Below are 448891 nucleotides of genomic sequence, written 5' to 3'. Positions count from 1 at the left end.
CGAGGTGAGGATCTCGGGCGGGATCTTCTTGTTGAGCTTGACGTACTGGTCGAACTGCTGCATCACGGCACGGCGCAGCGCCTCGACCTCGGTGCCCTTCTGGGTCGCGACCTCGGCCGCCTCGACCGGCGTCACGTTGGCCGAGAAATGGGTCTCGCCGTCATCGATGCGGTTCACGCGGGCGCGCTGCTGGCCTTCGACCAGCACCTTCACGGTGCCATCGGGCAGCTTCAGCATCTGCAGGATGGTCGAGATGCAGCCGACCTCGAACATGTCCTCGACCGAGGGCTCGTCCTTGGCGGCGGCCTTCTGCGCCACCAGCATGATGCGGCGCTCGGCCTCCATCGCCAGCTCGAGCGCCTTGATGCTCTTGGGCCGGCCGACGAACAGCGGGATGACCATGTGGGGGAACACGACCACGTCGCGCAGCGGCAGCAGCGGCAGGTCGAGCTCGGTGGCAGGCAGGGGAATATGACCGGACATGGGAATCCTTTACTTGATCATGGAAAGATGGTCGGCCGCGCGCACTTTTCAAGTGCGCGGGCACGGTCTTCGTCGAAGACGCCGGACGCCTGGCAGGAAGCAGTCGTCCGAATGGGCATCAGGCCTTCTTGGCGGCCTCGCGATAGACCAGCAGCGGTGGCTTGTTCTCGTCAATCGTGGATTCTTCGACCACCACCTTGTCGACATTGGTCGCGTTCGGCAGCTCGAACATGGTGTCGATCAGCGACTGCTCGAGGATCGAGCGCAGACCGCGGGCACCGGTCTTGCGGGCCAGCGCCTTGCGGGCGATCGCCTTCAGCGCCGCCGGGCGGATCTCGAGGTCGACGCCCTCCATCTGCAGCAGCTTGGTGAACTGCTTGACGACCGCGTTCTTCGGCTCGGTCAGGATCTGCACCAGCGCGTCTTCGCTGAGTTCGGCCAGCGACGCCACCACGGGCATCCGGCCGACCAGCTCGGGAATCAGGCCGAACTTGATCAGGTCCTCGGGCTCCACCTCGCGGAACACCTCGGTGATGCTGCGCTGCTGCTTGCTCTTGACCGAGGCGCCGAAACCGATGCCCGAGGCCTCGGTGCGGTTCTCGATCACCTTCTCGAGCCCGGCGAAGGCGCCGCCGCAGATGAACAGGATGTTGGTCGTGTCGATCTGCAGGAAATCCTGGTTCGGGTGCTTGCGCCCGCCTTGCGGCGGCACGCTGGCCATGGTGCCTTCGATCAGCTTCAGCAGCGCCTGCTGCACGCCTTCGCCCGAGACGTCGCGGGTGATCGAGGGGTTGTCCGACTTGCGCGAGATCTTGTCGATCTCGTCGATGTAGACGATGCCCCGCTGGGCCCGCTCGACCTCGTAGTTGCAGCTCTGCAGCAGCTTCTGAATGATGTTCTCGACGTCTTCGCCGACATAGCCGGCCTCGGTCAGCGTGGTGGCATCGGCCATCACGAAAGGCACGTCGAGCATCCGCGCCAGGGTCTGGGCCAGCAGCGTCTTGCCCGAGCCAGTCGGCCCGATCAGCAGGATGTTGCTCTTGCTGAGCTCGACGTCGTCGCCCTTGGATTTCTCCTTGTGGCGCAGGCGCTTGTAGTGGTTGTAGACCGCCACCGAGAGCATCCGCTTGGCCGGTTCCTGGCCGATCACGTAGTTGTCGAGGTTGGACTTGATCTCCAGCGGCGTCGGCAGGTCGCTGCGCGCCTCGCGCGACTCCTCGCCCGCGGGCAGTTCGTCGCGGATGATCTCGTTGCACAGGTCGATGCACTCGTCACAGATGAACACCGACGGACCGGCGATCAGCTTCTTGACCTCGTGCTGACTCTTCCCGCAGAACGAGCAGTAAAGCGTTTTTTCGCTGGAGGAGCCTTTTTTCTCGGCCATGGGCAAATGCCTCGTAACAGGGGTTTAACAATGATAGCGAAGATGAAAGCCCACAAGCCCGTCGCTGGCCTGAAGAAAAACGGCGCTTTCCCCAATGGAAAACGCCGTTGTTGCTTGCGCGCCTCAGCGCCAGGCCTTTTTTCAGCTGCGCTTGGAGATGACCTGGTCGATCAGGCCGTACTCCTTGGACTCGTCGGCGGTCAGGAAGTAGTCGCGTTCGGTGTCGCGGGCGATCTTCTCGAACGACTGGCCGGTGCGCTCGGCCAGGATGCGGTTCATCTGCTCGCGCGTCTTGAGGATGTCGCGGGCATGGATCTCGATGTCCGTGGCCTGGCCGCGGGCGCCGCCGAGCACCTGGTGGATCATGATCTTGGAGTTGGGCAGCGAGAAGCGCTTGCCCTTCTCGCCGGCCGCCAGCAGGAAGGCGCCCATGCTGGCCGCGAAGCCGATGCAAAGGGTCGACACGGCCGGCTTGATGAACTGCATGGTGTCGTAGATCGCCATGCCGGCGCTGACGCTGCCGCCCGGGGAGTTGATGTAGAACGAGATGTCCTTGTCGGGGTTCTCGCTCTCGAGGAACAGCAGCTGCGCCACCACCAGGTTGGCGGTCTGGTCGTTGACTTCGCCGACCAGGAAGATCACGCGCTCCTTGAGCAGGCGCGAATAGATGTCATAGGAACGCTCGCCGCGGCCCGATTGCTCGATGACCATCGGAACCATGCCGAGGCCTTGAATTTCCTGTGCGCTCATGTGTGCTCTCCAGAGGGGTTTTGTACGGTACCCAGACGAAATGGGGCTCGTGCCACAAAGCACAAGCCCCATCGCGCGGCAGCCTGCAGGATCAACCTTGCTGGGCCATCAGCTCGTCAAAGGACACCGCCTTGGCATTGACCTTGGCCTTGCCGAGCACGAAATCCGTGACGTTGTTCTCGATCACCACCGCTTCGACTTCGGCCAGGCGGCGGTTATCGCTGAAATACCAGCGCACGACGTCGGCCGGCTTCTCGTAGCTGGCGGCCAGTTCGTCGATGTGGGCCTTGATCTGCTCCGGCTTGGCTTGCAGGTTGTTGGCGCGCACGAGTTCGGCCACCACCAGGCCCAGGCGCACGCGGCGCTCGGCCTGCGGGCGGAAGACGTCGTCGGGGATCGGCGCCTTGTCGGCGTCCTTGATGCCGCGCTGCTTGAGTTCGGCGCGGGCGCCTTCGATCATGCGGTCGACTTCGGCCTGCACGCTGGATTTCGGCAGATCGAGTTCGGCGTTGGCGATCAGGGCGTCCATGACGGCGTTCTTGTTGCGCGCCAGCAGGCGGAACTTGACCTCGCGCTCGAGGTTGCGCTTGATGTCGGCGCGCAGGCCCTCGACCGTGGCGTCGGCGATGCCGAGCGACTTGGCGAGCTGCTCGTTGACTTCGGGCAGGTGCGAAGCCTCGATCTTCTTCACCGTGACCATGAAGTCGGCTTGCTTGCCGGCCACGTCCTTGCCGTGGTAGTCGGCCGGGAACGACAGCGGGAAGGTGCGGCTGTCGCCGGACTTCAGGCCGCGCACCGCGTCTTCGAATTCCTTCAGCATCTGGCCTTCGCCGACGATGAACTGGAAGTCTTCGGCCTTGCCGCCCTGGAACGGCTCGCCGTCGATCTTGCCTTCGAAGTCGACCGTCACGCGGTCGTTGTCGGCCACGGCGGCGTCCTGGGCGCGCTGGGCGAAGGTGCGGCGCTGCTTGCGCAGGATGTCGAGCGTCTTGTCGATCGCTTCCTCGCCCACTTCGGCGTCGATTTTCTCGACTTCGGCGCCCGACAGGTCGTTGATCTTGACATCGGGGAAGACTTCGAAGACGGCGTCGAAGGCCAGCTGGCCTTCGGGCGATTCTTCCTTCTCGGTGATGCGCGGCTGGCCGGCGACGCGCAGCTTGGCTTCGTTGGCGGCCTGCGAGAAGGCCTCGCCGACCTTGTCGTTCATGACTTCGTAGTGGACCGAATAGCCGTAACGCTGGGCGACGACGTTCATCGGCACCTTGCCGGGACGGAAACCGTCCATCTTGACGGTGCGGGCCAGCTTCTTGAGGCGCGAATCGACCTCGGACTGGATGGTGCCGACCGGCAAGGTCAGCGTGATCTTGCGTTCGAGCTTCTCGAGGGTTTCAACGTTCACGGTCATTTCAGTCTTCCTATTGAAGGGTCTTATGTGCTGGTGCGCGGGGCCGGACTCGAACCGGCACGTTCTTGCGAACGTCAGGACCTAAACCTGGTGCGTCTACCAATTTCGCCACCCGCGCAGTTCCAGTTGTCAGTTTTTCAGGTGAGTACCGAGGAAAGCCTGGCGCCCGGGGCGCCCTGCCTTCGGCAAGTTCGGTAATTTGCGGCGGCGGAGCCTTCGCCCCGCCAGCCTGAAATCGGTCAACCGCGTATTTTAAACGCTAACCGGGACCGTTCCCGGCGACTCGACAGTCTCGCGCTTGACGCGGAAGCAGGCCGCGTACATCGCCGGCAGCGCCAGCAGCGTCAGCACCGTGGCAACGATCAGGCCGCCCATGATCGCCACCGCCATCGGGCCCCAGAAGACGCTGCGCGACAGCGGAATCATCGCCAGCACGGCGGCGGCCGCGGTCAGCACGATCGGCCGCAGCCGCCGCACCGCCGATTCGACGATCGCGTCCCAGGCCGGCACGCCCGCGGCACGGTCGGTCTCGATCTGGTCGATCAGGATCACCGCGTTGCGCTGGATCATCCCCATCAGCGCGATCACGCCGAGCAGGGCGACGAAGCCGAAGGGCCGGTTCAGCAGCAGCAGCGCGGCGGCCACCCCGACGATGCCCAGCGGGCCCGTGATGAAGACCAGCAGCGAGCGGCTGAAGCTGTGCAGCTGCAGCATCAGCAGCGTGAAGACCAGGAACAGCATGATCGGCACGCCGGCCACGATCGAGGCCGAGCCCTTGCTGCTCTCCTCGACCGCGCCGGCCGCCTCGATGCGGTAGGCGCCCGCGCCCTCGGCCAGCCAGCGGGCCTCGAGTTCGCGCAGCTTGGGCATCAGCTGGCCCGAGACGGTCGCACCCTGCATGCCCTCGATGACGTCGCCCTGCACGGTGATCGCGTAGTCGCGGTTCTCGCGCCACATCACGCCCGGCTCCCAGGTGAAGGTCGGCTTGGCGATCTGCGTCAGCGGGATCGAGCGGCCCGAACTGGTGGGCAGGTAGGCGTTGCCGATGTCCGAGATCGCCTCCCGCTCGTCCTGCGACTGCCGCAGCACGATGTCGATCAGGCGGTCGTTCTCGCGGTACTGCCCGACCGTCGTGCCGCTGAACATGGTGCGCGAGGCCTGGGCGATCGCCTGGCTGGTGACGCCGAGCGCGCGCGCCTTGTCCTGGTCGACCTCGAGCCGGATCACCTTGACCGATTCGTTCCAGTTGTCGTTGACGCCGCGCATGCTCGGGTTCTCGCGCATCACCGCCTTGACCTGGTCGGCGCGCGCGCGCAGCTCGGCCGGGTCGGTGCCGATGACCCGGAACTGCACCGGGTACGGCACCGGCGGGCCGTTGGGCAGCAGCTTGACCCGGCCGCGCGCCTCGGGGAATTCCCGGGCCAGCAGCGCCGGCAGCTTGATCCGCAGCGCCTCGCGAACCTTGAGGTCCTGGGGCAGCACGATCATCTGCGACACGTTGGATTGCGGGAACACCTGGTCGAGCGGCAGGTAGAAGCGCGGCACGCCCGAACCGATCCAGGTGGTGACGCTGGCCACGCCCGGCTCCTGCCGCAGCATCGCCTCGGCGCGGCGGGCCACCTCCTCGTTGGCGGCGAAGGAGGTGCCCTCGGGGAACCACAGTTCGACCAAGATCTCGGGCCGGCTCGAATCCGGGAAGAACTGCTGCTGCACGCGGCCCATGCCGACGATGCCGAGCGCGAACACCAGCAGCGTGGCCCCGATGGTGAGCCAGCGGTGCTCGACGCACCAGTTCACCGCGCGCCGGAAGCCGTTGTAGAACGGCGTGTCGAAAAGCTCGTGCGGCGGGGCGTCGGGGTCGTGCGGCTTGACCTTGAGCAGCAGCGTGCCGAGGTAGGGCACGAAGTACACCGACACCAGCCAGCTCAGCAGCAGCGCGATCACGGTGACCGCGAAGATCGCGAAGGTGTATTCGCCGGTGACCGATTTCGCCAGGCCGATCGGCAGGAAGCCGGCGGCCGTGATCAGCGTGCCGGTCAGCATCGGCTTGGCCGTGACGTCGTAGGCGAAGGTGGCGGCGCGCACCTTGTCGTAGCCCTCCTCCATCTTCCGCACCATCATCTCGACCGCGATGATCGCGTCGTCCACCAGCAGGCCGAGCGCGATGATCAGCGACCCCAGCGATATCTTGTGCAGCCCGATGCCGAAGTAGTTCATCGCCAGGAAGGTCATCGCCAGCACCAGCGGAATGGTGATCGCCACCACCAGGCCGGGGCGGATGTCGATGTACCAGCCCAGGCGGCCGCCCTTGTGCAGGCCGAGCGAGATGAAGCTCACCGCCAGCACGATCGCCACCGCCTCGATCAGCACGCTCACGAACTCGTTGACCGACTTGGCCACCGCGACCGGCTGGTCCTGCACCTGGACCAGCTTGACGCCCAGCGGCAGCTGCTTGTCGATCGAGGCGGTGGCGGCACGCAGCGCCTTGCCGAGCTCGATGATGTCGCCGCCCTTGGCCATCGAGACGCCGAGGCCGATCACCTCGCGGCCCTGGTGGCGCACCTTGACAGCCGGCGGATCGACGTAGGCGCGGCGGATGTCCGCGATGTCGCCCAGGCGCAGCTGGTTGCCCGAGGTGCCGCGGATGGGCATCGCGCGCAACTGCTCCACGCTGGTGAACTGGCCGCCCACCCGCACCTGGACCACGTCGTTGGGCGACTGGATCGTGCCCGCGCTCTCGACCGCGTTCTGCGAGCCGATCTGGGCCAGCACGGCGTTGAAATCAAGTCCCAGCTGGGCGATGCGCTTTTGCGACACCTCGATGAAGATCTTCTCGTCCTGCACGCCGAACTGCTCGACCTTCGCGACATCCTTCACGCGCAGCAGGCGCTGGCGCACGTCGTCCGCGAAGTTGCGCAGCTCGGCATAGCTGAAGCCGTCGCTCTCGAGCGCGTAGATCACGCCGTAGACATCGCCGAAGTCGTCGTTGAAGAACGGCCCCTGCACGCCGGCGGGCAAGGTGCCGCGCATGTCGCCGATCTTCTTGCGCACCGTGTACCAGACGTTGGCGACATCGCCGGCCTTCGAGGAGTCCTTGATCTGGAAGATGATCTGCGACTCGCCGGGCTTGGAATAGCTGCGGATCTTGTCGGCGTAGGGCGCCTCCTGCAGCGCGCGCTCGAGCTTGTCGGTCACTTGCTCGGCCACCTGCTGGGCGGTGGCGCCGGGCCAGAAGGTGCGCACCACCATCGCCCGGAAGGTGAAAGGCGGGTCCTCGTCCTGGCCCAGCTGGAAGTAGGACGCGAAGCCCAGCAGCATCAGCACCAGCATCAGGTAGCGGGTCAGGGCCGGGTGGTCGAGCGCCCATTTCGAGAGGTTGAAGCCGGCCTTGCCGGGTTCGGCATTCTGCGTCGGGGTCATCGGCGGCGTCCTCAGCGCGAGGCCACCGGCGCCACGACGGCGGACGGCAGCGCCGCGGTCGCTGCGGCGGCGGCCGCTGCCGACGACTTGTCGCGGTAGATCGACACCTTCTGCCCCGGCGACAGCACATGCACGCCGGCCGCCACCACCAGCATGCCGGGCGTCACGCCCGAGGCGATGACCGCGTCGTTGCCGTCGGCCGTGGCGACCTGGACCGGCTGCGAACGCACCGTCATGCTGGCCGGATCGAGCACCCAGACCGCGGTGCCCGTGCCTTCCTGGCGCAGGGCGCTGGTCGGCAGCTTGAGCACCGGCGCGCCGTTGTGCGACAGCGCCTTGGGCCGCGCGTAGACCGTGGCGCCGAGCGCCGGCGAGGTCGCGGCATCGATCGCCACCTTGACCGAATAGGTGCGGGTCACCGCGTCGGCACTGGCGGCGACCTCGCGCACCTTGCCCTCGAACTCGCCGCCGCCGGCCCAGCCGCGCACCGTGACCGCCGAACCCGGCTTGATCAGCGCCGCCCGGTCCTCGGGCACGGCGAAGACGACGTCGCGGGCCCCGTCCTGGGCGATGCGCACCACCGGCGCGCCGGCCGCCACCACCTGCCCCGGCTCGGCCTCGATCGCGGTCACGATGCCCGGAACGTCGGCCACCAGCGAGGTGTAGCTGGTCTGGTTGCCCTGCGCGGACAGCTGCGCCTGCGCCTGCTCGAGCTGCGCCTGGGCCGCCTTGTAAGTGCTTTCACGGCGCTCGAGGTCGGCGCCGCTGATGAAGTTCTGCTGCCGCAGTTCGCGGTAGCGCTTGAGGTCCGCCAGTGCCAGGTCGCGGTTGGTCAGGGCCGCCGCATGCTGCGCCCTGGCGCCTTCGGCGGCGAGCCGGAAGTCCTGGGGGTCGAGCTGGGCCAGCACCTGGCCGGCCTGCACGTGCTGGCCCAGTTCGGCCTGCCGGCGCGCGATCTTGCCGGCGACGCGGAAGCCGAGCCGCGACTCGACCCGGGCCTTCACCTCGGCCGAGAATTCGGGCTCGGTGTCGTAGGCGCTCACGCCCACCTGGACCACCTTGACCGAACGCAGGGGCTCCTCGGTCGCCGGCGGGCGCGAGCAGCCGGCCAGCAGCGCCGCGGCCAGCAACAACAGGCAGGCGCGACCAGGGGATGGAATGAGGGACGACATGGTCATGGAGCACCCTTGAAGGAGATCGGGGGTCATTAATGACCAGCCGGTTAGTAATTTAGGGTAAACGCGAATCGGTGTCAAACGAAAACATCGTGGCGGTAATTGCTTTGTGTTCATCCGGATGCCGGGAAAGCCAGCCCGTGGCTTGCAGCACAATCCGCCGCGTGTCTTCAACGCCCTCCCCCGTGCGCGCCGCCGCGCCCACGCACTATGAAAACTTCCCGGTCGCTTCCTGGCTCTGCCCGCCACGGCTGCGGCCGCCCATCGCCGCCATCTACGCCTTCGCGCGCACCGCGGACGACATCGCCGACGAGGGCGATGCCACCGCGGCCGAGCGGCTGGAGAGCCTGCGGGCCTACCGCGCCGATCTGGCCGCCACGGCGCGCGGCGCCGCCGCCTCGACCCGCTGGCCCGAGGTGTTCGGGCCGCTGGCCGCGGCGATGCGCGAATTCGCACTGCCCGAAAGCCTGCTGGCCGATCTTCTGTCGGCCTTCGTGCAGGACATCGAGAAGACTCGCGACCGCGCCGGCTATGCCGACCGCGCCGAACTGCTGGACTACTGCCGCCGCTCCGCCAACCCGGTCGGCCGCCTGCTGCTGCATCTCTACGGCGTCACCGATGCCCGATCGCTGGCGCAGAGCGACGCAATCTGCAGCGCGCTGCAACTGATCAATTTCTGGCAGGACCTGGGCGTCGACCTGCCGCGCGGCCGCCGCTATCTGCCGCGCGCGGACTGCGACGCCCACGGGCTTGCGGCCGGCGACTTCGAGCGCTTCGCGCCGCTGGCCTCCACCGCGCCGCCGTCGGCTGCGATCGCTCTGGTGGCGAGCGAAGTCGCCTGGGCGCGCGCCCTGATGCAGGAGGGAGCTCCGCTGGTGCATCGGCTGCCCGGCCGGGCCGGCTGGGAACTGCGCTTCGTGGTCCAGGGCGGCAGCCGCATCCTCGACAAGATCGAAGCCCAGGGCTGCGACAGTTTTTCGCGCCGGCCGGCCATCGGCCCCGGCGACGCGCCGCTGCTTGCCTGGCGGGCCCTGCGGATGCGGAGACAATCAGCCGCATGAAGAGGCCCGCACGATGACCCCCGAGCAGTACGTCCAGGACAAGGCCGCTGCATCGGGCAGCAGTTTTTATTACGCCTTTCTGTTTCTCCCGAAGCCGCGCCGCGCCGCGATCACGGCCTTCTATGCCTTCTGCCGCGAGATCGACGACGTGGTCGACGAAATCAGCGATCCCGGCGTGGCGGCGACCAAGCTGGCCTGGTGGCGCACCGAGGTGGCCCAGTCCTTCGCCGGCCAGCCTCACCATCCGGTGATGAAGGCGCTGATGCCGCAGACGACCGCCTACGGCATCGAGGAGCAGCACCTGCAGCAGGTGATCGAGGGCTGCCAGATGGATCTGGACCAGACCCGCTACCTCGACTTCCCGGCCCTGCGCCGCTATTGCCACCTGGTGGCCGGCGTGGTGGGCGAAGGCGCGGCGCGCATCTTCGGCCAGACCGATGCGCAGACCACCGCGTACGCGCACAAGCTCGGCCTCGCCCTGCAGTTGACCAACATCATCCGCGACGTCGGCGAGGACGCGCGGCGCGGCCGCATCTACCTGCCGGTCAACGAGCTGCAGCAGTTCGATGTCAAGGCGCACGAAATACTGAACCGCGTGCACTCGCCGCGCTTCGTGGCCCTGATGAAGTTCCAGGCCGAACGCGCGCAGGCCGCCTACGACGAGGCGCTGGCCCTGCTGCCCGCGGCCGACCGCCGGACCCAGAAGCCGGGACTGATGATGGCCAGCATCTACCGCACCCTGCTCGACGAGATCACGCGCGACGACTTCCAGGTGCTCGATCAGCGCGTGAGCCTGACGCCGGTCCGCAAGCTTTGGCTGGCCTGGCGCGTCCAGGCCCTCGGCCGGTTGTGACTCGCCCCCAGGTTGCCCGGCACTGCGTGTCCGGGCGCCCACCCCCTGCCGGGGGCGCAGCCAGCGGCCCGGCAAAGCCGGTTCCGCGACTGCCCACGAACAGGCGGGCGCTGCGCGCCGCCGCAGTACACGCACTGCGCCTCCTCGGTCGGCCGGCACAGCCAGGCCCGTTGGTGAAACACCGCGGAACTGGCTCTGCCAGGCCGCTGGTGTTGCCCCCGGCAGGGGGTGGGCGCCCCACACGCAGTGAGGGGCAACCTGGGGGCGAGCCATGAACCTTTCAGTGATCGGCGGCGGCTGGGCCGGGATGGCCTGCGCCGTCGAGGCGACGCGGGCCGGGCATTCGGTCACGGTGTTCGAGGCAGCGCGCCAATGGGGCGGCCGCGCACGCGCCGTGCCGGCGACGCTGCCCGACGGCTCGCCCGTGCTGCTCGACAACGGCCAGCACATCCTGATCGGCGCCTACACCGAAACGCTGGCGTTGATGGCACGCGTCGGCATCGATGCCGAGACCGCCCTGCAGCGCATCCCGCTGGTCCTGCGCTTTCCCGACGGCGGCGGGCTGGCCCTGCCGCATTTGCCGCGCCGGCTCGACGAGGCGGCGCGACGGCTGGCGCTGCCGCTCGACGTGCTGGCGGGCGTGCTGGGCGCGCGCGGCTGGTCGTGGCGGGACAAGCTGTCGCTGCTCAGGACGTCCACGCGCTGGCAGCGGCAGGGCTTCGACTGTCCGCGCAACCAATCGGTCGCCGACCTCTGCGCCACCCTGACGCCGCGCGTGCAGGCCGAACTCACCGAGCCGCTGTGCCTGTCGGCTCTGAACACGCCGGTCGCCGAAGCCAGCGGCCAGGTGTTCCTCAGGGTGCTCGACGACGCGCTGTTCAAGACCCCGGGCGGATCGCAGTTGCTGCTGCCGCGCGTCGACCTCGGCGCGCTGTTCCCCGACGCCGCCGATCGGTGGCTGCGCCAGCACGGCGCCCGGACCGAAGCCGGCCACCGGGTGCGCAGCCTGGCGCGCGACGGCGCCGGCTGGCGGGTCGACGGCCAGCCCTTCGATCGGGTGGTGCTGGCCTGCCCGCCCTGGGAGGCGGCGCGGCTGGCCGCAGACGTAGCGCCCGGCTGGGCCGCCGCCGCCGACGGGCTGGCGCATGAGGCCATCGCGACCGTCTATCTCCACGCCGACGCCGCGCTGCCGGCCGCCCTGCTCGCGCTGCGCAGCCGGCCGGACGCGCCGGCGCAATTCGTGTTCGATCGCGGCCGGCTCGGCGGCCCGCACGGCCTGCTGGCTTTCGTCGTCAGCGCCAGCAGCGCGGATCGCGAGACCCTGCAGCGGCAGGTGCTGGCTCAGGCCCGCGAGCAACTCGGCCTGGAGCGGCTGCGAGCGGTGCTGACGGTGGTCGAGCGGCGCGCCACCTTCGCCTGCACGCCGGGGCTGGTGCGCCCGCCGCAGCAGGTGGCCGAAGGCCTGCTGGCTTGCGGCGACCACGTGGCCGGCCCCTACCCGGCCACGCTCGAAGGCGCCGTGCGCAGCGCCATTGCCGCGGTGCGGGCGCTCGACGCCGGCAGCTAGGGCGCGTTCACCCTAGGCACGCCCCGCCGGCTTGCCGGCGCCGGACCAATCGGAGCGGTAGCCGGCAGCCGGCGACTTCATCATCGCGTCCATCGAGTCGCCGACCCGCGCCACGGGGGTCGGCCGGATCACCGGTGCCGCGGGGCTCCATGCCGAGGCCGGCTGCAGCCTCGACTCCGATTCCAGCGCGATGCCGTGCTTCTCCATGAGCCGGTACAAGGTCATGCGCGAGACGCCGAGTTCGCGGGCGGCGTGCGTGATGTTGCGGCCGACGCGCGTCAGCGTGAGGCTGATCACATCCCGCTCGGCGGTCGTGCGCGCGATGTCGAGCCCCATGCCGGCCACGTTCTCGACCGCCTCCAGCCCCATGTCGGTCGGCCCGATCAAGCGCCGGTCGGTCATCACGACCGCGCGCTGCACGCGATTGAACAGCTCGCGGACGTTGCCCGGCCATTCGTGCGCGAGCATCGCCGCCAGCGCCTGGCGGCTGAAGCCCTTGACCCGGGTCCTGGTCTTGGCGATGCAGCGCTGGAAGAAGTACTCGGCCAGGATCGGCACGTCCTCCATGCGCCGGCGCAGCGGCTCGACCTCGATCGACAGCACGTTGAGCCGGTAGAACAGGTCTTCGCGGAACTGCCCCACGGCGACCGCTTCGGCAAGGTCCACGTGCGAGGCCGCCACGACCCGCACGTCGACGTGCAGGTTGCGCACCCCGCCCACGCGGCTGATGGTCTTCTCCTGCAGGAAGCGCAGCAGGTTGGTCTGCAGTTCGATCGGCAGGTCGCCGATCTCGTCGAGGAAGATCGTGCCGTCGCTGGCCGCCTCGATGAAGCCGCGCCGTTCCGACGAGGCGCCGGTGAATGCGCCGCGCTCATGGCCGAACAGCTCGGACTGGATCAGCGACGGCGAGATGGCGCCGCAATTGACCGCGACGAACGGGCCGCCGGCACGGGGCGAGCACTGGTGGATGGCGCGCGCAGCCAGCTCCTTGCCGCTGCCGCTCTCGCCACCGATCAGCACCGGCGCATCGGTGGCCGCGACCTTGCGGATCTGCTCGCGCAGCCGGCTGATCGCGGGCCCCTGCCCGACCATCCCGAGCGCGTCCACGGCGCACCGCCGCGCCGCTTCGTTGCGATGCCTCAGGCCCGCCCGCTTGGCCGCGTGTCCCAGGGTCATCTCCAGTTCACGCAGGTCGCAGGGCTGCAGCAGGTGATCGAAGAAGCTGCCGAGGACGAGTTCGCGAAAAGCCGGGGACTCCAGCGCCTGGGCCTCGCACAGCGCCACCCATTCGGCCCCTGGTGAAGCCGCGATGCAGGCCTCCATCGACTCCTCGGCCACGTCCGGCTCCGCGCCGACGACCAGCAGCCCGAGCGAGAACTTGCGGTGCGCCTGCAGCCGTCCCGCCGCCGCGAGATCCGTCACGGGGCTGAGGTTCCAACCCCGCCCCAGCAACTGCTCGGCCACCCGGCCGGAGTGGCCGCCGAGCGTCACGCAAAGGATGTTTCCTGGTAGCTGCATGGGCATCCGCCATCGGTGGCTAGAACGACATGGGCAGTCTGACGGTCAACTGGAGGTCGGGCGTGTCCCGGGTCAGGCCGGCGCCCACGGTCACGTTCAGGGTCGTCTTCGGGCTGTAGCGGTAGGAGTAGCCGAGCAGGAGCGACGACAGCTGCGTGCGCACCGAGCCCAGCACGCGCTGGCCATTCTGCTCCGTGGGACCGATCGAATAAAGCTCCATCCCGAGGCTGAACGACGAGCGGTCGTTGATCGACAGGCCCATGCCGAAGTTGATGCCCCAGACGTTGCCCGGCTTGACGTCGCCGATGAACTCGCGTTCGCCGTTCAGCACCAGCCGACTGATGCCGCTGCGGGAAAAGTTGTACGTGTAGGTGACGCCGCCGAAGAACACGGCCGGGTCCGAAGGCAGCAGCCAGGTGAAGCCGGGCTGCAGCGAATAGAAGCCCGAACCGGTGGGCAGGTCCAGCGGCAGGCCGGTGCCGGTGGCGTTGCCGATGCAGCGCGTGACGCAGTCGGTCACGACGTCGAACGGGTCCTTGCCGGTCTTGGACTTGAAGCGCAAGCCGCCGATCACGTAGGGCTTGCCGTCCTTGCCGTCGGACAGCTGGTAGCGCGCCGCGAGTTCCGCGTCGCCCACGCCCTGACCCTTGGTGTTGAAGACGTTGTCGAAGGCCGAGCCGGTGAAGATCTCGCGACTGATGGTCGAGTCGGAGCGGGAGACATAAGGCAACTTGGCTTCGAACTCGAGCCGGTTGGTGGCGCCCCAGCGGCCGGTCAGCGTGCCGATGAAGGTATTGCGCTTGAACTCGCGCACATCGACCAGGCCGATCAGCAGGGCCGGAATCACGGTGTAGCCGACCAGCGCGACCCGGTTGCTCGAAGAATAGCCATAGAACAGCGAGGGCTCGAAGACGAACTTTCCCTTCGGCGTGAGGATCCCGGGCTCGTCGAACAGCTGGGCCACCTGGGGCGGCTGCGGGGCCTCGTCGCTGGGAGCGACACCGACCTGCACCGGCCTGGCGCCGGCATCCGGGGCTTCGCGGTCCGGCGTGGGCTTGGCATCGGCCGTCTGCGCCGCCGCATCCGGACGCGGCGCGGCGCGCGCGTCCTGCGTGTCGAGGCGCTCCTGGAGTTCGCGGTAGCGAGCCTCCTGCTGCTGCGCCTGTTCCCGAAGTGCATCGATCTGTCGCCCCTGCTCCCTTAGCTGCTTCTGCAGCGCCTCCAGGCGCTGGTTCGCATTTCGGCTCGCCGACGATCCCTGTGTCTGCGCCGTCGCATTCGACCATGCAAGAGAAGTGCAGGCCAGCAGCGCCAGCGCCCGGTACGGGCTCGATGTCCCCATCGCGTCCCCTCCTTACCGCTTCTTCGTGTAAGCGTTTCGCGATGCAGCCTAAACGTAATGAACAGGCACACCAAGCTACAAGTTGCAAACAAAGGTAAGTGCGCCTGTTGCAACTTGGGAGGTGTCGCAGTTTTGTGGCACTTCGGATCGCCGATGCAAGAGCGGCTCAAAGTCGCGTCGCGCCACGCCAGGCCTCGTCGCGCCGACAGCGCGTCGCGTGCAGGCCCTCGCTTCAGCCTGATCGACTGTCACGCAGATGTGACGCTGCGCGCATCCGATCGCACGTGGAAGCCCATGCGATGCCTGTCGAGTCCCCGATGGACGAGCCCGTCGCTACCTCTAACGGCCGTCAAGCGCGTGTGACAGAGCAGGCCTGAAACTGGCTTTTTCGACAGCTTCGACGCCCCCGCCCGGTCTCGGCAAAGCGGCGCGGCGAATCGCTTTCTCCCTCGGAAAACGCAACCGATGCGCAACAAGCGGTAAGTGCTTGGCACCGAAGTTGCACATGGCCCCCTCGATTTGCGGCGCCGCATATCAAGTCTTGTCCGTTCAACTTACTGGAGGGTTCATGAAAAAGTCACTTCTGGCTTCAGCCATCGCCATGGCGTTCTGCGGTGCGGCATTCGCGCAGCAGACGGCCAATCCGACGGGAGACGGTTCCGCCAGGAACGTCAACTACAGCGACAGCAGCACCTACTCGAGAACAGACAGCAGCACGCGCACGCGCACCGACAGCAGCACGCATACGCGTACCGACAGCAGCACCAACAAGGACTCGGGTGATGCAGTGGCCAGCGCCTCGCGTACCGCAGCGCTGAACAACGGTTCCACCGGAGCCTTCGACAACGCCTTCAACTTCAACAAGACCACCGCCACCGCGAGCAGCGAGCTCAACGGCACCGTGTCGAACAACGGTGTCTGGGGCATCGGCAACCAGGCCATCAACAACGGCTCGGCCGCTGGCGGCAAGGCCTATGGCGGCACTGGCGGCAAGGCCTATGGCGGCTCGGCCTCGGGCACCGGCAACGGTGGCAAGGGCCTGGGCGGCGAAGCCGCGGTCGGCGGAGAAGGCGGAAGCGCGCAGAACGGCAGCGCGACCAACGGCAGCGCCCGCAATGGCGGTGCCACCGCAGGTGACGGCGGCAAGGGCAGCGGCGGCGGTGCGAACGGCGCCAACTACGGCGGCCTCGCGCTGGCCGGCGGATCCCGCGGCGGTTCCGTGGGCCGCAGCGGCAGTGGCGGCGATGGCGGTGCGGGCAGCACCGGCGACGGCGGCAACAGCGGCCGCGCCCGCAGCGGCGGGACCTCGGGTGCCGGTGGCGACGGTGGCGCAGGCGGTGCCGGCGGCGCAGGTGCTTCCGGTGGTGCAGGCGGTACCGGCGGCGCAGCCGGAGCCGGCGGCACGGCGAGCACCAACGGCGCCGGATCACGCACGGCCGGCAGCGGCACGGGCGGCGCAGGCGGCACGAGCACCAACGGCAGCTCGACCAACGGCAGCGCGACCAACGGCAGCAGCACCGCAGGTGCGGGCGGCGCCGGCGGCGGCGGCACCGGTGGCACGGGCGGCGCCGGCAATGGCGGCACCAATACCGCGGCAGGCGGCACGGGTGGCGCAGGCGCCGGTGGAACGGGTGGCGCAGGCGGAACCAACACGGTCAATGCCGGCACGTTCGACATGTCCAACACCATGAGCAGCGTCGGCCAGACCGCCGCCGGCATCATGGTCGCGAACCAGAACAGCGGCATGTCCTCGCTGGTGCAGCAAAGCGTGAACGTACAGGCCAACCTGTCCGTGGGTCGCTGATCGAAAGGCGGGGCGATCTCCGCCGTGCCGCCCGGGTCACCGGGGGCACGGCGCTGATCGGCTCGCACTCACCGCAGGCCGTAGGGAGACGCCATGACATCGACTACCCACTTCGGGCCCCTCTGCGTGGCCCTTGGAATCCTGTTGCCGACGATTGCAGCGGCGCAGGCCTCGCGAGCCGCACCGGACGCCGGGGGGAGGAGCGTGGCCTTCGTTGCCCAGCCGGTCGACGCGGACACGCTCGCCAGCACCCGTGGCGGCGCCGAGGTCGTCTACAACGACATGAACCTGCACGGCGTCACCGCCGGCAATTCGGCGCGCAACGTGACGACGGGCGACAACACGATCAGCGCCGGCTCCTTCGCCAACATGAACGGCCTGCCGACCGTGATCCAGAACAGCGGCGCCAACGTGCTGATCCAGAACGCGACGATCCTCAACCTGCAGATGAACTGAGGATCGGCACCATGCGCCGCCTGCTTCTTTGCGCCGCTCTGCTCGCGACGGTCGACCTGGCCGCCGCCGATGGCGCGTACATGCCGTCGATCGCGATGGGCGACGTGTCGATCCCGTTGACGAGCATGAAGCAGGCGCGCACCGGCCGCACGCTGATCCAGAAGTACGACTTCAGCTGCGGCTCGGCCGCGCTCGCCACGCTGCTGACCCATCACTACGGCTATCCGGTCACCGAGCAGACCGTGTTCGAGCAGATGTACGAGCACGGCGACCAGGCGAAGATCCGCAAGGACGGCTTTTCGCTGCTCGACATGAAGCGCTACCTGGAGGCGCAGGGCTTCGAGGCCGATGGTTTCAAGCAGCCGCTGGACAAGCTCAACGAGGCCCGCGTCCCGGCGATCGTGCTGATCAATTCGGACGGCTATCACCACTTCGTGGTCGTCAAGGGCGTGCAGGACGAGCGGGTGCTGCTCGGCGATCCTGCCCTCGGGACTCGCGCGATGCCGCGCCAGGCCTTCGAGAAGATCTGGACCAACGGCTTGCTGTTCGTGATCCACAACCGCATGGAATCGGCGCGCTTCAACCTGGCTGCAGACTGGCGCGCGGCGCCGAGGGCGCCCGTGAGCAGCGGTGTCGCCCGCGCCGGATTGACCGACATCACCATGCCCAAGTTCGGGCCGGGGGATTTCTGATGCGCCGCGGCCGAGCCCTCCTCCCGATGCGGTCGGCCATCGCCCTGTCGATGTTCGCCGGCCTGCTCGGCACGCCCGCGTGGGCCGACGGCGACGCCGGGCGCCGCAGCGAGACCTGGATGGCGGTGGGCGACGCCACGCTGGACCGCCTGCGCGGCGGCTTCGATGCCGGCGGCGGCCTGATGGTGACCTTCGGCATCTCGCGCGCGGTCTACATCAACGGCGGCCTGGTGACGCAGACCACGCTCAATTTCGGCCAGCTGAACAACCTGAACGCCGCGCAGGCGGAACAGCTCAGCAAGCAGATGGCGGCCCTGAACCTGGTGCAGAACGGCCCCGGCAACACCTTCGCGCCGCAGCAGGCCGGCACCTCGGGCACCGTGATCCAGAACACGCTGGACAACCAGCACATCGTGAACCGGACCGTGATCGACGCCAGCAGCAATTCGCTCGGCATGATCAAGAACCAGAACATGCAGTCGACGATCAACGACGCCGTGGCCCGCGCGATCGGCGGCCCTCGCTGAGCGCGCGGATCAGTCGGGCGTGAAGTCCAGAGCCATGCACAGCGCGTGCAGGTTCGGCACGATCAGCTGCGGCCGCGCACCGTGCTCCCACGGCCGCTCCTCGCGCACCAGCCAGGCGGCCTGCATGCCGGCATCGAGGGCGCCCACCACATCGAGCGCCGCATCGTCGCCCACATGCAGCATGTCCTTGGGCAACAGGCCCACCGAGGCCGCGGCGGCGCGGAAGATCGGCGCGTGCGGCTTGCCGCTGCCGAAGTCGCGTGCATTGAAGGCGGTGCGGAACCAGCGGCCGACGCCGGTGCGGTGGATGTCGGCGTTGCCGTTGGAGACCGCCACCAGCGGATAGCGCTCGCTGAGCCACTTGAGCGCCGGCAGTGCGTCGTCGTAGAGAGTGACGCGCTGGCGCTCTTCGAAGAAGACCTCGAAAGCCGGCTCGGCCAGCGCCGGGTCTTCGCCGGCGCGCCGCAGCGCGCCGCGGATCGACTCGCGGCGCAGCGCGCTCAGGTCATGCGCAAGGTCGGAGCGCTCCTTGGCCGCCGCCTCGCGCAGTTCGCGCAGGATGCCGGGCGTCACCAGCAGGTCGGCGGTCTTGGGCGCCTCGCGCAGCAGCCAGTCGTGCAGCACGCGCTCGGCGCGCTCGATGGTCGGCCAGATCGGCCACAGCGTGTCGTCGAGGTCGAGCGAGATCGCGGCGATGCGCTTGACGTCGAGCGCGAGGGAATCGGGGGTCGCAAAAGCCATGACCGAGAATAGCGCATGCCTTTTCGAGACGAACCGACCGCCGCCAGCAAGACCCCGGAGCGCACCGCGGTGCTCTGGTGCAATCTCGGCTCGCCGGACGAGCCCACCGCCCGGGCCGTGCGCCCCTACCTGCGCGAATTCCTCGGCGACCCGCGCGTGGTCGAGATCCCGCGCCTGCTGTGGGCGCTGATCCTGCACGGCATCATCCTGCGCGTCCGGCCGGCCAGGTCGGCCGCCAAGTACGCCAGCATCTGGACGCCCGAAGGCTCGCCGCTCAAGGTCTGGACCCGCAAGCAGGCGCTGCTGCTGGCCGGCTGGCTCGGCGAGCGCGGCCATCGGCTGACCGTGCTCGACGCCATGCGCTACGGCAAGCCGTCGATCGCTGCGCGGCTGGACGAGCTCAAGGCCGCCGGCGTGACGCGGGTGCTGGTGCTGCAGGCCTATCCGCAGTATTCGGCCACCACCACGGCCAGCGTCATCGATGCGGTCAACGCCTGGAGCGCGCAAGTGCGCCGGCTGCCGGAACTGCGCTTCGTCAACGACTACCACGACGACCCGCTCTACATCGAAGCGCTGGCCCAGGACGTGCAGCGCCACTGGCAGCGCAACGGCCGCGGCGATGTGCTCGTGATGAGCTTCCACGGCATTCCGGAGCGCAATGTCCGGCTCGGCGATCCCTACCAGCTGCAATGCCTGGCGACGGCGCGGCTGCTGGCCGCGCGGCTCGCGCTCGCGCCGGAGCAGTATCGCGTGACTTTCCAGTCGCGCTTCGGCCGCGCGAAGTGGCTCGAGCCCTACACCGAACCGACGCTGCGCGAACTCGGCACGGCCGGCGTTTCACGCGTGGACGTGATGTGCCCGGGCTTTCCCGCCGACTGCCTGGAGACCTTGGAAGAAATCGCGATGGAAGGCCGCGAAGCCTTCGTCGGGTCGGGCGGCAAGGAGTTCCACTACATCCCCTGCCTCAACGACAGCCCGGCGTGGATCAGCGCGCTCAGCGGCATCGCCGAGCGCAATCTCGCGGGCTGGCCGACGCGGGCCTAGAAGCGCCCCAGATAGTCGAGCTTGCTCAGCGGCACGCCGCTGTGCCGCAACACGTCGTAGGCCGTCGTCAGGTGGAAGTAGAAGTTCGGCAGCGCGAACTGCAGCAGGTAGCGCTCGGCCGTGAACTTGAGTTCGTTGCCGCGCACCTTCATCACGACCTCGCGCGCCTCGGCGCCGTCGATGCCCGCACGGTCGACGCCGTTGAGGAATTCGATCGTCTTCGCGACCCGTGCCTGCAGCTCGGCGTAGGTGGTCTCGGTGTCGGGAAAGCTCGGCGCCGTGATGCCGGCGATGCGGGCGGTGCCGAGCTTGGATGCATCGCTGGCGCTCTGCACCTGGCCGGCCAGCGTGAACATGTCGGGCGCCAGGCGCGCGATGACAAGATCGGCCGGATCGATGCCCGCGGCCTGCGCATGGGCCAGTCCCTTGTCGAGCACATGCGAGAGTTGACCAAGTCCGCGGACGAATACCGGGACCGAGATGTCGTAGAACGAAAGCGCCATGGATGAAGTCTCCGAGTGAATCAGCGGGCCCATTGTCTGCCCGCCGCGTTTCACGTGCCGGCAGCGCGCACGAAGGCCTCAACGGGCTCCAGATGGCCGGGCACGTTGAGCGCCGGCGCGTGGCCGCAGCCCGGCACCTCGATGATCTGCAGGCGGCCGGCGGCACCGGGGCCGCGGCTGCGCATCTCGGCCAGGGTCTCGGGCAGCACCAGGTCGGAGTCGACGCCGCGCAGGCACAAGACCGGCGCCTCGATCGCGTCGTAGTGCTGCCACACCAGATAGTCGTCCGGATGGGCTTCGAACTGCCGCACCATCGCCGGGTCGTAGTGCGGCGTCACGCGGCCGTCGGGCAGGCGCCGGGTCGAGCTCTCGGTCAGGCGGCGCCACTGCGCGTCGCTGAGCCAGCCGTAGGGCTTGTAGACCGTGCGGAAGAACTGCTCCAGCTCGACCACCGTGTCGAAGGCCGGCGGCTGGCCGGCATAGGAACGGATGCGCTCGACCGCTGCCGCCGCGATCTGCGGCGCGTTGTCGTTGAGCACCAGGCTCGCGATGCGCGGCTTCATCGTCGGCTCGAGCAGGCCCGACGCGCAGACCATGCCGATCGCGCCGCCCATCGAGGTGCCGATCCAGTGGACGCGCCTGAGCTTCAGCGCGTCGAACAGTCCGAGCGCCAGCCGGCCGTAGAAGGACAGCTGGTACTCCTCGTCCGGCGCCGGGCTCCACTGGCTCAGTCCACGGCCGATAGTGTCGGGGCAGATCACGCGGAAGCCGCGCTCGGCGAAGTGCCGGGCCAGCTCGTCCATGTCGCGGCAGGTGCGCGCGAGGCCGTGCCAGGCCACCACCACCGGGCCATCGTGCGGGCCCCAGTCGAGCCAGTGGACCTCGCGGCCGGCGATCTGAAGGTAGTTCGAGCTTGGAGCGTTCATTTCATGGCCCTCGCGCGCAGGCGGCCGACGATGCCTGTGGGAAAGTAGTAGACGGACAGAACGAACAGCACGCCCAACCACAGCAGCCAGCGGTCGGGCGACAGCAGCGCCGCGAGCCAGCCAATGCCGCTCGCCGCCTCGCTGCCGATGCGCAGCAGATCCTGCAGGTAGCTCTGCGCGATCACGAACAGCACCGCGCCGACCACCGCGCCATAGATCGTGCCCATGCCGCCGATCACCACGATCAGCAGCACGTCGACCATGATCTCGAAGCTGAGCGAGGTGTCGGGTCCGTTGTAGCGCAGCCAGATGGCGAGCATCGCGCCGGCCAGCGTCGCGAACAGCGCCGACAGCACCGAGGCCGTGGTCCGATAGACCACCACGCGGTAGCCGATCGCCTCGGCGCGGAACTCGTTCTCGCGGATCGCCTGCAGCACGCGGCCGAAGGGCGAATTCACGATCCGAAGCAGCGCCAGCACCAGCAGCACCGTGGCGACGAAGAGCAGGTAGTAGCACAGCAGCCGGCCATCGAGCGAGACGCCGAGGAAGGGTTCTTCCGCGAACTCGAAGCTTGGCGAGATCAGCTCCGGCAGCTTGAAGGTCAGGCCATCCTCGCCGCCCGTGAAGTCCGACAGCTGCGAGGCCAGGGTCTGGAAGGCCGAGGCCACGGCCAGCGTGATCATGGCGAAGAAGATCGCCCGCACGCGCAGCGAGAACAGGCCGATCGCGAGCGACAGCACCAGCGAGATCGCCAGCGCGGCGCCGAGGCCGACCGCCACCGCGCCCCAGTTGGCGCCCAGGCGGCTGGCCGAGATCGCGATGCCGTAGGCGCCGATGCCGAAGAACATCGTGTGCGCGAAGCTCACGATGCCGGTGTAGCCCAGCAGCAGGTCGAAGCTCGCGACCAGCACGATGAAGACCAGGATCTTGGCCGCCACGCTGAGCGCCTTGACGCCCGGGAACAGGAAGGGTGCGAAGGCCAGCGCCAGCACCAGGGCTGCGAGCAGCAAGGCCAGCAGGCGGCTGCGCGGCAGGTCGTTGGAAAGAAGTCGGGACAGCATGGGTTTCTCTTCAACGATTGGCCACGGGGTAGACGCCCTGCGGACGCCACAGCAGCACCGCCACCATCAGGAAGATGCTCGCGAACTGCGTCAGCGTCGGCACGATGAAGCCGATGTAGTTGGTCATGAGGCCGACCAGCAAGGCGCCGATCAGCGCGCCGGCGGTCGAGCCGAGCCCGCCGATGATGATCACGATGAAGATCAGCACGTTGACCTGCGCGCCCATCTGCGGGATCAGGTTCTGCTGGAACAGCCCCCACATCACGCCGCCCAGGCCGGCCAGCGCGCTGCCGACCACGAAGACGCCGACGAACAGCCGGCCGATGCGGTAGCCCAGCGACTCGACCATCTCGCGGTCCTGCACGCCGGCGCGGATCAGGAGGCCGATCTTGGTGCGGCCCAGGGTCCAGGCCAGCAGGCCGAAGACGAAGGCGCCGATCACGACCGCGAGGATGCGGTACTTGCTGATCGCCGCGTCGCCCACCAGCAGCGAGCCGCGCAGGGCTTCGGGCAGCGGCAGCGGGATCTGCGCCGGCCCCCAGATCACCTTGATCAGCTCCTCGCCGATGATCATGCCGCCCATCGTGATCAGGATCTGCTTCAGGTGCTGGCCGTACACGGGCCGCACGATGAAGCGCTCGAAGGCCAGGCCGACCGCGCCAGCCACCAGCATGGCGACCAGCATCGCGGGGAACACGGCCACGAGATTGCGCCACAGCTCACCCGAGCCGGTCCAGTCGCCCATCAGGCCGAGCACGCTGCTGGCGACGAAGGCGCCGAGCGCGATGAACACGCCGTGGCCGAAGTTGAGCACGTCCATCAGGCCGAAAATCAGCGTCAGCCCCGAGGCGATGATGAAGATGATCATGCCCATCGCGAGGCCGGCCACCGTCAGCGTGAGCCAGGTCGAGACCGAGCCCGTGAGCGGCAGCGCGATGAGTGCCAGCACCGGCACCAGCGCGAGCGGCTTCCAGTCGAAGTCGAGGTTCTTCATAGCGCCAGTCCGAGCAGCGATTGCTGCAGTTGTTCGTCGGCCGAGAACGCGGCCATGCTGCCGCTGTGCACGACGCGGCCGTTGTCCATCACGGCCACCTGGTCGCCCAGGCGCTGGGCGAAGCTGATGTTCTGCTCGACCAGCAGGATCGTCACGCCGCTGCGCTTGAGTTCGCCGAAGGCATCGATCATGTTGTTGATGATGGCCGGCGCCAGGCCCTTGCTGGGCTCGTCGACGACCAGCAGTTCGCGCGGCTCGACGATCGCGCGCGACACCGCAAGCATCTGCTTCTGTCCGCCCGAGAGCTTGCCCGCCGGGTGGTTCCAGAACTTCTCGACCGCCGGGAACAGCTGGAAGATCCACTTCAGGCGTGCGTCGTCCATCTGCTCGGCGTTCTTCGCCTTGCGGGCCGCCAGCAGCATGTTCTCCTTGACCGTGAGGTCCGAGAAGATGCCCATGTTCTCGGGCACGTAGGCGATGCCGAGCTCGGCGATCTGCGGCGTGCGCATCGCCGTGATGTCGGTGTCGCCGAAGCGCACGCTGCCCTGCGAGGCATGCCAAAGGCCCATCAGCGTGCGCAGCGTGGTGGTCTTGCCGGCGCCGTTGCGGCCCAGCAGCATCGTGAGCTGGCCCCGCGGCACGGCGAGGTCGACGCCGTGCAGGATGTGGTAGGCGCCGATGTGCGTATGCACGCCCTTCATCTCGAGAAGATTTGTGGTCATGCGGCTCATGCGGCAGCCTCCTTCGCAACACCCAGATAGGCTTCCTGGACGATCGGCGAGGCGATCACCTCGGCCGGCTCGCCGTCGGCCACCAGTTGCCCGTTGTGCAGCACGATGATGCGGTCGGCGAGTTCGCGCACCACGTCCATCTTGTGCTCGACCAGCAGGATGGTCTTGCTCCTGTCCTGCTTGAGCTTGCGGATCAGGTCGAGGATCACCGGTGCCTCGGCCGCGTTCATGCCCGCCGTCGGTTCGTCGAACATGAAGACCTTGGGTTCGAGCGCCATCAGCAGCGCCACCTCGAGCTTGCGTTGGTCGCCGTGCGGCAGGCTAGCCACGGTCGCGTGCTCCTTCGACTTCAGCGCCACGTCGGCCAGGATCTGGTCGGCGCGCTCGGTCAAGGCGCGGTGGTCGCTCCAGATGCTCCACAGGTTGAGGCCGCGCCGATGCGCGCCCTCGCGCGTCGCCTGCACCGCGAGCCGCACGTTCTCGAGCACCGAGAGGTTCGGGAACAGGTTGGTCAGCTGGAACGCCCGGCCGAGCCCGGCCCGCGTGCGCGCCGAGGCCGGCAGTCCCGACAGCAGTTGGCCGTCGAGCGACACCGTGCCCGCGGAGGCCTTGAGCTGCCCCGAGATCAGGTTGAAGTACGTGGTCTTGCCGGCCCCGTTGGGACCGACGATCGCAGTGAGCGTGCCCGGCGCGAACGCGCAGGAGACAGCATTCACCGCCACGTGTCCGCCGAAGCGGATGGTGAGATCAGTAGTTTCAAGCATGGGAGGTATGAACTCGGCCGGCGCAGCCAGGCCGTGTTGGTGGAACACCGCGGAACCGGCTTTTGCCGGGCCGCTGGTGTTGCCCCCTGAAAGGGGGTGGGCGCCCGGACACGAAGTGCCGGGCAACCTGGGGGTCAGCGTTTATTCTTGATGGGGATGTCCATCTCTTCAGGCTTGATCTCGTGCACCAGCTCCGGCACGCCCCACGCGAACGCGGGATCGACCTTGATCTTGAAGTGGTACATCGACTGCATCGCCTGGTGGTCTTCCTTGCGGAAGGTCATCTTGCCCTTGGGCGTGTCGAAGCTCATGCCTTCCATGGCCGTGATCAGCTTGTTGGTGCTGGTGTCGCCGCCGGTCTTCTTGAGCGCGGTCACGATCGCCATCGCGGCCGAGAAGCCGCCGGCCGTGAAGAAGTCCGGCGGCGTCTTGAATTCCTTGTAGTGCATCGAGACCATGGCCTCGTTGACCGGGTTCTTCGGAATGCCGAAGTAGTAGTAGGCCGCGCCTTCCATGCCCGGCAGCGCCTTGTAGGCCGCCATGGCGGGCAGGATGTTGCCGCCGGTCGCGATCTCGATGCCATAGCGCTTCAGGTCGAGGTCGACGATCTTGAAGGGGTTGCCGGCGCCGGCCCACACGATCCAGATGATCTTGCGGCCCGGCTGGTCCTTGAGCTTGTCGATCAACCGCTGCGCACCTGCGGTGAAGTCGGTGGTGGCCGGCGGCAGGTATTCCTCATGGACCAGCTTGGCCTTCTTCAGCGCGCTGCCGAAAGCCTTCACGCCGTCGCGGCCGAAGGCGTTGTCCTGCGCCAGCGTGGCGACCGTGACGCCGGCCTTGTCGACCGCGACCGCGTTCGAGATCGCGTCCTGCGAGCTGTTGCGGCCGGTGCGGAAGATGTACTTGTTCCACTTGTCGCCGGTGATCGAGTCGGCCACGGCGGGCTCGACCAGCAGGATCTTCTTGTATTCCTCGGCCACCGGCAGCATCGCCAGCGCCACGCCCGAAGAGGTCGGGCCGACCGCCAGCGCCGCCTTGTCGTCGGCGTAGGCTGCGGCGAGCAGCGACTTGCCGAGGTCGGGCTTGCCCTGGTCGTCCTTCTCGATGACGACGATCTTCTTGCCGTTGACGGTCATGGTGCCGCCGGTCGCGTAGTCCAGGCCCATCATGAAGCCGGTCTGGGTCTGCTTGCCGTAGGCTTCCAGCGGACCGGTCTTGCTGTAGATGTGGGCGATCTTGATCTCGTTGGACTGGGCCCAGGCCGGGAGGGCCAGGGCACCTGCGGTGGCCAGGGTGGCCAGCGCGACGAGGTAGCGACGTTGCATTCTTTGTCTCCTGAAGGTGATGGCTGAATATTGCACAGTTCGTGCCAGCCTCCATCGCCTTGAAAACAAAGGACTTTCCCTTGGTTTCGCTCTGGAAAGACTGAAATCAGGACAGACGAACTGTCCAAGTTTCAGTCAGTTGCATATTTTTTATTCAGGGTTTTCCAGACGTTCGTAGAGCGTGGCGCGCGAGATGCCCAGCAGCCGCGAACTCGCCAGCTTGTTGCCGCCGGTCGCGGCCATCGCGGCGGCGATCGCCCGCCGCTCGAGCTCGGCCACCTGCTGCGCCAGCGGCCGCAGCAGCGCCGCACCCTCGGCCGAATCGGCGGCCTCGCTCGGCAGCGGCTCGGGCGCGGCGATCTTCTCCTGCCCGGCCTCGCGCAGGATGCGCTCGAGCTGGGCGGCGTCGATGCGCTGGGAGTCGCTGCGCATGGTCACCTGCTCGAGCACGTTGCGCAGCTCCCGGATGTTGCCGCGCCAGTGCTGCGCCGCCAGCAGCGCCAGCGCGTCGGGCGCGAGTTCGGGCGGGGCCTCGCCGCTGCGCAGCGCCATGTCCTCGCCCAGCACCTCGACCAGCGCCGGGATATCGGCGCGGCGCTCGCGCAGCGGCGGCACGCGCACCGGCAGCACGTTGAGGCGGTAGTAGAGGTCTTCGCGAAAGCGCCCTTCCCTGACCAGCGCCGCGAGGTCGCGCGAAGTGGCGGCGATCACGCGGGCATCGAAGGGCACCAGCTTGTTGGAGCCCAGCGGCTCGATCTCGCCCTCCTGCAGCGCACGCAGCAGCTTGGCCTGCAGGCCCAGCGGCATGTCGCCGATCTCGTCCAGGAACAGCGTGCCGCCGTCGGCCAGCTTGAACTTGCCCTCGCGCGCCTTGCGGTCGGCGCCGGTGAAGGCGCCGGGCGCGACGCCGAAGAACTCGGCCTCGAGCAAGGTGTCGGGCACGGCCGCGATGTTGACGCTGACGAACATGCCGCCGGCCCGCGCCGAGGCGGCATGGATCGCGTGGGCCAGCAGTTCCTTGCCGGTGCCGGTCTCGCCGAGCAGCAGCACCGGGCTCGACGACTGCGCCGCGCGCCGTGCGTGGCGCTTGACCTCCACCGCGGCCGGGCTGCTGCCGATGAAGCTCGCGAAGGTGTACTTGGAGCGCCGCTGGCCGTCGGCCGACTGCTGGTAGAGCGGATTGGCGCGCTGGCTCGCGAGCTCGCGCCGGGCGTCGTCGAGGTCGCGCTGCAGCAGCGCGAACTTGCTGATCAGCGGCTGCAGCGTGGTCTCGGGATGGTCGAAGAGCACGATGCCGATGGCGCCGATCACCTCGCCCGGCGTGGCGCCGGCATCGCCCTCGCGCTCCTCGCGCAGCGGGATCCGGCTGACCACGAAGGTGCCGGCCTTGTTGGTCAGCAGGTCGATCAGGATCGGCTCGCCGGTGTCGAGCACGCGGCGCATCTGGGTGTTGGGAATGACGTCCTCGACCCGATGGCCGAGGAACTGGTCGATCGACGAGAAGCCCAGCGCCGGCAGGAAACGCCGGTAGCCCTCGTTGACCCACACGATGCGCCCGCCCCGGTCGACCAGGAACATGCCCTGGCTGATGCTGGAGAACAGATGGAACATCGAGCGCGCAGCGAGCGCGAGGATGCCTTCGGCATCGAGCGGCAAGGCGGGGGGTGCGGCGGTGGCGGAGGGCATGGCGGGATCGTAGCGCCGATCAATTCGACTGCCGAATCGGAAGATTCCAGTGCGCAGCAAACATCGGACAGGTCCTGGATCGCACGATTCGGCCCGGCCGATTCACTACCATCGGTGGCTTTCGAAGTTGCGGTGCGCGACTACAGGGCGACCCACCGGGGCTTGCTATGCTGCGCCCCTTGCGCGGCCCACCGGCCGCCTGCCGACGCCCTGGCGAAACGACCCGTCGCCACGCGACGTCACACCTTTCTTGCGGAATCTCATGAGGAACTCCCGGCTCCCCGCGCTTTGTCTCGCCGCTCCCCTGCTGCTCGCCGCCTGCGCCGTTCCGCGGCCGCCCGAACAGGTCGCGGCGCCGACGCCGGCGCAATGGCAGACGCCGCTGCCGGCCGGCACCGCCGCCCTGCCCCACGGCGGCTCCATGCCCTCGCTGGCCGAATGGTGGCGGCAACTCAACGACCCGCTGCTGGTCGAGCTGATCGTCGCCGCCGAGGCCGCCAGCCCGACCGTGGCCAGCGCCCAGGCGCGCATCGGCGAAGCCCGCGCCTCGCGGGTCGCGGCCGGCGCTGCGCTGGTGCCGAACCTCAACGGCTCGCTGTCGGCCAGCCGCGGCAATTCGCCCACCTCGGGCTTCTCGACCGGCAGCACCGGCACCGACATCCCCCCGCTCACCACGCAGCAGGCCGGCCTGCAGTCGAGCTGGGAGATCGACCTCTTCGGCGGCCTTCGCGCCAGCCGCGACGCCACCCAGTCGCGCTATGCGGGCGCCGACGCCCGCTGGCACGACGCCCGGGTCTCGGTCGCCGCCGAGACTGCCAACGCCTACCTCGCCGAGCGGGCCTGCCGGCGCCAGCTGGTGGTGTCGACCTCCGACGCGCAGTCGCGCGCCGAGTCCGCGCGCCTGACCGAGCTGTCGGCGCAGGCCGGCTTCACCGCGCCCGCCGATGCCGCGCTGGCCCGCGCCAGCGCCGCCGAGGCGGCCGGCAGGCTGACCCAGCAGCGCGCGCTGTGCAGCGTGCAGCAGCAGGCGCTGGTGGCGCTGACCGGCATCGAGGGAACGGTACTGGCGCGCCGGCTCGCCGCCGCCCCGATCGACGTCACGCTGCCCGCCGTGCAGGCGGTCTACAGCGTGCCGGCCGAGGCGCTGGCGCAGCGGCCGGACGTCTACGCGGCCGAACTCGACGTCTCAGCGGCGAGCGCCGAGGCCGGCGCGGCGCTGGCTCAGCGCTTCCCGCGCCTGTCGCTCCAGGGATCGATCGCCGTGCTGAAGGTGCGCGGCGGCGGCTTCAGCGAAACCCTGGACACCTGGACCCTCGGACCGCTGGCGCTCAACGTCCCGATCTTCGACGGCGGCACCCTGGCAGCCAACTATGACGCCGCCAAGGGCCGCTACGAAGAGTCGGTGTCGCTCTATCGCGCCAGCGTGCGGCGCGCGGTGAGCGAAGTCGAACAGGCGCTGATCAACCTGCAGAGCACCAGCGAGCGCGCGGCCGATGCCGACACCGCGGTGCGGAACTACCAGACCTCCTTCGACGCCACCCAGGCCCGCTTCAACACCGGTCTGGCAAGCCTCTTCGACCTCGAGGATGCAAGGCGCACCCTGTTCGTCTCGCAGACCGCCCGCGTCGCGCTGCAGCGCGAGCGCGCCGAAGCCTGGGTCTCGCTCTACCGCGCCATGGGCGGCGGCTGGACGCGGCCCGAATCCCTGGCCTCTACGGCCCCTGCCTCCGCACCGTCGCCATGAAAAGAATGAAGCGTTCCACCCTCCTCGTCGTGCTGGCCGCCCTGCTGGTCCTGGTCGCCGCCGCCTTCTGGCTGATGCGCGGCAAGTCCGCCGCCGCGCCCGAGAAAAAGCCCGAAGCCGCCGCCCGGCCCTCGCTGACCGTCACGGTCGCCAAGCCCGAGACCAGCGAACTCAGCGTCACGCTGGCGGCCAACGGCAATGTCGCCGCCTGGCAGGAGGCCAGCATCGGCTCCGAATCGAACGGCCTCAAGCTGGCCGAGGTGCGGGTCAACGTCGGCGACCTGGTCAGGAAGGGCCAGGTGCTCGCGACCTTCTCGCCCGAATCCGTGCAGGCCGACGTGGCCCAGGCCAAGGCCTCGCTGGCCGAGGCCCGCGCCACCGCCGCCGACGCCACCGGCACCGCGGCGCGCGCACGCACGCTGCAGGCCACCGGCGCGATGAGCCAGCAGCAGATCAACCAGTACCAGACGGCCGAGCAGACTGCCAAGGCAAGGGTCGAGGCGGCCGAGGCGGTGCTGGCCGCGCAGCAGGTGCGCGGCCGCAACACGCAGGTGCTGGCGCCCGACGACGGCGTGATCTCGGCCCGCACCGCCACCGTCGGCAGCGTGGTCGCCGCCGGCACCGAGCTGTTCCGCATGGTGCGCCAGGGCCGGCTCGAATGGCGCGCCGAGGTCACTTCCTCCGAACTCGGCCGCATCGCGGTCGGCACGCCGGCCGTGATCACCAGCGCCAGCGGCGCCCAGGTCAGCGGCAAGGTCCGCAGCATCGCGCCGACGGTCGATCCGCAGACCCGCGCCGCGCTGGTCTACGTCGACATCCCGAACGTGCTGCAGAACACCGGCCTCAAGGCCGGCATGTTCGCGCGCGGCGATTTCCAGCTCGGCCGCACCAGCGCCTTGACCGTGCCCCAGGCCTCGGTGGTGCCGCGCGACGGCTTCAACTACCTGCTGCTGCTGCAGCCCGACAACCGGGTCGCGCAGCTCAAGGTCGAGACCGGCCGCCGCGTCGGCGACCGGGTCGAGATCACGACCCCGCTGCCGGCCGATGCCCGGGTGGTGGTCCAGGGCGCCGGCTTCCTGAACGACGGCGACCTGGTGCGCGTGGTCGAGCCGCCGCCGGCCGGTGCCAAGCCCGCGGTCGAGGCCGCGAAGTAAGGAGCCGCCATGAACGTCTCGGCCTGGTCCATCCGCAACCCGATCCCGGCGGTGATGCTGTTCGTGCTGCTGACCTTCGCGGGTCTGTTGTCCTTCAACGCGATGAAGGTGCAGAACTTCCCCGACATCGACCTGCCGACCGTGACGGTCTCGGCGGCGCTGCCGGGCGCCTCGCCCTCGCAGCTCGAGAACGATGTCGCGCGCAAGCTCGAGAACTCGATCGCCACCATCCAGGGCCTGAAGCACATCACGACCAAGGTGCAGGACGGCGCCGCCACGCTGATCGTCGAGTTCCGGCTCGAGAAGCCGGTGCAGGAGGCGGTCGACGACGTGCGCTCGGCGGTGCAGCGGGTGCGCGCCGACCTGCCGGCCGACGTCCGCGATCCGGTGGTCACCAAGCTCGACTTCGCGGCCCAGCCGGTGCTGGCCTTCACGATCGCGTCCGCCAAGATGGACGCCGAGGCGCTGTCCTGGTTCGTCGACAACGACATCACCAAGAAGCTGCTGGCGCTGCCCGGCGTCGGCGCGGTGAACCGCGTGGGCGGCGTCACGCGCCAGGTGCATGTGGACCTCGATCCGGCCAAGCTGCAGGCGCTCGGCGCCACTGCGGCCGACATCTCGCGCCAGCTGCGGCTGGTGCAGACCGAGAGCGCGGGCGGCCGCGCCGACGTCGGCGGCAGCGAGCAGCCGGTGCGCACGCTGGCCACGGTGCAGTCGGCCGACCAGCTCGCCGCCATGCAGATCGCGCTGACCGACGGCCGCCGCATCCGCCTCGACGAAGTCGCCCGCATCAGCGACACCATCGCCGAACCGCGCGCCGCCGCCCTGCTGGACGGCCGGCCGGTGGTCGGCTTCGAGGTGGCGCGCAGCCGCGGCGCCAGCGAGGTCGAGGTCGGCGCCGCGATCCAGAAGGCGCTGGCCGAGATGCGCGCCCAGCACCCCGATCTCCAGCTCACCGAGGCCTTCAACTTCGTCGCCCCGGTCGAGGAGGAATACCAGGGCTCGCTGCACCTGCTCTACGAGGGCGCGATCCTGGCCGTGATCGTGGTCTGGCTGTTCCTGCGCGACTGGCGCGCCACCTTCATCTCGGCGGTGGCGCTGCCGATGTCGGTGATCCCGGCCTTCGCCGGCATGTACCTGCTGGGCTTCTCGGTCAACGTGATCTCGCTGCTGGCGCTGTCGCTGGTGGTCGGCATCCTGGTCGATGACGCGATCGTCGAGGTCGAGAACATCGTGCGCCACCTGCGCATGGGCAAGACGCCCTATCAGGCGGCCATGGAGGCGGCCGACGAGATCGGCCTGGCGGTGATCGCCACCACCTTCACCCTGATCGCGGTGTTCCTGCCGACCGCCTTCATGAGCGGCGTGGCCGGCAAGTTCTTCAAGCAGTTCGGCTGGACCGCCTCGCTGGCGGTCTTCGCCTCGCTGGTCGTTGCCCGGGTGCTGACGCCGATGATGGCGGCCTATCTGCTGAAGCCGATCGTCGGCGAGGAAAAGGAGCCGCGCTGGCTGGCGATCTACATGCGGATGGCCGAGTGGTGCCTGAAGCACCGCTTCACGACCATGGTGCTGGCCACCCTCTTCTTCTTCGGCTCGGTGGCGATGATCCCGCTGCTCAAGACCGGCTTCATCCCGCCCGACGACAACTCGCAGACGCAGGTCTACCTGTCGCTCGCGCCCGGCGCCACCTTGGCCCAGACCACCGCCACCGCCGAGGAAACGCGCCGGCGCCTGATGGCGATCGACCATGTGCGCAGCGTCTACACCACGGTCGGCGGCGGCAGCGCGGGCGGCGACCCGTTCGCGAACTTCGGCACGCCCGAGACGCGCAAGGCCACGCTCACGATCCAGCTCGACCCGCGCGGCGACCGGCCGCGCAAGCAGGTGATCGAGAACCAGATCCGCGCCGCGCTCGAATCGCTGCCCGGCGTGCGCAGCACCGTGGGCCTGGGCGGCTCGGGCGAGAAGTACATCCTGGCGCTGAGCGGCGACGACCCGGCCGCACTGACCACCGCGGCGCGCGCGGTCGAGCGCGACCTGCGCACCATCCCCGGCCTCGGCAACATCACCTCGACCGCCAGCCTGATCCGGCCCGAGATCGCGGTCAGGCCCGACTTCGCGCGCGCCGCCGACCTCGGCGTGACGAGCTCGGCGATCGCCGAGACGCTGCGCGTCGCCACGCTCGGCGACTACGACCAGAACCTGCCCAAGCTCAACCTGGCGCAGCGACAGGTGCCGATCGTGGTCAAGCTCGAGGATTCGGCGCGGCAGAATCTCGCGCTGCTCGAACGCCTCGCCGTGCCCGGCGCGCGGGGCCCGGTGATGCTGGGACAGGTGGCGGCGCTCACGGTCGAGGGCGGCCCGGCCGTGATCGACCGCTACGACCGCACGCGCAACGTCAACTTCGAGATCGAGCTGTCGGGCGTCGGCCTCGGCGACGCCAAGGACGCGGCCATGAACCTGCCCTCGATCCGCGGCCTGCCCCCGGGCGTGCGCGTTGCCGAGGTCGGCGACGCCGAGGTCATGACCGAGCTGTTCGCGAGCTTCGGCCTCGCGATGCTGACCGGCGTGCTGTGCATCTACATCGTGCTGGTGCTGCTGTTCAAGGACTTCCTGCATCCGATCACGATCCTGTGCGCGCTGCCGCTGGCGCTGGGCGGCGCCTTCGTCGGCCTGCTGATCGGACAGAAGGCGCTGTCGATGCCCTCGCTGATCGGGCTCATCATGCTGATGGGCATTGCGACCAAGAACTCGATCCTGCTGGTCGAATACGCGATCGTCGCGCGCCGCGAGCACGGCCTGTCGCGCTGGGACGCGCTGCGCGATGCCTGCCACAAGCGGGCCCGGCCGATCATCATGACCACGCTGGCGATGGGCGCCGGCATGCTGCCGATCGCGGTCGGGCTCGGCGCCGCCGACTCCAGCTTCCGCTCGCCGATGGCGATGGCGGTGATCGGCGGGCTGATCACCTCGACCGTGCTGAGCCTGCTGGTGGTGCCGGCGGTGTTCACCTATGTCGACGACGTCGAGGGCTGGATCCGGCGCACGGTACGGCGGCTGCGCGGCAAGCCCGCAGCAGCCGAACCGAAGCCGGACGCGGACCAGGGCGCGGGATAGACTAGCCCCGTCCATCGACGGAGCCACACCATGACTCGACTCGTTTTCCGCGCCGCGGCCTCCGGCGCCCTGCTGTCTGCCGCACTCGGCGCCTCGGCCCAGACCCCGACCGACCTGCAGCAGGCCCAGGAACGCCATGAGCGGCAACTGGCCGTGTGCAACAGCGGCAAGCTGCCGACGCCCGAACGCGAGGCCTGCGTGCGCGACGCCGGCATCGCGCTGGACCGCGCGCGCGGCGGGCCGCCGGCCAACGTCACGACCCGCACCCCCGACCGCCGAGCCACCGTGGTGGCACCCGAAGGCGCGCCGGTGCCGGGCGCGACCGACACGGTGCGCTCGCGCCGTTCGACCACGGTGGTGCCGGCCGACCCGCCCTCGCGCTGAGCCTCGGGCGCCCGCACCAGGCTCCCAAGCCGGTCGCCCGAGCCGCATAATCCTGTCCATGTCCGCCCTGCGCCGCGCCCGCTTCCTCGCCAGCTTCGTGCTGGCGTGGTTCGTGCTGTCGCTGGGCGTCGCAGTGGCATCGCCGCTGGTGCAGCCGAAGCCGATGGAAGTCGTCTGCTCGGCCGCCGGCGCCACCATGCTGGTGGTCCTGACCGACGACGGCGCCCAGGCGCCGGCCGCCGGCCACCTCGACTGCCCGCTGTGCCTGACGGCCGGCGCACCGCCACCCGCGCTGCCGGCCGTGCGGCTGCCGGCTCTGCTTCCGCTGGGCCACGCGCTCCAGCCGATTCCCGCCGCGCGCATCGCCGCGGCGACCGCGGCGCCGCTGCCGGCGCGCGGACCTCCTCTCTCCTGAGCTTGCTCCAGACCTGACGCGCGGGCGCCCTGGAGGGCGCATCGCTGCGCGTTTCCAGCAATGCGGTGGCACCGGAAGGGGTGCCGAGGAGGTTCCCCATGAACAAGAACAAGACCATGCTGTCGCTCGCGCTGGGCGCGGCATTTCCGTGGTGGGCGCTGCCCGCCCTGGCGCAGGATGCGCAGGGCGCTGCAGCGGCCGACGAGGCCGCCGAGCGATCCCGCTCGCTCGGCGTCGTCACCGTGACCGGCGGCCCGCCGAGCTCGCTGCCGACCCAGATCCCGACCACCATCGAGAGCATGACCCGCGAGGAGATCGAGACCCGCATCAACGCCACCGACAGCGAGGATGCGCTCAAGTACCTGCCCAGCCTGCTGGTGCGCAAGCGCTACATCGGCGACTACAACCACGCGATCCTCTCCACCCGCGCCTCGGGCACCGGCAACAGCGCCCGCTCGGCGGTCTACGCCGACGGCATCCTGCTGTCGAACTACCTCGGCAACGGCATCTCCAACGGCACCAACTACGCGCCGCGCTGGGGCCTGGTGACGCCCGAGGAGATCGAACGCGTCGACGTCATGTACGGCCCCTTCTCGGCCGCCTACCCGGGCAACTCGGCCGGCGCCGTGGTCGACTACGTGACGCGCAAGCCGACCCAGTTCGAGGCCCACGTCAAGGCCGGCTACTCGTCGCAGCCGAACGACCTCTACAACACGAACGAGACCTTCAACAGCTGGCAGACCAGCGCCTCGCTCGGCAGCCGCAGCGGCGACTGGAGCTGGTGGATCAACCTCAATCGCACCGACAGCCAGGGCCAGCCGCAGACCTTCACGACCGCAACCGTCGCGTCGGGCACGCCCGGCCGCGGCGGCACGCCGGTGGTCGGCTTCGTGCCGGGCCTGAACACCACCAACACGCCCTGGTACATCCTGGGCACCGGCACCCAGTACCACACGCTGCAGGACCACGCCAAGATCAAGCTGGCCTACGACATCTCGCCCACGGTGACCGCCAGCTACACCCTGGGCTATTGGCAGAACGACGCCGAAGGCCGGCCCGCGACCTTCCTCAGCAACAGCGCCGGCCGGCCGGTGTACACCGGGGCGATCAATATCCTCGGGCGCAGCTTCACGCTCGGGCCGACTGCATTCCCGCTCACCAACGACGAGCAGACCCACTACATGCACGGACTCTCGGTCAAGAGCAACACCAAGGGCGAATGGGACTGGGAGGTGGCCGCGAGCCTTTACGACTACGCGACCGACATCCAGCGCGCGCCCACGGTGGCACCGCCACTGGCCGAGTTCGGCGGCGCCGGAACCGTGCAGGACCAGGGCGGGACCACCGGCTGGAACACGCTCGCGGCCAAGGGCACCTGGCGGCCGCAAGGCATATCGGGGGCCCACATCGTGGACTTCGGCGCCGCGCGCGCCGCCTACAAGCTCGGCATCCTCAAGACCAACGCGATCGGCAACTGGATCAACGGCCCTTCCGGCACGCTGGTCAGCAACGTCGGCGGCAACACCGAGACCATCGCCGCATGGGCCCAGGACAGCTGGTCCTTCGCACCGAACTGGAAGGCCGTGCTGGGCCTGCGCGCGGAAGACTGGCAGGCCAGCAACGGCTTCACCGCGACCGCGGCGAACTACCTCGCCTACGCGTCGCGCAGCGAGTCGGACCTCTCGCCCAAGGGCGCACTGGCCTACCAGTTGACGCCTGACACGGTGCTCAAGGGCTCGATCGGCCGCGCCGTGCGCTATCCGACCGTGGGCGAGCTCTACGGCGCCACCACCGGGGGGGCGCTGTCCTTCATCAACGACCCGTTCCTCAAGCCGGAGAAGTCCTGGACCGCCGAGCTCAGCGCCGAAAAAGACCTCGGCAACGGCATCGCGCGCGCCACGCTGTTCCACGAGACCACCGAGGATGCGCTCTTCAACCAGCTGATCCCCAACACCAGCATCACGCGCGTCACGAACATCGAACGCGTGCGCACCAACGGCTTCGAGCTGGCCTACACCGGCCAGGACGTGTGGATGCGCGGGCTCGATCTGGGAGGCAGCCTGACCTTCGCCGATTCGAAGACCGTGGCCAATGCGCTCAACCCGGCCTCGGTGGGCAAATGGCAGCCGCGCGTGCCGCGCTGGCGCTCGACCGTGTTCGCCACCTACAAGCCGGATGCCCGCTGGGCGTTCACCGCGGCGGCGCGCTACAGCGGCAAGCAGTACTCGACGCTCGACAACAGCGACGTCAACGGCTTCGCCTACTTCGGCGCCAGCAGGTACTTCACGGTCGACCTGCGCGTGCGCTATCAGATCGACAAGCAGTGGTCCGCCGCCTTCGGGATCGACAATGCCAACAACTACCAATACTGGAACTTCCACCCCTACCCGCAGCGCACTTACACCGCCGAATTGCGCTGGGATCTCTGAGACCTTGCGGGACAGACCAACAACTGCGCAGCAGTTTTGCTCTGTCCTCAACTGACTAGAACCTTGCGGGACAGACCAAGAAACTGCGCAGCAGTTTTTGCTCTGTCCTCAACTGATTAAAGGAGCCACCAATGACCCACCCCCACACCCTCCAATCCCTGGCCGCCTGCGCCGCCCTCTGCAGCACCGCCGCCCTGGCCCACGTCACGCTTCCCGCCGGCGGCGCCGCGGCCGGGAGCGACTACGAGGCCGCCTTCAGAGTCGGGCATGCCTGCACCGACGCCAAGGCCACGACCGGCATCCGGGTCCAGCTGCCCGAGGGCTTCACGCTGGCCCAGGCCCAGCCGCGCAAGGGCTGGACCTTGACCGCCCAGCCGCGCGAGGTGTCCTGGAAAGCCGACTCCCCCCAAAGCGCCCTGCCCGCCGCCGAACGCACCGAGTTCATCGTGCGCGGCAAGCTGACCGACAAGCCCGGCACCCTCTACTTCAAGGTGCTGCAGAGCTGCGACGTCGGCAGTGCCGACTGGGCCCAGTTGCCGGTCGCCGGCTCGACCGCCAAGCTGGCGTCGCCGGCCGCCCGCCTCGACGTGCTGCCGGCCGGCGTCGCGGCGGTCGATGTGCGCGATGCCTGGGTGCGCCAGACCGTGCCGGGCCAGAGCGGCACCGGCGCCTTCATGAAGCTCACGGCCCCTTCGGGCGCCCGGCTGGTGGGCGCCTCCACCCCGGCGGCCGGCGTGGCCGAAGTGCACGAGATGAAGATGGAAGGCGACACCATGAAGATGCGCGAGCTCACCAGCGGCCTCGAGCTGCCGCCGCGCCAGACCGTCGAGCTCAAGCCCAGCGGCATGCACGTGATGCTGATGGACCTGAAGCAGCCGATCGCCAAGGGCGGCAGCATCCCGATGACCTTGCGCTTCGAGGACGCCAGGGGCGCCAAGAGTTCGCTCGAGGTCCAGGTTCCGGTCGGGGCACCGCCCGGCGCCGCGACGGAATCGCAGGGTCACGTGCACAACTGAGTCGCCATGCAAAGCCTGCCGCTCTCCAACGTCCTGTCGCTCTCCAATGCGCAGATCGCGATCGAGGCGGCGGCGACCCTGGCCTTCGCCATCTCCGGCCTGATCGAGGCGGCACGCAAGCGCCTCGACGCGGTGGGCGTGGTCATGGTGGCCGGGCTCGCGGCCTTTGGCGGCGGCACCCTGCGCGACGTGCTGCTCGACCGCCGGCCCTTCTTCTGGGTCGAGCACGCCGGCTGGCTGTGGCTTTTGCTGGCCCTGTGCGTGGCGGCCATGCTGTTCTTGCGCGACCGCCATTTCGCGCTCACCGAACGCGCGATGCAATGGCCCGACGCACTGGGCCTGGGCCTCTTCACCGCCACCGGCACGCAGATCGCACTCGACGCCTCGATGCCGCCGATCGTCGCAGTGCTGATGGGCATGATGACCGCGGTGTTCGGCGGCGTGCTGCGCGACATCGTCTGCAACGAGATCCCGCGCGCCTTCAGCGACCACCAGCCGTACGCGATCTGCTCCTTCGCGGGCGCCTGGGTGATCGTCGGCGTCGACGCATTGCAGGCGCCCGACTGGGCCGGATTGACCGCCGGTGCGGCGGTCGCGATCTTGCTGCGCCTCGGCGCGCTGCACACCGGCTGGAAGCTGCCGGCCTGGAGATCGGGCGACTGAGCCCCGGCCGCGAGGCTCAGTCGAAGCCCCGCACCTCCGCCACCAGCGCCGCCAGCCGGGCCACGTCGGGCACCAGCAGCGCCTTGCCCTCCTTGGCCAGCAAACCATCGCGGCGCAATGCATTGAGCTCCCGCGTCACCTGCTCGCGATTGGTGCCGATGCGGCTGGCGAGTTCGGCGTGGGTCGGCACCGGCTCCAGCCGCGCCCGGTTGAAGTCGACGCCGGCCAGCCGCGCCAGCCGCAGCAGTTCGGCATGCACGCGGTTCTGCACGCCGAGCGTGCTGAGGTCGATGACCCGGTCCGACAACTGCCGCACCAGCGCCGCCAGCCCCCGCATGACGCGCTCGGCGACCACCGGCTCGTCGCGCAGCAGCGCGAGGAAGTCCTCGCGGTCCAGGCTGGCGACCACGCTGGGCTTGAGCGTGACGACGTCGGCCGATCGCGGCTGGCCGTCGATGGCCGAGATGTCGCCGAAATGCTCGCCCTCCTGCGGGTCGCGGAAAGTGACTTGCCGGCCGTTGGCCGCGTAAGAGGTCACCCGCAAGGCGCCCGAGACCAGGAAATAGACGTCGCTCTTGCGCTCCGAGCGCAACAGCACGGGCATGCCGGCCGGCAGGCTCCGCCATTGGCAGCACTGCGCGAGCCGGTCGAGCCGTTCGGCCGGGAGGCCCTGCAGCAGCGCGATCTGCTGCAGGCCGAGGCTGGAACGTTGGAGCGTCATGGCAGACCTCTGCGTACGTGTCGAACGGTTTGCAAAAAGCCGTGCGAAAACGCACAGCCCGCGAGGCCCCGGACCGGCACAGTCACGCCTGTGATGGCCGCGATGTCCGCGACCGCACATCCAAGCCCCTAGGGAGATTTCATCATGAATGCCAAGCAACTTCTCGGTGTCTCCGCCCTCGCCCTGGCTAGCGCCACCGCATTTGCCCAGACGGTGCCCGCCGAGCTGTGGGTCGGGGCGCCGATCGCCACGACGGCCAGTGCCGCCAGCCGCTCGGCCGTCGCAGCCGACTTTTCGGCGAGCCGGACGATGGCCAGCGCACCGCAGGAGTTGCGCGTGGGGCCGGCCGACACGGCACCGGGCGCGATGAGCCGGGCCGAGGTTGCTGCCGACACAAATCTCTGGATCAAGTCGGGTATGAGCCAGCTCGCCAACCGGGACAGCTTCGATCCGACGAGCCCGGCCTACCGCGCCCAGTTCGCAGCCTACGAACGCATGCGCAACGGCCCGGCGTTCGTGGCCGAGGTCCAGCGCCTGAAGGGATCGACCATCAAGCAGACCACGACCGCGCAGGTGGACACGGGCACGCCCGCGGAATGAGCCGCTGCCGCGCCGCAGGAGGCCTTCAGACGATGGAGGCCGCGGCGCGCCGCTCGCCGAGCCGCTTGGCGACGCGCGGCAGGATCATCACGGCCAGCACCACGATCACCAGCACGATCGACATCGGCCGCTGGAAGAACACCGCCGCACTGCCTTCGCCGATCGACATCGCATTGCGCAGTTGAGCCTCGGCCAGCGGCCCGAGGATCATGCCGACCACCACCGGCGCGGTCGGAAAGTCGAATCGCCGCATCACGACGCCGAGCACGCCGATGGCGTAGAGCAGCACCAGGTCGAACGCGCTCTGGCGCATGCCGTAGGCACCGACCGTGGCGAAGATCAGGATGCCCGCATAGAGCTGCGGCTTCGGGATCTTGAGCAGCTTCACCCACAGGCCCACCATCGGCAGGTTCAGCACCAGCAGCATCACGTTGCCGATGTAGAGCGAGGCGATCAGCGCCCACACCAGCGCGGCCGAGGTCGTGAACAGCTGCGGCCCGGGCTGGATGCCGTAGTTCTGGAAGGCACCGAGCAGGATGGCGGTGGTGTTCGAGGTCGGGATGCCCAGCGTCAGCAGCGGGATCAGTGCCGCGGTCACGGTGGCGTTGTTGGCGGCCTCGGGGCCGGCCACGCCTTCGATCGCGCCCTTGGTGCCGAACTCGGCCTTGGCATCCGAATCCTTGGCCAGCTTCTTTTCGGTGGCGTAGCTCAGGAAGGTCGGGATCTCGGTGCCGCCGGCCGGGATGCAGCCGAAGGGAGTGCCGATCGCGGTGCCGCGCAGCCAGGCCGGGATCGAGCGCTTCCAGTCGCGCGCCGTCATGTGGACCCGGCTCAGCTTGTTCTGGCCCTCGACCACACGGCCTTCGTAGAGCACGGCATAGAGCACCTCGGCCACCGCGAACAGGCCCACCGCCACCAGCACGATCTCGATGCCGTCGAGCAGTTCGGGAATGCCGCCGGTGTAGCGGCCCTGGCCCGAGATCTGGTCGAGACCGATGCAGCCGGCCGCGAGGCCGATGAACAGCGCCGTCATGCCGCGCAGCGTGCTCTTGCCGAGCACCGCGCTCACGGTGGTGAAGGCCAGCAGCATGAGCAGGAAATACTCGGGCGGGCCGAGCTTGACCGCGAACTCGGCGACGAAGGGCGCGAACAAGGTCACGACCACCGTGGCGATGGTGCCGGCGACGAAGGAGCCGATCGCCGCGGTCGCGAGCGCGGCACCCGCGCGCCCGCTCTTGGCCATCTTGTTGCCCTCCATCGCGGTCACCATGCTGGCGGTCTCGCCGGGCGTGTTGAGCAGGATCGAGGTGGTCGAGCCGCCGTACATGGCGCCGTAGTAGATGCCCGAGAAGAAGATCATCGAGGCCGTGACGTCGACCTTGCCGGTGATCGGCAGCAGCATCGCCACCGCCACCGCCGGGCCGATGCCGGGCAACACGCCGACCGCCGTGCCCAGGGCACAGCCGACCAGGCACCAGAGAAGGTTCGCGGGCGTGATCGCCAGCGCGAAACCGTGCATCAATGCGTTGAAGATTTCCATGTCAGATCCATCCGGTGCTGGTCAGGCCCGGCAGGTTGATCGCCAGGAACTTCGTGAACATCCAGAACACCGGCGCCGAGATCAAGAGGCCGGTCAGGATGTCGATGAACCAGGTGCGCGGCGAGTTGACGGCCGCCTGCCCGTTGGCGCGGCGCAGCCCCTGCACCGCGAGCAGATAGCACAGCGTGCAGCTCAGGATGAAGCCGATGCTGGTGATCAGCGCCGCGTTCAGCAGCAGCCCGGCCGATACCCAGACGAAGCCGGCCCAGTAGGGCTGGACCGCGCCCGAGGGCTCGTCCATCTCGCGGAAGCCGCCGGTGCGCGCTTCCCAGATGATCCAGGCGCCGCAGACGGTCAGCGCGATCGACACCAGCCAGGGCAGGAAGTTGGGCCCGACGCCGCCGTAGCCGGCCTCGGACGAGATGCTCAGTGCACCGAAGGCCAGCGCCAGCCCGGTGACGAGAACCCCGGCGCCGACCAGCGTCTGCGGCCACGACGCCGGGGGTGAATGAGGGAGTGAGTCGATGTTGGACATTATTCTGGGCCTCGCTGGGGGAGGAAAAAGGGCGCAGGCCGATCGACGGCCTGCGCCCGTTGCCGTGCGAATCAGGCGCTCACACCATGCCCGACTTGACCATGGTCGCGCGCAGGCTCGCGAACTCGTCGTCGACGAACTTGGCGAAGGCCTCGCCCGACAGCACGGCGGGGGTCCAGTCGTTCTTTTTCATGGCCTCGCCCCAGGTCGGCGTCTTGAGCGCCGCCAGCACCATGTCGGTCAGCGCCTTGCGCTGCTCGGGCGTGATGCCGGGCGCGCCGTAGACGCCGCGCCAGTTGCCGATCTCGACGTCGATGCCCTGCTCCTTCAGCGTCGGCACGTTGATGCCCGGCAGCCGCTGGGCCGAAGTCACGGCGATGGCGCGCATCTTGCCGGCATTGATGTATTCGGCGAATTCGCTGAAGCCGCTGCCGCCGACCGTGACGTTGCCGCCCAGGATCGCCGCCGTCGCCTCGCCGCCGCCCCGGAAGGCGACGTAGTTGATCTTCGACGGATCGACGCCGACCTTCTGCGCGATCATGGCCGCCGCGATGTGCTCGGTGGATCCGCGCGAGCCGCCGCCCCACTTGACGCTGCCCGGGTCCTTCTTGAGTTGCTCGACCACGTCCTTCATGGTCTTCAGGGGCGAACTCGCGGGCAGCACGAAGACGTTGTATTCGCTCGTGATGCGGGCGATCGGCGTCGCCTGCGACAGGCTCACGGGCGGCTTGCCGGTGATGATGCCGCCGAGCATCACGGCGCCCATGATCATCATCGCGTTCGGGTCGCCCTTGGAACCGTTGACGAACTGGGCCAGGCCCAGCGCGCCGGCAGCGCCGCCCTTGTTGTCATAGGTGACGGTGTCGGCCAGCTTGCCGTCGGTCAGCGCCTTGCCCAGCGCCCGCCCGGTCGTGTCCCAGCCGCCGCCGGGATTGGCGGGGATCATCATCTTGACGTTGGGTGCGGCCCAGGCCGACAACGGCAGGGCTCCGGTGGCGGCCAATGCGGCCAGGGACTTCAGAAAGGTATCGCGACGCATGCATGTCTCCTTGGATGTGGGCAGCCGGGTGGCAGCTGACGCCGCTATGATGCGCCGCCCCGCTGTCAGTTGGCTGTCCACTGCCTTGGGGTAAACACCGAAAATCGCGCCATGAAGCTGCTGCTAGTCGAAGACGACCCGTCGATGCAAACCACCCTGCAGCGCACGCTCGGGCGGCGCCAGATCGACGTCCGTATCTGCGGCGACGGCGCCCAGGCGCTGGCCCAGTGGCAAGCGCTCGAACCCGACGTGGTCGCGCTCGACCTGAGCCTGCCCGGCCTCGACGGCCTTCAGGTGCTGGCCCAGGCCCGGGCCGCGGGGCTGCGCACGCCGGTGCTCCTGCTGACCGCTCGCGGCACCGTCGGCGACCGCATCGTGGGACTGAATGCCGGTGCCGACGACTACCTGCCCAAGCCCTTCGACCTCGACGAACTCGAGGCCCGCATCCGGGCCCTGAAGCGGCGCCACCAGGGCGCGGGCGCCGATGCGGCGCCACGCCTGCCGGAGGTCGGCGGCCTGCGCTACGAGCCCGACAGCGGCGCCATCTACCATCGCGCCGAGGTGCTCGAGCTGACCCCGCGCGAGCTGGCCCTGCTGAAGGCCCTGATGGTCAAGCCCGGTCACGCGGTCAGCAAGGAGCGGCTGTTCGAACTGGTCTTCCCCGGCGAAGCCGACGTGCAGTACGAGGCCGTCGAGGTCGTGGTGTACCGGCTGCGCAAGAAGCTCGCGGCCACCGGCGCCACGCTGATGACGCTGCGCGGCCTGGGCTACCTGCTGCGCGAAGAGGCGTGATGCGGGCCGCCTCGCTGCGCGCCCGCCTGCTGCTCGGCATCCTGGCGCCGATCGCGCTGTTCATCGTCATCAACAGCGTGAGCCTCTACCGCCAGAGTCTCGCGGCCGCCACCACCGCCTACGACCGCACCCTGCTGGCCTCGGCCAAGACCATCGGCGAGCAGCTCGACGTCGAGGGCTACGACGAGGCGGCGCTGCTGCGCGCCATGGTCCCCTACTCGGCGCTGGAGGCCTTCGAGGCCGACAACCAGAGCCGCATGTACTACCGGGTCTCGGGGCTGGACGGCGAGATGGTGTCGGGCTTCGCCGAGCTGCCCTTCTGGCGCGGCAAGCTGCCGGACCGGCCGCCCTACGCGGCGCTGGTCGACTTCTACGATGCCGAGTTCCGCGACATGCCGGTGCGCGTGGCGGTGCTGCTGCAGCCGGTCGCCAGCGCCCGCGGCCGCGGCATGGCGGTGGTCCAGGTGGCCGAGACCCTGGAGCTGCGCGAGACCCTGGCGCGCAAGCTGCTGGTCGACACGCTCTGGCGCCAGCTCGTGCTGCTGGGCGTGATCGCCGCCGTCACCGTGATCGTGGTGCAGCGCGCGACGCGTCCGGTGCGCGCGCTCGGCGAAGCGATCCAGGCCCGCGCCGCCGACGACCTGTCGCCGATCGACGCCCCCGATGCGCCGCGCGAGCTGCGCCCGCTGATCGACGCCACGACCCAGGTCATGGGCCGCCTGCAGCGCCTGCTCGACCACCAGAAGCGCTTCGTGCGGGACAGCGCGCACCAGCTGCGCACGCCGCTCGCGGTGCTCAAGGCGCAGGTGCAGTCGGCCCGCCGCGGCGACGTGCCGCCCGGCCAGGCGCTGGGCGAGATCAGCGAGACCGTCGAGCGCGCGACCGCGCTCGCCAACCAGATGCTCTCGCTGGCCAAGGTCGAGCAGCTGCGCCAGCAGCCGGAGTCGGTCACGCTGGACCTCGCCGAGGCGGTGCGCGCCGTGGCGCTCGACCTGTCGCCGCTGGTGGCCGACAAGGAACTCGACTTCGAACTCTCCACGAGCCCGGCGCCCGTCTGGGTGCGCGCCCACCTCTGGATGCTCCAGGAGCTCACGCGCAACCTGCTGCACAACGCGATCAAGCACAGCCCGGTCGGCGCACCGTTGACGGTCAGCGTGCAGGCGGCCGGCGATGCGGCGCTGCTGCGGGTCAGCGACGCGGGCCCCGGCATCTCCGACGAACTGCGCCAGCGCCTGTTCGCGCCCTTCGCCGCCGGCGACGTGGGCAGCGGCTCCGGCCTGGGCCTGGCGATCTGCCGGGAGATCGTGCTGGCGCTGGGCGGAAGCATTGCGCTTCAGAACCGGGAATCCGGCGTACAGGCAGCCGGCCTCGACGCCGTCGTGCGAATCCCGCTGGCGCGCGACAATGGCTGACATGGACCGCATCCGCATCGACAAATGGCTCTGGGCCGCGCGCTTCTTCAAGACGCGCTCGCTGGCCGCCGACGAGATCGGCAAGAACCGCGTGCAGGTCAATGGCGACATCGCCAAGGCCTCGCGCGAGGTCAAGGTGGGCGACACCGTGACGATGCGGCTCGGCAGCCTGTCGCGCGTGGTGTCGGTGCGCGGCATCAGCGGCCAGCGCGGCCCGGCCCCGGTCGCCCAGCAGCTCTACGAGGAGACCGCCGAAAGCCTCGCGGCCCAGGCGGCGGCCCGCGAACAGCGCCGGCTCGGCAGCGAACCGGCGCTGTCCATCGAGCAGGGCCGGCCGACCAAGCGCGACCGGCGCGAACTCGACGGCGCCCGGCGCGGCGCCGATTGGGACAACCGCTGGAGCGCATCCCTTTCACCCGACGACGACGAATGAAGGAACCCCCGACCATGGCCAGCTTTTCGAAGTACCGCGTCGGCAGCAAGTTCAGGCTGGACCGCATCGATCCCGCCGCCACGCCTTTTCTCGAAGGCGGCGAGGACTCGCAGCGCGAAGAACTCGACACGCTGGCCATCGAACTCGACAAGCTGCAGAACCTGCTGCATGCCGAGGGCCGGCGCAAGCTGCTGCTGGTGCTGCAGGGCCTGGACACCAGCGGCAAGGACGGCACCATCCGCTGGGTGTTCTCGCGCACTTCGCCCTTGGGCGTGAAGGTCACGGCCTTCAAGGCCCCGACCGAGGAAGAGCGGGCCCGCGACTTCCTGTGGCGCTGCCATGCCGTGGTGCCGCGCGCCGGCGAGATCACCGTCTGGAACCGCAGCCACTACGAAGACGTGCTGGTGCCGGTGGTCGAAGGCTTCATAGACAAGGAGCAGACCCGGCGGCGCTATGCGCGCATCAACGACTTCGAACGGCTTCTCACCGAAACCGGCACCGTGATCGTGAAGTGCATGCTCCACATCAGCAAGAACGAGCAGCGGGTGCGCCTGCAGGCCCGGATCGACGAGGCCGACAAGCACTGGAAGTTCTCGCTCGCCGATCTCGAGGTCCGCAAGAAGTGGGACGCCTACCAGGCCGCCTACGAGAAGGCGCTGGTCGCGACCTCGACCGAGGACGCGCCCTGGCACGTGATCCCGGCTGACAGCAAGCGGCATCGCAACCTGATGGTCGCCCGCTTGCTGGTGAAGACGCTCAAGGGCATGAAGCTGCGGGTGCCCGACGCCGACCCGGCACTGAGCGGCCTGATCGTCGAATAGCGGGCTGCGGCTCCCGGCTGCGGCGTCAGAACCGCGGCACCACCCCGTACGCGATGATCGCCAGGAAGCCCACGATGCCGACCATCATGAGCGCCGGGCCCCACTTGCGTTCACGCCATGCGAAGCCGACGGTCATGATGGCGGCAAAGATCACGGCGACGGCGGAGGCGAGTTCGAGGGTGAGTTCGGGCATGGCGGGATGTTACCCGGCAGGTGGTTCGAGCACTCAGCGCGCACCGCGCGCAGCCGCGTCGCGGCGCACGATCTCCGCCACCATGGCGCTGAACTGCCGCGTGATGACCATCCTCACGAACACGGCGCCGAGCACCGGCGGCACCGGGAACTCGGGCGTCAGGCTGCCCGTATAGGACAGCCGCACCAGGCCCGAGGGCAAGGGCTCGACCGCGTAGCGCCCTTCCATGCTGCGGAGGTTGCCGCTGACGGCACGCGCAACGATGCGCCGCGGCGGCGTCTCGACCACCTCCAGCCGCGCATCGACCGGTTGCCGGAAGATCAGGAAGACCACCTCCCCGGCCATGTCGACCTGCAGCCGGTCGCCTTCGCGCTTCACCACCTTCGAACGGCTCATGAAGGGGATGAATTCGGCCAGATGGTCGTAGTCGGAAATCACATCCCACACCGTGTGCGAATCGACCTGCAACTCCGCCGATGCCGTGACGGTGATCAGCTCGCCGCGATGCGCAGCAGTGATGTCGACCTGCTGGGCCATCGCCTCGCGGCCCGCGCCCGGCCAGCCGGCCAGCAGCAGCGCCATGGCCACCAGGGTCGCGAAGGTCCGGCCTGCCATGGGCGTCAATCCGCAAGCTCGCCCGGCCGCGCGACGCGCAAGGCGCGGATCGCGAAGCGCAGGCTCAACCGGTCCTGCACCTGCACCGCGCCGCCGAGGATCGAAAAGGGCACGATGCCGAAACTCGACTGGTCGAACTCGAAGCTGCCGCCGACCTCCAGCGTGTCGCCGCCAGCCTTCACCAACGCCGGCACCGCGAAGCTCCGGGTCAGGCCGCGCAGCGTGAGCTCCACATCCAGGCGCACGCCGGGCGCCGCGGCGGTTGCGCTGGCGACGCGGATCAGCGCGTAGGGAAAGCGCTGCACATCGAGCACCTTGTCGAGCAGGTTGGCGCGCGTCGCGGCGATGTCGGATGCGCTCGGCCGGGTGTCCAGGCCGGCCTCGTCGCGCAGCGCCGGTTCGTCGACCGCGAGTTCCGCCAGCGGCGCGCGAAGATCGGCGCGGCCCGCATCCGGCGCGATCCATCCCTGCACCGCATGGCTGGCCACCACGTGGTCGTGGCCCAGGCGCGCGAGCGAACCGCCGCGCCGCACCGTGATCACGACCAGCGACTGCGCGCCGGCCACGCGATAGACCGGACGCCCCTGCGCCGCAAGCGTCTCGTAGAACTGTCGCATCGAAGCCTCGGTCGCCGGGGCCGTGGCGGCGATCGGCGCCGGCGCCGGCTCGCGGCCGGGCTGCGCGCAGCCGGCCAGCAGCAGTGCGAGCAGCACCGCCACTTGCCGCTGGCGCAGCCTGGCAGTCATCGCTCGGCCTTGCGCAGACGGACGCGGAACTTGATCACCACATCGGGGCCGATCACGTCGGTCGCCGCCCATTCGCCGGTGCCGATACGAAACGGCGCCCGCTTGACCACGAACTCGCCGACCATCGTCGCGCCCTCGCCGGCCGGGGTCCATTCGAAAGGCACCTCGACCGGCTGCTGCACGCCCTTCAGCGTCAAGGTGCCGCGCGCCACGAAGCGTTGAGCGGCCCGCGCGATCTCGGTGGCGCGGAACTCCGCCTGCGGGTACCTGGCGACGTCGAACCACTCGGCCCCGGCGATCGCCTTGTTGATGTCGGCACTGGCCATGTCCGCACCGGCCACCCGGATGAACACATCGAGCCGGCCGTCGGCGGGCGACTGCGGGTCGAAGCGGGCACGGACGTCGAAGTCCTTGAACACACCCGGCGCCGGCACGGTCTCGAACCTGGCGATGAACTCCAGGCGGCTGGCCGAGGGATCCATGCGCCAGTCGGTCGCGTGGACGACCCCGAAAGCGGCCGAGGCAAGCAGCACGAGGACACGGGCCGGCCATTTCATTTCGGCAGCCTCCTTGCCGGCAGCATGCGGATCAGCACCTCGTCCCTCTGGATGAAGTGGTGGCGCAGTGCCGCCCCGATGTGCACCAGCAGGAGCGCCGCCAGCAGCAGGCCCAGCCAGAGATGCACGAGCGACGCGACATCGGCGATGTGCTTGTCGACCGGCGCGATCGAAGGCAGCGCGATGCGCCGGAAGACCCGGAACGGCACGCCCGAGGCGGAGCTGACGACCCAGCCGGTGATCGGCATGCCGAGCATGGCGACGTAGAGCAGCACGTGGCTGGTGCGAGCCGCGGCCCGCTCCCAGCCCGGCATGCCGGCCGGAAGCGGCGGCGCGCGGGTGGCCAGCCGCCATGCGAGCCGCAGGACGACGAGCCCCAGCACCACCATGCCGACCGACTTGTGCCAGACGAAGAGCTCGAGCTTGGTCGGCGACAACCGCCAGGTCGCGGCCAGCCAGCCGAGCGCGAACTGCGTGAAGATCAGCAGCGCAACCAGCCAGTGCAGGAACTTCGAGACGCCGTTCCATGCCGGTTCAATGTTCGATGCACGCATCCGGATCGCGCTGTGGCGCCCTCCTGGCTCCCCACCCGACACCCTGGGCGGTGCCTGGCCGGACCGGCATCGGCCCGGGGTTCGCAAGGCGATTATGGAGGCGCTCCCAAAGAAAAAGCCCCGGCGCTGAGTCAGCGTCGGGGCTTTTCGGGATCGTCTTGGACGATGTCTGGCGGAACCGGAGGGATTCGAACCCTCGATGAGGCTCTACACCCCATACTCCCTTAGCAGGGGAGCACCTTCGGCCACTCGGTCACAGTTCCTGAGCCGTCGATTATGCCACGTTCAGCTCTCGGGTTGGTCCAGATCGAAGGCTTTGTGCAACGCCCGGACCGCGAGCTCCATGTATTTCTCGTCGATCACGACCGAGGTCTTGATCTCGCTGGTCGAGATCATCTGGATGTTGATGCCCTCTTCGCTCAGCACGCGGAACATCTTGCTCGCCACGCCGACGTGGCTGCGCATGCCGATGCCGACGATGCTGACCTTGCAGATCTTGGTGTCGCCGACGATGTCGGCCGCGCCCAGCGTCGGCAGCACCTTGGCCTTGAGCAGATCGACCGCGCGGGCGTAGTCGTTGCGGTGCACCGTGAAGCTGAAGTCGGTGCGGCCGTCCTTGCTCAGGTTCTGGATGATGACGTCGACCTCGATGTTGGCGTCGGCCACCGCACCGAGGATGTGGTACGCGATACCCGGCTTGTCGGGCACGCCGAGCACCGAGATCTTGGCCTCGTCGCGGTTGAAGGCAATGCCGGATACGACGGCTTTTTCCATGTTTTCGTCTTCCTCGAAAGTGATGAGGGTGCCGGACTTGGCTTCTTCCTCGATGTCGATGTCCCAGGGCGTGAAGCTGGACAGCACGCGCAGCGGCACCTTGTACTTGCCGGCGAATTCGACCGAGCGGATCTGCAGCACCTTGGAGCCCAGGCTCGCCATCTCGAGCATCTCCTCGAAGCTCACGGTCTTCAGCCGGCGGGCGTCGGGCTCGACGCGCGGGTCGGTGGTGTAGACGCCGTCGACGTCGGTGAAGGTCAGGCACTCATGGGCCTTCAGCGCCGCCGCGATCGCCACCGCCGAGGTGTCGCTGCCGCCGCGACCGAGGGTGGTGATGTTGCCGCCCTCGTCCACGCCCTGGAAGCCGGTGATGACCACCACGCGGCCGGCGTCGAGGTCGGCACGCACGCGCGCGTCGTCGATGCTCTCGATGCGCGCCTTGGTGTAGGCACTGTCGGTCTTGACCTGGACCTGCCAGCCCGCGTAGCTCACCGCCTGCAGGCCCTCGGCCTGCAGCGCGATCGCCAGCAGGGCGGACGAAGCCTGTTCGCCGGTGGAGGCCAGCATGTCGAGTTCGCGGTTGTGGTCGGCGCCGGGGCTGGCGGGCGCCAGTTCCTTGGCCAGGCCAAGCAGGCGATTGGTCTCGCCGCTCATGGCGCTCGGGACCACGACCATCTGATGGCCGGCGCGCGCCCACTTGGCAACGCGTTTGGCGACATTCCGGATGCGCTCGGTAGAGCCCATCGACGTGCCGCCGTATTTATGAACGATCAATGCCATCGGTGAAAAGTCAAAGAGAAAGAGTCGGATGCCCGAAGGGCCGGCCGAATTCAGCGCTTGGGCTGCGGGCTACGACAAGGGCGAAGCATTGTACCAACGCAGCACCGGGCCCTCGCGCTCGACCCTTCCGGCCGCGATCTTGAGGCGGATATGGTGGCCGCGCGTGCCGCAGGCCGCGATCTGGTTCAGCAGTTCCTGCAACTGGGCCTCGCTCGGCACCGCTGCGTGGTCGCGCTTGAGCCAGTGGCGCAAGGCGTTCGCGAGCCGCTCCGGCGACAGCGCGCGCAGGACCGCCAGCGCCGGCGGCGAGCCGGCTGCCGCAAGATCCGCCGCGGCGACCTCGGCCAAGAGGGCCGAGGCCCGGGCCGCATTGCGCGCCGAGCGGGCGAAGGTCTCACGGAACTGCGGCAGCGCCAGCCCGAGCGCCGGCAGCACCTGCCCGCGGATGCGGTTGCGGGTGTAGCGCAGTTCGGCATTGGTCGGATCGTCGACATGGGCCACGCCAGCCGCGGCCAGCCAGGCGCGCAGCGCCTCGGCATGCACTTCCAGCAGCGGGCGATGGAAGCTCACGCCGTGGCGCGCGATCTGGCGCGGCATCCCGGCCAGGCCGTCGAGTCCGGCACCGCGGCTGAGCGCGATCAGCATGGTCTCGACCTGATCGTCGGCGTGCTGCGCCAGCGCCACGTGCCGCAGGCCCTGGGCCAACGCCAGCGTCGCCAGGGTGGCGTAACGGGCCCGGCGGGCGGCATCCTCGGGACTCTCGCCGGCCGCATGACGGGCATCGACACGGCCCGAATGCAAGGGGACGCCGAGCGCTGCGCAGGCAGCGACGCAGTGGGCTTCGAAGCCATCGGCCGCCTGCTGCAGCCCGTGGTGCACGTGCAGCGCGTGCACCCGCCCCGGCCAGCGGGCAGCGGCCGCATGCAGCAGCGCGGTCGAGTCGGCGCCGCCGCTGTAGGCGATGGCCAGCGGCAACGGAGCCTCCGCCCAGGACGCAAGGGCCTGGGCCGCCGGATTTTCCATGCTTCCGGCGCTCCGCGCCCTACTTGCTGCTGTCGGCCTTGGTATCGGCGAAGCGGCCGTAGCTCTGCAGCCGCTCGTAGCGGCGGTTCAGCAGGTCCTTGACCGACATGTCGCCCACCTGGCGGAAGGAATCGTTGAGCGCCCGCTTGAGGAAGGCGGCCATCTGGCGATGGTCGCGGTGGGCGCCGCCGACCGGTTCGTTGACGATCTTGTCGACCAGGCCCAGCGCCTTGAGGCGGTGCGCCGTGATGCCCAGCGCGTCGGCCGCTTCCTGCGCCCGATCGCTGGTCTTCCAGAGGATCGAGGCGCAGCCTTCGGGGCTGATCACCGAGTAGATCGAGTACTGCAGCATCACCAGCTGGTCACCGACCGAGATCGCCAGCGCGCCGCCGGAGCCGCCCTCGCCGATGATCGTGACGATGATCGGCACCTCGAGCTGCGCCATCTCGAAGATGTTGCGGCCGATGGCCTCGGACTGGCCGCGCTCCTCGGCGTCGATGCCCGGGTAGGCACCGGGCGTGTCGACGAAGGTGAAGACCGGCAGCTTGAACTTCTCGGCTGTCTTCATGAGCCGCAGCGCCTTGCGGTAGCCCTCGGGCTTGCTCATGCCGAAGTTGCGCGCGGTGCGCTCCTTGGTGTCGCGGCCCTTCTGGTGGCCCAGCACCATGCAGGGCGTGCCGTTGAAGCGGGCCAGGCCGCCGACGATCGAGAGGTCGTCCGAGAAATGCCGGTCGCCGTGGAGTTCGACGAAATCGGTGAAGATCTCGTTCACGTAGTCGAGCGTGTACGGGCGCTCCGGATGCCGGGCGATCTTGGTGATCTGCCAGGGCGTCAGGTCGCTGTAGATATCCTTGGTGAGCTGCAGGCTCTTCTTGCCCAGCTGATCGATTTCTTCAGAGATGTCGACCGCCGATTCGGTCTGGACATAACGCAGTTCTTCGATCTTGCTTTCGAGCTCGGCCACGGGCTGCTCGAAGTCGAGAAAGGTTCGTTTCGCCAACGTCTTCTCCTGTTATTCAATATGCGACCGGTAGCGGGTCGAGCGATCGCCAAATATACCAAGTCGCGACACTGCAATACGGCGCCCAGGCGGCTGCGACCTCGCGGGCGTCGCTGCGGCTGACCGGATCGCCGGAAAAATAGTTCTGGCTGATGCCGGTGATCAGCCCCGGGTCGTCGAGCGGCAGCACGTTGGGCCGCATCAGGTGAAAAATCAGGAACATCTCGGCGGTCCAGCGTGAGATTCCGCGGATCGCGACCAGTTCCGCGATGATCATCTCGTCGGACATGCCGTCCCAGGCGTTGACGTGCACCGCGCCCGAGTCGAAGTGGATCGCCAGGTCGACCAGGTACTCGACCTTGCGCACCGACAGGCCGGCGGCACGCATGTCGTCGACCTTGAGCTTCAGCACGCTGGCCGGCGTCAGCTTGCGCGGCAGTTCGAGGAAGCGGCTCCAGACGGTCTGGGCCGCCTTGACCGACACCTGCTGGCCGACGATGCTGCGCGCCAGAGTCGTGAAGGCGTCGCCGCGCGACTCCAGGCGAACGTCGCCGAAGCGCGGAATGAGCCGCTTCATGACGCGGTCTTTGCGCGCCAGGTGCCTGCAGGCCTCCTCCCAGTAGTCGGGCGTGAAGACCTGGACGATCGGCTCCCTGGCAGCGGCCATGGTTCGGGCGGCGGCGCTCACTGCGCCGAGGTCCAGGTGGTGCCGCTCGCCGAGTCCTTCAGCACGATGCCCTGGGCCAGCAGTTCGTTGCGGATGCGGTCGGCCTCGGCGAAATTCTTCGCCGCCTTGGCGTCGGCACGCTGCTTGATCAGGGCCTGGATGGTCGCCTCGTCGAGCGTGCTGCCGGCCTGCAGGAAAGCCTGCGGGTCGGATTGCAGCAGGTTCAGGCAGGCCGCCAGGGCTTTCAGCAGGCCCGCGGTCTCGCGCGATTGGGTGCGGTTGACTTCACCGGCCAGGTCGAACAGCACGGCCACCGCCTCGGGGGTGCCGAAGTCCTCGTCCATCGCCGCCTTGAAGCGCGCGGCATGGGCGTTGTTCCAGTCGATCGCCACCGGCAAGGCCGGCACCAGGGCCAGCGCGTTGTAGAGCCGTCGCAGCGAATTGCGTGCATCGTTGAGGTGCACGTCGCTGTAGTTGAGCGGGCTGCGATAGTGGGCCCGGACGACAAAGAAGCGGATGGTCTCGGCATCGAACTCCTTCAGCACGTCGCGGATCAGGAAGAAGTTGCCCAGGCTCTTGGACATCTTCTCGTCGTCGATGTTGATGAAGCCGTTGTGCATCCAGGTGCGGGCCAGCGGCTTGCCGGTGGCACCTTCACTCTGGGCGATCTCGTTCTCGTGGTGCGGAAACTGCAAGTCGGCGCCGCCGCCATGGATGTCCAGCGTCTCGCCGAGCAGCTGGCAGGCCATGGCCGAGCACTCGATGTGCCAGCCGGGCCGCCCGGGGCCGAATTCGCTCGCCCACTTCACCTCTTCGGGCTCGGTGGCCTTGGCGCTCTTCCAGAGCACCGGGTCGAGCGGGTCGTCCTTGCCGTCGAGCACGGCGACGCGCTCGCCGGCATGCAGTTCGTCGAGCGACTTGCCGCTCAGCTTGCCGTAGCCGGGGAACTTGCGCACCGCAAAATTGACGTCGCCGTTGGGCGAACGATAGGCCAGCCCCTTGTGCTCGAGCGTGGAGATCATCGAGAGCATCTGCGGAATGAACTCCGTCGCGCGCGGCTCGTGTGTAGGCCGTTCGATGCCCAGCGCGTCGGCATCCTCGTGCAGGGCGTCGATCATGCGATCGGTCAGGGCCCGGATGCTCTCGCCGTTCTCGACCGCGCGGCGGATGATCTTGTCGTCGATGTCGGTGATGTTGCGCACGTAATCGACCGCCAGGCCCGAAGCCTTGAGCCAGCGCTGCACCACGTCGAAGGCGATCATCGAGCGGGCATGGCCCAGGTGGCAGTAGTCGTAGACCGTCATGCCGCACACGTACATGCGCACCTTGCCCGGCTGCAATGGGGAAAATTCCTCCAGTTCACGCGACAGCGTGTTGTAGATGCGAAGACTCATGAGGCTCGGAAACGTCGATTCGCGCGCGTACCGGAACGGGCGATCGATGGGGGTTTTTCAGGGGTGACGGGGGTGTGGCGACGAGCGGCTGGAAATGCCCCCTCGGCTACAATGGCGCCCAGTATAAACGGCCACCGCCGGATGTTTTCCGCGTGTTTACGAGGCCCGTCTCCTCTTACTCTCGAGGCTCCATGCAGCACGCCGCTTCCTCCCCCCTCTTCCATTTCCGCTCCTGCCGCGTCGTCGCAGCGCTCCTGTTCGCCCTGGTGGCCGGCGCCGCCCAGGCCGACGACTACGCCGACGTCAACACCCTGCTGCGGCAGAACAAGGCGGCGGAGGCGCTGGCGAAGGCCGATGCCTACATCGCCAGCAAGCCGCGCGACCCGCAGATGCGCTTCCTGCGCGGCGTGATCCTGACCGAGCAGGGCAAGCAGGCGGACGCGGTGGTGGTCTTCACCGCACTGACCCAGGACTTCCCCGAACTGCCCGAGCCCTACAACAACCTGGCCGCGCTCTACGCGTCCCAGAGCCAGTTCGACAAGGCGCGCGCCGCGCTCGAGATGGCGATCAAGCTCAACCCCGACTACGCGACCGCGCACGAGAACCTCGGCGACGTGTACGCGCGCCTGGCCGCCCAGTCCTACGGCCGCGCGCTGAAGCTGGAGGCTGGCAATGCCACGGTGCCGCCCAAGCTCGCGCTGGTGCGCCAGATGTTCGGCGCCCCGGCCCCGGACGCCCTGCCGCCAGCCACCCCGCCGGTGCGCAAGCCGGTGCGCAACTGACCCCTTTCCAGAACGCGCTGCGGCGCACTCACCCGAAAGCGATCCACCCGTGAATCTACAAGTCCTGTCGCGCCGCCGGGCCCTCGCCCTGGCTGCCACGCTGGCCCTCGGCGCCACTGCCGCGCCCGGATGGGCCCAGAACGCGCCGCGCGTCAAGCTCGCCACCTCGGCCGGCGACATCGTGATCGAGCTGGCCCCCGACAAGGCGCCCAAGACGGTCGACAACTTCCTGCAGTACGTCAAGGACAAGCAGTACGACGGCACGGTGTTCCACCGCGTCATCGACGGCTTCATGATCCAGGGCGGCGGCTTCACCTCCGACCTGAAGCAGAAGCCGACCCGCGCGCCGATCCCGCTCGAGGCCAAGAACGGCCTCAAGAACGACAAGTACACGATCGCCATGGCGCGCACCTCCGACCCGAATTCGGCCACCGCGCAGTTCTTCATCAACGTGAAGGACAACGCGATGCTCGACGCACCCAACCCCGACGGCCACGGCTACACGGTGTTCGGCAAGGTGGTCTCCGGCACCGAGGTGGTCGACAAGATCCGCGCCGCGCGCACCGGCAACAAGGGCGGCATGCAGGACGTGCCGCTCGAAACCATCACCATCCAGTCCGCCACCCTGGCGAAATAAGCAAAGGAACACAGCCATGAGCAACCCCCAAGTCGAACTGCACATCAAGGACAAGGGCATCATCACGCTCGAACTCGACGAGGCCAAGGCGCCCAAGACCGTCGCCAACTTCCTCGAGTACGTGACCAAGGGCCACTACGACAACACCGTGTTCCACCGCGTCATTCCCGGCTTCATGGTGCAGGGCGGCGGCTTCGAGCCCGGCATGAGCCAGAAGCCGACCGGCGCCGAGATCCAGAACGAAGCCAACAACGGCCTCAAGAACGACAACTACACGGTCGCCATGGCGCGCACCAACGCGCCCCACTCGGCCACCGCGCAGTTCTTCATCAACGTCGCCGACAACGGCTTCCTGAACCACACGGCACCGTCGGCCCAGGGCTGGGGCTACGCGGTGTTCGGCAAGGTGGTCGGCGGCAAGGAAGTCGTCGATGGCATCAAGGCCGTCAAGACCGGCCGCAAGGGCTTCCACGACGACGTGCCGCTCGAGGACGTCGTGATCGAGAAGGCCGTCGTCAAGGCCTGAGCCGGCATGGCATTCGCCGAGATCGTCGCGCCGCCCGCGTGGCGCACGGTCGACCTGATCTCCGACCTGCACCTGCAGGCGTCGGAGCCGGCCACCGTCGACGCCTGGCGCGGCTATCTCGACACCACACCGGCGGATGCCGTCTTCATCCTCGGCGACCTGTTCGAGGTCTGGGTCGGTGACGACGCTGCCACCCTGCCCGGCTTCGAGGCGCAATGCGCCGAGGTGCTGCGGGCGGCGTCGGCTCGCCGGCCGCTCTACTTCATGCACGGCAATCGCGATTTCCTGCTCGGTGCCGATTTCGCGGCGCGCTGCGGCATGACGCTGGTGGCCGACCCGACCGTGCTGGTGCTGCACGGCGAGCGCTGGCTGCTGAGCCATGGCGACGCGCTGTGCCTCGAAGACACCGAGTACCTGCGCTTTCGCGCCCAGGTGCGCGCACCCGAATGGCAGCAGGCGCTGCTGGCCCGTCCGCTCGAAGAGCGCCGCACGCTGGCGCGTTCGGTGCGGGCCCAGAGCGAAGACCGCAAGCGCAGCCCCGACGTGGTCTGGGCCGATGTCGATGCCGATGCCGCGCGCGACTGGCTGCAGCAGGCCGGCGCCCGCACGCTGGTGCACGGCCACACGCACCGTCCGGCGAACCACGACCTCGGGCAGGGACTGCGCCGCGTCGTGCTGAGCGACTGGGATGCCGCGGCGCACCCACCGCGCGCCCAGCTGCTGTGCCTGTCGAGCGCGGGCGCCCAGCGCGTCGACCTGCGCTGATGTTCGGCTGGCTGCGCAGGCTGCGCGCGCCCCCTCGCCTGCCCGACGCCGCCTGGCAGGCCACGCTGACCCGCTACCCCTTCCTGGCCGAACGCACGGCCGCGGAGCAGGAGCGCCTGCGCACGCTGGCGGCCGAATTCCTGCGCGACAAGGAATTCCACGGCGCCCAAGGCTTCGCGATCACCGACGAGGTCGCGCTGGCGATCGCCGCGCAGGCGGTGCTGCCGGTGCTGCACCTGAAGGGCGGCCTGCGCTGGTACGGCGATTTCGTCGGCATCGTGGTGCACCCGTCGGAAGTGGTGGCCCATCGCACCACCACCGACGCCAGCGGCGTGGTCCACCACTACGACGAGGTCGTCGCCGGCGAAGCCATGGACCGCGGGCCGGTGATGCTGAGCTGGCAGGACGTGCTGGCCAGCAGCATCACGCGCACCGAGGGCTACAACGTCGTGATCCACGAGTTCGCCCACAAGATCGACATGGCGCAAGGCGAGGCCGACGGCTGTCCGCCGCTGCCGCCGGGCTTTCTCGGCACGCGCAGTGCCAGAGAGGCCCGCGCCGCCTGGTTCGCGGTGCTGCAGCCGGCCTACGAGGCCCTGCGCGAGAAGGCCATCGTCGCCGAGCGCTTCGGGGGCGAAGAGCCCTGGCTCGATTCCTATGGGGCGCAGTCGCCTGCGGAGTTCTTCGCCGTCGCCTGCGAGGCCTACTTCGTGAACCGCGCGGCGCTGCAGGCCGACTTCCCGGCCTTGGTGGACCTGTTCGACGCCTTCTTCAACGCGCCGCAGCCCCGGCGCTGACGCTGAAACCGGCCGCCCCGCCCGGGACGACCGGCCTGCCTCTTACCCTCTTACTTGCGCAGCAGCGCCTTGAGTGCGTTCTGCAGGCGCCGGGCGGACGCCGGGTCGTGGCTGGCGGCCAGCACCTTGCCTGCATCCTGGCCCCAGGTCTGCTCGGGCGTCGGGTCGCCGCGCCGCGTCAGCAGCTTGAGCTGCAGGGCGCGACGGGCTTCGATCTGGTCGGCCGGCGTCGGGACTTCGGCTGCCATCTCGAGCCGCAGCAAGGCTTCGGCGGCGTCCGTGGACTGCGCGGCAGGCGCCGAGCCAATGGCTTGCGACCAGCTGCTGCGCACCGCCGGCGTCACTGCGCGGCCCAGTTCCTGGACGCTGGGCAGTTGCGCGGCATCGCGCTTCTCCCAGGCACCGAGCACCTGGGTGAGCGCCTCGCCATGGGCCTGCGACGCCAGCTTGCGCAGCGCGAAGTCGGCCCGTTCCAGCGCCTCGCGCTGGGCCCTGAAGGCGGCATCGCCCAACCGGGGACCGCGGTCTTCGAAGCGTGGCGGGCGATCACCGAAGCGTCCGCCTCCGGCCGGGGCACCCCGGTCGCCGCCAGGCCGCCCCGGGCGGTCGTTGGGGCGTCCGCCAGGGCCGCCAGGGCCGCGGCTGTCGCGACGGTCGCCGAACTTGCCGCGCCCGGCGGGCACTGCTTCGGCCTTCTTGTTGCCGGGGCGATCGTCGCCGCGCACCGCGATCACCGGCTTCGGTGCGGGCTTGGGCGGTGCCGCGGGTGCTTCAGCCCCGGCATCGGAGCGGGCCGAGGGATCGGCGCCATCGGCCGGCGCCACCAGGCTGTCGGAAGCGGGTGCGTCGGTGCGTTCGGCGACCGGCAGCGCCTCGGCGTCCTCCGGCCCGGGCGCCTGTTCGGCGCTCTCGCCGAATTCGGCGGCGGCCTGGCCCGGTGCCACGACCTCGGTCGCACCCACGGCGGGACCGTCGGCGCCCGCCACCGGCGCTGCCGGCTGAGGTGCGGGCTGAGGTGCCGGCGGCGGCGCTTCGCCGCGCAAGGCAGCTTCGAGCTGCGCCACCGCGGCGCGGATCTTCTGGGCATCGCCGGTGCTGTTGGCGGCGTCGAGCGCCTTGGACGCGTTCAGAACATGGCGATCGTGCTCGCTCATGGCCGAAGCGGCCTTCTCGCGCTCGACGGTCTTGCGGTTGAAAGCTTCGTCGATCGGCGCCCGGAAGGCATCCCAGAGCTTCTGCTCGTGGCGACGGTCGAGCGGCACCGACTGGGCCTCGTGCTGCCAGCGTTGCTGCAGCGCCTTGACGGCGTCGATGCGCAGCATCGGGGCGGCGCCGAGCTCGGCGGCCTCGGCGATCATGGCCTGGCGGCGCTCGACGCTGGCCTTCTGGGCCGCCTCGAAGGGCGCGCGGGCGGCACCGAAGGCCTCGTTCCATTGACCCTGCAGCTCGGCGAACACCTTCTCGCCGACATGGCCGGCGTCGCGCCAGCGATCGGCGAACTGGTGCAGCGCGCGGTTGTGCGCCTTGAGGTCGGACGCCTGGGCATGCTCGGCCGCCCAGGCCTTGACCTCTTCGATCAGCGCGGTGCGCAGTGCGCGGTGCTCGGCCGCATCGGCGCGGACCTTCTCGAGCCACGCCTCGACCACCTTGTGGGCCTCGTTGCAGGCTTCGTCGAAACGCTTCCAGAGCGCGTGATTGGGCACGCCGCCCTGGTCGGCCTGCTTCCATTGCTCGCGCAGGGCGCGCAGGGTTTCCTGCATCTTGCGGCCGCCCAGCGCCTGGCCTTCGGGCCGCTTGAGCAGCCCTTCGGCCTTGGCGACCAGGTCTTCGCGCACCTTGTCGGCGCTCCAGCGCTGCCAGCCTTCGAGCTCGCCCGCAGCCACCAGGGCCGCATGGACCCGGGCCTCGAGCGGTGCCTCGACCAGCTTGCCGTGTTCCTTCAGCACCGCGCGCAGCGCAGCCGCCGCGCCGGCACTGGCCTTGCCATGGCCTTCCGCGGTTTCCTGCTCCAGCTTGGCGAGCGCGGCCTGTACCGCATCCTGCGCCGCGGCGCGCTTCTCGGGATCGACCTTGGGCGCGGCCGGCTTGGCCGGCGCAGCCGGAGCGGCCTCGGGCGTGCCGCCGCGCGCCACCCGCAGTTCGTCGGCCCAGACCGGCACCGGCGGCAGCGGCGCGGCGGCGTCTGCGGCGGCGGCCACGGCCAGCGCCAGCGCACCGTTGAAAGCGTCGGACACCACCAGCAGCTGCGCCTTGGAGGATTCGAGCTGCGGCGCGAAGCGGGCGTCGAGGCTGCTCCAATTCGGGTCGGCGGCGATCTCGGCCGCCTGCTGCTGCCAGTGCGCCACGTCGGCGCGCAGCGCCTCTTCGACGCCCTGCGCATCGCGCCAGCTCTTGGTCGACAGCACTTCGAAGCGCTGGGCCAGCAGCACCGCCGCCTCGCGGTGGACCTGGGCCCGGTGCTGCAGGTCCTCGATGCCCTTGACGCGCTCGGCCAGCCGGGCCTTCAGCCCCGCCAGCGGTTCGCGCGACAGCGGCGCGCCGGCCTTGGCGGCGTCGCGCTGCCAGGCCAGCGCATCGGCGATGTTGAGCTTCGGCTGGGCCAAAAGGGCCTCGGCCTTGTGGGTCCATTCGACCGCGATCGCCTCCTGGCCCTTGGCGCGCTTGAGCTCGTCGAGCTTCTCGCGCAGCAGCCGGGCGGCGCCCTTGTCGCGTCCGCTCAGCTCCTTGAAGACGTCCTGCATCTGCTCGGGCGACGGATTGGCCGCGAGCCAATCCCGGATGCGCTGGGCGCGCTCGCCCGAGGTCGGCGCGGTGAAGGCTCCTCCGGTCAAGGTGTCGAGGGACTGGAGGTCGTGAGGCTTGGAGGAAGTTGAGGTCACTGAGCGAATGTCGTTATCTGTAGGGAAAAGCGAGGCGCCGGCAATGGCCGGCGCATGGCTCCATTTTCACCGACTTGCGGCGGGGTGGGTCAACGGGTCGCCAGTTTCAGTTCGGCGCCGGGTTTCCAGTCGTTTCCTTCGGCCTGGGTCCGCACCGCGCCGAGGAACAGGCGTTCGCTCGAAAGCTTCTGCGCCAGCAGGTAATCGCGCGCCGCGACGCCGCGTTCCACCGCCAGCTGCCGCATCGACTCCTCGTCGACCGCGATGCTGGCCAGCAGCAGGTTTTCCATTTCGGGCACCGGCAGGTCCTTGGCCAGCCCGACCATGTTGCGCGGCTTCGTGACTTCCGAGCGCTTGTAGACCGCGGTCAGCAGCTCCGGGTACTCGGCATCGCTGACCGGGCCGACCTCGGCGGCATCCTTGCCGGCCCGCACCGCGGCGCGGCGCTTCTCGGCCTGCGTCATCGCGCGCAGGCGCTGGCGCTGATAGGCGTCGCGCTCCTTGTCGAGGCTGGAGGTCCCGACCACGGTCATCCGCAGGCCCGGCCTGTCGTTCAAGGCCTTGGCCACCTTGTCGAGGTTGTCCTTGGCTTCCTGGGAAAGCTCCGAACTGCCCGGCGCGAAGGCGATCGTGCTGGACTCGCCGCCGCCGCCGCCGAAGCCGCCGGTCAGCAGCGCGAACGGCGCGGTGACCGCCTTCGCGAGCAGGTTGACGATCGCCTTCAGGATCAGGGGGCCGACGCTGAACTCCGGGTCGTTGATCGACCCGCGCAGCGGCAGGTCGATGTCGATGACGCCGTTGCGGTCGGCCAGCAGCGCCACCGCCAGCCGCACCGGCAGGCTGGCGGGCGCACCTTCCACCGGCTCGCCGAACTGCAACTGGTTCAGCACCACCTTGTTCGCGGCGGTCAGGGTGCCGTCCGGGGCGATCTTGTAGTTGACGTCCATGCTGAGCTTGCCGCGCTCGATGCCATGGCCCGCAAAGCGGATCGTGTAGGGCGACAGCGGCGGCAGGTCGAGCTCCTTCATGCGGGCCGTGATGTCGAGTTCGAGCGGCTTGGCCAGCGGATTGAGCTTGCCGGTGATCTCCAGCGATGCCGTCTGCTGGGCCTTGCCGCGCAGTTCGAGGTCGGCCAGGGCCGGCTTGTCGCCCTGGGGCCTGGACGAGAAGGCGCTCAGCTTGCCGGTCAGCTCAGTCAGGTCGGCCGAGTAATTGGGCTTGATGAACAAGTCGGAGAAGTCGATCTTGCCGTTGACCAGGCTGATCGGGCCGAAGTTGATCAGCGGCGCCGGTCCGCTGTCCGCCGCGGCGGGTGCCGCGGCAGCCACCGGCGCCGGCGCATCGGGCGCGCCGCCGACCATCAGTTCCTGCGGCGGCGCGGGCGGCGCCGGGCCGCGTGCGCGCGCGCTGCGCGGACGGCTGGTGGTCGTCGTGGTGCCGCCCAGGCTGCGCTTGGTTTCGACCTCGGTGGCAGCCGCCTCCGCTTCCACGGCCTGCCCGGGCTTCTTGACCAGGTACAGCAGATTCAGCTTGCCGGTGGGATCGATGATCACGCGGGCGAAGAAGTCGGTCAGCGAGGTCTCGCCCACATCGACCTTGAGCGGCTCGCCGGGCACCATGTTCACCTGCAGGCCGCGCAGGCCCAGTGTTTTCCAGCTCAGCAGCTGGCGGTTGGTCGACAGGCCCGGGGCCTGGGTCAGCACCCCGCTGTTGGCACGGAAGTCGTCCACCGCCGTGTCGCCGACCAGGCGCAGGTTCAGGCCGGCGGGCAGGGTCGCGACCTTGACCGTGCCCCGGTAGCTGGCGAAAGCACGGCGTATGTCTATATTGAGTGCGTCGGCGTAGTAGGCCTTGAAGGCGTGTGCCGGCAGCGACGCCACCAGCAGCCGGCCTTCGGCCGCGATCGGCTTGAGGACCAGGTTGCCGTCGTACTCGAAGCGCCCCGCCTCGGCCCGCCCGGCGGCGATGCGCCCGGACAGCTTGAGCGGCGACACGGTGTCCGTGTTCGGCGCCAGCTTTTGCGCCTTCAACTGGAGCGCGCTGATCTCGAAGGCCACCGGGGTCGCACTGGCGTTGTCGGCATAGGACAGGGTGGCGTTGTCGACCGCCAAGGTGGCAATGTTCAACTGCCATGGCCGCGTGTTGGCGCCCGCCGGTGCCGCCTTCGGATCCTTGGGCGCAGCGACCTTGGCGTCCTCGGTCGCGCCCGGGCTGCCGCCCGCCGGCGCCTTGAGCCAGCGCTCGAACATCCAGCGCTTCTCGTTGTCGCGCTCGATCCGCACTTTCGGGTTCGAGGCCGTGAACGAAGCGATCGTCAGGGTGTGCTTCGTCATGTCGGCTTCGGCGTCGACCAGTTCGAAACGGCCGACGCTGGCCAGCGCGGTCTTTTCCTGGGTCAGGGCGAGCCCCTCGGCGATCACGCTGCGAGCCTTGAACTTGAGATCGGGGTTCGTCCACTCGACGTCGACCTTGCCGCTGAGCTTGCCGTCGAGCGAGGGCTCGAGGCTCTGGGCCAGGTAGGGCGCGGCCAGCGACAGCGGCAGCGCCTCGATCTCGGTGACCACCAGGGCCCGCTTGTCGGTGGCTTCGCCGCTGAACTTGAGCGGGGCGCCGCCGACCGAGGTCGAGCCGCTGAAGGTGGCCGGCTTCTCCATCGGCCAGGCGACGCCCTGGACCTCGATCGCCAGCTGCTTGACGTCGATGGCGGCGTTGGGCTGGGTGGTGTGGTCGCGCCAGCCGATCTGGCCGTCGGACAGCGCCACCTTGTCGACCTGGACCCGCCAGGCCGGTGGCGCAGCCGGCTTGGCGGCGTCGTCGGGCGCCGGGGCCGGGACCGATGCCACCTTCTGGGTGGCGCCGGTGGCGCGGTCGGTCGCCAGCAGGTTGAGGCGGCCGGCCGCATCGCGCGCGACGACCAGATCGGGCCCGGCCAGCGCCACTTCGCTCAGGTGCACCACGCGCTCCAGCGGCCGGACATCGGCCAGCGCGATCTTGAGCGAGTCGAAGCCCAGCAGGTCGCGGCCCTGCGAATCCGCCATCTTGATGCCGTTGGCAGCGATGCTGCCGGTGATCTTGAGCCCGGCCGCCGCCGCCTGCTCGAAATTGATCTTCAGGTCGGCATCGAGCTTGCCTGCCTGCAGCGCCACCGGCAGGCCGCCCGGGATGTAACCCAGGTAGGGCACCAGGTCGAGGGCCTGGAAGCTGATGTGGGCGTCGGTCTTGCGGTGTTCGGCAAAGGGGGTCGATTCGGCGGCGGAGTCGAACTTGCTGCCGTTCAGGACGAAAGCCAGCTTGGGCTCGGTCTTGATCTCGCGCTGCGAGGCCAGGTTGCTGAGAAAAGGCACGCTGAGCGCGAATTCGCGCAGCTCGTGCCTGCGCTCGACGGTCTGGTCGGTGAAATCGACCGCGCCGTCGGTGATCGCGATGTTGTAGATGGCGAAACGCGGCGCCTCCTTCTTGGGCGCATCGGGCGGCTCCGGCGCCGGCGTCAGCTTGGCGATGATGTCGTCGATGTCGTAGCGGCCATCGGCCAGATGCGTCAGCTGGATGGCTGGCGCCTCGATGCGGACCGCGTCGATCACGGGCGCCAGCCGCAGGATCGACTGCAGCTCGGCGTCGAGGTAGAGCCGCTTCACGGCCACCTGGGGCTGGCTGCCGTCGGCGGTGGCGATGCGCAGGTCGTTGACCGCGAGTTCGAGCGTCCAGGGCTTGAACTCGATCTTGCCCACCGTGACCTGCCGGCCGAGCTTCTCGCTGGCGATCTTCTGGACCTGCCCCTTCACGATCGGCGGCACGGCCAGCCAGGCGACCAGCCAGACCCCCAGCAGAATCAGCAGCGCCAGAGCTCCGCGCCGCACCCATTTGTTCTGTTTCAGCAAAGCAGCATTCATCGAGGAGGGAGTGTGCCCCAAACGCCGTGCGCTTCCCATAAACAGAAAGCCCGGCGGCTCGACGCGAAGTCAGGCCTCCGGGCTCGATGGCGGGCGCAACGCCCATGCCATCTTTTCGCTCGACCGGAAGTTCAATCGTTCCGGTCATGCTGGCAGCAAGGGATTGCCACCGTTGGGCCTCAGCCGCTGAACCCTCGGATTTCTCCTCGGGCCACTGGACCTTGGTAGACGCCTGATAGCTCAGGCGGTTTCAGCGTACGCGCTGGCGGCGGGGATTGCAAATCGGGTTTTCAATGGACTTTCCGCCTTCGATTCGTGCACTAATTCATACATTTTTTACATCTAAATTGGAATATAGAATGTAGTTCTTATTCTTGACTGTGTATTTAGCCACTCCTAGAATGCCCACCTTTCCCGCGCCGCCAAGCGGCCGGAACCTCCGAATCCGCTGCCGGCATCCGCCGGCTTGATCAGGCGGCCGCGCCCTCTCCCATTCTTCGCGCGGACCTGATTCGTACCAATCCAAGCGCCGCTTCCTTGCTGCTTCGCCCTTCGTGGCGTTGCGAGCAGGTGCCGCACAGAAAGGAAGAGCGATGAAACAGGCGTTAGATGCCACTGCCCGCGGGCTACGGACCTTCGTGTCCGATGTGGTCGACGGCTTCTTCGAGATCACCCACAACAGCTTCGCGCTGCTCGGCCTGGCGATCGTGTTCGCCGTGCTGGCACTGGCCGCCCGGCCGGATCTGCGGCAGACCGGCGAAGAACAGCTGATGGGCTGGCTGCAATCGCGCAAGCCCGCGCCCGAGGCCACCGACCTCGAGCCCACCGCGATCGACCGGACCACCGCCGCCAGTCCGCACGTGCTGCCGAAGCCGCAGGCCGCGGTCGCCTACTGGCTCAGCAAGAAGTACCGCGTCGCTGCCGAGCCGCTGAGCGTGCTGGTCGCCGAGGCTTTCGAGCTCGGCAAGAAGACCAAGCTCGACCCGACGCTGATCCTGGCCATCATGGCGGTCGAATCGAGCTTCAATCCCTTCGCCCAGAGCCAGGTCGGCGCCCAGGGCCTGATGCAGGTCATGACGCGCGTCCACGGCGAGAAGTACGAAAGCGCGGGCGGCACCCTCACCGCCTTCGATCCGGTGACCAACATGCGCGTCGGCGTCAAGGTGCTGCAGGAATGCATCGCCCGCGCCGGCTCGCTCGAGGGCGGCCTGCGCTACTACGTCGGCGCCGCCAACCTGGCCGATGACGGCGGCTATGCCGGCAAGGTGCTGGCCGAGCACGAGCGGCTGCGGCAGGTGGCGGCCGGCCGCACGCCGCCCACCACCACGCCGGCACCGGCAACCCGGGCCAACCCGGTCCAGGTGGTGGCGCCGCCGGCGGCGCCCAAGCGCGCCGAACCCGACCCGCAGGTCGCTCTGCTGGGCGATTCCTAGCCCCCACGCGCCGCACTGCGTGTCGTCGCTGCCCCCCGAGGGGGTGCAGTCCGCCTTGGGGCGGCCCGGCGGCGGCCCAGGTCTTTGGGCGACGGCTCGCGGCGTCGGCTACACTCGGCCAGCACGCGACTGGCGATAGGCGCAACCCTTTTCAGGTGCATTGCGCTGACGTGGACTACCACTGGGAAGCGTGCCGCCCGCGGTTCGTTTGCGGGTGATCAGCCGTTCGCCTGGGCAGCCCTTGTTTGGTTGAAGAACAAGGACCATCGTCTTGAAGGACTGCCATGTACCACCGCAACATCCTGGTCGAACAGACCGATCCTGAAATCTGGGCTGCCATCCAGGCCGAAAACGCCCGCCAGGAACATCACATCGAGCTGATCGCGAGCGAGAACTACGCCTCGCCGGCCGTCATGGCCGCCCAGGGCTCGCAGCTCACCAACAAGTACGCCGAGGGTTATCCGGGCAAGCGCTATTACGGCGGCTGCGAGCACGTCGACGTGGCCGAGCAGCTGGCCATCGACCGCATCAAGCAGATCTTCGGCGCCGACGCCGCCAACGTGCAGCCGCATTGCGGCGCCTCGGCCAACGAAGCCGTCATGCTGGCCTTCCTGAAGCCCGGCGACACGATCATGGGCATGAGCCTGGCCGAAGGCGGCCACCTGACCCACGGCATGCCGCTCAACATGAGCGGCAAGTGGTTCAACGTCGTGAGCTACGGCCTGGACGCCAACGAAGCCATCGACTACGACGCGATGGAGCGCAAGGCCCACGAGCACATGCCCAAGCTGATCATCGCGGGCGCCTCGGCCTACTCGCTGCGGATCGACTTCGAGCGCTTCGCCAAGGTGGCGAAGGACATCGGCGCGATCTTCATGGTCGACATCGCCCACTACGCCGGCCTGGTGGCCGCAGGCGTCTACCCGAATCCGGTGCCGCACGCCGACGTCGTCACCTCGACCACCCACAAGAGCCTGCGCGGACCGCGCGGCGGCATCATCCTGATGAAGGCCCAGCACGAGAAGGCGATCAACAGCGCCATCTTCCCGGGCCTGCAGGGCGGCCCGCTGATGCACGTGATCGCGGCCAAGGCCGTGGCCTTCAAGGAAGCGCTCTCGCCCGAGTTCAAGACCTACCAGCAGCAGGTCGTGACCAATGCCCGGATCGTCGCCGAGACGCTGACCGAGCGCGGCCTGCGCATCGTCAGCGGCCGCACCGAAAGCCACGTGATGCTGGTCGACCTGCGCGCCAAGGGCATCACCGGCAAGGAAGCCGAAGCCGTGCTGGGCGCCGCCCACATGACGATCAACAAGAACGCGATCCCGAACGACCCCGAGAAGCCGATGGTGACCAGCGGCGTGCGCATCGGCACGCCGGCGATGACCACCCGCGGCTTCAAGGACGAGGAAGCGCGCGCCACCGCCAACCTGATCGCCGACGTGCTCGAGAACCCGCGCGACACGGCGAACATCGACGCCGTGCGGGCCAAGGTGCATGCGCTCACGAGCCGCTTCCCGGTCTACAAGTAACCGGCACGACAGCGCATGAAGTGCCCCTTCTGCGGTCATCTGGAAACCCAGGTCATGGAGACCCGGGTCTCGGAAGACGGCGACTTCGTGCGCCGCCGGCGCCAGTGCGGTGGCTGCGACAAGCGCTTCACCACCTACGAGCGGCCGGACGTCAACTTTCCGGTGGTCGTCAAGAAGGACGGCAGCCGGGCCGATTTCGACACCGGCAAGGTGCGCGCCTCGATGATGCTGGCGCTGCGCAAGCGCCCCGTGAGCATCGAGCAGATCGACAACGCGCTGCTGCGCATCGAGCAGAAGCTGCTGTCCAGCGGCTGGCGCGAGATCGAATCGACCAAGGTCGGGGAACTGGTCATGCGGGAGCTCAAGAAACTCGACAAGGTGGCCTACGTGCGCTTCGCGTCGGTGTACCGCAGCTTCGAGGACGTCGACGAATTCAGGCAGTTGCTCAGGGACATCTGAGCTCACGGCGGGTCAGCTTGCCGCCAACTTCGTCCTGAATCGTCACAGCGGAGCAGCCAGCCACCGCTCGCCCGCGCGTGCGGCCCGGCAGGCGCCTGGCCGCCACGGACGGCGCGACGCCTTCTAGCATCCGGGCCGTCATGCCCGAGTCCGCCCCCCTTTCCCGTTTCGCGCCCGTCGCGCCGATGTCCGGCTTCACGCTGGTCGAGGTGCTGGCGGTGCTCGCGATCGTTGCGGTCCTGGCCGGGCTCGCGATGCCGGGCTTCGGCCGGACCCTCGAGCGCTACCGCCTGCGCGCTGCCGAGGAAGGCCTGCGTTCCGCCCTCTACACGGCGCGATCGGAGGCCATCCGGCGCGGCGGCGGCGTCACGCTGCGCCGGGCTTCGGGCGGCGGATGCACGCCGGCGAGCGAGCAGGACTGGAGCTGCGGCTGGACGCTGTTCGCCGACACCGACGGCAACGGGCGGCACGACCCCGGCGAGGCCTTGATCCAGGCCTGGCCGGCGCCCCGCGGCGTACAGGCGACGGTCAGCGTCGCCGCCCCTTCGACCTACCTGAACCTCAACCGCTCGGGCCGCTTTCACAACCTGGGCGCCTTCCGCTTCACGCTGAGGCCCGAGCGCAGCAGCGACGACAAGGCCGCGAGGGTCATGTGCATGTCGTCCGCTGGCCGGCTCCAGACCCTTCACGGCACCGACAGATGCTGAACCGCGCCGGCCGCCCGCACCTGCAGCAGGGCATCACGCTGCTCGAATCACTGGTCTCGCTGACCCTGCTGGCCTTGGTCGCCTTCGGCCTGCTCGGCGTGCAGCTTCGTGCGCTGGCCGATGCCCGGACCACCGTTCATCGCGCCCAAGCGATCCGCCTGATCGAGGACCTGGGCGAACGCATCCGCGCCCATCCCCTCGGGATGCGCCCCTTGCCGGCCGAGGCCGGCCAGTGGGAGCTGCCGGCACCGTCGCCAGCCTGCCGCGACGCCGCATGCGACGCCGCCACGCTCGCGCGGCTGGACATCGTCGGCTGGAAACAGGCCATTGCGGCCACCCTGCCCCAGGGCCGCGGCATGGTGTTCGAGACGAGCCCCGATCCGCCGCCCATGGATGCGCGGACGCTGGGCGTGATGGTCGCCTGGCGCGGCAGCGCGCGTGCGGGGTCCGACGCAGCGTTCGACGCCCCGTTCAATGCCGGTCCCCTTGTGGCCGGCGTGCGCTGCCCCGCCGGGCTCCTTTGTCATCTCGGCCATGTCAGTCCTTGACCCCCATGCAGGCCCGCGCCGCCGGCAATGCGGCCTGAGCCTGGTCGAACTGCTGGCCGGCATGGCGGTCGGCCTGCTCGTGATCGCCACCGCCTTCTCCACGCTGCTGCTGACCCGCAGCGCGGCCGCCAGCATCAGCGACCTGAGCCAGTTGCAGCAGCAGGGCTCGCATGCGCTGCAGGTCATCGGCCAGCAGTTGCGCCAGGCGAGCACGCTGGAGCCCTGGCGCGACGAAGCCACCGGGCTCCACGCCTTCGGCGTCGAGCCCGCGGGGCCTGGCGAAACCGCGCCTTCGGTCGCCGGCACCGAAGGCGCGGGTGGCCGGTCCGACAGCGTATCGATCGGCTACGCGCGAGGCCGCTGGCCCGCAGGCAGCGGCTCGCCGAGGAACTGGGCCCAATACGACTGCACCGGGACCAATGTCGACAACCAGGAGCAGGAGCAGGTCCGCGCCGCCTTTTCGCTCGACGCCAAGGGACAACTGCTGTGCCGCGGCATCAAGACCTCGCAGCCCGTGATCGGCAACGTCGCCGATTTCCAGGTCGACTACCGGGTCGACAGCGGCGCCGGCATCCGGCACATGGACGCCAGCGAGGTCCAAGCCGCGAATCTCTGGTCCTCCGTGACCGCGATCGAGATCTGCCTCGACCTGCGCGGCGACGAGCAGGGCCCGAAGGCCACCGGGTCCTACCGCGGCTGCGCCGGCGACGACAGACCGCACGGCGGCCGAACGCACCTGGTCTTTCGCAACCTCTTTCACCTGCGGACCCGGTAGGGCGGACGCATGCTCGCCACGCCCATCGCACGATCGCAAGCCGGCTTCTCGCTGCCGGTCGTGATGGTCACGGCGCTGCTGGCCACGCTGCTGGTGCTCACGGCCTCGCGCACGGCGCTGCTGGACGAGGCGGCGACCGGCAACGAGAGCGACTACCAGCGCGCGCTCGAGGGGGCGCAGGCGCTCCTTCGCGAGGCCGAATCCGAGATCCGGCGCGAGGATTCGAGCCTGCCCGCGGCGGCTTCGAACGACCGGCACACCTACCCCCGAAGCCGTGCCGAACTGATCGCCCTGCAGGCCCGGCTCGGCACGTCCACCCCTTCGTGCGCCGCAGGCCTTTGCATCCCCGACCGGATTCCGCCGCGCTTCTGGGGCGATCGCGCGGCACTCGAGGCCATGAAGAAGGTCGCGGTTTCGCGGACGCAGGGCTGGTACTGGGTCGAACTGCTGCACTACGACACTTCGGCGGCGACGGCAGGCGGCGAGGCCGAGCGGCTGGCCCCCGATGCCGACCAGCCGTACATCTACCGGGTCACGGCCGTGGGCAAGGGACGCAAGCCAGCGACGCAAGCCGTGATCCAGAGCACGCTGGTGCGCAAGAAGACGAGGTCCTGAGCCATGAGACGGGCACTTGTGAAGCAGGCCTCGGCATTCGCCACGGCCATCGGGGCCGCCGCCGCCACCGCAGAGGTGCTCGACGCGCCACCGGGCTCGCCGCCAACGCAGCGGACCACGGCGCACCTGAGTTCGCTGGCCGCCAGTGCGCGCTCGGACCGCCATGCGGCTGCGCTGTTCGCGGCCGGCTATGACACCGCCGGCTGGACCGGATCGGTCACCGGCTACGCGCTCCGGCCCGGCAGCCCGACAGCGGATGCGCGCGGACTGTGGGGCGAACTGCCGGCGACCGCCGCCACCGACGCCGAGCCCGCCCGCCCCGCGCGGCCCCGTTCCACCGCCTCCGTCATGGACGCCCACGGCGACGACTGGCCGGCGGCCCGCGTCGTGCTTTCGGCCCGCAGCACCGGCAGCGGTGTGCCCGCCGTCGGCATTCCCTGGGAATGGGCTTCGCTGTCGCCGGCCCAGCAGTCGGCGCTCATGGACCCAGAAGACGGCGCATCGGACCCTGCCGCTGCGGAGGCCAACGCCAAGGACCGCCTGGCCTACCTGCGCGGCGACCGCGGCAAGGAGCAAGGGGGAAATCCGGGCGGGCCGCTGCGGCGCCGCAGCTCCCGACATGGCGAGATCGTGAATTCCAGGCTCTGGCACCAACCGGCGCCGGCCGCGGCCTACTCGACCGAAGACCACGCCGGCTTCCGCCGCGCCCTGGCCGCGCGCCCGCCAATGCTTTACGTGGGCGCCGGCGACGGCATGCTGCACGGCTTCGACGCCAGCACCGGCGAGGAAAGAATCGCCTACGTCCCTGAAGGCCTGCACGCCCGGTTGGCCCGACTCACCCGTCCGGACTGGCGGCCAGCGCCGCTGGTCGACGGCTCGCCCCTGGTCGGCGACCTGTACCTGGGCGCGCCGGGCACACGCGATCCCGGCGGCTGGCGTAGCTACCTCGCCGGCTTCCTCGGCGCCGGCGGCAGGGGCTACTTCGTGCTCGACGTCACCGACCCGGCGGCGTTCGCTCGAACCCGCGCCGAACGCGTGGTCGTGCTGGATCGCAGCGCGGCCACGAGCCTGGACGACGACATCGGCGAGATCATGGGCGAGCCCGCGACCGAAGCCGGCGATCCTTCGATCAGCCGCCAGATCACCCCCATGAACGACGGCCGCTGGGCGCTGGTGATCGGCAACGGCGAGCGCAGCGCCAGCGGGGCCGCGGTGCTGCTGGTCCAGTACCTCGACCGCAACCGCGAGTTGCTCGGCATCAGCGCCGCCCCCGGCCCGGGCAACGGGCTCGGCGTGCCGCGGCTGATCGATCTCGACGGCAACGGCACGGCCGATGTCGCCTACGCGGGCGACCTGCTCGGCAACCTGTGGAAGTTCGACCTCCGCGCGGCAACCGCAGGAAGCTGGAAGACCGCGTTCGACGGCGCTCCGCTGTTCGTGGCGCGCGACGCGTCCGCGGCCATTCGCCAGCCGATCACCGCGGCGCCGGTCTGGAAGGCCCATCCGCAAGGCGGTCTGATCGTGGCCTTCGGCACCGGCCGTCGAAACGCGCCCGCCGACGGTCCGGGTCTCCAGGGACAGACGATCTACGGGATCCACGACGACACGCCGATCCTGCGCCATGCCACGGCCGGCCAGGCCGGCGAACCGGCACCGCGCTTCGGCACCGGCCGGGGGCCCGTCGCCAACGGGCGCACGGGCCTGGTCGCCCAGAGCGTGCAGCTGGACGACGCCCACGGCGCCGGCACCGTGTCATCGCGGCCGGTGCCGTACGCCGGCAGCGAAGCGCGGCGTGGCTGGTTCCTCGACCTGCCACTGCCGGGCGAGCGCGTGCTGCAGAACCCGGGCTGGTTCGAGGGCGACCTGATCGATGTCTGGAGCCAGGTGCCTGCGCCCGGCAGCAGCCTCGACCTGCCGCCGACGCCCGCCAGGCGCTTTCGCACCACACTCGACATCCACAACGGCTCGGCGCCCCGGTCGACGCTCTACGCCCACCTGCCGGCCGCCATCGGCGGCCAGCCTTCGCGGCTGGAAACCGGCCTCGGCATCGGCATCCGGAGCGACCGGCTCGAGAGATCGATCTCCGCGCCCGGCCAGGCGGTGGCGCCGCCGATGCAACGCCTGGGGAGCATCCTGCTGCGCCCGGGTTGGCGGCAACTGCAATGACGCGCCGCTGGCAGCCCGGCTTCACGCTGATCGAACTGCTGGTGGTGCTGGCGCTGGTCGCCATCCTGGCGGCGCTGGCACTGCCCAGCTACCAGGCCCATGTGCAGCGCGCTCTGCGCGCGGAGGCCCGCGCCGGGCTGCTGCAGGCGGCACACTGGCTCGAGCGCGCAGCGACCGCCACCGGCCGCTATCCAGACGACCCCGCGGACTTTCCCGAAAGCCTGCGGTCCGTCCCTTCGGGCAGCTACCGGATCGTCTTCGAGCCCGCCGACGCCCAGGGCAGCGGCTACACTTTGACCGCACTTCCTCTGGGCACCCAAGCCGGCGACCGGTGCGGCGGCTACACACTCGACCACGCCGGTGTGCGCGGGCTCGCCGCCGCCGGCGCTGCGGACGAACTCCAGGCGGAATGCTGGAACCGCTGAAAACACCCCTCCTTCGCATGACCCCGACGCCTGCCCCGAGTTCGCCATTGACCGCCGACGAAGCGATGCGCCTGGCCCTGTCGCTGGCCCGCGCGGCCAGCACCACGGCGCCCCCGAATCCGGCCGTCGGCTGCGTCATCCTGGCCGCCGACGGCCGGATCGTCGGCAGCGGACATACCCAACGCACCGGTGGCCCGCACGCCGAGGTGATGGCGCTGCGCGATGCCGCGGCGCGCGGCGCATCGACGGCCGGCGCGACCGCTTTCGTGACGCTCGAGCCCTGCGCCCACCACGGCCGCACCGGCCCCTGCTGCGATGCGTTGGTCGAGGCCGGCATCCGCAGGGTCGTGGCTTCGATCGCCGACCCGAATCCGCTGGTCGCGGGCCAGGGCTTCGAACGCCTGCGCGCCGCCGGCGTCGACGTCCAGATCGGGCAGCTGGCCGCCGAGGCGCGCGAGCTCAACCTCGGATTCTTCAGCCGGATGGCCCGCAAGTCGCCCTGGGTCCGTCTCAAGGCCGCAGCTTCGCTCGATGGCAAGACCGCGCTCGAAAACGGCACCAGCCAATGGATCACCTCCGAAAAGGCGCGCACCGACGGCCACGCCTGGCGCGCCCGCGCCGGCGCCATCCTGACCGGGGTGGGCACGGTGATCGAGGACGACCCGCGGCTCGACGTCCGGCTGGTCGAAACGACGCGCCAGCCGCCGCTGGTGATCGTCGACAGCCGCCTGCAGACGCCGCCCGACGCGCGGCTGTTCGAGATCGAGCGCCCGGTCTGGATCTATGCCGCCGAGCGCGACGACGTCAAGGCGCGGGCGCTCGAAGCCCGCGGCGCCAGCGTGCACTGCCTGGCCAACGCCGACGGCAAGGTCGACCTGGCCGCCCTGCTCGGCGACCTGGCCCGGCGCGAAGTCAACGAGCTGCATGTCGAGGCCGGCCACAAGCTCAATGGCTCGCTGATGCGAGAAGGGCTGGTCGACGAGATCCTGCTGTACCTGGCGCCCAAGTTCATCGGCGATGGCCTCGGCATCGCCAGCCGGCCTTACGCAGGCGGCGCGCTGAGCGCGCTGACCGACGTCATGGCGCTCGAATTCACCTCCTTCGACGCAGTCGGGCCCGATCTCCGGATCGTCGCCCGCGTCGCCGGCCGGGACAAGTTTTAGGCCTCCGGCCGGGAGCCTGCCGCATCTCTGCGAAAATGCGGCGATGTTCACCGGAATCATCACCGGCGTGGGGCGCATCGCCGCCGTCCACGACCTCGGCAGTTCTTCCTCCCACGGCAAGCGTCTCAGCATTGCGGTGCCCGACGGCTATCTCGACGACGTCGGGCTCGGCGACAGCATCGCGCTCAACGGCGCCTGCATGACCGTCACCACGCTCGACCCGGCGCAAAAGCTGTTCACCATCGACATCTCGGCCGAATCGCTAGACAAGACCGCCGGCCTGTCGGAGGCGCAGACACGGGTCAACCTCGAGAAGGCGCTGCGTGCCAGCGACCGGCTCGGCGGCCACATCGTGTCCGGCCACGTCGACGGCATCGGCACGGTGCGCCGCTTCGAGCCGGTCGGCGAAAGCTGGGAGCTGCGCGTGCTCGCACCGCACGCGCTGGCGCGCTTCCTGGCCTACAAGGGCTCGATCACGATCAACGGCGTCAGCCTCACGGTCAACAGCGTCAGCGACGTCGCCGACGGCAGCGAGGTCAGCATCAACCTGATCCCGCACACGGTCGAGAACACCGCGCTGGGCGGCCTCTCGGCAGGCAGCCGGGTCAACCTCGAGATCGACACCGTCGCCCGCTACGTGGAGCGCATGCTCCAGGCCGGCGCCATCCAAACTCCAACCCAAGACAAGCTCCCATGAATGCATCCGTCACGCCGATCGGCGCCCCGCGCAGCGGCCGTGCGCCCGCACCGATATCCCCGGTCGAAGACATCGTGGCCGAGCTGCGCGCCGGCCGCATGGTGATCCTGGTCGACGAGGAAGACCGCGAGAACGAAGGCGACATCGTGCTGGCCGCCGACCATGTCACGCCCGAGGCGATCAACTTCATGGCCCGCCATGCGCGCGGCTTGATCTGCCTCACGCTCTCGCGCGAAATGTGCGAGCGGCTGCAACTGCCGCCGATGGTGGCGCGCAACGGCGCCAAGCACTCGACCGCCTTCACGGTCTCGATCGAAGCCGCCGAGGGCGTGACCACCGGCATCTCGGCCGCCGATCGTTCGCGCACGGTCCAGGCCGCGGTGGCGCCCGACGCGGTCGCGGCCGACCTGGTCCAGCCGGGCCACATCTTCCCGCTGCAGGCGGTCGACGGCGGCGTGCTGATGCGGGCCGGCCATACCGAGGCCGGCTGCGACCTGGCGGCCATGGCCGGCTGCTCGCCGGCATCGGTGATCTGCGAGGTGATGAACGAGGACGGCACGATGGCGCGCCTGCCCGACCTGCAGCTGTTCGCGGCCGAGCACGACATCAAGATCGGCACCATCGCCGCCCTGATCGAACACCGCAGCCGCACCGAGACCCTGGTCGAGAAGGTCGGCTGCCGGGAGATCCAGACCGCCTGGGGCCCGTTCACGGCCCACGCCTTCAAGGACAAGCCCAGCAACGGCGTCCACCTGGCACTGGTGCGCGGCAAGTGGAGCGTCGACGACACGGTCGACGTGCGCGTGCACGAACCGCTGTCGGTGCTCGACGCGCTCGAACTCAACCGCGCGCTGCACTCGTGGAGCCTCGACGCCAGCCTGGCGCATCTCGCGGCCCAGGGCAAGGGCGTGGCGGTGCTGCTGAACTGCGGCGAGACCGGCGCCGAGCTGCTGTCGCAGTTCGACGGCACGGCGCGGCCGGCGCAGGCGCCCGAACGCGGCCGCATGGACCTGCGCAGCTACGGCATCGGCGCCCAGATCCTGCGCGAGTGCGGCGTCCACAAGATGAATCTGCTCGGCACGCCGCGCCGCATGCCGAGCATGGCCGCAGGCTACGGGCTCGAGATCGCCGGCTACATCACGAAAGAACAACTCTGATGCAACACGCGAACAAGGGCGCCGACGTCGCGCTCGACGGCAAGGGCCTGCGCATCGGGATCGTGCAGGCGCGTTTCAACGAAGAGATCACGGACGCGCTGGCCAAGGCCTGCCGGGACGAACTCGCGGCACTCGGCGTCGCCGATGCCGACATCGAACACCTGAGCGTGCCCGGCGCGCTCGAAGTCCCGGTCGCGCTGCAGGCGCTGGCCGAGCGCGAAAGCTACGACGCCCTGATCGCGCTGGGCTGCATCATCCGCGGCGAGACCTACCACTTCGAACTGGTGGCCAACGAGTCCGGCGCCAGCGTGAGCCGGCTGGCGCTCGACTACCGCATCCCGATCGCCAACGCGATCCTGACCACCGAGAACCTCGAGCAGGCCGTGGCACGACAGACCGACAAGGGCCGCGACGCCGCGCGCGTGGCCGTCGAGATGGCGCAGCTGCTCGCCACCCTTTCATGACCGACGACACCCAAGCACCCAGCGGCAAGCCGCGCCAGACCCGCACCGGGCTCACCAGCACCGGGGCGCGCAAGGCCGCCGCCAAGTCGAACCGCAGCCGGGCCCGCGAGTTCGCCTTGCAGGCCCTCTACCAGCACCTGGTGGGGCGCAACGACGCCGCCTCGATCGACCAGTTCACGCGTGACCTGGCCGGCTTCCACAAGGCCGACGCGGCGCACTACGACGCGCTGCTGCACGGATCCATCGAAAGCGCCGACGAGCTCGACGCCCTGATCGTGCCGCTGCTCGACCGCAAGCTCGAGGAGATCTCGCCGATCGAGCACGGCGTGATGTGGATCGGCGTCTACGAGTTCAAGCATTGCCTGGACGTGCCCTGGCGCGTGGTGCTCAACGAGTGCATCGAGCTGGCGAAAGAATTCGGCGGCACCGACGGCCACAAGTACGTGAATGCGGTGCTCAATGGCCTGGCGCCCCAACTGCGTCCCGACGAGGTGGAGGCGGACCGCTTGTCGGGCAAGGCGAAGCCATGAGGATTTCGCAGCGAGCCGAACGGATCGAGCCCTTCTATGTCATGGAAGTGGCGAAGGCGGCGTCGAAGCTGGCGCGGGAAGTCGCCCACACCGACCGGCCGATGATCTTCCTGAACATCGGCGAGCCCGACTTCACGGCGCCGCCGCTGGTGCAGGAAGCGGCCGCGCGCGCGGTGCGTGCCGGCGCCACGCAGTACACCCAGGCCACCGGCCTCGACCACCTGCGCGAACGCATCAGCGGCTGGTACGCCGAGCGCTTCAAGGTCGACGTGCCGGCCCGCCGCATCGTCATCACGGCCGGCGCCTCGGCCGCGCTCCAGCTGGCCTGCCTGGCCCTGATCGAGGCCGGCGACGAGATGCTGCTGCCCGACCCGAGCTACCCCTGCAACCGCCACTTCGTGACCGCGGCCGACGGCCGCGCGGTGCTGGTGCCGACCACCGCGGCCGAGCGCTTCCAGCTCAGCGCCGCCAAGGTCGAAGCGGCCTGGACCGAGCGCACCCGCGGCGTGCTGCTGGCCTCGCCGTCGAACCCGACCGGCACCTCGATCGCGCCCGACGAACTGCGCCGCATCCACGAGGTCGTGAGCGCCCGCGGCGGCATCACGCTGATCGACGAGATCTACCTGGGGCTTTCCTACGACGACCAGTTCGGCCAGACCGCGCTGGCGATCGACGACCAGGTCATCAGCATCAACAGCTTCAGCAAGTACTTCAACATGACCGGCTGGCGGCTCGGCTGGCTGGTGGTGCCCGATGCGCTGGTGCCGGCGATCGAACGTCTGGCGCAGAACCTGTTCATCTGCGCCAGCACCGTGTCCCAATACGCGGCGCTGGCCTGCTTCGAGGCCGACAGCATCGCCGAGTACGAGCGTCGGCGGGCGCAGTTCAAGGCGCGCCGCGACTGGTTCATCCCGCAGCTGAACGCGCTGGGGCTCCAGGTGCCGGTGATGCCCGACGGTGCCTTCTACGCCTGGGCCGACTGCTCCACGTTGGCCGAGAAGCTCGGCATCGACGGCAGCTGGGATTTCGCCTTCGAGGCCATGAAGCAGGCCCATGTCGCGGTCACGCCCGGACGCGACTTCGGCAGCGACCAGACCGGACGCTTCATCCGCTTCTCGACCGCCAGTTCGATGGCGCACCTCGAGGAGTCGGTGGCCCGCCTGCGCGCCTGGGCCGGCGCCGCCGTTGCCGCCTGACCGAATGAGCTTCGCGCTGCCCATCCGCGTCTACTGGGAGGACACCGATGCCGGTGGCATCGTGTTCTATGCCAACTACCTGAAGTTCATGGAGCGCGCCCGCACCGAGTGGCTGCGCTCCCTGGGCATCGCCCAGCGCCAGCTGCGCGAGGACACGGGCGGCATCTTCGTGGTCAGCGAGACGCAGCTCAAGTACCACCGTCCGGCCCGGCTCGACGACGAACTGCTGGTTACAGCCGAGCTGCGTCAAATCGGCTCGGCGTCACTGATAATCGCCCAGCGCGTGCTATCAAATTCGGAGCAAGACGCAGCATCGGGCCCTGCCCTGCTGTGCGAAGGCACGATCCGCATCGGCTGGGTCGATGCGGCCAGCCTGCGGCCCGCACGCATCCCGCGCCAGGTTTCGGGAACCCTCGAGCGCTTCGCGGGCTCCATGTCTCAACCTCTCAAGCCATGAATCAACAAGACCTGTCGATACTCTCCCTCCTGCTCCACGCCAGCCTGCCGGTGCAGCTCGTGGTGCTGCTGCTGATCGTGGTGTCCGTCGCCAGCTGGGCGGCCATCTTCCGCAAGTACTTCGCGCTCAAGCGCACCCGCTCGCTCAACGAGGAGTTCGAGCGCGACTTCTGGTCCGGCACCAGCCTCAACGAGCTGTTTTCCTCGGCGGCCCAGAACGCCAAGTTCGCCGGCCCGATGGAGCGCATCTTCGCCTCCGGCATGCGCGAATACCAGAAGCTGCGCGAGCGCCACGTGTCCGACACCGGCACCCTGCTCGACGGCTCGCGCCGCGCCATGCGCGCCAGCTACCAGCGCGAGCTCGATGCGGTCGAGCAGAACCTGTCCTTCCTCGCCACGGTCGGCTCGGTCTCGCCCTATGTGGGCCTGTTCGGCACGGTCTGGGGGATCATGCATGCCTTCACCGGCCTCGCGGCACTGGCGCAGGTGACGCTCTCCACCGTGGCGCCCGGCATCGCCGAGGCGCTGGTCGCCACCGCGATCGGCCTGTTCGCGGCGATCCCGGCGGTCGTCGCCTACAACCGCTTCGCCCGCGAGATCGACAAGATCGCGATCGCCCTCGAGACCTTCATCGAAGAGTTCTCGAACATCCTGCAGCGCAACCTGACGGCCCACGTGAGCCCGGCGACGGTGACCCCGGCCGGCCGCTGAACCGGAGCACCGCACCATGCCCGCCATGTCCTCCCGCGGCCGCGGCCGCCGCACGATCAACGAGATCAACATGGTCCCGTTCATCGACGTGATGCTGGTGCTGCTGATCATCTTCATGGTCACGGCGCCGCTGATCACGCCGAGCGTCATCAACCTGCCGAGCGTCGACAAGGCCAACAAGCAGCCCGATCGCCCGATCGAGATCGTGATCAAGAGCGATGACGAGGTACAGGTCAAGAAGGACCCGTCCACCGGCAGCGGCGGCACCTCGATCCCGATGACCCAGATCGGCGCCGCCGCCAAGCAGGCCCAGGGCGGCGACGCCGACCGGCCGGTGGTCATCAGCGCCGACAAGTCCGTCAAGTACGAGACCGTGGTGAAGGCCATGAACCAGCTCAAGCGCAGCGGCATCGAGCGCGTCGGCCTGTCGGTCCAGACCACCGGCGCGAAGTGATGTCGCTGGCCGCCGACCGTCCCGAATTCGCTCCGCCGCCGCAGCGCGGCACGCCGCGCGCCGTGGTGCTGGCGCTGATCGCCCACGCCTTGCTGATCGCGGCCCTGACCTGGGGCGTGAGCTGGCGGCGCGAGGCCGAGAACGATGCGGTCGAGGCCGAGCTGTGGTCGACCACCGTGCAGCAGGCCGCGCCGCGCGCCGTGGCGCCGGTCCCCGTGCCGCCGCCGCCGACCCCGACGCCGGCCCCACCACCCCCTCCGCCGCCCCCGCCACCGCCCCAGGCGGTCAGGCCGCCGGACCCGACGCCGGTGCCGAAACAGCCCGACATCGCCCTCGAGCGCGAAAAGAAGCTCAAGGAGCAGAAAGAGCGCGAGCGCGAACTCGAGCAGCAGGCCCAGCAGCAGAAGAAGCTCGAGGCGGCCAAGAAGGCGGCCCAGGAAAAGCGCGAGGCCGAGGCCCGCGAGCGCGCCGAGGACGAGGCCGAGCGCAAGAAGGAAGAGCAGAAGAAGCTCGCCGACCAGAAGCGCAAGCAGGAGGCCGAGGCCGCCAAGCAGGCCGAAGCCGCGAAGAAGAAGGAAGCCGAGGCCAAGCAGGCGGCGCAGGCCGCGGCCGACCGCGCGGCCACTCTGAAGCGCATGCAGGCAATGGCCGGCTCGGGCGGCGAAGGCACGGCGGCCAGGTCGTCGGGCCCTTCGGGCAGCTATGGCGGCAAGGTCGCCGCGGCGGTGCGGCCCAATGTCGTGTTTCCCGATGCCGACCTGGTGAGCGGCAATCCGGGCGCCGAGTTCGATGTCCGGCTGGCACCCGACGGCACCATCGTCGGCACCCCGCAGCTGGTCAAGTCGAGCGGGCTCGCGAACTGGGACGACGCCGCCCTGCGCGCCTTGCAGAAGACCGAAAAGCTGCCGCGCGACATCGACGGCACGGTGCCGCCACGGCTGATCGTGACGCTGCGGCCGAAGCGCTGAGCCCGCCTGCAAAGGCGTACCAGGAGTTCAAGCACGCGAGCAAGCCCGGCCGTGTGACTGTCGCGGGCAAACCCAGCGCCGATCTCGCACCTGGGACCCTGAACAGCATCCGGAAGCAAGCCGATCTGAAATCGTGAGGTCCCTATGCGCTACGCCGTCGTTATCGAGAAAGCCCAGAGCAACTACTCTGCCTACGTTCCGGATCTTCCGGGCTGCGTGGCCACCGGGGAAACGGTCGCCGAGGTCGAAGCGGAAATCAAGGAAGCGATCGCATTCCACATCGACGGGCTGCGCGAAGATGGCCTGCCGGTCCCCGAACCCGCCAGCCAGGTCGAGTACGTGGAGGTTGAGGCGTAGAGCTCCTACAGGAGTTCGTGATCCGACCTGGAATTGGCAATGCCGGGCAGTTGTGCGATCAGGAAGTGCGCAGCGATCGCTGCCAAGCACCCGATCGCCACGCCGACCGCGATGTCCAGCGGATAGTGCACCCCGACCACCACGCGCGCGATGCTCACGAGGCCCGCCAGCGCGAGCAGCACGGCGCCGACCGCGCGGTATCTGGCAACCAGCAGGAACGAGCAGGCCAGCGCCACGTAGGCGGTCGCATGGCTGCTGGGAAAGGACGGGCTGCCGACATGCATCATGTGCGGAATGCCGAGGCCGTTCTCGAACGGACGTGGCCGGTCCCACACCATCGCGATGAGTTCGCAGGCCAGGCTGCCGATGGCGATCGCCAGCAAACCGACCAGGACCGGCCGCACGACCGGCCGCCAGCGGTGCAGCGCGAGGCCGAGCAGGAGCGCCAGCAAGAACCAGTGGGCGTGGACCGCCAGCAGGTGTCCCGACTCGACGACCCACTCATGCGCGTCCGCGTCGGCGTTCAGCAGCAGGAACAGTTGGCGGTCGAGAGACCACATGGCCATCGCTACTCGTAGACCACGGCCGCCCTGCCCGCGTCGGCCTGCGCCATCCAGCTGGCCAGCGCCGCGTCGGTGGGGAAGAACTTCGCGCGCTCGCCCAGCTGCAGCTCGACCTGGGCACCGCCGCGGGCCATCGACAGGCGCACGCCCAGCCCCTGCTGCAGGTCGCCATGCTCGCTCTGCTCGGTGCGCGGCGGGAAGTCCTTCACGAGCCGCGCGATGTCCGGCGCCTTGCCGTTGACCGCGACGCGCAGGAACTTGCCGAAGCGGCAACGCGCGCTGGCAAGGTCCCACACCTGCTGCACCTGGAAGCGGGCCTCGAAGCCGCCGCGTCCGGGCTGCAGGCGGCCGCTCACGATCACCAGTTCGTCGTCCTTGAGCACGTTGCGGTTGGCGTTGAACAGCGCCTCGTCGGCGGTGGCGTCGATCGCGCCCGACTTGTCGTCGAGCTTGAAGATCGCGAGCCGGCCGCGCTGGCCGTTGATGACGCGGAAGTCGCTCACGATGCCCGCGATCACTTGCGGATCGCGGCTGTCGAGCAGGTCGTCGATCTGGCGCTTGCAGAAGCGCCGCACCTCGTGCGACACCTCGTCGAACAGGTGGCCCGAGAGATAGAAGCCGACCGCCGTCTTCTCGTAGGTGAGCCGTTCCTTGACGCCCCAGGGCGTGGCGTCGACGAGCTCGGGCTCCTGGGTGGCCGAGCCGTGTTCGCAGTCGCCGAAGATGTCGGCCTGCGCCACGTTGGCCTGGGTCGCGTTGGCGAACTCGAAGGCGCGGTCGACCGAAGCGACCAGCGAGGCGCGGTTCTGCTGCAGCGAATCGAAGGCGCCGGCCTTGATCAGCGCCTCGACCGTGCGCTTGTTGATGCGCTGGCGATCCACGCGCACGCAGAAGTCGAACAGGCTCGTGAACGGGCCGCCCTCCTCGCGCGCCTTGACGATCGCCTCGACCGCGAGCTGGCCGGTGCCCTTGACGGCGCCGAGCCCGTAGCGGATCGAGCGGTCATCGACCGGCTCGAAGCGGTAGTTGCCGCGGTTCACGTCCGGCGGCTCGAAGCTCATGCCGAAGTTCTTCTGCGCGTCCTCGAACAACACCTTGAGCTTGTCGGTGTCATCCATTTCCACCGTCATGTTGGCGCAGAAGAACTCGGCCGTGTAGTGGACCTTGAGCCAACCCGTGTGATACGCCAGCAGCGAGTAGGCGGCCGCGTGCGACTTGTTGAAGCCGTAGCCCGCGAACTTCTCCATCAGGTCGAAGATCTCGTCGGCCTTCTTCTGGTCGATGTCGTTCTTGGCCGCGCCCTTGCGGAAGATCTCGCGGTGCTCGGCCATCTCCTCGGCCTTCTTCTTGCCCATCGCGCGGCGCAAGAGGTCGGCGCCGCCGAGCGAGTAGCCGCCGAGGATCTGCGCGGTCTGCATCACCTGCTCTTGGTAGACCATGATGCCGTAGGTCTCGGAGAGCATCTCGGCCACCAGCGGGTGCGGATACTCGACCGGCTCGCGCCCGTGCTTGCGCGCCACGAAGCTGGGGATCAGGTCCATCGGGCCCGGACGGTAGAGCGCGTTCAGCGCGATCAGGTCTTCGAGCCGGGTCGGCCGCGCGTCCTTCAGCATGCCCTGCATGCCGCGCGATTCGAACTGGAACACGGCCTCGGTCTTGCCCTCGGAGAACAGCTTGTACGTGGGCACGTCGTTGAGCGGAATGTTCTCGAAGGCGAAGTTCTCCTGGCCCTTGTGGCGGGCGACGATGAAGTCCTTGGCGATCTCCAGGATGGTCAGCGTGGCCAGGCCCAGAAAGTCGAACTTGACCAGGCCCACGGCCTCGACGTCGTCCTTGTCGTACTGGCTCACGGCCGAGTCGCTGCCCGGCTGCTGGTAGAGCGGGCAGAAGTCGGTGAGCTTGCCCGGCGCGATCAGCACGCCGCCCGCGTGCATGCCGATGTTGCGTGTCATGCCTTCGAGCTTCTGTGCCAGCTCGACCAGCATGCGGACTTCTTCTTCCTTCTCGATCCGGGCCGCGAGCTGCGGCTCCGCCGCGATGGCGTACTTTTCCCGGTCGGCCTCCGACAGGTCAGCGGGCGGGTACTGGATCGTCACCGGCTTGCCCGGCTTGTTCGGGATCAGCTTGCTGATGCCGTCGCAGAACATGTAGCTCATGTCGAGCACGCGGCCGACGTCGCGGATCGCGGCCCGTGCGGCCATGGTGCCGAAGGTGGCGATCTGGCTCACCGCATCGCGGCCGTACTTGTCCTTGACGTAATCGATGACGCGGTCGCGGTTGCCCTGGCAGAAGTCGATGTCGAAGTCGGGCATCGAGACCCGCTCCGGGTTCAGGAAACGCTCGAACAGCAGCTTGTATTCGAGCGGGTCGAGGTCGGTGATCTTGAGCGCATAGGCGACCAGCGAGCCGGCGCCCGAGCCCCGGCCCGGACCGACCGGGCAGCCGTTCTTCTTGGCCCAGTTGATGAAGTCGCCGACGATCAGGAAGTAGCCCGGGAAGCCCATCTTGAGGATGGTGTTGATCTCGAACTCGAGCCGCTCGACGTAGCGCGGGCGCTCGGCATCGCGCTTGCCCGCGTCCGGATACAGGTGCGCCAGGCGCTCTTCGAGCCCCTCGAAGGAGGCGACCCGGAAGTACTCCTCGATCGGCATGCCGTTGGGCGTCGGGAAATTCGGCAGCTGCGGCTTGCCGAGCACCAGCGTGAGGTTGCAGCGCTTGGCGATCTCGACCGTGTTGGCCAGCGCGCTCGGCACATCGGCGAACAACTGCGCCATTTCGGCCGAGGACTTGAAGTACTGCTCGCGCGTGAACTTGCGCACCCGCCGCGGGTTGCCGAGGATCTCGCCTTCGGAAATGCAGACCCGCGCCTCGTGCGCCTCGTAGTCGTCGGCGGTGGCGAACTGCACCGGATGGGTCGCGACCACCGGCAGCTTGAGGCGCGCGGCGAGCTTGACGGCCGCGATCACGTGCGGCTCGTCCTCGGGCCGGCCGGCCCGCTGCAGCTCGATGTAGAAGCGGTGCGGGAACAGGCCGGCGAGCTGCAGCGCGACCTCGGCCGCGCGCTCTTCCTGGCCCTGCAGCAGCGGCGCACCCAGCGGCCCGGCCTGCGCGCCCGACAGCGCGATCAGCCCGCCCTGCAGCTCTTCGAGCCAGGCCAGCTTGCAGGCCGCCTGGGCCTGGCCGCGGCCGACGTTCTGGGTCCAGGCACGCGCCAGCAGTTCGGACAGGTGCAGATAGCCTTCCTTGTTCTGCACCAGCAGCACGATGCGCGTGAGAGCGCCGGGCTCGGCGCCCAGCCCTTCGAGGTAGACCTCGGCGCCCAGCACCGGCTTGACGCCCTTGCCGCGCGCCTCCTTGTAGAACTTGACGGCGCCGAAGAGGTTGTTGAGGTCGGTGATCGCCAGCGAGGGCTGGCCGTCGGCGGCCGCGGCCTTGACGACTTCATCGATGCGGTTGGTGCCGTCGACGACGGAAAACTCGGTGTGCAGGCGCAGGTGAACGAACATCCGGCCATTGTAGAAAAGGCTGCCTCCACGATGTGATGCGGGCATCCCTACAATCGCGCCCCGTGCAAGAAATACTGAACATCGCGGCTTACAAGTTCGTCGGCATCGCCGACGGCGCCGACCTTCGCGAGCAGCTGCGGGCCCGCACCCATGCGCTCGCGCTCAAGGGCACCATCCTGCTCGCGCCCGAGGGCATCAACCTCTTTCTCGCCGGAGAAAAGGACCAGGTCCGCACTTTTCTCGGCGAACTGCGCGCCGATCCCCGCTTTGCCGACCTCGAAGCCAAGGAAAGCTGGTCGCAGGCGCAGCCGTTCCGGCGCATGCTGGTCAAGCTGAAGCGCGAGATCATCCGGATGGACCATCCGGCGATCCAGCCGGCCGCGGGCCGGGCGCCGGGGGTCGACGCCGCTACGCTCAAGCGCTGGCTCGACCAGGGGCACGACGATGCCGGCAAGCCGATCGCGCTGCTCGACACCCGAAACGCCTTCGAGGTCGATCACGGCACCTTCGACGGCGCGATCGACTGGCGCATCGGCAAGTTCACCGATTTCCCGAAGGCCCTGAAGCAGCACGCCGACGAACTGGCCGGCAAGACCGTGGTCAGCTTCTGCACCGGCGGCATCCGTTGCGAGAAGGCGGCGATCCTGATGCGCGAAGCCGGCGTCGCCGACGTGCTGCAGCTCGAAGGCGGGATCCTCAAGTACTTCGAGCAGGTCGGCGGCGCGCACTACCACGGCGAATGCTTCGTGTTCGACGGCCGCGAGTCGCTGGCGCCCGACCTGAGCGCACGCGCGAACCGCGCCAGCGCGCGCGCGCCCGAAGACCCGGACCTGGCCCGAAAGGGCTGAAAACGGTCCCGGGCTCAGGCCGGCGTGGTGCCGCTGTCGGCCGCCTGCTGCACCTGGAACGGATGCCCCGGCAGCGGAATGAACTCGGTCTCGCCGGGCACCTGACCCATGCGCTGGGCGGCCCAGTCGGCGCCGGCCTCGAGGATGCGCTCGCGCCGGCTCGAGACGAAGTTCCAGGTGATGAAGCGCGGCCCGTCGAGCGGCTCGCCGCCGATGACCACCAGCCGCACCGGGCCCTGCGCCGCCAGCACGCCGCCACGGCCTTCGGGCAGCACCGCCATCGTGTGCTGCGGCACGGCTTCGCCGTCGAGCGTGATGTCGCCATCGACCGGATAGACCGCGAGTTCGGCTGCCAGCGCCGGCAGTTCGAAGCGCGCGCCGGCGGGCAGCGCCAGGTCGAGATACACGGTCTTGGAGAAGGTCGCCACCGGCGAACGCGCGCCGAAGGCCTCGCCGATCAGCACCCGCACCGGCACGCCCTGCACCTCGAGCGCCGGGATGTCCGCCGCCGCGGTGTGCGTGAAGCTGGGCTCGGCCTCTTCGTGGGCCTGCGGCAGTGCGGCCCACAGCTGCAGGCCGTGATTCACGTAGGTGGCGTCGAGCAGCGCTTCGGGCTTGCGCTCCGAATGCACGATGCCGCGCCCGGCGGTCATCCAGTTGATGGCGCCGGGGCGGATCTCCTGCACGCTGCCGAGGCTGTCGCGATGCATCATCGCGCCTTCGAAGAGATAGGTGACGGTCGCCAGTCCGATGTGCGGATGCGGGCGCACGTCGTGCTCGGAGCCGGCCGTCTCGGTCGCCGGTCCGAAGTGGTCGAAGAACACGAAGGGGCCGACCGCGCGGCGCTTGGCCGCCGGCAGCACGCGCCGCACCTTGAAGCCTCCGCCCAGGTCCTTGTCGTGGGGTTGAAGCAGAAGCGGTTCGGTCATCGGGGGTTCTCCGTGGGGCGGTTGCGGAATCAGCCCCGCGATCTTGCCACTTCCGCTACGCGCTCGCCGAATGCGCGCGCGGTGTCGAAGTCACCGCGGGCCATCTCGGCGGGGCTCGCATCGGTGGGCGATGTGGTCAGCAGGCCGTTGTAGCCGCCGACGTAGTTGATCGAATCGCGCGTCGCCGCCTTGTTGTTGCTCGGCATGAGCCCGAGGCTGACCCACAGGCCGCCATGCTGCATGGCCAGGTGCCAGAGATAGGTGAGCGTGGCGTCCTTGTCGCCGTTCATGGCGGCGCTGTTGCTGAAGCCGGCGAAGAGCTTGTCCTTCCAGCCCTGGACGAACCAGACCTTGGAGGAGGCATCGGCGAACTTCTTGAACTGCCAGCTCGGCCCGCCCATGTAGGTGGGCGAGCCCATGATGATCGCGTCGGCCGCCGCCAGCAGTTCCCAGCCGTGGGCCGGGAGATTGCCGTCGGCGTCGATCGCGAGCAGGTGGGCCTCCGCTCCATCGGCCACCGCCTGCGCGATTCGCTGCGTATGGCCGTAGCCCGAATGAAACACTACGACGATGTCCGCCATCGATTGGTCCTGGAAGAAAAAACAGATCGCGCATCGTACGCAAAGCCCGGCCTGCGCAGCCGGGCCCGGGGAACTTACTTCCTGTCGATCGAGAAGCGGCCGGCGCCGAGCGCGGCGATCGCGAACAGACCGCCGGCGATCGCGATGTTCTTGAAGAACATCAGCTGGTTGATGTACGCCTTGTCGGCGGGCATCGCCCAATAGTTGTGGAAGAACACCGCGGTCGCGACCGTGAACACCGCCAGCACGATCGACACGATGCGCGTCTTGTAGCCGACCAGCAGCAACAGGCCCAGACCGAGCTCGACGACGATCGCGATGACCGCGCCGAGCTGCGGCAGCGGCAGGCCGACGGCGCCGATGTAGCCGACGATGCCGGCGAAGCCGCCGATCTTGGCGAAGCCGGCCGGCACGAAGAGCAAGGCGATCAGCACGCGGCCGAGCAGCGCGAGCGAATCCTGCGTGGCGCCGGCGGCGGGTGCAGCGGCGTAGGGGGCAGTGGTGGTGGACATGGGATGGACTCCTCTGGGTTGAAAAAAAGTTGAAATTCAGGCGGCGAGATCGAACACGAGCACTTCGGCATCCTTCGCGGCGCCGAGCCTCAGCTGGCTCTCGCCTTCGAGCAGCGCGGCATCGCCGGAAGCGAGCTTCGTGCCATTGGCTTCGAGCTCGCCGCGCACCAGGTGCACGTAGCTCTTGCGCTTCGGGTCCAGCGCCAGGCTGGCTTGTTCATCGCCGTCGAGCAGGCCTGCGAACAGGCGGGCGTCGGCATGCACCAGCACCGAGCCTTCGGCGCCGTCGGGCGACGCGACCAGGCGCAGCTTGCCGCGCTTCTCCTCGTTGGTGAAGCTCTTCTGCTCGTAGCCGGGCGCGATGCCGCGCACGTTCGGCTCGATCCAGATCTGCAGGAAGTGCGTCGTTTCGTCGGCCTTGTGATTGAACTCGCTGTGCATGACACCGCGGCCGGCGCTCATGCGCTGGACATCGCCGGGCGGGATCGATTCCACGTTGCCCATGCTGTCCTTGTGCGCCAGTTCGCCCGACAGCACGTAGCTGATGATCTCCATGTCCTTGTGGCCATGGGTGCCGAAGCCGGCGCCCGCGGCGACACGGTCTTCGTTGATCACGCGCAGGTTGCCGAAGCCCATGTGGGCCGGGTCGTAGTAGCCAGCGAACGAGAAACTGTGGAACGAGCGCAGCCAGCCGTGATCGGCATAACCGCGTTCCTGGGATTTGCGAACCTTCAACATCTTCGAACTCCTGCCCTCCGGGGAGGGCCTTTCGATATGCCGCGCCCTGTGCGCAGCGGATGACTGAACTTTAGGGCCCGCTCCCCCTGCTGAAAGCGCGCCGCTTTGATGGCATCATTCAATTATTTTGAATGCCCGAAGGCCATGCCCACTGCCCGTGACGTACTGACGCCCGATGCCTTCGCGATGCTGCAGACCGTGGCAAGCACCGGCAGCTTCGCCGCCGCCGCCCGCTCGCTGGACCTGGTGCCGAGCGCGCTGAGCTACCGGGTCCGGCTGATCGAGGACGCGCTGGACGTGCTGCTGTTCGACCGCAGCGGGCGCCAGGCCAGGCTGACCGAGGCCGGCGTCGAACTGCTGCGCGAATCGACCCGGCTGCTGGGCGAGATCGACGCCGTCGCCAACCGGGTCAAGCGCATCGCCACCGGCTGGGAGCCGATGCTGACGATCGCGGTCGACAGCGTGATCGCGCGCGATCCGCTGCTCGATCTGGTCAACGCCTTCTATGCCCTCGAGCCGCCGACCCGGCTCAAGCTGCGCGACGAGACCCTGCTCGGCACCATCGAGGCGCTGAGCAGCGGCGAAGCCGACCTGGCGGTGGGTTCGGTGCTCGACGCCGCCAGCCTGGCCTTCACCGCCACCGGCATCCGCAGCCGGCCGCTGGGCGAGCTGGCCTTCGTCTACGCGGTGGCGCCGCACCATCCGCTGGCGCGGCTGGCCGAACCGCTCAGCGACGAGGTGCTGCGCGCGCATCGCGCGGTGGCCGCGGCCGACTCGTCGCGCTCGGGGCCGAGCATGACGGTCAACCTGGTCGGCGGCCAGGACGTGCTCACGGTGCCGACCATGCAGGCCAAGCTCGCGGCCCAGCTGCATGGGCTCGGCGGCGGCTTCCTGCCCGAGCCGATGGCGCGGCCCTACATCGAGGCCGGCCACCTGGTCGAGCGCCGGACCGAGCGCGTGCCGCCGGTCGCCACCATGCACTGCGCCTGGCGCGTGCGCAGCGCGGGCAGCCCGGGGCGCGCGATGCAGTGGTGGCTCGAGCGCTTCGAGCACGAAGGCACGCGGCGCGCCCTGCTGGAACGCCACCGCGGCCGATGACCGGCAGATGACCGGTTAGAGTCACCTCAACCAACCGAGAGAGACCGCCATGACCATCCGACCCGCTGCCGACCGCCATCGATCCACCGCCTCGCGCCACTACGCCGTCGTCGGCGCCGGCATCGCCGGCGTGGCCTGTGCCCGAACGCTGCTGCAGGCCGGTCACCGCGTGACCGTGTTCGAGCGCGAGGCCGCCACCGGCGGCCGCATGGCCAGCGAATCGACGCCCTTCGGCCGCTTCGACAGCGGCGCCCAGTACTTCACGGTGCGCGATCCGCGCTTTGCGCGCGTGCTGGAAACCACCCCCCAGATCTGCAAGCCCTGGAGCGCCAACCTGGTGCGCGTGCTGGACGCCCACGGCCGCGTCGCCGAGGCCGCCCTGCCCGCACGCGAACCGCATTTCGTCGCCCAGCCCGGCATGGATGCGCTGGTCGCCCATTGGGCCCGGCCGCTGGGCGACGCGCTGCTGACGGGCACCCAGGTGACGCAGATCGAGCCCGATGCGCTCGACGGCAAGCGCTGGCAGCTGCGCACCGCGGGCGCCGATGAATCGCAGCATGTCTATTCGGGCTTCGACGCGGTGCTGCTCGCCGTGCCGCCGGCCCGGGCCCGTGCCCTGCTCGGCGATGGCCGCCTGTCCACCGACCTGAGCGCCAAGATCGATGCGGTTCGCATCGCGCCGTGCTGGACCCTGATGATCGCCTTCCCGCAGGCCAACCAGCCGACGCTGTCGCACCTGGGCCCGCAATGGAATGCCGCCCGCAGCACCCATCATCGCGTGGCCTGGCTGGCGCGCGAGTCCTCCAAGCCCGGACGCGACCCGATCGAGCGCTGGACCCTGCAGGCCAGCGCCGCCTGGTCGCAGGAACACCTGCGCGACGACGCCGCGCGGGTCGAGGCCAAGCTGCTGCGCGCCTTCGCCGAAATCACCGGCATCCGGGCCGAGCCCTCGCACGCCCAGGCGCGCTGCTGGCCCGAGGCGCAGACCCAGGTGCCGGTGGGCAAGCCGTTCTTGTGGGACGCCAAGGCGCGCATCGGTATCGCCGGCGACTGGTGCACCGGCCACCGGGTCGAGGATGCCTTCCTGTCGGGCCTGACGCTGGCGCTCAAGGTGGCCTGAATCCCCTTCCGTCGATGCTTCGAGTCGGTCGTTTCGCGCCCTCGCCGACCGGGCCGCTGCATGCCGGCTCGCTGGTCGCGGCGCTCGCCAGCTGGCTCGACGTGCGGGCCCGCGGCCCGCGAGCGCGCTGGCTGGTGCGGATCGAGGACGCCGACACCGAGCGCTGCCTGCCCGGCCTGGGCGAGCGGATCCTCGCGCAGCTGGCCGATTGCGGCCTGCTGCCCGACGACCCGCCGGCGTGGCAGACCCGGCGCACCGATCACTACCAGCGCGCGCTCGACCGGCTGGTGGCCAGCCAGTGGGCCTATCCCTGCGGCTGTTCGCGCAAGGACATCGAACAGGCATTGGCCGAACGCGGCATCGCCCACGCGCGCCACGGCGAGCGCGTCTATCCCGGCACCTGCCGCACCGGCCTGCACGGCAAGCCGGCACGCGCCTGGCGCTTCGCGACCACGCGCTTCGAGGCCGCCCGCGGCGATGCCATGCTGCGCTGGAACGACCGCCGCCTCGGCGCCCGGCAACAGGCGGTCGGCAGCGAGGTCGGCGATTTCGTGCTGAAGCGCGCCGACGGGCCCTGGGCCTACCAGCTCGCGGTGGTGGTCGACGACGCCGACCAGGGTGTCACCGACGTGGTGCGCGGCGAAGACCTGGCCGACAACACGGCGCGCCAGATCCTGCTGCAGAGTGCCCTCGGGTTCGCGACGCCGAGCTACCTGCACACGCCGCTGGTGCTGGCCGCCGACGGCGACAAGCTGTCCAAGCAGAATGGCGCCGCGCCGCTTGCGACCGCGACGCCGGCCGAGGCGCTGGCCGCCCTGCAAACCGCAGCCGGCGTGCTCGGCCTGGGCCCTGCCGAGGCGGCGACGATCGCCGAATCGCTCGCGTCCTGGGTGGCCCGGTGGCGCGATCTCTACAATCCGCCGCCGTGACTCCCAGTTCTTCCACCGATCTCCCCGCCGACCCGCCGGCCGCTGCGCCCGCTGGCGACAAACCCACCGGCGAGGCGCATCCGCTGCACCGCAGGCTCAAGAGCTTCGTCAAGCGAGGCGGCCGCACCACCGAAGGCCAGGCCCGCGCCTACGAGCTGTTCGGCCCGCAGTTCCTGCTGCCCTACCGCCCCGAAACGCTGGACTACGGCGCCGCCTTCGGCCGCCAGGCCCCGACCGTGCTCGAGATCGGCTTCGGCATGGGCGAGGCGACCGCGCACATCGCCGGGCTGATGCCCGAAAAGAACTTCCTCTGCTGCGAGGTGCACGAACCGGGCGTCGGCGCGCTGCTCAAGCGCATCGGCGAGCAGCAGCTGCAGAACATCCGCATCTGCGCCCACGACGCAGTCGACGTGCTCGACCACATGCTGCCGCCGGCCTCGCTGGCGGGCGTCCACGTGTTCTTCCCGGATCCCTGGCACAAGACCCGGCACAACAAGCGGCGCCTGATCCAGCCGCCGTTCGTGCGCAAGCTGGCCGACCGGCTGGCGCCCGGCGGCTATCTGCACTGCGCCACCGACTGGCAGCCCTACGCCGAGCAGATGCTCGAAGTGCTGTCGGCCGAGCCGCTGCTGCGCAACACGGCCGCGGGCTATGCGCCCAAGCCCGAGTACCGGCCGCTGACCAAGTTCGAGAATCGCGGCCTCAAGCTCGGCCACGGGGTCTGGGACGTCGTTTTCGAGCGCGTCTGAGCCTGGCCCTTCAGTGGGTCAGGGTGGGCAGCTGGCCCGCCGGCACCGGTTCGACGCCCTGCGCCTGCAGCACGTTCTTCTGCGCCGCCATGATCAGCGCGGCGCGGTAGGCGGAGCGGCTCGCGATCTTGGTGTGCGTGATCAGCGCCTGCCACTCGCGTTCGAGTTCCGGGTCGCTGCGGTCGGTGTTGCGGCGGTTCAGCAGGGTCTGGCTGACGTCGACCAGGGCCGCAGCCGAACTCAGGCAGATATTGACCGCGGTCTGCGCGGCGCTGCGCCGGAAACGCTGCTCTTCGGTCTGGGCGGCGGTGCGCAAGGCCTCCAGCGGCAGATTGGCCGTAGGGCCCAGATAGGGTTCGCCCTGGAGTTCGCTGTCGGCGTGGGCCAGCACTTTCTCGATGGCGACCAGCGCGCTTTCCAGCAGTGCGATTTCGGTTGACGTTTTCTTCATGTGATCCATCCGGAGCCATTCCGGTTCAGCCCGGATATTGACAGGGGGAAGCGCATTTCCACTGTGCAATAAGCCACATCCGAAATACAAAAGTTAACAGTTTGCGGTTGCCATGGCCGCCACGGGCGCGGTCCAGACCGAGCCGGGATTGCCGAACGTGATTTAGTACCTTCGTGTATGGAATCGAAGTTGCTACATTTTTTGAAAGATGTAGCGAAAGGCTTCCGATGATTCTCACTCGCAGAACCTGGCTGGCGAAGTCCGGCGCGGCGCTGCTGCTCGGCGGCGGCCTCGCCGCCACCGCCGGACGCGGCCATGCCCAGTCGACGGCGCGCCCCGCTGCTGCGGCGCGCACCGTGGTTCTCGGGCAGTCGGTGCCCCTCACCGGCGCCGCCAGCGAGATCGGACTGGCCTTCGCCGCCGGCGCGCGGCTGTTCGCCACCGAATACAACGAAAGCGCTGCCGCCGCCGCCGGCGGCATCCAGCTCAAGCTGGTGCAGCTCGACGACGGCTACGACGCCGCCCGCGCCGGCACCAATGCGCGCGCCCTGCTCGGCAGCCACAAGGCAGACCTGCTGTTCGGCTTCGTCGGCACCGCCAGCAGCGACGCCGGCGCCGAGGTCGCGACGCAGCAGGGCAATGTGCTGTTCGCTCCCTTCGCGGCGGCCGACAACCTGCGCGGCGCCGCGCATCCCAACGTGTTCCATGTCCGGCCGAGCATGGCCGACGAGGCCTTCAAGATCGTGCGCCAGTGCGAGACGGTCGGCCAGACCCGCATCGCGCTGATCGGCGACGACGACGCGATGGGCCGCGCCGGCCTGGCGGCGGTCCAGCAGGCGATGAGCGACCTCAAGCTGGCACCTCTGGTGGCCAGCGCGCTGGTGCCGGCCGGCGGCGACAAGGTCGATGCGGCGCTGGCCGCGGTGCAGAAACAGTCGCCCCAGGCTATCGTGCTGGTCTCGCTCTCGACCACCACCGCCGACGTGATCCGCCGCCTGCGCAAGAGCGGCTATGCGGGCAGCTTCACGGCCTTCTCGATCGTCGGCATCGATCCGCTCTATGCGGCGCTCGGCAAGGACATCGGCGGCATCGTGATCTCGCAGGTGGTGCCGTCGCCGCGACCGTCGGCGATCCCGATCGTCAAGGAGTACCTGGCTGCGGTCGACAACTCGGACCAGGCGCCTTCCTACGAAGGCCTCGAGGGCTTCATCGCCACCAAGGCCGCGGCCGAGGCCGTGCGCCGCGCCGGCAAGGGCTTCACGCCGGTCGCGCTGCAGCGCGCGATGGCCGGGATGACGGACTACGACGTCGGCGGCTTCCGCATCAACCTGCGCCCGGGCCTGCGCGATCCCGGACGCAGCATCGACCTGATCAGCATCACCAAGGATGGGCGGGTGCTGCGCTGACCGTTGCGCTGCGGCGCCGATTGACGGCCGATCGTCGGGCAAGCCGAACGGCCGCTAACCGGTGCTGCCGAGCTGCTGCAGCCTGTCGAGCGACAGCAGCTCGATGCGCCCGTAGCCGAGCGCGATCACGCGCTCGCGGGCCAGCGCGTTGAGCTCTTTCGACAGCGTCTGCCGGGTCACCCCGAGCATCATCGCCAGCGCCTCCTGCGGCAATGCCACCGAGATCCTGGCAACCGGCGCCTGGGTGGCATCGCCGCGCGCCAGCGCCAGCAGCCGGCGCGCCACGCGGGCCCGCAGCCCGCGCAGCGTGGCGTCTTCCATCAACCCGTAGAGGCCGCGCACGCGGGCCGCGAGCAGGGCCGCGACCGCCCGGCCGAAAGGCGCACCCTGCATCAGCTGCGCGAAGGCCTGGTGCGGCACCACCAGCAGGTCGAGCGCGCTGAGCGCCGTGGCGTCATGGGTGCGCGGCGAGCCGTCGATCAGGCTGATCTCGCCGAACCAGTTGCCGGGCTCGAGCACCGCGAGGATGGCCTCGCGGCCGTCCTGGCGCAGGGTCGATATCTTGATCATCCCTGCGGCCAGCCCGTAGAAGCCGCCGCCGGCCGCGTTCACCGGATCGCCCTGCCTGAACACCATCGCGCCGCGCCGCAGGTGGATCAGCTCGGCGGCGCCGAGCAGGCTTTCGCGCTGCCCGCGCGACATCGACGCGAACCACGGATTGGCCTCCATCGCCGCGCGGTGCGCGGCGGATAGTCGGGACCTGGGAGGCTGGGGCATGGGGGTCGTCCGGGGGTTTACCAGAGCCTTCCATTGTCAAATTCTTGACAGTTGAGCGTCAAGTGCGGGTCTACAGTGGGCCGCCACACACGAAGATCCACGGAGACACACGATGAATGCCAGAGCGAATTTCGTCCGCATGCAGGACAGCACGCAAGACGACTGGAGGCTGATCGGCGGCGAGTTCATGCAGTTCGCACAGGGCCTGCCCGGGCGCGTGATCAAGCACCTGCAGATCCTCGAGGGCGACTACGGCGGCTTCCCGATCGACCGCTACAGCCATTCGCTGCAGACCGCCACCCGCGCCTTGCGCGACGGCCGCGACGAGGAGTACGTGGTCTGCGCCCTGCTGCACGACATCGGCGACACGCTGGGCACCATGAACCACCCGGACATCGCGGCCGCCATCCTCAAGCCCTTTGTGAGCGAGGAGAACCACTGGATGGTGGCCCACCACGGCATCTTCCAGGGCCACTACTTCTTTCACCATATCGGCCTCGACCGCGACCTGCGCGAGAACTTCCGCAGCCATCCCTGCTTCGACCGCACCGCCGAGTTCTGCGAGCTCTACGACAACCCGGCCTTCGACCCGAAGGGCGAGACCCTGCCGATCGGCGAGTTCGAGCCGATGCTCCGGCGCGTGATGGCCCAGCCGAAGCAAAGCATCTACAAGGCCGCGCAGCAACCCGCCGCCGCTGCCGCCTGACCCCTTTCCCAGGAGACCCCCATGAACGCCAGCACCCCGACCGAAATCCAGAAACTCGTCAGCGCCGAAGAATGGCAGCTGCGCGTCGACCTCGCCGCCTGCTACCGCCTGGTCGCCCTGTACGGCTGGAGCGACCTCGTCTTCACGCACATCAGCGCCCGCGTGCCCGGCCCCGAGCACCATTTCCTGATCAACCCCTACGGCCTGATGTTCGACGAGATCACGGCCTCGAGCCTGATCAAGGTCGACCAGGACTGCAACAAGGTGATCGACTCGCCCTACCCCGTGAACCCGGCCGGCTTCGTGATCCACAGCGCGGTGCATGCGGCCCGCGAGGACGTGCAGTGCGTGCTGCACACCCACACGCGCGCCGGCATCGCGGTCAGCGCGCAGAAGAACGGCGTGCTGCCGATCAGCCAGCAGTCGACCTTCGTGCTGGCCTCGCTGGCCTATCACGACTACGAGGGCGTGGCCTTCCGCGATGACGAGAAGCCGCGCCTGCAGGCCGACATGGGCAGCGCGAACTTCCTGATGCTGCGCAACCATGGCCTGCTGACCGTCGGCAAGACCGTGGCCGACGCCTTCCTGAGCATGTACACCTTCGAGAACACCTGCCAGATCCAGATCGCGGCGCAGGCCGGCGGCGGCGAATTGACGCAGGTCGATCCGCGCATCGTCGAAGGCGTCGGCCACGCGATGAAGGTCCAGACCGGCGGCATGGGCGGGGCCTTCGTCTGGCCCTCGCTGATCCGCAAGCTGGACCGCGTCGACGCCAGCTACAAGAACTGATCAGGCCGGCGTCGGGTGCATGCCCGAGGCACCCAGCGCCCGCTCGCGCCACCACAGCACGAAGCCGCAGGCAAACACCACCGCCTGCGTGCCGATCAGCAGCGCGAAGCCGGCGAAGAAGCCGTGCGCCGCACCGCCGGAGGCCCCCGGGCCCGCCGACACCAGGCTGATCACGCTGCCCATCAGCGCCGGCATGAAGCCCGCGACCAGGCTGCCGGTGCCGTTGACGACGCCGAAGGCACTGGCCACATGCTCGGGGCGGGCGCAGTACTGCACCGTGCTGGGGATCGCCGGGCTCTGCAGGCCCCAGCAGAAATTGGCCGCGATCAGGCAGTAGGCGGCGGCGTAGGGGTCGTGCACGTTGATCGCCAGCAGCACCGACAGCGCCACGCCCACGCTCGCCGCCATGAAGATGAACGGCACGCGCTGGCGGTCGATCCGGTCGATCAGCACGCCGCCGAGCAGCACCGCGAGCACTGTGGCGTACTGCGGCAGCGAGGCCAGCCAGCCCATCTCCTTGAGCGAGAAGCCGCGCACCTCCTTGAGGTAGGCCGGCAGCCAGTTGCTGCTGCCCCAGAGGTAGGCCAGCGTGGCTGAGGTCAGCACCGTGATCAGCACCAGGTAGCGCGTGTGCAGCGCGCCCTTGACGATGTCGCCGACCCGGCTCATCGCGTCGCCGAAGGATTTCGGCTTCGCCTGGCCGGCGTAGGCGGCCGGCATCTTCACGAAGGCGATCACCAGCGGGATGCCCAGCGCGATGTTCAGCACGCCGAGTACGTGGAAGGAAGTCTCCCAGTCGAAGCTGACGAGCAGGTAGCCGATCAGCGGATAGCCGAGCGCGAGGCCGAGCCCGGTGCCCATGTTGACGAAGGAGTTCGGCTTGCCGTTCTCGTGGCTTTCGAAGTGCGCCTTGATGTAGGACGAAGCGAGCGAGAACAACGGCCCCTCTGAGACGCCAAGCAGGATCCGCGACGCCAGGAGCATGCCGTAGCCGTTGAACCACGGCGTGATGAAGGTCACCACGCCCCACAGCACCAGCCCGAGGATCAGGCTCCTGCGGACCCCGAACAGGGCGGCGCAGAACGGCGTCAGCACGAAGGCCGAGACGCCATAGCCGATCATGAAGGCGGTGGCCAGCAAACCCTGGCTGACCCGGTCCGTCGAGGCGATGCCGATGTGCTGCAGGAAGGCGGCATCGGTGATCAGCACCGCGATGTTGATCCGGTCGACGTAGGAGATCGCGACGATCACGAACAGCGTGATGACGCCGTACCAACGGAATGCTCTGGGGTGCATGGTTCAGGTCTCGTTTGTGGCGGCAGCGGGGGCTTCGCCCCCCGCTGCCGGGCTAGAAGGCGTGGCGCAAGCCGAACTCCGTGCCGCGCGATCCGTGGTCCGGCGACGTGAGCACACCGCCGAGGGTCTGGGCCGAGCCGTTGCTGTTGCTCAGCCACGCGGCGGTCGCATAGACCGCGCTGCGCTTGGACAGGTTGTAGACATAGCCAAGTGCGAACTTGCCGACGGTCGGCCGCGGCAGGTTGAAGCCCGGTTCCCGGCGGTACCACGCATACGAGGCCTTGATCTCGCCGGCGCCGACCGGCAGGTTGAAGCCCAGCAGCGCGCCCTTGCCGTCGACCTCGCCGAGCGACTCGGTGTAGTACTCGCCCATCACCCTCACGCCCATGAAGGCGGCGAAGGTATAGGAAGCGCCGAGATTCGTGACCCTCAGGTCGCCGACCGCATACTTTGTGCGTCCGGTCGAGAGCGCCACGTTGAACGGGCCGTTGAGATAGCCCACGCGCATCCCGGTGTAGTCGCCGTCGTCCTCGATCGACAGCGGCACGGGCCCGGGCAGCACGGCGTTCGAGGGGTTCTCGCCCAGCGCCACCATCAGCTGTCCGTAGAAGCCGCCGAGCGTGGGCGGCAGGAAGTAGCCGACGCTGTTCGAGGCCCGCGTGCCGGTGGGTGCGCTCAGGCCGCCCAGGCTGGTGAAGTAGATCTGGTTGGCACCGATGCCGCCGCCGGTCCCGAAGGGGTCGAACAAGGCCGTGTTCCAGAACGTCGGCGTGTAGTCGCGGCCCAGCCGCACTTCGCCGAAGACGCCTGAGAGGCTCACGGTCGAACGGCGCCCATAGATCAGCCCGCCGTCGCCGACGTTGCCGTTGCGCTGGTTGTTGGTGTTGGTGCCGAAGCTGGTGCCGGTATCGTTCTGCAGGCCGGACTCGAGCCAGAAGCTCGCCGCCAGGCCGCCGCCGAGGTCTTCGGTGCCCCGGAAGCCGAGCCGGCTGAAGGTGTTGGAGCTGTTGGTGAGCTGCCATCTGCTCGACGACACCGGGCCCGACCCGGTGGTGTAGGTGACTGCCGCGTCGACGACGCCGAACAATGTCACGCTCGATTGCGCGCTGGCCCAGGACACGGCTGCGCAGGCGGCCGCGGCCACCAAGGATCTCTTCATGTCTTCCTCCCCCTGTTGATGAACTCTTCTTCGCCCTAGATGTCCAGCACCAGCGGGCCGCGCTTGCAGCCCGAGACGCAGATCATCATGGTCTTGTTCGACGCCCGCTCCAGCTTGGTCAGGATGCCGTCGTGGTGGTCGACCTCGCCTTCGAGCACCTTGGTCTCGCAGGCGCCGCACACGCCTTCCTTGCAGCTGTGGTCCGGATTCAGGCCGGCGTCGATCAGGCTGTCGAGGATCGACTTGCCGGGCGGCACCTCGACCGACTTGCCGCTCTTGGCGCACTGCACCACATAGCTCTGGGTGGCGCTCGGCGCCTCGACGTGCACGGCCGCGAAACGCTCGATGTGGGCGTTCGGGTAGCCGAGCTGCTCGCAGGTCTTCTCGAAGTTGTCGAGCATCGGCGTCGGGCCGCAGCAGTAGTAGTGGCTGTCGGCGCCCTTGCCGGCGAGCAGCGCCGCCAGGTCGGGCGGTCCGCCCTTCTCTTCGTCGAAATGCCAGGCGAGCGGAATGCCCTTCTCGGCCGCCAGCGCGGCAATCGATTCGCAGAAGGCGGACTCCTTGCGCGAGCGCGCGCAGTACAGGAGCTCGACCGGCTTGCCGATGTCGGCCAGCCGCTGCAGCATGCACCAGATCGGGGTCACGCCGATGCCGCCGGCCACCAGCACCGAACGCTCCGCGCCCTCCTCGAGCTTGAAGTTGTTGCGCGGCTGCGAGATCGCGAGCGTCATGCCCACGCGCAGCTGCTGGTGCACGTAGCGCGAGCCACCGCGGCTCTTGCGGTCGTTCAGCACGCCAACCACGTAGCGCTGGCGGTCGGTCGAGGGGTTGCACAGCGAGTAGCTGCGCACCAGCCCGTTGGGCAGGTGCAGGTCGATGTGGGAGCCGGCCTCGAAGGCGGGGAAGTCCACCTCGGGCGATGCCGGGCGGAACTCGACGCTGACGATGCCGTCCGCTTCGTAGCGCATCGTGTGCACCAGGGCGTTCAGCGTGGGAGAAGACATGACTTAAACCTCGAGGAAGGGCTTTTCAGTGGACCGCCGCGAAGCTGCGCAGCTTCGCGGCGGCTGGTGCGCTCATCAGGCGGTCGCGCCTTCGAGTTGCTGCTGCGCCAGGCCGCGCAGGTGACGGCGCAGGCGCACGATGCCGAGGTCGTGCTGGTAGAGCTGCTCGTGCTGGTTGGCATCGGGCTCCATGTTCTCGATCAGCACGCGGTCCTGTTCGAGCACATGCCAGTGGCGGGCCTCGAGCCGGTTCTTGTAGAGGAAGCGCCAGGTGTCGCGCTCCCAGCCCTTGGCCAGCTTGCGCACGCGCCAGTGGAAGGCGCACGAGAGCGTCGGCGAGATCGGCGTGTAGCTGCCGACGATGATGAAGTTGCCGCCCGGGCCGCCGGTCTTCGGGTACGGGATCTCGAGGCGCATCCAGTGCAGGCCGGTGTCGGCCCACTCGGTCCAGTCGAAGTTGACGTTGCGCTGTCCTTCCTTCTCGAACACGAAGCCGGTGTCGGTCGCGCGGATGCCGAACTTGGCGGTCGAGTCGCCCTCGGCCATCGAATGCGACTGCTTGTGCAGGTAGGTGCCGTGCATCGGGTCCATGACGTTGTCGAGCACGTAGCGGTAGTCGCCCTTCCACTCGGCGTAGCAGAGGAAGCTCGAGTACTGCTCGTCGTCGGTGAGCTGCTCGGGCAGCACCAGCGGCGGCGGCGTCTCGACCGATTCCTTCGAGTTGTAGAGCCAGACTGCGCCGGCGCGCTCCTCGACGTGGAAGAAGCGCGTGGCCTGCGAACCCTCGAGCTTGCAGCCCGGGCTGCCCGGCACGCGCACCGCCACGCCGTCGCAGCGCACCTCGACGCCGTGGTACGGGCAGGACAGCCGGTCGCCGAGGATCACGCCCTGCGACAGCGGCGCGCCGCGGTGCGGGCAGCGGTCCTCGAGCGCATGCAGCTTGCCGGCATGGTCGCGCCAGAGGGCGAACTTGCGGCCCAGGCGGCGCAGCGACACGGGGGATTCCTTGATGAAGCCGGTGGGGCAGATCGGGTACCAGAGATCCTTGAGGCCGATCTCGAGCAGCTGGTCGACGGGGTCTTCGCGGGAGGGGGTCATGGTGGGGTGCCTCTCTTGTGAATAGGAAGGTGGCGCCGGCTCAGGCGCCGAGGACGGCCATCTCTTCGCGGTAGATGGCCTCGGTCCAGGCCTTGCCGCTGGGGCTCGCGAGGCCGCTGTCGTTGAGCCGCTCGACCAGGCCGGCGAGGTCGTGCACGCCGGCCGCGAAGGCGCGCTCGATGGCATCGCCGAGCAGGTCCTCGTAGGTGGTGGGGGTGCGCTGGCGCGCCTGGTGGGGATCGAGATAACGGTCGGTCATGGTTCGCTCCATCGGTGAAGAAAGGTTGTTCGGAAGTGGGCGGCCGTGCTGCCTACTCGGCGACGATGTTCCGCGCCTTGATGATCTTTGCCCACACCGCGGTCTCGTCGCGGATCGCGGCGGCGAACTCGGCCGGCTTCATCGAGGCGTCGGTCATGCCCTGTGCCTTGAGGCGCTCGCGCACCTCCGGCGCGGCGAGTATCTCGGCCGCATCCTTCGCCAGCTGCTCGGCCACCGCGGGAGGTGTTCCGGCCGGTGCCAGCAGGCCGTACCAGGAGGTCACGCTGACCCCCGGGATGCCCTGCTCCGCCAAGGTCGGGATCTCGGGCGCGACCGGGCTGCGCTTGCCTTCGGTCACGCCCAGGGCAACCAGCTTGCCGCTCTTGATGAAGGGCAGCGTCGCCGGCAGGTTGCTGAACATCAGCGGCACGACGCCGCCGAGCACGTCGTTGAGCGCCGGCGCCGTGCCCTTGTAGGGCACATGCAGCAGGTCGACGCCGGCCTGCTGCTTGAACAGCTCGCCGGCCAGGTGCAGGCCGCTGCCGACGCCGGGCGATGCATAGGACAAGGTGCCGGGCTTGGCCTTGGCCTGGGCCACGACTTCCTTCGCGTTCTTGAAGCCCGACCCCGGCGTCGCCACCAGCACGTTGGGAGCGGTCGCGAGCATGGTGACCGGCACGAAGTCCTTCTGGATGTCGAACGGGAAATTCGGCATCAGGGTCGGGTTGATCGTCAGGTTGCCGGCCGGCACCACCAGCAGCGTGTGGCCGTCGCCCTTCGCGCGCTTGACCTTGTCGATGCCGATGTTGCCGGCGGCGCCGGCGAGGTTCTCGACCACGGCCGGCTGGCCATAGCGCTTGGCGAGGCCTTCGGAGAGCACCCGCGCCAGCGTGTCGACCGGGCCGCCCGGCGGGAACGGCGAGACGATGGTGAAGCGGTCGCCGGCGAGCTGCTTCTGCGCATCGGTCTGGGCCTGCGCGGTGCTCAGCGCCGCGAAGGCGAGCAAGGCGGCGGCGGCGAGGCGCAGCGGACGGTTCAAGCGATCGATCATTTCTTCTCCGTCAGGAAAGCGCCCTTGGGGCCTTCGGCGTTCTTCTGCCGGCGCGTATGGCCGTCGAGGCCGCCATCGACCGCCCATTCGGCGAACACGGTCGGGCCGGGCTCGAACTCGCGCGGCTGCCATTCGGCGGTCAGCTGGTCTTCGTCGGCGTAGTACTCGATCAGGCCGCCGGCCGGGTTCTTGAAATACCAGAAGTAGGCCGAGGACACCGGATGGCGGCCCGGGCCCAGTTGCGTCTCCCAGCCCTTGCGCGAGAAGTGCAGGCCGCCGCCGAACACTTCATGGATGTCGCGCACGGTGAAGGCCACGTGGTTCAGTCCGCGCTTGCCCGAGGGCAGCTGCAGCAGGAACAGGTCGTGGTGGCCGCCCTCGGGCGCGCAGCGCATGAAGGCGCCGCGGTTCGGATAGCTGTCGGACGCGACGAAGCCGAAGCGCTCGGCATAGAAGGCGCTGGTGGCCGCCACGTCGCTGACGAAGAAGACCACATGGCCGACCTCGATCGGCGTCGCGCGCTCGTACACCGGCGCGGCCTGGTTGATCCGCGGCTTGGCGTTCCAGGTGTTCATGGCGCCGCAGTCGACTTCGACCGCGTGCTTGCGGCTGACCTGCAGCCGCACGGCCAGTCCGTTCGGGTCGATGCAGCCGATACGGCGCGCGCCATCGACCTCGCCGTCGACGAAGCCGGGATCCTTGGCGATCGCCGCGGCATAGCGCGCGAGGTCGGCGTCGCTCTCGACGCCCCACACCACTTCGCGCAGGGTCGGGCCCTCTTCCATGCCGGGCGGCAGTCCCGGCTTGCTCAACGCCGCGACCACGACCTTGCAGCCATTCAGGCATTCGAAGACGAGCTCGTCGGCCGCCTCGGACTTGAGCACGAGGCCCCAGTCCTGGAAGAAGTTGCGGCAGACCGCGAGGTCGTCCGCCACGTAGGTGATCTGGTCGATGCCCAGTACGCTCATGATCGTTGTCCTTTCAGTTGGCCCACGGCAGCGGCTGCTCGTTGGTGCCCCAGTACATGCTCTTCTGCTCCATGTACTGGAAGATGCCCTCGCGGCCCTTCTCGCGGCCGAGGCCGCTGTCGCGCCAGCCGCCGAACGGGGTCGAGACCGAGAACTGCTTGTAGGTGTTGACCCAGACCGTGCCCGCCTGCACCGCGCGGCCGAGCCGCCAGGCGCGCTTGAAGTCGCGGCTCCAGACGCCGGCCGCCAGCGCGTAGACGCTGTCGTTGGCCTGCTTGATCAACTCCTGCTCGTTGTCGAAGGGCATCGCGACCAGCACCGGGCCGAAGATCTCCTCCTGGCTGATGCGGGCGTTGTTGGTCAGGCCTTCGAGGATCGTAGGCGTGTAGAAGTAGCCGCGGTCGAGGCCGTTGCCGTGCGGACGCACGCCGCCGGTGCGGATGCGGCCGCCTTCGGAGACGCCGAGCTCGACGTAGCGCTCGATGCCTTCGCGGTGCTTGGCCGTGATCAGCGGGCCCATCTGGGTGTTTTCGGCCGCCGGGTCGCCGACGCGCAGCGCGTTGGCGCCTTCGGCCAGCCGGGTCAGGAACTCGTCGTAGATCGAACGTGCGACGAACAGGCGCGAGCCGGCGATGCACGACTCGCCCGAGGAGCTGAAGATGCCGTAGAGCACGCCGGCGACCGCATGGTCGAGGTCGGCGTCCTCGAGCACCATGGTCGGCGACTTGCCGCCGAGTTCGAGCGACACCGGCATCATCTTGTCGGCCGCGATGTGCGCGATGTGGCGGCCCGTGGTGGTACCGCCCGTGAAGGACACGCGCTTGACCAGCGGATGCTTGGTGATGGCGTCGCCGATCACCGAGCCCTTGCCCGGCAGCACGCTCACGATGCCCTTGGGCACGCCGGCCTCTTCGCAGATGCGGGCCAGCTCGAGCGCCATCAGCGGCGTCACCTCGGCCGGCTTGACCACCACCGCGTTGCCGGCAGCCAGGGCCGGCGCCAGCTTTTGCGCTTCGCTCGCGATCGGCGAATTCCATGGTGTGATCGCCGCGACCACACCCATCGGCTCGTGCACGCTCATCGTGACGAAGGGGCCGCGCGACGGCGTGATCGTGTCCTCGAGCGTCTCGAGCGCGGCGGCGAAGAACTGGAAGGTGCCGGCGGCGCTGGCCACCAGGTTGCGGGTCTCGCTGATCGGCTTGCCGTTGTCCAGGCGCTGCTTCTGGGCCAGCGCTTCGGACTGCTCGCGGATCAGCTGCGCCACGCGATGCAGCACGGTGGCGCGCTGGTGCGGCAGCATCTGCGCCCAGCCGCTGGTGAGGAAGGCATGGTGCGCGCGCGTGATGGCCTCGTCGACGTCGGCCAGGCTGGCCGCCTTGAGGCGCGCGATCGGCTCGCCGGTGGCGGGATAGAGGCTCTCGTAGACGTCGCCGCCGCCGAGGCGCCATTCGCCCGCGACATTGAGAGGAAGGAGTTCGGAGGAAATCATCGGGGGTTCTCTCGGTTCAGATCGCCAGGGGCGCGATGCGGTTGCGCAGTGCGCGCACGGCGCTGTAGACCGTCAGCGCGGAGGTCTTCGGATTGGCCGCCAGAGGCTTGTTGCGCATCGTGAGCTCGAAGCTGCCGAAAGCGCCCTGGGCCTCGACCACGTGGACGTTGTCGGCCACCGCCGGATCGGCGATCAGGCGCACCAGGGTGCGGTCCAGGCCGAGGCCGGCGAGCGATACGCTGGCGGCCACGTTGGCGTTCTTCGGGTACAGCGTGGCGGCTTCGCGGGCGCTGCCTTCGAAGATCACGGTGGCCTGCGTCAGTGCCTCGAGATCGCGGCCCTGCTCGGCCGGCGTGCCCTTCCAGGCGCGCGGCGGCTTGCGGCCGATGTAGCGCACCTCGTCGAGGCCGCCGATGCGGGCCGCCGCCAGCGCGTCGATGGCACCGATGGCGCCGGCGATCAGCTGCACCTGCGTGCCGCCCGCCACCGCAGCGGCTTCGAGCTTCTCGGCGAATCCCGCGGCCGACAGCGCCCCCACCGAAGCCACGATGCAGGGCGTGCCGCGCTGCAGCGCCGGCAGCACGTGCGCCTCGATCGCCGCATGGCCGGCCGCCTCGACGACCAGGTCGATGCCTTCGACCGGGACCGAGCTCAGCACCTGCGCGCCCGGTGCCAGCCGCTCGGCCACGGCCCGGGTCGCGGCGAAGGCGTCGGCCGGCACGACGATGGCCTTGATCTCCATGGCCTTGTCGGCCTGGAGCAGTTCGAGCATCGAGGTGCCGATGGCACCGCAGCCGACGAGGGCAATGCGCGTGATGGCGGACATGCGAGGTGCTCCGCTCACTTGGCTGCGCCGAGCGCAGGAATCTGCGTGATCGTGTTGGTCGGCGGGCCTGCGAAGGTGCTCTTGAAGCCGCCGATCGACAGCATGTCGATCTCGAGCAGGAAGGGGCCCTTGGCCGAAAGCGCCTCGTCGAGCCGGGCCGGCAGGTCGGCCAGCTTCTGCACGCGGGCATGCGGCAGCGCGATCGACTTGCACAGCAGGTCGTAGTCGGGCGTGTGCAGTTCGGCGTAGCACTGGCGGCCGCCGTACTGCGCGTCCTGGATGTTCTTGATGACGCCGTAGCTCTTGTCGTTCATGAGCACGATCACCATCGGGGCCTTCTCCTGCACCATGCAGGCCAGCTCGCCCAGGTTCAGGATGAAGCCGCCGTCGCCGGCCAGGCAGAAGGTCTTGCGGCCCGAGCCGGTCACGGCCGCGCCGATCGCCGCGCCGATCGCCATGGGCATGCCCTGGCCGATGCCGCCGCCCGTGGCGTGCACGCCGGCGCTGGGTTCGAAGATGCGCAGTTCGCGATTGCCCCAGGTGCTGTTGGAGACGGTCACGTCGCGCACCCAGTTGAAGTTGCGGCCCGCCACCGACTGGATCTGGCGCACCAGTTCCGCATAGGGGCCGAGGCCGTCGCGCAGCGTCGCCACCGCCTGGTCGTGGGCGGCGCGCAGGTCGACCAGCAGTTGCGGGTCGGCCTTGTACTTGGCGGCTTCGAGGCGGTCGGCCAAGCCTTCGAGCGCCAGCGCGGAGTCGCCGCAGACGAAGGCCTCGGAGGCATAGCAGCGGCCTTCGGCGGCGGCATCGGCGTCGATGCGGTAGAGCGGGCGCGGCAGCTTCAGTTCGTACTTGAGCGTTTCGTTGCCGCGCAGGCGCGAGCCGACCACCAGCATCGCGTCGCAGGTCTGGTAGAGGGCCTCGACCGGCTTCTGGATGTTGTAGGCGCCGAGCGAGCCGGCATCGTCCTCGGGCACCGTGCCACGGCCTTGCGTGGTGGTGACGACGCCGAAGCCGAGCTTCTGCAGGCGCTGGATGGCAGCGCGGGCGTGGCGGGCGCCGCCGCCGACCCACAGCAGGGGGCGCCTCGCCTTGGCCAGGTCCGCGGCGAGCGCGTCGAGGCCGGCCTTCGACGGCACGGCGGCCTCGATCGGCAGCGGCGACAGGTCGGCCGGCATCGCGACCAGCGCGGACTGGATGTCGATCGGGATCTCGACGCTGACCGGGCCCGTCGGCGCGGTCAGCGCGACCTGCACCGCACGCTTGAGGGTGCCCAGCAGGTTCTCGACGCTGCGCACGCGGAAGGCCGCCTTGGAGATGGCCTTGAGCATCGTGAGCTGGTCGGGCGCCTCGTGGATGTACGACATTCCCTTGTCGATGTAGGGCGTCTCGATCTGGCCCGTGATGTGCAGCACAGGGGCGCCGGCGGTCAGCGCCTCGACCATGCTGCCGGCGATGTTGCCCGCGGCCGGGCCGGTGCTGGTGATGCACACGCCCAGGCTGGCGGTGGAGCGGGCATAGGCATCGGCCATGTTGCCGGCGCCGGCCTCGCCGCGGGCCGAGATGAAGCGGATCGCGCCCCGCTGCGCGAAGGCATCGAGGATCGGCATGTTGTGGATCGAGATGACGCCGAACGCCGCCTTGACGCCGCATTGCTCGAGGAAGGCGGCGACGACTGCGCCGGCCGTGACGGTGTTTTGAGGGTTATGCATGGCGGGAATGGCCTCCGGAAATGTCGATGTGGCTGCCCGTCGTATAGGACGCGAGCGGTGAAGCGAGAAAGAGAATGGCGCGCGCGGCTTCGATCGGAAGCCCCAGGCGGCCCAGCGGGATGTGCTTGTCGCGGGCCAGCTGGCTGCTCCAGGCGGACCAGTCGAGTTCGGTCTGCGCGCGGGCATCGAAGCGGCGGCGCCACTGGCCCGACTCGACCAGGCCGATCAGGATGCCGTTGACGCGCACGCCGTCGGGCGCGAACTCGGTGGCCATCGAGCGCACCAGGCTCAGCAGGCCGGCCCGTGCCGCCGAGGTCGCGACCATGTGCGGCTCGGGCTGGCGCGCCAGCAGCGAATTGGCGCAGACGATCGCCGCATCGCCGAGCGCGGCGCGCTGCGCCTTGAGCTGCGGCAGGAAGGCGCGGGTCGGGTGGATGACCGAGAAGAACTTCAGCTGCAGTTCGTCGGTCCAGGCCTGGTCGTCGGTGTTGGCGAAGGTCGAGACGCGACCCTGGCCGGCGTTGTTGACCAGCATCGAGGCCGCACCGAGCGCGGCCTCGCTCTCGGCGGCGAAGCTCTTCACCGAATCGGCGTCGAGCACGTCGCAGGTGCGGGCGAAGAGGCGCGCCTCGGGGCGCGTCGCGCGCAGGCCGGCCACCGCGCGGTCGAGCCGCTCGGCATCGCGGCCGCACAGCGCCACGGCGGCGCCGCTGTCGAGCAGCAGCTCGACGGTCGCGAGGCCGATGCCGGAAGAACCGCCGGTGACCACGGCCACGCGGCCGGCCAGCGCATCGGCGGCGAAGAAGTGGGGGGAAGGCGTGGAGCTCGTCATGATCTGTTCCATTCAAGCCGCCAGGTCGCCGCCGCGCAGCGGAATCACCTGGCCCTTGGACGCCGGCGAGTAGTTCAGCAGGCCGGAGATCTCGTCGGCGGTCTGGCGCACGCGCTGGACCATCTCGCCCATGCGGCTTTCCTCGATGTGGCCCGAGGTGATGGTGGCGCCGAGCGCCGCCACGATGTGGCCGCTGTGATCGCGCACCGGTGCGGCGATGGTCGAGATGTTCGATTCGAAGAAGCCTTCGCCCAGCACGTAGCCGCGCTGGCGGTCGGCCTGGACCATGTCGAACAGCTGGTCGACCGAGACCGGGGTGCGCGGCGAAAAGGACTCGAGCTTGTCTTCCGGATAGAGGGCGCGCAGTTGCACCAGCGTCAGGTCCTCGAGCAGGATGCGGCCCAGCACCGTGGCATGTGCCGGCAGCCGCGTGCCCACTGTCACCGAGCTGGCGAAGGGCGTGGGCGGCGCGACCTTGGCGACGTAGACGATCGAGCGGCCGTCGCGCACCACCAGGTTGCAGGGCGTGCGCAGATCGTCGCAGAGGCGCTGCAAGAGCGGCGTGCCGAGCTGGGTCAGTTCGAGCGAGGCCAGGTATTCGAAGCCCAGGCGCAGCACCGCCAGGCCCAGGCGATAGTCGCGGCCGCCTTCGGCGCGCTCCAGGAAGCCCATGTTCTCGAGCGTGGTCAGGAGCCTGAACACGGTCGAGCGCGGCAGGTCGAAGCGGCGCGCCAGCTCGGGCGCCGACAGTGCCCGGTGCTCGCGGCTGAACTCGCACAGCAGGCGCAGCCCGCGCTCGAGCGCCGGGACGTTGTAGCGGTCAGCGCCGTCTTCTGTCGGATCGATGTCGTTGGTTGCCATGGTGTCTCTTGGTTGTTGACCGGATCGCTTCAGCTTGCCAGGGCTTCGCGCAGCAGCGCCGCGACGGCTTGCGGCCGCTCGACGTAGCTGGCATGGCCGGCATCGGCAATGAGTTCGAGCGCCACGCCGCACCGGCGCGCCACCTCGTCGCAGCCGGCGGGCGGCGTCACGATGTCGAGCGCACCGCAGGCCACGCGCACCGGCATCGCCGGCGGCAGGTCGGCCAGCAGCTCGCCGCCGCACAGCAGTTCGACCGCCTGGCGGTAGCCGCCCTCGTTGAGGCGCGCCATGTTCCAGCGCACCCACTGGCGGGCCTGCTCGCCCGCATGGGCGGACAGCAGGCGGGCGTCGGCCTGCGCGGCCATGCCGGCGACACCGGCGCGCGCCAGGGTGTCGAGCCGTTGGGCGCGCACCCGCTGGCGGGTCTCGGCGCGTTCGGCGGCGCCATAGCCAGCGGCCGGGCTGATCAGCACCAGCCGCTCGATGCGCGCGGCCAGCGCCGAACCCGGCCGTGCCGCGCAAGCCGCTGTCAGCGCGCCGAGCGAATGGCCGACCAGCGTGCAACGGCCGATGTCGAGCGCGTCCAGCATGGCGCCGAGCCGCTCGGCGTAGTCGGCGGCCTTCGGTGCCGCCGGCGCCAGCGGGGTCGAATCACCATAGCCCGGGGCGTCCCACGCGATCACGCGGGCCTCGGGCGACAGCAGCAGCGCGGTGTCGAGCCAGGAGGCTGCGCCCGAACCGATGCCGTGCAGGCAGACCAGCACCGGCCCGCTGCCGCACTCGCGCAGCGACACCGCGGCGCCGCCCTGCAGCGCCACCGGCCGTGCCGGGAAGCGCGCCTCGAGGCGGGCCAGCTCGGACGGCGGGAGGGTTGCGGCGTGATCCATGGCGGCACTCATCGGGGTCGGCTCGTCGTTAGCTCGGATGGCGGCTCAGCGCTTGACCTTCGCCAGCGGGTGGTCGGCCGGGTAGGTCGGCGTCACCGGCTTCTTGGCGCCCAGCATCACGCACATCAGCGCGTCTTCGTCGCCGATGTTGATCTCTTCGCGGTAGACACCCGGCGGCACCGAGATCAGGTCGCGGTCGGTCATGATGGTCTCGAAGCGCTCGCCGTCTTTCTCGATGACGACCTTGAGCTTGCCGCGGATCAGGAAGAACACTTCTTCCACGTCGGTGTGCAGGTGCGGCGGGCCTTCGTGGCCGGCCGGAATCACCATGGTCGAGAAGGTGAAGTTCTCGGCCGGCACGGTGTTCACGTCCTTGGCGACGCCGGTGCCGCCGGTGCCCACGTAGCGCATCTGCGCGCGGCGGAACTTGGGATCGAAGTCGGCCTGGAACTTGAGCGCGTCCCAGTCGTACTTGCGGGTGGAATAGCGCGCGATGCGCGTCTCCATCCATTGCTGGAGGTTGCTGCCTTCGGGCTGCGCCAGGGTGTTGGCGGCGCCGTCGATCTTCTGTTGTTCGGACAAATCGCTCATCGGGTTTACTCCTTGGTCGAAAAAATCAATGCATCACGAAGCCGCCGTTGACGGCAAGCAACTGGCCGGTCACGAAGCGCGACAGGCCCGAGAGGGCAAAGAGCATCGCGCCGCAGACGTCGGCGGCCTGCTGCTCGCGCTGGATCGCGCGGCCTTCGAGGTATTTCTGGTGCCGGGCCATCGGCACGTATTCGGTCGCCTCGACCAGCGTGAGGCCGGGCGCCACGGCATTGACCGTGATGCCCTCGCCGCCCCACTCGCGCGACAGCGAGCGCGTCATCGAGATCACGGCGCCCTTGCTCGAGGCGTAGGCCAGCAGGTTCGGCGCGCCCCACAGCGCGGTGTCCGACGCCAGGTTGACGATCGCGCCGCGGCCGCTCCCGGCCAATGCCGGCTGGCAGGCACGGCTCATGAGCCAGGTGCCGCGCACGTTGACCGCCATCACGCGGTCCCACATGTCGATCTCGAGCGCATGCGCATCGCGGCCGCCGGAGTTGGTGATGGCGGCGTTGTTGACCAGGCCGTCGAGGCCGCCGAGCGCGGCGATGGCCGCTTCGGCGCAGGCGTCGATCGAGGCCGGGTCCGACAGGTCGACCGCCAGCCCATGGGCGTTGGAGCCGGCCGCGCGCAGCGCCGCGGCCTCGGTCTGCACCAGGTCGGACAGGATGTCGGCCATCACGACGGCGCCGCCGGCAGCCGCGATGCACTTGGCGAACGCCAGGCCGAGGCCGCGCGCAGCGCCCGTGACCAGCACCTTGCGGCCGGCCAGCAGGTTGGCGGGCAGTTCCGCAAGAAGGGTTTGCAGGCTCTGCTGGTCGGGGGTGCCGCTGGGCTGGGTCATGGGATCTTCTTTGTCAGTGGGTTCACCGCGCATCGGGGGACCCGCGATGCATGAAACTGGCGCCTGCCGAAGCCAGGGATACCGCGGATCTGGCTTTGCCAGGCCGCTGGTATCGCCCCCTGGAGGGGGAGGCGCCGCAGGCGCGTCGGGGGTGGTTCATGACTAATCGGCCTGGATGCCGAGTTCCTTGATCACGCGGCCGAAGCGCTCGAAGTCGGCGGCGTTGGTCTTGGCCAGGGTCTCGGGCGTGCCGCCCAGCGGCAGCGCGCCGAGCACCGCCATCTTGGACACCACGTCGGGCATCTTGAGGATCTCGTTGAAGTGGGCGTTGAGCGTCTTCACGATCTCGGGCGACAGGCCCTTGGGCGCGAAGATCCCGTTCCAGGCCACCACCTCGACATCCTTGTAGCCAAGCTCGGCCAGGGTCGGGACGTTGGGCGCCAGCGGCGAGCGGGCGCGGTCGGCCACCGCCAGCGGCACCAGCTTGCCGCCCGGGAGGTAGGGGGCGATCGGGCCATAGGTAACGACCGTCAGCGGCACGTGGCCGCCGAGCACGTCGTTGATCGCCGGCGCCACGCCCTTGTAGGGCACGTGCTTGATGCCGAGGCCGGCCGACTTGTTGAACATCTCGCCGAGGATGTGCATCGGCGAGCCGCTGCCCGGGCTGGCATAGGAGAGCGCCTGGCTGCTCTTCGCCGTGTTCACCATCTCCTTGAGCGTCTTCGCGCCGCTGGCCGGGCCCGAGACCACGAACAGCGGCATCATCGCCGTCTGGATGATGGGCGTGAAGCCGTTGACCACGTCGTAGCCGGAACCCGAGCCGGTCTTGAGCACGATCTGCGCGATCGAGAAGGTGCTCGGCGCCACCAGCAGCGTGTAGCCGTCTGCCGGGGCCTTGGCGACAAAGCTGCTGCCGATCACGCCGCTGGCGCCCGGACGGTTGTCGACCACCACCGGCTGGCCGACGCGGGTCGAGAGCTTCTCGGCGAACAGCCGCGCCAGCGCGTCGGTGTCGCCACCGGCGGGGTAGGCCACCACGAGGGTGATCGGCTTGCTGGGCCAGGCCTGGGCCCAGCTCGGCGCGGCGGCGAATGCGGCTGTGGCGGCCAGCGTGAGGGCCAATGCTTGGCGACGAGACTTGTTCATCATGGGAGGCGATTCCTTGGCGTTGGAGAGAATTCGCTTTGTTTCACTAAGAAAACACTGATTTAGTAATGAAACGATGGACGAAGAATAGTGTTCCAGGCCGCAATCAAATATAGGTAGAAACCCTATATTTCACTTGGTAACAGGTTGCCGTCATCCTCCGGTAGCAAACAAGCACCGGCATCGGCATGAAGATGCGCTGCGGCAGAATCCGGACGATGAGCACCCTCCTCGCCCCGGCCGTGGTCTCGGCCTTCACGCCCGCAGGCGCCCTGCGCGCCTCCATCAATCTCGGCAATCCGATCCTCGCGAACAAGGACCCCACAAGCGGCGAACCGATCGGCGTCTCGGTCGACCTGGCCCGTGCCTTCGCCGAGCGGCTCGGCGCCCCGCTCGAGCTGGTGGTGTTCGAGAAGGCGGCGGCCTCGGTCGAGGCGGTCCGCGGCGAACAGGCCGACATCGGCTTCTTCGCCATCGATCCGGCTCGCGGCGAGGGATTGCGCTTCACCGCGCCCTACGTGCTGATCGAGGGCAGCTACCTGGTGCCCGCCGCCTCTGCGCTCGCCGGCAACGAAGACGTGGACCGCGACGGCCAGCGCATCGCGGTCGGCAGCGGCAGCGCCTACGACCTGTTCCTCACGCGCGAGATCCGGCAAGCGCAGATCGTGCGCGTGGCGGGCGCCAGCGGCGTGATGCAGAGCCTGCGCGCCGGCCAGGTCGAGGTGGCGGCAGGAATACGGCAAGTGCTGGAGGCTGAAGCCGCAGGCGACGCCGCCCTGCGCCTGCTGCCGGGGCGCTTCATGGTGATCCAGCAGGCCATGGGAACGCCGGCTTCGCGCGGCCCGGAAGCGGCCGCCGTCCTGGCCGCCTTCGTCGAGGAGATGAAGGCCAGCGGCTTCGTCGCCGATGCGCTGGCCCGGCACCGGATCCAGGGCGCCAGCGTGGCGCCGGCCGGACCGGGCTGAACGCCGCTAGCGCCCCAGCTGCGTGAGCAGTTGCCGCGCGGGCCAGCGTTCCCGGCGCTCCGGCCAGGCCTGCACCAGTTCGACCATCCGCGCGTTGAAAGGCGCCTGCATGCCGTGGCTTTCGGCCAGCCGCACCACCTCGCCGCTGAGCACGTCGATCTCGGTGCTGCGGCCCAGCGCCAGGTCGTCGGCCATGCTCGAACGCGCCTTGGCATCGATGCGCAGCATGCGCGCCGCGACCAGCCGGAACAGCGGCGTCGGAAGGCGCAGGATCGGCGGGATCCGTGCCGCGGGCAGCGCGCCGAGCTGGGCGGGTTCGATGCCGGCGCGAGCCAGCACGGCCAGCGCCTCGTCGATCAGGGCCGCGAAGCAGCGCCGATAGTCGCGCTCCAGCAATTGCTCGCGCAACGGCAGCCCCGACAGCGCATTGACCGGATTGTTGAGATTGAACAGCAGCTTGCCCCATTGCACCGGCAGCATGTCGGGCAGGAGATCGATCGGGATCCCGGCCCGCTCGAACACCGCCACCCAGGGTCGCAGTGCATCGTCGGCCTGGGCCGCCAGCCGCCCATCGGTGCCCCGATGGAAGGCGCCGGGGCCGACCTCGGCCACGTTGTAGGGCACCATGCCCGGCAGTACCCGCAGGCCAGGGCCGGCCTGCGCGGCCACCCGTGCGTTGGCAACGCCGTTCTGCAGCGACACCACGGTGCTGCCTGCCGGCAGCGCGGCCGCGAGTTCGGCCGCGGCCTCGGCGGTCGCGCCGCTCTTGACCGTCAACAGGACCAGCGACGGCCGCAGGCCCTCGGGCACGCGCTCATGCAGGATCAGCTCGGCCGCAGGCACGCGGGTCTTTCGCCCTTCGAGATCGGACAGCGTGATGCCGTGCAGCGCCAGCGCGCCCAGCACGCGCGGCCGGCCGACGAAGCCCACCCGGACCCCCGCCGCCGCCAGGCTGCCACCGATGAAGGAGCCGATGGTGCCGGCCCCCATCACGAGGATGTCGACGGCCATGCCGTGCCCTGGCGGTGCCGCCCTTACAGGCGTTCCGCGACCCAGGCCTGAACCGACTTCAGGGCCGCCGGAACCGCGGCGGCATCGGTGCCGCCGGCCATCGCCATGTCGGGCTTGCCGCCGCCCTTGCCGCCGACCTGCTGGGCGACGAAGTTGACCAGTTCGCCGGCCTTGACCTTGCCCATCGTGTCGGCCGTGACGCCGGCCGCGATCTGCACCTTGGCGCCGTCGACCGCCGCCAGCACGATGGCCGCGGTCTTGAGCTTGTCCTTGAGCTTGTCCATCGTGTCGCGCAGCGTCTTGGCATCGGCGCCGTCGAGCTTGGCGGCCAGCACCTTGACGCCCTTGACCTCGACCGCCTGCGCCAGCAGTTCGTCGCCCTTGGAGGACGCGAGCCGGCCCTTGAGGGCACCGACCTCGCGCTCCAGCGCCCTCACCTGCTCGAGCACCTGCGCGAGCCGGCCCTGCAACTCGGCCGCCGGCGTCTTGAGCGTCGCGGCCGCGCTGTGCACGGTGGCCTCGAGCTGCTGAAGATAGGCCAGCGCATTGGCGCCGGTGACGGCCTCGATGCGGCGCACGCCGGCGGCCACGCCGCCCTCGCTGGTGATCTTGAAGAGGCCGATGTCGCCGGTGCGCGCCACGTGCGTGCCGCCGCAGAGTTCGCGGCTACTGCCGATGTCGAGCACCCGCACGGTCTCGCCGTACTTCTCGCCGAACAGCATCACGGCGCCGGTCTTCTGGGCCGACTCCATGTCCATCAGGCGCGCCTGGGTTGCCTGGTTGGCGAGGATCTCGGCGTTCACGCGGCGCTCGATCTCGAGCACCTGCTCGGGCGTGACGGCCGCGTTGTGCGCGAAGTCGAAGCGCGTCTTGTCGGCATCGACCAGCGAGCCCTTCTGCTGCACGTGCTCGCCGAGCACCTCGCGCAGCGCCTTGTGCATCAGGTGGGTGACGCTGTGGTTGCGCATGGTGGCGGCGCGCCGCGCGGTGTCGACGCGCGCGGTGACCGTGTCGCCGACCTTCAGCGTGCCCTGGGTCTGCGTGCCGTGGTGGCCGAAGACGTCGGCCTTGATCTTCTGCGTGTCGTCGACGCCGAACTGCACGCCCTCGGCCGCGAGCACGCCCTGGTCGCCGACCTGGCCGCCGCTCTCGGCATAGAAAGGCGTGGTGTCGAGCACCACGATGCCGGGCTGGCCCTCGGCCAGCTGCTCGACCGGCGCGCCCTCGAAATACAGCGCCACCACCTTGGCCTTTTCCTCGAGGCGCTCGTAGCCCGTGAAGGCATTGCCGGCGCCGCTGTATTCGACCGCCCGCTCCATCTTGAACTTGCCGGCGGCGCGGCCGGCGGCCTTCTGCTTTTCCATCGCCGCATGGAAGCCGGCCTCGTCGACCGCCACGCCGCGCTCGCGGCAGACGTCGGCCGACAGGTCGAGCGGGAAACCGTAGGTGTCGTGCAGCTTGAAGGCGACCTCGCCCGGCAGCACCTTGGCGCCATCGGCCAGCGTCGCGTCGAGGATCTCCATGCCGTTGGCCAGGGTCTCGAAGAAGCGCTCTTCCTCGGCCTTCAGCGTCTCGGTGATGCGTTTCTCGTCGGCACGCAGCTTGGGATAGGCATCGCCCATCACCGCCACCAGGTCGGGCACCAGCTTGTGGAAGAAGGGCTTCTTGCGGCCCAGCTTGTAGCCGTGGCGGATGGCGCGGCGCACGATGCGGCGCTGCACGTAGCCGCGGCCTTCGTTCGACGGGATCACGCCGTCGGCCACCAGGAAGGCGGTGGCGCGGATGTGGTCGGCGATCACGCGCAGGCTCTTGTGGCCGAGGTCAGGCTCGCCGGTCTCGCGCGAAGCGGCCTTGATCAGCGCATCGAACAGGTCGATCTCGTAGTTGCTGTGCACGTGCTGCAGGATCGCTGCCAGCCGCTCCAGCCCCATGCCGGTGTCGACGCAGGGCGCGGGCAGCGGCTTCACGCTGCCGTCGGGCTGCATGTCGAACTGCATGAACACGTTGTTCCAGATCTCGATGTAGCGGTCGCCGTCTTCGTCGGGGCTGCCGGGCGGGCCGCCGGCGATCTGCGGGCCGTGGTCGTAGAAGATCTCGCTGCACGGGCCGCAGGGGCCGGTGTCCGCCATCATCCAGAAGTTGTCGGACATGTAGCGGCCGCCCTTGTTGTCGCCGATGCGCACGACGCGCTCGGGCGGCAGGCCGATTTCCTTGGTCCAGATGTCGTAGGCCTCGTCATCCTCGATGTAGACGGTGGCCCAGAGCTTTTCGGCCGGCAGCTTGTAGACCTCGGTCAGGAGCTCGAAGGCCCACTTGAGCGACTCGCGCTTGAAGTAGTCGCCGAAGCTCCAGTTGCCGAGCATTTCGAAGAACGTGTGGTGACGCGCGGTGTAGCCGACGTTCTCGAGGTCGTTGTGCTTGCCGCCGGCGCGCAGGCAGGCCTGGACCGAAGCGGCACGCACATAGGGACGCTTGTCGCTGCCGAGGAACACGTCCTTGAATTGCACCATCCCCGAGTTGGTGAACATCAGGGTCGGGTCGTTGGCCGGCACCAGCGAACTCGAGGGCACGACGGTGTGGCCCTTGGTCGCGAAGAAATCGAGGAACGACTTGCGGATGTCGGCGACGCTGAAGGTGGGCTGGCTCATCTTGGGTTCTTGGCTTGTGCAAATGCAGATGGGCGGCCGGTTGGGGGCAGCCCCTGCATCGAACCCATCTGACTGCTTGATCTGCTGGATCTGGAGCGGGTGAAGGGAATCGAACCCTCGTATGAAGCTTGGGAAGCTGCCGTTCTACCATTGAACTACACCCGCGGCAGGGCCGGATTCTAACGGGTCGTGCGCGGTGTCGCCGGCGGCGCCGGGCCATCCGCCGACGAACCGGGCCGTGACTTAGTGCGCGCTTTGCGGCGCCCTGATGCAGAACCGCCTGCCGCCACCGGCCACGGGCCTCAAAAACGCACCCGGAGCCGCGAGAATCCCGGCTTCGCAACTGCCAGCAAACCCGCAACCGCATGGAAATTCTCGTCGTCGTCGGCACCCTGACCGGCCGTGGAGGCATCGAAACCTGCGTCCGCTCGTTGGCCGAAGAGGCCCGGATCAACGGCGATACCGTCCGCGTGCTGGCCCTTTGCGCCAGCACGGTCGACGGCAGCTGGCACCAGGGGCTGGCCTACAGCGAAGTCGAGAACGGATCGACCTCGCTCAAGCGCCAGGTGATCCGCGGGCTGCCTGCGCTCGTGCGTGCCTGCCGCGAGCACCGGCCCGACGCGGTGGTCGTGATCTACGGCTCGACCGTGGCGCTGGCCCGGCTGGCGCTGGCACTCGCCGGTCTCAGGCGCCCCGTCATGGCCTGGCTGCACTTCTCCAGCATGGTCAAGCAGCGGACCCGCCTGCTTCGCCTGGCGCACGGCCATATCTGCATCAGCCGCGAGATCGCGCAGGAGACCGCGGCGCTGGACGGCGTGCGCGCGGAATCCGTCCACCTGGTTCACAACGGCACCCGCATGGATTCGATCGAACCGGTGGCGCGCTCGCAGGACGGGCCGCTGCGAATGGTCCACGTCGGACGCCTCATGGTGGGCGAACAGAAGCGCACCGACGACCTGCTGCGTTCGCTCGCCGGGGTCCGGGGAGACTGGCGGCTGCAGCTGATCGGAACCTTCCCCGTCGACGGCGACAGGCAGCGGCTCCAGGCGCTGGCCGAGGAACTGGGCATCGCGAGTCGCCTCGAATGGTCCGGCTGGCAGGCCGACCCCTGGGGCACGCTGGAACAGGCGGACCTGCTGGTCCTGTGTTCCGCCTTCGAGGGCTTTCCGCTGGTGCTGATCGAGGCGATGGCCCGCGGCATTCCCTGCGTCAGCAGCGATTGTTCTTCGGGTCCTTCCGACATCATCCGGCCCGGCCGCAATGGCTGGCTCTACCCGCCGGGCGACAACGCCGCGCTGACCGCCCGGCTCCAGCTGCTGGTCGACGACCGCGCGTTGCTGCCGCCGCCGGCCACCGTCCACGCGTCGGTGGAGCGTTTCAGCAGCCCGCGGGTGTTCCAGCGCATCAGGAAGGCGATCGAACACACGATCGAGCACCGGCTCGGACTCAGCCTGAGCGCCGGTGCCTGAACGAGCCCCTACAATCGCCGCCAATGGTCCCCCCGATCTCCCATCGCACCGACATCAGTGCAGCGGCTGCCGCCTTCGCGGCCGGCCTTCGCACGCCGGCGCGGGACCGAAAACTGACGCCGCCCGGACTGCGCGAGCCCGCTGCAGACTCCTCGGCCCGGCGATCCACCCCTTCCCCCTTCTAGCGCAAACCATCGATCGCCGGGCGCCTCTGCCCCGCGCCTCAGCGACCGTCGCCGCCATCGGCCGGCCGCCCTCGATTGGAGTATTTCGTGCCAGACACCCCCCATGGCGAGCGCCTGCTCACCGAGCTCGACCACCTTCGCCTCAGCAAGCTGATCGACGGAACTTCCCTTCCCGCCCTCGAGGCCTTGCTGGACGCCACCGACGTGGTGGACTCCCGCGAGATCGCGCCCGACGTCATCACGATGAACTCGCAGTTCTCGATCATCGATGCCGATACGGGCCGGCGCCAGGAACTGACGCTTTGCTATCCGCGCGACGCCGCTCCCGGCACCGGCCTGGTCTCGGTGTTGTCGCCGGTCGGCACCAGCCTGCTCGGCTTGAGGACCGGGGCCGTCGCCAGGTGGCGGATGCCCGGCGGCGCAGAAGGCGGCGCCCAGGTCGCCGAGATCCTGTTCCAGCCGGAGGCCAGCGGCGACTACCTGCGCTGAACCCGCCGTTCAGACGTCGATGCCGTTCAGCAACCCCTGAACCTCGTCGTCGAAGCCGGCCACGGGCTGGGCCTTGGCCAGCGCCATCCAGACGGCGAAAGGCATGCGCGGCAAGGCACGGTGCACTGCCGAACGGGCCACCACCAGCCGCCCCTGCCGGGCGACAAGCACCCCGCACTCCGGCGGGATCTCCTCCGGCTCGCCGATCGGACGCCCCTTGGCGTCGCAGCCCAGCACGTACCAGCACTCGCCGCCGAGATCCAGGTAGGCCGCGCGCTTGTCGGGCTTGCGCAGATCGCTCAGCAGGTCGGCCCGGTTGACCTTGACCTCGTGCACGATCGGCTGCGCATAGGCCTCGACGCTGGTGTTGCGGATCGAGAAGACATCGGGCCGCGCGATGCACCAGCGCAGCTTGTCGCCCTCGGCTGCACCGGCCAGTCGGGCCCGCAGGCTCAGGCCGCGCCAGGCGATGCGGCCGGCGCGCGTCATCTCGCGCGCGACCTGCTCGACCAGCGCCTCGTGCCGCGACAGCGCCGCCCGGTTGACGACCTGCGTGCGCGCCAGCTGCCCGATGCCGGCATCGCTGAGGCGCAGGGTTTCATGGCCTTGCGACGAGCGCAGGCGCTCGAGCAGGCCCGCGGCCAGCAGGTCGACCTCGACCGCATCGCCGCAGGGCCAGCCCGCAGACCGATGGATCTCGCGCAGCCGCCGCGCATGCAGCCGGCCGAGCGCCAGCGCGCCCGGCGGCGGATCCGCGATCGGTGGCGGGGCGCCGGGCTCGACCTGCGGCGGATCGATCGCCGGCGGGTCGACCGCCGGTGCGGGCGGTGGCTGGACCGGCGGCGGTGGGGTCGGAAGATCGGGTGCGGGCGGCGGCGGCCCAATGGGGGCGCCGGCATCCACACGCGGCGAGGCGAATGCGGTCATCGCCGAAGATTAGCGAAAAGAAGTCGGCCGATGTCGAACCCCGCGACGCTTCGCGGGCTTTTCAGAACAGGTCGAGGCCGGCGGCGAGCATCAGCGCGATGCCTGCAGACACGCTGGCCCAGTGCGCGAGGTTGGCGCACAGGTCCCAGTCGCGGTACCTGTGCTCGACGCTGCGCTGGAAAAACTCGGCGATGGTGTCGGAATCCGGTTGTTGAAGCTTGGCGGTCATCATTGCACTCCGTGCATCGATGCTATGCCTGCTCCGGCTCGTTCAGCGATGAAATCGGTGCCGTACATTGATGCGTCATTCGCATCAAAGCAAGGGGCGAATCGGCGTTCAGTGGAAGTCTCGGCTGGTGTTGCTCTGCGCCAACCGCCCGAGCAAGGGCGTGAGGTCCTTGAAGCCGGTCGCCACCAGATGGCGCACCTCGCCGCCGCTGTCGACATCGCGCTGCCAGGTGCCCTGCACCGCCAGCAACTGCGACTTGAGCAGCGGCTCGCGCCAAGCCTCGACCACGTGGCTCCAGACGATCACGTTGACGTTGCCGGTCTCGTCCTCGAGCGTGACGAAGATCGTGCCGTTGGCGGTCTGCGGACGCTGGCGGCCCTTGACGATGCCGCAGGCGCGCACGGTCTGGCCGCTGGGCAGCGGGCGCAGCTGCTCGGCGCTCATGAGCCGCATCCGCGCCAGCCGCGAACGCAGCAGCGCCAGCGGATGGCGGCGCAGCGTGAGGCCGAGCGAAGCGTAGTCGCCGACGATCTCCTCGCCCTCGGGCGCGGGCGGCAACTGCAAGGCCGGCTCGTCGATCGGCACGCCCTTGAGCAGGGCCGGCGCGCGGCGCTGCGCGGTCGCCTCCCACACCTGCTGGCGGCGATGGCCCGAGAGCGACATCAAGGCATCGGCCGCGGCCAGCGCCGCCATGTCCCGGGCATCGAGTTCGGCCCGCAGCGCCAGGTCTTCGGTGCTGGTGAAGGGCGCCTGGGCGCGTGCCGCCAGCAGGCGCTTCGCACCCGCCTCGCTGAGGCTGGCCACGCGCTTCAGGCCCAGCCGCACGGCCGGCGGGTTGTCGTTGCCCAGGCGCTCGGCATGGCGCGCATCGGTGCCGGGCGGCATGCGCGGCGCATCGGGGGCGCGCGCCTCGAGCGTGCTGTCCATGTCGCTGGCCGTGACGTCGACCGGCCGCACCTCGACGCCATGGCGTCGCGCATCCTGCACCAGCTGCGACGGGCTGTAGAAGCCCATCGGCTGGGCATCGAGCAGCGCAGCCAGGAAGCAGGCCGGTTCGTGGCGCTTGAGCCAGGCGCTGACGCAGACCAGCAGCGCGAAGCTGGCCGCATGGCTTTCGGGAAAGCCGTAGTCGCCGAAGCCGAGGATCTGCTTGAAGATCGCCTCGGCGAAGCTGCGCTGATAGCCCCGCCCGACCATGCCCTCGACGAGCTTGTCGTGGAACTTGCCGAGGCCGCCCTTGCGCTTCCAGGCCGCCATCGCGCGGCGCAGCTGGTCGGCCTCGTCGGCCGTGAACTCGGCCGCGATCATCGCGATCTGCATCACCTGCTCCTGGAAGATCGGCACCCCCAACGTGCGCTCCAGCGCGGGCCGCAGCTCTTCCTTCTCGTAGTGGATCGCCAGCCCCTTGCTCACCCGCTCGCGCTGCTTCAGGTAGGGGTGCACCATGCCGCCTTGTATCGGCCCGGGCCGCACGATCGCGACCTCGATCACCAGGTCTTCGTAGGTGCGTGGCTTCAGGCGCGGCAGCATCGACATCTGGGCCCGGCTCTCGATCTGGAACACGCCGACCGTGTCGGCGTCGCAGACCATGTCGAACACCTTCGGATCGTCGTTCGGCACCTGGTGCATCTCGATCGTGCTGCCGCGCCAGCGGTTCATGAGCTCGAGCCCGCGGCGGATGGCGCTCAGCATGCCGAGCGCGAGCACGTCGACCTTGAGCATGCCGATGGCCTCGAGGTCGTCCTTCTCCCACTGGATCACCGAGCGGTCTTTCATCGACGCCTTCTCGACCGGCACCAGGCGGGTGAGCCGGGTGTGGGTCAGCACGAAGCCGCCCACATGCTGGCTCAGGTGGCGCGGGAAGCCCTTGAGGCTGACGGTGAGATCGATCCACTGCTGCAGCCTGAGCGCGTCTTCCTGCACGCCCGCGCGCTCGGCCGCCGCCTGCAGCTGCTCGCCGAGCACGGTCTCGTCGAACCAGTAGTGGTCCTTGGCGAATTCGTCGACCAGCCGGGCGTCGATGCCGAGCGCCTTGCCGACGTCGCGCAATGCGCTGCGAGAGCGATAGCAGATCACGACCGCGGCGATGGCGGCCCGATCGCGGCCGTACTTGTCGTAGATGTACTGGATGACCACTTCGCGCCGCTGGTGCTCGAAGTCGACATCGATGTCGGGCGGCTCGCGGCGATGGCGGCTCAGGAAGCGCTCGAACAGCAGCGTGCCTTTTTCGGGATCGATCGCGGTGATGCCCAGGCAATAGCAGACCGCCGAGTTGGCCGAGGAGCCGCGGCCCTGGCACAGGATGCCCTGCGAGCGCGCGAAGCGCACGATGTCCTCGACCGTGAGGAAGAACATCTCGTAGCCGAGCTCGTGGATCAGCGCGAGTTCGCGCTGGACCTGCCGGCACACGCGCTCCGGAATGCCCGCGGCGAATCTCTCGAGCGGGTACCTCTCGAGCGCTCCTTCCCAGGTCTTGCGTGCCAGCGTCTGCGCCGGCGTCTCGCCGGTGCCGACGCTTTCGAGCGGGTACTTGTAGTTCTCGCGGATCACCTCGGGATCGAAGCGGCAGCGATCGGCCACGACGAGGGTGCTGGCGAGCATCTCGGCCATGTAGAGCCCGGCCAGCCGCACCCGCGGGCGCAGATAGCGCTCGGCATTGGACTGCAGCGCGAAGCCGCATTCGGCCACGGTCCGGCCTTCGCGCACCGCGGTCAGCACGTCGTGCAGCGGCTTGCGCGCCCGCGAATGCATGCGGACGTCGCCGGCCGCCACCAGCGGCACGCCGGCCCGCCGGCCGGCCTCGACGAGCGCAACGAACCAGAGGTCGTCGTCGAGTTCGTTGAGCATCTCCAGGGCCAGCCAGAGACTGTCGCCGAACAGCGCCCTGGCGGCCGTCAGGTCGTCGTGCAGCGTGTCGGCATCGATGGCCTCGCCGGGCTTTCGATCGGGCACGAAGAGGATCTGGCAGTGCTGCAGCGAGGCCACCTCGCTGCCCTCCCAGCTCACGCGGTACTCGCCTTTCGGCAGCTCGGTGTTGCGCGCCGCCGTGATGAACTCGCAGAGGTTGCCCCAGCCCTCGGTGTCGTTGGCGATCACCACCAGCCGGAAGCGCTCGAAGCGGAACTCGCTGCCGAACAGCAGCCGGAAATCCGGGTTGCGCGGGATCGGCGGCTCTTCGGGATGTTCGCGCTCGTAGGCATCGAGCTTGGCCGGCAGTTCGCGCAGGCCGACATGGGCGCGCACCACGCCGGCGACCGAGCATTCGTCGGTGATCGCGAGCGCCGCATAGCCCAGGTGATAGGCGCGTTCCACCAGTTCCTCGGGCGTGGAGGCGCCGCGCTGGAAGTTGAAGTTCGTGAGGCAATGCAGCTCGGCATAGCCCGGCAGGCCCGGCGCGGGCTTGTGCCGCTGCGGCAGCGGGTGCACTTCGCCGAGCGTGAGCGAGCGCGTCTTCTTGTCGCTGAGTTCAGGCATAGAGGCCTTGCAGGTACCAGCGCACCTCGCCCTCCGAAAAGCAGGCCGTGGGGCGCTCGCGGAAGATCCAGACCAGGCCGGCTTCGGGGCTCTCGGCGACGTAGTAGTCGCGCACCGCGGGATGGCCGCCCTCCCCCACGCCGCCCCACCAGCCGGCCTCGACCCGCTGGGGCCCGATCAGCTTGCGCAGCGGCCCGCGCCAGCACGGACGCTCGCCGTCCATCTCGAGGCGCAGGGGTTCGGGCAGCAGCCACGCCGGGTAGATCGCATCGGCCGGAGATGGCGCTGGCGCCGCCGCGGCCTTGCCCGCCGTGCGCAGCGCCGGCTGCCAGGACTGCCGGCGCTCGGGCCGGTGATCGGCCTGCGCCACCGCCCGCAGCACCTGCTGCGGGCCGAGCCGCGCGCTGAGCCGCTCGACCAGTTCGTGCAGCTTGTCGCCCTTGCGGTTGTCCTCGGGCAGGAAGCTGGTGCTGGCGCCGGCCCAGGGCGTGGTGTCGAGCGTGCGCAGGCGCAGCCAGCTCGCCGGTGCGGCCAGCGTGGTGAGCGCGAGTTTCTCGGCCATCAGGCGGCGCAGGTGCGCCATGTCCTGGGTCGGCTCGGCCGTGCGAACCACGATCTGCTGGTGCGGCGGCAGGTCGACGCCGTTGAAGCGCTTGAGGTCGAGCGTCCATTGCAGCTCGATCGACACCGCGCCGCGCTGCCGGGCGCGCAGCCAGATCGACAGCGCCGCGAGCAGCCGGTTGGCCGACCACATGAGCTCGCTGGCGCCCTCGGCCAGCGCGGGCAGTTCGAGCTTCTGCTCGAACGCGTCGGGCAGCGTGAGCCAGCGATGGCTTTCGGGACCCAGGCCCCAGGCTGCATCGAGCGCCGCGCGCAGTTCCTTGCCGAAGCGGCGCGTGAGGCCGCCGCGCGGCAGCGCCGCCACCTCGCCCCAGGTGCGGCAGCCCAGGTGCGCCAGCACGTCGAGGTGCGCGTGCGCGGCGCTCAGCGTGTCGAGCGGCAGGTCCGCGGGCAGGTCGGCCGGCGGCTGCTGGCCGCGCGCGAACATCCGCAGCCGGGCCAGCGCCACCAGGCTGGTCGCGCCCTGGGCCTGCTGCACGCGCACCGGCGCCGCGGGGTTGAGGCTGGCGATCTGCCGCATCAGGCCCAGCCGTCCGCCCCACAGGCGCTCGCAGGCCGACACCTCGAGCAGCAGGGCTTCGTCGACCCAGGCGACGCGCGGGGTGAACTGCAGGGCCCACCAGCCGAGGGCTTCGTGGGATGGAAGCTGCACTTCTTCAGGCTGCCAACGCAATGCGATCCAGTGCATGCCGTTTTCCTGAAAAGATATCGAGGCGCACCACCGTCGCACCTTCGCCGGGCTGCCCCACGCCTTCTTGCTGCCGCAGCAGCTTGCGCCGCAACTGGCTCGCGGCCAGCAGCGCCGTCATGCGCCGGCTGCGCGCCGGCAGCTGGATCGGCGAAGCCAGCGGCGGACCGCGGCGCTTGAGGATGTGGACATCGATCTGCGTCCGGTCGCCCTCGCAGGCCATCAGTTGCAGCCGCAGGCGCGCCGGCGAGGTCGACGCCGCCGCGTTCGCGGGCCGGAACACGAACAGCAGCGACTCGTGCTGCGCCGCCGCCAGCTGCAGCCGCCGCAATTCGCCCACCCTCGCCTGCGGCAGCCAGGCCAGCACGGCGGCCACGTCGGCGCAGCGCAGCGCCTGTTCGCAGGCCCAGAGCCGGGCGGCGGGCGCCTCGCTGCGGATCCACAGCAGCGATTCGATCGGCAGTCCACCGGCTGCCAGCGACGGCCCGAAAGGCTCGTGCGGCGCGCCGATCAGCGCCACCGGGCCGGCGCCGCCCTGCACCGCCTGCGCCAGGGCGGGCAGCAGCAGTTGCCAGGCATGGGCTTCGGGCGCCGGCTGCAGCAGTTCGGTCATGGCGCCAACCGGCCAGCCGCCCCCCGGCAGCTGTGCGTCGAGGGCGGCGTGGCCGGTGCCGATGACCTGCGCATCGGCCAGGCCCAGTTCATCCGCGCGCCAGACCTTGAGGCGCGCGGAGGAGGAGAAGGGGTCGAGGGAAGGGAGGCCCATGATGATCAAGTTACTGTATTTTTATACAGTATCATTGCAACCAGTGGATTTTTGTTTGCATGTCGACTTGCCTGCAGGGGCATGCATGACGTCGACCTCAACACCCCCTTTGTTGCGGCTTTCATTCCAGTTATGGGATAAATTACATGCCACTCGCTCCGGCAAGAAGGCTCTTCTGGATCGGCAGCAGCAAGAAGGATCTGGTGGCTTTGCCACCCTCCATCAGGAGGTTCTTTGGCCACGCCCTCGACTTTGCCCAACATGGACAACAGCATGCCGCTGCCAAGGTGTTGCGAGGCTTTGCCGGTGCCGGCGTCCTGGAGGTGGTCGACAGCGATATCGGCGGGACCTACCGAGCCGTCTACACAGTCAAATTTCCCGAAGCCGTATTCGTCTTGCATTGCTTTCAGAAGAAAAGCAAAAGCGGCATCGCAACCCCGAAGCACGACATCGACGTCATTCGAATGCGGCTCAAGGCAGCCGAAGCACTGATCAAGGAACTACGCGATGAAAAAACGCATCGTTGACGATATCGAGGTGACAGAGAGCTCCGGCAACGTCTTTGCGGATCTGGCGTTGCAGGACGCCGAGAAACTCCAGATCAAGTCCGGCCTCACCATCGAAATCAACCGCGCGATACAACGCCTGCAACTGACTCAGGACCAGGCTGCCGAACGGATGGGCATCTCCCAACCCAAGGTGTCCGCCCTGATGCGTGGCGCGTTCTCCAACTTTTCAGAACGCAAGCTGATGGACTGTCTCAATCGACTGGGCTACGACATTGAAATCAAGCTCAAGCCCGCCGCCCAGCCGACCGGGCACTTGATACTCGCCATCGCCTGAGCCTTCTCATGCCCTCGTCACGCGCCCTCACCCGCAGCCAGTTTCTGCGCCTGGGCGCGGCGCTGCCACTGTTCGCCTCGCTGCCGATTCTTGCCTCAGCCCAGCCCCCGGGAGTCAAGCGCATGAACACCCGCCCCATCCCCGCCACCCGCGAAGCCCTACCCGTGGTCGGCTGCGGCACCTGGATCGGCTTCGACGTCGCGCCCGGCAGCGCCGAATACCAGCGCCTGCCCGGCGTCATCGAAGCGCTGTTCGCTGCCGGCGGCTCGGTGCTCGACAGTTCGCCGATGTACGGCCGCTCCGAGGCCGTGACCGGCGACCTGCTGGCCGCCGCGAACCAGCGCGCCAAGGCCTTCCTCGCCACCAAGGTCTGGACCTCCGGCCGCGACGCCGGCAGCGCTCAGATGGAGCAGTCTTTCCAGCGCCTGCGCACCGAGCGCATCGACCTGATGCAGGTGCACAACCTGGTCGACTGGCGCGTCCATCTCAAGACCTTGCGCGGCTGGAAGGAGAAGGGCCGAGTGCGCTACATCGGCATCACGCACTACACGGCCTCAGCCTATGCCGAGGTCGAGGCCGTGCTGCGCGCCGAGAAGCTCGACTTCCTGCAGATCAACTATTCGATCGACGCGCGCGAGGCGGCCCAGCGCCTGCTGCCGCTGGCGGCCGAGCGCGGCGTGGCGGTGATCGTCAACATGCCGTTCGGCGGCGGCGGCCTGCTGCGCCGCCTGCGCGACCAGCCCCTGCCCGTCTGGGCCGCCGAGATCGGCTGCGCCAGCTGGGCCCAGGTGCTGATCAAGTTCGTGCTGAGCCACCCGGCCGTGACCTGCACCATTCCCGGCACCAGCCGGCCCGAGCACATGGCGGACAACGCGGCAGCCGGCGCGGGTTCGTTTCCGGACGCCGACTTCTGGCGGCGCCATGCGGCGTCGCTGCCTTCCTAGGGCGTGTTCAGACGCCCTGGTCCAGGAAGCGCAGCAACGCCGAGTTGAACGCGCCCGCCCGTTCGAACTGCACCCAATGCCCGGCGCCGTCGATCACCAGGCCTTCGCGCTGCGGGCCGCCAGCGGCCAGCTGCGCCACCAGCGGCCGCGAATCCGCCGTCACGTCGTGCTCGCCCCAGAGCAGCAGCTGAGGCCCGCCGATCGCATCGAGCGCCGCCTGCAGTCCGCCGGCCAGCGAGACCTCCTTGCTGCGAAAGCGCGTGCCGTGGCAGGAGATGTCGTGGATCGCGAAGGCCAGCGCATCGATCGCCGACCTGTCGTGCAGCATCAGCGCGGCCAGGTTGTGCAGCAGCGCGGCGCGCTCCTGGTCGCGGTCCTCGGCGGCGCGCCAGTTGATCATCTCGACCGTCATGCGCCGCAGCGTGCCGTGGCCGCCGCTGCCCACCAAGACCATCCGCCGGATGTGCCCGCGGCGCTGGCCGAACTTGGCGGCGACCAGGCCGCCGAAAGAGAAGCCGCCGAGGTCGATCTCGGCCTGCGCGCCGATCAGGCTGTCGAGCGTTCCCGACAACGCATCGAGCAGGGGATCGACCGCGGCCTGGCCGGGCTGCGGCTTCGGCGGCGCGTCGGACTCGTTGAAGCCCGGCATGTCGGGCAGCCACAGCGTGCGCGATGCCGACAGCGCCTCGGCGTTGCGCAGCCAGTGCATCCAGCTGCCGTGGCCGCCGTGCAGCAGCACCAGCGGTGGCCGCGTGTCGTCGCTGCCGAAGCAGCGCCAGCGCACGCGCACGCCATCGTGCTCGACGTCGTGGAGGGTGGCGAGCGCGTCGATGCGCGCGATCAGGTCGAGCGCATCGGCTTCGGCCTGGGGATCGAAGGTCGAGAAATAGGGCACCGGCAGATTGTGCCGCCAGTCGGCCAGGCGCTCAGGCCGCCGCGTGCCCGAACCGGAAGCTCGACACCGAGATCCCGCCCATGAACGCATCCTCGTGGTAAATGCGCTCGCCGGCCTCGCCCTCGGCCGCGCCGACCGCGACCATCAGCGGAATCAGGTGCTCCTCGCGCGGATGCGCAATGCGCGCCGCGGGTGCCGCCGACCATTGCAGCAGCTGCTCGACCCGCTGCTGCGGCGTGGTGCGGACCACCGCGCCGTCGAGCCAGTCGTCGAAGGCCTTCGAGACGTCGCGCGCCTGCGGACCGAAATTGCGCAGGTTGTGATAGCTGAGGCCGCTGCCGACGATCAGCACGTTCTCGTCGCGCAGCGGCGCGATGGCACGGCCCAGCGCGATGTGCTCGGCCGGATCGAGGCCGCGCCGCAGCGACAGCTGCACCACCGGCACCTCGGCCTTCGGATAGATCGCAGCCATCGGCGAGAAGGTGCCGTGGTCGAAGCCGCGCTCGGCATCGAGCGCCGCGGGCAGGCCCGCCGCCTCGAGCAGCGACTGCACCCGGCGCGCCAGCTCGGGCGAGCCCGGCGCGTCGTAGTGCACCTGGTAGGTGTGGGCCGGGAAGCCGCCGTAGTCGTAGATCATCGGCGGGCGCGGATTGCCCATCACGGTGAAAGCGGGCTCTTCCCAATGCGCCGACACCATGAGGATCGCGGCCGGCGTGCGGCCGATCTGGCGCGGCATTTCGGCCAGCGAGGCCTCGAGCTTGTCGTAGGTGGGGCCCATTTCCTTTTTCATCCACGGCCAGGGGCCGCCGCCGTGCGAGATGAAATAGGTGGGCAATCTGGAAGTCGTGGTCATGGGATGCTCCTTGAACGCCAGTCTAGAGATTTCCCACAAGGAAATCGATAGGCTAGGATTCATCGATTCATTTCCCAGCAGGAAATCAACCATGGACAGACTGACCAGCCTTCGCGTCTTCAGGGAAGTGGTCGATTCGGGCAGCTTCGCCGCCGCCGCCGGGCGGCTCGGGATCTCCGCGCCGATGGCCAGCAAGCATGTCGCGCAGCTCGAGAAATCGCTCGGCGCCCGCCTGCTGCATCGCTCCAGCCGCCACCTGAGCCTGACCGAGGCTGGCCAGGCCTGGTACACGCAGAGCAGCCGCGCGCTCGACCTGCTGGACGCTGCGCAGAGCGCCATCGGCCAGACCCACGAGGTGCCGCGCGGCCAGCTCAAGGTCAGTGCGCCCGTGTGGTGCGCCACGCCGCGTTTCGCCGCGGTGCTGGCCGGCTACCGCGAGCGCTGCCCCGAGGTGCTGGTCGACATGCACCTGGAGAACCGCAAGGTCGATCTCGCGGCTGACGGCTACGACCTCGCGCTGCGGGCCACGCAGGAACTCTCGCCGGCCCTGATCGCGCGGCCCTTGTGCCGGCTGCAGTTCCACCTGGTGGCGGCGCCCGCCTGCGTCGCACGCGCCGGCCTGCCCGCCGTGCCGGCCGACCTCGCGAAGCTCGATGCGATCGTGCCGAGCTACGTCAGCATCGAGGGCCTGGCACTCAGGGACGGCAAGGGCCGCCAGGCGCCGCTGCGGCTGCAGCCCGTGATGAAGTCCGATGACACCACGCTCACGCTGCATGCGGTGCGGGCCGGCATCGGCATGGCCTTCCTGCCCGAATGGCTGATCGAGGACGACCTGGCGCAAGGCCGGCTGCTGCGACTGGTGCCCGACTACACGGCGCCGGCGGTGACGCTGTTCGCGGTCTACACCAGCCGGCAGTACATGGCGCCGAAGCTGCGCAGCTTCATCGACTTCGTCGGCGAGCGGCTGGGCGCCGGCTAGAGCCTCTGCCCGCAGGCCCGGCAAATCCCTTGTGCGTGCGCAGCCGCCTGCCCGCCGGTACAGTGGCGCCTCATTGGAGACCGTCCCTCTTGTTCCGCTACTTCGAAAAACTGCTTCCCGCCTACCCGGTCGACGAACCCGAACTGCCGCCGCGCGGCCTCCTCCCCTTCCTGTGGGCCTGCACGCAGGGGCTGCGCGGCAAGATCGCCGCGATGGCCCTGCTCACGGCCGCGATGTCGGCCTTCGAGGCGCTGCTGTTCGCGATGCTCGGGCGCATCGTCGACTGGCTCGGCGGCCAGGCGCCGGCGCGCCTGTGGGACGACCGCGGCAGCACGCTGATGTGGCTGGCCTTCGCGCTGGTCGCGAGCATCGGCGTGGTGGCGCTGCAGACCATCGTCAAGCACCAGACGCTGGCGGTGAACCTGCCGATGCGGCTGCGCTGGAACTTCCACCGCCTGATGCTGGGCCAGAGCATGGCCTTCTACCAGGACGAGTTCGCGGGCCGCATCACGGCCAAGGTCATGCAGACCGCGCTGGCGGTGCGCGAGACCATCTTCGTGCTGGCCGACGTGCTGGTGGCGATGATCGTCTACGTCGCGACCATGATCGTGCTCGCCGCGGTGCTCGACCGCCAGTTGATGCTGCCCTTCCTGGTCTGGCTCGCGCTCTACATCGGCTCGCTGGTGTTCTTCGTGCCGCGCCTGGGCAAGGTCGGCAAGGCCCAGGCCGACGCCCGCGCCTCGATGACCGGCCGCGTGACCGACGCCTACACCAACATCGCCACCGTCAAGCTGTTCTCGCACACCCAGCGCGAGGCCGGCTTCGCGCGCTCGGCCATGAAGGAGTTCATGGGCACCGGCTATGCCCAAATGCGGCTGGTGAGCGCCTTCGAGATCGTCAACCACACGCTCAGCATGGGCCTGACCGCCGGCATGGCGGGCATGGCGCTGTGGCTCTGGTCGCAAGGCGCGGTCGGCGTCGGCGCGGTGGCGGCCGCCACCGCGATGGCGCTGCGCCTGCAGGGCATGTCGCACTGGATCATGTGGGAGATGACCAGCCTGTTCGAGAACATCGGCACGGTGCAGGACGGCATGAACACGCTGTCACGGCCGCGCACGGTGCTCGACGCCGCCGATGCGAAGCCGCTCGCGGTCCCGCACGGCGAGGTGCGCTTCGAGCATGCGAGCTTCCGCTACGGCGACGCCGGGCGCCGCGTGATCGACGACCTCGGCCTCACGGTCAGGCCCGGCGAAAAGATCGGACTGGTCGGCCGCTCGGGCGCCGGCAAGTCGACGCTGGTGAACCTGCTGCTGCGCTTTCACGACCTCGACAGCGGCCGCATCCTGATCGACGGCCAGGACATCGCCCACGTGACGCAGGACAGCCTGCGCGCCCACATCGGCATGGTGACGCAGGACACCTCCCTGATGCACCGCTCGGTGGCCGACAACATCGCCTATGGCCGGCCCGATGCCGGCGAGGCGGCGATCCGCGCCGCCGCCGACCGTGCCGAGGCGAACGACTTCATCGAGACGCTGGGCGACGCGAGCGGCCGGCGCGGCTACCAGGCGCACGTGGGCGAGCGCGGCGTCAAGCTGTCGGGCGGCCAGCGCCAGCGCATCGCGATCGCCCGCGTGATGCTGAAGGACGCGCCGATCCTGCTGCTCGACGAAGCCACCAGCGCGCTCGACTCGGAGGTCGAGGCCGCCATCCAGGCCAGCCTCTACCGCCTGATGGAGGGCAAGACGGTGATCGCCATCGCGCACCGGCTGTCGACCATCGCGGCGATGGACCGGCTGATCGTGCTCGACAACGGCCGCGTGGTCGAGGAAGGTGACCACAAGACGCTGCTGGCCAAAGACGGCCTCTATGCGCGCCTGTGGTCGCACCAGAGCGGAGGCTTCCTCGGCGACGGCGACGACGAGGGCGACGACGAGCCGAGCGACACCCGCGAAGAGCCCTCGACGGTCTGAGTCGCGAGTCCTACAGTGGGCAGTGTCGGCCGCCGACATCCGGCCCGCCGCCGGTTCGTCACAGTAGACCCGTCTTCAACAAAGAGGAGTTTCCACCGTGAATTCCATCATCTACATCGTCGGTCTGGTCGTGGTCGTGGTCGCAGTGCTTTCGTTCTTCGGCCTGCGCTGACCCACACGCCTTCCTCTTTTACAGCCCCCGGCGGGGGTTCCACCGGGGTCGCTTGCGGCCCCGTTTTTCATCGGCCGCCGGCCTGGCTTCGACGGGCATAATTTCGCGCTCCACCCGGTGCGCGGCACCGTTCCCCCGTCGTGAAGGAAGCCGTTGAATCCCGTTGCGCTCCCCGCTTCGTTCCAGGACGCAGTGATCACCGAAGCGGTGAAGCTGGTCGAAGAGTCCGGGCCGCTAGCGGACGCTCAGGCCATGCGGCAGGCGATGAGCCTCGGCACCGATGCGCCCGGCCGGATCGTCGAACGCGCACGCATCCTGGGGCAGCGCCTCGGACTGCAGGCCGAAGTCGCGCGCGGACGCGCCTGGGCACCCTGGGTGCTGCTGGGCCTGGTCGCCCTGATCGTGCTTGCCGGGCTCACGCTGGCCGGCAACGTGCTCGGTGGCGGCCAGCGGCAGATCAACGTCGTGGTGGCGCTGGCCAGCCTGCTGGGCCTGCACCTGTTCACCCTTCTGCTGTGGCTCGCCGGGCTGGCGCTGCCGCTCGGTGCTTTCCCCGCCTCCTTCGGTTGGCTCTGGCTCAGTCTCACGGCCCGTGTCGCCGGCGGCCGCCACGGCCAGGCGCCGGTGTTGTTGCGCGCCACCACGCGGCTGCTGGCGCGTGCCCGGCTGCTGCCCTGGGCACTCGGCTTCGTGAGCCACGCGATCTGGACGCTGTCGTTCGCGGTCGTGCTGGCGGCGCTGCTGTTCGCACTGGCCTTCCGCAGCTACACGCTGAACTGGGAGACCACCATCCTCGACCCCGCGTTCTTCGTCCGCAGCGTTCAGCTGCTCGGGCAGGCGCCCGCCTGGCTGGGCTTTCCGGTGCCGGACGCGCAAGCCGTGCTGTCGCCGCTGGCGGCCGCTTCGGGCCAGCGCGCCTGGGCGCTGTGGCTCACCGGCTGCATCGTGGTCTACGGGCTGCTGCCGCGGCTGGCCTTCGCGCTGCTGAGCGCCGCCGTCTGGGCGCTGCGCAGGAAGGCCTTGCAGCCCGATCTCTCGGAGCCCGGCTTCCAGCGATTGCTGGCGCGCTTCGAGACGCTGGCGCCGCGGCAGATCGTCGATGCCGATCCCGGCGCCATGCCGCACGGCGCACCGGCGCACCTGTGGGCCGGCGACACCACCGACACGGCGCTGGCGATCGGCTTCGAACTGCCGCCCGAACAGCCCTGGCCCCCGGCCGGGCTGGACATCGGGACGGCGCAAGCGCTGCGAATCGACGGCAGCGCCGGCCAGCGGCGCGAACTGCTCGACGCGCTGGCCCGCATGCGGCCGCGCCGCGTGCGGATCGGCTGCCGCGCCGCCTCCACCCCGGACCGCGGCACCGAGCGCTTCCTGCGCGAGGTGATGGCCCTGTGCGGCGAATGCCGGCTGTGGCTGCTCGGCGACCCGGTCGACGCTGCGGCCCGGCTGCGCTGGCAGGCCTGGCTGGCCGATGCCGGCCTCCAGGAACTCGGCCCCATCGACACCACGGAGGCCGTGCTGCACGGCGCCGCATGACGACGCCGATCCGCATCGCCGTGGTCGGCCATGCCAACGCCGGCAAGACCTCGCTGTTGCGCACCCTGACGCGGCGCGTGAACTTCGGCGAGGTCTCCGAGCGCCCCGGCACCACGCGCCATGTCGAGGCGGTCGACCTGCAGGTCGACGGCGCGGCGGCGGTCCGCTTCCTCGACACGCCGGGCCTCGAGGATGCGGTGGCGTTGCGCGAGCACATCGATGCCCTCGACAAGGCAGCGACGCCGCCCGAGCGCATCCGCCTGTTCCTCCAGGGGCCCGAGGCGCACGGCGTGTTCGAACAGGAAGCGAAGGTGCTGCGCGCCCTGCTCGAGGTCGACGCCGCCTTCCTGGTGATCGATGCGCGCGAACCCGTGCTGCCGAAGTTCCGCGCCGAGATCGAACTGCTTAACGCCTGTGCACGGCCGCTGCTGCCGGTGCTGAACTTCGTGCGCGACGACCAGAGCCGCGAGACCGCGTGGAAGGAACTGCTGTCGGCCTACGGCTTGCACGTGGTCGTGCGATTCGATGCTGCGGCGCCTTTCGTCGGCGCCGAGCGCGAGCTCTACCGCGACCTCGCGACCCTGCTGCGCGACCGGCGCGCGCAGCTCGATCGGGTGGCGGCCGCCCTCGACGAGGAATCCGCCCGCCGCCGCCGATCGGCAGACAAGCGCATCGCCGACTTGCTGGTCGACGCCGCGTCGATGCGGCGCACCGCATCGGCGGCCGAGTTCGCCGATCCGTCGACCCGGCAGCGATCCATCGCCGATCTGCAGAAGAGCGTGTTCGACAAGGCCCAGCGCTGTGCCGACGACCTGATCGCGGTCTACGGCTTTCGCGAGGGCGATGCCGCCGAGGCCGCGCTGCCGCTGCTGGAAGGCCGCTGGGCGATGGACTTCTTCCATCCCGAGGCGCTGAAGGATGCGGGCATCCTGCTCGGCAAGGGCGTGGCCGTGGGGGCCGCCGTCGGCGTGGTGGCGGACCTCGCACTCGCCGGCCTGTCGCTCGGCGCCGGCGCCGCGCTGGGCGGCGCGATCGGCGGCGCCGTTTCGCAAGGCCTGGGGCCCCTGGGCCGCAAGCTCGTCAACAAGCTGCGCGACGTGCACGAACTGACGGTCGAAGACCGCGTACTGTTCGTGCTCGCCGCATGGCAGCTCGAACTGCTGCGGGCGCTCGAGCAGCGCGGCCATGCCGCGGTCGACCGCATCGCCGGCGCCGCCGGCGAGCCGGCACCGGCCGCGCAGCAGGCGCTGGCGGATCTGGTGCGGGCGGCACAGCCCGCGCGCAGCCACCCCGATTGGGAGGCCGGCGCGCGAGCACGCTGGCGCGAGGCGCCGCAGCGGCAGGCGCTGGTGGCCGACGTGGCGCGACGCCTGCCGGGCGCGATCGAGGCGCTGGACACGCATCGGGCGCGATGATTCAGAGGCCGGCCGGCGGCAGCCCGCGCTTGGCTTGCGGCATCATTCAGGGCATGGAAAACATCTGTCCCCGCCCACTCGCGATCATCAAGGTCGGCGAGACCTTCGCCGCCCTGCGCGATCAGCGCGGCGACTTCGAACACTGGATGGCCGCCGGTCTCGGCGACACGCGGCTGCCGGTGGTGGTGCTCGACCCCCGCCACGGCGACCACCTGCCCGCGCCCGAGCAGATCTCGGGCGCCATCGTGACCGGCTCGCACGCCATGGTCTCGCACCGCGAGCCCTGGAGCGAGGCCACCGGCCGCTGGCTCGCCCGACTCGTCGCCCACGGCACGCCGGTGCTCGGCATCTGCTTCGGCCACCAGCTGCTGGCCGACGCGCTCGGCGGCGAGGCCGGGGACCATCCGGGCGGCCTGGAGATCGGCACCGTCGAGGTCGAGCTTCGGCCCGAGGCCGCCGGCGACGCCCTCATGCACGACCTGCCGGCGCGCTTCGAGGCCCACGTGGTGCACCGCCAGAGCGCGCTGCGGCTGCCCGAAGGCGCAGTCCGGCTGGCCGGCAATGCCTTCGAGGCGACCCAGGCCTTTCGCGTCGGCGAGAACGCCTGGGGCCTGCAGTTCCATCCCGAGTTCGACGCCGACATCATGCGCGGCTACGTCGACCAGCTGGCCGACGACCTGCGCAGCCAGGGCGTCGATCCCTCGGCCCTGCGCGACCGGGTCGCGGCGACCCCGACCGCGGCGCAACTGCTCGGCCGCTTCGCCCACATCGCCGAAGAGCACGACGCCTTGGCGACAGCGCTCCCGGGTTAGCACGCTTCGCAGGCGTCGGGCCGGCCCCTGTAATCGACGGCTCTTGTCCACTCCCGAAGCCTCGAACATGATCCAGAACAAAAGTCCGCTGGGCGCCCCGGGCGCCATGGCGCTCGGCCTCGCCGCCCTGATCGCCGGCTGCGCCAGCACGCCCGCGCCGGGCACGCGCAGCGTGACGATCGAACGCACGACCTACGGCATCGCCCACATCACGGCGCCCGACTACGAAGGCGTGGCCTACGGCGTCGGCTACGCCCATGCGCAGGACAACGTCTGCCAGACCGCCGAGCACCTGCTGACCGTGCGCGGCGAGCGCTCGCAGTTCCTCGGCGCCGACGGCATGGGCGAGCTCGGCCTGGGCCGCGCGAAGAACGCCGAGATCGACCTCTTCGTGCGCTCGCACATGGACGACGCGGCGCTCGGACGGGCCGCCGCCGACCTCGGCCCCGATGTCCGCGCCTCGTTGCGCGGCTACGTGGCGGGCTACAACCGCTACCTGCAGGACGCGGGGCCGAACGGCCTGCCCGAGGCCTGCCGCGGCAAGCCCTGGGTGCGGCCGATGACGCAGGCCGACCTGTCGCGCACGACCGAGATGTTGATGATCCAGGGCGGCATCGGGGCGCTGGCCGCGGCGGTGCTCGCCGCCACGCCGCCGGCCGCCGGCGCCAAGACCTCCGCCGCCGAGGTCGACCTGCCGCAGGCCGTGGCGGAGATCGCGCGCCACAGCTTCAACGCCAATCCAGAAGGCGGCGAGTTCGGCTCCAACGGCTGGGCCTTCGGCCGCAATGCGACGCCCGACGGCCGCGGCCTGGTGCTCGGCAATCCGCACTTCCCCTGGACCGGCACCAACCGGTTCTGGGAACTGCACCTCACGATCCCCGGCAAGCTCGACGTCATGGGCGCGACCGGCGGACTGAGCCCGGTGGTGTCGATCGGCTTCAACAAGGACGTGGCCTGGACCCACACCGTGTCGACCGGCAAGCGCTTCACGATCTACGAACTCAAGCTCGATCCCGCCGACCCGACCAGCTACATCGTCGACGGCCGGCCGCGCAAGATGGTCGCCAGGACCGTCGTCCTGCCCGCGGCCGCCGCGGCACCGGGCGCCGCGCCGGCGCAGAAGACCTTCTACAGCACCGAATGGGGCCCGGTCATCTCGCTGCCCCGCGCCGGCCTCGGCTGGACCGACACCAAGGCCTACGCGATCCGCGACGTCAACACGCTGAACACGCGCTCGGCCCAGAGCTGGATGCAGATGGCGCTGGCGCGCAACGTGGGCGAGTTGCGCAGCGCGATGGGCAACCAGGGCACACCGTGGATCAACACCATCGCCGCCGACCGCGAAGGCAATGCGATGTACGCCGACCTGTCGGTGGTACCCGATGTCTCGGCCGAGCTGCTCAAGACCTGCGCCCCGTCGCCGGCCGCCGCGGTGCTGCTCGCCGCCGCCGGCCTGCCGGTGCTCGACGGCTCGCGCTCGGCCTGCGCCTGGACCCGGGACAGCGCGGCCGCCCAGCCCGGCGCGATCCCGCCGGCGCGCATGCCCGTGATCGTGACGCCGGACTGGGTGCAGAACAGCAACGACAGCTTCTGGCTCAGCAATCCGCGCATCGCGGCGCCGGCAGGCATCTCGCCGCTGGTCGGTTTCACCGGCACCACGCAGCGCCTGCGCACGCGCAGCGGCATCATGGAGATCGAAGGCCGGCTGGCCGGCAGCGACGGCCTCGCCGGCAACAAGATGGGCGCGGCGGACATGCGCAGCGTGATCTTCCGCGACAAGAACCTGGCCGGCATGCTGGTGATGGACGACCTCGCCGCAGCCTGCAGCGCCCAGGCAGCGGCGCTGGCCCCCGACCAGGCGCTGGGTTGCCGCGTGCTCGCCGGCTGGGACCGGACCAGCAACAGCGCCTCGAAGGGGGCGCCGCTGTTCCGCGAGTTCTGGCGCAAGGCCAAGGACGTGCCGAAGGTCTGGCGCGTGCCCTTCGACCCGGCGCGCCCGGTGGTCACGCCGGCCGGCCTCGACATGGCGACGCCCGCCACCCGCGACGCGGTCTTCAAGGCGCTCGGCGACGCGGTCGGCGCGGTGCGCGTGGCCGGCTTCGCAGCCGACGTGCCGCTGGCCGAGGTGCAATTCCGGATGGTGCGCGGCCAGAAGGTCACGATCCCGGGCGGCGACGAGTTCGAGGGCGTGCTCAACAAGGTCGAGAGCCAGGGCCAGTCCTACATCGACCCGAAGGGCTACAACATCAACTACGGCAGCAGCTACATCCAGGCCGTCGGCTTCGACGAGCGCGGCCCGGTGGCACAGGGCATCCTGACCTATGGCCAGAGCAGCAACCCGGCATCGCCGCGCTCCTACGACCAGCTGTCGCTGTTCTCGGCCAAGAAGTGGCACCCGCTGCCCTTCCACCGCGCCGACATCGAGGCCCAGCGCGAAGGCGCGCCCCTGCAGCTCGCCTACTAGGGCATCCTGACGCCCTGGCAGGCGTCGCCGCGCGGGCCGGACCCGCGCGGCATCAGAATGCGACTACACCCACCGGCTCGAGTTTGAGCTAAGGTGCCTGTCGCCGTTCTTCCTGGAATCCAGCATGTCCACTCCCGCACCCGCCCGCGCGCGCAAGCACTTCTCGATGATCCGCGGCTTCCACCTGGCCGATGCATTCACGCTCGGCAACGCGGCCTGCGGCGTCGGCGCCATCTTCCTGGCCATGGCCTACATGCGCAGCCAGTCGCTGGCGCATTTCCTCTGGGCCGCGGCGCTGGCGCCGGCGGCCTTCGTCTTCGACGTCTTCGACGGCCGCATCGCGCGCTGGCGCCAGACCCACTCGGCGCTCGGCCGCGAACTCGACTCGCTGGCCGACGTCATCTCCTTCGGCGTGCTGCCGGCCGCCCTGGCCTTCGCGGCCGGCCTGGACGGCGGCTGGGACTGCCTGCTGCTGATCTATTTCGTCTGCTGCGGCGTGAGCCGGCTGGCGCGCTACAACGTGACGGCCGAGGCGCTCTCCGAGGGCGCCGACAAGGTCAAGTACTTCGAGGGCACGCCGATCCCGACCAGCGTGGTGCTGGTCGGCGTGCTGGCGCTGGCGGCCTGGCAGGGCCGCATCGGCGACGCGGTGTGGGGCGGCGCCTGGGCGCTCGGGCCCTGGGTGCTGCATCCGCTGGCGCTGCTGTTCGGGCTCTCGGGCACCTTGATGATCAGCAAGACGCTGCACATTCCCAAGCTGTAGGCGCGCCGGTGGCGTGCGGCCTCGACCTGCCTAGAATGTCCCGCACACTCATTGCCGAGAAGCACGCCGTGTCAACATCCCTTTCGCGCGTCCTGGTCGTCTTCCTCCTCGGCTGGCTGGTGGCGGGTTGCTCCAGCCTGCCGGGCAAGGTCGAGCGGACCGAGTCGCAGGCGGTCGCCAATACCGCCGACACGCGGCTGGCCAAATCCTTCGCGCCGGCGCTGAAGGCCCATCCCGACAAGTCCGGCATCCGCGCCCTGCCGGCCGCCGAAGACGCCTTCGCCGCCCGCATCCTGCTGGCACGCCACGCGGATCGCAGCCTCGACCTGCAGTACTACATCTGGCGCAACGACACCACGGGCAAGCTCATGTGGCAGGCCCTGTGGGATGCGGCCGAGCGCGGCGTGCGCGTGCGCGTGCTGCTCGACGACGCCAACACCAGCGGACTCGACCCGATGCTGGCCGCCCTGGATGCCCATCCCAACATCGAGATCCGCCTCTTCAATCCGTTCGCGAACCGGCGCCTGCGGGCCGCCGACTTCGCCTTCGACTTCTCGCGCGTCAACCGGCGCATGCACAACAAGTCCTTCACCGCCGACAACCAGGCCACCATCGTCGGTGGCCGCAACATCGGCGACGAGTACTTCGGCGCCAACATGGAGCTCGGCTTCCAGGACCTCGACGTGGTGGCGGTCGGCCCGGTGGTGAGCGAGGTGTCGAACGCCTTCGACCTGTTCTGGAACAGCCCGTCGGCCTACCCGGCCGCGAGCCTGCTGGCAGCGCCGGGCCCGGACGCCCGGGCCGGCCTGCAGGCGAGCTGGGAGCAGGTGCAGCGCGACCCCGAGGCCCAGCGCTACATCGAGGCGGTGCGCCGGACCCCGCTGGTGCGCGAGATCGACGAGGGCCGGGTCACGCTCGACTGGACCACCGCGCACGTCATCCACGACAGCCCCGCCAAGGTGCTCGAGCCGACCGACCGCAGCGACCTGCAGATGATGCCCCTGCTGGTCGCGGCCTTCGGCCAGCCCAAGCGCGAACTGGACCTGGTCTCGCCCTATTTCGTTCCGGGCCAAGACGGCACGAAGTCGCTGGTGACCCTGGCCGGCTCGGGCATCAAGGTGCGGGTGCTGACCAACTCGCTGGCGGCCACCGATGTCAGCGCGGTGCATGCCGGCTACAGCAAGTACCGCAAGCAGCTGCTCGAAGGCGGCGTCCGGGTCTACGAGCTGAAGCCGGGCGATGCGGTGCCGCCGCCCGACAAGGCGCGCGACGAGGGCGGCTCCGGCGGCCTGCCGGGCAGCGGCAGCCGCGGCAGCTCGGCGGCCAGCCTGCACGCCAAGACCTTCGGCGTCGATCGCGAGCGCATCTTCGTCGGCTCCTTCAACCTCGATCCGCGCTCGGCCCGGCTCAACACCGAGATGGGCGTGATCATCGACAGCCCGCAGCTGTCGGGACAGCTGGCCGGGCAACTCGACACCGTGATTCCGAACAAGGCCTTCGAGGTGCGGATGCAGCCCGACGGACGCGGCATCGAATGGATCGACCGCACCCCGCAGGGTGAGACGCGCTACACCACCGAGCCCGGTGCCGGTGCGCTCAAGCGCTCGTGGATCGATCTGCTCGAGATCCTGCCGATCGAATGGCTGCTGTAACTCTCTCCACGAAAGACCCGAATCGATGAATCCCGGCCTGCTCCAACTCGCCACCCTGGCCGCGGCACGGCCGCTGTCGCCGGCCTGCGACCACTTCTACTTTCTGCGCCACGGCCAGACCGAATGCAATGCGCGCCGCATCTTCCAGGCCGCCGACGAGCCGCTCAGCGCGCTGGGCCTGCAGCAGGCGGCGCGCGCCGCCGAACTGCTCGCCGGCGAGCCGATTCGAAGCATCGCCAGCAGCAACGTGCATCGCGCGCTGACCACCGCGCACACGGTGTCGGCGCCGCACGGCATCGCACCGCTGGTGCATGAAGGCTTGCGCGAACGCCACTTCGGCGCGCTCATCGGCACCTCGTCCGCGAACATCGACTGGGCCTGCGCGCCCGAGGGCGGCGAGACCCTGCCCGAGTTCGTCGAGCGCAAGCGCGCGGCGCTCGAAGCCGCGCTTGCACAGCCGGCGCCGGTGCTGGTGGTGGCGCATGGCGGCTCGCTCTACGTGCTGGCCGCGCTGCTCGGCGTGCCGGTCGACATGGACCTGCTCGGCAACGCGCAGCCGCTGCGCTTCGAGCGCGAAGGCGGGGCCTGGCGCATCACGCCGCTGCTGCAGCAAGTCGACGGCGGCGCTGCCATCGCCTGAACACGCTTCACGGACCACCATGGACTTCAAGGACTACTACAAGACGCTGGGCCTCGAACGCGGTGCCTCGGAGGACGAGGTCCGCAAGGCCTACCGCAAGCTGGCGCGCAAATACCACCCCGACGTCAGCAAGGAACCCGACGCCGACCAGCGCATGCGCGAGGTCAACGAGGCCAACGACGTGCTGCGCGACAAGGACAAGCGCGCCGCCTACGACCAGCTGGCCGACCACGTGGCGCGCGGCGGAAGTCCGGACGGCGGATTCAAGCCGCCGCCGAACTGGGACGAAGGCTTCGAGTTCCACCGCGGCCCGAACCAGGGACCGGCCGACCACGCGGACTTCAGCGAGTTCTTCTCGTCGGTGTTCGGTGCCGCCGAACGCCGCGAGGCCGAGCGGCGCAACTACCGCGCCCGCGGCGAAGACCATCACGCGGCGATCGAGATCGCGCTCGAGGACGCGCTCAACGGCGCCGAGCGCGAGATCACGCTGCGCTCGCAGGAGCTCGCGGCCGACGGCCGGCCCGAATTCAAGACCCGCACGCTCGCCGTGAAGATCCCGCCCGGCGTGCATCCGGGCCAGTACATCCGGCTCGCGGGCCAGGGCATGCCGGGCCATGGCGGCGAGCCGGCCGGCGACCTGTACCTCGAAGTGCGCATCGCGCCGCACAAGCTGTACCGGGTCGAGGACCGCGACCTCTACATGACCTTGCCGATCACGCCGACCGAAGGCGCGCTCGGCGCCCAGGTCAAGGTGCCGACGCCGGGCGGCGGCGTGGTCGAGGTCACGGTGCCGCGCAACGCGCGCAACGGCCTCAAGCTGCGCCTCAAGGAGCGCGGCCTGCCCGGCAAGCCCCCCGGCAACCTCTACCTGCTGCTGGAGATCGCCCTGCCGCCGGCCGACACCGACGCCGCGCGCCAGGCCTACGAGCAGCTCGCACAGGCGGCGCCCTTCGATCCGCGCCGCCATCTCGGAGTGTGACGACCATGACTTCCTCCGTGTCCATCACGACCACCACCCTGAGCGCCTCCCACCCCCTGGCCGCCAGCGAACTCGCGCATGCCTGCGGCGCCCAGATCGACTGGGTGGTCCAGCTGGTCGAGGTCGGCATCATCGAATCGCGAACCCCGGCCCAAGGGCCGGACGACTGGCGCTTCCATGGCAGCGACCTGCAATGCGCACTCGAGGCCCGACGGCTCGAGCGCGACTTCGGCGTCGGGCTCGAGGCAGCGGCACTGATCCTCGATCTCGAGCACGAGGTGCGCCGGCTCAAGAGCGTGCTGCGGGCGCAGGGGCTCGGGCGCGAGATCTGAGCGCGCCTGAAGGCCCTGCTACTGCATCGTCTTCAGGTTGCCGATCCGAACCAGCATCTCGGTGAACATCTGCATGTCGGCGTCGAGGTCGGCGAGTTCCTTGTATTCCTTGGCGTTGTGCGCCGTGTATTTCTTGCCGGGCATGGCCGGGCCGAAGTTGATCGCGTTCGGCATCAGCTTGGCGGTGGTGCTGCCCGCGGTCGGCACCGGCTTGGCTTCGAGGCCGGTGGTGTCGCCGAAGATGTTGAGCAGGGTCGCCAGCCAGGCGCCCTTCGGGTCGCGCGCCATCCAGTCGCCCTGCTGGTAGTCGATCTCGATCCGGGCCTGGCTCGCCACGGCCCAGTCGTCGACCTTTTCCTTGATGGCGGCGGTCAGCTTTTCCGGCGTGTTGCCACGCGGCATGCGCACGTTGGCCGTCACTTCGAGCTTGCCGTCCTTTTCGCGGATCAGGTTGGGCGACATCGTCAACGGCCCCATGAAATCGTCCTGGTAGCCGACGCCCAGCTTCTCGCCGAGGTAGCCGGTGCCATAAAGGTCGACCAGGTAGCGCACCGCCTTGGTGTAGTGATTGCCCGCCGTCACCACGCCGGACTCCTGCAGGAAGAGCGCCAGCCGCGGCAGCGGATTGATGCCCTCCTCGGGCCGCGAACCGTGCGCCGACACGCCCGTGACCTTGACCTCGATGCTGTCGGCGCCCTTCACGATGTCGATGCCGAACTTGCCGCCCTGGCCCTCGTACTTGCGGATGAAGGGACCCTTGACGAATTCGAGCCGGGCGGCGACCTGCGCCAGGTCGCCGCCCTTCAGCGTGGCGGTCGCGGTCTGCGGCACGGCATTGGCGGCCGAGGCCCCGGCCATCGCGGTGATCGCGGTGCGAACCGCGCTGCTGCCGTCGGCCGCTTCCACCGGGAAGAAGACCTTCAGCGCGCCCGACCCCTTCTCGGCGACCACTGCCGGGTACTTGCTGTCGAGCACGATGTTGTACTCGGGCAGCGGCGTCTTGGCCCGGTAGTACTTCATGCCGTCGCCGCCGGTTTCCTCGGTGGTCTCGATCATCAGCCGGATGGTGCGGGCCAGCGGCAGGCCGCTCTCCTTCACGGCCTTCATCGCGTACAGCACCGCGGCGATCGATCCCTTGTCGTCGATGGTGCCGCGTCCGTACAGGGTGTCGCCGACGCGCGTCATCTTGAAGGGGTCGAGCCGCGTGCCGTCGTCGAGCACCCACTCGTCGGCCACCACCGGCACCACGTCGGCGTGGGTCAGGATGCCGAATTCCTCGGTGCCGCGTCCGGGCAGCTTGACTTCGAAGATCCGGTTGTCGACATTGCGGTATTGAAGCCCGAAATCCCTGGCCATCTTCTCGACCAGGCGGCCGAACTCGATGATCGGCGGACTCTCGTGCGGCGGCACCTTGTCGTCGCGCACAGTCGGGATCGCCACCATCGCCTCGATCGACGAGAGCACGGCTTTCTGGTTGTGCAGCCGGTTGTAGAGACCGAGCAGACGCGCGATCTGGGTCAGGTCGTCGCCCGCCAGCGGCCGTTTCTGTTCATAGGCCGCAATGGCCGGCTTGAGCTTCGGGTCTGCCTTGGCGACCTGCGCGAGAAAGGCCCTGAAGCTCGGCGACGGCGCCGCCTGCTGGGCCGCGGCAAGGCGGTCGAGCTCGGGCTTCTTGAGGGTTTCGGCGAGCACCGGGGCCGAGAGGCCCAGCGCGAGGCCGATCGAGAGCAGGGAGAGTCGGGGTCGATTCATGGCGAGAATCCAGCGTGAGGATCGAGGTCGCGGGCGTGCCGGAAGCGGGCCGCCGGAAGTAGGCGGCGACTGGCAGACACCGCGCTGCGGAGGATGGAAAGTACAGACTTGCATTTTGAGCCCGAGGAGCCTTCATGCCGGTGATTTGCCCCGTCTGCCAAACCGAAAATCGCGATGCCGCGAAGTTCTGTCATGGCTGCGCGCGCAAGCTTCCCGGCTTCGCGGCCACCGGCCCCTCGGTGCTGGACATCATGCGGCTGAAGCGCCCGGCCGCCGGCGCGCTGCCCGCGCGCGACCCTTCGAGCCTCGCATCCCAGAACGCGCCACGCGGATTCTGGATCGGGCTCGGCGCGATCATGCTGGCGGTCGCGATCGGCTTCGGCGGCTGGTTCGGCTACGTGACCCGCAAGGTGCCCGCGCGCGCCCAGGTCGCAGCGCCGGTTGCCGTCGCGCAGCCACAGCCGCGGCAGGCGCCGGCAGAACCCGGGCCTCCGGCGCCGGTCCCGCTCGGCTCGTCGCTGGCGGCCGGCGAAGCCGAGGTCGCTGCAGTCGCCCCCTCGGTGCCGCGCGAAGACATCGCACCGCCACTGGTGCCGCATCCGGCACCGGCGGCGCCGCTCGCGCGCCGGACGCCGGCCGCGCCCTCGCCCACGGTGCCGCGCAGCGCGGCCCTCGACCCGCGCCAGGGCTGCCAGCACCTGAATTTCTTCGCCGCCGCGCGTTGCGAGGCCGCGCATTGCGACCAGGCCGCCTATGCCCGGCATCCGCGCTGCGACGCGGTGCGGGAAGACCGCCGGCGCGACCTGGCCCGACGCAACCCGACGCTGGGCACCTGACTGAAGCTGACCGGCGAGCGCGATGCCGGCCGGCTCAGGCCGCCGCCGGGCCGCCCCAAGGCGGACTGCGGCCCCCTCGGGGGGCAGCGACCACACGCAGTGCGGGAGCGTGGGGGCTCTCTCAGGCCGCCCTGGCCTGCACCAGCTTGATCACGCTGGAGAAATCGAGCGCCCCGTGGCCGCCGAGGCTGTGCGCCGCATACAGGTTGCGCGCCAGCCCGCCGAGCGGCGTCGAGGCCCGCACCGCGGCCGCGTTCTCCTGTGCCAGGCCCAGGTCCTTGAGCATCAGGTCGGTGCCGAAGCCGCCCGCGTAGCCCTTGGAGGCCGGCGCGTTCTCCATCACGCCGGGCAGCGGGTTGTACTTCTCGAGCGCCCAGTTGCCGCCCGAAGAGCGCCGCATGATCTCGGACAGCACCTTCGGATCGAGCCCGTTGGCGACACCCAGCGCGATCGCCTCCGAGGTGCCGATCATGAGGATGCCGAGCAGCATGTTGTTGCAGATCTTGACGGTCTGGCCGGCACCCGCGGCGCCGGCGTGGAAGATGTTCGCGCCCATCTTCTCGAGCACCGGGCGGGCGCGCTCGAGGTCGGCCTCGGAGCCGCCGACCATGAAGGTCAGCGTGCCCGCGATCGCGCCGCCGGTGCCGCCCGACACCGGGGCGTCGATCACCGCCACGCCGCGCGCAGCGCCGGCCTCGGCGAGCTTGCGCGAGGTCGCGGCCGCGATGGTGCTGCTGTCGATCACCAGCGCGCCGGCGGGAATCTTCTGGAGCAGCCCGTCGCCGCCGAGGTAGAGGCCCTCGACGTGCGCGCTGGCCGGCAGCATGCTGATCACGACCTCGGCCCCCTCCACCGCGGCTGCGGCCGATGCGGCGACCGCCAGGCCCTCGGCGGCGAACTTCCTGCAGGCCTCGGCCGAGAGATCGAAGGCACTCAGCGTGTGGCCGGCCTTCTGCAGGTTGAGGGCCATCGGGCCGCCCATGTTGCCGAGGCCGATGAAAGCGATCTTCATGTCGTGTGTCTCCGTTCTTGCGTGAATGCGTTGCAGCGCGCTCAGGCGAGCGACGCCAGTTCGGGTGCCATCTCGCCGCGCGGGCGCAGGTGGTCTTCGATGAAGGCCGGCGTGATCTCCTCGAGCGTCGCCGGCTTCCAGGCCGGATTGCGGTCCTTGTCGATCAGCAGCGCGCGGATGCCTTCGGCGAAATCCTTGTGGGCGCAAAAGCCCAGCGAGGCCCAGTATTCGAGCCTGAACACCTCGGCCAGCGACATGCGGTGCACGCGCTGCCAGAGCGCGAAGCTCAGGGCGGCCGAACTCGGCGCGCCCTTGCCGAAGGTCTTCGCGGCGGTCTGCAGCCACGGGTCTTCGCTGTGCAGCTGGCGCAGCCGCCCGGCGATGTCGAGCAGGTCGTCGCCGGCCATCAGCGCATTGATCGTGTCGAAGTGCTCGCGCAGTTTCGAGGGCGGCAGCGCGGCGCCCTCGCCCGCCTGCGCCAGCACCCGCGACAAGGTGGCGCGGTCGGCCTGCGGCTCGGCCTGCCAGGGTGCCGAGGCGATCGACTCGAGCACCTGCGTCTTCTTCTCGTGCGGCACCAGCAGGTCGGCCAGGCCGCAGAAGATCGCGTCCGCCGCATTCAACGGCGCGGCCGTGAGCGCCAGGAACAGGCCCACGCGGCCCGGCATGCGGCGCAGGAACCAGCTGCCGCCGACGTCCGGGTAGAGGCCGATGTTGATCTCGGGCATCGCCACCCGGCTCTGCGCCGTGACCACGCGGTGCGAGGCACCCGACATGAGTCCGACGCCGCCCCCCATCACGATGCCGTGGCCCCAGCACAGGAAGGGCTTCGGGAAGGTGTGGATCAGGTGGTCGAGTTCGTACTCCTCGGCGAAGAAACGCTCGGCGTATTCATTGCGTTCCGGACCGCATTCGAGCAGGGTCTGGTAGAGCTGGCGCAGGTCGCCGCCGGCGCAGAACGACTTCTCGCCCGCGGCATCGAGCAGCACGCCGACGATGCCCGCGTCCTCGGCCCACTCGCGCAGCTTCGGCGTCAGCAGCCGCACCATCGCGACCGACAGCGAATTGAGCGAGGCCGGCGCATTGAGCGTGGCAACGCCGAAGCGCTTGCCGTTGGCGGCCTTGATTTCATTGAAGAGAACTACGGAGTCGGTCATCGGATGTCGGTATCGCCTTCGAGGAGTTTGCGCGCGACGATCACGCGCATGATTTCATTGGTGCCTTCGAGGATCTGGTGCACGCGCGCATCGCGCACCAGCCGCTCCAGCGGGAATTCGCTCAGGTAGCCGTAGCCGCCGTGCAGCTGCAGCGCATCGTTGCAGACATTGAAGCCGGCATCGGTCGCGAAGCGCTTGGCCATCGCGCAATAGGTGCTCGCATCGGCATGGCCGGCATCGAGCTTGCTCGCGGCCAGCCGCACCATCTGCCGCGCCGCCACCAGCTCGGTCGCCATGTCGGCCAGCTTGAACTGCAGCGCCTGGAAGCTGGCCAGCGGCTTGCCGAACTGCTGGCGCTCGTGCAGGTAGCGCCGGGCCGCGTCGAGTGCGCCCTGCGCCGCGCCGACCGAGCAGGTCGCGATGTTGATGCGGCCGCCGTCGAGCCCCTTCATGGCGATGCGGAAGCCCTCGCCTTCGCTGCCCAGCAGGTTCTCGGCCGGCACCCGCACGTCGTCGAAGTCGATGGTGCGCGTGGGCTGGCTGTTCCAGCCCATCTTGTGCTCCTTCTTGCCGTAGCGGATGCCGGGCGCTTCGGCCGGCACCGCCAGCGCCGAGATGCCGCCCGCGCCGCCGCCGCCGGTGCGCGCCATCAGCACCAGCACGTCGGTGGAACCGGCGCCCGAGATGAAGGCCTTGCCGCCATTGATCACGTACTCGTTGCCCTGCAGTTCGGCACGGGTCTTGAGCGATGCGGCGTCCGAGCCGGCGCCGGGCTCGGTCAGGCAGTACGAGGCCAGCTTGCGTCCGCTGGTCAGGTCCGCGCCCCAGCGCTGGCGCACCGCCGGGCCGCCCCAGGTGCCAAGCATCCAGGTCGCCATGTTGTGGATCGTGATGAAGGCCGTGGTCGAGGGATCGACCGCGGCCATCTCCTCGAACACCAGCGTCGCATCGAGGCGAGGCAGCCCCAGGCCGTCGATGCTCTCGGGCGCATAGAGGCCGCAGAAGCCGAGCTCGCCGGCCCTGGCGATGGCTTCCTTCGGGAAGATCGCCTCGGTGTCCCAGCGCGCCGCGTGTGGCGCGAATTCGTTCAGGGCAAAGTCGCGCGCCGTCTGGGCAAAGGCGCGCTGCTCCTCGGTCAGCTCGAAGTCCATGCGGACGAGCTTACTTGAGGCTGATGGTCGTGTTGACGCCGTGCGAAACGGTGCTGTCGTCGAACCAGCGCGAGGTCACCGTCTTGGTCTGCGTGTAGAACAGGATCACCTGCTTGCCGTACGGCCCCAGGTCGCCGAGCTTCGAAGCGCGCGAGCCGGTGAACGAGAACATCGGCACCGGCACCGGGATCGGCACGTTGATGCCGACCTGGCCGACGTCGATGTCTTCCTGGAAGCGGCGCGCCGCCGCGCCCGACTGCGTGAAGATCGCGGTGCCGTTGCCGTTCGGGTTGGCGTTGATCATCTCGATCGCCTCGTCGATGCTCTCGGCGTTGGCCAGGCAAAGCACCGGGCCGAAGATTTCCTGCTCGTAGATCGTCATGCCGGGCTTGACGTCGGCGAACACCGTCGGGCCGACGAAGTTGCCCTTCTCGTAGCCGGGCACGCTGGGCTTGCGGCCATCGAGCGCCAGGGTCGCGCCGTCGGCCACGCCGCGTTCGATCAGGCCGTTGACGCGGTCGTAGGCCGCGCAGGACACCAGCGGGCCGACGTCGACACCCTTGTCCGTGCCGGCGCCGATCTTCAGCGTCTTGGCCTTCTCGACCAGGTCGGGCACCCACTTCTGCGCATCGCCGACCAGCACCGCCACCGACACCGCCATGCAGCGCTGCCCCGCCGCACCGAAGCTCGCGCCGGCCAGCGCGTTGAGCGTCTGCTCCTTGTTGGCGTCGGGCATCACGATCGCGTGGTTCTTCGCGCCCATCATGCATTGCACGCGCTTGCCGGCCAGCGTGGCGCGGTTGTAGACGTGGGTGCCGACCTTGGTCGAGCCGACGAAGGAGATCGCCTTGATGTCCTTGTGGTCGCAGATCGCGTTGACCACCGCCTCGCCGCCATGCACCACGTTGAGCACGCCGGCCGGGATGCCGGCCTCGAGGGCCAGTTCGCACAGGCGCATCGTGACCATCGGGTCCTGCTCGGAGGGCTTCAGCACGAAGGTGTTGCCGGTGACGATCGCCATCGGGAACATCCACAGCGGGATCATCGCCGGGAAGTTGAAGGGGGTGATGCCGGCGCAGACGCCCAGCGGCTGCATCAGCGTGTAGGTGTCGACGCCGTTGGCCACGTTGTTGGCCATCTCGCCGAGCTGCAGGTTGCCGATGGCGGCCGCATGCTCGACCACCTCGAGGCCGCGGAACACGTCGCCCTCGGCATCGGGCAGGGTCTTGCCCTGTTCGGCCGTGAGGATCGCGGCCAGCTCGCCCATGTTCTCGCGGATCAGCTGCTGGTACTTGAGGAAGATCCGGGCGCGCGCGCCGATCGGGGTCTTGCGCCAGGTCTGGAAGGCTTCCTTGGCGGAAGCGACCGCGGCGTCGATCTCGGCCGGCGTCGCGAACGGCACCTTGGCCAGCACCTGCTGCGTGGCCGGATTGACGATGTCTCGCCACTCAGTGGTCTTCGACTCGACGAACTTGCCGCCGATGAGCAGCTTGACGGTGGCGACCTGGGTCGCGGGCGTGGTGGTGGCGTCCATGTGAACTTGTCTCCTTGAATGGGGGTCTGCAGCGGCCGATGCTAGCTTTGCACTTTTGCCATGGCAATAGACAAATATGCACCTTTGATCTGCATAATTGCAGATCATGGACTGGGACAACCTGCGCTTCTTCCTCGAACTCTCGCGCACCGGCACGCTGGTCGGCGCGGCCCGGCGGCTGGCGGTCGACCACACGACGGTGGCGCGGCGCATCCAGGCGCTCGAGAAGCAGGTCGGCGGCGCCCTCTTCTCGCGCGAGGCCGACGGCCATCGCCTGACCGAAGCCGGCCGCAGGCTGCAGCCGCAGGTCGAGGCGATGGAGGCCGCCTTCCGCACGGTCGAGCGTTCGGCGCCGGCCTCGCAGGAGGGCCTGTCGGGCCTGGTGCGGATCGGCGCCACCGAGGGCTTCGGCACCGTGGTGCTGGCGCCGCAGCTGGCGCTGTTCGCGCAGGCGCACCCCAAGCTGGTGATCGACCTGCTCGCCATGCCGCGGCTGGTGCACCTGTCGCGGCGCGAGGCCGACATCGTGATCTCGCTCGAACGGCCGGCCCGCGGGCCGGTGGTCGTGGCCAAGCTCAGCGACTACGTGCTGCGCCTCTACGCGTCGAGGCAGTACCTGGCGAAGCACGACCCGATCCGCACGCGCGAGGACCTGCGGGGCCATACCTTCGTGAGCTATGTCGACGACCTGCTGTTCAGCAAGGAACTGCAATACCTCGACGAGCTCTACAAGCCCGATTCGTTCGCGCTGCGCAGCACCAGCATCCTGGCCCAGCACCAGGCCACGGCGGCGGGCGCGGGCATCGCGGTGCTGCCGGCCTTCATCGCCGAGCGCGACAAGTCGCTGCGCCGCGTGCTGCCGGCCGAGGCCAACTTCACGCGCACCTTCTGGATGTCGGTGCCGGCCGAGACGCGGCACCTGGCGCGCATGAAGGCGGTGTGGGATTTCCTGCGCGAGACGGTGGAGGCGCAGCGGGGCGTACTGCTGCCGCAGGGGAACGAGGGCTGAAGCCTAGAACGCGCTTTTCGTGCAGCCGCCGTCCACCCGAAGCGCCGCCCCCGTGGTCCCCGATGAAAGCGGGCTTGCAATGTAGGCCACCATGGAAGCGATCTCCTCCGGCGTCTCGAACCTCTTGATGAGGGAGGTCGGTCGCACCTTCTCGAAGAACTCCTGCTCATAGGCCTCGAAGGACTTGCCATCAGCCTTGGCGAGCGCCTCCACGAATTCGCCGACGCCGCGCGACCGGGTCGGACCCGGAAGAACGCTGTTGACCGTGATTCCGGAGCCGGCGACGGCCTCGGCCAGGCCGCGGGAGACCGCCAGCTGCGCCGTCTTCGTCATGCCGTAGTGGATCATCTCCGAGGGAATCTGGACCGCGCTCTCGCTCGAAATGAAGATGATGCGCCCCCAGTTGGCGCGCCTCATCGCGGGCAATACCAGGCGCGCCAGGCGGACGCCGCTCAGGACATTCACATCGAAGAAGCGCGTCCAGTCTTCGTCCGGAATCTCTTCGAACGGCTTGGGTTCGAAGATGCCGAGGTTGTTGACCAGGATCTCGATGTCCGGGTACTTCGCCACCAGGGCCTGCGCAGCGGCGGCCGTGCTCAGGTCACCGGCGAAGCCGATGACCTCGCCGCCTTCCGCCGCCTTGATCTGAGCGACCGAGGCGTCCACCGACTTCTGCGATCGCCCGTTGACGATGACGCGTGCACCCTCCGCTGCCAGGGCCTGCGCGATGGCGAATCCGATGCCTGCCGTGCTGCCGGACACCAGCGCCAGCTTGCCTGTGAGTTGGAGATTCATCGAGCGTGCCCTTCAAGGAAAAATGGCGGGCGCTGCCAGGCGGCGTCGTGCCGCTGCGGTGGACTGGCCCTGGAGGTTCGAAAGCGTAGGGGAATTCAAGGCCGCCGTCGAGCGGCCGCCGCCGAGTGACCGGCTACTCCTGCGCGCATTCCAGCGAGAACAGCGGAACATCGGCGCGTCGGCTGAGCCACAAGCCGCCGCCCAGGCCCTGGAACTTCCTCGACAGGCCCCGCCGGTACATCTCCGCCCGGTGCCGGAAAAGCAGCGGGTCCGTGAGCTCCTCGTCGACGATGTCGTTCTCGTAGTCCTCGAGGGTCACGGCCTCGACGTAGAGCGCGCCATGGCTCAGCGTCCCGAGGTTGCGCAGGGCGCGCTTGAGGTCGACCGGACTCAGATAGGCCAGAACGCCCTGGCAGATGACGAAGTCGAACGGCTCCCGGGCCTGGTAGTCCACGACCGAGCCACGCTCCCAGCCGTAGCGACCGCACAGGTATTCGCTGACCTCGACGCCTTGATATCTCGCCTGCGGAAAGTGACGGGCGACGATGTCGCGCCACAGCCCGACACCGCAACCGACGTCCAGCACGCGACGCACGGGGACGCGCAGGTACTTCAGGTAGGAACTCACGAAGGCGCCCAGGCGCTCGACATGCTGCGGGTCGGCTACCTTGGTCTTCTGGTCGAAATAGTAGCGCGCGTAGTACGACTCGTCGAAGTTCGCGGCATCAGCAGATTCCATGCATGAATCCTACTCGTACGCGCTGTCGCCCTTGGCGATGCCGGCAGCGGTTCACGCGGCCTGCCGCTTCTGCCGTGCGGACCTTGGCGCTTCGCTGCGCGCCAGCCACAGCCCGCTCGCGATGATCAGCGCTCCGCCACCCAGCGTCCATGCATCGGGCGCGGCCTGCCAGAACAGCCAGTCCAGCACCAGCGCCCAGGCGAGAGCGCTGTATTCGAAGGGGGCGATGGCGGCGGCCTGGCCGTGGCGGAAGGCCTCGGCGATCGCCATCTGGCCCAGAAAGCCGCTGATGGCCAGACCCGCGAGCACCCACGTGTGCTGGGCCTGGATCGGCACCCATTGCGGCGCCGACAACAGGCTGCCGCCGAGCGCCATGCCTGCGGTCGTCCAGAAGACCAGGGCGGCGCTCGATTCAGTGCGGCTGATGAGCCGGCCCAGCATGTTCGACAGCGCATAGCAGACGGCGGCCACGAGCACCGCCAGCGCGCCCATCGAGAGGAAGGCCCCCTGCTCGGGCCGCAGTGCGATCACGACACCGGCGAAGCCCAGTCCGATGGCGATCCAGTGCCGCGGCTGGACCGACTCGCCCAGCATCGGCACGGCAATGAGCACCATCAGCAGCGGCGCGATGAAGCTGAGCGTGTACGCCTCGGCCAGGCCCAGGGACTTGAGGCCATAGACGAACAGCACGAGCATCGTCATGTTCAGCGCGGTGCGCAGCAGGTGCAGGCGCCAGCGCAGCCGGCGATTGAAGACGCCGGCAGCCTCGCGCCGCCAGGCGATGTACAGGCACACCAGGGGCAAGGCCGTGAGACCGCGCAGCGCCATCACCTGCACCGGCGGGTAGTGCCCGGCCAGGGTCTTGAGCAGCGCGTCCATGCTGGCGAAAAAGGCGCAAGCCAAGAGCATCGCAGCGATGCCGCGCAGGGTTCCGGTCGGGTGCATGGGGGGAAGGGTCGTCTCGCGGCAGCGGCCGGGGAACGGCCTTGTTCTTGACCGCATAGCATAGGCGCTGCGGGAGCCGGCTCCTGATTCAAGCAAGTGCGCGTGGGGTGTCCCGCCCTCGCATCCCTGCAACTCTCCGAGAGAACAGCTATTCTTACGTATTGTCGATCGATAAGATAAGAGTACGAAATGCCTGCCACCGCCACCTTGTCCAGCAAGTTCCAGATCTCCATTCCGAAGCAAGTCAGGGAGGAGCAGCACTGGAAAGCTGGCCAGGAGTTCGTCTTCATTCCCAAAGGAAAGGGCGTGCTGGTGATGCCGGTGCCTGAACTGAAGGAACTGGCTGGCATCGCCAGGGGCGCGGACCCCGTGGGATATCGCGACCGCAAGGACCGCTACTGATGGCAGCGGCTCTGCGCGTCGTCGACACCTCGGCCTGGATCGAGTGGCTGACGGGTAGTGCACTTGGCAAACGACTGGGTGCGGATTTCCCCGACCGCACGCGCTGCGTCGTCCCCACCATCGTGCAACTCGAACTGTCCAAATGGATGCTGCGCGAAATGGGCGAGGAGAAGGCCGACCAGGTCATTGCCTATACGCAAAAATGCCGGGTCGTTCCACTCGACACAGGCATCGCACTGTTGGCCGCCGATCTGCATCGCCATCACAAACTGGCCACCGCCGATGCGATCGTCTACGCCACCGCCAGGCAGCAAGGCGCCGACCTGCTCACCTGCGATGCTCACTTCGAGACCTTGCCCGGCGCACTTCTCTTCTCCAAGCCCGCGCGCACCTGAAAATACGGCCGCGGATCGCTAAGCCTGCAGCAGCGCCTGATCCAGCCGCCGCCCGGTCAGCAAGGCCGCCAGCCCCGCGGACTGATAGGCCGCGAACCCATCCAGGTAGAGCTGCACGCTCGGATGGAACAAGGCGCCCTGCGGGATCCGCCTCGGGCCATGCGGCAGCAGGTCGAAAGGCGGTTTCTCGTGCGGTGCATGGACCGGCCCGAAGTCCACGACCCCGGCCGCCTGGTACCGGGGCGAGATCGCCACCCCGCCGTTGCGCAGGTGCCCGATCATCCAGTCCAGCGGGAAGCCCGACAGATCCTGTGTCGGGTAGCCGCCGCCGACGTCCGAGTGCGAGCCGCAGAACCAGCGCTGATGGATGCCCTCGCGGGCGTCCCACAAGGTCGGCTCGAAGTCGCCTCGCTGTTCGTCGATCGCGATCGCATGGAAGCCGCTGCGAACCTTCGGCGACAAGGCCCGGTCGGCGAATTCGAAGACGTCGATCTTCTTCGCGTCGGCCGGGTTGTAGAGCGGCACCCCCAGCGAGCCGACCGTGTCCCAGACGCCGATGGCCTCGATGCCGACGCCCTGCACCAGCCGCGCCGGGTCGATCGGGCTGGCCTTGAATTCCTCCAGGTAGCCCAGCAGCGTGCTGTGCTTGCCCGCCTTGCGCCGGTAGGCGGCCCAGACATGGATGCCGAGCGCATAGGCCCGTTCGGCGTCGTGGCTGCCGTCCTTGGCCTGCATCGCCTCCCTGGGCAGCAGCCCCATCGCCGCGACCATGCCGCCCAGGGCGCGGACCGTGTAGGCGCCGCGACTGAAGCCTGTGAGGAAGATGCGATCGCCCGGCTCGAAGTGCCGGGAAACGAAGGTATAGCCACGGACGATGCGCTCGATGAAGCCCTCGCCGAAGACGCCGCCCAGGATCTTCCGGATCGCATTGCCCGAATCGCCCACGCCATGCAGGTACTTCGCCACCTGGACGACCGCGCCGCCCGCATCGGTTTCGACCTTTTCCTGCTCGTCCTGCTTGCGCATCGAATCGGGCGTCACCGCGCCGGCCAGCGCGGCGAACAGGCGCAGCACGTTGGTGGCGTCGGCCTGCGGCGTCTCGCCATCCCCCTGGCCCAGGCCTTTCCAGGTGCCGTCGGCACAAAAGACGATGTTCTTCGCCATGGTGCGTCCTTTCCGGAACTCCGTCCGGCCGCCAGTCTGGGCCGATCCATGGCCCGAATCCATGCGCCATTCGCTCTATGCCGCCCCGGGGAAGGCCCGCAAGCTCACGGGCCCGGCGGTCCTCCGGGATAATTCGGGTTAACCCTATGAATCACCGATGACCGCTTCGAACCCCTCCCCGTCCCGCATGCCAGTGGCCCTGCTCGCCCTCGCCGCCGCCGCCTTCGCCATCGGCACCAGCGAATTCGTGGTCATGGGGCTCTTGCCCGACATGGCGCTCGACCTCGGCGTCACGCTGTCGCAGGCCGGCCTGCTGGTCACCGGCTATGCAATGGGCGTGGTGGTAGGCGCGCCCGTGTTCGCGGTGGCGACCGCGCGGCTGCCGCGCAAGGCGACGCTGATCGCGCTGGCCTCGCTGTTCGTCGTCGGCAACCTGCTGTGCGCGCTGGCGCCCAGCTACGGGCTGCTGATGGCGGCCCGGGTGATCACGGCGCTGGCCCACGGCACCTTCTTCGGCATCGGCTCGGTGGTGGCGGCCGGACTGGTGCCGCCCAACCGCAGGTCGCAGGCGATCGCACTGATGTTCACCGGCCTGACGCTGGCCAATGTGCTGGGCGTGCCGATGGGCCGGATCATCGGCGAGCACTTCGGCTGGCGCATGACCTTCGCCGCGATCGTCGGCATCGCGCTGGCTGCGGTCGCCGCGCTGGTCGCCCTGCTGCCGCGGCAGATCGAGATGCAGAAGGGCAACATCCTGCGCGAGTTCACGGTGCTGGCCGACCGGCGGGTGCTGCTGGCGCTGGCCACCAGCGCGCTGACCTCGGCCAGCCTGTTCTGCGTCTTCACCTTCATCGCGCCGCTGCTGACGCAGGTCAGCGGTTTCTCGAATGCGGCGGTGGCGCCGATCCTGCTGCTGCTGGGCGTCGGCCTGACGATCGGCAGCACCGTGGGCGGTCGCCTGGGCGACCAGCGGCTGGTGCCGTCGATGCTGGTGGTGCTGGGGCTCAACGCGATGGTGCTGGCGCTGCTGCACTTCGCGCTGCCGCTGAAGGCCCCCACGGTGCTGCTGATGCTGCTGTGGACCACGCTCTCGTTCGCGCTGGTGCCCCTGCTGCAGACGCTGATCGTGCAGCACGCGAGCGCGGCCCCGAACCTCGCGTCGACCCTGAACCAGGGCGCATTCAATCTCGGCAACGCCGCCGGCGCCTGGATCGGCAGCGGCATGCTGGCGGCGGGTGCGCCGCTGGCCGGCCTGCCGTGGGCCGGCGCGGCGATCACGCTGGGCGCCCTGGCCGTTGCGGCCTGGAGCAGCCGCCTCGGCGGCCGGGCTCCGCTGCCGCAGGCCGCCTGAGCCCCCGCCCGGGTCGGCACATCCTCAATTGCCGAGACTAGGGATGACACCGACCGTTGCGTGCAACGAAGTATCGAAACCAGCATAGGAAGTACCAAACCCGGAAATTCTCGTCTCCACAATCGGCGCACGGCGACCCGAATCGTCGATCACAAGGAGACATCTCATGAAGCGTTTTCTAAAGGCGGGCGTGGTGCTCGCGATGGCCGGTGCGGGCTGGGTCCATGCCGCCACCGAACTGGTGATCGCGACCGTCAACAACGGCCACATGATCGAGATGCAGAAGCTCGGCAAGTTCTTCGAGCAGGCGCATCCGGACATCAAGCTCAAGTGGGTCACGCTCGAGGAAGGCACGCTGCGCCAGCGCGTGACCACCGACATCGCGACCAAGGGCGGCCAGTTCGACGTCATGACGATCGGCATGTACGAGACGCCGATCTGGGCCAAGAAGGGCTGGCTGCTGCCGATCGCGACCGACGCCGCCTACGACGTCGACGACCTGTTGCCGGCGATGCGCAACGGCCTCTCGGCCGACGGCAAGCTCTACGCCTCGCCCTTCTACGGCGAGAGCTCGATGCTCATGTACCGCAAGGACCTGGCCGACAAGGTGGGCTTCAAGATGCCCGACCAGCCGACCTGGGTCCAGGTGAAGGAACTGGCCGGCAAGATCCACGACCCGAAGGCCGGCGTGTACGGCATGTGCCTGCGCGGCAAGCCGGGCTGGGGCGACAACATGGCGCTGCTGACCACGATGGTCAACACCAACGGCGGCCAGTGGTTCGACATGGCCTGGAAGCCGCAGATCGACAGCAAGCCCTGGCGTGACGCGATCGGCTTCTATGTCGACCTCATGAAGGCCTACGGCCCGCCGGGCGCCTCGGCCAACAGCTTCAACGAGAACCTGGCGCTGTTCAACGAAGGCAAGTGCGGCATGTGGGTCGACGCCACCATCGCGGCCTCGTTCGTGAGCGATCCGAAGCAGTCGAAGGTGGCCGACAAGGTGGCCTTCGCGCAGGCCCCGACCGCCGTGACCCCGAAGGGCGCCAACTGGCTGTGGGCCTGGGCGCTGGCGATCCCGGCCGGCTCGCAGAAGGTCGACGCGGCGCAGACCTTCGTCAAGTGGGCGACCTCCAAGGACTACGTCCAGCTGGTGGCCAAGGAAGCGGGCTGGGGCGCGGTGCCGACCGGCACCCGCAAGTCGACGTACGCCTCGCCCGAGTTCATGAAGGCGGCCCGCTTCGCCGAAGCCGAGAAGAAGGCCATCGACACCGCCAACGCCAGCGACAGCACGCTGCCGAAGTCGCCCTACGTCGGCGTGCAGTACGCGGCGATTCCGGAGTTCCAGGCGATCGGCGTGGCGGTCGGCCAGCAGATGAGCGCGGCGCTGTCGGGCAAGGTCACGGTCGACCAGGCCTTGAAGACCTCGCAGACCGCGGCCGAGCGCGAGATGAAGAAGGCGGGCTATTACAAGTAGCGGCACGGCGCCGAGAACAAAAATAGCCGGACCGCGCCATGAACCGACTGCTGCCCCGCGCGCTGATGGCGCCGGCCGTGCTCACGCTCGTCCTCTGGATGCTCGTGCCGCTGTTGATGACGATCTATTTTTCGTTCGTCAACTACAACCTGATGCAGCCGGGCGAGCGCACCTTCGCCGGGCTGGACAACTTCCACTACTTCGTCACCGACCCTGACTTCTGGCCGGCGGTGTGGAACACGCTGGTGCTGATCGGCAGCGTGATCGTCATCACGGTGGTGCTCGGCGTGGGGCTGGCGCTGCTGGTCAACGAGCCCTTTCCCGGACGCGGCATCGTGCGCGTGCTCCTGATCTCGCCCTTCTTCGTCATGCCGACGGTGAACGCGCTGCTCTGGAAGCACATGATGATGAACCCGATCTACGGCGTGCTGGCCGACCTCTGGCGCGCCTTCGGGGCCGAGCCGGTCGACTGGCTGACCGACCTGCCGCTGTTCTCGATCATCATCATGGTGGCCTGGCAGTGGCTGCCCTTCGCCTGCCTGATCTTCATCACCTCGCTGCAGTCGCTGGACCGCGAGCAGATGGAGGCGGCGCGCATGGACGGCGCCAGCGCGGTGCAGCGCTTCGGCTATCTCACGCTGCCGCACCTGGGCCGGCCGATGGCGGTGGTGATCATGATCGAGATGATCTTCCTGCTGTCGGTGTTCGCCGAGATCGCGATCACGACCAACGGCGGCCCGGGCAACGAGAGCACCAACCTCACCTACCTGATCTTCAAGCAGTCGCTGATGAACTTCGACGTCGGCGTGGCGTCGGCGGGCGCGCTGTTCGCCGTGATCATGGCCAACATCGTGGCGGCCTTCCTGATCCGCATCATCGGCAAGAACCTGGACTGAGGAGCACGGCATGCAAACCGACCACCCCCTGTTCCTGGCGCTGCGCACGGTGTGCGCGTGGGCCGTCACGCTGCTGCTGTTCTTCCCGCTGGGCTGGCTGGTGCTGACAGCCTTCAAGACCGAGCTGCAGGCGATCCACGTGCCGCCGCTGTTCATCTTCACGCCGACGCTGGAGAACTTCGCCGAGGTGCAGCGGCGCAGCGACTACCTGCTGTTCGCGCGCAACTCGCTCATCACGAGCGTGGGTTCGACCGTGATCGGCCTCCTGATCGCGGCGCCGGCGGCGTACTCGATGGCCTTCTTCCGGACCCGGCGCACGCGTGACATCCTGATGTGGATGCTGTCGACCAAGATGATGCCGGCGGTCGGCGCGCTGGTGCCGATCTACGTGCTGGCGCAGACCGCCGGGCTGCTCGACACGCGCACCGCGCTGACCGTGGTGTTCACGCTGTCGAACCTGCCGATCATGGTCTGGATGCTCTATTCGAGCTACAAGGACATCCCGCCCGAGATCCTCGAGGCCGCGCGCATGGACGGCGCCAGCCTGTGGACCGAGTTCCGCCACGTGGTGCTGCCGCTGTCGGTCGGCGGCCTCGCCTCCACCGGCCTGCTGTGCCTGGTGCTGAGCTGGAACGAGGCCTTCTGGGCACTCAACCTGAGTTCGGCCAAGGCCGGCACGCTGGCGACGCTGATCGCCTCCTACTCGAGCCCCGAGGGCCTGTTCTGGGCCAAGCTCTCGGCCGCCTCGCTGATGGCCATCGCGCCGATCGTGGTGTTCGGCTGGTTCAGCCAGAAGCAGCTGGTCCAGGGCCTGACCTTCGGCGCCGTCAAGTAAACGCACAGGAGCACATCCCATGGCCTACCTCCAGCTCGACGACATCCGCAAGAGCTTCGGCGAAGCACACATCATCAAGGGCGTGAACCTCGAGATCGCAAAGGGCGAGTTCATCGTCTTCGTCGGGCCCTCGGGCTGCGGCAAGTCGACCCTGCTGCGGCTGATCGCCGGGCTCGAGCCGATCACCAGCGGCCGGCTCTCGCTCGACGGCAAGGACATCACGAGCACGCCCTCGGGCAAGCGCGACCTGGCGATGGTGTTCCAGAGCTACGCGCTCTATCCGCACATGAGCGTGTACGACAACATGTCTTTCGCGCTCAAGCTCGCGAAGGTCTCGAAGGACGTCATCAAGACCAAGGTCGAGCATGCCGCGAAGACGCTCAACCTCACGCAGTACCTGGCGCGCACGCCGAAGGAGCTCTCGGGCGGCCAGCGGCAGCGGGTGGCGATCGGCCGCGCGATCGTGCGGGCGCCCAAGGTGTTCCTGTTCGACGAACCGCTGTCCAACCTCGACGCGGCGCTGCGCGGCAACACGCGGGTCGAGATCCACAAGCTGCACCGCGCACTCGGCGCCACCAGCATCTACGTCACGCACGACCAGGTCGAGGCCATGACGCTGGCCGACCGCGTGGTGGTGCTGCGCGACGGCCTGATCGAGCAGGTCGGCACGCCGATGGAGCTCTACGACCGGCCGGCCAACCAGTTCGTGGCCCAGTTCATCGGCATGCCGTCGATGAACATGGTCGAGGCCAAGGCGATACCGAGCTTCTCGGCGCAGACCGGCGGCCGGCTGCCGGCCGACGGCTTTCTCGGCGTGCGTCCCGAGGCGCTGCGCGTGCACCCGGGCCAGGGCCTGGGCGCGCCGGCGCGCGTCGAACTCATCGAGGCGCTCGGCGCCGACACGCTGATCCATATCGACGTCGGCGGCGTGCCGCTGGTGGCGCGGCAGAACGAGCGCACCGAACTGCAGGCCGGCGATGCGGTGAGCATCGAACTCGACCCCAGCGTGCTGCATTTCTTCAATCGCGAAGGCCGCACGGTATCCGCCTGAACAGACCAGTGCCATGACATCCCCCGCCCCTTCCGACTTCGTGGTGCTGCACCTCGGGCTCGGCTCCTTCCACCGCGCACACCAGGCGGCGTACCTGCAGCAGCTGATCGATGGCGGCGACACGCGCTGGTCGATCCTCGGCGCCAACCTGCGGCCCGACATGGCCGAGGTCGAAAGCGCCCTGCGCGCACAAGGCGGCCGCTACACGCTCGAGACGGTGTCGCCGGCGGGCGCCTGTCGCTACCAGCGCATCGAGGCGATCCGCGAGGTGCTGCGCTACGAGCCGAGCCTGGCCGCGGTGGTCGCCCGCGGTGCCGACAGGCGCACCCGGATCATCTCCTTCACCGTGACCGAGGCCGGCTACTACCTCGACCCGCACGACCGGCTCGACGTCGGCGCCGCCGAACTCGCGAGCGACCTCGATCGGGCGCGCCGGGGCGTCGCCGGCGCCACGATCTATGGCGCGGTCACGGCGATCCTGCGCGCCCGCCGCGCCGCCGCCGGGGGCCCGGTGACGCTGCTCAACTGCGACAACCTGCGCCACAACGGCCAGCGCTTCGGCCGGGGGCTGCTCGAATTCATCGAGCAGGCCGGCGATCGCGACATGGCGGACTGGGTGCGCCAGAACACGCGCTGCCCGAATGCGATGGTCGACCGCATCACGCCCCGCCCGCCGCCCGAACTGCGGCAGCGGGTGCGCGACGCCACCGGCTGGGACGACGCCGCCCCGGTGACCGGCGAAAGCTTCATCCAGTGGGTGATCGAGGACGACTTCGCGAACGGCCGGCCCGAGTGGGAGAAGGTCGGCGTGCAGCTGGTCGATTCGGTCGCGCCCTACGAGGAGGCGAAGATCCGCATCCTCAACGCCAGCCACAGCTGCATCGCCTGGGCCGGCACCCTGGCCGGGCTGCAGTACATCCATGAAGGCACGCAGCGCACGGCGATCCGGCGCATGGCCTTCGACTACGTCACCGACGACGTCATCCCCTGCCTGGACCGCCCGGGGCAGCCAAGCCCGGTGGACCTGCCCGCCTACCGCGACGTGGTGCTCGAGCGCTTCGGCAATCCGGCGATCCGCGACACCAACCAGCGCGTGGCGATGGACGGCTTCTCGAAGATCCCGGGCTTCATCGCCCCGACCGTGCGCGAGCGGCTCGCGCGCGGCGAAAGCATCGACAGCGTCGCGCTGCTGCCGGCCCTGTTCCTGGCCTTCCTGCAACGCTGGCATCTGGGCACGCTGCCCTACGCCTACCAGGACCAGGGCATGGACGAGCCGGCCGCGCATGCGATCTGCGCGGCGGCCGATCCGGTCGCGGCGCTGGGCGCCGACCGCGGGTTGTGGGGCGACGTCGCCGGGGCGGCGCGGCTGCTCGACGCGCTGCGCGGTGCGAGCGCCCGGGTCCGTCAGTTCATCGAAGGAGCACAGACATGACCGGCCGACTCGCACAGCGCCACGTACTGATCACCGGCGGCGGCGGCGGCATCGGACTGGCGATCGCCGAGGCCTGCCTGGCCGAAGGCGCGCGCTGCACGCTGGCCGACCGGCCGGCGGATCCGCCCGGCGATGTGGCACTGCTTCGGCGCCGGCACCCCGCGACGGTGGCCTACGTGACGGCCGACGTCAGCGATGCCGCGTCGGTGGGCGGCATGCTCTTCGCCGCCAAGGCGGCGCACGGCGACATCCACACGCTGGTCAACAACGCCGCGGTGTTCGACATGGCGCCGCTGCTCGAGAGCGACGAGGCTTCCTTCGACCGGCTGTTCGCGGTCAACGTCAAGGGCATGTTCTTCGTCATGCAGCGCGTGCTGCAGCACATGGTGGACGCCAAGGTCGCGGGCGGCTCGGTCGTCAACATGGCGTCGCAGGCCGGCCGCCGCGGCGAAGCGCTGGTGTCGCACTACTGCGCCACCAAGGCGGCGGTGATCAGCTACACGCAGAGCGCCGCGCTGGCCATGGCGCCGCACGGCATCCGGGTCAACGCGATCGCGCCGGGCGTGGTCGACACGCCGATGTGGGGCCAGGTCGACGCCCTGTTCGCGCGCCACCAGGGCCTGCAGCCGGGCGAGAAAAAGCGCCAGGTCGGGCTCGAGGTTCCGCTGGGCCGCATGGGCACGCCGGGCGACATCGCCGGCGCCGCCGTGTTCCTGGCCAGCGACGAGGCGCGCTACATCACGGCGCAGACGCTCAACGTCGACGGTGGTAACGTCATGAGCTGAAGAAGGTTCAGGGGAAAGGACCGCCGCATGACATCGACGCGCCAACGCCATCTGCCCCGCGATCGAAAACCCGAGCTCGAGCGCGAGATCACGCGCTCGCCCTCGCTGGGCTATGAAGCGCCCGAGGATGCGGGCCTGGTGCGCTGCCTCGCGCACGGCTTCCCGAGCCCGCTGGTGCGTTGGCATTTCCACGAGGAATACGAGCTCCACCTGATCACCGAGACCTCGGGCCGGGCCTTCATCGGCGACTGGATCGGACCCTTCCACCCGGGGCACCTGGTGCTGTGCGGCCCGCGCCTGCCGCACAACTGGATCTCGCTCGACGTCCCGGCTGGCGGCGCCACCGGCCGCGACCGCGTGATCCAGTTCCGCCACGATCCGATCGAGCGCGCCGCCGCCGAGATTCCCGAGCTGCGCGAGGCGCTGCAGCTGCTCGGCCGGGCCCGCCACGGCATCGAGTTCTTCGGCTTCGAGGAGCGCGCACTGGCGCACTGGGACGCGATCAAGGCCGCGCGCGGGCTGCAGCGCTTCGCGCTCTTCCTCGGCTATCTGGCCGAGCTGGCCCGGTGCAGCGACTACCGCCTGCTGTCGAACGTGCAGATGCAGGGCGTCGAGGACGACACCGAGGTCGACCAGGTCAACGCCATCGTCAACCGCATCACCTCCAATCTCGCGGAGCCGGTGGCGATGGCCGACATCGCGAGCGAGCTCGGCATGAGCGAGAGCCGCTTCAGCCGCTTCTTCAAGCGCTCGACCGGCAACAGCTTCACCGACTTCGTCAACCGCGTGCGCATCAACAGCGCCTGCCACCTGCTGATGCAGACCGACCACTACGTGACCGACATCTGCTATCAGGTCGGCTTCAACAACGTCGCCAACTTCAACCGCCGCTTCCTCGAGATCAAGGGCATGACGCCGACCGAGTTCCGCCGGCAGAGCGACAGCCGCTTCGGCAGCCTGGCCTGAAACCAGGACCGCCGTGTACCTCGGGCTGGACCTCGGAACCTCGGAGCTGAAGGCGCTGCTGCTCGATCGCGCGCATCGCATCGTCGCGCTGGCGCGCTCGCCGCTGACGGTCAGCCGGCCGGCGCCGCTGTGGTCCGAGCAGGACCCCGCGCAATGGTGGAGCGCGCTGGAGGCCGTGCTGGCCTCGCTGCGAGCGACCCATGCCGATGCGCTCGCCTCGGTCCGCGCGATCGGGCTCTCCGGACAGATGCACGGCGCCGTCGCGATCGACGCCGACGGCGCCGTGCTGCGCCCGGCCATCCTCTGGAACGACGGCCGCAGCGCGCCGCAATGCCGGCAGTTGACGGCGCAGTGCCCGCAGCTGGCCGCCATCACCGGCAACCTCGCGATGCCGGGCTTCACGGCGCCCAAGCTGCTCTGGATGCGCGAGCACGAGCCGGCACTGTTCGCGCGCATCGCGTGCGTATTGCTGCCGAAGGACTGGCTGCGCTTCATGCTGGGCGGCGTGCTGGCGAGCGACATGTCGGACGCCTCGGGCACGCTGTGGCTCGACGTCGGCGCGCGCGACTGGTCCGATGAACTGCTGGCGGCCTGCGGGCTCGGCCGCGAGCAGATGCCCGGGCTGGTCGAAGGCAGCGCGGTGGCGGGTCGGCTGCAGCCCGCGCTGGCCAGGCGCTGGGGGCTGCAGCCCGGCATCCCGATCGCGGGCGGCGGCGGCGACAACGCGGCCAGCGCGGTCGGCATGGGCCTCGTCGGCGCCGGCCAGGGTTTCGTGTCGCTGGGCACCTCGGGCGTCATCTTCATCGGCGGCGAACGCTTCGAGCCCAAGCCCGCCGCCGGCGTGCATGCCTTCTGCCACGCCCTGCCCGGCCGCTGGCACCAGATGTCGGTGATGCTGTCGGCCGCCAGCGCGGTCGACTGGGCGGCGCGCTGCTTCGGCCTGGGCGATGCGCCGGCGCTGCTCGCCGCGGCGGCCGCGCTCGACACCGAAGGCCGCCTGAACGCACCGCTGTTCCTGCCCTATCTGTCGGGCGAACGATCGCCGCACAACGACCCGGACGCAGAGGGCGTGCTGTTCGGACTCACGCACGCGCACGGGCCGGCGGACATCGCCTATGCCGTCGTCGAAGGCGTGAGCCTGGGATTGCGCGACGGGCTGGACACGCTCTCCCCGCCCGCCGGCGAACTGTTGCTGGTGGGGGGCGGAGCGCGCAGCGGATGGTGGGCCCAGCTGCTCGCCGACGTGCTCGAGGTCCCGCTGGCGGTGTGCGAAGGCGGCGAAGCCGGCGGCGCGCTCGGCGCGGCGCGGCTCGCATGGCTGGCGGACGGGGGCATCGAATCCGAGGTCTGCCGGCAGCCGCGCGTGCTGCAGCGATTCGACCCCGGGGCCGGGACGGCGCACTGGCAGCGCCGGCGCCACCTGCGCTTCAAGGCGCTGTACGCGGCCCTGGCGCCCTGCTTCGCCCAGGGCGCGACGCCCTAGCCAAGCTGGCCGTAGGAGGTCCGCAGGCCGGCGTAGTCGGTGGGACCGCTGCTTTCCGGCGGGTTGCCCGTCGCCGACAGCCAGGCCGCGATGCTCGGCAGCCGGCGATCGAAGTAGGTCTGCAGCACGACCCAGTTGCCGCTTTCGGTATGCGCCGCGGTGATCTCCAGCGCTTCCACCGCGATGGTCCGAAGGCTGGTCACCATGGCCAGGGAACGGCCATCGAGCAGTTGCAAGGTGACCTCGCGGCCCTGGGCCAGGATCTCCTCGAGGATGCGCCGGTGCACCGCGTAGTCGGCCCAGCTGCGCTTCACGCAGGCATCGTTGAGCTCGCGAAAGACCCAGTGCATGTTGTTCGCGAACATCGCCGCCACCTGCCCGGCCTGGAGCAGGCTCTGCCGCGAGCCGCTCAGCTGCAGCCGCGCCGCCCAGACGATCGCCAGCAGCACGCCCACGGTCTGTACCCATGCAGCCCAGTCGGCCGAGGTCGCGGGCCGGTAGAACCATCCCACGACAGCCAACGCGATACCGCCGGCGGCGATCGCCGCGCCAAGTTTCTGCATGGTCATTCCAGAGTTCGGGGCCGCATCGCTCAGCTGCGCGGCCCCTCCTTGCCGAACATCTTCCGGATCGCCGCGATGCCCGCCACCAGGGCGTTGGCATAGCTCGCATGCGGATCGATGGCCGCCTCGATGGGCAGGTAGGGAAGTGCTTCCTCCATGACGTAGTCGGTCGCTTCCAGCAACACCCAATAGAACTCGCCCTCTTCGAGCTCTTGCACGGTCAGCGCGATATTCCGCAATTGCGACATGGGGTTAGGAAGGTTTTTGGATCAGCACATTTCGATCCTATGCAGCCCCGTCCACAACGCCTAGTCACAATTTCACGAATCGTTGCAAATGTGACTACTAGTAATTAAAAACGCAAGCACTCCGTGCGCCAAATGCGTATTTGTATGCGGTCTGCGACTTCCGCCGGGCTTCGCCTACATGCATCCCGCGCCGGGCAGCCTAAGCTGAAGCAACCACCCCGCGAGGAGGAGACATGAAGCATTTCACTCTCGACCCCCACATGACCGCCTCCGTCGGCGGCGCCTTCTATCCCACCGGCCACACGATCGTGATGTTTCCCGATCCCAAGGACGCCAGCGCCGTGGGCCACCAGCTGCTGGAAGACGGCTTCAGCGGCGACGAGATCTACCTGATCCCGCCCCAGGTCGTCCTGCAGCAGATCACGCCGACCGTGCGGGAGGCCGACAGCCCCCTGCCTTCGGCCGGCACCGACGCCGCCACGGTCCGCGCCTACACGAAGCTGGCGCGCGAAGGCCATACGGCACTGCTGGTGAAGACCAAGAACGAGGCCACCGCCAACCGGCTGATGGAGCACGTGCGCACCGTGCCGTTCTCGATCGCGCAGCGCTACCGCATGCTCGTGATCGAGGATCTCTGAGGCCCGGCGGCCTGGCTTCGCTCAGGCGCCGGCGGCGCGCGCGAGCACCGTCCGAGCCATCGCCTGCGCCAGTTCCTGCTCGCCCAGGCAGACCGTGACCGCGTCCTGCTGCGTCAGCAGGCGGGCCTCGTCCTCGTTGTGGCTGCGAATCACGGTCTCGATCGCGGGGTTCAGCGTGCGCGCGGCCTCGATCATCTGCCGCACGTTCATCGCATCCGCGGTCGCGATCACCAGCACGCGGGCGCGGGCGATGTGGGCCTGGATCAGCACCGACGGATCGGCCGCGTCGCCCCACACGGCGGCCATGCCCTCGCCGCGCAGCTGCTCGACGATGGCGCGGTTCTGCTCCGCCACCACGAAGGGAATGTCGTTGGCCGCCAGCGCCGCCGCGATGCGCCGCCCGACCCGGCCATAGCCGACCAGCACCACCTGGCGCGACAGGTACTTGGCCTCGGTGTGCATCGGCAGCTCGGCCAGCGGGTCGTCGCGCGACTCGAGCCCGCGCGCGAAGGAAGAATGGGCATGCAGCCATTGCTGCAGCGGACCGATCAGGCTGAACCACAGCGGATTGGAGGCGATCGAGATCAGCGCGCCGGCCAGCAGCAGGCTCTGCCCTTCGGGCGGCAGCAGGCCCAGGGAACCGCCCAGCGCCGCCAGGATGAACGAGAACTCGCCGATCTGCGCCAGGCTGGCGCTGACCGTGAGCGCCGTGCCGAGCGGGTAGCGCAGCAGCAAGACCAGGGCGCAGGCCGCGACCGACTTGCCGACCACGATCACCAGCACCACCGCCAGCACCTGCAGCGGCCGCTCGACCAGCACCGACGGATCGAACAGCATGCCGACCGAGACGAAGAACAGCACCGCGAAGGCGTCGCGCAGCGGCAGCGATTCCTGCGCCGCGCGATGGCTGAATTCCGACTCGCGCATCACCACCCCGGCGAAGAAGGCGCCGAGCGCGAACGAGACGCCGAACAGCGCCGCAGAGGCGAAGGCGATGCTGACCGCCGCCGCCACCACGCAGAGCGTGAACAGCTCGCGCGAATTGGTGCGCGCCACCTGCCACAGCACCCACGGGAACACGCGCCGGCCGACCACCAGCATCAGCAGCACGAAGCCGCCGACCTGCAGCAGGGTGAGGCCCAGCGTCTGCCAGACCGGCGGACCAGCGTCGGCCACGGCGGCACCGCCCAGCGCCCCTGCGAGCGGCGGCAGCAGCACCAGCACCAGCACCATCGCCAGGTCTTCGACGACCAGCCAGCCGATCGCGATGCGGCCGGTGAAGGTCTCGAGGATGCCGAGGCTTTCGAGCGCGCGCAGCAGCACCACCGTGCTGGCCACCGACAGCGCCAGCCCGAACACCAGCGCGCCCCCCGGGCTCCAGCCCCACCAGCTGGCCAGGGCGGCGCCGAACAGCGTCGCCACCGCCATCTGGACCAGCGCGCCCGGCAGCGCGACCTTGCGCACCGCGAGCAGGTCGTCTAGCGAGAAATGCAGGCCGACGCCGAACATCAGCAGCATCACGCCGATCTCGGCCAGCTGCGCGGCGATGCCGGCATCGGCGACGAAGCCCGGCGTGAACGGCCCGATGATCACGCCCGCGAGCAGATAGCCGACCAGCGCCGGCAAGCGCAGCCGCGTCGCCAGGAAGCCGAGCACCAGCGCCAGGCCGAGGCCGGCGGCGATGGTGTTGATCAGTGAAACGCTGTGGGGCATCGTCTTGCATTCTGCAAGAACGAGGCCGCCGCCGAACTCAGGTGGCCATCTTTTCCGTACGGGCGTTGATCAGTTCCTCGGGCTCCTGGGCTTCGACCCAGGTCTCGTTGTCGAGCCCGGCCTTCAGCCGCTCCATGTCGAGCTCGTCGGTCCACTTGGCGACCACCAGGGTGGCGACGCCGTTGCCGATCAGGTTGGTGAGCGCACGGGCCTCGGACATGAAGCGGTCGATGCCGAGGATCAGCGCCAGGCCGGCCACCGGCACGTGCCCCACCGCCGACAGCGTCGCCGCCAGCACGATGAAGCCGCTGCCCGTGACGCCGGCCGCGCCCTTCGAGGTCAGCAGCAGCACGCCGAGCAGCGTGATCTGCTGCATCAGCGTCATCGGCGTGTTGGTGGCCTGGGCGATGAAAACTGCCGCCATCGTCAAATAGATCGAGGTGCCGTCGAGGTTGAACGAGTAGCCGGTCGGGATCACCAGGCCGACGACCGTCTTCTTGGCGCCGAGGTTCTCCATCTTCTCCATCATCCGCGGCAGCACCGACTCGGACGACGAGGTGCCCAGCACGATCAGCAGTTCTTCCTTGATGTACTTGATGAACTTCCAGATGCTGAAGCCGTGCAGCCGCGCGATCGTGCCGAGGACCACGAAGATGAACAGCAGGCAGGTCAGGTAGAAGGTGCCCATCAGCTTGCCGAGCGAGAACAGGGAGCCGATGCCGTACTTGCCGATCGTGAACGCCATGGCGCCGAAGGCGCCGATCGGCGCCAGCTTCATGATGTAGTTGACGATCACGAACAGCACGTGCGAGCCCTTCTCGATGATGTCGAAGATCAGCGTGCCGCGGCCGCCGAAGCGGTGCAGCGCGAAGCCGAACAGCACCGCGATCAGCAGCACCTGCAGGATCTCGCCCTTGGCGAAGGCATCGACCAGCGTGTTGGGAATGACGTGCAGCAGGAAGTCGACCGTGCCCTCCATCTTGCCCGGCCCGGTGTAGGCGGCCAGCGCCCGCGTGTCGAGCGACGCCGGGTCGATGTTCATGCCGGCGCCCGGCCTGAAGACGTTGACCAGCACCAGCCCGACCACCAGCGCGATGCTGCTGACGATCTCGAAATAGAGCAGTGCCAGCCCGCCGGTCTTGCCGACCTTCTTCATGTCCTCCATGCCCGCGATGCCGACCACCACCGTGCAGAAGATGATCGGCGCGATCATCATCTTGATCAGCTTGATGAAGCCGTCGCCGAGCGGCTTCATGGTCTCGCCGACCGAGGGATAGAAGTGCCCGAGCAGCACGCCGATGATCACGGCCGTGATCACCTGGACATAGAGCGACCGGTAGAGGGGCAGCTTCGCCGCCGGAGCGGCCGGCATTGCGGTGGGGGTCATGCGGGATCTCCTGGTGTGATGTGTTGTGAGCGGAGGCGCAAATGAAAAAACCCGCCGTGGCGGGTTTCTTCGTGGGTCTTTCCGGGGTGGCGCCTCAGTGCATGTGAAGCCCACCATTGACCGAGAAATCGGCCCCGGTGGAATAGCCGCCCTCGTCGGTTGCCAGCCAGGCGATGATCGAGGCGATCTCGCTCGGCTCGCCCAGGCGCTTGACCGGGATGGTGCCGACGATCTTGTCGAGCACTTCCTGGCGGATCGCCTTCACCATGTCGGTGCCGATGTAGCCCGGGCTGACCGTGTTGACGGTCACGCCCTTGGCGGCGAGTTCCTGGGCCAGGGCCATCGTGAAGCCGTGCATGCCGGCCTTGGCGGCCGAATAGTTGGTCTGCCCGGCCTGCCCTTTGGCGCCGTTGACCGAGCTGATGTTGATGATCCGGCCCCAGCCCTTCTCGACCATGTCGCCCACCACCTGCTTGGTGACGTTGAACATGCTGTTGAGGTTGGTCTCGATCACCGAGCTCCAGTCTTCCGGCGTCATCTTGAGGAACATGCGGTCGCGCGTGATGCCCGCGTTGTTCACCAGCACGTCGATGCTGCCATGCTCGGCCTTGGCCTTGGTGAAGGCCTCGACGGTCGACTGCCAATCCCCGACATTGCCGACCGAGGCATGGAACTCGTAGCCCTCGGCCTTCTGCTCCGCCAGCCATTTGGCGTGATCGCGGGTGGGGCCGCAGCCGGCAATGACGGTGAAACCGTCCTTGGCCAGGCGCTGGCAAATGGCCGTTCCGATGCCCCCCATGCCCCCGGTGACGTATGCGACTTTTTTGCTCATGAAGTTTCCTTGGTATTTGCGAGCCTGAACAGGCGCTGATCACTTTAGCGAAGTTTTTGGAGCCCGCCCGATGAGGAAAACACTGACCCCTCAATGCAACCGGGTGTCACAAGCCGTCCATATACTGAGTCGATGTCCTCCATCGAGCTGACGAACATCGCCAAGTCATGGGGCGACGCCACCGCGCTGCATGCGGTGAACCTCCATATAGAGCCCGGAAGCTTCTGCGTGCTGCTCGGCCCCTCGGGCTGCGGCAAGTCGACCACGCTGCGGATCCTGGCCGGGCTCGAGACCGCCTCCGCGGGCCAGGTGCTGATCGACGGGCGCGACGTCACCCGCCTGCCGCCGGCCGAGCGCGGCATCGCCATGGTGTTCCAGAACTACGCCCTCTTCCCGCACTTGAGCGTGGCCGAGAACATCGGCTTCGGCTTGTCGGTGCGCAAGACGCCGGCGGCCGAAAGCGCGCGCCGACTGCGCGAGGTCGCGGCACTGCTGGGCCTCGAGGCCCTGCTCGAGCGCAAGCCCGCGCAGCTCTCGGGCGGCCAGCAGCAGCGGGTGGCGCTGGGCCGGGCGCTGGTGGCCCAGGCCAAGGTCTGTCTCATGGATGAACCACTGTCCAACCTGGACGCCCAGTTGCGCCAGGACATGCGCCGCGAGTTGCGCGAGCTGCAGCGCCAGCTGGGCCTCACGGTGGTCTATGTCACGCACGACCAGACCGAGGCGATGAGCATGGCCGACCAGGTGGTGCTGCTGAACCGCGGCCGCGTCGAGCAGGCCGGCATGCCGCGCGAGCTCTACGCCCGCCCGGCGACCACCTTCGCGGCCCGTTTCATCGGCACGCCGGCGATGAACCTGGTGGCACTCGAAGCCGGCCGCATCGCCGGCAGCGAGGTCGACCTGGGCCTGCAGGCCGCGACCTTGGGCGTTCGGCCCGAGGCGATCGCGCTCGACCCGCTGGGTATTCCGGCCACGGTGCAGAGCCTGGAATACCTGGGCGCCGACCTGGTGCTGCGCTGCGCGGTCGGAAGCCAGGTCCTGCTGGTGCGCACCGCGGGCCAGCATCGCGCCGAGCCGGGCGACCGCGTCGGCCTGCGCTGGGCCCCCGAGGAAGGCCATGGCTTCGACGCCGCCGGCCAGCGCTGCCACTGAATTTCACTCCCGAGGAAAAAGAAGACCATGAAACGCAAGACCTTCGTCCGGGGCCTGGCCCTGCCCCTGTTGGCCGCGAGCGGCCTGTTCACGGCCGGCACCGGCCTGGTGCATGCCCAGGCGCCGGTGGAACTGCAGTTCTACTACCCGGTGGCCGTCGGCGGGCCGATCGCCAAGACCATCGACGGCTTCGCCGCCGGCTTCATGAAGGAGAACCCGGGCGTGAAGGTCTCGCCGATCTATGCGGGCACCTACCAGGAGACCATCGTCAAGGCCCTGACCGCGCACAAGTCGGGCACGCCGCCGGTCACCTCGGTGCTGCTGTCGACCGACATGTTCACCCTGATCGACGAGGAGGCGATCGTCCCCTTCGACGACTTCGTGAAGACCGCGGAAGACAAGGCCTGGCTCAACGGCTTCTACAAGGCCTTCATGATGAACAGCCAGACCGGCGGCAAGACCTGGGGCATTCCGTTCCAGCGCTCGACCGTGGTCATGTACTGGAACAAGGAACTGTTCAAGGAAGCCGGCCTCGACCCCAACAAGCCGCCGACCACCTGGGCCGAACTGAAGGACGCCGCCACCAAGCTGACGAAGAAGGACGCCGGCGGCAAGGTCACGCAATGGGGGGTGCAGATCCCCTCGAGCGGCTTCCCCTACTGGCTGTTCCAGACCCTGACGACGCCGAACGACACGATCCTCGCCAACGAAGCCGGCACCGCCGTGAAGTTCGACGATCCGAAGGTGATCGAGGCCCTGCAGTACTGGGTCGACCTCGGCAAGGCCGGCATCCACCCGCCCGGCGTGGTCGAGTGGGGCACCACGCCGAAGGATTTCTTCGAGAAGAAGGCCGCGATCATCTACACCACCACCGGCAACCTGACCAACATCAAGGCCAACGCCAAGTTCGACTTCGGCGTCGGCATGATCCCCGGCAACCGGCGCAAGGGCTCGCCCACCGGCGGCGGCAACTTCTACATCTTCAAGAAGTCGACGCCGGCGCAGCAGGATGCCGCCTTCAAGTTCATCAAGTGGATCACCCAGCCCGAGCGCGCCGCGCAATGGAGCATGGACACCGGCTATGTGGCGGTCTCGCCGGCCGCCTACGAGACCGACACCCTGCGCAAGTACGGCCGCGACTTCCCGCAGGCGCTGGTGGCGCGCGACCAGCTGCCGGTATCGGTGGCCGAGTTCTCCACCCATGACAACCAGCGCGTGACCAAGGCGCTCAACGATGGCCTGCAGGCCGCGCTGACCGGCAGCAAGACGGCGGCACAGGCGATGCAGGACGCGCAGCGCGAGGCCGACCGCATCCTGCGTTCGTTCAAGTGAGGCACGACGCCGGCGGCAGCGCAGCGCGCCATGCGGTGAACGCGTGGCTGCTGCTGTTGCCGGCGCTGGTGCTGCTGGTCGCGTTCACGCACTGGCCGGCGGTCTCGACGCTGGTCGACAGCTTCTACTCGACGCCCAAGGGCAGCCGCCCCGGCGTCTGGGTCGGGCTCGAGAACTACCAGGTGATGGTCGGCGACCCGGTGTTCTGGAAGGCGGTGCGCAACAACCTCTGGTTCGCTGGCGCGACCATTCCGCTGTCGATCGCGCTGGCGCTGGTGATGGCGCTGTGGGTCAACGAGCGCATCGCGGGCCGCGCCTTCCTGCGCATGGCCTACTTCACGCCGACCGTGCTGCCGATGATCGCGGTGGCCAACATCTGGCTGTTCTTCTACACGCCGCAGTACGGCCTGCTCGAACAGATCACGGGCGCGCTCGGCCTGCCCTCGCACAACTGGCTCGGCAGCCCGTCGACCGCGCTCGGCGCCGTGACGCTGGTGGCGATCTGGAAGGAGGCCGGCTTTTTCATGATCTTCTACCTGGCGGCGCTGCAGACCCTGAACCCGAGCCTGCGCGAAGCCGCCGCCATCGAAGGCGCCTCGCGCTGGTATTTCTTTCGCCGCGTGCAGTGGCCGCTCCTGATGCCGACCACGCTGTTCGTGCTGGTCAACGCCTTCATCAACGCCTTCCGGATGGTCGACCACCTGTTCGTGCTGACCCGCGGCGGCCCCGACAACGCCTCGATCCTGCTGCTCTACCACCTGTACGAGGTGGGCTTCAGCTTCTGGGACACGGCCTACGCCTCGGCGATCACGGTGGTGCTGGTGGTGGTGCTGGCGGGCATCGCGCTGTTCCAGTTCTTCGTGCTCGACCGCAAGGTGCACTACAAGTGAGCGCGCAACGCCTGGCCTACAACGAGCCGACGCTGCTCGACACCCTGGCCGCCTGGCTGCTCGCGCTGCTGTGGATCCTGCCGCTGGCCTACGCGGTCTGGACCGCCTTCCATCCGGCCGAGTACTCGACGCGCTTCGCGCTCGCTGCGCCGCTCACGCTGGACAACTTCCGCCGCGCCTGGGAGGCCGCGCCGTTCGCGCGCTACTTCCTCAACACCACCTTGCTGGTGGCGATGGTGCTGGCCGTCCAGCTGGTGCTCGGGACGCTGGCCGCCTACGCCTTCGCGCGCTACGAGTTCAAGGGCCGGAACATCGCCTTCGCGCTGGTTCTGGTGCAGCTGATGATCATGCCGGACATCCTGCTGGTCGAGAACTACAAGACCATGGCGCGACTCGGCCTGGTCGACACGCTGCTGGCCATCGGCCTGCCCTACTTCGCTTCGGCCTTCGCGATCTTCCTCTTGCGCCAGACCTTCATGGGCATCCCGAAGGAACTCGACGAAGCCGCGCGCGTCGAGGGCGCGAGCGCCATGCAGATCCTGTGGCGCATCTATGTGCCGCTCGCCAGGCCGGTCTACACCGCCTTCGCGCTGGTGTCGGTGAGCTTCCACTGGAACAACTTCCTCTGGCCGCTGATCATCACCAACAGCGTCAACGCGCGGCCGCTGACCGTGGGCCTGCAGGTGTTCTCGTCGGTCGACCAGGGCGTCGACTGGTCGGTCATCACGGCCGCCACCTTGATGACCTCGGCGCCGCTGCTGATCGCCTTCCTGCTGTTCCAGCGCCAGTTCGTGCAGAGCTTCATGCGCGCCGGCATCAAGTGACAGCTCAATAGGACTTCGGCAGGCCGAGCACCTTCTCGGCGATGAAGCAGAGGATCAGCTGCGGACTCACGGGCGCGAGGCGCGGGATCCAGGCTTCGCGCAGGTAGCGTTCGACGTGGTACTCCTTCGCGTAGCCCATGCCGCCGTGCGTCAGGATCGCGTTCTCGCAGGCGCCATAGCAGGCTTCCGCAGCGAGGAACTTCGCGCTGTTGGCCTCGGCGCCGCAGGGCAGTTGCTGGTCGTAGAGCCAGGCGGCCTTCTGCACCATCAGGTGCGCCGCCTCGAGCTCCATCCACGACCTGGCCAGCGGATGCTGGATCGCCTGGTTCTTGCCGATCGGGCGGCCGAACACTTCGCGCTCGTTCGCATAGTTGGCGGCGCGCTCCAGCGCGGCGCGGCCCAGGCCGATCGCCTCCGACGCGATCAGGATGCGCTCGGGGTTCAGGCCATGCAGGATGTAGCTGAATCCCTTGCCTTCCTCGCCCACCCGGTCCTCGACGGGGATGCGAAGGCCGTCGATGAAGACCTGGTTCGAATCGACGCACTTGCGGCCCAGCTTCTCGATCTCGCGGACCTCGACCTTCGAGCGGTCCAGGTCCGTGTAGAAGAGGCTCAGGCCCTCGGTGCCCGTGCAGTCCTCGACCGGCGTGGTGCGCGCCAGCAGCAGGATCTTGTTCGCGACCTGGGCCGTGCTGATCCAGACCTTCTGCCCGTGCACCACGTAGTGGTCGCCTTCGCGCACCGCCCGTGTCTTCAGCTTGAGGGTGTTCAGGCCCGTGTTCGGCTCGGTCACGCCGAAGCACGCGCGGTCCTTGCCCTGGATCAGCGGCGGCAGCCAGCGCCGCTTCTGCTCGTCCGTCCCGAAGACGACCACGGGATGCAGGCCGAAGATGTTCATGTGGACCGCGGACGCACCCGACAAGCCCGCACCGGTCGCGGAGATGGTGTGCATCATCAGTGCCGCGTCGCTGATGCCGAGCCCCGCGCCGCCATGCTCTTGCGGCATCGCGATGCCGAGCCAGCCCGATTCGGCGAGCGCACTGTGGAAGTCAGCCGGAAAGCCGCCCTCGCGATCCTTGCGCAGCCAGTAGTCGGCATCGAAAGGCGCGCAGACCTTTTCGATGGCGTTGCGGATCTGTTCCTGCTCCGGTGTGAGGCTGAAGTTCATGGGGGTCTCCTGATTCAATCGTGGGCGGGCCGGCGAAGCTTGTCCGGCGACTCTGCGTAGGGCGGGCTGTAGATCACCAGCAGCCTGACCGGGGTGTCGCTCGTCACCTGGAAGACGTGCATGGCATCGGCCGGAAAGAAGCAGGTGTCGCCGGCTGCCATGTCGAAGGCTTCGCCAGCCACCTCCACATGCGCCGTGCCCTCCAGCAGATGGCAGGCCTGCTCGACGCCCGGGTGCGCGTGCGGCAATGCGCCGCCGCCCTTTTGCAAGGTGCCGAGCACCACTTCCATCTGCCGTGCGCCCGTGGTTTCCGGGCCGATGAGGCGCTGATTGCTCGTGTGGTGGTGATTGGCGGGCCGGTAGCTCGGAACGTCCTGGCTGCGGACCAGGTACTTCGGTTTCATGATCGGATTCATGATCAGATGCTCGCCGCCGTGCAGGCGCCGCTCGCCAGGAGGCCGCGGACCGCGGCATCCGAATAGCCGGCTTCGCGCAGCAATTCGACGGTGTGCTCTCCCAGGCGCGGCGCGGGCGCAGGCTCGCGCTCGGGAGGGGTCGCGGACCACTTCGTCGGCGGCGCCATCACGTGCAGCAGTCCCTCCGTCGGATGCAGGGTCTGGCGCAGGAATCCGGTCGCACGCAGCTGGGCGTTCGCCAGCAGGTCGGCCGGGCTGTTCATCGGCATGTTGGGAACGTCGGCCGCATCGAGCAGCGCCCGCCACTCGGCCGTGGTGCGCGTGCGCATGATCCGCGAGACCTCGGCATAGACGGCGTCGATGTGGACCGCGCGCGCGCCGTGCGTCGCGAAGCGCGGATCGGCCCCGAGGCCCTCGCTCTCCCCGATGGCCTCGAAGAAGCTGCGCCAGTGCTTGTCGTTGTAGATCAGCACGCACAGACGCCCATCCCGCGTGGCGTACGGCTTCCTGTGGGGAGTCAGCAGCCGTGCATAGCCGGGCTCGCCTCGCGGCGGATCGAAGCTCAGTCCGGCCATGTGGTCGCCCAGGATGAACTGCGACATCGACTCGAACATGGGCACGCTCACCGCTTGCCCCTGCCCCGTCTGGCTGCGCGCATACAGCGCCGCGGTCACGGCGTAGACCGCATGCAGGCCGGTGACGCGATCGCAGAGCGTCGTCGGCGCATAGATCGGCTCGGGCGCGCCGTACTGCTGCATGAGCCACGGCACGCCCGTGGCGCCCTGGATCAGGTCGTCATAGGCCGGCCGCGCCGCATCGGGTCCGTCCTGGTCGAAGCCGCAGCAGTTCACGTAGATGATCCCCGGGCTGCGTTCCCTGACGGCTTCGTAGTGCAGCCCCAGGCGTGCCATCGCCTTCGGCCGCACGTTGCTGACGAGCACGTCGCAGCCCTTGGCGAGCTTCAGCACCGCCTCGCGCCCATCGTCGACTTTCAGGTCGAGGGCGATGCTGCGCTTGCCTGCATTGGCGTGCAGGAAGATGTGCCCCATGCCGGGATTCTTCATGGGCCCGACGTGGCGCATGTTGTCGCCCTCGCGGCTCTCCACCTTGATGACGTCGGCGCCCAGTTCGGCCAGGATCTGGGTCGCATACGGCCCCATGACCACCGAAGTCATGTCGAGCACGCGCACACCCGCGAGCGGGCCGCGGCGCGCGCGATCTGCTTGCTGCTTCATGGCTATTCCTGGCGAATGCCGGCCTGCTTGATCAGCGCGGTCCAGTGCGCGAGCTGGTCGGCCACGTACTTCGCGAAATCGTCCGGGCCGCTGCTGGGCCAGACTTCGAAGCCGAGCTGCGCGAGCTGGTCCTGCACTTCCTGTTCGGCCAGCACCTGCCGGAGCTCGGCGTCCAGCCGCTCCACGACGGGCCGGGGCATGCCGGCCGGCCCGAGGATGCCGTTCCAGGAGGTCAGGTCGAAGCCCTTGACCGTGTCGGCCACGGGCGCCACGCCGGGCAGCGACTTGACCGGCCCCTTGGTCGTCACCGCCAGCGCCCGGACGCTGCCGGCCTTGATCATCGACATGCTGGAGCCGAGGTCGGCGACATACATCTGCACCTGCCCGCCCATCAGGTCCGTCAAGGCCTGCGGGCTGGACTTGTAGGGTATGCCGAGCATGTCGATGCCGGCGATCCGCTTGATGGTCTCGGCGGCCGCCAGCGAGGTGCTGTTCGGCGTCGCATAGGAGAGCTTGCCCGGATTCGCCTTGGCGTAGTCGATCAGCTCCTTCATGCTGTTCACGGGCAGCTTCGAACCCACGACCACCGCGAAGGGCAGTTCGCCCACGCGGGCGATCGGCGTGAAGTCCTTGATCGGGTCGTACTTCAGGTTGGCGAACAGTGCCGGGTTGGCCGAATGCGAAGTGTTCGTCGTCATGAACAGCGTGTAGCCGTCGGGCTTGGCCTTGGCGACGTACTGGGCGCCGATCTGGGCACTGGCGCCCGCCTTGTTGTCCACCAGCACCGGCTGCTTGAGCCGCTCGCCCAGCCGCTTCGCCACGATGCGCGCGACGGCGTCCGTGCCGCTGCCGGCCGCGAACGGCACCACCATCGTGATCGGCGCCGCGGGATAGTCCTGCGCGGCTGCAAGCGTCGAGCCGACGAGGGCCAGCAGCGCCAGGGCCCGTTGAATTGGATGCATGCGGTTGTCTCCTGTAGGTCCGTCGTCTGGATTGCGACCTCCAGGATCTTGGAGACGATGATCATTTGCGTCCAATTCACATTGTGGCTGGATCGATTCATTTCTAGAATCGTTGCGGATGAAGCTGAATTCCCTCCGGTACTTCGCCGTGCTGGCCGAAGAACTCCATTTTGGACGCGCCGCCGACCGGCTGGCGATCACCCAGCCGCCCTTGAGCCTGGCGATCAAGGCGCTGGAGGAAGAGCTGGGCGTCCGGCTGCTGCTGCGCAGCAGCAAGCACGTCGAACTGACGCCGGCCGGATCCGCCTTCCTCGAGGAAGCCCGCCAGATCCTGGATCGCGTCGCGCGGGCTTCGTCGATCGCCCTCGCCGTGGCCAGCGGCAGCCGCGGCCGGCTCGACGTCGGAATGGCCGGCTCCCTGGTCTACCGCGGCGTGCCGGCCATCGTGCAACGCTTCGACACCGACGCCCACGGCATCGAACTGATCCTGCACGAGATGTCGACCGCGGAACAGCTCCAGGGCCTGCTGCACGGCCAGCTCGATGCGGGCTTTCTCAATGCCTTCGTGGTCCCGCCCCAGCTGCGCTCGCTGCCGCTGGTCGACGACGAGTTCGTGCTCTGCCTGCCGGCCGCCCACCGCTACGCCGGCGCGAAGGCGGTCGACCTCGGCGACCTGTGCGAGGAGCGCTTCGTGATGTTCTCGCGCGAGGTGTCGCCGGCGAACTACGACAACGTGATCGCCATCTTCAGCCGCGCCGGCGTCCATCCGAAGACGGTCCATGCCGCGCGCCAGTGGCTCACCATCGTGGCGATGGTGGCCGAAGGGCTGGGGGTGTCGCTGGTGCCGCGCTCGCTCGCGCGGTCGCGCGTCGACAACGTCCGCTTCGTGCCGTTCACGGGCGCCTCGGCCATCACGCCGGCCCTGCTGGTCTGGAATCCGGCCCGCACGAGTCCGGCCCTCGAGAAATTCATCGCCAGCGCCGGCTCGACGATCGCGGGGCTGCGCGAGCCGATGCTGCCGCTGCCGATGCCGGGCCGCAAGCAGCAGCAGGGCCGGCGCAACCTGATAAAACGCCCTCCTCAACGCTGATGGGAACGCCATGAAACTCGTGACCTGGAATACCCAGTGGTGCCGCGGCCTCGACGGCGCCGTGAGCCCGCGGCGCATCGTCGACGGCGCGCGCGCGATGGCCGACTTCGACGTGCTGTGCCTGCAGGAGATCGCCTCGGGCTTCGAAGGCATGCCGGGCCAGCCCGGCGACCAGCCGGCCGAACTGCAGGCCCTGCTGCCGGGCTTCCGGCTGTTCTTCGGCGCCGCGGTCGACGAGTTCGGCGCCGACGGCCGGCCGATGCGATTCGGCAACCTGATCGCCACCCGGCTGCCGGTGTCGCGCGTCTCGCACCATGTCCTGCCCTGGCCTGCCGATCCGACCGTGAGCAGCATGCCGCGCATGTGCACCGTGGTCACGCTGACCAGCCCCGAGCTGGGCTCGCTGCGCGTGATGACCACCCACCTCGAGTACTACTCGCCGAGCCAGCGCCTGGCCCAGGCCCGGGCCCTGCGCGCCCTGCATCTCGAAGCCTGCGAGCAGGCCGCGGCGCCGCCGGTCGACCCGCTCGCGGTCTCGCCCTTCCAGGCCAAGCGGCACACGCCGCAGGCGATCCTGTGCGGCGACTTCAACATGGCGGCGACCGATCCGGCCTACGACGAGATCGTGCAGGCCTTCGTCGACCCCGTGCTGCCGGCCGGCGGCACGCCCGCGAGGCGGCTGCAGGATGCCTGGCCGCTGGCCCATCCGGAACGGCCGCACGACCCGACTTTCCGCCTCTTCGACCGCAGCTACGGTCCCGAGCCGATGGCCTGCGATTTCATCTTCGTCAGCGACGCGCTGGCGCCGCGCGTGCGCCGGGTCGAGGTCGACCTGCAGACGCAGGTCTCCGACCATCAGCCGGTCATGATCGAGCTCGGGGACTGATCACTCCCCCTGGATGCCGGCGGCACGGATCACCTTGCCCCACTTGGCGACCTCGGCCGTCAGGTGGCTGCGCAGCGCCTCGGGCGTGACCTTGTCCATCGGCACGATCTCCGAGCTCAGGTCGGCCAGGCGCTGCTTGACCACCAGGTCCTGCAACGCCACGCGCAGCGCGGCATTGATCTTGTCGATCACCGCCGGCGGCGTGCCCTTCGGCGCATAGACGCCGTGCCACACGCGCACGTCGAAGCCCTTCAGGCCCTGCTCGTCGAGGGTCGGGATGTTCGGCATCGTCGACAGGCGCTGGGGCGTGGTCACGCCGAAGACCTTGACCCGGTTGCCTTCCTTGATGACCGGCGCGGTCTGGGTGGTCTGGTCGCACAGCAGGTCGACCTGGCCGCCCATCAGATCGTTGAGCGCCGGTCCGGCGCCCTTGTAGGGCACCGTGGTCAGCTCGACGCCGATCTGGCTCGTGAACAGCAGGCCGCACAGCTGCGACACCGCACCGACGCCGGCATTGGCCAGCGACACCTTGTCCTTGTGCGTCTTGACGTAGGCGAGCAGTTCCTGGAAGTTGCTGGCCGGGAAGTCCTTGCGCGACAGCAGGGTCATCGGCACGTCCAGCACCTGCCCGACGTACTCGAAGTCCTTCAGCGGGTCGTAGGGCAGCTTCTTGTAGAGTGCCGGCGCGGTCGCCATCCCCATGTGGTGGATCAGGATCGTGTAGCCGTTCGGCGCCGCTCGCGCCACGCGCGCCGGCGCGATCGTGCCGCCGGCACCCACCGTGTTCTCGACGATGACGCTCTGGCCCAGCGACTTGCCCATGGGTATCGCGAGCATGCGCGCCACCACATCGGTCGGGCCGCCGGCCGAATAGGGCACGACCAGGGTCACGGGCTTGTCGGGCCACGCCGCCTGCGCGGCAGCCGGGGCCTGCAGCCCCAGCAGGCTGGCGCCCAGCGCGGCCCAGGCCAGTGATTTCAGTGTTCTTCGCATGATGTCTCCCGAATGCGGCTGCGATGGCAGCCGTCATCGGAGATCGTCATCGCTGCGCCGCCCGCAGGCAATCGGGATTTCAATAACCGGGGCTTCGCGATTGCCGAAGCCCTACATCACGCCGAAAGTCGCCAGCGCCTGGCAGGCGCTCATGCCGCCGCGGATCGCATCGGCCACCTTGTTCTCGGTGCGCACCTTGTCGAGCGCCTTGGCCACCGCCTCGGCCTCGACCGCGCGCGGAATCACCAGCACGCCCTCGCGGTCGCCGAACAGCAGGTCGCCGGGCGCGATGCGCACGCCGTCGATCTCGATCGTGCAGCGGTAGTCGATGACCTGGCCGCGCACGCCCTGGTCCTGCGCATAGGTGCCGCGGCAGAAGACGTCGAAGCCGAGCCGCTCGATCTCGTCGGCGTCGCGCACATAGCCATCCAGGATGGCGCCGGCCGCCTTCAGGTGCTGCGCCCGCGTCGACATCAGGCCGCCCCACAGCGCGTAGCGCAGCGAGGCCCCGGTGGCGATGTAGATCTCGCCCGGCTTCAGGTCGTCGAGCGCCTCCAGCATCAGGCCGAAGGGCTTGCCCGACAGCGGCCCGGCCGAGCGCGTGCCGTCGTTGACGACATCGGCCTCGAGCACCGGCATCGCGCGGCCGACGACGCGCATCGATTTCTCGAGCGGCGCGATGCCGGCCGGCAGGAACTGGTGCTGGAAACCCATGGTGTCCAGCACGTCACCGACCGCGGCGACGAACAGCTCGTCGCGGATCTGCCGGAAGAGCGTTTCGTCGTTCAAGCGCTCAGCGCTCGATGGTCAGGGCCACGCCCATGCCGCCGCCGATGCACAGCGAGGCGATGCCCTTCTTGGCGTTCTGGCGCTGCATCTCGTGCAGCAGCGTGACCAGGATGCGGCAGCCGGAGGCACCGATCGGATGCCCGATGGCGATCGCGCCGCCGTTCACGTTGACCTTGTTCACGTCCCAGCCCATCTCGCGGTTCACGGCGCAGGCCTGGGCGGCAAAGGCTTCGTTGATCTCGAGCACGTCGAGATCCTGCGGCTTCCAGCCGGCGCGCTGCAGCGCCTTCTGCGACGCCGGCACCGGGCCCATGCCCATGAAGGCCGGGTCGAGGCCGGTGCTGGCATAGCTGGCGATGCGGCCCAACGGCTTCAGGCCCAGCGCGGCCGCCTTCTTGGCGGTCATGACCATCACGGCGGCAGCGCCGTCGTTGAGGCCCGAGGCATTGCCGGCCGTGACGCCGCCCGCCTTGTCGAAGGCCGGGCGCAGGCCGGCGAGGCCTTCGGCACTGCTCTTGCGGTTGATGAACTCGTCCTGGGCGAAGACCACCGGGTCGCCCTTCTTCTGCGGGATGTTGACCGCGACGATCTCGTCCTTGAACTTGCCGGCGTCCTGCGCGGCAGCGGCCTTGGTCTGGCTGCCGAGCGCGAGTTCGTCCTGCGCGGCGCGGCTGATGTCGTACTTCTTGGCCACGTTCTCGGCCGTGATGCCCATGTGGTACTGGTTGTAGACGTCCCACAGGCCGTCGATGATCATCGAGTCGACCAGCTTCCAGTCGCCCATGCGCTGGCCGTTGCGCGAGTTGGGCAGCACGTGCGGCGCCAGGCTCATGCTCTCCTGGCCGCCCGCGACCACGATCTCGCTGTCGCCCGTGGCAACGGCCTGGGCCGCCAGCATCACGGCCTTGAGGCCCGAGCCGCAGACCGCGTTGATGGTCAGGGCCGGCGTTTCCTTGGCGACGCCGCTCTTCAGCAGCGCCTGGCGCGCCGGGTTCTGGCCGCTGCCCGCGGTCAGGACCTGGCCCATGATGACTTCGCCGATCTGGTCGCTGGCCACGTTCGCGCGCGCCAGCACTTCCTTGATCACGATGGCCCCGAGTTCGGTGGCGGCGATGCCGGCCAGCGATCCGCCGAACTTGCCCACGGCGGTGCGTGCGGCTGAAACGATGACGATGTCTTCCATGGTGTGCTCTCCGATGCGTGGATTGATGTGACAGAAAAAAGGTGGGTGATCAGGCCTTGGCCTTGACGTAGCGGCCCGGCGCCGGCTCGCTCGCCTTGTAGGCGCTGCCCTTGCCGTAGGCCTTGGGGGCAGGGATCTGCTTGCCCGCATGGGTCTTGAGCCAGTCGGACCAGTCGGTCCACCAGCTGCCGGGATGCTCGGTGGCGCCGGCCAGCCATTCGGATTGCGTCTTCGGCAGCTTGCCGTCGGCGCGGATCCAGTGGCTGCGCTTCTTCTTGGCCGGCGGATTGATGACGCCCGCGATGTGCCCGGAGGCGCCCATCACGAAGCGCTTCTTGCCGCTCAGCACCTGCGTCGACGCATAGGCGCCGCCGATCGGCACGATGTGGTCCTCGCGCGAGCCGTAGATGTAGACCGGTGCCTCGATGGCGCCGAGGTCGACCTGCTCGCCGGCGACGGTCAGCGCGCCCGGCAGCGCGAGCTTGTTCTCGTGGTAGGTGTTGCGGAGATACCAGCAGTACATCGGGCCCGGCAGGTTGGTGGCGTCACTGTTCCAGTAGAGCAGGTCGAAGGGCGGCGGCGTCTCGCCCTTGAGGTAGTTGCCCACCACGTAGTTCCAGACCAGGTCGTTGGGCCTGAGGAAGCTGAAGGTGGAGGCCAGTTCGCCGCCCTGCAGCAGGCCGCCCTGCCCCATCTGCATCTCGCGGAACTGCACGAAGTTCTCGTCGATGAAGATGTCGAGCACGCCGGTGTCGGTGAAGTTGAGCAGGGTGGTCAGCAGCGTCACCGAGGCGGCCGGCTGCTCGCCCCGCGCCGCCAGCACCGCCAGCGCGGTGGAGAGAATGGTGCCGCCGACGCAGAAGCCCAGCGTGTCGATCTGGCCGCCCTTCTTGTCCTGCCCGGTGATCTCCTGCGTGACGTGGATCGCCTTGATCGCGGCGTCCTCGATGTACTGGTCCCAGGTGTAGTGCGCCATCGACGCATCGGGATTGCGCCAGCTCACGACGAACACCCGGTGCCCCTGCTCCACGGCATAGCGGATCAGCGAGTTCTCGGGCTGGAGGTCGAGGATGTAGAACTTGTTGATGCACGGCGGGATCAGCAGCAGCGGCCGCTCGTAGACCTTGGCCGTCAGCGGCTTGTATTCGAGCAGCTGGAACAGATCGTTCTCGAACACCACCGCGCCTTCGGTGGTGCCGACATTGCGGCCGACCTCGAAGGCGCTCTCGTCGGTCATGCTGACATGGCCCTGCTGGAGGTCGTGCAGCAGGTTCTGGATGCCCTTGGCGATGCTCTCGCCCTGGGTGTCGAGCGCCTTCTTCTGCGCCTCGGCATTGAAGGCCAGGTAGTTGCTGGGCGCCGAGGCCGCCATCCATTGCTCGACCGCGAAGCGCAGGCGCGAGCGCGTCTTCTCGTCGCCTTCGACCGCCTCCGCCATGCCCATCAGCGTGCGCGCGTTGAGCAGGTAGATCGCCGCCGAGAAGGACGAGACCGGGTTGCTGCCCCAGGCCGCGCCGGCGAAGCGCTTGTCGGCGCCGGCCTGGCCGGCGAAGCCGTTCTGCCAGAGCTCGCCGGCCTCCTTGACGTACTGTTCCTGCAGCGCGCGGAGCTTCTCGGCGGAAAACGAGAATTTCGGCATCTGGCTCCAGGGCGCTCCCGCCGAAGCGGAACCCTGCGCGCCGAGCGATTGAAAGGATTCGAGGGCCTTCTCCCATCCCTGCGTGAGCGCCTGCTGAAAGGGCGCGAAAGTCTCGGCCCCGATGGCCTGTGCGTGATTCATGATGTCTCCTGCTGCCTCACCTCGTCCAAACGGGTTTTGAGTATGCTGCATTCGCAGGGGCCCCACCAGTGCGGCCCGTCATACCTTCCTGAAAACATCATCTATGCACCTCGTCGTGATCGCCTGGCTCTATGTTGCCCTGATGATGGCGGTCGCCGAGGCCACCAACACCACCGGCACCGTGCTCGGCGCGATCTTCACCTTTCTACTCTACGGCCTTTTGCCGGTGGCACTGGTGGTTTACCTGATGGCCACCCCGGCCCGGCGGCGCGCGATCAAGGCCCGCGAGGCGGCCGAGCGCGAGGCCGCGATCCAGGCTGCCAAGGGCGGTTCAAGCGCGCCAGATGCAGGCGGCGAAGCGGCCGCTGACACGGTCGCGCCGATGCGAGAAAAAACGTAACGGGTTGTGCACGGTGCACCAGGCCTCGCTGCTGTCGTTGCCGTGGAGCTGTTCGACACCCGCCGCCCGCAGCCGCATGCGCGCCAGGCCCGCCAGGTCGGCCATCCATTTGCCGGGCATGCCGGCCGGCTGGAAGAACTGATTCGCCACGGGTGAAACACGTTCGAAGGCCGCGCGGACCTCGTCGCCGACTTCGAAGGCATCGGGTCCGATGCAGGGGCCGAGCCAGGCCAGGAGCTTCGATGCCCCGCCCTCGGCCTGGAAGGCTGCCACCGTGTTTTCGAGCACGCCGGCGGCGAGCCCGCGCCAGCCGGCATGCGCGGCCGCCACGCGCTGGCCCGCTTCATCGGTGAACAGCACCGGCAGGCAGTCGGCAACCATGATGGTGCAGGCAATGCCCTGTTCGGTGGTGGTGCAGGCATCGGCGCTGGCGCCGTCGACCGTGAACGGCCCGAGCGGCAGGACGTCGGCGCCGTGCACCTGCTGCAGGAACACCGGCCGCGCCCCGATGGCCTCCCGGAACTGCGCCCGGTTGGCCGCCACCGCCGCCGGATCGTCGCCGACATGCGCACCCAGGTTCAGCCCCTGGAAGCTGCCGGTCGAGACCCCGCCCGCGCGCGTGCTGCAGATGGCGCGCACGGCAGCTGGCGCCGGCCAGTCCGGGAGCAGCCAGTCCGGCATGCTCACGCTTCCGCGTCGGGGCAGCGCGAGGGCTGGGCCCGCTGGAACGCATCGAGCTGCATGCAAGCCTCGAAGGCCGCCATGGTGCGCGGCAGGCCGCTGAAGTCGCAGTCGAAGCGCTGGCCGTTGAAGACCTGCGGCACCAGGCAGCAATCGGCCATGGTCGGCGTGTTGCCATAGCAGTAGGTGCCGGCCGGATGCTGGGCCAGCTGGCGCTCGAAGGCCTCCATGCCCAGGCGCACCCAGTGGCGGTACCAGGCGTTCTTGGCATCGTCGTCGAGCTTGAGCTCGCGCACCAGGTACTTGAGCACGCGCAGGTTGTTCAGCGGGTGGATCTCGCAGGCGATCGACTCGGCCAGCGCGCGCACGTGGGCGCGGCCCACGGGGTCGTGCGGCAGCAGCGGCGGTTCGGGCTGGGTCTCGTCGAGGTACTCGATGATGGCCATCGACTGCGTGAAGCGCTCGCCTTCGTCCTCGAGCAGAGGCACCAGCTGGTCGGGCGAAATCGCCGCGAAGGGACCGGTCTTGTGGTCGCCGCGGGCGATGTGCACCGGGATGTACTCGTAGTCGAGCCCCTTGAGGTTCAGCGCGATGCGCACGCGAAAGGACGCCGAGGAGCGGAAATAATTGTGCAGCTTCATCATCCGGCGAGCATAGCCTCGGCCACCGGGCCGGCCAATCCGCGGCAACCCGCCCTGCCCTCTGGCACACTGCCGCTTTCGCTGAAAAAGGACGCATTTCCCATGACTGCCGAGTTTGTTTTCACCCCCCATCCGGTCGTGTCGATCCCGGTGGTCGGCCAGGCCGCGCGCTTCCCGGTGCACCGCATCTACTGCGTCGGCCGCAACTACGAGGAGCATGCGAAGGAAATGGGCTTCACCGGCCGCGAGCCGCCCTTCTTCTTCATGAAGCCGGCCGATGCCGTGGTGGTGGTCGATGCCGGCACCACCGGCACCATGGCCTACCCGACCCTGACCAAGAACCTGCACCACGAGATCGAACTGGTGGCGGCGATCGGCACCGCCGGCAAGAACATCGCCGCCGCCGATGCGATGAAGCACATCTTCGGCTACGCGGTGGGCCTCGACATGACGCGCCGCGACCTGCAGAACGACATGAAGAAGCAGGGCCGTCCCTGGGACATCGGCAAGAGCTTCGAGCAGAGCGCCCCGATCGGCCCGATCGTGCCGGCGGCGCAGGCGGGCGACATCGAGAATGCCGCGATCTCGGTGCAGGTCGGCGGCGCCGATCGCCAGCGCAGCAACGTGAGCAAGCTGATCTGGAACCTGGCCGAGACCATCGAGCACCTCTCGGCGGCCTGGGAGCTGCAGCCCGGCGACCTGATCTTCACGGGCACGCCCGAAGGGGTGGCGGCGGTGGTTGCCGGCGACACGCTGGTCGGCGAAATCACCGGGCTTCCCAGCCTGACCGTCACGATCGCCTGAATCCACAAATGATCCTGCGCGTCCCCATCAAGCACTGCAAGAACTGCGGCACCGCCGTCGTCTACCGCATCCCGGACGACGGCGACACCAAGGAGCGCGCGGTCTGCCCGGCCTGCAACACGATCCACTACGAGAACCCGCTCAACGTCGTCGGCACGATCCCGGTACTTGGCGACCGCGTGCTGCTGTGCAAGCGCAACATCGAGCCGCGCTGGGGCAAGTGGACCCTGCCGGCCGGCTTCATGGAGCTCGGCGAGTCGACCGAACAGGGTGCGGCGCGCGAGACCGACGAAGAGGCCGGCGCCGAGTACGAGATGCAAGGCCTGTTCGCCGTGATGAGCGTGGTCCGGGTCGGCCAAGTCCACCTGTTCTACCGTGCCCGGCTGCTCAGCGAGCGCTTCGATCCGGGCCACGAGACCCTCGAGGCCCGGCTCTTCACCGAAGAAGAGATTCCGTGGGAGGAGATCGCCTTTCGCACCGTGCGCGAGGCGCTGCAGCGCTACTTCGAGGACCGCCGCCGCGGCAGCTTCGATCGCGTCCACACGCTGGACATCGTATGAAGCGCGCGCTTGGCCTGCAGCTCCTGCTCTGGTCCGCATGCGCCGCCACCAGCGCCGTGGCCGAGCCGATCGGCGAGGTCGACACCGCCTTCAAGCTCATCGGCCCCGACCACAAGATCGTGGTCGAGGCCTACGACGACCCGAAGGTCAGCGGCGTGACCTGCTATGTCTCGCGCGCCAGGACCGGCGGCGTCTCGGGCGCGCTGGGCCTGGCCGAGGACAAGGCCGAGGCCTCGATCGCCTGCCGTCAGGTCGGCCCGGTCAGCGTGACCCAGCCGCTGCCCAAGCGCGAGGAGGTCTACAGCGAGCGGCAGTCGATTCTCTTCAAGCGGCTGCGCGTGGTGCGCATGGTCGATCCCAGGCGCAACACGCTGGTCTACCTGACCTACTCCGACCTGCTGATCGACGGCTCGCCGAAGAACGCGGTCACCGCGGTGCCCATCGATCGCGCAACGCCGATCCCGCTGAAGTAGCGCGGACACCCCCGGATGAGCAGCAGCGCGCCCGGCAACGCAATCCGTGAGCTCTACGGCGCGCTCTGGCACTACGCCGAGGGCGTCCGGCCGCAGCTGCTGGCCGCCACCGCGCTGCTGACCGGCTCGCAGCTGCTGCGGCTCACGATGCCCTGGCTCGCGGCGCAGGCGATCAACGCCTTGCAGACCGGCGACTTCGAAGTTTCGGGCCGCTGGATCGCCGCGCTGGCGGGCATCTATCTCGCGTCCTGGCTGGTCCACGGACCCGGCCGCGTCCTCGAGCGCAATGTCGGCCTGCGGGTCCGCGAGCGGCTCGCCGACACGCTCTATGGCCGCATCGCGGCGGCGCCCCTCGCCTGGCACGACAGCCACCACTCGGGCGAACTGCAGCATCGCGTGCACCAGGCCAGCAAGGCCCTGTCGGACTTCGCACAGAACCAGTTCGTCTACCTCACGAACATCGTCAATTTCATCGGGCCGCTGGTTGCGCTGACCCTGCTGTCGCGCACCAGCGGCGCGATCGCCATCACCGGCTATGTGGTCATCGCGATCCTGGTCTTGCGCTTCGATCGCGCCCTGATGCGGCTGGCACGGGCCGAGAACGACGCCGACCGCCGCTACGTGGCCGCGCTGCTCGACTTCCTCGGCAATGCCTCGACCGTGATCGGCCTGCGCCTGTCGGCGGCATCGCGGGTGCTGCTGGGCCGGCGCATGGCCGCGATCTCGGTGCCGCTCAGGCGCACGGTGGTGCTCAACGAGGGCAAGTGGTTCGCGGTCGACATCCTGGGACTGGCGCTGACCTGGGGGCTGGTCGTGGTCTACGTGTGGCAGTCGCGCGCGCCAGGCCAGGCGGTGCTGCTGGGCGCGGTGTTCATGATCTACCAGTACGCGCAGCAGGCGGCGAGCGTGGTCTCCTCGATGGCCGCGAATTTCCAGTTCTTCGCCCGCATGCACACCGACTACAACAGCGCGGCACCGCTGTGGCAGGCGCCCGAACGGGTTCGGGACATGGCCGCGGAAGGCATCGACACCGATGCGTCGTGGCGCACGCTCTCGATCGAAGACCTGGTCTGGCGCTACGACCCGCGCGGCACGCCGGTTGCGGCCGAAGGCGCGCGCAGCGGACTGCACCGGGTGTCGCTGGCACTGGGCCGCGGCCAGCGGGTCGCGCTGGTCGGCCCCAGCGGCGGCGGCAAGAGTACGCTCTTGCGCGTGTTGGCCGGACTCTATGCGCCGCAGCACGGCACGCTGGCCATCGACGGCCAGCCGCAGCCCTGGCCGCGGCTGCGCAACCTGGTCACGCTGATCCCGCAGGAGACCGAGGTGTTCGAGGCCAGCGTGCGCGAGAACCTCGGCTTCGGCCAGCCCGCCAGCGACGACGAACTGCACGCCGCGATGCATGCCAGCACCTTCGACGAAGTGCTGCAGGCAACCCACGGCGACCTCGACACGCCGCTGTCCGAGCGCGGCTTCAACCTGTCGGGCGGCCAGCGGCAGCGGCTGTGCCTCGCCCGCGGCGTGCTGGCGGCACGCGGCAGTTCGCTGCTGCTGCTCGACGAGCCGACCAGCGCGCTGGATGCGGCCACCGAGGCGCGGGTGCTGGAACGCATCGCGGCCGCCTTCCCCGATGCCTGCGTGGTGGCGTCGATCCACCGCCTGAGCCTGCTGGCGCGCTTCGACACGGTGGTGCTGATGGAAGCCGGCAAGGTGATCGATGCCGGTCCGCGCGAGCTCGTGCTGGCGCGCCAGCCGCTGCTGCAACGGATGGTCGCACCCGCCCCGGCTTGAGCATGCTAAAACCAGGGGCCGGTCACGCGCCGGGGAACCCTTCGCCGCGACCACGTTCCAAAAAAGCCATGCACATCCAGAACTCCCTCTCTCGCGCCGCTGCCTTCGCAGGCACGGCCATCGCGATAGCCGCCCTGGTGGCCTGCTCGACACCGCCGAAGAGCTCGAGTCCGCCCTTCTACCCCTTGCCGCCGGCAGCCCAGCCCGCCCCGCCGGCCGTCACGCCGCCGAAGCCGCAGGCGATCTTCATCCGCCCGGCCCCGGGCCGCACGATCTCGGGCTTCGACGGCACGCGCAACAAGGGCGTCGACATCGCAGGCAACCTGGGCGACCCGGTGCTGGCGGCAGCCGACGGCCGCGTGGTCTACGTGGGTGGTGAACTGCGCGGCTACGGCAACATGGTCATCATCCAGCACAACGACACCTATCTCACCGCCTATGCCCATGCCAAGACCATCCTGGTCAAGGAAAAAGACGTGGTGCGCCAGGGCCAGAAGATCGCCGAGATCGGCAGCAGCGACGCCGACCGCGTGAAGCTGCATTTCGAGATCCGCAAGCAGGGCGTGGCGGTCGATCCCGAGCCCTACCTCAACGGCACCCTGCGCTGACCCGGCCGGAGCCTTGCACGCTGTAGGCGTGCGCTGTCCTCGCAAGGCGAAGTTCTCCGCGCCCTCCTTTCGTTTCGCGCGCGTCAAATACGTTGCGAACAAAAAAAGGAGCACGAGATGAACTGCGAAGCGATCCATTGTCCAGACACGGACAGCGTCAGGTTTGCGATCTACCCCGACGGTTTCGATGGACCTCGCATCATGGCCCGCATCTCGGGCAGCGCGCTGCGCCGGCACTTCGGCGCCGTGCAGGCCGAAGCCAGCCTGATCGCCGCCTGCCAGCAGAATTTCGGCCTCATCGAGGCCAAGGCGCTGGACCGCTACGCGGCCACTCCGCAGATCCCGGTGATGCTCGCGCCGGCCGACTTCGTCGCCGTCAAAGCGCTCGCAGAGGCCGCCTGAGAGCGCGAGCGACTCCGCACTGCGCTACGAATCGCGCTGCACCAGGTAGTCCACGCTGGCGCGCAGCCAGTCCAGGTCCGGCCCGGGCGCCGCACCGGCGAAGGCCGATGCATCGAACTCCTGCGCCGCCGCCTCGGCCAGCGCGACGGCCGATTGCCTGGCCCATTCGATGCTCCCGGTTCCGACCACGATGTCGTGCAGCCGCAGCACTTCGCGCGGCAGGCGCCGCTCGCGCGGTCGCGACAGGAAATGGCTCATCCAGTCACGGTCGCTGCGGCCCGCGTGCGACAGCGCATGCGTCAACACCAGCGTGCGCTTGCCTTCCCACAGGTCGCCATCGATCTCCTTGCCGTAGCGCGATTCGTCGCCGCTCAGGTTGAGCACGTCGTCCGTGATCTGGAAGGCCAGGCCCAGCAGATAGCCAAAGCGGTCGAAGCGGTCCAGCTTCGGATCCTCGGGGTTCGCGACCAGCGCACCGATGCGCAGCGGGTGGATGAAGCTGTACCAGGCGGTCTTCTTGAGCGCCAGCCGCAGGTAGTCGTCGGTGCCGACGGAGAGGTCGTTGTCGCGCACCCAGCCCAGTTCCATGGCCTGGCCCTCGAGCGTCTCCATCAGCATGTGGTCGATCTCGTCGAGGATGCGCAAGGTGCCGGCCGGACCCACGAACTCGCCGCTGCGCCGCATCAGGCGCATCGCCAGCGCGTTCATCGCATCGCCCGTGTTGACCGCCAGCGGGATGCCGGCACGACGGTGCATGGTCGGCACGCCCCGCCGCGACTCGCTGCCGTCCTCGATGTCGTCATGGACCAGAAAGGCGTTGTGCAGCATCTCGATGCCGGCGGCCGCCGGCAGCGCGTGCTCGGCGCGCCCGCCCAGCGCGCGTGTCGTTGCGATGCACAGCGCCGGCCGCAGGCCCTTGCCCGAGCGCGACATGAAATCCTTCACCAGCGCGTACAGGTGGGACTGCGGCTCCCAGGCGGGCACGCCGGACTCCAGGGTCTCGGTGATCAGGCCGCGGTACCAGGCCAGGCGCTCGACGAAGCCGCCCGGCCCCGTGATGTCGCCGCTGCCGGGCACGCGATCGGTCACCCTCAGCACGTTCTCGAGCGGTGCCGGCACGTAGACGGAGCCCTTGCGGACTGCCGGGTCGTCGCCCAGGCCGGCGCCGGAACGCTGCAGTGCCTGGTCGGCGGCATCCAGCGCATCCGCCACGGGGGTGGCGTAAGGCGTCACGGCGGCCATCAGCGGCGCCACCTGGTCGAGCAGCGGCGATGCGGCGCGCAGCGCCTGCAGGGCCACCTGCGACAGCGATGCGTCCCAGGGCAATCCGGCGCGGTGGCGGGCGGCGTCGTGCAGCCGCCAGGGCGTCAGCACTTCCACTTCCTGGAGCGGCCAGACCTCGCAGCGCGGCCCCGCGAAAGCCACCGCATCCAGCAGCGAATTGACCGCCCGCCGCGCCGCCTCGTTGGCCCCTTCCATCGTGGCCAGGTCGGTGTGCGTGCGCACGTAGTCCGAGGCGAGGAACAGGTTCGACAGGCCGGTGGCCGCTTCGGGCCGCAGGGCCCAGGTATCGACCAGGTTCACGAGCAGCGGCTCGGCATTGGCGAGGAAGCCGGGGCGCGTGGGGTCGGGCTGGGTGTCGGAGTCCAGGAACCACGAGTGCAGGTCCTCATCGCGCAGGATCTCCTGCTCGGTGTTGAGCGAGCGCTTGAGCTGCCGCCAGGTCTCGCGCGCCACTTCATCGCGCGAGCACTGCATGGCGGGCCGGCCGTCGGGACCCGGCGCGGTCCAGTCGGAGACATCGACCGAAATGATGTCCTTGACGTGGCCGCAGGCAAGCATCGTCGGCACCACGCTGCGCCAGAACGGGAACTGGGAGATGCTGGTCAGCGCCCACTCGGAATCGATGTGAATCACGTGGCCATGCACCTCGGGAATGTCGCGGTACAGGTAGTACTGCACGCCGTTCATCCATTCGACGTTCGGCGCCAGCGTGCGCAGATTGGCGAGCGAAGCGTCGGCCGCCAGCAGGTCGTCGTTGACCAGCACGGCCATGCGCTCGAGCGGCACGGCGGCGATGTAGTGATCGCCCCGCACCACGGTTCGCACGCCGTTCTCCGACACCACGATGCCGCTCACCTGGTCGCCCGCGCACAGAATCTGCTGGACCTCGGTGTTGAAGTGGTACTGCACGCCGCGCGACTGCAGGTAGCTCAGCCAGGGGTCGATCCAGATCAGGTTGGTCGGGCCGTCGAGCACCCGGTCGGTCGATCCGCCGGTCGGGTTGACGATCGTCAGCATCAATTGCGTGAAGATGTCGCCGATGGTCCGCGCGCTGGCGCGCCTCGCCTTGGCCGCCACCAGCGAGCGCGTGATGCCGTCGCCGAGGAACTTCTTGTAGGCCGTCGAGCGTTCCTCGGCGCCAATGAAATCCCACCAGTTGATGCTCTCGTATTCGTCGAGCCGGCGCTGCTCGCACGAGGTCATGATCTGCCAGATCCGCGAACCGAAGAAGGCCAGGTCGTCGGGCGTGAGCCCGGTGATCGGGCCGAAGGCCAGCAGGATGTCGCGCAGCACCGTGCCGGCATCGCCGGGCGTCTGCGGAAAGTTCGCTGGCACCACGAAGGTCGGCTGGTCGTACTGCGTGAAGCCGACGCGCGTGGTCGCCACCAGATGGTCGGCCACCGGGCGGCCGTCGAAGGACGGAATGCGCCGCATGGTGTCGACCACGTGCTTGTAGAAGCCCGGGAAGAAACGAAAGCCGTGCTCGCCCGGCAGGCGGTGCTCGATGTCGGCCACGCCGCGGTCGGCCAGCTCGTGGCCGGCGCCGCCGTCGTCGTTGTCGCTCACCGGGATGCTGCGCGCCTTGCCGCCGGCGATGTCGCGGCGCTCGAGCACGACCACCTCGAAGCCGCGCTCGATCAACTCGTGGGCCGCGCTCATGCCGGCCACGCCACCGCCGAGGATGACGACCTTTTCAGGCTTCATCTCAGGATGGCTTCTTGATTTCTTCCGGCAGTACGACCTTGCCCGGGTCGTAGGGGGTGCTCCCCTTGACCCGGATCACCTTGACGGCCTTGGCCTCCTTGATGCGCAGCAGGATCTTCTCGTAGACGCGGAAGACGAACTGCGGCTCGTCGGTGACCTGCAGGAAGTTGAGCGAGACATCGGTCGCGACGACCAGTTCGACCGGCTCGGCGCCCAAGGCCACGACCACGCCGGTCTCCGCGGGCAGGGTCGAGGTGCGCAGCAGCGGTCCGCCGCCGAGAAACGGAATGATCCGATCCTGCGGCAGCACCAGCGACGACTGATCGGGCGTCTGCACTTCGGTGAAGAACTGATGGCCGAAGACCACCGCGAACGGCCCGAAGTGCCCGTCCGCCTCGAGCTGGCCGATGCAGTCCGACACGGCACCCACCAGCCGGTTCCCGGTGGTCTTGGCATCGACGAGGTAGGCCTCTTCCGGCGGATTCGCCTGCAGCAGGCCGTTGGTCAACTGGCCGCCCAGCACCTGCGCCACCTTCGACGCCCGCGGAGGCAGGACGCCCGGCCCGGCGAGTCCGCCGAACACGATGTTGTCCTCGAGCCGAGCCAGGATGTTCGCCGCGCGCCGGAACAGCTGCAGGGCGCTGTCCAGCTCCGGGTCCGCCATCTGCGCGCCGCGCAGGAACACGCGCACCTGCAGTGTCGGCAGCTGGACCGTGGTCTTGTCCTCGATCTGCAGCTTGGGCGCCCCGGTGCCGTCGCCGTAGCTGATGACGTCGGCCGTCACGTAGTCGGTACTGGCCGGCAAGGGCCCGACCAGGGGCAGGAAGCGCGCGCCGATGCGGGCCCTCGCCGCCTCCTCCTGGATCGTCTTGCGGACTCGAGCCCACTGCTCGTCGGTCCATGGAACCTGCTGATTGTTGTCCGCCATCTCAACTCCTTGTTGTTGCTCTCGTTTACCGGATTGAAGTCAGGAGGCACCGTCGGGTGCCCGCGGCAGCCCCGAAGACGGCAGCGGCTGCCCGACCCGGACTGCATAGAGATCGAAGCGCACCAGCAGGTCGGCCATCGTGACCCGGCCGACCGCGATGCACTGCAGGCGGTTCAGCCACAGCCACTTGGGGTGCGAGGTGACGAACTGCGGCGCCAGCACCAGCGGGGGCAGCGGGTCGTAGTCGTTGCGCAGGGCGCGCTCGTAGCCGTCGGGGCCGAGGTCGAAGATCCCGTAGTAGCGCGACAGCAGCAGCGCGCCGTCGTCGGTTTCGTAGGTGATGCGCACGTCTGCGACGCCGACGCCATCGCGGCGCACCAGCATCCAGTCGCCGCCCTCGCCGCGGATTCGCGCGTTGATCCGCGGGCCGTGGATCTCGCCCGAAGCGATGTAGAAGGTGATGTGCAGCCCGTCCGGCGCCGGACCGAAGGATTCGGGCGGCTTGGCGAGCTGGACCGTGAAGGCGCCCAGGAAGTCCGTGCCCCAGTCATAGCGCGGCACCACGCCGGTCACCAGCGCGGACTGCGGCGCGACATCCCCCGCGGCGACGCGCGGCGCCACGGCGCGCACCTGGCGTCCCGGGAGTTCGGCGACCACCAATCCCGCGCGCGAGAGCACGGGTTCGTACGCCACCACGTCGCCGGCTTCGCAGGGCGGCAGCAGCGCCCGGAAGCGCTGCGACCCGGGGTCGGACTGCAGCCCGTCCGGCCAGGCCTGCACCGAGGGCTTGCGGACGCCGTTCACGCGCCGCTCGACCTCCAGCCGGTGGCTCGGGTGAGCGGGTGCCACCTGCCACCAGACATCGAGCGGCGTGCCGGCTTCCACCTCCGCAGGCAAGGCGTCGAAGGCCACCGGCGCAGGCGCAGCGATCATGTCAGTGGCCGGCACCTTCGAGCAGCGCGCTGGCGGCGCGCAACTCGGGCTGGTCGAAACTGTCGGTGAAGCGTTCCAGGCAGTGCCGCACCAGGGCCACGCCCTCGGCGCCACGGCCTGTCTTCGCGAGCAGGGCATGGCAGGACATCGCCGCGCGCAATTCGAGCGACAGCGCCCGCTGCGCACGCGCCGTCTCCAGCGCCAGATCGAAGGCGGCCTCGGCCTGCGCCAGCGCACCGGCCTGCAGATGAATCTCGCCCATCAGGCGGTAGACGTCCGGCAGCAGCACGCCGACGTGGCCGCGCCGGGCCGTCTCGGCGGTGGCGGCGAGCATCTCCAGCGCCTCGTCGTCGCGGCCGGCCGCCCGCAGCCCTTCCGCGTGGATCACGGCGACGGTCGGTCCCATGAGATCGGAGCGCGTGGCACGGAACAGCGCAACGCCTTCGAACAGTTCCCTCAGGCCGTCGACCCGGTCGCCCAGGCGCAGGCGCGCCCACCCGCTGCTCATCACGCCGACCGCATACCAGAGCTCCCATCCTTCGGCGCGCGCGAAGCTCTTCACTTCCGCGGCATGGGCCAGCATCCGCGGCGGGTCGTGGTGGAAGGTCAGCATGTAGCAGGCGACACCGAGCGCGTTGCTCAGCGCCGACGGATGGTCCAGGTCGCGCGCCATCGCGATCATCCGGTCGAGCTCCGCCAGGCCCTGGTCCTGGTGGCCCGTCATCCAGAGACTGCTTGCCAGTCCCGCCACCAGGTTGACGGTGGAGCTGATCTGGAAGGTGTTGGTGAGCGCTCTTTCCTGGTCCAGCGCATAGAGCGCGATGCCGGCGTGCGCATGCTCGATGCACTCGGCCCACTCCGCGCGGTAGTAGCGCGTGTAGGAGACCGCGTGCCGGCCCGTCACTTCCAGCATCGGCACGCCGCTGGCCAGCGCCATCGACAGCGCCTCGTTCGCGGTCTCCAGGGCGCGGTCCAGCTGCCCGCCCACGAACAGGTTGGTCCACAGGCCCCAGATCGGCTCGTAGAGCCGGTCGGGGCGCTCGAGCCGATGGCTCAGGCTGCGCGCCCGCTCGCAGGCCTCCGCGACCGTGGGCGAACCCCATCCGTACAGCGTCATCAGCGTCGGTGCGATCGCGATCTGAAGTTCCATTTCCTTGGTCAGCACCTCGTCCGAGGTCGGCAGCTTGGCCAGGCCGTCGAGCGCCCGGCTCAAGTGCCCGTGCGCCTCGGGAACCGCCATCCGCGCCAGGGCGCTCTGTCCGGCCGCGAACCAGTGGTCGCTGGCCTCGGCGTGGTGGCCGGCGCCTGAAAGGTGGCGTGCCACGATTTCGGGTCTAAGCGCCACCTCGCCGCCGAAATCGGACAGCAGCACCCTCGCGATGCGCTCGTGGAAACGCTGGCGCGTCGAGCGCAGCAGCGATTCGTAGGCCGCCATCTGGACCAGCGCGTGCTTGAAGACGAAGGTGGTCGGAGAGGTTTCGGTCACCTGCCAGGCCAGGCCCGCGGCCAGGATGTGCTCCAGGTCGTCGTTGATCTCGGTCTCGGTGCGCTCGCTGACCGCGCGCAGTTGCGCGTAGGTGAACTCGCGCCCGATGGTCGCCGCCAGCTGCGCAGTGCCGCGGGCTTCGCCCAGCCGGTCGATGCGCGCCATGAGCGAGGCATCGACGCTGGCCGGGATCAGGTCCAGCGGCAACGCGCCGGTGAGCGTCCACGAGTATTCGTTCTCCTGCAGCACGCCCGCCTCGATCACGGCCCGCGCCACTTCCTCGATGAACAGCGGCACGCCGTCGCAGCGCTGGATGATCTCGCGGATCACGTCACCGGGGACCGGCTTGCCGTGCGCCACGTGGCGCACCACCGCCTCGACCTCTGCATGCTCGAGGCGCGAGACATCGAGCAGCGGTGTCGCCTCGCCGTTCGACCAGTTCGGCTCGAACTCCGGTCGGGCCGTGAAGAGGCCGAGCAGTCGCAAGCGGCGGCCGCGGGCCACCAGCAGGTCGAGCACTTCGAGCGTCGACGGGTCGGCCCAGTGGAGATCCTCGGCGACCAGGATGGTGGGACTGCGCTGGGCGATGGCCTCGATGACGGCGACCAGCGTCTCGATCGTGCGCACGCGCCGGCGCGTGGGCGACAGCTCCAGCGGCGGATAGCGGTCGTCGAGCGGAATCGACAGCAGCGCCGCCAGCAGCGGCGCCGCGTCGGCCGCCCCGATGCCGAGCAGCATGAGTTGCTGGTCCATGCGGTCCAGGCGTTCCGCGGCCTCGGTCGCGCCATCGAGGGCCAGCACCCGCTCGAGCAGTTCGGTGACCGGAAGAAAGGCGCTGTTCTTCGCGTACTGGGTGCAACGCGCGGCCAGCACCATGGTGTCGGAAGTCGCCGCCTCGCCCCGGAATTCGGCCACCAGGCGCGACTTGCCGATGCCCGGCTCGCCACGCAGGGTGACGAAGCGCGCGGCACCGGACCGGGCAGCGGTCCAGTGCGCCGCCAGCAGCGCATGCTCCTGGCCGCGGCCGACGTAGAGGGTCAGCAGATCGACGCGCTCGAGGCCCGGGACGACGCCCCCGGCGCGGTTCACGCGCCAGAGGCGCACCGCGGAGGCCACGCCCTTCAGTTCGAACTCGCCGCGCGGCTCGCCCTGGAAGTGCTCCTGGGCAATGCGCCAGGTGGCTTCGGTGACCCACAGCGAGTCGGGCTCCGCGAGAGCCTGCACGCGCGACGCGATGTTGGGCGCATCGCCCATCGCGATGTTCTCGCGCCGCGCCCCGGTCCCGACCGGGCTGACCACCACCCGGCCGGTGTCCGCACCCACCCGGATGCGCAGCCGCGCCCCCGAGGGACGCGCCGCGGCCTGGTTCAGCTGCTCCGTCCCCTGGAGGATCTCGAGCCCGCAACTCACCGCGCGCCGGGCATCGTCCTCGTGCGCACGCGGAAAGCCGAAATAGATCTGGACGCCGTCGCCGAGGAACTGCGAGATATAGCCGTCGTAGCGCTCGGCCGTCTCCTGGCAGACCCGCTGGAAGTCGGCGAGCATCTCATGCAGGTCTTCGGGGTCGAGCGTCTGCGACAGCGCGGTCGAACCGACGACGTCGCAGGTCAGCACCGTGATCTGCCGCCGCTCGCCGCCGGCGCGCTGCGCGGCGAAATCCAGGAGTACGCCGCAGCCACCGCAAAAGCGCGCGCTCTCCGAGTTGGCAAAGGCGCACGAGGGGCAGATCAACGTCCACTCCCCGGCAACAGATCGGCACGCTGTCGTTCTTTCCAGGCGTCGGTCTCCTGCGCGAGGAGCGCACAGGCCCGGGCGACGAGGTCGCGTGGATCGAGGTAGAGGGTGTGGGGACCAGCCGCGGCAGCGCTGGCCTGTTCACGCAGATCGCCAGGCGCCGCGCAGGCAGAATCATGCACGACAGGCGAACGAGTGAACGGCGTGCCGCCCCGGAAGTCCCTCCCTACGGGTCGCAGGAGGTGCATAAATGGACTTTACCGAAGATTACTGATTGATACCAGTTCTGCCTAGAATTTAGTACTCAACACGCCACGCAGTGCGGCTCAAGGACCACCAAGCCGTCCGTCCGGCGCCACGACCACGCGCTTCAGCTTGCCGCTGCGGCCGGCGTCGCCGGGCTCGCTGCTGCGCAAATGAACCTGCACGCCCGCGGCGCCCTGGGATTCGAGAAAGGCATCGAGCACCCGGCGCGCGCGCAGCAGCGCGGCCTCTGCCTCTGGGCCCGACAGGCCCGTGCGCAGGAGCAGTTCGCAGGGGCCCTGCTGCACGAGCTGGAAGTCGAACAGGCCGGCCTCTTCCTCGAGCATCGTGCTGAGCGCCAGCGGCAGCACGCTGACCGGGCCCGAAGCGCCGCGGCCCAGGCGCAGGGTGTCGTCGCTGCGCCCCTGCACGTCGATCACGGGCAGCGGCGAGCCGCAGGGGCACCCGCGTGCCTGCAGCACGACCTGGTCGCCCAGGTCGCATCGGATCAGGGGCTGCACATGGTTCGCCAGGTTGGTGAGCAGCGTCGTCGCGCAAGGCTCTCCCGGCGCCACTGCGCGGCCGCTTTCATCCACGGGCTCGAGGATCGCCCAGTCGCAGTTGAAATGCATCCGGCCATGCCGGCACTCCGACGCCATCGACAGGAACTCCGAGGCGCCATAGCTGTTGGTCACGGGGCAGCCGAAGGCCCGGCCCACGAAATCGCGCCTGGCCGCCGACAGGTCTTCGCCGCCGGTCCAGACTTCGGACGGCGACGCCCGCAGCCGCCCGCTCGAACGCTCTTCGGCCAGCAGCGCCGCCGCGCTCGGGTAGGTGGCGATCACGCTCGGCGCAAAGTCGTTCAACGCCGCCACGATGCCCTCGACGGGCTGCAGGAACGAGATGCCCTGCAGGCGGGTCGAGAGCGCCGGATTGAGACGACGCAGGCGCTCGATCGACACCGTGCTCGCGAAGTGCCCCCCGGTCGCACCGACGAAGGCGATGCGATCTCCCAGGCTCCAGGGGTCCAGCCATCGCTGCAGCGGACGCAGGACCGGCCGCCGCACGGCCTCGAGCGCGTCGTAGACCGCCATCGCCATCGCGTCCTGGACGAAGATGCCAGGAACGCCGCTGCTGCCCGAGCTTTCCCAGACCACGTAGCGCCCGAGAAAGGCGTCGGCGATGCGCCGGCGGTCGGCCACGAAGCGGCGCAGCGCGTCCAGCCTGAGGCGCGGGTCGGCGACCCATTCGTCGAATCGCGCCATCAGTTCGGCCTTCTGTGTGCGCGGCAGATCGGCCAGGCCCACGGTGCCCGGCTCGCAGCCCTTGAGCAGGCGCCGGTACAGCGGCGAGTGCAGCCGGGCCGAAGCGAGCAGTTCGCGCAGGCGGCGCGCCTGCCGGTCGGCGATCGCGTCGGCGGTCGCCTGCGAGGCCAGCGCCACATCGACGGCGACCGCACCGGACAGCCACGGATCGACCGGCGGCGGTGCCACCGGGCTCATGCCGCCCGCGTCCCCGCGCCGTCGAGGAGGGCACTGCTCATCGCTGCTCCTTGGAAGCTGCGACTTTGGCAGCCGCCGACCGGATCGAGTTGACGTTCCTCAAGCCAGGCCCGCTTTCCTGGACTTTGATTCAGCGCAAGCCGGCAAAAGCGCGAAGCGCGCAGCATGAAGGCATTCCATCGGCGAGCAGTTCGCGCCATGATTCACGACGTCGGAAAGGAGTCGCCATGAGAGTCACCGTTCCTTCGAAGGCAAGAGGCAGCGCGCGCAGCGTCGGGGTCACCGTGGCCGCGCTGGCCCTGCTGGGCGCCGGCACATTGTGGCTCGCGCTCAATGCACTGGTCGCTTTCGTCACCCGGGATTGAACCGTCCGGGTTCTGGCGGCCTTCTCGAACCCGCCTCGCGCAAAGAAAAACGGCCTACGCCTTGTGGGCGTAAGCCGTTGTTCCGTTTCTTGTTTTTGGTCGGTGTGAAAGGATTCGAACCTTCGACCCCTTGCACCCCATGCAAGTGCGCTACCAGGCTGCGCCACACACCGAAGCTCTCGATTATAGCGGCCCGAATTCAGTGACTCGAGCCAAGGAGCTCACGAATTTCATTCAGTTCTCGCCGCAAGTGGAGCAACTGCGACATATCGATGGTTCGGCCACGCGGCTCGGCCGCTTCCGGCGGCTCCATGTCGTCCTGCACCGCGGCGTCGAATTCCTCCTGGTCGATCTCGATCGCCTCCATGCCCTCGAGCGGCACCTCGCCCGCCTTGCGGCGCTCGCGTTCGGTCTGCACCAGTTCCTGCAGCTTGTTGCGCGCGCCGCTGATCGTGAAGCCTTGGTCGTAGAGCAGGTCGCGGATCCGGCGGATCATGAGCACCTCGTGGTGCTGGTAGTAGCGCCGGTTGCCGCGCCGCTTCATCGGGCGAAGCTGCGTGAACTCCTGCTCCCAGTAGCGCAGTACGTGCGGCTTCACGCCGCACAACTCCGCCACCTCACCGATGGTGAAGTAGCGTTTGACGGGGATCGGCGGGAGTGTTTTCTCCATTGAAATCAAGACAGTGCGAGCGAAACCTCATAGGTTACTCCACCGGCGCACGGAGCACCAATGTTATTCGGCGCCCACGCTCCATTCGACCTCTTGCGGCGCCGCGGCGTCGATGCTTCCGTGGATTTGTTCCTTCAGCTTGGCGCTCGCATGGAAAGTCGCCACCCGCCGCTCGCCGATCGGGATCGCCTCGCCGGTGCGCGGATTGCGCCCCGGCCGCGGTGCCTTGACCCGGATCTGGAAGTTGCCGAAGCCCGAGATCTTGACGTCGGTGCCCTCGATCAGGCTGTTGGCGATCAGGTCGAAGAAGGCTTCAACCATGTCCTTGGACTCGCGCTTGTTCAGGCCGATCTGCTCGAACAGCAGGTCGGCCAGGTGCGCCTTGGTCAATGCCGGCGTTTCGAGGGCTTCGAGCGTGAAATCCATGGCGTTCATACCCGCAGTCGGGCGCCGATGCGGGCGCCGAGTTGATCGATGATCTTGCGCACCGCCGCCTCGACCTGCTCGTCGGTCAGCGCACTGTCGCTATTGAAGCCGAGGCGCACGGCCATGCTCTTCTCGCCCGCCGCCAGGCCCCCGGCTGCCACCGTGCCGTCGCGGCCGACCGTCGGGCGGTAGATGTCGAACAGCGCGAGATCACGCAGCAGGCTGGCATCGGAAGCAGCGCGGATGGCACCCATCAGCGCGTCGTGCGTGACCGACTCGGCCACCACCAGCGCGAGGTCGCGTTCGACCGGCTGCAGCTTGGGCACCGGCTGGGCCAGCGGCAGCGGACGCGCCGTGACCGCATCGAGTTCCAGTTCGAACAGGATCGGCGCCTGCGCGAAGTCCCATTTCTGGCGCCAGCGCGGATGCAGTTCACCGACGACGCCGATGGCGCGGCCGTCGAGCAGCACACGCGCCGCGCGTCCGGGGTGCAGCGCCGGATGTTCGACCGGCTCGAAGGCCGGCACGCGCGGGGCCAGCAGGGCCTCGACGTCGCCCTTGATGTCGAAGAAGTCGACCCGTTCGGCCTTGCCTTCCCAGCGCCCCTCGGCGGCATCGCCCCAGGCCAGGCCGGCCACCCGCATCGGCTGGTGGATGCCCTTGACCGTGCTGTCGGTGGTGGCGACCGAGGCGTCGCGCAGGAACACGCGGCCGAGTTCGAACACGCGCACCTGGGTCGCCCTGCGATCGAGGTTGAACTTGAGCACCTGCAGCAAGGAACCGAGCAGCGACGAGCGCATCACGCTCATCTGGCTGGCGATCGGATTCAGCAGCTTGATCGGGTCGGCGTTGCCCGCCAGATCCTGCTCCCAGTGCGCCTCGACGAAGCTGAAGTTGATGGTCTCCTGGTAGCCCAGGTCGGCCAGCCGATGGCGCACCGCATAGCGGCCGCGCTCGGCCTCGGGCCGCACCCGCGCGGTGATCGGCGCCAGCGGCGGCGTCGTCGGCAGGTTCTGGTAGCCCACCAGGCGCGCGACTTCCTCGATCAGGTCTTCCTCGATCAGCAGGTCGAAACGGTGCGGCGGCGGCGTCACGATCAGCGTACCGTCGCCCTGCTCCACCGGCAGCGACAGGCGGTGCAGGGCATCTGCGCATTCGGCCTGCGTGAGCGGCATGCCGATCACGCGCGCCGCGCGGGCCACGCGCAAGGTCACGGGCTTCGCCTCGGGCAGCCGCAGGGTCTGGTCGTCCATCGCACCGGCCTGGCCGCCGCAGATCTCGACCACCAGTCGCGTGATGCGCTCGATGATCTCGACGGTGCGGCTCGGATCGACGCCGCGCTCGTAGCGATGCCCGGCATCGGTCGAGAAGTTGAAGCGGCGCGAACGGCCCTGGATGCTCTCGGGCCACCAGAAGGCGGCCTCGATGTAGATGTTGCGGGTGTCGTCGGACACCGCCGTGGCGTCGCCGCCCATGATGCCGGCCAGCGACTCGACCTCGCGCTCGTCGGCGATCACGCCGACCTTGTCGTCGACCGTGACCGTGTTGCCGTTCAGCAGCTTGAGCTGTTCGCCGGCCTTGCCCCAGCGCACCGTGAGGCCGCCGTGGATCTTGTCGAGGTCGAAGATGTGGCTGGGCTGGCCGTACTCGAACATCACGTAGTTCGAGATGTCGACCAGCGGCGTCACGCTGCGCTGGCCGCAGCGGGCCAGCCGGTCGACCATCCAGGCCGGCGTCGCGACTTTGGTGTCGACGCCGCGCACGATACGGCCCGAGAAACGGCCGCAGAGATCAGGCGCTTCGACCTTGACGGGCAGCTTGTCGGCGAAGGCCGTCGTCACCGGCGCGATCGCCGGTTTCCTGAGCGGTGCGCCGGTGAGCGCGGCCAGTTCGCGCGCGATGCCGTAGACGCTCAGGCCATGCGCCAGGTTCGGTGTCAGCTTGAGGGTCAGCAGCGCATCGTCGAGCTTCAGCACCTCGCGGATGTCGGCACCGACCGGTGCATCGGCTTCGAGTTCGAGCAAGCCGCCGTGGTCCTCGCTGAGCTTGAGTTCGCGCGCCGAGCACAGCATGCCCTGGCTCTCGACGCCGCGCAGCTTGCCGAGCTTGATCAGAAAGGGCTTGCCGTCTTCGCCCGGCGGCAGTTCGGCGCCGACCAGCGCCAACGGCACCTTGATGCCGACGCGCGCATTCGGCGCACCGCAGACGATGCTGAGCAAGGCGCCCTGCCCGGCATCGACCTGGCACACGCGCAGGCGATCGGCATTCGGATGCTGAACGGCTTCCTTGATCTCGCCGACCACGACCTTGCTGAAAGGCGGCGCCACCGGCCGGCGCTCCTCGACCTCGAAGCCGCCCATCGTGAGCGTCTCGGCCAGTGCTTCGCTGCTGAGTTGCGGGTCGCAGAACTCGCGCAGCCAGGACTCGGGGAATTGCATCTCGTCGTACTCGTCGTTGTTTACTGGAATTGGCTCAGGAAGCGCAGGTCGCCGTCGAAGAACAGGCGCAGGTCGTTGACCCCGTAGCGCAGCATCGTGAGCCGGTCCGGCCCCATGCCGAAGGCGAAGCCGATGTAGCGCTCGGGGTCCAGCCCCATGTTGCGCACCACGTTCGGATGCACCTGGCCCGAACCCGCGACCTCGAGCCAGCGGCCGGCCAGCGGACCGCTCTGGAACTGGATGTCGATCTCGGCGCTCGGCTCGGTGAAGGGGAAGAAGCTCGGACGGAAGCGCAGCACCAGGTCGTCGCTCTCGAAGAAGGTGCGGCAGAAATCGGTGAACACGACCTTCAGGTCCTTGAAGCTCACGTTCTCGCCCAGCCACAGGCCTTCGCACTGGTGGAACATCGGCGAGTGCGTGGCGTCGCTGTCGACGCGGTAGGTGCGGCCCGGCGCGATCACGCGGATTTCGGGCGCCTTCACGGTGCCGGTGGTGTCGGCCGCTGCGGCCTCGAACTGCGCGGCGTATTTCTTGACGTGCTGGTTCGCGTAGCGCACCTGCATCGGGCTGGTGTGCGGACGCAGGTTGTAGGGCACGCCGTCCTCGCCGTCGATGTCGACGTAGAAGGTGTCCTGCATCGAGCGCGCCGGATGGTTCGGCGGGTTGTTGAGCGAGGTGAAGCTGTGCCAGTCGCTCTCGACCTCGGGGCCGTCGGCGACATCGAAACCCATGCTCGAGAAGATCGCCTCGATGCGCTCCATCGTGCGGCTCACCGGATGCAGACCGCCAGCCACGCGACGGCGGCCCGGCAGCGTGACATCGAGCGCCTCGGCCCGCAGCTGCACCGCGAGCTCGTCGTCGGCCAGCTGCTGGCGGCGCTCGGTGAGCGCGGCCTCGATCGCCTGCTTGGCGACATTGATCTGGGCGCCGCGCGACTTCTTCTCTTCGACGCTGAGTGCCGCCATGCCTTTCATCAGCTCTGTGATGCGGCCCGACTTGCCGAGGAACTGCGCCTTCGCGTTCTCGAGTTCGGCCGGGGCCTTGGCTTCGGCGAAGGCGGCGCGGGCGGTGTCGACCAGGGAGTCCAACTCGTTCATGGAGAAATTCTTCGAGATCAATAAAGAAATGCGAGGGCTGCCGCAGGATGAAAAAAGGGCTGGAGCCCTTTCAAGCGCCAGCCCTTGACGTGGGCGCAGATCGCCGTCCGGGGACGGCGCTCTGCTGTGCAGGATCAAGCAGCCAGCTTGGCCTTGACCTGCTCCACGATGCCGGCAAATGCGGCCTTGTCGTGCACAGCGATATCGGCCAGCATCTTGCGGTCGATCTCGATGCCCGCCTTGCGGATGCCGTTGGCGAACTGGCTGTAGGTCAGGCCCAGTTCACGCGAGGCGGCGTTGATACGCGCGATCCACAGTTGACGGAACACGCGCTTCTTGGTGCGGCGGTCACGGTAGGCATATTGGCCTGCCTTCATCACCGCCTGCTTGGCGATGCGGAAGACATTGCCGCGGCGACCGCGGAAACCCTTGGCGAGTGCGAGAACCTTCTTGTGGCGGGCGCGAGCCGTTACACCACGTTTGACGCGAGGCATGTGTGTACTCCTTGTTCGTCTGGATTAAATGCCCATGCCGGGCAACATGGCGGCCATCGAAACCATGTTGGTCTCGTGAACTGCCGTTGCACCGCGCAGGTGGCGCTTGTTCTTGGTGGTCTTCTTGGTCAGGATGTGACGCTTGAAGGCTTGACCGCGCTTGACGGTGCCACCGGGACGAACGCGGAAACGCTTTTTCGCGCTGCTCTTGGTCTTCATTTTGGGCATGTGAATGCTCCTTTAGTTTGTGCTCGTGAGGCGCCGCGGAAACTCCACGGGCTTGTTGGCCCCGAGACACTTCTTCATCTCGCAGCCGCCTTCACCCGAGGGTGAAGGCCACAGCGAAATCTTTTGGAATCCTTTCGAATTCCCTTCGGTCGACTTGCCCGCCAGCCAGGCGGGCGTCGGCTCAGGCCGTGGCCGGAGCCGTCGCCGGCGCGGCCTCGGCCGCCGGCTTCGCAGCGCCACCAGCCTTCTTGCGGCCCGGCGCGATCATCATGATCATCTGCCGGCCCTCGAGCTTGGGGAACTGCTCGACGACGATCAGGTCGGCGAGTTCGTCACGGATGCGCTGCAGCAGCGCCAGGCCGAGCTCCTGGTGGGTGATTTCACGACCGCGGAACCGCAGCGTGATCTTGCATTTGTCACCCTCTTCAAGAAAGCGCCGGATGTTGCGCATCTTGATGTTGTAGTCACCATCGTCGGTACCGGGCCGGAACTTGATTTCCTTGACCTCGATGACCTTCTGCTTCGACTTCGCCTCGGCCGCCTTCTTCTGCTCGTGGTACTTGAACTTTCCGTACTCGATCAGCCTGCAGACGGGCGGATTGGCCGCCGCGACGACTTCGACCAGGTCGACGTCTTGTTCACCAGCCAGGCGCAAGGCCTCGGCAAGACTCACTACACCCAATGGCTCGTTCTCGGGCCCGATCAGGCGGACTTCCGGGGCCATGATTTCCCGGTTCAGGCGGTGTTGGCGTTCCTCGCGGTGGCGGCGGTCGCGGAATGCAGTAGCGATGGTCAGAATCCTTCAAACAATTTGCTACATTTCTGTAGCGAACACCGTCGAATCCACGCCCACAAGCTGCCTGATCAAAAAATCAGCCCTTGAATCCGGTTGAATTCAAAGCTTGTGTTGGATGTCGTGGGCGATCTTTTGAGAGAAGGCGTCCACCGACATGGCACCGAGGTCAACATTGCCCCGGGCGCGCACTGCGACGGCTCCGGCTTCCTTCTCCTTGTCGCCTACGACCAGGATGTAGGGAAGCTTTTGCAACGAATGCTTCCGTATTTTATACGTAATCTTTTCGTTGTGCAGGTCGAGCGCCACCCTAAGCCCTTGATTCTGCAGCGTTTTGGCAACTTCCGCGGCGTAATCGGCCTGGTTTTCGCTGATATTGAGCACCACCACCTGCGTCGGAGCGAGCCACGCGGGCAGCGCGCCGGAATGGTGTTCGATCAACATGCCGATGAAGCGCTCGAGGCTGCCGACGATCGCGCGGTGCAGCATCACCGGGTGGGCGCGGCCGCTGGATTCCGTGACGTACTCGGCGCCCAGGCGCTCGGCCATGTTGAAGTCGACCTGCATCGTGCCGCACTGCCAGTGGCGGCCGATGGCGTCGCGCAGCGTGTACTCGATCTTGGGGCCGTAGAACGCGCCCTCGCCCGGCGAGATGACGAACTCCACACCCGAGCGCCGCAGCGCTTCCATCAGCGCGTTCTCGGCCTTGTCCCACAACTCGTCGGAGCCGATGCGGTTGTCGGGCCGCGTCGCGACCTTGTAGAGGATGTCCGTGAAGCCGAAATCGGCATACACCTTGAGCAGCTGCGCCGTGTAGGCCACGCACTCCTCGAGGATCTGGTCTTCCGTGCAGAACACGTGGCCGTCGTCCTGCGTGAAGCCGCGCACGCGCATGATGCCGTGCAGGCCACCCGAGGGCTCGTTGCGGTGGCACTGGCCGAACTCGCCGTAGCGCAGCGGCAGGTCGCGGTAGCTGCGCAGGTCCGACTTGAAGATCAGCACATGGCCCGGGCAGTTCATCGGCTTCAGCGCGTAGTCGCGCTTCTCGGACTCCGTCGTGAACATGTTCTCGCGGTAGTTCTGCCAGTGGCCCGTCTTCTCCCACAGGCTCTTGTCGAGGATCTGCGGGCCCTTGACCTCCTGGTAGCCCGTCTCGCGGTAGATCTTGCGCATGTACTGCTCGACCTGCTGCCAGACCGCCCAGCCCTTCGGATGCCAGAACACCAGGCCCGGCGCGGCCTCGTCGATGTGGAACAGGTCGAGTTCCTTGCCGAGCCGGCGGTGGTCGCGCTTCTCGGCTTCCTCGATGCGGCGGATGTAGTCGTCGAGCTGCTTCTTGTCGGCCCAGGCCGTGCCGTAGATGCGCTGCAGCTGCTCGTTCTTGGCGTCGCCGCGCCAGTAGGCGCCGGCCAGCTTCGTGAGCTTGAAGACCTTCAGGAAGCGCGTGTTCGGCACGTGCGGGCCGCGGCACATGTCGACGTATTCCTGGTGGTAGTAGAGGCCCATCGCCTTCTCGTCGGGCATGTCCTCGACCAGGCGCAGCTTGTAGTCCTCGCCGCGGGACGTGAAGACGTCGATCACCTCGTCGCGCGGCGTCATCTTCTTGACCACGTCGTAGTCCTGGGCGATCAGCTCGCGCATGCGGGCCTCGATCGCCGCCATGTCCTCAGGCGTGAAGGGGCGCTCGTACGAGATGTCGTAGTAGAAGCCTTCGTCGATCACCGGGCCGATCACCATCTTGGCCGTCGGGTAGAGCTGCTTCACCGCGTGGCCGACCAGGTGGGCCGTCGAGTGGCGAATGATCTCCAGGCCCTCGTCGTCCTTGGGCGTGATGATCTGCAGCTTCGCCGAGTGGTCGATGATGTCGCTGGCGTCGACCAGCCGGCCGTCGACCTTGCCGGCGACTGTCATCTTGGCCAGCCCGGGACCGATCGATTTGGCAACGTCGGCCACCGAAACCGGGCCGGGGAACTCGCGCTGCGAGTTGTCGGGAAGCGTGATCTGGATCATTGGAAAACCTCGTCGAGAAAAACAAAAAAGCGCGGTACGAGACCGCGCTTTGCTCTGGTTGATGGGCCGGGGATTTCCGGCGCGCGCGGCCTACCGGCCTTTTCCTTCGGGGAAAAGACCGCTCGTTGCGTGCGGTGTAGTTCGCGGTGTCATAACCAGGGTGCCTTTCTCGCTCTTGTGGGGTGCTGAGATGGAGCCGCAGATTCTATCCGCAGCGCCGTCAGCTCGCCGCGGCCGCGTTTTTGAGGCCCAGCACCTCGATCGGCTCGATCGACGGCGGCTTGGCGAGCAATTCCGGCGCCTTCGCCATCAGGGCCTGGGCGATCGGGCCTCTCAGGTGGGCCTGGCGGCCGGCTTCGTCCTCGAAGGCGTCGAAGACGCCGAAGACGCTGGGCGACAGGCGCAGCGCGAACCAGATGGGCGTGGTCTTCTCGTCGCGCGCCATGGCCAGGCCGGCTTCGAGGAACTGCTGGACCTCGGCTTCCTTGCCCGGCTTGGCTTCGAGGCGGGCGAACAGTGCGTACTTGATCATGAAAGTCTCCGGTGAATGCGGTTGCGCGAGATTGCGTCGACCGGGATTCACTCTAGGCCCCGCCACGGATTCGCCCTATTGGCATTTTTGACATCTTTGCTATCGTTATTGCCATGAAAATCGACATCCTCGCCCTCGACGGCGTGTTCGATACCGGCCTGGCGACGGTGCAGGACGTCTTCGGCACCGCCAACGAACTGGCCGGCATGCTGGGCCTCGCGGTGCCGCCGTTCGAGGTCGCACTGGTCGGCATGCGGCGGAAGGTGCGCACCGCGCAGGGGCTCGGCGTGCCGGTGCTGCCGGCCGGCCAGGCAGGCACGCCCGACTGGACCGTGATTCCGGCGATCGGCGAGAAGATGCCCGACGGGCTCCAGGTGGCGCTGCAGCGGCGCGACATCGCCGACGCCACGGCCGTGCTGCGCGAGCAATCGGCGGGCGGCGTGCGGATCGCCGCCGCCTGCATCGGCACCTTCGTGCTGGCCGAATCGGGCCTGCTCGATGGCCAGGGCGCGACCACCACGTGGTGGCTGTCGAACCTGTTCCGCCAGCGCTATCCGGCGGTCCGGCTCGAAGAGTCCCGCATGCTGGTCAGCTCCGGCGCCTTTGTCACCGCCGGCGCCGCGCTGAGCCATGTCGACATGGCGCTGCTGCTGGTGCGACAGGCCAGCCCCGAGCTCGCCGCGCTGGTGGCGAAGTACCTGATCGTCGACTCGCGGCCCTCGCAGTCCGCCTATGTCATCACCGACCACCTGAGCCACTCCGACGCAACCGTCGAGCGCTTCGAGCGCTGGGCCCGCGGCCGGCTGGCGGAGGGCTTCTCGCTCGACGAGGCCGCGAGCGCCGCCGGCACCAGCAAGCGCACGCTGGCGCGCCGCATGCAGCAGGTGCTCGGCAAGACGCCGCTGTCGTACTTCCAGGACCTGCGGGTCGAGCGCGCGGTGCATCTGTTGAAGACCAGCGACAAGAGCCTGGAGCAGATCGCGACGCTGGTGGGCTATGCCGAAGGCGTCACCTTGCGCGCCTTGCTGCGCCAGCGGCTGGGGCGAGGGGTGCGCGATCTGCGCGTGGCGGATTGAGACGAAAAAAAACCCCGCGTGATCCCTCACGCGGGGCTGTCAATCAGCGACCGTCAGTTCTCAGTGGAACTGCTCTTCCTCGGTCGAACCGGTCAGCGCCTTGACGCTGGACGAGCCGCCCTGGATCACGGTCGTCACGTCGTCGAAGTAGCCGGCGCCGACTTCCTGCTGGTGCGACACGAAGGTGTAGCCCTTGTCGCGAGCCGCGAATTCGGGTTCTTGCACCATGTTCACGTAGTGCTTCATGCCTTCGCCGTTGGCATAGGCGTGGGCGAACTGGAAGGTGTTGTACCAGTTGATGTGGATGCCCGCGAGCGTGATGAACTGGAACTTGTAGCCCAGCGCCGAGAGGTCTTCCTGGAACGAGGCGATCTGCTTGTCGTCGAGGTTCTTCTTCCAGTTGAAGGACGGCGAGCAGTTGTAGGAGAGCAGCTTGCCCGGGCAGGCAGCGTGCACGGCCTGCGCGAATTCGCGTGCGAAGCCGATGTCCGGCACGCCGGTTTCGCACCAGACCAGGTCGGCATAGGGCGCGTAGGCGACACCGCGGCTGATCGACTGCTCGAGGCCGTTCTTGACGCGGTAGAAGCCTTCCTGCGTGCGTTCGCCGGTCAGGAAGGGCTTGTCGTTGGCGTCATGGTCGGAGGTGATCAGGTTCGCGGCTTCGGCATCGGTGCGGGCCAGCACGATGGTCGACACGCCCATCACGTCGGCGGCGAAGCGCGCCGAGATCAGCTTCTCGCAGGCTTCGTGCGTCGGCACCAGCACCTTGCCGCCCATGTGGCCGCACTTCTTCACGGCGGCCAGTTGGTCTTCGAAGTGCACGCCGGCAGCGCCCGCGGCGATCATGTTCTTCATCAGTTCGAAGGCGTTGAGCACGCCGCCGAACCCGGCTTCGGCATCGGCCACGATCGGCAGGAAGTAGTCGATGAACTCCTTGTCGCCCGGGTTCACGCCGCGGCCCCACTGGATCTCGTCGGCGCGCTTGAAGGTGTTGTTGATGCGGCGGACCATGGTCGGCACCGAGTCGTAGGCGTAGAGCGACTGGTCCGGGTACATGGTTTCGGAGGTGTTGCCGTCGGCGGCGACCTGCCAGCCCGACAGGTACACGGCTTCGAGGCCGGCCTTGGCCTGCTGCATCGCCTGTCCGGCGCTGATGGCGCCGAAGGCATTCACGTAGCCCTTCTTGGCGTCGCCGTTGATCTTCTCCCACAGCTTCTCGGCACCGCGGCGTGCCAGCGTGTGCTCGATCGGCAGCGAGCCGCGCAGGCGCACCACGTCAGCCGCGCTGTAGCCGCGCTTGACGCCCTTCCAGCGCGGGTTGGTGGCCCAATCCTTTTCGAGGGCGGCAATCTGCTGTTCGCGGCTCAGTTGTTCTGTGAGGGTCTGGGGCATGGTCACTCCGAGGGGTTGATTGAGGGGTGGCGCTTGTCGCGTCGTGGGTCTACTGTAAGACAGCACGCGACTCTTATGTCTTATAGAAGACATATTTTTGCATCAACAAAATCAACAACTTAGGGCCGTTTTTCTCAATGCGGAATTAATTTTCTCGTATTGAGAAAAAATATTGCAGCGCAGCACCTCGCCTTTTCACAATACGGGACGAGTTTTTCGCGCATGAAAACCCTGCGCAGGAAAGGTGAATTCAAGCGCGCCGGAACCAGTCGCCGCTGGCGATCGGCGCCCGTCCCGCGATGCGATCGGGATGGATCTCGTAGACCAGGCAGCCCAGCAGTACGCCGGCCACAGGCACCTGGACTTCGCGCTTGATGTACTCGCCACTGTCGTCGGGCCTGATTTCTTCCAGCACATCCAGCTGCGCCTCGAGGGCCGGCGTGATGCGATAGATCTCGCCCTGCACCCTGCCCTCGCCGCCCAGCACCGCGCCCGGATAGGCGCCCAGGTCGTAGAGCGTGCCGGCGATCACGCCGTCGGCGATGCGCAGCGGGGCGGGCGAGAACCGGGCAATGTCGTTGCTGCCGCCGGCGCGCAAGGTGCCATAGACGAAGACATGGCGGGGTGCTGGGAGCGAATCAGGCATCATCGAATCATCCTCGGAACGACGCCTCGATTGAACACCGCATCCCACGCACCCGGCCGCCTGGTGGCCTATGGCTGCCTCGCCCTGAGCATGTCGCTGGTCGGCAGCTACGTCGCCCTCTCCAAGCCGCTGGTGGCGGCCTTTCCGGTGCTGCTGCTGGCCTGGCTGCGCTTCGGCATCGCGGCGCTGGCGATGCCGCACTGGCTGCGGCGGCCGCCCGGAGAGGCACCGATGACCCGCCACACCCGCGGGCTGGTCTTCCTCGAATCCTTCCTCGGCAACTTCCTGTTCTCGGTCTGCATGCTGTTCGGCGTGAGCCTCACGAGTGCCGTGTCGGCCGGCGTGATCATGGCGTCGATCCCGGCCGTGGTGGCGATCGGCAGCCGGGTCTTCCTGCGCGAGAGCATCACGACGCGCGTCGCGCTGGCGATCGCCTGCGCCGCGCTCGGCATCGGCCTGCTGGCGCTCGCGCCCGCGCAGCCGGGCGCGCATGGCGGCAGCGCGGGCAGCTCTTCGATGCCATGGCTGGGCAACCTGCTGGTGTTCTGCGCGGTGCTCTGCGAGGCCGCCTATGCGGTGATCGGCAAGTCGCTGACCGGGCGGCTGGGACCCAAGCGCATCTCGTCGCTGATCAACCTCTGGGGCTTCGTGCTGTCGACGCCCTTCGGCATCTGGTTCGCGCTGCGCTTCGACTTCGGCTCCGTGTCGATGGGCCTCTGGAGCCTGCTCGTCGTCTATGCGCTGGCCGCGAGCATCTGGACCGTGTGGCTCTGGATGACCGGCCTGAAGAGCGTGCCCGCATCGCAGGCCGGCGTCTTCACGGTGATGCTGCCGGTGAGCGCCGCAGTGGTCGGCGTGCTGGTGCTCGGCGAGCAACTGGCGACCGCGCAGGTGCTCGCTTTCGCGCTCGCGCTGCTCGGTGTCGTGCTCGCCACATGGCCTTCGCGCCGCAACTGAAGCCTCTCCGAGCGGAACGAACCCGCTTTCCCCCTCTGAAAAAACAACAGCTCCCAATGAAAAAGTCGCTTTTTCCCTTGGAAACGCGTTTCTTCTCCTTTAGCATCCGCAATGCCGATGGAGACACTGCTTTTCATTGGTGAAAGTGTCCAACCAAAAAAGGAAATTCAACCATGGCAACTGCAAAGAAGGCTCCGGCCAAGAAAGCTCCCGCGAAGAAGGCCGCACCGGCCAAGAAGGCGGCTGCACCGGCGAAGAAGGCTGCTCCTGCAAAGAAGGCAGCACCCGCCAAGAAGGCTGCTCCTGCAAAGAAGGCTCCTGCGAAGAAGGCGGCACCCGCCAAGAAGCGCACCCCGAACGCTGCGTTCATGAAGGCACTGACTCCCAGCCCGGCGCTCGCCGCCGTCGTGGGCGCAACGCCTCTGCCGCGCACCGCCGTGGTGAGCAAGCTGTGGGACTACATCAAGAAGAACAACCTTCAGGACAAGGCCAACAAGCGCAACATCAACGCCGACGCCAAGCTGAAGGAAATCTTCGGCAAGGCCCAGGTCTCGATGTTCGAACTGGCCGCACTGATCGGCAAGCACGTCAAGTGAGCCGCGAGCGCCTGGTGCGCTTGCATGAAGAAGCCGGCAGCCGCCGGCTTTTTTTTGGCCTCAGCGGCCCGCGGACTGCGCCTTGGCCGACTTCGTGATCGCGCTCAAGGTGCCGCGCGTGGTGATCACCTCGGGGTCGAGCGGGATCTCGATCAAGGTGCCGGTATCGGCCGCCAGCGCGCGCAGCAGCGCGGCCTCGAACTGCCCGGTCTCGGTCACGCGCTCGGCGGCATAGCCGTAGGCCCGCGCCAGCGCGCAGAAGTCGGGGTTCTGCAGCGCGGTGCCGCTCACCTTGCTCGGGTACTCGCGCTCCTGGTGCATGCGGATGGTGCCGAACATGCCGTTGTTGAGCAGCACGACGATCGTCTTGCCGCCATGCTGCGAGGCCGTGGCGAGCTCCTGCCCGTTCATGAGGAAGTCGCCGTCGCCGGCGATCGTGAAGGCGATGCGGCCCGTCGCGATGCTCGCAGCGATGCCGGCCGGCACGCCGTAGCCCATCGCGCCGCTGGTGGGCGCGAGCTGCGTCTTGTGGCCCTTGGCGAGGCCGTGGTAGCGGAAGTAGCGGTGCACCCAGCTGGCGAAGTTGCCGGCGCCGTTGGTGATCGCGGTCTCCGCCGGCAGGTGCTTCTGCAGCAGCTGCACCACCGCCACCATGTCGACCGCGCCGCGCGGCGCCTCGGCCGGCAGGCCGACGAGCGGCTGCGGCTCGAGGTTGGCGAGGTAGTCGGCATGCGCGGCCGCGGTCCAGGACTCCCAGGGAAGCTCCGGCGGCGCGCTCAGCACCTCGAGGCTGCGCGCGGCCGAGGCCATGCCCGCGTTGATCGCCAGGTCGGCCTGGTAGACGCGGTTGAGCTCCTCGGCGCTGGCATGGATGTGCACCAGCGTCTGCTTCGACTTGGGCGCCTCGAGCAGCGTGTAGCCGCCGGTGGTCATCTCGCCCAGGCGAGGGCCGATCGCGAGGATCAGGTCGCTCTGGCGCACCCTTTCGGCCAGCTTCGGATTGATCGCGATGCCGACATCGCCGGCATACAGCGGATGGTGGTTGTCGAAGGTGTCCTGGAAGCGGAAGGCGTTCGCCACCGGCAGCTTCCAGTTCTCGGCGAAGCGCTGCAGCGCCTGCGCCGACTGCGGCGTCCAGCCGCCGCCGCCGGCGATCACCAAGGGACGCTCCGACTTCAGCAGCAGTTCGCGCAGGGTGCGCAGCGCACCGGGGTCGCTCCAGGCGGCCACCGCCTCGACCCGCTTGAGCGGCCGGGCCACGGTCATGCTGCGCAGCATGTCCTCGGGCAACACCAGCACGACCGGGCCGGGGCGGCCATTCATCGCGGTGGCGAAGGCGCGCGCCACGTATTCGGGAATCCGGTCGGCGTCGTCGATGCGTTCCACGCGCTTGGCGAAGCCCTTGGTGCTGGGGCCGAAGAAGCTCGCGTAGTCGACCTCCTGGAAGGCCTCGCGGTCGCGGAAGTCGCTGCCGACGTCGCCGACGAAGAGCACCATCGGCGTCGAGTCCTGGAAGGCGTTGTGGACGCCGATCGAGGCATTGGTGGCACCGGGCCCGCGCGTGACGAAGCACACGCCCGGCCGGTTGCTCAGCTTGCCGTGGGCCTCGGCCATGAAGGCCGCCCCGCCCTCCTGGCGGTTGACGATGAAGCGGATGCGTTCGCCGTAGGCATGGAAGCCGTCGAGCACGGCGAGAAAACTCTCGCCGGGGACGCCGAACGCCAGCTCGACGCCCTGCTCGATGAGGCATTCGACAATCAGGTGGCCGGCGGGCTGGGATGGATTCATGGACGGGCGCCTCTTCTCTCTGATGCAATGGGGATGCCCCGAATTATCCATTCGACCCCTTCGCGCTTGCCTTAATTCACCAACCGGTTAAATTCGTCGTCCATGAAAGCTCCCACTCCGGCCGCCGCCGAACCGCGCTCGCGCGACGCCGACCGCTCGCAGCTCGCCATCCTCGCCTCGGCGCGCGACGAGTTCTCGCAGCGCGGGCTGGCGGGCGCACGCATGGACAGCATCGCCGAGCGGGCCGGGCTCAACAAGCGCCTGATCTACTACTACTTCGGCAGCAAGGACGATCTCTTCCTGGCGGTGCTCGAACGCACCTACGCCGACATCCGCGAGGCCGAGCAGCAGTTGCACCTCGACGAGGTCGAGCCGGTGGAGGCGATCCGCCGGCTGGTCTCCTTCACCTGGCACTACTACCTCGAGCATCCCGAGTTCATCACGCTGCTCAACAGCGAGAACCTGCACCGGGCCGCGCACCTCAAGCGCTCCGAACGCATCCAGGAGATGAACTCCCCGCTGGTCGCGCTGCTCGACGGGGTGCTCGAGCGCGGCCGGCGCGACAACCTCTTTCGCGCCGGCGTGGACCCGGTGCAGCTCTACATCTCGATCGCCTCGCTCTGCTACTTCTACCTGTCGAACAACGACACGCTGTCGGCAGTCTTCGGGCGTGACCTGCGGGCGCCGAAGGCGATGGCGCAGCGCCTGTCGCACATGACCGACCTGGTGCTCGGCTACGTGCTTCACTAGCGAAACACCCCCGAAGCGCCTGCGGCGCCTCCCCCTCAAGGGGGCGCTGCCAGCGGCCTGGCAAAGCCATTTCCGCGGCATCCCTGGCATGGGATTGCACCGGGTTCATGGGGCGCGGGTCACGCACCGCGCAGCGGGCCACTGATACGGGTATCCCCTAGGAACGCGCCCGTTGACGCGCCGATGAGGGCGTTCCTAAAATTGCTAATTCACTTATTGGTGAATTGAAGCACACGACCTTGCCGGGCCGCGTCGCCCACCCCAAAGCACAAGGAGACATCATGAAACTCAATCGCCGCGCTGGCCTGCTGGCCTGCATCGCCCTCACTGCCACCTTCGGTGCCGTTGCCGATACCAGCTATCCGACCAAGCCGATCCGGGTGATCGTCCCGTTCGCAGCCGGCAGCACCACGGACATCATCGCCCGCGCGATCGCCGACAAGATGGGCGCCAGCATGGGACAGACGCTGGTGATCGACAACCGCGGCGGCGCCAGCGGCACCATCGGCCAGCAGGCGGTGGCCACCGCCGCGCCGGACGGCTACACGATCATGATCCACTCGTCGTCGCACACGGTGAGCCCTTCGACCTTTTCCAAGCTGCCCTTCGATACCGTGGGCGACTTCGCCGGCGTCACGCCGATCTCCACGCTGCCCAACGCGCTGGTGATCTCGCCGACCAAGAACATCAAGACCCTGAAGGAACTGGTCGCCGCCGCCAAGGCCAAGCCCGGCACCATCAACTACGCCTCGGCCGGCCAGGGCAGCGCCACCCACCTGAACGCGGAGAAGTTCAAGCTGGCGGCCAAGATCGATGCCACCAACATTCCGTTCAAGGGCTCGGCCGAAGCGGTGACCGAAGTGCTGGCCGGCCGCGTCGACTACTACTTCTCGCCGATCGCCCCGGTGATCGGCCAGATCAAGGAAGGCCAGCTGCTCGCGCTGGCGGTCGGCTCGCCCAAGCGCGCGGCCGCGCTGCCCGATGTGCCGACCACCGCCGAGGCCGGCGTGCCGGGCTCCGAGTTCAATTTCTGGATCGGCATGATGGCGCCCGCCAAGACGCCGCGCGACATCGTCAACAAGCTGCACGACGAAGTCGCGAAGGCGCTCGCCAGCCCCGAGGTCAAGGAACGCTTCCTGAAGCTCGGCGCCGATGCCTGGACCCTCAAGCCCGAGCAGTTCGACGCCTACATCAAGGACGAGATCGCCAGCAACGCCAGCCTGGTGAAGGCGGCCGGCCTGTCGCCGACCCCCTGAGCCCCTCTTAGCCACCCACTCACTTTCAGCGGAGAACCAGCCCCATGGCACAACAACGACTCGGGATCATCATGCACGGCGTCACCGGACGCATGGGCATGAACCAGCATCTGATCCGTTCCATCGTCGCGATCCGCGCCCAGGGCGGCGTGACGCTCTCGAACGGCGACACCGTGATGCCCGACCCGATCCTGATCGGCCGCAACGCCGAGAAGATCGAGGCGCTCGCCAAGGCGCATGGCATCGCGCGCTGGGGCACCGACCTCGACCGCGCGCTGGAAAACAAGGACGACACGATCTTCTTCGACGCCGGCACCACTCAGATGCGCCCGACCCTGCTGGCCAAGGCGATCCGCGCCGGCAAGCATGTCTACTGCGAGAAGCCGATCGCGACCAACCTCAATGAAGCGGTCGAGATCGCCCGCCTGGCCGAGGGCTCGGGCCTGAAGCATGGCGCGGTGCAAGACAAGCTCTTCCTGCCCGGCCTGCGCAAGCTCGACATGCTGCGCCGCGCCGGCTTCTTCGGCCGCATGCTGTCGGTTCGGCTGGAGTTCGGCTACTGGGTCTTCGAAGGCGACCTGCAGCCGATCCAGCGGCCGTCGTGGAACTACCGCAAGGAAGACGGCGGCGGCATGATCCTCGACATGATGTGCCACTGGCGCTACGTGCTGGACAACCTGTTCGGCGAAGTGCAGTCGGTGTCGTGCATAGGCGCCACCCACATTCCGAAGCGCTGGGACGAAGCCGGCAAGCCCTACGAGGCCACGGCCGACGACGCCGCCTACGCCACCTGCGAGCTCAAGGGCCACAACGGCGAGCCGGTGATCGCGCAGATCAACATGAGCTGGGTCACGCGCGTGCGGCGCGACGACCTCGTGACCTTCCATGTCGACGGCACCGACGGCTCGGCCGTGGCGGGCCTGTCGTCCTGCCGCGCGCAGTCGCGCGTCGCCACGCCGCGGCCGATCTGGAACCCGGACGAGAAGCAGACCATGAACTTCTTCGACCAGTGGCAGGAGATCCCCGACTCGCAGCTCTACGACAACGGCTTCAAGATCCAGTGGGAGCACTTCATCCGCCACGTGGTCGAGAACGCACCCTACAGGTGGACGCTGCCCGAAGGCGCCAAGGGCGTGCAGCTGGTCGAGACCGCCCTCGAAAGCTGGAAGGACCGCCGCTGGGTCGACGTGCCGGCGCTGAAGATCTGAGGTGACCCCGATGGCCCTCTCGCTCACCCTCCCCGTCGCCGGCGGCGCGCTCGCACCCTACGCCTTGCGCGGCAGCACGCCGGTGCGGCCGCCCGCGGGCGTCAAGTTCAACCGCATCGCCTATTCGGCGGCGCACGTGGTGGCCGACCCGCTGGCCGCCGTCGACCCCTGGCTGCAATCCGCGGTCGACTGGGACGCCACCATCGGCTACCGCCGGCACCTGTGGTCGCTGGGGCTGGGCGTGGCCGAGGCCATGGACACGGCGCAGCGCGGCATGGGCCTCGACTGGCCGACCTCGCTGGAGCTGATCCGCCGCTCGCTCGATGCCGCGAAGGACGTGCCGGGCGCGCTGGTGGCCTCGGGCTGCGGCACCGACCACCTGAACATCGACGAGGTCCGCAGCGTCGACGACGTGATCCGCGGCTACGAGGAGCAGATGGCGGCGATCGAGGCGCTCGGCGGCAAGCTGATCGTGATGGCCAGCCGCGCGCTGGCCCGGGTCGCGAAGAGTCCGGCCGACTACGAGCGCGTGTACGACCGCATCCTGAGCCAGGCCAGGCAGCCGGTGGTGCTGCACTGGCTCGGCGACATGTTCGACCCGGCGCTGGCGGGCTACTGGGGCACCGCCGACGTCGACCGCGCGATGGACACCGCGCTCGGCATCATCGCCGCGCACCCGGACAAGGTCGACGGCATCAAGATCTCGCTGCTCGACAAGGACAAGGAGATCGCGATGCGCCGCCGGCTGCCGCCGGGCGTTCGCATGTACACCGGCGACGACTTCAACTATGCCGAGCTGATCGCGGGCGACGGCCAGGGCAGCGAGAAGACGCACGGCCAGAGCGATGCGCTGCTCGGGATCTTCGACGCCATCGCGCCGGCGGCCAGCGCGGCGCTGGGCGAACTGGCGCAGGGCAACGTGGAGAAGTTCCACGCCATCCTCGGCCCGACGGTGCCGCTGTCGCGTCACATCTTCGCGGCGCCGACCCGCTTCTACAAGACCGGCGTGGTCTTCATGGCCTGGCTCAACGGCCACCAGAGCCATTTCACGATGGTCGGCGGCCAGCAGAGCACGCGCTCGCTGCAGCACTTCGCCGAGCTGTTCCGGCTGGCCGATGCGGCCAACCTGCTCGAGCGGCCCGAGCTCGCGGTGCGGCGCATGAAGACGCTGCTGGCGCTGCACGGCGTCGACGCCTGATCCGGTTCCCACGAAGGAGACGAGCCATGAAGACCCCGTTCGCCAAGTCCTTGCTGACACTGATCCTGGCTTTCGCAGCGGCGGGCTCGATGGCGCAGTCCTGGCCCGCCAGGCCGGTGCGCGTGATCATCCCGTTCCCGCCCGGCGGCACGCTGGATACGGTGGGCCGCGCGCTGGCGCAGAAGCTCGGCGAGCAGCTGGGCCAGACCTTCGTGGTCGACAACAAGCCCGGCGGCAACGGCACCATCGGCGCCGACGCGGTGGCCAAGGCGCCGGCCGACGGCTACACGCTGCTCTTCAATGCATCGACCTTCGTGACGGCGCCGATGACGATGAAGTCCACGCCCTACAACGTGGTCAACGACTTCACGCCGGTGGCGCTGGTCGCCAAGGCGCCGCTGTCGGTCGCGATCAACAAGGACTTGCCGATCACCGATGTCAAGTCGCTGCTCGCGCACGCCAAGGCCAACCCGGGCAAGATGACCTTCGCGGTGGGATCCATCGGCTCGGCCGGTCACCTGTCGACCGAACTGCTCAAGCGCGCCGGCCAGATCAACTACCTGATCGTTCCCTACAAGGGCACGGCGCCGGCCTTCCAGGACCTGATCGGCGGACAGATCGACGGCTTCATCGACCCGATCCTCGGCTCGGTGCAGTACCACAAGAGCGGCATGCTGCGCGTCATCGCGGTCACATCCAAGACCCGCGCGCCCAATCTGCCGGACGTGCCCACGGTCGGCGAGACGATCCCGGGCTACGAGTTCTACAGCTGGTACGGGCTGTGGGGCCCTGCGAAGCTTCCGGCCGAGATCACGCAGCGCCTCAACGCCGAGGTCAACAAGGCGCTGGCCACCGACATGCGCGACAAGCTGATGCAGCAGGGCCTGCTGCTGACGCCGGGATCGGCCGACGAGTTCGCGAAGTTCCAGCGCGAGGACATGGCGCGCTCCCAGAAGATCATCACCGACGGCAACATCCGTCTCGAATGACCCCAGTGGCACAGCGCGCCATCGTCACCGGGACCAGTTCGGGCATCGGCCAGGCGATCGCCCATCGGCTGCTGGCCGACGGCTGGCGGGTGATCGGCTTCGATCTCGCCCCGGCACACATCGTGCACGAGGACTTCATCCCGGTCCGGGTCGACCTGTGCGACGCCGCGGCCACCGAGGCGGCGACACGGGCGGCCGGGGTCGCCGACGCACTGGTCCACGCCGCCGGCGTGCTGCGCGTCGGAGCGCTGGGCGCGCTGGCGCCGGAGGACGGCAGCCTCATGTGGCGGCTGCATGTCGACGCACTGACCCGCATGGCCGACATCGCCGTGCCCGCCATGGCGCAGGCGGGCCGCGGCCGCGTGGTGATGGTGGGCAGCCGGGTGTCGCGGGGCATGCCGGGGCGCAGCCAGTACGCGGCGAGCAAGGCGGCGCTGGTCGCGCTGGCGCGCAGTTGGGCGGCCGAAGTGGTGGCCAGCGGCGTCACGGTCAACGTGGTGTCGCCTGCCGCGACCGCGACCGCCATGCTCGACGATCCGGCGCGCCAGTCGGCGGCGCCCAGGCTGCCGCCGCTGGGCCGCCTGATCGAGCCGCGGGAAATCGCTGCGCTGGTGGCCTACCTGCTGTCGCCCGAAGCCGCCGCCATCACCGGGCAGGACATCCAGATCTGCGGAGGGGCGTCGCTGTGACGCCGGAACGCATGCCTGGCGATCGCGCTCTCGATGCCGCGGGCCCGATCGGGCTGGTCGGCCTCGGTCTGGTCGGCAGCGCGTTGGCCCGCCGCCTCGTCGCGGGCGGCTTCGATGTCATCGGCTACGACCTGCGCGAAGAAGCGCGCGCTGCGCTGCGCTCGTCCGGCATCCGCACCGTGGACTCGCCACGCGACATCGGCAGCGCCTGCGCGACGGTGGTGCTGGCCGTGTTCGACACCCGCGGCGTGATCGATGCGACCGAGGGCCCGCTGGGCCTGATCGCAGGCGGCGCGGTACGGCGGCTGGTGGACTGCTCGACCGGCGACCCCGACCTGCTCGAGTCGCTGGCGAAGCGCTTGGCGACGCAGGGCGTCGAGCTCGTCGAAGCACCGCTGTCGGGCTCCAGCAGCCAGATCGCGGCGGGCGACGCAACGATGCTGATCGGGGGCGACGAAGCCGCCGTGCGCGCCAGCGACCCCGTGCTGGCGGCGCTGTCGTCACGCCGCATCCGGGTCGGAGGCGCCGGCATGGGCGCTCGCGCCAAGCTCGCGACCAACCTGGTGCTGGGCCTCAACCGCGCCGCGCTGGCCGAAGGCATGGTGCTGGCCGAAAGCATCGGCATCGCTCCGGCGCAATTCCTGGAGCTGGTGCTCGCGACGCCCGCGCGCTCCGACGCCGCGCTGGCCAAGGGCGCGATGATGGTCGCCGGCGACTTCGCGCCGCAGTCGCGCATCCGCCAGCACCTCAAGGACGTCGACCTGATGCTCGACAGCAGCCGCTCCACGGGCCAGCGGCTGCCACTGTCGGAAACCCACGCCGCGCTGATGCGCGCCGCTGTCGCCGCCGGCGATGGCGATCTGGACAACGCCGCCATCCTGCGCCAACTCCGGCGCGAGAGGCACAAGGACTGAGGCTGAAGCGATGCGAGATTTCTCCAAGGATCACCACTGGCTGTCGATCAACACCGCGACCGTGCGCAAGCAACGCGGCGCCGAAGTGCCGCTCGACCGCATCATCGACCAGTGCGCCGAGCGCGGCATCCGTGCCGTCAGCCCCTGGCGCGACCAGGTCGCCGCCGTCGGCCTCGACAAGGTGGCCAGGCAGTTGAAGGCGCACGGCATCGGGCTTTCGGGCTACTGCCGCGGCGGCTTCTTCCCGGCGCCCGACGCTGCCGGCCTGCGGGCTGCGCTCGACGACAACCGCCGCGCCATCGACGAAGCCAGGACGCTCGAAGCGCCCTGCCTGGTGCTGGTGGTCGGCGCCCTGCCCGGCGCCCTCGACGGCAAGGCCGCCTACAAGGACATCGCGCGCGCACGCGGCGAGGTGCGCGACGGCATCGCGGCATCGCTCGAGTACGCGCGCGAAGTCGGCATGCCGCTGGCGATCGAGCCGCTGCACCCGATGCAGGCTGCCGACCGCGCCTGCATCAACACGCTGGAGCAGGCGCTGGACCTGTGCGACGAACTCGATGCCGGCCGCTCCGGCATGCTGGGCGTGGCGCTGGACGTCTACCACGTGTGGTGGGACCCGAAGCTCGAGCAGCAGATCGCACGCGCCGGCAAGGAGCGCCTGCTCGCCTACCACGTCTGCGACTGGCTCACGCCGACCCGCGACCTGCTGTCGGACCGCGGCATGATGGGCGACGGCGTGATCGAACTGCGCAAGATCCGCGGCTGGGTCGAGGCGGCGGGCTTCTCAGGCTTCAGCGAAGTCGAGATCTTCTCGGCGCTCGACTGGTGGCAGCGCTCCGGCGAGGAGACGCTGCAGGCCTGCATCGAGCGGCACCGCAGCGCGGTCTGAGCGAGGCAGCGCGGCAACGGCGGGGAAGCCGCCGCGGGTGCGCGGCCGCGCGGCCAGGGTCAGTCGCCCTCGGGCCGATCGATGGCCTGGCGCACCAGTGAAGCCATCGCCAGTGCGCTCTCGGTGCCCTCGGCGGTCAGGCCGTCGACCGTGCCCCATCGGTCTTGCAACTCCTCGTCCTGACTCGCCTTGAGTTTGCCGACGAGGGCATCGATCGGAATCTCGATCCCCACCACGGCACGCAACAGCTTGTCGATGAAGTCGCCCGGCGCGTCCGCCATCGCCCATGGCATCGGCCTCGCCCTCTCGTTGACGGCCGTGAGCCGCGCCAGCAGGTCGCGCAGCCAGGCCTCGTCGTGGATGGCACGCGCGACGCCATGCGCATGCGCGACCGCATAGTTCCAGGTCGGGACAACCTTCCCGTGCGCCTGTTTGCCCGGATACCAGCCTGGCGTGATGTAGGCCTGGGGCCCCTGGAACATGACGACCGAACGCCCCGATGCCGGGAGTTGCCGCCAGACAGGATTGGCGCGCGAGACGTGGCCAAGAAGGGTTCCGAACTGGCCGCGCGAGCGGTCCAGAAGAAACGGCACGTGGTTGGCCAGCAGACCCTCGTCGCTCGGCGTCACCCAGGCTCCGAGCGGATGGGCCTCGATCAATGCCTGGGCCGCAGCGGTGCCGGGCAGTTCATGGTGCTTGCGGATGTACATGCGGAGATTCGGGTGGCTGTGCAGTCCTGCGGACGGCGCAATGGTAGCTGCGGTACTCCGGGGCGAAGACTCGGAAGCATCTGAAATCACGACCGGACTCTGCGCCCTGCCCGATCCGTTTGCGGCATGATCCCCCGCTCATCCTTTCCCACGATTCCATGCCCAAGTTTCCCACCGACATCTACACCGAACCTTCCCCACTGGATGGCAACACGCTCGCCAACCTTGGCCCGCTGCGCCGGATGGCGGGACTCTGGCGCGGCGAGAAGGGGGTGGACGTCAAGCCGAAGGCGCAGGGACCGAAGACGCAGGTCTACGTCGAACACTACGAGCTGCAGCCGATCGATCCCCAGACCAACGGCCTGCAAGTCCTCTATGGCCTGCGCTATCACACCTACATCCACAAGCCCGGCCTGACCAAGATGTACCACGACCAGGTCGGCTACTGGTTGTGGGAGCCCGCCACCAGCACCGTGATGCACACGCTGGCGATTCCGCGCGGCCAGGTGGCGATGGCCAGCGGCCAGGTCGCGGCGGATGCGGATTCCTTCGAGCTCGTCGCAACGCATGGCAGCCTGGTGAACGGCATCGTGTCCAATCCGTTCATCGAGCACGCATTCACCACGCTCGAGTGGAGAATCGGGGTGGCGTTCCATGCAGACGGCAGCTGGTCGTACGACCAGGACACCGTCATGCAGATCCAGGGGCTCGCCGAGCCCTTTCATCACACCGACCGCAACCGGCTCTCGAAGATCGGCGAGCCCTCCCCCAACCCCTTGGCACTGGCCGAGGAATAAGCAGAGGCCTCGCCATGTCTGTTCTTTGCATCGGACTGATCCTGTTCCTCGGCATCCACTGCGTGTCGATCGTCGCGCCTGCCTGGCGGGATGCGCAGGCGAGGCGGCATGGCGAATGGACCTGGAAGGGCATCTACTCGCTGGTCGCGCTCGCTGGCCTGGTGCTGGTCGTCATCGGCTACGGACTGGCCCGCCAGTCGCCGGTGGTGCTCTACACGCCGCCGACCGCGCTGCGCCACCTGGCGATGCTGCTGATGCTGCCGGTGTTTCCGCTGTTGTTCGCGGCCTATCTGCCCGGGCGGATTCAACGGGCGGCCAAACACCCCATGCTGCTGGCCGTGAAGCTCTGGGCCACCGCGCATCTGCTGGCCAACGGCAACCTCGCCGACGTCCTGCTGTTCGGCTCCTTTCTCGCGTGGGCCGTGGCCGACCGGATTTCCATCAAGCGCCGCGCGCTGCCGCGCAGCGTGCCTGGCGCGCCGCCGGGGCCCCTCAACGACATCGCCGCGGCCGCGGGTGGACTGGTGGTGTACGTGGGTGTGCTCTTCTCGGCCCACGCCTGGCTGACCGGCGTCCCCTTGCTCGGCTGAGGCCGCGCCGATTCAGCGCCTGCAGATTCCCAGCACCAGTTCCTGCTCCGTGCAGGCACGCGAAGGCGGTGTCGCAGAGGCCGAAGGCGGTGCACTCAGGGCAGTGCGTCGGGCAATGCAGGCACGCAGACGCTTTTCCATCGGCGCGTAGTAGCGCCATCCCTGGCTCAGGGCGGGGAGTTCCAGGCGCACCTGCTTCCACTTCGGGTGGCCACTGGCCTGGAGCTTGTCGAACTGGGTGCACAGCGAGTCGGCGAAGCGCGTCAGGTTGCCGACCGTCGACTGCAGTCCGTAGTCGTAGGTGACCAGATAGGCCTTTACGGTCAGGGTCGGCACGTCGTCCTTGAGCCAGGTCGAATAGCTGGAGGCTCGCAGAACCCCAGGGAAATAAGTCTTCTTCGCCCGCGCCGTCTCCGGGGCCGCTTCGTCGAGCTTCAGGATCTTGATGTAGTTGCGCGCCTCGGCCTTCATGTCCATGAACAGCTTGGCCGGCTGGCCGGCGACGATGATCACGACGTCGAGCGACTTGTCGACCGTGAGCTTGGCCAGCGCTTCCTCGTTGGTCAGGTACTGCGTGTTCTCGGTCGGCAGGGGCTCTCCGAACATCAGCTGGTACGCCGTTCGGGACGTCAGTGCGGTGCCGCTGCCCAGCGGGCCGACGCCGATCTTCTTGTTCTTGATCTCGTGGATGCTGTTGATCGGCGAGTCCGCGCGGACGATGAAGTAGATCTCTTCATCGTAGAGCGGCATGATGAGCCGCAGCGGACGAATGATGTTGCCGGCATCGGCGTTGCCCGCCTTCGCCTCGTCCAGGAACGCCTGGTAGACGTCCGACTGCACCAGCGCCAGCTTGACCCCGGGCTCGAAGCGCATGCGCCGGACGTTCTCCGCCGACCCGTTCGACTCGAGCACCTGGAGTTCGATGCCCGCGGGCGCGGCGACCAGGGTGGAGAGGTCGCGGCCGATCTGGATGTAGGTACCGGTTTTCGATGCGGTGACGATCTTGTACCCCGCCTCGGGCGCCGGAGCGGCTTGCGCAAGGAAGCTCATCCAAAAAAGCCCGGTCAGCAGGAATCTGATTGACATACTGGCTCCATCGAAGTTGGCGATACCGCCAGGTGATGCCTGGCACATCCAGCTTGCTTCCTCGTGCGCCTCTGCGCTTGTCTATTGTCCCGGGCAGAGTGCCATTGCCGCAAGCGCCTCGCTGCACCCCTTGTTGCCGACCGCCGCCTTGCTGCCGGCGGGCTCGGGATCGATGGCGACCGGCGCTTCCGGCAGCGCGGCGGGCACGGGAGCAAGCTCGACGGGAGGCTCAGGGGGCGCCGGCGCCGGCGGCTCCGCAAGAGGCTTCAGCGCGGCATGCACGCCTGCGGGCGGGACATCGAAGTAGGCGCGCCTCAGGCCAGCAGGGAGCGCGACCAGCACCAGGGCGCAGGCGACGCCGATCACCAGGCGCCGGGGTGTTGCGAATCGCGCGCCCCCGCGAGCGCCATCGCCCAGGTCTTCCGTGGCGCTGAAGAGGCCGGGACGCACGAAGCCGATCTCCGATCCGGCCTCTTCGAGGCTCGCCCCGGCTGGACCAGGGATCTGGATGGCTTCCTCCGCACCCGGCGGCCCCGTGTCCGCAAAGTCGATGATCAACCGGCCCGGCCTGGGCGCCACGGCAGCGTCGGCGCGACCGCCCTCGACCGGCGGCGAGGCATCGCCGGCAGCGTCGCGCTCGGCGAACTGATCTTCGAAGCAGAACGGGCAGAACCGATTCCCCTTCTGCAGCAGCGCAGAACATTGCCTGCAGGGGACCGAGAACGATGGGTCCAGATCGGCTAGGTTCGCCATGTTCGGCACAAGCTCCCTGCTCGCGTCGGAAGCGAGCACTTCCGGATAGTGAAACCACTTTGACACCGTGGCAAGCCGGTTGCGTCGGCGGCCACCGTCGTCGTCTGTGCGCACCGTCCTACCGCCTGCGCGAGCCGGGTTCGAAGGACAAAATGGCAGCGGCAACGATCGGTTGCCGGTTGCCACGACCTTTCCAGCCCTCCGCCGCATGCCTGCCGAACCCTGCCTCGACGATCTGCGCCGCCATGCGGTGGCGCGCACCCTCTTTCCGCCGACCACGCTCCCGGGCGCGATCCGCCGGCTGGGCTTCGTGCAGGCGGACCCGATCCGCGCCCCGGCACGGGCGCAGGACCTGACGCTGCGCCACCGGGTCAAGGACTATCGCGCCGGCGACCTGGAAAACCGCTACACGCGGCTCGCGGTCGAGGAGGACTGCCTGGTCAACTACGGCTTCCTGCCGCGCGAGCACCTGGCGCTGATGCATCCGCGCGAAGCCGCCCGCCCCTGGGACGCCGAGACCCGGCGCAAGGCGGACGAAGTGCTGGCCTTCGTGCGCGAGCGCGGGCCGGTGCATCCGCGCGAGGTGGAGCTGCATTTCGCCCACGGCCGCATGAAGAACTACTGGGGCGGCTCGAGCAATGCCAGCACGCACCTGCTCGACGGCATGCACTACCGCGGCCTGCTGCGCGTCAAGCGGCGCGACAGCGGCACCCGGGTCTACGAGGCGGTGACGCACCCGCCCGCCGATGACAGCCCCGCCGGCCGCGCGCAACGCGCCGCCGCGCTGATCGAGCTGGTGGTGCGCAAGTACGCGCCACTGCCGGCCGCGAGCCTGACCTACCTGGTGCGGCTGCTGGGCTACGGCGCGCCGCACCTGTCGGCGCAGACCCAGGCCGCCCTGCGGATGGCGCGCGAGCAGTTCGCCAGTTGCCGCGTCGACGGCACCACCTGGTATTGGCCGGCGGACGAGAACCCGCGCTCGCGGCGCCATTCGCCCGACGAGCAGCTGCGCCTGCTGGCCCCCTTCGACCCGGTGGTCTGGGACCGCCGGCGCTTCGCGCTGCTGTGGGGCTGGACGTACAAGTTCGAGGCCTACACGCCGGCGCCCCAGCGCAGGCTCGGCTACTACGCCCTGCCGATGCTGTGGCGCGAGCAGGTCATCGGCTGGGCCAACGTCACGGCGCGCGAGGGAAGACTGCAGCCCGTCTTCGGCTATGCGGACGGGCCGGCGCCGAAGGGGGCGGCATTCCGCGCCGCCCTCGACGACGAACTCCAGCGCATGACGCATTTCCTCGCGGCCCGCTGACCCGCCCGCGCACCGCCCCCCGGCGGCCTGGGGCTTTGGCTCGTGGGTGACAGCGCGGGTCGGCCGACTTGCCTAGAATCCGCCCTGCTGCGGCGCAAGCCGGAGCCAAGCGTTCTCAGGGCGGGGTGCGATTCCCCACCGGCGGTAATGGCGGCGACGAAAAGCCGCACAAGCCCGCGAGCGCCTGCGGCGATCTCATCGCCGCAGGGTCAGCAGACCCGGTGCGATCCCGGGGCCGACGGTCACAGTCCGGATGAAAGAGAGCGCGACCCCGCTGCAGGGGCCGGTGCGTTCGCGTGCCGGCTTCCGCGTTCGGGTTCGTGCGCCCTGATTCAGGAAATCCTTGCAAAGGCAACCCATGAGTCAGATCAACGACCTTCCCCTCTCCGCCGTTCCCGCCGCCGATGCACCGCGCGGCCAGCGCATCGCCTTCGTGCAGGCGCAATGGCATTCGGACATCGTCCACCAGGCCCGCGACGCCTTCCTGGCCGAGATGAAGCGCCTGGGCGTGCCGGTCGACACCATCGACGTGTTCGACGTCCCCGGCGCCTTCGAGATCCCTCTGCATGCCAAGCGCCTCGCAAGCTCGGGCCGCTATGCCGCGATCGTGGGCTGCGCACTGGTGGTCGACGGCGGCATCTACCGCCACGACTTCGTCGCCAGCACGGTCGTCGACTCGCTGATGACGGTGCAGCTCGAGACCGGCGTGCCGGTGCTGTCGGCAGTGCTCACGCCGCACCACTTCCACGAGCATGTGGAGCATCGCAAGTACTTCCACCGGCACTTCGCGATCAAGGGCACCGAAGCCGCCGAAGCCTGCGTGAAGACCATCGAGGGCCTGCGCCGCGTCGATGCGCTGATCGCCGCCTGAGCGGCGAACTCAGCCCGCGCGCACCGCGAGCGCCGGCAGCGACGACGCCAGCAGCGCAACGCCCGAGGCGGTCAGCAGTCCCAGAACCAGGTTGCGGAACGCCGTTTCGCTGATGCCGGCGTAGAGCCGGGCGCCGAGCAGCACCGGCAGCAGCACCGCGCCCGCCACGATGCCGAACAGCGGCAGCATCGACAGGCGCACGTTGCCCGCCGCCAGGTGGATCGCGAAGGACACCGCGAGCATCGCGAGATTGAAGTTCTGGACCACCGCGCGGCTGGCGTCCTTGGGCATGCCGCGCACCGTGCACCAGAGCGTCGGGATGGCGCCGGAGAAACCCGCGACGCCGCTGCAGACACCGCCCAGCAGGCCCGACACGCCATCGGCCGTGCGGCCGCCGGCCTGGATCTTCGGCAGGCTGCGCGCCATCAGCATGGCCGGGCACCAGATCACCAGGAGGCCGCCGACGCAGGCCTTGAACAGCGGGACGTCGAGGTGCGGCAGCAGCCAGACGCCCAGCGGCACGCCGGCCAGACCGCCGACCAGGAAGGGCCACAGGGTGGGCCAGTCGAAGCCGCGGCGCACCGTGACCGCGGCGATCAGCTGCCCGACGAGGGCGCCGAACACCGCCAGCATGGCGGCGACCAGCGGGTCCACGGCCCAGGCCCAGAACGACATCGCGACCAGTCCGAAGGCAAAGCCCGACAGGCCCTGCACGAAGCCGGCCACAAGCGCGCCGAGCGCGACGATCAGGTAGATCGAACTGGACAAGGCGTGAGTGAGGCCGGCGCCGCCTTCAGGCGGAGGCAGGCACCAGCGCTTCGCGGCGCACGCGCCGGACGTTGAAAGCGCTGGCGATCAGCACGCCCTGCACCACCGCCAGCCCGACGATCACGCTGGCGTACTGGCCATGGTCCATCAGGCGGCCGAAGATCAGCGGCGCCACGGCCTGGCCGATGTCCAGCCCGGCGTAGACCACGCCGTAGACCCGGCCGGTCGCGTTGGCCGGCGTCGATCGCTTGACCAGCAGGTCCCGCGACGGCCCGGCGATGCCCGAGGCGAAGCCCATGGCGCCGAACATCACCGGGACCAGCACCGGCGCGAAGTCGGCCAGCGCCAGTACCAGGGCGATCGCCGCCGCCACGCCGAAGCCGGCGCCGACCACGCGCTCGCAGCGTGCCGGGTCGGAGGCCAGGAAACCGCCCACCACCATGCCGCCCGCGCTGGCGACCATGTAGATGGTCAGGCACATCGCGATCAGTGCCACCGGGACCTGGTGCAGGTGCCCGGCCGCGGAAGGCGCGAAGGTCTGCACCACGCTCAGCGCCATGGCATAGAAGAAGAAGAAGCCGAAGCACATCCAGACCGCGGGAATTCGGAGGAAGGCGAACTCGCCGCCTGCGGGTGCCGCGCCGGTCGTGCTGCGAACCTCCTTGACTTCGAGCGACAGGACACTGCGGTTGAGCCACAGGACCAGCAACACCAGCACCGCCACCCCGCCGCCCGTCGCGAGCGCCACGCGCCAGCCGAAGGCCAGCGCCAGCGGAACCATCAGGGCCGGCGCCACCGCCCATCCGAGGCTGCCCGTGATGCCATGCACGCTGTAGGCATGGCCCAGCCGCGTCGGCGCCACCTTGCGGTTGAACAGCGTGTAGTCGACCGGATGGAACACACCGTTGCCGACGCCCGCGATCACGGCCGCACCGAGCAGCATCCAGTAGTTCTGGGCGATCGCATAGCCGAAGCCGGCCAGGGCCAGCAGCGCCAGCCCGACGAACAGGACCGGCCGCGGGCCGAGCTTGTCGACGATGAAACCCGAGGCGGCCTGCACCACGCACGAGACCACGAAGAACACGGTCAGGACGGCGCCGAGTTGGGTGTAGCTGACGTCGAAGGCATCCTTCAGCCAGGGAAACAGCGGCGCCAGCAGCAACTGGCTGAAATGGCTGACCGCATGCGCCAGGCCGACGAGGCCGATCAGCTTGACGTCGGAACTCACGGGCGGCGAGGCGCTGGAAAGGGAATCGGATGACATGGATTGCTACAAGAAACTGGCTCGGGTGTCGATCCTAAGCCGGCCGGCCGCGGCAGAATGGCGATACAGAGACAAGATTTGTCGAATTCATGCCGCTCATCGATGAACTGCCCGCGCCCACCAACAGCGTCGGCCCGCTCACGCCCCATCTCTATTCGCCCGACGCGCTGCGTCCGCTGCGGGCCAAGGAGCATTTCCTCAGCGCCGACACGCGGGTCGAGCTGCACCGCCACCCCTGGCCGCAACTGACCTTCTCGACCCGCGGCGTGATCCGGCTGAGCACCGAGGACGGCAGCTACATCGTGCCGCCTTCGCGCGCGCTCTGGGTGCCGGCCGACATGTCGCACAGCGTCTCCGTGATCGAGGACGCCGAACTGCGCACCGTGTACCTGCACAGCTGGCTCGGTCCGGCCTGGGAGCGCTGCGAGGTGCTCGAGATCAGCCCCTTGCTGCGCGCGCTGATGCTGGCGCTGGACACCACGCCCGACGGCCTGCCGCCCACCGACCCGCACGCGGCGCAGCGCGAGCGCTGGATCGCGCCGCTGCTGGTCGACGAGCTCGAGCGCGCCACCCAGATCCGCATCGACGTGCCGCTGCCCTCCGACAAGCGCCTGCGCCAGCTGTGCGAGGCGCTGCTGCGCAATCCGGCGAACCGGGCCACGCTGGCCGAGCGGGCGCAGCAGATCGGCGCCAGCGAGCGCACCGTGGCGCGCCTCTTTCGCGACCAGCTCGGCATGAGTTGGCAGGCGTGGCGCCAACAGGCCGTGCTGGCGCATGCGCTGCCGCTGCTGGCACGCGGCATGGCCGTGAGCCAGGTGGCGTCGGCCAGCGGCTATGCGACCGACAGCGCCTTCTGCGCGATGTTCAAGGCCGCGACCGGCCAGTCGCCGACCGCGTTCCAGCACAAGAAGCGCAGCTGAGGGTCTCCTGGCCGACCGGCGCACGATGCACAGCGCCGGCCGGCCGCCGGCGCTTTCGTATCATCGGCGCGTGCATTCCCCAATTTCCCGCGGCCCGCGCCCATGGCCCTGACCCGCGACCCACTCGAGCGCTGGCTTCCCTTCCTGGCCTGGCCGCGTCCCGACCGGGCACTGCTCGTCAACGAGGCGGCCGCGGGCCTCACCGTGGCGCTGATGGTCATCCCGCAAGGCGTCGCCTATGCGGCGCTGGCCGGCATGCCGCTGGTGACCGGCGTCTACGCCGCGCTGCTGCCGGCATTGGTCGCACTGCTGTTCAGCTCTTCCGCGCGCTTGTCGGTGGGGCCCACTGCGCTGACCAGTCTGCTGGTCGGCGCCTCGCTGGCACCGCTGGCGATCCCGGGCAGCCGCGAATGGGTGGCGTATGCGGTCTGGCTCACGCTGCTGTCGGGCCTGATGCAGGTGGCGTTGGGCGCAGCGCGCTTCGGCTGGGTGCTGCGGATGGTCAATTCGCCGGTGCTGATGGGCTTCACGCAGGGCGCGGCGGTGCTGATCACGCTGTCGCAGCTGCCGGCGCTGCTGGGCTACACCGGCCGATCGGTGGCGCAGCTGATGCACGGCCCGCTGCCCGACCTGGTGGCGATCGCCTTCGGACTCGGCGGCATGGCGTCGCTGTGGATCGGCAAGCGCTTCGCGCCGCGCTTTCCGACCACCATGGGCCTGGTCGCGGCCGCCGCGGCGATCAGCGCCGCGGTCGGCTATGCGCTGAACGGAGGCGCCGTGATCGGCAAGCTGCCCTCGGGCCTGCCGCACTTCTACTGGCCAGGCGGCCTCACTGTCAACGAGCTCGGCAACCTGCTGCTGCCGGCTTTCCTGATCACGCTGGTGAGCTTTCTCGAGACCGCATCGAGCGCCAAGGTCGACAACGCCCGCGCCGGCAAGCTCTGGAACGAGAACCAGGACCTGATCGGCCAGGGCCTGGGCAAGATCGCATCGGGGCTGACCGGCTCGTTCCCGACCAGCTCCTCCTTCTCGCGCTCGGCCATCACGCTCTATGCCGGCGCCAAGACGCAATGGGCCACGCTCTTCAGTGTCGCCGTGGTCGCCGCCGCGCTGCTGTGGGCCATGCCATTGCTCTACCACGTGCCGCAGGCGGTGCTGGCCGCGATCGTCGCCACCGCCACCATCGGCCTGCTGCGGCCCTCGGCCTTCGTCGCGCTGTGGCGCATCTCCCGCATCGAGGCGGCGATCGCGCTCGGCACCTTCGCGCTGACCATCGCGACTGCGCCGTCGATCTACTGGGGCGTGCTGGGCGGCCTGCTGGCGGCGCTGGCGCACTACATGTACCGCCATCTGCATCCGCGCATCATCGAGGTCGGCCTGCACCCGGACGGCAGCCTGCGCGACCGCCACCTGTGGCACCTTCCACCGCTGGCGCCCGACCTCTACGCGCTGCGCATGGACGCCGAACTCGACTTCGCCTCGGCCAGCACGCTGGAGCGCGCGATCACGGTCGCGCTGGCCCAGCGGCCGGGCCTCACCGACGTCTGCCTGTTCGCCTACCCGATCAACCGCATCGACATCACGGGCGCCGAGGTCTTCGGCAGCATCCGCCGCCTGCTCGAGTCGCAGGGCGTGCGGCTGCACATCTCGGGACTGAAGCTGCCGGCGCAGCAGGTGCTCGAGCGCGCCGGGCTGCTGGCGCCGGGACCGCTGCTGTTCAGCTACCGGACCGATGGGGAAGCGCTGGCGGCGCTCTCGCGGCCGGTGAGCGCGCCGGTGTCGCTCAGTCCTTCACCCGCCCCCGCAGGCTCTTGATCTCCGAGCGCTGGCTCTTGCCCTCGAGCCGGCGCTGCCTGGAGCCATAGCTCGGCTTGGTGGCGCGCCGCACGCGCGGCGGCTCGGCAACGCCATCGACCAGCTCCTGCAGTCGCGCCAGCGCATCGGCGCGGTTCATGTCCTGGCTGCGATGGCGCTGCGCCTTGAGCACCAGCACGCCCTCCTGCGTGATGCGGCTGTCGCGCAAGGCGAGCAGCCGCTCCTTGACGCCGTCCGGCAGCGAACTCGCAGGAATGTCGTAGCGCAGGTGCACCGCGCTCGAGACCTTGTTGACGTTCTGGCCGCCCGCGCCCTGGGCCCGGATCGCGCTGAACTCGACTTCGAGCGGATCGATGAGGACAGGCGGGCGCGGCGTGGACATCCGCTATTTTGACTTGCGCACCGCAGGCTTCTTCGGAATCCTCTTCGGCGACGGGTCCCGCTGCTGCACGCCCGACATGAGCAGCGCGATGCTCTGGTCGGCGATCTCGTCCGGATCGAGCCCGCCGTCGGGCCGGTACCAGCGCCCGATCCAGCTCAGCGCGCCGGCCAGCACGAAGGCGGCCATCTTGGGATCGCAGGGCGCCAGCGAGCCTTCGGCGATGCCGTCGGCGATGAGGCGGCGGAACTCGCCGTCGATGCCGGCCTTGAGCCGCCGCAGCTCCTTGCGCCGCGGCGCCGGCAGCGGGTCTTCTCCGATCCGGATCACGCACATGCCGAAGTCCATCGTCACGATGCGCGAGTAGATGCGCATGCACGCCATCAGCTGGTCGATCGCGCTGCCGCCGGCGCGCCGGACTTCGTCGATGCCCTGCTGCATCATGCCCAGCGCGGTGCGCACGCACTCGAGCAGGATGTCGTCCTTGCTCTTCACGTAGTAGTAGAGCGTGGGCTTGCTGACGTGCAGCTGCTCGGCGATGTCGTCGAGCGAAGTGGCGTGGTAGCCGCGCTCGTTGAAGAGGCGCGCCGCCGTCTGCAGCACGGCATTGCGCTTGGCCTCGCGCTGCTGCGCGCGAGCGCCGGCCGGCTTCCAGGGCGAGGCCGCGGGGGGCTTGGGCGAGTTTCTTGTGGCCATGGATGTGGGCGCCCGGGAAAGTCCCGATGCCGCCGGCGGGCGCGGCATCGAACATTACCGGCGAGTAGAAATTCTACGCATGGGTAACCCCGCATTCTTCCGCGCAAACCCTGATCGATGCCTGACATCCTGCCGAACCCCGCCGCAGCCGCGCCGCCCAGCCCCGTGCTGCAGGTCGAGTCGCTCACGCTCGCCTTCGGCGGCGTGCGGGCGCTGAGCGGCGTCGGCTTCGAGGTCGCGCCCGGCTCGATCACGGCCGTGATCGGCCCCAACGGCGCCGGCAAGACCTCGCTGTTCAACACCATCTCGGGCTTCTACCGCCCTGGCACCGGCCGGGTGCTGTTCGAGGGCCGCGACATCACGACGCTGCCGGCGCCGCAGCGGGCCCGGCTCGGCCTCGCGCGCAGCTTCCAGAACATCGCGCTGTTCCGCGGCATGACGGTGCTCGACAACATCAAGCTCGGGCGCCACGCGCACCTCCGGTCCAACGTCTTCGATGCCCTGCTCTACCTGGGCCGGGCGCGGCGCGAAGAAGCCGAGCTGCGCCGCGAGGTCGAGGAACGCATCATCGACTTCCTCGAGATCGACCACATCCGCCATGCGCCGGTCTCGGCCCTGCCCTACGGCCTGCAGAAGCGGGTCGAGATGGCGCGCGCGCTGGCGATGCAGCCGCGCGTGCTGATGCTCGACGAGCCGGTCGCCGGCATGAACCGCGAAGAGACCGAGGACATGGCGCGCTTCATCCTCGACGTGCGCGACGAGTGGGGCGTGACCGTGCTGATGGTCGAGCACGACATGGGCATGGTGATGGACCTGTCGGACCATGTGGTGGTGCTCAACTTCGGCCAGGTCATCGCGCAGGGAGCGCCGGCGGCGGTACAGGCCGATCCCGAGGTGATCCGGGCCTACCTCGGCGCCGGCGACGTCGCCGCCTTGCGCGACAGGCTGCGCGGTGCGGCAACCACGGCGGCGCAGGCATGATGGACTGGGCCTACCTGTTCGAGATCGCGCTCAATGGCGTCGCCAGCGGCGGCCTCTATGCGCTGGCCGCCCTGGCCTTCGTGCTGGTCTACAAGGCCACGCGTGTGGTCAACATCGCGATCGGCGAGATGCTGATGATCGGCGCCTACCTGTTCTTCGCCTTCGCCGCCAGTTTCTCGCTGCCGATCTGGCTCGCGGTGCTGGGCGCGGTGCTGGGCACCGGCCTGCTCGGCGCGGTGGTCGAGCGCACCATGATCCGGCCGCTGCTGGGCGAGCCGCCGATCTCGGTCTTCATGGTCACGGTCGGGCTGGCCTCGATCCTGGTCGGCCTGGTCGAGATCGTCTGGACCGCCGACCAGCGCCGCCTGCCCGAGTTCCTGCCGAAGACGCCGGTGATGATCGGCGACGCCTTCCTGGCGCCCAAGGTGGCCTACGGCGCCCTGGTGGCCCTGGTGCTGATCGTGCTGGTGCTGCTGGTGTTCCGCTTCTGGCGCGGCGGCGTCGCGCTGCGCGCCACCGCCTCCGACCAGGCCGCCGCCTACTCGATGGGCATCAACGTGCCGCGCGTGTTCTCGCTCGCCTGGGTGGCTTCGGCCATGATCGCGGCGGTCGCCGGCATCATCGTCGGCGCCATCGGCGGCATCTCGTCGTCGATGGGCGTGTTCGGCCTCTCGGTGCTGGTGGTGGTGATCGTCGGCGGCCTCGACAGCGTGCTCGGCGCGCTGGTCGGCGGCGTCTTCATCGGGCTGGTGGAGGCCTTGGCGGGCTCCTACCTGGGCGGCGAATTCAAGCTGCTGGCGACCTTCGTGGTGCTGGTCGTCGTGCTGATGATCCGGCCCTACGGCCTGTTCGGCACGCACGAAATAGAAAGACTCTGATGCGCATCGGCACCCTCAAGCAGAGCTACGTCGCCGACGCCGCGCTGTTCGACTCGCGCACGCAGAAGACCTGGCTGGCGCTCGGCGCCGCCTTGCTGCTGCTGTTCCCGTTCACGGCCAGCGACTACTGGCTCTACCTCGCCTGCCTGGTCGCGATCAATGTCGCGAGCGCCACCGGGCTCAACATCCTGACCGGCTACACCGGGCTCGTGAGCCTCGGGCAAGCCGCCTTCATGGGGCTCGGCGCCTACACCGTCGCGATCATGCAGACCCGCCTGGGCACGCCCTTCCTGCTCAACCTGGCGGCCGGGGGCGTGGTGGCGATGCTCGGCGGCCTGGTGGTCGGCATTCCCTCGCTGCGGGTCAAGGGCCTCTACCTCGCGATCGCGACCATCGCGGCCTCCTTCATCACCCACTTCCTGTTCGCCAACCTCAAGCTCACGGGCGGCACTTCCGGGCTCTCGCTGCCGCCGGCTCAGCTGTTCGGGGTCGCGCTCGACACCTCGTTCCGGCTCTACTGGGTGATCCTGCCGGTCACGCTGCTGATGGTGCTGGGTGCCGCCAACCTGTTCCGCACCCGCATCGGCCGCGCCTTCATCGCGATCCGCGACCGCGACATCTCGGCCGAGGTGCTGGGCATCCCGCTGTTGCGCTACAAGCTGCTGTCCTTCGGTCTGTCGTCCTTCTACGCCGGCGTGGCCGGCGGCCTGTGGGCCTACTTCTTCCGGGTCGTCACGCCCGAGAGCTTTCCGCTCCTGATGTCGATCTTCTTCCTGGCCGCGATCATCGTCGGCGGCATGGGAACGATCCTCGGCGGCATCCTCGGCGCGGTCTTCATGACGATGGTGCCCGAGCTGCTCAAGCTGGTGTTCGACCTGCTGCCCGGGGGCACCGAGGCGACCGTCTTCCTGTCGCCGGTGCGCACGGTCGTCTTCGGCCTGCTGATCGTCGGCTTTCTGGTGTTCGAGCCGCACGGGCTCGCAGAAGTGTGGCGGCGCATTCGCCGCTTTTTCCATCTGTGGCCATTCAAGACCTAGGCCGCCTCAAGCAAGGAGACATCATGAAATCACAACCCGCATCGGCACGCCGCCGCACCCTGCTGCTCGCGGCTTCGGCCGCCCTGGCCGCGCCGCTGGCGGTGCACGCCCAGGCCGAGGACATCGTGATCGGCGGCTCGATCCCGATGACCGGCGTCTTCGCCTTCGCCGGCATCGGCATCAACGCCGGCATCGCCGACTACGTGAAGATCGTCAACGACGCCGGCGGCATCAAGGGCCGGAAGCTGCGCTACGTGCCCGAGGACACCGGCTACAAGGTCGACGCCTCGGTCGCCGCCTTCAAGAAGATCACGAGCCAGAACAAGGTCAACCTCTACTACGGCGACTCGACCGGCTTCGCCAAGACCATCAACCCCGAGCTCGACCGCAGCGGCCAGATCCTGATGGCCGGCGCCTCGTTCGCGACCGAGCTCAACGACCCGGCCAAGTACCCGAACCAGTTCCTGGTCGGGCCCGACTACACCGAGATGTTCGGCATCCTCCTGAAGCACATCGCCAAGGAGAAGCCCGGCGCCAAGGTGGCCTTCGTCTACTCCGACTCCGAGTTCGGCCGCGACCCGATCGAGGCCAGCGAAGCGATGGCGAAGAAGCTCGGCCTCACGGTGCCGGTCAAGCTCATGACGCCGCCCGGCAGCGTCGACGTCTCGACCGAGGTCATCAAGCTGCGCCGCGCCAACCCCGACTACACGATCTTCCACGGCTACATCCTGGCGCCGATCCCCGAGTTCGTGCAGCAGGGCAAGCAGATGGGCATGACCAGCAAGTGGATGGGCACCTTCTGGACCATGGACAGCTCGACCGTGATGAAGATGGGCGAGGCCGGCGACGGCTTCATGGGCGTGATGCCCTACCGCTACTACTACGACACCTCGGCCAAGTCGCCGATGCTCGAGAAGATCCGCCAGCTGCGCCCGGAGTACCAGAGCACGGCCTACACGCAGGGCTTCCTGACCGCGATGCTGTTCACCGAGGCCGCCAAGCGCACGCTCGACGCCGGCAAGCCGCTCGACGGCAAGAACCTCAAGGCGGCTCTCAACACCATCAAGGACTTCGACACCGGCGGCCTGATCGGCGTGCCGATCACGATCAAGGGCAACTCGATCCCGGTCGGGCGCGTGTACACGGCCGACATGAAGGCACAGAAAATGGTGCCGTCGTCCGACTGGATCAAGCTGGACTGACGCGATGGACGGTGCGGCGGCGGACCTGGTCCTCGATGTGAACAACATCGAGGTGGTCTACAACAAGGTGGTGCAGGTGCTGCGCGGCCTGTCGCTGGCCGTGCCGCGCGGCGAGATCGTGGCGCTGCTCGGCAGCAACGGGGCTGGCAAGTCGACCACGCTGAAGGCGGTGTCGGGGCTGCTGGCGCTCGAGGACGGCGAGCTGCAGGCCGGCCGCATCGCCTTCAACGGCGCCTCGACCGAGCGCGTGCCGCCGCAGCAGCTGGTGCGGCGCGGCCTGTGCCACGTCATGGAGGGCCGGCGCGTGTTCGAGGACCTCACGGTCGAGGAGAACCTGGTCGCCGCCACCTACGCCCACAGCGGCCGCGGCCCGGCGCCGCGCAACTTCGATGCCGTCTATGCCTACTTCCCGCGGCTGCACGAACGCCGCAAGGGCCTGGCCGGCTATCTGTCGGGCGGCGAGCAGCAGATGCTCGCGATCGGCCGCGCGCTGGTCGCCGAGCCGCAGCTGATCCTGCTCGACGAACCCTCGCTCGGGCTCTCGCCCAAGCTGGTCGAGGACATCTTCACGATCATCGCGCGCATCAACGCCGAGCGCGGCGTCTCGATGCTGCTGGTCGAGCAGAACGCCAGCGTGGCGCTGGCGGTCGCCCACCGGGGCTACATCATGGAGAACGGCAAGATCGTGATCGACGGCAGCGCCGAACGGCTCGCGGCCGACCCCGACGTGCGCGAGTTCTATCTCGGCGTGGGCGGCGGCGGCGAGGCGCGCAGCTTCCGCGGGCTCAAGCACTACAAGCGCCGCAAGCGCTGGCTCTCATGACCGGAACGCTCCCTGCCCTCACCCTGCCGCAGATGCTGCGCGAACAGGCGCGCACGCGGCCCGGGGCGATCGCGATCCGGCAGAAGGACTTCGGCATCTGGCAGCCGGTGAGCTGGGCCGACTACCACCGCCGCGCCAGCCACTTCGGACTCGGCCTGCGTGCGCTCGGGCTGCCGGCCGGCGGCCATCTGGGCATCCTGTCCGAGAACCGCATCGAATGGGTGCTGGCGCAGATGGGCGCCGGCCTGGTCGGCGCGGTCACGGTCGGCGTCTACCCGACCAGCCCGAGCAGCGAGATCGCCTACGTGGTCGCGCATGCCGACATCGAGCTGATCGTCTGCGAGGACCAGGAACAGACCGACAAGCTGATCGAGGCGCTCGACCGGCTGCCCCGCCTGCTGAAGATCATCGTGGTCGAGACCAAGGGGCTGCGCAGCCTCGATGCGTCGCTGCGCGGGCGCGTCATCAGCTTCGACGAGGTCGAGAAGGCCGGCGCCGCCGTCGCCGCGCGCGAAGGGCCGGCGCAGATCGACACCGCACTGCAGGCCCAGACGCTGGCCGACATCGGCCTCATGATCTACACCTCGGGCTCCACCGGAAAGCCCAAGGGCGCGATGATCTCCTGGCGCAACATCCGCGGCGTGGTCCCCGGCATCGTCGATCGCCTGGGCCTCGACCAGGACACCACGCACCTCTCGTACCTGCCGCTGTGCCACGTGGCCGAGCAGATGCTCTCGACCTTCGTACCGCTCTACCTCGGCTCCCAGGTCAACTTCGGCGAATCGATCCGCACGGTGCAGGAAGACCTGCGCGAGGTCGCCCCCACGATGTTCCTCGGCGTGCCCCGCATCTGGGAGAAGCTGCATGCCGGCATCAGCATCAAGATGCAGGAGGCCGGCCGCCTGCAGCGCGCGCTGTACCGGCGGGCGATGGCCGCCTGCGCGCCGCTGGCCGAGAAGCCGCGCAGCCGCTGGAGCCTCGGCGAGCGGGCCCGCTTCGCGCTGGCCTACTGGACCGTGCTGCGCGCCTTGCAGAATTTCATCGGGCTGCGCCGGGTCGAGGTCGCGCTGACCGGCGCGGCGCCGATACCGCCCGACGTGGTGCGCTTCTTCCGCACGCTCGGCGTGCCGCTGGTGGAGGTCTACGGCCTCACCGAATCGACCGGCATGATCACCGGCCACCACGGCGACCAGGTCAGGATCGGCACCGTCGGTCCGCCGATCCTGGGCACCCTGCACCGCATCGGCGCCGACGGCGAACTGCTGGTGCAGGGCGAGATGGTGTTCGAGGGCTACTACAAGAACCCGGAGGCCACCGCGGCGTCGATCCGCGACGGCTGGCTGCACACCGGCGACGTGGTGCGCGAGGAAGATGGCCAGCTGCGCATCGTCGACCGCCTGAAGGACATCATGATCACTGCCGGCGGCAAGAATCTGACGCCCTCGGAGATCGAGAACACGATGAAGGCCAGCCCCTTCATCAAGGAGTGCATCGTGGTGGCGGATGGCCGCAAGTTCGTCGGCGCGCTGGTGCAGATCGACTACGAGACCGTCGGCAAATGGGCCGAGGCCGAGCGGATTCCGTTCACGCATTTCCGCTCGCTGGTCGACCAGCCGCGGGTGCGCGAGCTGATCGATGCCGAGATCCAGCGCGGCAATGCGCAGCTGGCACAGGTCTCGCAGGTGCGGCGCCTCCACCTGCTGACCAAGGAGCTCGACCACGACGATGGCGAGGTCACCGCGACCATGAAGGTGCGGCGCGCCAGCATCTACCAGAGCTACGCGGGCGAGATCGAGGCCCTCTACGGCGCCTGATCGATCAGAGGGCGTCGTCGCGCGACACTGGCCGCGCCTGCACGTCGGTGACCACGCCCGGATCGCGCAGCCGCACCGGCGCGTCGGCCGCCTGCCCCTGGGCACGGGCGCCCGCGACGTCGGCCGCCGTCGGCTCGGCCGGCCGGCCGGCGGCCCGGAAGCGGTCGAAGCCGCCACGCGGGTCGAAGCGCATCACCCACGGCTGCACCGGCTTGCCGGTGAGCCGCGCCCAGGCGTAGCGCAGGCCCCAGACGGCCGCCAGCAGCAGCACGGCGACCGCCAGGCTGGCCGCGAAGACCAGGCCGAGCATGAAGAAGACGAGGCGAAGAAAGAAATTCAGCATCGTTCTTAGGATACGGCCTCGGCCAAGGGTTCCCGGTCATTGGTGAACGTGAACTGCCCCGGTGCCTGGATCGGATCGGTGCCGACGCTGATCGTGTCCTTGGGCCCGAAGCTGCCGTCAAGCAGCAGCTTCGACAGCGGATTCTCGATCCGCTGCTGGATCGCACGCTTCAGCGGCCGGGCACCGAACACCGGGTCGAAGCCGACCTTGGCGATCTCGGCCAGCGCCGCCGGCGACACTTCCAGCCCCAGGTCCATCTTGGCCAGGCGGTCCTTCAGCACCTTGAGCTGGATCGCTGCGATCGCCTCGATGTTCTTGGCGTCGAGCGCATGGAACACCACGGTCTCGTCGATGCGGTTCAGGAATTCAGGCCTGAAGTAGTTCTTGAGTTCGTCCCAGACCGCTTCCTTGATCTCCTCGGTCGGCTGGCCGACCATCGACTGGATGATCGGCGAGCCGATGTTGCTGGTCATCACGATCACCGTGTTCTTGAAGTTCACGGTGCGGCCCTGGCCATCGGTCAGGCGGCCGTCGTCGAGCACCTGCAGCAGCACGTTGAAGACGTCCGGATGGGCCTTCTCGACCTCGTCGAGCAGGAGCACGCTGTAGGGCTTGCGGCGCACCGCCTCGGTCAGGTAGCCGCCCTCCTCGTAGCCCACGTAGCCCGGCGGCGCGCCGATCAGGCGGGCGACCGAATGCTTCTCCATGAACTCGCTCATGTCGACGCGGATGAGGTGGTCTTCGCTGTCGAACAGGAAGCCCGCCAGCGCCTTGCACAGCTCGGTCTTGCCGACGCCCGTGGGGCCGAGGAACAGGAACGACCCGGTCGGGCGGTTCGGGTCCGACAGGCCCGAGCGCGAGCGGCGGATCGCGTTGGCGACCGCACCGATGGCCTCGTCCTGGCCGACCACGCGCTCGTGCAGCTTGCCTTCCATCATGAGCAGCTTGTCGCGCTCGCCCTGCATCAGCTTGGACACCGGGATGCCGGTGGCGCGCGCCACCACTTCGGCGATCTCCTCGGCGCCGACCTGCGTGCGCAGCAAGGTAGGCGCGCTCGACTTGCCCTTGCTGGCTTCGGTGTCCTGCGCTTCCTTGAGCCGCTTCTCGAGCCCCGGCAGCTTGCCGTACTGCAGCTCGGCGACCTTGTTGAAGTCGCCCTTGCTGGTGAACTCGGCGATCTGGAACTTGATCTTGTCGATCTCCTCGCGGATCTGCGCGCTGCCCTGGGCCTGGGCCTTCTCGGCCTGCCAGACCTCATCGAGGTCGGCGATCTCCTTTTGCAGCTTCGCGATGTCGTCCTCGATCAGGCCGAAGCGCTTCTGCGAAGCCTCGTCCTTCTCGCGGCGCACGGCTTCGCGCTCGATCTGCAGCTGGATCAGGCGGCGGTCGAGCCGGTCCATGACCTCGGGCTTGGAGTCCATCTCGATCTTGATCTTGGCCGCCGCCTCGTCGATCAGGTCGATCGCCTTGTCGGGCAGGAAGCGGTCCGTGATGTAGCGGTCGGACAGCTCGGCCGCGGCGACGATCGCCGGGTCGGTGATGTCGACGCCGTGGTGGACTTCGTACTTCTCCTTCAGGCCGCGCAGGATCGCGACCGTCGCCTCGACGCTCGGCTCGCCGACGAGGATCTTCTGGAAGCGGCGCTCCAGCGCGGCGTCCTTCTCGATGTACTTGCGGTATTCGTCGAGCGTGGTGGCGCCGACGCAGTGCAGCTCGCCGCGCGCCAGGGCGGGCTTGAGCATGTTGCCGGCGTCCATCGCGCCCTCGGCCTTGCCGGCGCCGACCATGGTGTGCAGCTCGTCGATGAAGACGATGGTCTGGCCTTCGTCCTTGGCGAGTTCGTTGAGCACGGTCTTCAGGCGCTCCTCGAATTCGCCGCGGAACTTGGCACCGGCCAGCAGCGCCGCCATGTCGAGCGACAGCACGCGCTTGCCCTTGAGCGAATCGGGCACCTCGCCGGCGACGATGCGCTGGGCCAGGCCCTCGACGATCGCGGTCTTGCCGACGCCGGGTTCGCCGATCAGCACCGGGTTGTTCTTGGTGCGGCGCTGAAGCACCTGGATGGCGCGGCGGATTTCCTCGTCGCGGCCGATCACGGGGTCGAGCTTGCCCAGGCGGGCGCGCTCGGTGAGGTCGAGGCAGTATTTCTTGAGGGCTTCGCGCTGGCCTTCGGCATCGGCGCTGTTGACGCCCTGGCCGCCGCGCACCGCATCGATCGCGGCTTCCAGCGACTTGCGGCTCACGCCGTTGCTGCGCGCGAGGGCGCCGATGTCGGCCTTGCTGTCGGCCACTGCGAGCAGGAACAGTTCGCTGGCAATGAACTGGTCATTGCGCTTGATCGATTCCTTCTCGGTCGCCTGCAGCAGCTTGCCCAGTTCGGGGCCGACCTGGACCTGGTCGTGGCCCTCGACCTGCGGCAGCTTCTTGATCGCTGCCTCGGCGGCCTGCAGCAGGCCCGGCACATTGGCGCCGGCCCGCTCGAGCAGTGCGCGCGGTCCATCGTCCTGGCGCAGCATGGCGACCAGCAGATGGACCGGTTCGATGTAGGCGTTGTCGTTGCCGAGGGCGAGCGACTGGGCATCGCCGAGGGCTTCCTGGAACTTGGTGGTGAGTTTGTCTTGTCGCATGGCTTGATTCCTGCATTCAAAATAGGGCCGTTCCGCGGCGATATCAAGACCGCCCGGATCTTATTCCTCACGCAATCAATTGGAGTCGATAGATGCTGAAGTCAACATGGGGTGGCGCCGCGCGCGTCGCGCGCGGCTTTTTCGCGGCTGGCCTGCTGGCCGCTGCAGGCGGGGCGCTGGCGCAGCCGTCCGGCCCGCCGATCCGCCTGCTGGTCGGATTCCCGGCCGGCGGCGGCACCGACGTGATCGCCCGCACGCTGGCCGAGAAGCTCAAGGACGAGCTGGGCACCGCGGTGGTGGTCGAGAACCGCGCCGGTGCCGGCGGCCAGATCGCGGCCCAGGCGCTCAAGGCCGCCCCGGCCGACGGCCACACGCTGTTCCTCTCGCATGACCATTCGATCTCGATCCTGCCGCTGGTGGTGAAGAGCCCGGGCTTCGATTCGGCCCGCGACTTCGTCCCGGTCGCCGGCTTCGCCACTTTCGCCAACGCGCTCGCGGTGTCGGGCGGCACGCCGGCCAAGTCGGTCAATGAGTACGTGGCCTGGGTCAGGAAGGAGCGCGGCGGCAAGGACACCATCGGCGTCCCGGCGCCGGCCTCGATCCCCGAATTCCTGGTCAAGCTGATCGGCGCCAAGTACAAGATCGACGTCCAGGCCGCGCCCTACCGGGGCAGCGCGCCGATGCTGGCCGACATGCTGGGCAACCAGATCTCCGCCGGCATCGGTTCGATCCCCGACTTCATCGAGAACCAGAAGGCCGGCAAGATCCGCGTCGTCGCGGTGATCGGCGACAAGCGCCAGGCCGTGCTGCCGCAGGTGCCGACCTTCGCCGAACTGGGGCTGAGCGGCCTCGAGGACCTGCCCTACTACGGCATCTTCGCGCCGGTCGGCACGCCGCAGCCCGTGATCGACCGCTTCGGCGTCGCGCTGGCCAAGGTGCTCAAGATGCCGGACGTGCGCGAGCGCCTGACCGCGATGGGCCTGACGGTCGAATTCATGCCGCAGGGCCAGTTCGCCGGCCGCGTGCGCAGCTACACCCAGACCTGGGCGCAGATCATCAAGGCCAGCGGCTTTCAGCCGCAGTAGTGGCTCGCCCCCCAGGTTGGGCTCACTTCGTGTAGCCCGCCCACCCCCCTGCCGGGGGGCGCTGCCAGCGGCCCGGCGAAGCCGGTTCCGCGGCAGCCCACGAGGGCGGCGCGCTGCGCGGCCGGCGCAAGTGTTGACCTGAGTCAGGCGTTGTTCGAGCTGATGCCCCAGCGGGCCATGGCCTCGTCGTCCGTGGCGCGGGCATCGACCCAGCGGGCGCCCTCGAGCGTCTCTTCCTTCTTCCAGAACGGCGCCTGGGTCTTCAGGTAGTCCATCAGGAACTCGCAGGCCAGGAAGCTCTGGCCGCGGTGCGCCGAGGTCACGGCGACCATCATGATCTGGTCCTGAGGCTGCAGCAGGCCGATGCGGTGGATCACCCGGGCGCCGAGGATGTCGAAGCGACGCTGCGCCTCGTCGATCATGGCCTCGATCGCCCTCTCGGTCATGCCGGGGTAGTGCTCGAGCTCCATCGAGGCCACGGCGCTGCCGTCGTTGCGGTCGCGCACGGTGCCGATGAAGCTGCAGACCGCGCCGACCCGGGCGTCGCCGGCGCGCAACGCGGAGAGCTCCTGCTGCAGGTCGAAATCTTCTTTCTGGATCGAAACACGGGCGGCGGTCATGCCCGGATTGTGGCACCGCGATACACTCGCGCGATGCCTTCCAGCGCCCCGCAGCACCGCCTTTCTTCTTGCGAAGAAGCGGCCTGCACGCGCCTGCAAGGCAAAGCCAAAAAACCAGAGCTCGTCTGACCGGAGCTTCGGTTCCGTCGTCGGATGAGCGACGGAACTGCAAGGCCTCTGGCCGAAGTGGGTGGCGTGCGCGCATTCGACGGTGGTTTCCTCCATCGGTCGATTCCTGAAAGGAAAACTGCGTGCAAGACTCTCATTCCCCCTCCGCCGATTTCTCGGGCCTCTGGATCCCGCTCGTGACCCCGTTCCGGGACCATGCGGTGGACCACGCCGCGCTGGCCGCCCTGGCAGAAAAGCTGGCAGCCACCGGCATCGCGGGCTTCGTGGTCTGCGGCTCGACCGGCGAGGCCGCCGCGCTCGACGAGGACGAGCAACTGGCGGTGCTCGCGACGGTCGCCCGCGCCGCCCCTTCGCTGCCGCGCATCATGGGCCTCTCGGGCTATCACCTGGGCAAGACGCTGGCCTGGGTCCGCAAGCTGGCGGGCCGCGACCTGGCAGGCCTACTGGTGCCGGCACCGAACTACATCCGGCCCTCGCAGGCGGGCCTGGTCGAGTGGTTCGGCGCCATCGCCGACGCCGGCGCCGCACCGCTGCTGGTCTACGACATCCCCTATCGCACCGGCATCGCGATCGAACGCGAGACGCTGCTGGCGCTGGCGGCCCATCCGCGCATCCGCGGCATCAAGGACTGCGGCGGCGACATGGCGAAGACCCGGGCACTGATCGCCGACGGCCGGCTGCAGGTGCTGGCGGGGGAGGATGCGCAGATGTTTGCCACCCTGGCCGAGGGCGGCGCCGGCGCGATCGCCGCCAGCGCGCACCTGCGCACGGAGAGCTTCGTGCAGCTGCTGCGCCTGCTGGCTGCGGGTCGATTGGCCGAGGCACGCGCCGCATGGCGGCCGCTGCTGCCCTTGATCGAGGCGCTGTTCTCGGACCCGAACCCGGGCCCCCTGAAGGCCGCAATGGCCGCCCAGGGCCTGATGCAGGACGAACTGCGCTCGCCGATGACGCGGGTCCCGCCCGAGCGGCTCGGCCGCCTGCTCGCGGCGCTGGGGGTGGTCAACCGCCCGTGACGGGCGGGAAGAAGGCGACTTCGCTGCCTTCGCGCAGCGCGGCGCCTTCGCTGCTCATGATCTGGTCGAGCGCCATGCGCACCGCCCGGCCCCGGGCCAGCGCGCTGGCATGCGGTTCGCCGCGCGCGATCAGTTCGTCGCGCAGCGCGCCGAGGTCGGCCGCGGCGGTCTCGATGGTCTCGCTGCCGGTCCCGAGCGCCTCGCGCACCGACGCAAAGTAGCGGACATTGACTTTCATGCTCAGCCCAGCAGCGAAGCAAAGGGAATGAACTGCACCATGTCGCCGGCCTTGAAGGGCTGGCCGGCGGGCGTGTCGATCACGCCGTCGCCCCACACCATCGAGGTCAGCACGCCGGAGCTCTGGTTGCCGAACACATCGAGGCCGCCGGCCGCGTTGCGACGGGCGCGCAGGAACTCGCGCCGCCGGTCGGCCCGCGGCCAGTCGAAGTCGGCCCGCATCGCGATCGGCTCGGGCGCCACGCGCTTCACGCCCTGCAGGGTCAGCAGGAAGGGGCGCACCAGCAGCAGAAAGGTCAGGAAACTCGACACCGGATTGCCCGGCAGGCCGGTCAGGTGCGCAGCGCCGATGCGGCCGTAGGCAAAGGGCTTGCCCGGCTTCATCGACAGCGACCAGAGGTCGAGCTGGCCCAGGTGCTGGACCGCGGCCTTGATGTGGTCTTCCTCGCCGACCGACACGCCGCCGGTGGTGATGATCAGGTCGTTGCTGAGCGAGGCGGTGCGCAGCGCGTCGATGGTCGCCTCGCGGCGGTCGGGCACGATGCCGAGGTCGTTGACCTCGCAGCCCAGCCGCAGCAGCAGCGCCCGCATGAAGAAGCGGTTGGAGTTGTAGATCGAGCCCGGCTCCATGGCCTCGGGCGCGACGTCGCCGGGCATCACGAGTTCGTCGCCGGTCGACAGCAGAGCGACCCTGGGGCGCTTCGCGACCCGCAGCCGGTCGAGGCCGACGCTGGCGGCCAGGCCCAGGCCGGCGGGCGTGAGCCGCTCGCCGCGCGAGAGCACCACGTCGCCCGAAGCCACGTCCTCGCCGGCGCGGCGGATCCACTGGCCGGCCGCCGGCGCGATCTCGATGCGCACGCCGCCCAGGCCGCCCTCCTCGGGCAGCGCTGCCGTGTCCTCCTGCATCACCACCGCGTCCGCGCCCTCGGGGATCTGCGCGCCCGTGAAGATGCGCGCCGCGGTTCCTGCCGCGAGCGGCGTGCCCACGCTGCCAGCCGGAATGCGCTGCGCCACCCGCAGCACCGCCCCGGGTGCCGCGCAGTCGGCGCTGCGCACCGCGTAGCCGTCCATCGAGCTGTTGTCGCGCGGCGGCACGGTGAGCGCCGACACCACGTCCTGCGCCAGCACGCGGCCGTCGGCCTCGAAGGTCGAGACGCTTTCGGTGCCCACCGCCGGCGTGGCCGCCGCGAGCAGCTTCGCCAGTGCCTCGTCGAGCGGCATCAGGGACGGACGGTTGGAAGTGCTAGCCATGGTGCTCCACCTTGTAGACGAAACGATCGGCATGCGTCAGCAGCCAGTCGCCGATGCCAACGACGTCGTCGAGGTCAAAGATCGGCAGCCCGGTCGGCTGCGGCAGGCCCGCCGGATCGTCGGTCGCGATGCCGACGATGAAGGGGTCGTCGATGTAGCGGGCCGGCCGCTCCACCTCGCCTTCGGCCGCCGCGCGCCAGATCTCGATCTTGCGCAGGTCGCTGTGCTTGAAGCCCTCGACCAGCACCCAGTCGACGCCGGCGTCGAGTTCGGCGATCAGGTCGTGCACGCCGAGCTGGGTCGGCTGCTCGAACTCGCGGATCAGCGCCAGCCGCTTGTCGGAGGCCACCACCACCTCGAAGGCACCGGCCTCGCGATGGCGGAAGGTGTCCTTGCCCGGATGGTCGATGTCGAACTTGTGGTGCGCATGCTTGACCACCGAGACCCGCTGCCCATGCAGCTTCAGCACGGGGATCAGCTGCTCGACCAGCGTGGTCTTGCCCGCGCCCGAATAGCCGGCGAAGCCGATGACCTTCATGCGCGGGCCGCCTGCCGAGGCCGGCGCCGGGCCGCCCCAAGCCGGCCTGAGCCCCCTCGGGGGGCAGCCAGTGCACGAAGTGGCGAGCGTGGGGGCTTGTCAGCCACAGTTTTGCGCAATGTAGGCCTTCACCGCCTGGGCGTCGGCCGGCAGCTTGACGACGCGCTTGGGCAATGCCTCGATGCCTACGAAGCGCTCTGGCCGGTCCGGCTCGTGGCCGAGCGCCTCGACGATGGTCTCGGCGAACTTGATCGGCAGCGCGGTCTCGAGCACGATCATCGGCACGCCGGCCACCAGATGCTCGCGGGCCGCCTTCAGGCCGTCGGCGGTGTGGGTGTCGATCAGCGTCGCGAAGCGGCGGTCGGTGTCGCGGATGGTGGCCAGCCGGTCGGCATGCGTGCTGCGGCTGCTGGCGAAACCGAAGCGGCCCGCGGCATCGGCGAAGACCGGGTCGGCGCCGAGGTCGAAGCGGCCGCTGCGGCCCAGTTCGCCCTCGAACAGCGCGCGCGTCCTGGCGCCGTCGCGGCCCACCAGGTCGAACACGAAGCGCTCGAAGTTGCTGGCCTTCGAGATGTCCATCGAGGGGCTCGAGGTCTCGTGCGTGTCGGCGGCCGAGCGCACGCGGTAGACGCCGGTCCGGAAGAACTCGTCGAGCACGTCGTTCTCGTTGGTCGCCACCACCAGCGTGCGGATCGGCAGGCCCATCGTGCGGGCCACGTGGCCGGCGCAGACGTTGCCGAAATTGCCCGAGGGCACGGCGAAGCTGACCTGCTTGTCGTTCGAGGCGGTGGCCTGGAAGTAGCCCGCGAAGTAGTAGACGACCTGGGCCAGCAGGCGCGCCCAGTTGATCGAGTTGACCGTGCCGATCTTGTACTTGCGCTTGAACGCGAGGTCGTTGGACACCGCCTTGACGATGTCCTGGCAGTCGTCGAAGACGCCGCTGATCGCGATGTTGTGGATGTTCTCGTCCTGCAGGCTGAACATCTGGGCCTGCTGGAACGGGCTCATGCGGCCGTCCGGCGAGGTCATGAAGACCCGCACGCCCTTCTTGCCGCGCATCGCGTACTCGGCCGCGCTGCCGGTGTCGCCGCTGGTGGCGCCGAGGATGTTGAGCTGTTCGCCGCGGCGGCCCAGCTCGTACTCGAACAGGTTGCCCAGCAGCTGCATCGCCATGTCCTTGAAGGCCAGCGTGGGGCCGTTCGACAGGGCTTCGAGGTAGACGCCGTCCTCGAGTTCGCGCAGCGGCACGATCTCGTCGCTGCCGAACACCTCGGCGGTGTAGGTGCGCGCGCAGATCGACTTCAGGTCGGCCGGCGGGATGTCGTCGATGTAGAGCGACAGGATCTCGAACGCCAGGTCGGCGTACGGCAGCCCGCGCCATTTGGCGAGCGTGGCGGCATCGACTTTCGGGTACTGCTCGGGCAGGTACAGGCCGCCGTCGGGCGCCAGGCCTTCGAGCAGGATGTCGCAGAAGCGGCGGCGGTCCGGGTGGCCGCGCGTGGACAGGTAGCGCATCAGGACAGCTCTTCCTTGCGGATGCGCACGATCGGCGCCAGCACGGTCGGCAGCGCCTGCAGCTGCGCCAGGGCATCGTCGAGCGTGCCCTCGCGCGTGTCGTGCGTGAGGATGATGAGGTCGGTCTGGGTCGAGCCTTCGCCGCCGACTTCGTCGGCTTCGCGCTGCAGCACGGCGTCGATGCTGATGCCGGCGCCGGCCAGCAGCCCGGTCACCTTGGCGAGCACGCCGGCCTCGTCGGCCACGCGCAGGCGCAGGTAGTAGCTGGTCACGACCTCGGCCATCGGCAGCACCTTCAGGTCGCTCATCGCGTCCGGGTGGAAGGCCAGGTGCGGCACGCGGTGCGCCGCGTCGGCCGTGTGCAGGCGCGTGATGTCGACCAGGTCGGCGATCACGGCGCTGGCGGTCGGCTCGCTGCCGGCGCCCTTGCCGTAGTAGAGCGTGGTGCCGACGGCGTCGCCGTTGACCACCACCGCGTTCATCGCACCTTCGACATTCGCGAGCAGGCGCTTGGACGGCACCAGCGACGGATGCACCCGCAGCTCGATGCCCTTGGCGACGCGCTTGGTCACGCCCAGCAGCTTGATGCGGTAGCCGAGCTGCTCGGCGTACTTGATGTCCTGCGCCGCCAGCTTGGTGATGCCCTCGATGTGGGCGCGGTCGAACTGCACCGGAATGCCGAAGGCGATCGCGCTCATCAGCGTCACCTTGTGCGCCGCGTCGACGCCCTCGATGTCGAAGGTCGGATCGGCCTCGGCATAGCCCAGGCGCTGCGCCTCCTTGAGCACGGTGTCGAAGTCGAGGCCCTTGTCGCGCATCTCGGACAGGATGAAGTTGGTGGTGCCGTTGATGATGCCGGCGATCCACTGGATCGAGTTGGCCGTGAGGCCCTCGCGCAGCGCCTTGATGATCGGGATGCCGCCGGCCACCGCGGCCTCGAAGGCCACCATCACGCCCTTGGCGTGCGCGGCCGCGAAGATCTCGGTGCCGTGCACCGCAAGCAGCGCCTTGTTGGCCGTGACCACGTGCTTGCCGGCGGCGATCGCCTCGAGCACCAGCTGCTTGGCGATGCCGTAGCCGCCGATCAGTTCGACCACGATGTCGATCTCGGGATTGGCGATCACGGCACGGGCATCGGCGACCACCTGCACGCCCTCGCCGACCACCGCCTGCGCGCGCGCCGTGTCGAGGTCGGCGACCATCGTGATCTCGATGCCGCGGCCGGCGCGACGCTTGATTTCTTCCTGATTGCGCCGGAGCACCTGGAAGGTGCCGCTACCGACCGTGCCGATGCCGAGCAGGCCAACTTGGATGGGGTTCATTCGATTGTCTTCTGGAGCAGATGGGGCTCAGGCGCCCCGGTTTCGATAGCGTTCGAGGAAGCCGGCGATGCGGTTCACCGCCTCGCGCAGGTCCTCTTCGTGCGGCAGGAACACGATCCGGAAATGATCGGGCGTGGCCCAGTTGAAGCCCGTGCCCTGCACCAGCATCACCTTGGTCTCCTTCAGCAGCTCGAGAAAGAACTGGCGGTCGTCCTCGATCGGATAGACCTTCGGATCGAGCTTCGGGAACATGTAGAGCGCCGCGCTGGGCTTGACGCAGCTGACGCCCGGGATCGCGGTGATCAGCTCGTAGGCCAGGTCGCGCTGGCGGCGCAGGCGTCCGCCCGGCGACACCAGGTCGTTGATGCTCTGGTAGCCGCCCAGCGCGGTCTGGATCGCCCACTGGCCCGGCACGTTGGCGCACAGCCGCATGTTCGAGAGCATGTTCAGGCCCTCGATGTAGTCGCGCGCCATCTTCTTGTCGCCCGACACCACCAGCCAGCCGGCGCGGTAGCCGCAGGAACGGTAGCTCTTGGACAGCGAGTTGAAGGTCAGCGTCAGCACGTCCTTGGACAGGCTGGCGATCGCGGTGTGCTTGACGCCGTCGTAGAGCACCTTGTCGTAGACCTCGTCGGCGAAGATCACCAGCCCGTGCTCGCGCGCGATCGCGACGATGCTCCTGAGCAGATCGTCCGAGTACAGCGCGCCGGTCGGGTTGTTCGGGTTGATCACCACGATGCCCTTGGTACGCGGCGTGATCTTGGCCCGGATGTCGTCGATGCTGGGCATCCAGCCGTTGTCCTCGTCGCAGAGGTAGTGCACCGGCCGGCCGCCCGACAGGCTGGCCACCGCGGTCCACAGCGGGTAGTCGGGCGCCGGCAGCAGCAGCTCGTCGCCGTCGTTGAGCAGCGCGTTGGTGGCCATGGCGATCAGTTCGCTGGCGCCGTTGCCCAGGTAGATGTCGTCGAGCGTGACGCCGGCGATGCCCTGCTTCTGGGTCTCGTGCATCACCGCCTTGCGCGCCGCGAAGATGCCCTTGCTGTCCGAATAGCCAGCCGAGGCCGGCAGATTGCGGATCATGTCCTGCTGCACCTCCTCGGGCGCATCGAAGCCGAACACGGCGAGGTTGCCGATGTTGAGCTTGATGATCTTCTGGCCCTCTTCCTCCATCTGCTTGGCGGCATCCATGATCGGGCCGCGGATGTCGTAGAGCACGTTGGCCAGCTTGGCCGATTTCTTGAGCGGTTTCAAAGTCCCTCCAAGGGGGTCTGCGCAGGGGAAAACCTATAATTTGACCACATTTCACCCCCTGCCCCGATGAAGCTCCAGCCTGACAAATCCGACGTCCAGACCCTCACTGCGCACGGCCCGGGCTGGGTGGCGATCAACAACGAGCGGGTCGAATCGAGCGTCGTGGTCGGCTCCCGCGGCGAGCGTTTCGAATGGGATGCCAGCGACTTCAGCCAGATCGGCGCGGAACACTTCGCGAAACTGGCCGGGCTGGGCGCAGAACTGATCATTTTCGGCAGCGGCAAGCGCATCCGCTTCCCGCAGCCGGCATGGCTCCAGCCCCTGATGGCGCAGCGCACGGGCGTCGAGACCATGGACACGCCGGCAGCCTGCCGGACCTACAACATTCTCGCCAGCGAGGGGCGGCATGTGCTCGCAGCCCTCCTGATCGAGAAACCCGAAGGGCAATAGGAGCCATTTCGGGGTAAAATTGCGGGTTGCGAACCGGCGGCCCGCCCTTCAGTTAGCAACGACCAATCATCCATGATCCCGACAGACCTCGACCGGGTCGGGCATGGAACCAAACGGAGAAAACAAGTTTCATGGCGATCGTTGTCAACAAACCCATTCCCGAATTCGACGCCACTGCGACCGGCGGCCTGAAGGTTTCTAACACCTCTCACCTCGGCCACGTGCTGGTCATGTATTTTTACCCCAAGGACAATACCCCCGGCTGCACCACCGAAGCGATGCAGTTCCGCGATCGCTACAAGGATTTCGAGAAGGCCGGCGCCACCGTATTCGGCGTTTCGCGCGACAACATGAAGTCGCACGACGAATTCAAGGCCAAGCTCGAGCTCCCCTTCGAACTGATCGCGGACACCGAGGAAAAGATGTGCCACATGTTCGGTGTGGTCAAGAACAAGATCATGTACGGCAAGAAGGTCAAGGGCATCGAGCGCAGCACCTTCCTGATCGGCGCCGACGGCGTCCTGAAGGCCGAATGGCGCGGCCTCAAGGTTCCAGGCCATGTCGACGACGTTCTCAAGGCTGTCAAGGCACTCAAGAAATCTGCCTGAAACCTGAATTCGTGTGGTTTTGCGCGTTCGCGTTGGCGATGCGCAACGATCACAGGTTGTGTCACGTGCGATGTGCATAATGGCTTCATGCCGTTGAGCTCCACGACCGCATCCACCGAACAAAGCCGCCCTGGTCTTCAGGCGGCTTTTTCGCTTTCTGGCCTCTTCTTTTTTGCGAGCGACACCCCCCATGCCCCTGCCTCCCGCCCCCACGAAACGCGCCGCACTGCTTTCGCCGGACGCGCACGACGCGCCCGCCCGTTCCTCGCACGGACGCAGCGGCCGCCGCTCGTCCGACCGCAGGACTGAGCAAAGCGGCTCGAACGGGCCCCAGCCGCTCGAATTGTTCGATCGCCACGCCGAAGAAGCCGGCGGCGCGATCGAGCCGGCGCCGCTGCCGCCCAAGGCCAAGACGCCCGCACGCCCGGCGCCGGAGCCGGCCATCCAGGTCGAGACGCGGGCCCGGGTCCAGGCGCCAATCCCGGCCCCGCAGGCGACGCCGCGCCCCAAGCGCAGCAAATCAAACGGACCGGCCAAGCTCTTCGTGCTCGACACCAACGTGCTGCTGCACGATCCGATGTGCCTGTTCCGCTTCGAGGAACACGACATCTTCCTGCCGATGATCGTGCTGGAAGAGCTCGACGGCCACAAGAAAGGCACGACCGAAGTCGCCCGCAACGGACGCCAGACCAGCCGCACGCTCGATGCGCTGGCGGGCGCGCAGGGAGCCGACATCGGCAAGGGCCTGAAGCTCGACACCACGGGCCATCGCGCGGCCGGCGGCAAGCTGTTCTTCCAGACCGCGCCGCTCGACTACACGCTGCCGACCAGCCTGCCGCAGGGCAAGGCCGACAACCAGATCCTCGGCGTGGTGCAGGCGCTGCGCGACCTCTATGCCCACGACGCCCCCGGCCGCCCGAAGCAGGAGGTGGTGCTGGTGTCGAAGGACATCAACATGCGCGTCAAGGCGCGCGCGCTCGGACTGGCCGCCGACGACTACCAGAACGACAAGACGCTCGAAGACGGCGACCTGCTCTACGCCGGCTCGCTGGCCCTGCCGGCCGACTTCTGGACCCGCCAGAGCAAGACGGTCGAGAGCTGGCAGAGCGGCAGCAGCACCTTCTACCGCATCAGCGGCCCGATCGTGCCGAACCTCTACATCAACCAGTTCGTGTATTTCGAGGCGCCCGGCGAGCCCAGCATGTATGCCCGCGTGACCGAGATCCGCGACAAGACCGCGGTCCTCAAGACCCTGAAGGACTACGGCTCGGTCAAGAACGCGGTGTGGGGCGTGAACACCCGCAACCGCGAGCAGAACTTCGCGATGAACCTGCTGATGGACCCGGACGTCGACTTCGTCACGCTGACCGGCACCGCCGGCACCGGCAAGACCCTGATGGCGCTGGCTTCGGGCCTGACGCAGGTGCTCGACGACCGCCGCTACACCGAGATCATCATGACCCGCGCGACCGTCAGCGTGGGCGAGGACATCGGCTTCCTGCCCGGCACCGAGGAAGAGAAGATGGGTCCCTGGATGGGCGCGCTCGACGACAACCTCGAGTTCCTGGCCAAGGGCGACGGCGGCGGCGCCGGCGAATGGGGCCGCGCGGCCACCAACGAGCTGATCCGCAGCCGCATCAAGATCAAGAGCATGAACTTCATGCGCGGGCGCACCTTCCTGAACAAGTACGTGATCATCGACGAGGCGCAGAACCTGACGCCCAAGCAGATGAAGACGCTGGTGACCCGTGCGGGCCCGGGCACCAAGATCATCTGCATGGGCAACCTGGCGCAGATCGACACGCCCTACCTCACCGAAGGCTCCTCGGGCCTGACCTTCGCGGTCGACAAGTTCAAGGGCTGGCCGCACAGCGGACACATCACGCTGGCGCGCGGGGAACGCTCCAGGCTGGCCGACTTCGCGAGCGAAGTCCTTTAGCTCGCCCCCAGGTTGCCCGGCACTTCGTGTCCGGGCGGCCGCCCCGTTCCATTCACACTGCTGAAGCCTCCTGACACTACGTTGTCAGGAGGCTCCGCGCAGCATGGAGGCTTCAATCACTGACAGAGGAGCGCTCCCATGACTGCCACCACCATCAACTGGTTCGAGATTCCCGTCGCCGACCTCGACCGGGCGCAGGCCTTCTACGAGAAGGTGCTGGGCCGCGCATTCAAGCGCGAAGACATGGGCGGCGAGCCGATGGCGATCTTTTCCTACGAGGAACCGGCCACCGGCGGCTGTCTGATAGCCGGCAGCCCGCGCGCCGCGGCGCCGGGCAGCGGCGTGCGGATCTATCTGGACTGCATGCCGAGCATCGACGCGGCGCTGTCGCGCGTGGCCGCCGCGGGCGGCGGGATCGTGACGCCGAAGACCGCGCTGCCCGCGGACATGGGCTTTTTCGCGGTTCTGCGCGACACCGAAGGCAATGAGGTCGGGCTGCACGCACTGGCCTGACTCCGAGCGATGACGAAAGGATGATCATGCAACCCCAGCTTCAACGGCTCGAACCCTTCCGGGTGGCCGGACTGACCGCGCGCACCACCAACCGCGACGAAAGCGATCCCCGGGCCGCGCGCATCGGCACCCTGTGGGACCGCTTCTTCGGCGAGCGGGTCTACGAGAAGACGCCGCACCGTGTCGCCGACATGCGACTCTTCGGCGTCTACTCGGCCTACGAGGCGGACGCCCACGGCGCCTTCGACATCACGACCGGCGTCGCGGTGGCCGACGGACCGGCCGCCGTCCGCATCGAGGGCGGCGACTACCTCGTCTTCAGCGGACAAGGCGAAATGCCGCAGATGGTGCTCGCGGTCTGGGAGACGATCTGGCACTATTTCGATGCACACCCCGAGATCAAGCGCCGCTACCAGAGCGACTTCGAGGCCTACAGCGGGCCCGACCAGGTCGCGATCCACATCGGAATCCTGACGGACTGAGATGAATCGCCCCCACGCTCATCACTTCGTGTATCGCTGCCCCCCGAGGGGGTGCTCAGAGCCCTTCGGGCGGCCGGGCGGGCTCTGAGATGAATCGCCCCCACGCTCATCACTTCGTGTATCGCTGCCCCCCGAGGGGGTGCTCAGAGCCCTTCGGGCGGCCGGGCGGGCTCTGACATGAGCAGCACTCCAGGCAGCCGACACGCCAGGAAGAGCTGGAGAGAGAAGCTCGCAGGCTACCCGCGGCTGCCCGAAGTGAAGCCCATCCCGCCCGCCATGCAACGCCGCCATGGTCCGGGGACCATCGTGACGCCCTCCCCGCGCGAGGTCGAGGAGGCGATGCGGCGGGTGCCCGAAGGCCGCCTCGTGACCGTCTTCGGCATCGGCGAGCAACTGGCGCGCGAACACGGCACCACCATCGGCTGCACCGTGACCACCGCGATCTTCGCCAGCATGGCGGCGCAGGCCGCGGCAGAAGAGCGGCAGGCCGGCCGCGGCGACATCACGCCCTACTGGCGCACGCTCAAGGTCGACGGCGAACTGAATCTCAAGTACCCCGGAGGCCTCGATGAACTCATGCGCCGGCTCGAGTCCGAGGGCCACACCGTGGTCCAGCGGGGCAGGCGCTATTTCGTCGAAGATTTCGAAACCAAGATCATCGGAAGCTGACTGCCCTTCATGCGCCGTGCCGACCGCCTGTTCCAGATCGTCCAGCTCATCCGTGGACGCCGGCTCACCACGGCTGCCTTCCTGGCGCGCCGGCTCGAAGTCTCGGAGCGCACGGTCTACCGCGATGTCGCCGACCTGCAACTTCAGGGCGTCCCGATCGAAGGCGAAGCCGGCGTCGGCTACAGGCTCGGCTCCGGCTTCGACCTGCCGCCGCTGATGTTCACGCAGGACGAAGCAGCGGCGCTGGTCGCGTCGGCACGCCTGGCGCAGAGCTGGGTCGACGCCGCGATGGCACGCGACATCGAAGCGGCGCTCGGCAAGATCCTGTCGGTGCTGCCGCCGGCGGCGCGGGTGTCGGCCGAGAGCCTGGCGCTCTACGCGCCGGCCTACGTGCTCGACGCCGGCACGCGCGATCGGCTGCAGACCTTGCGCGAGGCGGTGCAGTCGCGCCACAAGCTGCGCATGGACTACCGCGATGTCGCCGGCGCCCCCAGCCAGCGCACGGTGCGCCCGCTGGGCTGCTTCTATTGGGGCAAGGTCTGGACCTTCTCGGCCTGGTGCGAGCTGCGCGACGACTTCCGCGGCTTTCGGCTCGACCGAATCGATACCATCGAAGTGCTTCCGGAGCGATTCAGGGACGAGCCCGGCAAGACCCTGGCGGACATGCTGCGCCAGTTGAAGGCGGATGCCTAAGCAGTTGGGGACAGAGCAAAAACTGCTGCGCAGCTTCTTGGTCTGTCCCGCAAGGTCTCAGCGGTCTCAGAAATCATTGCCGCCCGCGAGGTTCTCGAACTTGGTCAGCGGCTTCAGGAAGGCCAGCTTGACGGTGCCGGTCGGTCCGTTGCGGTGCTTGCTGATGATCACCTCGGCGACGCCCGGCTCCTTGCTGTTCTTGTCGTAGTAGTCGTCGCGGTAGATGAACATGATGATGTCGGCATCCTGCTCGATCGCGCCGGACTCGCGCAGGTCGCTCATCATCGGGCGCTTGTCGGTGCGGCTCTCGACGCCGCGGCTCAGCTGCGACAGCGCGATCACCGGACACTTGAGCTCCTTGGCCAGCATCTTCAGGCCGCGCGAGATTTCGCCGACGGCGGTGGCGCGGTTCTCGTCGTTCATGCTGCTCGAGACGCTCATGAGCTGCAGGTAGTCGACCACGATCAGGCCAAGCTTGCCGTACTGGCGTGCCAGCCGGCGCGCGTTGGCGCGCAGCTCGCTCGTGGTGAGGCCGGGCGTCTCGTCGATGTGCAGCGACACGTTGCGCAGCTTCTCGATGGCTTCGGTGAGGCGCGGCCATTCCTCGTCGGTCAGCTTGCCGGTGCGCAGGTGGCCCTGGTCGATGCGGCCGATCGAGCCCACGATACGCACCGCCAGCTGCGAGGCGCCCATTTCCATCGAGAACACCGCCACCGGCAGGCCTTCGTTGAGCGCCACGTGCTCGGCGATGTTGATCGCCAGCGAGGTCTTGCCCATCGAGGGCCGCGCCGCCAGCACGATCATGTCGCCCGGCTGCAGGCCCGAGGTCATCTTGTCGAATTCGTAGAAGCCGGTGCGCACGCCCGTGATGTCGTTCGGGTTCTCGGCCATCTCGGTCACGCGGTCGAGCAGTTCGACCACCAGGGAATCCATGCCCTGGAAGCCCTGCTTCATGCGCGAGCCTTCCTCGCCGATGTTGAAGATCTTCTGCTCGGCCTCGTCGAGGATCTTGTCGACCGCCTTGCCCTGCGTGTTGAAGGCGTTGGTGGCGATCTCGTCGCTGGCGCTCACCAGCTTGCGCAGGATCGAGCGCTCGCGCACGATCTCGGCGTAGCGCCGGATGTTGCTCGCGCTCGGCACGTACTGCGCCAGCGAGTTGAGGTAGGCCAGCCCGCCGATCTCGTCGGCCTTGCCGAGGTTCTGCAACTGCTCGTAGACCGTGATCACGTCGGCCGGCTTGCTGGCGTTGATCAGCGTGCCGATGGCCGCGTAGATCAGCTTGTGCTCATGGCGGTAGAAGTCGCCGTCGACCACCACGTCGCCCATGCGGTCCCAGGCGCCGTTGTCGAGCAGCAGGCCGCCCAGCACGCTCGATTCGGCCTCGATCGAATGCGGCGGGATGCGCAGCTGCGCGATCTGGCGGTCGGACGACGGGTCGTTGTCGGCGTAGGAAAAGAGTGCGGACATGAAGTTCCTTGCAACCATGCATGCTAAGCCGGGCGGCGCGCGGCGTCACGTGGACAAGGCTGTGAATAAGCAGTGATCTTCCGGTGCAATGCGCGGGACAACCAGGCCGCCCGGAAAAAGAAAAGCCGCCCGAAGGCGGCTCTTTCACGCGCACGAAGCGCGTGGGGCGTCTTAGGCGCTCTCGCCGTAGACCGTGACCGTGATGTCGACCACCACGTCGGTGTGCAGCGCGACGCTGACCGTGCTGTCGCCGACGACCTTGATCGGGCCGTTGGGCATGCGCACTTGCGACTTCGCGACCTTGTAGCCTTGCTTGCTGAGCTCTTCGGCGACGTCGGCGTTGGTGACCGAGCCGAACAGGCGGCCGTCGACGCCGGCCTTCTGGGTCAGCTTGATGGCGGTGCCGCCGAGCTTTTCGCCCTGGGCTTGCGATTCGGCCAGCTTGGCGGCCGCAGCCTTTTCGAGCTCGACGCGCTTGGCTTCGAATTCGGCCTTGTTGGCTTCGGTGGCGCGGCGGGCGCGGCCCGAGGGAATCAGGAAGTTGCGTGCGTAACCGTCCTTGACCTTGACGATCTCGCCGAGCACGCCGAGGTTGACGACCTTGTCCAGAAGAATGACTTGCATGGTGGTTCTCTCCTTAGACGCGGTGTTGGTCGCTGTACGGCACCATCGCGAGGAAGCGGGCACGCTTGATCGCGGTGTTGAGCTGGCGCTGGTAGATCGCGCGCGTGCCGGTCAGGCGGGCGGGGATGATCTTGCCGTTTTCGCTGATGAAGTCGCGCAGGGTGTCGATGTCCTTGTAGTCGATCTCTTCGACGCCGGCGACGGTGAAGCGGCAGAAGCGCTTGCGCTTGAACAGCAGCGACTGGGTGTTGCGCTTCGGACGCTTGTCCTTGTTGAATTTCTTGAACGTGGCCATGTTTGGACCTCTAGAAAATTAATCTTGCTGAAAGTTCTGGATGTGAAGCACTGGATGCTTGCCGTTGCCCGGTGTCGCGAGGAAGCCCTGGAATCGCCAGAGGCTGCCCAGCTCCTGCCTTGCGAGCCGTTCGGCCACTGCGCCGAAGGCGACGGCCTTGATGGCCGCCTTGACCTGTCGGGGCTGGGCCGCTTCGGTCACTGTCGACTCGTGTTCGAGTCGCAGGTCGACGGCGGGCAGTCCGGCAGGCGTGTAACGCAAGGCTCCGAGTTCGGCGACGCAGGCAGTCAGCAACAGCTGATTGACCGCGGCAGTACTCACTTCATCCGTTGTTGTTGGCGGCGTACTCGGCCTGCTGGGCCTTGCGGGCCTCTTCGCGCTCGACCGTCTTCATCATCGACGACGGACCGGTGTCGGCCTTCTTCTTGACGACGGTGAGATGGCGCAGGACGGCGTCGTTGAACTTGAACGCGTGCTCGAGTTCGGCCATGACGGTCTGCTCGGCTTCGATGTTCACGCACAGGTAGTGCGCCTTGTTCAGCTTGTTGATCTGGTAGGCCAGCTGGCGGCGGCCCCAGTCTTCGACGCGGTGGACCTTGCCGCCGCCGGCCGTGATCAGGCCCTTGTAGCGCTCCAGCATGGCCGGAACCTGTTCGCTCTGATCCGGGTGGATCAGCAAGATGATTTCATAGTGACGCATTGGCACTCCTTGTGGATTTCCCCCGATGTTGTTCGAGGAAAGGGGTTGAGCCACCCGCGGCGTCAGACGTGGTGTGGCAAGGCAAAGCCGTAAATTATAGCACTCAGGCGCCGTGCAGTGCCCGCTCCAGCAGCGCGGCCTTGTCGGGCCCCACCGCGGCCTGGATCTTCGGGAACAACTCGACCAGCTGTTCGTAGGTCGATGTGCCCTCGACCGACAGGTTCAGCCTGAAGCCGCGCAGGCCCAGGCTGCCGGTCAGCTGGGTGGCGATCGGATAGGCGTCCTTGTAGCGCTGTTGAGCGGATCGACCGCCCGCGGGAGCCGCCGCGACCGGTGCCGGCACGGGCGCAGCCGCGGGAGCGGGAGCGGCGGCTGCGACGACGGGCGCCGCAGCACCGGCCTCCGCGACCAGCGCCAGCAGCCCCTGCGCCACCATCTGTTCGATCTCCTCGCGGCTCACGCCCATTCCGGCTTCGAGCACCTGGTCGACGCTGCGTTTGCCGTCGCACAGGATGAACGCCGTGCGCTGGCGCGGCGTCAGAGCGATCGAACGGTCCTTGAGAACGCGCTGCCCGGCTTCAGTCTTGACAAGAATCATGGCTTCCTCGATGCCAAGGTCAGGGAGCGCTGCAGGGCCGGGAATGGCCCCGATGCGACTTCAAGCGCCACCGCGCCCCGGGTTGCCCGGAGTTTGACATCAAAGAAGCATTTGGTTGCAAATACACCAAGCTGACACGGGGATTACAGCGTCGCCGTGAACAAAGTCGTTGCGCGGCGGTGACAAAGTTGCCCCCGCCGCCGCCTCCTGGGTCTCAGCGCTTGGCGAGTTGCTGCCAGGTCTCGATCACGCTGTCGGGGTTCAGCGAGATCGACTCGATCCCCTGCTCCGCCAGCCAGAGCGCGAAGTCGGGGTGGTCGCTGGGCCCCTGGCCGCAGATCCCGACGTACTTGCCCTGGTCCTTGCAGGCCTTGATGACCTTCGCCAGGAGTGCCTTGACGGCCGGATCGCGTTCGTCGAAGTCGGCGGCCAGCAGTTCCAGGCCGGAGTCGCGGTCCAGGCCCAGCGTGAGTTGGGTCAGGTCGTTCGAGCCGATCGAGAAACCGTCGAAGAATTTCAGGAACTCCTCCGGCAGGATCGCGTTGCTCGGCACCTCGCACATCATGATCAGCTTGAGTTCGTTCTCGCCGCGCTTGAGGCCGTGCTCGCCCAGCAGCGTGGTCACGCGCTCGGCCTGGCCCAGCGTGCGAACGAAAGGCACCATGATCTGGATGTTGGTCAGGCCCATCTCGTTGCGCACGCGCTTGAGCGCCTCGCACTCCATCGCGAAGGCCTCGCCGAACTCGCCGCTCAGGTAGCGTGCAGCGCCGCGGAAACCCAGCATCGGGTTCTCTTCCTCGGGCTCGTAGCGGCTGCCGCCGATCAGCTTGCGGTATTCGTTCGACTTGAAGTCCGACAGCCGGACGATCACCTGCTTGGGCCAGAAGGCGGCACCGATGGTGGCGATGCCCTCGGCCACCTTGTCGACGTAGAAGGCGCGCGGCGAGGCATGGCCGCGGGCCACCGACTCGACCGCCTTCTTGAGGTCGGCATCGACGTTCGGGTAGTCGAGGATCGCCTTCGGATGGACGCCGATGTTGTTGTTGATGATGAACTCGAGCCGCGCCAGGCCGACGCCGTGGTTCGGCAGCTGGGCGAAGTCGAAGGCCAGCTGCGGATTGCCGACGTTCATCATGATCTTGAGATCGATCTCGGGCATCTCGCCGCGCTGGACCTCGGTCACCTCGGTCTCGAGCAGGCCGTCGTAGATGAAGCCGGTGTCGCCCTCGGCGCAGCTCACGGTGACCAGAGTGCCGTCCTTCAGCAGGTCGGTGGCGTCGCCGCAGCCGACCACGGCCGGGATGCCGAGCTCGCGCGCGATGATCGCCGCGTGGCAGGTGCGCCCGCCGCGGTTGGTGACGATGGCGGCGGCGCGCTTCATCACCGGCTCCCAGTTGGGGTCGGTCATGTCGGTGACCAGCACGTCGCCGGCCTGGACCTTGTCCATCTCGCTGATGCTGTGGACCAGGCGCACCGGCCCGGTGCCGATCTTCTGGCCGATCGCGCGGCCCTCGGCCAGCACGGCGCCGCGGCCCAGCAGCTTGTAGCGCTGCTCGGCCTTGCCCTGCTGCTGGCTCTTCACGGTTTCAGGGCGCGCCTGCAGGATGTAGAGCTGGCCGTCGGTGCCGTCCTTGCCCCATTCGATGTCCATCGGGCGGCCGTAGTGCTCCTCAATCACCAGCGCGTACTTCGCCAGCAACTCGACGTCGGCATCGGTCAGCGAGTAGCGGTTGCGCTGCTCGGTCGGCACGTCGGTGGTCTTCACCAGCTTGCCGCTGGCGGCCTTCTCGGCGGCGCTCGCGAACTCCATCTGGATCAGCTTGGAACCGAGGTTGCGCCGGATCACGGCGCGCTTGCCGGCGCGCAGCGTCGGCTTGTGGACGTAGAACTCGTCGGGGTTCACGGCGCCCTGCACCACGGTCTCGCCGAGGCCATAGCTCGAGGTGATGAAGACCACGTCCTCGAAGCCGGATTCGGTGTCGATCGTGAACATCACGCCGGCCGCGCCGAGGTCGCTGCGCACCATGCGCTGCACGCCCGCCGAGAGCGCCACCACGTCATGGGCGAAGCCCTTGTGGACCCGGTAGCTGATCGCGCGGTCGTTGTAGAGGGAGGCGAAGACCTCCTTCATCTTGTGCAGCACGTCGTCGATGCCGACCACGTTCAGGAAGGTCTCCTGCTGGCCCGCGAAGGAGGCGTCGGGCAGGTCTTCGGCGGTGGCCGAGGAGCGGACCGCGAAACTGGCCTGGGGATTGCCCGCGGACAGGGTCGCGAAGGCATCGGCGATCGCCTTCTGCAGGTCGGCCGGAAAGGGCTGGGCCTCGACCATCGCGCGAATCTCGCCGCCGACCGCGGCCAGTGCGCGCACGTCCTCGGTGTCCAGCTTCGCGAGCTTGGCGCTGATCTTGTCGGCCAGGCCGTCGTGGGCCAGGAACTGCCGGAAGGCATGGGCCGTCGTGGCGAAGCCGGTCGGCACGCGCACGCCCTGCGGCAGCTGGGAAATCATCTCGCCGAGACTGGCGTTCTTGCCGCCGACCGACTCGACGTCGGTCATTCTCAGGTTTTCGAACGGTACGACCAGGGCGGTCGCTTCGAAGAGGTCAGACATGGGAAAGCTCCAGAAGTTGAAACTGTGGCTGCATGCGGGCGGCACAACGCGATCGTTCTTCTTGCTCTGGGCATCGGCGGGGGGTGCATGCTGAATTTGGGCCGGGAAGGCGCTCGGCTTTCCCGATAATGGGCCGGATTGTAGGCGCGGCCGGCTTTGGCGTGCCGCAGGACAAGGCCCCGAACATATGCATACACGCACAGTCTTCTTCGTTTCCGACGGCACCGGCATCACCGCCGAGACTTTCGGCAATGCCGTCCTGGCCCAGTTCGAGATGAAGCCCCGCCACGTGCGGCTGCCCTTCACGGACACCGTCGACAAGGCGCACCAGGCGGTGCGCAAGATCAACCACACGGCCGAAATCGAGGGCGTGCGGCCGATCGTCTTCACGACACTGGCGAACATGGAGGTGCTCGAGGTCATCGAGACCGGCTGCAAGGGCATGCTGCTCGACATGTTCGGCACCTTCGTCCGGCCGCTGGAGATCGAGCTGGCCATGAAGTCGAACCATCGCATCGGCCGCTTCAGCGACGTCAGCAAGAGCAAGGAATACGACGCCCGCATCCAGGCCATCGATTTCAGCCTGGCGCACGACGACGGCCAGAGCAACCGCGACCTCGAGGGCGCCGACGTGATCCTGGTCGGCGTGAGCCGCAGCGGCAAGACCCCGACCTCGCTCTACCTGGCCATGCAACACGGGCTGAAGGCCGCCAACTACCCCCTGATCCCCGAGGATTTCGAGCGCCGCCAGCTGCCGCCGGCCCTGATGCCGCATCGCAAGAAGATCTTCGGGTTGACGATCCAGCCCGAGCGCCTGAGCGAGATCCGCAACGAGCGGCGGCCGAACTCGCGCTATGCGAGCCTCGAGAACTGCCGCCACGAGGTCAGCGAGGCCGAGGCGATGATGCGGCGCGCCGGCATCCGCTGGCTGTCGACCACCACCAAGTCGATCGAGGAGATCGCAACCACCATCCTCCAGGAACTCCGGCCAGAGAGATTGACGTACTAGGCTCGCCCACAGGGGCGAGCCCCATTCACCCGAACAGGTACTGAACGGTACCGTCGGTGGCGGTCACGGGCTGGCAGGGCATGGACCACACGCGCTCGATCAACGCCGGCTGCAGCACCTCCGCCGCCGGCCCCTGGTGGAGGCCGGCGCCGCCGACCAGCACCACCACGTCGTCGGCATAGCGGCGCGCGAGGTTGAGGTCGTGCAGCACGGCGACCACGCCGACGCCCTGCCCGGCCCAGTCGCGCAGCAGGCGCATCGCGGCGTGCTGGTGGGACAGGTCGAGCGCGGCGGTCGGCTCGTCGAGCAGCAGCCAGCGGGCGGCGCCGTCTGGCCGCGGCTCCCACAGCTGGGCCAGCGCGCGCGCCATCTGCACGCGCGCCTTCTCGCCGCCCGACAGCGTGTTGAGCACCCGCGGCGCCAGCGCCGAGACGTCGGTCAGCGCCATGGCGGCTTCGATGATCGCGTCCTCGTCCCGGCTCGGCGCGCGCCGATGCGGGAAGCGGCCGAGCGCCACGATGTCCTCGGCGCTGAAATCGAAGGCGACTGCGCTTTCCTGCGGCATCAGCGCGCGACGAAGGGCCAGCGCCTCGATCTTGTGGTCGGACAGCGGCAGGCCATCGAGCAGCACGCGGCCGCGGTCCGGCCGGCGCTGGCCGCCCAGCATCGACAGCAGCGTGGACTTGCCCGCCCCGTTGGGGCCCAGGATCGCGGTCAGCCGGCCCGGCTGCAAGCTGACGTGGGCGCCCGAGAACAAGGTCTTCTCGCCAAGCCGGATCTCGGCATCGATGCATCCCAAGCTCACAGCCGCCCCCGGAAATGCCGCAGCATCAAGAGGAACATCGGCACGCCGATGAAGGCGGTCAGCACGCCCAGCGGCAGCTCGGTCGGCGCCATGGCGGTGCGCGCCACCGTGTCGGCCGCCAGCACCAGCACCGCCCCCAGCAACGCCGAGCCCGGCAGCACCACCCGATGGTCGGGCCCGGCCACCAGCCGCACCCAGTGCGGAGCGATCAGGCCGACGAAGCCGATGATCCCGGTGGTCGCCGTGACCGCACCGACGGCGAAGGCCGTCACGAGAATGGCGCGGCGCTTGACCCGCTCGACGTCCACGCCCAGCAGCGTCGCCTGGGCCTCGCCGAGCGCGATCGCATTGAGCGGCGCTGCCAGGGTCAGTCCGACGCACAGCGCGATGAACACGACCACGCCGACCAGCAGCACCGCGCTCCAGCGTGCGCCGCCCAGGCTGCCCAGCAGCCAGAACTGCAGGCTGCGCAACTGCTCGTCGGTCGCCATCACGCTGAGAAAGCCGAGGCCGGCCCCCGCCAGCGCATTGATCGCGATGCCGGCGAGCAGCATCAGTGCCATGCGCGTGCTGCCCTCGCTGCGCGACAGGCCATAGATCAGCAGCGTCACCAGGAAGCCGCCGGCGAAAGCCATGCTGACCAGCGTCCAGCTGCCCAGCGTGCGCGGCAGTGCCGGCAGCAGCCAGGCGCCGAGCACGATCGTCACGCCGGCCGCCAGCGCCGCGCCGCTGCTGATGCCGATCAGGCCCGGGTCGGCCAGCGGATTGCGGAACAAGCCCTGCATCAGCGTGCCGGCCATGCCCAGGCCGGCGCCGGCCGCGACGCCGAGCACCAGCCGCGGCAAGCGGATGTTGACGAACACGAGGTACTCGGGCGAAGGATCGGCCCCGCCATGCCACAGGGCGCCGAAGACGCCCATCAGCTGCGAGGCGCTGATGGCATAGGCACCGGAGCCGGCGCCGACGACCAGGCTCAGCAGCAGCAGGGCGAACCCGCCCGCCAGGGTGCTGCGCATCGTCAGCCGACCCTTCACGGCTGTGCCTTCGCGCTTCGCACCGATTTGCAGGCCTGTTCGGGAGCGGACTGGCACCGAGCTCATAGGTCAACCTCCGTGCTGCGCACTGCGGTGCGAGCCCCCTTCGGAACGGCCGGGCGGGGGCTCATGCCGCGCGCAGGCTCTTGTGCAGCTCGCCGACCGCGACCGGCAGGCGCGGGCCGAAGCCCAGCAGCAGCAAGGCGTCCTGGGTCACCAATGCGCGCCGCTTGAAGGCCGGCGTCAGCGCCAGCTCGGGTCGCTGCCAGAATTTCTCGGCGCCGCCGTGGGCTTCGATGCTCTGGGTGGTGGTCAGGATCACGTCCGGCGCGGCGCTGGCCATGGCCTCGGCGGTCATCGGCCGGTAGCCTTGGAAGCCCGAGAGGCAGTTGACGCCGCCGGCGAAGCCGATCATGGCGTGCGCCGCAGTCTTCTCGCCCGACACCTGCGGGCTGGCACTGTGCGAGAGCACGAACAGGACGCGCGGCTTGCGCCCCGTGTCGGCTGCCACCTGCTTTTGCACTTGCGCCCATTCGCCATCCAGCCGCGCCGTCAGCTCGCGCGCCTGCGACTCGCGCGCCGCGGCGCGGCCCACGGCCGCGACCTTGCGCTGCACCTCGCCCCAGCTGTGGTCGGCCTGGACCAGTTCCAGCACGATGCCCGCCGTGCGCAACTGGTCGAGCACGACCGGCGGCCCGGCCTCGGTGGTCGCGATGACCGCATCCGGCTTCAATGACAGCAGCCCCTCGGCGGAAAGCTGCCGCATGTAGCCGACCTTGGCGGTCTGGCGGGCTGCCTCCGGATAGAGGCTCGTGGTGTCGGTGCCGACCAGCTGGGATTCCACCCCCAGCACGTAGACCACCTCGGTGATGGCGCCGCTGATGGTCACCAGGCGCGGGGCGCGCGTGCCCTGCGCCAGCACCGGCCAGGCGCCGGCCGCCAGTGCGCTCCCGCCCAGCAGGCGCAGCGCCTCGCGTCGACCTTGCATCGTGCGCATCATGCTGTCGCCTCGAGACCCGACAGGGTGCGCACCAGCGCGCGCCAGTCTTCACGCTCGGGCTGCCCCGGCTTGCGGGCACCGAAGAACATCGCCATCAGGCCGCCTTCGTGGTCGAAGGCCTCGACCGAGGTCACGACGCCGTCGCTGGTGGGCTTCTCGACGATCCAGACGCTGTCGATCAGGTCTTCGCGCAGGTGCAGGTTGAAGCCCGGGTCCAGCACGTTGAGCCACTGCATGCCGCGCATCTCCATCGGCTCGATGCGCACCACCGGGCCGGTGTGGATCTGGATGCAGCCCGGGCTGCCGACGAAGACCATGATCGGCGTGCCCGAGAACGAGGCTTCGTTGAGCAGTTCGCGCACCGCGAGGCGGCTTGCGCGCTTCGTGAAGCCGCCTTCGGTCAGTCGGAAGCTCTGCTGGCGCTCGACCTCGAACTTGTTGAGCAGGCCGAAGAACTGGTGGGTGTCGGTCATGCCGCCCCAGGCTTCTGCCAATGCGGCGCGATCGATCTCGCCGTCGGGCCGCGGCGCTGCCTTGGGCTCGGCGGGCGCGAAGGCCACGGCCTGCTGCGCGTCGGAGTGGGCTTGCGCGACCGACTCGAAGGCGTCGCGATCGCTGGCGTCGCGGGCAAAGATCTTGTGGACCGCCACGCCGCTGGCATCGAAGAACTGCAGGCTCAGCGAGGCCGGCTGCTGCGCATTGGCGGCCGCCTCGCTGACGAAGAAGCCGGCATGCCAGCGGCTGAAGAAGAGCCGCAGGTCGATCTCCTCGCCGAGCGCGAGTCCCATCTGGGCACCGCCGGAGAGGTTCCGGTAGACGCCGGTCTTCTCGTGCACCGTCGAGGTGTTGCGCGTCAGGGCCAGCACCGGTCCGCACAGCTCGAGTGCCTGCAGCAGTTCGAGCCACGGGCCGCGCAGCGGCGTGGCGCGCAACGCCTGCTCGTGCGCGCCCGCATGGGCGGCGATGGCCTCGCCTTCGCTGATGCCGAGCGCCTCGGCCGCGTCCTTGTGGCGTTTGCCCTCGGCGCGCAGGGCGGCGAATCGTTGGCGAATCAGGTCATGGGACATCATGAGTTCTCTTCTTTCGTGAGGGGGTCAGAAATCGGCGACGAGCGACACGTTGAAGTGCCGGCCGGGCTGGGTGTAGGCATCGACGACGGGCGAACTCGCGGCGAGACCGCGCACGTCGCTCCACATCCAGTACTTCTTGTCGGTCACGTTGATCAACGCGACGTTCAGGCGCAGGTCGCGCCGGATGCGCCACTGCGCATTCAGGTCCAGCGTGGTGGCCGAGGGAGTCAGGAACTGCACGCCGGTGGTGACCTCGGCCGGATCGACATCGCTGCGCTTCTTGGCCGCGTAGTGGACCGCGTCGAGGCGCACGGTCCAGGTCGGGGCCTGGTACTTGAGGCCGGCGACGAACTTCTCCGGCTCGACCGAGTTGAGCGGGACGTTCGCCGTGCGGTCCTCGCCGTTGGTGCGCCCATAGGCGAAGGGCAGCGAGAAGCCGGTGCCCTCGCGGGTCCAGTCGAGCTCGCCCTTGAACTCGAAGCCGTCGATGCGCGCGCGGCCGATGTTGACCGACTGGAAGGTCGCGGGATTGGTGCGCGAGCCGAAGACGCCGCTGACCTGGCGATCGTTCTCGATCATGTCGTCGTAGGTGCCGGTGAAGACCGCCGCCTCGAAGTTCAGGATGCCGACGCGGCCGCGCGTGCCGAGCTCGAAGTTCTGGCTCGTTTCCGGCTTGAGGTTGGGGTTCGGGATGGTCCGGTAGCCCGACACCACGTTCTCGAAGAAGTTGTTGACCTGGAAGGCGTTGGGTGCCTTGAAGCCCGCGGCGTAGTTGCCGTAGAGGGTCCATTGCGGCGTGGCACGGAACAGCACGCCCAGCTTCGGCGAAACCGCCGAGTCGGACAGCGAGACCGCGCGAGGGGTGAATCCGGCCTGGTCGGCATCGATGTCGAAATGGTCGAAACGCACCCCGGGGGTGATGCTCCATTGGTCATGGATGAATTCGTCCTGGATGTAGAAGGCCGCGGTCTTCTCGGTGGTGTCGGGAAAACGCTTCAGAGGATAGACCTCGCCGACGGGCGGCACCAGGCCGGTCTGCAGGTTCTCCACCTGCGTGTTCGTGTAGTCGAAGCCGTAGGTGATGCGCTGCGACCAGTCGCCGGACATCCGCAGCGTCTTGTCGGCCTGCAGCCCGGCCTGCCAGGTGTTCTCGCTGTAGTCGACGTCGCGCATCCGGGTGGCAGACCGGTAGCGCGTCTCCCAGGCCTGCTCGCGCGAATCGGCCTTCTGGTAGCTGAGATAACCCAGCACGTTGTCGGCCAGCACCGAGTTCACACGCAGCCGGCCATCCCAGGTCAGGCGGTCGCGCTGCAGGTTGGTCAGGGCGCCGAGGCCGATCACCGAGGTCGCCGTCAGCGGCGGCTTCGAGATGCCCGAGAGCAGGTCATAGCCGGTCGACCTGGCCACATGCTCGAAGGTGAGGTTGTGCGTCAGGTCTGCATTCGGCGTGACCACCACCTTGGCAAGCAGCGACTGGGTGTTGCTGAGCTCGGGATTGGGCGCCGTGCGGTCCGAGTTGCGGGCGTAGTTGGTGCCCATGTTCTCCAGCTCGTGGGTACGGCTGCCGTTAGCGGAGATCAGCCAGCTGACCGTGTCGCTCGCCTTGCCTGCCATCGTGACGCCGCCCTGCCAGCCGTTGTTGTCGCCGCTGTAGCCGACGTTCGCGCTGCCGCCGAAGGTCTTGCCGTCGGCCAGGAAGCTCTCGGGCTGCCGCGTGATGAAGTTCACCAGGCCGGCCAGGCCGTCCGATCCGTAAAGTGCCGACACCGGGCCCTTGATGATCTCGATCCGCTCGATCAGCCCGAGGTCGAAGTAGTCGCGGCCGAAGGCATTGGCGCTGAAGACATAGCTGCGCGGCATGCGGATGCCGTCGGTCATCAGCAGCACGCGGTTGCCGTCGAGGCCGCGGATGTTGAAGCCCGCGTTGGCGTCGCGGCCGGTGTTGCCGGTGGCCAGTCCGAAGCGCGCGGGCGCGCGGCGCACCGACACGTTGGGAATGTCGCGCACCGCATCGCGGATGTCGTGGATCTGCTCGAACTCGATCTGCTGCCGATCGATCACCTCGACCGTCGCCGGGATGTCGTCCCTGCTCTGCTCGGAGCGCGTGCCGCTCACCACGATTTCGCCGAGTGCCGCGATGCGGGCCGGGCCGGCTTCCTGAGCGAGCGAATGGGTGCTGAAGGCAGAAGCGATCAGCCAGGGAAGAAGTCGAAGTCGATGCGAGAAGGCGTTGGAGCGTGACACGTGGAGTCCAGGGACAGCGTTTGGAGAAGCTGCTTGCTGGACCACGCGCCGGGTCGGCGCACCTCGATCTGGCTGGCGGGTGAACGGGCTAAGTGCCCGACCCGTACTATATGAGAATAATTCTCATTAGTAATTAAATGTCACTCTTTTTTTGGGGGCGATCGAGGCGCTTCCGCCTCCGGAAAGCTCTCGATGTGACGACGAAAATGCGCCCGCTCTTCACCGCCCCGGAAGGGCGATGAAGAGATGCCGGGTCAGGCCGCGACGGCCTCTTCGGCCGGCGCCGACGTACGGATCAGGTGATCGAAGGCGCTCAGCGCCGCCTTCGCGCCATCACCGGCGGCGATGATGATCTGCTTGAACGGCACCGTCGTCGCATCGCCGGCCGCGAACACGCCCGGCACCGAGGTCTGGCCCTTGTTGTCGACCACGATCTCGCCGTGCTTGGACAACTCCACCGTGCCCTTGAGCCAATCGGTGTTCGGAATCAGGCCGATCTGGACGAACACGCCCTCGAGCGGCACCGTGTGGCTCTCGCCCGTCGCACGGTCCTTGTAGACCAGGCCGTTGACCTTCTGCTTGTCGCCCGTGATCTCGGTGGTCTGCGCGTTGGTGATCACCTTCACGTTGGCCAGGCTGTGCAGCTTGCGCTGCAGCACGGCGTCGGCACGCAGTTGCGTGTCGTACTCGATCAGGGTCACGTGGCCGACGATGCCGGCCAGGTCGATCGCCGCCTCGACGCCCGAGTTGCCGCCGCCGATGACCGCCACGCGCTTGCCCTTGAACAGCGGACCGTCGCAGTGCGGGCAATAGGCCACGCCCTTGTTCTTGTACTCGTGCTCGCCCGGCACGTTGATGTTGCGCCAGCGCGCGCCGGTCGAGATCACGACCGAGCGGCTCTTCAGCGTGGCGCCGCTCTGCAGCTGGATCTCGATGAAGTCCTCGCCCGGGACCAGCGCCGCGGCACGCTGCAGGTTCATGATGTCGACGTCGTAGTCGCGCACATGCTCCTCGAGCGCGAGCGCGAACTTGGGGCCTTCGGTCTCGCGGATCGAGATGAAGTTCTCGATACCCATGGTGTCGAGCACCTGGCCGCCGAAGCGCTCCGAGGCCACGCCGGTGCGGATGCCCTTGCGCGCGGCATACACCGCGGCGGCGGCGCCGGCCGGGCCGCCACCGACGATCAGCACGTCGAAGGGCTCCTTGGCGGCGATCTTCCGGGCCTCGCGCTCGACGCCGCTGGTGTCGATCTTGGCGAGGATTTCCTCCAGGCTCATGCGGCCCTGGCCGAACTCGGTGCCGTTCAGGAAGACGGTCGGCACGGCCATGATCTGACGCTCCTTGACTTCGTCCTGGAACAGCGAGCCGTCGATCATCGTGGCCTTGATGCGCGGGTTCTGCACCGCCATCAGGTTCAGCGCCTGCACCACGTCCGGGCAGTTGTGGCAGGTCAGCGAGATGTAGATCTCGAACTCGAAGTCGCCGTCGAGCGAGCGGATCTGCTGCAGCACGGCCTCGTCGACCTTGGGCGGGTAGCCGCCGACCTGCAGCAGCGCGAGCACCAGCGAGGTGAATTCATGGCCCATCGGGATGCCCGCGAAGCGCGGACCGTGGTTTTCGCTGGGCCGGTTGATCGAGAAGGAGGGCTTGCGATGCTGGTCGTCGCGGCTCTCGGTGACTTTCACCAGCGGCGACGATTCGGCCACGTCCTTCAGCAACGCCTGCAGATCGCCCGACGCCTTGCTGTCATCGAGCGATGCGACGATCTCGACCGGCTGCGTGATGCGATCGAGGTAGCTTTTGAGTTGCGATTTGGTGCCGGCGTCGAGCATGGTTAAACCTTCTTCTTCAATGCAATGGGAACGAAAAAGCCCGGGAGCGAACGCAGCCCGGGCTCTGGGGCGAACGAAGCGACTTAGATCTTGCCGACCAGGTCGAACGAAGGCTTGAGCGTTTCCGCGCCTTCGGTCCACTTGGCGGGGCAGACTTCGCCCGGGTGCGCAGCGACGTACTGGGCAGCCTTCACGCGGCGCAGCAGTTCGGCGGCGTCACGGCCGATGCCGTTGTCGTGCACTTCGATGGTCTTGATCTTGCCTTCGGGGTCGATCACGAAGGTGCCGCGGTAGGCGAGACCGGCGTCTTCGCCTTCCTCGATCAGGACCTGGAAGGCGCGCGCCAGTTGCTGGCTCGGGTCGCCGATCAGCGGGTACTGCACCTTGCCGATGGTGTCCGAGGTGTCGTGCCAGGCCTTGTGGGTGAAGTGGGTGTCGGTCGAAACGCCGTACACCTCGACGCCGAGCTTCTGGAATTCAGCATAGTGGTCGGCCAGGTCGCCCAGTTCGGTCGGGCACACGAAGGTGAAATCGGCCGGGTAGAACACGACGACGGACCACTTGCCCTTGAAGTTCTCGTTGCTGACAGGCACGAACTTGCCATTGTGATAAGCCGTGGCCTTGAACGGGATGATTTCGGTATTGATCAGGGACATGTAGGTTTCCGGGGTGGTTGATGAAAAGTGCGAGGTATTAGTATAACTACCAATTGCTCACTTTTGATAGCAATCGACTATGGAATGTATTGGGCACCCCTATGAATGCGAACACCTATCAACCTCACACGCATGCAGACCGCTTGCTCATGGGTTTACTTGCGCCGCCCGGTGGCGGGCTCTCACAATCGACCTTTTAAGAACAAGGAAAAATCATGAAGGGCGACCCACAAGTCATCGACCATCTGCAGGCGCAGCTCAAGAACGAGCTGACCGCGATCAACCAGTACTTCCTCCACTACCGGATGCTCAAGCACTGGGGCCTCGACAAGCTGGCCAAGAAGGAATACGACGAATCGATCGGCGAGATGAAGCACGCCGACAAGATCATGGACCGCATCTTCATGCTCGACGGCCTGCCGAACCTGCAGGACCTCGCGAAGCTCCAGGTCGGCGAGGACGTGCCCGAGATCCTCGAATGCGACCTGCGCGCCGAGACCGGCGCCCAAGCCACGATCAAGGCCGGCATCGCCCACTGCGAAAGCGTGCGCGACTATGTCTCGCGCGACCTGCTGCAGGAGATCCTGGACGACACCGAGGAGCACATCGATTTCCTCGAGACCCAGATCGAACTGGTCGGCAAGGTCGGGCTGCAGAACTACCTGCAGTCGCAGATGGGTGAAGCCGAATAGGCGCGTCGCGTCGCCATGCCAGCGGGGCATTGCCCCGCTTTTTTTTGACTTTACGAAACTTCATCGCTATCGAAATGAGAGCAATCCCTCCAGCCTCGACAAGGGCTGGAGCGGCATCACCGCGGCGCGGACAGTTTGGGCGGAGGCCCTGCAAATAGAATTCATTCTCATCTGAGCGGCTAGAATCCTCCGCTCCGATGACCGCCGCCACCACCGACAACCGCCGCCGCGCCTACTGGCTCAAGACCCTGCACGAATGGCACTGGGTCAGTTCGGCGCTCTGCCTGATCGGACTGCTGCTGTTCGGCGTCACGGGCTTCACGCTCAATCACGCGGCCAGCATCGAGGCCAAGCCGAAGGTGACGAGCCGCACCGCCAGCGTCGACGATGCGCTGCGCGCCGCGCTGCAGAAGCAGGTCGCGGCCGCCAAGGCGCAGAAGGGCAAGGCCGAACTGCCCGCCGAGCTCCAGCAGTGGATCCGCAATCAGTGGGACATCGACACCGGCGGGCGTGAAGCCGAGTGGACGGACGACGAGATCTACCTCTCCCTCCCCCGCCCCGGCGGCGATGCCTGGCTGCGCCTCAGCCTGATCGACGGCGAGGCCGAGTACGAGCGTACCGACCGCGGCTGGCTCTCCTATTTCAATGACCTGCACAAGGGCCGCAACAGCGGTGCCGCCTGGAGCTGGTTCATCGACATCTTCGCGGCCGCCACGCTGGTGTTCTCGATCACCGGGCTTTTCATTCTCAAGATGCACGCCGGCAACCGGCCCTTCACCTGGCCGATGGTCGGCATGGGCCTGGTCATTCCGGTGCTGCTCGCGCTGCTGTTCATCCACTGATCCAGGAAAGAGGTTTTTCGTGCAAGTTCGCTACTCCCTCGCACTCGCCGCGCTGTTCGGCGCACCGGCTTTCGCCGCGGGGCTCACGGTCAACATCGAAGTGCCGCGACTCAACGTGTCCGAGTACCACCGCCCCTACGTGGCGGCCTGGATCGAGCGGCCCGATCAGTCGGTCGCCAGCACGCTGGCAGTCTGGTACGACGTCAAGAACAAGGGCGGCAACGCCGAAGGCGAAGGCACCAAGTGGCTGAAGGACATGCGCCAGTGGTGGCGGCGCACCGGCCGCGAGCTGGAGATGCCGGTCGACGGCGTGAGCAGCGCCACGCGGCCGGCCGGCAAGCATCAGATCGCGCTCTCCGAAGGTTCGGTGGCGCTGCCCAAGCTGGCCCCCGGCGCCTACAAGCTGTACGTCGAAGCGGCGCGCGAGGTCGGCGGCCGCGAGATCGTGAGCATCCCGTTCCAGTGGCCGCCGGCGAAGGCCGATCAGTCGAAGGTCGCGGGCAGCAGCGAGCTCGGCGAGGTCTCGCTCGAACTCAAGCCCTGAGCCTTTCTTCCTTTCCCCTCTACCGGAAATCCATCATGAAGCTCTCTCTTCGCACCCTCGCACTCGGTCTCGCCCTCAGCGCCGGCGCCGCCGCCGTCCAGGCCCACAACGCGTGGCTGATGCCCTCGAGCACGGTCCTCTCCAAGGCCGACTGGGTCACGGTCGATGCCGCGGTCTCGAACGACCTGTTCTTCTTCAATCACAACCCGCTGAACCTGGACAGCCTGGCCGTCACCGCACCCGACGGCAGCGCGATCAAGCCGGAGAACATGTTCAAGGGCAAGCTGCGCAGCGTGTTCGACCTGAACCTCACGCAGCCCGGCACCTACCGCGTCGCGCTGGTCAACGACGGCATCTTCGCGCGCTGGAAGGACAAGGCCACGGGCCAGACCAAGCGCGCCCGCGGCACCGCTGAGAGCCTGGCCGCCCAGATCCCGGCCGATGCGCTGGAAGTCGAGATCACGCAGTCGGCCGGCCGCAACGAGACCTTCATCACCGTCGGCAAGCCCAGCACGCTGCGGGCTACCGGCAAGGGCCTCGAACTGGTCACGGCCAACCCGACCGACCTGGTGAAGGGCGAGAAGACCAGCTTCACGCTGCAACTCGACGGCCAGCCCGCCAAGGATCTCGAGGTCACGGTCACGCTGGGCAACACGCGCTACCGCGACAAACTCGACGAACTCAAGCTCAAGACCGACGCCAAGGGCCAGTTCAGCGTGACCTGGCCGGTGGCCGGCATGTATTGGCTCGACGTCAGCACGACCGACCAGAAGACCTCGGTGCCGAAGGCCAAGGAACGCCGCCTGAGCTATGCCGCAACCCTGGAAGTGATGCCCTGAGTTCCACGCCCGAAACGTCCGCGCCTCGCCCTTCGTTCGCGACCTGGCGCGCGGGCGGCTACGCCAACACGCCGCGGCCGCGTCGCGCCGATCCGCCGACGCTGCAGTCCGTGGCGGGCCGCAGCATGGGCACGAGCTGGTCGCTGCGCTTCGACAACCCGCGCATGCTCGCCCTCGATGACGTGCGCGCGGGCGTCCAGGCCGCGCTCGACCGCGTGGTCGCGCAGATGAGCACCTGGGAACCGGACTCGGACATCAGCCGCTTCAACCGCTCGGAAGCCGGCAGCCGGCACCTGCTCGAGCCCGGCTTCGCCGAGGTGCTGGCCTGCGCGCTGCAATGGGCAGCCGCCAGCGGCGGAGCGATCGACCCGAGCATCGGGCCGCTGGTCGGCCTGTGGGGCTTCGGTGCCCACGCGGATGCATCGAACGCAGGGCCGCCCTCTTCCGCGGCGCTGGCCCAGGCACGCGCAAGGGTCGGCTGGCAGCGCCTGGCGCTCAACCCCGAGACCCGCACGGCCGTCCAGCCGGGCGCGGTCGAACTCGATCTCTCCGGCATCGCCAAGGGCTTCGCGGTCGACCAGGCCAGCGCTGCCTTGCGCGCGCTCGGACTGTCGGATTTCCTGGTCGAGGTCGGCGGCGAACTGCGCGCGGCCGGCCGCCGCCCCGGCGGCGATCCCTGGCGAGTGCAGGTGGCCGCGCCGGCCGGCGCGGCCAGCCATGTGGCACTCGCCGAACTCGCGATCGCGACCTCCGGCGACCGATGGCACGTGCGCGAGCATCAGGGCCGACGCTGGTCGCACACCCTCGATCCGCGCACCGGCGAGCCCGTGCGCCACGCGCTCGCATCGGTGACGGTGCTGCACCGCGAGTGCATGCAGGCCGATGCGCTCGCCACGGTGCTGACCGTGCTCGGGCCCGAGGACGGCCTGGCTTTCGCCGAGCGGCACGCGGTGCCCGCGCTCTTCGTTTGTCGTGACGACCGGGGCCCGCGCATCGTCACGAGCGCCGGCTGGCCGGACGCTTCCCTCGCCCCATGAACGAGACCGCGCTGCGGGCGCTGGCTGCGGGCCTGACGCTGCTCGCCTATGCCGCGTTGTGCGCAGCCATCTGGATGCGGCAGCGCCGTCGGCGCGAAGCCTTGACGCAACGGGGCGCGGCCCTGGCCGGCAACGACCCCCGCGCGGCGACGCTGGTGCTGTTCGCCAGCCAGACCGGCCAGGCGGAGGCGCTGGCCTGGCAAACCGGTCGCTGGCTGCACGATGCCGGCACGCCCGCGCGCGTGATGTCGCTCAACGAGGCGAACGCGGAACTCCTGCGCCAGGCGCCGCAGGCGCTGTTCATCGCCAGCACCTACGGCGAAGGCGATGCGCCCGACGGCGCCAGCGTGTTCGCCGAGCACATCATGGGCGCCAAGGCGGACCTGAGTTCGCTGCGCTATGCGGTGCTCGCGCTGGGCGACCGCCAGTACGCCAATTTCTGCCGCTTCGGGCGGCTGCTCGACGACTGGCTGCACGCGGCCGGCGCGACGCGCAGTTTCGAACGCATCGAAGTCGACAACGCCGAGCCCGCCGCGCTCGCCGCCTGGCAGTCGCAGTGGGGCGGCGCGCCGGCCGACGACGCAGCCGACACGGCCGAAGCCGCCGCCGCGCCGTGGCGCCTGGCCCGGCGCAGCCTGCTGAACGGCGGCAGCGCGGGTGCGCCGGTCTACCTGCTGGCCTTCGCGCCCGCGTCCGGCCCGGCGCCGCACTGGGAGTCCGGCGACATCGCCCAGCTGAGCCTCGCGAGCGATCCGGGCCGGCCGCGCGACTATTCGATCGCCTCCATTCCGACCGACGGCGAGCTGCACCTGCTGGTGCGGCAGGAGCGGCATCCGGACGGCAGCCTCGGCGCCGGTTCGGGCCTGCTGACCTCGTCCCTCGGGCTCGGCGACACGCTGCAACTGCGCCTGCGCCCGCACCGCAATTTCCGCCTCGGCGAGAACGCGCAGCGGCCGCTGCTCCTGATCGGCAACGGCACCGGGCTGGCCGGCCTGCGCGGCCACCTGCGCGCCCGCGCCGCGCTGGGCCGGCACGACAACTGGCTGGTCTTCGGCGAGCGCAACGAAGCCCACGACTACCTGTGCCGCGGCGAGCTCGAAGCCTGGCAGCGCACGGGCGTCCTGCAGCGTCTGGACATGGTCTTTTCGCGCGACCAGGCGGAACGGCGCTATGTCCAGCACCGGCTGCTGCAGCTTCACGAAGAGGTCCGGGACTGGATCGCGCGGGATGCGGCGATCTATGTCTGCGGCAGCCTGCAGGGCATGGCAGGCGGCGTCGATGCGGCGCTCCGGCAGATCGTCGGTGAAGCGGGCATGGGGGAGCTTTTGGCAAGCGGCAGATACCGCCGCGACGTTTATTGAGTGCAAAAGTTGCGCTCAAACAACGACAAGCCCCCCAATGTCTACGAAATGTCTCTCAATATGAATGCTGTGTTAACAAGCGTATTGAGATTTATTATCATTACCTGACTTCGCGCCTCCGCGAATCAGCTCACCCAGCCAATCCCGCCCTCGCCTCGCCGAGCCGCGCCGGGACCCGCCAGTCGAGCTCTCAGTTTCGTTTTCACCTGGGAATCCCTCATGGCCTACATCAAGAGCCGCAAGCACGCTGTCGCGCGCGCGCTGCCTCCGTTCGGCAGCGCGGCCGCTGCCGCCACGCTGATTGCACTGTCCCTGCCCGCCTCCGCGCAGACCACCTCGAACACCCTCAAGGAAGTCCGCGTCGAGGACACCACGGCGAACGACTTCAGGGTCGAGAACTCGGCCAACCCGAAGTTCACCGCACCGCTGGTGGACATTCCGCAGGTCATCCAGGTGATTCCCGAAGCCCTGATGCGCGAGCAAGGCGCCACCACGCTGACCGAGGCGCTGCGCAACACCCCGGGCGCGGGCGCCTTCTTCCTCGGCGAGAACGGCAACACCAACACCGGCGACTCGATCTTCATGCGCGGCTTCGATGCGTCGGGCAGCATCTTCGTCGACGGCGTGCGCGACCTCGGTTCCATTTCGCGCGACATGTTCAACATCGAGCAGGTCGAAGTGGTCAAGGGCCCGTCGGGCACCGATGTCGGCCGCACCTCGCCGACCGGCTACATCAACCTGATCAGCAAGAAGCCGAAGCTCGAGAACAGCTTCTCGGGTTCGCTCACCTACGGCAGCGCAGACTTCGGCCGCGGCACGCTCGACTGGAACCGCGTCATCGGCGCCGCCGACGGCTCGTCCACCGCCTTCCGCATCAATGCAGTCGCCGAAGACGGTGGTGTCGCCGGCCGCGACGAAGTGAAGAACAAGCGCTGGGGCTTCGCGCCCTCGATCGCCTTCGGCCTCAACACGCCGACGCGCGTGTTCCTCGACTACCTGCACGTGAAGCAGGACAACGTGCCCGACGGCGGCGTGCCGACCATCGGCCTGCCCGGCTACTCGACCCCGGACGCGCTGCTGATCAACTCGCCGATCCTGCGCCGGACCTTCCTCAACTTCGCGCAGCCCGTCGATTCGAAGAACTTCTACGGCACCACGTCCGACTTCAACGACGTGACGGCCGACATGTTCACCGCGCGCGTCGAGCACGACATCACGCCCGACATGACGCTGCGCAACGTCACGCGCTACGGCAAGACCCAGCAGGACTACATGCTGACCTCGTTCATGCTCGGCGGCCTCACGGCCACGCGCGTGGGCCAGACCAGTACCTACCGCGGCACGGTGCCCGCGCTCACGGCCGGCTTCATCAACACGCCGAACCCGAACAACCCGCTGACCTGGACCGTCACGCGCAACGGACCGACCAACAAGGATCAGGAAAACACCATCATCCTGAACCAGACCAGCCTGTCGTCCAAGTTCAACACCGGCGCCTTCAGCCACACCGCGAACTTCGGCCTCGAGCTGCTGCGCGAGGAACAGTCGCTCGGCAACTTCTACTCGCCGGGCTTTGCGTCGATCAACACGACCTTCGCGCCGGCCGGTTCCTGGCCGGTCGCCAACCTGTACAACCCGAATCCGAACGTGACCGGCTACAACCGGATCTCCAATGGCACGGGCTCGTTCGGGAAGACCGACACGGTCAGCCTGTACGCCTTCGACACGATGAAGATCAACGAGCAGTGGCAGCTCACCGGCGGCGTCCGCTACGACCACTACGACACCAGCTACTCGGCCACCGCGCTGACCCTGCCTTCGCGCGCCATCACCCCGACCGATCTGTCGACCTCGGGCGACCTCTGGAGCGGCAAGCTCGGCGTGGTCTACAAGCCGGCCGAGAACGGCAGCATCTACGCGGCCTGGGGCACCTCGTCCCAACCGCCGGGCGGCGCCAACTTCGCCCTGGCCGCCGCCGGCACTGGCAGCAGCGCCTCTCGCACCGACTTCGACCCGCAGGAAGCCACCACCTATGAGGTCGGCACCAAGTGGGACGTGCTGAACAAGAACCTGTCGCTGACCGCCGCGCTCTACCGCACCGAGGTCAAGAACGAAGTGGTGCAGGACCCGACCACGCTGCTGTACTACCAGACCGGCAAGAAGCGCGTGCAGGGTATCGAGCTCGGCGCCGCCGGCGCGATCACCGCCAACTGGGGCGTCAGCGCCGGCTTCACGACCATGGACACCTCGGTGCAGAGCGGCCCGGCCGTCACCGCCGACGGCAGCGACGTGCTGGCCTACACGCCCAAGAACGCCTTCACGCTGTGGACCAGCTACCAGCTGCCCTTCGGCCTGACCATCGGCGGCGGCGCACGCTACAACGGCAAGCTGCATCGCGGCACCGACGGCGCCATCGGCACCCCGGCCTACACCGACGCCTACTGGGTGTTCGACGCCATGGCCTCGTACCGCATCAACAAGAACGTCGAACTCCAGCTGAACGTCTACAACATCTTCGACGAGCAGTACGTGGCGGCGATCAACAAGAGCGGCTACCGCTACACGCCGGGCATTCCGCGTTCGGCCCGCGTCACGGCCAACTTCGCCTTCTGACCCTGGTCAACCCCGTCGCATCGAGGCGGTGCGACACTCGAGCCCCGGCCCCACGGCCGGGGCTTTTTCATTGAGGAATCCGCAAGATGATGCTGCATGTGCCCGATGTACTGAGCGCCGAGCAGGTGCGTGAAATGCGTGCCAGGCTGGAAGCCACCGACTGGGTCGACGGCCGCGCGACCGTGGGCGACCAGGGCGCCCGGGTCAAGCGCAACCGGCAGTTGCCGGAGCAGTCCCCGGTGGGACACGAGCTGGGCCGCACCATCCTGGCGGCACTGGCCCGGAATCCGCTGTTCTTCTCGGCCGCCCTGCCGCTGCGCTTCGTGCCGCCGCTGTTCAACCGCTACGAGGGCGGCGAGCACTACGGGCTGCATGTCGACGGCTCGGTGCGTTCGGTGCCGGGCACCGGCGAGCAACTGCGCACCGACCTGTCGTGCACCCTGTTCCTCTGCGATCCCGAAGAATACGAAGGCGGCGAACTCGAGGTGGTCGACACCTACGGGGCCCATGAAGTCAAGCTGCCGGCGGGGGACCTGATCCTTTACCCGTCGAGCAGCCTGCACCGGGTCCACCCGGTGACGCAAGGCGCCCGCGTGTGCTCCTTCTTCTGGCTGCAAAGCATGGTGCGCGACGATCGCCAGCGCGCGATGCTGTTCGAACTCGACCAGGTGATCCAGAAACTGCGTGGCCGGCTCGGCGAGTCCGAGGAATCGATCGCCCTCACCGGCCACTACCACAACCTGCTTCGCATGTGGTCTGAAGTCTAGGCGGAGATTTGCAGGGGCCCGACCCTGCGGATGCGATAGTTATTGCAAATGCGAAGAATTCGTATTTATAATCAAGCCTCCTACAAACAAGCCAGCTACAAGCCGCCTTCACCGCCATGATCGTCTGCGTCTGTCGCCGAATCTCCGACCGCGAAATCGCGCGCCATGCGCGCGCCGGCATGACCTTCGACGAAGTGCAGTTCGAACTCGGCGTCGCCACCCAATGCGGCCAGTGCGAAGGCTGCGCGCGCGATGTGGTCGCTCAATGCAGCGCCTCGCATCCGGTCGCGGCGCTTCACCGCGATACCGGCCCACAGGCGATCCAGCTTGCCAATTCCATCAAGGAAAGCAACGCATGGAACTCGTCTCGGCACTCGTCGGCAGCTTGATCCTGGTCGCCAGCTCGGTCTGGTGGATTCTTCGCAAGTAATCCTTTAGCGTAGCGGTTTTGCTGCACCGGGGCACCTTTCTGGGCGCCCGCATTCGAATGGTTGATCGTGTCTGACCGCTTTTCCCCGCCCCCATCGGCCCTTGGCCTGTCGCGCAACGCCGTCATCGCAGGCGGCGTGGTGCTGTTTCACGTCGCGGCTCTCTGGGCGCTGCAAAGCGGGCTGCTGCGCCGCGCCGCCGAGGTGGTGATCCCGGTCCAGATCCTCAGCGAGTTCATCGAGCCGCCGAAGCCCAAGGAACTGCCGCCGCCGCCTCCCCCGCCACCGCCGGAGCCCAAGCGCGTGGTGACCAAGACACCGCCGCCGCCGCGGCCCCAGGCGATCCGCGAGCTCAAGCCGACGCCGGCACCCAACGCGCCGACCGGCAGCATCGAGCCGCCCCCGCCGCCGGCACCGCCCGCGCCCCCCGCACCGCCGGAGCCGCCCGCGCCACCGCCCGCGCCGCCGGCGCCGCCCTCGGTCCAGCTGCCGTCGAGCAACGCCGACTACCTGCAGAACCCGAAGCCAGTCTATCCAGCCATGAGCAAGCGGCTCGGCGAGCAGGGCAAGACGATCGTGAGGGTGCTGATCGGCGTCGACGGACTGCCCAAGCAGGCCTCCATCCGCCAGTCGAGCGGCTACGAGCGGCTCGACGAGGCCGCCCGCACCGCCGTGATGGGCTGGCGCTACGTGCCGGGCAAACGAAATGGGGTCGTTGAACCGATGGAGTTCAACGTGCCGATCAACTGGGTTCTCAATTAATTTTTCTGGAGTAGTTTCGTATGGATTCCCACTTTGGCCTGATGAACGTCTGGCAGCAAGGCGACTTCGTCACCAAGGCTGTCGCGCTGCTGCTGATCGGCATGTCGCTCGCATCCTGGATCGTGATCCTCATCAAGGCGATCGACGTCATCAAGTACAAGCGCCTGGCGAAGCACTCGCAGGATTTCTGGCACAGCGAGGACTTCGCCACCGCGCTGGCCAAGCTCGGCAAGGACGACGGTAACCCGTTCCGCGCTCTCGCGCTCGAAGGCCGCGAGGCCGCTGCCCACCACCGCAACACCAAGGCCCACCTGCACGACGCGCTCGACGTCAGCGACTGGATCACCCGCGCGCTGCGCAACGGCATCGACGAATTCACCGCGCGCCTGCAGACCGGCCTGGCGATCCTCGCGTCGGTCGGCTCGACCGCGCCCTTCATCGGCCTGTTCGGCACCGTCTGGGGCATCTACCACGCGCTGATGAGCATCGGCTCGGCCGGACAGGCGACCATCGACAAGGTGGCCGGCCCGATCGGCGAGGCGCTGATCATGACCGCGCTGGGCCTGGCGGTCGCCATTCCCGCGGTGCTGGGCTACAACGCGCTGGTGCGCGGCAACAAGTTCGTGCTGACCAAGCTCAACAGCTTCGCGCACGACCTGCACGCCTACTTCGTGACCGGCGCCCGGGTCCAGAGCGGCGTTGAAGCCACCGTCGTTCCGCTCAAGAAGGTCTGACCGTCATGGCATTCGGTACTCAGGACGAACCCGACGAGGTCATGAACGAGATCAACATGACGCCGCTGGTCGACGTCATGCTGGTGCTCCTGATCATCTTCATCATCACCGTGCCGGTGATGAAGCACGCGGTCAACATCGACCTGCCCCGCGCCAGCAGCGAGCCGGAACAGACCAAGCCGCAAAACATCCTGTTCACGGTGGCGGCCGACGGCAGCTACTACTGGAACGAGCAGAAGATCGAGGACACCGAACTGGTCGGGCGGCTGGCCGCCGAGGCAGCCAAGGAACCGCAGCCCGAGCTGCACATCCGCGGCGACAAGGCGGTGCGCTACGAGCGCGTGGCCAAGGCGATGTCGGCGGCGCGGGAAGCCGGCGTGCGCAAGATCGGCTTCGTGACCGAACCCGACGCGAAGTAGGCAGCGCACGCAAGTCAAAAAAATCGATCGCGGCGATTGACTTTCAATTGAGAATGGTTATCATTAACCTACCGCTTCGACACAGGAGTCATCGAATGTCCGCAACGCCCAACGCCTTCACCGTGCTGAACCACCCCTCGCTGGATCATTCAGGCGGGGGCCGCGCTGCGGCCGAATCGGCCCGCCCTGCTCCGCTGGTCGAAAGCGCGGAGCTTCTCCAGGGCGGCAAGACCGTCGGCATCCTGCACAACGGCTCGCTGTATCGCCTGCAAGCCACCAAACTCGGCAAGCTGATCCTGACCAAATAGGGATCGCTTCGCCCCTCGCGCAAGTTTCATCGTGGGGCGACTCGAGGAGATTCATCTCCAAAGGGTCGTTTTTTGCTAGCCAACGGTTCGCCGACTAGCCAAGCTTTTTTTCACGCTGAGCTACAAACAAGAACGCCGTCCCGAAGGACGGCGTTTTGCTTTGTGCGGCTGCGCCTCAGAGTCCCAGCGCGGCGATGCCGGCCTTGGCGATCTGGGCATCTTCGTTCGACTTCACGCCACTGACGCCAACGGCGCCGATCACCTGGCCATCCTTGACGATCGGCACGCCGCCTTCGAGCAGGCCCTGGACGCCAGGCGCGGTCAGGAACGAGGTCCGGCCGCCGTTGATCATGTCCTCGTAGGTCTTGCTTTCGCGGCGGCCCATGGCGGCCGTGTGGGCCTTGGCAGGCGCGATGTGGGCCGACAACGCAGCGGCGCCGTCCAGGCGCTGCAGCCACAGCAGGTTGCCGCCGTCGTCGGCGATGGCGATCGTCACCGCCCAGTTGTTCTTGAGAGCCTCGGCTTCGGCTGCAGCGGCGACGGCCTTGACGTCCGCGAGTTCGAGAAAGGATTTGGTCTTCATGGTCTTCCAGGAAAGTTGAGCAACCCTGAAGCATAGCGTTCAGGATGGCGATGGCCGCGCACCCGCCATCGCAGCCGCGCATTAGGAACGTTCCATGACGGGGTTTTTGTGCGGGGCCGGCCTTGCAGCCCCCTAGAATGCGCCCACCTGCAGCGTTGCAGGCAACCCAGGAGCTTCAGCAATGAACGACCGCGTCAACACCCTCGACACATCCGTCGGCTACGGCCAGACGTTGCCGCAGGCCGAGCGCCAGCGCGTGCTGCGCAACACCTACTGGCTGCTGGCCCTGAGCCTGCTTCCCACCGTGCTGGGCGCCTGGCTGGGCGTGGCCACCGGCATCACCCGCTCGCTGACCGGCGGCCTCGGCCTGATCGTCTTCCTCGGCGGCGCCTTCGGCTTCATGTTCGCCATCGAGAAGACCAAGAACTCCGCCGCCGGCGTGCCGGTGCTGCTGGGCTTCACTTTCTTCATGGGCCTGATGCTGTCGCGCCTCATCGCGATGGTGCTGGGCTTAAAGAACGGCTCCGAACTCATCATGACGGCCTTCGGCGGCACCGCCGGCGTGTTCTTCGTGATGGCCTCGCTTGCCACCGTGATCAAGCGCGACCTGTCGGGCATGGGCAAATGGCTGTTCGTCGGCGCGATGGTGTTGATGGTCGGCGCCATCATCAATGTCTTCGTCGGCTCGAGCGCCGGCATGATGGCCATCTCGGTGGCCGCCATCGGCATCTTCTCGGCCTTCATGCTGTACGACCTGAAGCAGATCATGGACGGCGGCGAGACCAACTACATCAGCGCCACTCTGGCCCTGTACCTGGACCTGTTCAACGTGTTCCAGAGCCTGCTGGCGCTGTTGGGCATCTTCGGCGGCGAACGCGACTGAGCGGCTCGCCATTCCAATCGCAAAGGGCCCCGAGGGGCCCTTTCTTCATGCGCGCTCGAAGACCGCGATCGACTCGACGTGCGCCGTGTGCGGGAACATGTTGACCACGCCCGCATGGGTGCACCGGTAGCCGGCCTGGTGCACCAGCAGCCCGGCGTCGCGCGCCAGCGTCGAGGGGTTGCAGCTGACGTAGACGATGCGCCGCGGCGGTGCCCAGCCACCGTCGTGCAGCTCGACCTGCTGGTGCAGGTCGGCCAGCGCCTTGGCGAGCGCGAAGGCGCCCTCGCGCGGCGGGTCCACCAGCCATTTGTCGGCAGCACCGTCGGCCACCAGCATCGCCGGCGTCATCTCGAACAGGTTGCGGGCCACGAAGGTCGTCGGCGCGAGCGCGCGACGGCCCGGCACCGCGGCACGGTTGCGCTCGAAGTTGGCGGTGGCGCGCCCCACCAGGGTGTCGCTGCCCTCGATGCCCAGCACCTCGCGGGCACGGCTCGCCAGCGGCAGCGTGAAATTGCCGAGGCCGCAGAACCAGTCGATCACGCGCTCGTCCTCGCGGACGTCCAGCAGCCGCAGTGCGCGCCCGACCAGCACGCGATTGATGTGCGGGTTGACCTGCGTGAAATCGGTCGGCTTGAACGGCATCGTGACGCCGAACTCGGGCAGGCCGTAGGCCAGCGCCGGCCCGCCCTCCTCGAGCAGCTTGACGGTCTCGGGGCCCTTGGCCTGCAACCACCACTGGACGCCCTCGTTGCGCGCGGCGAAGGCCTTCAGGCGCGCCACGTCGGCATCGGACAGCGGCTCGAGATGACGCAGCACCAGCGCGATGACACCGAGCCCGGTGGTGCCCGGCGCGTCGCCGCAGGCCAGCTCGATCTGCGGGCAGGTCTCGCGCGCATCCATCGAGCCGATCAGCTCGCGCAGCGGCATCAGCATCGCACTGACCTGCGCCGGCAGCACGGGGCAGACCTTCATGTCGGCCAGGTAGCGACTCTTGCGCTCGTGGAAGCCGATCAGCACGGTGCCCTTCTTGACCACGTGGCGCACCGACAGGCGGGCCCGGTAGCGGTAGTGCCAGGCCGGGCCTTCGAGCGGCCGCAGCACGTTCTCGGGCCGCACCTTGCCGAGATGCCACAGGTTGTCCTCGAGGGAACGCTGCTTGACCGCGACCTGCGCCGCCGCATCGAGGTGCTGCATCTTGCAGCCGCCGCAGGCGCCCGCATGCAGGCCGAAATGAGGGCAGCCCGGGCGCACGCGCTGCGAAGACTCGCGGTTGATCGCGGTCACCGTGCCCTGCTCCCAGTTGTTCTTCTTGCGATGCACGTTGAAGCGCACTTCCTCGAAGGGCAAGGCGCCCTCGATGAACACCACCATGCCGTCGGCCTTGTGCGCCACGCCCTGGGCGTCGAGATCGAGCGATTCGACCTGCAGCCATTCATCGTGCGCGGGGGGCGCCATCTTCTTGTCTGTCGATTCCGTCATCCCCGGATTGTCTCAGGGTGGCGGGGGCGGTCCGACGATGCGCCCACTACAGCAACGCGTCGCGCTGCACGCCGGCCCGCGCCAGCTGCCGGCGCATCTTGGCCAGTGCCTCGTTCTGGATCTGGCGCACGCGCTCGCGCGTCAGGCCGAGGCGCACGCTCAGCACCTCGAGCGTCTCCGGATCGCGGTCGTGCAGCCCGAAGCGCCCTTCGAGCACCTCGCGCTCGCGCTCGCTGAGCGCCAGTATCCAGCGATCGAGAAGCTTCTCGACTTCATGCGTCTGCGTGACGCCGGTGGGGTCGGCGCCCTCATCGTCCGATGCGACGGTATCGGCCAGCGTGAAGCTGTCGTCACCGCGCTCGCCGCCAGCATCGAGCGAACGGGGGGCCTCGGCGAGTGCCAGCAGTTCGGCGACTTCCTGCACCTCGCGGCCGAGCAGCCCCGCCACATCCTCGACCCGCACGCCATCGGGCCGCCGGGCCAGGAACTCGGCATCGCCCTCGAGCGTGCGGCGGGCGCGCATCACCTGATGCAGTTCGCGCACCACGTGCACCGGCAGGCGGATGGCCCGCGCCTGCATCATCGCCGCGCGCTCGATCGATTGCCGGATCCACCAGGTCGCATAAGTGGAGAAGCGGAAGCCCCGCTCGGGCTCGAACTTGTTGATCGCGTGCATCAGTCCGAGATTGCCCTCCTCGATCAGGTCGGCCATCGGCACGCCGCGGCCCAGGTAGCTCTTGGCGATGTTCACGACCAGCCGGAGGTTGTGCTCGATCATCGACTGCCGGGCCGCGAAATCGCCGCTGCGCGCAGCGCAGGCGGTGCGGTACTCCTCGTCGGGCGTGAACAGCTCCGTGCGGCGGATTTCGCGCAGGTAGAGGGTCAGCGAGTCGCCGCCGCCCAGTTCGGCCGGCAGCGCCTCGCCGGCCCTGTCGTCGGCGTCCGGCTCGGCGCTGCGCGCCAGCGATGGAATCGGGATGCCGCCGTTGCCCGCCGCTCGCCGCACGTCCGCGATGCGATGAGGGCGAGGAGCGGCCATGGCACTAGCGCACCGGCAGGTAGCGGGCCGGATCGACCGGCTTGCCCTGGCGGCGGATTTCGAAGTGCAGCTTGACGCGGTCGGCGTCGCTGTTGCCCATCTCGGCGATCTTCTGGCCCTTCTGCACCGACTGGTCTTCCTTCACGAGCAGGGTGCGGTTGTGCGCATAGGCCGTGAGGTAGGTGTTGTTGTGCTTCAGGATGATCAGGTTGCCGTAGCCGCGCAAGCCTGCTCCGGCGTAGACCACACGGCCGTCCGCCGCGGCCAGCACCGAATCGCCGGCCTTGCCGCCGATGTCGAGGCCCTTGTTCTTGGACTCGTCGAAGCCCGCGATCAAGGTGCCTTGTGCCGGCCAGATCCAGCCCACGTCCTCGTCGCCCGACGCGGCCGCGGGCGGGGTCGGCGAGGCGGTGACCGGCGCCGGCGGCTTGGCGGTGGCGGTGCTTGCGGCCGGCGCGGCTGCGGTCGCCGCGGCTGCCGCCGCTGCTGCGGAAGCGGCGGTCGCGGGCGCGACGATCGGCTGGGTCACGGGCTTGGTGGTCGCGGCGGAGGCATCGCCAGCCGGCGCCGATGCACTGGCGCCGGTCGGAGGGACGACCCGCAGCACCTGGCCGACCTCGATCAGGTCGGGATTGTCGAGGTTGTTCCAGCGGGCGATGTTCTGCCAGGTCTGGCCCGTCTCGAGCGCGATGCGGCGGATGGTGTCACCGGGGCGCACGGCGTAGTAGCCGGGCTTGCCGTAGTTCTCGATGCCGGGCAGCGGCTTGCCCGATGCATCGGTGGTGATCATCGGACCGCCCGGGGCGCCAGTGGTCGCGCCCGGAGCCTGCGTCATGGTGCCGCGGTCTTCGACCGGTACCGGACCGCGCGGTGCGCCACACCCCGCAATCACGAGCGCACCCACCAGCGTCATGCCGGCTAGCCAGCTCCGATTGCCAATACCCTGCATTGTTCTTCCCTTCAAGCAATTCCCGATTTTAGGGGGACAAAGTGGACCGCCTCAAGAATGCGGCGCTCGATCCCCCGCGCTGTCTTGTCGATGACGACCAGCGCCTGTCCGCCGCTCGCCGACTGGGTCGGCGCGACGATCCGGCCGCCGACTGCCAACTGCGTGACCCAGGCTTCGGGCACCGCCTCGCCGCCGGCCGCGGCGATGATGCCCGCATAGGGCGCGCCCTTCGGATAGCCGACCATGCCGTCGCCCAGCATCAGGTGCACCGTGGCCAGGCGGAAGGAACGCAAATTGACGCGCGCCCTCTCGTGCAGGCCGCGCAGCCTCTCGATGCTGTAGACCTCGCTCGCGACATGGCTCAGCACGGCCGCCTGGTAGCCGCATCCGGTGCCGATCTCGAGCACGCGTCCGAGGCGATCGCCAGGCTTGCCGGCCAGCGCGGGAGCGCCGAGCAGCAGCTCGATCATTCGCGCGACCACATTCGGCTTCGAGATCGTCTGGCCCAGTCCGATCGGCAGGCTGGTGTCCTCGTAGGCCTGGTTGACCAGCGCACTGTCGACGAACAGATGACGCTCCACGGTGCCCATGGCACGCAGCACTCGGCTGTCCGCGATGCCCTGGGCTGCCAGGCGCTGCACCATGCGCGCCCGCACCGCGTCGGACGCCATCGAGGGGGTTGCCGGAACCAGCGGCTTGACCGGCACGGCCGGCAGGCGGCCGCGCGTTGCCGCCGAAGCCGTGGGGGTCAGGCGCACCGGAAATCCGGGCCGTTGGCTGGCCAAGTCAGCTCCCGGACGCGCTGCTCGCGACACGCACCATGGTGTCGCGCCAGTGGCCGAGGTTCGCGTGGTCGGTGAGGTCGATCTGCAGCGGAGTCAAGGCCACATGGCCCTCGGCGGTCGCATGGAAATCGGTTCCTTCGCCGCTGTCCTTCGCCCCTCCGGCGCCGGCGATCCAGTACATGGTCTCGCCGCGCGGACTGTCCTGGGTGATGACCTTCTCGGCCGCGTGGCGCCGCCCCAGGCGGCAGACCTTGACCGGCTTGAGCTCATCGAAGGGAAGGTTCGGCACGTTGACGTTCAGCAGGAAGGCATTGCCGCCGATCAGGCGTTCACGCTCGATCTGCTGGACCAGCCGCCGCGCGACTTGCGCCGCCGCATCGACATGGGCCCAGCCCTTCTCTATCTGGGAGAAGGCGATGGCGGGAATGCCGAACAGGTAGGCTTCCATGGCCGCGCCGACAGTGCCCGAATAGATCGTGTCGTCGCCCATGTTGGCGCCATTGTTGATGCCCGACACCACCAGATCGGGCCGATAGTCGAGCAGTCCCTTGAGGGCGATGTGCACGCAGTCGGCCGGCGTCCCCGTGACGTAGCGAAAGCCGTTGTGCGCCTTGTGCACGTAGAGCGGCGCGGCCAGTGTCAGGGCGTTGGATTTCGCGCTGTTGTTGTGCTCGGGGGCGACGACCTCGACCTCGGCGATGTCCTTCAGCGCGTCGTGCAGGGCGACGAGGCCGGGCGCCTGGAAACCGTCGTCGTTCGAAATGAGTATCTTCATGGCGTCAGTTCAGTGGCGACGATTGTAGGCGGGGCGTGCGTCACGGCTGGGACATGCACCCCTCGTGCCGCCCGCCTATCATGGCCCGGATTTTTCATTGCCCCAAGACTCATTCACAGGAGACACGAGCATGCACGCATGGCTCTGCGAGAACCCCGTCGGCGTCGAGGCGCTGACCTGGAAAGAACTGCCGACCCCCACCCCGGGCCCCGGTCAGGTGCTGATCGAGATCAAGGCCGCGAGCCTGAATTTCCCGGACCTGCTGATCGTGCAGAACAAATACCAGATCAAGCCACCGCTGCCCTTTGTCCCCGGATCCGAATATGCCGGCGTGGTCGCCGCCGTGGGCGAAGGCGTCACGCACCTGAAGGTCGGGCAGAACGTCGCCTGCCTTTCGGGCACCGGCGGCTTCGGCACCCACACGCTGGCGCCGGCGGCATTGTGCATGCCATTGCCGGAGGGCTTCGGGTTTGTCGATGCGGCGGCTTTCATCATGATCTATGCGACCTCGTGGCACGCATTGATGGACCGCGCTCAATTGAAGGCCGGTGAAACGGTCCTCGTGCTGGGCGCGGCCGGCGGCGTCGGCACCGCGGCCATCCAGATCGCGAAAGCCGCCGGGGCCCGGGTCATTGCTGCGGCATCGACCGACGAGAAATGCGAACTCTGCAAGTCCATTGGCGCCGATGCGACGATCAACTACACCACCCATGCACTGCCCAATGGTTTTCGCGATGCGGTCAAGGCAGCGACCGACGGCAAGGGCCCGGATGTCATTTACGACCCGGTGGGCGGGGATTTCGCCGAACCGGCATTTCGCTCCATCGGTTGGCGCGGCCGCTATCTGGTCGTCGGTTTCGCCGCCGGCCCGATTCCGTCGCTGCCGCTGAATTTGACGCTGCTCAAGGGCGCCTCGCTGGTCGGTGTGTTCTGGGGCGATTTCGCCAGGCGCGAACCCAAGGCCAATGCACAAATGATGGCCGAATTGGCCAAGTGGTACGGCCAGGGCAAGATCAAGCCGGTGATCGACCAGACCCTTCCGATGTCGGAACTGCGCGCCGCCTATGCCCACATGGGGTCCCGGGGCGTCAAGGGGAAGCTGGTTCTGGTGAACTAGGCTCGCCCCCAGGTTGCCCGGCACTTCGTGTCCGGGCGCCCACCCCCTGCCGGGGGCAACACCAGCGGCCCGGCGGAGCCGGTTCCGCGGTGTTTCACCAACGGGCCGGGCTTGCGCCGGCCTCGGGAAGACAAAAGCCCCGCATTGCGGGGCTTTTTGCTGGCTTGGCGGGACTGACCGGATTACTTGATCTCGAAATCGGACAGGGCCTTGCCGGCGGCCAGTGCTTCGGTGATCCAGCGCGGCTTGCGGCCACGGCCGCCGGACCAGGTTTCGCCGGTGGGGCTGCGGTATTTGGCTGCACTCTTGGGCGCCGCGACAGCCACGCTGCGCTTGGCACCACGCACGCTGAGCTTCAGATCGGTGGCGGTCAGGCCATATTCGGCGATCTTTTTGCGCACCTCTTCGATGATGCCCGCCCGTTCCTGATTCCGCAGGTCCTCGGCTTGCTTTCGCAATTGCGCGATCTGCTCGTCGTGTTTCTTGATCTGCGAATTGATGTCGGCAAGGGTTGAAGCCATCTGTGCTTATCCTCTTATTGGAAAGCCGAAATTCTAATTCAAATCACAATTGCCGCAAGCCAGCATCCACAAAAAGCACCCGGCATTCTCCCGGTGGCGCCGCTTCAAAGGACTCGCTAGAAGGAGGAAGTGGGCGAACGCCTGATTGCGGCGCTGCACCGCGGCCCCAAAAAGCAAAACAGGCACCGAGGTGCCTGTTTGCTGACGTTCAATGTTTGGGGTGGCTGATGGGACTCGAACCCACGACGACCAGAATCACAATCTGGGACTCTACCAGCTGAGCTACAGCCACCGTCAAGCCATCGATTGTAGCGTGAAAAAACTAGCGTCCGGCGCCCAGAATCGATTCTGCGGGCCTCGGAACCAGAATTTCGGCCTTGAAGCGGTTCTTCAGCAGGTTGTAGTAAGCGGCCGTCTCGGCTGCGCCGACGGCCTGCGCGAGTTGTTCGTTCTCCTGCTTGGCCATCTCGGGCGCCGGCGGCGTACGCGGCACGCTCTTCAACACGCGCACGACGGCGTAGCCCTGGGCGCCGAGGTCGGCGCCGACCAAGGTCGGCAGCTTGCCGGCATCTGCGCGCAGCGCGCCCTCGATCACCGCCTGCGGCTGCGATTGGGTCTCGAGCCGCGACACGGTGACGGGAGCACCGAAGCTGGCGCCGGCCGGATCGGTCTTCCAGGCCGCCAGCTTCGCCTCGCCTTCGGCGCGCGCCAGCGCCGCGGCGCGTTCGGCGACCAATTGCGTGCGGACCTTGTCCTTGACCTCGTCGAAAGGCAGGGCGCGCGCCGGCGCGTACTGCACCACGCGGCCCGAGGCCAGCTGGTTGGGACCGATCTCGATCGCCTCGGTGTTGTGCTTGCGCTCGAGCGTGTCGGGCGCGAACAGCGCGTTGAGGAAGTTGCGGCTGGCCAGCGCACCCGTTGCACCGGGCACGGGCGTGCGGGCGACATTGCCCGCGGTCTGGATCGTCAGCTTGAGCTTGTCGGCCGCCGGCTGCAGGCTGTCGGGCTGCTGGTAGACGATGTCGGTGAAGGCCTCGGCCGCCTTGGCGAACTCCTGCGTCGCCTGCTGGTTGCGGACTTCGCTCTCGATCGTGGCGCGCACCTTGTCGAACGGCGGCACGACGGCCGGCTTGATGTCGCTGACCAGAATGATGTGATAGCCGAACTCGGTCTCGACCACGCCGCTGATCTCGCCCTTCTTGAGCGCGAACATCGCATCCTCGAAGGGCTTGACCATCGCGCCGCGCGTGACGAAGTCGAGGTCGCCGCCCTTTTCTGCCGAGCCGGGGTCCTGCGAATTCTTGCGCGCCAGATCGGCGAAGCTGCCGGGATTCTTGCGGACCTCGGCCAGCAATTGATCGATCTTCTTGCGCGCCTGCTCGCGCTCGGCGGCCGGCGCAGATTGCGGCGCCGCGATCAGGATATGGCTCGCGCGCCGCTCTTCCTTGGTGCCGAAGCGGGCTGCGTTCTGGTCGTAGTAGCTGCGCAGGTCGGCCTCGCTGACCGCGATGTTCTTCTTCGCGGCCTCGAGATCCAGCACCAGGTATTCGACCTTGGCCTGCTCGGGCTGCTGGAACTGCGCCGTGTGCGCCTTGTAGAAGGCCTCGAGGTCGGCATCAGAGACCGTGACCTTGGATGCGAAATCGGCGGGCTTGAAAAGCGCGACCTGGATCTCGCGACGGTCGTAGAAGGCATTGAGCGTCGCCGCGGCCTGCGCCGGCGTCGCGAAGGCGGTGCCCGACACGCCGAGCGACACCTGCTGCGTCGCGAGATCGGCGCGCACGCCGGCTTCGTACTGCTCCGGCGTGCGGCCGGTTGCGCGCATGAAGGCCTCGCGGTCGAACTTGCCATCGGCGGTGCGGAAGCTGGCCAGGCCTGGATCGGCCGCGAACAGCCGCGCCAGCCGCTCCTCGGACACCGACATGTTCGACTTGGAAGCTGCCGCTGCGAGCACGCGCTCGCGCACCATGCGCTCGAGCGTCGCATAGCGTGCCGCATCCGAGTCGAGCAGCGAGGCATCGATGTTGGGTGCCTGCTGGCGGATCCGGTCGACCTCGTTGCGATGCTGAGCATCCCAGTCGGGCCGCGTGATGTCGACGCCGTCGACGCGCGCGACCTTCTCGCCCTGGCCGCCGCCTTGGTACCGATCGACGCCGAACAGCACGAACGAGGGAATGATCAGCAAGAACAAGAACACCATGATGATCTTGTTGTACTTGCGGAAGGAATCAAACATGCTTGAGCACTTTCCAGGACGAATATTGACGCAGCAAGAAAAAAGGCGAACGATCCGTTCGCCTTTGCATCGGGTGGTGGGTGCTGAGGGGCTCGAACCCCCGACCTACGCCGTGTAAGAGCGCCGCTCTACCAACTGAGCTAAGCACCCCACCTTGAACAATGTCTCAGTTCAGCGCGTCTTTGAGCGCCTTGCCGGGACGGAACTTGGGAATCTTGGCGGCCTTGATTTTAATCGCGTCGCCGGTCCGGGGATTGCGGCCGGTCCGGGCAGCGCGCTTGCCGACTGCGAAAGTGCCGAAACCGACGAGCGACACGGAGCCGCCCTTCTTGAGCGTGGTACGAATGGCGCCGATGGTGGATTCGAGTGCCCGCGTGGCTGCGGCTTTGGAGATGTCGGCGTTCTTTGCGATGTGCTCAATCAGTTCGGTTTTGTTCACAAGGGCCCCTTGCAGAAAATTGTTGATCAGGGTCGTCAGAAGCGGCACCAGCCCCGTGACGACGCCACGGGGGTGGGTGTACCGAAGAAGGGTGGCAGCTCTGACGCGCCGGCAGCGCGCTGCCGACAAGGATTACAACCACTGGTCCCGGGGGTGTCAATACGACGCTGCCCCCTGAAACACAGCGAGGAGCGCGATTTTAGTGGCGTTTTGACGAACTGCTTTTCAAAGCACCTGGGCAATGGCTTTGCCCAGATCCGCCGTCCCCGCGGTTCCGCCGATGTCCGGCGTGCGCGGCGCGCCGCTGCCGGGCGCCAGCACCTTCTCGATCGCCGCCAGGATGGCGTCGTGCGCCGCCTTGTGGCCGAGGAATTCGAGCATCATCGCGCCGCACCAGATCTGGCCGATCGGGTTCGCGATGCCCTTGCCGGCGATGTCCGGCGCCGAACCGTGCACCGGCTCGAACAGCGACGGCGTCGTGCGCTCGGGGTTCAGGTTGGCGCTCGGCGCGATGCCGATGGTGCCGGTGCAGGCCGGCCCGAGGTCGGAGAGGATGTCGCCGAACAGGTTGCTCGCCACGACGACGTCGAAGAAGTCGGGCCGCTGCACGAAGTGCGCGGTCAGGATGTCGATGTGGAACTTGTCCAGCGTGACGCCCGGATAGCTCTTGGCCATCGCCGCCACGCGCTCGTCCCAGTAGGGCATGGTGATCGAGATGCCGTTCGACTTGGTGGCGCTCGTGAGATGCTTCTTGGGCCGCGACTGGGCGAGTTCGAAGGCGAACTTGAGCACCCGGTCGACGCCGATGCGCGACATCACGGTTTCCTGGATCACGATCTCGCGCGGCGTGCCTTCGTACATGCGCCCGCCGATGCTCGAATACTCGCCCTCGGTGTTCTCGCGCACGATGTACATGTCGATCTCGCCGGGTTCGCGCGGCTTGCCGTCGCGCCGCACCACCGGCGCCACGATGCCGGGCATCAGGCGCGCCGGCCTGAGGTTGATGTATTGGTCGAACTCGCGCCTGAACAGCAGCAGCGAACCCCACAGCGAGACGTGGTCGGCGATCTTCTCGGGCCAGCCGACGGCGCCGAAGTAGATCGCGTCATGGCCGCCGATCCGATCCTTCCAGTCGTCGGGCAGCATCTTGCCGTGCTTCTCGAAGTAGTCCCAGCTCGAGAAATCGAAGTGGTCGAACTTCAGGTCGATACCGAATTTGCGGCTCGCGGCGTCGAGCACGCGCAAGCCCTCGGGCATGGTTTCCTTGCCGATGCCGTCGCCGGCGATGACTGCGATGCGTTGGGTGCTCATGTCTCAATCCTTGGGTTTCGCGTTGAAGAAGGAAAGCGCCTCGGCCAGCAATTCGACCGGTGCTTCCTCGGGAATGTAGTGCCCGCACGGCAGGGCGAGGCCGCTCAGGTCGTCGGCGCGATCACGCCACAGCGAGAGCACGTCGAAGGACCGCCCGACCGCGCCGTGCTCGCCCCACAGCACCCGCAGCGGCTGGGCCAGCTTGCGGCCGGCGGCGATGTCGGACCGATCGTGCTCGAGGTCGATGCCGGCCGAGGCGCGGTAGTCCTCGCAGATGGCCTGCGCGGTGCCGGGGATGGCGGCGCAGCGCTCGTACTCGGCCAGCGCTTCGGGCGTGAAGGGCGCAAGGCCCGCATGGCGGCCGCCCATCACGCTGCGGATGTAGCGCACCGGGTCGCCTTCGATCAGCGCCTCGGGCAGCGGCGGCGGCTGGATCAGGAAGAACCAGTGCCAGTAGGCCCGGGCGAAGGCCTCGGAGGTGTTGCGGTACATCGCCAGGGTCGGTGCGATGTCGAGCAGCATCATGCGCTCGACCGCCTCGGGATGGTCGGCGGCCAGCCGGTGGGCGACTCGCGCGCCACGGTCGTGCGCCAGCACGCCGAAGCGTGCGAAGCCGAGCTGGCGCATCGCGTGCAGCACGTCGAGCGCCATCTCGCGCTTGCTGTAGTTCGAATGTTCCTCGTCGGCCGGCGGCCGGCCCGAATCGCCGTAGCCGCGCAGGTCGAGCAGCACCACCGTGAACTGCTCCGCCAGCCGAGGCGCCACGCGATGCCAGTTGGCGAGGGTCTGCGGATGGCCGTGCAGCAGCAGCAGGGGCGCCCCGCTGCCACCGATGCGGCCATGCACGCGAACGCCGTCGCGCGACAGGTCGAAAGAAGTGAAGGCATCGAACATGGACTGAATTGTGCGTTGCGGCCCCGGCAGCATCAAGCAACAATGAGCCAATTGATAATTTCCTGAATGGCAGCAATGGACCGCAGTGACCTGGAGCTCGTGATGGCGATCCGCGGCCGCGGCAGCCTGGCCGGCGCCGCGGCTGCGCTCGACGTGGTGCCATCGGTCGTGACCAAGCGGCTGGCCGCGCTCGAGCTTCGGCTCGGCCAGCGGCTGTTCGAGCGCACGACGCGCCGCCTCAGCGCCACCGCCGAAGGCGAAGCGGTGTGCCAGCATGCCAAGGCCCTGCTCGATGGCTTCGCCGCGCTCGAGAACGAGCTCGGCGAACGGCAGAGCGAACTCGGCGGAACGGTGCGGCTGGTCGGCACCTTCGGCTTCGGCCGTCGCTGGCTCGGCCCGGCGCTGGCGGACTTCAACCAGCGGCACCCCGGGCTGGAGATCCAGCTGATGCTGGCCGAGACCTTGCCCGATCTCGGTGCCGAGGGATTCGACGGCGGGATCTGGCTGTGGGCGCCGCAGCACCGGCGCGCGGGGGACTGGGTCACCCGCCGGATCGCGCGCAACCAGCGGGTACTGGCCGCGAGCCCCGACTATCTCGCCCGACGCGGCACACCGGCGGACGTCGCCGCACTGGCCTCCCACGACTGCCTGGTGGTGCGCGAGAACAGCGACGGCAACGAGCGCGAGTTCGCGCTCTGGACCTTGCGCCACGCGCGGGACGGCACGACCGCACGGGTGCGCGTGCGCGGACCGCTGTCGAGCAATTCGGGCGAGATGGCGCGCGACTGGTGCCTGGCCGGCCGCGGCATCATGCTGCGCAGCCTGTGGGACATCGCTCCACGGCTGGCCTCGGGAGAGCTGGTGCGCGTGCTGCCCCAGTTCGCGATGCCCGATGCGGACATCCAGTGGGTGGCGCCCTGGCGGCCGAAGACGCCACGCCGCGTCCGGCTGCTGATCGATTTCCTGGTCGAGCGCTTCCGCGGCGAACCCTGGAAGCAGCTCAGCTCCTGACGACCAGGCTGACACCCACGGCGGTGATCGCGATGCCCGCCAGGGTCACGACGGTGATCGGCTCCGAGAACAGCAGCCAGGCCATCACGGCGGTGCACGGTGGAACCAGGTAGAGCAGGCTGGTCACCGCGGTGGCGGTGCCGCGCTGGATCAGCATGTAGAGCAGCGAACTGCCGCCCAGGGACAGCGCCAGCACCGACCAGGCCATGGCCCCGCCGGAGGCCAGGTTCCAATCGATGGCGTCGGGTTCTATGGCGGCAAAGGGCAAGGTCACGAGCAGCGCCGCCCCGAGCTGGATCGCGCTCGCGCTGCGGACGTCGCAGGGCGCGAGGAAGCGCTTCTGGTAGAGCGTGCCGGCCGTGATCGAGAACAAGGCGGTGAGCGCCAGCGACATGGTGAGCAGGCTCACCTCCCCGCCCTGCCCGAGCTTGCGCGAGACCACCATCACCAGCCCCGCGAAGCCCAGGAAGAGCCCGGCCCATTGCACGCGTGTGATGGTGCCGCCCCGCATCGACAGCCAGATCGCGGTCAGCACCGGCTGGATGCCGACCAGCAGTGCGACCAGCCCCGAGCCCATGCCGGCGCGCACGGCCGCCCAGACGCCGCCGAGATAGCCGGCCTGCATCAGCACGCCCGTGACGGCCAGGTGCGCCCACTGCACGCGATCGCGCGGCCAGCCGACCCGGGCCCAGCGCACCCAGACCAGGAAGCAGACCACGGAGAGCGCATAGCGCACCGCGAGGAACTTGAGCGGCGGCGCATAGGGCATGGCGTAGCGCGCCACGATGAAGCCGGTGCTCCAGATCAGCACGAAGACCGCCGGCATCGCCCGCAGCCAGCCCGCCGAGCGGGCCGTTGCGCTCATTTCGCGCGGGCCCGGATTTCGGGGATCGCCTTCTGCAGGTAATAGACCATCGACCAGACCGTGAGCACGGCCGAGATCCAGATCAGCCACTGGCCCCAGGTGCCGGTGTCGATCACGCCGAACAGGACGCCGTCGAACAGCAGGAAGGGAATCGCGACCATCTGGACCACGGTCTTGACCTTGCCGACCATGTGCACCGCGACGCTCTTGCTGGCGCCGATCTGCGCCATCCATTCGCGCAGCGCGGAGATCGCGATCTCGCGGCCGATGATGATCAGTGCGACGAAGACATCGGCGCGATTCAGGTGGACCAGCACCAGCAGCGAGGCGCAGACCAGGAACTTGTCGGCCACCGGATCGAGGAAGGCGCCGAAGGCCGAGGTCTGCTTGAGGCGGCGCGCCAGGAAGCCGTCGAGCCAGTCGGTGGCCGCGAAGACGATGAACATGACCGTCGCGATCAGGTTGCGCATCGGCTCGGCCATCGGCAGGTAGAACACGCCCACGATCAAGGGAATCGCGACGATGCGCGTCCAGGTCATGATCGTCGGCAAGGTCCAGAACATTGCGCTGGAGTATAGGGGCCAGCGACGAAGAGCGGCCTGCGCGTCCATTCAATGCAGCGCGCGGTAGATCTCTTCGGCCAGGTCGAATGCGATGCCGTCGACCGACGCGATGTCCTCGACGCTTGCCGCCGCCACGCCGCGGATGCCCCCGAATCGCTGCAGCAGCCTCGCGCGCCGCTTGGGTCCGATGCCCGGGATGTCCTCGAGCTGGCTGCCGCCGACCCGCACCTTGGCGCGCTTGGCGCGCATGCCGGTGATGGCGAAGCGGTGCGCCTCGTCGCGGATCTGCGCCACCAGCATCAGCGCCGCCGAATCGCGGCCGAGATACACCTTGTCGCGGCCGTCGGCGAACACCAGCTCTTCGAGGCCGACCTTGCGGCCCTCCCCCTTCTCGACGCCGACGATCAGCGACAGCGGCAGGCCCAGCTCGGTGAAGACCTCGCGCGCCATCGACACCTGGCCCTTGCCGCCGTCGACCAGCACCAGCTCGGGCATGCGCGCCGAGCGCGTGCCGGGCTTCGCGTCGCTGCCGACGCCGCCGGCATCGCCCGCCGGCGGCGCATCGGTCTCGGCGGCCATCGCCTCGGCCAGTTTGCCGTAGCGGCGGTGCAGCACCTGGCGCATCGCCGCGTAGTCGTCGCCCGGCGTGATGCCCTCGATGTTGTAGCGCCGATACTCGCGGTTCTGCATCGCATGGTGTTCGAACACCACGCACGAGGCCTGCGTCGCCTCGCCCGCGGTGTGCGAGATGTCGAAGCACTCGACGCGGAAATTGTCGAGGTCGTCGGGCGCCAGCTCCAGCGCATCGACCAGCGCCCGCGTACGGGCCTGCTGCGAGCCTTCCTCGGCCAGCAGGCGGGCCAATTGCAGCCCGGCGTTCTTGCTGGCCATCTCGAGCCAATGGCGGCGCTGCTCGCGCGGCTGGAACACGGCCGTGATGCGCGCGCCCGATTGCTGCGACACGGCCTCGATGAGCTCGCGGCTCACGAGTTCGCTGAGCACCAGCGTGGCCGGCACCGGGACGTCGATGTAGTGCTGCGCAATGAAGGCCTCCAGCACCTGCACCTCGACCGCATCGGCCGGCGGCGGCGTCTCGTCGCCCTCCACCTCCGCGTGCTGCATCTGCGTCGCATCCTCGACGTGCACCGGGAAGTAGGCGCGGTCGCCCAAATGCCGGCCGCCGCGCACCATGGCGAGGTTCACGCAAGCCTTGCCGCCCTGCACCTTGACCGCCAGGATGTCGACGTCCTTGTCGGAGGCGATCTCGATCGACTGCTGGTGCAGCACGCGCGACAGTGCCGACATCTGGTTGCGGAGCTCGGCCGCCTGCTCGAACTGCAGCTTCTCGGCGTGCGCCATCATCCGGGCCTCGAGCTGGGTCAGCACGGCCTGCGTGTCACCCATCAGGAAGGCCTCGGCGTTGGCCACTTCCTGGGCATAGGCCTCGGGCGTGATGTGGCCGACGCAGGGCGCGGTGCAACGCTTGATCTGGTAGAGCAGGCAGGGCCGGGCGCGGTTGGCGTAGACCGTGTCTTCGCAGGTGCGCAGCTTGAAGACTTTCTGCAGCAGCTGGATCGATTCCTTCACCGCCCAGGCGCTGGGGTACGGGCCGAAGTAGCGGTGCTTGCGATCGACCGAGCCCCGGTAGTAGGCCAGCCTGGGGAACTGGTGCGACGCGATCTTGAGATAGGGGTAGCTCTTGTCGTCGCGAAAAAGAATGTTGTAGCGCGGCTTGAGCGACTTGATCAGGTTGTTCTCGAGCAGCAGCGCCTCGGCCTCGGAGCGCACCACCGTGGTCTCCATGCGGACGATCTTCGAGATCATGTGGCCGATGCGCGTGCCGCCGTGGCTCTTCTGGAAGTAGTTCGCGACGCGCTTCTTCAGGTTGCGCGCCTTGCCGACGTAGAGCACCGCCCCCGCCGCATCGAAATAGCGGTAGACGCCGGGCAGCTGCGGCAAGGCCGCGACTTCGCTGAGCAGTTGGTCGGAATGCGCGGGTCGGGTCTCTGACATCGTCTTTATTGTGGCGTGGCGGCGGCCAGCACCGGCTCGCAGCGCACATCGGTCTTGACGGAGTTGGCGATGAAGCACTGGTCGTGCGCCGAATGGTGCATGGCCTCGTGCTGCTCCGGCGTCGGCAGGCTCTCGCCCGAGAACTGCACCTCGGGACGCAGCGTGACGACCGTCATCGCGATCTTCCCTTCGGCATTGCTGCCCATCTTGCCGCTGGCGTGATCGGCATAGCGCTCGACGCAGAAGCCGCGCGAGGCCGCGATCGACAGGAACCACAGCATGTGGCAGCTCGACAGCGAAGCGACGAAGGCCTCTTCGGGATCGACCGCGGCGGCGTCCGACAGCGGCAGCGGCACCACGTGCGGCGAGGACGAGCCCAGCCATTCGGCGCCGCCGTCGAATCGGATGGTGTGGCGGCGGCTGTAGCGGTTGCCGAGGAAATCCTGGTCGCCGCGCTGCCAGAGGATATCGGCCGAATGTTGTGACATGGGGGCTGTCTCCGGTGTCTTCATGTGGAGGGCTGTAGAGTATCCCGCGATGCACTGGGACATTTTCTGCAAGGTGATCGACAACCATGGCGACGTCGGCGTCTGCTGGCGGCTGGCGTGCGCGCTGGCCGGGGAAGGCGACGCGGTGCGGCTCTGGATCGACGACCCGGCGGCGCTGGCCTGGATGGCGCCCGGCGGCTGCGAGGGTGTCTCGGTGGTGCGCTGGAACCCGGCCGACGCGGCGCGGGCCGCCGCCGACGCCCCGGCGCCGGACGTGCTGGTCGAGGCCTTCGGCTGCGACCCCGCGCCCGAGGCCGTGGCCCGCTTCGCCGAGGAAAGGCAACGGGACGGTGCCAGCCGCCGCTGGATCAACCTCGAATACCTCTCGGCGGAGCCCTACGTCGAACGCCTGCATGGCCTGCCCTCCCCCGTCTTCCGGGAGCCCGGCGCCGGCCTGACGAAGCACTTCTTTTACCCGGGCTTCACCGAGCGCACCGGGGGCCTGCTGCGCGAACCCGATCTGCTGGCACGGCGCGAGCGTTTCGATCGCGCCGCCTGGCTGCAGCGACATGGCATCGCCTGGCGAGGCGAGCGTCTGGTCTCGCTTTTCTGCTACGAACCCAAAGCCCTGGCGGCGCTGCTGGCGCAGTTCGAGCGCGCGGCCGAACCGACCCGGCTGCTGGTCACGGCCGGGCGCGCCAGCGCCGCGCTGCCGCCGGGCCCGGCGCAGCGCGGCGCGCTCGCCATCCACTGGCTGCCCGCCCTGCCACAACCGGAATTCGACCACCTGCTCTGGGCCTGCGACCTGAACTTCGTGCGCGGCGAGGATTCGCTGGTGCGCGCGCTGTGGGCCGGAGCGCCCTTCGTCTGGCAGATCTATCCGCAGGACGACGACGCCCACCACGAGAAGCTCAACGCCTTCCTGGACTGGCTGGAGGCGCCGCCTTCGCTGCGCGGCTTCCACCACGCGTGGAGCGGCATCGGCAGCGGCGAACTGCCGGCGCTGGACCCGGCGATGCTCGCGTCCTGGGGCGGCGTCACCCTGGCGGCGCGCACCCGGCTGCTCGCCCAAGACGACCTTTTGACCCGATTGCGAAGATTCATCGCCCAAAAAAGCTAAAATTGCGGGCTTTGCGGAATTCCGACGCCGCGCCAGCCCCGCTGGCCGTGCCGTCGAAGCTTCCGCTGAACCCGCCGCGGTGAATGCGCCAGAGGGCCGAGCCCTACAGTGCACGAGCGGCCAACATCCAGAGACCCTGTTTATGAAAATCGCTCAAGAAATCCGCGCTGGCAACGTGATCATGCATGGCAAGGACCCGATGGTCGTGCTGAAGACCGAATACAGCCGCGGCGGCCGCAATTCCGCCACCGTGCGCATGAAGCTCAAGAGCCTGATCGCCAACTTCAACACCGAAGTCGTCTTCAAGGCCGACGACAAGATCGACCAGATCGTGCTCGACAAGAAGGAGTGCACCTATTCCTACTTCGCCGACCCGATGTACGTCTGCATGGACACCGAGTACAACCAGTACGAAGTCGAAGCCGAGAACATGGGCGACTCGCTCAACTACCTCGAAGACGGCATGCCGGTCGAAGTGGTGTTCTACGACGGCAAGGCGATCTCGGTCGAACTGCCGACCAGCGTCGAGCGCGAAATCACCTGGACCGAGCCGGCCGTCAAGGGCGACACCTCGGGCAAGGTCATGAAGCCGGCCAAGATCTCGACCGGCTTCGAGATCGGCGTGCCGCTGTTCGTCGCCCAGGGCGACAAGATCGAAATCGACACCCGCACCGGCGAATACCGCAAGCGCGTCTGATCGACCGGTCTTCGACACGAAAAAGGCTCCTGCGGGAGCCTTTTTGCGTATTTGTTCCCGAATATTCTTAACAGCCGGGCCCGGATCCTGCAACGCGCACAATCCATTACCGTTATTCCTGCATGACCATGGACAACAACCGCACCCACGACCTTCACGACAAGCGGCTGGCCGACGCCTGGGCCACCCTGCAGGCCCATTCGGACAAGGGGCTGCCGCTGCACACCGACCCCTCGCGACTGGCCTTCGCCGATCCCGAGTTCCTGCTGCGGCGCGAAACCCGCGGTCTGCGCATGCAGCTCGAACTCATGAAACCCGACCTCGAGATGCGCGCCCACGGCATCGAGAACACGGTGGTCGTGTTCGGCAGCGCGCGCTTTCGCAGCGAGGAGGAATCGGGCGCGCTGATCGCGCAGGCCGATGCCGCCGGCGACAGCGTGGCGGCCGACCGCTGGCGCAAGCTGGCGCGCAGCTCGCACTACTACGAAAAGGCGCGCGCCTTCGGCAAGCTGGTGGCGCAGTACAGCAACGACCGTGAGCCCCAGGACAAGCTCTTCGTCTGCACCGGCGGCGGGCCCGGCATCATGCAGGCCGCCAACCGCGGCGCCTACGAAGGCGGCGGCCTCTCGGTCGGGCTCGCGATCGCGCTGCCAATGGAAGAGGAAGCCAACCCGTACGTGACGCCGGCGCTGAGCTTCAAGTTCCACTACTTCGCGATCCGCAAGATGCATTTCATGATGCGGGCGAAGGCGCTGGTGGCCTTCCCGGGCGGCTTCGGCACGCTCGACGAGCTGTTCGAGGTCATCACGCTGGTGCAGACCAAGAAGGCCAAGCCGGTGCCGATCGTGCTGTTCGGCTCGGACTACTGGAAGCAGCTGATCAATTTCGATTTCCTGGCGGAAGAAGGCGTGATCTCGCCGAACGACGTCAAGCTGATCGAGTACGTCGACGCGCCCCAGGACGCCTGGGATTACATCAAGACCTTCTACAAGTTGTAGCCCGCCTCCGGCTTGCCCCGGCAGGGGCAGCAAAAAGGCGTCAGTGCGTGGCTTCGCTGCGCGGCACCCGCAGGCCGAACACCGAGCGGGTGCCCAGCGCCACCACGCCACCGACGACCCAGAACACGCCGGCGACGCCGATGAAGGCACCGGCGGCGCCGAACAGCATCGGCATGGCGACGCTCGATGCGTTGAGCGTCATCACGCGGAGGCCCAGCGCCTCGCCGTGCCGCGCATGCGGCGTGATCTGGTGCAGCATGCTCATCACCATCGGCTGCACGGCGCCGAGCGCGATGCCGAGCACCACCGAGCAGGCGCCCATGCCGAGCGCCGAACCCATCAGCGGATAGACCGCGAACACCAGCGCCGTGACCACGTTGGCCGCCGCGATCACGCCGCGCTCGCTGAAGCGCGAGGCCACCAGCGGCAGCACCAGGCGGATGCCGGCTGCCGCCACCGCGAAGGCGCCGAGGATGGTTCCGATCATCGAGGCGCTGAGTCCGCGCTCGTGCCCCAGCAGCGGCAGCACGAAGGTGTGGACGTCCCAGGATGCGGACTGAAGCCAGTTCACGAACAGCAGGCGCCGGAACATCGGCTGGCCGAGCAGGTCCCAGGCCCGCGGCTTGGGCGCGCCGGCGGCCGGACGCGACAGGGGCAGCTCGGCGGTTCCGCGCGCCAGCAGCCAGCAGGCGATCGGCAACAGGGCCAGCAGCCCGAAGGCCACCCGAAAGCCGACCAGGTCGCCGGGCACCGGCCCGGCATGGTCGATTAGCAGGCCGGTGGCGAAAGGCCCGACGAAATTGGCCGCGGCCGGCGCGATCGCCAGCCAGCTGAACACCTGCTTGAGTTCGGTCGGGTTGGTGGCCGCGCGGCCGACATGGCGCTGCAGCGCGATCACGGCGATGCCGGTGGCGCCGCCGGTCAGCAGGGCCGCCAGGCAAAGCACCGGGAACACCGGCCAGGCGGCCGCCAGGGCGGCACCGCTGGTCGCGGCGGCCACCGCGATGCCCAGCGGCCGCCGCAGGCCGTGGCGGTCGGCGAAACGCCCGGCCGGCAGCGCCAGGAAGACCTGCGTCAGCGCGAACAAGGCCAGCAGCATCCCGACCGCCGCCGGACTGTAGCCATCACGCAAGGCCAGCAGCGGCGCCGCCAGCCGGGTGCCGGTCATCGCCGCATGCAGGCAGACCTGGGCGAGGATGAGGCGAAGCAGTCCTGGGTTCATGGGCCGGGATCCGCGCTTCGCACTGCGCTGCCAACGCCTTCGGGCGACGGGACGACGTTCACGGCGTTGCGTCGCCCTCGTCGTCGGCAGACGGCAGCAAGGCCTGCGTCTGCGCCTCGGGCAGCGCCTCGACCTTGCGCAAGGCCAGCCGCATCTGCTTGGCGCGGGTGTCGGCCTTGTCGAGCGTGTCGGAGGCCTTGGCCACCTGCTCTTTGATCCGCGCCACCCATTCGCCGTAGCGCTCGAACTCGGTCTTGACCGCGCCCAGAACCTTCCAGACCTCGGAGGCCTGATGCTCGAGCGCCAGCGTGCGAAAGCCCATGTGCAGGCTGTTGAGCATGGCCAGCAGCGTGGTCGGGCCGGCCAGCGTCACGCGGTGCTGGCGCTGGATGGCGTCCATCAGGCCGGGCCGGCGCAGCACCTCGGCGTAGAGGCTTTCGACCGGCAGGAACAGGATCGCGAAGTCGGTGGTGTGCGGCGCCGCCAGATAGTTGTCGGCAATCGACCGCGCCTCGCTGCGGATGCGCGCCTCGAGCGCCTTGGCCGCCAGTTCGGCGGCGGGGGCATCGGCGCGCTCGTGGGCGTCGATCAGGCGCTCGTAGTCGTCGCGTGGGAACTTGGCATCGATCGGCAGCCACACCGGTGCGCCGTCGCCGCCGCGGCCCGGGAAGCGGACCGCGAAATCGACCCGCTGGCCGCTGCGCGGCTTGGTCTCGACCTGGCGGGCGAACTGCTCGGCGGTCAGCACCTGCTCCAGCAGCGCCTCGAGCTGCACCTCGCCGAACACGCCGCGGGTCTTCACGTTGGTCAGCACGCGCTGCAGGCTGCCGACGCCGACGGCCAGCGACTGCATCTCGCCCAGGCCCTTGTGCACCTGCTCGAGCCGGTCGGCGACCTGCTTGAAGCTCTCGCCGAGCCGGGCCTCGAGCGTGCTCTGCAGCTTCTCGTCGACCGTCTTGCGCATCTCGTCGAGCTTCGCCGTGTTGCTCTGCTGCAGTTGGGCGAGCTGGGTTTCCATCGTCGCGCGCACCTCGGCGAGCCGGCGCGCGTTGGCTTCGCTCAAGCCCTGCAGCTGCGTGTTCAGCGTGTCGGCCAGCGTCTTCTGCAGCAGCGTGAGCTGCTGCGCGAAGGCGTCGATCTGCGCGTTCTGGGTCCGCGTGGATTCGGCCCCCTGGTGCAGCAGGGCCTGCTGGAAGGTGGCGAAGGCCTGTGCGGTCTCCTGCCTGGCGCCGCGGGCGCTTTCACCGATTTCGCGCCGCAGCCCGCGCTCGACGCGCTCGTTGCCGGCAGCCAGCGCGGCGATCAGCGCTGCCTGGTCGGGCGCCGGCGCAGGGCGCAGGAGCAGCCACAGCACCAGCGCGACATTCAAGGCCGCGAGGGCCAGCAGGATCCAGAGTTCGAGCACGGCGCTTCAGCGCCCGGCCAGCACGGCGGGATTCAGCGGCGTGACGGGCTTGCCATCGACCAGGAAGCCGATCAGGTTGTCGACCGCGAGGTCGGCCATCGCGCGCCGCGTCGGCACCGTCGCGCTGGCGATATGCGGTGTCAGCACGACATTGGGCACGGTGAGCAGCTCCGGATGCACCTGGGGCTCGCCTTCGAAGACGTCGAGGCCGGCCGCGGCGATGCGCCGTTCGCGCAGCGCGGCCGCGAGCGCCGCGTCGTCGACGATGCCGCCGCGCGCGATGTTGACCAGGGTCGCGGTCGGCTTCATCAGTGCCAGTTCGGCGGCGCCGATGGTGTGGTGCGAGGCCGGCGTGTAGGGCACCACCAGCACCACGTGGTCCGCGGTCTTCAGGAGCTCTTCCTTGCCGACGTAGCTGGCCTTGCATTCGGCCTCGAGCGCGGCATCGAGGCGCGAACGGTTGTGATAGATCACTTTCATGCCGAAGCCGAGCGCGCCGCGCCTGGCGATGCCCTGCCCGATGCGTCCCATGCCGATGATGCCGAGCGTCGACCCATGGATGTCGGAGCCCGAGAACATGTCGTAGCTCCACTTCTTCCACTTGCCCGCGCGCAGGAAATGCTCGCTTTCGGCAATCCGCCGCGCCGTCGCCATCAGGAGCGCGAAGCCGAAGTCGGCCGTGGTCTCGGTCAGCACGTCGGGTGCGTTGGTGCCCAGCACGCCGCGGGCGGTCATGGCGTCGAGGTCGAAGTTGTTGTAGCCGACCGCCATGTTGGCGCAGATCTTCAGCTCGGGGCAGGCCGCGAGCAGCGCGCCGTCGATGCGCTCGCTGCCGGTGGTGAACACGCCCTGCTTGCCCTGCAGCTTCTCGATCAGCTGGGCCGAACTCCAGTTGTCGTCGGCCTGGTTGGACTCGACCTCGAAGTGGGCCTGGAGCCGGGCGATGGTCTCGGGAAAGATCGAACGGGCGACGAGGACTTTGGCTTTGGTCATGGTCAACGGAAGAAGATGAAGGTGGTGAGGATGAACAGCGGGATCAGGATCGCGCCCGACCACAGCATGTAGCCGAAGAAGCTCGGCATGCGCACGCCGCGGCTTTCAGCGATGGCCTTGACCATCAGGTTGGGCGCGTTGCCGATGTAGGTGTTGGCGCCCATGAACACGGCGCCGGCCGAAATCGCCGCCAGCGTCGTCGCGTAGGTGGTCATCAGCGCCTGCGGATCGCCGCCGGCGGTGTTGAAGAACACCAGGTAGGTCGGCGCATTGTCGAGGAAAGAGCTCAGGATGCCGGTGGCCCAGAAGTACATCGCCGGATCGGGCTGGCCGTCGAGCCGGGTCACGGCCGCGACGACGGCGCCGAAGGGGCCGCCCAGCCCGGCCTTGAGCATCGCGATCACCGGCACGATGGTGAGGAAGATGCCCGCGAAGAGCTTGGCCACCTCGATCATCGGCTCCCAGCCGAACTGGTTGTCGGCGTGCACCTTCGGCGCGGTGATCCTGAGCGACAGCAGCGTGATCGCCACCAGCCCGACATCGCGCACGATGCCGGGCAGGCCGACCGGCGTGCCGTAGATGTCGAAGCTGACGGGCGACTTCCAGATGCCGCTGAGCAGCACGAGAAAGAGCACGCCGCCCAGCAGCCAGAAGTTGATCGCCCCATCGAAGCCCAGGCTGCGGGTGTCGGGCGTCGGGTCGAAGGGCGTGACGCCTTCGTTGCGGAAGTACCAGCGGTCGAGCGCATAGAACAGCGCCAGCAGCGCGCCGACCAGGAACAGGGTTTCGAAGAGGATGTGCTTCGCGGTCCAGAAGAACTCGATGCCCTTCAGGAAGCCGAGGAACAGCGGCGGGTCCCCGAGCGGCGTCAGCGAGCCGCCGACGTTCGAGACGATGAAGATGAAGAACACGACCACATGGACCTTGTGCCTGCGGTTGTCGTTGGCCCGGATCAGCGGCCGGATCAGCAGCATCGAGGCGCCCGTGGTGCCCATCAGGCTCGCCAGCAGCGCGCCGATCGCGAGGATCGCGGTGTTGAGTCCTGCCGAGCCGCGCAGGTTGCCGCGGATGTGGATCCCGCCCGCCACCGTGAACAGCGCCGCCAGCAGGATGATGAAGGGGATGTACTCGGCCAGCAGGGCGTGGACCAGTTGCGCACCTGCCAGCGAGACGCCATGGATCGCCGCGAAGGGCAGCAGGAAGGCCAGCGACCAGGCGGCCGCCACCTTGCCGTAGTGGTGGTGCCAGAAAGACGGCGCCAGCAGCGGCAGCAGCGCGATCGACAGCAGGATGCCGGCGAAGGGCACGCCCCACAGCGGCGACAGGCTGCCGCCGTCGAGATCGGCGGCGGCGGCAAGCGCCGGGAAGGCCATCGCGGAGGCACCGGCGGCCAGCGTGCGCAGCCATCGGCTCGACAGATGCGCTCCCCTCATGCGCCCGGCTGCGCGATCTCGAACACCTGGCGCAGGTAGGCGAGGTAGCGCTCGTCCTCGCACATGTTCTTGGACGGCGTATCGGACAGCTTGGCCACCGGCTGGTCGTTGCAGCGAATCATCTTGATGACGATCTGCAGGGGCTCGTAGCCGAGGTCGTTGGTGAGGTTGGTGCCGATGCCGAAAGCCAGCTGGCAACGGCCGCGGAACTGCTGGTAGAGCTCGATGGTCTTGGGCACGGTGAGGCCATCGCTGAAGATCAGCGTCTTGGTCAGCGGGTCGACGCGGTTGGCGATGTAGTGCGCCAGCATGCGCTCGCCCCACTGGAACGGGTCGCCGCTGTCGTGGCGCGCGCCGTCGAACAGCTTGCAGAAATAGAGATCGAAGTCGCGCAGGAAGGCGCTCATGCCGTAGACATCGGACAGCGCGATGCCGAGGTCGCCGCGGTACTCGCGGGCCCACGACTCGAAGCCGAAGACCTGGCTGTCGCGCAGCCGCGGGCCCAGCGCCTGGCAGGCCTGCAGGTATTCGTGCGCCATGGTGCCCAGCGGGATCAGGCCGAGCTTCATCGCGTACAGCACGTTGCTGGTGCCGGCGAGCTGCGGCAGCTTCGAGGCCGAGTGCAGCGGTGCCGGCGTGGTGACCGGGCCGAGCCGGCTGCACAGCGTGCGCAGCACTTCCTCGTGCCAGTCCTTGGAGAAGCGCCGGCGCGTGCCGTAGTCGGCGATCTTGAGGTCGGCCAGGCGGGCGTCCTGGAGCTGGGCGATCTTGGTCTCGAGCCGGCGCCGGCCCTCGGCCAGGTCGGGCTGCGGCTGGGTGTTGCGGAAGTACACCTCGTTGACGATCGCCAGCACCGGGATCTCGAACAGGATGGTGTGCAGCCACGGCCCCTTGATGCTGATCTCGAGTTCGCCCGAGGGCAGCGGCAGGATGTCGATGTACTTCTCGTTGAGGCGGAACAGCCCGAGGAAATCGACGAAGTCGCTCTTGATGAAGCGCATCGAGCGCAGGTAGCTCAGCTCGGGTTCACGGAACTGCAGCGAGCAGAGATGCCGCACCTCTTCGCGGATCTGCACGGCGAAGCGCGCGAGGTCGATTCCGGGGTTGCGGCACTTGAAGCGGTACTCCACTCGCGCGCCCGGAAAGTGATGCAGGACCACCTGCATCATCGTGAACTTGTAGAGGTCGGTGTCGAGCAGGCTGTGAATGATCATGGTGCGGCGCGCTGGTCTCCGGATTTCGGTGTGCGTTCGATTATCACGGGCGCCGTCGGCGAGTGCCTACGACCCCTTCCCCGGGCGTCCTACCGTGGCGCCGGCAGCCTGAAGCGACAGTCTGTTCACGCCGGCCAGCAAGCGTTCTGACCGGCGAGCAAACCCTCAGACTCTCAAGGAGATAGGTCATGAACAAGGACACCATCGAAGGCAACTGGAAGCAGTTCAAGGGCAAGGTCAAGGAGCAGTGGGGCAAGCTCACCGACGACGATTTCGACGTCATCGCCGGCAAGCGCGACCAGCTGCTCGGCCGCATCCAGGAGCGTCATGGCATCAGCCGGGACGAGGCCGAAAAGCAGGTCGCCGACTGGGAAAGCCGCGATGGCCGCACGCCCGCCGCGATCTGGATGGAACGGGTCTGAACCCGCTCGCAACCACCTAATTTCATAACTCTGGAGAATCCAAATGAAGAAACATCTGCTCATGCTCGCGATCGCCTCGACCTGCCTGGTGGCCGGCCAGGCCAGCGCCCTGACCCAGGACGAATACAAGGTCGCGAAGGAAAAGATCGAGGCCGACTACAAGGTCGCCAAGGCGCAATGCGACACGATGAAGGACAACGCCAAGGATGTCTGCGAGAAGCAGGCCAAGGGCACCGAGAACGTCGCCAAGGCTGAACTCGAACAGCAATACAAGCCCAGCCCCAGCCATGCACGCAACGTGGCCGAAGAGAAGGTGAAGGCCAAGTACGAAGTCGCCAAGGAAATGTGCGACGACCAGAAGGGCGACGCCAAGAACGCTTGCGAGAAGCAGGCCAAGGCCGACGAAGCCAAGGGCAAGGCCGACATCAAGGCGATGAAGATGTAGCTCGCCCCCAGGTTGGCTCACTTCGTGTAGCCGGCCCACCCCCACCGGTGGCGCTCCCTGCCGCCCGGCGAAGCCGGGTCCGCGGGCGCCCTGGTGGGGGTTTTTCTATTTGAGGCTGTCGATCACCGCCTGGAGGGCCGGCGGCAGCTTCACCGGGCGCTGCGTCTCGCGGTTGACGTACACGTGCACGAAGTGGCCCTGCGCCGCAGCGGTCTCGGCGCCTTGCGCGAAAAGCGCGATCTCGTAGCGCACGCTGGAGCTGCCGGCATGCGCCACGCGGATGCCGGCCTCGATCGTCTGCGGAAAGGCCAGCGGCGCGAAGTAATTGCACTGGGTTTCCACCACGAAGCCGATCGTCGTGCCTTCATGGATATCGAGCGCGCCGCGCTCGATGAGCAGCGAATTGACGGCTGTGTCGAACCAGGCGTAGTAGACGACGTTGTTGACGTGGCCGTACATGTCGTTGTCGGCCCAGCGCGTCTGGATGTTGCGAAAGCTTCGGTAGCCGCTGCGGGAATGGGGGGTGGGTCTAGCGCTCATGGCGCGGCATTTTGCCGGCCGGACGAAGCGGCCGCAATTCAACGCACGCCTGCGGAACATTCTCATTGACCGCTTTTAGAAAACACGTTCTAAATTGCTGCAACGCAACAAAAACCCCTTGTCCCAAAACCGTGGCTGCCTATACTTGAGCCCATGCTGCACCGCAACATCAGTCGAGGGGCAGCTCAAGAGTGAATCAACCTTTTCAATTCAACTGGAGCACCACCATGGCCCTCACCGCCGACCAAATCATCTCTTCGCAAAAAGCCGGCCTCGAAACGCTGTTCGGCCTGACCACCAAGGCTTTCGAAGGCGTCGAAAAGCTGGTCGAACTGAATGTGACCGCCTCGAAGGCAGCCCTGACCGAAGCCGCCGGCACCAGCCAGGCCCTGCTGAGCGTCAAGGACGCGCAAGAACTGCTGTCGCTGCAAGCCAGCCTGTTCCAGCCCCTGGCCGAGAAGACCGCTGCCTACAGCCGTCACCTGTACGACATCGCCCAAGGCACCGGCGCCGAGTTCACCAAGGCTTTCGAAGCCAAGGCCGCTGAAGCCCAGCAAGCCTTCGTCGGCCTGGTCGACAGCGCCGCCAAGAACGCCCCGGCCGGTTCGGAAACCGCCGTCGCCGTGATGAAGAGCGCCGTGGCTGCTGCCAACAACGCTTTCGAATCGGTGCAAAAGGCCGTCAAGCAAGCTTCCGACGTTGCCGAAGCCAACTTCCAGGCCGTGCAGACCACCGCCGTGAACGCAGCCAAGAGCACCGCTCAGACCGCGACCCGCAAGCGCTGATTTTCAAAAGCCCGCCTCGAGCGGGCGCTGATTGTCTCCTTGGGTCCTTCGGGATCCAATTCAGGGCCTCGTCTTCGGACGAGGCCTTTTTTTATGGCCGCGACAGGTCTTCGATAATGGCCGCCACACCATTTGGAGATTGGCATGGAAATCAACGGCAAGGTTTTTATCGTGACCGGCGGCGCTTCGGGCCTCGGCGAAGGCACGGCGCGCATGCTGGCCGCCAACGGCGGCAAGGTGGTCATCGCCGACATGCAGGCGGACAAGGGTGAAGCGGTCGCCAAGGAGATCGGCGGCGTCTTCGTCAAGTGCGACGTCAGCCAGGAAGCCGACGGCCAGGCCGCGGTGGCGGCGGCGCTGCAGCTCGGCAAGCTGGTCGGCCTGGTCAACTGCGCCGGCATCGCGCCGGCCGAGAAGACCGTGGGCAAGAACGGCCCGCACGCGCTGGCGGTGTTCAGCAAGACCGTCACGGTCAACCTGATCGGCAGCTTCAACATGATCCGTCTCGCGGCCGATGCGATGGGCAAGAACGAACCCGAGGCCACCGGCGAGCGCGGCGTCCTGATCTCGACCGCCTCGGTGGCGGCCTACGACGGCCAGATCGGCCAGGCCGCCTACAGCGCCTCGAAGGGCGGCGTGGTCGGCATGACCCTGCCGATCGCGCGCGACCTGGCGCGCAGCGGCATCCGCAACATGACGATCGCCCCCGGCATCTTCGGCACGCCGATGCTGTTCGGCATGCCGCAGGAGGTGCAGGACGCGCTGGCCGCCAGCGTGCCCTTCCCCTCGCGCCTGGGCACGCCCGAGGACTACGCCAAGCTGGCGAAGCACATCATCGAGAACGACATGCTCAACGGCGAGGTGATCCGCCTCGACGGCGCGATCCGCCTCGCCCCCCGCTGAACTGACCCCCACGCTCCCTCACTTCGTGTAGTCGCTGCCCCCCGAGGGGGCCGCAGGCCGCCTTGGGGCGGCCCGGCGCCGGCCTGGGTGACCCCCACGCTCCCTCACTTCGTGTAGTCGCTGCCCCCCGAGGGGGCCGCAGGCCGCCTTGGGGCGGCCCGGCGCCGGCCTGGGTGACCCCTCGCGTCGGGTGGCTGGCCGCCAAGGGCGCCATCAGCGGCCTCCTCGTCCGGCTTCATGCTGCCGGTGCGCTCCAGGCGCTCGAACTGCGCGATCACCTGGGCGCCGAAAAGCACCAGCGTGGCGGCGATCTCCAGGCTCAGCAGCACCACGATCGCGGTGGTGAGCGAGCCGTAGACCACGTTGACCTGCGACAGGGTGGCGAAATAGAGCACCAGCACCCGGCGCGTGACCTCCCACAGCAAGGCGGCGGTAATGCCGCCGATCAGGGCATGCCGCAGGCGCAGCCGGCCGACCGGCATCACGAGATAGAGCGAGGTCAGCATGAAGATCTCGCCGCCCAGCCCGAGCAGGTAGAGCAGCACGCCCGACACGCCCGACAGCGACCAGCTGTAGCCGAGCAGTTCGACGCTCTCCTCGCCGATCACCTGCAGCGCACCCGACACCAAGGTCACCAGCAGCAAGCCGATGCAAAGGCACAGGATGTAGATGTAGGGCATCACCACCGAGATCAGGAAGTGCCGCGAATGCTCGGCCTTGCGGTGGTGGAAGATCACCGCCATCGCGCTCTCGAGCACCGTGAAGGCCAGCGAACTGAAGAAGATCATCGTCACCAGCAGCACCGGGCCGAGCACCTCCGCATGGGTCAGGAAATTCGACAGTTCGGCGACGATCGCCTGCGACTGGCCGGGCAGCAGCCAGGCCAGGTAGCGCCCGACCGCGCGCAGCAGCGCCGCCTGATCGATGAAATGCGACAGCGCGATGACGCTGACGATCAGCAGCGGGACGATCGACAGCAGCGCGTAATAGGCCACCGCGCCCGCGAGCAGCAGGCCCTGGTTGGCCTTGAAGCTCTTGAGCGCCTGCCAGCCGAAGCGCAGCGGGTGGCGCAGCACGGGGCCGACCTGGTGGGTGACGGAATGGCGGATCATGCGGTGCTTTCGGGCCATCGGTGGGTCGGGCGGCCGATGCGGGCCTGACGGCTTGCGTATCATTTGGAGTTCCGAGCCTACATGACCATCCCCGCTTCTTTCATCCAGGAACTGATCGCACGCGCGGACGTGGTGGAAATCGTCGGGCGTTATGTGCAGCTCAAGAAGGCCGGCGCCAATTTCATGGGCCTGTGCCCCTTCCATGGCGAGAAATCCCCTTCCTTCTCGGTCAGCCCGACCAAGCAGTTCTATCACTGCTTCGGCTGCGGCGTGCACGGCAACGCGATCGGCTTCCTGATGGAGCACGCCGGCATGGGCTTCGTCGAGGCGGTGCACGACCTGGCCGGCCAATACGGCCTGCAGGTGCCCGAGGACGACGCCTCGCCCGAGGAGCGGGCCCGCGCCGCCGGCCAGCGCCAGAAGCAGGCCACGCTGACCGAGGTGCTCGAAAAGGCCGGCGAGGCCTACCGCAAGCAGCTGCGGCAGTCGCCCGGCGCGATCGACTACCTCAAGGGCCGCGGTGTCTCGGGCGAGGTGGCGAAGCAGTTCGGCATCGGCTACGCCCCGGCCGGCTGGCGCTCGCTGGCCAGCGTCTTCCCGGAATACGACGATCCCCTGCTGGCCGAAAGCGGCCTGGTGATCGTCGGCGAGGCCGAGGAAGGCGGCGAGGCCAAGCGCTACGACCGCTTCCGCGACCGCGTGATGTTCCCGATCCGCAACGTCAAGGGCGAATGCATCGGCTTCGGCGGCCGGGTGCTGGGCGACGAGAAGCCCAAGTACCTGAACTCGCCCGAGACCCCGGTGTTCAGCAAGGGGCGCGAGCTGTACGGGCTCTACGAAGCCCGGGCCGCGTTCCGCGATCGCGGCTACGCGCTGGTGACCGAGGGCTACATGGACGTGGTGGCGCTGGCGCAGCTGGGCTTCCCGAACGCGGTCGCGACCCTGGGCACGGCCTGCACGCCCGAGCACGTGCAGAAGCTGTTCCGGTTCACCGAGTCCGTGGTCTTCAGCTTCGACGGCGATGCCGCCGGCCGGCGCGCCGCGCGCAAAGCGCTCGACGGCGCCCTGAGCTACGCCACCGACGTGCGCAGCATCAAGTTCCTGTTCCTGCCGGCCGAGCACGACCCCGACAGCTTCATCCGCGAATTCGGCGCCGACGCCTTCGCCCGCTTCGTGACCGAGGCCACGCCGCTGAGCCGCTTCCTGATCGAGTCGGCCCGCGAAGGCTGCGAGCTGTCGACCGCCGAGGGCCGCGCCCACATGGCGAGCAACGCGCGCCCGCTCTGGAGCGCGCTGCCCGAAGGCGCGCTCAAGCGCCAGCTGCTGGCCGAAATCGCCGCCCTGGCGCAGCTCGGCACGCAGGAGCTGGGCGAGCTCTGGGCGCCGGCGGCGGCGCGTCCGCCCGCCCCGGCGCCGTTCCGGGCCAGCGCGCCGGTCGCCTCCGAAATGACCGAGGAGGACTGGGCCAGCCGCGACCAATGGTTCGACGAACAGTCGCGCGGCAGTCCGGACAAGAAGCGCTTCAAGTCGTCATTTCGGCAACCGGCGCCGCCCCGCCCGCCCCCGGGCGGACGGCGCCTGCCGACCAGCCGGGCCGACGTCGCGGCGCGCCTGGTGCTGTCGAACCCGGCCGAGTGGGAGGCCCTGTCGCACGAGCTTCACGCCCTGCTCTGTGACCTGCCCGGCGAGCACGGGCAGCTGTTCGCCTGGCTCGACAGCCAGTCGCACGAGCACGGCACCCAGCCCTGGGCGGCGCTGCGCGAGGGCCTGCGCGGCCTGGATTTCGAGGCGCTGGCGGTGCGGGTCATGACCGGCCCCGACGGCGGACCGATCGGCGACGCCGAGGGCGAACAGGCGGCCGATTCGGCCCGGGAGCTGCGCAACGTGCTCGACTACATGCTGGACGACCTGCTCAAGGCCCAGCAAAGCGAGGCCATCGCGGCGGTGGGCAGCGATCCGCGGGCGCTGGAGCGCTACAAGGCGCTCGAGGCGCGTCGGCTGGAGTTGCGAAATCGCCTCAGGCCAAGCGCAAACAGTGCTTGAAAAACTGGCAGCGCGCTATAATGTAAGGCTTAGCTAGACGCCCGCCAGCGTCTGGTTGAAGCAAAAAACTGGCAAGAGCGACAGCAGCACCTCCGGGCCGACCCCAAGCGCAATGCACTTCCCAACGGGAAAAGGGTCAATACACCGCAAGGACTGCACACCAAATGTTCGCCCGACATCTTGCCTTTTGACGGCTGCCGGGGGGCTTGCGTTCCCCCAGCCTCAGTGTTTGTGCTCCTGCCTGCGCCGGGTTTCGAGGCGCGTGTGATTCCGCTTGGTCCATCTTGTTGTACGAGGTCGTATGCCCAGTTCAAAGAAGCCTGCCGTGTCCGCTGCCAAGAAGCCCGCTGCAGAAAAACCGTCGAAGACCGCCGCGCTGCAGGCAACCAAGACGGGTGCCGTCGCCTCCAAGGCGTCAGCAGCAACGAAAGTGAAAACCGTGCCCACCAAAACGACTCTCCCCGCCGAACCCACCACCGCCAAGCCCGCCGCCAAGAAGGTGGGCCGTCCGCCCAAGGCCGCCGGCGCCGCCACCACCACGACCACCGGCGCCAAGCGCGGCCGCAAGCCAAAGGCCGGCAATGAGTCGGCGGGCAGCGACATCGACCTGTCGGACATCGAAGACGACCTGGCCGGCGAGGAGCCGACAGCGACCACGACCGAAGAAAAGGTCAAGCCGCTGCGCATGAAGATCAGCAAGGCCAAGGAACGGGCCTTGATGAAGGAATTCGGCCTCGACGAGACCGTGCTCTCCGAAGAAGACCTGGCCAAGCGCCGTTCGCGCCTGAAGACCCTGATCACGCTGGGCAAGACCCGCGGCTACCTGACGCACGGCGAAATCTCCGACCACCTGCCCGACAAGCTGGTCGACGCCGAGACCATGGAAGTCGTGGTCACGATGCTCAACGACATGGGCGTGGCCGTCTACGAGCAGACCCCCGACGCCGAGACCCTGCTGCTGAACAACACCGCCCCGACCGCCACCACGGTCGAGGAAGCCGAAGAAGAAGCCGAAGCCGCCCTGTCGACGGTGGACAGCGAATTCGGCCGCACCACCGACCCGGTGCGCATGTACATGCGCGAGATGGGCACGGTCGAACTGCTCACGCGCGAAGGCGAAATCGAGATCGCCAAGCGCATCGAAGGCGGCCTGATGGCGATGATGGAGGCCATCTCGGCCTCCCCCGCCACGATCGCCGAGATCCTGCGCCTGGGCCAGGAAATCCGTGACGGCAAGGTCGTCATCTCGACCATCGTCGACGGCTTCTCGAACCCCAACGAGGCCGACGACTACGTGGCCGAAGAAGACTTCGACGAATTCGACGAGGAAGACGACGACGACGGCAAGGGCGGCTCCAAGGCGCTGACCAAGAAGCTCGAAGAACTCAAGCGCGACGCGCTCGAGCGCTTCGACCGCATCGCAGTGCTGTTCGAGAAGGTCCACAAGATCTACGACAAGGAAGGCTACGGCACGCCGGCCTACGAGAAGGCGCAGCACGCCCTGTCCGAAGAGCTGATGACGATCCGCTTCACGGCCCGTACGATCGAGAAGCTGTGCGACCTGGTGCGCACCCAGGTCGACGACGTCCGCAAGAAGGAGCGCGAACTGCGCCGCATCATCGTCGACAAGTGCGGCTTCCCGCAGGAAGACTTCATCCGCGACTTCAGCGGCTACGACAAGAACGGCAACCGCGTCGCCTCCAACCTGCTCAACCTCAAGTGGGTCGAGAAGCAGGCCGCCGCCGGCAAGCCCTGGAGCGCCGTGCTGGCCCGCAACATCCCGCCGGTGCAGGAACTGCAGCAGCGCCTGACCGACATCCAGTCGCGCGTGGTGGTGCCGCTGACGCAGCTGAAGGACATCAACAAGCGCATGAACGAAGGCGAATCGTCTTCGCGCGATGCCAAGAAGGAAATGATCGAGGCCAACCTGCGCCTCGTGATCTCGATCGCCAAGAAGTACACCAACCGCGGCCTGCAGTTCCTGGACCTGATCCAGGAAGGCAACATCGGCCTGATGAAGGCGGTCGACAAGTTCGAATACCGCCGCGGCTACAAGTTCTCGACCTATGCGACCTGGTGGATCCGCCAGGCGATCACCCGCTCGATCGCCGACCAGGCGCGCACCATCCGCATCCCGGTGCACATGATCGAGACCATCAACAAGATGAACCGCATCAGCCGCCAGCATCTGCAGGAGTTCGGCTTCGAGCCCGACGCCAGCATCCTGGCCGCCAAGATGGAGATCCCGGAAGACAAGATCCGCAAGATCATGAAGATCGCGAAAGAGCCGATCTCGATGGAAACCCCCATCGGCGACGACGACGATTCGCACCTGGGCGACTTCATCGAGGACAGCAGCAACACGGCGCCGATCGAGGCTGCGATGCAGGCGGGTCTGCGCGACGTGGTCAAGGACATCCTCGACAGCCTGACGCCGCGCGAAGCCAAGGTGCTGCGCATGCGCTTCGGCATCGAGATGTCGACCGACCACACGCTGGAAGAAGTCGGCAAGCAGTTCGACGTCACGCGCGAGCGCATCCGCCAGATCGAGGCCAAGGCACTGCGCAAGCTCAAGCACCCGAGCCGCTCCGACAAGCTGCGCAGCTTCATCGACACGTTGTAAGCTTGCACTCGCAGCGACAGGACAAGAAGGCGCCCTCGGGCGCCCTTCTTTTTTCAGAACACCAAGAATCGACCGGAGACTGCCCATGAACCCCGAAGCCGACAAACTCTGGCGCGCGCCGCGCTGGGCGCTGGCCGTGCTGCTGGCGGTGCTGGGCATGCTGGGCCCGTTCTCGATCGACACCTACATCCCGGCCTTCTCGGGCATCGCGCGATCGATCGGCGCCACCCCCGCCGAGATGCAGCAGACGCTCTCGGCCTACCTGTTCGGCTTCGCCTTCATGAACCTGTTCCACGGCGCCCTGTCGGACAGCTTCGGCCGCCGGCCTGTGGTGCTGTGGGGGTTGGCGGTGTTCACGGTCGCATCGCTGGGCTGCGCGCTGTCGCAGACCATCGGGCAGCTGGTTCTGTTCCGTGCCCTGCAGGGCCTCTCGACGGGCGCCGGCATCGTGGTCTCGCGCGCCGTCATCCGCGACATGTTCCCGCCGGCCGAAGCGCAGAAGGTCATGGCGCAGGTGACGATCTACTTCGGCATCGCGCCGGCGATCGCGCCGATCGTCGGGGGCTTCCTGTTCGTCCACCTGGGCTGGCACAGCATCTTCTGGTTCCTGGTGGCGGTCGGCATCGTGCTGTTCGTCGCCAACTTCAAGCTGCTGCCGGAGACGCTGCACCGGAGCCAGCGCCAGCCCTTCGAAGTGCGCCACCTGATGCGCGGCTACTGGGACCTGTGCTCCGACCCGCGCTTCCTGCTGCTGGCGCTGGCCAGCGGCGTGCCCTTCAACGGCATGTTCCTCTACGTGCTGGCCGCGCCCGCCTTCCTCGGCGAGCACTTGTCGCTGGCACCGACCCAGTTCTTCTGGTTCTTCATCCTCACCATCGGCGGCATCATGGCCGGCGCCTGGGCCAGCGGCCGGATGGCCGGCAAGGTCGCGCCCAAGCGGCAGATCCGCGACGGCTTCGTGATCATGCTGGCGACCTCGGTGGTCAACGTGGCCGCCAATGCGCTGTTCGCGCCGCATGCGGCCTGGGCGCTGTGGCCGCTGGCGGTGTTCGCCTTCGGCTGGGCGCTGATGGTGCCGGTCGTCACCCTGCTGGTGCTCGACCTGCACCCGGAACGCCGCGGCATGGCTTCGTCGCTGCAGGCCGTCATCGGCTCGACCGCCAACGGCATCGTGGCCGGCGTGGTCGCGCCGCTGGTGATGCATTCCACGCTGGCACTGGCCGCCACCTCGCTGCTGATGCTGGGCGTCGGCCTGGTGGCCTGGGTCTGGCTGCATGGGCGCTGGCCCGAAATCGGCCGGCGCGTCGCCGGCGAGGCGGCCTGAAGCGATGCGCAACATCGATCTGCTCGCCTTCGCGCGCGCCTGGCTGCCCGGCCCGACGGTCGTCGATGGGCGCGAACGCCTGCGCGCGGTCGTCGGCGCCGCCGTGGGGCTGCTGTTCACCGGGCTGGTCTGCGAGTGGCTGGCCGGCGGCAGCGGCTGGCTGATCGCGCCGCTCGGCGCCAGCGCGGTGCTGGTGTTCGCGCTGCCGGCCAGCCCGCTGGCGCAACCCTGGCCGGTGATCGGCGGCAACACCCTGTCCGCGCTGGTCGGCATCGCCTGCGCGCGCTGGCTGCCGCCGGACACGGTGTGGGTCGGCGCACTGGCGACCGCGCTGGCCATCGGCCTGATGTTCACGATGCGCTGCCTGCACCCGCCGGGCGGCGCGGTGGCGCTGCTGGTGGTGCTCACGCACACCGCCGAGCTTCCCTTCGCCTTCCTGCCGGTGCTGGCGGACTCGCTGCTGCTGGTGCTGGCCGGCGTGGCCTACAACAGCCTCACAGGCCGCCGCTATCCGCACGTGCAGCTGGCGCCGCGCCAGCCCGGGACCGATTCGCGCTTCAGCTCGGCCGACATCGACGCCGTGCTGGCGCGCTACAACCAGGTGCTGGACATCAGCCGCGACGACCTCGAATCGCTGATCCGGCAGACCGAGATGGAATCCTGGCGCCGGCGGCTGGGCACCGTGCGCTGCGCCGACATCATGTCGCGCGAGCTGGTCGTGGCCGAATTCGGCATGCCCCTGCAAGAGGCCTGGAAGCTGATGCACGACCACCGCATCAAGGCGCTACCGGTGACCGATCGCACCCGCCGCGTGGTGGGCATCGTCACCCAGGCCGACTTCTTCCGCCAGATCGACCTGCAGCACCACGAAGGCATCGGCGGGCGACTGCGCGACTTCATCCGCGCCACCCGCAGCGTGGTGTCGAACAAGCCCGAGGTGGTCGGGCAGATCATGACGCGCCAGGTGCGCGTGGCCAGCGAGGATCGGCCGCTGGCCGAACTGGTGCCGTTGTTCTCCGAGGGTGGGCACCACCACATTCCGATCATCGACGGCGAACGCCGGCTGACCGGGATCATCACGCAGTCGGATTTTGTGCGCGCGCTCTACCGGGCGGTCGGGCCGGAGAACTAGATTCGCGCGGCGGCCAGTGCGCGGGGTCGGCGAAACGCGCCGCCAGGAAATCCAGCAGCGCCCGCAGCGACACCGGCATCTGGCGCCGCGACGCGTAGACGCCGTAGACGCCCAGTCCCTGCGGCACGAAGCCGGGCAGCAGCGCCACCAGACGGCCTTGGGCGATCGGCGCGTTGGCCGAATAGGCCGGCTGCATCGCGATGCCGGCGCCCTCGATCGCCGCCGCCAGCAGCACCTGCGACTCGTTGGCGCTCAGGTTGCCGCTGACCGGCACCGCGATGCGCTCGCTGCCGCGCTCGAATTGCCACAGGCTCTTGCCGAAGTAGGAGTAGGTCAGGCAATTGTGGGTGGCCAGGTCCTCGACGCCGACCGGCACGCCGTGCGCCGCGAGATAGGCCGGCGAGGCGCAGACCACCGAGTCGCAATGCCCGAGCGGCCGGGCGATCAGGTTCGGGTCGAGTTCGTTGGTGATGCGGATCGCGAGGTCGATGCGCTCCTCGATCAGGTTCACCGGCCGGGAGTCGATGTGCAGGTCGATCGCGGCCTGGCGGTGGAGGCGCAGGTAGTCGGCCACCGCCGGAGCGAGCACGTCCTGGGCCAGCGATTGCGCGCAGGCGACGCGCAGCAGGCCGCGCGGTTCGTCGGCGCAGGCACTGGCGGCGGTCGCCATCTCGGCCGCGACCTCGAGCATGCGGCGGCAGCGCACCAGTGTTTCCTCGCCGGCCTCGGTGAGGCTGAGCCGGCGGGTCGTGCGATGCAGGAGCCGCGCGCCGGCCCATTGCTCCATCTGCGCGAGATAGCGCGTCACCATCGCGCGCGACATGTCGAGCGCGTCGGCGGCGGCGCTCATGCTGCCGCGCTCGGCAATGCGCACGAAGACTTCTGCGGCGGTGATGCGGTCCATATTCGATCGATCCAAGCAACAAACCATTGCATGCTAAGCGGTTTTTCGATCGAATCCGGAAACGTACGATGCAAGCCATGCCCGAGACGAATCCCCTCCCCCCGCGCACCACGCTGCACTACGTCTTCGATCCGCTGTGCGGCTGGTGCTATGCCGCGGCGCCGCTGATCGAAGCCGCGCGCCGCCTGCCGGCGCTGGCGATCGAATTCCACGGCGGCGGCATGCTGACCGGCAGCAACCGCCGGCCGGTCACGCCTCAGTGGCGCGACTACGTGATGCCGCACGACCGCCGCATCGCGGAGCTCAGCGGCCAGCCTTTCGGCGCCGCCTACTTCGACGGCCTGCTGAACGACAGCGGCGCCGTGCTGGACTCCGCACCGCCGCTGACCGCGGTGCTGGCAGCCGAGGCCGAGGCCAGCCGCGGGCTGGACATGATCCGCCGCGTCCAGCACGCGCACTATGTCGAAGGGCGGCGCATCGCCGAGCCGGCCGTGCTGCGCGCACTGGCGACCGAACTCGGCCTCGACGGCGCCGCCTTTTCGAAAGCCTTCGACTTCATGGCCGGCGAGCCGACCCGGCGGCACATCGACGACAGCCGCCGATGGCTGGCGCGGATCGGCGGCCAGGGTTTTCCGACCCTCGCGCTGGCCACCGCCGACGGCCGCCTGACGCCGCTGGATGCCGGGCGCCACCTCGGTCGACCCGATGCCTGGGTCGCGCAGATCGACGCCCTTCTGACCCAAGCCCTTTCACCCACCTCTTCCACCTCACCCAAGGAACGCCCATGAGCAAGATCGCCCTTCTCGGAATCACCGGCCGCGCCGGTTCACGCATCGCCAACGAACTGCTGGCGCGCGGCCACAGCGTGACCGGCATCGCGCGCAAGGTCGACGGCGTCGAAGCCCGTCCCGGCCTGAGCGTCCAGGCCGCGGACGCCAAGTCGGTCGATGCGCTGGTGCCGCTGTTGCGCGGCCACGATGCCGTCGTCAGTTCGACCCGCTTCGCGGACGGCACCGATGCGGCGACCCTCATCGCCGCGGCCAGGCAGGCCGGTGTGCCGCGCCTGCTGGTGGTCGGCGGCGCCGGCAGCCTCGAGGTCGCGCCCGGTGCGGCGCTGATCGACGCGCCGGGCTTCCCGGATGCCTACAAGCCCGAGGCGGCGGCCGGCGGCGTGATGCTGGCCGCGCTGCGCCAGGAGCAGGAACTCGACTGGACCTTCCTGTCGCCATCGGCGATCTTCGAGCCGGGCCAGCGAACGGCCAAGTTCCGCGTCGGCGGCAACAGCCTGCTGAGCGATGCGAACGGCAAGAGCTGGATCTCGATGGAGGACTATGCGATCGCGCTGGTCGACGAAATCGAAAACCCGAAGCACTCGCGCCAGCGCTTCACGGTCGGCTACTGAAGCGAGGCGATCAAGCTTCCAGCTTCTGCTTCATCGCCTGCATGCCGGCTGCGATCATGCCGGCGATCGGCTCCGCCATCTCGTGCGGCATCAGGTCGGCGATCCAGACCAGGCGGCTGTGCGTCGGGTCTTCGGCGATCACCTGCAGCGAGGCGTTGTGATGCGTGAGGCGGCCGCCGCTCGCGGACCAGGCGAGCCGCCGCGCCGCATCGTCGCAGTCGACGATCAGCTCGCGCACCACCATGCCGTTGCCGAAGGTGACGACCCGCGTGTCGCCTTCGAGCCGGCAGTCGGTCACGAAGCCGGGCACCAGCCGATGGTGGATCTCGCCGACATCCCGGACCGCATCCCAGATCTTTTCGGCGCTCGCCGCCACCTGGATTTCCTGTCGAATCGATGCCATGGTTCGCCTCCGAAGCTCATGGCCCGCGAGTGTAGGCCGATGCCCGCTAGCGGCCAACCCCGAGCAGGCGCTCCAGCACCTCGGGCTGCGCACGCAGGGCGGCCGCGCGGTCGGCATGCACCACGGTGCCGTGATCGAGCACCACGGCCTCGTCGGAGATCGCGAGGATCGCCTGCGGATGCTGCTCGACGATGATCGCCGCCAGCCCCTCTTCGCGCGTGATGCGGCGGATCGCACGCAGCAGCTCCTCGACGATGATCGGCGCCAGGCCTTCCAGCGGTTCGTCGAGCAGCAGCAGCGTGGGGTTGAGCACCAGCGCTCGTCCCACCGCCAGCATCTGCTGCTCGCCGCCCGACAGCTGCGTGCCGAGGTTGCCCTTGCGTTCCGCCAGGCGCGGGAACATCTCGTAGACGCGCTGCGGGTTCCACCGGCCCGGCCGCTCGACCGCGGTCAGGTTCTCGTGCACCGTCAGCGACTTGAAGATGTTGCGCTCCTGCGGCACCCAGCCGATGCCGGCCGCCGCGCGCAGGTGCGGCGACAGCTTGTGCAGCGCGGCGCCGCCCAGCGTGATGCTGCCGCCGTGCTGGCGCGTGGCACCGGCCAGCGTGTTGATCAGCGTGGTCTTGCCGGTGCCGTTGCGGCCCAGCAGCGCCAGCGTCTGGCCCTGGCCGAGCACAAGGGCAACGTCGTGCAGCACCACGGCCTCGCCGTAGCCGGCGCTCAGGTTCTCGATGCGAAGCAGTTCAGACATGCGCGGCTCCATGGCCCAGGTAGACCTCCTTCACCTTCGGGTCGTTGGCGATCTCCTCGGGATTGCCTTCGGTCAGCAGCGTGCCGTTGACCAGCACCGTCATGCGATCGGCGAAGCTGAAGACCAGGTCCATGTCGTGCTCGATCAGCAGCACCGAGACATCGGCCGGCAGCGCCGCCACGGTCTCCAGCAGTTCCTCGCGCTCGCCGGCCGGCACGCCGGCCACCGGCTCGTCGAGCAGCAGCACGCGCGGCTCGCAGGCCAGCGCGATCGCGATCTCGAGCAGGCGGCGCTTGCCGTAGGCCAGGTGCCGGGTCTGCTGCTGCGCGACGTCGGCGAGGCGGAACTTCTCGAGCAACTGCCCGGCCCGCTCGGCGACCGCCTTCGACGCGCCCAGCGGCCGCCACCACTGCGCGCCCGCGCCGGTGTGCTGCGACACCACCAGCGCCAGGGTCTCGAGCGGCGTCATCGAATCGAACAACTGGTTGATCTGGAAGGTGCGCACCATGCCGCGCGCGACCCGGCGGTGCGGCGCCAGCCGCGTGATGTCCTCGCCCTCGAGCACGATGCGGCCCTCGGTGGGCGTGAGCACGCCGGTCAGCAGGTTGATCAGCGTCGTCTTGCCGGCGCCGTTCGGGCCGATCAATGCATGGCGGGCGCCGCGCTTGAGATTCAGCGAGACGTTGTTGGTGGCCGTGATGCCGCCGAAGCGCATCACCAGGCCGGTGGCCGACAGCACCGTATCGCTGCCGGTGCTCATAACGAAACCTCCGTGCTGCGCACTGCGGTGCGAGCGCCTTCGGGCGGCCGGGCGGCGCTCATGGCTTCACCGCCTTGCGCGCGCCGAACCAGGTCCAGGGCTTGAGCAGGCGGTCGCGCCCGACCAGCACCAGCAGCACCAGGATCAGGCCGATCCAGAACATCCAGTACTGCGGCGTGACGCTGGACAGCGTGTCCTGCAGCAGCTTGAAGACGATCGCGCCGGCGATGCCGCCGTAGAGCCAGCCGACGCCGCCGATCACCAGCATCAGCACCACGTCGGCCGAGCGGTCGAAGGCCAGCACGTCGAGCGAGGCGAAGCCGGTGGTCTGCGCCAGCAAGGCACCCGCACCGCCTGCCACGGCGGCCGCGACCGTGTAGATCACGGCCAGCCGCGACACCACCGGAATGCCGATCGCCATCGCGCGCAGGCGGTTGTCGCGGATCGCCTTGAGCGTGGCGCCGAAGGGCGAATGCACCAGCCGGCGCATCAGCAGGAACAGCAGCAGCATCACCGAGAGCGAGTACCAGGCCGCCGTGCGCCCGTAGAGGTCGAAGTCGAAGAGGCCCAGCACCGGACCCATCACCACGCCCTGAAGGCCATCGGCGCCGCCGGTCAGCCAGTCGAGCTTGTTGGCCAGCTCGAGCAGCAGCAGCGCGGTGCCCAGCGTGACCATCAGCCGCGTCAGGTCGCTGCCGCGCAGGATGGTGACGCTGGCGACCGCGCCAAGCAGCGCCGACAGCACGATGGCGACCAGCAGGCCGATCGTCGGATCGGGCAGCACGTGCTTGGCGAACAGCGCCGCGGCATAGGCACCGAAGCCGAAGAAGGCCGCGTGGCCCAGCGACACGATGCCGGTGTAGCCGAGGATCAGGTCGAGCGACATCGCGAACAGCGCGACGATCGCGACCTCGTTGATCATCAGTGCATGCGAGGGCACCAGCAGCGGCAGCGCGAAGGCGACCGCCCAGAGCGCGAATTCCCAAGGCCGCCAGCCGGCCTTCCTGAGGAGGGGTTGCCGGAAATCCATCACTTGCCCCCCTTGCGCGTGAACAGCCCCTGCGGCCGCCACATCAGGATCAGGATCATCAGCAGGTAGACCGTGAAGGCGCCCATCTTCGGGATGAAGTACTTGCCCGCCACGTCGGCGATGCCGAGCAGCAGCGCGGCCAGCAGCGGCCCGGTGATCGACGAGGTGCCGCCGACCGAGACCACGATGAGGAAATAGATCATGTACTTGAGCGGGAAGGTCGGATCGAGGCCGAGGATCTCGGCGCCCAGCGCGCCGCCCAGCCCGGCCAGCCCCGAGCCCACCGCGAAGGTCAGCAGGAACACCACGTTGACATTGATGCCCAGGCCGGCCGCCACGCGCGGGTCGTCGACCGCGGCGCGCAGCCGGCTGCCGAAGCGCGTCTTCGAGAGGATCAGCTGCAGCACCACGGTCAGCAGCGCGCACACCGCGATGATGAAGAGGCGATAGTGGCCCATGCCCAGCAGCAGAGCGCCGTCGCCGATCTCGGTGCGCCCGCCCAGCCATTCGGGCAGGTGGATGTTCTGCTGCGAGGAGCCGACGAAGTAGTCGACCGCGGCCACCGCCATGAAGGCCAGGCCGATCGAGAACAGCACCTGGTCCAGGTGCGGCTTGCCGTACATCGGCCGGTAGAGCGTGCGCTCGAGCAGCGCACCCGCCGCGCCGACCACGACGAAAGCCAGCGGCAGGCACAGCAGGAAGGGCACGCCCAGCTTCTGCATCGCGAACACCGTGAGGTAGCCCCCCGCCATTGCGAAGGCGCCATGCGCGAGGTTGATGAAGTTCATCAGGCCCAGCGTCACGGCCAGGCCGACCGCGAGCACGAACAGCAGCATCCCGTAGGCGATGCCGTCAAAAAGAATAGTCAGCATGCGGCTGTCCGGAACCCTTCGTCTGGCTTACTTGCTCTTGCCCGGGTCCTTGACGGACTTGATGACGTCGAACTCGACGTTCCAGAGCTGGCCGTCCTTCTTCTCGACCTTGCGCAGGTAGATGTCCTGCGTGATGTCGCGGGTCTGGGCGTCGATCAGCACCGGGCCGCGCGGGCTCTCGAAGACCTGGCCCTTCATGGCGGCCAGCAGCGCGTCGCCGCCGCCCTGGCCCTTAGTCGTCTTGAGCGCCTCGTAGATGATGCGCATGCCGTCATAGCCGCCGACGGCCATGAAGTTCGGCCGCATGTTCTTGTTGGCGGCCTGGAAGTCGGCCACGAACTTCTTGTTCAGCGCCGACGGATGGGCCGTCGAATAGTGGTGCGAGGTGACCACGCCAAGGGCGCCGTCGCCCATGTCGTTGAGCTGGTCGTCGTCGGTCACGTCGCCGGTGCCGATCAGCTTGATGCCGGCCTTGTCCATGCCGCGTTCCAGGAACTGCTTCATCACGGCCGCGCCGGCGCCCGAGGGCACGAAGACGAACAGCGCGTCGGGCTTGGCATCGCGCACCTTCTGCAGGAAAGGCGCGAAGTCCGGGTTGCGCAGCGGCACCCGCAGCTTCTCGATCACCTTCCCGCCATTGAGCTCGAAGCGCTCGGAGAAGAATTTCTCGGCGTCGTTGCCGGGACCGTAGTCGGCCACCAGCGTGACCACCGACTTGATGCCGTTCTTGGGCGCCCAGTCGCCCATCGCGACCGCCGCCTGCGGCAGCGTGAAGCTCGAACGCACGATGTAGGGCGAGGCCTGCGTGATGCTCGAGGTGGCCGCGGCCATCACGATCTCGGGCGTCTTCGACTGGGTCGCGATCGGCGCCACGGCCAGCGCCAGCGGCGTCAGGCCGAAGCCGGCCAGCACGTTGACCTTGTCGTTGACCACCATCTCCTGCGCGATGCGCTTGGTGACATCGGGCAGGCCGGTGTCGTCCTTGACGATCAGCTGGACCTTCTTGCCGGCCACCGTGTCGCCATGCTGGGCCATGTAAAGACGCGCGGCGGCCTCGATTTGGCGGCCGGTGGAGGCCGACTGGCCGGTCATCGGCAGGATCATCCCGATCTTGAAGGTGTTGTCCTGCGCGTGGGCCAGGGGCATGGCCAGCGCGATGGCGGTCAGGCTGGCGGCCTGGACGAGGTGGCGACGAAGCATGGAACTCTCCTTTTTCAATGGGATGCGGAACGGGGCATATTGTGACCAGATGCAAGCAAGCCGGGTTGCCGGCAACTACCTAGGCATCAAGCCGGGGCGCGGAATTCTGCGCGATGAACAAAACGACTGCGCGATGATCGCGCAAAGCATGCGATGCCTCAGGGATTGTCGGGACGCCAGGCGGAGTCGAGCGTGATCGAGCCGACTGCGCGCGAGACGCAGGCGCAGATGCGGCGGCCCTCTTGCTTCTCGTGCTCGCTCAGGAAGACGTCGCGGTGGTCGATCTCGCCATCGAGCGCCAGCACGTCCATCGCGCACAGGCCGCACTCGCCGCGCCGGCAGTCCCAAAGGGTCTGGATGCCGGCGCCCTCGAGCGCCTCGAGCAGCGTGCTGCCGGCGGCCACCGTGATCGCCAGGTCGTGGCGCGGAATGCGCACTTCGAAAGCCTGGGTCGGAAGCCGGCCGCTGCTGCCGAAGGTCTCGAAGCGCAGGTCGGCCTGCGGGCGGCCGGCCGCGGCCCAGGCGCGCTTGACGGCCTCGAGCATCGGCACCGGGCCGCAGGTGTAGAGCTGCCCGCCCGCAGGCAGCGCGGCGATCTCGGCGGCGAAGTCGATCGCCGCACTGCCGGCGTAGGCCTGCAGGCTGGCGCTGGCCTGCGGCTCCAGCGCCTGCCGCAGGTCCGGCAGATAGGCCAGTTCGGACTCGCTGCGGGCGCCGTAGAGCATGCGCACCGGAACACCGCTGCGCCCGGCCAGCGCGGCCAAGCGCTGCGCCATGTAGACCAGCGGCGTGATGCCGATGCCGCCGGCCACCAGCAGGTAGCCCGGCGCCGTGAGGTCGAGGCCGAAGTGGCTCTGCGGCTCGCTCACCAGCAGCCGGTCGCCGACGGCCAGCCGCCACATCGCGAGCGAGCCGCCGCGGCCCTCGTCGAGCCGCTTCACCGCGATCCGCCAGGCGCGTCCATCGGGCGAACCGACCAGCGAATAGGAGCGGTTCTGCATGCGCCCCGCACCGGGCGCGCCGACCAGCACCTGTACCTGCAGATGGGCGCCGGCTTCATGGCCGGTGGCCTCGCCCGACTCGGGCGTGATCTCGAATTCACGCACGGTGGCGCTGACATCGCGCAGTGCGCTGACGCGCGCCGGCAACCAGTGGATATCGCTTTTCATCTTCGGAATGTCTTCACGCCCTTCGGCGAATCAGTTGCACGCCCGGCAGGGGATGGCTTTGCGCCCCGTGCAGGGCCTCCCGCAGGTTGCGCTGCGCGATGCGGCTGTGCTCGCGCATCAGCGCCTCGGCGCGCGAGCCTTCGCGGTTCTCGATCGCATCGAGCACCTGGCCATGCTGGTCCTGTGCGATCAGCAGCATGTCGCGCGCCGCCGGCGAGTTGGCCTGCACGACGACGAAGCCCGAAGGCGAGGCGAAAGGCAGGTTGATCACGCGCTCCATCTGCTTGGCGATCAGCGCGCTGCCCGACATTTCGGACAGCAGCCGGTGGAACTCCTCGTTGAAGGCGACATAGCGCGAGAAGGCCGCGTCGTCGAGCGCCGGGTCGCGCAGCAGTTCGTCGATGCGCCGCAGGCAGGCCCGGGCCTCGCGCAGCACCACCGGCGGCGCGCCGCGCTCGGCCGCCAGCCGCGCCGACAGGCCTTCCAGCGTGCCGCGCAATTCGATCGCGTCGGCCACGTCGCGCTCCGAAAAAGTCCGCACCGCATAGCCGCCGTTCGGCAGGCCCTCGAGCAGGCCTTCCTGCTCGAGTCGCATCAGCGCGCTGCGCACCGGCGTGCGCGAGACGCCGAGCAGTTCCGAGACCGCCACCTCGGCGATCCGGGCGCCACCGGCCAGTTCGCCGGCCAGGATCATCTCGCGCAGCCGCAACTGGGCCTTGACCGCCTGCGAGCTGCTGGCCTCGACCGCTTCGCCGCTCATGGGTGAAGCTCCGCGCTCATCGCGCCGCCTCTGCCGGCGCGATCGGAATGGTCGCCGTGCGCGGCTTCTCGCGCGCCACCATCTGGTCGATGAGCCGCCGCGCCCACATCGCGCCGGCATCGATGTTGAGGTTGTAGAAGCTGTAGTCGGGCCGCTCGTCGATCGCGCGCTGCTGGGCCTCGAGCACCAGTTCGTCCTCGCGGAAGATGCCGGCCACACCCTCGCGCAGCTGGTGCGTGAGACGCTGTTCGCCGACGCAGTAGTTGCGCGCGAAGGCCCAGAAATAGAGGCAGGTGCCGTCGGTCTCGGGCGTGATGGTGTTGAGCACGTAGCCGTTGACGCCCTTGCTGCGGTCGCCCGGCTGGCCGTCGCGCGGCACCGCGCCGCTGCCCGCCTCGGCCACGCCGACGTCGATGTTGACCGTGCACGGCCCCTCGAAGCGGATGATCTGCCAGCGGTCGACAGGCCCGCGGTAGCCGCGCGCATGGTGGATCTGCCCGGCCCAGAACGGCGGCGCCTCGATGTTCTCCATCCAGCGCGTGACCGTGGCCGAGCGGTCGCCATGGGTGGCGACGAAAGGTGCCTCGGCCACCGCGCGGTTGCCGATCGACGAGCCGTGCACGAAGGTCTCGTGAGTCAGGTCCATGAGGTTGTCGACCACCAGCCGGTAGTCGCAGGCGACCCGGATCATCTTGCCGTCGCCGGCCCATTCGGGGTCGTCGTTCCAGTGCATGTCGGGCACCAGCGCCGGATCGGCCTTGGCCGGATCGCCGGGCCAGACCCAGACGAAGCGGTGCTTTTCGACCACCGGATAGGCCCGCACGCAGGCCGACGGATTCAGCGTCTCCTGGCTCGGCATGAAGGTGCAGCGCCCCTGGCTGTTGTAGACCAGCCCGTGGTAGCCGCAGACCACCTCGTCACCCTCCAGCCGGCCCAGCGACAGCGGCATCAGCCGATGCCAGCAGGCGTCTTCGAGGGCAGCGATCGCGCCATCGGTGCGCCGGTACAGCACCAGCTTCTGGTTGCAGACGGTGCGCGCCAGCAAGGCGTGCGAGACCTCCACGTCGTAGGCGGCCGCGTACCAGGCGTTGAGCGGAAAGGGGCGGTTTTCGGCTTTCATGGGATACGCAATGTATACAGCAATGAGATAAAGTCCATGGATTTCAACCATTTAAAGGGTAAACACTGATCTTTCTGTATCCATCAGACGGCAATCCTGTCCGGATACGATCACCGTTCTTTCCCAGATACGACGGAGCCACTTCATGTCCCAGCACGCCTCCCTGCCTGCCCGCTACGACCACGTCGGCAGCTTCCTGCGTCCTAAATACCTGCTCGACGCCCGCGAGCAGAAAGCCAAGGGCGAGATCACCCCCGAGCAGCTTCGCCAGGTCGAAGACAAGGCGATCACCGAGATCGTCAAGTTCCAGGAAGACATCGGCCTGAAGAGCATCACCGACGGCGAATTCCGCCGCACCTACTTCCACATCGACTTCCTCGAGCAGCTCGGCGGCGTGAAGACCGACATCCCGGTCACCATCCGCAAGCCCGACGGCACCGAAGAGCTGGCCCCGCCCGTCATGCGCGTGATCGACAAGGTGCGCCACGCCAAGAACATCCAGCTGGCCGACTTCGAGTACCTCAAGAGCCAGGTGTCGGCGGGCAACACGCCCAAGGTCACGATCCCCTCGCCCACCATGCTGCATTTCCGCGGCGGTCGCGCCGGCATCAGCCGCGAGGCCTACCCCGAGCTCGACCCGGTGTTCTACGACGACGTCGCGAAGGCCTATGGCGACGAGCTGCGCTCGCTCGCGGCCGCGGGCTGCACCTACGTGCAGATGGACGACACCAACCTCGCCTACCTCTGCGACGAGAAGATGCGCGAAGCGGCGCGCCAGCGCGGCGACGACCCGAACGAGCTGCCGCACCGCTACGCCGCCTTCATCAACAAGGTGGTGGCGCAGAAGCCCGAGGGCATGATCCTGGCGATGCACCTGTGCCGCGGCAACTTCAAGAGCACGCATGCGGCGGCCGGCAACTACGAGCCGGTGGCCGAGGCGCTGCTGAAGGAGATGGACCTCGACGCCTACTTCCTCGAATACGACGACGCCCGCTCGGGCGACTTCCGGCCGCTGCGCTTCCTGCCCAAGGGCAAGACCGTGGTGCTGGGCCTGGTGACCACCAAGTTCGGCGAGATGGAAGACAAGGACGAGCTCAAGGCCCGTATCGAGGCGGCTGCCAAGTACGTCTCGCTCGACCAGCTCGCGCTGTCGCCGCAGTGCGGCTTCTCCAGCACGGTGCACGGCAACAACATCGCGGTCGAGGCGCAGCGCGCCAAGCTGCGGCTGGTGGTCGAGACCGCGCAGGAAGTCTGGGGCGCGTAGCAACGCGCCAGCGCCGCCCGGTTGGACTCCGGGCCGGTGTGAAGTAGGCTCGGGGGGGATGAAGCTCTATACCGCCCCCCTCAGCATGTTCGGCGCCAAGGTGCAGATCGCGGCGCTCGAGAAGGGCCTCGCGTTCGACTGCGTGATGGTGCCCTTCGACCGCGACGACCGCTACGAGCCGAAGCATCCCGAGGTGCTGCGGGTCAATCCGAAGCGGCAGGTGCCGGTACTGATCGACGACGATGTCGAGCTGTTCGACTCGACCCAGATCTTCGAATACCTCGAAGACCGCTTCCCCGAGCCGGCCCTGTGGCCCGCCGGCGTCGCGCCCCGGGCGCGGGCGCGACGGCTCGAGCTCGAATCGGACGAGGTGTTCTTTCCGCATGTCATCAGGCTCTTCGGGCTGCAGGATGCCATGCAGAGCGAGCCCGCCATCGCGGCCTGCGCCGGCTGCGCGGCCTTCTACGGCAGGCTCGAAGCCCTGCTCGCCGACCGCGAGTTCCTCGCCGGCCCCTACTCCTTCGCCGACATCGCCTTCTACATGGCGCAGGTGTTCGCCGAACGCAAGGGCGCCCTGATGACCGGCGCCACGCCGCGCCTGCTGGCCTGGCGCGAGCGCATGGGCGCACGGCCGCCGGTGCGCGAAGTGGTCGGCGCGATGATGCGCTTCCTGGCCTCGGAAGGCCGCCCCGTGCCGCCGCACCTGCAGGCGCTGGTCCGTACGTGAACCGCGTCGACGACCTGCTCGACTGGCTGCCATCGCCGTCGCAGCATCTGCTGGTCGTGACCTTCGCACTGCTGGTCTATGTGCTCACCACGCGGGCCCGGCGCGAGCAGCGCGCGCCCACCACCGCCATCGCCTGGGTGATGGGCCTGTTGCTGCTGCCCTACGTGGTGCTGCCGATGTACCTGGTCTTCGGCCAGCGCAAGCTGCGACCCGTGGGCACCCCGCGGCCGCCGCGCTCGGCGCCGGCGGGCCACTGGGCGGCCGAACTGGTCGAGAGCTTCGGCCTCGCGGCGCCCAGCCGCTGCGGCGTGCGCCTGCACTCGGACGGCGCCGCCGCGCGCGATGCGCTGTTCGAGGTCATCGAGGGCGCTCGGCATTCCATCGACGTGTCGACCTTCATCATCGGCGACGACGCGCTGGGGCACGAGGTCATCAACCGCCTGTCGCGGCGGGCCCGCGGCGGCATCAAGGTGCGGGTGCTGCTCGACGGCTTCGGCGCGCTGTCGCTGCCGCGCACGCATTTCGAGTCGCTGCGCGACGCCGGCGCCGAGGTGGCGGTCTTCCGGCCGATCTTCAGCCTGCACCGCAGCGGCCCGCGCAACCTGCGCAACCACCGCAAGCTCACGATCGCCGACGACCACCGGCTCTGGTCCGGCGGCCGCAACCTGGCGGGCGAGTACTTCACCGGCAACGACAGCCATCCGGTGGCCTGGCGCGATCTCTCCTTCGACCTCCAGGGCGACGTCGCGGTCGCGGCCGCGCGCCAGTTCGACCATGACTGGACTTCGGTGCGAGGCCACCAGTCGCGAGCCATCGCGGCCGACACGGGCCCGCAGGAAGACGGCAGCCCGGCGCAGTTCCTGCCCAGCGGCCCGGACCAGACCGAGGACACGGCCCAGGCGCTGCTGATCGATGCCTGTTTCCGCGCCGAACACCGCCTGCTCGCGGTCACGCCCTACTTCGTGCCCGGCGACGGCCTGCGCGATGCGCTGCGGTTGGCGGCCCGCCGCGGCGTGCAGGTGACGATCGCGATCCCCGCCCAGTCCAATCACCGCCTGGCCGATTTCGTGCGTGCCCGCACCATGCGCGACCTGGCGCGCGCCGGCGTACTCTTCAAGATGCTGCCCTTCATGGCGCACGCCAAGGCGGTGGTGGTCGATGAAGACCTGGCGCTCTGCGGATCGATCAATCTCGACCTGCGCAGCCTGCTGCTCAACCACGAAGCGGCGGTGGTGTTCTATGGCCGCGCCGAGATCGACTGGCTGGCCCAGTGGATCGAGACCACCGCTTCGGCCGGCGAGACCTACCGCGCGCGCACGCCGGGGCTGCTGCGCGACATCGCCGAAGGGCTGCTGCTCACGATCGCTTTCCAGCTTTGAGCGCCGTGCGCGGCTTGTTCGTGTAGCTCGCATTGCCCAGCCCGGTGCCGATGGTCAGCACCGCCCAGCGCTTCACGTCCTGCATGAAGGGCAGCTCGCTCAGGCCCTGCACCACCGCATCGTTGTGCATCAGCGCCACGGTCGGCTCGCCGGCGATCTCCGGCAGCCGCTTGACGAGTTCGCTCGGCAGGTGGAAGTTGTCGCTCTCCCAATCGCCCGGCAGGTTCTGCGCGCCGCGCGAGATCGAGCCGTCCTTGCGGATCAGCCCCGGGCAGGCGATGCCGATGAAGGGCGCCAGCCGGATGCCCTTCTTGCGGCAGTAGCGGATCTGCGCCTCGAGCATCTCGGCCAGCCGGTCGATCAGCTGCTTGCGGCTTGGGCGGTCGACCGCGTGGCGCCACTTCTCGCGCCGCACCACCTTGGCCCTGGACAGGTCGGGCGCCCGCTTCTTGCGCAGCTTGACGATGCCGCAGCGCACGTTGGTGCCGCCGATGTCGAGCGCGAGGATCGCGTCATGGCCCTTTTGCATGTCTGGCGGCACCAGGTGGACCCAGCCGAGCAGGCCACCGTCGTCCGGCTCGTGGCAGATGCGGGCCAGTTCGACCGAGACCTTCATGTGCTGCAGCACCGCCGCCGCCTGCAGCACCGCGCGCTCGCCGACGTCGCTGCCCGGAAAGCCGCCGCCGATCACGATCCGCTGCACGCCCTTCCACGAAGGCTGGCGCATGAAGCGCTCGATCACCCACGCCAGCTCTTCCGAGAACTCCTCGATGACGCCGTGGACCACGTCCGCTGCCTCCGAAGTCCTGGTCTCGCCCAGGGCGGCGTCGAGTTCGCTCTTGCTGAGGTCCTTGGAATGCACACCGCCCAGCGGGTCGCGGCCCTTGCGCCGGCGACGCTGCCGCCAGCGTTCCAGCAATTGCCTGAACGCGGTCTGGCTGGCCTGGTCGCCGATGAAGCCGTCCTTGTCGCGCAGTTGCAGGCTGTAGCCCTCGACCGTCACGGAAGGCAGCTCGCGGGCGCCGTGCACACCGGCCCGGGCGGCGTTTTCCTCGTCCTTCTCCACGTCGTCGTTCGTGTTCGTGTTCTTGTTCATTCGCAAGCGTGCCTTTCAGTCGGCGGTGGTGTCGAGGATGAGCCGGGCGGTCTGCTCGGGCTGATCCCAGTGGGGGTAGTGTCCGCAGCGCTCGAACCAGTGCAGCCGGGCATCGGGAAAGGACTGCTGGGCGCGGGCCGCCTGCCGCGGATGGCAGATCCTGTCGAGCCGGCCCCAGCCGATCACGGCCGGCTTGGCGAGCGTCCCGAAGCCCGAGCCTTCGAGCGGCGGACCGCGCGCGGAGTCCTTCAGCATCAGGCTGAACGACTCGGCCGTGGCGTAGCTCTGCATTTCCTCCAGCACCAGCGCCGGCGACAAGCGGCGGGCCTCGGGCGAAAACCGCGCCAGCAGCAGCGTGCGCGACCAGTCATGGGCTGCGATCGTGGGCATCGACGTCTTGAGGCCTCGCGCCAGCCGCATCGACAGGCACAGCGTGGCTTGGTAGGTCATGCGCTCCCAGCGGGTCCAGAAGCCGGCCGGGCCCAGCGAGACCACCGCCCCCAGCACCTCGCCGCGGCGCGCCAGCTCGAGCACCAGGCGCGCGCCCATCGAACTGCCGACCGCATCGACGCCGAGCAGGTCGTGCTCTGCCAGGAAGCGGGCGACCGCGCTCGCCAGCGTGCGCACCGAGACCTCGCCGTCCAGCGGCGGGCTCTTGCCGAAACCCGGGAGATCGATGGCGACCACGGCCCGCTCCGCGGCCAGCGGTTCGAGGACCGACTGCCAGGTCCGCCAGCTGCTCCCGAGCCCGTGAACGAGGAGCAGGGGCTTTCCTTGGCCGCGACGGATGTAGTTGATCAGCACCTGTGGACTGTGAACGAAGGCCGTCCGCTGCCCATCAGCAGCGCGCACCATCGGCTGTAGGAGAAAGACAGGTTCGAGCGGCGAGCGCGCGCGAACCGGGCGGGCGCCGATACACTGGCCGCGATGCAACTGCTGCGCCGCACCGGGCTCGCCGTCCTGGCTCTCGTCATCCTGCTGGGCGCGGCCATGGCCGCGGCGGCGCAGGAACAGCCGCTGCGCGTCGGCTCCAAGCGCTTCACCGAGTCCTACATCCTGGCCGAGGTGCTGGCGCAGACCGCGGCGCCGCGGACGGCGGTCGCGCCGGCCGTCAGGCAGGGGCTCGGCAACACCGCCATCGTCTACGAGGCCCTGCGCTCGGGTGGCATCGACCTCTATGCCGAGTACACCGGCACCATCGCCCTCGAGATCCTCAAGGGCGGGCAGTCGATGACGCGCGACGAGATGAATGCCGCCCTGCGGCCGCTCGGGCTCGGCGTCGCCGTGCCGCTCGGATTCAACGACGGCTACGCGCTGGCGATGCGCGCCGCCGACGCCGACCGGCTCGGCGTGCGCACCTTGAGCGACCTGGCCGGGCACCGCGAGCTCCGGCTCGGCCTGTCGAACGAATTCATCGGCCGCGCCGACGGCTGGCAGGGGCTGGCGGCGCGCTACGGCTTCAGCCAGGCGCCGACCGGCCTCGACCACGGCCTGGCCTACGAAGCCATCGCCGCCAGGCAGATCGATGTCATCGACATCTACACCACCGATGCCAAGATCGACCACCTGGGCCTGCGCGTGCTCGAGGACGACCGGCGCTACTTCCCGCGCTACGACGCGGTGCTGCTGTACCGGCTCGACCTGCCGGCAAGGCTGCCCGCCGCCTGGGCCGCGCTGCAGGCGCTGGAGGGCCGCATCGACGAGCGCGCGATGATCGCGATGAACGCCCGGGCCGAGCTGCAGGGCGTGGCCTTCGATGTCATCGCGCGCGACTTCCTCGCGGCGAAGCAGCCCGGTGCGCAAGCGGCCTCGCCAAAGGACGGCGCGTCCCGCGGCTTCATGGCCAAGCTCTTCGGCCCCGACCTCGGCCGCCTCGCACGCCAGCACCTGCTGCTGGTCGCGGTCTCGGTCGGCATCGCGATCCTGGTCGCCGTGCCCGTCGGCATCGCGGTGTTCGCCCACGTGCGGCTGCGGGCGCTGGTGCTGGGCCTGACCGGGCTGCTGCAGACCATTCCCTCGCTGGCGATGCTGGCGGTGCTGATCTCGCTGCTGGGCATGATCGGCACGCTGCCTGCGCTGATCGCGCTGACGCTCTATTCGCTGCTGCCGATCATGCGCAACACCGTGACCGGCCTGGCCGAGGTGCCGCCCGGACTGCGCGAAGCCGGCACCGCGCTCGGCATGACCGGCGCGCAGAACCTGCGCGTGGTGCTGCTGCCGCTGGCGCTGCCGACGCTGCTGGCCGGCGTGCGCACCGCGACCACCATCGCGATCGGCACCGCCACCATCGCCGCCTTCATCGGTGCCGGCGGCTTCGGCGAACGCATCGTGACCGGGCTCGCGCTCAACGATCGCGAACTGCTGGTCGCCGGTGCGGTGCCCGCGGCGGTGCTGGCGCTGCTGAGCGAGGCGCTGTTCGAGGCCATCGAACACCTGATGCGCCGGCACCGCGGGCAGCTGCGGCCCCCGGCTTAGACTCGGCCCCGAAAAGGAGGCTCTCTCGCATGCACATCGTCATCACCGGCGGCGCCGGATTCGTCGGCGCCCGCCTGGCCCGCACCCTGCTGGCCCGTTCGCAGCTCGCGCTGGCCGGCGCCCCCGCGGCTGCGATCCGCAGGATCACGCTGGTCGATCGCGCTGCCCCGCCTGCCGATCTCGCCGCGGACCCGCGCGTGGCCGCCGTGGTCGGCGACCTCAACGACCTGCTCGCCTCCGCGCCCGGCAGCGTCCTGCCGGCCGACACTTCGCTGGCGTTCCATCTGGCGGCCGCGGTCAGCGGCGAATGCGAGGCCGATTTCGACCTCGGCATGCGCAGCAACTTCGCCGCCACCAACGCCCTGCTCGAAGCCTGCCGCCGCCTGGGCAGCCGGCCGACGCTGGTGTTCTCGAGTTCGCTCGCAGTGTTCGGGGACTCGCCCGAGCAGCCGCTGCCCGAGCTGATCACCGACCAGACGCTGCCGACGCCGCAGACCAGCTACGGCATCCAGAAGTTCATCGCCGAGCAACTGGTGGCCGACTACGCGCGCAAGGGCTTCATCCGCGGGCGCAGCGTGCGCCTGATGACGGTGAGCGTGCGGCCGGGCCGCCCCAACGGTGCTGCCTCGGGCTTCTTCAGCGGCATGATCCGCGAGCCGCTGGCCGGCCTGCGCGCGGCCTGTCCGGTCGCCGACGAGACACCCGTGGCCATCGCCTCGCCGGCGCGCACCATCGAGGGGCTGGTGCGCGCCGCCGAAGCCAGCGACGCCGAGTGGGGCCCGCGCACCGCGCTCAACCTGCCCTCGCTCGCCACCACCGTGGGCGAGATGGCGGCGGCACTCGAGCGCGTGGCCGGCCCGGCCGCCACCGCGCTGCTCGACCGCACGCCCGACCCGGCGATCCGCCGCATCGTGAAGAGCTGGCCCGGCCATTTCGAGACCGCGCGCGCGGACGCGCTCGGGCTGCGCCGCGACGCCAGCTTCGAGGCCGTGGTGCGCGACTACGTCCGTGAAAATCCCGACGAGGTGAAGCTCCCGCTTCAGGCATAGTCGAAACGCTCGCAGATTCCTGCAAGAAAACACCCGGAGACACCATGAAACTCGGCACCCTCGCCGCCTGCCTTTCGCTCGCCCTCGGCGCCAGCGCCTTCGCCCAGACCACCACGCTCAAGATCGGCTACGCCACCACGAAGGAATCGCACTACGGCGTCGGCTCCACGGTGTTCTGCGACGAGGTCGAGAAGGGTACGCAAGGCCGCTACAAGTGCCAGCACTTCCCGAACTCGGCACTCGGCGGTGAGCGCGAGCAGATCGAGGCCATCCAGCTCGGCACGCAGGACCTGGTCAACACCTCGACCGGCCCGGTCGGCAACTTCGTGCCCGAGGTCAAGATCGTCGACATTCCCTTCCTGTTCCGCGACTACGACCACGCACGCAAGGTCATGGACGGCCCGATCGGCCAGGACATCCTCGCCAAGTTCCCGAGCAAGGGCATCATCGCGCTGGGCTGGACCGAGAACGGTTTCCGCCACATGACCAACAGCAAGCGCGACATCGTCAAGCCGAGCGACGCTGCCGGCCTGAAGATGCGCACCATGGAAAACAAGGTGCACATGGACGGCTACCGCACCTTCGGCATCCTGCCGACGCCGATGGCCTTCCCCGAACTGTTCGGCGCGCTGCAGCAGGGCACGGTCGACGGCCAGGAGAACCCGATCCCCGTGATCCTGTCGTCCAAGTTCTCGCAGGTGCAGAATCACCTCTCGCTGACCGCCCACGTCTACTCGCCCGCGCTGCTGCTGCTGTCGCCCAAGGTCTGGAACAAGCTCTCCGACGCCGACAAGAAGGTCTTCCTCGAGGCCGCGAAGAAGGCCGGCGCAGCGCAGCGCAAGAAGGTCAACGAAGACGAGAACAACGGCATCGCCCAGCTCGAGAAGGACGGCATGAAGGTCACGCGCAAGGTCGACGGCGACGCTTTCCGGGCGGCGCTCAAGCCGGCCTACGCCGGCTACGCCAAGGAATTCGGCGCCGACAACATCAAGAAGATCAGCGACGTCCAGTAAGCGCCGCCGCGCGACTGCGACACCACCGCCCGGTGAGCCAGCAATGGCACCGGGCGGTTCCTTTTGCCTAGTCCTCACCTCCTTGTCGTGAAAACCTTCGAACACTACTTCCTGGCCGCGAACCGCTGGGCGCTGATCCTGCTGCTGGCGTCGATGTCGGTCATCATCTTCATCAACGTGGCGATGCGCTACCTCACCAGCAACTCGCTCGAATGGGCCGAGGAGGTGTCGCGCCACATGATGATCTGGCTCACCTTCCTGGGCGCCGGGCCGGTGCTGCGCTACGGCGGCCACATCGCGGTCGAGAACCTGCAGGACGCGCTGCCGCCCAAGGCCGCGATCGCGCTGCGCGCCGTCGTCGCCGCGCTGCTCTTCGCCTTCTTCGGCTTCATGGTCTGGTACGGCTGGCTCTACATGGAGCGCACCATGTTCCAGCTCACGGCCGTGACGCAGATCCCCTTCGCCTACATCTACAGCGCGATGATGTTCGGCGGCATCCTGCTGATCGTCCATTGGCTGCTGATCGTGCGCGGCTACGTGCTGCGGCGCGAGTTCGCCTCCGATGCGCATTTCGACGCTGCCGCGAGCGCCTCCCTATGAACGCCAGCCTGATCCTGATCTCCTCGGTCTGCATCTTCCTCGCGATCGGCGTGCCGGTCGCCTTCGCGCTCGGCCTGGCGACGGCAGCGACGCTGATCCTCGCCGAGTCCTATCCGCTGATGGTGCTGCTCAAGGAGACCTTCACCGGCATCGACAGCTTCCCGCTGATGGCGGTGCCCTTCTTCATCCTGGCGGCCGAACTCATGAGCGGCGGCTCGCTGACCGAGGTGCTGCTGCGCTTCGCCGGCCAGTTCGTCGGCCACCGGCGCGGCGGGCTGGGCTACACCAACGTGGTGTCGCTGACCTTCTTCTCGGGCATCTCGGGTTCGGCGCTGGCGGATGCGGCGGGCCCCGGCTCGATGCTGATCAAGATGATGGACAAGGCCGGCTACGACCGTTCGTATGCGGCCGCCCTGACCGCATCGACCGCGATCGTCGGGCCGATCATCCCGCCGTCGATCATCATGATCATCTACGCGCTGCAGGACGACAACGTATCGGTCGGCAGCCTGTTCGTGGCCGGTCTGCTGCCCGGCCTGCTGATCGCGGTGGCGATGTGCGCGGTCAACTTCCACGTCTCGAAGAAGCGCAACTACAAGGGCGACGGCGGCATGCCGCCCTGGCGCGAAGTGCTGCTCACGACCTGGAAGGCGATTCCCGCGATCCTGCTGCCGGTGGTGATCCTCGGCGGCATGCGCGCCGGCTGGTTCACGCCCACCGAGGCCTCGGTGGTGGCGGTGTTCTATGCGCTGGTGTGCGGCAAGTTCGTCTACCGCACGCTCGAATGGAAGGCCCTGCCCGACATCCTCTCGCGCTCGGCGCTGCTGTCGGCCTCGGTGCTGATCATCATCGGCCTGTCGGCCTCCTTCGCCTGGATCCTGACGATCGAGAACGTGCCGCAGACGCTGGCCGAATGGCTGGTCGGCATGAACCTGTCGCCGTGGATGTTCCTGATCATCGTGAACATCTTCCTGCTGCTGTTCGGCATCTTCATCGAGCCGCTGCCGGGGGTCATGGTGCTGGCGCCGATCCTGGCGCCGGTGGCGGTCAAGCTGGGCATCGACCCGATCCACTTCGCGATGATCGTGATCTACAACCTCACGCTCGGCATGATCACGCCGCCGGTGGGCGGGCTGCTGTTCGTCACCTGCAACGTGTCGCGGGTGCCGATGTCGCAGCTGGTGCGCGAACTGATGCCCTTCCTGTGGGCCCACGGCGTGGTGCTGCTGATGCTGACCTTCCTGCCCGCGCTGAGCACCTGGCTGCCCCACCTGTGGGGATTCAAGTAGCGTTTGGGCACTCGGGCACCGGCGGATTCCCTTACACTCCCCCGGTCAGGAGAGCGTCCCGCCGCGGTGGGGCCGCCGAAGGCGCAGGTCCCCCAACCAAGGGCCCGAACGCTCAGGCAAAAGGACTGACAAAACGCCCCGGACCGGGGCGTTTCCTTGCTGGAGAGAGGCGCCGCCGTCGTCGGACGGCCGCCCACCGAAGGAGCAAACCCCGATCGTGGGGTGAATCTCTCAGGTAAAGCGGACAGCAGGGGTGGCCCATGGCTTCGGCCATGGATCTTGACTGCCCCTTTGGAGAACCGCCCTTGGCCGCCGCATCCGACGATCTTCAGAAGACCCCGCTCCATGGCCTGCACCTGGAGCTCGGCGCCCGCATGGTGCCCTTTGCCGGCTACTCGATGCCGGTGCAGTACCCCGCCGGCCTGATGGCCGAGCACAAGCACACGCGCGAGGCCGCCGGCCTGTTCGACATCTCCCACATGGGGCAGCTGCGCCTGGCCGGGCCCGATGCCGCCGCCGCCTTCGAGAGCCTGATGCCGGTCGACGTGATCGGCCTGGCGCCCGGCAAGCAGCGCTACGGCCTGCTGCTGAACGACGAGGGCGGCATCCTCGACGACCTGATGTTCTTCAACGAGGGCGGCGACTCGCTGTTCGTGATCGTCAACGGCGCCTGCAAGGTGGCCGACATCGCGCACATCCAGGCCCGCATCGGCCAGCGCTGCCAGGTGCTGCCGCTGCCCGGGCAGGCGCTGCTCGCGCTCCAGGGCCCGCAGGCCGCGGCGGCGCTGGCACGGCTGTCGCCGGGCATCGAGCGCTTCGTCTTCATGACCGGCGGCGCGGTGCAGATCGGCGGCATCGCGGCCTTCGTCACGCGCAGCGGCTACACCGGCGAAGACGGCTTCGAGATCTCGGTCGCCGCCCAGGACGCCGAGGCACTGGCCCGGCTGCTGCTGGCCCAGCCCGAGGTCGCTCCGATCGGCCTGGGCGCCCGCAATTCGCTGCGTCTGGAGGCCGGCCTGTGCCTGTACGGCAACGACATCGACGAAAGCACCACGCCGGTCGAGGCCGCGCTGAACTGGGCCATCCAGAAGGTGCGGCGCACCGGCGGCGCGCGCGAAGGCGGCTTCCCCGGGGCTGGGCGCGTGCTCGCCCAGCTCACGGCCGCCAGCGGCAGCGCCGGCCATCTCGACCACGAGACGCTCAAGCGCAAGCGCGTCGGCCTGGTCGCGCTCGAACGCATCCCGGTGCGCGACGGCACCGTGCTCGAGTCCTTCGAGGGACTGCCGATCGGGCAGGTCAGCAGCGGCCTGCTCGGACCGAGCGTCGACCGCCCGGTCGCCATGGGCTACGTGGCGCTCGCCTATGCCGAGCCCGGCACGCGGATCCAGGCCATGGTGCGCGGCAAGCCGGTGCCGATGGAAGTCAGCACGATGCCCTTCGTGCCGGCGCGTTACTACCGGGGCTGAAAGCCTTCACCGAATTTCTTCCAAGCCAGCTTTCTTCAAGGAGTTTTCCCCATGACCATCAAGTACACCAAGGATCACGAGTGGGTGCGGCAGGAAGCCGACGCCGGCCTGGTCACCGTCGGCATCACGGTCCACGCGCAGGACGCGCTCGGCGACGTGGTCTTCGTCGACCTGCCCGAGATCGGCAAGAGCTTCGCCCAGGGCGAGGTCGCGGGTGTGGTCGAATCGGTCAAGGCCGCCGCCGATGTCTTCATGCCGGTCTCCGGCGAGATCACCGAGGTCAACGAGGCGCTGCGCGCCGACCCCTCGCTGGCCAACAGCGCGCCCCTGGATGCGGGCTGGTTCTTCAAGGTGCGGGTGAGCGATGCCGCCCAGATCGAGGCGCTGCTCGACGAGACCGCCTACGAGAAGTTCGCCGCCGAAAGCTGATCCACGCCCCACCCACCGAGCCCTCCATGCCGACGCCCGTGCCCTCCCACCTCTCGCTGCGCGATCTCCAGAACGCCGAAGAATTCATCGCCCGCCACATCGGCATCGAAGCCGAGGACGAAAAGACCATGCTCGCCGCGGTCGACTCGACCACCCGTGCCGAACTGATCGACGGCATCGTGCCGCCGGCGATCCGCCGCAGCCGCCCGATGCGGCTGCCGGCGCCGATCACCGAGGCCGACGCGCTGGCCGAGCTGAAGGCGATCGCGGCCAAGAACAAGGTGGCAAAAAACTTCATCGGCCAGGGCTACTACGGCACGCACACGCCCGGCGTGATCCTGCGCAACGTGCTCGAGAACCCGGCCTGGTACACCGCCTACACGCCCTACCAGGCCGAGATCTCGCAGGGCCGCATGGAAGCGCTGCTCAATTTCCAGACCATGGTCTGCGACCTCACGGGCATGGCGATCGCCAACGCCTCGATGCTCGACGAGGCCACCGCAGCCGCGGAGGCGATGACCCTGGCGCGCCGCAGCGTCAAGAGCAAGAGCAACGTCTTCCTGGTGTCGGGCGATTGCCATCCACAGACTATCGAGGTGATCCGCACGCGGGCCGCGCCGCTCGGCATCGAGGTCAAGGTCAGCACCGCCACCGAGCCGCTGCCGCTCCTGATGGCCAGCGGCGGCTTCTTCGGCGCGCTGGCGCAGTACCCCTCCACCACCGGCCATGTGCACGACCTGCGCCCGCTGGCCGGCCATGCGCACCAGTGCGAGGCCGCCTTCTGCGTCGCCGCCGACCTGCTGGCGCTGACCCTGCTCGCACCGCCCGGCGAATGGGACGCCGACATCGTCTGCGGCACCACGCAGCGCTTCGGCATGCCGATGTGCAACGGCGGACCACATGCGGCCTACCTGGCCTGCCGCGACGAATTCAAGCGCTCGCTGCCCGGCCGGCTGGTCGGCGTCAGCGTCGACGCGCACGGGCAACCGGCCTACCGGCTCGCGCTGCAGACGCGCGAGCAGCACATCCGGCGCGAGAAGGCGACGTCGAACATCTGCACCGCGCAGGTGCTGCCGGCGGTGGTCGCCAGCATGTACGCGGTCTACCACGGGCCCGAGGGCCTGCGCCGCATCGCGCAGCGCGTCGCCCTGCTGACCGCGGTGCTGGCGCAGGGCCTCGAGCAGATCGGGCGCGAGCTGGTCAACGACACCGCCTTCGATTCGCTCACGATCCATACCGGCGAGGACACCCAGGCCATCCATGCGCGCGCCGAGGCGGCGGGCGTCAACCTGCGCCATCGCCTGCAGCAGCACCTGGGCCTGTCGCTCGACGAGACCACCACGCGCGCCGACATCGAGCTGCTGTGGAGCCTGTTCGCGACGCCCGGCACCCGCGGCCCCGACTTCGACGCCATCGCCGCCACGGCGAGGCTGCGCATTCCCGCCGACCTGCACCGCAGCAGCCCCTTCCTGACGCATCCGGTGTTCAACACCCACAAGAGCGAGACCGCGATGCTGCGCTACATCCGCAGCCTCAGCGACAAGGACCTGGCGCTCGACCGCAGCATGATCCCGCTCGGCAGCTGCACCATGAAGCTCAACGCGACCAGCGAGATGATCCCGATCACCTGGCCCGAGTTCGCGAACATCCACCCGTTCGCGCCGGCCGACCAGCTGCAGGGCTACGCCCAACTCGACGCCCAGCTGCGCGCCTGGCTCTGCGAGGCCACCGGCTACGCGGGCATCAGCCTGCAGCCCAATGCCGGCTCGCAGGGCGAATACGCGGGCCTGCTGGCGATCAAGGCCTTCCATGAAGCCAGGGGCGACACGCACCGCAACGTCTGCCTGATTCCGTCGTCCGCGCACGGCACCAATCCGGCCAGCGCCCAGATGGTCGGCATGCAGGTGGTGGTGACCGCCTGCGACAGCGGCGGCAACGTCGACATCGACGACCTGAGGCGCGCCTGCGAGAAGCACCGCGACACGCTGGCCGCGGTGATGATCACCTACCCGAGCACCCACGGCGTGTTCGAGACCCGCGTGAAGGAACTCTGCGAGATCGTCCATGCGCACGGCGGACGCGTCTATGTCGACGGCGCCAACATGAACGCCCTGGTCGGCGTCGCCGCGCCGGGCGAGTTCGGCGGCGACGTGAGCCACCTGAACCTGCACAAGACCTTCTGCATCCCGCACGGCGGCGGCGGCCCCGGCGTCGGCCCGGTGTGCGTGGTGGAAGACCTCGTGCCCTACCTGCCGGGGCACGCGACCGGCGGCCTGGCGTCGAACGGCGCCGTGGGCGCCGTGTCGGCGGCGCCCCTGGGCAACGCGGCGGTCCTTCCGATCAGCTGGATGTACTGCCGCATGATGGGCGCCAAGGGCCTGCAGGCGGCGACCGAGACCGCGATCCTGAGCGCCAACTACATCAGTTCGCGGCTCAAGGACCACTACCCCACGCTGTACGCGAGCCCGAACGGCCACGTGGCGCACGAGTGCATCCTCGACCTGCGGCCGCTCAAGGACGGCAGCGGCGTCAGTGCCGAAGATGTCGCCAAGCGGCTGATCGACTACGGCTTCCACGCGCCGACCTTGAGCTTCCCGGTGCCCGGCACGCTGATGGTCGAGCCGACCGAGAGCGAGCCGCTGGCCGAGCTCGACCGCTTCATCGACGCGATGATCGCGATCCGCGGCGAGATCCGGCGCATCGAGGAAGGCATCTGGCCGAAGGACGACAACCCGCTCAAGAACGCGCCGCACACCGCCGCCAGCCTGCTGGGCACCGAATGGACGCGGCCCTACTCGCGCGAGCTCGCGGCCTTCCCGATCGACAGCCTGCGGCAGTCCAAGTACTGGCCGCCGATCGGCCGGGTCGACAACGTCTACGGCGACCGCAACCTGTTCTGCAGCTGCGTGCCGGTGGAAGACTACGCCGGCAGCTGAGCCGCGACGCTTTTTCTTACAACTCGACCGCCCCCAGGCTGTCGATTCCGCGTCCGCTGCTTCGACGTCAGTTCAGAGCCCCGGAAGGCGCGGTCGATCCCCGACCGCCGCCGGCCTCGAAACCGAAGGAGCAAGAACATGCGATTCATGGTCATCGTCAAGGCCACCAAGGACTCCGAAGCCGGCGTGATGCCGAGCCAGCAGTTGCTGACCGAGATGGGCAACTACAACGAGGCGCTGGTCAAGGCCGGCGTGCTGCTCGCGGGCGAGGGCTTGCACCCGAGCACGAAGGGCGCGCGCATGCGCTTCGCCGGCAAGGAGCGGACCGTGATCGACGGCCCGTTCAGTGAAACCAAGGAGCTGATCGCCGGCTTCTGGCTCTGGCAGGTGCGTTCGAAGGAAGAGGCGCTCGAATGGCTGCGCCGGGCCCCCTTCGACGACGGCGCCGAACTCGAGCTGCGGCAGGTGTTCGAGATGGAGGACTTCGGCGCCGAGTTCACGCCCGAGCTGCGCGAGCAGGAAAAGCGGGTGTTCGAGGAAGCCCGGGCGAAGCAGTCCTGACGCCGGGGAGGCGCGAGCATTTATCCTTGCGCGATGAAGTTCGTGATCCTCCGCAAGGCCGACCGGCAGACGGAAGCCGGTCCGGCCATCGACCAGACGCTGCCCGTCGATGCGTCGCTGCCCCATGCCACGCTGCAGCCGAGTTCCCAAGGCGTTCGCCTGCACTTCGGCCCTGACGGGCCGCGCGTGCTGCCCGGACCCTTCGAGCACACCGAGGAGCTGGTGGCCGGCTTCGGCTACCTCGAGGCCGAGTCGCTGCCGGCGGCCACGGACCGGCTGGTCCGCTGGACGCCCGCGGCCGGGGCGCCGCCCGTGCTCGAGGTCCGCGAGTCGGGCTGTCCGGGCGGGCTGCCGGGCATCCACTCGGCGGCCGCAGGCCAGGGGACCGATCCGCGCTTCATGGTGATGCTGATGTCCGATGCGCAGCTGGAAGCCGACGAGTCCCCCGAGCCGCAGCGGCTCGACGCGATGGCGCGACGCAACGAGGAAAGCGTTGCCGGCGGCGTGCTGGTGGCGGGCGACGGCCTGAAGTCGACCGCCAAGGGCGCACGCGTGGCGTTCGCAGCCGGCCGGCCCACCGTGCTCGACGGGCCCTTCGCCGAGGCGAAGGAACTGATCGCGGGCTTCTGGGTGATCCGGGCGCCGACGATGGCCCAGGCGATCGAATGGGCGAGCCGCTATCCGTACGCGCCGGTGAATCCGGTGGTCGAGATCCGCCCGGTGCGCGAGGGCGCGCGATAGGCGCCTGGCCCATGAACGCGGCCGACACGCATCGCACGATCAACGCGGTCTGGCGCATCGAGTCGGCCCGCATCATCGGTGCGCTGGCGCGCAAGGTGCGCGATGTCGGCGTGGCCGAGGAACTGGCGCAGGACGCCCTGCTCGCGGCCCTCGAGCAATGGCCGCGCGATGGCATCCCGGACAACCCGGCCGGCTGGCTGATGGCGGCCGCCAAGCACCGCGCCATCGACCGGCTGCGCAAGCGCACGCTGCATGCGCGCAAGGAAGGCGAGATCGGCCGCGAACTCGACGCCCGGCACGAGATCGCCGCGGCGGACTTCGCCGATGCGGTCGATGCCGCGCTCGACGACGACGTCGGCGACGACCTGCTGCGGCTGGTGTTCACGGCCTGTCATCCGGTGCTGTCGCGCGAGGCCCGCGTCGCCCTGACCCTGCGCCTGCTGGGCGGACTCGGCACCGACGAGATCGCGCGCTCCTTCCTGGTGCCGGAGGCCACGATCGCGCAGCGCATCGTGCGCGCCAAGCGGACACTGGCCGCGGCGCGCGTGCCCTTCGAGGCGCCGCGCGCACAGGAACTCGCCGCCCGGCTGTCCTCGGTGCTCGAAGTGATCTACCTGGTGTTCAACGAAGGCTATTCGGCCACCGCCGGCGAAGACTGGATGCGGCCCGCGCTGTGCGACGAGGCCCTGCGGCTGGGGCGCATCCTGGCCGAACTGATGGCCGACGAACCGGAGGTCCACGGCCTCGTCGCGCTGATGGAGATCCAGGCCTCGCGTGCGAACGCGCGCGTCGACGCCGACGGCGAACCGGTGCTGCTGCTCGACCAGAACCGGGCGCGCTGGGACAGCTTGCTGATCCGCCGCGGCCTCGCCGCGCTCGAGCGGGCCGAGAAGCTCGGCGGCGCGCTCGGCCCCTATGCCCTGCAGGCCGCGATCGCCGCCTGCCATGCGCGTGCGCGCACCGCAGCGCAGACCGACTGGGCCCGCATCGCGGCGCTCTACGAGGCGCTGGCCCAGGTCTCGCCCTCGCCGATCGTCGAGCTGAACCGGGCGGTGGCGCTGTCGATGGCCTTCGGCCCCGCGACGGGCCTCGAGCTCGTCGATGCGCTGCGCTCCGAGCCGCAGCTGCGCGGCTACCACCTGCTGCCGAGCGTGCGGGGCGACCTGCTCGCCAGGCTCGGACGCCAGGCCGAGGCCGGCGAGGAGTTCAAGCGCGCGGCCGAAATGACGCGCAATGCACGCGAACGCAAGCTGCTGCTGATGCGCGCGCAGGCCTGCGCGCGCAGTGCAAGCGCCGACCGCGACTGACCGGCAGCGCTTACTTCCTGGCCACCGCGCCGGTCGCCACCTGGGTCCGAAGTTCCTTCAGCTTGGCCTTGAGCCGGCGCTCGTTGACCGGCCCCATGCGCACCATCATCTTCTGGCCGGCCGACAGCGCCTCGAGCTTCGGGTCGACGAATTCGTAGCTGATCCAGGGCCGCTCGGAGGCCATCTCGCCCTTCACGGAGGTCAGCTTGACCTGCACCGGACCCTCGGGCTCGGGGGCTTGAAGCAGATGGTCGATGACCGCCACGAGGCGGTCGTTGAAGTAGCGGTTCGGGTAGCCCAGCTCTTCGTAGGCCTGCTGGAACAGCGGATACAGCCGTGCGTAGAGCTCGGCCGCGCGGGCGCTGTCGACCGACTCCGCGAACAGCACAAAGGGCGTGTAGCGACTGGCGTTGTCGGCACCGATGGTCTTCAGCTCGCCCCCGCCCTGGACCTCGAAGGACTTCGGTGCACGCTGCGTCGGCCACACGCGGGAGGGCGCCTGGGCGCGCGGCAGGTTGTCCACGGTGGCGACGAAGCGCCGCACGAAGCCGCCGGCTTCGAGGAAGGAGCCGACCTGCTTCTTGCCGAGCAACTGGTTGAGCGCGGCCGTCACGCGGTTGTCGGCGTCGTTCAGCGGCGGCAGCGCAGCCTCGGGCTCGGCCAGGGCATCGACCGGGTTCTGCGGACCGGTCGCGACCGGCGCGGGCGGCTCCGCGGGGCGGTCCGGCGGCGGCGGCGCACTGGCGGCGGGCGGTGCCGGCGGCGCTTCCTTCTGCAGCGACCAGCGCCAGAAGCCGAAGGCTGCGGCGAGAATCACCACCACGACGACGACCAAGGTCCAGACCGAGGACTCGCGCGCTGGCCTGAATTCTGCTGGATCCCTTTCGGGCATGGTCGAATCCTCCTTTGAATCACGGGCGTTGCATTGCGGTCCATTGGAAACCACGCCGGCGCTTCGTGCCGTAACGCCCTGTGACCGCCAAGGAACCCGAATGGACATCGACTTCTCCACCCTGACCGAATACCAGCGATACAAGCTCATGGCCAGCCTGATCGTGCCGCGGCCGATCGCCCTGGTCACCACGCTGGGCCCCGACGGCATCGTCAATGCCGCGCCCTTCAGCATGTTCAACATGCTCGGCGAGGAGCCGCCGATCGTGATGATCAGCGTCAACCGGCTGCAGGACAACGCGCTCAAGGACACGGCCGCCAACATCGTGCGCACCGGCGAGTTCGTGGTCCACCTGGCCGACGAGGACATCGCGGAGCAGATGCACCGCTGCGGCGACCGCCATCCGCCGCACGTGAGCGAGCTCGATGTGGTGGGCTTCACGCCGCTGCCGAGCCGGGCCGTGAAGCCGCCGCGCATCGCCGAGGCGCCGGTGGCCTTCGAATGCACGCTGTGGGAAACGCTGGAGACCGAGAGCCGGCAGATCTTCATCGGCCAGGTGCGCTGGATGCACGCGCGCGACGAGCTGATCGACACCGACGCCTGGCGCGTGCGGCTGCAGCACTACTTTCCGGTCGGCCGTTTCGGCGCCAGCTTCTATGTGAAGACGCGCGAGCGCTATTCGCTGGCGGCGCAGGAGCAGACGCGCAGCACGCAGATCGACGAGATGTAGACGCCAGAGAAGGCGCCAAAGAAAAAGGCCACCCGGGGGTGGCCTTCATTTCCTGCACGTTCGCGTGTCGTGCAACAGATTCGAAATCTGGAGCGGGAGAAGAGTCTCGAACTCTCGACCTCAACCTTGGCAAGGTTGCGCTCTACCAACTGAGCTACTCCCGCGAAGCCTTCGATTATAGGGTATTTTTTGGCCGCTTTTGCCGCCCTGCCCTGTCGCGACAAAAAAACTACAGCGGGAAGGCCTCGAGCGCGCGCTGTCCCTCGGCAGCCTGCACCGGCGTGTGGGCCATGTTCATGACCCAGCAGACCATCGTGAAGTAGCCGACGAGCGCGCCGAGCTCGACCGTCGCGGTCTTGCCGAAGCGGGCCTCGGCGGCCATGTAGGTGGGCTCGCTCACGCCATGGTGCTGCAGCAGTTCGAGCGCGAAGTCGAGCGCGAGCTGTTCGTCATCGGCCAGCGGAGCGGCCCGGCGACCGAGGCGCAGGGCTTCGATGGCGTCCGCGGCCACGCCGGCCTTGACCGCTGCCGCGGCATGCAGGACCCACTCGAACTGGTTGCCGACATGGCGTGCGACCGCACAGGTCACGAGCTCGCGCACGCGGGCGTCGAGCGCGCTGTCGAAGCGCAGGTACTCGCCGAGGCTGCCGATGCGCTCCATGAGCACCGGGCTTTGCAGCAGCGGCACGAAGGGGCCGAAGACCGCCTTGCGCGGACCGTCGATCAGGGCCTGCGCAGCGGCACGCTGGGCGTCGGACATCGCGTCGGCGGCGGGCATCGGGAGGCGCTCGGCCCAGGGTTCGGTATGGCCTTGTCGAATCAGCATGCTCTGTTTCCTTTCAGTTCGATGATTGTCGGACGGCCTGCGCGTGCTTCCGGAGCAGCCAGGCGGCGCTGCCGAGCAGCGCCACCGCGCCGATCCCGAGCGCGGCAAAGAGTCCGGCGAAACCCGCCGTCGCGCCGCTCAGCACCGACGACAGCACGGGCCCGGCCATCTGCCCGATCGCGAAAGCCGCCGTCATGCGGCCCAGCGCGCGCGCCGGATCGCCGGTCGCGGTGGCCTTCGCCTCCTGCATGCCGGCCATGGTGGCGACCATGAAGGTGCCTCCGACCAGCAGCGCGGCCGCGAGCACGGTGCCCGCCGACAGGTGCAGCACCGGAAGCAGGCAGCCCAGCGCCATCAGAAGGTGGCTGGCGGCCAGCACCTGCCGGCGCGACAGGCCCGCGAGCAGCGCGCCCGCGAACAGTGTCGACAGCGCGGCGGCAGCGCCGAACACCGGCCAGGCCGCGCCGAACACCGAGGGGTCGTCCACCACCGCGCGCGCCAGCACCGGAAGGAAGGTGGCCGGCAGGATGTAGCCGAAGCCGAGCACGCCGTAGCAGATCACGAGGTCCCAGCCCGATGCGCCATCCGCTGCGCGGGCCGTCGCCGCTGGTACGGGCGCGGCGCCGCGCGGCAGCAGCGCGGCGACGACCAGCGAGCCGACGAGCGCCAGCAGGCCCAGCTGCAGCCACAGCCGGTCGGCGGCGATGTCCGCCGCTCCGGCGCGCCAGCAATAGAGCCCGGCGAGCGCGATACCGACGCCGACACCCGCATAGACGACGCCGGCGCCGGACGGACGGCCCAGGCTGGCCAGCCACGACAGGCACCAGACGCTGGTGCTGACCAGCGCCCAGGCGCTGGCGACGCCGGCGATCCCGCGCAGCAGCAGCCAGGCCGCGACCGAATCGACCAGGCCCATCGCCGCGGTCGACAGGACGATCGCCGCCAGCGACAGGAGACCGGTGCGCTGCGGCGACAGCGGCACCCGTGCCGCCGTGAGCGCGCCCAGCAGGTAGCCCAGATAGTTGGCCGCCGCCAGCCAGCCGCCGGTGACCACGTCGGTGCTGCCGGCGCGAATCATCAGCGGCAGCATCGGCGTGAAAGCAAAGCGCCCGATGCCCATCGCGATCGCCAGCACGAGCAGGCCGGCAGTGCAAACCGCAAACAGGGAGGGCCGGGCGAAGGCGATGGAAGGGTTCGACATGGAGCCTGATTGGACGCAGAATCGACTCCGCGCACAAATGAATTATTCAGAACAATCATTCTGTTTATGAGAACCATCGACCTCGACTCCCTGGAGATCTTCCGCACCGTCGTGGCCGAAGGCGGCGTGATCCGGGCCGCCGACAAGCTGCACCGGGTGCAGTCCAACATCACGACCCGCATCCAGCAACTCGAGGAGCGCCTGGGCCAGAAGCTGTTCCATCGCCAGGGCCGATCGCTCGCGCTGGCGCCGGCAGGCCACAAGCTGCTGCCCTACGCCGAGCGCCTGCTGCGGCTGGCCGACGAGGCCGAGAGCGAGCTGCGCAGCGAGCTCCCGCTCGGCAGCTTCAGGCTCGGCTCGCTCGAGAGCACGGCGGGCAGCCGGCTGGCGCCGGTGCTGTCGCGCTTTCACCGCCTCTATCCGGGCGTGGTGGTCGAGCTGGCCACCGGCACCACCGGCGCCCTGGTGAAGCGGGTCAAGGCCTTCGAGCTCGAGGCCGCCTTCGTGTCCGAGCCGTACTCGGCCGCCGGACTCGAATCGATGGCGGTGTTCGACGAAGAGCTGGTGCTCATCACGGCGCGCAGCATGGCCACGGTCGACCGGCCGGGCGACCTCGCCGAGGCGACCCTGATCGCCTTCGCGCAGGGCTGCTCGTACCGGCGCCTGCTCGAGCAGTGGCTAGGCAAGGGCGGCGTATCGGCATCGCGCTCGCTGGAGTTCTCTTCCTACCAGGCGATGATCGCCTGCGTGGCGGCGGGCACCGGTTTCGCCATCGTGCCGGTGTCGGTGCTGAAGGCCCTGCGCGCCACCGCCGACGTGCGCCAGCACGCGCTGCCGGAATCCATCCGCCGCAATCGCACGCACCTGGTGTGGCAGGGCACGCCCTCGGTGGCGCTGGCACGGCTGGTCGAGATGCTGCAAAAGCCCTGAGCACCGCCGGTGCGCAGGCTCGGCCTAGCGGGGGAGCTCTGCGTTCTGTGCCCCGAGCCGGAAGGTGATCGGCACTTCGCGCCAGGTGGTGGCGGCCGCATCGCCGAGCGGCTTGAAGCGCCACTGCTTGACCGTGGCCACGGCCGCCTGGTCGAGCCGCTGGAAGCCGCTCGTCTGCTTGACCTCGACGCGGGTCGGGCGGCCGTCGGGTGCGGTCAGCACCTGCAGCAGCACCTGCCCCTGCTCATTGTTGAGCTTCGATTCGGACGGATACGGTGCCGGCTGATTCGGCACCGCGGGCGCCCAATCCGCGGTCGCGCCGGGCCCGGGGCCCGCAGGCTCGGTGGCGCAGCCGCCGAGCGCACAGGCCAGTGCGAGCATCGGCGGGAGGACGAGGAAACGGGCCGCAAGGGCCGGGCGGGCGATTGAGAAGCTGAGCATCGGTGGGGGTCTCCAGGTGGGTCCGTGACGCGACCGGATGATGCCCCAACCGAAGCGCGGGAAGCCGGTTTTAGTCGGTCTCACGCCTCGGCCACGCGCGCCGGCGCGGCGCCCGCGATCTGCCGCAGCGCGCGTTCGAACACTTCGACCGGCTGGCCGCCGGAGATCAGGTGCCGGTCGTCGATGATGATGGCCGGCACCGAATGGATGCCGGCATCGGTGTACAGGCGCTCGCGCGCGCGGGTCTCGGCGGCATAGTCGTCGCTCGCGAGGATGGCCCGGGCGCGTTCCGGATCGAGGCCGGATTCGCCCGCCAGGCGCACCAGCACTTCGGGATCCGACGGATTCTCGCCATCCGTGTGGCAGGCCTTGAGCAGCGCCTTCTTCAGCGCCGCCTGCTTCGCCAGGTCTTCCAGTTCGGCCCAATGCAGCAGCCGGTGAGCGTCGAAAGTGTTGTAGATCCTGGGACGGCCGCGCTCGCCGAAGGCGAAGCCGACCTCAGCCCCGCGGGCGCGGATCGCGGCCCGCGCCTGGGTCTGCTGCTCGCGGCTCGATCCGTACTTCTGGTTCAAGTGCTCGAAAGTGTCCTGGCCCTCGGGCGGCATCTGCGGATTCAGTTCGAAAGGCTGGAAATGCAGCTCGGCCGTGACATCGGGCGCCACGTTCTTCAGCGCCGCCTCGAGGGCGCCGAGGCCGACCGCACACCAGGGGCAGGAAACGTCGGAAACGAAATCGATCTTGAGATGGGAAGTCATGGCGAAGGGTCCGTGGAGATCCGAGGGAGGAGCACCGGATGATGGGGTCGACGGCGCAGGTTTCAACCGCCCAGGCACCGAATCCCCCACGGGCGTCACAGGCTGCGCCAGAAATCGACCAGCAACTGGCTGAACTCCGTCGGCCGCTCGACCGCACTCAGGTGGGCAGTGGGCAGGCGCGCGAGTCGGGCACCCGGAATCGCGGCCGCGATCGCCTCGGACATCGAGGGCGGAGTGGCTTCGTCGAGCGTGCCCGCAACCACCAGCGTCGGCACGGCGATGCGCCGGTTGCTGTCGCGCAGATCGATCGCGGCGATCGCGGCGCAGCTTGCGACGTAGCCCGCCGGGTCGGCGCGCAACAGCATCTCGTGCAGCCGCCGGGCCACCGCGGCGCCATCCGGGGTGGCGACGAATCCGGGCGTCAGCCAGCGCCCCACCGCACCCGGCGCGATGCCCGCGAGCCCCTGCGCCTGGACGGTCTCGATGCGGATGCGCCAGGGGGCGGGATCGGGATAGTGGTGCGCCGAGTTGGCGACGACCACCGTCCTCAGCAGGGCCGGATGCCGCGCCGCCAGCGCCTGAGCCACCATGCCGCCCATCGACAGGCCGACGAAATGCACCGGCTCGCCGTCGGCCTCGCGCTCGATCAGTCCGGCCGCGTCGTCTGCCAGGTCCTGCAGCGTGAACGGTCCGGCCCGCAGTTCGGAGCCGCCGTGATTGCGATGGTCGTAGCGCAGCACCGTGTGGGCCCGCGCCAGCTGCGCCGCCACGCCGTCCCACATCCGGTGGTCGCAGCCCAGCGCATGGCTCAGCACGACGATCGGGCCACTGCCCTCGCGGACGACATGGAGATGGATCACGATGCTTCCTTTCGAGAGTGGACCGGCAGCCGCGGCAGCCAGACGAAGGCGATCAGCACCAGCACCGCCCCGGCCAGCGCCATCGGCAGCACCATCGGCCAGGCGCCGTGGCTGAGTTCGGGGTCGACGAAGCTGGCAGCGATCTGACCGACGGTGAACGCGACCGCCATCATCGCAAATCCCGACCACGACACCGCGCGTCCCGCCAGCTGCGGCAGGTCGCCGACCGCGCCGGCCTGGCCGCAGGGCTGATGGATGCCGTGCCCGATGCAGTAGATCGCATGGCCCAGCAGCAGCGGCCAGGCCGACATCGGAAGCAGCCAGCAGCCCAGCGCCTGCACCAGGGGCCCCGCGAGGCTCAGCAGCGAGCCCAGCTGCACCGCGCGCACCGCCCCCACGCGCCGCAGCAGGCGACGGCACAGCATGGTGCTGAAGATGTAGACCAGCGAGCCGCCGGCCGGGATCCATCCGTACCAGGTGGGAGAGAAGCCCAGGTAGCTGATGTAGACCATCGGCGACAACAGCAGGAAGCAGAAGATCCCCCCATAGGTGGCGGCGGCCAGCGAGGCCCAGGCACGAAAGCTCGCGCTGGCGAAGACTTCGCGCAGGCTGCCCTTGGGCGCGGAGGGGCCGGCACTGTCGGCGCGCGTTTCGTCGAAGCCGCGCCAGCATAGAAGCCAGAGCAGGAATGCATACGCGGCCATGCCGCCCAGCACCCAGCGCCAGCCCGCGGACTGCACCGCCCAGGCGCCCAGCAGCGGCGCGAGCAGGCCCACCACGCCGAGCCCGGTCAGGCCGCGGGCCATGACGTGCGGGCCTTCGTGCGCCGGGTAGAGGTCGCGCACCGCGGCCCGCGCACAGACCAGGATCGCGGCCATCGAGAAACCCTGCAGCGCCCGGCAGACGACCAGCATCGGAATCCCGCTCGCGAACGCGCAGCCCAGCGCCGCCAGCGCATAGCAGCCGAGGCCCGTCAGCAGCACCGGTCGCCGGCCGAAGCGGTCCGACAGCGGCCCGCAGGGCAGCTGGCCGAAGCCGAAGGCGAGCACGAAGACGGTGAGGCTGGCGCTGGCCGACCCGAGATCGCGCGCGATGGCCGGCAGGGCCGGGAGGTAGCTGTCGGTCGCGACCGGCTGCGCGGCCAGCAGCAGGGGCAGCAGCAGCGCGAACGAGAGGCCGCGGCGCGTGGCGGCGCCGCTCACCGGCGCCAGTCCGCGGACCCGCCGCTGCGGCAGACGACCCGACCCGTCGCGTACGGGCTGGAGCGGCTCGGGGCGTGAATCATCGTGTGTCGTCGGACAGGTCGGGTGGAGACTGGAGGGCCAGCACTTGCGCCAGCGCCAGCACGCCGGCCGTCTCGGCCAGCGCAGGGTCGAAGCCTTCCGCGGCAGCCCCGCGCGGCAGCCCGGAGCGCAGACGATGGATATTGGAACGCATCCGCGCCGCATCCACATGCAGGCCGGGCAAAGCTCCCGCCAGGGCACGCACGCTGCCGTGCGCCGACAGCAGCAGCTGCGGCCATTCGGCGAGCTCGGCCTGCCAGCCACCCAGGGCGCCCGGGTGCGCCTGCGGCATGGCGGCCAGCAGCGCCGCCACGCGCTGCGGGGCGCGCTGGGCGGCCGCGAGCGCGACCATCGAAGCCCGCGGCAGCCGTTCGCCGCGTCCGGACTCGGCCGGCTCCGCGACCTCGCCGATCTCGTGCTGGCCCAGCAGCAGGAGGTCCTTGGCGAGCATGCCCAGGCTGCCGACCATCAGCCCCAGCTCGCAGCCGATCGCCAGCCACTCGTCGCGCTGGGTGTGCCAGGCGACACCGGGGTCGCGCAGCCCGAGCGCTTCCGCCAGCTGGCGGCGCAGCGCGGCGCCCTGCCCCTGCATCCGGTCCAGCGTGCCGCCGGCGCCGCCGAGCTGCACCTGCAGTCCCCGGCGCGCGGCCTCGGCCAGCCGCCCGCGGCTGCGCGCCAGCGGTGCCGCCCAGGCCGCGCACACGAGGCCGAAGCTGGTGACCGAGGTCGGCTGGGTCGAGGTGCGGGCGAGCATTGGCGTCTCGGCGTGGCGTTGCGCCAGCCGCAGCAGCGCCTGGACCGACTGCGCGAGATCCGCCTCGACCAGCGCCACCGCCTCGCGCGTGAGCAGCGCCATCGCGGTGTCGACCAGGTCCTGGTCACCGATGCCGAAATGCACGAACGGCATCGCGTCGGCGTTGAACAGCCCCACCGCCTCCTTCAGGCCGTGGAGCAATGGCGCTGCCACGCTGCCGCCCCGCGCGCCGTCGCGGACCATCTTCGCGACATCGAACAGCTCGACCTTGCAGCTGCCGGCGATCGACTGGGCGGCCGATTCAGGGATGATCCCGAGCCGCGCCTGGGAGCGCGCCAGCGCGGCCTCGAAGCGCAGCATCGCATCGACCAGGCTGCGCTCGCTGAAGACGCTCAGCATCTCGGGGGTGGAGAGGACGCCTTCGAAGAGGCTCATGATCTGGTCAGTTGGGGACAGAGCAAAAACTGCTTCGCCGTTTCTTGGTCTGTCCCGCAAGGTTCATCTAGTCAGTCGAGGACAGAGCAAAAACCGCTTCGCGGTTTCTTGGTCTGTCCCCCGAGGTCTCAGTAAGCCAGCGTCGCCACGGCGCGCAGGTCTTCGGGCGTCGCGCTGCCGAAACCGAAGAATTCCAGGTAGGCCGGAATCATCTCGAACAGCATGTCGGTTCCGACCTGCACCGCGCAGCCCTTGTCGCGCACCGCACGCAGCAGCGGCGTGTATTCGCTCTTCATGACCACTTCGCCGACGAAGGTCGAGGGCGCGATGCGCTCGACGTCGAAGGGCAGCGGATCGCCCTCCTTCATGCCCAGCGGCGTGGCGTTGACGATCAGGTCGAAGCCGGCCGGATCGTTGGAGCCGGTGCCGACCTTCAGGCCCGGGTAGTGCGCGCGCAGGCGGCCGGCGAGCGCCTCCGACGAGGCGGTGCTGGTGTCGTAGAGCGCCATCTCGGCGACGCCGGCGGCCGCCAGCGAGGCGGCGATGGCGGAGCCGACGCCGCCGCTGCCCGACACCAGCACGCGCGCGCCCTCGAGCGCGCGGCCCTTGCGCTGCACGCCGCGCACGAAGCCCGCGCCGTCGAACTGGTCGCCCAGCAGCGTGCCGTCGGGCCGCTTGAGGATCGCGTTGCAGGCGCCGGCGATCTTCGCGGTCGGCGTCGCCTCGTCGACCAGCGACAGGGTCGTGATCTTGTGCGGCATCGTGACCAGCGCGCCGCGGATGTTGGTCAGCTTGAACAGCGAGGCCAGCACGCCCGCGTAGTCCTCGGCCTTGACGCCCATCGGCATCACCACGGCGTCGATGCCCTGGCGGTCGAACCAGGGGTTGTAGATCATCGGAGCCTTGAAGCTCTCGGTCGGGTAGCCCAGGTGGGCGATCAGGGTGGTCTTGCCGGAAATCATGGTGATGGGGTCCTTGGGTCGGCCGGCCTCGCGCCGGCCACATGCGATTCGCTGATCCAGCGCGCGCTCTTCATCGCGCGCTGGCCGATGACCATCGGGTCGGAGTTGACGTAGTCGTCGTTGAAGACCTCGAAGGTGTAGTGGCCGCGGTAGCCCTTGTCCTCGAGCAGCTGCACCAGGTCGCGCACGTCGTGCAGGCCTTCGCCCGGGAACAGGCGCTGGTGGCGCGCCAGCTCGATCATGTCGGCCTGGCGGTCGCTGTACTCGAAGAAGTAGTCGGCCAGCTGCACCAGGAAGATCTTCTCGACCGGCACCTCGGCCAGCTGGGCGAGCATCTCGGCCCCGTCGTCGCCATGTACCGACATGTGGAAGAAGTCGAGGTTGAGGCCCACGTTCTCGCGGTCGCAGCGGCGCACGATGTCCCAGGCCTGGTGCCAGCGATTCACGTGCCGCCCCCAGGAGAGCGCCTCGTAGCAGATGCGGATGCCCAAGGGGGTGGCCAGCGTGGCGAGGGTGCGCAGGTCTTCCGCGGCGCGCTCCGGGTCATCGATCGCCAGCGGCGAGGTGGTCGAGCAGCACAGCAGCAGGTCGGTGTCGACCAGCGACATCTGGCGCAGCTGCTCGCGCGCCATCTCCAGCCGGTGCGGACGCATCGCATCGGGCGCGCATTCGAAGTCGCGCAGAGGCTGGAAGTCGGTCACCTTGAGCCCGCTCTGCTTCACCAGCTGCGCCGCCTTCTCGACCCCGGCGGGATGGTTGATCAGGTCGCGCGCCCACAGCTCGACGCCGGCGAAGCCCGCGGCCTTCATGCATTCGAGCTTGTGGCCGAGCTCGCCGCCCATGGTGACGGTGTTGAAGCCGAAGCGGTCTAGAGCGATGGCCATGGTGGTCCGTATGTAGGAAGGATCGGGGTTCAGGCCACGCTGGACGAGTGATAGCGCAGCGGCTGGCGGATCTCGCCCGCCATCGCTTCCGGATAGATCAGCTCGCGCAGGAAGTCGGCGTCCTTGCGCAGCGTGTGCGCGGCATCGTGGTGGCCGAAGAATTCGAAGTAGTGCGGCATCTGCTGCACCAGCATCTCGAAGCCGGCCTGGGCGTTGAGGCCGCGCGCGCGGGCGGCGCGCACCAGCGGCGTCGGCTGGTTGCGCAGCAGGATGTCGAACAACGCCGCATGCGGCTCCATGCGCGCGACATCGACCGGCAGCGCATCGTCCGGCTTGAGCCCGAGCGAGGTGGCATTGACCACCAGGTCGTAGCCGGCCGGATCGCTGCTGTCGACCGCGACCGTGGTGGCGTCGAAGAAGGCGTCGAGCTGGGCCGCGACGCCGGCTGCCTTGCCGGCCACGATGTCGTGGAAGGCGATGTGCTCGGCGCCGTTGACCGTGCCGCCTTCGGCCAGCGCGACCCCGATCGCCGCGGCGCTGACGCCGGCGCCGAGGATCAGCACGCGCTTGCCGCGGAACGGGATGTTGTAGTGGTCGAGCGCACCCAGCAGGCCCTCGCCGTCGAACAGGTCGCCTTCGAGTTCGCCGTTGGCGATGCGCCGCACCACGTTGACCGAACCGGCGACGCGGCCGAACAGGCCGCAGCCGTCGAGCAGGTCGACCAGCAGCGGCTTGTGCGGCGGCGCGATCGCCATGCCGCGCACGTTCCTGGCCAGGAAGGCGGCCTTGACGAAGACCGCGAGGTCCCGCTTGGCGACCTGCACCGGCACCATCACGGCATCGATGCCGCAGCGCTCGAAGACCGCGTTGAACATGCGCGGCAGGCGCACGTTGGTGACCGGGTCTCCGGGAAGCAGATAGACCGAGGTGCTGCCGACGATGGAGGGGAACATGGGTGGATGTCTCGCTTCAAATTGTTCGACTATCGCGCGATTTCGAAGAAGCGGCGCTAATGTAGGACGGCATCCGTCCGCAGAGAACGCCAAGAAACTTCCGAGGGCACGATGATCGAGCAGCCTTGATCGATAATCGAACACTTTCAGGGTTTCCCCGAGACACATGACCATCGAAGAAGCATCCGCGCCGGCCGGCCTCGACAAGCGCGACTGGATCGCCGGACTGGAGCGCGGCGTGGCCGTCATCGAGGCCTTCGACGATGCCCATCCGCGCATGACCGCCAGCGAGGCCGGCCAGCGCACCGGCATGACCCGCACCGCAGCCCGGCGCTACCTGCTGACCTTGCAGCACATGGGCTACGTGGCCGGCGACGGCAAGCTGTTCTGGCTCACGCCGCGGGTGCTGCGGCTCGGCCAGTCCTACCTCGAGTCGGCGCGGCTGCCGCGCATCGTCCAGCCCTTCCTGCAACGCGTGGCCGCCGGCACGCACGAGATCGCCTACCTCAGCGTGATGGACGGCGACGAGGTGGTCTACATCGCGCGCAACGGCCCCAACCGCAGCATGAGCACCGGCTACGTCCTGGGTGCCCGCGTGCCGGCGCAGGTCACGGCCTCGGGCATGCTGATGCTGGCGCTGCGCGGCGACGAGGAGCGGGCGCACTGGCTGGAGACCCACGACCTCGCGGTCTACACGCCGCACACCATCGCCAGCAAGGAGCGCATGAAGCTGGAGCTGGCGCGCATCCGGGCCCAGGGCTGGGCGCTGTCGGAGCAGCAGCTGGACCTCAATTCGCGCGGCATCGCGGTGCCGCTGCGCGACCGCCACGGCGAACTGGTGGGCGCGCTCAACATCACGATGCCGATGGGTCACGAAAGCAGCGAGGATGCCGTGGCGCGCGTGCTGCCCGTGCTGCGCGAAACCGCCCAGGCCATGCGCGCATTGATATAGCCAGCACCGACCGCCGCTCGACTTCAGGCGGCGGCCCGCGCCAGCCTGGCGTCGGCCAGGGTCTTGGCGCGCAGGCGTTCGTACTCCGGCTTCGGAACCGGCACCGCGTCCGGGTTGCCGAGGTCGTTCATGTGGACGCGATAGGTTTCGCGCGCGCTCAGCACCGCAAGGGCCGAGACGATCGTGATGCCGAAGGTCAGCGCGCCGATGGTCAGCGGGATGTTGGCCGAGCCCGGGGGCGCCACGGCAACGAACAGCGCCGGCAGCATGGCGGTGACAGTGGTGCCGAGATTCTGCGAGATCGCCATCGCCGAGCAGCGCGTGCGGGTCGGGAACAGCTCCGGATAGAAGCTCGGGAAGACCGCGTTGTAGCCCTGGTAGACCACGCCCCACATCAGCAGCGACATGCCGATCGCCAGCGGCACGTTGTGGATGCTGATGGCGTAGAGATAGCCGAAGGACAGCAGGCCCGCGCCGAGCGCACCGATCACGATCGGCGGCTTGCGCCCGACCTTGTCCGACAGGTTGCCGACAAAGGGAATCACGATCACGGCCAGGATGTTGCCGAGCACCGGGATCCACAGGTAGATGTCCTTCTGGAAGCCGATGCCATAGGCCGGCTGCACCGCGTAGGCGGCGCCGAACACGGTGGCCACCACCGGGATCACGTTCATCAGCGCAGCGCAGATCACGCGCAGCATGTCGCGCCAGCTGTTCGTGATGGCCTGGATGATCGGCGCCTTCGGCAGCGCGTTCTGGCTGTCGACCTCGGCGAAGGCCGGCGTCTCGTCGACCTCGCGGCGGATGATGTAGCCGGCCACGATCACGACGAAGCTCAGCAGGAACGGGATGCGCCAGCCCCACGACAGGAAGGCATCCTCGGGCATGAAGTGCGCCAGCGGCAGGAACACCGCGGCCGCCATGATCTGGCCGGCCTGCACGCCCTGCAGGCTGAAGCTGGCGAAGAAGCCGCGGCGGCCGAAGGGCGCGTGCTCGAGGATCATCGAGCTGGCGCCGGCGATCTCGCCCGCCACCGCGAAGCCCTGGATCAGGCGCAGCACCACCAGCAGCGCCGGGGCCAGCAGGCCGACCTGGCTGTAGGTCGGCAGCAGGCCGACCGCGATGGTCGAGAAGCCCATCAGGAACATGCACACCAGCAGCACGTGCTTGCGCCCGCGCGTGTCGCCCCAGTGGCCGAGCACGAAGGCGCCGATCGGCCGCGCCACGTAGCCGACGCCATAGGTGGCGAGCGAGGCGATGATCGCGATCCGCGGATTGCCGGTGGGAAAGAAGATCTGCGGGAAGATCAGCGACGCCGCCGTGGCGTAGATGAAGAAGTCGTAGTACTCCAGTGCCGAGCCAATCCAGCCGCTGGCGGCGGCCTTCCTCGACTGGTGCCTGCCTTGAGGCTCGTGGTCCTTCGCGGTGCTCATTTGTCTCTCCTTGGGTTCAGCTGGGGGGTTCGGGTGGATCTCGCTTGCCGAGGGGGGTGACTGTGGACCGCCTCAGGGTTGTCCACAACGCCGCAACCGCTCGTTGCGAGCGATGATTGATCGCACCCGAACACTCCGTGATCGAAAACAGGGTTTCCCCCAGTCATGAATCCTAGCGACGAATCACCCCCCATCGACCGCAAACTCCTGATCGAAGGCCTCGGAAAAGGGCTTCGCGTGATCGAGGCATTTTCCGAGGACCGCCCGCGCCTGACCGCCACCGAGGCAGGCGAACGCGCCCTGCTGACCCGCACCGCGGCCCGCCGCTACCTGCTGAGCCTGGTGCATTACGGCTACGCCGCGACCGACGGCAAGTACTACTGGCTGCTGCCGCGCGTGCTGCGGCTGGGCCAGGCCTTCATGGAGGTGGCGCGGGTGCCGCGCATCGCCCAGCCTTTCATCCAGCGGGCATCGATGCAGTGCGGCGAGACCCTCAACGTCGGCACGCTGGATGGCCACGATGTGGTGTATCTGTCGCGCAGCAATTCGCCGCGGCTGGTCTCGATCGGATTCCATCCGGGGGCGCGGGCGCCGGCGCACGTGGTGTCGCAGGGTCCTGCGCTGCTGTCGACCTTCGACGACGCCGCGCTCGACACCTGGCTCGCGGCGCACGACTTCGCGAGCTTCACCGGCTTCACGGTGGCCGATCCGGATCGCTTCCGCGACAACGTGGAGGCGGCGCGCCGGCTCGGCTACGCGCACGCGGACCAGTACCTGGACTTCGGCCTCAGTGGCCTGGCGCTGCCGCTCAAGGACCGCAAGGGCCATTCGCAGTACGCGCTCAGCGTGACCGTGCAGCGGCAGGCCTACCCGGACAACCAGTTGGTCGACAAGCTGCTGCCCGTGTTGCGCGAGGTAGCGGAATCGCTGCGGCCGATTATCTGAAACACCCCCGCCGCGCCTGCGGCGCCGCCCCCTCCAGGGGGCGATATCAGCGGCCTGGCGGAGTCAGTTCCGCGGTATCTCTGGCACATGCATCGTCGGCACGCTGGTCGGAGTCGGCGGCGCGCTGTAATCTCGCCGTCAGTCAACCCAACTATTCAAGGATCGACATGTTCGTGGTCTGCGGCGAAGCCCTGATGGATGTCTACACGGGCGAAGCCACGCCCACCGGCCTCGCACTCGATGCCCGCATCGGCGGCTCGCCGCTCAACGTGGCCCAGGGCCTGGCCCGGCTCGGGCGGCCGGCGGCCTTCCTCGCCGGCCTGTCGACCGACGCCTTCGGCGAACGGCTGCTGGCCTCGCTCGCGGCCGAAGGCGTCGACACCTCGCTGGTAGTGCGCAGCGACGCGCCCAGTACGCTCAGCGTGGTCAGCGTCGATGCCCGCGGCGTCCCCCGCTATGCCTTCCATGGCACCGGCGCCGCCGATCGGCAGCTGACGCAGGACACGCTGCCGGCGCTGCCGCCGGCGGTGCGGGTGCTGCAGTTCGGCTCGTACGCGTTGGCGGTCGAGCCGGTCGGCAGCGCCCTGCGGGCACTGGCCACGCGCGAACGCGAGCGCCGCCTGATCGCCTACGACCCGAACGTGCGGCTCAATGTCGAACCCGATGTGAAGCACTGGCGCGCACTGGTCGAGCAGATGGCATCGATCGCGCACCTGGTCAAGGTCAGCGACGAAGACCTGAGCCTGCTGTATCCGGACGAGACGCCCGAGCGGGTCGCGGCACGCTGGCTGGCGCAGGGCGCGGTGCTGGTCGCCGTCACCCGCGGCGGCCACGGCGCCAGCGCCTGGACGCGCGCCGCGCAGGCGGACGTGCCGACACCCCAGGTGAAGGTGATCGACACGGTCGGTGCCGGAGACACCTTCCAGGCCGCGCTGCTGACCTGGCTCGACGAACACGAGGCACTGACGCCCGAGGCGCTTGCGGGGCTGGACCGCGAAGACCTGGGCGCCCTGCTCGGCTTCGCGGCGAAGGCCGCGGCCATCACCTGCTCGCGCCGCGGGGCGGACATGCCGCGGCGGGCCGAGCTCGACTGAGCCGGGGCCGGCATCGGCGTGGACGGCAGGCAGTCGGCCAGCCCGGCCACAACGGTCAATCCGCTGTTTCCAGCCGCTGCGCCCGCCACGCGCAGCCGCTCGCTATCGCCGCCACCGCGGTCGCCACGCCGAACATCGCGACATAGCCGAAGTGCTGCGCGATCGCGCCGCCGGCCAGCACGCCGAGCACGCCGCCGAAGCCGTAGCCGATGACGGTGAACAGGGCCTGGCCGCGCCCGCGCAGCCGGCCCGGGAAGTGACGCGACACCATCGCGATGCAGGTGGTGTGATGGGCCGCGAAGGACAGCGCGTGCAGTGCCTGCGCGATCACCAGCGCCCAGACCCATTGGCCGCAGCCGGCCGTGATGCCCATGCGCAGCACCGCCGCGAAGCCGCACAGCAGCAGCCAGCGCGGCATCGACATGAGCCCGAGCAGCCGCCCCTGAAGAAAGAACCAGACGATCTCGGCCACCACCGACAGCGCCCACAGAAGGCCGATCGTTCCCTTGCCATAGCCCAGCGAATCCAGGTAGAGCGACAGGAAGCCATAGACCGCGAAGTGCGCCATCACGTGGAAGAACAGCGACACGAAGAACCAGCGCACCGCCGGGATGCGCAGCACCGGACCGACCGGCTCCTTGGGCCCGGTGCGATGCGCTGCGGGCTCGCGCACGTCGGGCAGCCGCAGCGTCGCGATCAGCACGATCGCAAGCGTGCCGCCGGCCCAGGCCGGAAAGTGCCGCATGCCGAAGCGCTCGAACCATTCGCCGGCGAAGAAGACGGTGACCAGGAAGCCCGCCGAGCCCCAGAGCCGGATGCGGCCGTAGCGGCCCCAGTCGCCGGCCACGAGATGCGCCATCGCGGCCTCGGTCAGCGACATCATCGAGCTGGTGTGCGTGAACATCAGGAGCAGCACGAGCATCAGCCACCAGGGGCCGCCGTTCCACCAGAGGCCGAACGAAGAGACCAGCGCCACCGCGGCGCTGAAGCGAAGCAGTTTGACGCGCTCGCCCGTGTGGTCGCTCAAAGCGCCCCAGGCATAGGGCGCGAAGACCCGGGTCACCGACTGCACCGAGGTCAGCAGGCTGATGACGAAGATCGGCAGCCCGAGGTCCTTGAGCCACAGGGGGAGGTACGGATTGAAGAAGCCGATGTGGGCGAAGTAGCTCGCGGACAGCGCCGCGAAGGCCAACAGGTGGCCGCGGCCCGCAGCGGCGGGCGGTGCCGACACTACAGGAACGACGCCTGCGGCGAAGGATGCTCCGTGCCGCCGGCCGGCAGGTCGGGCGCGTTCACGTCACCGCACTGCGCGCGATTGCGCAGCGCATGCTCCATCACGACCAGCGCCAGCATCGCCTCGGCGATCGGCGTCGCCCGGATGCCGACGCAGGGGTCGTGCCGGCCCTTGGTCACGACCTCGACCGGCTGATTGTTGACGTCGATCGATTGGCGCGGGCTGATGATCGAGCTGGTCGGCTTGATCGCGATGCTGACCTCGAGGTCTTGGCCCGTGCTGATGCCGCCGAGCACGCCGCCCGAATTGTTGCTCTCGAAGCCTTGCGGCGTGATCGAGTCGCCATGCGTGGTGCCGCGCTGGGTCACGCTCCCGAAGCCGGCGCCGATCTCGACGCCCTTGACCGCATTGATGCCCATCATCGCCCAGGCGATGTCGGCGTCCATCTTGTCGAACAGCGGCTCGCCCAGACCGACCGGCACGCCCGATGCCGTGACCCGGATGCGGGCGCCGCAGGAGTCGCCGGCCTTGCGCAGCGCATCCATGTAGGCCTCGAGCTGCGTGACGTCGGCCACCGGCGCAAAGAAGGGATTGTTCGGCACGTGCTCCCAGCCTTCGAACGGGATGGCGATGTCGCCGATCTGCGCCATGCAGCCGCGAAAGCGGGTGCCGTACTTCTCGAACAGCCACTTCTTGGCGACCGCGCCGGCCGCCACCATGGGGGCGGTCAGGCGGGCCGAGGAACGGCCGCCGCCGCGCGGGTCGCGGATGCCGTACTTCTTCCAGTAGGTGAAGTCGGCATGGCCGGGACGGAACTGCTGGGCGATCTGGCCGTAGTCCTTGCTGCGCTGGTCGGTGTTCTGGATCAGCAGCGCGATCGGCGTGCCGGTGGTCTTGCCTTCGTACACGCCGCTGAGGATCTGCACCGCGTCGGGCTCGTTGCGCTGGGTCACGTGGCGGCTGGTGCCGGGGCGGCGGCGGTCGAGGTCGCCCTGGATGTCGGCCTCGGAGAGAGCCATGCCGGGCGGGCAGCCGTCGATGACGCATCCGATCGCAGGGCCGTGGGATTCGCCGAAGTTGGTGACCGCGAAAAGGGTGCCGAAGGTGTTGCCGCTCATGCGGGCGATTATCCCAACAAAGTCGCAGCGGCCCGGCCGATCGCGAACAGTGACCTTCCGGCGTCCGGCCGCGAGCGGCTGGATCAAGATGAAGGGCCGCCGCACGACAGGGCCGAAGCCCTGCTTCAGCGTCTGCGGCCCGCTCCAGGTCCTCCGCTCCTTGGCGGAGGCGGGGTGGAGCCGCCGCCGGAGGCTGAACGAGGGGCTCCGGTCTGCTCCTGGTGGTACAGGAGTCGCGCCAGCGCATCGAGGCGCCCGGACCAGAATTTCTCGTAGCGCGACAACCACACGGCGGCCTCCTGCATCGGCGCGGGCGACAGTTCGCAGCGCACGATGCGGCCCTCCTTCGTGCGCGACACCAGGCCGGCCTGCTCGAGCACGCGCAGGTGCTTCATGAAGCCGGTGAGCGACATGCCGTGGGGCTGCGCCAGTTCGCTGACCGTGAGACCGCCACCCTGCCCGAGCCGTTCGAGCACGTCGCGCCGCGTGGCATCGGACAGCGCCGAAAAGACGGCATCGAGGGCCGCAGCGTCAGAGTGAACCATATGGTTGAGTTTCGAAGCCGGCCACCCGCTTGTCAAGCCACGCACCGGGAATGGTTTATGCGTGCTGCGGCGCAGCATCCCTACCGCTGCGAAGGAGCACGCCCATGCTGGACCGTACCGATACGAAGTTCTCCCATGTCAAACCCGGCGACACCGACTATGTCTCCGGCGGATTGCGCGATTTCTTCCTGTACCGCGATCTCGGCGTCGCGGACGCAACCAACGGCCGCGTGATCGCGCACCTCGTCAAGGCGAACATGGCACCGGAAACGGGCACCGGCTGGCACCGGCACGAGGCGGATTTCCAGATCGTCTACATGCTCAAGGGCTGGGCCCGTTTCATGTACGAGGACCAAGAGACCTTGGTGGCTGCCGGCGACGTGGTCCATCAGCGGCCGGGCATCCGCCACTACCTGTTCGACTACTCGCCGGACATGGAGTATCTGGAGATCGTCTCGCCGGCCGACTTCAAAAGCGTCGACGTCGAGCCAGCCGCCGAGGTGCCGCCGCCAACGCCCTGGAAATAGGCATTTCAGTACTTCTTGAAACTTCAGCAATTCGGCCTGAAAATCGGCCGATGCCCAAAGACAGCCTGCCCGCCCTCAGCCGTGAATTCGTCGCCCATTTCGGTGAGATGGGCAGCAAATGGGGCATCAACCGCACGGTCGGCCAGATCTATGCGCTGATCTTCATCTCCGAGCGCGCGCTGAATGCCGACGAGATCGCCGAGATGCTCGAGTTCTCGCGTTCCAACGTGAGCATGGGCCTGAAGGAGCTGCAGGCCTGGCGGCTGGTGCGGCTGCGCCATCACCCCGGCGACCGGCGCGAGTACTTCGAGGCGCCTGCCGATGTCTGGGAGATCTTCCGCGTGCTGGCCGAGGAGCGCCGCCGGCGCGAGATCGAGCCGACGCTGTCGATGCTGCGCATGGCGCTGCTCGAAGAACCCCAGACCGATGCCGAACGCCATGCCCAGCAGCGCATGCGCGAGATGCACGACCTCATCGACCGGCTCATGAAATGGTTCGACGACGTGCAGCGCCTGGCCCCCGAAACCGCGATGCAGCTCATGGGCATGGGCGCGACGGTGACCAAGGTGCTGGGCCTCAAGGACCGGCTGACAGGCGCCAAGGACAAGAAGGCCTGAGGCCTCGCGGCCTCAGGGCTTGTCGAGCTTGTCGTGCCGGATGGCCTCGTCGTCCATCAGCTCGTACCACATCGCATTCAGCACCGCGAAGGTCGCGGCGAGCGGCAGTCCCAGGATCCAGGCGAAGTACCACATGTCGTAATCCCCAATCGCAGTTAATAGGCGTGACCGCGGTCATCGCTGATCGCGGCGGCGTCGACCTTGCCGCGCAGCACGCTGTAGACCCAGCTCGTGTAGGCCACGATGATCGGTATGAAGATGGCGGTGACCACCAGCATGATGAACAACGTCAGGTGGCTCGACGACGAGTCGAACACCGTGAGGCTGGCACGAGGCTCGATCGACGAAGGAAGGATGAACGGGAACATCGAGACGCCGACGCTCAGGATGATGCCGGCGATCGACAAGGCGCTCGCCAGCAGCGTCGTCAGTTCGGCCCGCGCGCGCATCCCGACCAGCGCCAGCAACGCGCCGACCAGGCCCAGGCCCGGCACGAGGTACAACCACGGCTGCGCCTGATAGTTGGTGAACCAGGCGCTCGAATGGACTTCGACCGTCTTCAGCATCGGGTTCGACGGCCCGTCGGCAGGCAGCGTGCTGGTGACGCGATAGCCATCGACGAAATACCACAGCATCACCCCTGCCAGCGCGTAGAGAACGATGGTCGCCACCGCGGCCAGGCTGCCATAGAGGCGCGCCCGATCGGCCACGGCGCCCTGCGTCTTGAGCTGCAGCCAGGCGGCCCCGTGCATCGCGAGCATCGCCACCGACACCAGGCCGCACAGCAGCGAGAACGGGTTGAGCAGGCCGAAGAAGGTGCCGTCGTAGAAGATGTGCATGTCGGGGCCGAAGCGGAACGGCACGCCGCGCAGCACGTTGCCCATCGCGACACCGAAGATCAGCGACGGCACGAATCCACCGATGAACAGCGTCCAGTCCCAGCGCGCGCGCCAGGCCGGATCGTCGCGCTTGCTGCGGAACTTGAAGGCCACGGGCCGCAGGATCAGGGCCACCAGGATCGCGAACATCGCGATGTAGAAGCCCGAGAACGACACCGCATAGAGCTGCGGCCAGGCCGCGAAGATCGCACCGCCCCCGAGGATCAGCCAGACCTGGTTGCCCTCCCAGACCGGGCCGACGCTGTTGATGATGACGCGGCGCTCGAGGTCGTTGCGGCCCGCGAAGGGCAGCAGCATGCCGGCGCCGAGATCGAAGCCGTCCATGACCGCGAAACCGATCAGCAGCACGCCGAGCAGCAGCCACCAGATGACACGCAGGACTTCGTAGGAAAGCAGTGTGTGAAGAATCATGGTCAGGCTCCCAGCGAGCTGCGCGGAAGGCCCGCGATTTCAGGACCGGCACTGGCGCGATAGGCGGCCGGGGGCGGCGCCGGATCCTCGGTCGGCCCCTTTCGGATCGCCTTCAGCATCAGCTTCATCTCGATCACGAACAGCACCGTGTAGATCGCCGTGAAGGCGACGATGGTCCCGAGCACGGTCGCGGCGCCGAGGTTGGAGACCGCCACCGCGGTCGGCAGCACGCCTTCGATGACCCAGGGCTGGCGGCCGAGCTCGGCCACGATCCAGCCCATCTCGGCAGCCACCCAGGGCAGCGGAATGGAGAACACCGCAACCTTCAGCAGCCATGGGTGGGCGTCGAGCCTTCGGCGCGCCGACAGCACGAAGAAGGTCGCCGTGAGCAGGATGAAGAACATGCCCAGGCCGACCATGATGCGGAACGACCAGTAGAGCTGCCACACCGGCGGCACGGTGTCGAGCGCGGCCTGGGCGATCTGTTCGGGCGTGGCCTTGCGCGGGTCGTCGACATAGCGCTTGAGCAGCAGCGCATAGCCCAGCGCATGGCCGTTCTCCTCGAAGATGGTCTTGGCCGATTCGGGAATCGCGTCCGTGCTGCCGGCCTCGCGGATCTTCTGCAGCGCGTCGTAGGCGGAGACGCCGACGCGGATGTTCAGCTCCGCCCGGTGCACCAGGTCGTCGATGCCGGGAATCTCGGTGGTCAGCGAGCGCGTGCCGATGAGGCCCAGCAGCATCGGGATGTGGACCGCGAAGTGCGTCTCGCGGGTGCGCTGGTCCGGGAAGCCGAAGGCGGTGAACGCGGCCGGCGCGGGCTCGGTCTTCCACATCGCCTCGATCGCCGCGACCTTCATCTTCTGGTGCTCGGTGGAGAGATAGCCGCTCTCGTCGCCGAGCAGCACCACCGACAGCGATGCCGCGAGGCCGAAGGAGGCGGCGACCGTCATCGAGCGCTTCGCCAGCTGCAGGTGGCGACCCTTCAGCACGTACCAGGCCGAGACGCCGAGCACGAAGATCGCCGCCACCGTGTAGCCGGCCGACACGGTGTGGACGAACTTGGCCTGCGCCACCGGGTTGGTCAGCACGGCGGCGAAGTCGGTCACCTCCATGCGCATGGTCTGCGGATTGAAGGCCGCGCCCACCGGGTTCTGCATCCAGCCGTTGGCGATCAGGATCCACAGCGCCGAGAAGTTGGAGCCGATCGCGACCAGCCAGGTGACGATCAGGTGCGCCACCTTCGACAGCTTGTCCCAGCCGAAGAAGAACAGGCCGACGAAGCTGGCTTCGAGGAAGAAGGCCATGAGGCCTTCGATCGCCAGCGGCGCGCCGAAGACGTCGCCCACGTAGTGGCTGTAGTAGCTCCAGTTCATGCCGAACTGGAACTCCATCACGATGCCGGTGGCCACGCCCATCGCGAAGTTGATGCCGAAGAGCACGCCCCAGAACTTGGTCATGTCGCGCCAGATGGTGCGGCCGGTCATCACATAGACCGTCTCCATGATCGCGAGGATCACGGCCAGGCCGATGGTCAGCGGGACGAACAGGAAGTGATACAGCGCCGTCAGGGCGAACTGCAATCGTGAGAGGGCAACGATGTCGAGGTCCATGGGTTCCTTTCGTGTTCTTGTCGTCGGTCGTTCTCAGTCCGGGCGCAGCGCCTTCAGTGCCGCATCGAAAGCCGCCGTGCCGCGCCGCAGGTCGGCCGAGATCCGGCCGTCCCGCATCGAGAGCAGGCGGTCCGCCAGCGCGGCCTCGCGCCGCAGGTGGGTCGCGATCAGCAGCGTGCGGCCCGCCGCCTCGGCGTCGAGGCGCTGCAACACATCGTGGGCCGTCGCAGTGTCCAATGCTTCGGTCGGTTCGTCCAGCAGCCAGATCGGCACATCGCGCAGCAGCAGTCGTGCCAGCGCCAGCCGGCGCGACTGCCCGCCGGACAGGCCCAGGCCGCCCTCGCCCAGCGCGGTGTCGAGGCCGGCGGCCATCGCGCGCACTTCCTGCGCGAGGCCCGAGGCCTGCAGCGCGCTCCAGAGCCGGGCATCGTCGGCCGACGGAGCGGCCAGGCGCAGGTTGTCGCGCAGGCTGTCCTGGAACAGTTCGGTGCGCTGCGTCAGCAGGCAGTGCGGCGCGCTGCGGACCTCGCCGCAGACGGCCGCCAGTTCGCCTGCAACCACCGCCAGCAGCGTCGACTTGCCGGCGCCGCTGGGCCCGACGAGCGCGACCCGCTCGCCGGCCGCGAGCGCCATCGAGATGCCGTGCAGCACCGCCACGCCGTTGCCAGGATGCGCCACGGCGACATCCCGCAGGCGAAGCACCGGGCCGCAGTCCGGCGCTGCCGCCGGCACGGCAGCGTCCGCCGATGCTGCGGGCGCCTGCTCCGAGAGGCGGGGCGCCAGTCGCCGCGCCGCCAGCCAGGCGCGGCCCGCCTCGAGCGCACCGCGGCGCAAGGCGGAGAAGGGCTCGATCGCGGTGAGTGCCACCAGCAGTGCCAGCGCGGCGGCCGGCGCGCCGATCGCGCCCTCGCCCACCAGCGCGGCAACCGCCAGCAGCACCGCGACCAGGGTCAAGGTTCCGGCGCAGCCGTAGGCCATGCCGGAATGCGCTTCGAGCCGATTGAGGACGTGGTCCGCCGCCGCGAGATGGCGGTCGGCGGCTGCCAGGGCGGCCCGCTGCGCATCGATCCTGCCGGCCATCACGAGTTCGGTCTGCCCCGCCACCAGGTCGGCGGCGCGGGAACGAAGGGCCTCGATCGCATGCGCGCGGCGCACGGCCGCCGGCCGGGCCCGAGCGGCAACGGCCAGTGCGATGCCCCAGCCCGCGACGACCAGCCAGAGCGCCAGCGCGGCGCCCATCCAGGCGTTCATGGCGCCGAGCACGATGCCCGCGAGCAGCGCCGCGCCAAGCGCCGCGCCGGCCGGCACCAGCAGCCGCAGGTAGAAGGACTCGAGCGCGTCGATGTCGGCCGTCAGGCGGAACAGCAGCCGGGCCGGCCGGTCCAGCAGCCGGCGCGCCGCGTCGGGCCGGGCCCAGCCGCGGAACAGGCGCTCGCGCAGCGCGGCCAGCACGCCGAAAGTGGCATCGTGGGTGACCAGCCGCTCGGCGTAGCGCGCACCGGTGCGGCCCAGCGCCAGCAGCCGTATGCCCGCCGACGGCATGAAGACATCGAAGCGCATTGCCGTCGCGGCCTGCAGCCCGGCCAGCGCGGTGGCGGTGATGAACCAGCCCGAGAGGCCCAGCAAGGCCATGCCCATCAGCACCGTCAGCGCGGCCAGCCCGGCACCCAGCGCCAGTCGGCGTGGCTGCGCCTCGCGGAAGGCGTCGAGCACCGGCCGGACATCGCGCCAGACCCTCATGCGGCCTCCCTCGCCGGCAGCCCGTCGAGCCGGATCACGCGGTCCATGCGGGCCGCCAGCACCGGGTCGTGGGTGGCGGCGATGAGCGTCTTGCCGCGCGCCAGCTGCATCAGGGCATCGGCGACCCGCTCCGCCGTCTCGCTGTCCAGGTGCGCGGTCGGTTCATCGACCAGCAGCAGGTCGGCATCGGGATGCGCCGCCACGCGCGCCAGCGCCAGCCGCACGGCCTCGCCGCCCGACAGGCCGCCCCCGCCCTCCCCGAGCGCGATTCCAGGCCGCGCCTGGGCCACGCCGTCGAGCGCCGCGAAGCGGATCGCGGCTTGCACCTGCGCCGCCCGCACGCCGTCCCGCCCCAGCGCCACGTTGTCCTGCACCGAAGCCGCGAAGACGTGCGGCTTCTGCCCCATCCATGCCATCCGCGTGCGCAGCGCGGCGACCGAGTCATCGGTCAGGTGCACGCCGCCGACCAGGATCTCTCCGCGCCGGGCCGGTACCAGCCCGGCGATCAGGCTCAGCAGCGCCGTCTTGCCCGAGCCGCTCGGGCCCATCAGCGCCACGTGCTCGCCGGCGGCCACGCGCAATTCGTAGTTCTCGAAGAAGGCGTCTTCGCCGGCGTGCGCGAAGCACAGGCCGCGCACCCTGACCGCGGGCGCGCCAGCTGCGGCAACAGCGGCGGGCGACACGGCCTGCGCGTCCGCCGCCGACGCCCCGGGAAGCGCGACACCATCCTCGCTCAAGCGCTCGAGCGATGCCAGCGCGGCCTCGCCGGCTGCGCGGTCGTGCCAGACCGAAGACAGCTCGCGCAAGGGCTCGAAGAAGGCCGGCGCCAGCAGCAGGATGAACAGCCCCTCGCCCAGGCTCAGCGTATGGCCCCAGGTGCCGAAGCCCAGGGTGCCCAGCAGATGGAAGCCGACATACACGGCCACCATCGCGACCCCCAGCGCCGAGAACAGTTCGAGCACGGCGGACGAGAGAAAGGCGATGCGCAGCACCGTCATCGTGCGGGACCGCAGCGACTGGGCCGCTTCGCCGAGTCGACGTGCGGTCGCATCGACCGCACCGAGCGATCGCAGGGTCGCCAGGCCGCGCAGGCGATCGAGCAGGAAACCGTTCATGCCTCCCAACTCGACCATCTGCGCCTCGCTGGCGGCCTTCGCCCGCCAGCCCACGATGGCCATGAAGATCGGGATCAGCGGCGCGGCGACCAGCAGCACGGCGGCCGCCACCCAGGACAGGCAGGCCACCACGGCGACGATGACCACGGGAACGACCATCGCCCGCCAACGCGCCGGAGCGTAGCGCACCAGATAAGGCACCAGCGCCTCGGCCTGCTCGGCGATCACGCTGGCGGCCAGGCCCGAAGCCGGCCGCGCGCTGTCCAGCGGCGAGCGGGCCGCCAGCGCGGCCGCGACCCGGGCTCGCAGGTCGGACAGCCGGGTGCGCGCCTGCGCATAGACGCGGCGGGCGCCCCAGGCCTCGGCGGCCGCGCGCAGCAATCCCAGCAGCAGGATGCCGGCCGCCGGCCACATCACGGCGGCCAGGCCCGATCCCTCGCCGAGCCGCTGGATCGCCCACGCCAGCAAGGCTGCCTGCGGCAGCCAGAGCAGCGCGGCGGAGCCCTGGACCAGGCTGGCGAAAGACGAGGCGGAAGGATTCACGTATTTGATTTGCTGTAATTTCAGTATTTACTGAAAACTGGAGAATCATACGGCAGCGACGCCCCGGCTGCAGAGCCGCGGGTTGTTAAGCTACCAGAAGCCCATGAATATCTGCGTGATCAACCCCAACTATTACCGCAGCAGCGGGGTCACGATGGCGATACGCCGGATCCACGAGGCGGTTCAGCCCTGCGGCATAGAGAACCATTTCGTCAGCTGCCGCTACGGCGACGAAGAAGAGGACCTGTCCTGGATTCCGCCCGGCCGCATCGAGCACCTGGGCCTGATGTCCGGTCATCCCGGGGTCTTCTGGCGCAGCGTGATGCGCCTGAAGCGCCTGCTGGACGAGCGCGGCATCGATCTGATCCACGTCCACCACCGGCGGCTGTCGATGGTGCTGACCGTTCTGAGCCCGTTGCTGCGCCGCCCCGTCCTCTATTCGGGCAACCTCACCTACGGCTTCTCGCCCGCCTTCTGGCTGTTCAGTCCGCGCCGCGCCATCGCAGTGACCGACTCGGTCAAGCAAAACATCGTGGCAACGACGCGCACGCGCGACGTGGAGGTGCTCGGCAATCCCACGCCGTTTCCCGAGCAACCTCCGGCCATCGACATCGCCGCCGTGCGCAAGCGAGCCGTATGCGTCGCCCGATTCGTGCCGGTGAAGGGCCATGACACGCTGATCGACGCCTGGGCCCTGCTGCGTGACCGCGGCATCGATGCCGAACTGGTGCTGGTCGGCGAGGGGCCGCTGCGCGCCGCGCTCGAAGAGAAGTGCCGCAAGCTAGGGATCGCCGACCGGGTGGTCTTCCGCGGCTATGTGGCCGATGTGCGCAGCGAATATGCGCGATCGCTCTTCGCCATCCTCGTCAGTTCGATCGAGGGCCAGGGGATCGTGACGATCGAGGCGGCTGCCGCTGGCCGTGCTTCGCTGCTGACCGATGTCGATGGCTCGCGCGACTGCCTGCCGCCCGACCGGACACTGCCGAACGGGCTGCCCTACGGCGATGCCGTCGCCCTGTCAGGCGCGCTGGCGAGCTGGTTCGCCGATCCTGAAGCGGTGGCCGAGGAAGGCCGGCGCTTCTTCTCGTTTCACCAGCAGCTCAATTCATCGAAGGTGCTCGGACTCGGCTATGCCGCGGCGTACCGGCGAAGCCGCCAGCGCTAGCCGGAAACGAGCAGGCCGCAGGCCAGCAGGCCCGCGAACAGCCCCAGCACCGCACGCCAGGTGGCGGGCCGCGACTCGACCCAGCGATACAGCAGCGCGGCGGCCGCTATCGACAGGGCGAAGGTCGCCAGCAGGCCTGCCAGGTCGATCCACGGCGTCGCCGGCAACAGCCAGGTCATCGCCGCACTGACCAGCATCAGCACCGGGAAGTGGATCAGGAAGAGCGAATACGAGATGCGGCCCAGCTGCACCAGCGGCGCGCCGATGCGGGGCCAGGCCTCGGGCGCGAGCCGATGGCGATGCTGCGCGACGGCCACCGCCAGCGCCGTGACCAGCGCGATCGCGATGCGGCTGCGCCATTCGAGTGCCAGCGCGGCGGCGCCGACCATGACCAGCATCAGCATCGCGTAGCGCCAGGTGCTGTCGCGGGTGGCGCGCCCGATCCAGAAGACCAGCATGCCCAGGCCGTAGGAACCGAAGAAATAGATCGCCGTGGCGTCGAGTTCCTGGCGGCGGTTGAAAACCGCGAGCGAGGCCACGACCAGCGCCAGCACCAGCCCCGCGACCAGCCACCGCGAGCGCCCGGGGTCGAGCGACCAGCGCCGCTGCAACAGCTCCGACAGGCCGATCGCCGCCAGCGCCAGCACGAAGAGCTGGAAGTCGATCGCCACGTACCAGACGCCGGTCGACAGTGCGTCGAAGCCCAGCAGGTCCTGGAGCAGCAGACCGTGCGCGAGCAGCTGCGCCAGGCCGGGTGCGGCCGGCACCGTGTCGCCATCGAGCCAGGGCCGGGCCAGCGCGGCCACCAGCACGCTGAAGCTCAACGCCACCAGGTAAGGCATGACCAGCCGGCCGTAGCGCTGGCCGATCCGCGCCAGCGGCCGGTCGACCCGCAGCACGCCGTCGGGCGCCAGGCTTCCGGCGGCCAGGAAGCCGGCCAGCACGAGGAACACCTGCACCGCGAGCCGGCCTTCGTTGGCCAGCCAGTCGAACAGCGCCGGTGCCAGCGAGGATGCGCCTTCCTGCAGCGGGCCATAGCGCGCGAGGTGGTGGCCGACGATCAGTGCACAGGCCGCGCCCTTGACCGCATCGAGCAGCGGCATGCGGCCCGCCGCAGTCCCGCGAAGGGCCATGGGCTTAAAGGGCGAGACGTCGGCGGGCGTCGAAGTACTCGCGCTTCAGTTTCTCGACGAAGGCCGCGGCGGACGCGACTTCGGTCACCGCGCCGATGCCCTGGCCCGAGCCCCAGATGTCCTTCCAGGCCTTGGCCTTGCTGCCCTCGCCGCCGCCGAAGTTCATGGTCTTGAGGTCGCCTTCGGGCAGGTTGGCCGGGTCCATGCCGGCGGCCACGATGCTGGGCGCGAGGTAGTTGCCGTGCACGCCGGTGAACAGATTCGAGTAGACGATGTCGTCGGAGCTGCCTTCGACGATCGCCTGCTTGTACTCGTCGCTGGCACGCGCCTCCTCGGTGGCGATGAAGGCCGTGCCGATGTAGGCGAAGTCGGCACCCATGGCCTGCGCGGCGAGCACCGCACTGCCGTTGGCGATCGAGCCCGAGAGCGCGAGCGGACCGTCGAACCACTGGCGGATCTCCTGGACCAGCGCGAACGGGCTCTTGACCCCGGCATGGCCGCCCGCTCCCGCCGCGACCGCGATCAGGCCGTCGGCGCCCTTCTCGATCGCCTTCTTCGCGAAGGTGTTGTTGATGATGTCGTGCAAGGTCACGCCACCGTAGCTGTGGACCGCTTCGTTGACGTCGGTGCGCGCACCGAGCGAGGTGATCACGATCGGCACCTTGTACTTCACGACCATCGCCATGTCGTGTTCGAGCCGGTCATTGCTCTTGTGCACGATCTGGTTGATCGCGAAGGGCGCGGCCGGCTTGTCGGGGTTGGCCTTGTTGTAGGCGGCCAGTTCCTCGGTGATCTCGATCAGCCACTCCTCGAGTTGCGCGGCCGGCCGCGCATTGAGCGCCGGCATCGAGCCGACCACGCCGGCCTTGCACTGGGCGATCACCAGCTTGGGATTGCTGATGATGAACAGGGGCGAGCCGATGATGGGCAGGGGAAGGTTGGCGAGCACGGGCGGCAGCTTGGACATGGAGTCTCCGGGATTCGATGATGAGATCTGGTTTTTAGAAGGATTCGAGTGCGAGCGCCGTGACGCTGTCGGCGCCCTCGACGATGCTGTCGCGGATGGCCGGCGCCTTGTTCAGGATGTGCTCGGCATAGAAGCGCGCCGTGGCGATCTTGGCCTTCATGAAGGCGAGGTCGGTGCCGGCCTTCGCGAGGTCCTCGGCGACCAGCAGCGAGCGGGCGAGCTGCCAGCCCACCACCACGTTGCCCGCCAGCATCAGGTAGGGCACGCTGCCCGCGAACACCGCGTTCGGCGACGCCTTGGTCTGGCCGGCGACGAAGCCGACCACGTCCACGAAGGCTTCGCGCGCGGCCTTGAGCTTCTTCGCGACCGCGCGGGCGTCGGCGCTGTCGCGCTTGGCGAGTTCGGCTTCGGTCTTCTCGATCTGGGCGGCGATCGCCTTGGCAGTCTGGCCGCCGTCGCGCGCCGTCTTGCGGCCCACCAGATCGTTGGCCTGGATCGCGGTCGTGCCTTCGTAGATGGTCAGGATCTTGGCGTCGCGCAGGTACTGCGCCGCACCGGTCTCCTCGATGAAGCCCATGCCGCCATGCACCTGCACGCCGAGCGAGGCCACCTCCAGGCTCATCTCGGTGCTGTAGCCCTTGACCAGCGGCACCATGAATTCGTAGAAGGCCTGGTTCTGCTTGCGCGTCTCGGCGTCGGGGTGATGGTGGGCCGCGTCGTAGGCGGCCGCGGCCACCGTCGCCATCGCGCGGCAGCCTTCGGTGTAGGCACGCATCGTCATCAGCATGCGCTTCACATCGGGGTGATGGATGATCGGCGCGCTGGCGTTGATGGAGCCGTCCACGGGCCGGCTCTGCACCCGGTCCTTGGCGTAGGCCACGGCGTGCTGGTAGGCGCGCTCGGCAATCGCGATGCCTTGCATGCCCACCGCATAGCGTGCCGAGTTCATCATGATGAACATGTACTCGAGGCCGCGGTTCTCCTGGCCCACGAGGTAGCCGATCGCGCCACCGTGGTCGCCATACTGGAGGACGGCCGTCGGCGAGGCCTTGATGCCCAGCTTGTGCTCGATGCTCACGCAATGCACGTCGTTGCGCTCACCCAGCGAGCCGTCCTTGTTCACCATGAACTTCGGCACCACGAACAGGCTGATGCCCTTCACGCCCTCGGGCGCGCCCGTGACGCGGGCCAGCACCAGATGGACGATGTTCTCGGCCATGTCGTGCTCGCCATAGGTGATGAAGATCTTGGTGCCGAACACCTTGTAGCTGCCGTCGGCCTGCGGCTCGGCACGGCTGCGCACCATCGCGAGGTCGCTGCCGGCCTGCGGCTCGGTCAGGTTCATGGTGCCGGTCCATTGGCCGCTCACCAGCTTCTCGAGATAGATCGCCTTGAGTTCGTCGGAGCCGGCCGTCAGCAAGGCCTCGGTGGCGCCGTCGGTCAGCAGCGGGCACAGCGCAAAACTCATGTTGGCCGAGTTGAGCATCTCGCCGCAGGCCGCGCCGATGGTCTTGGGCAGGCCCTGGCCGCCGAAGTCCGCCGGATGCTGCAGGCCCTGCCAGCCACCGCTCACGTACTGTGCGAAGGCTTCCTTGAAGCCCGGCGTGGTCGTCACCTTGCCGTCCTTGAACGACGAAGGCTCGCGATCGCCCGCCACGTTCAGCGGCGCGATCACGTCCTGGTTGAAGCGCGCGCATTCCTCGAGCACCGCCTGCGCGGTTTCGAGGCCCGCGTCCTCGAGGCCCGGCATCTGCGCCACCTGCGCGATGTTCGCGAGGTGCTCGATGTCGAACAGCATGTCTTTGAGGGGGGCGATATAGCTCATCGATGTCTCCTGCGGCCTTGGGCCGAATACCAACCGATGTGAAAAAAAGGGCACCGCGAACGATGCCCTTCGCCTCACATGTCCTGAAGGATCAGAGTGCCTTGACCAGTTCCGGCACGGCCGTGAACAGGTCGGCGACCAGGCCGTAGTCGGCCACCGAGAAGATCGGGGCTTCCTCGTCCTTGTTGATCGCCACGATCACCTTGGAGTCCTTCATGCCCGCCAGATGCTGGATCGCGCCCGAGATGCCGGCGGCGATGTACAGCTGCGGCGCCACGATCTTGCCGGTCTGGCCCACTTGCCAGTCGTTCGGGGCGTAGCCCGCGTCGACCGCCGCGCGGCTGGCGCCCAGGCCCGCGTTGAGCTTGTCGGCCAGGGGCGCCATCACTTCCTGGAACTTCTCGGCGCTGCCCAGCGCCCGGCCGCCCGAGACGATGATCTTGGCGGCCGTCAGTTCGGGGCGTTCGCTCTTGGTGACTTCCCTTCCGACGAAGCTGGACTTGCCCGAGTCGGCCACGCCGTCCACGGTTTCCACTGCGGCGCTGCCACCGGTGGCGGCGGCCGCATCGAAGCCGGTGGTGCGCACCGTGACGACCTTGATCGCATCGCTGCTCTGCACGATCGCAATCGCATTGCCCGCGTAGATCGGACGCTCGAAGGTGTCGGGGCTGTCGACCTTGGTGATGTCGCTGATCTGGGCGACATCGAGCAAGGCCGCCACGCGCGGCGCCACGTTCTTGCCGTTGGCGGTCGAGGGGAACAGGATGTGGCTGTAGTTTTTCGCGATCGCGAGGACCTGGGCCGCAACGTTCTCGGCCAGGTTCTCGGCGAGGCTGGCGCTGTCGGCGACGATCACCTTGGCCACGCCTGCGACTTGAGAAGCGGCCTTGCCGGCTTCGGCGGCATTGGCGCCGGCCACCAGCACATGGACGTCGCCGCTGGCGCAGGCGATCCCGGCGGTCACGGTGTTGAGGGTCGCCGGCTTGAGCGTGGCGTGGTCGTGTTCGGCAATAACAAGTACGGTCATGTCGTTGTTCCTCAGATCACCTTGGCTTCGTTCTTGAGCTTGTCCACCAGGGTGGCAACGTCAGGCACCTTGATGCCCGCACCACGCTTCGGCGGCTCACTGACCTTCAGGGTCTTCAGGCGCGGCTTCACATCCACACCCAGGTCTTCAGGCTTGAACGTGTCCAGCTGCTTCTTCTTGGCCTTCATGATGTTCGGCAAGGTCACATAGCGCGGCTCGTTCAGGCGCAGGTCGGTGGTGATGACCGCGGGCAGCGACAGAGAAATGGTCTCCAGCCCGCCGTCCACTTCACGCGTCACGTTGACCTTGTCGCCCGACACTTCCACCTTCGAGGCGAAGGTCGCCTGCGGCAGATCCGCCAGCGCCGCCAGCATCTGGCCGGTCTGGTTGGCGTCGTCGTCGATCGCCTGCTTGCCCAGGATGATCAAGGCCGGCTGTTCCTTGTCGACCAGCGCCTTCAGCAGCTTGGCGACTGCGAGGGGTTGCAGCTCTTCCGTGGTCTCGACCAGGATGCCGCGGTCGGCACCGATGGCCATCGCCGTGCGCAGCGTCTCCTGGCACTTTGCGTCGCCGCACGAGACCGCGATGATCTCGGTGGCCGCGCCCTTCTCCTTCAGGCGCACCGCCTCTTCGACCGCGATCTCGTCGAAGGGGTTCATGCTCATCTTCACGTTGGCAATGTCGACGCCGGTGCCGTCGCTCTTCACGCGCACCTTGACGTTGTAGTCGACGACCCGCTTGACGGGGACAAGAATCTTCATTGGTTTGACTCCATTGAATTGCGAAACCGGGGCTTGCAGGCAGCCGGCAATTTTAGGCGCCGGCCTCCGCGAGGACTGTTCATTTCAATCAGGGGGCTGGGACTCGAAGAAAAAGAACGGTCGTGCTTTTTTGCGATTATAGGCGAGCCGCAGGGGCCGGAGAAGTGTCGGTCGGTAACGACTCGACGCGCACCACGCGCTGCGGGTACGGAATCTCGATGCCGGCACGTCGCAATTCCGCGAGGATCGCGACATTGACGGCCGAGCGCAGGTTGTCCCTGCCCTTGTCCGGATCCGCGACCCAGAAGTTGAGCGTGAACTCGAGTCCGTCGGGCGCGAAGTTGAGCAGGAAGGCGATCGGCGCCGGATCCCGCAGCACGCGCGGCTGGGCTGCGGCCGCCGCGCACAGGATCGACTGGACCTGCGCCACATCGCTCTGGTAGCCCACCGTCAGGGTGGTCGTGATGTTGAACTTCTGATCGGCCAGCGAGAGGTTCTCGACCCGGCTCGTGATCAGCGATTCGTTCGGCACGATCGACTCCCGGCCATTGCCGGCGCGCACCAGGGTGTAGCGGGTCTTGATGTCGGTGATGCGCCCTTCGAACCCGTCGACGCGCACGTTGTCGCCGATCCGGATCGAGCGCTCGAGCAGGATCACGAAGCCGCTCACGTAGTTGGCCGCGAGCTTCTGCAGCCCGAAGCCCAGGCCGACGCCGAGCGCGCCGCCGAGCACCGACAGCGCGGTCAGGTCGACGCCGACCGCCGACAGCGCGAACAGCAGGCCGATCAGGAGCAGGAAGGCGCGGATCGCATTCGACGCCACCTTGCGCATCGACAGGTCGGCCACGGCCTCGCTGAGGATCCGCTTCTCGACCGTGGCCGAGATCCAGAGCGCGATCACCAGCACCAGCCCGGCCGACAGCGTGCCTTCGAAGATGGTCCGCAGGCTCACGCGCGTGCGGCCGAAGGCCAGCGTGATCTCGTCGAGCTCGGTCAGCACCGGCTGCAGCAGCCCGACGATCCAGAGCACGGCGCCGATCCATGCGAGCCACGAGATGGTGCGCTCCACCAGCCGCGCCAGCGCCGAAGCCGGGAACACCGCGCTCAGCACCCGCGCGAAGAAGCGGATCGCCACCAGCGAGACGAAGACCGACACCGCGATGCGCAGCACCAGCACGGTCTGGAAACCCATCACGGCACGCCGCGCAAGGTCGGTGAACAGCAGGGCGAGCAGGGGGAACAGCAGCCCGTCGATGGTGCGCTGGCCGAACCAGATCGAATCCTTCGGCTGGTCGCGCCCGAACCATCGGCACACCGCCCAGGCCACGAGCACGCAGCCGGCCAGGATCGCGATCTCGATCCACAGGCCACGAGCCTCGACCTGCCCGAGCTTCTGGCTGAACTCGCTGAAATTCATCGCGCTAGAGATCGGCCAGGACGCGCAGGTGCTCCTCGACGCTGCGCGCCAAGGCATCCAGGTTGTAGCCGCCTTCGAGCATCGAGACGATGCGCCCCCCGGAATGCCGGCGCGCGACATCGACCACGCGGCTGGTGATCCAGCCGAAGTCGTGCTCGTTGAGTCGCAGTTGCCCGAGCTCGTCGTCGCGATGGGCGTCGAAGCCGGCGCTGACGAAGATCATCTGCGGCTTGAACTCCTCGAGCCGCGGCATCCAGCAGGCCTCGATCAGTTCGCGCACGTCCATGCCCTTGGTGTAGGCCGGCACCGGCAGGTTGAGCATGTTCGGCGCCGGGTGCTCGGTGCCGCTGTACGGATAGAACGGGTGCTGGAAGATCCCGACCATCAGCACCCGCGGGTCGTTGCTGAGGATGTCTTCGGTGCCGTTGCCGTGGTGGACGTCGAAGTCGACCACCGCGACCCGTTCGAGTCCGTGCTCCTCGATCGCATGGCGCACCGCGATCGCGACGTTGTTGAAGAAGCAGAAGCCCATCGCCTTGTCGCGGCAGGCGTGGTGGCCGGGCGGGCGCACGGCGCAGAAGGCGTTGTCGACCGTCCCCGCCATCACCGCGTCGGTGGCTGCGATGGCGGCGCCGGCGGCGCGCCGGGCGGCCAGCACCGTGAAGCGGGTGAGCGCGGTGTCGGGATCGATCTGCGCGTGGTCGGGGCCGCCGGCCGGGGCGTCCTCGATCAGCCGCTGGCTGAGGGCCTCGAGATGCTCCATATGGGCCACGCTGTGCGCGCGCGTGATCTGCGGCAGCGTGGCGAGCGGCACTTCGATGCGCTCCAGGGCGTCGCCGACGCCGGTGACCAGCAGTCGGTCTTCGATCGCATCGAGCCGTGCCGGGCATTCGGGATGGCCCGACCCCATGTCGTGCTTCCAGCAATCGCGGTGTGTGAAATAGCCGGTTTTACCCATGGATCGATTCACGCCGTATCCCCACGCGGCATGGGCCGGCCGGGCTTACGGTATTGTTTGCATATGGATACAAAAATGGACTGCGCCGCAAAGCTCGCCAGTTTGCTCGGGCAGCTTAACACGGTGATCGTGGGCAAAGAGGCTCAGGTGCGCGACTGCGTGGCCTGCCTGCTGGCGGGCGGCCACCTGCTGATCGAGGACGTGCCGGGGGTCGGCAAGACCACCCTCGCGCATGCGCTGTCGCACACCTTCGGGCTGCACTTCTCGCGCGTGCAGTTCACTGCCGACCTGATGCCGGGCGATCTTTCGGGCATCGCGATCTACGACCGGGGCCAGCAGGCCTTCGTGTTCCACCCGGGGCCGATCTTCGCCCAGGTGCTGCTGGCCGACGAGATCAACCGCGCCAGTCCGAAGACCCAGAGCGCGCTGCTGGAGGCGATGGAAGAGAAGCAGGTCACGGTGGAGGGCGAGACCCGCCCGCTGCCGACGCCCTTCTTCGTGATCGCGACCCAGAACCCGCACGACCAGCTCGGCACCTTCGCCCTGCCCGAGTCGCAGCTCGACCGCTTCCTGATGCGCATCTCGCTCGGCTACCCCGACCGCGCGGCCGAACGCGAACTGCTCGCCGGCGCCGACCGGCGCGAGATGCTGGCCGGGCTGCCGGCGCTGCTGACCGCAGGCGAACTCACGGCCCTGCAGCAGCGGGTGCAGCAGGTGCATGCCTCCGAGGCGCTGCTCAACTACCTGCAGGACCTGATGGCCGCGACCCGATCGGGCCGCTGGTTCCTGCAGGGCCTGTCGCCGCGCGCCGGCATCGCCGTGCTGCGCGCGGCCAAGGCGCAGGCGCTCCTGGCCAATCGGGATTACGTGGCGCCGGACGATGTCCAGGCGGTGCTGCCGCAGACCATCGCCCACCGCCTCACGCCGGTGGGCGATGCCGGCCGCGGCGCGGTCGAGCAGGTGCGCGCCATGATCGCGGCGGTACCGCTGCCGTGAAGACGCCGGCGCCGGCCAGCGCCACCCTCGACGAGCGGCACGAGCCGCCGGGCCGCTCCCGAGGCGAAGCCCGGAGCGCGGCCGCGCGGAGCTCGCCCCTGGCCCCGCTGCGCCAGCGCATCGACCGCTGGTTCCTGGCGCGGCGCCCGCCCTCCGATGCGCTCGAACTGACGCAGCGCAACGTCTACATCGTGCCGACCCGGGCCGGCTGGATGCTCGCGGGGACGCTGCTCCTGCTGCTGGTCGCGTCGATCAACTACCAGCTCAACCTCGGCTACCTGCTGACTTTCCTGCTGGCCGGCAGCGTAGCGGTCGGCATGCACGTGTGCCACGGCACGCTGCGCGGCCTGGCGCTGCACCTGCTCGCACCCGAGCCACGCTACGCCGGGGCCGCCGCGGTGTTCCGCGTGGTGCTCGACAACAAGCGCCGCAGCAGCCGCTACGGCATCGGCCTGGCGGTGCACCGCAGCGGCCAGTGGGCCTGGTGCGACGTGCCGGCCGAAGGGCGCACCACGGTCGAGGTGGCGTTCAAGCCCGAACGGCGCGGACTGCACCCGGTGCCGACGCTGACCGTGGAAACCCGGTTCCCGCTCGGCACCTTCAGGGTCTGGACCGTGTGGCGGCCGGCTTCGAAGGTGCTGGTCTACCCGGCGCCCGAATCGCATCCGCCGCCGCTGCCGGCCGGTGAGCCGTTGGCCGGACAGGCGGCGTCGGCCGCGCTGCACACCCACCCGGCCGGCGAGTACGACGGCGTGCGCGCCTACCGGCGCGGAGATCCGCTGAAGCTGGTGGTGTGGAAGCGCGCGGCGCAGGCGCAGGCCGCGGGCTCCGATGAGCTGGTGAGCCGCGACACCCAGCAGGCGCAGCGGCAGGAGCTGTGGCTCGATGCCCAGGCCACCGGCCTCGCCGGGCTGGAGGCGCGGGTCTCCCGGCTCTGCGCCTGGGTGCTGATGGCGGACCGCCTGGGCATCGACTACGGCCTGCGCGCAGCCGGTCGCACGGTGTCGCCGGCGCAGGGCGAAGCCCACAAGCGGCAGTGCCTGGAGTTGCTGGCCCTATGCTGAACGCCAGGCTCCAGGCCCTGCCGCGGGAGGCCAGGGACACCCTCTTCCTGCTGGCCGTCATCGGCCTCATCCTGCTGCCCCAGGTGCCCAACCTGCCGTGGTGGTGCAGCACGCTGGCCGCCATCGTGCTGCTGTGGCGCGGCACGCTGGCGGTGCAGAGCGCCCCGCTGCCCGGCAAGGGCTGGCGCATCGCCCTGCTGGCGCTGACGATTGCCGCCACCTACATCACGCATCGCACCTTGCTGGGCCGCGATGCCGGCGTCACGCTGGTGGTGATCCTGCTCGCGCTCAAGACGCTCGAACTGCGCGCCCGGCGCGATGCCTTCGTGGTGTTCTTCCTGGGCTTCTTCACGATGCTCACGAACTTCTTCTATTCGCAGTCGCTCCTGACCGCCTTCGCGATGCTGCTGGCGCTGCTGGGCCTGCTGACCGCGCTGGTCAACGCCCACATGCCGGTGGGCCGGCCGCCGCTGACGCAGGCCGCGCGCACGGCCGGCTGGATGGCGCTGCTGGGCGCGCCGATCATGCTGGTTCTGTTCCTGCTGTTCCCGCGCATGGCGCCCCTGTGGGGCACGCCCAGCGACGCCATGGCCGGCCGCACCGGCCTGTCGAACACGATGCGCGTCGGCACGATCACCGAGCTCGCGCTCGACGACGGCATCGCGGCGCGCATCCGGTTCGACGGCGGACGCGTGCCGCCGCGCACGACGCTCTACTTCCGCGGGCCTGTGCTGTCGCAGTTCGACGGCCGCGAGTGGACCGCCGCGCCCCGCTTCCAGCGCGCCGCCGCGCCGCCGAACCTGCGCGTGCGCGGCCCGGCGACCGGCTACGAAGTCACGCTCGAACCGACCAACCGGCCCTGGGTGCTGACGCTCGACGCCACGCCGGCACGCCCCGAGCTGCCGGGCTACGAACTGTCGGCGACCCCGGAGCTCCAGTGGATCGCCAACCGCCCGATCAGCGACCTGGTGCGCTACCGGGCCGAAAGCTTCACCCAGTTCGAGAGCGGTCCGGTGCGCCGCACCACGGCGCTGCAGAGCTACGTCGCGCTGCCGCCGGGCTCGAACCCGCGCACGGTCGCGCTGGCGGCCGAGATGCGCGCCGACCCGGCGCTGGCCGGCGCCGCCACGCCGGCCCTGGTGCAGCATGTGCTCCAGCGTCTGCGCACCGGCGGCTATTCCTACACGCTGGAGCCCGGCCTCTACGGCGACGAAACCGCCGACGAATTCTGGTTCGACCGCAAGGCCGGATTCTGCGAACACATCGCCTCGGCCTTCGTGGTGCTGATGCGCGCGCTCGACATTCCGGCGCGCATCGTCGCCGGCTTCCAGGGCGGCGAGATCAACGGCATCGACAACTTCTGGGTGCTGCGCAACAGCGACGCCCACGCCTGGGCCGAGGTCTGGCAGGAAGGCGTCGGCTGGGTCCGGGTCGACCCGACCGGCGCGATCTCTCCCGACCGGGTCGGCCAGTTCCGCCGGCTGGCGCCGCAGCCGGGGCTGATCGCCGGCGCGATCGGCGCCATGAACCCGACGCTGTCGCAGAACCTGCGCGCCGCCTGGGAGGCAGTCAACAACGGCTGGAACCAGTGGGTGCTCAACTACACCCAGAGCCGCCAGCTGGATCTGCTCAAGACCCTCGGCTTCGAGGCACCCAGCCTGCAGGACCTGGCCCTGGTGCTTCTCGCCCTGCTGGTGGTCGCCAGCCTGGGGGGTGCCGCGTGGACACTCTGGGAGCGCAGCCAGCACGACCCCTGGCTGCGGCTGCTGGGCCAGGCGCGCGCACGGTTGCGGCAGGCCGGCATCGAGCTGCCCGAAGGCGCCTCGCCGCGCCAGATGGCCGAGCGGCTGGCGGAGCGCTTCGACGGCGGCGCCGAGCCGGCGCGGCAATGGCTGCTGCGGCTCGAAGCGCAACGCTATGCGAGGGCGCCGGCCGAGGCACTGCCGGCCCTGCGCCGCGAATTCCGCCGGCTCGCATGGCCGCGCTGAAACCACTTGTTTTGTTGCGCGGCCGCGACCGCGCCGACGGCACAATCGAGGCAATGCGACGCCTTCTCCCACATGCCCTGCCGGCCCTCCTCCTGGCGGCCACCTTCCTCGCGCCCGCCCCTGCCTCGGCCCAGGCCGCGAAAGACAAGCGCAGCTCCACGGTGCGCGGTGGCATTCCCTACGCCACGCGCGCCGACGCGATGCAGTTCGCCGACGAAGTGGCGGCGCGCCGCGGGCTCGACCCGGCCTGGGTCCGGGAGACCATCGGCAATGCGCGCCAGCTGCCCAACTTGCCGCGCCTGATGCTGCCCGCAGCCAGCGGCACGCCGAAGAACTGGCAGGTCTACCGCAGCCGCTTCATCGATCCGGTGCGGATCGCCGCCGGTGTGCGCTTCTGGCGCGACAACGCCGCCACGCTGGCGAGGGCCGAGTCGACCTACGGCGTGCCGCCCGAGATCATCGTCGGCATCATCGGCGTCGAAACCATCTACGGCCGCAACATGGGCAGCTTCCGCGTCATCGATGCCCTCGCGACGCTGGCCTTCGACTTTCCGCAGGCGCATCCGCGGGCGGCCGAGCGCCAGGCCTTCTTCCGCGGCGAACTCGAGAGTTTCCTCAGCATCGAGAGCCGCACCGCCGAGAACCCGATGCTGCCGCTGGGCAGCTATGCCGGCGCCATGGGCATGCCGCAGTTCATGCCGAGCAGCATCGCCAAGTACGCGGTCGATTTCGACGGCGACGGACGCATCGACCTGGTCCGCAACCCGGCCGACGTGATCGGCTCGGTGGCGAGCTACTTCAAGGGCTACGGCTGGCAGCCGGGCATGCCGCCGGTCTTCCCGGTCGGCTTCGACGAATCGCGGCTCAAGAAGGCGGTGCTGCTGGCGCCGGACATCGTGCCGACCTTCAGCGTCGATGCCTTCGTCGCCGGGGGCGCGATGCTCCAGGGCGAGGCGCTCAGGCACCAGGGCCTGCTGGCGCTGATCGAACTCCAGAACGGCTACGACACGCCGAGCTATGTGGCCGGCACCCGCAACTTCTATGTCATCACGCGCTACAACTGGAGCAGCTACTACGCGATGTCGGTGATCGACCTGGGCCGCGAGGTACGGGCCGCAATGGAGCAGTGACGCACACCGCGGCGCCGACGCGGCCAGGCCGCATCGACGCGCCGCAAGCTCAGCGTACCTTCCCTTCCCTCCAGGCGGTCAGCAGCTTGTTGTAGTCGATGGTCTCGCCCTTGGGCTTCTCGTTCGCCAGCTTCTTCCACGGCGCATGCTCGTCGCTGAGCATCTTGGCCGGGTCGCCCTTCGGCGCCAGCTTGGGCGCGCACTTGGCCATGCCGGCGCGTTCCAGCCGGCCCATCACGGCGTCCATCTCCTCGGCCAGGTTGTCCATCGCCTTCTGCGGCGTCTTCTCGCCGGTCACGGCCTCGGCCACGTTCTTCCACCAGAGCTGCGCCAGCTTCGGGTAGTCGGGCACGTTGGTGCCGGTCGGCGTCCAGGCAACCCGTGCCGGGCTGCGGTAGAACTCGATCAGGCCGCCGTACTTGTTGGCGTTCTGAGTGAAGTAGTCGAGCCGGATGTCGCTCTCGCGGATGAAGGTCAGCCCGACCACGCTCTTCTTCGCCGAGGTCGTCTTCGAGGTCACGAACTGGGCATAGAGCCAGGCGGCCGCGGTCTTGTTCGCGTCGTGGCCCTTGAAGAAGGTCCACGAGCCGACGTCCTGGTAGCCGTTCTGCATGCCCTGCTTCCAGTAGGGTCCGTTCGGCCCCGGCGCCATGCGCCACTTCGGCGAGCCGTCGGCATTGACCACCGGCAGCCCGGCCTTGGTCATGTCGGCCGTGAAGGCCGTGTACCAGAAGATCTGCTGCGCGATCTGGCCCTGCGCCGGCACCGGGCCGGCTTCGCCGAAGGTCATGCCCATCGCCTCTTTGGGCGCGTACTTCTTCATCCAGTCGATGTACTTGGTGAGCGCATAGACCGCGGCCGGCGAATTGGTGGCGCCGCCGCGCGCCACCGTGGCGCCGACCGGCGTGCACTTGTCGGCCGCCACCTTGATGCCCCATTCGTCCACCGGCATGCCGTTCGGGATGCCCTTGTCGGCGGTGCCGGCCATGGAGAGCCAGGCATCGGTGAAGCGCCAGCCCAGCGACGGGTCCTTCTTGCCGTAGTCCATGTGGCCGTAGATCGGCTTGCCGTCGATGGTCTTGACGTCGACCGTGAAGAACTCGGCGATGTCCTCGTAGGCGCTCCAGTTGAGCGGCACGCCGAGGTCGTAGCCGTACTTGGCCTTGAACTTGTCCTGCAGGTCCTTGCGCGCGAACAGGTCGGCGCGGAACCAGTAGAGGTTGGCGAACTGCTGGTCGGGCAACTGGTAGAGCTGGCCGTCGGGCGCGGTCGTGAAGCTGGTGCCGATGAAGTCCTTCACGTCGAGCCCGGGGTTGGTCCACTCCTTGCCCGCGCCGGCCATGTATTCGGTCAGCGACATGATCTTGCCGTAGCGGTAGTGGGTGCCGATCAGGTCGGAGTCGGAGATCCAGCCGTCGTAGATCGACTTGCCCGACTGCATCGAGGTCTGCAGCTTCTCGACCACGTCGCCTTCCTGGATCAGGTCGTGCTTCACCTTGATGCCGGTGATCTCCTCGAAGGCCTTGGCCAGCGTCTTCGATTCGTACTCATGGGTGGTGATGGTCTCCGACACCACCGCGACCTCCTTCACGCCCTTGTCCTGCAGCTTCTTGGCGGCGTCGATGAACCACTTCATCTCGGCAGCCTGCTGCTCCTTGCTGAGGCTCGACGGCTGGAACTCGCTGTCGATCCATTTCTTGGCCTCCGCCTCTCCGGCCCAGGCGCTCTGCAAGGCGAACATCGCCGCGGCCATGGCCATTGCTGTGCTGCGAAACTTCATGCTTGTCTCCTCGATGCGCTTCCCGCTTCTTGCAGAGTCGGCTCCGGGAAAGCAAAAGAGCCGGTCCGTGAAAAATCGAGCGCTCAGCCCTTGCGCATGACGAGCGCGAGCACGCCCATCGACAGGACGAAGCTGATCCAGATCGAGGGCTCGGCCTCCAGCCCCAGCCACTCCTGGAACTTGCCGGCCAGGCCGATGAAGATCAGGTTGATGTAGGCCGCGATCAGCAGGCCGATGAAGAGCCGGTCGCCGCGCGTGGTCTCCAGCGGCAGCCAGCCGCGGCGCAGCGTGGTCGGCGACTTCAGTTCCCATACGGTCATGCCGGCCAGCATCAAGGCGATGCAGGTGAAGAAGATCGCCACCGGGGTGGTCCAGACCATCCAGTCGAACATGCTGTGCCCTCCTTCAGACGCGTCCCATCGCGAAGCCCTTCGCGATGTAGTGCCGCACGAACCAGATCACGATCGCGCCCGGCACGATGGTCAGCACGCCGGCCGCTGCCAGCGTGGCCCAGTCCATGCCCGAGGCGCTCACGGTACGCGTCATGGTCGCCACGATCGGCTTCGCGTTGACGCTGGTCAGCGTGCGCGCCAGCAGCAGCTCGACCCAGCTGAACATGAAGCAGAAGAAGGCCGCGACGCCGACGCCGGCCTTGATCAGCGGCAGGAAGATCGTGAGGAAGAAGCGCGGGAAAGAGTAGCCGTCGATGTAGGCGGTCTCGTCGATCTCGCGCGGGATGCCGCTCATGAAGCCCTCGAGGATCCAGACCGCCAGCGGCACGTTGAACAGCAGGTGCGCGAGCGCCACGCCGAGGTGCGTGTCCATCAGGCCGACGGTCGAATAGAGCTGGAAGAAGGGCAGCAGGAACACCGCCGGCGGCGTCATGCGATTGGTCAGCAGCCAGAAGAACACATGCTTGTCGCCCAGGAAGGTGTAGCGCGAGAAGGCATAGGCCGCCGGCAGCGCCACCGCGAGCGAGATCACCGTGTTGATGCCGACATAGATCAGGCTGTTGATGTAGCCCGAATACCAGGATTCGTCGGTGAAGATGCGCCGGTAGTTCTCCCAGGTGAAGCTCTGCGGGAAGAACGAGAAGCTCGACAGGATCTCCTCGTTGGTCTTGAAGCTCATGTTGACCATCCAGTAGATGGGCAGCAGGGCGAACACCAGGTACAGCAGCAGGAAGACGCTGCGTTTGCGAAGGCGCGGTTCGTTCATTTTTCTTCCTCCACCTCGAGCGTGCCGACACGCAGCATCCAGTTGTAGAGCACGAAGCACAGCAGCAGGATGATCAGGAAGTAGATCAGCGAGAACGCCGCCGCCGGGCCGAGGTCGAACTGCCCCACCGCCTTCTGCGTCAGGTACTGGCTCAGGAAGGTGGTCGCGTTGCCGGGCCCGCCGCCGGTCAGCACGAAGGGCTCGGTGTAGATCATGAAGCTGTCCATGAAGCGCAGCAGCACCGCGATCACCAGCACCCCGCGCATCTTCGGCAGCTGGATGTAGCGGAACACCGCGAACTTGCTGGCGCCGTCGATGCGTGCCGCCTGGTAATAGGCGTCCGGGATCGAGCGCAGCCCGGCGAAGCACAGCAGCGCCACCAGCGGCGTCCAGTGCCAGACGTCCATCAGCAGCACCGTCAGCCAGGCATCGCGCGCATTGCCGGTGTAGCTGTACTCGATGCCCAGCTTCAGCAGCGTGTGGCCGAACAGGCCGATGTCGCTGCGCCCGAAGATCTGCCAGATGGTGCCGACCACGTTCCAGGGGATCAGCAGCGACAGCGCCACCACCACCAGCACCGCCGAAGCCTTCCAGCCGGTGGCCGGCATCGACAGCGCAAGGCAGATGCCGAGCGGAATCTCGACCACCAGCACGGCGATCGAGAAGCCGAGCTGGCGCCACAGCGCCGCATGCAGTTCGTCGTCGCGCATCACGGCGGCGAACCACTCGGTGCCGACGAACACCCGGCGCTCGGGCGAGATGATGTCCTGCACCGAATAGTTGACCACCGTCATCAGCGGCACGATGGCCGAGAAGGCGACGCACAGCAGCACCGGCAGCACCAGCCACCAGGCCTTCTGGTTCAGCGGCTTGTTGTTCCCGTTCATGCGACCAGCTCCTCATCGCGGTAGAAGCAGCTCTTGCGGCCCAGCACCTGCAGCCAGACCGTGGCGCCGGGCGCGGGCACCGCGGCATCCGATGCCAACCGGGCCTTCACGGCGCTTTCGCCGGCCCGGGCGCTGAGCATCAGGTGGGTGCCGACGTCCTGGACCTGGGTCAGCGTGGCCGGCACCGCACCCGGCGCGTTGGCCTCGGCCAGCGCCACGTACTCGGGCCGGATGCCGAGCTTGAGCGCGCCCTCGGGCAGCTCGCGGGTCGCCGTGAGCCGCGTGCCCGCGATCTCGAGCATGCCGCCGGCACTGGTCACCGGCAGGAAGTTCATCCCCGGCGAGCCGATGAAATGGCCGACGAAGGTATGGGCCGGCCGTTCGAACAGCGCCTCGGCGCTGCCGATCTGCACCGCCCTGCCCCGGGTCATCACGACCACCTCCTCGGCGAAGGTCAGCGCCTCGACCTGGTCGTGCGTCACGTAGATCAGCGTCAGCTTGAGCTCGCGGTGGATCTGCTTGAGCTTGCGCCGCAATTGCCACTTGAGGTGCGGGTCGATCACGGTCAGCGGCTCGTCGAACAGCACCGCAGAGACGTCGTCGCGCACCAGACCGCGGCCCAGCGATATCTTCTGCTTGGCGTCGGCCGCGAGGCCGGCGGCGCGCTGGTTGAGCTGGCCGCTCATGTCGAGCATCTCGGCGATCTCGCCGACCCGCTTCCTGATCTGCTCGGCGGGCAGCTTGCGGTTGTGCAGCGGGAAAGCCAGGTTCTGCGCCACGGTCATGGTGTCGTAGATCACCGGGAACTGGAACACCTGCGCGATGTTGCGCTGCTGCGGCGTCTCGCGCGTGACGTCGCGGCCGTCGAACTTGACGCTGCCCTGCGACGGCGCCAGCAGGCCCGAGATGATGTTCAGCATCGTGGTCTTGCCGCAGCCCGAGGGGCCCAGCAGCGCATAGGCGCCGCCGTCCCTGAAGCTCATCTTGAGCGGCAGCAGCGCGTAGTCGCTCTCCTGCGCCGGGTTCGGGCGGTAGGCGTGGGCCAGGTCGAGGTCGATGCGGGCCATGTCATCCCCTCTTGCGCCAGGCCGGCGCGAGCGCGAGGCGCTCGCCGGTATCGAACACATAGGCCTGCGCGGCGCCGAAGTACAGCGTGATCGCGGTGCCGAGCTCGAAGCGGTGCACGCCCGTGAGTTGCGCCACCAGCTCGCCGACCAGCGTCTCGACGTGGACGAAGGTGTCGGAGCCCGAGATCTCGGCCAGCTCGACCTTGCCGGGCAGCGCGACGTCGCCCTCGCCCGCGCCGACGTCGAGCGCACTGGCGCGCAGGCCGACCGTGACCGTGCCGTCGACGCCGGCCGGCAGCTCGAGCGGCAGCAGCGGGCCGCCCTCCAGCTGCACGCCGCCGGCGACCACGCGCCCGGCCATGAGGTTCATCGGCGGATCGCTGAACGCGCGCGCCACCCGCAGCGATTGCGGCGCATGGAACACTTCCGCGGTGGGCCCGTACTGCAGCAGCTCGCCCGCATCCATCACGGCCGTGTAGCCACCCAGCAGCAGCGCCTCGCCGGGCTCGGTGGTGGCATAGACGACGGTCGAGTCGCCGCTCGCGAAGAGCTGGGTCAGCTCTTCGCGCAAGCCCTCGCGCAGCTTGTAGTCGAGGTTCACGAGCGGCTCGTCGAGCAGCATCAGCGGCGCGTTCTTGGCCAGCGCCCGGGCCAGCGCCACACGCTGCTGCTGGCCGCCCGAGAGCTCGGCCGGATAGCGGTCGAGAAACATGCCGATGTGCAGCTTGTCGGCCAGTTCGCGCACCCGCGCGTCGATGTTCTTCTCGCCGCGCAGGCGCAGCGGCGAGGCGATGTTGTCGGCCACCTTGAGCGAGGGATAGTTGATGAACTGCTGGTAGACCATCGCCACGTTGCGCTCGCGCACCGGCACGCCGGTGACATCCTTGCCGTCGACCCGCACCTGGCCCTCGGTCGGCGCGTCGAGCCCTGCCATCAGGCGCATCAGGCTGGTCTTGCCGGCCTGCGTCGCGCCCAGCAGCACGGTCACCGCGCCGCTCTTCGGCGCGATGCTCTGCGGGTAGAGCCAGGTCTGCGGACCCGACTTCTTGGTGACTCGGTCGAGGCTCAGCTGCATGGGGCTCCTTCCTTCGAACGGGCGTGCCGCAGCATCCAGGCGTTCACCTGGTCGCGCTGCTGCGGCGTGAAACGCAGGCCGAGCTTGGAGCGGCGCCAGAGCACGTCGTCGGCGCTGCAGGCCCATTCCTGCGAGCAAAGAAAATCCAGCTCTCGCTCGTGCAGGCCCGGCGCCACCGCCGGCCCCAGGTCGGCCATCGAAGCGGCATCGCCGAGCACTTCGGAGATGCGCGCGCCGTAGGCCCGCGCCAGCCGGCGCGCGAGCGCGGCCTCAAGCCAGGAATGCCGCGCCTGCACCGCCGCCACGAAGCGCTCGAAGTCGTCGTCGGGGCGCGAGCTGCGCGTGGTGGCGCCGATCCAGCCCGACAGGTCGCCGCCGGCAAGGAAGGCGCCGTCGGTCCAGGCCGGACGGGTGTCGCCGAGCATCCGCCCCACCTCGTCGGCCGCATCCTCGGCCAGCTTGCGGAAGGTGGTGATCTTGCCGCCCCACACCGACAGCAGCGGCGCCGCCGCGGTGTTGGATTCGAGCAGGTAGTCGCGCGTCACGGCCGACGGGTCGCCCGAGGCGTCGTCGAGCAGCGGCCGCACGCCGGAATAGGTCCAGACCACGTCGGAGGGCTTCACGGGCTGCGCGAAATAGCGGCTGGCCTGCGCGCAGAGATAGTCGATCTCGTCCGCGCCGATGCGCGCGGCCCCGGGGTCGTCGCCCTGCAGTTCGATGTCGGTGGTGCCGATCAGCGTGAAGTCGTCCTGGTAGGGAATCGCGAAGATGATCCGCTTGTCGGGGTTCTGGAAGATGTAGGCATGGTCGTGCCCGAAGACCCGCGGCACCACGATGTGGCTGCCCTTGACCAGCCGCAGGTGCCGGGTCGCGAGCGCCTCGCCGTGCACCGGCTTCGCCACGCCGCGCAGGAAGGCCTCGGCCCAGGGCCCGGCGGCGTTCACCACCGCGCGGGCACGCACCGTGCGCTGGCCTTCGGGCCCTTCGAGCACCGCGGTCCAGCCCTCGGCGCTGCGCTGAGCCTGCACGCAGCGGGTGCGCGTCAGCACCTCGGCGCCGCGGGCGCGGGCATCGACGGCGTTGAGCACCACCAGCCGCGCATCGTCGACCCAGCCATCCGAATAGACGAAGCCCCGCCTGAACTCGGGCTTGAGCGGTGCGCCGGCCTCGTGCCGGCGCAGGTCGATGGTGCGCGAGCCCGGCAGCACCTCGCGCCTGGCCAGGTGGTCGTACAGGAACAGGCCGATGCGGATCATCCAGGCCGGCCGCATGGAGGGGTCGTGCGGCATCACGAAACGCAGCGGCCACATGATGTGAGGCGCGCTCTTGAGCAGCACTTCGCGCTCCTGCAGTGCCTTGCGCACCAGCGAGAACTCGTAGTACTCGAGGTAGCGCAGGCCGCCGTGGATCAGCTTGGTCGACGAGGAGGAGGTGTGGGCCGCGAGGTCGTCCTTCTCGCACAGCACGACGCGCCAGCCGCGGCCGGCGAGATCGCGCGCGATGCCGCAGCCGTTGATGCCGCCGCCGACGATGAGTACATCGCAGTCGGCGGTTGAAGCGTTCGGTGGCGAGGCGGTGGCGCTCACGGCGATGGGTTCCGATGCGATGTGATTTAAGTCACGTAAATTGGCTTTTTCGCTTTCGAATCTTTTCATTCTGGTTCCTTATGGCGCGATTTTCTTAGTCGTTAACCCTAAAGTCCATTCGTTTTCGTTCGTTCTAAAGTAGGACGCGCTGTTTTTTGCTTTTCCCGTGAATTCCAACCCCCGCCAGCTCAAGCTGCTCAACACCGTTCGCTCGCGCGGCTCGATCACCGTCGAGCAGTTGGCGGAGATGCTCGGCGTCACGCTGCAGACGGTGCGCCGCGACGTCCAGCGGCTGGCCGACGAGGGACTGCTGACGCGCTTCCACGGCGGCGTGAGGGTGCCGAGTTCGACCACCGAGAACATCGGCTACCAGCAGCGCGAGTCGCTGCACGCCGAAGGCAAGGCACGCATCGCGCGGGCGGTGGCGGCGCGCGTGCCCAACGACTGCTCGCTGATCCTCAACATCGGCACCACCACCGAGGCGATCGCCAAGGCGCTGCTGCACCACAGCGGGCTGCGGGTGATCACCAACAACCTCAACGTGGCGAGCATCCTGAGCGACAACCCGGCCTGCGAGGTGATCGTGGCCGGCGGCTCGGTGCGGCTGCGCGACCGCGCCATCGTGGGCGAGGCGACGGTCGACTTCATCCGCCAGTTCAAGGTCGACATTGCGCTGATCGGCGTCTCCAGCATCGAGGACGACGGCACCTTGCGCGACTTCGACCTGCGCGAGGTGAAGGTGGCGCAGACCATCATCGCGCAGGCGCGTGAGGTCTGGCTGGCGGCCGACGCCAGCAAGTTCAACCGGCCGGCGATGATCGAGCTGGCAAAGCTGTCGCAGATCGACTGCCTGTTCACCGATGCCGCGCCGCCGCCGCCCTTCCCCGAACTCCTTGAGCGTGCCCAGGTGCGCTGCGAGATCGCACGCGACACCTGAAGGATTCTTGCCATGACCTACCTGCTGGCCCTCGACCAGGGCACTTCCAGTTCACGCAGCATCGTCTTCGACGCCGAAGGCCGCATCGTCGACATCGCCCAGCGCGAGCTCACGCAGATCTACCCGCAGCCGGGCTGGGTCGAGCACGATCCGATGGAGATCTGGAGCAGCCAGCTGGCCACGGCGCGCGAGGTGCTGGCGAAATCGAAGATCGCGGCGGCCGACATCCATGCCGTCGGCATCACGAATCAGCGCGAGACCACGCTGCTGTGGAACCGCAAGACCGGGCAGCCGGTGCATCATGCGATCGTCTGGCAGGACCGCCGTGCCGAGCCGCTGTGCGCACGCTTGCGCGCCGACGGCCTGACCGACACCATCCGCGAGAAGACCGGCCTCGTGATCGACGCCTACTTCTCGGGCACCAAGCTGCGCTGGCTGCTCGACAACGTGTCCGGCGCGCGCGCCGCGGCCGAGCGCGGCGAGCTGGCCTTCGGCACGGTCGACAGCTGGCTCATGTGGCAGCTGACCGGCGGCAAGGTGCACGAGACCGACGTCAGCAATGCATCGCGCACCATGCTCTTCAACGTGCACCGCAACCAGTGGGATGCCGACCTGCTGAAGGCGCTGGCCATCCCGCCCTCGCTGATGCCCGAGGTCAAGCCCTCCAGCGCGCACTTCGCCGACATCGACGCCGCCCTGCTCGGGCGCAGCCTGCCGATCGGCGGTGTCGCGGGCGACCAGCAGAGCGCCCTGTTCGGCCAGGCCTGCTTCGATGCCGGCATGGCCAAGAACACCTACGGCACCGGCTGCTTCCTGCTGATGCACACGGGTGGCGCCTTCCAGCCCTCGCACAACGGCCTGCTGGTGACCAGCGCGGCGCAGACCGGTGCCACGCCGCAGTTCGCGATGGAAGGCAGCGTCTTCGTCGGCGGCGCGGTGGTGCAATGGCTGCGCGACGGCCTCAAGGCGATCCAGGGCAGCGCCCAGGTGCAGGCGCTGGCCGAGAGCGTGCCCGATGCCGGCGGCGTGATGATGGTGCCGGCCTTCACCGGGCTCGGTGCGCCCTACTGGGACGCCGATGCGCGCGGCACCATCACCGGCCTGACCCGCGGCACCACGGTCGCGCACATCGCGCGTGCGGCGCTGGAAAGCATCGCCTACCAGAGCGCGGCGCTGCTGCAGGCGATGAGCCGCGATGCGGTGGCCGCGGGCGGGGCGCCGGTGGCGGAACTGCGCGTCGACGGCGGGGCCTGCGTCAACGACCTGCTGATGCAGTTCCAGGCCGACCTGCTGGGCATCCCGGTGGTGCGGCCCGAGGTGACCGAAACCACGGCGCTGGGGGCGGCCTATCTCGCGGGACTGTCGACCGGGGTCTACAGCGACCTGGGGCAGCTGTCGAAGCTGTGGCGGGTCGAGCGGCGGTTCATGCCGACGATGGGCCGGCCGCAGGCCGAGGAGTCGATGGCCCGCTGGGAACGCGCGGTGCGCCAGGCCACCGCGGCCTGACGGAACCACGCAATCGACGAACTCAGTGCCCCGGCACCAGGAAGTCCTGGCTGATCCGCCACCCGAGTTCGTTCACCCGGTCGAGGAACTGCGTCAGGTAGGCATGCAGCCCGGTGGCGAGGATCTCGTCGACCCGTGCGTACTGCAGGTCGGCCAGCAGCTTGCCGGCGCGGCGCTGGGTTTCGGCGCTCTGCTCGTTCTTGACCATGTCGAGGTTGCTCACCACCTCGCGCAGGCTGGCGTGCAGCGAGCGCGGCATGTCGGCGCGCAGGATCAGCAGCTCGGCCACGCGCTCGGGCTTGATCACGTCGCGGTACACCTTGCGGTACACCTCGAAGGCCGAGACGCTGCGCAGGATCGCGCTCCAGTGATAGAAGTCGTACTCCTGGTCTTCCTCGGTCGCGGTGCCGAAGAACTCGCTGTTGAGCGCATGGAACTTGACGTCGACCAGCCGCGCCGTGTTGTCGGCCCGCTCGAGGAAGGTGCCCAGGCGCGAGAAGTAGAAGGCCTCGTCCTGCAGCATCGTGCCCAGCGTCACGCCGCGCGACAGGTGCGAGCGGAACTTGACCCACTCGAAGAACTGGCCCGGGTCGCGCTCGAAATCGCCCGCGCGCAGCATCCGGTTGACTTCGAGCCAGGTGGTGTTCTGGGTCTCCCATGCCTCGGTCGGCAGCGAGCCGCGCACCGCGCGCGCGTTCTCGCGCGCGGCCCTGAGGCAGGACAGGATCGACGACGGGTTCGACTCGTCCTTGACCATGAACTCCATCACTTCGTCGGGCTTGAAGCCCTCGTGCTTCTCGTTGTAGAGCGGCAGCAGTTCGCTGATCGACAGCAGGCCCTGCCAGCCGTACTGCGCGACCTCGGCCGACTGCGGCAGCATCGAGGTCTGGTAGTTGACGTCGAGCATGCGCGCGGTGTTCTCGGCCCGCTCGGTGTAGCGCGACATCCAGTAGAGGTGATCGGCGGTGCGTGACAACATCATGGGTGTGCTTCCGTGTGCTCTCTTCTGATCAGGACTGGCTTTGCGACTGCGCCGGTGCGCGCGGCTTGGCGCTGCGATCGGCTTCGAGGATCCAGGTGTCCTTGGTGCCGCCGCCCTGCGACGAATTGACCACCAGCGAACCCTCCTTGAGCGCCACGCGCGTGAGGCCGCCGGGCACCATCTGCACTTCCTTGCCCGACAGCACGAAGGGCCTGAGGTCGATATGGCGCGGCGCGATGCCCGCGTCGACGAAGGTGGGCGAGGTCGACAGGCTCAGGGTCGGCTGCGCGATGTAGCCGTCCGGCTTGGCCAGCACGGCCTTCTTGAAGTCCTCGATCTCGGCCTGGGTCGCGGCCGGGCCGATCAGCATGCCGTAGCCGCCGGCGCCGTGCACCTCCTTGACCACCAGGTCCTTCATGTTGTCGAGCGTGTAGGCCAGCTCGTCCTTGTTGCGGCACATGTAGGTCGGCACGTTCTTGAGGATCGGCTTTTCGCCGAGGTAGAACTCGATCATCTTCGGCACGTACGGGTAGACCGACTTGTCGTCGGCGACGCCGGTCCCGACCGCGTTGCAGATCACGACGTTGCCTTCGCGGTAGGCCCGCATCAGTCCGGCGCAGCCCAGGGTCGAGGTCGGGCGGAACACCTCGGGGTCGAGGAAGTCGTCGTCGACCCGGCGGTAGATCACGTCGACCCGGCGCGGACCGCGCGTGGTCCGCATGTAGACGAAGTCGTCCTTGACGAACAGGTCCTGCCCCTCGACCAGCTCGACGCCCATCTGCTGGGCCAGGAAGGCGTGCTCGAAGTAGGCGCTGTTGTACATGCCGGGCGTCAGCACCACCACGGTGGGTTCGGCGGTGGCGGGCGGCGCCGAGGCGCGCAGGGTCTCGAGCAGCAGGTCGGGGTAGTGCGCGACCGGCGCGATCCGGTTCTGGCTGAACAGTTCGGGAAACAGCCGCATCATCATCTTGCGGTTCTCGAGCATGTAGCTCACGCCGCTGGGGACGCGCAGGTTGTCCTCGAGCACGTAGTACTCGCCGTTGCCCTGGGCATCGGGGGCGCGCACGATGTCGATGCCCGAGATGTGCGAGTAGATGTCGTTCGGTACCTTGACGCCGACCATCTCGGGCCGGTATTGGGCATTGTTCAGGATCTGCTCGGCCGGGATCACGCCGGCCTTGATGATCTCCTGCCCGTGGTAGACGTCGTGGATGAAGCGGTTGAGCGCCGTGACGCGCTGCACCAGGCCCTTTTCCATCGACGCCCACTCGTGCGCCGGGATGATGCGCGGCAGCAGGTCGAAGGGGATCAGGCGCTCGGTGCCGGAGCCGTCCTCGTCCTTCGCGCCATAGACGGCGAAGGTGATGCCGACCCGGCGAAAAATGAGCTCCGCCTCCTCGCGCCGGGACCGCATCACCTCGCCGGGCTGCCGGGCGAGCCATTGGTCGTAACGCTTGTAGTGGCTCCGGACCGCCGCGCCGTTGTAGGGCAGCTGCTCGTACATCTCATCGAATTTGTGCATGGGACGACCAATCTCCTTGACCATAGCTTAGCAAGTTCAAGGCCAAATATCGGCGGCGATCGGCACAACGATGCATCCGCGCAGGCCGAGACGCCTCACGGCGGGACATGATTCCAGTAGCGCCGCCCCTCGTGCCGCTGGCATTTCACCGACCCGGGATCGCTGCTCGACCAGGTGGCGGCGCCGCAGCGCGACGACTCCACCAGGGCGATGCCGCGCTCCCGGTAGCGCCCCACCACCTCTTCGGCGGGATGCCCGAAACGATTGCGCCAGCCGGCCTGGACCAACGCGATGCGCGGCCGCACCGCGTCCAGCAGCAAGGCGCTCGACGAGGTCCTGCTGCCGTGGTGAGGCACCAGCAGGACGTCGGCTCGGAGCTCGGAGCGGCGCGCCACCAGCGCCATCTCCTGCAGGCGCTCGATGTCGCCCGCCAGCAGGGCGGCGGTGCGGCCGTTGCCGATGCGCAGCACGCAGGAGATCGAATTCGGCTTCGGCGGCACGAAGGCCGTGTAGTCGCCGGCCTGCGGATGCAGCACCTCGAAGTCGACACCGTCCCAGGTCCAGCGCTGGCCGGCTTCGCAGCGCCGCGCCGCCCGTCCGGACTTCAGGGGATGGCCGTCCTCGATCGAACTCAGCAGCGTCGCCTGCGGCTGCGCGGCGAGCACCGCGGCAGCGCCGCCGGTGTGGTCGCTGTCGCGGTGGCTCAGCAGCACTGTGTCGAGCCGCTCGCCCAGGGCCCGCAGCAGCGGCACCAGCACCCGCTGGCCGGCATCGCTCTCGAGGCTGTAGCGCGGGCCCGCGTCGTAGAGCAGGCTGTGCGTGGCGGTGCGCACCAGCAGCGCACTGCCCTGACCGATGTCGGCGGCAAGCAGATCGAATTCACCCGCGGCCGGCCGGGGCGCCTGCCACAGCAGCGCCGGCAACAACAGCGGCAGCCCGAGCGCGCGCAGTGTCCATGGCAGGCGCATCGCCAGCAGGACGCCGCCCGCCACGCCCGCCGCCGCCATCCACAGCGGCGGCGCCGGCATCGACAGGGTCGCGAAGGGCAGGCCCGCCAACCACTCCAGCACGGCCAACAGCGCCTGGACCGACCCGGCGGCCAGGTGCCAGAGCGATGGCACGACGACGCCCAGCATCGCCAGTGGCGTCACCACCAGCGTGACCCAGGGGATCGCGATCGCGTTGGCCAGCAGGCCGACTGCCGAGACCTGCTGGAACAGCAACAGGGTGAGCGGCGTCAGCGCCAGCGTCACGATCCACTGCTCGCGCAGCAGGCGCAGCAGGCGGGCGCCGATGCCGGTGGGCGCGCCGGCCGGCGCCGCGCCCTCGGCGGCGAACAGCACGCCCACGGCCACGAAGCTGAGCCAGAAGCCCGCCTGCATCAGGGCCCAGGGATCGACCGCGACCACTACGGCGCAGGCCGACAACCAGACGAAGGGCCAGGGCCAGCGTCGGCCCGTGAGGCGCAGGAGTCCGATGGCGCCGAGCATCAGCACCGTGCGCTGCGAAGGCAGGCCCCAGCCGCTGAACAGCGCGTACAGCGTGGCGAGCAGCAGGCCGCCGACGATCGCGGCATGCTGCGCCGGCCAGCGCAGCATCAGGCGCGCGCTGCAGCGCCACAGCGCCCCGACCGCGAGCGCCGCGAGCCAGGCGAACATCGTGATGTGCAGGCCCGAGATCGACATCAGGTGGGCGACACCGGTGGCCCGGAAGATGTCCCAGTCGGAGCGCTCGATCGCGCGCTGGTCGCCGGTGACCAGCGCCGCGATCACGCCGGCCCGGCGCGGCTCCTCGATCTGTTCGAAGACGGCATCGCGCACGGTCTCGCGCAAGCGCTCCACGGGATGGCGCCAGCCCGAGCCCAGCCGCTCGGGCGGTGGGTCGCGGGCCCCGTTGCGTACCTGGCCGCTGGCATGCTCGCCCTGCTCCCACATGCGCAGCTCGTGGTCGAAGCCGTGCGGATTCAAGCTGCCATGCGGAGCCCTGAGACGGACCACCATGCGCCAGCGCTCGCCGGCGTGGACGGGTGCGGTCCGGCCGGCGGCGGACGGCGGCGCCTCGGCCGCAGCACGCGCCCAGAGCCCGCCGCCCTGCGCGTACCACGCCAGCGAGACGCGCGAAGGCACCCGCGGAGGATCCGGGTCGGCCGCCCCTGCATCGGCCCAGTGCGCCGATTCCACCTCGAACGCGAAGCGCGATCCGCCCGCGCCATGCTGGGGCATGCTCGCCACTCGACCCACCAGCAGCAGGTCGCGACCTTCGAGCGCGGGCGACAGCGCATTGGCCGCATAGGCCGTGGCCCGCCATCCGGCCAGACCGCTCCCGGCCATCGCACCCACGCACAACGCCAGCGTCAGATGCAGCCACAGCGCTGGCGGCGCCCACCGCGCACGAAGGCAGAGCCAGGCGCCGCACGCTGCAGCCAGCAGGCAGGCATAGACCAGCCAGGGCCACAGTGCGGCCTGCTGCAGTTGCAAGGCGGCGCCCAGCACCGATCCCGCCATCGCTGCGAACACAGCCAGGGCGCGCTGCTCCCGTCCGGCCGTCACGAACCGAACTCCCGACGCATGTGCAATTCACTCCCTTGCGCACTTCTTTGGCGCGCAAATTGCTTTCTGTGTCGGCTAGTATGCGTCTCACCCCGAGGCACCCTCGACGCACCGAGAAAAAATGTCCATCCACGCCGCACTCCACCACGTCACCCACTACAAGTACGACCGTCCGGTGCAACTCGGCCCGCAGGTGGTCCGTCTGCGTCCGGCGCCGCATTGCCGCAGCAACGTCATCTCGTATTCGCTGCAAGTCGAACCCGCGGAGCATTTCGTCAACTGGCAGCAGGACCCGTTCGCGAACTACCAGGCACGGCTGGTGTTTCCCGAGAAGACGCGCGAGTTCAAGGTCACGGTCGACCTGGTGGTCGAGATGGCGGTCTACAACCCCTTCGACTTCTTCCTCGAGCCGCAGGCCGAGAACTTCCCTTTCAAGTACACCGAGTCGCAGGCCCAGGAGCTCGCGCCCTACCTGGTGGCGGACGAGGCCACGCCGCTGGTCAAGGCCTACCTCGAGAAGATCGACCGCAAGGAACAGCGCACCATCGACTTCCTGGTCGGACTCAACCAGCAGGTGCAGCAGGACGTCAACTACCTGATCCGCATGGAGCCCGGCGTGCAGACGCCGGAGGAAACGCTGACCAACGCCTCGGGCTCCTGCCGCGACTCGGGCTGGCTGCTGGTGCAGCTGCTGCGCCACTGCGGGCTGGCTGCGCGCTTCGTGTCGGGCTACCTGATCCAGCTCACGCCCGACGTCAAGGCGCTCGACGGCCCGAGCGGCACCGAGGTCGACTTCACCGACCTGCACGCCTGGTGCGAGGTCTACCTGCCGGGCGCCGGCTGGATCGGGCTCGACGCCACCTCCGGCCTGCTGGCCGGCGAAGGCCACATCCCGCTGGCCTGCACGCCGACACCTTCGAGCGCCGCACCGATCGAAGGCGTGGTCGACGATGCCGAGGTCGAGTTCGGCCACGAGATGAAGGTCACGCGCATCTACGAGTCGCCGCGCGTCACCAAGCCCTACACCGACGAGCAGTGGACCGAGATCGTGGCCCTGGGCGATGCGGTCGACAAGCGCCTCGCGGCCGGCGACGTGCGGCTCACGATGGGCGGCGAGCCGACCTACGTCGCCACCAGCGACCGCGATGCGCCCGAATGGAACACCGATGCGCTGGGCCCCACCAAGCGCGGCTATGCCACCGAACTGGTGCACAAGCTGCGGGCCGAGTACGGCCAGGGCGGTTTCCTGCACTTCGGTCAGGGCAAGTGGTACCCGGGCGAGCAGCTGCCGCGCTGGGCGCTGTCGATCTACTGGCGCGCCGACGGCCAGACGCTGTGGCACAACCCCGAGCTGTTCGCCGACGAGCGGCATCCCACGCACTACACCAGCGAGGACGCGCGCCGCTTCACCACCGTGCTGGCGCATCGCCTGGGCCTCACCGAGCGCTACATCCAGCCCGGCTACGAGGACGTCTACTACTACCTGTGGCGCGAGCGCCGGCTGCCGGTCAACGTCGATCCCTTCGACTCCAAGCTCGACGACGAGATGGAGCGTGTGCGCTTGCGACGGGTGTTCACGCAGAAACTCGATGCGGTGATCGGCTACATGCTGCCGATCGAGGCCGGCAACGCCAACCCCGACGCGCCGGCGCTGGCCGGCCCGGGCTGGAAGACCGGCCCCTGGTTCCTGCGCGACGACCGCATGTACCTGATCCCCGGCGACTCGCCGATGGGCTACAGGCTGCCGCTCGACTCCCAGCCCTGGACCAGCAAGGGCGACTACCCCTACCTGGTCGAGCGCGACCCGACGGCGCCGCTGGGCAGCCTGCCGAGCGCGGCCGACTATCGCGCCCGCTACAGCGGCCCGGCGCCGACCGGCCCGGGCGCCGACCGCGGCGCCGTGCCCTATGCCTTCGGCGCGCCCGAAGCCGCGCCGGCGGCGCTGCGCATGCAGTCGCCGGGCGACGGCCCTGCCCGCTCGAGCGACGAAGCCATCGATCCGACCACGCCGCGCCAGCCGCGGCGCGGCGAGTCGGCCCACTGGATCACGCGCAGCGCGCTGTGCGTCGAGGTGCGCGACCCGCGCCGCGCCAACGGCCCGGCGGCCGAGAAGCTCGGCAGCGCCTCGGGCGTGCTGTATGTCTTCATGCCACCGCTGGCACGGCTCGAGGACTATCTCGACCTGGTCGCCGCGGTCGAGGCCACGGCCGAGCAGCTGGGCATCAAGATCGTCATGGAAGGCTACCCGCCGCCACGCGATCCGCGCCTGAAGCTGCTGCAGGTCACGCCCGACCCGGGCGTGATCGAAGTCAACATCCATCCGGCGCACAACTGGCGCGAACTCGTGGACCACACCGAGTTCCTCTACAACGCGGCCTTCGAGACCCGCCTGTCGGCCGAGAAGTTCATGACCGACGGCCGCCATACCGGCACCGGCGGCGGCAACCACTTCGTGATGGGCGGCGCGGTGCCCACCGACAGCCCCTTCCTGCGCCGGCCCGAGCTGCTCGCCAGCCTGCTGCTCTACTGGCACAACCATCCGTCGCTGAGCTACCTTTTCTCGGGCATGTTCATCGGCCCGACCAGCCAGGCGCCGCGCGTGGACGAGGCGCGCAACGACCAGGTCTACGAGCTCGAGATCGCGCTCAAGGAAATCGCCCGCAATCGCGAGATCTACGGCCAGAACATGCCGGCCTGGCTGGTCGACCGCACCTTGCGCAACATCCTGGTCGACGTCACGGGCAACACGCACCGCAGCGAGTTCTGCATCGACAAGCTCTACTCGCCCGACTCCAGCACCGGCCGCCTGGGCCTGCTCGAGCTGCGCGCCTTCGAGATGCCGCCGCATGCGCGCATGAGCATCGCCCAGCAACTGCTGCTGCGCGCCTTCATCGCCCGCTTCTGGGACGAGCCGTACAAGGCGCCAGCCACCCGCTGGGGCACCGAGCTGCACGACCGCTTCCTGCTGCCGACCTTCGTCAAGATGGACTTCGACGACGTCATCAGCGAGATGCGGCAGGCCGGCTTCGCCTTCGACCCCAACTGGTTCGCGCCGCACTTCGAGTTCCGCTTCCCGCTGGTCGGGCAGGTGCAGGCGATGGGCGTCGAGCTGTCGCTGCGCAATGCGCTCGAACCGTGGCACGTGATGGGCGAGGAAGGTTCGGCCGGCGGCACCGTGCGCTATGTCGACTCGTCGCTCGAACGCATCGAGGTTCGCGTCACCGGCCTCAACGAAAGCCGCTACGTCATCACCGTCAATGGCAAGGTGCTGCCACTGCAGCCCACCGGAACGGTCGGCGAGTTCGTGGCCGGCGTGCGCTACAAGGCCTGGAACCCGCCGTCGTCGCTGCATCCGAGCATCGGCGCCCATGCGCCGCTGACCTTCGACATCGTCGACACCTGGATGAAGCGTTCGCTGGGCGGCTGCCAGTACTTCGTCGCCCACCCGGGCGGGCGCAACTACGACACCTTCCCGGTCAACGCCTACGAGGCCGAGAGCCGGCGCCACTCGCGATTCACGCGCATGGGCCACACGCCGGGGTTGATGAGCACGCCGCCGGCGACCATCGAGCTGGCCGGCAGCCGCGAGTTTCCGTTCACGCTCGACCTGCGGCGGTGAGCGCAAGTGCCGAGGCTGCGCGGGATTCGGCCTTTTCTCACGCGCACGCCCTCGGCAACCGTGACCACAGTGTGACAATCGGCGCACCGTGGACCCACTGAACGAATCCCTCTTCGACGCCCAGGCCCTGGAAGCGCCTGCCGCGCTCGCGGCCGCGCTCGCCCCCCCGGCCGCGCCGGGCCATTTCGACGAACTGCGCGGCGGTGCCACGCCCGAAGACGAAGCGCGCCAGGCCGTCCCGTCGCAGCCGGCGCCGCTCTACGATGCCTCCGGCCCCCGTCCCGAGTCGCCGCCCGCGCAGGCGGACGACGATGCCGGCGACCGGGCACCGCTGGCGCCGGCCTGGAGCGGCTTCTTCGAGAACCTCGGTCCGGGCGGCTTCGACGACCTGCCCCGGCGCGCGATCAGCCTCGAGCGCCAGATCCGCGACAACGGCGTCACCTACAACGTCTACGCCGATGCCGACGGTCCGCAGCGGCCCTGGTCGCTCGACCTCTTTCCGCTGATCGTCTCCTCCGCCAGCTGGGCCCAGATCGAGGCCGGCGTGCAGCAGCGCGTGCGCGTGCTCGACCGGGTGCTGGCCGATGTCTACGGCCCGCAGCAGCTGCTGGCCGAAGGCCTGCTGCCGGCGGCGCTGGTGCAGGGCCATCCGGGCTACCTGCGGGCCATGCACGGCGTGCGTCCGCCCGGCGACACCTGGCTGCACATCGCGGCCTTCGATCTCGCGCGCGGGCCCGACGGCAACTGGTGGGTGGTCTCGCAGCGCACCCAGGCCCCCTCGGGGCTGGGCTACCTGCTGGAGAACCGGCTGGCGATCGCGCGCCAGTTCCCGCAGGCCTTCGAGAACCTGCAGGTGCAGCGCCTGGCCGCCACCTACAACGCGATGATGGAAGGCCTGCAGCGCATGTGCCCGGCCGGCCAGCCGCCGCACATCGCGCTGCTGACGCCCGGCCCCTACAACGAGACCTACTTCGAGCACGCCTACCTGGCGCGATACCTCGGCATCACGCTGGTCGAGGGCAATGACCTCACGGTGCGCGACCAGCGGCTCTACCTCAAGACGCTGCAAGGCCTCAGGCCGGTGCACGGGCTGGTCAAGCGGCTCGACGACCAGTTCCTCGATCCGCTCGAGCTGCGGCCCGACTCCACGCTCGGCGTGCCGGGGCTGCTGCAGGCGATCCGCGCCGGCAACGTGCTGGTCGCCAACATGCCCGGATCGGCCTTCCTCGAATCGCCCGCGCTGCTGGGCTTCCTGCCCGCGCTGGCACGCCGGCTGATCGGCGAGAAGCTGCAGTTGCCGGCGCTGCCGACCTGGTGGTGCGGCGAACGCGCCGCGATGGAAGCCGTGCTGCCGCAGCTGGGCGATTGCGCGATCAAGGCGACCTACCCCGACATCGACGCCCACACCAGCTTCGAGGCCGTGCTCGGGCGCCACATGGGCCGCCGCGAGCTCGACGAATGGGCCGGCCGCATCGTGCGCCAGGGCGAGGCCCACACGGTGCAGAGCTACCTGCCGCTGTCGCAGATGCCGACCTGGACCCAGGATCTCGGCCGCGGCCACATCGCGCAGCGCTCGGTGCTGCTGCGCGTGTTCGCGGTCAGCGACGGTCCGCGTTCGTGGCGGGTGCTGCCGGGCGGCCTGGCTCGGCTGGCGGGGCGCGACGCCCAGATCGCCTCGATGCAGCGCGGCGGCAGCAGCGCCGACGTCTGGGTCCGCACCGAGGGCGAAGTCGATCGCACGACGCTGCTGCAGCCGCACGCCACCCCGGCTTCGCTGGCCCGGCATCGCGCTCCGGTCACGAGCCGGGCGGCCGAGAACATGTTCTGGCTCGGCCGCTACACCGAGCGGGCCGAGAACGCCGTGCGCCTCGCGCGCCTCACGATCGACCTGCTGAGCGGCGAAGACCATTCTTCGCGCACCCTGCTCGAATGGCTGCACCGGCTGGCGCTGCGCAATGCGCTGGTGCCGGCCGAGGTGCCGAGCCTGCCGAAGTCGCGCCGCGTGTTCGAGCGTGCGCTGATCGCCGAGCTCGGCAACGTCGACACCGGCGGCAGCGTCGGCTGGAGCCTGCGCGCCATCCGCCAGTCGGCCGCCGCGGTGCGCGAGCGGCTGTCGCAGGACCACTGGAACCAGATCGTGCGCGCCGAAACCGACTTCCTGCGGCGCAGTGCCGAACAGGCCGGCGAGAAGGTCGAAGGCGGCTATGCCAGCGGCGCCGCCTTGCGCCTGCTCGAGTCGGCCAGCAGCGCGCTGTCGGCCATGACCGGCGCCCAGACCGACCGCATGACCCGCGACGACGCCTGGCGGCTGCTGTCGATCGGCCGCCACATCGAGCGCCTGGCCTTCCTCTCGAGCGCGCTGTCGGCCGGCTTCGAGAACGGCTCGGTGCACGAGGTCAGCGGCTTCGAGGCCATGGTGGCGCTGTTCGACAGCACCATCACCTTCCATGCCCGCTACCAGCAGCGGCGCGACGTCGCCACGCTGGTCGACCTGCTGGTGCAGGACGGCGACAACCCGCGCTCGCTGGCCTGGGTCACGCACACGCTGCGCAAGCGCATCGCCAGGCTTGCCGGCAGCGCCCCCGGCAAGCTGACCGCCCTGTCGTACGACCTGCCGGATCCCGACACCTGGACACTGGAAGGCCTGTGCGAACCCGGGCCCGACCAGCAGTACCCGACGCTGGTCCGGGTGTTCGACGCCTGCGAGACCGCGGCCTACCACGTCTCCGATGCCATCGGAACGCGCTACTTCACCCTGACCTCCGAATCGCTGCGCTCGGTCGGCGCCTGAGCTCGGCCCGCATGCCGGGCGAGTAAAGTCCGCACATGCTGCTCCACGTCACCCACGCCACGCGCTACGACTACACGCCGCCGGTCGAGACCGCGCAGCACCTGGCGCACCTGAAGCCGATGACGACCGTGTCGCAGCGGCTGGTGAGCCATGCACTGACGATCAGCCCGACGCCGGCGCTGCACGAGGAGTCGGCCGACGTCTACGGCAACGCGCGCGCCTTCTTCGCGCTGGAGTCCACGCACGAGGATCTGGTGGTCACCGCCGAGAGCGTGGTCGAGACCGCGCAGCCGGTGCTGTCGCCGGCCATCGCGCGCGCATTGCCCTGGGAAGAAGTGCGCGAGCGCTTTCGCTACGTCAAGGACGCCCGCTACGACCCGGCCTCCGACTTCGTCTTTCCCTCGCGCTACGTGCCGCGCCACGACGACTTCGCGGCCTATGCCCGGCCCAGCTTCGCGCCCGGCCGCCCCGCTTTCGACGCCGCGATGGACCTCACGCTGCGCATGTACCGGGACTTCGAGTACGACTCCGGCAGCACCGAGATCAGCACGCCGGCGATCGAGGCCCTGGCCCAGCGCAAGGGCGTCTGCCAGGATTTCGCCCACATCATGATCGCCTGCCTGCGCACCATCGGCCTGCCGGCGCGCTACGTCAGCGGCTACCTGCTGACCCAGCCGCCGCCGGGCAAGCCGCGCCTGGTCGGCGCCGATGCCTCGCACGCCTGGGTGTCGGTCTACCTGCCCGGCGCCGACGGCCCCGGCGACTGGGCCGACTTCGACCCCACCAACGGCCGCCAGCCCGGCGAAGACTACGTGACGCTGGCCATCGGCCGCGACTACTCCGACGTCTCGCCGATGCGCGGCGTGCTGCATGGGGGTGCCCGCCACACGCTGGGCGTCAGCGTCACGGTGCGACCGCTCGAGGAACTGAAGGAAGAAGCGGCGGCCATCGCGCGGTCCCAATCGCGGTCCCAATCGCAGTCGCAATCGCAGTCGCAGTCGCAGTCGCAGAACCAGTCCCAAAGCCAAACCCAATCCCAGCCCCCAACCCAGAACAAGGAGTCTTCATGAGCGTCTACGACAAGCTGTCCAGCCTCGGCATCACCCTGCCCCCGGTGGCCACGCCCGCCGCGGCCTACGTGCCCTTCGCGCGCACCGGCAACCTGGTCTTCCTCTCCGGCCACATCGCCCGCAAGGACGGCAAGCCCTGGGTCGGGCAGCTCGGCGGCGCGCTCGGCACCGACGAAGGCAAGCAGGCCGCGCGCGCGATCGCGATCGACCTGCTCGGCACCTTGCATGCGGCGGTCGGCGACCTGAACAAGGTCAAGCGCATCGTCAAGCTCATGAGCCTGGTCAATTCCACGTCCACCTTCACCGAGCAGCACCTGGTGACCAACGGCGCCAGCGAACTGATGGCCGAGGTCTTCGGCAGCGAGAAAGGTGCCCATGCGCGCAGCGCCTTCGGCGTCGCGCAGATTCCGTTCGGCGCCTGCGTAGAGATCGAGCTGATCGCCGAAGTCCAATAAGTGATTCATTGGACGACACCGACCGCCACCTGCTGAGCCTGCTCCAGGCCGACGCCCGCGCGCCCGCCGCGCTGCTGGCCCGCAAGCTCGGGGTGGCGCGCACGACAGTCGTCGCCCGCATCGCGCGGCTGGAACGCGAGGGCGTGATCGCCGGCTATGGCGTGCGGCTCGGCCAGCGCCTCGAGGAAGCCGCGGTGCGCGCGTACTGCGGCCTCAGCGTCGCGCCCAAGACCGGCGCCGCGGTGGTGCGGGCGCTCACGCGGCTGCCCGAGGTCGAGGAACTCTCGGCCGTCAGCGGCCAGTACGACTACATGCTGGCCCTGCGCTGCGAGACCAACGAGCAGCTCGACGCGCTGCTCGACCGCATCGGCCTGATCGAAGGCATCCAGCAAACGCACACCTCGGTGGTGCTGAGCCGCAAGGTCGACCGCCGCAGCGCGGTTCCGCCATAATCCCGGACCCCGGGGAACCCATCCGATGCACAGCGACGACGTGCTCCAGACCCAACGCCGACTGCGCTGCAGTCTGCTCGACGACCGCAGCGCGCTTCCCTGGCGCCCGGCCCGAGAGTTCGCGGCGCAGATGCTGCTGTACGTCGAGGACCCGCTCCAGTGCTGGCGGGTGGGCGTGGAATGTCTGCGCGAGCTGCTCGATGCCGATCGGGTCGATGGCGGCTTCGCCGAACCCGGGCAGGCACTGTATGCGCCGCTGGCCGAATCACTGCGCCCCGGCCGCGCCGTCCCCTCGGTGGTCGGCTTCGCGATGGATGCGCGCGACCCGAGCCTGGCCGCCGTCTGGGCCACCGAGGGCCTGGTGGTGTTCGGCGACGTCGCGAGCGATGCGCGCTTCGGGCCGCAGATGCGCGCGCAGCTCGGCGCCATCGGCACCCGCACCAAGCTGGCCGTGTCGCTGCACGACGGCCGCCGCTCGCTGGGCCTGCTGTGCGCCGACTGGATCGAGCCCCGCACGGTCTGGCGTTCCGAGGCCTGCACCCACCTTCCCCTGCTCGCTCGCGCCGTGCTCACGCCGGTGCTGACGGCAGCACGCTCGCTCGACGATGCGCGCGACGATGCACGGGCCGCGCCCGACCCTGCGGCCCTCGCCGGACTCACGCCGGCCGAGCTGAAGGTCGCACGCATGGCCGCCACCGGGATGAGCTACAAGGAGATCGCGCGCGAACTCAAGCGCTCCTTCTCGACCGTCGACCACCAGCTGCGCAGCGCGCGCGACAAGCTGGGCGTGTCCTCGACCGCCCGCCTCGCGGGCGCCCTCTCGATCCACCTGCCCCATTGACGGTGCCCCCATCGGGGTGAACCCTATCGCGAATCTTCGCGATGGAGCCGCGCGGGCGTGCTCCCTAGACTGCGCGGGCCACTTTCCACCTTCCGGAGATACCCCGTGAGAACGTTCCAGAACACCGTGAACGGCCGCCCCGCCGCCGTCGCCCGCAGCTTCGAATCGAAGAACCCCGCCACCGGCGAAACGCTGGGCCTGGTGCCGCACGCCACGCCGGAGCAGGTGGCCGAGGCCGTCGCCGCGGCGCGCGCCGCGCAGCCCGCATGGGCCGCACGTCCCGACGCCGAACGCCAGGCACTGCTGATGGAGGTCGCGCAAGCCATCAAGGCCAACTCCGAGTACCTCGCCGAGTGGGTGACGCGCGAACAGGGAAAACCGCTCGGCGGCGTCGGTCCCGACCAGGTGCCCGGCGCGCGCTTCGAGCTCTGGGGCTGCGAAGTCTGGACACAGGTGCCCGCGAGCCTCGAGCTGCCGGTGGAAGTCGTCTTCGAGGACGACACGCGGCGCGACGAGATGCACCGCCAGCCCTTCGGCGTGGTCGCCGCGATCGCGCCCTGGAACTGGCCGCTGCTGATTGCGATCTGGCAGATCGTGCCGTCCCTGCGCGCCGGCAACACGGTGGTGCTCAAGCCTTCCGAATACACCAGCATCGGCACGCTGGAGATGGTCCGCATCATGGCCGAGCTGCTGCCGCCCGGCGTGCTCAACACCGTGAGCGGAGGCGGCGACGTCGGCGCGGCCCTGGTGGAAAACAGTGGCATCGACAAGATCATGTTCACCGGCTCGAACGCGACCGGCGCGCGCATCGCGGCGGCGGCGGCGCGCAACCTCACGCCCACGACGATGGAACTGGGCGGCAACGACGCCGCGATCGTGCTGCCCGATGCCGATCCGAAGGCGATTGCGATGGGGCTCTTCTGGGGCGCCTTCCTCAACATGGGACAGACCTGCGCCTGCGCCAAGCGGCTGTACGTGCCCGACAACCTGCACGACGCCGTGGTCGCCGAACTCAAGGCGCTCGCCGAGACCATGCCGATGGGCGACGGCACGGCGGCCGGCACCGTGATCGGCCCGATCCAGAACCGCATGCAGTACGACAAGGTGGTGGCGCTGGTCGAGGACGCCCGGGCCGGCGGCGCGACCATCGTCTGCGGCGGCGAGGCCCCCGCCGGTCCGGGCCACTTCTATCCCGTGACGCTGGTCACCGACATCGCCGACGGCAGCCGGCTGGTGGACGAGGAGCAGTTCGGCCCCGTGCTCCCGGTCATCCGCTACAGCGACCTCGAGTCCGCGATCGCGAGCGCCAACCGGCTCGACGCCGGGCTCGGCGCCTCCGTCTGGTCCGGCGACATCGACAAGGCCAGGGCAGTCGCCTCGCGCATCCGGGCCGGCACCGTGTGGATCAACCAGCACGGCGCGATCCACCCCATGGTGCCCTTCGGCGGCGTCAAGCGCTCGGGCTGGGGGGTGGAGTTCGGCGTCGACGGACTGAAGTCGGTCACGCAGCCGCGCGTCATCAGCATCAAGAAGTAACAGCGGGCCGAACGGGCAGCGGAAGCCGGGCCATCAGGGTAATCCGGCTTCCGAAGCGCCGAGGTCTGCGGCACGCTTCTTGCGCCGAATCCGTCCGGATACCGCCATGGAAGACGTCTGCTACACCACCCTCGACACCCGCGATGCGGACGAGCATGCCGCCGGGCTGAGCGCCTGGGACCAGAAGTACGAGCAGATCTCCGCCGGCCGTTTCAGCGGCCATGTGGAGGACCTGCGTGTCGGGCCGGTGCAGGTGTTCGTGGAGACGGCGAGCCGCTCGGTCTTCCAGTGCGGCATGCCCCGCACCGGGACGCTCACGGTCGGCCTGATGCACCCCGTGGCCGAGGCCGGCTGGTTCTGCGGCCATGCGCTCGAACGCGACCGCATGATCGCCGTGTCTTCGGGTTCCGAATTCGACCTGATCGCGGGCGCCGGCATGGACGTGATCGGCATCTCCATCGACACCGCGCACCTGTCGGCACTGGCCACCCAACTGCGCGGCGGCGAGCAGGCCGCGCAGCCATTGCGAGACCCGTGCGTGCTGGCAACCTCCGCGGCCGTCCAGGCCGGGATGAAGCAGCTCGTCGATTCCGCGCTCGCGCTCGCGCGGCTGCAGCCTGCGCTGCTGCAGCAAGCCGCGGCCCAGCGCATGCTGGCGCTCTCGCTCTCGGAGGCGATGCTCGACGGCGTGGCCGGCGATCGCCACGAAGCGAGCGTGCGGCCCAGCGCCGCCGCCCGGCGGCGCATCCTCTACGCCGCGCGCGACTACATGCACGCCCATGCCGACGAGGCGATCAGCGTGCCCGACCTGTGCCAGGCCACCTGCGCCTCGCGCCGCGCCCTGCAATACGCGTTCGAAGAGATCCTGCACCTCAGCCCCGTGACCTACCTGCGCGTGATGCGCCTGAACCGCGTGCGCGGCGAGTTGCTCGCGCACAGCGACCTGACCGTGGGCGACGTCGCGGCGCGCTGGGGCTTCTGGCACCTGTCGCGCTTCGCGGCGGACTACCGCCAGCACTTCGGCGAACTGCCCTCGGCGACCCGCGCGCGCGGTGCCGCCAGGGCCATGCCAAACGGCATGCTGACCGCCCACTGACCGGCTCGATGCCCCGCTCGAGGCCGTTCGAGGCCCGGGGCGCAGTCTTGCCGAATCGGGATAACGGGTCCCGTGCACTGCCCCGTAACCTCCGTCGAAACCACTCCCACAGCGACGCAGGACTTCGATGCAGCACCCACGGCTTTCATTTTCCCGCCCCTTCCGCCAGCGCGCCGCCGCACTGACGGCCGTCGCGGCCCTCACGGCCGGCGCCGCGCTTTCGGCCTTCGCGCCACCGGCGCACGCCCACGGCGGCGCGGCGCACATGGTGCCGCTGAAGAAGACGCTGGAGGAGTTCGGCGCCGCGGTGCGCTGGGACGGCTTCGCCAACGTCTTCACGATCTCGCGCAACAGCATGCTGGTGCGGGTCAAGCCGGGTTCGCGTACCGCCATGGTGAACGGACAGCCGGTGCAGCTCGACGTGCCGGTGACGATGCGGGGCAACACGGCCTATGTGTCGCACGACTTCATCAACCAGGTTTTCCAGCCGGGGCTGGACAAGACCTTCGCGGTCGAGCGCACCCCCAGTCCGCTCAACCCGCTGACCGCCGACGAGATCCTCGCGGTGGTCGCGATCCTGAAGTCCTCCGGCCGCTACCAGCCCGGCTACCGCTTCACCGAGATCACCCTGAAGACGCCGCCGAAAGACGAGGTGTGGAACTTCGCGCTCACCGGCCAGCCCGTGCGCGCGCCCCGCCAGGCCTCGGTGGTCGTGCTCGACGGCAAGAAGCTGATCGAAGGCACGGTCGACCTCGCGGCGCGCAGCGTCACGAACTGGAAGCCCATCGAGGGCGCGCACGGCATGGTCCTGCTCGACGACTTCGCCACGGTGCAATCGGCCATCGAAGGCAGCCCCGAGTACGCCCAGGCGCTGCGCAAGCGCGACATCCATGACGTGAAGAAGGTGGTCGCAACGCCGCTGACGGTCGGCTACTTCGACGGCAAGGACGAACTGAAGCAGGAGGACCGTCTGCTCAAGGTCGTGAGCTACCTCGACGTGGGCGACGGCAACTACTGGGCCCACCCGATCGAGAACCTGGTCGCGGTGGTGGACCTCGAACAGAAGAAGGTCGTGAAGATCGAAGACCAGGGCGTGATCCCGGTGCCGCTCAAGCCGACGCCCTACGACGGCCGCGACCGCAGCGCGACCCCGGCGCCCAAGCCGCTGGAGATCACCGAGCCCGAGGGCAAGAACTACACCATCAGCGGCAACACCCTGCACTGGCGCAACTGGGACTTCCATGTGCGGCTCGATTCGCGCGTCGGGCTGGTGCTCTCGACCGTCACCTACAACGACCGCGGCACCCGCCGCAAGATCATGTACGAGGGCTCGCTGGGCGGCATGATCGTGCCCTACGGCGACCCCGACGTGGGCTGGTACTTCAAGGCCTACCTCGATTCGGGCGAATACGGCATGGGCACGCTGACCTCGCCGATCGAGCGCGGCCGCGACGCGCCCGACAACGCGGTGCTGCTCGATGCCACCCTGGCCGACTACGCGGGCGCGCCGGCCAAGGTGCCGAACGCGATCGCGGTGTTCGAGCGCTATGCCGGCCCCGAATTCAAGCACCAGGAGATGGGCAAGCCCAACGTCAGCACCGAGCGGCGCGAACTGGTGGTGCGCTGGATCAGCACCGTCGGCAACTACGACTACCTGTTCGACTGGGTGTTCGCCGAGAACGGCACCATCGGCATCAACGCCGGCGCGACCGGCATCGAAGCCGTGAAGGGTGTCAAGTCGCGCACCATGCAGGACCCGACCGCCGCCGAAGACACGCGCTACGGCACCTTGCTCGACCACAACATCGTCGGCACCACGCACCAGCACATCTACAACTTCCGGCTCGACCTCGACGTCGATGGCGAAGCCAACTCGCTGACCGAGATCGACCCGGTGGTCGAGAAGAACACGCGCGCCGGGCCACGCACCAGCACCATGCAGACCGTGCAGCGCACGGTGGCGAGCGAGAAGGCGGCGGCGCAGAAATTCGATGCGTCGACCATCCGCCTGCTGAGCAATCCGAACCGCCTCAACAAGGTCGGCAACCCGGTCTCGTACCAGCTCGTTCCGTACGCGGGCGGCACGCACCCGATCGCCAAGGGCGCCAACTTTGCCAAGGACGAGTGGATCAACCACCGCCTGAGCTTCATGGACCGCCAGATCTGGGTCACACGCTACGACCCGGAGGAGAAGTTCCCCGAAGGCAAGTACCCCAACCGCTCGGGCAAGGACACCGGCCTCGGCCAGTTCACCGCCGACGACCAGCCGATCGTGAACACCGACAACGTGGTCTGGCTGACCACCGGCACCACCCACGTCGCGCGCGCCGAGGAGTGGCCGATCATGCCGACCGAATGGGTCCACGCGCTGCTGAAGCCCTGGAACTACTTCGACGAGACGCCCACGCTCGGGCTGAACCGGCCGGCCAGGTGAGCCGACCGCTCCCCCTCGACTCCAACATCCAGACCACGAGGATATCCATGCAAGACTTCGACCCAACGCCATCCCTCAACGGCACGACCACGGATCGCCGCGACTTCCTCAAGACCGGCGCCGCCCTGCTCGCGACCGCACCGCTGGGAGCGCTGGCCCAGGCAGCGGGTCCGGTCGAGCGGCCCGCCGCCGAGATCACGGGCTGGTCCGCCATCGCCCTGTCGCGCGCGATCCAGTCGCGCAGCGTCTCGTGCGTGGAGGTGATGAACGCCTATCTCGCGCAGATCGACCGTTTCAACCCCAAGGTCAACGCCATCGTCTCGCTGCAGGCGCGCGAAGGGCTGCTCACGCAGGCCGGGCAGCGCGATGCCCAGTTCGCGGCAGCGAAGACCGAAGGCCGCAGCGTCGGCTGGATGCACGGCTTTCCGCAAGCGCCGAAAGACCTCGCGGCCACGGCCGGCATCGTCACCACGCAAGGTTCGCCGATCCTCAAGGACTACGTGCCGAAGACCGATGCCATCGTCGTCGAGCGGGCGCGCAAGGCCGGTGCGATCCTGATCGGCAAGACCAACACGCCGGAGTTCGGGCTCGGCTCGCACACCTACAACACCGTGTTCGGCACCACGCTGAATGCCTTCGATCCGACCAGGAGCGCGGGCGGCAGCAGCGGCGGCGCCGCCGTGTCTCTGGCCTTGAACATGCTGCCCGTGGCCGACGGCAGCGACATGATGGGATCGCTGCGCAACCCGGCCGGGTGGAACAACGTCTTCGGCTTCCGCCCTTCGTTCGGGCGGGTGCCCTACGGCCCGACCAACGAGGTCTTCATGCAACAGCTCGGCTACGAAGGCCCGATGGGCCGCAGCGTGGCTGACCTCGCGATGCTGTTGTCGGTGCAGGCCGGCCATGACGCCCGCGTGCCGCTGTCGATCGACCAAGACCCGGCGATCTTCACCAGGCCGCTGGCCAAGGACTTCAAGGGCGCGCGCATCGGCTGGATGGGCGACTACAACGGCTACCTGCCGATGGAGCCCGGCGTGCTCGACACCTGCACCGGGGCGCTCAAGCACTTCGAGACCATCGGCTGCACGGTGGAAGCGGTTCAGCCCGATTTCTCGATGGAGCGGCTGTGGAAGACCTGGCTCACGCTGCGCGGCTTCCTCGTGGCGGGCGTCGCGGGCGGCCTCTACGCCGATCCGAAGACCCGGGCCCTGATGAAGCCCGAAGCCGTCTGGGAAGTCGAGAATGGCCTCAAGGTCTCGGGTGTGGACGTCTACCGCGCCTCCATCGATCGCAGCGCGTGGTACCAGGCGCTCAACACGCTGTTCCAGCGTTATGACTACCTGGTGCTGCCATCGGCGCAGGTGTTTCCCTTCGATGCCAAGCTGGACTGGCCCAAGAGCGTCAATGGCAGGACGATGGACACCTACCACCGCTGGATGGAGGTCGTCGTCGGCGGCACGCTGGCCGGCGTGCCGGTGCTGAGCGTGCCGGCCGGCTTCGGTCCGGGCGGGCTGCCGATCGGCCTCCAGGTGATGGGCCGCGCCCAGGCGGACCTGGCGGTGCTCCAGCTCGGCCATGCGTACGAACAGGCATCCAGGTACACGGCAAGGCGCAGCCCGCTGCTCGCCTGAAGGCGGCGCGAATCAACCGAACTCGATGCCCTGCGCCAGCGGCAGTTCGGTCGAGAAGTTGATGGTGTTGGTGCTGCGGCGCATGTACTGCTTCCAGGCGTCGGAGCCGCTCTCGCGGTCGCCGCCGGTTTCCTTCTCGCCACCGAAGGCACCGCCGATCTCCGCGCCGCTCGGCCCGATGTTGACGTTGGCCATGCCGCAGTCGGAACCCGCCGCCGACAGGAAGCGCTCGACCTCGCGCAGGTCGTTCGAGAAGATGCATGACGACAGGCCCTGCGGGACGTCGTTGTGCATCGCGATCGCCTGGTCCAGATCGTCATAGCCCAGCACGTAGAGCAGCGGACCGAAGGTTTCCCGGCGCACCAGCTCGGTCTGCGCGGGCATGTCGGCGATGGCCGGGCGGACGTAGAAGGCGTTCGGAAAGCGATCCGCCAGCACGCGCTCGCCGCCCGTGAGGATGCGCCCGCCCTGTTGTTCGACCTCGGCGACCGCATGCCGCAGCGTGTCGCAGGCGGCCTCGTCGATCAGCGGCCCCACCAGCGTGCCCTGTTCGAGCGGGTGGCCGATGCGCAGGCTTTCGTAGGCCGGCAGCAGCTTGGCGACCAGCGCGTCCTTGACCGTGCGATGCACGATGAGCCGCCGCAGCGAGGTGCAGCGCTGGCCCGCCGTGCCCACCGCGCTGAACAGGATGGCCCGCAGCGCCATGTCCAGATCTGCCGCCGGCGTGACGATCATCGCGTTGTTGCCGCCGAGCTCGAGGATGCGCCGGCCGAAGCGCGCCGCCACGCGCGGGCCGACCTCGCGCCCCATGCGCGTGGAGCCGGTGGCCGAGACCAGCGCGATGTCGCTGCTGTCGACCAGTGCCTGGGCGTGTTCCTTGCGGCCGATGACGATCTGCGCGAGTCCTTCCGGTGCGCGATCGCCGAAGCGCGCGATGGCACGCTCCAGCGCCTTGAAGGTGGCGAGGCCCGACAACGGCGCCTTCTCCGACGGCTTGAAGACGACCGGGTCGCCGCACACCAGCGCGATCGCCGCATTCCACGCGAACACCGCACTCGGAAAGTTGAAGGCGGTGATGACCGCCACCGGCCCGAGCGGGTGGTACTGCTCCATGATCCGATGGCCGGGACGTTCCGACACGATGGTCCGGCCATGCAGCTGGCGCGACAGCCCGAGCGCGAATTCGCAGATGTCGATGCCCTCCTGCACCTCGCCCAGGCCTTCCTGCGCGATCTTTCCGACCTCGATCGACACCACGTGGCCGATGTCGGCCTTGGCCTTGCGCAGCTCTTCGCCCCAGAGGCGTACCAGTTCGCCGCGTGCGGGCGCCGGTACCTCTCGCCAGTGGCGGAAGGCGGCCGCGGAGCGCGCGACCACCTCGGGCATCGACGTCATCGGCGCCTCGCGCAGGCGCGCGAGTTCGGTGCCGTCGACGGCCGAGCGCACGCCCAGCGTGCCGCCGGACAGTTCCGATGCGGCGATGCCGCAGCGTTCGAGGATGTTTCGCAGGTCGTTCATGCTCGTGGCTCCTTGCGTGCGTGGCGTCGCGCCTGGGGTGGCCAAGTATGTGCGAAGGTGGCGCCGCGATGGGCGCTGGCGGGCGCCGCACCGCCACCCGGCTCACCGAGCGCGGCGTAGCAGCTGCCGACCCGCGTGCCGAGAAAGTCCTCGAGCGCGACGCGCTCCTGCCCCACGAAGCCGCGCGCCGGCAGGCGCCCGGTACGCAGCAGCTCGAACACGCCGACCACGCCGGCCGCGGTCGCGAGCTCGATGGCCGTGCGGTCCACGCCCCGCAGCCGGCCGCCCTGGATGCGGGCCATGCGCGTCTCCTGTTCGAGCCGGCCGCCGCGCAGCCCGGTTGCCGAGGCGAACACGATCACCGTGTCTTCCCGGCTGTGCGGCACCGCGTGCTCGAGCACCTGTCGCAGCAGGTCGCGCCGTTCGACCAGCCGCAGGTCGTGCAGCAGCAAGGCCATGGCATCGCGATGGCCCGGATAGCGCAGGGTCTTGTAGTCGAGGTTGCGCACGCGGCCCGCCAGCGTCTCGCACAAGGTGCCGAGCCCGCCCGAGGTGTTGAAGGCTTCGTAGGTGTCGCCGTCGAGCACCAGCGTCTCGTGGCCTTCGAGCGGCTGCACCGACACCGGCCGGCCCTGCACGATGGCCGCGCACGGATGGCAGTACTCGTTGATGAGGCCGTCGACGCTCCAGGTGAAGTTGTAGCGCAGCGCGTTGGTGGCGTGGCGCGAGAGCGCGCCGACGCGCAGGTGCAGGTCGTGCAGCTCGTCGAAGCGACCGGCGAGGTGCGCCCCGAGCATGCCGATCACCCCGGGCGCGAGTCCGCACTGCGGCATGAGCACCGACTCGGCGCCGGCGGCCGATGCGCGGATGGCGGCGGTGGCCGCGACATCCTCGGTGAGGTCGAGGTAGTGCACGCCGCGCTTGCGCGCCACCGCCGCGACGCCCGCGGCGAATTGAAAGGGCAAGGCATTGACGAGCAGTTCATGGCCCGCCAACGCGGCCTCCAGTGCCGCGGAGTCCGCCACATCGACCACCGTGCGCCGCACCAGCCGGTCGCCGGGCTCGCTGCGCGAGGGTTCGCGGTCGGCCAGCGTGACCGGGACGCGGTGGTATTCCGCCAGCATGTCGGCCACCGTGCCGCCCACCTTGCCGGCACCCAGCACGAGGACGTTGCGAATCAGGATCGGGCTCATCGGGTTTCTCCTTCCGGCCATCGGGCGGATGAAGAAACTGTAGGAGGCCTGGCGGTCAGGCGGAAGCGGCCATTTCGTCGAAGGGAGCATCCGCTGCCGACGAAACGACGGGCCGGACGATCGAAGCGTCAGGTGCCGCAGCGAACCCTGCGTCGACAAATAAAGGCGGCGGCTTGTAAAGCCGTTGACATACGGCACCGGGACCGGTTCCTACACTGGGCTGCAGTCCCTGCCATCTTCCTCACGACCCCAAGGCAAGCCGTCTCAGCCCCTGCATCTCGCGAATCACGCAATGCGACCTCGCCATCTCGATCAGACCCTGCTCCTGCAACTGCATCAGCACATTGGAAGTCATGACCCGGCTGAGGCCGGCGATGTTGGCCATCTCCTGGTGGGTGAACGAGATCCGTATCGCGACGCTCTGCCCCTGTCCCTGCGCCTCGCCGTAGGTGCCGGCCAGCTGCACCAGGTGATGGATCACGCGCTGCGCGGCCGTCGCCTGGCTCAGCAGCAGGTTCTGGTGCGCCAGCACGCGCAGCTTGACGTTCATGAGCCAGAGCACCTGGCGCATGCAGGCCTCGTCGCGCGCCATCCACTGCTGCAGCAGCGCCACCGCCACCTGCCGCGTGACCACGTCCGACGAAGCCACCGCGGTGACCGAATGCCGGCCGTCAAGGAAGGCGCTGCATTCGCCGACCATCCCCTGCGCTCCGACGATGGCCATGTGTTTCTCGTGGCCGGCCTCCGACAGCAGCACCAGCCGGACACGGCCCTGCTCGACGACATGCACATGGGTCACGGCGTCGCCCTGCGAGAACAGGGTCTGGCCCTTGCGGAAATCCACCCGCGGCGCGCCCTGCGCCATCAGCATCTCCCAGCGGAAGTGCGGCACCTCGATCCACGCCGAAGGGGAAGCCGTCGTCTCTGCGTTCTTGTTCATCGCCTCGAAGCCCGCACGGTCCGTCGGGCAGTTTCATGAAACATCCATTCTCCTCATACCGAAAGCTCTTTCCCATCCTGGACAACGCGGTTCAGCTGTCCAGCTGCTCGCAAAGCGCGCTGAGCCTGCCGGTGCGCCAGGCCATCGACGAGTACCTCGACGTCTGGGTGCGCCGCGGCGCCGACTGGGGCTACTGGATGGACCAGGTGGCCCTGGCCCGCGCCGAGTTCGCTCGCATGATCCACGCCAACGTCGAGGACATCGCGGTGCTGGGCAGCGTGTCGGATGCGGCGTCGGCCATCGCCTCGGCGCTGCGCTTCGACGCCGGACGCCCCGAGGTCGTCACCAGCACGCTGGACTTTCCCTCGATCTGCCACGTCTGGCTGGCGCAGCAGCCGCGCGGCGCGCAGGTGCGCCTGGTCGAAGCCGAGGCTGGCCGCACCGACACCGCGCAGCGGATCGCCGCGGCCATCGACGACCGCACGGCGCTGGTGTCGGTGTCGCAGGCCTGCTTCTACGATGGCCAGATCGTCGACATCGCGGCCACCGGGCAGGCGGCGCGCGCGCAAGGTGCGCTCCAGTTCGTCGATGCCTACCAGTCGGCCGGCTCGATCGCGATCGACGTTCGGGCCCAGAAGGTCGACATCCTGGCGGCCGGTGCCCAGAAGTACCTGCTGGGCATTCCGGGCATCGCCTTTCTCTATGTGCGACCGGCACTGGCGCGGCAGCTCGTGCCCACGGTCACCGGCTGGTTCGGCCGCGTCAATCCGTTCGCCTTCGATCCCGCGCAGCTCGATTTCGCCGACAGCGCCACGCGCTTCAACACCGGCACGCCGCCGATGATGTGCGCCAGCGTCGCGCGCGCCAGCATGGCCCTGCTCAACGAGATCGGGGTGCCCGCGATCCAGGCCTACCTGCAGCAGCTGTCGGCCGTGGCCATCGAGGAGGCGGCGCGCCTGGACCTCGAAGTCGCGAGCCCCCTGGACCCCGCCGCCAAGGGCGCGAACACCGCGATCCGCATCGCCGACGCCGCCGCGATCGAAGCGCGGATGCTGCAGTCGGGCTACGTGGTCTCGGCGCGCAACGACGTGATCCGGATCGCGCCGCACTTCTACAACACGGCCGACGATGTGGTGGGCGCCCTGCGCGAGCTGGCTCGCCTGACACGATGACGGCCACCCACAGCGCTTCGGTGCTCTGCCGCGCGAGCCCGCAGCAGGCCCTGGACTTCCTCGGCGATGGCCTGGCCCTCGGCCAGTGGGCCCTGGGCTGCTGGCAGACCGAGTCGATCGGTGGCGGCGTGGTGCGCGGCCATTCGCTGTTCGACGACACGCCCACCTGGGTGCGCCCGGTCGTCGACAGCGCGCGCCTGACCGTGACCTATCACGTGGGCGGCGCGCCCGATGCGCTGGCCCCGCGCATCCACGCCACGGTCGAGCCCGATGCGGCCACGGGCGGCTGCCGCATCGCCCTGCATGCATCGCGCGGCGCCGACATGGACGACGCCCGCTGGCTGCGGCTGGTGCGCTGCCACGAGCTCGAGGTGCTGCTGATCCAGGCGCGCCTTGAACGCAGCGCCACCGCGTACGCGGCGCAGATTCTGAAACCACGATGAGGAAGAGATGATCATGAACCGACGCCGACTCGGCCAGGCTTTCACGGCCGCGCTGCTCGCACCCGCACTCTCGTCGCCCTGGATCGCCCACGCGAGCACCAAGGCCTACAGCGGTCCGATCCGCGTCTTGGTGGGCTTCCCGCCGGGCGGGGCCACCGACGTGGTGGCGCGGGCCGTGGTCGACAAGCTCGGCAAGGCCATGAACGGCCAGGTGTTCGTGATCGACAACAAGGCCGGCGCCGGCGGCCAGATCGCCGCCCAGCTCCTCAAGGCGGCACCGGCCGACGGCTCGACGATCATGCTGTCGATCGACCACACGCAGGTCATCATCCCGCTGACCATCGCCGCGGCCGGCTACGACCCGGTGAACGACTTCACCGCGCTGGCGGGCGTGGCCTCGTACTACAACGTGCTGGCGGTCAGCGCCGCCACCGGCATCAAGACCATGGCCGAGCTCGGCGCCTGGGTCAAGGCCCATCCCAACGAGGCCAACTACGGCATCCCGGCGGCCGGCAGCGTGCCGCAGTTCATCGGCCACATCATCGGCAAGTCGCTCGGCGTCACGATGAACTCGGTGCCCTACAAGGGCGGCGCGCCGATGGTGCAGGACCTGCTCGCGGGGCAGATCCCGATCGGCATCGCGTCGATGACCGAGCTGATCGAGTACCACCGCGCCGGCAAGGTCCGCATCCTCGCGAGCTCGGGCCAGGAGCGCAGCAAGACCGCGCCCGAGATCCCGACCTTCCTCGAACTCGGCTTCAGCGGCATCGACAAGAACCCCTGGCTGGCCTTCTTCGGACCGAAGGGCCTGCCGGTCGAATTCGTCGAGCAGTTCGACCGCGCGATGAAGACCGCCCTGGCCCAGCCCGACCTGCAGGAGAAGCTGGCCAAGATGGGCAACGAGGTCACGGCGGCTCCGTCGAAGGAGGTCGGACAGTGGGTGGTCGATGCCTCGCGCGGCTGGGGCAATGTCATCCGCGATTCGGGATTCAAGGCGCAATGAGCGCCGCCCGGCCGCCCGAAGGCGCTCGCACCGCAGTGCGCAGCACGGAGGTTGAGCTATGAGCGCCGCCCCTCGCACTTTCATCCAGAGCGGTTCACGCTGGGAAGAGCTGGCCGGCTATTCACGCGCGGTCGTCGACGGCGACTGGATCTTCGTCTCCGGCACCGTCGGCCAGGACTTCGCCAGCGGCGAGTTCCTCGACACGGCCGAGCAGCAATGCGAACTGGCGCTCGACACCATCGAAGGCGCACTGGCGCAGGCGCAGGCCAGCCTCGCCGACGTGGTGCGGGTACGGGTCTACGTGCCCGATCGCGGCGACGTGATCGCGGTCAGCGGCGTGCTCAAGCGCCGACTGGGCGACAACCGGCCCGCCAACACGACCCTCTGCAGCGCACTGGCGGTCGAAGGCGCCAAGGTCGAGATCGAGGTCACAGCCCGGCGCCGGGCCTGAACGAAGCAACGAACGAATTTTTCCCCCGCATAGGAATCCCCGATGAGCATCCTGACCCACCTGGCCGCGGCCCTGCGCGATCGCTCGGTTCGCACGATCGACCTGACCCACACCCTGAGCGAAGATTTCCCGCCGCTGCAGCTGCCGCCTCAATTCGGCCAGGTCGCGGCATTCAAGATGGAGCGCATCTCGCGCTACGACGATGCCGGTCCCGGCTGGTACTGGAACAACTTCACCTGCGGCGAGCACACGGGCACGCACTTCGACGCGCCCGCCCATTGGGTGACCGGCAAGGACCATCCGGGCAACACGGTCGACACCATCGACGCCGGCAACTTCATCGCGCCGGCGGTGGTGGTCGATGCCAGCGCCGAGGTGGCCGAGGATCACGACTGGCTGCTGACGGTGGACTTCCTGCAGGCCTGGGAAGCGCGCCACGGCCGCATCCCCGAAGCCGCCTGGGTGCTGCTGCGCACCGACTGGTCCAAGCGCATCGCCGATCCGGCCGCCTTCGTCAACATGCGCGAGGACGGCGCCCATACGCCGGGGCCGACGCAGGAGGCGGTCGAGTGGCTGATCGGCGAGCGCAAGGTGCACGGCTTCGGCGTCGAGACGATCAACACCGATGCGGGACAGTCGCATGGATGGCCGCTCGCCTACCCTTGCCACACGCTGATGCATGGCGCGAACCGCTACGGACTGCAATGCCTGAAGAACCTCGACCAGCTGCCGCCGACCGGGACGCTGATCGTGTCGGCGCCGCTGAAGATCCAGGAGGGGTCGGGGAGTCCGCTGCGGGTGCTGGCGCTGGTCGAGGACGGTTTCGGCAGCACGCGGGCCTAGCCAACCCAGGGATTGATCACCGCCAGCCCTGCTGCCTCGAAAGGACTCGTGTCACGGGTCGCGACCGAAAATGCGTGAACGCGCGCGATCGCCGCGATATAGCCATCTGCCACCCCGATCGCCAAGCCGTCGCTTCGCGCCCGTGCCATCAGTTCGGCATAGGCTTGCGAAGCGGTCAGGTCGAATGGCAGCACGCGGCCGCTGAACAACGGAAGGACCCGATTTTCAATGTGCTCGTGCAAGGCATCGCGGCGCTTCCCGGCCGGCATTGCCGCCACGCCGAAGCGCAACTCGGCAACCGTGATCGCGGCCATGTACAGCGTTTCTATGCGCTGCGCATCGATCCATGCCACCACGCGGCCATCGGCGACGCGCATGGGTTCCGATATGACGTTGGTGTCGAGCAGGATCATTCAAATCTCAAAGGCTCCGCGGGCGTCTTGTCCCGGCTGATTTTCAGATCGATGCCTCCGAGTTCGCGGCCGATTTCCGCCAGCAGGGAACCAAGTTTGACTCGTGCTTCAGGCGTTACCGCCGCCTCCAGGATGAAGCGGATTTCAGCCTCTGTGCTGCGGCCATGCGTGGCCGCACGCACGCGAATGGCGCGGTGTACCTCGTCGGGGAGATTTCGAACGGTGATGACTGGCATTGACTTCACCCTTTAGATATGCATTCAATGATGTCATTTTATTTATTTGACGTCAAGAAGAAGGCTGCGGCAACCGCCCGCCACAGCCCCGGCCTCACCCCCCGCCCGACGACCCCCGCACCACCAGCTCCCCCGGCAGCAGCAGCTGCCGCGCCGGCCCTTCCAGCCCTTTCAGCCGCTCCAGCAGGCAGGTCGCCGCGGTCCGGCCGATTTCCTCGGTCGGCTGCGCGATGGCACTCAGGCCGGGCCCGATCAGCGGCGCCCATTCGGGGTCGTCGAAGCCCACGAAGCCGATGTCCTCGCCGAAGCGCAAGCCCAGCCGCGCCATCGCCGCTGCCACGCGCAGGGTCACGACCGCATTGCCCGCCAGCACCGCCGCGCGTTTGCCGCGCTTCGCCCGCTTGTGCAGGGCGCGCAGCGCCGCGTCGAGGCCATCGCCGTCGTCACCCGTGGATTCGTACACCTCGCCGGCCACGCGTGGCTCGTGGGCCGTCACGCAGTCGCCGAAGGCCGCGGTCCGCTCGCGCCGCGAGCTCACGCCCTTCAGCGGTTCGGTGATGTAGAGCAACTCGCGGTAGCCGCCGTCGACCAGATGGCTGCAGGCCGACTTCATGGCGGCGGCGTTGTCCAGCGAGACGAAGTCGGTGTGCATGCCCGCATGGCGGCGGTCGACCAGCACCGCCGGCTTGCCGTGCAGCGCGTCGGCATCGACCAGGCCGGCGCCGCGCCCGAGCGTGTTCAGGATGAAGCCATCGACCTGGTAGCCGGCCAGCGCATTGATCGCCTCGCGCTCGCGGTCGATGTCGTTGCCGAGGTTGAACAGCATCACGAGGTAGCCCGCATCCTGGCAGGCCTTCTCCGCGCCGCGCAGCACGGCCACCGAATAGGGATTGGTGATGTCGGCCACGATCAGGCCGATCAGGCGCGAGCGGCCGTGGCTCAGGGCCTGCGCCATCGGGCTCGGCGTATAGGCCAGCTGCGCCACTGCGGCTTCGACCCGGGCTGCGATGTCGGGACTCAGCAGCCGTTCGCGGTGGTTCAGGAAACGCGACACCGTGGCCTTCGAGACGCCGGCCGCCTTGGCCACGTCGGCGATGGTGGCGCGCGCCGGCCGCGGCGCTGGGGCTGCGGCGCTCACGCGGAAGCGGTGTCGAAAACCGCCGCGGGGCGTTCGCCGGCGAGCGCCTGCAGCAGGTTGGTGGTCGCCAGCTCGGCCATGGCGTGCCGGGTCTCGTGCGTGGCCGAGCCGATGTGCGGCAGCGGCGTCACGCGCGGATGGGTGCGCAGCGGCGACGCCGCCGGCAGCGGCTCGGTCGCGAAGACATCGAGGCCGGCCGCCCGCAGCGTGCCGTGATCGAGCGCCGCCAGCAGCGCGTCTTCCTGCACCGTGGCGCCGCGGCCGCCATTGATGAAGACCGCGCCCGGCTTCATCGCGGCGAAGACGCTCGCATCGATCATGCCGCGCGTGCTGTCGGACAGCGGCAGCATCGCGACCACGAAGTCGGCGCGCGCCAGCAGTTCGGCGAGCGGCGTGTGGACGGCGCGGCCCTGCAGCTCCGGCGCCTGCGACGCGAGGTCGACCGGCCGGCGTGCGTGGTACAGCACGGGCATGCCGAAGCCCAGCGCAGCGCGGCGGGCGATCGCCTGGCCGATGCGCCCGAAGCCCAGCAGGCCGAGCGTCTTGCCATGGACATCGAAGCCGAACAGGTCCTCGGCGATGTTTTTCGTCCAGGCGCCGTCGCGCACCAGATTGGAGAGTTCGACGACCCGGCGGCTGGTGGCCATCAGGAGTGCGAACACCGTGTCGGCCACGGTCTCGTCGAGCACGCCCGGCGTGTGGCACAGCAGGATCCCGCGCGCATGCAGCGAGGCCAGCGCGTAGTTGTCGACGCCGACCGAGACGCTGGACACGACTTCGAGCCGCGGCGCGCGCGCCAGCAGCGCATCGTCGACCGGAAAGCTGGAGCCGATCAGGCCATGGGCCAGCGGCAGCGCCGCGTCGAAGGCGGCGCGCTGCGCGTCCAGGCGCGGATTGGCGACCGTGACTTCGTGCGCGGCCTGCAGCCGCGCGAGCTGGTCGTCGGGCAACTCGCGAAACACGAGGACGTTCTTGCGTGTCACAGGCCGGCCTCCTCGAGCTGCACGCGCGTCGGCAGGCCTTCGGTGTCGCCGAGCACCTGCACCGCGCGGGCACCGATCCAGGCGCCGCGGCGGACCGCCTCGGGCACCGTCCGGCCTTCGAGCAAGGCACTGACCACGCCGGCCGCGAAGCCGTCGCCGGCACCCACGGTGTCGATGATCTCCTTGACCGGGAATCCTTCGACACGCCCCGTGCCGGCCAGATCGCTGTCGTAGTAGGCGCCTTCGGCGCCGAGCTTCACGACCACCAGCTTCGCGCCAAGCTGGCGATAGAAGCGTGCCACGCCCTCGGGCGTCGTCTCGCCGGTGAGGATGAGGCCCTCCTCGATGCCGGGCAGCACCCAGTCGGCGCGCGAAGCCAGTTCGTTGATCCAGTGCCGCATCGTCTCCGGCGACGACCACAGCGTCGGCCGCAGGTTGGGATCGAAGGAGATCGTGCGGCCGGCCGCGCGCATCACGTCCATGCATCGGATGGCCGCCTGCAGGCTGGTGTCGGAAATCGCCGCGAACACGCCGGTGGCGTGCAGGTGACGCGCCGAACGCAGCCAGGCCTCGTCGACATCGGACGGGCCCATGTGACTGGCGGCCGAGCCCTTGCGGTGGTATTCGACCGGCGGGTCGCTGCCGTCGGTCACCCGGCCCTTGAACTGGAAGCCGGTGCGCTGGCTCACATCGCAGATCACGTGCGAGCAGTCGATGCCCTCGTCCTGCATCGCCGCCAGCAGCGCGCGGCCCATCGAGTCGGTGCCGAGCCGGCTGGCCCAGCCGACCTTCAGGCCGAGGCGCGACAGGCCGATCGCGACGTTGGTCTCGGCACCGGCGGTGCGCTTGTGGAAGGCGGTGGCGTTCTCGATCGGGCCGGGTCGATCGGCCACCAGCAGCAGCATGGCCTCGCCGAACAGCGCGACATCGAAGGCGGCAGCGGAAGTGTTCGTCATCACAGGGCCCGGATGAGCGCGACCTGGTCGCGCGTGACGGCATGCAGGTCGTCGCCGACCAGCGGGTATTCGATCGCGCGCGGCACGTCGGCCGGCAGCGCGCGCAGCACGGCGCGCCATGGCGCGGCCGAGTCGGCCAGCGGCACCGCGACCCACTTGGCCGCCAGCCGCTGCGCGCCCTTGCAGTGCACATAGCGCACGCGGCGGCCCAGCGCCTGGGCCGCCTGCAGCGGGCATTCGCCGACCCAGTGCCAGTTGCCCATGTCGAAGGTCATGCCGAGCTCGAGGCCCGCGCGGTCGGCGGCGTCGAAGAAGGCTTGCAGCGCCGGCAGCGTGCCGGCCGCGACGGTCTGGTCGTTCTCGATCACGAGCTCGATCCGGGTCTCGGCCAGCTGCACCTTGAGGCCCCACAGCGAACCGTGCGAGGCCGGGCCGAAGTCGCCGATCGACATCTTGAGCCGCCTGGCACCCAGCGTGGTCGCCGCGGCGATGCCGCGGCCGAGCGCGGCGCTGTCCAGCCAGCCGCCCTCGGCCCACAGCCCCTCGGGGCTGGAATAGACCGAGGCCAGGCCTGCCATCGCGGGCAGTTCCGAGACCGGGTCGCGCAGCAGTTCGCCGCGCACCTCGACGCTGTCGGCACCGGCGGCGCGCGCGAGCTGCGCGCACCAGAGCTGGCCATGGCGCCCGATCTCCGCGGCGCCGAAAGATGAAAGAGAAATCAGAACCGGCGTCATGTCGTCGATCGCGGCGTCAGTGCGCCTGGTGTGAACTGAGGATCTGGCCGAGAAACTGGCGCGTCTTCTCGTGCTGCGGATTGCCGAAGAACTCGGTTGGCGGGCCCTGCTCGATGATCCGGCCGTCGGCCATGAAGATCACGCGATCGGCCACGCTGCGTGCGAAGCCCATCTCGTGCGTCACGCACAGCATGGTCATGCCATCTTCGGCCAGCCCGATCATGGTGTCGAGCACTTCCTTGACCATCTCGGGATCGAGCGCCGAGGTGGGCTCGTCGAACAGCATGATCTTGGGCGCCATGCACAGCGCGCGCGCGATCGCCACCCGCTGCTGCTGGCCGCCCGAGAGCTGGCTCGGGTACTTGTGGGCCTGCTCCGGGATGCGCACCCGCGTCAGGTACTTCATCGCCACCTCTTCGGCCTCGGTCTTGCTCATGCCGCGCGAGCGCATCGGCGCCAGCGTGCAGTTCTGCAGGATCGTCAGGTGCGGGAACAGGTTGAACTGCTGGAACACCATGCCGACCTCGGCCCGCACCGCGTCGACGTTCTTGCCGCCGGCGGTGAGGTCGATGCCGTCGACCACGATCCTGCCCTTCTGCACCGTCTCGAGCCGGTTGATGCAGCGGATCAGGGTCGACTTGCCCGAGCCCGAGGGTCCGCAGATCACGATGCGCTCGCCGGTGCGCACCGACAGGTCGATGCCGGTCAGCACCTGGAAGCTGCCGTACCACTTGTTGACCGCGTCCATGCGGATGATCGGATCGGCGTTGGTCGTGGCTGCGTCGCTCATGGATGTTCCCTGGGGTCGGTTCGTCTTACTGCAGCTTCGGAAGATCCGTCTGCAGCCACTTCTGGTAGAGCTTGTTCAGCTCGCCGTTGGCCGAGTTCTTGGCCACGAAATCGTTGACCGCCTTCGTCAGCTCGTCCTGGCCGGGGCGCATCGCGATGCCCATGTTCTGCTGCACCAGGTTGAACTTGTTCTCGAAGGTGTTCGGCGGCACGCGCTTGGCGATCTGCGCCGCGACCGTGGTCGACGCGCCGATGGCGTCGACCTGGCCCGACATCAGGGCCTGCATGGCCGAGGCGTCGTCGTCGAAGCGACGGATCTCGGTGCCTTCGGGCGCCGCCTTGGTCACGGCCACGTCCTGCGTGCTGGCACGCGCCACGCCCACGCGCAGACCCTTCAGGTCGGCCGCGCTCTTGATCGGCGTGCCGGTCTTGCCGTACAGCACGATGGTCGCTGCCGCGTACGGCTGCGAGAACTGCACCTGCTTGGCGCGCTCGGGCGTGATCGCCAGCGAGGCGACCAGCAGGTCGACCTTGTTGGTCAGCAGGAAGGGGATGCGGTTGGGGCCGGTGACCGGCACGATGTTGGCCTTGACGCCCCACTCCTTGGCCAGCAGCTTGGCGACATCGGCGTCGTAGCCGTCGGGCTGGTTCTTCGCGTCGGTGGTGCCGTAGGGCGGGAAGTCGACCAGCATGCCGATCGTGATCTCGCCCTTCTTCTTGATGTCGGCCACGCTCTGGGCCGAAGCGAAGGGGGCGAACGCCGTCAGCGCGGCGCCCAGGCCCAGTGCTGCGATCGCAGCGCGGCGGGTGGTGGAACGGATCATGTCGAAGGTCTCCTAGGTTGAGGACTTGGATGAAGAACGGGAAAACTCAGCGGGCCAATGCACGGGCGCGCTTGCGCTCCATGCGCGCGGCCAGCAGCGACAGCGGCCAGCAGATCGCGAAATAGATCGCGGCCACGGTGGTGAACACATGCAGCGGCTGGAAGGTGGCGTTGTTGATGATCTGGCCGGCGCGCGTGATTTCGGTGAAGCCGATGATGGCCGCCAGCGAAGTGCCCTTGATGATCTGCACCAGGTAACCCACGGTGGGCGGCAGCGCGATCTTGAAGGCCTGCGGCAGCACCACGTCGCGCATCCGTGCGCCGTAGTTGAGGTTCAGCGCCTCGGCCGCCTCCCACTGGCCGCGCGGGATCGCCTCGATGCAGCCGCGCCAGATCTCGCCGAGGAAGGCGGCGCTGTTGAGCACCAGCGCGATGCCCGCCGCGATCCAGGGATTGATATCGAGCCCCAGCACCGGCGCGCCGAAGAAGATCAGGAACAGCTGCAGCAGCAGCGGCGTGCCCTGGAAGATCTGGATGAAGCCGGTCGACAGCAGGCGCGCCGCCTGGTTGTCGGAGGTGCGCGCCAGCGCGATCGCGAGGCCGAGGATCGCGCCGCCGACGAAGGCGATCGCCGACAGCGCCAGCGTCCACTGGGCCGCTTCGAGGATGAACAGGAATTCGGGAAAGCCGAAGGTACGCATGGTGTTCAGCGCCGATCCGGATAGTTGAGGGTGCGCTTGTAGATCAACTTGAACAGCGCCGAGAACGCCAGCGACAGCGCCAGGTAGATGCAGGCCACGACGATGTAGATCTCGAAGCTGCGGAAGGTCTGCGACTGCAGGTTGGCGGCCACCGAGGTCAGGTCGTCGGCCGAGATCACCGAGACCACGGCGGAGCTCAGCATCAGCAGGATGAACTGGCTCGTGAGCGCCGGGTAGATGGCCTTGAGCGCCGGCTTGATGATCACGAAGCGGAAGATCTCCCAGGGCTTGAGGTTGAGCGCCCGCCCGGCCTCGATCTGTCCCTTGGGAATCGACTCGATGCCGGCCCGCACGATCTCGGCCGCGTAGGCGCCGAGGTTGACCACCATCGCGGTCAGCGCCGCGGTGTAGGGCGACCAGCGCAGCCCGATCGCCGGCAACGCGAAGAAAAAGAAGAACAACTGCACCAGGAACGGCGTGTTGCGGATCACCTCGATGTAGGCATTGACGATGAAGCGCAGCCAGGCGGGCCCGGAGGTCTTGCCCCAGGCGCAGAAGACCGCCACCACCAGGCCCAGCAGCGTCGCCACCAGCGACAGCTGGATCGTGATCCAGGTGCCCTTGAGCAGCAGAGGCCAGGCGGCGAAGACGGCGTCGAACTGGAATTGGTAGTTCACGGGAGGCGTCGGTTCGGTGACAGGTTCGGTGTTGGTGCGCCGTGCAAACAAAAGCACTTCATTGCAGGGCACCGAAGTGTATGTGAAACCGGTTTCAGCACCAGCCTAGGGATTTCCCTAGGACAGCGCCATGCCTACACTGGCGAGATGCCCTTCACCGAAACGGCGGACGCCGAAGCAGAGTTTTCCGGCGCAGTTGCAGCAGCTCCCGTGAAGCACCTGCGCCAGACCCTTCTTTGGCCCCTGCGCCTGATGCCGACCACCCAGCCGCGCCATGCGCATCGCGGCCCGTGGCAGGTCTTGCGCGACCTCGGCGACGCCTCCCCCTGGCGCGAGGAGATCGACGAGTACACCGGCGCCAGCGACCGCTTCCACGAGCGCCACTACAACGAGTTCGTGAGCTTCCTGCCCTATGTGCAGCGCTTCCTGTACGGCGACGGCCGCAAGGGCCGCGCGGCCGGCGGCGCCAACGGCGGCGACTCCCCGATGCGGGTCTTCCGCCGCAGCGACATCGCCGCGGTGCGCGTGGTGGCGCGGCAAGGCGACGCGCCGATCACGCTGCAGGTGGTGCATGTCGATCTCTACTTCTTCTTCGACGTCGACGTGGTGCTGCTCAACCTCGAGGTCGGCGTCGACCACCTGAGCCTCGCGCAGGCGCAGGAGATCCTGTATCGCTTCGGCCGCGCCTATCCGGGCGGCTGGGACGCGCAGGGGCAGGCGCTGCACTGCATGCACAGCGTCGAATGGCTGGCCGCCGACGGCAGCGTGCTGGCCGCCTCCGATGCGCAGCAGCGCGAGGCCTTCCTCGCGCACGTGGCGGAGCACCGCGCGCCGCGGCTCGCCGCCCACTGGGCCTGGCTCATGAGGCCGCTGGTCAGCGACCATTCGGACGAGGCCGGCGCGCTGCGCTTTCGCCAGATCGAGTACTACCGGATGCCGGTGATGGCCTACCTGGCGCTCGACGACCCGCGCCGCCTCTCGCGCAGCGATTTCATCCGGCTCGCGATGGTGACCGGCACGGCCGAGCCGGCCACCGGCGCGTCCGGCCCCCTGCCCTACATCGAGGAGCAGGTGGCCGATTTCGAGCAGCGCTATTGCTACGACCGCTTCTGGACCGATGCCGGCGCCGCGCCGCGCACGCGCTACCTGTGCAACGGCCGCGCCCTGATCGTGATCGGCGACGCCCATGCCGAGTACTTCTGCTGCCGCGACCGCGGCGTGCTGGCGCAGTTCCGCCACCAGCACTTCCTGCTGTTCCTGATCGCGCATTTCCAGAAGGCGGCGCTGCTCATGTACTCCGACCGGCTGGTCGAGGCCCTGCGCAATCTCGACATCCACGACGTCGCCAGCGTGAAGCGCTTCAAGCGCGCGATCCGCGCCAGCTTCGAGGGCTTCCTGCGCTTCACGCACCGCTACTGGTTCCACGAGATCTCGGAGCAGGCGCAGGTGCGCGCGCTGTCGCACCTGTGCGCCACGCACCTCGGGCTCGATCCGCTCTACGACGAGGTCAAGGAGCGCATCGCCGACATGAACACCTACCTCGACGCCGACAGCCTGCGCCGGCAGGCCAACACGGTGGTGCGGCTCACGGTGGTGACGCTGTTCGGCCTGATCGGCACCATCACGACCGGCTTCCTCGGCATGAACCTGCTGGCCGAGGCCGACTCGCCGCTGTGGCGCAAGTTGCTGTGGTTCGGCATCGTCTTCGCGTTCACCACTTGGCTCACGGTCTACACCATGGTCAAGTCGAAGCGGCTGTCGGACTTCATCGATGCGCTGTCCGACGAGCGCCACACGCTGCGCAGCAAGCTCGGCGTGCTGGCGCGGGTCTGGCGCGCGGGCTCGGGCTGAAGGAGCGGGCTGTTCCCATGACAAGAAAGCTGTTCGCTTCGTTGCTGCTCGCCACGCTGGCATGGTGCGCCCAGGCGCACGACCTGGACATCCGCATCCGCGGGCCCGTCGTCGAGAAGAAGCTGCCGTCGGGCTCCGGCATGAGCTGGCACAAGGGCCGCTACTTCGTGGTCGGCGACGACTCGCCCTACCTGTTCGTGCTCGACCGCAAGTTCGCGATCACCGATCGCGTGCTGCTGAAGGACTACCCGGTCCAGGCCGACGGCCGCATCTCGAAGAAGCTCAAGCCGGACTTCGAGGCCATGGCAAGCGTGGCCTGGAACGGGTCGGTCTGGAACCTGATCCTGGGCTCGGGCGGCGTGAAGGGGACGCGGGAGCTGGGCCTGCTCGTCTCCACCGACGGCAAGTTCAAAGTGCGTGCGCAGGACATGGGGGGCCTCTATCAGGACTTCGCGGCCCTGGCGGGCTTCCAGGGCGGCCAGGCCGTCAACATCGAAGCCCTGGCGATCGCCCGCGGCGATGCCTTCTTCTTCAATCGCGGCAACGCCGTGCGCAACCTGGTGTTCAAGGTGGCGCTCGGCGATCTCATGGACTACATGACCGGCAAGACCCGCAGGATCGCCGGCATCCGGATGCACGAAGCGCAGCTGCCGCGATTGCAGGGCGTGGAGGCGGGATTCTCCGGCGCCGACTTCTGGCCCGAGATCGACAGCCTGGTCTACAGCGCCTCCGTGGAGAATTCCGGCAACGCCCACGATGACGGGGCGGTGCTGGGCAGCTACCTGGGCCTCATTCCGCTGACGGCGCTGAAGGACGGCGCGACACTGGACCTGACTCGCAGCGCGCGACTCATCTCCAGAAACAACGCCCCCGTCAGGACCAAGGTGGAATCGGTCGCGCTGACGCACACGGACCGCCGCCGCGCGACCGGTGCCCTGGTCAGCGACAACGACGACGGCAGCAGCGAGTTCTTCGATCTGGTGCTGTCGATCCGGCCCTGAGCCGGCCGGGCCGACGGATCAATTGCCTCCTGCATCCCGAGGCCGCGGCAGCCAGACCTCGATCGCCCCCGGGTCCGCGACGATCGGGCGCGGCAGCAGCTGGATCGCCCATGGCTGCCCGGTCGGCGACTGTGCGGTCCGGGTCAATGCCTGGGCACAGGCACGCGAGGACTCCTCGCGGATGACGACGGTCGGCACCGGGTGCCCCACCGGCGGCGCGCGCCCGGCGCGGCGCGAGGTGCTCAGCACATCCTCGATCGGCGGCACCGATGCCCCGAGCTCGCGCCACGGACCGCGCCAGGCGCGCGCCTTGTCGCGCAGGCCGGTGCCGTAGGTCAGGATGTAGACCACCGCCCCTTCGCAGGCGTTCGGCGCAATCGGTGGCAGGGCGGCCGTGCCGTCGGGTGACGGCGGGTACGCCGGCGGCGCTGCGCCGGCCATCGGCGGCGCGCTCGCCACCAGATCGCCGGCCCCGAATCCGCTGAGGCGGTCGCGCAGCCAGACGGCCAGCCTGAAGGGCTCCGGCAGCGTGCCACTGCAGTTCTGCTTGGAGCCGGTCTGGCCGCTGTAGTCGCGCGCCCAGTAGCGCGGCGCGCAAGGCGGCGCCTGCGCCGGCTGCAGGCAGTCGATGCCGTTGCCGGGATCGAGCAGCCGCGCGCAGGCCGGCGTGCGCTGCTGCGCCGGCTCGTCCGCACAGGCATGCTTGGCGTCGTCGACCATCCGCACCGAGAGACGGAACTTCGTCATGAAGTTGTCGCTGCCCTCGCGGCACAGCAGGTCGCCGGTGCGCAGCAGCTCGGCCGCCAGCAGCGCCGGCGCATCGCCTCCTCCTCCTCCGCCTCCGTTGCGCAGGTGGGCCCAGCGTTCG

General features: G+C 68.7%; 429 protein-coding genes, 7 tRNA genes and 4 riboswitches (2 of these 440 cut by a window edge). Of the genes, 207 read left to right on the top strand and 229 right to left on the bottom strand.

Annotation, left to right across the window (positions count from 1 at the left end; translation table 11 throughout):
• From lon to QTI45_RS04370, 7 genes are all read right to left on the bottom strand, one after another.
• Nucleotides 1–483, bottom strand: the 5' end (the start) of a protein-coding gene (lon, locus tag QTI45_RS04400) for an endopeptidase La (RefSeq protein WP_286367535.1). Its footprint begins 1959 nt before the window's first position; only the first 483 of its 2442 coding nucleotides appear in the window; the start codon lies at nucleotides 481–483; the stop codon falls past the left edge of the window.
• A 118-nt stretch (nucleotides 484–601) separates the two neighbouring features.
• Nucleotides 602–1867 carry an ATP-dependent Clp protease ATP-binding subunit ClpX gene (gene clpX / locus QTI45_RS04395; RefSeq protein WP_286367534.1) on the bottom strand — a complete coding sequence of 422 codons (1266 nt, stop codon included), beginning with the start codon at nucleotides 1865–1867 and terminating at the stop codon, nucleotides 602–604.
• Nucleotides 1868–2008: 141 nt separating this feature from the next.
• Nucleotides 2009–2617 carry an ATP-dependent Clp endopeptidase proteolytic subunit ClpP gene (clpP, locus tag QTI45_RS04390; protein ID WP_093159368.1) on the bottom strand — a complete coding sequence of 203 codons (609 nt, stop codon included), beginning with the start codon at nucleotides 2615–2617 and terminating at the stop codon, nucleotides 2009–2011.
• A gap of 91 nt (nucleotides 2618–2708) precedes the next feature.
• Nucleotides 2709–4022, bottom strand: coding sequence for a trigger factor (gene tig, locus QTI45_RS04385; protein WP_286367533.1), 1314 nt, complete (start codon nucleotides 4020–4022; stop codon nucleotides 2709–2711).
• A 31-nt stretch (nucleotides 4023–4053) separates the two neighbouring features.
• A tRNA-Leu gene (locus QTI45_RS04380) sits at nucleotides 4054–4140 on the bottom strand.
• A gap of 134 nt (nucleotides 4141–4274) precedes the next feature.
• Nucleotides 4275–7442, bottom strand: coding sequence for an efflux RND transporter permease subunit (locus QTI45_RS04375; RefSeq protein WP_286653609.1), 3168 nt, complete (start codon nucleotides 7440–7442; stop codon nucleotides 4275–4277).
• 11 nt (nucleotides 7443–7453) lie between these two features.
• A complete protein-coding gene (locus QTI45_RS04370) occupies nucleotides 7454–8620 on the bottom strand; it encodes an efflux RND transporter periplasmic adaptor subunit (protein WP_286653608.1) in 1167 nt (388 codons plus the stop codon).
• A 161-nt stretch (nucleotides 8621–8781) separates the two neighbouring features.
• Here QTI45_RS04370 and hpnC point away from each other — a divergent pair, with 161 nt between their 5' ends.
• The 3 genes from hpnC (at nucleotide 8782) to hpnE (ending at nucleotide 12098) form a co-directional block, all read left to right on the top strand.
• Nucleotides 8782–9678, top strand: coding sequence for a squalene synthase HpnC (hpnC, locus tag QTI45_RS04365; protein ID WP_286653607.1), 897 nt, complete (start codon nucleotides 8782–8784; stop codon nucleotides 9676–9678).
• Nucleotides 9679–9691: 13 nt separating this feature from the next.
• A complete protein-coding gene (gene hpnD, locus QTI45_RS04360; RefSeq protein ID WP_286653606.1) occupies nucleotides 9692–10531 on the top strand; it encodes a presqualene diphosphate synthase HpnD in 840 nt (279 codons plus the stop codon).
• A 271-nt stretch (nucleotides 10532–10802) separates the two neighbouring features.
• Nucleotides 10803–12098, top strand: coding sequence for a hydroxysqualene dehydroxylase HpnE (gene hpnE / locus QTI45_RS04355; RefSeq protein WP_286653605.1), 1296 nt, complete (start codon nucleotides 10803–10805; stop codon nucleotides 12096–12098).
• A 12-nt stretch (nucleotides 12099–12110) separates the two neighbouring features.
• Here hpnE and QTI45_RS04350 read toward each other — a convergent pair whose 3' ends face one another.
• Together QTI45_RS04350 and QTI45_RS04345 are read right to left on the bottom strand one after the other, a co-directional pair.
• Nucleotides 12111–13616, bottom strand: a complete 1506-nt coding sequence (locus QTI45_RS04350) for a sigma-54 interaction domain-containing protein (protein ID WP_286653604.1) — start codon at nucleotides 13614–13616, stop codon at nucleotides 12111–12113.
• 19 nt (nucleotides 13617–13635) lie between these two features.
• A complete protein-coding gene (locus tag QTI45_RS04345; protein ID WP_286367526.1) occupies nucleotides 13636–14958 on the bottom strand; it encodes a tol-pal system YbgF family protein in 1323 nt (440 codons plus the stop codon).
• A 568-nt stretch (nucleotides 14959–15526) separates the two neighbouring features.
• Here QTI45_RS04345 and QTI45_RS04340 point away from each other — a divergent pair.
• The 4 genes from QTI45_RS04340 (at nucleotide 15527) to QTI45_RS04325 (ending at nucleotide 18437) form a co-directional block, all read left to right on the top strand.
• Nucleotides 15527–16762, top strand: a complete 1236-nt coding sequence (locus tag QTI45_RS04340; RefSeq protein WP_286653603.1) for a hypothetical protein — start codon at nucleotides 15527–15529, stop codon at nucleotides 16760–16762.
• 93 nt (nucleotides 16763–16855) lie between these two features.
• Complete coding sequence (locus QTI45_RS04335) at nucleotides 16856–17218, top strand: hypothetical protein (RefSeq protein WP_286367524.1); 363 nt, start codon at nucleotides 16856–16858, stop codon at nucleotides 17216–17218.
• An 11-nt stretch (nucleotides 17219–17229) separates the two neighbouring features.
• Complete coding sequence (locus tag QTI45_RS04330; RefSeq protein WP_286653602.1) at nucleotides 17230–17910, top strand: C39 family peptidase; 681 nt, start codon at nucleotides 17230–17232, stop codon at nucleotides 17908–17910.
• A 26-nt stretch (nucleotides 17911–17936) separates the two neighbouring features.
• Nucleotides 17937–18437 (top strand): hypothetical protein, encoded by a 501-nt coding sequence (locus QTI45_RS04325; RefSeq protein WP_286653601.1) that lies wholly within the window; start codon nucleotides 17937–17939, stop codon nucleotides 18435–18437.
• A 9-nt stretch (nucleotides 18438–18446) separates the two neighbouring features.
• On the opposite strand, the gene QTI45_RS04320 is transcribed toward QTI45_RS04325, so the two are convergent.
• Complete coding sequence (locus tag QTI45_RS04320; protein ID WP_286367521.1) at nucleotides 18447–19178, bottom strand: HAD family hydrolase; 732 nt, start codon at nucleotides 19176–19178, stop codon at nucleotides 18447–18449.
• A 15-nt stretch (nucleotides 19179–19193) separates the two neighbouring features.
• Here QTI45_RS04320 and hemH point away from each other — a divergent pair, with 15 nt between their 5' ends.
• Entirely contained in the window at nucleotides 19194–20222 is a 1029-nt protein-coding gene (gene hemH / locus QTI45_RS04315; protein ID WP_286653600.1) for a ferrochelatase, read from the top strand.
• Here the strand turns inward: hemH and QTI45_RS04310 are convergent.
• From QTI45_RS04310 to QTI45_RS04275, 8 genes are all read right to left on the bottom strand, one after another.
• Entirely contained in the window at nucleotides 20219–20725 is a 507-nt protein-coding gene (locus QTI45_RS04310) for a DUF1993 domain-containing protein (RefSeq protein ID WP_286653599.1), read from the bottom strand. The genes hemH and QTI45_RS04310 overlap by 4 nt on opposite strands.
• A gap of 50 nt (nucleotides 20726–20775) precedes the next feature.
• Nucleotides 20776–21651, bottom strand: coding sequence for an alpha/beta fold hydrolase (locus QTI45_RS04305; RefSeq protein ID WP_286653598.1), 876 nt, complete (start codon nucleotides 21649–21651; stop codon nucleotides 20776–20778).
• The gene (locus QTI45_RS04300) at nucleotides 21648–22712 is read right to left on the bottom strand and encodes a branched-chain amino acid ABC transporter permease (RefSeq protein ID WP_286367517.1); all 1065 of its coding nucleotides are present in this window, start codon (nucleotides 22710–22712) and stop codon (nucleotides 21648–21650) included. The genes QTI45_RS04305 and QTI45_RS04300 overlap by 4 nt, the downstream gene beginning before the upstream one ends.
• 10 nt (nucleotides 22713–22722) lie before the next feature.
• A complete protein-coding gene (locus QTI45_RS04295) occupies nucleotides 22723–23706 on the bottom strand; it encodes a branched-chain amino acid ABC transporter permease (RefSeq protein WP_286367516.1) in 984 nt (327 codons plus the stop codon).
• Entirely contained in the window at nucleotides 23703–24428 is a 726-nt protein-coding gene (locus QTI45_RS04290; protein WP_286367515.1) for an ABC transporter ATP-binding protein, read from the bottom strand. The genes QTI45_RS04295 and QTI45_RS04290 overlap by 4 nt, the downstream gene beginning before the upstream one ends.
• A 5-nt stretch (nucleotides 24429–24433) precedes the next feature.
• Nucleotides 24434–25201: an ABC transporter ATP-binding protein gene (locus tag QTI45_RS04285; protein WP_286653597.1), complete on the bottom strand. Its 768-nt coding sequence runs from the start codon at nucleotides 25199–25201 to the stop codon at nucleotides 24434–24436.
• A 134-nt stretch (nucleotides 25202–25335) separates the two neighbouring features.
• Nucleotides 25336–26526 (bottom strand): substrate-binding domain-containing protein, encoded by a 1191-nt coding sequence (locus QTI45_RS04280; protein WP_286653596.1) that lies wholly within the window; start codon nucleotides 26524–26526, stop codon nucleotides 25336–25338.
• 150 nt (nucleotides 26527–26676) lie between these two features.
• The gene (locus tag QTI45_RS04275; protein WP_286367512.1) at nucleotides 26677–28212 is read right to left on the bottom strand and encodes a sigma-54 interaction domain-containing protein; all 1536 of its coding nucleotides are present in this window, start codon (nucleotides 28210–28212) and stop codon (nucleotides 26677–26679) included.
• Between the two features lie 262 nt (nucleotides 28213–28474).
• Between QTI45_RS04275 and QTI45_RS04270 the strand changes: the two genes are divergently transcribed.
• From QTI45_RS04270 to QTI45_RS04235, 8 genes are all read left to right on the top strand, one after another.
• Entirely contained in the window at nucleotides 28475–29956 is a 1482-nt protein-coding gene (locus QTI45_RS04270; protein WP_286653595.1) for an efflux transporter outer membrane subunit, read from the top strand.
• Nucleotides 29953–31110, top strand: coding sequence for an efflux RND transporter periplasmic adaptor subunit (locus QTI45_RS04265; RefSeq protein ID WP_286653594.1), 1158 nt, complete (start codon nucleotides 29953–29955; stop codon nucleotides 31108–31110). Before QTI45_RS04270 ends, QTI45_RS04265 begins: the two co-directional genes overlap by 4 nt.
• Before the next feature lie 9 nt (nucleotides 31111–31119).
• Entirely contained in the window at nucleotides 31120–34227 is a 3108-nt protein-coding gene (locus QTI45_RS04260; RefSeq protein ID WP_286653593.1) for an efflux RND transporter permease subunit, read from the top strand.
• 30 nt (nucleotides 34228–34257) lie between these two features.
• The gene (locus tag QTI45_RS04255) at nucleotides 34258–34611 is read left to right on the top strand and encodes a hypothetical protein (RefSeq protein ID WP_286653592.1); all 354 of its coding nucleotides are present in this window, start codon (nucleotides 34258–34260) and stop codon (nucleotides 34609–34611) included.
• Between the two features lie 58 nt (nucleotides 34612–34669).
• Nucleotides 34670–35026, top strand: a complete 357-nt coding sequence (locus QTI45_RS04250) for a DUF2946 family protein (protein WP_286367507.1) — start codon at nucleotides 34670–34672, stop codon at nucleotides 35024–35026.
• A gap of 98 nt (nucleotides 35027–35124) precedes the next feature.
• Complete coding sequence (locus tag QTI45_RS04245; protein ID WP_286653591.1) at nucleotides 35125–37455, top strand: TonB-dependent receptor; 2331 nt, start codon at nucleotides 35125–35127, stop codon at nucleotides 37453–37455.
• A gap of 131 nt (nucleotides 37456–37586) precedes the next feature.
• Nucleotides 37587–38471, top strand: coding sequence for a copper chaperone PCu(A)C domain-containing protein (locus QTI45_RS04240; protein WP_286653590.1), 885 nt, complete (start codon nucleotides 37587–37589; stop codon nucleotides 38469–38471).
• Between the two features lie 6 nt (nucleotides 38472–38477).
• Nucleotides 38478–39134, top strand: coding sequence for a trimeric intracellular cation channel family protein (locus QTI45_RS04235; RefSeq protein WP_286653589.1), 657 nt, complete (start codon nucleotides 38478–38480; stop codon nucleotides 39132–39134).
• A 16-nt stretch (nucleotides 39135–39150) separates the two neighbouring features.
• On the opposite strand, the gene QTI45_RS04230 is transcribed toward QTI45_RS04235, so the two are convergent.
• On the bottom strand, nucleotides 39151–39855 hold the full coding sequence (locus QTI45_RS04230) for a Crp/Fnr family transcriptional regulator (protein ID WP_286653588.1): 705 nt from the start codon (nucleotides 39853–39855) through the stop codon (nucleotides 39151–39153).
• Nucleotides 39856–39999: 144 nt separating this feature from the next.
• On the opposite strand from QTI45_RS04230, the gene QTI45_RS04225 reads away from it, so the two are divergent.
• On the top strand, nucleotides 40000–40455 hold the full coding sequence (locus QTI45_RS04225) for a hypothetical protein (protein ID WP_286653587.1): 456 nt from the start codon (nucleotides 40000–40002) through the stop codon (nucleotides 40453–40455).
• 25 nt (nucleotides 40456–40480) lie between these two features.
• Here the strand turns inward: QTI45_RS04225 and QTI45_RS04220 are convergent, their stop codons facing one another.
• From QTI45_RS04220 to QTI45_RS04210, 3 genes are all read right to left on the bottom strand, one after another.
• Nucleotides 40481–41995, bottom strand: coding sequence for a tripartite tricarboxylate transporter permease (locus QTI45_RS04220; protein WP_286367501.1), 1515 nt, complete (start codon nucleotides 41993–41995; stop codon nucleotides 40481–40483).
• Between the two features lies 1 nt (nucleotide 41996).
• Nucleotides 41997–42530 carry a tripartite tricarboxylate transporter TctB family protein gene (locus QTI45_RS04215; RefSeq protein WP_286653586.1) on the bottom strand — a complete coding sequence of 178 codons (534 nt, stop codon included), beginning with the start codon at nucleotides 42528–42530 and terminating at the stop codon, nucleotides 41997–41999.
• A 79-nt stretch (nucleotides 42531–42609) separates the two neighbouring features.
• Nucleotides 42610–43569 carry a Bug family tripartite tricarboxylate transporter substrate binding protein gene (locus tag QTI45_RS04210; protein ID WP_286367499.1) on the bottom strand — a complete coding sequence of 320 codons (960 nt, stop codon included), beginning with the start codon at nucleotides 43567–43569 and terminating at the stop codon, nucleotides 42610–42612.
• Nucleotides 43570–43680: 111 nt separating this feature from the next.
• Here QTI45_RS04210 and QTI45_RS04205 point away from each other — a divergent pair, with 111 nt between their 5' ends.
• The 4 genes from QTI45_RS04205 to QTI45_RS04190 are packed head-to-tail and all read left to right on the top strand — an operon-like array spanning nucleotide 43681 to nucleotide 47027.
• A complete protein-coding gene (locus tag QTI45_RS04205) occupies nucleotides 43681–44361 on the top strand; it encodes a response regulator transcription factor (RefSeq protein ID WP_286367498.1) in 681 nt (226 codons plus the stop codon).
• Nucleotides 44358–45773, top strand: coding sequence for a sensor histidine kinase (locus tag QTI45_RS04200; protein WP_286653585.1), 1416 nt, complete (start codon nucleotides 44358–44360; stop codon nucleotides 45771–45773). The genes QTI45_RS04205 and QTI45_RS04200 overlap by 4 nt, the downstream gene beginning before the upstream one ends.
• A gap of 1 nt (nucleotide 45774) precedes the next feature.
• Complete coding sequence (locus tag QTI45_RS04195) at nucleotides 45775–46206, top strand: RNA-binding S4 domain-containing protein (RefSeq protein WP_286367702.1); 432 nt, start codon at nucleotides 45775–45777, stop codon at nucleotides 46204–46206.
• Between the two features lie 14 nt (nucleotides 46207–46220).
• Nucleotides 46221–47027 (top strand): PPK2 family polyphosphate kinase, encoded by an 807-nt coding sequence (locus QTI45_RS04190; protein ID WP_286653584.1) that lies wholly within the window; start codon nucleotides 46221–46223, stop codon nucleotides 47025–47027.
• 25 nt (nucleotides 47028–47052) lie between these two features.
• Here QTI45_RS04190 and QTI45_RS04185 read toward each other — a convergent pair whose 3' ends face one another.
• The 11 genes from QTI45_RS04185 to cysS all read right to left on the bottom strand — a co-directional run bounded on the left by QTI45_RS04185 (nucleotide 47053) and on the right by cysS (nucleotide 55330).
• Entirely contained in the window at nucleotides 47053–47220 is a 168-nt protein-coding gene (locus QTI45_RS04185) for a hypothetical protein (RefSeq protein ID WP_286367495.1), read from the bottom strand.
• 33 nt (nucleotides 47221–47253) lie between these two features.
• Nucleotides 47254–47835: an SRPBCC family protein gene (locus QTI45_RS04180; protein WP_286653583.1), complete on the bottom strand. Its 582-nt coding sequence runs from the start codon at nucleotides 47833–47835 to the stop codon at nucleotides 47254–47256.
• 5 nt (nucleotides 47836–47840) lie between these two features.
• Complete coding sequence (locus tag QTI45_RS04175) at nucleotides 47841–48581, bottom strand: YceI family protein (protein WP_286653582.1); 741 nt, start codon at nucleotides 48579–48581, stop codon at nucleotides 47841–47843.
• Nucleotides 48578–49138: a YceI family protein gene (locus QTI45_RS04170; RefSeq protein WP_286653581.1), complete on the bottom strand. Its 561-nt coding sequence runs from the start codon at nucleotides 49136–49138 to the stop codon at nucleotides 48578–48580. The genes QTI45_RS04175 and QTI45_RS04170 overlap by 4 nt, the downstream gene beginning before the upstream one ends.
• Nucleotides 49135–49692, bottom strand: a complete 558-nt coding sequence (locus tag QTI45_RS04165; protein WP_286653580.1) for a cytochrome b — start codon at nucleotides 49690–49692, stop codon at nucleotides 49135–49137. Before QTI45_RS04165 ends, QTI45_RS04170 begins: the two co-directional genes overlap by 4 nt.
• Before the next feature lie 170 nt (nucleotides 49693–49862).
• Nucleotides 49863–49955: transfer RNA gene (locus QTI45_RS04160), tRNA-Ser, on the bottom strand.
• 22 nt (nucleotides 49956–49977) lie between these two features.
• Nucleotides 49978–51246, bottom strand: a complete 1269-nt coding sequence (locus QTI45_RS04155) for an aspartate kinase (RefSeq protein ID WP_286367490.1) — start codon at nucleotides 51244–51246, stop codon at nucleotides 49978–49980.
• A 69-nt stretch (nucleotides 51247–51315) separates the two neighbouring features.
• The gene (gene tilS / locus QTI45_RS04150) at nucleotides 51316–52269 is read right to left on the bottom strand and encodes a tRNA lysidine(34) synthetase TilS (protein WP_286653579.1); all 954 of its coding nucleotides are present in this window, start codon (nucleotides 52267–52269) and stop codon (nucleotides 51316–51318) included.
• A gap of 19 nt (nucleotides 52270–52288) precedes the next feature.
• Nucleotides 52289–53269, bottom strand: a complete 981-nt coding sequence (locus QTI45_RS04145) for an acetyl-CoA carboxylase carboxyltransferase subunit alpha (RefSeq protein ID WP_286367488.1) — start codon at nucleotides 53267–53269, stop codon at nucleotides 52289–52291.
• A gap of 16 nt (nucleotides 53270–53285) precedes the next feature.
• Nucleotides 53286–53936 (bottom strand): DNA-3-methyladenine glycosylase family protein, encoded by a 651-nt coding sequence (locus tag QTI45_RS04140; protein WP_286653803.1) that lies wholly within the window; start codon nucleotides 53934–53936, stop codon nucleotides 53286–53288.
• Between the two features lie 17 nt (nucleotides 53937–53953).
• Nucleotides 53954–55330 (bottom strand): cysteine--tRNA ligase, encoded by a 1377-nt coding sequence (gene cysS / locus QTI45_RS04135; RefSeq protein ID WP_286653578.1) that lies wholly within the window; start codon nucleotides 55328–55330, stop codon nucleotides 53954–53956.
• Between the two features lie 191 nt (nucleotides 55331–55521).
• On the opposite strand from cysS, the gene QTI45_RS04130 reads away from it, so the two are divergent.
• The 5 genes from QTI45_RS04130 to QTI45_RS04110 are packed head-to-tail and all read left to right on the top strand — an operon-like array spanning nucleotide 55522 to nucleotide 58837.
• The gene (locus QTI45_RS04130) at nucleotides 55522–56112 is read left to right on the top strand and encodes a tetratricopeptide repeat protein (protein WP_286653577.1); all 591 of its coding nucleotides are present in this window, start codon (nucleotides 55522–55524) and stop codon (nucleotides 56110–56112) included.
• Nucleotides 56113–56161: 49 nt separating this feature from the next.
• Nucleotides 56162–56749, top strand: coding sequence for a peptidylprolyl isomerase (locus QTI45_RS04125; protein WP_444813093.1), 588 nt, complete (start codon nucleotides 56162–56164; stop codon nucleotides 56747–56749).
• Nucleotides 56750–56765: 16 nt separating this feature from the next.
• A complete protein-coding gene (locus tag QTI45_RS04120; RefSeq protein WP_286367485.1) occupies nucleotides 56766–57275 on the top strand; it encodes a peptidylprolyl isomerase in 510 nt (169 codons plus the stop codon).
• A 6-nt stretch (nucleotides 57276–57281) separates the two neighbouring features.
• Complete coding sequence (locus QTI45_RS04115) at nucleotides 57282–58040, top strand: UDP-2,3-diacylglucosamine diphosphatase (protein WP_286367484.1); 759 nt, start codon at nucleotides 57282–57284, stop codon at nucleotides 58038–58040.
• Complete coding sequence (locus QTI45_RS04110; protein WP_286367483.1) at nucleotides 58040–58837, top strand: M90 family metallopeptidase; 798 nt, start codon at nucleotides 58040–58042, stop codon at nucleotides 58835–58837. The genes QTI45_RS04115 and QTI45_RS04110 overlap by 1 nt, the downstream gene beginning before the upstream one ends.
• A 50-nt stretch (nucleotides 58838–58887) precedes the next feature.
• On the opposite strand, the gene QTI45_RS04105 is transcribed toward QTI45_RS04110, so the two are convergent.
• Nucleotides 58888–61716, bottom strand: coding sequence for a DUF349 domain-containing protein (locus QTI45_RS04105; protein ID WP_286653576.1), 2829 nt, complete (start codon nucleotides 61714–61716; stop codon nucleotides 58888–58890).
• An 89-nt stretch (nucleotides 61717–61805) separates the two neighbouring features.
• On the bottom strand, nucleotides 61806–65606 hold the full coding sequence (locus QTI45_RS04100) for a DUF748 domain-containing protein (protein WP_286653575.1): 3801 nt from the start codon (nucleotides 65604–65606) through the stop codon (nucleotides 61806–61808).
• Between the two features lie 593 nt (nucleotides 65607–66199).
• Here QTI45_RS04100 and QTI45_RS04095 point away from each other — a divergent pair.
• The 21 genes from QTI45_RS04095 to QTI45_RS04000 all read left to right on the top strand — a co-directional run bounded on the left by QTI45_RS04095 (nucleotide 66200) and on the right by QTI45_RS04000 (nucleotide 82416).
• On the top strand, nucleotides 66200–67039 hold the full coding sequence (locus tag QTI45_RS04095) for a lytic transglycosylase domain-containing protein (RefSeq protein WP_286653574.1): 840 nt from the start codon (nucleotides 66200–66202) through the stop codon (nucleotides 67037–67039).
• A 115-nt stretch (nucleotides 67040–67154) separates the two neighbouring features.
• Nucleotides 67155–67282: riboswitch (ZMP/ZTP riboswitch) on the top strand.
• 41 nt (nucleotides 67283–67323) lie between these two features.
• Nucleotides 67324–68568, top strand: a complete 1245-nt coding sequence (glyA, locus tag QTI45_RS04090; RefSeq protein WP_286367479.1) for a serine hydroxymethyltransferase — start codon at nucleotides 67324–67326, stop codon at nucleotides 68566–68568.
• Between the two features lie 15 nt (nucleotides 68569–68583).
• Nucleotides 68584–69027, top strand: a complete 444-nt coding sequence (nrdR, locus tag QTI45_RS04085) for a transcriptional regulator NrdR (protein ID WP_286367478.1) — start codon at nucleotides 68584–68586, stop codon at nucleotides 69025–69027.
• A 140-nt stretch (nucleotides 69028–69167) separates the two neighbouring features.
• Nucleotides 69168–69734 (top strand): GspH/FimT family pseudopilin, encoded by a 567-nt coding sequence (locus QTI45_RS04080; protein ID WP_286653573.1) that lies wholly within the window; start codon nucleotides 69168–69170, stop codon nucleotides 69732–69734.
• Entirely contained in the window at nucleotides 69728–70282 is a 555-nt protein-coding gene (locus QTI45_RS04075; protein WP_286653572.1) for a prepilin-type N-terminal cleavage/methylation domain-containing protein, read from the top strand. The genes QTI45_RS04080 and QTI45_RS04075 overlap by 7 nt, the downstream gene beginning before the upstream one ends.
• The gene (locus QTI45_RS04070; RefSeq protein ID WP_286653571.1) at nucleotides 70269–71057 is read left to right on the top strand and encodes a PilW family protein; all 789 of its coding nucleotides are present in this window, start codon (nucleotides 70269–70271) and stop codon (nucleotides 71055–71057) included. The genes QTI45_RS04075 and QTI45_RS04070 overlap by 14 nt, the downstream gene beginning before the upstream one ends.
• 9 nt (nucleotides 71058–71066) lie before the next feature.
• Complete coding sequence (locus QTI45_RS04065; protein WP_286653570.1) at nucleotides 71067–71672, top strand: pilus assembly PilX family protein; 606 nt, start codon at nucleotides 71067–71069, stop codon at nucleotides 71670–71672.
• Between the two features lie 3 nt (nucleotides 71673–71675).
• The gene (locus QTI45_RS04060; protein ID WP_286653569.1) at nucleotides 71676–73838 is read left to right on the top strand and encodes a pilus assembly protein; all 2163 of its coding nucleotides are present in this window, start codon (nucleotides 71676–71678) and stop codon (nucleotides 73836–73838) included.
• Entirely contained in the window at nucleotides 73835–74263 is a 429-nt protein-coding gene (locus QTI45_RS04055) for a type IV pilin protein (protein ID WP_286653568.1), read from the top strand. Before QTI45_RS04060 ends, QTI45_RS04055 begins: the two co-directional genes overlap by 4 nt.
• A gap of 65 nt (nucleotides 74264–74328) precedes the next feature.
• Nucleotides 74329–75426, top strand: coding sequence for a bifunctional diaminohydroxyphosphoribosylaminopyrimidine deaminase/5-amino-6-(5-phosphoribosylamino)uracil reductase RibD (gene ribD, locus QTI45_RS04050; RefSeq protein WP_286653802.1), 1098 nt, complete (start codon nucleotides 74329–74331; stop codon nucleotides 75424–75426).
• A gap of 43 nt (nucleotides 75427–75469) precedes the next feature.
• Nucleotides 75470–76123, top strand: a complete 654-nt coding sequence (locus QTI45_RS04045; protein ID WP_286653567.1) for a riboflavin synthase — start codon at nucleotides 75470–75472, stop codon at nucleotides 76121–76123.
• Nucleotides 76120–77280, top strand: a complete 1161-nt coding sequence (ribBA, locus tag QTI45_RS04040) for a bifunctional 3,4-dihydroxy-2-butanone-4-phosphate synthase/GTP cyclohydrolase II (RefSeq protein WP_286367470.1) — start codon at nucleotides 76120–76122, stop codon at nucleotides 77278–77280. The genes QTI45_RS04045 and ribBA overlap by 4 nt, the downstream gene beginning before the upstream one ends.
• A complete protein-coding gene (gene ribH, locus QTI45_RS04035; protein ID WP_286367469.1) occupies nucleotides 77280–77744 on the top strand; it encodes a 6,7-dimethyl-8-ribityllumazine synthase in 465 nt (154 codons plus the stop codon). The genes ribBA and ribH overlap by 1 nt, the downstream gene beginning before the upstream one ends.
• Nucleotides 77741–78274, top strand: a complete 534-nt coding sequence (nusB, locus tag QTI45_RS04030) for a transcription antitermination factor NusB (RefSeq protein WP_286367468.1) — start codon at nucleotides 77741–77743, stop codon at nucleotides 78272–78274. The genes ribH and nusB overlap by 4 nt, the downstream gene beginning before the upstream one ends.
• On the top strand, nucleotides 78271–79470 hold the full coding sequence (locus QTI45_RS04025; RefSeq protein ID WP_286653566.1) for a pyridoxal phosphate-dependent aminotransferase: 1200 nt from the start codon (nucleotides 78271–78273) through the stop codon (nucleotides 79468–79470). Before nusB ends, QTI45_RS04025 begins: the two co-directional genes overlap by 4 nt.
• Nucleotides 79471–79474: 4 nt before the next feature.
• Complete coding sequence (gene ybgC, locus QTI45_RS04020) at nucleotides 79475–79927, top strand: tol-pal system-associated acyl-CoA thioesterase (RefSeq protein WP_286367466.1); 453 nt, start codon at nucleotides 79475–79477, stop codon at nucleotides 79925–79927.
• A complete protein-coding gene (gene tolQ, locus QTI45_RS04015) occupies nucleotides 79924–80637 on the top strand; it encodes a protein TolQ (protein ID WP_286367465.1) in 714 nt (237 codons plus the stop codon). The genes ybgC and tolQ overlap by 4 nt, the downstream gene beginning before the upstream one ends.
• Before the next feature lie 16 nt (nucleotides 80638–80653).
• Complete coding sequence (locus QTI45_RS04010; protein ID WP_286653565.1) at nucleotides 80654–81091, top strand: ExbD/TolR family protein; 438 nt, start codon at nucleotides 80654–80656, stop codon at nucleotides 81089–81091.
• The gene (gene tolA / locus QTI45_RS04005) at nucleotides 81091–82059 is read left to right on the top strand and encodes a cell envelope integrity protein TolA (RefSeq protein WP_286653564.1); all 969 of its coding nucleotides are present in this window, start codon (nucleotides 81091–81093) and stop codon (nucleotides 82057–82059) included. The genes QTI45_RS04010 and tolA overlap by 1 nt, the downstream gene beginning before the upstream one ends.
• Nucleotides 81951–82196 carry a type II toxin-antitoxin system HicA family toxin gene (locus QTI45_RS35315; RefSeq protein ID WP_353621286.1) on the top strand — a complete coding sequence of 82 codons (246 nt, stop codon included), beginning with the start codon at nucleotides 81951–81953 and terminating at the stop codon, nucleotides 82194–82196. Before tolA ends, QTI45_RS35315 begins: the two co-directional genes overlap by 109 nt.
• Before the next feature lie 7 nt (nucleotides 82197–82203).
• A complete protein-coding gene (locus QTI45_RS04000) occupies nucleotides 82204–82416 on the top strand; it encodes a type II toxin-antitoxin system HicB family antitoxin (protein ID WP_286653563.1) in 213 nt (70 codons plus the stop codon).
• A 5-nt stretch (nucleotides 82417–82421) separates the two neighbouring features.
• On the opposite strand, the gene QTI45_RS03995 is transcribed toward QTI45_RS04000, so the two are convergent.
• Both QTI45_RS03995 and dnaE read right to left on the bottom strand, forming a co-directional pair.
• Complete coding sequence (locus QTI45_RS03995; RefSeq protein ID WP_286653562.1) at nucleotides 82422–82982, bottom strand: phosphatase PAP2 family protein; 561 nt, start codon at nucleotides 82980–82982, stop codon at nucleotides 82422–82424.
• Nucleotides 82983–82984: 2 nt separating this feature from the next.
• A complete protein-coding gene (gene dnaE / locus QTI45_RS03990; protein ID WP_286653561.1) occupies nucleotides 82985–86485 on the bottom strand; it encodes a DNA polymerase III subunit alpha in 3501 nt (1166 codons plus the stop codon).
• A 62-nt stretch (nucleotides 86486–86547) separates the two neighbouring features.
• Between dnaE and QTI45_RS03985 the strand changes: the two genes are divergently transcribed.
• Complete coding sequence (locus tag QTI45_RS03985) at nucleotides 86548–87333, top strand: sulfurtransferase (RefSeq protein WP_286367459.1); 786 nt, start codon at nucleotides 86548–86550, stop codon at nucleotides 87331–87333.
• A 14-nt stretch (nucleotides 87334–87347) separates the two neighbouring features.
• On the opposite strand, the gene QTI45_RS03980 is transcribed toward QTI45_RS03985, so the two are convergent.
• From QTI45_RS03980 to QTI45_RS03965, 4 genes are all read right to left on the bottom strand, one after another.
• The gene (locus tag QTI45_RS03980; RefSeq protein WP_286367458.1) at nucleotides 87348–88262 is read right to left on the bottom strand and encodes a pirin family protein; all 915 of its coding nucleotides are present in this window, start codon (nucleotides 88260–88262) and stop codon (nucleotides 87348–87350) included.
• Nucleotides 88263–88291: 29 nt separating this feature from the next.
• A complete protein-coding gene (locus QTI45_RS03975) occupies nucleotides 88292–88843 on the bottom strand; it encodes a flavodoxin family protein (protein WP_286367457.1) in 552 nt (183 codons plus the stop codon).
• A 74-nt stretch (nucleotides 88844–88917) separates the two neighbouring features.
• Nucleotides 88918–89355 carry a DoxX family protein gene (locus QTI45_RS03970; RefSeq protein ID WP_286367456.1) on the bottom strand — a complete coding sequence of 146 codons (438 nt, stop codon included), beginning with the start codon at nucleotides 89353–89355 and terminating at the stop codon, nucleotides 88918–88920.
• A 36-nt stretch (nucleotides 89356–89391) separates the two neighbouring features.
• A complete protein-coding gene (locus QTI45_RS03965; RefSeq protein WP_286367455.1) occupies nucleotides 89392–90093 on the bottom strand; it encodes a pirin family protein in 702 nt (233 codons plus the stop codon).
• Between the two features lie 144 nt (nucleotides 90094–90237).
• Here QTI45_RS03965 and QTI45_RS03960 point away from each other — a divergent pair, with 144 nt between their 5' ends.
• Genes QTI45_RS03960 through trmB form a run of 4 tightly spaced genes read left to right on the top strand, consistent with a single transcriptional unit; the run spans nucleotide 90238 to nucleotide 93989 of the window.
• Entirely contained in the window at nucleotides 90238–91191 is a 954-nt protein-coding gene (locus tag QTI45_RS03960; protein WP_286367454.1) for a LysR family transcriptional regulator, read from the top strand.
• A 49-nt stretch (nucleotides 91192–91240) separates the two neighbouring features.
• Nucleotides 91241–92311, top strand: a complete 1071-nt coding sequence (locus tag QTI45_RS03955) for an NAD(P)/FAD-dependent oxidoreductase (protein WP_286653560.1) — start codon at nucleotides 91241–91243, stop codon at nucleotides 92309–92311.
• A gap of 14 nt (nucleotides 92312–92325) precedes the next feature.
• Complete coding sequence (gene gluQRS, locus QTI45_RS03950) at nucleotides 92326–93240, top strand: tRNA glutamyl-Q(34) synthetase GluQRS (RefSeq protein ID WP_286653559.1); 915 nt, start codon at nucleotides 92326–92328, stop codon at nucleotides 93238–93240.
• Nucleotides 93237–93989, top strand: a complete 753-nt coding sequence (gene trmB / locus QTI45_RS03945; RefSeq protein ID WP_286653558.1) for a tRNA (guanosine(46)-N7)-methyltransferase TrmB — start codon at nucleotides 93237–93239, stop codon at nucleotides 93987–93989. The genes gluQRS and trmB overlap by 4 nt, the downstream gene beginning before the upstream one ends.
• Before the next feature lie 10 nt (nucleotides 93990–93999).
• On the opposite strand, the gene QTI45_RS03940 is transcribed toward trmB, so the two are convergent.
• The gene (locus QTI45_RS03940; RefSeq protein ID WP_286367450.1) at nucleotides 94000–94440 is read right to left on the bottom strand and encodes a hypothetical protein; all 441 of its coding nucleotides are present in this window, start codon (nucleotides 94438–94440) and stop codon (nucleotides 94000–94002) included.
• Nucleotides 94441–94667: 227 nt separating this feature from the next.
• On the opposite strand from QTI45_RS03940, the gene QTI45_RS03935 reads away from it, so the two are divergent.
• Nucleotides 94668–95846: an ABC transporter substrate-binding protein gene (locus QTI45_RS03935; protein WP_286653557.1), complete on the top strand. Its 1179-nt coding sequence runs from the start codon at nucleotides 94668–94670 to the stop codon at nucleotides 95844–95846.
• A gap of 54 nt (nucleotides 95847–95900) precedes the next feature.
• On the opposite strand, the gene QTI45_RS03930 is transcribed toward QTI45_RS03935, so the two are convergent.
• A complete protein-coding gene (locus QTI45_RS03930) occupies nucleotides 95901–96623 on the bottom strand; it encodes a Crp/Fnr family transcriptional regulator (protein WP_286653556.1) in 723 nt (240 codons plus the stop codon).
• 112 nt (nucleotides 96624–96735) lie between these two features.
• Between QTI45_RS03930 and QTI45_RS03925 the strand changes: the two genes are divergently transcribed.
• On the top strand, nucleotides 96736–97329 hold the full coding sequence (locus tag QTI45_RS03925) for an HD domain-containing protein (protein WP_286367447.1): 594 nt from the start codon (nucleotides 96736–96738) through the stop codon (nucleotides 97327–97329).
• A 21-nt stretch (nucleotides 97330–97350) separates the two neighbouring features.
• Nucleotides 97351–98118, top strand: coding sequence for a class II aldolase/adducin family protein (locus QTI45_RS03920; RefSeq protein WP_286367446.1), 768 nt, complete (start codon nucleotides 97351–97353; stop codon nucleotides 98116–98118).
• Here QTI45_RS03920 and QTI45_RS03915 read toward each other — a convergent pair whose 3' ends face one another.
• The 16 genes from QTI45_RS03915 to QTI45_RS03840 form a co-directional block, all read right to left on the bottom strand.
• The gene (locus QTI45_RS03915; RefSeq protein WP_286653555.1) at nucleotides 98119–99414 is read right to left on the bottom strand and encodes an MFS transporter; all 1296 of its coding nucleotides are present in this window, start codon (nucleotides 99412–99414) and stop codon (nucleotides 98119–98121) included.
• Between the two features lie 52 nt (nucleotides 99415–99466).
• Nucleotides 99467–100573, bottom strand: coding sequence for a porin (locus QTI45_RS03910; RefSeq protein ID WP_286367444.1), 1107 nt, complete (start codon nucleotides 100571–100573; stop codon nucleotides 99467–99469).
• 35 nt (nucleotides 100574–100608) lie between these two features.
• Nucleotides 100609–101577, bottom strand: coding sequence for a PDR/VanB family oxidoreductase (locus QTI45_RS03905; protein ID WP_286653554.1), 969 nt, complete (start codon nucleotides 101575–101577; stop codon nucleotides 100609–100611).
• Nucleotides 101578–101652: 75 nt separating this feature from the next.
• Nucleotides 101653–102675, bottom strand: a complete 1023-nt coding sequence (locus QTI45_RS03900; RefSeq protein WP_286367442.1) for a Rieske 2Fe-2S domain-containing protein — start codon at nucleotides 102673–102675, stop codon at nucleotides 101653–101655.
• Between the two features lie 40 nt (nucleotides 102676–102715).
• Complete coding sequence (locus tag QTI45_RS03895) at nucleotides 102716–102934, bottom strand: recombinase-like helix-turn-helix domain-containing protein (protein ID WP_286367440.1); 219 nt, start codon at nucleotides 102932–102934, stop codon at nucleotides 102716–102718.
• Nucleotides 102935–102986: 52 nt separating this feature from the next.
• Nucleotides 102987–103985, bottom strand: a complete 999-nt coding sequence (locus tag QTI45_RS03890) for a Bug family tripartite tricarboxylate transporter substrate binding protein (protein ID WP_286653553.1) — start codon at nucleotides 103983–103985, stop codon at nucleotides 102987–102989.
• Nucleotides 103982–104953: a VOC family protein gene (locus tag QTI45_RS03885; RefSeq protein ID WP_286653552.1), complete on the bottom strand. Its 972-nt coding sequence runs from the start codon at nucleotides 104951–104953 to the stop codon at nucleotides 103982–103984. The genes QTI45_RS03890 and QTI45_RS03885 overlap by 4 nt, the downstream gene beginning before the upstream one ends.
• Before the next feature lie 13 nt (nucleotides 104954–104966).
• Nucleotides 104967–106442: an aldehyde dehydrogenase gene (locus tag QTI45_RS03880; RefSeq protein ID WP_286367436.1), complete on the bottom strand. Its 1476-nt coding sequence runs from the start codon at nucleotides 106440–106442 to the stop codon at nucleotides 104967–104969.
• A 16-nt stretch (nucleotides 106443–106458) separates the two neighbouring features.
• Entirely contained in the window at nucleotides 106459–107268 is an 810-nt protein-coding gene (locus QTI45_RS03875; RefSeq protein ID WP_444813092.1) for an aspartate dehydrogenase, read from the bottom strand.
• Between the two features lie 14 nt (nucleotides 107269–107282).
• Complete coding sequence (locus QTI45_RS03870; protein ID WP_286367435.1) at nucleotides 107283–108980, bottom strand: thiamine pyrophosphate-binding protein; 1698 nt, start codon at nucleotides 108978–108980, stop codon at nucleotides 107283–107285.
• Nucleotides 108973–109812 (bottom strand): SDR family oxidoreductase, encoded by an 840-nt coding sequence (locus tag QTI45_RS03865; RefSeq protein ID WP_286653551.1) that lies wholly within the window; start codon nucleotides 109810–109812, stop codon nucleotides 108973–108975. The genes QTI45_RS03870 and QTI45_RS03865 overlap by 8 nt, the downstream gene beginning before the upstream one ends.
• Nucleotides 109813–109824: 12 nt before the next feature.
• Complete coding sequence (locus tag QTI45_RS03860; RefSeq protein ID WP_286367433.1) at nucleotides 109825–110673, bottom strand: IclR family transcriptional regulator; 849 nt, start codon at nucleotides 110671–110673, stop codon at nucleotides 109825–109827.
• 29 nt (nucleotides 110674–110702) lie between these two features.
• The gene (locus QTI45_RS03855; RefSeq protein WP_286653550.1) at nucleotides 110703–111560 is read right to left on the bottom strand and encodes an alpha/beta fold hydrolase; all 858 of its coding nucleotides are present in this window, start codon (nucleotides 111558–111560) and stop codon (nucleotides 110703–110705) included.
• Nucleotides 111561–111605: 45 nt separating this feature from the next.
• A complete protein-coding gene (locus QTI45_RS03850; RefSeq protein ID WP_286653549.1) occupies nucleotides 111606–112151 on the bottom strand; it encodes a cupin domain-containing protein in 546 nt (181 codons plus the stop codon).
• Between the two features lie 25 nt (nucleotides 112152–112176).
• Nucleotides 112177–112992: an SDR family oxidoreductase gene (locus QTI45_RS03845; RefSeq protein WP_286653548.1), complete on the bottom strand. Its 816-nt coding sequence runs from the start codon at nucleotides 112990–112992 to the stop codon at nucleotides 112177–112179.
• 162 nt (nucleotides 112993–113154) lie between these two features.
• A complete protein-coding gene (locus QTI45_RS03840) occupies nucleotides 113155–114138 on the bottom strand; it encodes a Bug family tripartite tricarboxylate transporter substrate binding protein (RefSeq protein WP_286653547.1) in 984 nt (327 codons plus the stop codon).
• A 218-nt stretch (nucleotides 114139–114356) separates the two neighbouring features.
• Here QTI45_RS03840 and QTI45_RS03835 point away from each other — a divergent pair, with 218 nt between their 5' ends.
• A complete protein-coding gene (locus tag QTI45_RS03835) occupies nucleotides 114357–115103 on the top strand; it encodes a transporter substrate-binding domain-containing protein (RefSeq protein ID WP_286653546.1) in 747 nt (248 codons plus the stop codon).
• 6 nt (nucleotides 115104–115109) lie between these two features.
• Here the strand turns inward: QTI45_RS03835 and QTI45_RS03830 are convergent, their stop codons facing one another.
• The 3 genes from QTI45_RS03830 to QTI45_RS03820 form a co-directional block, all read right to left on the bottom strand.
• Nucleotides 115110–116114 (bottom strand): 2-dehydropantoate 2-reductase, encoded by a 1005-nt coding sequence (locus tag QTI45_RS03830; protein ID WP_286653545.1) that lies wholly within the window; start codon nucleotides 116112–116114, stop codon nucleotides 115110–115112.
• A gap of 23 nt (nucleotides 116115–116137) precedes the next feature.
• Entirely contained in the window at nucleotides 116138–118762 is a 2625-nt protein-coding gene (gene alaS / locus QTI45_RS03825) for an alanine--tRNA ligase (protein WP_286653544.1), read from the bottom strand.
• A gap of 91 nt (nucleotides 118763–118853) precedes the next feature.
• Nucleotides 118854–118927 (bottom strand) — tRNA-Gly (locus QTI45_RS03820).
• A gap of 200 nt (nucleotides 118928–119127) precedes the next feature.
• On the opposite strand from QTI45_RS03820, the gene QTI45_RS03815 reads away from it, so the two are divergent.
• Nucleotides 119128–120231, top strand: a complete 1104-nt coding sequence (locus QTI45_RS03815) for a glycosyltransferase (RefSeq protein ID WP_286653543.1) — start codon at nucleotides 119128–119130, stop codon at nucleotides 120229–120231.
• Nucleotides 120232–120503: 272 nt separating this feature from the next.
• A complete protein-coding gene (locus tag QTI45_RS03810; protein ID WP_286367422.1) occupies nucleotides 120504–120905 on the top strand; it encodes a GreA/GreB family elongation factor in 402 nt (133 codons plus the stop codon).
• 9 nt (nucleotides 120906–120914) lie between these two features.
• Here the strand turns inward: QTI45_RS03810 and QTI45_RS03805 are convergent, their stop codons facing one another.
• The 5 genes from QTI45_RS03805 to imuA all read right to left on the bottom strand — a co-directional run bounded on the left by QTI45_RS03805 (nucleotide 120915) and on the right by imuA (nucleotide 127610).
• Nucleotides 120915–121832: a hypothetical protein gene (locus QTI45_RS03805; protein ID WP_286653542.1), complete on the bottom strand. Its 918-nt coding sequence runs from the start codon at nucleotides 121830–121832 to the stop codon at nucleotides 120915–120917.
• 61 nt (nucleotides 121833–121893) lie between these two features.
• On the bottom strand, nucleotides 121894–122061 hold the full coding sequence (locus tag QTI45_RS03800; protein WP_286367420.1) for a hypothetical protein: 168 nt from the start codon (nucleotides 122059–122061) through the stop codon (nucleotides 121894–121896).
• 108 nt (nucleotides 122062–122169) lie between these two features.
• Nucleotides 122170–125535 carry an error-prone DNA polymerase gene (locus QTI45_RS03795; RefSeq protein ID WP_286653541.1) on the bottom strand — a complete coding sequence of 1122 codons (3366 nt, stop codon included), beginning with the start codon at nucleotides 125533–125535 and terminating at the stop codon, nucleotides 122170–122172.
• Nucleotides 125528–126844, bottom strand: a complete 1317-nt coding sequence (locus QTI45_RS03790; RefSeq protein WP_286653540.1) for a Y-family DNA polymerase — start codon at nucleotides 126842–126844, stop codon at nucleotides 125528–125530. Before QTI45_RS03790 ends, QTI45_RS03795 begins: the two co-directional genes overlap by 8 nt.
• Complete coding sequence (imuA, locus tag QTI45_RS03785; protein WP_286653539.1) at nucleotides 126813–127610, bottom strand: translesion DNA synthesis-associated protein ImuA; 798 nt, start codon at nucleotides 127608–127610, stop codon at nucleotides 126813–126815. Before imuA ends, QTI45_RS03790 begins: the two co-directional genes overlap by 32 nt.
• 146 nt (nucleotides 127611–127756) lie before the next feature.
• On the opposite strand from imuA, the gene QTI45_RS03780 reads away from it, so the two are divergent.
• The 3 genes from QTI45_RS03780 to QTI45_RS03770 are packed head-to-tail and all read left to right on the top strand — an operon-like array spanning nucleotide 127757 to nucleotide 129397.
• On the top strand, nucleotides 127757–128137 hold the full coding sequence (locus QTI45_RS03780; RefSeq protein ID WP_286653538.1) for a type II toxin-antitoxin system RelE/ParE family toxin: 381 nt from the start codon (nucleotides 127757–127759) through the stop codon (nucleotides 128135–128137).
• Complete coding sequence (locus QTI45_RS03775; RefSeq protein ID WP_286653537.1) at nucleotides 128118–128453, top strand: helix-turn-helix domain-containing protein; 336 nt, start codon at nucleotides 128118–128120, stop codon at nucleotides 128451–128453. Before QTI45_RS03780 ends, QTI45_RS03775 begins: the two co-directional genes overlap by 20 nt.
• Before the next feature lie 8 nt (nucleotides 128454–128461).
• The gene (locus tag QTI45_RS03770; protein WP_286653536.1) at nucleotides 128462–129397 is read left to right on the top strand and encodes an aldo/keto reductase; all 936 of its coding nucleotides are present in this window, start codon (nucleotides 128462–128464) and stop codon (nucleotides 129395–129397) included.
• A 7-nt stretch (nucleotides 129398–129404) separates the two neighbouring features.
• On the opposite strand, the gene QTI45_RS03765 is transcribed toward QTI45_RS03770, so the two are convergent.
• Both QTI45_RS03765 and QTI45_RS03760 read right to left on the bottom strand, forming a co-directional pair.
• On the bottom strand, nucleotides 129405–130292 hold the full coding sequence (locus tag QTI45_RS03765; RefSeq protein ID WP_286367415.1) for an alpha/beta fold hydrolase: 888 nt from the start codon (nucleotides 130290–130292) through the stop codon (nucleotides 129405–129407).
• 31 nt (nucleotides 130293–130323) lie between these two features.
• The gene (locus QTI45_RS03760; RefSeq protein WP_286367414.1) at nucleotides 130324–131145 is read right to left on the bottom strand and encodes a DODA-type extradiol aromatic ring-opening family dioxygenase; all 822 of its coding nucleotides are present in this window, start codon (nucleotides 131143–131145) and stop codon (nucleotides 130324–130326) included.
• 91 nt (nucleotides 131146–131236) lie between these two features.
• On the opposite strand from QTI45_RS03760, the gene QTI45_RS03755 reads away from it, so the two are divergent.
• The 11 genes from QTI45_RS03755 to QTI45_RS03705 all read left to right on the top strand — a co-directional run bounded on the left by QTI45_RS03755 (nucleotide 131237) and on the right by QTI45_RS03705 (nucleotide 144862).
• A complete protein-coding gene (locus QTI45_RS03755) occupies nucleotides 131237–132124 on the top strand; it encodes a LysR family transcriptional regulator (RefSeq protein ID WP_286367413.1) in 888 nt (295 codons plus the stop codon).
• An 89-nt stretch (nucleotides 132125–132213) separates the two neighbouring features.
• A complete protein-coding gene (locus tag QTI45_RS03750) occupies nucleotides 132214–134097 on the top strand; it encodes an ABC transporter ATP-binding protein (protein WP_286653535.1) in 1884 nt (627 codons plus the stop codon).
• Nucleotides 134098–134422: 325 nt separating this feature from the next.
• Nucleotides 134423–135805 (top strand): DUF2868 domain-containing protein, encoded by a 1383-nt coding sequence (locus QTI45_RS03745; protein ID WP_286653534.1) that lies wholly within the window; start codon nucleotides 134423–134425, stop codon nucleotides 135803–135805.
• On the top strand, nucleotides 135802–137220 hold the full coding sequence (locus QTI45_RS03740; RefSeq protein WP_286653533.1) for a GTPase/DUF3482 domain-containing protein: 1419 nt from the start codon (nucleotides 135802–135804) through the stop codon (nucleotides 137218–137220). Before QTI45_RS03745 ends, QTI45_RS03740 begins: the two co-directional genes overlap by 4 nt.
• 53 nt (nucleotides 137221–137273) lie before the next feature.
• On the top strand, nucleotides 137274–138032 hold the full coding sequence (locus tag QTI45_RS03735; RefSeq protein WP_286653532.1) for a glutamine amidotransferase: 759 nt from the start codon (nucleotides 137274–137276) through the stop codon (nucleotides 138030–138032).
• 67 nt (nucleotides 138033–138099) lie between these two features.
• Nucleotides 138100–140496: a penicillin acylase family protein gene (locus tag QTI45_RS03730; protein WP_286653531.1), complete on the top strand. Its 2397-nt coding sequence runs from the start codon at nucleotides 138100–138102 to the stop codon at nucleotides 140494–140496.
• Between the two features lie 124 nt (nucleotides 140497–140620).
• Complete coding sequence (locus QTI45_RS03725) at nucleotides 140621–141259, top strand: CDP-alcohol phosphatidyltransferase family protein (RefSeq protein ID WP_286367407.1); 639 nt, start codon at nucleotides 140621–140623, stop codon at nucleotides 141257–141259.
• Between the two features lie 68 nt (nucleotides 141260–141327).
• The gene (locus QTI45_RS03720; protein ID WP_286653530.1) at nucleotides 141328–142911 is read left to right on the top strand and encodes a phospholipase D family protein; all 1584 of its coding nucleotides are present in this window, start codon (nucleotides 141328–141330) and stop codon (nucleotides 142909–142911) included.
• 25 nt (nucleotides 142912–142936) lie between these two features.
• Nucleotides 142937–143551: a histidine phosphatase family protein gene (locus QTI45_RS03715; protein WP_286653529.1), complete on the top strand. Its 615-nt coding sequence runs from the start codon at nucleotides 142937–142939 to the stop codon at nucleotides 143549–143551.
• Between the two features lie 19 nt (nucleotides 143552–143570).
• On the top strand, nucleotides 143571–144530 hold the full coding sequence (locus QTI45_RS03710) for a DnaJ C-terminal domain-containing protein (protein ID WP_286653528.1): 960 nt from the start codon (nucleotides 143571–143573) through the stop codon (nucleotides 144528–144530).
• A 5-nt stretch (nucleotides 144531–144535) separates the two neighbouring features.
• On the top strand, nucleotides 144536–144862 hold the full coding sequence (locus QTI45_RS03705; RefSeq protein ID WP_286367403.1) for a chaperone modulator CbpM: 327 nt from the start codon (nucleotides 144536–144538) through the stop codon (nucleotides 144860–144862).
• A gap of 18 nt (nucleotides 144863–144880) precedes the next feature.
• Here QTI45_RS03705 and QTI45_RS03700 read toward each other — a convergent pair whose 3' ends face one another.
• Nucleotides 144881–146614, bottom strand: coding sequence for a dipeptidase (locus QTI45_RS03700; protein ID WP_286653527.1), 1734 nt, complete (start codon nucleotides 146612–146614; stop codon nucleotides 144881–144883).
• A gap of 134 nt (nucleotides 146615–146748) precedes the next feature.
• On the opposite strand from QTI45_RS03700, the gene QTI45_RS03695 reads away from it, so the two are divergent.
• Entirely contained in the window at nucleotides 146749–147450 is a 702-nt protein-coding gene (locus QTI45_RS03695; RefSeq protein WP_286653526.1) for a hypothetical protein, read from the top strand.
• A gap of 121 nt (nucleotides 147451–147571) precedes the next feature.
• Here QTI45_RS03695 and mmsB read toward each other — a convergent pair whose 3' ends face one another.
• From mmsB to QTI45_RS03675, 4 genes are read right to left on the bottom strand one after another with little or no spacing between them, the layout of a single operon-like run.
• Nucleotides 147572–148462: a 3-hydroxyisobutyrate dehydrogenase gene (mmsB, locus tag QTI45_RS03690; protein ID WP_286653525.1), complete on the bottom strand. Its 891-nt coding sequence runs from the start codon at nucleotides 148460–148462 to the stop codon at nucleotides 147572–147574.
• Between the two features lie 41 nt (nucleotides 148463–148503).
• On the bottom strand, nucleotides 148504–149619 hold the full coding sequence (locus QTI45_RS03685; RefSeq protein WP_286653524.1) for an enoyl-CoA hydratase/isomerase family protein: 1116 nt from the start codon (nucleotides 149617–149619) through the stop codon (nucleotides 148504–148506).
• Nucleotides 149616–150770: an acyl-CoA dehydrogenase family protein gene (locus QTI45_RS03680; RefSeq protein ID WP_286653523.1), complete on the bottom strand. Its 1155-nt coding sequence runs from the start codon at nucleotides 150768–150770 to the stop codon at nucleotides 149616–149618. Before QTI45_RS03680 ends, QTI45_RS03685 begins: the two co-directional genes overlap by 4 nt.
• 10 nt (nucleotides 150771–150780) lie before the next feature.
• Entirely contained in the window at nucleotides 150781–152304 is a 1524-nt protein-coding gene (locus QTI45_RS03675) for a CoA-acylating methylmalonate-semialdehyde dehydrogenase (protein ID WP_286367397.1), read from the bottom strand.
• 106 nt (nucleotides 152305–152410) lie between these two features.
• Here QTI45_RS03675 and QTI45_RS03670 point away from each other — a divergent pair, with 106 nt between their 5' ends.
• Nucleotides 152411–153313 carry a LysR family transcriptional regulator gene (locus QTI45_RS03670; protein WP_286367396.1) on the top strand — a complete coding sequence of 301 codons (903 nt, stop codon included), beginning with the start codon at nucleotides 152411–152413 and terminating at the stop codon, nucleotides 153311–153313.
• A gap of 3 nt (nucleotides 153314–153316) precedes the next feature.
• Here QTI45_RS03670 and QTI45_RS03665 read toward each other — a convergent pair whose 3' ends face one another.
• From QTI45_RS03665 to QTI45_RS03655, 3 genes are all read right to left on the bottom strand, one after another.
• The gene (locus tag QTI45_RS03665) at nucleotides 153317–154108 is read right to left on the bottom strand and encodes an SDR family NAD(P)-dependent oxidoreductase (protein WP_286653522.1); all 792 of its coding nucleotides are present in this window, start codon (nucleotides 154106–154108) and stop codon (nucleotides 153317–153319) included.
• Between the two features lie 133 nt (nucleotides 154109–154241).
• Nucleotides 154242–154847: a class I SAM-dependent methyltransferase gene (locus tag QTI45_RS03660; protein ID WP_286653521.1), complete on the bottom strand. Its 606-nt coding sequence runs from the start codon at nucleotides 154845–154847 to the stop codon at nucleotides 154242–154244.
• A gap of 51 nt (nucleotides 154848–154898) precedes the next feature.
• Nucleotides 154899–155792: a DMT family transporter gene (locus QTI45_RS03655; protein ID WP_286367393.1), complete on the bottom strand. Its 894-nt coding sequence runs from the start codon at nucleotides 155790–155792 to the stop codon at nucleotides 154899–154901.
• A 189-nt stretch (nucleotides 155793–155981) separates the two neighbouring features.
• On the opposite strand from QTI45_RS03655, the gene QTI45_RS03650 reads away from it, so the two are divergent.
• Nucleotides 155982–156194, top strand: a complete 213-nt coding sequence (locus QTI45_RS03650; protein ID WP_286367392.1) for an AbrB/MazE/SpoVT family DNA-binding domain-containing protein — start codon at nucleotides 155982–155984, stop codon at nucleotides 156192–156194.
• The gene (locus QTI45_RS03645; protein ID WP_286653520.1) at nucleotides 156194–156589 is read left to right on the top strand and encodes a type II toxin-antitoxin system VapC family toxin; all 396 of its coding nucleotides are present in this window, start codon (nucleotides 156194–156196) and stop codon (nucleotides 156587–156589) included. The genes QTI45_RS03650 and QTI45_RS03645 overlap by 1 nt, the downstream gene beginning before the upstream one ends.
• Before the next feature lie 18 nt (nucleotides 156590–156607).
• Here QTI45_RS03645 and QTI45_RS03640 read toward each other — a convergent pair whose 3' ends face one another.
• Nucleotides 156608–157753: a T6SS phospholipase effector Tle1-like catalytic domain-containing protein gene (locus QTI45_RS03640; protein ID WP_286653519.1), complete on the bottom strand. Its 1146-nt coding sequence runs from the start codon at nucleotides 157751–157753 to the stop codon at nucleotides 156608–156610.
• A gap of 187 nt (nucleotides 157754–157940) precedes the next feature.
• On the opposite strand from QTI45_RS03640, the gene QTI45_RS03635 reads away from it, so the two are divergent.
• The 9 genes from QTI45_RS03635 to xylB all read left to right on the top strand — a co-directional run bounded on the left by QTI45_RS03635 (nucleotide 157941) and on the right by xylB (nucleotide 168026).
• Nucleotides 157941–159104: an MFS transporter gene (locus QTI45_RS03635; RefSeq protein ID WP_286367697.1), complete on the top strand. Its 1164-nt coding sequence runs from the start codon at nucleotides 157941–157943 to the stop codon at nucleotides 159102–159104.
• 166 nt (nucleotides 159105–159270) lie between these two features.
• Nucleotides 159271–160578: an ABC transporter substrate-binding protein gene (locus QTI45_RS03630; protein ID WP_286367389.1), complete on the top strand. Its 1308-nt coding sequence runs from the start codon at nucleotides 159271–159273 to the stop codon at nucleotides 160576–160578.
• A gap of 38 nt (nucleotides 160579–160616) precedes the next feature.
• The gene (locus QTI45_RS03625; protein ID WP_286367388.1) at nucleotides 160617–161474 is read left to right on the top strand and encodes a carbohydrate ABC transporter permease; all 858 of its coding nucleotides are present in this window, start codon (nucleotides 160617–160619) and stop codon (nucleotides 161472–161474) included.
• A 10-nt stretch (nucleotides 161475–161484) separates the two neighbouring features.
• Entirely contained in the window at nucleotides 161485–162309 is an 825-nt protein-coding gene (locus QTI45_RS03620; protein ID WP_286367387.1) for a carbohydrate ABC transporter permease, read from the top strand.
• A 19-nt stretch (nucleotides 162310–162328) separates the two neighbouring features.
• Nucleotides 162329–163360: an ABC transporter ATP-binding protein gene (locus QTI45_RS03615; RefSeq protein WP_286653518.1), complete on the top strand. Its 1032-nt coding sequence runs from the start codon at nucleotides 162329–162331 to the stop codon at nucleotides 163358–163360.
• Between the two features lie 13 nt (nucleotides 163361–163373).
• Entirely contained in the window at nucleotides 163374–164792 is a 1419-nt protein-coding gene (gene dalD, locus QTI45_RS03610) for a D-arabinitol 4-dehydrogenase (protein WP_286653517.1), read from the top strand.
• Complete coding sequence (locus QTI45_RS03605) at nucleotides 164789–165577, top strand: L-iditol 2-dehydrogenase (protein WP_286653516.1); 789 nt, start codon at nucleotides 164789–164791, stop codon at nucleotides 165575–165577. Before dalD ends, QTI45_RS03605 begins: the two co-directional genes overlap by 4 nt.
• Before the next feature lie 27 nt (nucleotides 165578–165604).
• Nucleotides 165605–166543, top strand: a complete 939-nt coding sequence (locus QTI45_RS03600; RefSeq protein ID WP_286367383.1) for an AraC family transcriptional regulator — start codon at nucleotides 165605–165607, stop codon at nucleotides 166541–166543.
• Between the two features lie 13 nt (nucleotides 166544–166556).
• Nucleotides 166557–168026 carry a xylulokinase gene (gene xylB / locus QTI45_RS03595; protein WP_286653515.1) on the top strand — a complete coding sequence of 490 codons (1470 nt, stop codon included), beginning with the start codon at nucleotides 166557–166559 and terminating at the stop codon, nucleotides 168024–168026.
• On the opposite strand, the gene QTI45_RS03590 is transcribed toward xylB, so the two are convergent.
• Together QTI45_RS03590 and QTI45_RS03585 are read right to left on the bottom strand one after the other, a co-directional pair.
• The gene (locus QTI45_RS03590) at nucleotides 168023–168589 is read right to left on the bottom strand and encodes a hypothetical protein (RefSeq protein ID WP_286653514.1); all 567 of its coding nucleotides are present in this window, start codon (nucleotides 168587–168589) and stop codon (nucleotides 168023–168025) included. The genes xylB and QTI45_RS03590 overlap by 4 nt on opposite strands.
• Nucleotides 168590–168618: 29 nt before the next feature.
• A complete protein-coding gene (locus tag QTI45_RS03585) occupies nucleotides 168619–168837 on the bottom strand; it encodes a hypothetical protein (RefSeq protein WP_286653513.1) in 219 nt (72 codons plus the stop codon).
• Nucleotides 168838–169070: 233 nt separating this feature from the next.
• Here QTI45_RS03585 and QTI45_RS03580 point away from each other — a divergent pair, with 233 nt between their 5' ends.
• Nucleotides 169071–169475, top strand: coding sequence for a hypothetical protein (locus QTI45_RS03580; protein ID WP_286367379.1), 405 nt, complete (start codon nucleotides 169071–169073; stop codon nucleotides 169473–169475).
• A 21-nt stretch (nucleotides 169476–169496) separates the two neighbouring features.
• Here the strand turns inward: QTI45_RS03580 and QTI45_RS03575 are convergent, their stop codons facing one another.
• From QTI45_RS03575 to phbB, 3 genes are all read right to left on the bottom strand, one after another.
• Nucleotides 169497–171188, bottom strand: a complete 1692-nt coding sequence (locus QTI45_RS03575) for a cation:proton antiporter domain-containing protein (protein WP_286653512.1) — start codon at nucleotides 171186–171188, stop codon at nucleotides 169497–169499.
• A gap of 37 nt (nucleotides 171189–171225) precedes the next feature.
• Complete coding sequence (locus tag QTI45_RS03570) at nucleotides 171226–172575, bottom strand: dicarboxylate/amino acid:cation symporter (RefSeq protein WP_286524245.1); 1350 nt, start codon at nucleotides 172573–172575, stop codon at nucleotides 171226–171228.
• Nucleotides 172576–172669: 94 nt separating this feature from the next.
• Complete coding sequence (phbB, locus tag QTI45_RS03565) at nucleotides 172670–173407, bottom strand: acetoacetyl-CoA reductase (protein ID WP_286367376.1); 738 nt, start codon at nucleotides 173405–173407, stop codon at nucleotides 172670–172672.
• 132 nt (nucleotides 173408–173539) lie between these two features.
• Here phbB and QTI45_RS03560 point away from each other — a divergent pair, with 132 nt between their 5' ends.
• Genes QTI45_RS03560 through QTI45_RS03545 form a run of 4 tightly spaced genes read left to right on the top strand, consistent with a single transcriptional unit; the run spans nucleotide 173540 to nucleotide 177602 of the window.
• Nucleotides 173540–174556 carry an ABC transporter ATP-binding protein gene (locus QTI45_RS03560; RefSeq protein ID WP_286653511.1) on the top strand — a complete coding sequence of 339 codons (1017 nt, stop codon included), beginning with the start codon at nucleotides 173540–173542 and terminating at the stop codon, nucleotides 174554–174556.
• Nucleotides 174557–174583: 27 nt separating this feature from the next.
• A complete protein-coding gene (locus QTI45_RS03555) occupies nucleotides 174584–175888 on the top strand; it encodes an ABC transporter substrate-binding protein (protein ID WP_286653510.1) in 1305 nt (434 codons plus the stop codon).
• Entirely contained in the window at nucleotides 175885–176778 is an 894-nt protein-coding gene (locus QTI45_RS03550; RefSeq protein WP_286367373.1) for a carbohydrate ABC transporter permease, read from the top strand. Before QTI45_RS03555 ends, QTI45_RS03550 begins: the two co-directional genes overlap by 4 nt.
• Nucleotides 176775–177602, top strand: a complete 828-nt coding sequence (locus QTI45_RS03545) for a carbohydrate ABC transporter permease (RefSeq protein WP_444813249.1) — start codon at nucleotides 176775–176777, stop codon at nucleotides 177600–177602. The genes QTI45_RS03550 and QTI45_RS03545 overlap by 4 nt, the downstream gene beginning before the upstream one ends.
• 4 nt (nucleotides 177603–177606) lie before the next feature.
• On the opposite strand, the gene QTI45_RS03540 is transcribed toward QTI45_RS03545, so the two are convergent.
• From QTI45_RS03540 to QTI45_RS03525, 4 genes are read right to left on the bottom strand one after another with little or no spacing between them, the layout of a single operon-like run.
• A complete protein-coding gene (locus QTI45_RS03540) occupies nucleotides 177607–178770 on the bottom strand; it encodes an acyl-CoA dehydrogenase family protein (protein ID WP_286367372.1) in 1164 nt (387 codons plus the stop codon).
• 14 nt (nucleotides 178771–178784) lie between these two features.
• On the bottom strand, nucleotides 178785–179174 hold the full coding sequence (locus tag QTI45_RS03535; protein WP_286367371.1) for a cupin domain-containing protein: 390 nt from the start codon (nucleotides 179172–179174) through the stop codon (nucleotides 178785–178787).
• A gap of 14 nt (nucleotides 179175–179188) precedes the next feature.
• A complete protein-coding gene (locus QTI45_RS03530; protein ID WP_286653509.1) occupies nucleotides 179189–180421 on the bottom strand; it encodes a CaiB/BaiF CoA transferase family protein in 1233 nt (410 codons plus the stop codon).
• A gap of 2 nt (nucleotides 180422–180423) precedes the next feature.
• Nucleotides 180424–181383 (bottom strand): Bug family tripartite tricarboxylate transporter substrate binding protein, encoded by a 960-nt coding sequence (locus tag QTI45_RS03525; protein ID WP_286653508.1) that lies wholly within the window; start codon nucleotides 181381–181383, stop codon nucleotides 180424–180426.
• A gap of 118 nt (nucleotides 181384–181501) precedes the next feature.
• Between QTI45_RS03525 and QTI45_RS03520 the strand changes: the two genes are divergently transcribed.
• Together QTI45_RS03520 and QTI45_RS03515 are read left to right on the top strand one after the other, a co-directional pair.
• Nucleotides 181502–182473 (top strand): LysR family transcriptional regulator, encoded by a 972-nt coding sequence (locus tag QTI45_RS03520; RefSeq protein ID WP_286653507.1) that lies wholly within the window; start codon nucleotides 181502–181504, stop codon nucleotides 182471–182473.
• Nucleotides 182474–182483: 10 nt separating this feature from the next.
• Complete coding sequence (locus QTI45_RS03515) at nucleotides 182484–183359, top strand: endonuclease/exonuclease/phosphatase family protein (RefSeq protein WP_286653506.1); 876 nt, start codon at nucleotides 182484–182486, stop codon at nucleotides 183357–183359.
• On the opposite strand, the gene QTI45_RS03510 is transcribed toward QTI45_RS03515, so the two are convergent.
• From QTI45_RS03510 to phaC, 4 genes are all read right to left on the bottom strand, one after another.
• Nucleotides 183360–184352: a tripartite tricarboxylate transporter substrate-binding protein gene (locus tag QTI45_RS03510; protein WP_286653505.1), complete on the bottom strand. Its 993-nt coding sequence runs from the start codon at nucleotides 184350–184352 to the stop codon at nucleotides 183360–183362.
• 111 nt (nucleotides 184353–184463) lie between these two features.
• Nucleotides 184464–185141, bottom strand: coding sequence for an RraA family protein (locus tag QTI45_RS03505; protein WP_286653504.1), 678 nt, complete (start codon nucleotides 185139–185141; stop codon nucleotides 184464–184466).
• A gap of 4 nt (nucleotides 185142–185145) precedes the next feature.
• A complete protein-coding gene (locus QTI45_RS03500) occupies nucleotides 185146–186324 on the bottom strand; it encodes an acetyl-CoA C-acetyltransferase (protein ID WP_286653503.1) in 1179 nt (392 codons plus the stop codon).
• A gap of 49 nt (nucleotides 186325–186373) precedes the next feature.
• Nucleotides 186374–188104 carry a class I poly(R)-hydroxyalkanoic acid synthase gene (gene phaC, locus QTI45_RS03495; RefSeq protein WP_286367363.1) on the bottom strand — a complete coding sequence of 577 codons (1731 nt, stop codon included), beginning with the start codon at nucleotides 188102–188104 and terminating at the stop codon, nucleotides 186374–186376.
• Between the two features lie 103 nt (nucleotides 188105–188207).
• On the opposite strand from phaC, the gene QTI45_RS03490 reads away from it, so the two are divergent.
• A complete protein-coding gene (locus QTI45_RS03490) occupies nucleotides 188208–188504 on the top strand; it encodes a hypothetical protein (RefSeq protein WP_286367362.1) in 297 nt (98 codons plus the stop codon).
• Here the strand turns inward: QTI45_RS03490 and pgeF are convergent.
• Nucleotides 188436–189185, bottom strand: coding sequence for a peptidoglycan editing factor PgeF (gene pgeF / locus QTI45_RS03485; protein ID WP_286653502.1), 750 nt, complete (start codon nucleotides 189183–189185; stop codon nucleotides 188436–188438). The two genes, QTI45_RS03490 and pgeF, sit on opposite strands and share 69 nt — an antisense overlap.
• 2 nt (nucleotides 189186–189187) lie before the next feature.
• Nucleotides 189188–189826, bottom strand: a complete 639-nt coding sequence (gene maiA / locus QTI45_RS03480) for a maleylacetoacetate isomerase (protein WP_286367360.1) — start codon at nucleotides 189824–189826, stop codon at nucleotides 189188–189190.
• A 102-nt stretch (nucleotides 189827–189928) separates the two neighbouring features.
• On the opposite strand from maiA, the gene QTI45_RS03475 reads away from it, so the two are divergent.
• The 6 genes from QTI45_RS03475 to QTI45_RS03450 all read left to right on the top strand — a co-directional run bounded on the left by QTI45_RS03475 (nucleotide 189929) and on the right by QTI45_RS03450 (nucleotide 194461).
• Nucleotides 189929–190630, top strand: a complete 702-nt coding sequence (locus tag QTI45_RS03475) for a fumarylacetoacetate hydrolase family protein (protein ID WP_286653501.1) — start codon at nucleotides 189929–189931, stop codon at nucleotides 190628–190630.
• Between the two features lie 8 nt (nucleotides 190631–190638).
• Nucleotides 190639–191190, top strand: coding sequence for an NUDIX hydrolase (locus QTI45_RS03470; protein WP_286367358.1), 552 nt, complete (start codon nucleotides 190639–190641; stop codon nucleotides 191188–191190).
• Nucleotides 191187–191663, top strand: coding sequence for a CreA family protein (locus QTI45_RS03465; RefSeq protein WP_286367357.1), 477 nt, complete (start codon nucleotides 191187–191189; stop codon nucleotides 191661–191663). Before QTI45_RS03470 ends, QTI45_RS03465 begins: the two co-directional genes overlap by 4 nt.
• Nucleotides 191664–191678: 15 nt before the next feature.
• Complete coding sequence (locus tag QTI45_RS03460) at nucleotides 191679–193451, top strand: ABC transporter ATP-binding protein (protein ID WP_286653500.1); 1773 nt, start codon at nucleotides 191679–191681, stop codon at nucleotides 193449–193451.
• A 68-nt stretch (nucleotides 193452–193519) separates the two neighbouring features.
• Complete coding sequence (locus QTI45_RS03455; protein ID WP_444813089.1) at nucleotides 193520–194059, top strand: murein hydrolase activator EnvC family protein; 540 nt, start codon at nucleotides 193520–193522, stop codon at nucleotides 194057–194059.
• A 201-nt stretch (nucleotides 194060–194260) separates the two neighbouring features.
• Nucleotides 194261–194461, top strand: a complete 201-nt coding sequence (locus QTI45_RS03450) for a hypothetical protein (RefSeq protein ID WP_286653499.1) — start codon at nucleotides 194261–194263, stop codon at nucleotides 194459–194461.
• Nucleotides 194462–194485: 24 nt separating this feature from the next.
• Here QTI45_RS03450 and QTI45_RS03445 read toward each other — a convergent pair whose 3' ends face one another.
• The 5 genes from QTI45_RS03445 to QTI45_RS03425 all read right to left on the bottom strand — a co-directional run bounded on the left by QTI45_RS03445 (nucleotide 194486) and on the right by QTI45_RS03425 (nucleotide 204275).
• A complete protein-coding gene (locus QTI45_RS03445; protein ID WP_286653498.1) occupies nucleotides 194486–197449 on the bottom strand; it encodes an FAD-dependent oxidoreductase in 2964 nt (987 codons plus the stop codon).
• Between the two features lies 1 nt (nucleotide 197450).
• Nucleotides 197451–198377, bottom strand: coding sequence for an encapsulin (locus QTI45_RS03440; protein WP_286367353.1), 927 nt, complete (start codon nucleotides 198375–198377; stop codon nucleotides 197451–197453).
• Nucleotides 198378–198416: 39 nt separating this feature from the next.
• Nucleotides 198417–199310: a DUF3237 domain-containing protein gene (locus QTI45_RS03435; RefSeq protein WP_286367352.1), complete on the bottom strand. Its 894-nt coding sequence runs from the start codon at nucleotides 199308–199310 to the stop codon at nucleotides 198417–198419.
• A 1-nt stretch (nucleotide 199311) separates the two neighbouring features.
• Nucleotides 199312–202527: an AAA family ATPase gene (locus QTI45_RS03430; protein WP_286367351.1), complete on the bottom strand. Its 3216-nt coding sequence runs from the start codon at nucleotides 202525–202527 to the stop codon at nucleotides 199312–199314.
• Between the two features lie 329 nt (nucleotides 202528–202856).
• Entirely contained in the window at nucleotides 202857–204275 is a 1419-nt protein-coding gene (locus QTI45_RS03425) for a phenylacetate--CoA ligase family protein (RefSeq protein WP_286653497.1), read from the bottom strand.
• A 227-nt stretch (nucleotides 204276–204502) separates the two neighbouring features.
• On the opposite strand from QTI45_RS03425, the gene QTI45_RS03420 reads away from it, so the two are divergent.
• Nucleotides 204503–204640 carry a hypothetical protein gene (locus QTI45_RS03420; protein WP_286653496.1) on the top strand — a complete coding sequence of 46 codons (138 nt, stop codon included), beginning with the start codon at nucleotides 204503–204505 and terminating at the stop codon, nucleotides 204638–204640.
• 96 nt (nucleotides 204641–204736) lie between these two features.
• On the opposite strand, the gene QTI45_RS03415 is transcribed toward QTI45_RS03420, so the two are convergent.
• The 10 genes from QTI45_RS03415 to QTI45_RS03370 form a co-directional block, all read right to left on the bottom strand.
• Nucleotides 204737–204813, bottom strand: a tRNA-Pro gene (locus QTI45_RS03415).
• 26 nt (nucleotides 204814–204839) lie between these two features.
• Nucleotides 204840–205310 (bottom strand): MerR family transcriptional regulator, encoded by a 471-nt coding sequence (locus QTI45_RS03410; RefSeq protein WP_286653800.1) that lies wholly within the window; start codon nucleotides 205308–205310, stop codon nucleotides 204840–204842.
• A gap of 63 nt (nucleotides 205311–205373) precedes the next feature.
• On the bottom strand, nucleotides 205374–205745 hold the full coding sequence (locus QTI45_RS03405) for an integration host factor subunit alpha (RefSeq protein WP_286367345.1): 372 nt from the start codon (nucleotides 205743–205745) through the stop codon (nucleotides 205374–205376).
• A complete protein-coding gene (gene pheT, locus QTI45_RS03400) occupies nucleotides 205742–208174 on the bottom strand; it encodes a phenylalanine--tRNA ligase subunit beta (RefSeq protein ID WP_286367344.1) in 2433 nt (810 codons plus the stop codon). The genes QTI45_RS03405 and pheT overlap by 4 nt, the downstream gene beginning before the upstream one ends.
• Before the next feature lie 20 nt (nucleotides 208175–208194).
• Complete coding sequence (pheS, locus tag QTI45_RS03395; RefSeq protein ID WP_286367343.1) at nucleotides 208195–209271, bottom strand: phenylalanine--tRNA ligase subunit alpha; 1077 nt, start codon at nucleotides 209269–209271, stop codon at nucleotides 208195–208197.
• 134 nt (nucleotides 209272–209405) lie between these two features.
• Nucleotides 209406–209765: a 50S ribosomal protein L20 gene (gene rplT, locus QTI45_RS03390; protein WP_012747009.1), complete on the bottom strand. Its 360-nt coding sequence runs from the start codon at nucleotides 209763–209765 to the stop codon at nucleotides 209406–209408.
• A 24-nt stretch (nucleotides 209766–209789) separates the two neighbouring features.
• On the bottom strand, nucleotides 209790–209993 hold the full coding sequence (rpmI, locus tag QTI45_RS03385) for a 50S ribosomal protein L35 (protein ID WP_158720412.1): 204 nt from the start codon (nucleotides 209991–209993) through the stop codon (nucleotides 209790–209792).
• A 181-nt stretch (nucleotides 209994–210174) separates the two neighbouring features.
• Nucleotides 210175–210792, bottom strand: a complete 618-nt coding sequence (gene infC / locus QTI45_RS03380) for a translation initiation factor IF-3 (RefSeq protein WP_286367695.1) — start codon at nucleotides 210790–210792, stop codon at nucleotides 210175–210177.
• A 96-nt stretch (nucleotides 210793–210888) separates the two neighbouring features.
• Complete coding sequence (gene thrS / locus QTI45_RS03375) at nucleotides 210889–212796, bottom strand: threonine--tRNA ligase (protein WP_286653495.1); 1908 nt, start codon at nucleotides 212794–212796, stop codon at nucleotides 210889–210891.
• 220 nt (nucleotides 212797–213016) lie between these two features.
• Nucleotides 213017–213328, bottom strand: coding sequence for a putative quinol monooxygenase (locus QTI45_RS03370; protein ID WP_286653494.1), 312 nt, complete (start codon nucleotides 213326–213328; stop codon nucleotides 213017–213019).
• 113 nt (nucleotides 213329–213441) lie between these two features.
• Here QTI45_RS03370 and QTI45_RS03365 point away from each other — a divergent pair, with 113 nt between their 5' ends.
• Complete coding sequence (locus QTI45_RS03365) at nucleotides 213442–214404, top strand: GlxA family transcriptional regulator (RefSeq protein WP_286653493.1); 963 nt, start codon at nucleotides 213442–213444, stop codon at nucleotides 214402–214404.
• 60 nt (nucleotides 214405–214464) lie between these two features.
• On the opposite strand, the gene aceA is transcribed toward QTI45_RS03365, so the two are convergent.
• Both aceA and QTI45_RS03355 read right to left on the bottom strand, forming a co-directional pair.
• Nucleotides 214465–215796, bottom strand: coding sequence for an isocitrate lyase (aceA, locus tag QTI45_RS03360; RefSeq protein ID WP_286367339.1), 1332 nt, complete (start codon nucleotides 215794–215796; stop codon nucleotides 214465–214467).
• Between the two features lie 250 nt (nucleotides 215797–216046).
• Nucleotides 216047–216442, bottom strand: coding sequence for a gamma-glutamylcyclotransferase family protein (locus tag QTI45_RS03355; protein WP_286653492.1), 396 nt, complete (start codon nucleotides 216440–216442; stop codon nucleotides 216047–216049).
• 30 nt (nucleotides 216443–216472) lie between these two features.
• Here QTI45_RS03355 and QTI45_RS03350 point away from each other — a divergent pair, with 30 nt between their 5' ends.
• Together QTI45_RS03350 and QTI45_RS03345 are read left to right on the top strand one after the other, a co-directional pair.
• Entirely contained in the window at nucleotides 216473–217399 is a 927-nt protein-coding gene (locus QTI45_RS03350; RefSeq protein WP_286367337.1) for a DMT family transporter, read from the top strand.
• A gap of 173 nt (nucleotides 217400–217572) precedes the next feature.
• On the top strand, nucleotides 217573–217995 hold the full coding sequence (locus QTI45_RS03345; RefSeq protein WP_286653491.1) for an SWIB/MDM2 domain-containing protein: 423 nt from the start codon (nucleotides 217573–217575) through the stop codon (nucleotides 217993–217995).
• A gap of 60 nt (nucleotides 217996–218055) precedes the next feature.
• Here the strand turns inward: QTI45_RS03345 and QTI45_RS03340 are convergent, their stop codons facing one another.
• Complete coding sequence (locus QTI45_RS03340; RefSeq protein WP_286653490.1) at nucleotides 218056–219783, bottom strand: thiamine pyrophosphate-binding protein; 1728 nt, start codon at nucleotides 219781–219783, stop codon at nucleotides 218056–218058.
• Between the two features lie 102 nt (nucleotides 219784–219885).
• On the opposite strand from QTI45_RS03340, the gene QTI45_RS03335 reads away from it, so the two are divergent.
• The 8 genes from QTI45_RS03335 to QTI45_RS03300 all read left to right on the top strand — a co-directional run bounded on the left by QTI45_RS03335 (nucleotide 219886) and on the right by QTI45_RS03300 (nucleotide 227676).
• Nucleotides 219886–220533: a TetR/AcrR family transcriptional regulator gene (locus QTI45_RS03335; protein ID WP_286653489.1), complete on the top strand. Its 648-nt coding sequence runs from the start codon at nucleotides 219886–219888 to the stop codon at nucleotides 220531–220533.
• Nucleotides 220534–220814: 281 nt separating this feature from the next.
• The gene (locus QTI45_RS03330; protein ID WP_286653488.1) at nucleotides 220815–221789 is read left to right on the top strand and encodes a tripartite tricarboxylate transporter substrate binding protein; all 975 of its coding nucleotides are present in this window, start codon (nucleotides 220815–220817) and stop codon (nucleotides 221787–221789) included.
• 44 nt (nucleotides 221790–221833) lie between these two features.
• Nucleotides 221834–222997: a Gfo/Idh/MocA family protein gene (locus tag QTI45_RS03325; RefSeq protein WP_286653487.1), complete on the top strand. Its 1164-nt coding sequence runs from the start codon at nucleotides 221834–221836 to the stop codon at nucleotides 222995–222997.
• A 10-nt stretch (nucleotides 222998–223007) separates the two neighbouring features.
• Nucleotides 223008–224195, top strand: a complete 1188-nt coding sequence (locus tag QTI45_RS03320; protein ID WP_286653486.1) for a dihydrodipicolinate synthase family protein — start codon at nucleotides 223008–223010, stop codon at nucleotides 224193–224195.
• A gap of 26 nt (nucleotides 224196–224221) precedes the next feature.
• Nucleotides 224222–225184, top strand: a complete 963-nt coding sequence (locus QTI45_RS03315) for a Bug family tripartite tricarboxylate transporter substrate binding protein (RefSeq protein WP_286367330.1) — start codon at nucleotides 224222–224224, stop codon at nucleotides 225182–225184.
• Nucleotides 225181–225873 (top strand): SDR family NAD(P)-dependent oxidoreductase, encoded by a 693-nt coding sequence (locus QTI45_RS03310; RefSeq protein ID WP_286653485.1) that lies wholly within the window; start codon nucleotides 225181–225183, stop codon nucleotides 225871–225873. The genes QTI45_RS03315 and QTI45_RS03310 overlap by 4 nt, the downstream gene beginning before the upstream one ends.
• A gap of 11 nt (nucleotides 225874–225884) precedes the next feature.
• A complete protein-coding gene (locus QTI45_RS03305) occupies nucleotides 225885–226787 on the top strand; it encodes an NAD(P)-dependent oxidoreductase (protein WP_286653484.1) in 903 nt (300 codons plus the stop codon).
• A gap of 10 nt (nucleotides 226788–226797) precedes the next feature.
• Complete coding sequence (locus QTI45_RS03300; protein WP_286653483.1) at nucleotides 226798–227676, top strand: sugar phosphate isomerase/epimerase family protein; 879 nt, start codon at nucleotides 226798–226800, stop codon at nucleotides 227674–227676.
• A gap of 59 nt (nucleotides 227677–227735) precedes the next feature.
• On the opposite strand, the gene QTI45_RS03295 is transcribed toward QTI45_RS03300, so the two are convergent.
• Complete coding sequence (locus tag QTI45_RS03295; protein WP_286653482.1) at nucleotides 227736–228386, bottom strand: FMN-binding negative transcriptional regulator; 651 nt, start codon at nucleotides 228384–228386, stop codon at nucleotides 227736–227738.
• 158 nt (nucleotides 228387–228544) lie between these two features.
• Here QTI45_RS03295 and QTI45_RS03290 point away from each other — a divergent pair, with 158 nt between their 5' ends.
• Both QTI45_RS03290 and QTI45_RS03285 read left to right on the top strand, forming a co-directional pair.
• Nucleotides 228545–229183, top strand: coding sequence for an FABP family protein (locus QTI45_RS03290; protein WP_286653481.1), 639 nt, complete (start codon nucleotides 228545–228547; stop codon nucleotides 229181–229183).
• A 14-nt stretch (nucleotides 229184–229197) separates the two neighbouring features.
• Nucleotides 229198–229773: an NnrU family protein gene (locus tag QTI45_RS03285; RefSeq protein WP_286653480.1), complete on the top strand. Its 576-nt coding sequence runs from the start codon at nucleotides 229198–229200 to the stop codon at nucleotides 229771–229773.
• 12 nt (nucleotides 229774–229785) lie between these two features.
• Here QTI45_RS03285 and QTI45_RS03280 read toward each other — a convergent pair whose 3' ends face one another.
• The gene (locus tag QTI45_RS03280) at nucleotides 229786–230859 is read right to left on the bottom strand and encodes a TAXI family TRAP transporter solute-binding subunit (protein WP_444813248.1); all 1074 of its coding nucleotides are present in this window, start codon (nucleotides 230857–230859) and stop codon (nucleotides 229786–229788) included.
• Nucleotides 230860–230940: 81 nt separating this feature from the next.
• Nucleotides 230941–231726 (bottom strand): hypothetical protein, encoded by a 786-nt coding sequence (locus tag QTI45_RS03275; RefSeq protein WP_286653479.1) that lies wholly within the window; start codon nucleotides 231724–231726, stop codon nucleotides 230941–230943.
• A gap of 94 nt (nucleotides 231727–231820) precedes the next feature.
• Here QTI45_RS03275 and QTI45_RS03270 point away from each other — a divergent pair, with 94 nt between their 5' ends.
• Together QTI45_RS03270 and QTI45_RS03265 are read left to right on the top strand one after the other, a co-directional pair.
• Complete coding sequence (locus QTI45_RS03270) at nucleotides 231821–232918, top strand: DNA glycosylase AlkZ-like family protein (protein ID WP_286653478.1); 1098 nt, start codon at nucleotides 231821–231823, stop codon at nucleotides 232916–232918.
• A gap of 107 nt (nucleotides 232919–233025) precedes the next feature.
• Nucleotides 233026–233187, top strand: a riboswitch (FMN riboswitch).
• 89 nt (nucleotides 233188–233276) lie between these two features.
• Entirely contained in the window at nucleotides 233277–233789 is a 513-nt protein-coding gene (locus tag QTI45_RS03265) for a 6,7-dimethyl-8-ribityllumazine synthase (RefSeq protein WP_286367320.1), read from the top strand.
• A gap of 9 nt (nucleotides 233790–233798) precedes the next feature.
• Here QTI45_RS03265 and QTI45_RS03260 read toward each other — a convergent pair whose 3' ends face one another.
• Both QTI45_RS03260 and QTI45_RS03255 read right to left on the bottom strand, forming a co-directional pair.
• Complete coding sequence (locus QTI45_RS03260) at nucleotides 233799–234557, bottom strand: sulfite exporter TauE/SafE family protein (RefSeq protein WP_286653477.1); 759 nt, start codon at nucleotides 234555–234557, stop codon at nucleotides 233799–233801.
• 25 nt (nucleotides 234558–234582) lie between these two features.
• The gene (locus QTI45_RS03255; RefSeq protein ID WP_286653476.1) at nucleotides 234583–235821 is read right to left on the bottom strand and encodes an MFS transporter; all 1239 of its coding nucleotides are present in this window, start codon (nucleotides 235819–235821) and stop codon (nucleotides 234583–234585) included.
• An 89-nt stretch (nucleotides 235822–235910) separates the two neighbouring features.
• Here QTI45_RS03255 and QTI45_RS03250 point away from each other — a divergent pair, with 89 nt between their 5' ends.
• Both QTI45_RS03250 and QTI45_RS03245 read left to right on the top strand, forming a co-directional pair.
• Nucleotides 235911–236741 carry an AraC family transcriptional regulator gene (locus QTI45_RS03250; RefSeq protein WP_286367317.1) on the top strand — a complete coding sequence of 277 codons (831 nt, stop codon included), beginning with the start codon at nucleotides 235911–235913 and terminating at the stop codon, nucleotides 236739–236741.
• Between the two features lie 102 nt (nucleotides 236742–236843).
• Nucleotides 236844–238556 (top strand): SulP family inorganic anion transporter, encoded by a 1713-nt coding sequence (locus QTI45_RS03245; protein ID WP_286653475.1) that lies wholly within the window; start codon nucleotides 236844–236846, stop codon nucleotides 238554–238556.
• Here the strand turns inward: QTI45_RS03245 and arfB are convergent.
• On the bottom strand, nucleotides 238525–238938 hold the full coding sequence (gene arfB, locus QTI45_RS03240; protein WP_286653474.1) for an alternative ribosome rescue aminoacyl-tRNA hydrolase ArfB: 414 nt from the start codon (nucleotides 238936–238938) through the stop codon (nucleotides 238525–238527). The genes QTI45_RS03245 and arfB overlap by 32 nt on opposite strands.
• A gap of 3 nt (nucleotides 238939–238941) precedes the next feature.
• Nucleotides 238942–239631 (bottom strand): TetR/AcrR family transcriptional regulator, encoded by a 690-nt coding sequence (locus QTI45_RS03235; RefSeq protein ID WP_286653473.1) that lies wholly within the window; start codon nucleotides 239629–239631, stop codon nucleotides 238942–238944.
• A 117-nt stretch (nucleotides 239632–239748) separates the two neighbouring features.
• Between QTI45_RS03235 and QTI45_RS03230 the strand changes: the two genes are divergently transcribed.
• Genes QTI45_RS03230 through QTI45_RS03205 form a run of 6 tightly spaced genes read left to right on the top strand, consistent with a single transcriptional unit; the run spans nucleotide 239749 to nucleotide 246366 of the window.
• Complete coding sequence (locus tag QTI45_RS03230; protein WP_286653472.1) at nucleotides 239749–240612, top strand: ABC transporter ATP-binding protein; 864 nt, start codon at nucleotides 239749–239751, stop codon at nucleotides 240610–240612.
• Nucleotides 240609–241490, top strand: coding sequence for a branched-chain amino acid ABC transporter permease (locus tag QTI45_RS03225; RefSeq protein ID WP_286367312.1), 882 nt, complete (start codon nucleotides 240609–240611; stop codon nucleotides 241488–241490). The genes QTI45_RS03230 and QTI45_RS03225 overlap by 4 nt, the downstream gene beginning before the upstream one ends.
• Entirely contained in the window at nucleotides 241490–242527 is a 1038-nt protein-coding gene (locus tag QTI45_RS03220; RefSeq protein ID WP_286653471.1) for a branched-chain amino acid ABC transporter permease, read from the top strand. Before QTI45_RS03225 ends, QTI45_RS03220 begins: the two co-directional genes overlap by 1 nt.
• A 23-nt stretch (nucleotides 242528–242550) precedes the next feature.
• Nucleotides 242551–243729, top strand: coding sequence for an ABC transporter substrate-binding protein (locus tag QTI45_RS03215; RefSeq protein WP_286653470.1), 1179 nt, complete (start codon nucleotides 242551–242553; stop codon nucleotides 243727–243729).
• A 4-nt stretch (nucleotides 243730–243733) separates the two neighbouring features.
• On the top strand, nucleotides 243734–244552 hold the full coding sequence (locus QTI45_RS03210; RefSeq protein WP_286367309.1) for an ABC transporter ATP-binding protein: 819 nt from the start codon (nucleotides 243734–243736) through the stop codon (nucleotides 244550–244552).
• Complete coding sequence (locus QTI45_RS03205) at nucleotides 244549–246366, top strand: AMP-dependent synthetase/ligase (RefSeq protein WP_286653469.1); 1818 nt, start codon at nucleotides 244549–244551, stop codon at nucleotides 246364–246366. The genes QTI45_RS03210 and QTI45_RS03205 overlap by 4 nt, the downstream gene beginning before the upstream one ends.
• A gap of 4 nt (nucleotides 246367–246370) precedes the next feature.
• Here the strand turns inward: QTI45_RS03205 and QTI45_RS03200 are convergent, their stop codons facing one another.
• Both QTI45_RS03200 and clpB read right to left on the bottom strand, forming a co-directional pair.
• Nucleotides 246371–246709, bottom strand: a complete 339-nt coding sequence (locus QTI45_RS03200; RefSeq protein ID WP_286507480.1) for a hypothetical protein — start codon at nucleotides 246707–246709, stop codon at nucleotides 246371–246373.
• A 5-nt stretch (nucleotides 246710–246714) separates the two neighbouring features.
• A complete protein-coding gene (clpB, locus tag QTI45_RS03195; RefSeq protein WP_286367306.1) occupies nucleotides 246715–249336 on the bottom strand; it encodes an ATP-dependent chaperone ClpB in 2622 nt (873 codons plus the stop codon).
• Nucleotides 249337–249428: 92 nt separating this feature from the next.
• Between clpB and QTI45_RS03190 the strand changes: the two genes are divergently transcribed.
• Entirely contained in the window at nucleotides 249429–250421 is a 993-nt protein-coding gene (locus tag QTI45_RS03190; RefSeq protein ID WP_286653468.1) for a Bug family tripartite tricarboxylate transporter substrate binding protein, read from the top strand.
• Between the two features lie 143 nt (nucleotides 250422–250564).
• Here the strand turns inward: QTI45_RS03190 and QTI45_RS03185 are convergent, their stop codons facing one another.
• Complete coding sequence (locus QTI45_RS03185; RefSeq protein ID WP_286653467.1) at nucleotides 250565–251041, bottom strand: molybdenum cofactor biosynthesis protein MoaE; 477 nt, start codon at nucleotides 251039–251041, stop codon at nucleotides 250565–250567.
• 251 nt (nucleotides 251042–251292) lie between these two features.
• On the opposite strand from QTI45_RS03185, the gene dapA reads away from it, so the two are divergent.
• Nucleotides 251293–252183: a 4-hydroxy-tetrahydrodipicolinate synthase gene (dapA, locus tag QTI45_RS03180; protein WP_286653466.1), complete on the top strand. Its 891-nt coding sequence runs from the start codon at nucleotides 251293–251295 to the stop codon at nucleotides 252181–252183.
• On the opposite strand, the gene moaD is transcribed toward dapA, so the two are convergent.
• The 6 genes from moaD to QTI45_RS03150 all read right to left on the bottom strand — a co-directional run bounded on the left by moaD (nucleotide 252170) and on the right by QTI45_RS03150 (nucleotide 258297).
• Nucleotides 252170–252421 carry a molybdopterin converting factor subunit 1 gene (moaD, locus tag QTI45_RS03175; protein WP_286367302.1) on the bottom strand — a complete coding sequence of 84 codons (252 nt, stop codon included), beginning with the start codon at nucleotides 252419–252421 and terminating at the stop codon, nucleotides 252170–252172. The two genes, dapA and moaD, sit on opposite strands and share 14 nt — an antisense overlap.
• A 2-nt stretch (nucleotides 252422–252423) precedes the next feature.
• Complete coding sequence (locus QTI45_RS03170; protein ID WP_286653465.1) at nucleotides 252424–253671, bottom strand: molybdopterin molybdotransferase MoeA; 1248 nt, start codon at nucleotides 253669–253671, stop codon at nucleotides 252424–252426.
• A complete protein-coding gene (mobB, locus tag QTI45_RS03165; protein ID WP_286367300.1) occupies nucleotides 253664–254209 on the bottom strand; it encodes a molybdopterin-guanine dinucleotide biosynthesis protein B in 546 nt (181 codons plus the stop codon). The genes QTI45_RS03170 and mobB overlap by 8 nt, the downstream gene beginning before the upstream one ends.
• 99 nt (nucleotides 254210–254308) lie before the next feature.
• The gene (gene thrC / locus QTI45_RS03160; RefSeq protein ID WP_286653464.1) at nucleotides 254309–255724 is read right to left on the bottom strand and encodes a threonine synthase; all 1416 of its coding nucleotides are present in this window, start codon (nucleotides 255722–255724) and stop codon (nucleotides 254309–254311) included.
• Nucleotides 255724–257046 (bottom strand): homoserine dehydrogenase, encoded by a 1323-nt coding sequence (locus QTI45_RS03155; RefSeq protein ID WP_286367296.1) that lies wholly within the window; start codon nucleotides 257044–257046, stop codon nucleotides 255724–255726. The genes thrC and QTI45_RS03155 overlap by 1 nt, the downstream gene beginning before the upstream one ends.
• 27 nt (nucleotides 257047–257073) lie before the next feature.
• Entirely contained in the window at nucleotides 257074–258297 is a 1224-nt protein-coding gene (locus tag QTI45_RS03150; protein WP_286653463.1) for a pyridoxal phosphate-dependent aminotransferase, read from the bottom strand.
• A gap of 66 nt (nucleotides 258298–258363) precedes the next feature.
• On the opposite strand from QTI45_RS03150, the gene QTI45_RS03145 reads away from it, so the two are divergent.
• The 7 genes from QTI45_RS03145 to QTI45_RS03115 all read left to right on the top strand — a co-directional run bounded on the left by QTI45_RS03145 (nucleotide 258364) and on the right by QTI45_RS03115 (nucleotide 263651).
• Nucleotides 258364–258747 carry an Mth938-like domain-containing protein gene (locus QTI45_RS03145; protein ID WP_286367294.1) on the top strand — a complete coding sequence of 128 codons (384 nt, stop codon included), beginning with the start codon at nucleotides 258364–258366 and terminating at the stop codon, nucleotides 258745–258747.
• Between the two features lie 131 nt (nucleotides 258748–258878).
• Nucleotides 258879–259355, top strand: coding sequence for a peroxiredoxin (locus tag QTI45_RS03140; protein WP_286367293.1), 477 nt, complete (start codon nucleotides 258879–258881; stop codon nucleotides 259353–259355).
• 190 nt (nucleotides 259356–259545) lie between these two features.
• The gene (locus tag QTI45_RS03135; RefSeq protein ID WP_286367292.1) at nucleotides 259546–261294 is read left to right on the top strand and encodes a PhoH family protein; all 1749 of its coding nucleotides are present in this window, start codon (nucleotides 259546–259548) and stop codon (nucleotides 261292–261294) included.
• A 138-nt stretch (nucleotides 261295–261432) separates the two neighbouring features.
• A complete protein-coding gene (locus QTI45_RS03130; RefSeq protein ID WP_286367291.1) occupies nucleotides 261433–261807 on the top strand; it encodes a VOC family protein in 375 nt (124 codons plus the stop codon).
• A 26-nt stretch (nucleotides 261808–261833) separates the two neighbouring features.
• Nucleotides 261834–262289, top strand: coding sequence for a GyrI-like domain-containing protein (locus QTI45_RS03125; RefSeq protein WP_286367290.1), 456 nt, complete (start codon nucleotides 261834–261836; stop codon nucleotides 262287–262289).
• A gap of 177 nt (nucleotides 262290–262466) precedes the next feature.
• Entirely contained in the window at nucleotides 262467–262958 is a 492-nt protein-coding gene (locus QTI45_RS03120; RefSeq protein WP_286653462.1) for an MGMT family protein, read from the top strand.
• Between the two features lie 9 nt (nucleotides 262959–262967).
• Nucleotides 262968–263651, top strand: coding sequence for a helix-turn-helix transcriptional regulator (locus QTI45_RS03115; RefSeq protein WP_286653461.1), 684 nt, complete (start codon nucleotides 262968–262970; stop codon nucleotides 263649–263651).
• 66 nt (nucleotides 263652–263717) lie between these two features.
• Here the strand turns inward: QTI45_RS03115 and dnaB are convergent, their stop codons facing one another.
• From dnaB to ppsA, 7 genes are all read right to left on the bottom strand, one after another.
• Complete coding sequence (gene dnaB, locus QTI45_RS03110; RefSeq protein ID WP_286367287.1) at nucleotides 263718–265118, bottom strand: replicative DNA helicase; 1401 nt, start codon at nucleotides 265116–265118, stop codon at nucleotides 263718–263720.
• Nucleotides 265119–265289: 171 nt separating this feature from the next.
• Nucleotides 265290–265742 (bottom strand): 50S ribosomal protein L9, encoded by a 453-nt coding sequence (rplI, locus tag QTI45_RS03105; RefSeq protein ID WP_286367286.1) that lies wholly within the window; start codon nucleotides 265740–265742, stop codon nucleotides 265290–265292.
• A 13-nt stretch (nucleotides 265743–265755) separates the two neighbouring features.
• The gene (rpsR, locus tag QTI45_RS03100) at nucleotides 265756–266037 is read right to left on the bottom strand and encodes a 30S ribosomal protein S18 (protein ID WP_007830781.1); all 282 of its coding nucleotides are present in this window, start codon (nucleotides 266035–266037) and stop codon (nucleotides 265756–265758) included.
• A gap of 18 nt (nucleotides 266038–266055) precedes the next feature.
• Nucleotides 266056–266358, bottom strand: coding sequence for a primosomal replication protein N (priB, locus tag QTI45_RS03095; RefSeq protein WP_286367285.1), 303 nt, complete (start codon nucleotides 266356–266358; stop codon nucleotides 266056–266058).
• 1 nt (nucleotide 266359) lies between these two features.
• The gene (gene rpsF, locus QTI45_RS03090) at nucleotides 266360–266737 is read right to left on the bottom strand and encodes a 30S ribosomal protein S6 (protein WP_286367284.1); all 378 of its coding nucleotides are present in this window, start codon (nucleotides 266735–266737) and stop codon (nucleotides 266360–266362) included.
• Nucleotides 266738–266840: 103 nt separating this feature from the next.
• Entirely contained in the window at nucleotides 266841–267335 is a 495-nt protein-coding gene (locus tag QTI45_RS03085; RefSeq protein ID WP_286653460.1) for a hypothetical protein, read from the bottom strand.
• Nucleotides 267336–267549: 214 nt separating this feature from the next.
• The gene (ppsA, locus tag QTI45_RS03080) at nucleotides 267550–269943 is read right to left on the bottom strand and encodes a phosphoenolpyruvate synthase (RefSeq protein WP_286367282.1); all 2394 of its coding nucleotides are present in this window, start codon (nucleotides 269941–269943) and stop codon (nucleotides 267550–267552) included.
• Nucleotides 269944–270130: 187 nt separating this feature from the next.
• Here ppsA and ppsR point away from each other — a divergent pair, with 187 nt between their 5' ends.
• Nucleotides 270131–270952: a posphoenolpyruvate synthetase regulatory kinase/phosphorylase PpsR gene (gene ppsR / locus QTI45_RS03075; protein WP_286367281.1), complete on the top strand. Its 822-nt coding sequence runs from the start codon at nucleotides 270131–270133 to the stop codon at nucleotides 270950–270952.
• 25 nt (nucleotides 270953–270977) lie between these two features.
• Here ppsR and QTI45_RS03070 read toward each other — a convergent pair whose 3' ends face one another.
• From QTI45_RS03070 to ahpC, 7 genes are all read right to left on the bottom strand, one after another.
• The gene (locus QTI45_RS03070) at nucleotides 270978–271757 is read right to left on the bottom strand and encodes a heme ABC transporter ATP-binding protein (protein WP_444813247.1); all 780 of its coding nucleotides are present in this window, start codon (nucleotides 271755–271757) and stop codon (nucleotides 270978–270980) included.
• Complete coding sequence (locus QTI45_RS03065; RefSeq protein ID WP_444813246.1) at nucleotides 271754–272857, bottom strand: FecCD family ABC transporter permease; 1104 nt, start codon at nucleotides 272855–272857, stop codon at nucleotides 271754–271756. The genes QTI45_RS03070 and QTI45_RS03065 overlap by 4 nt, the downstream gene beginning before the upstream one ends.
• A gap of 61 nt (nucleotides 272858–272918) precedes the next feature.
• Complete coding sequence (locus QTI45_RS03060) at nucleotides 272919–273788, bottom strand: heme/hemin ABC transporter substrate-binding protein (RefSeq protein ID WP_444813245.1); 870 nt, start codon at nucleotides 273786–273788, stop codon at nucleotides 272919–272921.
• Complete coding sequence (locus QTI45_RS03055; RefSeq protein WP_444813244.1) at nucleotides 273788–274861, bottom strand: hemin-degrading factor; 1074 nt, start codon at nucleotides 274859–274861, stop codon at nucleotides 273788–273790. Before QTI45_RS03055 ends, QTI45_RS03060 begins: the two co-directional genes overlap by 1 nt.
• A 24-nt stretch (nucleotides 274862–274885) precedes the next feature.
• Nucleotides 274886–277105: a TonB-dependent hemoglobin/transferrin/lactoferrin family receptor gene (locus QTI45_RS03050; protein WP_286653458.1), complete on the bottom strand. Its 2220-nt coding sequence runs from the start codon at nucleotides 277103–277105 to the stop codon at nucleotides 274886–274888.
• A 254-nt stretch (nucleotides 277106–277359) separates the two neighbouring features.
• A complete protein-coding gene (gene ahpF / locus QTI45_RS03045; RefSeq protein ID WP_286653457.1) occupies nucleotides 277360–278937 on the bottom strand; it encodes an alkyl hydroperoxide reductase subunit F in 1578 nt (525 codons plus the stop codon).
• Nucleotides 278938–279020: 83 nt separating this feature from the next.
• On the bottom strand, nucleotides 279021–279593 hold the full coding sequence (ahpC, locus tag QTI45_RS03040; RefSeq protein ID WP_286367276.1) for an alkyl hydroperoxide reductase subunit C: 573 nt from the start codon (nucleotides 279591–279593) through the stop codon (nucleotides 279021–279023).
• A 215-nt stretch (nucleotides 279594–279808) separates the two neighbouring features.
• On the opposite strand from ahpC, the gene bfr reads away from it, so the two are divergent.
• From bfr to hemP, 13 genes are all read left to right on the top strand, one after another.
• Nucleotides 279809–280285 (top strand): bacterioferritin, encoded by a 477-nt coding sequence (bfr, locus tag QTI45_RS03035; RefSeq protein ID WP_286653456.1) that lies wholly within the window; start codon nucleotides 279809–279811, stop codon nucleotides 280283–280285.
• Nucleotides 280286–280482: 197 nt separating this feature from the next.
• The gene (locus tag QTI45_RS03030) at nucleotides 280483–281127 is read left to right on the top strand and encodes a PepSY-associated TM helix domain-containing protein (protein WP_286653455.1); all 645 of its coding nucleotides are present in this window, start codon (nucleotides 280483–280485) and stop codon (nucleotides 281125–281127) included.
• 19 nt (nucleotides 281128–281146) lie between these two features.
• Nucleotides 281147–281671, top strand: a complete 525-nt coding sequence (locus QTI45_RS03025) for a DUF2271 domain-containing protein (protein WP_286367273.1) — start codon at nucleotides 281147–281149, stop codon at nucleotides 281669–281671.
• A 35-nt stretch (nucleotides 281672–281706) separates the two neighbouring features.
• Nucleotides 281707–282510: a DUF4198 domain-containing protein gene (locus QTI45_RS03020; protein ID WP_286653454.1), complete on the top strand. Its 804-nt coding sequence runs from the start codon at nucleotides 281707–281709 to the stop codon at nucleotides 282508–282510.
• 125 nt (nucleotides 282511–282635) lie between these two features.
• The gene (locus QTI45_RS03015; RefSeq protein WP_353621282.1) at nucleotides 282636–283547 is read left to right on the top strand and encodes an FAD:protein FMN transferase; all 912 of its coding nucleotides are present in this window, start codon (nucleotides 282636–282638) and stop codon (nucleotides 283545–283547) included.
• Nucleotides 283544–284908: a sulfite reductase subunit alpha gene (locus QTI45_RS03010; RefSeq protein ID WP_286653453.1), complete on the top strand. Its 1365-nt coding sequence runs from the start codon at nucleotides 283544–283546 to the stop codon at nucleotides 284906–284908. Before QTI45_RS03015 ends, QTI45_RS03010 begins: the two co-directional genes overlap by 4 nt.
• A gap of 219 nt (nucleotides 284909–285127) precedes the next feature.
• Nucleotides 285128–287521, top strand: a complete 2394-nt coding sequence (locus QTI45_RS03005; RefSeq protein ID WP_286653452.1) for a catecholate siderophore receptor Fiu — start codon at nucleotides 285128–285130, stop codon at nucleotides 287519–287521.
• 86 nt (nucleotides 287522–287607) lie between these two features.
• Entirely contained in the window at nucleotides 287608–288288 is a 681-nt protein-coding gene (locus tag QTI45_RS03000) for a Fe2+-dependent dioxygenase (RefSeq protein WP_286367269.1), read from the top strand.
• Nucleotides 288289–288404: 116 nt separating this feature from the next.
• Complete coding sequence (locus QTI45_RS02995; RefSeq protein ID WP_286367268.1) at nucleotides 288405–288677, top strand: (2Fe-2S)-binding protein; 273 nt, start codon at nucleotides 288405–288407, stop codon at nucleotides 288675–288677.
• Between the two features lie 105 nt (nucleotides 288678–288782).
• Nucleotides 288783–289478, top strand: coding sequence for an energy transducer TonB (locus QTI45_RS02990; protein WP_444813251.1), 696 nt, complete (start codon nucleotides 288783–288785; stop codon nucleotides 289476–289478).
• Between the two features lie 20 nt (nucleotides 289479–289498).
• Nucleotides 289499–290212, top strand: coding sequence for a MotA/TolQ/ExbB proton channel family protein (locus QTI45_RS02985; RefSeq protein WP_286367266.1), 714 nt, complete (start codon nucleotides 289499–289501; stop codon nucleotides 290210–290212).
• Nucleotides 290213–290217: 5 nt separating this feature from the next.
• Nucleotides 290218–290631, top strand: coding sequence for an ExbD/TolR family protein (locus tag QTI45_RS02980; protein ID WP_286367265.1), 414 nt, complete (start codon nucleotides 290218–290220; stop codon nucleotides 290629–290631).
• A gap of 95 nt (nucleotides 290632–290726) precedes the next feature.
• A complete protein-coding gene (gene hemP, locus QTI45_RS02975; RefSeq protein ID WP_286653450.1) occupies nucleotides 290727–290939 on the top strand; it encodes a hemin uptake protein HemP in 213 nt (70 codons plus the stop codon).
• Nucleotides 290940–291114: 175 nt separating this feature from the next.
• Here hemP and QTI45_RS02970 read toward each other — a convergent pair whose 3' ends face one another.
• The gene (locus QTI45_RS02970; RefSeq protein ID WP_286653449.1) at nucleotides 291115–291522 is read right to left on the bottom strand and encodes a GlcG/HbpS family heme-binding protein; all 408 of its coding nucleotides are present in this window, start codon (nucleotides 291520–291522) and stop codon (nucleotides 291115–291117) included.
• A 181-nt stretch (nucleotides 291523–291703) separates the two neighbouring features.
• Here QTI45_RS02970 and QTI45_RS02965 point away from each other — a divergent pair, with 181 nt between their 5' ends.
• Entirely contained in the window at nucleotides 291704–292405 is a 702-nt protein-coding gene (locus QTI45_RS02965; RefSeq protein ID WP_286653448.1) for a Bax inhibitor-1/YccA family protein, read from the top strand.
• 45 nt (nucleotides 292406–292450) lie between these two features.
• Here QTI45_RS02965 and rlmD read toward each other — a convergent pair whose 3' ends face one another.
• The 5 genes from rlmD to surE are packed head-to-tail and all read right to left on the bottom strand — an operon-like array spanning nucleotide 292451 to nucleotide 297432.
• Nucleotides 292451–293884 (bottom strand): 23S rRNA (uracil(1939)-C(5))-methyltransferase RlmD, encoded by a 1434-nt coding sequence (rlmD, locus tag QTI45_RS02960; RefSeq protein ID WP_286653447.1) that lies wholly within the window; start codon nucleotides 293882–293884, stop codon nucleotides 292451–292453.
• Between the two features lie 46 nt (nucleotides 293885–293930).
• The gene (locus tag QTI45_RS02955) at nucleotides 293931–294923 is read right to left on the bottom strand and encodes a sigma-70 family RNA polymerase sigma factor (protein ID WP_286653446.1); all 993 of its coding nucleotides are present in this window, start codon (nucleotides 294921–294923) and stop codon (nucleotides 293931–293933) included.
• Between the two features lie 4 nt (nucleotides 294924–294927).
• Nucleotides 294928–295872: a peptidoglycan DD-metalloendopeptidase family protein gene (locus QTI45_RS02950; RefSeq protein WP_286653445.1), complete on the bottom strand. Its 945-nt coding sequence runs from the start codon at nucleotides 295870–295872 to the stop codon at nucleotides 294928–294930.
• Nucleotides 295873–295883: 11 nt separating this feature from the next.
• On the bottom strand, nucleotides 295884–296657 hold the full coding sequence (locus tag QTI45_RS02945) for a protein-L-isoaspartate(D-aspartate) O-methyltransferase (RefSeq protein WP_286653444.1): 774 nt from the start codon (nucleotides 296655–296657) through the stop codon (nucleotides 295884–295886).
• Nucleotide 296658: 1 nt separating this feature from the next.
• The gene (gene surE / locus QTI45_RS02940; protein WP_286367257.1) at nucleotides 296659–297432 is read right to left on the bottom strand and encodes a 5'/3'-nucleotidase SurE; all 774 of its coding nucleotides are present in this window, start codon (nucleotides 297430–297432) and stop codon (nucleotides 296659–296661) included.
• Nucleotides 297433–297562: 130 nt separating this feature from the next.
• Between surE and QTI45_RS02935 the strand changes: the two genes are divergently transcribed.
• Complete coding sequence (locus QTI45_RS02935) at nucleotides 297563–298549, top strand: NADPH:quinone oxidoreductase family protein (protein WP_286367256.1); 987 nt, start codon at nucleotides 297563–297565, stop codon at nucleotides 298547–298549.
• Nucleotides 298550–298731: 182 nt separating this feature from the next.
• Here the strand turns inward: QTI45_RS02935 and QTI45_RS02930 are convergent, their stop codons facing one another.
• The 7 genes from QTI45_RS02930 to QTI45_RS02900 form a co-directional block, all read right to left on the bottom strand.
• Nucleotides 298732–299070, bottom strand: coding sequence for an H-NS histone family protein (locus QTI45_RS02930; RefSeq protein ID WP_286367255.1), 339 nt, complete (start codon nucleotides 299068–299070; stop codon nucleotides 298732–298734).
• Nucleotides 299071–299286: 216 nt separating this feature from the next.
• Nucleotides 299287–299362, bottom strand: a tRNA-His gene (locus QTI45_RS02925).
• Between the two features lie 30 nt (nucleotides 299363–299392).
• Nucleotides 299393–301306, bottom strand: coding sequence for a SurA N-terminal domain-containing protein (locus QTI45_RS02920; RefSeq protein ID WP_286653443.1), 1914 nt, complete (start codon nucleotides 301304–301306; stop codon nucleotides 299393–299395).
• A gap of 74 nt (nucleotides 301307–301380) precedes the next feature.
• Nucleotides 301381–301456 (bottom strand) — tRNA-Val (locus QTI45_RS02915).
• Between the two features lie 16 nt (nucleotides 301457–301472).
• Nucleotides 301473–301745, bottom strand: coding sequence for an HU family DNA-binding protein (locus tag QTI45_RS02910; RefSeq protein ID WP_007830705.1), 273 nt, complete (start codon nucleotides 301743–301745; stop codon nucleotides 301473–301475).
• 225 nt (nucleotides 301746–301970) lie between these two features.
• On the bottom strand, nucleotides 301971–303056 hold the full coding sequence (locus QTI45_RS02905; protein WP_286653442.1) for a tartrate dehydrogenase: 1086 nt from the start codon (nucleotides 303054–303056) through the stop codon (nucleotides 301971–301973).
• A gap of 3 nt (nucleotides 303057–303059) precedes the next feature.
• Nucleotides 303060–303950 carry an alpha/beta fold hydrolase gene (locus tag QTI45_RS02900; RefSeq protein WP_286367252.1) on the bottom strand — a complete coding sequence of 297 codons (891 nt, stop codon included), beginning with the start codon at nucleotides 303948–303950 and terminating at the stop codon, nucleotides 303060–303062.
• A 75-nt stretch (nucleotides 303951–304025) separates the two neighbouring features.
• Between QTI45_RS02900 and QTI45_RS02895 the strand changes: the two genes are divergently transcribed.
• Nucleotides 304026–304961 (top strand): LysR family transcriptional regulator, encoded by a 936-nt coding sequence (locus QTI45_RS02895; protein ID WP_286653441.1) that lies wholly within the window; start codon nucleotides 304026–304028, stop codon nucleotides 304959–304961.
• Here the strand turns inward: QTI45_RS02895 and QTI45_RS02890 are convergent.
• From QTI45_RS02890 to QTI45_RS02875, 4 genes are read right to left on the bottom strand one after another with little or no spacing between them, the layout of a single operon-like run.
• Entirely contained in the window at nucleotides 304951–305826 is an 876-nt protein-coding gene (locus QTI45_RS02890; RefSeq protein WP_286653440.1) for a DMT family transporter, read from the bottom strand. The genes QTI45_RS02895 and QTI45_RS02890 overlap by 11 nt on opposite strands.
• Nucleotides 305823–306389, bottom strand: a complete 567-nt coding sequence (pgsA, locus tag QTI45_RS02885; protein ID WP_286367249.1) for a CDP-diacylglycerol--glycerol-3-phosphate 3-phosphatidyltransferase — start codon at nucleotides 306387–306389, stop codon at nucleotides 305823–305825. Before pgsA ends, QTI45_RS02890 begins: the two co-directional genes overlap by 4 nt.
• 48 nt (nucleotides 306390–306437) lie before the next feature.
• Nucleotides 306438–308402 carry an excinuclease ABC subunit UvrC gene (gene uvrC / locus QTI45_RS02880; RefSeq protein WP_286653439.1) on the bottom strand — a complete coding sequence of 655 codons (1965 nt, stop codon included), beginning with the start codon at nucleotides 308400–308402 and terminating at the stop codon, nucleotides 306438–306440.
• Between the two features lie 5 nt (nucleotides 308403–308407).
• Nucleotides 308408–308890 carry an OsmC family protein gene (locus QTI45_RS02875; protein WP_286367247.1) on the bottom strand — a complete coding sequence of 161 codons (483 nt, stop codon included), beginning with the start codon at nucleotides 308888–308890 and terminating at the stop codon, nucleotides 308408–308410.
• A gap of 49 nt (nucleotides 308891–308939) precedes the next feature.
• Between QTI45_RS02875 and earP the strand changes: the two genes are divergently transcribed.
• From earP to QTI45_RS02860, 3 genes are all read left to right on the top strand, one after another.
• On the top strand, nucleotides 308940–310010 hold the full coding sequence (gene earP, locus QTI45_RS02870) for an elongation factor P maturation arginine rhamnosyltransferase EarP (protein ID WP_286653438.1): 1071 nt from the start codon (nucleotides 308940–308942) through the stop codon (nucleotides 310008–310010).
• A 142-nt stretch (nucleotides 310011–310152) separates the two neighbouring features.
• On the top strand, nucleotides 310153–310707 hold the full coding sequence (gene efp / locus QTI45_RS02865; RefSeq protein WP_286367245.1) for an elongation factor P: 555 nt from the start codon (nucleotides 310153–310155) through the stop codon (nucleotides 310705–310707).
• A 128-nt stretch (nucleotides 310708–310835) separates the two neighbouring features.
• Entirely contained in the window at nucleotides 310836–311705 is an 870-nt protein-coding gene (locus tag QTI45_RS02860) for an LOG family protein (protein WP_286367690.1), read from the top strand.
• 40 nt (nucleotides 311706–311745) lie between these two features.
• Here QTI45_RS02860 and QTI45_RS02855 read toward each other — a convergent pair whose 3' ends face one another.
• The 5 genes from QTI45_RS02855 to pncB are packed head-to-tail and all read right to left on the bottom strand — an operon-like array spanning nucleotide 311746 to nucleotide 317972.
• Complete coding sequence (locus QTI45_RS02855) at nucleotides 311746–312927, bottom strand: MFS transporter (RefSeq protein ID WP_286653437.1); 1182 nt, start codon at nucleotides 312925–312927, stop codon at nucleotides 311746–311748.
• A 58-nt stretch (nucleotides 312928–312985) separates the two neighbouring features.
• Nucleotides 312986–314332 (bottom strand): DNA recombination protein RmuC, encoded by a 1347-nt coding sequence (locus QTI45_RS02850; protein ID WP_286367243.1) that lies wholly within the window; start codon nucleotides 314330–314332, stop codon nucleotides 312986–312988.
• A gap of 6 nt (nucleotides 314333–314338) precedes the next feature.
• The gene (locus tag QTI45_RS02845; protein ID WP_286367242.1) at nucleotides 314339–315325 is read right to left on the bottom strand and encodes a 2-hydroxyacid dehydrogenase; all 987 of its coding nucleotides are present in this window, start codon (nucleotides 315323–315325) and stop codon (nucleotides 314339–314341) included.
• A gap of 2 nt (nucleotides 315326–315327) precedes the next feature.
• Nucleotides 315328–316758 carry a sodium:proton antiporter gene (locus QTI45_RS02840; protein ID WP_444813243.1) on the bottom strand — a complete coding sequence of 477 codons (1431 nt, stop codon included), beginning with the start codon at nucleotides 316756–316758 and terminating at the stop codon, nucleotides 315328–315330.
• Entirely contained in the window at nucleotides 316755–317972 is a 1218-nt protein-coding gene (pncB, locus tag QTI45_RS02835) for a nicotinate phosphoribosyltransferase (protein WP_286367241.1), read from the bottom strand. The genes QTI45_RS02840 and pncB overlap by 4 nt, the downstream gene beginning before the upstream one ends.
• Nucleotides 317973–318160: 188 nt before the next feature.
• Between pncB and QTI45_RS02830 the strand changes: the two genes are divergently transcribed.
• Nucleotides 318161–318394 (top strand): CsbD family protein, encoded by a 234-nt coding sequence (locus QTI45_RS02830; RefSeq protein WP_286367240.1) that lies wholly within the window; start codon nucleotides 318161–318163, stop codon nucleotides 318392–318394.
• A gap of 43 nt (nucleotides 318395–318437) precedes the next feature.
• The gene (locus QTI45_RS02825; RefSeq protein ID WP_286653436.1) at nucleotides 318438–318839 is read left to right on the top strand and encodes a hypothetical protein; all 402 of its coding nucleotides are present in this window, start codon (nucleotides 318438–318440) and stop codon (nucleotides 318837–318839) included.
• 105 nt (nucleotides 318840–318944) lie between these two features.
• Here QTI45_RS02825 and QTI45_RS02820 read toward each other — a convergent pair whose 3' ends face one another.
• Nucleotides 318945–319379, bottom strand: coding sequence for an acyl-CoA thioesterase (locus QTI45_RS02820; RefSeq protein WP_286653435.1), 435 nt, complete (start codon nucleotides 319377–319379; stop codon nucleotides 318945–318947).
• A 227-nt stretch (nucleotides 319380–319606) separates the two neighbouring features.
• On the opposite strand from QTI45_RS02820, the gene QTI45_RS02815 reads away from it, so the two are divergent.
• Nucleotides 319607–320164: a phasin family protein gene (locus QTI45_RS02815; RefSeq protein ID WP_286367237.1), complete on the top strand. Its 558-nt coding sequence runs from the start codon at nucleotides 319607–319609 to the stop codon at nucleotides 320162–320164.
• A 144-nt stretch (nucleotides 320165–320308) separates the two neighbouring features.
• Nucleotides 320309–321067, top strand: coding sequence for a 3-hydroxyacyl-CoA dehydrogenase (locus QTI45_RS02810; protein ID WP_286367236.1), 759 nt, complete (start codon nucleotides 320309–320311; stop codon nucleotides 321065–321067).
• A gap of 104 nt (nucleotides 321068–321171) precedes the next feature.
• On the opposite strand, the gene QTI45_RS02805 is transcribed toward QTI45_RS02810, so the two are convergent.
• On the bottom strand, nucleotides 321172–322179 hold the full coding sequence (locus tag QTI45_RS02805) for a YihY/virulence factor BrkB family protein (RefSeq protein ID WP_286653434.1): 1008 nt from the start codon (nucleotides 322177–322179) through the stop codon (nucleotides 321172–321174).
• An 81-nt stretch (nucleotides 322180–322260) separates the two neighbouring features.
• Here QTI45_RS02805 and dnaG point away from each other — a divergent pair, with 81 nt between their 5' ends.
• From dnaG to QTI45_RS02785, 4 genes are all read left to right on the top strand, one after another.
• Nucleotides 322261–324222, top strand: a complete 1962-nt coding sequence (gene dnaG, locus QTI45_RS02800) for a DNA primase (protein ID WP_286653433.1) — start codon at nucleotides 322261–322263, stop codon at nucleotides 324220–324222.
• Between the two features lie 301 nt (nucleotides 324223–324523).
• On the top strand, nucleotides 324524–326845 hold the full coding sequence (gene rpoD, locus QTI45_RS02795; protein ID WP_286653432.1) for an RNA polymerase sigma factor RpoD: 2322 nt from the start codon (nucleotides 324524–324526) through the stop codon (nucleotides 326843–326845).
• Between the two features lie 85 nt (nucleotides 326846–326930).
• Nucleotides 326931–328169 carry a multidrug effflux MFS transporter gene (locus tag QTI45_RS02790; protein ID WP_286367232.1) on the top strand — a complete coding sequence of 413 codons (1239 nt, stop codon included), beginning with the start codon at nucleotides 326931–326933 and terminating at the stop codon, nucleotides 328167–328169.
• 4 nt (nucleotides 328170–328173) lie between these two features.
• Complete coding sequence (locus QTI45_RS02785; RefSeq protein WP_286367231.1) at nucleotides 328174–329301, top strand: HPP family protein; 1128 nt, start codon at nucleotides 328174–328176, stop codon at nucleotides 329299–329301.
• On the opposite strand, the gene QTI45_RS02780 is transcribed toward QTI45_RS02785, so the two are convergent.
• Nucleotides 329246–330205 (bottom strand): LysR family transcriptional regulator, encoded by a 960-nt coding sequence (locus QTI45_RS02780; protein WP_286653431.1) that lies wholly within the window; start codon nucleotides 330203–330205, stop codon nucleotides 329246–329248. The two genes, QTI45_RS02785 and QTI45_RS02780, sit on opposite strands and share 56 nt — an antisense overlap.
• A gap of 77 nt (nucleotides 330206–330282) precedes the next feature.
• Between QTI45_RS02780 and QTI45_RS02775 the strand changes: the two genes are divergently transcribed.
• Nucleotides 330283–330993, top strand: a complete 711-nt coding sequence (locus tag QTI45_RS02775; protein ID WP_286653793.1) for a DsbA family protein — start codon at nucleotides 330283–330285, stop codon at nucleotides 330991–330993.
• On the top strand, nucleotides 330990–331607 hold the full coding sequence (locus QTI45_RS02770; protein WP_286653430.1) for an NAD(P)-dependent oxidoreductase: 618 nt from the start codon (nucleotides 330990–330992) through the stop codon (nucleotides 331605–331607). Before QTI45_RS02775 ends, QTI45_RS02770 begins: the two co-directional genes overlap by 4 nt.
• Nucleotides 331608–331617: 10 nt before the next feature.
• On the opposite strand, the gene QTI45_RS02765 is transcribed toward QTI45_RS02770, so the two are convergent.
• The 9 genes from QTI45_RS02765 to QTI45_RS02725 form a co-directional block, all read right to left on the bottom strand.
• Nucleotides 331618–332010 (bottom strand): SRPBCC family protein, encoded by a 393-nt coding sequence (locus QTI45_RS02765; RefSeq protein ID WP_286653429.1) that lies wholly within the window; start codon nucleotides 332008–332010, stop codon nucleotides 331618–331620.
• 46 nt (nucleotides 332011–332056) lie between these two features.
• The gene (locus tag QTI45_RS02760) at nucleotides 332057–332761 is read right to left on the bottom strand and encodes an ABC transporter ATP-binding protein (RefSeq protein ID WP_286653428.1); all 705 of its coding nucleotides are present in this window, start codon (nucleotides 332759–332761) and stop codon (nucleotides 332057–332059) included.
• Complete coding sequence (locus QTI45_RS02755) at nucleotides 332754–333521, bottom strand: ABC transporter ATP-binding protein (protein WP_286653427.1); 768 nt, start codon at nucleotides 333519–333521, stop codon at nucleotides 332754–332756. Before QTI45_RS02755 ends, QTI45_RS02760 begins: the two co-directional genes overlap by 8 nt.
• A gap of 58 nt (nucleotides 333522–333579) precedes the next feature.
• On the bottom strand, nucleotides 333580–334551 hold the full coding sequence (locus QTI45_RS02750; RefSeq protein ID WP_286653426.1) for a branched-chain amino acid ABC transporter permease: 972 nt from the start codon (nucleotides 334549–334551) through the stop codon (nucleotides 333580–333582).
• Nucleotides 334551–335423 (bottom strand): branched-chain amino acid ABC transporter permease, encoded by an 873-nt coding sequence (locus QTI45_RS02745; RefSeq protein ID WP_286653425.1) that lies wholly within the window; start codon nucleotides 335421–335423, stop codon nucleotides 334551–334553. Before QTI45_RS02745 ends, QTI45_RS02750 begins: the two co-directional genes overlap by 1 nt.
• A gap of 27 nt (nucleotides 335424–335450) precedes the next feature.
• Nucleotides 335451–336623 carry an ABC transporter substrate-binding protein gene (locus tag QTI45_RS02740; protein ID WP_286367223.1) on the bottom strand — a complete coding sequence of 391 codons (1173 nt, stop codon included), beginning with the start codon at nucleotides 336621–336623 and terminating at the stop codon, nucleotides 335451–335453.
• A gap of 158 nt (nucleotides 336624–336781) precedes the next feature.
• Nucleotides 336782–337792, bottom strand: a complete 1011-nt coding sequence (locus QTI45_RS02735; RefSeq protein ID WP_286653424.1) for a PDR/VanB family oxidoreductase — start codon at nucleotides 337790–337792, stop codon at nucleotides 336782–336784.
• 13 nt (nucleotides 337793–337805) lie between these two features.
• Nucleotides 337806–338552 carry a GntR family transcriptional regulator gene (locus tag QTI45_RS02730; RefSeq protein WP_286367221.1) on the bottom strand — a complete coding sequence of 249 codons (747 nt, stop codon included), beginning with the start codon at nucleotides 338550–338552 and terminating at the stop codon, nucleotides 337806–337808.
• Between the two features lie 16 nt (nucleotides 338553–338568).
• On the bottom strand, nucleotides 338569–339672 hold the full coding sequence (locus tag QTI45_RS02725; RefSeq protein ID WP_286653423.1) for an aromatic ring-hydroxylating dioxygenase subunit alpha: 1104 nt from the start codon (nucleotides 339670–339672) through the stop codon (nucleotides 338569–338571).
• A gap of 145 nt (nucleotides 339673–339817) precedes the next feature.
• Between QTI45_RS02725 and QTI45_RS02720 the strand changes: the two genes are divergently transcribed.
• Genes QTI45_RS02720 through QTI45_RS02710 form a run of 3 tightly spaced genes read left to right on the top strand, consistent with a single transcriptional unit; the run spans nucleotide 339818 to nucleotide 343042 of the window.
• Entirely contained in the window at nucleotides 339818–340936 is a 1119-nt protein-coding gene (locus tag QTI45_RS02720; protein ID WP_286653422.1) for a 5-methyltetrahydropteroyltriglutamate--homocysteine S-methyltransferase, read from the top strand.
• Nucleotides 340937–340994: 58 nt separating this feature from the next.
• A complete protein-coding gene (locus tag QTI45_RS02715; RefSeq protein WP_286653421.1) occupies nucleotides 340995–341663 on the top strand; it encodes a glutathione S-transferase family protein in 669 nt (222 codons plus the stop codon).
• Nucleotides 341660–343042 carry a phospholipase D-like domain-containing protein gene (locus tag QTI45_RS02710; RefSeq protein ID WP_286653420.1) on the top strand — a complete coding sequence of 461 codons (1383 nt, stop codon included), beginning with the start codon at nucleotides 341660–341662 and terminating at the stop codon, nucleotides 343040–343042. The genes QTI45_RS02715 and QTI45_RS02710 overlap by 4 nt, the downstream gene beginning before the upstream one ends.
• Here QTI45_RS02710 and QTI45_RS02705 read toward each other — a convergent pair.
• A complete protein-coding gene (locus tag QTI45_RS02705) occupies nucleotides 343020–344138 on the bottom strand; it encodes an ROK family protein (protein WP_286653419.1) in 1119 nt (372 codons plus the stop codon). The two genes, QTI45_RS02710 and QTI45_RS02705, sit on opposite strands and share 23 nt — an antisense overlap.
• A gap of 15 nt (nucleotides 344139–344153) precedes the next feature.
• On the bottom strand, nucleotides 344154–344993 hold the full coding sequence (locus tag QTI45_RS02700) for an alpha/beta fold hydrolase (protein WP_286367215.1): 840 nt from the start codon (nucleotides 344991–344993) through the stop codon (nucleotides 344154–344156).
• 72 nt (nucleotides 344994–345065) lie between these two features.
• On the opposite strand from QTI45_RS02700, the gene QTI45_RS02695 reads away from it, so the two are divergent.
• The 11 genes from QTI45_RS02695 to QTI45_RS02645 all read left to right on the top strand — a co-directional run bounded on the left by QTI45_RS02695 (nucleotide 345066) and on the right by QTI45_RS02645 (nucleotide 358004).
• Complete coding sequence (locus tag QTI45_RS02695) at nucleotides 345066–346613, top strand: ABC transporter permease/substrate-binding protein (protein ID WP_286653418.1); 1548 nt, start codon at nucleotides 345066–345068, stop codon at nucleotides 346611–346613.
• Nucleotides 346614–346642: 29 nt separating this feature from the next.
• Nucleotides 346643–347662 carry a D-erythronate dehydrogenase gene (gene denD / locus QTI45_RS02690; protein ID WP_286653417.1) on the top strand — a complete coding sequence of 340 codons (1020 nt, stop codon included), beginning with the start codon at nucleotides 346643–346645 and terminating at the stop codon, nucleotides 347660–347662.
• A 44-nt stretch (nucleotides 347663–347706) separates the two neighbouring features.
• Nucleotides 347707–348675, top strand: a complete 969-nt coding sequence (locus QTI45_RS02685; RefSeq protein WP_286367213.1) for a TRAP transporter substrate-binding protein — start codon at nucleotides 347707–347709, stop codon at nucleotides 348673–348675.
• 87 nt (nucleotides 348676–348762) lie between these two features.
• The gene (locus tag QTI45_RS02680) at nucleotides 348763–349275 is read left to right on the top strand and encodes a TRAP transporter small permease (protein ID WP_286367212.1); all 513 of its coding nucleotides are present in this window, start codon (nucleotides 348763–348765) and stop codon (nucleotides 349273–349275) included.
• Nucleotides 349272–350564, top strand: coding sequence for a TRAP transporter large permease (locus QTI45_RS02675; protein ID WP_286367211.1), 1293 nt, complete (start codon nucleotides 349272–349274; stop codon nucleotides 350562–350564). The genes QTI45_RS02680 and QTI45_RS02675 overlap by 4 nt, the downstream gene beginning before the upstream one ends.
• Before the next feature lie 44 nt (nucleotides 350565–350608).
• Nucleotides 350609–350694: riboswitch (glycine riboswitch) on the top strand.
• 19 nt (nucleotides 350695–350713) lie between these two features.
• Nucleotides 350714–350822: riboswitch (glycine riboswitch) on the top strand.
• Nucleotides 350823–350869: 47 nt separating this feature from the next.
• Complete coding sequence (gene gcvT, locus QTI45_RS02670) at nucleotides 350870–352030, top strand: glycine cleavage system aminomethyltransferase GcvT (protein WP_444813242.1); 1161 nt, start codon at nucleotides 350870–350872, stop codon at nucleotides 352028–352030.
• Between the two features lie 51 nt (nucleotides 352031–352081).
• Nucleotides 352082–352459, top strand: coding sequence for a glycine cleavage system protein GcvH (gene gcvH / locus QTI45_RS02665; protein ID WP_286367210.1), 378 nt, complete (start codon nucleotides 352082–352084; stop codon nucleotides 352457–352459).
• Between the two features lie 26 nt (nucleotides 352460–352485).
• Entirely contained in the window at nucleotides 352486–355395 is a 2910-nt protein-coding gene (gene gcvP, locus QTI45_RS02660) for an aminomethyl-transferring glycine dehydrogenase (protein WP_286653416.1), read from the top strand.
• A gap of 138 nt (nucleotides 355396–355533) precedes the next feature.
• A complete protein-coding gene (locus QTI45_RS02655) occupies nucleotides 355534–355956 on the top strand; it encodes a YciI family protein (RefSeq protein ID WP_286653415.1) in 423 nt (140 codons plus the stop codon).
• 42 nt (nucleotides 355957–355998) lie between these two features.
• The gene (locus QTI45_RS02650) at nucleotides 355999–356697 is read left to right on the top strand and encodes a YciI family protein (protein ID WP_286653414.1); all 699 of its coding nucleotides are present in this window, start codon (nucleotides 355999–356001) and stop codon (nucleotides 356695–356697) included.
• Between the two features lie 11 nt (nucleotides 356698–356708).
• Nucleotides 356709–358004: an RNA polymerase sigma factor gene (locus QTI45_RS02645; RefSeq protein ID WP_286653413.1), complete on the top strand. Its 1296-nt coding sequence runs from the start codon at nucleotides 356709–356711 to the stop codon at nucleotides 358002–358004.
• A gap of 10 nt (nucleotides 358005–358014) precedes the next feature.
• Here QTI45_RS02645 and QTI45_RS02640 read toward each other — a convergent pair whose 3' ends face one another.
• Nucleotides 358015–358896, bottom strand: a complete 882-nt coding sequence (locus QTI45_RS02640; RefSeq protein WP_286653412.1) for a DUF3014 domain-containing protein — start codon at nucleotides 358894–358896, stop codon at nucleotides 358015–358017.
• A gap of 100 nt (nucleotides 358897–358996) precedes the next feature.
• On the opposite strand from QTI45_RS02640, the gene QTI45_RS02635 reads away from it, so the two are divergent.
• Complete coding sequence (locus QTI45_RS02635; RefSeq protein ID WP_286367204.1) at nucleotides 358997–359626, top strand: flavin reductase family protein; 630 nt, start codon at nucleotides 358997–358999, stop codon at nucleotides 359624–359626.
• Between the two features lie 88 nt (nucleotides 359627–359714).
• Here the strand turns inward: QTI45_RS02635 and QTI45_RS02630 are convergent.
• From QTI45_RS02630 to QTI45_RS02620, 3 genes are all read right to left on the bottom strand, one after another.
• A tRNA-Gly gene (locus QTI45_RS02630) sits at nucleotides 359715–359790 on the bottom strand.
• Nucleotides 359791–359855: 65 nt separating this feature from the next.
• Nucleotides 359856–360452, bottom strand: a complete 597-nt coding sequence (locus QTI45_RS02625; RefSeq protein WP_286653411.1) for a carboxymuconolactone decarboxylase family protein — start codon at nucleotides 360450–360452, stop codon at nucleotides 359856–359858.
• A gap of 13 nt (nucleotides 360453–360465) precedes the next feature.
• The gene (locus tag QTI45_RS02620; protein WP_286653410.1) at nucleotides 360466–361653 is read right to left on the bottom strand and encodes a YbfB/YjiJ family MFS transporter; all 1188 of its coding nucleotides are present in this window, start codon (nucleotides 361651–361653) and stop codon (nucleotides 360466–360468) included.
• A 66-nt stretch (nucleotides 361654–361719) separates the two neighbouring features.
• On the opposite strand from QTI45_RS02620, the gene QTI45_RS02615 reads away from it, so the two are divergent.
• Nucleotides 361720–362583: a LysR family transcriptional regulator gene (locus QTI45_RS02615; protein ID WP_286653409.1), complete on the top strand. Its 864-nt coding sequence runs from the start codon at nucleotides 361720–361722 to the stop codon at nucleotides 362581–362583.
• Nucleotides 362584–362607: 24 nt separating this feature from the next.
• On the opposite strand, the gene QTI45_RS02610 is transcribed toward QTI45_RS02615, so the two are convergent.
• From QTI45_RS02610 to QTI45_RS02575, 8 genes are all read right to left on the bottom strand, one after another.
• Entirely contained in the window at nucleotides 362608–363024 is a 417-nt protein-coding gene (locus QTI45_RS02610) for an energy transducer TonB (protein WP_286653408.1), read from the bottom strand.
• 80 nt (nucleotides 363025–363104) lie between these two features.
• On the bottom strand, nucleotides 363105–363779 hold the full coding sequence (locus QTI45_RS02605; protein ID WP_286653407.1) for a DsbA family oxidoreductase: 675 nt from the start codon (nucleotides 363777–363779) through the stop codon (nucleotides 363105–363107).
• Nucleotides 363780–363874: 95 nt separating this feature from the next.
• Complete coding sequence (locus QTI45_RS02600; RefSeq protein ID WP_286653406.1) at nucleotides 363875–364639, bottom strand: alpha/beta fold hydrolase; 765 nt, start codon at nucleotides 364637–364639, stop codon at nucleotides 363875–363877.
• Entirely contained in the window at nucleotides 364636–365841 is a 1206-nt protein-coding gene (locus tag QTI45_RS02595; RefSeq protein ID WP_286653405.1) for a multidrug effflux MFS transporter, read from the bottom strand. Before QTI45_RS02595 ends, QTI45_RS02600 begins: the two co-directional genes overlap by 4 nt.
• A 79-nt stretch (nucleotides 365842–365920) precedes the next feature.
• A complete protein-coding gene (locus tag QTI45_RS02590) occupies nucleotides 365921–367111 on the bottom strand; it encodes a lyase family protein (protein WP_286653404.1) in 1191 nt (396 codons plus the stop codon).
• Between the two features lie 128 nt (nucleotides 367112–367239).
• Nucleotides 367240–368073, bottom strand: coding sequence for a shikimate dehydrogenase family protein (locus QTI45_RS02585; protein ID WP_286653403.1), 834 nt, complete (start codon nucleotides 368071–368073; stop codon nucleotides 367240–367242).
• Nucleotides 368070–368957 carry a sugar phosphate isomerase/epimerase family protein gene (locus QTI45_RS02580; protein WP_286367194.1) on the bottom strand — a complete coding sequence of 296 codons (888 nt, stop codon included), beginning with the start codon at nucleotides 368955–368957 and terminating at the stop codon, nucleotides 368070–368072. The genes QTI45_RS02585 and QTI45_RS02580 overlap by 4 nt, the downstream gene beginning before the upstream one ends.
• 29 nt (nucleotides 368958–368986) lie before the next feature.
• On the bottom strand, nucleotides 368987–369910 hold the full coding sequence (locus QTI45_RS02575) for a shikimate dehydrogenase family protein (protein ID WP_286653402.1): 924 nt from the start codon (nucleotides 369908–369910) through the stop codon (nucleotides 368987–368989).
• Between the two features lie 166 nt (nucleotides 369911–370076).
• Between QTI45_RS02575 and QTI45_RS02570 the strand changes: the two genes are divergently transcribed.
• The gene (locus QTI45_RS02570; RefSeq protein ID WP_286653401.1) at nucleotides 370077–370862 is read left to right on the top strand and encodes an IclR family transcriptional regulator domain-containing protein; all 786 of its coding nucleotides are present in this window, start codon (nucleotides 370077–370079) and stop codon (nucleotides 370860–370862) included.
• A 23-nt stretch (nucleotides 370863–370885) separates the two neighbouring features.
• Here QTI45_RS02570 and QTI45_RS02565 read toward each other — a convergent pair whose 3' ends face one another.
• Entirely contained in the window at nucleotides 370886–372295 is a 1410-nt protein-coding gene (locus QTI45_RS02565; protein ID WP_286367191.1) for an MFS transporter, read from the bottom strand.
• A 165-nt stretch (nucleotides 372296–372460) separates the two neighbouring features.
• Here QTI45_RS02565 and QTI45_RS02560 point away from each other — a divergent pair, with 165 nt between their 5' ends.
• Both QTI45_RS02560 and QTI45_RS02555 read left to right on the top strand, forming a co-directional pair.
• A complete protein-coding gene (locus QTI45_RS02560; protein ID WP_286367190.1) occupies nucleotides 372461–373240 on the top strand; it encodes an IclR family transcriptional regulator domain-containing protein in 780 nt (259 codons plus the stop codon).
• Between the two features lie 167 nt (nucleotides 373241–373407).
• A complete protein-coding gene (locus QTI45_RS02555; protein ID WP_286653400.1) occupies nucleotides 373408–374334 on the top strand; it encodes a carbohydrate kinase family protein in 927 nt (308 codons plus the stop codon).
• A 55-nt stretch (nucleotides 374335–374389) separates the two neighbouring features.
• Here QTI45_RS02555 and QTI45_RS02550 read toward each other — a convergent pair whose 3' ends face one another.
• From QTI45_RS02550 to QTI45_RS02540, 3 genes are all read right to left on the bottom strand, one after another.
• The gene (locus QTI45_RS02550; RefSeq protein ID WP_286653399.1) at nucleotides 374390–375565 is read right to left on the bottom strand and encodes an MFS transporter; all 1176 of its coding nucleotides are present in this window, start codon (nucleotides 375563–375565) and stop codon (nucleotides 374390–374392) included.
• On the bottom strand, nucleotides 375565–376686 hold the full coding sequence (aroC, locus tag QTI45_RS02545) for a chorismate synthase (protein ID WP_286367187.1): 1122 nt from the start codon (nucleotides 376684–376686) through the stop codon (nucleotides 375565–375567). The genes QTI45_RS02550 and aroC overlap by 1 nt, the downstream gene beginning before the upstream one ends.
• Nucleotides 376687–376811: 125 nt before the next feature.
• Nucleotides 376812–377231 (bottom strand): ArsR/SmtB family transcription factor, encoded by a 420-nt coding sequence (locus QTI45_RS02540; protein WP_286653398.1) that lies wholly within the window; start codon nucleotides 377229–377231, stop codon nucleotides 376812–376814.
• A 104-nt stretch (nucleotides 377232–377335) separates the two neighbouring features.
• On the opposite strand from QTI45_RS02540, the gene QTI45_RS02535 reads away from it, so the two are divergent.
• Nucleotides 377336–377758, top strand: a complete 423-nt coding sequence (locus tag QTI45_RS02535) for a cupin domain-containing protein (protein ID WP_286367185.1) — start codon at nucleotides 377336–377338, stop codon at nucleotides 377756–377758.
• A 50-nt stretch (nucleotides 377759–377808) separates the two neighbouring features.
• Nucleotides 377809–378375, top strand: a complete 567-nt coding sequence (locus QTI45_RS02530) for a GbsR/MarR family transcriptional regulator (RefSeq protein WP_286367184.1) — start codon at nucleotides 377809–377811, stop codon at nucleotides 378373–378375.
• Between the two features lie 12 nt (nucleotides 378376–378387).
• Here QTI45_RS02530 and cydX read toward each other — a convergent pair whose 3' ends face one another.
• From cydX to cydD, 5 genes are read right to left on the bottom strand one after another with little or no spacing between them, the layout of a single operon-like run.
• Entirely contained in the window at nucleotides 378388–378510 is a 123-nt protein-coding gene (gene cydX / locus QTI45_RS02525; protein WP_286367183.1) for a cytochrome bd-I oxidase subunit CydX, read from the bottom strand.
• A 20-nt stretch (nucleotides 378511–378530) separates the two neighbouring features.
• Nucleotides 378531–379685, bottom strand: coding sequence for a cytochrome d ubiquinol oxidase subunit II (cydB, locus tag QTI45_RS02520; RefSeq protein ID WP_286653397.1), 1155 nt, complete (start codon nucleotides 379683–379685; stop codon nucleotides 378531–378533).
• A 2-nt stretch (nucleotides 379686–379687) separates the two neighbouring features.
• The gene (locus QTI45_RS02515; RefSeq protein WP_286367181.1) at nucleotides 379688–381295 is read right to left on the bottom strand and encodes a cytochrome ubiquinol oxidase subunit I; all 1608 of its coding nucleotides are present in this window, start codon (nucleotides 381293–381295) and stop codon (nucleotides 379688–379690) included.
• 33 nt (nucleotides 381296–381328) lie between these two features.
• On the bottom strand, nucleotides 381329–383035 hold the full coding sequence (locus QTI45_RS02510) for an amino acid ABC transporter ATP-binding/permease protein (RefSeq protein WP_286653396.1): 1707 nt from the start codon (nucleotides 383033–383035) through the stop codon (nucleotides 381329–381331).
• On the bottom strand, nucleotides 383032–384693 hold the full coding sequence (cydD, locus tag QTI45_RS02505; RefSeq protein ID WP_286653395.1) for a thiol reductant ABC exporter subunit CydD: 1662 nt from the start codon (nucleotides 384691–384693) through the stop codon (nucleotides 383032–383034). The genes QTI45_RS02510 and cydD overlap by 4 nt, the downstream gene beginning before the upstream one ends.
• A gap of 103 nt (nucleotides 384694–384796) precedes the next feature.
• On the opposite strand from cydD, the gene QTI45_RS02500 reads away from it, so the two are divergent.
• The gene (locus QTI45_RS02500; RefSeq protein WP_286653394.1) at nucleotides 384797–385858 is read left to right on the top strand and encodes a glycosyltransferase family 4 protein; all 1062 of its coding nucleotides are present in this window, start codon (nucleotides 384797–384799) and stop codon (nucleotides 385856–385858) included.
• Here the strand turns inward: QTI45_RS02500 and QTI45_RS02495 are convergent.
• The 7 genes from QTI45_RS02495 to QTI45_RS02465 all read right to left on the bottom strand — a co-directional run bounded on the left by QTI45_RS02495 (nucleotide 385855) and on the right by QTI45_RS02465 (nucleotide 393946).
• Complete coding sequence (locus QTI45_RS02495; RefSeq protein ID WP_286367177.1) at nucleotides 385855–386961, bottom strand: acyltransferase family protein; 1107 nt, start codon at nucleotides 386959–386961, stop codon at nucleotides 385855–385857. The genes QTI45_RS02500 and QTI45_RS02495 overlap by 4 nt on opposite strands.
• Before the next feature lie 34 nt (nucleotides 386962–386995).
• On the bottom strand, nucleotides 386996–387958 hold the full coding sequence (locus QTI45_RS02490; RefSeq protein ID WP_286367176.1) for an NAD(P)H-dependent flavin oxidoreductase: 963 nt from the start codon (nucleotides 387956–387958) through the stop codon (nucleotides 386996–386998).
• A 34-nt stretch (nucleotides 387959–387992) separates the two neighbouring features.
• Nucleotides 387993–389783 carry an acyl-CoA dehydrogenase gene (locus QTI45_RS02485; RefSeq protein WP_286653393.1) on the bottom strand — a complete coding sequence of 597 codons (1791 nt, stop codon included), beginning with the start codon at nucleotides 389781–389783 and terminating at the stop codon, nucleotides 387993–387995.
• 91 nt (nucleotides 389784–389874) lie between these two features.
• Nucleotides 389875–390810: an electron transfer flavoprotein subunit alpha/FixB family protein gene (locus QTI45_RS02480; protein WP_286368812.1), complete on the bottom strand. Its 936-nt coding sequence runs from the start codon at nucleotides 390808–390810 to the stop codon at nucleotides 389875–389877.
• Nucleotides 390811–390821: 11 nt separating this feature from the next.
• On the bottom strand, nucleotides 390822–391571 hold the full coding sequence (locus QTI45_RS02475; protein ID WP_286653392.1) for an electron transfer flavoprotein subunit beta/FixA family protein: 750 nt from the start codon (nucleotides 391569–391571) through the stop codon (nucleotides 390822–390824).
• Nucleotides 391572–391707: 136 nt separating this feature from the next.
• Nucleotides 391708–392988 carry a mechanosensitive ion channel family protein gene (locus tag QTI45_RS02470; RefSeq protein ID WP_286653391.1) on the bottom strand — a complete coding sequence of 427 codons (1281 nt, stop codon included), beginning with the start codon at nucleotides 392986–392988 and terminating at the stop codon, nucleotides 391708–391710.
• Nucleotides 392989–392992: 4 nt separating this feature from the next.
• Nucleotides 392993–393946, bottom strand: coding sequence for a histone deacetylase family protein (locus QTI45_RS02465; RefSeq protein ID WP_286367171.1), 954 nt, complete (start codon nucleotides 393944–393946; stop codon nucleotides 392993–392995).
• A 75-nt stretch (nucleotides 393947–394021) separates the two neighbouring features.
• Here QTI45_RS02465 and QTI45_RS02460 point away from each other — a divergent pair, with 75 nt between their 5' ends.
• From QTI45_RS02460 to mltB, 4 genes are all read left to right on the top strand, one after another.
• The gene (locus QTI45_RS02460) at nucleotides 394022–394942 is read left to right on the top strand and encodes an AAA family ATPase (protein ID WP_286367170.1); all 921 of its coding nucleotides are present in this window, start codon (nucleotides 394022–394024) and stop codon (nucleotides 394940–394942) included.
• Nucleotides 394943–395040: 98 nt separating this feature from the next.
• The gene (locus QTI45_RS02455) at nucleotides 395041–396006 is read left to right on the top strand and encodes a DUF58 domain-containing protein (RefSeq protein WP_286653791.1); all 966 of its coding nucleotides are present in this window, start codon (nucleotides 395041–395043) and stop codon (nucleotides 396004–396006) included.
• Nucleotides 396000–397994 carry a transglutaminase TgpA family protein gene (locus QTI45_RS02450; protein ID WP_286653390.1) on the top strand — a complete coding sequence of 665 codons (1995 nt, stop codon included), beginning with the start codon at nucleotides 396000–396002 and terminating at the stop codon, nucleotides 397992–397994. Before QTI45_RS02455 ends, QTI45_RS02450 begins: the two co-directional genes overlap by 7 nt.
• A gap of 53 nt (nucleotides 397995–398047) precedes the next feature.
• On the top strand, nucleotides 398048–399124 hold the full coding sequence (gene mltB / locus QTI45_RS02445) for a lytic murein transglycosylase B (RefSeq protein ID WP_286653389.1): 1077 nt from the start codon (nucleotides 398048–398050) through the stop codon (nucleotides 399122–399124).
• A gap of 49 nt (nucleotides 399125–399173) precedes the next feature.
• Here the strand turns inward: mltB and QTI45_RS02440 are convergent, their stop codons facing one another.
• From QTI45_RS02440 to glpD, 7 genes are all read right to left on the bottom strand, one after another.
• On the bottom strand, nucleotides 399174–400904 hold the full coding sequence (locus QTI45_RS02440) for an ABC transporter substrate-binding protein (protein ID WP_286367167.1): 1731 nt from the start codon (nucleotides 400902–400904) through the stop codon (nucleotides 399174–399176).
• Nucleotides 400905–400987: 83 nt separating this feature from the next.
• Nucleotides 400988–401296, bottom strand: coding sequence for a DUF2160 domain-containing protein (locus QTI45_RS02435; protein ID WP_286367166.1), 309 nt, complete (start codon nucleotides 401294–401296; stop codon nucleotides 400988–400990).
• A gap of 13 nt (nucleotides 401297–401309) precedes the next feature.
• Nucleotides 401310–402122 carry a carbohydrate ABC transporter permease gene (locus tag QTI45_RS02430; RefSeq protein ID WP_286367165.1) on the bottom strand — a complete coding sequence of 271 codons (813 nt, stop codon included), beginning with the start codon at nucleotides 402120–402122 and terminating at the stop codon, nucleotides 401310–401312.
• Nucleotides 402119–403009: a carbohydrate ABC transporter permease gene (locus QTI45_RS02425; RefSeq protein ID WP_286367164.1), complete on the bottom strand. Its 891-nt coding sequence runs from the start codon at nucleotides 403007–403009 to the stop codon at nucleotides 402119–402121. Before QTI45_RS02425 ends, QTI45_RS02430 begins: the two co-directional genes overlap by 4 nt.
• Nucleotides 403006–404076: an ABC transporter ATP-binding protein gene (locus tag QTI45_RS02420; protein ID WP_286367163.1), complete on the bottom strand. Its 1071-nt coding sequence runs from the start codon at nucleotides 404074–404076 to the stop codon at nucleotides 403006–403008. Before QTI45_RS02420 ends, QTI45_RS02425 begins: the two co-directional genes overlap by 4 nt.
• 1 nt (nucleotide 404077) lies before the next feature.
• The gene (locus QTI45_RS02415) at nucleotides 404078–405151 is read right to left on the bottom strand and encodes an ABC transporter ATP-binding protein (RefSeq protein ID WP_286367162.1); all 1074 of its coding nucleotides are present in this window, start codon (nucleotides 405149–405151) and stop codon (nucleotides 404078–404080) included.
• Nucleotides 405142–406806 carry a glycerol-3-phosphate dehydrogenase gene (gene glpD / locus QTI45_RS02410; RefSeq protein WP_286653388.1) on the bottom strand — a complete coding sequence of 555 codons (1665 nt, stop codon included), beginning with the start codon at nucleotides 406804–406806 and terminating at the stop codon, nucleotides 405142–405144. The genes QTI45_RS02415 and glpD overlap by 10 nt, the downstream gene beginning before the upstream one ends.
• 97 nt (nucleotides 406807–406903) lie before the next feature.
• Here glpD and QTI45_RS02405 point away from each other — a divergent pair, with 97 nt between their 5' ends.
• Nucleotides 406904–407674 carry a DeoR/GlpR family DNA-binding transcription regulator gene (locus tag QTI45_RS02405; RefSeq protein ID WP_286367160.1) on the top strand — a complete coding sequence of 257 codons (771 nt, stop codon included), beginning with the start codon at nucleotides 406904–406906 and terminating at the stop codon, nucleotides 407672–407674.
• Between the two features lie 12 nt (nucleotides 407675–407686).
• Entirely contained in the window at nucleotides 407687–409180 is a 1494-nt protein-coding gene (glpK, locus tag QTI45_RS02400; protein WP_286653387.1) for a glycerol kinase GlpK, read from the top strand.
• A 22-nt stretch (nucleotides 409181–409202) separates the two neighbouring features.
• Here glpK and QTI45_RS02395 read toward each other — a convergent pair whose 3' ends face one another.
• From QTI45_RS02395 to QTI45_RS02385, 3 genes are all read right to left on the bottom strand, one after another.
• A complete protein-coding gene (locus QTI45_RS02395; RefSeq protein ID WP_286367684.1) occupies nucleotides 409203–410159 on the bottom strand; it encodes an alpha-E domain-containing protein in 957 nt (318 codons plus the stop codon).
• A 31-nt stretch (nucleotides 410160–410190) separates the two neighbouring features.
• Nucleotides 410191–411684 carry a circularly permuted type 2 ATP-grasp protein gene (locus QTI45_RS02390; protein WP_286367156.1) on the bottom strand — a complete coding sequence of 498 codons (1494 nt, stop codon included), beginning with the start codon at nucleotides 411682–411684 and terminating at the stop codon, nucleotides 410191–410193.
• Nucleotides 411685–411779: 95 nt separating this feature from the next.
• A complete protein-coding gene (locus tag QTI45_RS02385) occupies nucleotides 411780–414188 on the bottom strand; it encodes a DNA internalization-related competence protein ComEC/Rec2 (protein ID WP_286653790.1) in 2409 nt (802 codons plus the stop codon).
• A 166-nt stretch (nucleotides 414189–414354) separates the two neighbouring features.
• Between QTI45_RS02385 and QTI45_RS02380 the strand changes: the two genes are divergently transcribed.
• From QTI45_RS02380 to QTI45_RS02335, 10 genes are all read left to right on the top strand, one after another.
• Entirely contained in the window at nucleotides 414355–417852 is a 3498-nt protein-coding gene (locus QTI45_RS02380; protein WP_286653386.1) for a transglutaminase family protein, read from the top strand.
• Between the two features lie 88 nt (nucleotides 417853–417940).
• The gene (locus QTI45_RS02375; protein WP_286653385.1) at nucleotides 417941–420643 is read left to right on the top strand and encodes a circularly permuted type 2 ATP-grasp protein; all 2703 of its coding nucleotides are present in this window, start codon (nucleotides 417941–417943) and stop codon (nucleotides 420641–420643) included.
• 35 nt (nucleotides 420644–420678) lie between these two features.
• The gene (locus QTI45_RS02370) at nucleotides 420679–421713 is read left to right on the top strand and encodes a transglutaminase family protein (RefSeq protein WP_286653384.1); all 1035 of its coding nucleotides are present in this window, start codon (nucleotides 420679–420681) and stop codon (nucleotides 421711–421713) included.
• A complete protein-coding gene (locus QTI45_RS02365) occupies nucleotides 421710–422168 on the top strand; it encodes a RidA family protein (protein WP_286653383.1) in 459 nt (152 codons plus the stop codon). Before QTI45_RS02370 ends, QTI45_RS02365 begins: the two co-directional genes overlap by 4 nt.
• Nucleotides 422165–422620 (top strand): Lrp/AsnC family transcriptional regulator, encoded by a 456-nt coding sequence (locus QTI45_RS02360; protein WP_286653789.1) that lies wholly within the window; start codon nucleotides 422165–422167, stop codon nucleotides 422618–422620. The genes QTI45_RS02365 and QTI45_RS02360 overlap by 4 nt, the downstream gene beginning before the upstream one ends.
• Nucleotides 422621–422645: 25 nt before the next feature.
• Nucleotides 422646–423461, top strand: coding sequence for a helix-turn-helix transcriptional regulator (locus QTI45_RS02355; protein WP_286653382.1), 816 nt, complete (start codon nucleotides 422646–422648; stop codon nucleotides 423459–423461).
• A gap of 105 nt (nucleotides 423462–423566) precedes the next feature.
• Nucleotides 423567–424997, top strand: a complete 1431-nt coding sequence (locus tag QTI45_RS02350) for an aldehyde dehydrogenase family protein (RefSeq protein WP_286653381.1) — start codon at nucleotides 423567–423569, stop codon at nucleotides 424995–424997.
• A 106-nt stretch (nucleotides 424998–425103) separates the two neighbouring features.
• The gene (locus QTI45_RS02345; RefSeq protein ID WP_286653380.1) at nucleotides 425104–426093 is read left to right on the top strand and encodes a helix-turn-helix domain-containing protein; all 990 of its coding nucleotides are present in this window, start codon (nucleotides 425104–425106) and stop codon (nucleotides 426091–426093) included.
• 127 nt (nucleotides 426094–426220) lie between these two features.
• Nucleotides 426221–428527 carry a primary-amine oxidase gene (gene tynA / locus QTI45_RS02340; protein WP_286653379.1) on the top strand — a complete coding sequence of 769 codons (2307 nt, stop codon included), beginning with the start codon at nucleotides 426221–426223 and terminating at the stop codon, nucleotides 428525–428527.
• A gap of 47 nt (nucleotides 428528–428574) precedes the next feature.
• The gene (locus QTI45_RS02335) at nucleotides 428575–430158 is read left to right on the top strand and encodes an amidase (protein WP_286653378.1); all 1584 of its coding nucleotides are present in this window, start codon (nucleotides 428575–428577) and stop codon (nucleotides 430156–430158) included.
• Between the two features lie 12 nt (nucleotides 430159–430170).
• On the opposite strand, the gene amaB is transcribed toward QTI45_RS02335, so the two are convergent.
• The 3 genes from amaB to QTI45_RS02320 all read right to left on the bottom strand — a co-directional run bounded on the left by amaB (nucleotide 430171) and on the right by QTI45_RS02320 (nucleotide 433809).
• Nucleotides 430171–431676, bottom strand: a complete 1506-nt coding sequence (amaB, locus tag QTI45_RS02330; protein WP_286653377.1) for an L-piperidine-6-carboxylate dehydrogenase — start codon at nucleotides 431674–431676, stop codon at nucleotides 430171–430173.
• Nucleotides 431673–432869, bottom strand: coding sequence for a saccharopine dehydrogenase family protein (locus QTI45_RS02325; RefSeq protein ID WP_286653376.1), 1197 nt, complete (start codon nucleotides 432867–432869; stop codon nucleotides 431673–431675). Before QTI45_RS02325 ends, amaB begins: the two co-directional genes overlap by 4 nt.
• A 241-nt stretch (nucleotides 432870–433110) precedes the next feature.
• The gene (locus tag QTI45_RS02320; RefSeq protein WP_286653375.1) at nucleotides 433111–433809 is read right to left on the bottom strand and encodes a Crp/Fnr family transcriptional regulator; all 699 of its coding nucleotides are present in this window, start codon (nucleotides 433807–433809) and stop codon (nucleotides 433111–433113) included.
• 35 nt (nucleotides 433810–433844) lie between these two features.
• On the opposite strand from QTI45_RS02320, the gene QTI45_RS02315 reads away from it, so the two are divergent.
• Genes QTI45_RS02315 through QTI45_RS02295 form a run of 5 tightly spaced genes read left to right on the top strand, consistent with a single transcriptional unit; the run spans nucleotide 433845 to nucleotide 437721 of the window.
• Nucleotides 433845–434981 carry an aminotransferase class V-fold PLP-dependent enzyme gene (locus QTI45_RS02315; protein WP_286653374.1) on the top strand — a complete coding sequence of 379 codons (1137 nt, stop codon included), beginning with the start codon at nucleotides 433845–433847 and terminating at the stop codon, nucleotides 434979–434981.
• On the top strand, nucleotides 434978–435424 hold the full coding sequence (locus tag QTI45_RS02310; RefSeq protein ID WP_286653373.1) for a hypothetical protein: 447 nt from the start codon (nucleotides 434978–434980) through the stop codon (nucleotides 435422–435424). The genes QTI45_RS02315 and QTI45_RS02310 overlap by 4 nt, the downstream gene beginning before the upstream one ends.
• Before the next feature lie 13 nt (nucleotides 435425–435437).
• Entirely contained in the window at nucleotides 435438–436427 is a 990-nt protein-coding gene (locus QTI45_RS02305) for a Bug family tripartite tricarboxylate transporter substrate binding protein (protein ID WP_286653372.1), read from the top strand.
• A gap of 58 nt (nucleotides 436428–436485) precedes the next feature.
• Entirely contained in the window at nucleotides 436486–436878 is a 393-nt protein-coding gene (locus QTI45_RS02300; protein ID WP_286653371.1) for a RidA family protein, read from the top strand.
• A 42-nt stretch (nucleotides 436879–436920) separates the two neighbouring features.
• Nucleotides 436921–437721, top strand: coding sequence for a cyclase family protein (locus QTI45_RS02295; RefSeq protein WP_286653370.1), 801 nt, complete (start codon nucleotides 436921–436923; stop codon nucleotides 437719–437721).
• On the opposite strand, the gene QTI45_RS02290 is transcribed toward QTI45_RS02295, so the two are convergent.
• The 10 genes from QTI45_RS02290 to QTI45_RS02245 form a co-directional block, all read right to left on the bottom strand.
• Nucleotides 437718–438134, bottom strand: coding sequence for a type II toxin-antitoxin system VapC family toxin (locus QTI45_RS02290; RefSeq protein ID WP_286653369.1), 417 nt, complete (start codon nucleotides 438132–438134; stop codon nucleotides 437718–437720). The genes QTI45_RS02295 and QTI45_RS02290 overlap by 4 nt on opposite strands.
• Nucleotides 438131–438370, bottom strand: coding sequence for a FitA-like ribbon-helix-helix domain-containing protein (locus QTI45_RS02285; protein WP_286653368.1), 240 nt, complete (start codon nucleotides 438368–438370; stop codon nucleotides 438131–438133). Before QTI45_RS02285 ends, QTI45_RS02290 begins: the two co-directional genes overlap by 4 nt.
• Nucleotides 438371–438464: 94 nt before the next feature.
• Complete coding sequence (locus QTI45_RS02280; RefSeq protein WP_286653367.1) at nucleotides 438465–439508, bottom strand: LacI family DNA-binding transcriptional regulator; 1044 nt, start codon at nucleotides 439506–439508, stop codon at nucleotides 438465–438467.
• Nucleotides 439505–440491 (bottom strand): 2-hydroxyacid dehydrogenase, encoded by a 987-nt coding sequence (locus QTI45_RS02275; protein ID WP_286653366.1) that lies wholly within the window; start codon nucleotides 440489–440491, stop codon nucleotides 439505–439507. The genes QTI45_RS02280 and QTI45_RS02275 overlap by 4 nt, the downstream gene beginning before the upstream one ends.
• Entirely contained in the window at nucleotides 440488–441447 is a 960-nt protein-coding gene (locus tag QTI45_RS02270; RefSeq protein WP_286653365.1) for a sugar kinase, read from the bottom strand. The genes QTI45_RS02275 and QTI45_RS02270 overlap by 4 nt, the downstream gene beginning before the upstream one ends.
• Entirely contained in the window at nucleotides 441447–442181 is a 735-nt protein-coding gene (locus QTI45_RS02265) for a sugar phosphate isomerase/epimerase family protein (protein ID WP_286653364.1), read from the bottom strand. Before QTI45_RS02265 ends, QTI45_RS02270 begins: the two co-directional genes overlap by 1 nt.
• Nucleotides 442182–442197: 16 nt before the next feature.
• Nucleotides 442198–442971: an amino acid ABC transporter ATP-binding protein gene (locus tag QTI45_RS02260; protein ID WP_286653363.1), complete on the bottom strand. Its 774-nt coding sequence runs from the start codon at nucleotides 442969–442971 to the stop codon at nucleotides 442198–442200.
• 25 nt (nucleotides 442972–442996) lie between these two features.
• Entirely contained in the window at nucleotides 442997–443794 is a 798-nt protein-coding gene (locus QTI45_RS02255; protein ID WP_286367136.1) for a transporter substrate-binding domain-containing protein, read from the bottom strand.
• Between the two features lie 46 nt (nucleotides 443795–443840).
• Nucleotides 443841–444494, bottom strand: a complete 654-nt coding sequence (locus QTI45_RS02250) for an amino acid ABC transporter permease (protein WP_286367135.1) — start codon at nucleotides 444492–444494, stop codon at nucleotides 443841–443843.
• A gap of 5 nt (nucleotides 444495–444499) precedes the next feature.
• Nucleotides 444500–445171 (bottom strand): amino acid ABC transporter permease, encoded by a 672-nt coding sequence (locus tag QTI45_RS02245; protein WP_286367134.1) that lies wholly within the window; start codon nucleotides 445169–445171, stop codon nucleotides 444500–444502.
• A gap of 147 nt (nucleotides 445172–445318) precedes the next feature.
• On the opposite strand from QTI45_RS02245, the gene QTI45_RS02240 reads away from it, so the two are divergent.
• Both QTI45_RS02240 and QTI45_RS02235 read left to right on the top strand, forming a co-directional pair.
• Nucleotides 445319–447022, top strand: a complete 1704-nt coding sequence (locus QTI45_RS02240) for a magnesium transporter CorA family protein (RefSeq protein ID WP_286653362.1) — start codon at nucleotides 445319–445321, stop codon at nucleotides 447020–447022.
• Between the two features lie 17 nt (nucleotides 447023–447039).
• On the top strand, nucleotides 447040–448023 hold the full coding sequence (locus QTI45_RS02235; RefSeq protein ID WP_286653361.1) for a DUF6929 family protein: 984 nt from the start codon (nucleotides 447040–447042) through the stop codon (nucleotides 448021–448023).
• A gap of 18 nt (nucleotides 448024–448041) precedes the next feature.
• Here the strand turns inward: QTI45_RS02235 and QTI45_RS02230 are convergent, their stop codons facing one another.
• Nucleotides 448042–448891, bottom strand: partial view of a patatin-like phospholipase family protein gene (locus tag QTI45_RS02230; RefSeq protein ID WP_286653360.1) — the final stretch only. It continues 2666 nt past the right edge of the window; 850 of the gene's 3516 nt are visible here — the last part of the coding sequence; its start codon lies beyond the right edge, outside the window; the stop codon is at nucleotides 448042–448044.

Source organism: Variovorax saccharolyticus, from assembly GCF_030316765.1.
GTDB classification, from domain to species: Bacteria; Pseudomonadota; Gammaproteobacteria; order Burkholderiales; family Burkholderiaceae_C; genus Variovorax; species Variovorax saccharolyticus.
Note: the sequence above shows the minus strand (reverse complement) of the source record. Positions and strands in the feature narration are given on the sequence as shown.

Coding starts and splice junctions, on each gene's coding strand:
- QTI45_RS03670 (WP_286367396.1), top strand. CDS start 152,411: ATGGACTGGGACAACCTGCGCTTCTTCCTCGAACTCTCGCGCACCGGC.
- QTI45_RS04255 (WP_286653592.1), top strand. CDS start 34,258: ATGACTCGACTCGTTTTCCGCGCCGCGGCCTCCGGCGCCCTGCTGTCT.
- QTI45_RS02930 (WP_286367255.1), bottom strand. CDS start 299,070: ATGGCTTCAACCCTTGCCGACATCAATTCGCAGATCAAGAAACACGAC.
- QTI45_RS03910 (WP_286367444.1), bottom strand. CDS start 100,573: ATGAAGAGATCCTTGGTGGCCGCGGCCGCCTGCGCAGCCGTGTCCTGG.
- QTI45_RS03320 (WP_286653486.1), top strand. CDS start 223,008: ATGGCCCTCTCGCTCACCCTCCCCGTCGCCGGCGGCGCGCTCGCACCC.
- QTI45_RS03230 (WP_286653472.1), top strand. CDS start 239,749: ATGCCTGACATCCTGCCGAACCCCGCCGCAGCCGCGCCGCCCAGCCCC.
- QTI45_RS04220 (WP_286367501.1), bottom strand. CDS start 41,995: ATGGAAATCTTCAACGCATTGATGCACGGTTTCGCGCTGGCGATCACG.
- cysS (WP_286653578.1), bottom strand. CDS start 55,330: ATGAGTCTTCGCATCTACAACACGCTGTCGCGTGAACTGGAGGAATTT.
- QTI45_RS02755 (WP_286653427.1), bottom strand. CDS start 333,521: ATGAGCACCGGCAGCGATACGGTGCTGTCGGCCACCGGCCTGGTGATG.
- QTI45_RS02905 (WP_286653442.1), bottom strand. CDS start 303,056: ATGAGCACCCAACGCATCGCAGTCATCGCCGGCGACGGCATCGGCAAG.
- QTI45_RS02395 (WP_286367684.1), bottom strand. CDS start 410,159: ATGTTGTCACGCACCGCCGATCACCTCTACTGGATGTCGCGCTACACC.
- QTI45_RS03215 (WP_286653470.1), top strand. CDS start 242,551: ATGAAATCACAACCCGCATCGGCACGCCGCCGCACCCTGCTGCTCGCG.
- tolA (WP_286653564.1), top strand. CDS start 81,091: ATGTCGCTGGCCGCCGACCGTCCCGAATTCGCTCCGCCGCCGCAGCGC.
- hemP (WP_286653450.1), top strand. CDS start 290,727: ATGTCCGCAACGCCCAACGCCTTCACCGTGCTGAACCACCCCTCGCTG.
- QTI45_RS03185 (WP_286653467.1), bottom strand. CDS start 251,041: ATGACCGCCGCCCGTGTTTCGATCCAGAAAGAAGATTTCGACCTGCAG.
- QTI45_RS02620 (WP_286653410.1), bottom strand. CDS start 361,653: ATGTCGAACCCTTCCATCGCCTTCGCCCGGCCCTCCCTGTTTGCGGTT.
- dalD (WP_286653517.1), top strand. CDS start 163,374: ATGACATCCCCCGCCCCTTCCGACTTCGTGGTGCTGCACCTCGGGCTC.
- QTI45_RS02255 (WP_286367136.1), bottom strand. CDS start 443,794: ATGATCCGTTCCACCACCCGCCGCGCTGCGATCGCAGCACTGGGCCTG.
- QTI45_RS04210 (WP_286367499.1), bottom strand. CDS start 43,569: ATGCGTCGCGATACCTTTCTGAAGTCCCTGGCCGCATTGGCCGCCACC.
- QTI45_RS03020 (WP_286653454.1), top strand. CDS start 281,707: ATGAAGCTCTCTCTTCGCACCCTCGCACTCGGTCTCGCCCTCAGCGCC.
- QTI45_RS02365 (WP_286653383.1), top strand. CDS start 421,710: ATGAGCGTCTACGACAAGCTGTCCAGCCTCGGCATCACCCTGCCCCCG.
- QTI45_RS03295 (WP_286653482.1), bottom strand. CDS start 228,386: ATGTACATCCGCAAGCACCATGAACTGCCCGGCACCGCTGCGGCCCAG.
- uvrC (WP_286653439.1), bottom strand. CDS start 308,402: ATGTCAGAGACCCGACCCGCGCATTCCGACCAACTGCTCAGCGAAGTC.
- phaC (WP_286367363.1), bottom strand. CDS start 188,104: ATGAATCACGCACAGGCCATCGGGGCCGAGACTTTCGCGCCCTTTCAG.
- QTI45_RS02860 (WP_286367690.1), top strand. CDS start 310,836: ATGGACAACAACCGCACCCACGACCTTCACGACAAGCGGCTGGCCGAC.
- QTI45_RS03830 (WP_286653545.1), bottom strand. CDS start 116,114: ATGGCCGTCGACATCCTCGTGATGGGGGCCGGCACCATCGGCTCCTTC.
- QTI45_RS03455 (WP_444813089.1), top strand. CDS start 193,520: ATGCACATCCAGAACTCCCTCTCTCGCGCCGCTGCCTTCGCAGGCACG.
- rpoD (WP_286653432.1), top strand. CDS start 324,524: ATGCCCAGTTCAAAGAAGCCTGCCGTGTCCGCTGCCAAGAAGCCCGCT.
- QTI45_RS02460 (WP_286367170.1), top strand. CDS start 394,022: ATGGACTGCGCCGCAAAGCTCGCCAGTTTGCTCGGGCAGCTTAACACG.
- QTI45_RS02780 (WP_286653431.1), bottom strand. CDS start 330,205: ATGGACCGCATCACCGCCGCAGAAGTCTTCGTGCGCATTGCCGAGCGC.
- QTI45_RS03220 (WP_286653471.1), top strand. CDS start 241,490: ATGCGCATCGGCACCCTCAAGCAGAGCTACGTCGCCGACGCCGCGCTG.
- QTI45_RS03200 (WP_286507480.1), bottom strand. CDS start 246,709: ATGCTGAATTTCTTTCTTCGCCTCGTCTTCTTCATGCTCGGCCTGGTC.
- QTI45_RS02615 (WP_286653409.1), top strand. CDS start 361,720: ATGAGAACCATCGACCTCGACTCCCTGGAGATCTTCCGCACCGTCGTG.
- QTI45_RS04310 (WP_286653599.1), bottom strand. CDS start 20,725: ATGGCGCTTTCGTTCTACGACATCTCGGTCCCGGTATTCGTCCGCGGA.
- QTI45_RS03355 (WP_286653492.1), bottom strand. CDS start 216,442: ATGCCTGATTCGCTCCCAGCACCCCGCCATGTCTTCGTCTATGGCACC.
- QTI45_RS03960 (WP_286367454.1), top strand. CDS start 90,238: ATGCCCACTGCCCGTGACGTACTGACGCCCGATGCCTTCGCGATGCTG.
- QTI45_RS03715 (WP_286653529.1), top strand. CDS start 142,937: ATGAATCCCGGCCTGCTCCAACTCGCCACCCTGGCCGCGGCACGGCCG.
- QTI45_RS03065 (WP_444813246.1), bottom strand. CDS start 272,857: ATGAGCTCGGTGCCAGTCCGCTCCCGAACAGGCCTGCAAATCGGTGCG.
- QTI45_RS02540 (WP_286653398.1), bottom strand. CDS start 377,231: ATGGTTCACTCTGACGCTGCGGCCCTCGATGCCGTCTTTTCGGCGCTG.
- QTI45_RS02380 (WP_286653386.1), top strand. CDS start 414,355: ATGTCCATCCACGCCGCACTCCACCACGTCACCCACTACAAGTACGAC.
- QTI45_RS03245 (WP_286653475.1), top strand. CDS start 236,844: ATGGCCCTGACCCGCGACCCACTCGAGCGCTGGCTTCCCTTCCTGGCC.
- QTI45_RS03895 (WP_286367440.1), bottom strand. CDS start 102,934: ATGACCGACCGTTATCTCGATCCCCACCAGGCGCGCCAGCGCACCCCC.
- QTI45_RS03640 (WP_286653519.1), bottom strand. CDS start 157,753: ATGGCGAAGAACATCGTCTTTTGTGCCGACGGCACCTGGAAAGGCCTG.
- QTI45_RS04070 (WP_286653571.1), top strand. CDS start 70,269: ATGTCAGTCCTTGACCCCCATGCAGGCCCGCGCCGCCGGCAATGCGGC.
- QTI45_RS03790 (WP_286653540.1), bottom strand. CDS start 126,844: ATGCACTGGATCGCATTGCGTTGGCAGCCTGAAGAAGTGCAGCTTCCA.
- QTI45_RS02555 (WP_286653400.1), top strand. CDS start 373,408: ATGTTCGTGGTCTGCGGCGAAGCCCTGATGGATGTCTACACGGGCGAA.
- QTI45_RS03705 (WP_286367403.1), top strand. CDS start 144,536: ATGACTTCCTCCGTGTCCATCACGACCACCACCCTGAGCGCCTCCCAC.
- QTI45_RS03935 (WP_286653557.1), top strand. CDS start 94,668: ATGATTCTCACTCGCAGAACCTGGCTGGCGAAGTCCGGCGCGGCGCTG.
- QTI45_RS02270 (WP_286653365.1), bottom strand. CDS start 441,447: ATGACGAACACTTCCGCTGCCGCCTTCGATGTCGCGCTGTTCGGCGAG.
- QTI45_RS04115 (WP_286367484.1), top strand. CDS start 57,282: ATGGCATTCGCCGAGATCGTCGCGCCGCCCGCGTGGCGCACGGTCGAC.
- glyA (WP_286367479.1), top strand. CDS start 67,324: ATGTACCACCGCAACATCCTGGTCGAACAGACCGATCCTGAAATCTGG.
- QTI45_RS04325 (WP_286653601.1), top strand. CDS start 17,937: ATGCGGTCGGCCATCGCCCTGTCGATGTTCGCCGGCCTGCTCGGCACG.
- QTI45_RS03800 (WP_286367420.1), bottom strand. CDS start 122,061: ATGACCGCCAAGCTTCAACAACCGGATTCCGACACCATCGCCGAGTTT.
- QTI45_RS03405 (WP_286367345.1), bottom strand. CDS start 205,745: ATGAACGCCATGGATTTCACGCTCGAAGCCCTCGAAACGCCGGCATTG.
- QTI45_RS04300 (WP_286367517.1), bottom strand. CDS start 22,712: ATGCTGTCCCGACTTCTTTCCAACGACCTGCCGCGCAGCCGCCTGCTG.
- QTI45_RS02830 (WP_286367240.1), top strand. CDS start 318,161: ATGAACAAGGACACCATCGAAGGCAACTGGAAGCAGTTCAAGGGCAAG.
- ribH (WP_286367469.1), top strand. CDS start 77,280: ATGCAACACGCGAACAAGGGCGCCGACGTCGCGCTCGACGGCAAGGGC.
- QTI45_RS03845 (WP_286653548.1), bottom strand. CDS start 112,992: ATGACCCAGCCCAGCGGCACCCCCGACCAGCAGAGCCTGCAAACCCTT.
- QTI45_RS03370 (WP_286653494.1), bottom strand. CDS start 213,328: ATGATCAAGTACGCACTGTTCGCCCGCCTCGAAGCCAAGCCGGGCAAG.
- ahpC (WP_286367276.1), bottom strand. CDS start 279,593: ATGTCCCTGATCAATACCGAAATCATCCCGTTCAAGGCCACGGCTTAT.
- QTI45_RS03710 (WP_286653528.1), top strand. CDS start 143,571: ATGGACTTCAAGGACTACTACAAGACGCTGGGCCTCGAACGCGGTGCC.
- QTI45_RS04095 (WP_286653574.1), top strand. CDS start 66,200: ATGAAACAGGCGTTAGATGCCACTGCCCGCGGGCTACGGACCTTCGTG.
- QTI45_RS02890 (WP_286653440.1), bottom strand. CDS start 305,826: ATGAGCGCAACGGCCCGCTCGGCGGGCTGGCTGCGGGCGATGCCGGCG.
- QTI45_RS03970 (WP_286367456.1), bottom strand. CDS start 89,355: ATGTCCACCACCACTGCCCCCTACGCCGCTGCACCCGCCGCCGGCGCC.
- QTI45_RS03310 (WP_286653485.1), top strand. CDS start 225,181: ATGACCCCAGTGGCACAGCGCGCCATCGTCACCGGGACCAGTTCGGGC.
- QTI45_RS03870 (WP_286367435.1), bottom strand. CDS start 108,980: ATGCATAACCCTCAAAACACCGTCACGGCCGGCGCAGTCGTCGCCGCC.
- QTI45_RS03835 (WP_286653546.1), top strand. CDS start 114,357: ATGAGCACCCTCCTCGCCCCGGCCGTGGTCTCGGCCTTCACGCCCGCA.
- QTI45_RS04240 (WP_286653590.1), top strand. CDS start 37,587: ATGACCCACCCCCACACCCTCCAATCCCTGGCCGCCTGCGCCGCCCTC.
- QTI45_RS02645 (WP_286653413.1), top strand. CDS start 356,709: ATGAACGCGGCCGACACGCATCGCACGATCAACGCGGTCTGGCGCATC.
- QTI45_RS03170 (WP_286653465.1), bottom strand. CDS start 253,671: ATGGCTAGCACTTCCAACCGTCCGTCCCTGATGCCGCTCGACGAGGCA.
- QTI45_RS04110 (WP_286367483.1), top strand. CDS start 58,040: ATGTTCGGCTGGCTGCGCAGGCTGCGCGCGCCCCCTCGCCTGCCCGAC.
- QTI45_RS04305 (WP_286653598.1), bottom strand. CDS start 21,651: ATGAACGCTCCAAGCTCGAACTACCTTCAGATCGCCGGCCGCGAGGTC.
- QTI45_RS02750 (WP_286653426.1), bottom strand. CDS start 334,551: ATGGATTTCCGGCAACCCCTCCTCAGGAAGGCCGGCTGGCGGCCTTGG.
- QTI45_RS02415 (WP_286367162.1), bottom strand. CDS start 405,151: ATGCAGCTGAGCCTCGACCGAGTCACCAAGAAGTCGGGTCCGCAGACC.
- cydB (WP_286653397.1), bottom strand. CDS start 379,685: ATGATTCTTCACACACTGCTTTCCTACGAAGTCCTGCGTGTCATCTGG.
- QTI45_RS04375 (WP_286653609.1), bottom strand. CDS start 7,442: ATGACCCCGACGCAGAATGCCGAACCCGGCAAGGCCGGCTTCAACCTC.
- QTI45_RS02635 (WP_286367204.1), top strand. CDS start 358,997: ATGGACATCGACTTCTCCACCCTGACCGAATACCAGCGATACAAGCTC.
- QTI45_RS02820 (WP_286653435.1), bottom strand. CDS start 319,379: ATGAGCGCTAGACCCACCCCCCATTCCCGCAGCGGCTACCGAAGCTTT.
- QTI45_RS02440 (WP_286367167.1), bottom strand. CDS start 400,904: ATGAAGTTTCGCAGCACAGCAATGGCCATGGCCGCGGCGATGTTCGCC.
- QTI45_RS03250 (WP_286367317.1), top strand. CDS start 235,911: ATGCCGCTCATCGATGAACTGCCCGCGCCCACCAACAGCGTCGGCCCG.
- QTI45_RS03205 (WP_286653469.1), top strand. CDS start 244,549: ATGACCGGAACGCTCCCTGCCCTCACCCTGCCGCAGATGCTGCGCGAA.
- QTI45_RS03290 (WP_286653481.1), top strand. CDS start 228,545: ATGCCCAAGTTTCCCACCGACATCTACACCGAACCTTCCCCACTGGAT.
- maiA (WP_286367360.1), bottom strand. CDS start 189,826: ATGAAGCTGCACAATTATTTCCGCTCCTCGGCGTCCTTTCGCGTGCGC.
- QTI45_RS03570 (WP_286524245.1), bottom strand. CDS start 172,575: ATGACCCCCACCGCAATGCCGGCCGCTCCGGCGGCGAAGCTGCCCCTC.
- QTI45_RS03980 (WP_286367458.1), bottom strand. CDS start 88,262: ATGACCGAACCGCTTCTGCTTCAACCCCACGACAAGGACCTGGGCGGA.
- QTI45_RS03685 (WP_286653524.1), bottom strand. CDS start 149,619: ATGACCGACTCCGTAGTTCTCTTCAATGAAATCAAGGCCGCCAACGGC.
- QTI45_RS02235 (WP_286653361.1), top strand. CDS start 447,040: ATGACAAGAAAGCTGTTCGCTTCGTTGCTGCTCGCCACGCTGGCATGG.
- QTI45_RS03905 (WP_286653554.1), bottom strand. CDS start 101,577: ATGTCTTCTCCCACGCTGAACGCCCTGGTGCACACGATGCGCTACGAA.
- QTI45_RS03270 (WP_286653478.1), top strand. CDS start 231,821: ATGCCTGCCGAACCCTGCCTCGACGATCTGCGCCGCCATGCGGTGGCG.
- QTI45_RS02935 (WP_286367256.1), top strand. CDS start 297,563: ATGCACGCATGGCTCTGCGAGAACCCCGTCGGCGTCGAGGCGCTGACC.
- QTI45_RS04155 (WP_286367490.1), bottom strand. CDS start 51,246: ATGGCATTGATCGTTCATAAATACGGCGGCACGTCGATGGGCTCTACC.
- QTI45_RS03435 (WP_286367352.1), bottom strand. CDS start 199,310: ATGATCGCTGCGCCTGCGCCGGTGGCCTTCGACGCCTTGCCTGCGGAG.
- QTI45_RS04100 (WP_286653575.1), bottom strand. CDS start 65,606: ATGAATGCTGCTTTGCTGAAACAGAACAAATGGGTGCGGCGCGGAGCT.
- QTI45_RS02790 (WP_286367232.1), top strand. CDS start 326,931: ATGAACCCCGAAGCCGACAAACTCTGGCGCGCGCCGCGCTGGGCGCTG.
- QTI45_RS02560 (WP_286367190.1), top strand. CDS start 372,461: ATGAATCCTAGCGACGAATCACCCCCCATCGACCGCAAACTCCTGATC.
- QTI45_RS02345 (WP_286653380.1), top strand. CDS start 425,104: ATGGAAGACGTCTGCTACACCACCCTCGACACCCGCGATGCGGACGAG.
- QTI45_RS02900 (WP_286367252.1), bottom strand. CDS start 303,950: ATGTTCGATGCCTTCACTTCTTTCGACCTGTCGCGCGACGGCGTTCGC.
- QTI45_RS02675 (WP_286367211.1), top strand. CDS start 349,272: ATGAACGCCAGCCTGATCCTGATCTCCTCGGTCTGCATCTTCCTCGCG.
- QTI45_RS03665 (WP_286653522.1), bottom strand. CDS start 154,108: ATGAATCTCCAACTCACAGGCAAGCTGGCGCTGGTGTCCGGCAGCACG.
- QTI45_RS03115 (WP_286653461.1), top strand. CDS start 262,968: ATGCGCCGTGCCGACCGCCTGTTCCAGATCGTCCAGCTCATCCGTGGA.
- aroC (WP_286367187.1), bottom strand. CDS start 376,686: ATGAGCGGCAACACCTTCGGCACCCTTTTCGCGGTCACCAACTTCGGC.
- QTI45_RS02610 (WP_286653408.1), bottom strand. CDS start 363,024: ATGCTCAGCTTCTCAATCGCCCGCCCGGCCCTTGCGGCCCGTTTCCTC.
- QTI45_RS02295 (WP_286653370.1), top strand. CDS start 436,921: ATGAGCATCCTGACCCACCTGGCCGCGGCCCTGCGCGATCGCTCGGTT.
- QTI45_RS02315 (WP_286653374.1), top strand. CDS start 433,845: ATGAAACATCCATTCTCCTCATACCGAAAGCTCTTTCCCATCCTGGAC.
- QTI45_RS03335 (WP_286653489.1), top strand. CDS start 219,886: ATGAAAGCTCCCACTCCGGCCGCCGCCGAACCGCGCTCGCGCGACGCC.
- mobB (WP_286367300.1), bottom strand. CDS start 254,209: ATGAAGGTCATCGGCTTCGCCGGCTATTCGGGCGCGGGCAAGACCACG.
- QTI45_RS02475 (WP_286653392.1), bottom strand. CDS start 391,571: ATGAAGATTCTTGTCCCCGTCAAGCGGGTCGTCGACTACAACGTCAAG.
- rplT (WP_012747009.1), bottom strand. CDS start 209,765: ATGCCTCGCGTCAAACGTGGTGTAACGGCTCGCGCCCGCCACAAGAAG.
- QTI45_RS02585 (WP_286653403.1), bottom strand. CDS start 368,073: ATGATTTCCGGCAAGACCACCCTGATCGCCCACCTGGGCTACCCGACC.
- QTI45_RS03255 (WP_286653476.1), bottom strand. CDS start 235,821: ATGTCATCCGATTCCCTTTCCAGCGCCTCGCCGCCCGTGAGTTCCGAC.
- QTI45_RS03540 (WP_286367372.1), bottom strand. CDS start 178,770: ATGAACTTCAGCCTCACACCGGAGCAGGAACAGATCCGCAACGCCATC.
- QTI45_RS03490 (WP_286367362.1), top strand. CDS start 188,208: ATGCACCTCGTCGTGATCGCCTGGCTCTATGTTGCCCTGATGATGGCG.
- QTI45_RS04270 (WP_286653595.1), top strand. CDS start 28,475: ATGAGGAACTCCCGGCTCCCCGCGCTTTGTCTCGCCGCTCCCCTGCTG.
- QTI45_RS03510 (WP_286653505.1), bottom strand. CDS start 184,352: ATGCGAAGAACACTGAAATCACTGGCCTGGGCCGCGCTGGGCGCCAGC.
- QTI45_RS03520 (WP_286653507.1), top strand. CDS start 181,502: ATGAAGCTGAATTCCCTCCGGTACTTCGCCGTGCTGGCCGAAGAACTC.
- QTI45_RS02530 (WP_286367184.1), top strand. CDS start 377,809: ATGCCCAAAGACAGCCTGCCCGCCCTCAGCCGTGAATTCGTCGCCCAT.
- QTI45_RS02745 (WP_286653425.1), bottom strand. CDS start 335,423: ATGCTGACTATTCTTTTTGACGGCATCGCCTACGGGATGCTGCTGTTC.
- QTI45_RS03585 (WP_286653513.1), bottom strand. CDS start 168,837: ATGTCGCAATTGCGGAATATCGCGCTGACCGTGCAAGAGCTCGAAGAG.
- QTI45_RS04225 (WP_286653587.1), top strand. CDS start 40,000: ATGAATGCCAAGCAACTTCTCGGTGTCTCCGCCCTCGCCCTGGCTAGC.
- QTI45_RS03210 (WP_286367309.1), top strand. CDS start 243,734: ATGGACGGTGCGGCGGCGGACCTGGTCCTCGATGTGAACAACATCGAG.
- QTI45_RS02760 (WP_286653428.1), bottom strand. CDS start 332,761: ATGTCTGAACTGCTTCGCATCGAGAACCTGAGCGCCGGCTACGGCGAG.
- QTI45_RS02685 (WP_286367213.1), top strand. CDS start 347,707: ATGAAACTCGGCACCCTCGCCGCCTGCCTTTCGCTCGCCCTCGGCGCC.
- QTI45_RS03555 (WP_286653510.1), top strand. CDS start 174,584: ATGAAACGCAAGACCTTCGTCCGGGGCCTGGCCCTGCCCCTGTTGGCC.
- QTI45_RS02490 (WP_286367176.1), bottom strand. CDS start 387,958: ATGTCCAAGCTGCCGCCCGTGCTCGCCAACCTTCCCCTGCCCATCATC.
- hemH (WP_286653600.1), top strand. CDS start 19,194: ATGCCTTTTCGAGACGAACCGACCGCCGCCAGCAAGACCCCGGAGCGC.
- QTI45_RS03265 (WP_286367320.1), top strand. CDS start 233,277: ATGAGTCAGATCAACGACCTTCCCCTCTCCGCCGTTCCCGCCGCCGAT.
- rlmD (WP_286653447.1), bottom strand. CDS start 293,884: ATGACGGAATCGACAGACAAGAAGATGGCGCCCCCCGCGCACGATGAA.
- QTI45_RS02590 (WP_286653404.1), bottom strand. CDS start 367,111: ATGAGCCTCTTCGAAGGCGTCCTCTCCACCCCCGAGATGCTGAGCGTC.
- QTI45_RS02500 (WP_286653394.1), top strand. CDS start 384,797: ATGAATATCTGCGTGATCAACCCCAACTATTACCGCAGCAGCGGGGTC.
- pheS (WP_286367343.1), bottom strand. CDS start 209,271: ATGAACGAGTTGGACTCCCTGGTCGACACCGCCCGCGCCGCCTTCGCC.
- nrdR (WP_286367478.1), top strand. CDS start 68,584: ATGAAGTGCCCCTTCTGCGGTCATCTGGAAACCCAGGTCATGGAGACC.
- QTI45_RS03450 (WP_286653499.1), top strand. CDS start 194,261: ATGGCCCGCATCTCGGGCAGCGCGCTGCGCCGGCACTTCGGCGCCGTG.
- QTI45_RS02725 (WP_286653423.1), bottom strand. CDS start 339,672: ATGAAAGCCGAAAACCGCCCCTTTCCGCTCAACGCCTGGTACGCGGCC.
- QTI45_RS03850 (WP_286653549.1), bottom strand. CDS start 112,151: ATGAGCGATTTGTCCGAACAACAGAAGATCGACGGCGCCGCCAACACC.
- tynA (WP_286653379.1), top strand. CDS start 426,221: ATGCAGCACCCACGGCTTTCATTTTCCCGCCCCTTCCGCCAGCGCGCC.
- gcvH (WP_286367210.1), top strand. CDS start 352,082: ATGACCATCAAGTACACCAAGGATCACGAGTGGGTGCGGCAGGAAGCC.
- moaD (WP_286367302.1), bottom strand. CDS start 252,421: ATGAAAGTCAATGTCCGCTACTTTGCGTCGGTGCGCGAGGCGCTCGGG.
- QTI45_RS03340 (WP_286653490.1), bottom strand. CDS start 219,783: ATGAATCCATCCCAGCCCGCCGGCCACCTGATTGTCGAATGCCTCATC.
- QTI45_RS03365 (WP_286653493.1), top strand. CDS start 213,442: ATGAAAATCGACATCCTCGCCCTCGACGGCGTGTTCGATACCGGCCTG.
- thrC (WP_286653464.1), bottom strand. CDS start 255,724: ATGCGCTACCTGTCCACGCGCGGCCACCCGGACCGCCGCCGCTTCTGC.
- QTI45_RS03060 (WP_444813245.1), bottom strand. CDS start 273,788: ATGCGCACGATGCAAGGTCGACGCGAGGCGCTGCGCCTGCTGGGCGGG.
- QTI45_RS03650 (WP_286367392.1), top strand. CDS start 155,982: ATGCCTGCCACCGCCACCTTGTCCAGCAAGTTCCAGATCTCCATTCCG.
- QTI45_RS02765 (WP_286653429.1), bottom strand. CDS start 332,010: ATGGCATCGATTCGACAGGAAATCCAGGTGGCGGCGAGCGCCGAAAAG.
- QTI45_RS02895 (WP_286653441.1), top strand. CDS start 304,026: ATGGACCGCAGTGACCTGGAGCTCGTGATGGCGATCCGCGGCCGCGGC.
- aceA (WP_286367339.1), bottom strand. CDS start 215,796: ATGCCCCAGACCCTCACAGAACAACTGAGCCGCGAACAGCAGATTGCC.
- QTI45_RS03815 (WP_286653543.1), top strand. CDS start 119,128: ATGGAAATTCTCGTCGTCGTCGGCACCCTGACCGGCCGTGGAGGCATC.
- phbB (WP_286367376.1), bottom strand. CDS start 173,407: ATGAGCAAAAAAGTCGCATACGTCACCGGGGGCATGGGGGGCATCGGA.
- QTI45_RS03780 (WP_286653538.1), top strand. CDS start 127,757: ATGCCACTCGCTCCGGCAAGAAGGCTCTTCTGGATCGGCAGCAGCAAG.
- QTI45_RS03410 (WP_286653800.1), bottom strand. CDS start 205,310: ATGGAGAAAACACTCCCGCCGATCCCCGTCAAACGCTACTTCACCATC.
- QTI45_RS03755 (WP_286367413.1), top strand. CDS start 131,237: ATGGACAGACTGACCAGCCTTCGCGTCTTCAGGGAAGTGGTCGATTCG.
- hpnD (WP_286653606.1), top strand. CDS start 9,692: ATGACCCCCGAGCAGTACGTCCAGGACAAGGCCGCTGCATCGGGCAGC.
- QTI45_RS03930 (WP_286653556.1), bottom strand. CDS start 96,623: ATGCCCCAGCCTCCCAGGTCCCGACTATCCGCCGCGCACCGCGCGGCG.
- QTI45_RS03465 (WP_286367357.1), top strand. CDS start 191,187: ATGAAGCGCGCGCTTGGCCTGCAGCTCCTGCTCTGGTCCGCATGCGCC.
- QTI45_RS02950 (WP_286653445.1), bottom strand. CDS start 295,872: ATGCAGGGTATTGGCAATCGGAGCTGGCTAGCCGGCATGACGCTGGTG.
- QTI45_RS03225 (WP_286367312.1), top strand. CDS start 240,609: ATGATGGACTGGGCCTACCTGTTCGAGATCGCGCTCAATGGCGTCGCC.
- QTI45_RS04295 (WP_286367516.1), bottom strand. CDS start 23,706: ATGAAGAACCTCGACTTCGACTGGAAGCCGCTCGCGCTGGTGCCGGTG.
- gluQRS (WP_286653559.1), top strand. CDS start 92,326: ATGCTTCGAGTCGGTCGTTTCGCGCCCTCGCCGACCGGGCCGCTGCAT.
- QTI45_RS03325 (WP_286653487.1), top strand. CDS start 221,834: ATGGCACAACAACGACTCGGGATCATCATGCACGGCGTCACCGGACGC.
- QTI45_RS03995 (WP_286653562.1), bottom strand. CDS start 82,982: ATGGCCATGTGGTCTCTCGACCGCCAACTGTTCCTGCTGCTGAACGCC.
- QTI45_RS04345 (WP_286367526.1), bottom strand. CDS start 14,958: ATGGGGACATCGAGCCCGTACCGGGCGCTGGCGCTGCTGGCCTGCACT.
- QTI45_RS03940 (WP_286367450.1), bottom strand. CDS start 94,440: ATGAAGAAAACGTCAACCGAAATCGCACTGCTGGAAAGCGCGCTGGTC.
- QTI45_RS02740 (WP_286367223.1), bottom strand. CDS start 336,623: ATGCTTCGTCGCCACCTCGTCCAGGCCGCCAGCCTGACCGCCATCGCG.
- QTI45_RS03625 (WP_286367388.1), top strand. CDS start 160,617: ATGAACCGACTGCTGCCCCGCGCGCTGATGGCGCCGGCCGTGCTCACG.
- QTI45_RS03445 (WP_286653498.1), bottom strand. CDS start 197,449: ATGAAGCCTGAAAAGGTCGTCATCCTCGGCGGTGGCGTGGCCGGCATG.
- QTI45_RS04060 (WP_286653569.1), top strand. CDS start 71,676: ATGAGACGGGCACTTGTGAAGCAGGCCTCGGCATTCGCCACGGCCATC.
- QTI45_RS02535 (WP_286367185.1), top strand. CDS start 377,336: ATGCTGGACCGTACCGATACGAAGTTCTCCCATGTCAAACCCGGCGAC.
- QTI45_RS03330 (WP_286653488.1), top strand. CDS start 220,815: ATGAAACTCAATCGCCGCGCTGGCCTGCTGGCCTGCATCGCCCTCACT.
- QTI45_RS04205 (WP_286367498.1), top strand. CDS start 43,681: ATGAAGCTGCTGCTAGTCGAAGACGACCCGTCGATGCAAACCACCCTG.
- QTI45_RS02875 (WP_286367247.1), bottom strand. CDS start 308,890: ATGTCACAACATTCGGCCGATATCCTCTGGCAGCGCGGCGACCAGGAT.
- clpB (WP_286367306.1), bottom strand. CDS start 249,336: ATGCGACAAGACAAACTCACCACCAAGTTCCAGGAAGCCCTCGGCGAT.
- QTI45_RS02625 (WP_286653411.1), bottom strand. CDS start 360,452: ATGCTGATTCGACAAGGCCATACCGAACCCTGGGCCGAGCGCCTCCCG.
- tig (WP_286367533.1), bottom strand. CDS start 4,022: ATGACCGTGAACGTTGAAACCCTCGAGAAGCTCGAACGCAAGATCACG.
- QTI45_RS03660 (WP_286653521.1), bottom strand. CDS start 154,847: ATGGAATCTGCTGATGCCGCGAACTTCGACGAGTCGTACTACGCGCGC.
- efp (WP_286367245.1), top strand. CDS start 310,153: ATGAAAATCGCTCAAGAAATCCGCGCTGGCAACGTGATCATGCATGGC.
- QTI45_RS03030 (WP_286653455.1), top strand. CDS start 280,483: ATGACCGCCGCCACCACCGACAACCGCCGCCGCGCCTACTGGCTCAAG.
- QTI45_RS02335 (WP_286653378.1), top strand. CDS start 428,575: ATGCAAGACTTCGACCCAACGCCATCCCTCAACGGCACGACCACGGAT.
- QTI45_RS03775 (WP_286653537.1), top strand. CDS start 128,118: ATGAAAAAACGCATCGTTGACGATATCGAGGTGACAGAGAGCTCCGGC.
- QTI45_RS03575 (WP_286653512.1), bottom strand. CDS start 171,188: ATGCCCCACAGCGTTTCACTGATCAACACCATCGCCGCCGGCCTCGGC.
- QTI45_RS03530 (WP_286653509.1), bottom strand. CDS start 180,421: ATGAAGCAGCAAGCAGATCGCGCGCGCCGCGGCCCGCTCGCGGGTGTG.
- QTI45_RS04025 (WP_286653566.1), top strand. CDS start 78,271: ATGAGGATTTCGCAGCGAGCCGAACGGATCGAGCCCTTCTATGTCATG.
- QTI45_RS03740 (WP_286653533.1), top strand. CDS start 135,802: ATGACGACGCCGATCCGCATCGCCGTGGTCGGCCATGCCAACGCCGGC.
- glpD (WP_286653388.1), bottom strand. CDS start 406,806: ATGAAAAGATTCGAAAGCGAAAAAGCCAATTTACGTGACTTAAATCAC.
- QTI45_RS02705 (WP_286653419.1), bottom strand. CDS start 344,138: ATGAACAAGAACACGAACACGAACGACGACGTGGAGAAGGACGAGGAA.
- QTI45_RS04180 (WP_286653583.1), bottom strand. CDS start 47,835: ATGGCAGGCCGGACCTTCGCGACCCTGGTGGCCATGGCGCTGCTGCTG.
- glpK (WP_286653387.1), top strand. CDS start 407,687: ATGACCTACCTGCTGGCCCTCGACCAGGGCACTTCCAGTTCACGCAGC.
- QTI45_RS02250 (WP_286367135.1), bottom strand. CDS start 444,494: ATGCGTACCTTCGGCTTTCCCGAATTCCTGTTCATCCTCGAAGCGGCC.
- QTI45_RS03840 (WP_286653547.1), bottom strand. CDS start 114,138: ATGAACAAGTCTCGTCGCCAAGCATTGGCCCTCACGCTGGCCGCCACA.
- QTI45_RS02695 (WP_286653418.1), top strand. CDS start 345,066: ATGCAACTGCTGCGCCGCACCGGGCTCGCCGTCCTGGCTCTCGTCATC.
- QTI45_RS04190 (WP_286653584.1), top strand. CDS start 46,221: ATGGCCAGCTTTTCGAAGTACCGCGTCGGCAGCAAGTTCAGGCTGGAC.
- mltB (WP_286653389.1), top strand. CDS start 398,048: ATGCGACGCCTTCTCCCACATGCCCTGCCGGCCCTCCTCCTGGCGGCC.
- tilS (WP_286653579.1), bottom strand. CDS start 52,269: ATGGAAAATCCGGCGGCCCAGGCCCTTGCGTCCTGGGCGGAGGCTCCG.
- QTI45_RS03760 (WP_286367414.1), bottom strand. CDS start 131,145: ATGACCACGACTTCCAGATTGCCCACCTATTTCATCTCGCACGGCGGC.
- pgsA (WP_286367249.1), bottom strand. CDS start 306,389: ATGTTCTGGACCTTGCCGACGATCATGACCTGGACGCGCATCGTCGCG.
- QTI45_RS04065 (WP_286653570.1), top strand. CDS start 71,067: ATGCTCGCCACGCCCATCGCACGATCGCAAGCCGGCTTCTCGCTGCCG.
- QTI45_RS02655 (WP_286653415.1), top strand. CDS start 355,534: ATGCGATTCATGGTCATCGTCAAGGCCACCAAGGACTCCGAAGCCGGC.
- QTI45_RS03635 (WP_286367697.1), top strand. CDS start 157,941: ATGCCAGTGGCCCTGCTCGCCCTCGCCGCCGCCGCCTTCGCCATCGGC.
- QTI45_RS02810 (WP_286367236.1), top strand. CDS start 320,309: ATGGAAATCAACGGCAAGGTTTTTATCGTGACCGGCGGCGCTTCGGGC.
- QTI45_RS02515 (WP_286367181.1), bottom strand. CDS start 381,295: ATGGACCTCGACATCGTTGCCCTCTCACGATTGCAGTTCGCCCTGACG.
- alaS (WP_286653544.1), bottom strand. CDS start 118,762: ATGAGCCAGCCCACCTTCAGCGTCGCCGACATCCGCAAGTCGTTCCTC.
- QTI45_RS03655 (WP_286367393.1), bottom strand. CDS start 155,792: ATGCACCCGACCGGAACCCTGCGCGGCATCGCTGCGATGCTCTTGGCT.
- QTI45_RS04265 (WP_286653594.1), top strand. CDS start 29,953: ATGAAAAGAATGAAGCGTTCCACCCTCCTCGTCGTGCTGGCCGCCCTG.
- ahpF (WP_286653457.1), bottom strand. CDS start 278,937: ATGCTCGACGCCGGCACCAAATCGCAACTCAAAAGCTACCTCGATCGC.
- QTI45_RS03190 (WP_286653468.1), top strand. CDS start 249,429: ATGCTGAAGTCAACATGGGGTGGCGCCGCGCGCGTCGCGCGCGGCTTT.
- mmsB (WP_286653525.1), bottom strand. CDS start 148,462: ATGAAGATCGCTTTCATCGGCCTCGGCAACATGGGCGGCCCGATGGCC.
- QTI45_RS03440 (WP_286367353.1), bottom strand. CDS start 198,377: ATGGCGGACAACAATCAGCAGGTTCCATGGACCGACGAGCAGTGGGCT.
- pncB (WP_286367241.1), bottom strand. CDS start 317,972: ATGATCATTCACAGCCTGCTCGACACCGACCTCTACAAGTTCACGATG.
- ppsA (WP_286367282.1), bottom strand. CDS start 269,943: ATGTCTGACCTCTTCGAAGCGACCGCCCTGGTCGTACCGTTCGAAAAC.
- QTI45_RS04195 (WP_286367702.1), top strand. CDS start 45,775: ATGGACCGCATCCGCATCGACAAATGGCTCTGGGCCGCGCGCTTCTTC.
- QTI45_RS02730 (WP_286367221.1), bottom strand. CDS start 338,552: ATGAGCGGCGAAGCGGTCGAGGCCAGCAGCTCGCAGGCGGTCAAGGCC.
- surE (WP_286367257.1), bottom strand. CDS start 297,432: ATGAAGATACTCATTTCGAACGACGACGGTTTCCAGGCGCCCGGCCTC.
- QTI45_RS02305 (WP_286653372.1), top strand. CDS start 435,438: ATGAACCGACGCCGACTCGGCCAGGCTTTCACGGCCGCGCTGCTCGCA.
- QTI45_RS02815 (WP_286367237.1), top strand. CDS start 319,607: ATGGCCCTCACCGCCGACCAAATCATCTCTTCGCAAAAAGCCGGCCTC.
- QTI45_RS02430 (WP_286367165.1), bottom strand. CDS start 402,122: ATGAACGAACCGCGCCTTCGCAAACGCAGCGTCTTCCTGCTGCTGTAC.
- QTI45_RS03880 (WP_286367436.1), bottom strand. CDS start 106,442: ATGATTTCCTCCGAACTCCTTCCTCTCAATGTCGCGGGCGAATGGCGC.
- QTI45_RS04175 (WP_286653582.1), bottom strand. CDS start 48,581: ATGACTGCCAGGCTGCGCCAGCGGCAAGTGGCGGTGCTGCTCGCACTG.
- pgeF (WP_286653502.1), bottom strand. CDS start 189,185: ATGCCGGACTGGCTGCTCCCGGACTGGCCGGCGCCAGCTGCCGTGCGC.
- tolQ (WP_286367465.1), top strand. CDS start 79,924: ATGAATCAACAAGACCTGTCGATACTCTCCCTCCTGCTCCACGCCAGC.
- QTI45_RS04075 (WP_286653572.1), top strand. CDS start 69,728: ATGCTGAACCGCGCCGGCCGCCCGCACCTGCAGCAGGGCATCACGCTG.
- QTI45_RS04275 (WP_286367512.1), bottom strand. CDS start 28,212: ATGCCCTCCGCCACCGCCGCACCCCCCGCCTTGCCGCTCGATGCCGAA.
- QTI45_RS03925 (WP_286367447.1), top strand. CDS start 96,736: ATGAATGCCAGAGCGAATTTCGTCCGCATGCAGGACAGCACGCAAGAC.
- QTI45_RS04330 (WP_286653602.1), top strand. CDS start 17,230: ATGCGCCGCCTGCTTCTTTGCGCCGCTCTGCTCGCGACGGTCGACCTG.
- QTI45_RS03885 (WP_286653552.1), bottom strand. CDS start 104,953: ATGAGCGTACTGGGCATCGACCAGATCACCTACGTGGCGGACGACCTC.
- QTI45_RS03460 (WP_286653500.1), top strand. CDS start 191,679: ATGAGCAGCAGCGCGCCCGGCAACGCAATCCGTGAGCTCTACGGCGCG.
- QTI45_RS02290 (WP_286653369.1), bottom strand. CDS start 438,134: ATGATCCTGCTCGACACCAACGTCATATCGGAACCCATGCGCGTCGCC.
- QTI45_RS02495 (WP_286367177.1), bottom strand. CDS start 386,961: ATGCCGCTGCTCGATGCGGTCAAGGGCGCGGCCTGTGCACTGATCGTC.
- QTI45_RS02300 (WP_286653371.1), top strand. CDS start 436,486: ATGAGCGCCGCCCCTCGCACTTTCATCCAGAGCGGTTCACGCTGGGAA.
- QTI45_RS02580 (WP_286367194.1), bottom strand. CDS start 368,957: ATGGCCATCGCTCTAGACCGCTTCGGCTTCAACACCGTCACCATGGGC.
- thrS (WP_286653495.1), bottom strand. CDS start 212,796: ATGATCCAGATCACGCTTCCCGACAACTCGCAGCGCGAGTTCCCCGGC.
- QTI45_RS03860 (WP_286367433.1), bottom strand. CDS start 110,673: ATGGCAACCAACGACATCGATCCGACAGAAGACGGCGCTGACCGCTAC.
- QTI45_RS02715 (WP_286653421.1), top strand. CDS start 340,995: ATGAAGCTCTATACCGCCCCCCTCAGCATGTTCGGCGCCAAGGTGCAG.
- QTI45_RS02840 (WP_444813243.1), bottom strand. CDS start 316,758: ATGAGGGGAGCGCATCTGTCGAGCCGATGGCTGCGCACGCTGGCCGCC.
- dnaG (WP_286653433.1), top strand. CDS start 322,261: ATGACCATCCCCGCTTCTTTCATCCAGGAACTGATCGCACGCGCGGAC.
- QTI45_RS03630 (WP_286367389.1), top strand. CDS start 159,271: ATGAAGCGTTTTCTAAAGGCGGGCGTGGTGCTCGCGATGGCCGGTGCG.
- QTI45_RS03010 (WP_286653453.1), top strand. CDS start 283,544: ATGAACGAGACCGCGCTGCGGGCGCTGGCTGCGGGCCTGACGCTGCTC.
- QTI45_RS03015 (WP_353621282.1), top strand. CDS start 282,636: ATGGGCACGAGCTGGTCGCTGCGCTTCGACAACCCGCGCATGCTCGCC.
- QTI45_RS04130 (WP_286653577.1), top strand. CDS start 55,522: ATGCAGCACGCCGCTTCCTCCCCCCTCTTCCATTTCCGCTCCTGCCGC.
- QTI45_RS03590 (WP_286653514.1), bottom strand. CDS start 168,589: ATGCAGAAACTTGGCGCGGCGATCGCCGCCGGCGGTATCGCGTTGGCT.
- QTI45_RS03055 (WP_444813244.1), bottom strand. CDS start 274,861: ATGATGTCCCATGACCTGATTCGCCAACGATTCGCCGCCCTGCGCGCC.
- QTI45_RS03560 (WP_286653511.1), top strand. CDS start 173,540: ATGTCCTCCATCGAGCTGACGAACATCGCCAAGTCATGGGGCGACGCC.
- QTI45_RS03975 (WP_286367457.1), bottom strand. CDS start 88,843: ATGGCGGACATCGTCGTAGTGTTTCATTCGGGCTACGGCCATACGCAG.
- imuA (WP_286653539.1), bottom strand. CDS start 127,610: ATGGGCCTCCCTTCCCTCGACCCCTTCTCCTCCTCCGCGCGCCTCAAG.
- QTI45_RS02700 (WP_286367215.1), bottom strand. CDS start 344,993: ATGGTGCGCGCTGCTGATGGGCAGCGGACGGCCTTCGTTCACAGTCCA.
- dnaE (WP_286653561.1), bottom strand. CDS start 86,485: ATGTTCGTTCACCTGCGCCTGCACACCGAGTTTTCCGTCGTCGACGGC.
- QTI45_RS03300 (WP_286653483.1), top strand. CDS start 226,798: ATGCGAGATTTCTCCAAGGATCACCACTGGCTGTCGATCAACACCGCG.
- QTI45_RS04250 (WP_286367507.1), top strand. CDS start 34,670: ATGTCCGCCCTGCGCCGCGCCCGCTTCCTCGCCAGCTTCGTGCTGGCG.
- QTI45_RS04370 (WP_286653608.1), bottom strand. CDS start 8,620: ATGACCATGTCGTCCCTCATTCCATCCCCTGGTCGCGCCTGCCTGTTG.
- rplI (WP_286367286.1), bottom strand. CDS start 265,742: ATGCAAGTCATTCTTCTGGACAAGGTCGTCAACCTCGGCGTGCTCGGC.
- QTI45_RS03315 (WP_286367330.1), top strand. CDS start 224,222: ATGAAGACCCCGTTCGCCAAGTCCTTGCTGACACTGATCCTGGCTTTC.
- arfB (WP_286653474.1), bottom strand. CDS start 238,938: ATGTCCACGCCGCGCCCGCCTGTCCTCATCGATCCGCTCGAAGTCGAG.
- bfr (WP_286653456.1), top strand. CDS start 279,809: ATGAAGGGCGACCCACAAGTCATCGACCATCTGCAGGCGCAGCTCAAG.
- QTI45_RS02920 (WP_286653443.1), bottom strand. CDS start 301,306: ATGTTTGATTCCTTCCGCAAGTACAACAAGATCATCATGGTGTTCTTG.
- QTI45_RS02240 (WP_286653362.1), top strand. CDS start 445,319: ATGCCCTTCACCGAAACGGCGGACGCCGAAGCAGAGTTTTCCGGCGCA.
- QTI45_RS04140 (WP_286653803.1), bottom strand. CDS start 53,936: ATGGCCGCTGCCAGGGAGCCGATCGTCCAGGTCTTCACGCCCGACTAC.
- QTI45_RS03285 (WP_286653480.1), top strand. CDS start 229,198: ATGTCTGTTCTTTGCATCGGACTGATCCTGTTCCTCGGCATCCACTGC.
- QTI45_RS03515 (WP_286653506.1), top strand. CDS start 182,484: ATGAAACTCGTGACCTGGAATACCCAGTGGTGCCGCGGCCTCGACGGC.
- QTI45_RS02770 (WP_286653430.1), top strand. CDS start 330,990: ATGAGCAAGATCGCCCTTCTCGGAATCACCGGCCGCGCCGGTTCACGC.
- QTI45_RS03005 (WP_286653452.1), top strand. CDS start 285,128: ATGGCCTACATCAAGAGCCGCAAGCACGCTGTCGCGCGCGCGCTGCCT.
- QTI45_RS04290 (WP_286367515.1), bottom strand. CDS start 24,428: ATGACCACAAATCTTCTCGAGATGAAGGGCGTGCATACGCACATCGGC.
- QTI45_RS02985 (WP_286367266.1), top strand. CDS start 289,499: ATGGATTCCCACTTTGGCCTGATGAACGTCTGGCAGCAAGGCGACTTC.
- QTI45_RS02855 (WP_286653437.1), bottom strand. CDS start 312,927: ATGAACCCAGGACTGCTTCGCCTCATCCTCGCCCAGGTCTGCCTGCAT.
- QTI45_RS04170 (WP_286653581.1), bottom strand. CDS start 49,138: ATGAAATGGCCGGCCCGTGTCCTCGTGCTGCTTGCCTCGGCCGCTTTC.
- QTI45_RS03645 (WP_286653520.1), top strand. CDS start 156,194: ATGGCAGCGGCTCTGCGCGTCGTCGACACCTCGGCCTGGATCGAGTGG.
- QTI45_RS02605 (WP_286653407.1), bottom strand. CDS start 363,779: ATGACTTCCCATCTCAAGATCGATTTCGTTTCCGACGTTTCCTGCCCC.
- rpmI (WP_158720412.1), bottom strand. CDS start 209,993: ATGCCCAAAATGAAGACCAAGAGCAGCGCGAAAAAGCGTTTCCGCGTT.
- QTI45_RS02480 (WP_286368812.1), bottom strand. CDS start 390,810: ATGACCGTACTTGTTATTGCCGAACACGACCACGCCACGCTCAAGCCG.
- ppsR (WP_286367281.1), top strand. CDS start 270,131: ATGCATACACGCACAGTCTTCTTCGTTTCCGACGGCACCGGCATCACC.
- QTI45_RS02565 (WP_286367191.1), bottom strand. CDS start 372,295: ATGAGCACCGCGAAGGACCACGAGCCTCAAGGCAGGCACCAGTCGAGG.
- QTI45_RS03680 (WP_286653523.1), bottom strand. CDS start 150,770: ATGGACTTCGAGCTGACCGAGGAGCAGCGCGCCTTTGCCCAGACGGCG.
- QTI45_RS04000 (WP_286653563.1), top strand. CDS start 82,204: ATGCGCTACGCCGTCGTTATCGAGAAAGCCCAGAGCAACTACTCTGCC.
- QTI45_RS04285 (WP_286653597.1), bottom strand. CDS start 25,201: ATGCTTGAAACTACTGATCTCACCATCCGCTTCGGCGGACACGTGGCG.
- ybgC (WP_286367466.1), top strand. CDS start 79,475: ATGAGCTTCGCGCTGCCCATCCGCGTCTACTGGGAGGACACCGATGCC.
- QTI45_RS03795 (WP_286653541.1), bottom strand. CDS start 125,535: ATGCCTGAACTCAGCGACAAGAAGACGCGCTCGCTCACGCTCGGCGAA.
- QTI45_RS03725 (WP_286367407.1), top strand. CDS start 140,621: ATGTCCACTCCCGCACCCGCCCGCGCGCGCAAGCACTTCTCGATGATC.
- QTI45_RS03890 (WP_286653553.1), bottom strand. CDS start 103,985: ATGATCGATCGCTTGAACCGTCCGCTGCGCCTCGCCGCCGCCGCCTTG.
- QTI45_RS04340 (WP_286653603.1), top strand. CDS start 15,527: ATGAAAAAGTCACTTCTGGCTTCAGCCATCGCCATGGCGTTCTGCGGT.
- QTI45_RS03420 (WP_286653496.1), top strand. CDS start 204,503: ATGAGAGTCACCGTTCCTTCGAAGGCAAGAGGCAGCGCGCGCAGCGTC.
- QTI45_RS04215 (WP_286653586.1), bottom strand. CDS start 42,530: ATGTCCAACATCGACTCACTCCCTCATTCACCCCCGGCGTCGTGGCCG.
- QTI45_RS03120 (WP_286653462.1), top strand. CDS start 262,467: ATGAGCAGCACTCCAGGCAGCCGACACGCCAGGAAGAGCTGGAGAGAG.
- nusB (WP_286367468.1), top strand. CDS start 77,741: ATGACCGACGACACCCAAGCACCCAGCGGCAAGCCGCGCCAGACCCGC.
- QTI45_RS04235 (WP_286653589.1), top strand. CDS start 38,478: ATGCAAAGCCTGCCGCTCTCCAACGTCCTGTCGCTCTCCAATGCGCAG.
- QTI45_RS02970 (WP_286653449.1), bottom strand. CDS start 291,522: ATGAAGACCAAATCCTTTCTCGAACTCGCGGACGTCAAGGCCGTCGCC.
- QTI45_RS03425 (WP_286653497.1), bottom strand. CDS start 204,275: ATGAGCCCGGTGGCACCGCCGCCGGTCGATCCGTGGCTGTCCGGTGCG.
- QTI45_RS02785 (WP_286367231.1), top strand. CDS start 328,174: ATGCGCAACATCGATCTGCTCGCCTTCGCGCGCGCCTGGCTGCCCGGC.
- pheT (WP_286367344.1), bottom strand. CDS start 208,174: ATGCAATTCCCCGAGTCCTGGCTGCGCGAGTTCTGCGACCCGCAACTC.
- QTI45_RS02735 (WP_286653424.1), bottom strand. CDS start 337,792: ATGAAAAGCGATATCCACTGGTTGCCGGCGCGCGTCAGCGCACTGCGC.
- QTI45_RS02965 (WP_286653448.1), top strand. CDS start 291,704: ATGAACGACCGCGTCAACACCCTCGACACATCCGTCGGCTACGGCCAG.
- QTI45_RS04260 (WP_286653593.1), top strand. CDS start 31,120: ATGAACGTCTCGGCCTGGTCCATCCGCAACCCGATCCCGGCGGTGATG.
- clpX (WP_286367534.1), bottom strand. CDS start 1,867: ATGGCCGAGAAAAAAGGCTCCTCCAGCGAAAAAACGCTTTACTGCTCG.
- QTI45_RS03730 (WP_286653531.1), top strand. CDS start 138,100: ATGATCCAGAACAAAAGTCCGCTGGGCGCCCCGGGCGCCATGGCGCTC.
- amaB (WP_286653377.1), bottom strand. CDS start 431,676: ATGAACGACCTGCGAAACATCCTCGAACGCTGCGGCATCGCCGCATCG.
- QTI45_RS03500 (WP_286653503.1), bottom strand. CDS start 186,324: ATGGAAGACATCGTCATCGTTTCAGCCGCACGCACCGCCGTGGGCAAG.
- QTI45_RS02450 (WP_286653390.1), top strand. CDS start 396,000: ATGCTGAACGCCAGGCTCCAGGCCCTGCCGCGGGAGGCCAGGGACACC.
- QTI45_RS02955 (WP_286653446.1), bottom strand. CDS start 294,923: ATGGCCGCTCCTCGCCCTCATCGCATCGCGGACGTGCGGCGAGCGGCG.
- QTI45_RS03735 (WP_286653532.1), top strand. CDS start 137,274: ATGGAAAACATCTGTCCCCGCCCACTCGCGATCATCAAGGTCGGCGAG.
- QTI45_RS02355 (WP_286653382.1), top strand. CDS start 422,646: ATGCACAGCGACGACGTGCTCCAGACCCAACGCCGACTGCGCTGCAGT.
- QTI45_RS04080 (WP_286653573.1), top strand. CDS start 69,168: ATGCCCGAGTCCGCCCCCCTTTCCCGTTTCGCGCCCGTCGCGCCGATG.
- QTI45_RS02470 (WP_286653391.1), bottom strand. CDS start 392,988: ATGAATTTCAGCGAGTTCAGCCAGAAGCTCGGGCAGGTCGAGGCTCGT.
- QTI45_RS03920 (WP_286367446.1), top strand. CDS start 97,351: ATGAACGCCAGCACCCCGACCGAAATCCAGAAACTCGTCAGCGCCGAA.
- QTI45_RS03130 (WP_286367291.1), top strand. CDS start 261,433: ATGACTGCCACCACCATCAACTGGTTCGAGATTCCCGTCGCCGACCTC.
- QTI45_RS03605 (WP_286653516.1), top strand. CDS start 164,789: ATGACCGGCCGACTCGCACAGCGCCACGTACTGATCACCGGCGGCGGC.
- QTI45_RS03305 (WP_286653484.1), top strand. CDS start 225,885: ATGCCTGGCGATCGCGCTCTCGATGCCGCGGGCCCGATCGGGCTGGTC.
- QTI45_RS02465 (WP_286367171.1), bottom strand. CDS start 393,946: ATGGGTAAAACCGGCTATTTCACACACCGCGATTGCTGGAAGCACGAC.
- QTI45_RS04010 (WP_286653565.1), top strand. CDS start 80,654: ATGCCCGCCATGTCCTCCCGCGGCCGCGGCCGCCGCACGATCAACGAG.
- QTI45_RS03345 (WP_286653491.1), top strand. CDS start 217,573: ATGGCAACTGCAAAGAAGGCTCCGGCCAAGAAAGCTCCCGCGAAGAAG.
- QTI45_RS02570 (WP_286653401.1), top strand. CDS start 370,077: ATGACCATCGAAGAAGCATCCGCGCCGGCCGGCCTCGACAAGCGCGAC.
- QTI45_RS02420 (WP_286367163.1), bottom strand. CDS start 404,076: ATGGCCCGCATCGACCTCGACCTGGCCCACGCCTACCGCCCGAACCCG.
- QTI45_RS04280 (WP_286653596.1), bottom strand. CDS start 26,526: ATGCAACGTCGCTACCTCGTCGCGCTGGCCACCCTGGCCACCGCAGGT.
- QTI45_RS02995 (WP_286367268.1), top strand. CDS start 288,405: ATGATCGTCTGCGTCTGTCGCCGAATCTCCGACCGCGAAATCGCGCGC.
- QTI45_RS02435 (WP_286367166.1), bottom strand. CDS start 401,296: ATGTTCGACTGGATGGTCTGGACCACCCCGGTGGCGATCTTCTTCACC.
- QTI45_RS02825 (WP_286653436.1), top strand. CDS start 318,438: ATGAAGAAACATCTGCTCATGCTCGCGATCGCCTCGACCTGCCTGGTG.
- QTI45_RS02265 (WP_286653364.1), bottom strand. CDS start 442,181: ATGACGCCGGTTCTGATTTCTCTTTCATCTTTCGGCGCCGCGGAGATC.
- QTI45_RS03620 (WP_286367387.1), top strand. CDS start 161,485: ATGCAAACCGACCACCCCCTGTTCCTGGCGCTGCGCACGGTGTGCGCG.
- cydX (WP_286367183.1), bottom strand. CDS start 378,510: ATGTGGTACTTCGCCTGGATCCTGGGACTGCCGCTCGCCGCGACCTTC.
- rpsF (WP_286367284.1), bottom strand. CDS start 266,737: ATGCGTCACTATGAAATCATCTTGCTGATCCACCCGGATCAGAGCGAA.
- QTI45_RS03865 (WP_286653551.1), bottom strand. CDS start 109,812: ATGACGAGCTCCACGCCTTCCCCCCACTTCTTCGCCGCCGATGCGCTG.
- QTI45_RS03770 (WP_286653536.1), top strand. CDS start 128,462: ATGCCCTCGTCACGCGCCCTCACCCGCAGCCAGTTTCTGCGCCTGGGC.
- denD (WP_286653417.1), top strand. CDS start 346,643: ATGCACATCGTCATCACCGGCGGCGCCGGATTCGTCGGCGCCCGCCTG.
- gcvP (WP_286653416.1), top strand. CDS start 352,486: ATGCCGACGCCCGTGCCCTCCCACCTCTCGCTGCGCGATCTCCAGAAC.
- QTI45_RS03955 (WP_286653560.1), top strand. CDS start 91,241: ATGACCATCCGACCCGCTGCCGACCGCCATCGATCCACCGCCTCGCGC.
- QTI45_RS03135 (WP_286367292.1), top strand. CDS start 259,546: ATGCCCCTGCCTCCCGCCCCCACGAAACGCGCCGCACTGCTTTCGCCG.
- QTI45_RS03140 (WP_286367293.1), top strand. CDS start 258,879: ATGGCGATCGTTGTCAACAAACCCATTCCCGAATTCGACGCCACTGCG.
- QTI45_RS02325 (WP_286653376.1), bottom strand. CDS start 432,869: ATGAGCCCGATCCTGATTCGCAACGTCCTCGTGCTGGGTGCCGGCAAG.
- QTI45_RS03600 (WP_286367383.1), top strand. CDS start 165,605: ATGACATCGACGCGCCAACGCCATCTGCCCCGCGATCGAAAACCCGAG.
- QTI45_RS04055 (WP_286653568.1), top strand. CDS start 73,835: ATGACGCGCCGCTGGCAGCCCGGCTTCACGCTGATCGAACTGCTGGTG.
- QTI45_RS04120 (WP_286367485.1), top strand. CDS start 56,766: ATGAGCAACCCCCAAGTCGAACTGCACATCAAGGACAAGGGCATCATC.
- QTI45_RS03125 (WP_286367290.1), top strand. CDS start 261,834: ATGCAACCCCAGCTTCAACGGCTCGAACCCTTCCGGGTGGCCGGACTG.
- QTI45_RS02575 (WP_286653402.1), bottom strand. CDS start 369,910: ATGTTCCCCTCCATCGTCGGCAGCACCTCGGTCTATCTGCTTCCCGGA.
- QTI45_RS02370 (WP_286653384.1), top strand. CDS start 420,679: ATGCTGCTCCACGTCACCCACGCCACGCGCTACGACTACACGCCGCCG.
- QTI45_RS03155 (WP_286367296.1), bottom strand. CDS start 257,046: ATGAACCCCATCCAAGTTGGCCTGCTCGGCATCGGCACGGTCGGTAGC.
- QTI45_RS03000 (WP_286367269.1), top strand. CDS start 287,608: ATGATGCTGCATGTGCCCGATGTACTGAGCGCCGAGCAGGTGCGTGAA.
- QTI45_RS03855 (WP_286653550.1), bottom strand. CDS start 111,560: ATGGATCACGCCGCAACCCTCCCGCCGTCCGAGCTGGCCCGCCTCGAG.
- QTI45_RS04320 (WP_286367521.1), bottom strand. CDS start 19,178: ATGGCTTTTGCGACCCCCGATTCCCTCGCGCTCGACGTCAAGCGCATC.
- QTI45_RS03915 (WP_286653555.1), bottom strand. CDS start 99,414: ATGCACCCCAGAGCATTCCGTTGGTACGGCGTCATCACGCTGTTCGTG.
- ribBA (WP_286367470.1), top strand. CDS start 76,120: ATGAATGCATCCGTCACGCCGATCGGCGCCCCGCGCAGCGGCCGTGCG.
- QTI45_RS04045 (WP_286653567.1), top strand. CDS start 75,470: ATGTTCACCGGAATCATCACCGGCGTGGGGCGCATCGCCGCCGTCCAC.
- QTI45_RS02260 (WP_286653363.1), bottom strand. CDS start 442,971: ATGAGCGACGCAGCCACGACCAACGCCGATCCGATCATCCGCATGGAC.
- QTI45_RS04165 (WP_286653580.1), bottom strand. CDS start 49,692: ATGCGTGCATCGAACATTGAACCGGCATGGAACGGCGTCTCGAAGTTC.
- QTI45_RS03900 (WP_286367442.1), bottom strand. CDS start 102,675: ATGACCCCCTCCCGCGAAGACCCCGTCGACCAGCTGCTCGAGATCGGC.
- QTI45_RS02720 (WP_286653422.1), top strand. CDS start 339,818: ATGTCCCAGCACGCCTCCCTGCCTGCCCGCTACGACCACGTCGGCAGC.
- QTI45_RS03280 (WP_444813248.1), bottom strand. CDS start 230,859: ATGTCAATCAGATTCCTGCTGACCGGGCTTTTTTGGATGAGCTTCCTT.
- QTI45_RS04245 (WP_286653591.1), top strand. CDS start 35,125: ATGAACAAGAACAAGACCATGCTGTCGCTCGCGCTGGGCGCGGCATTT.
- QTI45_RS02385 (WP_286653790.1), bottom strand. CDS start 414,188: ATGGCGGGATCGGTGCTGGGCGCCGCCTTGCAACTGCAGCAGGCCGCA.
- QTI45_RS02640 (WP_286653412.1), bottom strand. CDS start 358,896: ATGCCCGAAAGGGATCCAGCAGAATTCAGGCCAGCGCGCGAGTCCTCG.
- QTI45_RS03235 (WP_286653473.1), bottom strand. CDS start 239,631: ATGGCCACAAGAAACTCGCCCAAGCCCCCCGCGGCCTCGCCCTGGAAG.
- QTI45_RS03085 (WP_286653460.1), bottom strand. CDS start 267,335: ATGATTCTTGTCAAGACTGAAGCCGGGCAGCGCGTTCTCAAGGACCGT.
- QTI45_RS03675 (WP_286367397.1), bottom strand. CDS start 152,304: ATGGACGCCACCACCACGCCCGCGACCCAGGTCGCCACCGTCAAGCTG.
- QTI45_RS03805 (WP_286653542.1), bottom strand. CDS start 121,832: ATGACCGCATTCGCCTCGCCGCGTGTGGATGCCGGCGCCCCCATTGGG.
- QTI45_RS03145 (WP_286367294.1), top strand. CDS start 258,364: ATGAAGCTCCAGCCTGACAAATCCGACGTCCAGACCCTCACTGCGCAC.
- QTI45_RS03700 (WP_286653527.1), bottom strand. CDS start 146,614: ATGAATCGACCCCGACTCTCCCTGCTCTCGATCGGCCTCGCGCTGGGC.
- QTI45_RS03470 (WP_286367358.1), top strand. CDS start 190,639: ATGATCCTGCGCGTCCCCATCAAGCACTGCAAGAACTGCGGCACCGCC.
- clpP (WP_093159368.1), bottom strand. CDS start 2,617: ATGAGCGCACAGGAAATTCAAGGCCTCGGCATGGTTCCGATGGTCATC.
- QTI45_RS04185 (WP_286367495.1), bottom strand. CDS start 47,220: ATGCCCGAACTCACCCTCGAACTCGCCTCCGCCGTCGCCGTGATCTTT.
- QTI45_RS03525 (WP_286653508.1), bottom strand. CDS start 181,383: ATGCATCCAATTCAACGGGCCCTGGCGCTGCTGGCCCTCGTCGGCTCG.
- rpsR (WP_007830781.1), bottom strand. CDS start 266,037: ATGGCCACGTTCAAGAAATTCAACAAGGACAAGCGTCCGAAGCGCAAC.
- QTI45_RS03475 (WP_286653501.1), top strand. CDS start 189,929: ATGACTGCCGAGTTTGTTTTCACCCCCCATCCGGTCGTGTCGATCCCG.
- QTI45_RS02775 (WP_286653793.1), top strand. CDS start 330,283: ATGCCCGAGACGAATCCCCTCCCCCCGCGCACCACGCTGCACTACGTC.
- ribD (WP_286653802.1), top strand. CDS start 74,329: ATGCGCCTGGCCCTGTCGCTGGCCCGCGCGGCCAGCACCACGGCGCCC.
- QTI45_RS03965 (WP_286367455.1), bottom strand. CDS start 90,093: ATGTTGAAGGTTCGCAAATCCCAGGAACGCGGTTATGCCGATCACGGC.
- QTI45_RS02805 (WP_286653434.1), bottom strand. CDS start 322,179: ATGATCCGCCATTCCGTCACCCACCAGGTCGGCCCCGTGCTGCGCCAC.
- QTI45_RS02320 (WP_286653375.1), bottom strand. CDS start 433,809: ATGAACAAGAACGCAGAGACGACGGCTTCCCCTTCGGCGTGGATCGAG.
- QTI45_RS02485 (WP_286653393.1), bottom strand. CDS start 389,783: ATGAGCTATATCGCCCCCCTCAAAGACATGCTGTTCGACATCGAGCAC.
- QTI45_RS02285 (WP_286653368.1), bottom strand. CDS start 438,370: ATGCCAGTCATCACCGTTCGAAATCTCCCCGACGAGGTACACCGCGCC.
- QTI45_RS04350 (WP_286653604.1), bottom strand. CDS start 13,616: ATGCAGCTACCAGGAAACATCCTTTGCGTGACGCTCGGCGGCCACTCC.
- QTI45_RS02980 (WP_286367265.1), top strand. CDS start 290,218: ATGGCATTCGGTACTCAGGACGAACCCGACGAGGTCATGAACGAGATC.
- QTI45_RS03535 (WP_286367371.1), bottom strand. CDS start 179,174: ATGAAACCGAAGTACCTGGTCCGCAGCCAGGACGTTCCGAGCTACCGG.
- earP (WP_286653438.1), top strand. CDS start 308,940: ATGCACTGGGACATTTTCTGCAAGGTGATCGACAACCATGGCGACGTC.
- QTI45_RS02310 (WP_286653373.1), top strand. CDS start 434,978: ATGACGGCCACCCACAGCGCTTCGGTGCTCTGCCGCGCGAGCCCGCAG.
- QTI45_RS04230 (WP_286653588.1), bottom strand. CDS start 39,855: ATGACGCTCCAACGTTCCAGCCTCGGCCTGCAGCAGATCGCGCTGCTG.
- QTI45_RS03695 (WP_286653526.1), top strand. CDS start 146,749: ATGCCGGTGATTTGCCCCGTCTGCCAAACCGAAAATCGCGATGCCGCG.
- QTI45_RS02845 (WP_286367242.1), bottom strand. CDS start 315,325: ATGACCAAAGCCAAAGTCCTCGTCGCCCGTTCGATCTTTCCCGAGACC.
- hpnE (WP_286653605.1), top strand. CDS start 10,803: ATGAACCTTTCAGTGATCGGCGGCGGCTGGGCCGGGATGGCCTGCGCC.
- QTI45_RS02390 (WP_286367156.1), bottom strand. CDS start 411,684: ATGCACAAATTCGATGAGATGTACGAGCAGCTGCCCTACAACGGCGCG.
- QTI45_RS03615 (WP_286653518.1), top strand. CDS start 162,329: ATGGCCTACCTCCAGCTCGACGACATCCGCAAGAGCTTCGGCGAAGCA.
- QTI45_RS03580 (WP_286367379.1), top strand. CDS start 169,071: ATGAAGCATTTCACTCTCGACCCCCACATGACCGCCTCCGTCGGCGGC.
- QTI45_RS03875 (WP_444813092.1), bottom strand. CDS start 107,268: ATGTCCGCCATCACGCGCATTGCCCTCGTCGGCTGCGGTGCCATCGGC.
- dnaB (WP_286367287.1), bottom strand. CDS start 265,118: ATGTCCGCACTCTTTTCCTACGCCGACAACGACCCGTCGTCCGACCGC.
- QTI45_RS02510 (WP_286653396.1), bottom strand. CDS start 383,035: ATGAGGGTCTGGCGCGATGTCCGGCCGGTGCTCGACGCCTTCCGCGAG.
- QTI45_RS02425 (WP_286367164.1), bottom strand. CDS start 403,009: ATGAACGGGAACAACAAGCCGCTGAACCAGAAGGCCTGGTGGCTGGTG.
- QTI45_RS04335 (WP_286367524.1), top strand. CDS start 16,856: ATGACATCGACTACCCACTTCGGGCCCCTCTGCGTGGCCCTTGGAATC.